Source organism: Rhodanobacter sp. sgz306013, from assembly GCF_057031145.1.
In genome coordinates, this window is sequence record NZ_JBXCIJ010000002.1 from 449,037 (window position 1) to 910,409 (window position 461,373).

At 68.2% G+C, this 461,373-nt stretch carries 385 protein-coding genes, 2 tRNA genes, 1 other RNA gene, 2 pseudogenes and 2 riboswitches (2 of these 392 running past the window's edge); of the genes and pseudogenes, 187 read left to right on the plus strand and 203 right to left on the minus strand.

Annotated elements, in window-relative coordinates; all coding sequences use genetic code 11:
* The 3 genes from AC2EWF_RS07030 to AC2EWF_RS07040 all read right to left on the minus strand — a co-directional run.
* Positions 1-43, minus strand: partial view of an efflux RND transporter permease subunit gene (locus AC2EWF_RS07030; protein WP_483638649.1) — the start only. The gene continues 3,062 nt to the left of window position 1, outside the view; only the first 43 of its 3,105 coding nucleotides appear in the window; the start codon lies at positions 41-43; its stop codon lies off the left edge, out of view.
* 178 nt (positions 44-221) lie between these two features.
* A complete protein-coding gene (locus AC2EWF_RS07035) occupies positions 222-1,349 on the minus strand; it encodes an efflux RND transporter periplasmic adaptor subunit (protein ID WP_483638650.1) in 1,128 nt (375 codons plus the stop codon).
* Positions 1,350-1,539: 190 nt separating this feature from the next.
* Entirely contained in the window at positions 1,540-2,004 is a 465-nt protein-coding gene (locus AC2EWF_RS07040; protein WP_483638651.1) for a MarR family winged helix-turn-helix transcriptional regulator, read from the minus strand.
* A gap of 57 nt (positions 2,005-2,061) precedes the next feature.
* On the opposite strand from AC2EWF_RS07040, the pseudogene AC2EWF_RS07045 reads away from it, so the two are divergent.
* Together AC2EWF_RS07045 and AC2EWF_RS07050 are read left to right on the plus strand one after the other, a co-directional pair.
* Positions 2,062-2,161, plus strand: a pseudogene (locus AC2EWF_RS07045) (O-acetyl-ADP-ribose deacetylase); the annotation flags it as partial.
* 142 nt (positions 2,162-2,303) lie between these two features.
* Entirely contained in the window at positions 2,304-2,825 is a 522-nt protein-coding gene (locus tag AC2EWF_RS07050) for an O-acetyl-ADP-ribose deacetylase (RefSeq protein WP_483638652.1), read from the plus strand.
* Here the strand turns inward: AC2EWF_RS07050 and AC2EWF_RS07055 are convergent.
* The 11 genes from AC2EWF_RS07055 to AC2EWF_RS07105 all read right to left on the minus strand — a co-directional run bounded on the left by AC2EWF_RS07055 (position 2,812) and on the right by AC2EWF_RS07105 (position 15,432).
* Entirely contained in the window at positions 2,812-4,569 is a 1,758-nt protein-coding gene (locus AC2EWF_RS07055) for a BatD family protein (RefSeq protein WP_483638653.1), read from the minus strand. The genes AC2EWF_RS07050 and AC2EWF_RS07055 overlap by 14 nt on opposite strands.
* Before the next feature lie 86 nt (positions 4,570-4,655).
* On the minus strand, positions 4,656-6,614 hold the full coding sequence (locus tag AC2EWF_RS07060) for a tetratricopeptide repeat protein (protein WP_483638654.1): 1,959 nt from the start codon (positions 6,612-6,614) through the stop codon (positions 4,656-4,658).
* Entirely contained in the window at positions 6,611-7,591 is a 981-nt protein-coding gene (locus AC2EWF_RS07065; RefSeq protein ID WP_483638655.1) for a VWA domain-containing protein, read from the minus strand. Before AC2EWF_RS07065 ends, AC2EWF_RS07060 begins: the two co-directional genes overlap by 4 nt.
* Complete coding sequence (locus AC2EWF_RS07070; RefSeq protein WP_483638656.1) at positions 7,584-8,099, minus strand: DUF4381 family protein; 516 nt, start codon at positions 8,097-8,099, stop codon at positions 7,584-7,586. Before AC2EWF_RS07070 ends, AC2EWF_RS07065 begins: the two co-directional genes overlap by 8 nt.
* Positions 8,099-9,034, minus strand: coding sequence for a DUF58 domain-containing protein (locus tag AC2EWF_RS07075; RefSeq protein ID WP_483639123.1), 936 nt, complete (start codon positions 9,032-9,034; stop codon positions 8,099-8,101). Before AC2EWF_RS07075 ends, AC2EWF_RS07070 begins: the two co-directional genes overlap by 1 nt.
* Positions 9,035-9,042: 8 nt before the next feature.
* Positions 9,043-10,038 carry an AAA family ATPase gene (locus tag AC2EWF_RS07080; protein WP_483638657.1) on the minus strand — a complete coding sequence of 332 codons (996 nt, stop codon included), beginning with the start codon at positions 10,036-10,038 and terminating at the stop codon, positions 9,043-9,045.
* Positions 10,039-10,177: 139 nt separating this feature from the next.
* Positions 10,178-12,391 (minus strand): type IV pilus secretin PilQ, encoded by a 2,214-nt coding sequence (locus AC2EWF_RS07085; RefSeq protein WP_483638658.1) that lies wholly within the window; start codon positions 12,389-12,391, stop codon positions 10,178-10,180.
* Positions 12,392-12,447: 56 nt separating this feature from the next.
* The gene (locus AC2EWF_RS07090) at positions 12,448-12,984 is read right to left on the minus strand and encodes a pilus assembly protein PilP (RefSeq protein ID WP_483638659.1); all 537 of its coding nucleotides are present in this window, start codon (positions 12,982-12,984) and stop codon (positions 12,448-12,450) included.
* On the minus strand, positions 12,984-13,646 hold the full coding sequence (locus AC2EWF_RS07095; RefSeq protein ID WP_483638660.1) for a type IV pilus inner membrane component PilO: 663 nt from the start codon (positions 13,644-13,646) through the stop codon (positions 12,984-12,986). The genes AC2EWF_RS07090 and AC2EWF_RS07095 overlap by 1 nt, the downstream gene beginning before the upstream one ends.
* Complete coding sequence (locus AC2EWF_RS07100; RefSeq protein WP_483638661.1) at positions 13,643-14,374, minus strand: PilN domain-containing protein; 732 nt, start codon at positions 14,372-14,374, stop codon at positions 13,643-13,645. The genes AC2EWF_RS07095 and AC2EWF_RS07100 overlap by 4 nt, the downstream gene beginning before the upstream one ends.
* Entirely contained in the window at positions 14,374-15,432 is a 1,059-nt protein-coding gene (locus AC2EWF_RS07105; protein ID WP_483638662.1) for a pilus assembly protein PilM, read from the minus strand. Before AC2EWF_RS07105 ends, AC2EWF_RS07100 begins: the two co-directional genes overlap by 1 nt.
* Before the next feature lie 297 nt (positions 15,433-15,729).
* Here AC2EWF_RS07105 and AC2EWF_RS07110 point away from each other — a divergent pair, with 297 nt between their 5' ends.
* Together AC2EWF_RS07110 and AC2EWF_RS07115 are read left to right on the plus strand one after the other, a co-directional pair.
* A complete protein-coding gene (locus tag AC2EWF_RS07110) occupies positions 15,730-18,258 on the plus strand; it encodes a penicillin-binding protein 1A (RefSeq protein WP_483638663.1) in 2,529 nt (842 codons plus the stop codon).
* A gap of 70 nt (positions 18,259-18,328) precedes the next feature.
* Positions 18,329-19,003: a hypothetical protein gene (locus tag AC2EWF_RS07115; RefSeq protein WP_483638664.1), complete on the plus strand. Its 675-nt coding sequence runs from the start codon at positions 18,329-18,331 to the stop codon at positions 19,001-19,003.
* Between the two features lie 68 nt (positions 19,004-19,071).
* Here AC2EWF_RS07115 and AC2EWF_RS07120 read toward each other — a convergent pair whose 3' ends face one another.
* The 7 genes from AC2EWF_RS07120 to rpoZ all read right to left on the minus strand — a co-directional run bounded on the left by AC2EWF_RS07120 (position 19,072) and on the right by rpoZ (position 27,286).
* On the minus strand, positions 19,072-20,367 hold the full coding sequence (locus AC2EWF_RS07120) for a citrate synthase (RefSeq protein WP_483638665.1): 1,296 nt from the start codon (positions 20,365-20,367) through the stop codon (positions 19,072-19,074).
* Positions 20,368-20,666: 299 nt separating this feature from the next.
* Positions 20,667-20,912 (minus strand): type B 50S ribosomal protein L31, encoded by a 246-nt coding sequence (locus AC2EWF_RS07125; protein ID WP_483638666.1) that lies wholly within the window; start codon positions 20,910-20,912, stop codon positions 20,667-20,669.
* 73 nt (positions 20,913-20,985) lie between these two features.
* Positions 20,986-21,918 (minus strand): nucleoside hydrolase, encoded by a 933-nt coding sequence (locus AC2EWF_RS07130; protein WP_483638667.1) that lies wholly within the window; start codon positions 21,916-21,918, stop codon positions 20,986-20,988.
* A 100-nt stretch (positions 21,919-22,018) separates the two neighbouring features.
* Positions 22,019-24,121: an ATP-dependent DNA helicase RecG gene (recG, locus tag AC2EWF_RS07135; RefSeq protein WP_483639124.1), complete on the minus strand. Its 2,103-nt coding sequence runs from the start codon at positions 24,119-24,121 to the stop codon at positions 22,019-22,021.
* A 16-nt stretch (positions 24,122-24,137) separates the two neighbouring features.
* Positions 24,138-24,521, minus strand: a complete 384-nt coding sequence (locus AC2EWF_RS07140) for a RidA family protein (protein ID WP_483638668.1) — start codon at positions 24,519-24,521, stop codon at positions 24,138-24,140.
* Between the two features lie 178 nt (positions 24,522-24,699).
* Positions 24,700-26,868: a RelA/SpoT family protein gene (locus AC2EWF_RS07145; RefSeq protein WP_483638669.1), complete on the minus strand. Its 2,169-nt coding sequence runs from the start codon at positions 26,866-26,868 to the stop codon at positions 24,700-24,702.
* A 127-nt stretch (positions 26,869-26,995) separates the two neighbouring features.
* Positions 26,996-27,286 carry a DNA-directed RNA polymerase subunit omega gene (rpoZ, locus tag AC2EWF_RS07150; protein WP_077484992.1) on the minus strand — a complete coding sequence of 97 codons (291 nt, stop codon included), beginning with the start codon at positions 27,284-27,286 and terminating at the stop codon, positions 26,996-26,998.
* A 206-nt stretch (positions 27,287-27,492) separates the two neighbouring features.
* Here rpoZ and AC2EWF_RS07155 point away from each other — a divergent pair, with 206 nt between their 5' ends.
* Positions 27,493-28,338, plus strand: coding sequence for an MlaA family lipoprotein (locus AC2EWF_RS07155; RefSeq protein WP_483638670.1), 846 nt, complete (start codon positions 27,493-27,495; stop codon positions 28,336-28,338).
* Between the two features lie 69 nt (positions 28,339-28,407).
* Here the strand turns inward: AC2EWF_RS07155 and AC2EWF_RS07160 are convergent, their stop codons facing one another.
* The 7 genes from AC2EWF_RS07160 to AC2EWF_RS07190 form a co-directional block, all read right to left on the minus strand.
* Positions 28,408-28,713, minus strand: a complete 306-nt coding sequence (locus tag AC2EWF_RS07160; protein ID WP_483638671.1) for an STAS domain-containing protein — start codon at positions 28,711-28,713, stop codon at positions 28,408-28,410.
* The gene (locus AC2EWF_RS07165; protein ID WP_483638672.1) at positions 28,706-29,377 is read right to left on the minus strand and encodes an MlaC/ttg2D family ABC transporter substrate-binding protein; all 672 of its coding nucleotides are present in this window, start codon (positions 29,375-29,377) and stop codon (positions 28,706-28,708) included. Before AC2EWF_RS07165 ends, AC2EWF_RS07160 begins: the two co-directional genes overlap by 8 nt.
* Before the next feature lie 29 nt (positions 29,378-29,406).
* Positions 29,407-30,273, minus strand: a complete 867-nt coding sequence (gene mlaD, locus AC2EWF_RS07170; RefSeq protein ID WP_483638673.1) for an outer membrane lipid asymmetry maintenance protein MlaD — start codon at positions 30,271-30,273, stop codon at positions 29,407-29,409.
* 180 nt (positions 30,274-30,453) lie between these two features.
* Positions 30,454-31,227: a lipid asymmetry maintenance ABC transporter permease subunit MlaE gene (mlaE, locus tag AC2EWF_RS07175; RefSeq protein ID WP_483638674.1), complete on the minus strand. Its 774-nt coding sequence runs from the start codon at positions 31,225-31,227 to the stop codon at positions 30,454-30,456.
* On the minus strand, positions 31,224-32,048 hold the full coding sequence (locus AC2EWF_RS07180; protein ID WP_483638675.1) for an ABC transporter ATP-binding protein: 825 nt from the start codon (positions 32,046-32,048) through the stop codon (positions 31,224-31,226). The genes mlaE and AC2EWF_RS07180 overlap by 4 nt, the downstream gene beginning before the upstream one ends.
* 68 nt (positions 32,049-32,116) lie before the next feature.
* The gene (gene gmk / locus AC2EWF_RS07185) at positions 32,117-32,737 is read right to left on the minus strand and encodes a guanylate kinase (RefSeq protein WP_483638676.1); all 621 of its coding nucleotides are present in this window, start codon (positions 32,735-32,737) and stop codon (positions 32,117-32,119) included.
* 78 nt (positions 32,738-32,815) lie between these two features.
* Positions 32,816-33,673: a YicC/YloC family endoribonuclease gene (locus AC2EWF_RS07190; RefSeq protein WP_483638677.1), complete on the minus strand. Its 858-nt coding sequence runs from the start codon at positions 33,671-33,673 to the stop codon at positions 32,816-32,818.
* Positions 33,674-33,745: 72 nt separating this feature from the next.
* Here AC2EWF_RS07190 and rph point away from each other — a divergent pair, with 72 nt between their 5' ends.
* From rph to cydX, 10 genes are all read left to right on the plus strand, one after another.
* Complete coding sequence (gene rph / locus AC2EWF_RS07195) at positions 33,746-34,483, plus strand: ribonuclease PH (protein ID WP_483638678.1); 738 nt, start codon at positions 33,746-33,748, stop codon at positions 34,481-34,483.
* 4 nt (positions 34,484-34,487) lie between these two features.
* Complete coding sequence (gene rdgB, locus AC2EWF_RS07200; protein ID WP_483638679.1) at positions 34,488-35,087, plus strand: RdgB/HAM1 family non-canonical purine NTP pyrophosphatase; 600 nt, start codon at positions 34,488-34,490, stop codon at positions 35,085-35,087.
* A gap of 1 nt (position 35,088) precedes the next feature.
* Positions 35,089-36,255, plus strand: a complete 1,167-nt coding sequence (hemW, locus tag AC2EWF_RS07205) for a radical SAM family heme chaperone HemW (protein ID WP_483638680.1) — start codon at positions 35,089-35,091, stop codon at positions 36,253-36,255.
* A gap of 75 nt (positions 36,256-36,330) precedes the next feature.
* Positions 36,331-38,742, plus strand: a complete 2,412-nt coding sequence (locus AC2EWF_RS07210; RefSeq protein ID WP_483638681.1) for a DUF1631 family protein — start codon at positions 36,331-36,333, stop codon at positions 38,740-38,742.
* The gene (locus AC2EWF_RS07215) at positions 38,739-39,068 is read left to right on the plus strand and encodes a PilZ domain-containing protein (RefSeq protein WP_483638682.1); all 330 of its coding nucleotides are present in this window, start codon (positions 38,739-38,741) and stop codon (positions 39,066-39,068) included. Before AC2EWF_RS07210 ends, AC2EWF_RS07215 begins: the two co-directional genes overlap by 4 nt.
* Before the next feature lie 252 nt (positions 39,069-39,320).
* Entirely contained in the window at positions 39,321-40,637 is a 1,317-nt protein-coding gene (gene pepQ, locus AC2EWF_RS07220; RefSeq protein ID WP_483638683.1) for a Xaa-Pro dipeptidase, read from the plus strand.
* 171 nt (positions 40,638-40,808) lie between these two features.
* The gene (gene cydP, locus AC2EWF_RS07225; RefSeq protein ID WP_483638684.1) at positions 40,809-41,030 is read left to right on the plus strand and encodes a cytochrome oxidase putative small subunit CydP; all 222 of its coding nucleotides are present in this window, start codon (positions 40,809-40,811) and stop codon (positions 41,028-41,030) included.
* The gene (locus AC2EWF_RS07230) at positions 41,030-42,586 is read left to right on the plus strand and encodes a cytochrome ubiquinol oxidase subunit I (protein ID WP_483639125.1); all 1,557 of its coding nucleotides are present in this window, start codon (positions 41,030-41,032) and stop codon (positions 42,584-42,586) included. Before cydP ends, AC2EWF_RS07230 begins: the two co-directional genes overlap by 1 nt.
* Before the next feature lie 13 nt (positions 42,587-42,599).
* Positions 42,600-43,730 (plus strand): cytochrome d ubiquinol oxidase subunit II, encoded by a 1,131-nt coding sequence (gene cydB, locus AC2EWF_RS07235; protein ID WP_483638685.1) that lies wholly within the window; start codon positions 42,600-42,602, stop codon positions 43,728-43,730.
* 13 nt (positions 43,731-43,743) lie between these two features.
* Entirely contained in the window at positions 43,744-43,881 is a 138-nt protein-coding gene (cydX, locus tag AC2EWF_RS07240) for a cytochrome bd-I oxidase subunit CydX (RefSeq protein WP_483638686.1), read from the plus strand.
* Positions 43,882-43,950: 69 nt separating this feature from the next.
* Here the strand turns inward: cydX and AC2EWF_RS07245 are convergent, their stop codons facing one another.
* Complete coding sequence (locus tag AC2EWF_RS07245) at positions 43,951-45,291, minus strand: aminopeptidase P N-terminal domain-containing protein (RefSeq protein WP_483638687.1); 1,341 nt, start codon at positions 45,289-45,291, stop codon at positions 43,951-43,953.
* A complete protein-coding gene (locus tag AC2EWF_RS07250) occupies positions 45,288-45,851 on the minus strand; it encodes a UPF0149 family protein (RefSeq protein WP_483638688.1) in 564 nt (187 codons plus the stop codon). The genes AC2EWF_RS07245 and AC2EWF_RS07250 overlap by 4 nt, the downstream gene beginning before the upstream one ends.
* Before the next feature lie 123 nt (positions 45,852-45,974).
* Here AC2EWF_RS07250 and AC2EWF_RS07255 point away from each other — a divergent pair, with 123 nt between their 5' ends.
* The 5 genes from AC2EWF_RS07255 (at position 45,975) to AC2EWF_RS07275 (ending at position 48,080) form a co-directional block, all read left to right on the plus strand.
* Positions 45,975-46,214, plus strand: a complete 240-nt coding sequence (locus tag AC2EWF_RS07255) for a TIGR02449 family protein (protein ID WP_369493775.1) — start codon at positions 45,975-45,977, stop codon at positions 46,212-46,214.
* A gap of 4 nt (positions 46,215-46,218) precedes the next feature.
* On the plus strand, positions 46,219-46,569 hold the full coding sequence (locus AC2EWF_RS07260; protein WP_483638689.1) for a cell division protein ZapA: 351 nt from the start codon (positions 46,219-46,221) through the stop codon (positions 46,567-46,569).
* A 177-nt stretch (positions 46,570-46,746) separates the two neighbouring features.
* Positions 46,747-46,933, plus strand: a non-coding RNA gene (ssrS, locus tag AC2EWF_RS07265) — 6S RNA.
* A gap of 65 nt (positions 46,934-46,998) precedes the next feature.
* The gene (locus AC2EWF_RS07270) at positions 46,999-47,616 is read left to right on the plus strand and encodes a 5-formyltetrahydrofolate cyclo-ligase (RefSeq protein WP_483638690.1); all 618 of its coding nucleotides are present in this window, start codon (positions 46,999-47,001) and stop codon (positions 47,614-47,616) included.
* Positions 47,613-48,080, plus strand: coding sequence for an EVE domain-containing protein (locus AC2EWF_RS07275; RefSeq protein WP_483638691.1), 468 nt, complete (start codon positions 47,613-47,615; stop codon positions 48,078-48,080). Before AC2EWF_RS07270 ends, AC2EWF_RS07275 begins: the two co-directional genes overlap by 4 nt.
* Positions 48,081-48,675: 595 nt before the next feature.
* Here AC2EWF_RS07275 and kch read toward each other — a convergent pair.
* Positions 48,676-49,884, minus strand: coding sequence for a voltage-gated potassium channel protein (gene kch / locus AC2EWF_RS07280; protein WP_483638692.1), 1,209 nt, complete (start codon positions 49,882-49,884; stop codon positions 48,676-48,678).
* A gap of 125 nt (positions 49,885-50,009) precedes the next feature.
* Between kch and rpiA the strand changes: the two genes are divergently transcribed.
* Positions 50,010-50,651, plus strand: coding sequence for a ribose-5-phosphate isomerase RpiA (gene rpiA, locus AC2EWF_RS07285; RefSeq protein ID WP_483638693.1), 642 nt, complete (start codon positions 50,010-50,012; stop codon positions 50,649-50,651).
* A 114-nt stretch (positions 50,652-50,765) separates the two neighbouring features.
* Here rpiA and AC2EWF_RS07290 read toward each other — a convergent pair whose 3' ends face one another.
* The 5 genes from AC2EWF_RS07290 to AC2EWF_RS07310 form a co-directional block, all read right to left on the minus strand.
* Entirely contained in the window at positions 50,766-52,130 is a 1,365-nt protein-coding gene (locus AC2EWF_RS07290; RefSeq protein WP_483638694.1) for an alkaline phosphatase family protein, read from the minus strand.
* 61 nt (positions 52,131-52,191) lie between these two features.
* Positions 52,192-53,778 carry a glycoside hydrolase family 30 protein gene (locus tag AC2EWF_RS07295; protein WP_483638695.1) on the minus strand — a complete coding sequence of 529 codons (1,587 nt, stop codon included), beginning with the start codon at positions 53,776-53,778 and terminating at the stop codon, positions 52,192-52,194.
* Between the two features lie 255 nt (positions 53,779-54,033).
* Positions 54,034-57,015, minus strand: coding sequence for a TonB-dependent receptor (locus tag AC2EWF_RS07300; protein WP_483638696.1), 2,982 nt, complete (start codon positions 57,013-57,015; stop codon positions 54,034-54,036).
* A 308-nt stretch (positions 57,016-57,323) separates the two neighbouring features.
* A complete protein-coding gene (locus AC2EWF_RS07305; RefSeq protein WP_483638697.1) occupies positions 57,324-59,243 on the minus strand; it encodes a chloride channel protein in 1,920 nt (639 codons plus the stop codon).
* A 187-nt stretch (positions 59,244-59,430) separates the two neighbouring features.
* Positions 59,431-59,847: a hypothetical protein gene (locus AC2EWF_RS07310; protein ID WP_483638698.1), complete on the minus strand. Its 417-nt coding sequence runs from the start codon at positions 59,845-59,847 to the stop codon at positions 59,431-59,433.
* Between the two features lie 243 nt (positions 59,848-60,090).
* Here AC2EWF_RS07310 and AC2EWF_RS07315 point away from each other — a divergent pair, with 243 nt between their 5' ends.
* The 10 genes from AC2EWF_RS07315 (at position 60,091) to AC2EWF_RS07360 (ending at position 71,110) form a co-directional block, all read left to right on the plus strand.
* Positions 60,091-61,833 (plus strand): phospholipase C, encoded by a 1,743-nt coding sequence (locus AC2EWF_RS07315; RefSeq protein ID WP_483638699.1) that lies wholly within the window; start codon positions 60,091-60,093, stop codon positions 61,831-61,833.
* 77 nt (positions 61,834-61,910) lie between these two features.
* Positions 61,911-63,308: a cytochrome-c peroxidase gene (locus AC2EWF_RS07320; protein WP_483638700.1), complete on the plus strand. Its 1,398-nt coding sequence runs from the start codon at positions 61,911-61,913 to the stop codon at positions 63,306-63,308.
* Positions 63,309-63,496: 188 nt separating this feature from the next.
* Complete coding sequence (locus AC2EWF_RS07325) at positions 63,497-64,204, plus strand: FadR/GntR family transcriptional regulator (RefSeq protein WP_483638701.1); 708 nt, start codon at positions 63,497-63,499, stop codon at positions 64,202-64,204.
* A 7-nt stretch (positions 64,205-64,211) separates the two neighbouring features.
* Complete coding sequence (locus AC2EWF_RS07330) at positions 64,212-65,132, plus strand: 2-dehydro-3-deoxygalactonokinase (RefSeq protein WP_483638702.1); 921 nt, start codon at positions 64,212-64,214, stop codon at positions 65,130-65,132.
* Positions 65,126-65,755, plus strand: coding sequence for a 2-dehydro-3-deoxy-6-phosphogalactonate aldolase (locus AC2EWF_RS07335; RefSeq protein WP_483638703.1), 630 nt, complete (start codon positions 65,126-65,128; stop codon positions 65,753-65,755). The genes AC2EWF_RS07330 and AC2EWF_RS07335 overlap by 7 nt, the downstream gene beginning before the upstream one ends.
* Positions 65,752-66,900: a galactonate dehydratase gene (dgoD, locus tag AC2EWF_RS07340; protein WP_483638704.1), complete on the plus strand. Its 1,149-nt coding sequence runs from the start codon at positions 65,752-65,754 to the stop codon at positions 66,898-66,900. The genes AC2EWF_RS07335 and dgoD overlap by 4 nt, the downstream gene beginning before the upstream one ends.
* A gap of 5 nt (positions 66,901-66,905) precedes the next feature.
* A complete protein-coding gene (locus tag AC2EWF_RS07345; protein ID WP_483638705.1) occupies positions 66,906-67,673 on the plus strand; it encodes an SDR family NAD(P)-dependent oxidoreductase in 768 nt (255 codons plus the stop codon).
* Entirely contained in the window at positions 67,670-68,584 is a 915-nt protein-coding gene (locus tag AC2EWF_RS07350; RefSeq protein ID WP_483638706.1) for an SMP-30/gluconolactonase/LRE family protein, read from the plus strand. The genes AC2EWF_RS07345 and AC2EWF_RS07350 overlap by 4 nt, the downstream gene beginning before the upstream one ends.
* Positions 68,585-68,637: 53 nt before the next feature.
* Entirely contained in the window at positions 68,638-70,029 is a 1,392-nt protein-coding gene (locus tag AC2EWF_RS07355) for a sugar porter family MFS transporter (protein WP_483638707.1), read from the plus strand.
* 67 nt (positions 70,030-70,096) lie between these two features.
* Positions 70,097-71,110 carry a glycoside hydrolase family 43 protein gene (locus tag AC2EWF_RS07360; protein WP_483638708.1) on the plus strand — a complete coding sequence of 338 codons (1,014 nt, stop codon included), beginning with the start codon at positions 70,097-70,099 and terminating at the stop codon, positions 71,108-71,110.
* A 61-nt stretch (positions 71,111-71,171) separates the two neighbouring features.
* Here the strand turns inward: AC2EWF_RS07360 and AC2EWF_RS07365 are convergent, their stop codons facing one another.
* From AC2EWF_RS07365 to AC2EWF_RS07390, 6 genes are all read right to left on the minus strand, one after another.
* The gene (locus AC2EWF_RS07365; RefSeq protein ID WP_483638709.1) at positions 71,172-72,734 is read right to left on the minus strand and encodes an RICIN domain-containing protein; all 1,563 of its coding nucleotides are present in this window, start codon (positions 72,732-72,734) and stop codon (positions 71,172-71,174) included.
* A gap of 74 nt (positions 72,735-72,808) precedes the next feature.
* Positions 72,809-74,401: a sialidase family protein gene (locus tag AC2EWF_RS07370; protein WP_483638710.1), complete on the minus strand. Its 1,593-nt coding sequence runs from the start codon at positions 74,399-74,401 to the stop codon at positions 72,809-72,811.
* Positions 74,402-74,599: 198 nt separating this feature from the next.
* The gene (locus tag AC2EWF_RS07375) at positions 74,600-77,407 is read right to left on the minus strand and encodes a TonB-dependent receptor (RefSeq protein WP_483638711.1); all 2,808 of its coding nucleotides are present in this window, start codon (positions 77,405-77,407) and stop codon (positions 74,600-74,602) included.
* A gap of 280 nt (positions 77,408-77,687) precedes the next feature.
* The gene (locus AC2EWF_RS07380; RefSeq protein WP_483638712.1) at positions 77,688-78,851 is read right to left on the minus strand and encodes a glycoside hydrolase 5 family protein; all 1,164 of its coding nucleotides are present in this window, start codon (positions 78,849-78,851) and stop codon (positions 77,688-77,690) included.
* A 102-nt stretch (positions 78,852-78,953) separates the two neighbouring features.
* Entirely contained in the window at positions 78,954-80,102 is a 1,149-nt protein-coding gene (locus tag AC2EWF_RS07385; RefSeq protein ID WP_483638713.1) for an aldose epimerase family protein, read from the minus strand.
* Between the two features lie 114 nt (positions 80,103-80,216).
* Positions 80,217-82,229 carry an MGH1-like glycoside hydrolase domain-containing protein gene (locus AC2EWF_RS07390; protein ID WP_483638714.1) on the minus strand — a complete coding sequence of 671 codons (2,013 nt, stop codon included), beginning with the start codon at positions 82,227-82,229 and terminating at the stop codon, positions 80,217-80,219.
* A gap of 197 nt (positions 82,230-82,426) precedes the next feature.
* Between AC2EWF_RS07390 and AC2EWF_RS07395 the strand changes: the two genes are divergently transcribed.
* Positions 82,427-82,606 (plus strand): hypothetical protein, encoded by a 180-nt coding sequence (locus AC2EWF_RS07395; RefSeq protein WP_483638715.1) that lies wholly within the window; start codon positions 82,427-82,429, stop codon positions 82,604-82,606.
* 108 nt (positions 82,607-82,714) lie between these two features.
* On the opposite strand, the gene AC2EWF_RS07400 is transcribed toward AC2EWF_RS07395, so the two are convergent.
* From AC2EWF_RS07400 to AC2EWF_RS07410, 3 genes are all read right to left on the minus strand, one after another.
* Complete coding sequence (locus AC2EWF_RS07400; protein WP_483638716.1) at positions 82,715-84,118, minus strand: GGDEF domain-containing protein; 1,404 nt, start codon at positions 84,116-84,118, stop codon at positions 82,715-82,717.
* A 423-nt stretch (positions 84,119-84,541) separates the two neighbouring features.
* Positions 84,542-85,426 (minus strand): methylglyoxal synthase, encoded by an 885-nt coding sequence (locus AC2EWF_RS07405; RefSeq protein ID WP_483638717.1) that lies wholly within the window; start codon positions 85,424-85,426, stop codon positions 84,542-84,544.
* Between the two features lie 51 nt (positions 85,427-85,477).
* A complete protein-coding gene (locus AC2EWF_RS07410) occupies positions 85,478-86,266 on the minus strand; it encodes a helix-turn-helix transcriptional regulator (RefSeq protein WP_483639126.1) in 789 nt (262 codons plus the stop codon).
* A gap of 99 nt (positions 86,267-86,365) precedes the next feature.
* Between AC2EWF_RS07410 and AC2EWF_RS07415 the strand changes: the two genes are divergently transcribed.
* Positions 86,366-87,130 carry a class I SAM-dependent methyltransferase gene (locus AC2EWF_RS07415; RefSeq protein WP_483638718.1) on the plus strand — a complete coding sequence of 255 codons (765 nt, stop codon included), beginning with the start codon at positions 86,366-86,368 and terminating at the stop codon, positions 87,128-87,130.
* A 19-nt stretch (positions 87,131-87,149) separates the two neighbouring features.
* On the opposite strand, the gene AC2EWF_RS07420 is transcribed toward AC2EWF_RS07415, so the two are convergent.
* From AC2EWF_RS07420 to AC2EWF_RS07445, 6 genes are all read right to left on the minus strand, one after another.
* Positions 87,150-88,595 (minus strand): FAD-dependent oxidoreductase, encoded by a 1,446-nt coding sequence (locus tag AC2EWF_RS07420; protein ID WP_483638719.1) that lies wholly within the window; start codon positions 88,593-88,595, stop codon positions 87,150-87,152.
* Between the two features lie 409 nt (positions 88,596-89,004).
* Entirely contained in the window at positions 89,005-93,447 is a 4,443-nt protein-coding gene (gene gltB / locus AC2EWF_RS07425; RefSeq protein WP_483638720.1) for a glutamate synthase large subunit, read from the minus strand.
* 374 nt (positions 93,448-93,821) lie between these two features.
* Positions 93,822-95,324 carry a sensor histidine kinase gene (locus AC2EWF_RS07430; RefSeq protein WP_483638721.1) on the minus strand — a complete coding sequence of 501 codons (1,503 nt, stop codon included), beginning with the start codon at positions 95,322-95,324 and terminating at the stop codon, positions 93,822-93,824.
* Positions 95,281-95,961, minus strand: a complete 681-nt coding sequence (locus AC2EWF_RS07435) for a response regulator transcription factor (RefSeq protein ID WP_483639127.1) — start codon at positions 95,959-95,961, stop codon at positions 95,281-95,283. Before AC2EWF_RS07435 ends, AC2EWF_RS07430 begins: the two co-directional genes overlap by 44 nt.
* Before the next feature lie 105 nt (positions 95,962-96,066).
* Entirely contained in the window at positions 96,067-97,554 is a 1,488-nt protein-coding gene (locus AC2EWF_RS07440; RefSeq protein WP_483638722.1) for an alkaline phosphatase family protein, read from the minus strand.
* Positions 97,555-97,676: 122 nt separating this feature from the next.
* Complete coding sequence (locus AC2EWF_RS07445) at positions 97,677-100,076, minus strand: TonB-dependent receptor (protein WP_483638723.1); 2,400 nt, start codon at positions 100,074-100,076, stop codon at positions 97,677-97,679.
* Positions 100,077-100,396: 320 nt separating this feature from the next.
* On the opposite strand from AC2EWF_RS07445, the gene AC2EWF_RS07450 reads away from it, so the two are divergent.
* Together AC2EWF_RS07450 and AC2EWF_RS07455 are read left to right on the plus strand one after the other, a co-directional pair.
* Positions 100,397-101,617 (plus strand): murein hydrolase activator EnvC family protein, encoded by a 1,221-nt coding sequence (locus tag AC2EWF_RS07450; protein ID WP_483638724.1) that lies wholly within the window; start codon positions 100,397-100,399, stop codon positions 101,615-101,617.
* Between the two features lie 117 nt (positions 101,618-101,734).
* Entirely contained in the window at positions 101,735-103,108 is a 1,374-nt protein-coding gene (locus tag AC2EWF_RS07455; RefSeq protein WP_483638725.1) for a S41 family peptidase, read from the plus strand.
* A 92-nt stretch (positions 103,109-103,200) separates the two neighbouring features.
* Here AC2EWF_RS07455 and AC2EWF_RS07460 read toward each other — a convergent pair whose 3' ends face one another.
* Both AC2EWF_RS07460 and AC2EWF_RS07465 read right to left on the minus strand, forming a co-directional pair.
* Positions 103,201-104,394, minus strand: a complete 1,194-nt coding sequence (locus AC2EWF_RS07460; RefSeq protein ID WP_483638726.1) for a class I SAM-dependent methyltransferase — start codon at positions 104,392-104,394, stop codon at positions 103,201-103,203.
* Between the two features lie 87 nt (positions 104,395-104,481).
* On the minus strand, positions 104,482-106,674 hold the full coding sequence (locus tag AC2EWF_RS07465) for a TonB-dependent receptor (protein WP_483638727.1): 2,193 nt from the start codon (positions 106,672-106,674) through the stop codon (positions 104,482-104,484).
* A gap of 196 nt (positions 106,675-106,870) precedes the next feature.
* Here AC2EWF_RS07465 and AC2EWF_RS07470 point away from each other — a divergent pair, with 196 nt between their 5' ends.
* Positions 106,871-107,554, plus strand: a complete 684-nt coding sequence (locus AC2EWF_RS07470) for a hypothetical protein (protein ID WP_483638728.1) — start codon at positions 106,871-106,873, stop codon at positions 107,552-107,554.
* Positions 107,555-107,611: 57 nt separating this feature from the next.
* Positions 107,612-108,358: a pteridine reductase gene (locus AC2EWF_RS07475; protein WP_483638729.1), complete on the plus strand. Its 747-nt coding sequence runs from the start codon at positions 107,612-107,614 to the stop codon at positions 108,356-108,358.
* A gap of 1 nt (position 108,359) precedes the next feature.
* Here AC2EWF_RS07475 and AC2EWF_RS07480 read toward each other — a convergent pair whose 3' ends face one another.
* The 3 genes from AC2EWF_RS07480 to folB all read right to left on the minus strand — a co-directional run bounded on the left by AC2EWF_RS07480 (position 108,360) and on the right by folB (position 110,129).
* Positions 108,360-109,214 (minus strand): DUF6159 family protein, encoded by an 855-nt coding sequence (locus tag AC2EWF_RS07480; protein WP_483638730.1) that lies wholly within the window; start codon positions 109,212-109,214, stop codon positions 108,360-108,362.
* 70 nt (positions 109,215-109,284) lie between these two features.
* The gene (folK, locus tag AC2EWF_RS07485) at positions 109,285-109,767 is read right to left on the minus strand and encodes a 2-amino-4-hydroxy-6-hydroxymethyldihydropteridine diphosphokinase (RefSeq protein ID WP_483639128.1); all 483 of its coding nucleotides are present in this window, start codon (positions 109,765-109,767) and stop codon (positions 109,285-109,287) included.
* Between the two features lie 2 nt (positions 109,768-109,769).
* The gene (folB, locus tag AC2EWF_RS07490; RefSeq protein ID WP_483638731.1) at positions 109,770-110,129 is read right to left on the minus strand and encodes a dihydroneopterin aldolase; all 360 of its coding nucleotides are present in this window, start codon (positions 110,127-110,129) and stop codon (positions 109,770-109,772) included.
* A 145-nt stretch (positions 110,130-110,274) separates the two neighbouring features.
* On the opposite strand from folB, the gene AC2EWF_RS07495 reads away from it, so the two are divergent.
* Both AC2EWF_RS07495 and dbpA read left to right on the plus strand, forming a co-directional pair.
* Positions 110,275-110,685: an OsmC family protein gene (locus AC2EWF_RS07495; RefSeq protein WP_483638732.1), complete on the plus strand. Its 411-nt coding sequence runs from the start codon at positions 110,275-110,277 to the stop codon at positions 110,683-110,685.
* A gap of 150 nt (positions 110,686-110,835) precedes the next feature.
* Positions 110,836-112,227 (plus strand): ATP-dependent RNA helicase DbpA, encoded by a 1,392-nt coding sequence (gene dbpA, locus AC2EWF_RS07500; protein WP_483638733.1) that lies wholly within the window; start codon positions 110,836-110,838, stop codon positions 112,225-112,227.
* A 90-nt stretch (positions 112,228-112,317) separates the two neighbouring features.
* Here dbpA and pssA read toward each other — a convergent pair whose 3' ends face one another.
* The 5 genes from pssA to AC2EWF_RS07525 all read right to left on the minus strand — a co-directional run bounded on the left by pssA (position 112,318) and on the right by AC2EWF_RS07525 (position 117,109).
* On the minus strand, positions 112,318-113,709 hold the full coding sequence (gene pssA, locus AC2EWF_RS07505) for a CDP-diacylglycerol--serine O-phosphatidyltransferase (protein WP_483638734.1): 1,392 nt from the start codon (positions 113,707-113,709) through the stop codon (positions 112,318-112,320).
* 94 nt (positions 113,710-113,803) lie between these two features.
* Positions 113,804-114,031 (minus strand): hypothetical protein, encoded by a 228-nt coding sequence (locus tag AC2EWF_RS07510; protein ID WP_483638735.1) that lies wholly within the window; start codon positions 114,029-114,031, stop codon positions 113,804-113,806.
* 184 nt (positions 114,032-114,215) lie between these two features.
* Entirely contained in the window at positions 114,216-115,781 is a 1,566-nt protein-coding gene (locus tag AC2EWF_RS07515; protein ID WP_483638736.1) for a phospholipase D family protein, read from the minus strand.
* Between the two features lie 296 nt (positions 115,782-116,077).
* Entirely contained in the window at positions 116,078-116,485 is a 408-nt protein-coding gene (locus tag AC2EWF_RS07520) for a DUF4156 domain-containing protein (protein ID WP_483638737.1), read from the minus strand.
* 438 nt (positions 116,486-116,923) lie between these two features.
* Entirely contained in the window at positions 116,924-117,109 is a 186-nt protein-coding gene (locus AC2EWF_RS07525; protein ID WP_483638738.1) for a hypothetical protein, read from the minus strand.
* Between the two features lie 304 nt (positions 117,110-117,413).
* On the opposite strand from AC2EWF_RS07525, the gene AC2EWF_RS07530 reads away from it, so the two are divergent.
* From AC2EWF_RS07530 to AC2EWF_RS07570, 9 genes are all read left to right on the plus strand, one after another.
* Complete coding sequence (locus AC2EWF_RS07530) at positions 117,414-117,608, plus strand: hypothetical protein (protein ID WP_483638739.1); 195 nt, start codon at positions 117,414-117,416, stop codon at positions 117,606-117,608.
* Positions 117,609-117,642: 34 nt separating this feature from the next.
* Positions 117,643-117,843, plus strand: coding sequence for a hypothetical protein (locus AC2EWF_RS07535; RefSeq protein WP_483638740.1), 201 nt, complete (start codon positions 117,643-117,645; stop codon positions 117,841-117,843).
* A 49-nt stretch (positions 117,844-117,892) separates the two neighbouring features.
* A complete protein-coding gene (locus AC2EWF_RS07540) occupies positions 117,893-118,360 on the plus strand; it encodes a tRNA (cytidine(34)-2'-O)-methyltransferase (RefSeq protein WP_483638741.1) in 468 nt (155 codons plus the stop codon).
* A gap of 116 nt (positions 118,361-118,476) precedes the next feature.
* The gene (locus tag AC2EWF_RS07545; RefSeq protein ID WP_483638742.1) at positions 118,477-119,139 is read left to right on the plus strand and encodes a ubiquinone biosynthesis accessory factor UbiJ; all 663 of its coding nucleotides are present in this window, start codon (positions 118,477-118,479) and stop codon (positions 119,137-119,139) included.
* Complete coding sequence (gene ubiB / locus AC2EWF_RS07550) at positions 119,136-120,785, plus strand: ubiquinone biosynthesis regulatory protein kinase UbiB (RefSeq protein WP_483638743.1); 1,650 nt, start codon at positions 119,136-119,138, stop codon at positions 120,783-120,785. The genes AC2EWF_RS07545 and ubiB overlap by 4 nt, the downstream gene beginning before the upstream one ends.
* An 89-nt stretch (positions 120,786-120,874) precedes the next feature.
* Positions 120,875-121,588 (plus strand): pseudouridine synthase, encoded by a 714-nt coding sequence (locus tag AC2EWF_RS07555; protein ID WP_483638744.1) that lies wholly within the window; start codon positions 120,875-120,877, stop codon positions 121,586-121,588.
* Positions 121,589-121,737: 149 nt separating this feature from the next.
* A complete protein-coding gene (arfB, locus tag AC2EWF_RS07560) occupies positions 121,738-122,160 on the plus strand; it encodes an alternative ribosome rescue aminoacyl-tRNA hydrolase ArfB (protein ID WP_483638745.1) in 423 nt (140 codons plus the stop codon).
* A complete protein-coding gene (locus AC2EWF_RS07565; protein ID WP_483638746.1) occupies positions 122,157-122,753 on the plus strand; it encodes a 1-acyl-sn-glycerol-3-phosphate acyltransferase in 597 nt (198 codons plus the stop codon). The genes arfB and AC2EWF_RS07565 overlap by 4 nt, the downstream gene beginning before the upstream one ends.
* A 5-nt stretch (positions 122,754-122,758) precedes the next feature.
* Positions 122,759-123,388, plus strand: coding sequence for a LysE family translocator (locus tag AC2EWF_RS07570; protein ID WP_483638747.1), 630 nt, complete (start codon positions 122,759-122,761; stop codon positions 123,386-123,388).
* Positions 123,389-123,398: 10 nt separating this feature from the next.
* Here the strand turns inward: AC2EWF_RS07570 and AC2EWF_RS07575 are convergent, their stop codons facing one another.
* Positions 123,399-124,412: a LysR family transcriptional regulator gene (locus AC2EWF_RS07575; protein WP_483638748.1), complete on the minus strand. Its 1,014-nt coding sequence runs from the start codon at positions 124,410-124,412 to the stop codon at positions 123,399-123,401.
* Between the two features lie 151 nt (positions 124,413-124,563).
* Between AC2EWF_RS07575 and aceB the strand changes: the two genes are divergently transcribed.
* On the plus strand, positions 124,564-126,162 hold the full coding sequence (aceB, locus tag AC2EWF_RS07580) for a malate synthase A (protein ID WP_483638749.1): 1,599 nt from the start codon (positions 124,564-124,566) through the stop codon (positions 126,160-126,162).
* Between the two features lie 106 nt (positions 126,163-126,268).
* Positions 126,269-127,564 (plus strand): isocitrate lyase, encoded by a 1,296-nt coding sequence (aceA, locus tag AC2EWF_RS07585; RefSeq protein ID WP_483638750.1) that lies wholly within the window; start codon positions 126,269-126,271, stop codon positions 127,562-127,564.
* Positions 127,565-127,612: 48 nt separating this feature from the next.
* On the opposite strand, the gene AC2EWF_RS07590 is transcribed toward aceA, so the two are convergent.
* The 3 genes from AC2EWF_RS07590 to AC2EWF_RS07600 all read right to left on the minus strand — a co-directional run bounded on the left by AC2EWF_RS07590 (position 127,613) and on the right by AC2EWF_RS07600 (position 131,507).
* Positions 127,613-129,436 carry a cation:proton antiporter gene (locus tag AC2EWF_RS07590; protein ID WP_483638751.1) on the minus strand — a complete coding sequence of 608 codons (1,824 nt, stop codon included), beginning with the start codon at positions 129,434-129,436 and terminating at the stop codon, positions 127,613-127,615.
* A gap of 159 nt (positions 129,437-129,595) precedes the next feature.
* Positions 129,596-131,095, minus strand: coding sequence for a YifB family Mg chelatase-like AAA ATPase (locus AC2EWF_RS07595; RefSeq protein ID WP_483638752.1), 1,500 nt, complete (start codon positions 131,093-131,095; stop codon positions 129,596-129,598).
* A 154-nt stretch (positions 131,096-131,249) separates the two neighbouring features.
* Complete coding sequence (locus AC2EWF_RS07600) at positions 131,250-131,507, minus strand: accessory factor UbiK family protein (protein WP_483638753.1); 258 nt, start codon at positions 131,505-131,507, stop codon at positions 131,250-131,252.
* Between the two features lie 180 nt (positions 131,508-131,687).
* Here AC2EWF_RS07600 and glnK point away from each other — a divergent pair, with 180 nt between their 5' ends.
* The 8 genes from glnK (at position 131,688) to AC2EWF_RS07640 (ending at position 143,974) form a co-directional block, all read left to right on the plus strand.
* A complete protein-coding gene (gene glnK, locus AC2EWF_RS07605; protein WP_192163057.1) occupies positions 131,688-132,026 on the plus strand; it encodes a P-II family nitrogen regulator in 339 nt (112 codons plus the stop codon).
* A gap of 677 nt (positions 132,027-132,703) precedes the next feature.
* A riboswitch (cobalamin riboswitch) is annotated at positions 132,704-132,917 on the plus strand.
* A 150-nt stretch (positions 132,918-133,067) separates the two neighbouring features.
* On the plus strand, positions 133,068-135,587 hold the full coding sequence (locus AC2EWF_RS07610) for a ribonucleoside-diphosphate reductase subunit alpha (protein ID WP_483638754.1): 2,520 nt from the start codon (positions 133,068-133,070) through the stop codon (positions 135,585-135,587).
* Between the two features lie 155 nt (positions 135,588-135,742).
* Positions 135,743-136,768, plus strand: a complete 1,026-nt coding sequence (locus tag AC2EWF_RS07615) for a ribonucleotide-diphosphate reductase subunit beta (RefSeq protein ID WP_483638755.1) — start codon at positions 135,743-135,745, stop codon at positions 136,766-136,768.
* Positions 136,769-136,940: 172 nt separating this feature from the next.
* On the plus strand, positions 136,941-140,186 hold the full coding sequence (locus AC2EWF_RS07620) for a TonB-dependent receptor (RefSeq protein WP_483638756.1): 3,246 nt from the start codon (positions 136,941-136,943) through the stop codon (positions 140,184-140,186).
* Positions 140,187-140,301: 115 nt separating this feature from the next.
* Positions 140,302-140,868: a TetR/AcrR family transcriptional regulator gene (locus tag AC2EWF_RS07625; RefSeq protein WP_483638757.1), complete on the plus strand. Its 567-nt coding sequence runs from the start codon at positions 140,302-140,304 to the stop codon at positions 140,866-140,868.
* A gap of 27 nt (positions 140,869-140,895) precedes the next feature.
* Positions 140,896-141,573, plus strand: a complete 678-nt coding sequence (locus AC2EWF_RS07630; RefSeq protein WP_483638758.1) for a CPBP family intramembrane glutamic endopeptidase — start codon at positions 140,896-140,898, stop codon at positions 141,571-141,573.
* Between the two features lie 99 nt (positions 141,574-141,672).
* The gene (locus AC2EWF_RS07635) at positions 141,673-142,059 is read left to right on the plus strand and encodes a BlaI/MecI/CopY family transcriptional regulator (RefSeq protein ID WP_483638759.1); all 387 of its coding nucleotides are present in this window, start codon (positions 141,673-141,675) and stop codon (positions 142,057-142,059) included.
* A gap of 1 nt (position 142,060) precedes the next feature.
* Positions 142,061-143,974, plus strand: coding sequence for a M56 family metallopeptidase (locus AC2EWF_RS07640; RefSeq protein ID WP_483638760.1), 1,914 nt, complete (start codon positions 142,061-142,063; stop codon positions 143,972-143,974).
* Between the two features lie 87 nt (positions 143,975-144,061).
* Here AC2EWF_RS07640 and AC2EWF_RS07645 read toward each other — a convergent pair whose 3' ends face one another.
* Positions 144,062-146,404, minus strand: coding sequence for a S9 family peptidase (locus tag AC2EWF_RS07645; protein WP_483639129.1), 2,343 nt, complete (start codon positions 146,402-146,404; stop codon positions 144,062-144,064).
* A 169-nt stretch (positions 146,405-146,573) separates the two neighbouring features.
* On the minus strand, positions 146,574-147,524 hold the full coding sequence (locus tag AC2EWF_RS07650) for a FecR family protein (RefSeq protein ID WP_483638761.1): 951 nt from the start codon (positions 147,522-147,524) through the stop codon (positions 146,574-146,576).
* A 314-nt stretch (positions 147,525-147,838) separates the two neighbouring features.
* On the opposite strand from AC2EWF_RS07650, the gene AC2EWF_RS07655 reads away from it, so the two are divergent.
* The gene (locus AC2EWF_RS07655) at positions 147,839-148,588 is read left to right on the plus strand and encodes a glutathione S-transferase family protein (RefSeq protein ID WP_483638762.1); all 750 of its coding nucleotides are present in this window, start codon (positions 147,839-147,841) and stop codon (positions 148,586-148,588) included.
* A 46-nt stretch (positions 148,589-148,634) separates the two neighbouring features.
* Here AC2EWF_RS07655 and AC2EWF_RS07660 read toward each other — a convergent pair whose 3' ends face one another.
* A complete protein-coding gene (locus tag AC2EWF_RS07660; protein ID WP_483638763.1) occupies positions 148,635-149,537 on the minus strand; it encodes a LysR family transcriptional regulator in 903 nt (300 codons plus the stop codon).
* Between the two features lie 113 nt (positions 149,538-149,650).
* Here AC2EWF_RS07660 and AC2EWF_RS07665 point away from each other — a divergent pair, with 113 nt between their 5' ends.
* Complete coding sequence (locus AC2EWF_RS07665) at positions 149,651-150,643, plus strand: aldo/keto reductase (protein ID WP_483638764.1); 993 nt, start codon at positions 149,651-149,653, stop codon at positions 150,641-150,643.
* Between the two features lie 105 nt (positions 150,644-150,748).
* Here the strand turns inward: AC2EWF_RS07665 and AC2EWF_RS07670 are convergent, their stop codons facing one another.
* Positions 150,749-152,737, minus strand: coding sequence for a M1 family metallopeptidase (locus AC2EWF_RS07670; RefSeq protein ID WP_483638765.1), 1,989 nt, complete (start codon positions 152,735-152,737; stop codon positions 150,749-150,751).
* Between the two features lie 206 nt (positions 152,738-152,943).
* Here AC2EWF_RS07670 and queF point away from each other — a divergent pair, with 206 nt between their 5' ends.
* Positions 152,944-153,771, plus strand: a complete 828-nt coding sequence (gene queF / locus AC2EWF_RS07675) for an NADPH-dependent 7-cyano-7-deazaguanine reductase QueF (RefSeq protein ID WP_483638766.1) — start codon at positions 152,944-152,946, stop codon at positions 153,769-153,771.
* A gap of 91 nt (positions 153,772-153,862) precedes the next feature.
* On the plus strand, positions 153,863-154,435 hold the full coding sequence (locus AC2EWF_RS07680; RefSeq protein ID WP_483638767.1) for a hypothetical protein: 573 nt from the start codon (positions 153,863-153,865) through the stop codon (positions 154,433-154,435).
* Positions 154,436-154,496: 61 nt separating this feature from the next.
* Here AC2EWF_RS07680 and AC2EWF_RS07685 read toward each other — a convergent pair whose 3' ends face one another.
* The 17 genes from AC2EWF_RS07685 to AC2EWF_RS07765 all read right to left on the minus strand — a co-directional run bounded on the left by AC2EWF_RS07685 (position 154,497) and on the right by AC2EWF_RS07765 (position 185,714).
* Complete coding sequence (locus tag AC2EWF_RS07685; protein ID WP_483638768.1) at positions 154,497-158,333, minus strand: EAL domain-containing protein; 3,837 nt, start codon at positions 158,331-158,333, stop codon at positions 154,497-154,499.
* A gap of 470 nt (positions 158,334-158,803) precedes the next feature.
* Positions 158,804-162,034 (minus strand): type I restriction endonuclease subunit R, encoded by a 3,231-nt coding sequence (locus tag AC2EWF_RS07690; protein ID WP_483638769.1) that lies wholly within the window; start codon positions 162,032-162,034, stop codon positions 158,804-158,806.
* A gap of 49 nt (positions 162,035-162,083) precedes the next feature.
* Positions 162,084-163,217, minus strand: coding sequence for a Fic family protein (locus AC2EWF_RS07695; RefSeq protein WP_483638770.1), 1,134 nt, complete (start codon positions 163,215-163,217; stop codon positions 162,084-162,086).
* Positions 163,214-164,398: a restriction endonuclease subunit S gene (locus AC2EWF_RS07700; RefSeq protein WP_483638771.1), complete on the minus strand. Its 1,185-nt coding sequence runs from the start codon at positions 164,396-164,398 to the stop codon at positions 163,214-163,216. The genes AC2EWF_RS07695 and AC2EWF_RS07700 overlap by 4 nt, the downstream gene beginning before the upstream one ends.
* A 2-nt stretch (positions 164,399-164,400) precedes the next feature.
* The gene (locus AC2EWF_RS07705; protein ID WP_483638772.1) at positions 164,401-166,113 is read right to left on the minus strand and encodes an HsdM family class I SAM-dependent methyltransferase; all 1,713 of its coding nucleotides are present in this window, start codon (positions 166,111-166,113) and stop codon (positions 164,401-164,403) included.
* Positions 166,041-166,475 (minus strand): type I restriction-modification system subunit M N-terminal domain-containing protein, encoded by a 435-nt coding sequence (locus AC2EWF_RS07710; protein ID WP_483638773.1) that lies wholly within the window; start codon positions 166,473-166,475, stop codon positions 166,041-166,043. The genes AC2EWF_RS07705 and AC2EWF_RS07710 overlap by 73 nt, the downstream gene beginning before the upstream one ends.
* A gap of 153 nt (positions 166,476-166,628) precedes the next feature.
* Positions 166,629-166,705, minus strand: a tRNA-Arg gene (locus tag AC2EWF_RS07715).
* Between the two features lie 173 nt (positions 166,706-166,878).
* Entirely contained in the window at positions 166,879-168,777 is a 1,899-nt protein-coding gene (locus AC2EWF_RS07720) for a M61 family metallopeptidase (RefSeq protein ID WP_483638774.1), read from the minus strand.
* A gap of 485 nt (positions 168,778-169,262) precedes the next feature.
* Complete coding sequence (locus AC2EWF_RS07725) at positions 169,263-171,188, minus strand: M61 family metallopeptidase (protein ID WP_483638775.1); 1,926 nt, start codon at positions 171,186-171,188, stop codon at positions 169,263-169,265.
* 170 nt (positions 171,189-171,358) lie between these two features.
* Positions 171,359-172,378 (minus strand): DUF3667 domain-containing protein, encoded by a 1,020-nt coding sequence (locus AC2EWF_RS07730; protein ID WP_483638776.1) that lies wholly within the window; start codon positions 172,376-172,378, stop codon positions 171,359-171,361.
* Between the two features lie 72 nt (positions 172,379-172,450).
* Entirely contained in the window at positions 172,451-173,887 is a 1,437-nt protein-coding gene (locus AC2EWF_RS07735; protein ID WP_483638777.1) for an amino acid permease, read from the minus strand.
* Between the two features lie 80 nt (positions 173,888-173,967).
* Entirely contained in the window at positions 173,968-175,221 is a 1,254-nt protein-coding gene (locus tag AC2EWF_RS07740) for a sterol desaturase family protein (protein ID WP_483638778.1), read from the minus strand.
* Entirely contained in the window at positions 175,218-175,922 is a 705-nt protein-coding gene (locus AC2EWF_RS07745; protein ID WP_483638779.1) for a lysoplasmalogenase, read from the minus strand. Before AC2EWF_RS07745 ends, AC2EWF_RS07740 begins: the two co-directional genes overlap by 4 nt.
* 8 nt (positions 175,923-175,930) lie before the next feature.
* On the minus strand, positions 175,931-177,664 hold the full coding sequence (locus AC2EWF_RS07750; protein ID WP_483638780.1) for a sulfatase-like hydrolase/transferase: 1,734 nt from the start codon (positions 177,662-177,664) through the stop codon (positions 175,931-175,933).
* 177 nt (positions 177,665-177,841) lie between these two features.
* A complete protein-coding gene (locus tag AC2EWF_RS07755; RefSeq protein WP_483638781.1) occupies positions 177,842-180,979 on the minus strand; it encodes an efflux RND transporter permease subunit in 3,138 nt (1,045 codons plus the stop codon).
* Positions 180,980-181,123: 144 nt separating this feature from the next.
* Positions 181,124-184,366, minus strand: coding sequence for an efflux RND transporter permease subunit (locus AC2EWF_RS07760; RefSeq protein WP_483638782.1), 3,243 nt, complete (start codon positions 184,364-184,366; stop codon positions 181,124-181,126).
* Positions 184,367-184,499: 133 nt separating this feature from the next.
* Entirely contained in the window at positions 184,500-185,714 is a 1,215-nt protein-coding gene (locus AC2EWF_RS07765) for an efflux RND transporter periplasmic adaptor subunit (protein ID WP_483638783.1), read from the minus strand.
* Positions 185,715-186,124: 410 nt separating this feature from the next.
* Between AC2EWF_RS07765 and AC2EWF_RS07770 the strand changes: the two genes are divergently transcribed.
* The 5 genes from AC2EWF_RS07770 to AC2EWF_RS07790 all read left to right on the plus strand — a co-directional run bounded on the left by AC2EWF_RS07770 (position 186,125) and on the right by AC2EWF_RS07790 (position 191,325).
* On the plus strand, positions 186,125-186,646 hold the full coding sequence (locus tag AC2EWF_RS07770) for a c-type cytochrome (protein WP_483638784.1): 522 nt from the start codon (positions 186,125-186,127) through the stop codon (positions 186,644-186,646).
* Positions 186,647-186,864: 218 nt separating this feature from the next.
* Positions 186,865-187,551 carry an alpha/beta hydrolase gene (locus AC2EWF_RS07775; protein WP_483638785.1) on the plus strand — a complete coding sequence of 229 codons (687 nt, stop codon included), beginning with the start codon at positions 186,865-186,867 and terminating at the stop codon, positions 187,549-187,551.
* A 27-nt stretch (positions 187,552-187,578) separates the two neighbouring features.
* Positions 187,579-188,697 (plus strand): cell division protein ZapE, encoded by a 1,119-nt coding sequence (zapE, locus tag AC2EWF_RS07780; RefSeq protein WP_483638786.1) that lies wholly within the window; start codon positions 187,579-187,581, stop codon positions 188,695-188,697.
* A 388-nt stretch (positions 188,698-189,085) separates the two neighbouring features.
* The gene (locus AC2EWF_RS07785; RefSeq protein WP_483638787.1) at positions 189,086-190,885 is read left to right on the plus strand and encodes a putative bifunctional diguanylate cyclase/phosphodiesterase; all 1,800 of its coding nucleotides are present in this window, start codon (positions 189,086-189,088) and stop codon (positions 190,883-190,885) included.
* Positions 190,886-190,917: 32 nt separating this feature from the next.
* A complete protein-coding gene (locus AC2EWF_RS07790) occupies positions 190,918-191,325 on the plus strand; it encodes a peptidase C13 (RefSeq protein WP_483638788.1) in 408 nt (135 codons plus the stop codon).
* Here AC2EWF_RS07790 and AC2EWF_RS07795 read toward each other — a convergent pair.
* Positions 191,311-191,862: a CcdC protein domain-containing protein gene (locus AC2EWF_RS07795; protein WP_483638789.1), complete on the minus strand. Its 552-nt coding sequence runs from the start codon at positions 191,860-191,862 to the stop codon at positions 191,311-191,313. The genes AC2EWF_RS07790 and AC2EWF_RS07795 overlap by 15 nt on opposite strands.
* A 113-nt stretch (positions 191,863-191,975) precedes the next feature.
* Positions 191,976-192,719, minus strand: coding sequence for a 2,3-diphosphoglycerate-dependent phosphoglycerate mutase (gene gpmA / locus AC2EWF_RS07800; protein WP_483638790.1), 744 nt, complete (start codon positions 192,717-192,719; stop codon positions 191,976-191,978).
* A 124-nt stretch (positions 192,720-192,843) separates the two neighbouring features.
* Between gpmA and AC2EWF_RS07805 the strand changes: the two genes are divergently transcribed.
* A complete protein-coding gene (locus AC2EWF_RS07805; RefSeq protein ID WP_483638791.1) occupies positions 192,844-193,506 on the plus strand; it encodes a DUF4097 family beta strand repeat-containing protein in 663 nt (220 codons plus the stop codon).
* Between the two features lie 85 nt (positions 193,507-193,591).
* Positions 193,592-193,813 carry a hypothetical protein gene (locus AC2EWF_RS07810; protein WP_483638792.1) on the plus strand — a complete coding sequence of 74 codons (222 nt, stop codon included), beginning with the start codon at positions 193,592-193,594 and terminating at the stop codon, positions 193,811-193,813.
* 12 nt (positions 193,814-193,825) lie between these two features.
* Here AC2EWF_RS07810 and hemF read toward each other — a convergent pair whose 3' ends face one another.
* Positions 193,826-194,728 carry an oxygen-dependent coproporphyrinogen oxidase gene (gene hemF, locus AC2EWF_RS07815; RefSeq protein WP_483638793.1) on the minus strand — a complete coding sequence of 301 codons (903 nt, stop codon included), beginning with the start codon at positions 194,726-194,728 and terminating at the stop codon, positions 193,826-193,828.
* A 163-nt stretch (positions 194,729-194,891) separates the two neighbouring features.
* Here hemF and AC2EWF_RS07820 point away from each other — a divergent pair, with 163 nt between their 5' ends.
* From AC2EWF_RS07820 to AC2EWF_RS07830, 3 genes are read left to right on the plus strand one after another with little or no spacing between them, the layout of a single operon-like run.
* Positions 194,892-196,088 (plus strand): beta-ketoacyl-ACP synthase, encoded by a 1,197-nt coding sequence (locus AC2EWF_RS07820; protein WP_483638794.1) that lies wholly within the window; start codon positions 194,892-194,894, stop codon positions 196,086-196,088.
* Entirely contained in the window at positions 196,085-196,876 is a 792-nt protein-coding gene (locus AC2EWF_RS07825; protein WP_483638795.1) for a beta-ketoacyl synthase chain length factor, read from the plus strand. Before AC2EWF_RS07820 ends, AC2EWF_RS07825 begins: the two co-directional genes overlap by 4 nt.
* Positions 196,873-197,643, plus strand: a complete 771-nt coding sequence (locus AC2EWF_RS07830; RefSeq protein ID WP_483638796.1) for a glycosyltransferase family 2 protein — start codon at positions 196,873-196,875, stop codon at positions 197,641-197,643. Before AC2EWF_RS07825 ends, AC2EWF_RS07830 begins: the two co-directional genes overlap by 4 nt.
* On the opposite strand, the gene AC2EWF_RS07835 is transcribed toward AC2EWF_RS07830, so the two are convergent.
* Together AC2EWF_RS07835 and AC2EWF_RS07840 are read right to left on the minus strand one after the other, a co-directional pair.
* The gene (locus AC2EWF_RS07835; protein ID WP_483638797.1) at positions 197,633-198,556 is read right to left on the minus strand and encodes an LpxL/LpxP family acyltransferase; all 924 of its coding nucleotides are present in this window, start codon (positions 198,554-198,556) and stop codon (positions 197,633-197,635) included. The two genes, AC2EWF_RS07830 and AC2EWF_RS07835, sit on opposite strands and share 11 nt — an antisense overlap.
* 33 nt (positions 198,557-198,589) lie before the next feature.
* Positions 198,590-198,862 (minus strand): phosphopantetheine-binding protein, encoded by a 273-nt coding sequence (locus AC2EWF_RS07840; RefSeq protein WP_483638798.1) that lies wholly within the window; start codon positions 198,860-198,862, stop codon positions 198,590-198,592.
* Positions 198,863-199,286: 424 nt separating this feature from the next.
* Here AC2EWF_RS07840 and AC2EWF_RS07845 point away from each other — a divergent pair, with 424 nt between their 5' ends.
* Positions 199,287-200,210: a chorismate transformation FkbO/Hyg5 family protein gene (locus AC2EWF_RS07845; RefSeq protein WP_483638799.1), complete on the plus strand. Its 924-nt coding sequence runs from the start codon at positions 199,287-199,289 to the stop codon at positions 200,208-200,210.
* On the opposite strand, the gene AC2EWF_RS07850 is transcribed toward AC2EWF_RS07845, so the two are convergent.
* The 14 genes from AC2EWF_RS07850 to queD form a co-directional block, all read right to left on the minus strand.
* Positions 200,201-200,437 carry a hypothetical protein gene (locus AC2EWF_RS07850; protein ID WP_483638800.1) on the minus strand — a complete coding sequence of 79 codons (237 nt, stop codon included), beginning with the start codon at positions 200,435-200,437 and terminating at the stop codon, positions 200,201-200,203. The two genes, AC2EWF_RS07845 and AC2EWF_RS07850, sit on opposite strands and share 10 nt — an antisense overlap.
* Before the next feature lie 51 nt (positions 200,438-200,488).
* A complete protein-coding gene (glmU, locus tag AC2EWF_RS07855; RefSeq protein ID WP_483638801.1) occupies positions 200,489-201,862 on the minus strand; it encodes a bifunctional UDP-N-acetylglucosamine diphosphorylase/glucosamine-1-phosphate N-acetyltransferase GlmU in 1,374 nt (457 codons plus the stop codon).
* Positions 201,863-201,954: 92 nt separating this feature from the next.
* The gene (locus AC2EWF_RS07860; RefSeq protein ID WP_483639130.1) at positions 201,955-202,491 is read right to left on the minus strand and encodes a hypothetical protein; all 537 of its coding nucleotides are present in this window, start codon (positions 202,489-202,491) and stop codon (positions 201,955-201,957) included.
* 229 nt (positions 202,492-202,720) lie between these two features.
* Positions 202,721-203,143, minus strand: a complete 423-nt coding sequence (locus tag AC2EWF_RS07865; RefSeq protein ID WP_483638802.1) for a F0F1 ATP synthase subunit epsilon — start codon at positions 203,141-203,143, stop codon at positions 202,721-202,723.
* A gap of 102 nt (positions 203,144-203,245) precedes the next feature.
* A complete protein-coding gene (gene atpD, locus AC2EWF_RS07870) occupies positions 203,246-204,679 on the minus strand; it encodes a F0F1 ATP synthase subunit beta (RefSeq protein ID WP_483638803.1) in 1,434 nt (477 codons plus the stop codon).
* An 82-nt stretch (positions 204,680-204,761) separates the two neighbouring features.
* Positions 204,762-205,679, minus strand: a complete 918-nt coding sequence (atpG, locus tag AC2EWF_RS07875; protein ID WP_483638804.1) for a F0F1 ATP synthase subunit gamma — start codon at positions 205,677-205,679, stop codon at positions 204,762-204,764.
* Between the two features lie 113 nt (positions 205,680-205,792).
* A complete protein-coding gene (atpA, locus tag AC2EWF_RS07880) occupies positions 205,793-207,343 on the minus strand; it encodes a F0F1 ATP synthase subunit alpha (RefSeq protein ID WP_483638805.1) in 1,551 nt (516 codons plus the stop codon).
* Positions 207,344-207,477: 134 nt separating this feature from the next.
* Positions 207,478-208,008 carry a F0F1 ATP synthase subunit delta gene (locus tag AC2EWF_RS07885; RefSeq protein ID WP_483638806.1) on the minus strand — a complete coding sequence of 177 codons (531 nt, stop codon included), beginning with the start codon at positions 208,006-208,008 and terminating at the stop codon, positions 207,478-207,480.
* 3 nt (positions 208,009-208,011) lie between these two features.
* Positions 208,012-208,482, minus strand: coding sequence for a F0F1 ATP synthase subunit B (locus AC2EWF_RS07890; protein WP_483638807.1), 471 nt, complete (start codon positions 208,480-208,482; stop codon positions 208,012-208,014).
* Positions 208,483-208,574: 92 nt separating this feature from the next.
* Entirely contained in the window at positions 208,575-208,859 is a 285-nt protein-coding gene (atpE, locus tag AC2EWF_RS07895) for a F0F1 ATP synthase subunit C (protein ID WP_450088476.1), read from the minus strand.
* A 62-nt stretch (positions 208,860-208,921) separates the two neighbouring features.
* Positions 208,922-209,737: a F0F1 ATP synthase subunit A gene (gene atpB / locus AC2EWF_RS07900; RefSeq protein ID WP_483638808.1), complete on the minus strand. Its 816-nt coding sequence runs from the start codon at positions 209,735-209,737 to the stop codon at positions 208,922-208,924.
* A 3-nt stretch (positions 209,738-209,740) separates the two neighbouring features.
* Entirely contained in the window at positions 209,741-210,106 is a 366-nt protein-coding gene (locus AC2EWF_RS07905) for a hypothetical protein (RefSeq protein WP_483638809.1), read from the minus strand.
* Positions 210,107-210,364: 258 nt separating this feature from the next.
* On the minus strand, positions 210,365-210,748 hold the full coding sequence (locus tag AC2EWF_RS07910; protein WP_483638810.1) for a phasin family protein: 384 nt from the start codon (positions 210,746-210,748) through the stop codon (positions 210,365-210,367).
* A gap of 287 nt (positions 210,749-211,035) precedes the next feature.
* A complete protein-coding gene (gene queD / locus AC2EWF_RS07915) occupies positions 211,036-211,389 on the minus strand; it encodes a 6-carboxytetrahydropterin synthase QueD (RefSeq protein ID WP_483638811.1) in 354 nt (117 codons plus the stop codon).
* Between the two features lie 193 nt (positions 211,390-211,582).
* Between queD and AC2EWF_RS07920 the strand changes: the two genes are divergently transcribed.
* From AC2EWF_RS07920 to AC2EWF_RS07950, 7 genes are all read left to right on the plus strand, one after another.
* Entirely contained in the window at positions 211,583-212,719 is a 1,137-nt protein-coding gene (locus AC2EWF_RS07920; RefSeq protein WP_483638812.1) for a glucokinase, read from the plus strand.
* Positions 212,720-212,817: 98 nt separating this feature from the next.
* On the plus strand, positions 212,818-215,151 hold the full coding sequence (locus AC2EWF_RS07925) for a beta-N-acetylhexosaminidase (protein ID WP_483638813.1): 2,334 nt from the start codon (positions 212,818-212,820) through the stop codon (positions 215,149-215,151).
* Positions 215,152-215,292: 141 nt separating this feature from the next.
* A complete protein-coding gene (locus AC2EWF_RS07930) occupies positions 215,293-218,487 on the plus strand; it encodes a TonB-dependent receptor (RefSeq protein ID WP_483638814.1) in 3,195 nt (1,064 codons plus the stop codon).
* Between the two features lie 130 nt (positions 218,488-218,617).
* Positions 218,618-220,006: an APC family permease gene (locus AC2EWF_RS07935; RefSeq protein ID WP_483638815.1), complete on the plus strand. Its 1,389-nt coding sequence runs from the start codon at positions 218,618-218,620 to the stop codon at positions 220,004-220,006.
* A 3-nt stretch (positions 220,007-220,009) separates the two neighbouring features.
* The gene (locus AC2EWF_RS07940; RefSeq protein WP_483638816.1) at positions 220,010-222,727 is read left to right on the plus strand and encodes a glycosyl hydrolase 2 galactose-binding domain-containing protein; all 2,718 of its coding nucleotides are present in this window, start codon (positions 220,010-220,012) and stop codon (positions 222,725-222,727) included.
* Between the two features lie 16 nt (positions 222,728-222,743).
* Positions 222,744-223,751, plus strand: a complete 1,008-nt coding sequence (locus tag AC2EWF_RS07945; RefSeq protein WP_483638817.1) for a LacI family DNA-binding transcriptional regulator — start codon at positions 222,744-222,746, stop codon at positions 223,749-223,751.
* 62 nt (positions 223,752-223,813) lie between these two features.
* Complete coding sequence (locus AC2EWF_RS07950; RefSeq protein WP_483638818.1) at positions 223,814-224,665, plus strand: sulfotransferase family protein; 852 nt, start codon at positions 223,814-223,816, stop codon at positions 224,663-224,665.
* A 67-nt stretch (positions 224,666-224,732) separates the two neighbouring features.
* Here the strand turns inward: AC2EWF_RS07950 and AC2EWF_RS07955 are convergent.
* Positions 224,733-224,809, minus strand: a tRNA-Met gene (locus tag AC2EWF_RS07955).
* A gap of 181 nt (positions 224,810-224,990) precedes the next feature.
* Between AC2EWF_RS07955 and AC2EWF_RS07960 the strand changes: the two genes are divergently transcribed.
* From AC2EWF_RS07960 to AC2EWF_RS07985, 6 genes are all read left to right on the plus strand, one after another.
* Positions 224,991-225,551 (plus strand): RNA pyrophosphohydrolase, encoded by a 561-nt coding sequence (locus AC2EWF_RS07960; RefSeq protein WP_483638819.1) that lies wholly within the window; start codon positions 224,991-224,993, stop codon positions 225,549-225,551.
* Between the two features lie 56 nt (positions 225,552-225,607).
* Complete coding sequence (locus tag AC2EWF_RS07965; protein WP_483638820.1) at positions 225,608-225,826, plus strand: (2Fe-2S)-binding protein; 219 nt, start codon at positions 225,608-225,610, stop codon at positions 225,824-225,826.
* Positions 225,827-225,921: 95 nt separating this feature from the next.
* A complete protein-coding gene (gene bfr, locus AC2EWF_RS07970; protein WP_483638821.1) occupies positions 225,922-226,392 on the plus strand; it encodes a bacterioferritin in 471 nt (156 codons plus the stop codon).
* A gap of 229 nt (positions 226,393-226,621) precedes the next feature.
* Positions 226,622-226,999 carry an iron-sulfur cluster insertion protein ErpA gene (gene erpA, locus AC2EWF_RS07975; protein WP_483638822.1) on the plus strand — a complete coding sequence of 126 codons (378 nt, stop codon included), beginning with the start codon at positions 226,622-226,624 and terminating at the stop codon, positions 226,997-226,999.
* Positions 227,000-227,001: 2 nt separating this feature from the next.
* Entirely contained in the window at positions 227,002-227,973 is a 972-nt protein-coding gene (gene nudC, locus AC2EWF_RS07980; protein ID WP_483638823.1) for an NAD(+) diphosphatase, read from the plus strand.
* 69 nt (positions 227,974-228,042) lie between these two features.
* On the plus strand, positions 228,043-228,912 hold the full coding sequence (locus AC2EWF_RS07985) for a beta-lactamase induction protein (RefSeq protein ID WP_483638824.1): 870 nt from the start codon (positions 228,043-228,045) through the stop codon (positions 228,910-228,912).
* Between the two features lie 96 nt (positions 228,913-229,008).
* On the opposite strand, the gene AC2EWF_RS07990 is transcribed toward AC2EWF_RS07985, so the two are convergent.
* Both AC2EWF_RS07990 and AC2EWF_RS07995 read right to left on the minus strand, forming a co-directional pair.
* Complete coding sequence (locus AC2EWF_RS07990; RefSeq protein ID WP_483638825.1) at positions 229,009-230,877, minus strand: MFS transporter; 1,869 nt, start codon at positions 230,875-230,877, stop codon at positions 229,009-229,011.
* Between the two features lie 183 nt (positions 230,878-231,060).
* On the minus strand, positions 231,061-231,816 hold the full coding sequence (locus AC2EWF_RS07995) for a Bax inhibitor-1/YccA family protein (RefSeq protein ID WP_483638826.1): 756 nt from the start codon (positions 231,814-231,816) through the stop codon (positions 231,061-231,063).
* Positions 231,817-231,928: 112 nt separating this feature from the next.
* On the opposite strand from AC2EWF_RS07995, the gene AC2EWF_RS08000 reads away from it, so the two are divergent.
* Positions 231,929-232,141 carry a hypervirulence associated TUDOR domain-containing protein gene (locus AC2EWF_RS08000; RefSeq protein WP_483638827.1) on the plus strand — a complete coding sequence of 71 codons (213 nt, stop codon included), beginning with the start codon at positions 231,929-231,931 and terminating at the stop codon, positions 232,139-232,141.
* Positions 232,138-232,686: a DUF488 domain-containing protein gene (locus tag AC2EWF_RS08005; protein ID WP_483638828.1), complete on the plus strand. Its 549-nt coding sequence runs from the start codon at positions 232,138-232,140 to the stop codon at positions 232,684-232,686. Before AC2EWF_RS08000 ends, AC2EWF_RS08005 begins: the two co-directional genes overlap by 4 nt.
* Positions 232,687-232,757: 71 nt before the next feature.
* On the opposite strand, the gene AC2EWF_RS08010 is transcribed toward AC2EWF_RS08005, so the two are convergent.
* Entirely contained in the window at positions 232,758-233,741 is a 984-nt protein-coding gene (locus AC2EWF_RS08010) for a helix-turn-helix transcriptional regulator (RefSeq protein ID WP_483638829.1), read from the minus strand.
* Positions 233,742-233,889: 148 nt separating this feature from the next.
* On the opposite strand from AC2EWF_RS08010, the gene AC2EWF_RS08015 reads away from it, so the two are divergent.
* A complete protein-coding gene (locus AC2EWF_RS08015) occupies positions 233,890-234,801 on the plus strand; it encodes a hypothetical protein (RefSeq protein WP_483638830.1) in 912 nt (303 codons plus the stop codon).
* A gap of 81 nt (positions 234,802-234,882) precedes the next feature.
* Positions 234,883-235,689: a DUF481 domain-containing protein gene (locus tag AC2EWF_RS08020; RefSeq protein ID WP_483638831.1), complete on the plus strand. Its 807-nt coding sequence runs from the start codon at positions 234,883-234,885 to the stop codon at positions 235,687-235,689.
* Between the two features lie 159 nt (positions 235,690-235,848).
* On the opposite strand, the gene hemC is transcribed toward AC2EWF_RS08020, so the two are convergent.
* The 6 genes from hemC to AC2EWF_RS08050 form a co-directional block, all read right to left on the minus strand.
* Positions 235,849-236,766, minus strand: a complete 918-nt coding sequence (gene hemC, locus AC2EWF_RS08025) for a hydroxymethylbilane synthase (RefSeq protein ID WP_483638832.1) — start codon at positions 236,764-236,766, stop codon at positions 235,849-235,851.
* 132 nt (positions 236,767-236,898) lie between these two features.
* Entirely contained in the window at positions 236,899-237,603 is a 705-nt protein-coding gene (locus tag AC2EWF_RS08030; RefSeq protein ID WP_483638833.1) for a LytR/AlgR family response regulator transcription factor, read from the minus strand.
* Positions 237,604-237,605: 2 nt separating this feature from the next.
* Positions 237,606-238,670 carry a sensor histidine kinase gene (locus AC2EWF_RS08035; RefSeq protein WP_483638834.1) on the minus strand — a complete coding sequence of 355 codons (1,065 nt, stop codon included), beginning with the start codon at positions 238,668-238,670 and terminating at the stop codon, positions 237,606-237,608.
* A gap of 30 nt (positions 238,671-238,700) precedes the next feature.
* Entirely contained in the window at positions 238,701-239,369 is a 669-nt protein-coding gene (locus AC2EWF_RS08040; RefSeq protein WP_483638835.1) for an alpha/beta hydrolase, read from the minus strand.
* A 15-nt stretch (positions 239,370-239,384) separates the two neighbouring features.
* On the minus strand, positions 239,385-239,537 hold the full coding sequence (locus AC2EWF_RS08045; RefSeq protein WP_483638836.1) for a hypothetical protein: 153 nt from the start codon (positions 239,535-239,537) through the stop codon (positions 239,385-239,387).
* Positions 239,534-241,618: a prolyl oligopeptidase family serine peptidase gene (locus AC2EWF_RS08050; protein WP_483638837.1), complete on the minus strand. Its 2,085-nt coding sequence runs from the start codon at positions 241,616-241,618 to the stop codon at positions 239,534-239,536. The genes AC2EWF_RS08045 and AC2EWF_RS08050 overlap by 4 nt, the downstream gene beginning before the upstream one ends.
* Before the next feature lie 202 nt (positions 241,619-241,820).
* Here AC2EWF_RS08050 and AC2EWF_RS08055 point away from each other — a divergent pair, with 202 nt between their 5' ends.
* Both AC2EWF_RS08055 and AC2EWF_RS08060 read left to right on the plus strand, forming a co-directional pair.
* Positions 241,821-244,274, plus strand: a complete 2,454-nt coding sequence (locus tag AC2EWF_RS08055; RefSeq protein WP_483638838.1) for a S9 family peptidase — start codon at positions 241,821-241,823, stop codon at positions 244,272-244,274.
* 57 nt (positions 244,275-244,331) lie between these two features.
* Positions 244,332-244,889 (plus strand): DUF2059 domain-containing protein, encoded by a 558-nt coding sequence (locus tag AC2EWF_RS08060; RefSeq protein WP_483638839.1) that lies wholly within the window; start codon positions 244,332-244,334, stop codon positions 244,887-244,889.
* Positions 244,890-244,912: 23 nt separating this feature from the next.
* Here the strand turns inward: AC2EWF_RS08060 and AC2EWF_RS08065 are convergent, their stop codons facing one another.
* The 8 genes from AC2EWF_RS08065 to AC2EWF_RS08100 all read right to left on the minus strand — a co-directional run bounded on the left by AC2EWF_RS08065 (position 244,913) and on the right by AC2EWF_RS08100 (position 251,186).
* Entirely contained in the window at positions 244,913-245,746 is an 834-nt protein-coding gene (locus tag AC2EWF_RS08065) for a TlpA family protein disulfide reductase (RefSeq protein WP_483638840.1), read from the minus strand.
* A 10-nt stretch (positions 245,747-245,756) separates the two neighbouring features.
* Positions 245,757-246,521 carry a sulfite exporter TauE/SafE family protein gene (locus AC2EWF_RS08070; RefSeq protein ID WP_483638841.1) on the minus strand — a complete coding sequence of 255 codons (765 nt, stop codon included), beginning with the start codon at positions 246,519-246,521 and terminating at the stop codon, positions 245,757-245,759.
* Positions 246,521-246,952, minus strand: coding sequence for a protein tyrosine phosphatase family protein (locus tag AC2EWF_RS08075; RefSeq protein ID WP_483638842.1), 432 nt, complete (start codon positions 246,950-246,952; stop codon positions 246,521-246,523). The genes AC2EWF_RS08070 and AC2EWF_RS08075 overlap by 1 nt, the downstream gene beginning before the upstream one ends.
* Positions 246,949-247,902 (minus strand): c-type cytochrome, encoded by a 954-nt coding sequence (locus AC2EWF_RS08080; RefSeq protein ID WP_483638843.1) that lies wholly within the window; start codon positions 247,900-247,902, stop codon positions 246,949-246,951. The genes AC2EWF_RS08075 and AC2EWF_RS08080 overlap by 4 nt, the downstream gene beginning before the upstream one ends.
* Positions 247,899-248,540, minus strand: a complete 642-nt coding sequence (locus AC2EWF_RS08085; protein WP_483638844.1) for a c-type cytochrome — start codon at positions 248,538-248,540, stop codon at positions 247,899-247,901. The genes AC2EWF_RS08080 and AC2EWF_RS08085 overlap by 4 nt, the downstream gene beginning before the upstream one ends.
* Before the next feature lie 10 nt (positions 248,541-248,550).
* Entirely contained in the window at positions 248,551-249,489 is a 939-nt protein-coding gene (locus tag AC2EWF_RS08090) for a molybdate ABC transporter substrate-binding protein (protein ID WP_483638845.1), read from the minus strand.
* 160 nt (positions 249,490-249,649) lie between these two features.
* The gene (locus tag AC2EWF_RS08095) at positions 249,650-250,207 is read right to left on the minus strand and encodes a DsrE family protein (protein WP_483638846.1); all 558 of its coding nucleotides are present in this window, start codon (positions 250,205-250,207) and stop codon (positions 249,650-249,652) included.
* Between the two features lie 106 nt (positions 250,208-250,313).
* Entirely contained in the window at positions 250,314-251,186 is an 873-nt protein-coding gene (locus tag AC2EWF_RS08100) for a helix-turn-helix transcriptional regulator (protein ID WP_483638847.1), read from the minus strand.
* Positions 251,187-251,473: 287 nt separating this feature from the next.
* Here AC2EWF_RS08100 and AC2EWF_RS08105 point away from each other — a divergent pair, with 287 nt between their 5' ends.
* The 5 genes from AC2EWF_RS08105 (at position 251,474) to AC2EWF_RS08125 (ending at position 256,622) form a co-directional block, all read left to right on the plus strand.
* Complete coding sequence (locus AC2EWF_RS08105) at positions 251,474-251,737, plus strand: hypothetical protein (RefSeq protein ID WP_483638848.1); 264 nt, start codon at positions 251,474-251,476, stop codon at positions 251,735-251,737.
* Positions 251,738-251,810: 73 nt separating this feature from the next.
* A complete protein-coding gene (locus tag AC2EWF_RS08110; RefSeq protein ID WP_483638849.1) occupies positions 251,811-252,269 on the plus strand; it encodes a MarR family winged helix-turn-helix transcriptional regulator in 459 nt (152 codons plus the stop codon).
* Positions 252,270-252,303: 34 nt separating this feature from the next.
* A complete protein-coding gene (locus AC2EWF_RS08115; protein WP_483638850.1) occupies positions 252,304-253,776 on the plus strand; it encodes an efflux transporter outer membrane subunit in 1,473 nt (490 codons plus the stop codon).
* 9 nt (positions 253,777-253,785) lie between these two features.
* Positions 253,786-254,982 carry an EmrA/EmrK family multidrug efflux transporter periplasmic adaptor subunit gene (locus AC2EWF_RS08120; protein WP_483638851.1) on the plus strand — a complete coding sequence of 399 codons (1,197 nt, stop codon included), beginning with the start codon at positions 253,786-253,788 and terminating at the stop codon, positions 254,980-254,982.
* Positions 254,983-255,095: 113 nt separating this feature from the next.
* A complete protein-coding gene (locus AC2EWF_RS08125; RefSeq protein WP_483638852.1) occupies positions 255,096-256,622 on the plus strand; it encodes a DHA2 family efflux MFS transporter permease subunit in 1,527 nt (508 codons plus the stop codon).
* Between the two features lie 72 nt (positions 256,623-256,694).
* Here AC2EWF_RS08125 and AC2EWF_RS08130 read toward each other — a convergent pair whose 3' ends face one another.
* The 7 genes from AC2EWF_RS08130 to AC2EWF_RS08160 all read right to left on the minus strand — a co-directional run bounded on the left by AC2EWF_RS08130 (position 256,695) and on the right by AC2EWF_RS08160 (position 269,831).
* A complete protein-coding gene (locus tag AC2EWF_RS08130) occupies positions 256,695-257,222 on the minus strand; it encodes an acyloxyacyl hydrolase (protein WP_483638853.1) in 528 nt (175 codons plus the stop codon).
* A gap of 257 nt (positions 257,223-257,479) precedes the next feature.
* Positions 257,480-260,659 carry an efflux RND transporter permease subunit gene (locus AC2EWF_RS08135; RefSeq protein WP_483638854.1) on the minus strand — a complete coding sequence of 1,060 codons (3,180 nt, stop codon included), beginning with the start codon at positions 260,657-260,659 and terminating at the stop codon, positions 257,480-257,482.
* A gap of 206 nt (positions 260,660-260,865) precedes the next feature.
* Positions 260,866-264,039, minus strand: a complete 3,174-nt coding sequence (locus AC2EWF_RS08140) for an efflux RND transporter permease subunit (protein ID WP_483638855.1) — start codon at positions 264,037-264,039, stop codon at positions 260,866-260,868.
* Positions 264,040-264,327: 288 nt separating this feature from the next.
* Positions 264,328-266,229 carry a TonB-dependent vitamin B12 receptor gene (gene btuB / locus AC2EWF_RS08145; RefSeq protein ID WP_483638856.1) on the minus strand — a complete coding sequence of 634 codons (1,902 nt, stop codon included), beginning with the start codon at positions 266,227-266,229 and terminating at the stop codon, positions 264,328-264,330.
* Positions 266,230-266,356: 127 nt separating this feature from the next.
* Positions 266,357-266,576: riboswitch (cobalamin riboswitch) on the minus strand.
* Between the two features lie 64 nt (positions 266,577-266,640).
* Complete coding sequence (nagA, locus tag AC2EWF_RS08150) at positions 266,641-267,780, minus strand: N-acetylglucosamine-6-phosphate deacetylase (RefSeq protein ID WP_483638857.1); 1,140 nt, start codon at positions 267,778-267,780, stop codon at positions 266,641-266,643.
* 222 nt (positions 267,781-268,002) lie between these two features.
* Positions 268,003-269,034 (minus strand): SIS domain-containing protein, encoded by a 1,032-nt coding sequence (locus AC2EWF_RS08155; RefSeq protein ID WP_483638858.1) that lies wholly within the window; start codon positions 269,032-269,034, stop codon positions 268,003-268,005.
* Positions 269,035-269,078: 44 nt separating this feature from the next.
* Positions 269,079-269,831, minus strand: coding sequence for a GntR family transcriptional regulator (locus tag AC2EWF_RS08160; RefSeq protein ID WP_483638859.1), 753 nt, complete (start codon positions 269,829-269,831; stop codon positions 269,079-269,081).
* 332 nt (positions 269,832-270,163) lie between these two features.
* On the opposite strand from AC2EWF_RS08160, the gene zwf reads away from it, so the two are divergent.
* From zwf to eda, 4 genes are all read left to right on the plus strand, one after another.
* A complete protein-coding gene (zwf, locus tag AC2EWF_RS08165) occupies positions 270,164-271,630 on the plus strand; it encodes a glucose-6-phosphate dehydrogenase (protein WP_483638860.1) in 1,467 nt (488 codons plus the stop codon).
* Positions 271,631-271,643: 13 nt separating this feature from the next.
* Entirely contained in the window at positions 271,644-272,348 is a 705-nt protein-coding gene (gene pgl, locus AC2EWF_RS08170) for a 6-phosphogluconolactonase (protein ID WP_483638861.1), read from the plus strand.
* Positions 272,349-272,729: 381 nt separating this feature from the next.
* Positions 272,730-274,574 (plus strand): phosphogluconate dehydratase, encoded by a 1,845-nt coding sequence (gene edd / locus AC2EWF_RS08175; protein ID WP_483638862.1) that lies wholly within the window; start codon positions 272,730-272,732, stop codon positions 274,572-274,574.
* 95 nt (positions 274,575-274,669) lie between these two features.
* The gene (eda, locus tag AC2EWF_RS08180) at positions 274,670-275,314 is read left to right on the plus strand and encodes a bifunctional 4-hydroxy-2-oxoglutarate aldolase/2-dehydro-3-deoxy-phosphogluconate aldolase (protein WP_483638863.1); all 645 of its coding nucleotides are present in this window, start codon (positions 274,670-274,672) and stop codon (positions 275,312-275,314) included.
* Between the two features lie 16 nt (positions 275,315-275,330).
* Here the strand turns inward: eda and AC2EWF_RS08185 are convergent, their stop codons facing one another.
* The 3 genes from AC2EWF_RS08185 to AC2EWF_RS08195 all read right to left on the minus strand — a co-directional run bounded on the left by AC2EWF_RS08185 (position 275,331) and on the right by AC2EWF_RS08195 (position 278,227).
* On the minus strand, positions 275,331-276,215 hold the full coding sequence (locus AC2EWF_RS08185) for a PhzF family phenazine biosynthesis protein (RefSeq protein WP_483638864.1): 885 nt from the start codon (positions 276,213-276,215) through the stop codon (positions 275,331-275,333).
* A gap of 89 nt (positions 276,216-276,304) precedes the next feature.
* Complete coding sequence (locus tag AC2EWF_RS08190; protein WP_483638865.1) at positions 276,305-277,591, minus strand: MFS transporter; 1,287 nt, start codon at positions 277,589-277,591, stop codon at positions 276,305-276,307.
* Between the two features lie 45 nt (positions 277,592-277,636).
* Positions 277,637-278,227 (minus strand): DUF2239 family protein, encoded by a 591-nt coding sequence (locus AC2EWF_RS08195; RefSeq protein WP_483638866.1) that lies wholly within the window; start codon positions 278,225-278,227, stop codon positions 277,637-277,639.
* 73 nt (positions 278,228-278,300) lie between these two features.
* On the opposite strand from AC2EWF_RS08195, the gene AC2EWF_RS08200 reads away from it, so the two are divergent.
* The 3 genes from AC2EWF_RS08200 to AC2EWF_RS08210 all read left to right on the plus strand — a co-directional run bounded on the left by AC2EWF_RS08200 (position 278,301) and on the right by AC2EWF_RS08210 (position 279,828).
* Complete coding sequence (locus AC2EWF_RS08200) at positions 278,301-278,771, plus strand: H-NS histone family protein (RefSeq protein ID WP_483638867.1); 471 nt, start codon at positions 278,301-278,303, stop codon at positions 278,769-278,771.
* A gap of 132 nt (positions 278,772-278,903) precedes the next feature.
* Positions 278,904-279,251, plus strand: a complete 348-nt coding sequence (locus AC2EWF_RS08205; protein WP_483638868.1) for a hypothetical protein — start codon at positions 278,904-278,906, stop codon at positions 279,249-279,251.
* A gap of 196 nt (positions 279,252-279,447) precedes the next feature.
* Positions 279,448-279,828 carry a hypothetical protein gene (locus AC2EWF_RS08210; protein ID WP_483638869.1) on the plus strand — a complete coding sequence of 127 codons (381 nt, stop codon included), beginning with the start codon at positions 279,448-279,450 and terminating at the stop codon, positions 279,826-279,828.
* A gap of 617 nt (positions 279,829-280,445) precedes the next feature.
* Here the strand turns inward: AC2EWF_RS08210 and AC2EWF_RS08215 are convergent.
* Together AC2EWF_RS08215 and AC2EWF_RS08220 are read right to left on the minus strand one after the other, a co-directional pair.
* Entirely contained in the window at positions 280,446-281,159 is a 714-nt protein-coding gene (locus AC2EWF_RS08215; protein ID WP_483638870.1) for a DUF2971 domain-containing protein, read from the minus strand.
* A gap of 307 nt (positions 281,160-281,466) precedes the next feature.
* Positions 281,467-282,318: a trypsin-like peptidase domain-containing protein gene (locus tag AC2EWF_RS08220; RefSeq protein WP_483638871.1), complete on the minus strand. Its 852-nt coding sequence runs from the start codon at positions 282,316-282,318 to the stop codon at positions 281,467-281,469.
* A 476-nt stretch (positions 282,319-282,794) separates the two neighbouring features.
* Here AC2EWF_RS08220 and AC2EWF_RS08225 point away from each other — a divergent pair, with 476 nt between their 5' ends.
* On the plus strand, positions 282,795-283,133 hold the full coding sequence (locus tag AC2EWF_RS08225; RefSeq protein ID WP_483638872.1) for a hypothetical protein: 339 nt from the start codon (positions 282,795-282,797) through the stop codon (positions 283,131-283,133).
* 340 nt (positions 283,134-283,473) lie between these two features.
* Here the strand turns inward: AC2EWF_RS08225 and AC2EWF_RS08230 are convergent, their stop codons facing one another.
* On the minus strand, positions 283,474-284,232 hold the full coding sequence (locus AC2EWF_RS08230; RefSeq protein ID WP_483638873.1) for a hypothetical protein: 759 nt from the start codon (positions 284,230-284,232) through the stop codon (positions 283,474-283,476).
* Between the two features lie 125 nt (positions 284,233-284,357).
* The gene (locus AC2EWF_RS08235; protein WP_483638874.1) at positions 284,358-284,876 is read right to left on the minus strand and encodes an N-acetyltransferase family protein; all 519 of its coding nucleotides are present in this window, start codon (positions 284,874-284,876) and stop codon (positions 284,358-284,360) included.
* 110 nt (positions 284,877-284,986) lie between these two features.
* Here AC2EWF_RS08235 and AC2EWF_RS08240 point away from each other — a divergent pair, with 110 nt between their 5' ends.
* The 3 genes from AC2EWF_RS08240 to AC2EWF_RS08250 all read left to right on the plus strand — a co-directional run bounded on the left by AC2EWF_RS08240 (position 284,987) and on the right by AC2EWF_RS08250 (position 288,013).
* A complete protein-coding gene (locus AC2EWF_RS08240; RefSeq protein ID WP_483638875.1) occupies positions 284,987-285,844 on the plus strand; it encodes an EamA family transporter in 858 nt (285 codons plus the stop codon).
* A 128-nt stretch (positions 285,845-285,972) separates the two neighbouring features.
* Positions 285,973-287,577, plus strand: a complete 1,605-nt coding sequence (locus tag AC2EWF_RS08245; RefSeq protein WP_483638876.1) for a S10 family peptidase — start codon at positions 285,973-285,975, stop codon at positions 287,575-287,577.
* A gap of 64 nt (positions 287,578-287,641) precedes the next feature.
* Positions 287,642-288,013: a nuclear transport factor 2 family protein gene (locus tag AC2EWF_RS08250; protein WP_483638877.1), complete on the plus strand. Its 372-nt coding sequence runs from the start codon at positions 287,642-287,644 to the stop codon at positions 288,011-288,013.
* An 851-nt stretch (positions 288,014-288,864) separates the two neighbouring features.
* Here the strand turns inward: AC2EWF_RS08250 and AC2EWF_RS08255 are convergent.
* Both AC2EWF_RS08255 and AC2EWF_RS08260 read right to left on the minus strand, forming a co-directional pair.
* Complete coding sequence (locus AC2EWF_RS08255) at positions 288,865-289,914, minus strand: LacI family DNA-binding transcriptional regulator (protein ID WP_483638878.1); 1,050 nt, start codon at positions 289,912-289,914, stop codon at positions 288,865-288,867.
* Between the two features lie 108 nt (positions 289,915-290,022).
* Positions 290,023-291,309, minus strand: coding sequence for a sugar MFS transporter (locus tag AC2EWF_RS08260; RefSeq protein WP_483638879.1), 1,287 nt, complete (start codon positions 291,307-291,309; stop codon positions 290,023-290,025).
* Positions 291,310-291,777: 468 nt separating this feature from the next.
* Here AC2EWF_RS08260 and glk point away from each other — a divergent pair, with 468 nt between their 5' ends.
* From glk to AC2EWF_RS08275, 3 genes are all read left to right on the plus strand, one after another.
* Positions 291,778-292,878, plus strand: a complete 1,101-nt coding sequence (glk, locus tag AC2EWF_RS08265) for a glucokinase (RefSeq protein WP_483638880.1) — start codon at positions 291,778-291,780, stop codon at positions 292,876-292,878.
* Positions 292,879-292,952: 74 nt separating this feature from the next.
* On the plus strand, positions 292,953-295,691 hold the full coding sequence (locus AC2EWF_RS08270) for a TonB-dependent receptor (RefSeq protein WP_483638881.1): 2,739 nt from the start codon (positions 292,953-292,955) through the stop codon (positions 295,689-295,691).
* A gap of 189 nt (positions 295,692-295,880) precedes the next feature.
* Positions 295,881-298,202: a beta-N-acetylhexosaminidase gene (locus AC2EWF_RS08275; RefSeq protein WP_483638882.1), complete on the plus strand. Its 2,322-nt coding sequence runs from the start codon at positions 295,881-295,883 to the stop codon at positions 298,200-298,202.
* Between the two features lie 132 nt (positions 298,203-298,334).
* Here AC2EWF_RS08275 and AC2EWF_RS08280 read toward each other — a convergent pair whose 3' ends face one another.
* A complete protein-coding gene (locus AC2EWF_RS08280; RefSeq protein ID WP_483638883.1) occupies positions 298,335-302,849 on the minus strand; it encodes a DEAD/DEAH box helicase in 4,515 nt (1,504 codons plus the stop codon).
* 258 nt (positions 302,850-303,107) lie between these two features.
* Here AC2EWF_RS08280 and AC2EWF_RS08285 point away from each other — a divergent pair, with 258 nt between their 5' ends.
* The 6 genes from AC2EWF_RS08285 (at position 303,108) to AC2EWF_RS08310 (ending at position 322,121) form a co-directional block, all read left to right on the plus strand.
* A complete protein-coding gene (locus AC2EWF_RS08285; RefSeq protein WP_483638884.1) occupies positions 303,108-305,072 on the plus strand; it encodes a S1 family peptidase in 1,965 nt (654 codons plus the stop codon).
* An 85-nt stretch (positions 305,073-305,157) separates the two neighbouring features.
* Positions 305,158-306,045, plus strand: a complete 888-nt coding sequence (locus tag AC2EWF_RS08290; protein ID WP_483638885.1) for a lysophospholipase — start codon at positions 305,158-305,160, stop codon at positions 306,043-306,045.
* 482 nt (positions 306,046-306,527) lie between these two features.
* Entirely contained in the window at positions 306,528-308,171 is a 1,644-nt protein-coding gene (locus AC2EWF_RS08295; RefSeq protein ID WP_483638886.1) for a ShlB/FhaC/HecB family hemolysin secretion/activation protein, read from the plus strand.
* 68 nt (positions 308,172-308,239) lie between these two features.
* Complete coding sequence (locus AC2EWF_RS08300; protein WP_483638887.1) at positions 308,240-320,233, plus strand: hemagglutinin repeat-containing protein; 11,994 nt, start codon at positions 308,240-308,242, stop codon at positions 320,231-320,233.
* Between the two features lie 335 nt (positions 320,234-320,568).
* Positions 320,569-321,240, plus strand: coding sequence for a hypothetical protein (locus AC2EWF_RS08305; RefSeq protein ID WP_483638888.1), 672 nt, complete (start codon positions 320,569-320,571; stop codon positions 321,238-321,240).
* 2 nt (positions 321,241-321,242) lie between these two features.
* Complete coding sequence (locus AC2EWF_RS08310) at positions 321,243-322,121, plus strand: hypothetical protein (RefSeq protein ID WP_483638889.1); 879 nt, start codon at positions 321,243-321,245, stop codon at positions 322,119-322,121.
* Positions 322,122-322,168: 47 nt separating this feature from the next.
* Here the strand turns inward: AC2EWF_RS08310 and AC2EWF_RS08315 are convergent, their stop codons facing one another.
* The 6 genes from AC2EWF_RS08315 to AC2EWF_RS08340 all read right to left on the minus strand — a co-directional run bounded on the left by AC2EWF_RS08315 (position 322,169) and on the right by AC2EWF_RS08340 (position 329,059).
* Positions 322,169-324,106 (minus strand): AAA family ATPase, encoded by a 1,938-nt coding sequence (locus AC2EWF_RS08315; protein ID WP_483638890.1) that lies wholly within the window; start codon positions 324,104-324,106, stop codon positions 322,169-322,171.
* Positions 324,094-324,615, minus strand: a complete 522-nt coding sequence (locus AC2EWF_RS08320) for a hypothetical protein (protein ID WP_483638891.1) — start codon at positions 324,613-324,615, stop codon at positions 324,094-324,096. Before AC2EWF_RS08320 ends, AC2EWF_RS08315 begins: the two co-directional genes overlap by 13 nt.
* Positions 324,608-325,852, minus strand: a complete 1,245-nt coding sequence (locus tag AC2EWF_RS08325; RefSeq protein WP_483638892.1) for a hypothetical protein — start codon at positions 325,850-325,852, stop codon at positions 324,608-324,610. The genes AC2EWF_RS08320 and AC2EWF_RS08325 overlap by 8 nt, the downstream gene beginning before the upstream one ends.
* A gap of 489 nt (positions 325,853-326,341) precedes the next feature.
* Positions 326,342-327,508 (minus strand): DUF3800 domain-containing protein, encoded by a 1,167-nt coding sequence (locus AC2EWF_RS08330; RefSeq protein WP_483638893.1) that lies wholly within the window; start codon positions 327,506-327,508, stop codon positions 326,342-326,344.
* A 24-nt stretch (positions 327,509-327,532) separates the two neighbouring features.
* Entirely contained in the window at positions 327,533-328,411 is an 879-nt protein-coding gene (locus AC2EWF_RS08335) for a hypothetical protein (RefSeq protein WP_483638894.1), read from the minus strand.
* A gap of 120 nt (positions 328,412-328,531) precedes the next feature.
* Positions 328,532-329,059, minus strand: coding sequence for a hypothetical protein (locus AC2EWF_RS08340; protein ID WP_483638895.1), 528 nt, complete (start codon positions 329,057-329,059; stop codon positions 328,532-328,534).
* A 774-nt stretch (positions 329,060-329,833) separates the two neighbouring features.
* Between AC2EWF_RS08340 and AC2EWF_RS08345 the strand changes: the two genes are divergently transcribed.
* The 4 genes and pseudogenes from AC2EWF_RS08345 to AC2EWF_RS08360 all read left to right on the plus strand — a co-directional run bounded on the left by AC2EWF_RS08345 (position 329,834) and on the right by AC2EWF_RS08360 (position 334,714).
* On the plus strand, positions 329,834-332,314 hold the full coding sequence (locus AC2EWF_RS08345; protein WP_483638896.1) for a TnsA endonuclease N-terminal domain-containing protein: 2,481 nt from the start codon (positions 329,834-329,836) through the stop codon (positions 332,312-332,314).
* Positions 332,311-333,345 carry an AAA family ATPase gene (locus AC2EWF_RS08350; protein WP_483638897.1) on the plus strand — a complete coding sequence of 345 codons (1,035 nt, stop codon included), beginning with the start codon at positions 332,311-332,313 and terminating at the stop codon, positions 333,343-333,345. Before AC2EWF_RS08345 ends, AC2EWF_RS08350 begins: the two co-directional genes overlap by 4 nt.
* A pseudogene (locus tag AC2EWF_RS08355) lies at positions 333,338-333,787 on the plus strand (TniQ family protein); the annotation flags it as partial. The gene AC2EWF_RS08350 and the pseudogene AC2EWF_RS08355, both read left to right, overlap by 8 nt.
* Positions 333,788-334,129: 342 nt before the next feature.
* Positions 334,130-334,714, plus strand: coding sequence for a hypothetical protein (locus tag AC2EWF_RS08360; RefSeq protein WP_483639138.1), 585 nt, complete (start codon positions 334,130-334,132; stop codon positions 334,712-334,714).
* A gap of 96 nt (positions 334,715-334,810) precedes the next feature.
* On the opposite strand, the gene AC2EWF_RS08365 is transcribed toward AC2EWF_RS08360, so the two are convergent.
* Entirely contained in the window at positions 334,811-337,015 is a 2,205-nt protein-coding gene (locus tag AC2EWF_RS08365; RefSeq protein ID WP_483638898.1) for an AAA family ATPase, read from the minus strand.
* A gap of 675 nt (positions 337,016-337,690) precedes the next feature.
* On the opposite strand from AC2EWF_RS08365, the gene AC2EWF_RS08370 reads away from it, so the two are divergent.
* Complete coding sequence (locus tag AC2EWF_RS08370) at positions 337,691-338,110, plus strand: hypothetical protein (RefSeq protein ID WP_483638899.1); 420 nt, start codon at positions 337,691-337,693, stop codon at positions 338,108-338,110.
* A 108-nt stretch (positions 338,111-338,218) separates the two neighbouring features.
* On the opposite strand, the gene AC2EWF_RS08375 is transcribed toward AC2EWF_RS08370, so the two are convergent.
* Both AC2EWF_RS08375 and AC2EWF_RS08380 read right to left on the minus strand, forming a co-directional pair.
* The gene (locus AC2EWF_RS08375) at positions 338,219-338,851 is read right to left on the minus strand and encodes an NHL repeat-containing protein (RefSeq protein ID WP_483638900.1); all 633 of its coding nucleotides are present in this window, start codon (positions 338,849-338,851) and stop codon (positions 338,219-338,221) included.
* A 9-nt stretch (positions 338,852-338,860) separates the two neighbouring features.
* Positions 338,861-340,081 carry a helix-turn-helix domain-containing protein gene (locus tag AC2EWF_RS08380; protein ID WP_483638901.1) on the minus strand — a complete coding sequence of 407 codons (1,221 nt, stop codon included), beginning with the start codon at positions 340,079-340,081 and terminating at the stop codon, positions 338,861-338,863.
* Positions 340,082-340,228: 147 nt separating this feature from the next.
* Between AC2EWF_RS08380 and AC2EWF_RS08385 the strand changes: the two genes are divergently transcribed.
* On the plus strand, positions 340,229-340,882 hold the full coding sequence (locus AC2EWF_RS08385; RefSeq protein ID WP_483638902.1) for a glutathione S-transferase family protein: 654 nt from the start codon (positions 340,229-340,231) through the stop codon (positions 340,880-340,882).
* Between the two features lie 81 nt (positions 340,883-340,963).
* A complete protein-coding gene (locus AC2EWF_RS08390; protein ID WP_483638903.1) occupies positions 340,964-341,335 on the plus strand; it encodes a SnoaL-like domain-containing protein in 372 nt (123 codons plus the stop codon).
* 166 nt (positions 341,336-341,501) lie between these two features.
* On the opposite strand, the gene AC2EWF_RS08395 is transcribed toward AC2EWF_RS08390, so the two are convergent.
* The 4 genes from AC2EWF_RS08395 to dtd all read right to left on the minus strand — a co-directional run bounded on the left by AC2EWF_RS08395 (position 341,502) and on the right by dtd (position 345,483).
* Positions 341,502-342,197, minus strand: a complete 696-nt coding sequence (locus tag AC2EWF_RS08395; protein WP_483638904.1) for a VIT1/CCC1 transporter family protein — start codon at positions 342,195-342,197, stop codon at positions 341,502-341,504.
* Complete coding sequence (locus AC2EWF_RS08400) at positions 342,194-342,760, minus strand: cytochrome b (RefSeq protein ID WP_483638905.1); 567 nt, start codon at positions 342,758-342,760, stop codon at positions 342,194-342,196. Before AC2EWF_RS08400 ends, AC2EWF_RS08395 begins: the two co-directional genes overlap by 4 nt.
* 264 nt (positions 342,761-343,024) lie before the next feature.
* Positions 343,025-344,896: an RNA polymerase sigma factor RpoD gene (rpoD, locus tag AC2EWF_RS08405; protein WP_483638906.1), complete on the minus strand. Its 1,872-nt coding sequence runs from the start codon at positions 344,894-344,896 to the stop codon at positions 343,025-343,027.
* Positions 344,897-345,042: 146 nt separating this feature from the next.
* Positions 345,043-345,483 (minus strand): D-aminoacyl-tRNA deacylase, encoded by a 441-nt coding sequence (dtd, locus tag AC2EWF_RS08410; RefSeq protein ID WP_483638907.1) that lies wholly within the window; start codon positions 345,481-345,483, stop codon positions 345,043-345,045.
* Positions 345,484-345,565: 82 nt separating this feature from the next.
* On the opposite strand from dtd, the gene AC2EWF_RS08415 reads away from it, so the two are divergent.
* Positions 345,566-346,462, plus strand: coding sequence for a lysophospholipid acyltransferase family protein (locus tag AC2EWF_RS08415; RefSeq protein ID WP_483638908.1), 897 nt, complete (start codon positions 345,566-345,568; stop codon positions 346,460-346,462).
* Positions 346,463-346,561: 99 nt separating this feature from the next.
* Here AC2EWF_RS08415 and AC2EWF_RS08420 read toward each other — a convergent pair whose 3' ends face one another.
* Positions 346,562-350,446, minus strand: a complete 3,885-nt coding sequence (locus tag AC2EWF_RS08420) for a GH36-type glycosyl hydrolase domain-containing protein (protein ID WP_483638909.1) — start codon at positions 350,444-350,446, stop codon at positions 346,562-346,564.
* Between the two features lie 77 nt (positions 350,447-350,523).
* Between AC2EWF_RS08420 and AC2EWF_RS08425 the strand changes: the two genes are divergently transcribed.
* Both AC2EWF_RS08425 and gnd read left to right on the plus strand, forming a co-directional pair.
* Positions 350,524-351,849 carry a glucoamylase family protein gene (locus tag AC2EWF_RS08425; protein WP_483638910.1) on the plus strand — a complete coding sequence of 442 codons (1,326 nt, stop codon included), beginning with the start codon at positions 350,524-350,526 and terminating at the stop codon, positions 351,847-351,849.
* Positions 351,850-351,891: 42 nt separating this feature from the next.
* Complete coding sequence (gnd, locus tag AC2EWF_RS08430; protein ID WP_483639131.1) at positions 351,892-352,821, plus strand: phosphogluconate dehydrogenase (NAD(+)-dependent, decarboxylating); 930 nt, start codon at positions 351,892-351,894, stop codon at positions 352,819-352,821.
* A gap of 36 nt (positions 352,822-352,857) precedes the next feature.
* Here gnd and AC2EWF_RS08435 read toward each other — a convergent pair whose 3' ends face one another.
* Complete coding sequence (locus AC2EWF_RS08435) at positions 352,858-354,627, minus strand: SLC13 family permease (RefSeq protein WP_483638911.1); 1,770 nt, start codon at positions 354,625-354,627, stop codon at positions 352,858-352,860.
* Positions 354,628-354,782: 155 nt separating this feature from the next.
* On the opposite strand from AC2EWF_RS08435, the gene AC2EWF_RS08440 reads away from it, so the two are divergent.
* On the plus strand, positions 354,783-355,715 hold the full coding sequence (locus tag AC2EWF_RS08440; RefSeq protein ID WP_483638912.1) for a patatin-like phospholipase family protein: 933 nt from the start codon (positions 354,783-354,785) through the stop codon (positions 355,713-355,715).
* A gap of 4 nt (positions 355,716-355,719) precedes the next feature.
* Here AC2EWF_RS08440 and AC2EWF_RS08445 read toward each other — a convergent pair whose 3' ends face one another.
* Both AC2EWF_RS08445 and AC2EWF_RS08450 read right to left on the minus strand, forming a co-directional pair.
* The gene (locus tag AC2EWF_RS08445) at positions 355,720-356,088 is read right to left on the minus strand and encodes a DUF488 domain-containing protein (protein WP_483638913.1); all 369 of its coding nucleotides are present in this window, start codon (positions 356,086-356,088) and stop codon (positions 355,720-355,722) included.
* A gap of 77 nt (positions 356,089-356,165) precedes the next feature.
* On the minus strand, positions 356,166-356,882 hold the full coding sequence (locus AC2EWF_RS08450) for a glycosyltransferase family 2 protein (RefSeq protein WP_483638914.1): 717 nt from the start codon (positions 356,880-356,882) through the stop codon (positions 356,166-356,168).
* A 158-nt stretch (positions 356,883-357,040) separates the two neighbouring features.
* Here AC2EWF_RS08450 and bufA1 point away from each other — a divergent pair, with 158 nt between their 5' ends.
* From bufA1 to AC2EWF_RS08470, 4 genes are read left to right on the plus strand one after another with little or no spacing between them, the layout of a single operon-like run.
* Entirely contained in the window at positions 357,041-357,349 is a 309-nt protein-coding gene (bufA1, locus tag AC2EWF_RS08455) for a BufA1 family periplasmic bufferin-type metallophore (RefSeq protein ID WP_483638915.1), read from the plus strand.
* A 3-nt stretch (positions 357,350-357,352) separates the two neighbouring features.
* The gene (gene bufB / locus AC2EWF_RS08460; protein WP_483638916.1) at positions 357,353-358,231 is read left to right on the plus strand and encodes an MNIO family bufferin maturase; all 879 of its coding nucleotides are present in this window, start codon (positions 357,353-357,355) and stop codon (positions 358,229-358,231) included.
* Positions 358,206-358,961: an HvfC/BufC family peptide modification chaperone gene (locus AC2EWF_RS08465; protein WP_483638917.1), complete on the plus strand. Its 756-nt coding sequence runs from the start codon at positions 358,206-358,208 to the stop codon at positions 358,959-358,961. The genes bufB and AC2EWF_RS08465 overlap by 26 nt, the downstream gene beginning before the upstream one ends.
* A gap of 29 nt (positions 358,962-358,990) precedes the next feature.
* The gene (locus AC2EWF_RS08470) at positions 358,991-359,506 is read left to right on the plus strand and encodes a DoxX family protein (protein ID WP_483638918.1); all 516 of its coding nucleotides are present in this window, start codon (positions 358,991-358,993) and stop codon (positions 359,504-359,506) included.
* Between the two features lie 131 nt (positions 359,507-359,637).
* Here the strand turns inward: AC2EWF_RS08470 and AC2EWF_RS08475 are convergent, their stop codons facing one another.
* From AC2EWF_RS08475 to xth, 10 genes are all read right to left on the minus strand, one after another.
* Positions 359,638-360,402 carry a DUF3379 family protein gene (locus AC2EWF_RS08475; protein WP_483638919.1) on the minus strand — a complete coding sequence of 255 codons (765 nt, stop codon included), beginning with the start codon at positions 360,400-360,402 and terminating at the stop codon, positions 359,638-359,640.
* On the minus strand, positions 360,389-360,934 hold the full coding sequence (locus AC2EWF_RS08480) for a sigma-70 family RNA polymerase sigma factor (RefSeq protein ID WP_483638920.1): 546 nt from the start codon (positions 360,932-360,934) through the stop codon (positions 360,389-360,391). Before AC2EWF_RS08480 ends, AC2EWF_RS08475 begins: the two co-directional genes overlap by 14 nt.
* Positions 360,935-360,942: 8 nt before the next feature.
* On the minus strand, positions 360,943-361,815 hold the full coding sequence (locus AC2EWF_RS08485; RefSeq protein ID WP_483638921.1) for a ParB/RepB/Spo0J family partition protein: 873 nt from the start codon (positions 361,813-361,815) through the stop codon (positions 360,943-360,945).
* A gap of 180 nt (positions 361,816-361,995) precedes the next feature.
* Positions 361,996-362,877 carry a ParA family protein gene (locus AC2EWF_RS08490; protein WP_483638922.1) on the minus strand — a complete coding sequence of 294 codons (882 nt, stop codon included), beginning with the start codon at positions 362,875-362,877 and terminating at the stop codon, positions 361,996-361,998.
* 57 nt (positions 362,878-362,934) lie between these two features.
* Complete coding sequence (gene rsmG / locus AC2EWF_RS08495) at positions 362,935-363,570, minus strand: 16S rRNA (guanine(527)-N(7))-methyltransferase RsmG (RefSeq protein ID WP_483638923.1); 636 nt, start codon at positions 363,568-363,570, stop codon at positions 362,935-362,937.
* A gap of 262 nt (positions 363,571-363,832) precedes the next feature.
* On the minus strand, positions 363,833-364,291 hold the full coding sequence (locus AC2EWF_RS08500; RefSeq protein ID WP_483638924.1) for an SPFH domain-containing protein: 459 nt from the start codon (positions 364,289-364,291) through the stop codon (positions 363,833-363,835).
* Between the two features lie 363 nt (positions 364,292-364,654).
* Positions 364,655-365,488, minus strand: a complete 834-nt coding sequence (locus AC2EWF_RS08505; protein ID WP_483638925.1) for a pirin family protein — start codon at positions 365,486-365,488, stop codon at positions 364,655-364,657.
* A 98-nt stretch (positions 365,489-365,586) separates the two neighbouring features.
* Positions 365,587-366,333 (minus strand): DUF4336 domain-containing protein, encoded by a 747-nt coding sequence (locus tag AC2EWF_RS08510; RefSeq protein WP_483638926.1) that lies wholly within the window; start codon positions 366,331-366,333, stop codon positions 365,587-365,589.
* A gap of 28 nt (positions 366,334-366,361) precedes the next feature.
* The gene (locus AC2EWF_RS08515) at positions 366,362-367,051 is read right to left on the minus strand and encodes a YecA/YgfB family protein (RefSeq protein WP_483638927.1); all 690 of its coding nucleotides are present in this window, start codon (positions 367,049-367,051) and stop codon (positions 366,362-366,364) included.
* Complete coding sequence (xth, locus tag AC2EWF_RS08520; protein WP_483638928.1) at positions 367,051-367,827, minus strand: exodeoxyribonuclease III; 777 nt, start codon at positions 367,825-367,827, stop codon at positions 367,051-367,053. The genes AC2EWF_RS08515 and xth overlap by 1 nt, the downstream gene beginning before the upstream one ends.
* A 206-nt stretch (positions 367,828-368,033) precedes the next feature.
* Between xth and AC2EWF_RS08525 the strand changes: the two genes are divergently transcribed.
* The gene (locus tag AC2EWF_RS08525) at positions 368,034-368,243 is read left to right on the plus strand and encodes a cold-shock protein (RefSeq protein WP_077480516.1); all 210 of its coding nucleotides are present in this window, start codon (positions 368,034-368,036) and stop codon (positions 368,241-368,243) included.
* A gap of 111 nt (positions 368,244-368,354) precedes the next feature.
* On the opposite strand, the gene AC2EWF_RS08530 is transcribed toward AC2EWF_RS08525, so the two are convergent.
* Positions 368,355-370,430, minus strand: coding sequence for a M3 family metallopeptidase (locus tag AC2EWF_RS08530; protein WP_483638929.1), 2,076 nt, complete (start codon positions 370,428-370,430; stop codon positions 368,355-368,357).
* Between the two features lie 103 nt (positions 370,431-370,533).
* Between AC2EWF_RS08530 and AC2EWF_RS08535 the strand changes: the two genes are divergently transcribed.
* The gene (locus tag AC2EWF_RS08535; RefSeq protein WP_483638930.1) at positions 370,534-372,255 is read left to right on the plus strand and encodes a patatin-like phospholipase family protein; all 1,722 of its coding nucleotides are present in this window, start codon (positions 370,534-370,536) and stop codon (positions 372,253-372,255) included.
* 109 nt (positions 372,256-372,364) lie between these two features.
* Entirely contained in the window at positions 372,365-372,895 is a 531-nt protein-coding gene (locus AC2EWF_RS08540) for a gamma carbonic anhydrase family protein (protein ID WP_483638931.1), read from the plus strand.
* A 6-nt stretch (positions 372,896-372,901) separates the two neighbouring features.
* Here AC2EWF_RS08540 and AC2EWF_RS08545 read toward each other — a convergent pair whose 3' ends face one another.
* The 3 genes from AC2EWF_RS08545 to aroE all read right to left on the minus strand — a co-directional run bounded on the left by AC2EWF_RS08545 (position 372,902) and on the right by aroE (position 376,304).
* Positions 372,902-373,447 (minus strand): energy transducer TonB, encoded by a 546-nt coding sequence (locus tag AC2EWF_RS08545; protein WP_483638932.1) that lies wholly within the window; start codon positions 373,445-373,447, stop codon positions 372,902-372,904.
* A 111-nt stretch (positions 373,448-373,558) separates the two neighbouring features.
* Positions 373,559-375,310, minus strand: a complete 1,752-nt coding sequence (locus AC2EWF_RS08550) for a peptide-N4-asparagine amidase (RefSeq protein WP_483638933.1) — start codon at positions 375,308-375,310, stop codon at positions 373,559-373,561.
* Positions 375,311-375,476: 166 nt separating this feature from the next.
* Entirely contained in the window at positions 375,477-376,304 is an 828-nt protein-coding gene (aroE, locus tag AC2EWF_RS08555) for a shikimate dehydrogenase (protein ID WP_483638934.1), read from the minus strand.
* A gap of 203 nt (positions 376,305-376,507) precedes the next feature.
* Between aroE and AC2EWF_RS08560 the strand changes: the two genes are divergently transcribed.
* Positions 376,508-376,759 carry a hypothetical protein gene (locus AC2EWF_RS08560; RefSeq protein ID WP_483638935.1) on the plus strand — a complete coding sequence of 84 codons (252 nt, stop codon included), beginning with the start codon at positions 376,508-376,510 and terminating at the stop codon, positions 376,757-376,759.
* 135 nt (positions 376,760-376,894) lie between these two features.
* On the opposite strand, the gene AC2EWF_RS08565 is transcribed toward AC2EWF_RS08560, so the two are convergent.
* Positions 376,895-378,409 carry a RimK family protein gene (locus tag AC2EWF_RS08565; RefSeq protein ID WP_483638936.1) on the minus strand — a complete coding sequence of 505 codons (1,515 nt, stop codon included), beginning with the start codon at positions 378,407-378,409 and terminating at the stop codon, positions 376,895-376,897.
* A gap of 202 nt (positions 378,410-378,611) precedes the next feature.
* Between AC2EWF_RS08565 and AC2EWF_RS08570 the strand changes: the two genes are divergently transcribed.
* Entirely contained in the window at positions 378,612-379,076 is a 465-nt protein-coding gene (locus AC2EWF_RS08570) for a GNAT family N-acetyltransferase (protein WP_483638937.1), read from the plus strand.
* Positions 379,077-379,313: 237 nt separating this feature from the next.
* Here the strand turns inward: AC2EWF_RS08570 and AC2EWF_RS08575 are convergent, their stop codons facing one another.
* On the minus strand, positions 379,314-379,823 hold the full coding sequence (locus AC2EWF_RS08575; RefSeq protein ID WP_483638938.1) for a hypothetical protein: 510 nt from the start codon (positions 379,821-379,823) through the stop codon (positions 379,314-379,316).
* 174 nt (positions 379,824-379,997) lie between these two features.
* Positions 379,998-380,687, minus strand: a complete 690-nt coding sequence (locus tag AC2EWF_RS08580; protein WP_483638939.1) for a hypothetical protein — start codon at positions 380,685-380,687, stop codon at positions 379,998-380,000.
* A gap of 126 nt (positions 380,688-380,813) precedes the next feature.
* Here AC2EWF_RS08580 and lptM point away from each other — a divergent pair, with 126 nt between their 5' ends.
* From lptM to rbsK, 8 genes are all read left to right on the plus strand, one after another.
* A complete protein-coding gene (lptM, locus tag AC2EWF_RS08585) occupies positions 380,814-380,999 on the plus strand; it encodes an LPS translocon maturation chaperone LptM (RefSeq protein WP_483638940.1) in 186 nt (61 codons plus the stop codon).
* Between the two features lie 8 nt (positions 381,000-381,007).
* Positions 381,008-381,841 carry a diaminopimelate epimerase gene (dapF, locus tag AC2EWF_RS08590; RefSeq protein ID WP_483638941.1) on the plus strand — a complete coding sequence of 278 codons (834 nt, stop codon included), beginning with the start codon at positions 381,008-381,010 and terminating at the stop codon, positions 381,839-381,841.
* A 61-nt stretch (positions 381,842-381,902) separates the two neighbouring features.
* Entirely contained in the window at positions 381,903-382,589 is a 687-nt protein-coding gene (locus AC2EWF_RS08595; protein ID WP_483638942.1) for a DUF484 family protein, read from the plus strand.
* 7 nt (positions 382,590-382,596) lie between these two features.
* Complete coding sequence (locus AC2EWF_RS08600; protein ID WP_483639132.1) at positions 382,597-383,481, plus strand: tyrosine recombinase XerC; 885 nt, start codon at positions 382,597-382,599, stop codon at positions 383,479-383,481.
* A gap of 279 nt (positions 383,482-383,760) precedes the next feature.
* Positions 383,761-384,297, plus strand: coding sequence for an ATP-dependent protease subunit HslV (gene hslV, locus AC2EWF_RS08605; RefSeq protein ID WP_483638943.1), 537 nt, complete (start codon positions 383,761-383,763; stop codon positions 384,295-384,297).
* A gap of 126 nt (positions 384,298-384,423) precedes the next feature.
* Positions 384,424-385,764: an ATP-dependent protease ATPase subunit HslU gene (hslU, locus tag AC2EWF_RS08610; RefSeq protein ID WP_483638944.1), complete on the plus strand. Its 1,341-nt coding sequence runs from the start codon at positions 384,424-384,426 to the stop codon at positions 385,762-385,764.
* A gap of 171 nt (positions 385,765-385,935) precedes the next feature.
* Positions 385,936-386,550, plus strand: coding sequence for a hypothetical protein (locus tag AC2EWF_RS08615; RefSeq protein WP_483638945.1), 615 nt, complete (start codon positions 385,936-385,938; stop codon positions 386,548-386,550).
* Positions 386,551-386,671: 121 nt separating this feature from the next.
* Positions 386,672-387,559: a ribokinase gene (gene rbsK / locus AC2EWF_RS08620; protein ID WP_483638946.1), complete on the plus strand. Its 888-nt coding sequence runs from the start codon at positions 386,672-386,674 to the stop codon at positions 387,557-387,559.
* A gap of 17 nt (positions 387,560-387,576) precedes the next feature.
* Here the strand turns inward: rbsK and mnmE are convergent, their stop codons facing one another.
* From mnmE to rpmH, 4 genes are all read right to left on the minus strand, one after another.
* Complete coding sequence (gene mnmE / locus AC2EWF_RS08625; protein WP_483638947.1) at positions 387,577-388,926, minus strand: tRNA uridine-5-carboxymethylaminomethyl(34) synthesis GTPase MnmE; 1,350 nt, start codon at positions 388,924-388,926, stop codon at positions 387,577-387,579.
* A gap of 124 nt (positions 388,927-389,050) precedes the next feature.
* Positions 389,051-390,757, minus strand: a complete 1,707-nt coding sequence (gene yidC, locus AC2EWF_RS08630; RefSeq protein WP_483638948.1) for a membrane protein insertase YidC — start codon at positions 390,755-390,757, stop codon at positions 389,051-389,053.
* Positions 390,758-390,850: 93 nt separating this feature from the next.
* Positions 390,851-391,249 carry a ribonuclease P protein component gene (gene rnpA / locus AC2EWF_RS08635; protein ID WP_483638949.1) on the minus strand — a complete coding sequence of 133 codons (399 nt, stop codon included), beginning with the start codon at positions 391,247-391,249 and terminating at the stop codon, positions 390,851-390,853.
* Between the two features lie 14 nt (positions 391,250-391,263).
* Complete coding sequence (gene rpmH / locus AC2EWF_RS08640) at positions 391,264-391,398, minus strand: 50S ribosomal protein L34 (protein ID WP_007510029.1); 135 nt, start codon at positions 391,396-391,398, stop codon at positions 391,264-391,266.
* 221 nt (positions 391,399-391,619) lie between these two features.
* On the opposite strand from rpmH, the gene dnaA reads away from it, so the two are divergent.
* The 9 genes from dnaA (at position 391,620) to AC2EWF_RS08685 (ending at position 402,083) form a co-directional block, all read left to right on the plus strand.
* Positions 391,620-392,957, plus strand: coding sequence for a chromosomal replication initiator protein DnaA (gene dnaA / locus AC2EWF_RS08645; protein ID WP_483638950.1), 1,338 nt, complete (start codon positions 391,620-391,622; stop codon positions 392,955-392,957).
* A gap of 253 nt (positions 392,958-393,210) precedes the next feature.
* Positions 393,211-394,311 (plus strand): DNA polymerase III subunit beta, encoded by a 1,101-nt coding sequence (gene dnaN / locus AC2EWF_RS08650; protein WP_483638951.1) that lies wholly within the window; start codon positions 393,211-393,213, stop codon positions 394,309-394,311.
* An 89-nt stretch (positions 394,312-394,400) separates the two neighbouring features.
* Entirely contained in the window at positions 394,401-395,480 is a 1,080-nt protein-coding gene (gene recF / locus AC2EWF_RS08655; protein WP_483638952.1) for a DNA replication/repair protein RecF, read from the plus strand.
* A 68-nt stretch (positions 395,481-395,548) separates the two neighbouring features.
* On the plus strand, positions 395,549-397,978 hold the full coding sequence (gyrB, locus tag AC2EWF_RS08660) for a DNA topoisomerase (ATP-hydrolyzing) subunit B (protein WP_483638953.1): 2,430 nt from the start codon (positions 395,549-395,551) through the stop codon (positions 397,976-397,978).
* A 304-nt stretch (positions 397,979-398,282) separates the two neighbouring features.
* Positions 398,283-399,569 carry a tetratricopeptide repeat protein gene (locus tag AC2EWF_RS08665; RefSeq protein WP_483638954.1) on the plus strand — a complete coding sequence of 429 codons (1,287 nt, stop codon included), beginning with the start codon at positions 398,283-398,285 and terminating at the stop codon, positions 399,567-399,569.
* A gap of 257 nt (positions 399,570-399,826) precedes the next feature.
* Complete coding sequence (locus tag AC2EWF_RS08670) at positions 399,827-400,426, plus strand: energy transducer TonB (RefSeq protein WP_483638955.1); 600 nt, start codon at positions 399,827-399,829, stop codon at positions 400,424-400,426.
* A gap of 50 nt (positions 400,427-400,476) precedes the next feature.
* Positions 400,477-401,229 carry a MotA/TolQ/ExbB proton channel family protein gene (locus AC2EWF_RS08675; protein WP_483638956.1) on the plus strand — a complete coding sequence of 251 codons (753 nt, stop codon included), beginning with the start codon at positions 400,477-400,479 and terminating at the stop codon, positions 401,227-401,229.
* An 11-nt stretch (positions 401,230-401,240) separates the two neighbouring features.
* Positions 401,241-401,666 carry an ExbD/TolR family protein gene (locus AC2EWF_RS08680; RefSeq protein WP_483638957.1) on the plus strand — a complete coding sequence of 142 codons (426 nt, stop codon included), beginning with the start codon at positions 401,241-401,243 and terminating at the stop codon, positions 401,664-401,666.
* Positions 401,667-401,672: 6 nt separating this feature from the next.
* A complete protein-coding gene (locus AC2EWF_RS08685; protein ID WP_483638958.1) occupies positions 401,673-402,083 on the plus strand; it encodes an ExbD/TolR family protein in 411 nt (136 codons plus the stop codon).
* 113 nt (positions 402,084-402,196) lie between these two features.
* On the opposite strand, the gene AC2EWF_RS08690 is transcribed toward AC2EWF_RS08685, so the two are convergent.
* The gene (locus tag AC2EWF_RS08690) at positions 402,197-402,940 is read right to left on the minus strand and encodes a pyridoxine 5'-phosphate synthase (protein WP_483638959.1); all 744 of its coding nucleotides are present in this window, start codon (positions 402,938-402,940) and stop codon (positions 402,197-402,199) included.
* Positions 402,941-402,983: 43 nt separating this feature from the next.
* Positions 402,984-403,628: a 4'-phosphopantetheinyl transferase family protein gene (locus AC2EWF_RS08695; protein WP_483638960.1), complete on the minus strand. Its 645-nt coding sequence runs from the start codon at positions 403,626-403,628 to the stop codon at positions 402,984-402,986.
* A gap of 74 nt (positions 403,629-403,702) precedes the next feature.
* Between AC2EWF_RS08695 and AC2EWF_RS08700 the strand changes: the two genes are divergently transcribed.
* Positions 403,703-407,188, plus strand: coding sequence for a hybrid sensor histidine kinase/response regulator (locus AC2EWF_RS08700; protein ID WP_483638961.1), 3,486 nt, complete (start codon positions 403,703-403,705; stop codon positions 407,186-407,188).
* A 224-nt stretch (positions 407,189-407,412) separates the two neighbouring features.
* Here AC2EWF_RS08700 and AC2EWF_RS08705 read toward each other — a convergent pair whose 3' ends face one another.
* From AC2EWF_RS08705 to acs, 4 genes are all read right to left on the minus strand, one after another.
* Entirely contained in the window at positions 407,413-408,876 is a 1,464-nt protein-coding gene (locus AC2EWF_RS08705) for a glutamate synthase subunit beta (protein ID WP_483638962.1), read from the minus strand.
* A 12-nt stretch (positions 408,877-408,888) separates the two neighbouring features.
* Positions 408,889-413,583 carry a glutamate synthase-related protein gene (locus tag AC2EWF_RS08710; protein WP_483638963.1) on the minus strand — a complete coding sequence of 1,565 codons (4,695 nt, stop codon included), beginning with the start codon at positions 413,581-413,583 and terminating at the stop codon, positions 408,889-408,891.
* Between the two features lie 276 nt (positions 413,584-413,859).
* On the minus strand, positions 413,860-414,537 hold the full coding sequence (locus AC2EWF_RS08715; protein ID WP_483638964.1) for a response regulator: 678 nt from the start codon (positions 414,535-414,537) through the stop codon (positions 413,860-413,862).
* A gap of 93 nt (positions 414,538-414,630) precedes the next feature.
* On the minus strand, positions 414,631-416,571 hold the full coding sequence (acs, locus tag AC2EWF_RS08720) for an acetate--CoA ligase (protein WP_483638965.1): 1,941 nt from the start codon (positions 416,569-416,571) through the stop codon (positions 414,631-414,633).
* A gap of 195 nt (positions 416,572-416,766) precedes the next feature.
* Between acs and AC2EWF_RS08725 the strand changes: the two genes are divergently transcribed.
* The 3 genes from AC2EWF_RS08725 to AC2EWF_RS08735 all read left to right on the plus strand — a co-directional run bounded on the left by AC2EWF_RS08725 (position 416,767) and on the right by AC2EWF_RS08735 (position 420,086).
* Positions 416,767-418,188 (plus strand): hypothetical protein, encoded by a 1,422-nt coding sequence (locus AC2EWF_RS08725; protein ID WP_483638966.1) that lies wholly within the window; start codon positions 416,767-416,769, stop codon positions 418,186-418,188.
* Positions 418,189-418,339: 151 nt separating this feature from the next.
* Positions 418,340-418,909 carry an acetate uptake transporter gene (locus AC2EWF_RS08730; RefSeq protein WP_483638967.1) on the plus strand — a complete coding sequence of 190 codons (570 nt, stop codon included), beginning with the start codon at positions 418,340-418,342 and terminating at the stop codon, positions 418,907-418,909.
* An 85-nt stretch (positions 418,910-418,994) separates the two neighbouring features.
* Positions 418,995-420,086 carry a PA0069 family radical SAM protein gene (locus AC2EWF_RS08735; protein WP_483638968.1) on the plus strand — a complete coding sequence of 364 codons (1,092 nt, stop codon included), beginning with the start codon at positions 418,995-418,997 and terminating at the stop codon, positions 420,084-420,086.
* A 22-nt stretch (positions 420,087-420,108) separates the two neighbouring features.
* On the opposite strand, the gene AC2EWF_RS08740 is transcribed toward AC2EWF_RS08735, so the two are convergent.
* The 10 genes from AC2EWF_RS08740 to AC2EWF_RS08785 all read right to left on the minus strand — a co-directional run bounded on the left by AC2EWF_RS08740 (position 420,109) and on the right by AC2EWF_RS08785 (position 431,639).
* Entirely contained in the window at positions 420,109-422,016 is a 1,908-nt protein-coding gene (locus AC2EWF_RS08740; protein ID WP_483638969.1) for a potassium transporter Kup, read from the minus strand.
* A 233-nt stretch (positions 422,017-422,249) separates the two neighbouring features.
* Positions 422,250-424,295 (minus strand): S9 family peptidase, encoded by a 2,046-nt coding sequence (locus tag AC2EWF_RS08745; RefSeq protein ID WP_483638970.1) that lies wholly within the window; start codon positions 424,293-424,295, stop codon positions 422,250-422,252.
* Positions 424,296-424,384: 89 nt separating this feature from the next.
* Complete coding sequence (locus AC2EWF_RS08750; protein WP_483639133.1) at positions 424,385-424,912, minus strand: lipocalin family protein; 528 nt, start codon at positions 424,910-424,912, stop codon at positions 424,385-424,387.
* A 29-nt stretch (positions 424,913-424,941) separates the two neighbouring features.
* On the minus strand, positions 424,942-426,021 hold the full coding sequence (locus AC2EWF_RS08755) for an SAM-dependent methyltransferase (protein WP_483638971.1): 1,080 nt from the start codon (positions 426,019-426,021) through the stop codon (positions 424,942-424,944).
* On the minus strand, positions 426,018-426,815 hold the full coding sequence (locus AC2EWF_RS08760; protein WP_483638972.1) for a DUF1295 domain-containing protein: 798 nt from the start codon (positions 426,813-426,815) through the stop codon (positions 426,018-426,020). The genes AC2EWF_RS08755 and AC2EWF_RS08760 overlap by 4 nt, the downstream gene beginning before the upstream one ends.
* A complete protein-coding gene (locus AC2EWF_RS08765; RefSeq protein WP_483638973.1) occupies positions 426,812-427,345 on the minus strand; it encodes a DUF2878 domain-containing protein in 534 nt (177 codons plus the stop codon). Before AC2EWF_RS08765 ends, AC2EWF_RS08760 begins: the two co-directional genes overlap by 4 nt.
* Entirely contained in the window at positions 427,342-428,616 is a 1,275-nt protein-coding gene (locus AC2EWF_RS08770; protein WP_483638974.1) for a class I SAM-dependent methyltransferase, read from the minus strand. Before AC2EWF_RS08770 ends, AC2EWF_RS08765 begins: the two co-directional genes overlap by 4 nt.
* Positions 428,613-429,389, minus strand: coding sequence for a DUF1365 domain-containing protein (locus AC2EWF_RS08775; RefSeq protein ID WP_483638975.1), 777 nt, complete (start codon positions 429,387-429,389; stop codon positions 428,613-428,615). Before AC2EWF_RS08775 ends, AC2EWF_RS08770 begins: the two co-directional genes overlap by 4 nt.
* Positions 429,386-430,675, minus strand: coding sequence for an NAD(P)/FAD-dependent oxidoreductase (locus AC2EWF_RS08780; RefSeq protein ID WP_483638976.1), 1,290 nt, complete (start codon positions 430,673-430,675; stop codon positions 429,386-429,388). Before AC2EWF_RS08780 ends, AC2EWF_RS08775 begins: the two co-directional genes overlap by 4 nt.
* A 1-nt stretch (position 430,676) precedes the next feature.
* On the minus strand, positions 430,677-431,639 hold the full coding sequence (locus tag AC2EWF_RS08785; RefSeq protein ID WP_483638977.1) for an acyl-CoA desaturase: 963 nt from the start codon (positions 431,637-431,639) through the stop codon (positions 430,677-430,679).
* Positions 431,640-431,836: 197 nt separating this feature from the next.
* Between AC2EWF_RS08785 and AC2EWF_RS08790 the strand changes: the two genes are divergently transcribed.
* The 6 genes from AC2EWF_RS08790 to AC2EWF_RS08815 all read left to right on the plus strand — a co-directional run bounded on the left by AC2EWF_RS08790 (position 431,837) and on the right by AC2EWF_RS08815 (position 435,405).
* Complete coding sequence (locus AC2EWF_RS08790) at positions 431,837-432,409, plus strand: sigma-70 family RNA polymerase sigma factor (RefSeq protein ID WP_483638978.1); 573 nt, start codon at positions 431,837-431,839, stop codon at positions 432,407-432,409.
* Positions 432,406-433,080, plus strand: coding sequence for a ChrR family anti-sigma-E factor (locus tag AC2EWF_RS08795; protein WP_483638979.1), 675 nt, complete (start codon positions 432,406-432,408; stop codon positions 433,078-433,080). The genes AC2EWF_RS08790 and AC2EWF_RS08795 overlap by 4 nt, the downstream gene beginning before the upstream one ends.
* A 65-nt stretch (positions 433,081-433,145) precedes the next feature.
* A complete protein-coding gene (locus AC2EWF_RS08800; RefSeq protein ID WP_483638980.1) occupies positions 433,146-433,577 on the plus strand; it encodes an organic hydroperoxide resistance protein in 432 nt (143 codons plus the stop codon).
* Positions 433,578-433,851: 274 nt separating this feature from the next.
* On the plus strand, positions 433,852-434,577 hold the full coding sequence (locus tag AC2EWF_RS08805; RefSeq protein WP_483638981.1) for an SDR family NAD(P)-dependent oxidoreductase: 726 nt from the start codon (positions 433,852-433,854) through the stop codon (positions 434,575-434,577).
* 19 nt (positions 434,578-434,596) lie between these two features.
* The gene (locus tag AC2EWF_RS08810; RefSeq protein WP_483638982.1) at positions 434,597-434,728 is read left to right on the plus strand and encodes a DUF2256 domain-containing protein; all 132 of its coding nucleotides are present in this window, start codon (positions 434,597-434,599) and stop codon (positions 434,726-434,728) included.
* 59 nt (positions 434,729-434,787) lie between these two features.
* Positions 434,788-435,405 (plus strand): SDR family oxidoreductase, encoded by a 618-nt coding sequence (locus AC2EWF_RS08815; RefSeq protein ID WP_483638983.1) that lies wholly within the window; start codon positions 434,788-434,790, stop codon positions 435,403-435,405.
* Between the two features lie 18 nt (positions 435,406-435,423).
* On the opposite strand, the gene folE is transcribed toward AC2EWF_RS08815, so the two are convergent.
* From folE to AC2EWF_RS08850, 7 genes are all read right to left on the minus strand, one after another.
* A complete protein-coding gene (gene folE / locus AC2EWF_RS08820; protein WP_483638984.1) occupies positions 435,424-436,149 on the minus strand; it encodes a GTP cyclohydrolase I in 726 nt (241 codons plus the stop codon).
* Between the two features lie 108 nt (positions 436,150-436,257).
* On the minus strand, positions 436,258-437,787 hold the full coding sequence (locus tag AC2EWF_RS08825; protein ID WP_483638985.1) for a cryptochrome/photolyase family protein: 1,530 nt from the start codon (positions 437,785-437,787) through the stop codon (positions 436,258-436,260).
* An 18-nt stretch (positions 437,788-437,805) separates the two neighbouring features.
* Positions 437,806-438,573 (minus strand): hypothetical protein, encoded by a 768-nt coding sequence (locus tag AC2EWF_RS08830; RefSeq protein ID WP_483638986.1) that lies wholly within the window; start codon positions 438,571-438,573, stop codon positions 437,806-437,808.
* Complete coding sequence (locus AC2EWF_RS08835; protein WP_483639134.1) at positions 438,570-439,139, minus strand: lipocalin family protein; 570 nt, start codon at positions 439,137-439,139, stop codon at positions 438,570-438,572. The genes AC2EWF_RS08830 and AC2EWF_RS08835 overlap by 4 nt, the downstream gene beginning before the upstream one ends.
* Positions 439,140-439,240: 101 nt before the next feature.
* Positions 439,241-440,659, minus strand: a complete 1,419-nt coding sequence (locus AC2EWF_RS08840; RefSeq protein ID WP_483638987.1) for a cryptochrome/photolyase family protein — start codon at positions 440,657-440,659, stop codon at positions 439,241-439,243.
* A 135-nt stretch (positions 440,660-440,794) separates the two neighbouring features.
* On the minus strand, positions 440,795-441,694 hold the full coding sequence (locus tag AC2EWF_RS08845; RefSeq protein WP_483638988.1) for a patatin-like phospholipase family protein: 900 nt from the start codon (positions 441,692-441,694) through the stop codon (positions 440,795-440,797).
* 71 nt (positions 441,695-441,765) lie between these two features.
* Positions 441,766-442,788 (minus strand): class 1 fructose-bisphosphatase, encoded by a 1,023-nt coding sequence (locus AC2EWF_RS08850; protein ID WP_483638989.1) that lies wholly within the window; start codon positions 442,786-442,788, stop codon positions 441,766-441,768.
* Between the two features lie 126 nt (positions 442,789-442,914).
* On the opposite strand from AC2EWF_RS08850, the gene AC2EWF_RS08855 reads away from it, so the two are divergent.
* The 13 genes from AC2EWF_RS08855 (at position 442,915) to AC2EWF_RS08915 (ending at position 453,538) form a co-directional block, all read left to right on the plus strand.
* Positions 442,915-443,526 carry a DJ-1/PfpI family protein gene (locus tag AC2EWF_RS08855; RefSeq protein ID WP_483638990.1) on the plus strand — a complete coding sequence of 204 codons (612 nt, stop codon included), beginning with the start codon at positions 442,915-442,917 and terminating at the stop codon, positions 443,524-443,526.
* Positions 443,527-443,657: 131 nt separating this feature from the next.
* Entirely contained in the window at positions 443,658-443,867 is a 210-nt protein-coding gene (locus AC2EWF_RS08860; protein WP_483638991.1) for a hypothetical protein, read from the plus strand.
* Positions 443,864-444,271, plus strand: a complete 408-nt coding sequence (locus AC2EWF_RS08865; RefSeq protein WP_483638992.1) for a GFA family protein — start codon at positions 443,864-443,866, stop codon at positions 444,269-444,271. Before AC2EWF_RS08860 ends, AC2EWF_RS08865 begins: the two co-directional genes overlap by 4 nt.
* Positions 444,272-444,287: 16 nt before the next feature.
* Positions 444,288-444,914: a glutathione S-transferase family protein gene (locus AC2EWF_RS08870; RefSeq protein WP_483638993.1), complete on the plus strand. Its 627-nt coding sequence runs from the start codon at positions 444,288-444,290 to the stop codon at positions 444,912-444,914.
* 101 nt (positions 444,915-445,015) lie between these two features.
* Positions 445,016-445,720 (plus strand): helix-turn-helix transcriptional regulator, encoded by a 705-nt coding sequence (locus tag AC2EWF_RS08875; protein WP_483638994.1) that lies wholly within the window; start codon positions 445,016-445,018, stop codon positions 445,718-445,720.
* 62 nt (positions 445,721-445,782) lie between these two features.
* Positions 445,783-446,841 (plus strand): DMT family transporter, encoded by a 1,059-nt coding sequence (locus tag AC2EWF_RS08880; protein WP_483638995.1) that lies wholly within the window; start codon positions 445,783-445,785, stop codon positions 446,839-446,841.
* 132 nt (positions 446,842-446,973) lie between these two features.
* Positions 446,974-447,588, plus strand: coding sequence for a ParB-like protein (locus AC2EWF_RS08885; RefSeq protein ID WP_483638996.1), 615 nt, complete (start codon positions 446,974-446,976; stop codon positions 447,586-447,588).
* Positions 447,585-449,252 carry a SulP family inorganic anion transporter gene (locus AC2EWF_RS08890; protein ID WP_483638997.1) on the plus strand — a complete coding sequence of 556 codons (1,668 nt, stop codon included), beginning with the start codon at positions 447,585-447,587 and terminating at the stop codon, positions 449,250-449,252. Before AC2EWF_RS08885 ends, AC2EWF_RS08890 begins: the two co-directional genes overlap by 4 nt.
* 14 nt (positions 449,253-449,266) lie before the next feature.
* Complete coding sequence (locus AC2EWF_RS08895; RefSeq protein ID WP_483639135.1) at positions 449,267-451,036, plus strand: DUF885 domain-containing protein; 1,770 nt, start codon at positions 449,267-449,269, stop codon at positions 451,034-451,036.
* An 80-nt stretch (positions 451,037-451,116) separates the two neighbouring features.
* Entirely contained in the window at positions 451,117-451,530 is a 414-nt protein-coding gene (locus AC2EWF_RS08900) for an MbcA/ParS/Xre antitoxin family protein (RefSeq protein WP_483638998.1), read from the plus strand.
* Positions 451,531-451,619: 89 nt separating this feature from the next.
* Positions 451,620-452,324, plus strand: a complete 705-nt coding sequence (locus AC2EWF_RS08905; RefSeq protein ID WP_483638999.1) for an RES family NAD+ phosphorylase — start codon at positions 451,620-451,622, stop codon at positions 452,322-452,324.
* Positions 452,321-452,989, plus strand: coding sequence for an SGNH/GDSL hydrolase family protein (locus AC2EWF_RS08910; protein WP_483639000.1), 669 nt, complete (start codon positions 452,321-452,323; stop codon positions 452,987-452,989). Before AC2EWF_RS08905 ends, AC2EWF_RS08910 begins: the two co-directional genes overlap by 4 nt.
* 168 nt (positions 452,990-453,157) lie before the next feature.
* Complete coding sequence (locus AC2EWF_RS08915; protein ID WP_483639001.1) at positions 453,158-453,538, plus strand: lysozyme inhibitor LprI family protein; 381 nt, start codon at positions 453,158-453,160, stop codon at positions 453,536-453,538.
* Between the two features lie 245 nt (positions 453,539-453,783).
* On the opposite strand, the gene phhA is transcribed toward AC2EWF_RS08915, so the two are convergent.
* Positions 453,784-454,677 (minus strand): phenylalanine 4-monooxygenase, encoded by an 894-nt coding sequence (gene phhA / locus AC2EWF_RS08920; protein ID WP_483639002.1) that lies wholly within the window; start codon positions 454,675-454,677, stop codon positions 453,784-453,786.
* A 182-nt stretch (positions 454,678-454,859) separates the two neighbouring features.
* On the opposite strand from phhA, the gene AC2EWF_RS08925 reads away from it, so the two are divergent.
* Genes AC2EWF_RS08925 through AC2EWF_RS08935 form a run of 3 tightly spaced genes read left to right on the plus strand, consistent with a single transcriptional unit; the run spans position 454,860 to position 457,216 of the window.
* Positions 454,860-455,375 carry an Lrp/AsnC family transcriptional regulator gene (locus AC2EWF_RS08925; protein WP_483639003.1) on the plus strand — a complete coding sequence of 172 codons (516 nt, stop codon included), beginning with the start codon at positions 454,860-454,862 and terminating at the stop codon, positions 455,373-455,375.
* 12 nt (positions 455,376-455,387) lie between these two features.
* Entirely contained in the window at positions 455,388-456,203 is an 816-nt protein-coding gene (locus tag AC2EWF_RS08930) for a lysophospholipid acyltransferase family protein (protein WP_483639004.1), read from the plus strand.
* Complete coding sequence (locus AC2EWF_RS08935; protein ID WP_483639005.1) at positions 456,200-457,216, plus strand: YheT family hydrolase; 1,017 nt, start codon at positions 456,200-456,202, stop codon at positions 457,214-457,216. The genes AC2EWF_RS08930 and AC2EWF_RS08935 overlap by 4 nt, the downstream gene beginning before the upstream one ends.
* Before the next feature lie 9 nt (positions 457,217-457,225).
* Here AC2EWF_RS08935 and AC2EWF_RS08940 read toward each other — a convergent pair whose 3' ends face one another.
* Complete coding sequence (locus AC2EWF_RS08940) at positions 457,226-457,456, minus strand: DUF3820 family protein (RefSeq protein WP_483639006.1); 231 nt, start codon at positions 457,454-457,456, stop codon at positions 457,226-457,228.
* Between the two features lie 80 nt (positions 457,457-457,536).
* Between AC2EWF_RS08940 and AC2EWF_RS08945 the strand changes: the two genes are divergently transcribed.
* The 7 genes from AC2EWF_RS08945 to AC2EWF_RS08975 form a co-directional block, all read left to right on the plus strand.
* Complete coding sequence (locus AC2EWF_RS08945) at positions 457,537-458,640, plus strand: PQQ-dependent sugar dehydrogenase (protein ID WP_483639007.1); 1,104 nt, start codon at positions 457,537-457,539, stop codon at positions 458,638-458,640.
* Between the two features lie 98 nt (positions 458,641-458,738).
* Positions 458,739-459,362, plus strand: a complete 624-nt coding sequence (locus tag AC2EWF_RS08950) for a YbhB/YbcL family Raf kinase inhibitor-like protein (protein WP_483639008.1) — start codon at positions 458,739-458,741, stop codon at positions 459,360-459,362.
* A gap of 125 nt (positions 459,363-459,487) precedes the next feature.
* Positions 459,488-459,643 carry a DUF1328 domain-containing protein gene (locus AC2EWF_RS08955; RefSeq protein ID WP_426662028.1) on the plus strand — a complete coding sequence of 52 codons (156 nt, stop codon included), beginning with the start codon at positions 459,488-459,490 and terminating at the stop codon, positions 459,641-459,643.
* A gap of 58 nt (positions 459,644-459,701) precedes the next feature.
* Positions 459,702-460,064: an ElaB/YgaM/YqjD family protein gene (locus tag AC2EWF_RS08960; protein WP_483639009.1), complete on the plus strand. Its 363-nt coding sequence runs from the start codon at positions 459,702-459,704 to the stop codon at positions 460,062-460,064.
* Between the two features lie 6 nt (positions 460,065-460,070).
* Positions 460,071-460,541, plus strand: coding sequence for an ABC transporter ATP-binding protein (locus AC2EWF_RS08965; protein WP_483639010.1), 471 nt, complete (start codon positions 460,071-460,073; stop codon positions 460,539-460,541).
* Positions 460,538-460,834 (plus strand): hypothetical protein, encoded by a 297-nt coding sequence (locus AC2EWF_RS08970; protein WP_483639011.1) that lies wholly within the window; start codon positions 460,538-460,540, stop codon positions 460,832-460,834. Before AC2EWF_RS08965 ends, AC2EWF_RS08970 begins: the two co-directional genes overlap by 4 nt.
* Positions 460,831-461,373 carry the beginning of an AI-2E family transporter gene (locus AC2EWF_RS08975; protein ID WP_483639012.1) on the plus strand. 615 nt of this gene lie beyond the right edge of the window, so the window shows 543 of its 1,158 coding nt (coding positions 1-543); its start codon is at positions 460,831-460,833; its stop codon lies beyond the right edge, outside the window. The genes AC2EWF_RS08970 and AC2EWF_RS08975 overlap by 4 nt, the downstream gene beginning before the upstream one ends.

Below are 461,373 nucleotides of genomic sequence, written 5' to 3' on the forward strand. Positions count from 1 at the left end.
CCGTCATCACCGGCCGGCGGATGCAGAGGGCTGGGAGGTTCAAGGAGCCCGTCCTCCGCGCCAGCACCGCGCGGCATGATTGCCAAGCCACCCGGCAGGCGAACGGACCACGCCCGCCATGACTTTCACCGGGGCGCCGCAGGAGCCCACTCCGTGCGCGATTGGCCGCGCGAAGAGCATTCGCGCACAGGGTGCGCTCCTACGAAGGAACATCGCTCCGCTCACCCTTCCACCACCCGCACCCGGGTGCCGTTGGTCAGCAGCATCTGCCCGTCGGTGACCACCTGCTCGCCGCCGGCCAGGCCCTTCTCGATCACGGTGCGGCCGCTGTTGCTGGTACCCGCAGTGACCATGCGCTGCTGTACCGTCCCGTCCGCGCCCACCACGAACACGAAGCTGCCATTCGGCGAGTTCTGCAACGCCGTCACCGGCACCGTGACCACGTCGTGCAAGCGGGCGGTGGGCAGGGTCACCTGCACGAACTGGCCGGGGGTGAGGCGATCGTCGGCATTGGCGTAGCTCGCCTTCAGCTGGATGGTGCCGGTGCCGCTGTCCACTGCGTTGTTGATGAAATCCAGCGTGGCCGGGATGGCTGCGGTCGTCGCGCCCGGCACCTGCACGCTCACCACCACCCGGCCGCGCGCGTCCGCGGCCTTGATGCCGTCCAGCGCCGACTCCGGGACGGAGAATGTCAGGTGGATCGGCCGCACCTGGTTGAGCACCACGAGGTTGGTGCTGTTCGCGTTCACCTGCGCGCCGGGATACACCAGCGGCGCCCCGGCGACGCTGTCCACCGGAGCCTTGATCTGCGCGTAGCCGAGCTGGGTCTGCGCCATCTCCACCGCCGCCTGGTCCGCCTTCACCGAGGCGGCATAGATGCCCACGTTCGCCCGGTAGCCGTCGTAGTCGGTCTTCGAAACATAGCCCTTGGCCAGCATCGGCGTGTAGCGGCGCAATACCTGTTCGGCATTCGCGAGCTGGGCCTGGTCCTTGGCGAGGTTGCCGCGCGCCTGGTCCAGCTGCGCCTGTAGCAGGCTGGGATCGATGCGCGCGATCACCTCGCCCTGGCGCACGCGGCCGCCCGGCGTGAAGGCGACGGCCTGCAGCTGGCCGCTGACGCGCGACTGCACGGTCACGGTGGAATACGCCTCGGCGTAACCGTTCACCTTGAGCGAGAGATCGAGATCACCCCGCTCGGCCCGTGCCACGTGCACCGGTACCGCCTGCGCGGCCGCAGGCCGGCCCGGCGCAGCCTTGCCGCGATCCGACCAGGCATGCGCCACCAGCGCAGCCAGCACCACCACGACGAGCAGCGCCGCAGGTTTCTTCCAGGAGATGCGCTGCGGCATGGGGTCTCCGCTGACGGAATGCGTACCATCCCGCCGACCGGGGATCCCGGCGCCGCAACGCGGGGGATCGGCAGGAACCAAACAGTGCTAAAACGCGCCATGCACCGTCGCGTTGACTGTCACGGCATATTTTCACGCCGATGGCCGCCAGCGCCGCCCACGACGACCGGCACTTCCGGTGCGCGCACGCCTAGTTCTGGCCGCCCGGCGGCAGCTCGGCCGCATCCAGCGCCTGCAGGTTCTCCTTGATCCGCCCGATCACTTCCAGTGCCTGCTTCAGCTCGTCGTACTCGATGCCGCGGGTGGCCTCGCCGCGCAGGCCACGCGCGATCTGCTCCATGTCGTCCACCACGTCGTGCGCCTGCGCGGTAACGTACAGCCGCCACGCGCGGCGATCCTTTGGATCGGGGCGCCGCTCCACGAAGCCCGCCGCCTGCAGGCGATCGATCACCCGACCGACCGCGATCGGCTCCATCTCCAGCGCCTCGGCCAGTTCGTTCTGGCGCATGCCTTCGCGGTGGTAAAGCATCTTGGTGGCGCGCCACTGCGCGCGGGTGAGCCCGAACTTCACCGCGCGGCGATCGAAGTGCTTGCGGAACAGCAAGGTCACGTCGTTCAGCAAGTAGCCGAAGGAAAGCTCTTCCGTTTTCGCCATGATGATTGCAACCTCGCCGTCACATGATCCAAGCATAAGCCGAAAGTGCCCGCCCACATGCCCATCGCCGTCATCGCGGCCGACATCACCACGCTCGCCGCGGACGCCATCGTCAACGCGGCAAACGAGACGCTGCTCGGCGGCGGCGGGCGAGCGGCGGCGCTTGCGCGAGTCCGGTGGACTTGCGCGCCGGGGCGAGCGCCGGAGGCAGGATGCCGGAGGCCGGGTTGCCTGGCGAGCGAGGGAACGCGAGCCTGGCAACGACTCGACTCCGTCGCCGCCGCACGCGGCGCCCACCCGTGACCATCCACCTCATCGCCGCCGACATCACCACGCTCGCCGCGGACGCCATCGTCAACGCGGCAAACGAGACGCTGCTCGGCGGCGGCGGAGTCGACGGCGCCATCCACCGCGCCGCCGGCCCTGCGCTGCTGGAAGCTTGCCGGGCGCTGCCGCCGGTGGCGCCCGGCGTGCGCTGCCGCACCGGCGAGGCGCGGATCACGCCCGGCTTCGCACTGCCGGCGCGCTGGGTGATCCATACCGTGGGCCCGGTCTGGCACGGAGGCGGCCGCGGCGAGGCAGCGCTGCTGGAAAGCTGTCACCGCAGCGCGCTGCGCCTTGCGCGCGAATACGATCTGCACTGCATCGCTTTTCCCGCGATCAGCTGCGGCGTGTACGGCTACCCCGCGCCGCTGGCCGCCAGGATCGCGCTGGGCACGCTGCGCGAAGAACTGGATCGCGATCCCACGCTCGACCTCATCCTGTGCTGCCACGGCGAACCGATGCGCGCGGTGTTCCAGGCGGCACTCACTTCAGCTTGAACGGATACAACGGCGGCAAGGCGCCGCTGTCGGGCTCGCCCTCCACGCGCCACCCGAAACCATGCTTGAACGCCGCGGCGAGATCGTCGCCATCCGCCGGGGCATCCTGCGTGGCGCCATAACAGCGGCGCTGCAGCGCGGCGAGTGCGCGGCGCTGCGCCTCGTCAGCCAAGGCCGCGGCCAGTTCGCCGGGTTGCCGGACCGAGGAGCGTTCCGCCTGTGCCCACGCCAACAGGCTGCGCAACTGCGCACCCGCATCGCGACCGCGCGCAGCGGCGAGAAAGGCCTGGCGGGCGCGGCGGGCGGATTCGGCAATCCCACTGCCTGCTGTGGTCACGGCCATGGCAGGGGCGTGCGCCGCGCGCCGGCGCCACAACCACCACGCCAGCACGCTGAGCAGCCACAGCAACAGGCTGGCCAGCGCGATCCATCGCCACACCGAACCGTGCGACGTGGCGCCCGCCGAAGCGGCCGCCACCGGCCCCACTGCGGCCGGGGTCGACGAAGCAGCGGACGTCGTACTCGTGCCGGCCGGGGGCGGCCCGGCCGGCGCACCGGCTGCCGGCAACACCGTGATGCTGTGCGGGGGAATCTCGGCGGACTGCTCCTGCCCGGTGTCCACGTCGAACCAGCGCAGCGTGGTGGCCGGCAGGGTCAGCGTGCCAGCCTGCTCGGGCACCACCGCAAAGGCGCGCTGGCGGCTGCCGACCAGCCACGGACCGTCGTTGGTGGTGGCGGCGGCCGGCTGGTCCGGATACACCGTGGCACCTTGCAATGCCGGCAGACTCAGTGTCGGCAGTGTCTCGAACGACAGGCCGGTGGCGCTGAGCTTCATCACCAGGTTGATCGGCTGGCCCACGCGCACTGGCGTGTTCGCATCGGGCCAGCCGGAGAGTGTCAGGCTGAGCGCGCGCGCCGGCAGCCACGCCGACTTGCCCCAGTCCGCCGGCGCCGCCTGCACCGGCACCGTCAGCGCGGGCGCACTGGCCGACACCGGCGTGCCCGCGCCGAAAAAGCTGTCTGGATCGCTGGGGTCCAGCGCCTCGCCCTGGAAACCCAGCGCGGGAATCTGCAGCGTGCCGGCATGCTGCGGCACCAGCGCGTAGCGCCGCTCGATCACGTGGTATTGGCGGCCACCGCGCATCGCGTCATAGCGCAGGTCGCCACCGACTTGGCTGAGCTGCACGCCGTCGATCTGCGGCGCGTCCAGCGAACCGCTGCTTATGTTGCCGCTGTAGTAGAGCCGCACCACGTAGCTGAGCTGCTGTCCCACCCAGGCCTGCTGCGGCGTGATCTCGGCCTCCATGAACAGGTTCTTGTGCATGGCGGCAGCGGCGGCCGGATTCGGCGCCACGACCTCTAGCGTGAGCGGCGCAGTCTGCGCTCCCGCCACAGTAAGCGGAGGAATCGTGAGCGTGCCCACATGTTTCGGCCGCAGCACCACGCCGATCACCAGCTCGGCGCTGCGCTTGCCGTTGACGATGCTGAGGCTGCTGCTCTGCGATCGGCCGAGCACGTCGAAGTCCTGCTGCAGTGGACTGAGGTCGGGCATCGCCAGGTTGCCGCTGCCGCCGTCGACGTGCAGGTTCAGCGTCACCGTTTCGCCCAGCTGCATGCTGCTGCGATCCAGCGTGGCCTGCACGCCGGCGGCGCGCGCCAGCAACGGCATGGCCAGGCACAGCAGCAGGCACAGAATCTTAAGAGTGCGGCTAGGGATGGCCGCCCGTTTGATCTTCGCGATCATGGACGAGCGCAAAAACCGACTACCTGGGATGGCCGTCCGTTTGACCTTCGCGGGCGACGACGACCGCAAAAACATCGCCTGGTGCATTACGGCCCATCCTCATCGGTTACGCCGCCGTGGCGGCGCTGGTATTCCAGCTCGAACTTGCGCCGCAACAGCGCACCCGGATCGTCGGGCACACGCTGCAAGGCCTGGCGCAGGTCGGCCGGCAACTTCGATTGCAGGTCATCGGCACCCTCCGCACCGAGCTGGTGCGTGGGGGGCGGTGGTGCCCCTGGTCGACCGGGGGCACCCAGCTGCTTGTCCAGTTGCTGTTTCAGCGCCTGCTGCGCCTTGGCGGCCTGCGCCTGTTGCGCGGCCTGCTGTTCGGACGTCGACTGCGACTGGTCAGCTGCCGTGGCGGATTGATCGGAAGACTTCGCGTCGGCCTGCTTCGACTGGTCCTGCGGCGACTGGCCCGCATCGTTCGACGGAGCCTGCTGCTTCTGCGACTGCGCCGGGTGGTCGCCTTGCGGCGAAGACTGGCCGGAGGAATCGCCGCTGTTCCCGCCCTGCCCGTCCTCGCCTTGCTGGTTCTTGTCCTGTTTGTCCTTGCCCTGGCCGCCCTCGCCTCCCTGCCCCTGCGACGAGGACGAGCCACCTGATTTCTGCTGCTGCGGCGACGATGAGTGCTTCTGCGGCGGCTGTTTGCGCAGCCAGTCCTCGACCGCCTGCCGGTTCGCCTTGGCGTCGGCGTTGGCCGGATCGAACTTGAGCGCACGGTCGTAGGCATGGATGGCATCCTCGTATTTACCTTCGCGCGCCAGTGCATTGCCGAGGTTGTAGGCCGCGTCGCCACCCTTCGCCGTGCCCAGCGCCTGCGCCGCGGCGGCATAGTCGCCGGCACGATACGCCGCCGCGCCGCGCCAGGCCGGATCGCGCGCCAGCCGCATCGCCCGTTTCGCGTCGCCGTGCCTGAGTGCTTGCGCCACCTGCTGGTCACGACGCTGCCACAGGTCGCGCCAGGTCGCCGCATGCGCCGTGCCCGGCAGCATCGGCAACAGCACCACCGGCAACAGCAGCAGCCAGCCGCGACGGAACGCCAGCGCCGCCAGCGGCAGCAGGAGCAGCAGCAGCCACGGGCCGCGATCCTGCCATTCGTCGCCGGCCCGGCCCTGGGCCGCCTGCGCGGGACCTGCGTGCAGTTCTGCCTTCAGCGCGGCGACATCACCATCATCCGCACTCATGGCCACGTAGCGGCCACCTCCTGCCGCCGCCACGGCGGCCAGCGCCGCGTCGTCGCGCCCGGCCAGCTGCAGATCACCCTTGGCGTCGTGCAGGAAGCCGCCGCCGGGCAGCGGCACCGGTGCACCCTGCACCGTGCCGACACCGAGTACCGAGACATGCACGCCTTCGCTGCGTGCCTGGCGGGCGGCGGCCTGCGCCGCGGTGCCGGCGGTGTCGGCGATCAGCACCAGCGAACCGCCGCTGACCCCGGCGTCGCGGATCAGTGCCGCGCCGCGTTCGATCGCGGCCGCCGCATGGTCGCCGTCCACAGGCATGGTATCCGGCGCCATCGCATCAAGCAGGGTACCGAGGCTGTGGACGTCGGACGTGAGCGGCGCCACCACGAAGGCCTCGCCGGCGTAGCCGATCAGCGCGTTGAGACCATCCTGGTTTGCCTGCAGCAGGTCGCGCGCCTTGAAGCGCGCGCGGTCGATGCGGCTGGGCGCCACGTCGTGCGACAGCATGCGTTGCGACAACGAGATCGCCACCACCTGGGCCGCACGGCGCGCGTACAGCGGTTGCTCGACACGACTCCATGCAGGCCCCGCCAGCGCCAGCACGGCCAGCAGCCACGCCAGCGCGAGCAGGCCCAGCGGCAGTCGCGGCCGCGCGGATCGCCCCTGCAACAACGACGGCAGCAGTTCCGCGTCGACCAGCCGCGACAACGCCTGCAGGCCGCGGCTGCGACGGGATGCCTGCCACAGCAGCCACGGCAACACCACCAACGCCCACAGGCACCATGGCCGGAGGAAATGGAACTGGGCCAGCGTTGCGTTCATGCCGATGCCTCCCCCGGCCGCCAGCGAGGCAGCCCGGCCAGCAACCACAGCAGCAGCGCGGCGGCGAGCGGCCAAGCGAACCACTCCTTACGTGGCCGCAGGATCGGGCCGTGCTGCGGCATCGGCTCCAGTGCATCGATGGTGCGGTAGGCGTCGGCGAGCTGATCGCTGTCGGTGGCGCGGAAAAAGCGGCCGCCGGTCTCGCTGGCGATCTTCGTCAGCATCCCGGCGTCGAGATCGGCGGACGGATTGACGATCTGGCTGCCGAAGAATCCCGGCACGCGCATGCGGGTGGCACCGATGCCCACGGTGTAGATGCGCACGCCGGCCGCCCTGGCGGCGCGGGCGGCTTCCAGCGGCGAGATGCTGCCTGCGTTGTTGACTCCGTCGGTGAGCAGCACCAGCACGCGCGCCTGCGCGGGCAAGGCGGACAGTCGCTTCACTGCGATGGCGATCGCGTCGCCGATCGCCGTCTCGGTGCCAGCCAGGCCGACGGCCGCACCCTGCAACTGCGCACGTACCGCATCGAGATCCCACGTGAGCGGCGTCACCAGGAAGGCCTGGCTGCCGAACAGGATCAGGCCCATCTCGTCACCGCGGCGGCGGTCGATGAAGTTGCCGGCGATCGCCTTCACCGCGCCAAAGCGGCTCACCGACTGGCCGGCCAGCTCCATGTCCGGCGTACGCATGCTGCCGGAAAGATCCACCGCGAGGAACAACGCACGGCCGCTGCGTTGCTGCGCCTGCGGCGGCCCCACCCACTGCGGACGCGCCGCCGCGACCACCAGGCACAGCCAGGCCAGCGCCAGCAGCCAGGGCGTTAGGCTGCGCGCGGTGCCCCCCGCAACCTCAGACAGATGCAGGCCCGGTTGTGGCAGATGCAGCGCCTGTCCGGGCGTGACGGGCGGCAGTGTGCGCCGCAGCAACCAGGGCAGGGGCAGCAACAGGAACAGCCATGGCCACGCGAACTCAAACATGGTCCCGCTCCGACGCCACGCGCTTCCACACGTGCTGCTTGGCGGCGGCATACAGCCACGCGCGCGCAGCGACCAGCACGGCCGCTGCGTCGAACGCGCCGCGCGGGCGATACATCGCGGATTCCAGCGCTGCCAGCCGGGCCAGCGTCGCAGGCTGCACCGGTACGCGCGCCAGCGTGGCGCGCCACGCTTCGCCCTGCTGTTGTGTCGCCGTACCGTCGTGGACGCGCGCCACCCGGCGCAGCAGTTGCTGCAACGAGGCCGCCAGCAGGGCATCGTCGCCCTCATGCGCATGCCGCTGGGCGTGGCGCTCCAGTTCGCCCAGCCACTGCTTGCGTCGTTGCTGCAGGCGGCGTCGGCGACGCCACAGCAAGGCCAGCACCGTCCCGGCCAGCATGACCAGTGCCGCGAGCAGCCACCATCCCGGCGCAGGAGGCCACCACGACGGCGCGGGCGGGAGGTGGATGTCGCGCAGCATCGGGCCGGGCGGAGATGGCGCCACTCGCATCATCGCCGCATCCCCGTCGCACCCAGCAGTTCGCTCACCATCTGCAGCGGATCGTCGCGCGTGTCGAGCACGCGGCAACGCAGGCCCGCGCTGCGCGCCAGCGTTTCCAGCCGTGCCGGCCCGGCGCCCAACACCTGCTGGAACTCGCGGCGCTGGCGCTCGCCCAGCAGCGCCACCTCACGGCGTTCGCCGGCGTGCTCCAGTGGATAGCGGCCCGGCGGAGGCAGCTCGCGCTCCAGTGCATCGGCCAGCACCAGCGCGCCGACACCGGCGCGTGCCTTGAGTTCGAGCAGGTGCTGACGCGCCTCGGCGTCCGCGCTGAAGCCGTCGCTGACCAACAGCACACGACTGGCGCCGTGTTGCAGCCGGCGTGCGCGCAGCAGCGCGGCGGACAGGGATTCGGCGCGTCCTGCCGGTGGCAGAGCATCCCACTCCGCCAGCGCGCCGCACACCGCCAACGCGCCGTGCGCACCGCCTTGCGGGCGCAGCAGGCGGTCGTGCCCGCCGAAGGCCATCATGCCCACGCGTTCGCCCGCACGCACGGCCAGCCATGCCGCGATGGCTGCAGCGCGCGCGGCCTGCACCGACTTGAAGCGGGCGCGGGTGCCGAAACGCAGGCTGGCATGCGTGTCCAGCAGGATCAGCAGGCGGCCCTCGCGTTCCTCCTGGTACAGCTTGGTGTGCAGCCGGCCGCTGCGGGCGGTGAGCCGCCAATCCATCCGTCGCACGTCGTCGCCTTGCTGGTAGGCACGCGACTCGGCGTAGTCCATGCCGCGACCGTACAGGCGGCTGGACTGCTGTCCGCTGCGCTCCGAGCGGCTTTGCACGGAAGCCAGTCTCGCGCGCCCGATGCGCGCGCCCGATGCGATCAGTTCAGCCAGCGACACGCTCGTGCGGCCGTCGCCGTCGACGCGATGCGGCAAGGCGGCATCCACGGAAGCGTTCACGGCAGCGGCACGAGATCCAGCAGCCGGGTGACCACCTGGTCGCTGCGCACGCCCTCTGCCTCGGCCTCGTAGCTGAGCAGCACACGGTGGCGCAGCACCTCGTGCACGATCGCATGCACGTCTTCTGGCAGCACGTAGTCGCGCCCGGCCAGCCACGCCTGCGCGCGGGAACAGCGATCCAGCGCGATGGTGCCGCGCGGGCTGGCACCCCAGGCGATCCAGCGCTTCAGCTCCGGCCCGTAGCGGCCGGCGTCGCGCGTGGCCAGCACCAGCTGGGCGAGGTATTCCTCCAGCGCCGGGGCCATGTGCACTGCCATCGCGGCATCGCGCGCGGCGAACACCTCGGCTTGGTCCAGCACGGCCCTTGGCGCAGATTCAGGGTGCGCTCGCCGGCTGGCCTGCTCGCGGGCGAGCTGGAGGATCGACAGTTCCGACGCGGCATCCGGATAGCCGATGGTGACGTGCAGCAGGAACCGGTCGAGCTGCGCCTCGGGCAGCGCGAACGTGCCCTCTTGCTCGATCGGGTTCTGCGTCGCCATCACCATGAACAGATCCGGCAACGGCCGGGTGGTCCGGCCCACGGTGATCTGGTGCTCGGCCATCGCCTCCAGCAGGGCCGACTGCACCTTGGCTGGCGCGCGGTTGATCTCGTCGGCCAGCACGATGTTGTGGAACAGCGGGCCGCGCTCGAACTCGAAGCCGCCGCTCTGGGGACGGAACACGTCGGTGCCGGTGAGATCGGCGGGCAGCAGGTCGGGGGTGAACTGCACGCGGTGGAAGTCCGCGTCGATGCGCGCGGCCAGCGCCTTGACCGCGGTGGTCTTGGCCAGGCCCGGCGCACCCTCTACCAGCAGGTGGCCATCGGCGAGCAGCGCCACCAGCAGGCAATCCACCAGCTTCGGCTGGCCGATGATGCAGGCCTGCAACTCGTCGCGCAGCCTCGCGAAGGCCTGCTGCAGGCTGCTGCGGGGCGGTGTTTCGGGCATGTCCATCATGGGGTTCCGGCGACAGGTCGCCGCTATCGACCGCGGCGGAGCCCGGAAGTTTAGTCGACGACGCCCGTGCGTTCAGGTGCGCAACGCAAAGAGGCGGCCGAAGCCGCCTCTTTGCGTATTGCGCGGGCGCGACGCCTTACTGCAGCGAATCGTTGAGGATGCGCGGCGTCACGAAGATCAGTAGTTCCGCCTTGGTGTTGTTTCGTGAGGTATTGCGGAACAGGTAGCCGATGCCCGGGATGTCGCCGAGGCCAGGCACCTTGGTGATGGTGTTGGTCTTGTTGATCTCGTAGATGCCGCCCAGCACCACGGTCTGGCCGTTGTCCACCAGCACCGAGGTGTTCACAGACTGCGTATTGATCTGCGGCACCGTGCCATTCGGCGTGGAGAGGAACTTCGCCAGCGAATCCTTCTTCACGTTGATCGCGAGGTAGACGCGGTTGTCCGCGGTGATCGTCGGCGTGACCTTGAGCTCGAGCACCGCGTCCTTGAATTGCACCGAAGCCGTGGGTGCGGCAGAACCGCCGACGCCGCCCTGGTAGGTGACGTAGCCGATCTCCTGGCCCTGGCGGATCACCGCCTCCTGCTGGTTCGCGGTGACCACGCGCGGGCTGGAGATCACCTCGCCGCGGCCCTCGGTCTGGGCTGCCGACAGCTCCAGGTCCAGTGCGTAGTTCTTGCCGAGGATGGCCAGGCCCAACACACCCGACGCCGCCGAATTCGATACAGGCAGGTTCACGTTGAGGCCGGTACCCCCGCCCAAGGTGGCGCCGGTCGTGGTGCCGCCCGTGCCGGAGTTGCTGCCCAAGTTGCTGCCGTTGGCCCCACCGATCTGCAGCACCTGGCCGCTGGGATTGGTGCGCTGGCCGTTGGCGCCCCACTTCACGCCCAGCTCGCGGGTGAAGTCGTCGCTGGCGATCACCACGCGCGACTCGATCAGCACCTGCTGCACCGGCTTGTCCAGCACCGCGACCAGCTTGCGGATCTGCTCGGTTTTCTCGGCGGTGTCGTTGAGCAGCAAGGTGTTGGTGCGCTCGTCATAGGAGACGCTGCCGCGCGCTGACAGGAAGCCGCGCGAGACGCCGGCCCCGCCTGCGGACGAACCGCCACTGCTCTGCTTGCTTTCGGTGGTGAGCAGCTTGGCGATGTCCGCCGCCTTGCCGTAGCTGATCGGGATATAGGTGGTGACCAGCGGCGCATTGTCCTCGGCCTTCATGCGCGCGGCAGCCACATCTTCCTCGTACTTCGCCAACTCCTGCTGCGGCGCCACCCAGATCACATTGCCGTCGCGTCGCTTGTCCAGGCCCTTGGCGCGCAGGATCACATCCAGCGCCTGGTCCCAGGGCACGTTCACCAGCCGCAGGGTGATGCTGCCGGTGACGCTGTCAGCCGCCACGATATTGAGGTGCGAGGTATCGGCGATCAGCTGCAGCACCGAACGCACCGGGATGTCCTGGAAGTTGAAGGTGGCGCGCGTGCCGCTGTAGGCCGGATGCTGGTCCGGGGCCACCGTGCCACCACCGGCGGTGCTCTCGCCCTTCTTGGCCGCCACCTCGACCACGTACTGGTTGCCCTCCTGCCAGGCCGAGGTATCCACCAGGCCCTTGGTGGCGATGGTCATCTGCACCCCGCCGGCGGCGCCGACACGGGTATTGATCGACTGCACGGGAGTGGCGAAGTCCAGCGTGTCCAGCCGCTGCGCGAGGTTCGCCGGCACGCTGGCGTTGGGGATGCTGACCTCGACCTTGTCGCCGATCGTGCGCATCTGCGCGTCGGCGCCCGGGCCACTGAAGCTAACCAGCACGCGGCCCTGGCCGTTGGCGCCTCGGCGGAAGTCGACGCCGGTGACGCTGAGGCCTCCGGTGGCGGTCGCTGGCAGGTGCTTGGACGGATCGATGATCGCCGCGGTGGTGACGCTGCGCTGCGCCGGTACCGGGGCGGCTGCGGTCTGCGGGGCGCTGCCGTTGGCCACCGTGAGCACCAGGCTGTTGCCTTCGACGGCCGACTGGTACGACACCGGACGCATCAGCTCCACGATCACCCGCGTGCGGTTGCCGGCGGACACCGCCGACACGCCGGATGTGGCGCCCTGGCCGATGTCCGTGTGGCGCTGTGCGGTGGTGCCGGTGTCCGCGAAATCGATCGCGATGCGCGCCGGGTTGTCGGTGGTGAAGATGCGCGGTTGCGGCACCGCACCGGCGAAGTTCAGGTGCAGCTGCACGGCGCCGCCGGGCAGCGTGGTATAGCTGATGTCCTTCAGCGTGCTGGAACCTGCAGCGAGCACGGCCTGGCTGAAGCCAACGCCAGCAAGCAGCAGCAGTGACAGGAGACAACGTATGGCGTGGCGCATGACCCGGCCCCGGACGGATTGAATGTGGTTGCTCATTGCATCAGCCCCTGTGTCCCCTATTTATCGCCGAGCGCGATACTGGCCGGACGTTCCATCCAGCCGCCATTGCCGTTGGATACCAGTTCAGTCAGATCGATGTGGTCGTCGCCGATGGCGGTGATGCGGCCGTAGTTCTGGCCCATGTATTCGCCGCGGTGCACCGGATGGATCACGCCACTGGGATCCTTGACCAGCGCCTCGGTACCCGGGCCGGTGCCGATCGTGCCGACCATTTTCAGGCTGTCCAGCGCGAACATTTCAAGCGGCTGCTTGGGCCGGTTCTGGTCCGGGCGCGGCCCGCTGGTGGCGATCGACTGTTCCGCGGCGCTGGGGCCGAACGGATCACGCAGATCCTGGTCCGCGTAGGTGAAGGTCTCGAAGGTCTTGATCACCGGCAACGGCGGAATCGGCGCGCCCTTCTTGGCCTTCTGCTGGGCAATCCATTCGCGCAGGTCCGAGGTGCCGCGGGTGCAACCACCGAGCAGCAGCGCGGCGAGCAGCAGCAGGGCGAGGCGCGACAGCATCGACGGCTTCATGGCAGTGGACAGCTTCATCACTTGCGCCCCCCTGCCTTGGCCGGATTCTTCTTCGCCTCGGCGGCGGCCTCGTCTTCGTCCAGGTAACGGTAGGTCTTCACCGTGCCCTGCAGCACCAGCTGGCCGTCGGTGGACGTACCGTCCTTACCGGCGTGTTCGGGCGTCAGCGAGACGTCGTGCATGGTCAGGATCACCACGCGCGGCAGCGAGGCCACTCCGCTGATGAAGGTGCCGAACTGGTGGTAGGTGCCTACCATCTTCAGCTGGATCGGCTTCTCGGCATAGAAGTCCTTGGGCACCTCGGGCTGCGGCACGAAGGAGTCGACCTGCAGGCCGGCCGACAGCGCGGTCTGCGAGATGTCGATCAGCAGCTCCGGCATCTCCGTCTTGCTGGGCAGCTGGCGCAGCAGCTGGCGCAACATGTCCTTCATCTCGTCGAGCTGCTGCTGCAGTGCATCGAGGTTCACCGCCTTGGCCTGCTTGGTGGTGAACTCCTGCCGGAGCTGGGTCTCCTTGCCCGCCAGGGAGGCGAGGTCGTCCTGCTGGCTGCTGACGTAGAAGTACCAGCCGAGCAGCACCACCAGTCCGAACAGCAGCGCGGTGAAGAAGATCTTGACCGACTGCGGCCAGCCGCCGATGTTGTTGCGGTCCAGGCCGCGCAGATCGTCGAGGAGTTTCATGCCTTGGCTCCTCCCCTGACGGCTGCGGCAGCCGGTTTGTCTTCATGCGCCGGAGCAGCCGGGGACTTCGCGGCAGGCGCGACCGCATGGGCGGGCGGCAGGGAGTCCGGGACGCTGCCGGCATGCGCCGGTGCCGCGGCCGACCCCGCCTCGGCCGGTGCGGCGGCGGCGCCGGTTTCGTCCGGCTTCGGCTTGCTCAGCTTCACGTTCAGGCCGAAGCCGTAGGGCATGCGCGAGGCGTCGTGAGTGTTCTCGGTCTTGCGCAGATCGACATGGCCCATCCACTGCGACACTTCGATGTTGCGCATGTATTCGGCCACGCTGGCGTTGGATTGCGCCACGCCGTCCAGCGACATGGTGTCGCCGGCCTGCTTGAGCGCGGTGAGGCGCACGCTGCTGGGTATCGTCTTCACCAGCTCGTCGAACAGGTGGACCATCTTCGAGCGGTCCGATTGCAGCTGCTCGATGATCTGCTTGCGCGCCAGGAGATGCTCGCGCACTTTCTCCAGATCCTTGATCTTTTCGATCTTGACGTCGAGCTGCTTGATCTCGCCCTGCAGGATGGCGTTGCGGTCGTTCTGGTTGTCGATGCGCGCGGTCATCCAGATCGCCCACAGCAGCACGAAGCCCAGGCCGGCCACGAAGGCGGCGCCGAGCTGGCCGTAGAACTCGCGTTCGCGCAGCTTGCGCCGCTCCGCACGCCACGGAAGGAGGTTGACGTGGGCCATCAGTCGAAGCTCCTCAGGGCGAGGCCGACCGCGATCATCAGCGCCGGCGCGTCCTGGGACAGCGATTGCCCCTGCACCTTCGGCGACATCGACATACGCGCCAGCGGATTGGCCACCACGCAGGGCACTCCGACGTGCTCCTCGAGCATCACGGCGATACCGTCGATGGTGGCGCAGCCGCCGGCCAGCACCACTTGGTCGACCTTGCTGTATTCGCTGCCGGCGAAGAAGAACTGCAGCAGGCGGCTGACCTGCTGCACCAGCGATTCCTTGAACGGCTCCAGCGCCTCGCTGTGGTACGACTCCGGCAGGCCACCTTTGCGCTTGGCGCGGCCGGCCTCCTCGTAGGAGAGCCCGTAGCGGCGCATGATCTCGTCGGTGAGCTGCTTGCCCCCGAACACCTGTTCGCGCGAGTAGATCGTGCGCTGGTTTCGCAGCACCGACAATGTAGTCATGGTCGCGCCCACATCGACCACCGCGACCAGGGCGTCACGCCCCACGTTGAGCTGGTCGGTCAGCAGGGCGAACGCGTTTTCCATCGCGAAGGCCTCGACGTCGATCACCTTGGCGGTCAGTCCTCCCAGCTCCAGAGCGGCCACGCGCATGTCCACGTTCTCTGTGCGCGAGGCGGCGAGCAGGATGCTGTTCATCTCCGGGTTGTCGCGTACCGGGCCCAGCACCTCGAAGTCGAGGCTCACTTCGTCGATCGGATAGGGGATGTACTGGTTCGCCTCGACCTGGATCTGGCCTTCCAGATCTTCCTCGGAGAGCTCACTCGGCATCGGGATGATGCGGGTGATCACCGCCGAGCCGGCCACCGCGGCGGACGCGTGCTTGAGCTTGGAGCCGGAACGCGCCAGCGCGCGGCGGATCGCCTCGCCCACCGCCTCGACCTCGACGATGTTCTTCTCGACCACGGCGTTCGGCGGCAGCGGCTCGACCGCGTAATGCTCGACGCGATAGCGCCCGCCGGCCTGGCTGAGCTGCAGCAGCTTGACGGCGGTCGAACTGATGTCGACGCCGATCAGCGCCGGCTTCTTGGGTGTGAAGAGCCCCACGGTGTTCCCCCTTTGCCCCTGGGCGCCAGCAGCCGGATTTCCGACCGATGTGCGCTGGCATTAGATCGAAAAATTAACGCCCCCGCAATGGCCTGCCGCGGTTTTCTCAAGTATTTCCCGTGATGGCGCCCACATTTGGACCACGGCCTTCGCGCAGCGTGACGAGGGCCTCGTTTCGGCCCGGACGGAGGATCTTGCGATTGCCCCGGTCGCGTTTCCGAACATGTACCCCTCCGCGGAGGTTCGCGACACAACCTCTATACTCTGTCGGGTTCAGATACGGGCCATCCCCCACACATGCGTATTCTCAAGCGTCTGCTGCGCTGGGCATTGATCCTGGCCTTCTCGGGTTTTTTGCTGGCAGTCCTCGCGATCGGGGTGGCGTATTGGCTGGTGGCACCACGGCTGCCATCGGTGGCGGTACTGAAGGACTACCACATGCAGGTGCCGCTGCGCGTGGAGAGCGCCGACGGCAAGCTGATCGCCAGCTTCGGCGAGACCCGGCGCATACCGGTGGCGATCGCCGACGTGCCGGCCAACCTCAAACACGCGGTGTTGTCGGCCGAGGATGCCGACTTTTACCACCACCCCGGCGTCGACTGGCGCGGCATCGCGCGCGCCGGCTGGCACGTGGTCGTGACCGGCGGCGACAAGGGCCCCGGCGGTTCCACCATCACCCAGCAGGTGGCGCGCAACTTCTTCCTCAGTCCGGAGAAGCTTTACTCGCGCAAGCTCACCGAGATCTTCATTGCGTTGCGCATCGAACACGAGCTTTCGAAGGACCAGATCCTCGAGCTCTATCTCAACAAGATGTTCCTTGGCCACCGCTCCTACGGCGTGGCCGCGGCGGCGTCGTACTACTACGGCAAGACGCTGGACCAGCTCAGCATCGCGCAATGCGCGGCGATCGCCTCCACTTTTCAGCTGCCCTCGGTAGTGAACCCGCTGAACAGCCCACCGCGCCTGCTGGCGCGGCGCAACTGGGTGCTGAGCGAAATGCTCCGCCACCACTACATCACCGAGGCGCAATACAAGGAAGCTGTCGCCGAACCGAACGACGCCGCGCCGCACGAGGCGCCGATCCAGGTGGACGCGCCCTACCTCGCCGAGATGGTGCGCAGGCAGGTGCTGGACCGCCTCGGCAACGACGCACTCACCGAGGGCTACGTGGTCAAGACCACGATCCAGAGCGCACGCCAGCGGATCGCGGCGGAGGCGGTACGCAAAGGGTTGATCGACTACGACCAGCGCCACGGCTGGCGGGGGCCGGAGGCGCACCAGGACCTGGCCGCCGACGCCGGCCCGCAGGACTACGCACGTGCGCTCGCCGGCTACACCGACATCTCCGGCCTCGAGCCGGCACTGGTCGTCGCCAGCGCCCCCGACGCCGCCACGCTGTTCCTGCCCACGGGCCAGAGCATCCGGCTCGACCTCGCCGCAGTGGCGTGGGCGCGGCCATACGTCAATGACAGCCGCACCGGCCCCGCACCGACGCGGGTGGACACGGTGCTCAAGCGCGGCGACATCGTGCGCGTGGCACAGGGCGACAAGGGTGCCTGGCAACTGGCGCAGATTCCCGCCGTGCAGGGCGCGCTGGCCTCTATCCGTCCGGAGGACGGCGCGGTCGAGGCACTGGTAGGTGGTTTCAGCTTTACCCTCAGCAAGTTCAACCGCGCGGTGATGGCGGCGCGCCAGCCGGGTTCCAGCTTCAAGCCCTATCTTTACTCCGCGGCGTTCGACCACGGCTTCACGCCCGCCTCGATCATCAATGATGCGCCGCTGGCGCTGCCCGACCCCTCGCGTCCGGGCGGCCTGTGGACGCCGAACAACGACGACGACAAGTTTGCCGGCCCGATGCGCCTGCGCGAGGCGCTGGTGCAGTCGAAGAACCTGGTCTCGATCCGCCTGCTGGACGCGATCGGCGTGCGCTACGCGCGCGAGTTCATCACCCGATTCGGCTTTCCGCTCGACGCACTGCCGGCGAACCTGTCGATGGCGCTGGGCACTGCCTCGGTGTCGCCGATGAACATGGCGCGCGGCTACGCGGTGTTTGCCAATGGCGGCTACCTGGTGACACCGTACTTCATCAGCGAGATCGACGACCGCAGCGGCAAGCCGGTCTACCTCGCCAACCCCGCGCGCGCCTGCCGCGAATGCCAGGAACGCCTGCTGGAAAACACGCCGCCCGGACCACCGCCGGCGGACATGAGCAAACGCCCGGCCAACAGCCTTGCGGGGACTTCCAGTGCCGCGGCCCCTGCCAGCGCCGCCAGCGTCGACGACTCCGGCGTGGAGATATTGCCGGCCGACGCCCACGGCGCCGGCGCGCATCCGCCGGTACTGGCGCCGCACGTGCTCGGCCCACGCACCGACTTCCTGATCACCTCGCTGATGAAGGATGTGATCCTGCGCGGCACCGGTGCGGCCGCCAAGGCGCTGGATCGTTCCGACCTCGCCGGCAAGACCGGTTCCACCAACGATCACCGCGACGCCTGGTTCGTGGGCTTCGACGGCAACATCTCCACCTCGGTGTGGGTGGGCTTCGACAACTACGGATCGCTCGGCCGCGGCGAATTCGGTGCCAAGGCCGCGCTGCCGATCTGGATGGATTACATGGGCGCAGCGCTCAACGGCATCCCGGAGGATTCACTGCCGATGCCGCCCGGCATCGCCACCGTGCTTATCGACCGCTCCAGCGGCCTGCCCACCACGCCGGACGACCCGGACAGCATGAACGAGTTCTTCAAGGTCGAGGACGTGGACCGCCTGCGCAGCGAGGCCACCCAGCAGCAGCAGGACCAGCAGAACCCCTACAACATCTTCTGACCAGCGGCCGCGGTTTCCGGGAATCCGCCGCTTGCGCTAGTCTGGAAGCGCAGACGGCGAAGGAACCGACATGGCCCGAGGCGAACATCACCGCATCCATGCAAGCGACCGCCAGCAGCGCAACCGGCGGCGGGTGGCCCAGGAGGCGGCCCGCCTGATGAGCGAGCACGGCATTCGCGACTTCCACCGCGCGAAGCTCAAGGCCGCCGAACGGCTGGGCATATTGGACACCCAGGCCCTGCCGCGCAACCAGGAGATCGAGCAGGCGCTGCGCGAGCATCAACGCCTCTTCCTCGCCGACAGCCAGCCGCAGCTGCTGCGTGCGCGCCGCGAGGCGGCGCTGGAGGCGATGCGCTTCCTCGCCCGATTCGAGCCGCGCCTGGTCGGCGCCGTGCTGGACGGCACCGCCGACGCGCATTCGGCGATCTGCCTGCACGTATACAGCGATGATCCCGACGCAGTGCACCGCCATCTGCACGAACGCGGCGTGCCGGTCGAGACCCAGACGCGCCGCCTGCGCACCAGCCGGGACCAGCAGGCCGAATTCCCCGTGTTGCTGTTCGCCGCCGGCGCGCTGCCGTTCGACCTTACCGTGCTGCCACGCGACGCATTGCGCCAGGCACCGCTGGACCGCGTCGACGAGAAGCCCATGCACCGTGCCGGCCTGGCCGCGGTGGAGGCCCTGCTGGCCGAGGGCGACGAAGCGGGCGAGCTGGAACGCATGCTGGCCGGCGCATTGCGCTGAACCCCCATACGACAACGCCCCGGTACGACCGGGGCGTTGTGGATGCATGGGGACGGCTGGCGCGTGGATCAGCGCCTGTCCGATGCCACGTAGTCGCGCACGTCGTGGCCGGTATAGATCTGGCGCGGGCGGCCGATGCGGGCACCGGGGGTTTCATGCTGCTCGATCCAGTGCGCGATCCAGCCGGCGGTGCGGGCGATGGCGAACATCACGGTGAACATCTCGGTGGGGATGCCCAGCGCCTTGTAGATGATGCCGGAGTAGAAATCGACGTTCGGGTACAACTTCCGCTCGACGAAATATTCGTCCTTCAGAGCGGCCTCTTCCAGCTTCATCGCCACGTCCAGCAACGGGTCGCTGACGCCCAGCTCGGCAAGCACCTTGTGGCACATCTCGCGGATGATCTTTGCACGCGGGTCGAAGTTCTTGTAGACGCGATGGCCGAAGCCCATCAGGCGGAAGCTGTCGTTCTTGTCCTTGGCGCGCAACACCGCCGATTCGACGTTGTCCGGCGTGCCGATTTCCTGCAACTGCTTGAGCACCGCCTCGTTGGCGCCGCCGTGCGCCGGGCCCCACAGCGCGGTGATGCCGGCGGCGATCGACGCGTACGGATTGGCGCCGGTGGAGCCGACCAGGCGCACGGTCGAGGTCGAGGCGTTCTGCTCGTGGTCGGCGTGCAGGATGAACAGCAGGTCCAGCGCCTTGGCCGCCACCGGGTTCATCTGCAACGGTTCGCTCGGCACCTCGAACATCATGTGCAGGAAGCGGTCGACATACTCGAGGTTGTTGCGCGGATAGCGGAACGGCCAGCCGATCGAGTAGCGGTAGCAGGCCGCGGCGATGGTCGGCATCTTCGCAATGAGGCGGATCGCGGCGAGCTTGCGGTCGGCCGGGTTCTCAACGTCGAGATCGTCGTGATAGAACGCCGACAGCGAGGCCACCGCCGCGGCCAACATGGCCATCGGGTGCGCGTCGTGGTGGAAGCCCTGGAAAAAGTTCTTCAGCGACTCGTGCATCATCGTGTGATGTGCGACGTCGTGCTCGAAGCTGGCGAACTCGGCCGGCTTGGGTAACTCGCCGTTGAGCAGCAGGTAGGCCACCTCGAGGAAGCTCGACTTCTCGGCCAGCTGTTCAATCGGGTAGCCCCGGTACAGCAGTACGCCCTGGTCGCCGTCGATGTAGGTGATCGCGCTCTTGGTGCTGGCGGTGGAGCCGTAGCCCACGTCATAGGTGAAGTGGCCGGTGTCCTTGTACAGCGTGCCGATGTCGATGCAGGCCGGACCGAGGGTGCCGGCGACCAGCGGCAACGTGCTGCTGCGCTGAGTCGACTCATCCACCAGCTTGACAGTCTTGGTATCGGACACGGGAACCTCCTTAGCATGGGTCGTCGTCGACCGGAGCCACGGGGCAGCACCAACCGGCGAGGGGAAACGGGCATCGTGCGGGGGAAAGCATCGATGCAATCCGCTCATTATCGCACATCGACCGGGTACACATGCGTTCGCGGATGGTCGTACGCCAGGCGCGGCATGCGGTCTCCAGCAATGGACCGAAGAGCGCACGCCGTGAATGGCGGGCGCCAAAACGCACGGGGCAGGCCATGGCCTGCCCCGTGCGCGAATTCAGTAGCGCGCCACCGCGACGCGGCGGCGAGGAGACGCGCTTACTTCTGCGCGTAGCGCTTGCGGAACTTGTCCACACGACCGCCCACGTCCAGCGTCTTCTGCTTGCCGGTGTAGAACGGGTGCGAATGGCTGGAGATATCCACCTTGATCAGCGGGTACTCGTTGCCGTCCTGCCACTTGACGGTGTCCTTGGCGGCGATCGTCGAACGCGTCAGGAACGCGAAGTCGGACGACAGATCCTGGAACACCACCGGGCGGTAATTCGGATGGATATCGGGCTTCATGACGGGCTCAGTGCAACGTGAAAAGAGGACAAGTTTAACGGGCAGTGCGGCGTTGCGTCAACCGAACAGGCTCTCATGCCGCTCCGAGCGCCCGGCGCACCATTGCCGCGAAGCGCGCGTGATCCACTTCCAGCACGATGCGCGCCTGCGCGCGGTGGCCCAGCCGACCCGCCCAATCCACCACGGTGGCGCCGCGGGTTAGGCGGCCGTCAAGCTCCACCGCCACCGCCCGGGTTTCGCTGCGGGTGACGATGGCGGGATCGATCGCCACCGCCATCGCCAGGGCGTCGGCGGCGACTACACCCCCGCGGTCGTGCTTCAGGTTGTAGTCGCGCGCGGTGCGAAATACCTTGCCGAAGAACTCCGCACGGTGGTCGCCGGCGGCGAGCCAGGCATCGAATTCCGCGTCGCCGAAGCCATGCCGCAGGGTGGCCTCCCAGTCGACCAGGTCGAAGCCCGGGAAGGCCTCGAACACCACGTGCGCGGCCTCGGGGTCGAAACCGATGTTGAACTCGGCCGGAATCCTGCCGGTATTGCCGTGGCCGGTCACCGCTCCCCCCATCACCACCAGCCGCTTCACCCGGCGCGGCAGCGCGGGGTCGAGCCGCAACGCCAGCGCCAGATTGGTCAGCGGCGCCAGCGCCACCAGGGTCAGTTCGCCGGGACGCTCGCGGGTGAGCCGCAGCAGCGCCAGCGCGGCCGCCTCGCCCTCCGTTCCTGCCTTCGGCTCAGGAAAGCCCACGTCGCCCAAGCCGTCCACGCCGTGCACGAAGGCCGCGTCCTCGTCCGGTGCACGCACCAGCGGCGTGGCGCAGCCCGCGAACACGGGAAACGAAGCACCCAGCAGATCGCGCAAGGTGCGCGCATTGCGCACGGTATGGTCCAGGCCCACGTTGCCGGCGGCCACGCTCAGGCCCGCGATGTCGGCATGCGCCTGCGCCATCAGGATGGCCAGCGCATCATCCACGCCGGGGTCGGTGTCGATCAGGAGTTGCGGCTTGCTCATGGCCGACTTTTCCTCGGAAAAGTCGGCAAGTCTAGCTCAGCATGCTCTCGGCAACTTTGTCGCTACCTCTGCCCCCCCCTGCGCCCGCACAATACCAAAGCTACGCACGCGCATAGCGCGCCGCGCCCCCGATCCAACGCGCGATCAGGCGATCCGCCTCGCGCGGATGCCCGGCCAGCAGGCGCTCGCCCACCTGCTGCACGGCACGCAGCAGGTGGGCGTCGCGGGAAAGATCGGCGATGCGAAAGCTGAGCTGCCCCGTCTGGCGGGTGCCCAGCACCTCGCCGGGGCCACGCAGCTCAAGGTCCTTCTCGGCAATGCGGAAGCCGTCGTTGGTCTCGCGCATCACCGCCAGCCGCTCGCGCGCCAGCTGGCCCAGCGGGGGCTGGTACAACAGCACGCAGTTCGACGCCACCGCGCCACGGCCGACGCGCCCGCGCAGCTGGTGCAGTTGGGCCAGCCCCAGCCGTTCGCAGTTCTCGATCACCATCAGGCTGGCGTTGGGCACGTCCACGCCCACCTCTATCACCGTGGTAGCCACCAGCACGGTCAGCTCGCCGGCCTTGAACGCATCCATCACCGCCTGCTTGTCCTTGGGTTTCAGGCGGCCGTGGATCAGGCCTACCTTGCAACCGCTGAGCGCTGCGGAAAGCTCTGCATGCGCCACTTCGGCGGCCTGCGCGCGCAACTGCTCGGATTCCTCGATCAGGGTGCATACCCAGTAGGCCTGCCGGCCTTCGGCGCAGGCTGCGCGGATGCGGTCGATCACCTCGATGCGGCGCGCGTTCGACACCGCCACGGTCTGCACCGGCGTGCGCCCGGGCGGCAACTCGTCGATGGCGGAGACGTCGAGATCGGCGTAGGCGCTCATTGCGAGCGTGCGCGGGATCGGCGTGGCGGTGAGCACCAACTGGTGCGGCACTTCCCCGCGCGCGTGGTCGGCACCCTTGTCATGCAAGGCCAGGCGTTGCTGCACGCCAAAGCGATGCTGCTCGTCCACGATCACCAGGCCCAGCCGCGTGAATTCCACGCCCTCCTGCATCAAGGCGTGCGTACCCACCGTCACCGGCGCGCCTCCGGCCACGCGGCGCATCGCCGCCTGCCGCGCCTTGCCCTGCTGCTTGCCGGCCAGCCACTCCACTTCCAGGCCCAGCGGTCCCAGCCAGTGGCGGAAGTTGCGCAGGTGCTGCTCGGCGAGCAGTTCGGTAGGCGCCATCAACGCGACCTGGCGGCCCGACTCCACCGCGGCCACCGCAGCCAGCGCTGCGATCACCGTCTTGCCCGAGCCCACGTCGCCCTGCACCAGTCGCAGCATCGGACTCGCCAGGGCAAGATCGCGGCGTACTTCCGCATCCACGCGCTGCTGCGCGGAGGTGAGCGCGAACGGCAGGGAGGCGAGCAACCGCTCGCGCAGCGCGCCCGTCGCGGCAAGCCTGGGCGCCTTGCGCCGTTGCATCGCCGCACGCATCCGCTTCAGGCTGAGGTGCTGGGTCAGCAGTTCCTCGAAGGCGAGCCGCTGTTGCGCAGGATGACGGCCGTGCAGCAGCAGGTCCAGCCGCGCATCGGGCGCCGGACGGTGCACGGTGAGCAGTGCCTCGCGCAGCGAGGCAAGACCGTGCGCCGCGCACAGCTCGTGCGGTATCAGCTCCAGCACCGAGTCCGGCGGCAGTAGCGCCAGCGCCTTTGCGATCACGCCGGCCAGTCGCTTCTGCCCAAGTCCCTCGGTCGTGGGATAGACCGGGCTCAACCGGTCCTCCACCACCACCGCTTCGCCGGCGCCAAGCCGGCGATATTGCGGATGCACCATCTCCATGCCCTGCGCCGCGTATCGCACTTCGCCGAAGCAGACCAGGCGCGCGCCCGGTGCCAGCTGCTCGGCCTGCGCGCGGTTGAAGTGGAAGAAGCGCAGCTGCAGGGTCTGTCGCGACTCGTCGGCTATCGACACCCTCAGCTGCGGGCGATAGCGGAAGCCGCGCTCCGCCGCCTCCACTGTGCCCACCACCTGCGCACCCTGGCCGGGTCGCAGGTCGGCGATCGCAGTGACGCGGGTACGGTCCTCGTAGCGCAGCGGCAGGTGGAACCACAGGTCCTGCACGCGCTCCAGCCCCAGCTTGTGCAGCAGCGCCGCGAGCGCCGGACCCACGCCCGGCAGGGACGACACGGGTCGCATGCCCGTGTCCTCGGCCACGATGGCGACGCCCATCGCCAAGGCGAACGGATCAGCCCAGCACCATGATCGCGTCGACTTCCACCTGCACGCCCTTCGGCAGTGCCGACACCTCGATGGTGGAGCGCGCGGGATACGGTGCCTGGAAGTATTCAGCCATCACCGCGTTCACCGCGGCGAAGTTCGCCAGGTCGGTGACGTAGATGCCCACGCGCACCACCTGCGCCAGCGAGCCGCCAGCCGCCTGCGCCACCGCCACCAGGTTGTCGAACACGCGGCGCGTCTGCGCCGTGATATCGCCCTCGACCACGTTGCCGGTGGCCGGGTCGAGCGGGATCTGGCCCGAGAAGTACACGGTGTCGCCGGCGCGCACGGCCTGCGAATACGGGCCGATCGCGGCGGGGGCTTCCGTGGTGGCGACAATCTGGCGGGACATGGCTTTTCCTCGGGATACAGGGTTGGGATACGGGATTCGCAAAGGCCAAAGCGTAGCGCGCACGCGCGCAGCTGCCCAGCCGGATCGCCGATGACTTGCCGCTTCTGCAGATCGCCCGCGGGCCATCGGCTTCGCCGACGCCGCCCCGGCCCCCCCGCCGGTACGGTACGGGTCCCGATTACAGGGGGTACCGATACACCCCGCTCACCACGCCGGTGCGGCGCACGCGTCGGATCACGTCGGCGAGGTGCTTGCGGTTCTTCACCTCGATCGCGAACAGCAAGGTGGCGGCGGCGAGGTCGCGCTCGGCGTATTCCACGTTGTCGATGTTGGAATCGGCTGCCGCGATCGCCGCGGCGATGGTGGCGAGCACGCCGGGACGATTGATCACCTCGATACGCAGCTCAGCACGGTAGTCGCCCTGCACGTCGTGGTCCCACTCGATCGCCACGCAGCGCTCGGGCGATTTGCGCAATTCGGCCACGTTGGGGCATTCCTCGCGATGCACCACGATGCCCTTGCCCGGCGACAGGTAGCCCATGATCGGATCGCCCGGCAGCGGGTGGCAGCAGTTCGCGAAGCTGAGCACGCCGCGCTCGGCGCCGGTGATGCGGATCTTTTCGTGCACTGGGCTGGCGCCGGGTGCCGGGTCGTCCGACTGGCCGTCGCGCAGCGACAGCAGATGCCGCGCCACCACGTCGGGCATGCGGTTGCCCAGCGCGATCTCGGCGAGCAGCTCCTCCAGCCGCTTCAGCCGGATCTCGTGCAGGAAGCGGTCCAATACCTCGGACGGAATCGCGTCGAGGCTGCTGCCGCGCGCCTCCAGCGCGCGGTCGAGCATGCGGTGGCCGAAGTCCACCGCGTCCTCGTGTTGCAGGTGCTTGAGGTACTGGCGGATCGCGGTGCGCGCCTTGCCGGTGACCACCGATTCCAGCCAGGCCGGGTTCGGCACCGCCGACGGCGCGGTGATGATCTCCACCAACTGGCCGGATTCCAGCCGCGTGCGCAGCGGCAGCAGCTTCTTGTCCACGCGCGCGGCCACCGCGTGATCGCCCACGTCGGTGTGCACGGCGTAGGCGAAGTCCAGCGCCGTGGCGTTGCGCGGCAACGAGAGGATGTCGCCGCGCGGGGTGAACAGATAGACCTCGTCCGGGAACAAGTCGATCTTGACGTTCTCGATGAACTCGGCCGACGAGGCGGTATTGACCTGGCTGTCGGCCAGGGAGGACAGCCACTCGCGGGCGCGCGCCTGGGCGCTGTTCGCCGGGCCGGAGTCGGTCTTGTACGCCCAGTGCGCGGCCACGCCCCGCTCGGCCACCGAATCCATCTCGGCGGTGCGGATCTGCACCTCGATCGGCGCGCCGAACGGCCCCAGCAGCACGGTGTGCAGCGACTGGTAGCCGTTCGCCTTGGGAATCGCGATGAAATCCTTGAAGCGGCGGTCGACCGGCTTGTACAGCCCGTGCACCACGCCAAGCGCCATGTAGCAGTTCATCGCGCTCTCGACCACCACGCGGAAGCCGTACACATCCATCAGCTGGGCGAAGCTCTTGTGCTCGCCGTGCATCTTCGAATAGATGCTCCAGGGGGACTTGATGCGCCCCACCACGCGCGCCGGCAGGTGCTCGGCGGCCAGCCGCTGCGACAGGGCGGTCTCGATCCGCCCCATCGCCTCCCGGCGGTTGCCCAGCGCGGCGCGGATGCGCTCGCTGATGACGCGGTAGCGGTCCGGGTGCAAGGCGCGGAAGCCGAGATCCTGCAGCTCGGCCTTGATCTTGTTCATGCCCAGCCGCTGGGCGATCGGCGCGTAGATCTCCAGCGTTTCGCGCGCGATGCGGCGGCGCGAAGAGGGATCCTTCGCACCCAACGTGCGCATGTTGTGCAGCCGGTCGGCCAGCTTGATGAGGATCACCCGCAGGTCGCGCGCCATCGCCAGCAGCATCTTGCGGAAACTCTCCGCATCCGCTTCCTGGCGGCTGCCGAAGCGCATCTTGTCGAGCTTGGTGACACCGTCGACCAGCTCGGCCACGGTCTCGCCGAACTCGCCCGCCAGCGCGCTGCGGCTGAGCGCGGTGTCTTCGAGGGTGTCGTGCAGGATCGCCGCGATGATGGTCTCGGCGTCCATGCCAAGCTCGGCGAGGATGCCGGCCACGGCGACCGGATGGGTGATGTAGGGCTCGCCGCTCTTGCGGGTCTGGCCCGCGTGGGCCTGCGCGCCGACCTGGAAGGCGCGCAGCACACGCTCGAGCTGCGGCGCCGGCAGGTAGCCGAGCTGGTCCTTCAGCGCCAGCACGTAGGACGGCAGCGCCGCGGGATCGATGGCAACGGGCGTGCTGGCGGCGGTCATCACGGGACCCGCCGGCGGTGTCGCGCCGACGGCGCGGTCATGCAACTGGCTGGAACGCGGCCGGCCGCGCGTGCAAGCACATCGGCCGCCCCGATGCGATGCGTGCGCGGTCTACAGCCGCCCTCCATCAATCGTCGCCGACCTTGGACAGATCGTCGTCCACCTCGGCGGCGGCCCATTCCAGCGCCTCGCGCTCGGCGCGCTCGCGCTCGGCCTTGTCGATCTCGTCGATGGTGGCCTGGTCGATGCGGCGACCGGCGATCTCGCGCAGCGCCAGCACGGAGGGCTTGTCATTGTCGGGATTGACCGCCGGTTCGGCACCCTTGGCAAGCTGGCGGGCGCGCTTGGTCGCCATCAACACCAGCTCGAATCGGTTGTCGACCACCTCGAGGCAGTCTTCCACGGTAATGCGTGCCATGCCAAATCCTCAAAAAATAGATACTTATACGGATAGCCAGTGTAGAGCAGCCTGCGCTGGCCTGGCAATGCGAGTCCTGCGTACCATGAGCGGTTCTCGCCGCTGAGCCCGAAAGCAGGACGAAACGCGTGCAGGATATAAAACCAGACAGTACACTATTGAAGCTGCAGCGTTTCCAGCCACGCCCCCTTCCTGGCCGCGACCCCATGCCGACGCTTTCCCTGCTTCGTTCCCATCTGCCGCGCCGCGGCCTCGCCTTGCTCGCCGTCGCATTGCTGGCCGGCTGCGCGATCGCGCCGCCGCGCACCGACGACCCGCTGCAGAAGGTCAACCGCAAGGTCTACGCATTCAACGACCGTCTGGACAAGGCGGTGCTGCGCCCAGCCGCGGTGGGCTACCGCAAGATCACCAACCCGCCGGTACGGCGCTCGGTCAGCAACTTCTTCACCAACATCGAGATGCCGATCACGGTGGCCAACGACTTGCTGCAGGCGCGGCCCTCGGACGCACTGGGCAGCACCGGGCGCTTCCTGATCAACCTGACCATTGGCGTGGGCGGCATCTTCGACCCGGCCACCAAGATGGGCCTGCCGCTGCAGACCACCGACTTCGGCATCACCCTGGCGCGCTGGGGCGTACCCGACGGCGACTTCCTGATGCTGCCCCTGCTCGGCCCCTCCACCGTGCGCGACATGTGGCACTACCCGGTGGACGGTTATTTCTTCGACCCGCTGAGCCTTGTCGCGCGCAACCACTACTTCAACTACGGCCAGTACTACCTGCCCCAGGTGCTGTACGTGGTGTCGATGCGCTCGCAGCTGATCGACGCCGAAGGCTTCCTGCAGTCGGCCTACGATCCCTATGCCTTCTTGCGCGACGCCTACCGCCAGCGCCGGCTGTACATGCTCTACAACGGCAATCCGCCGGCCGACGTGATCGAGAAGATGCAGGGCGTCGACCAGCCGGGCTTCGATCCCGACGAGTTGCTGCAACAGCAGAAGCAGTGGGAGCAGCAGCACCCCACCTCGAAAGCGGCGCCAACCAAGAGCTGAGCCACACGCACCCCCGCATGCGGAAACGGGGCTCGTGGCCCGTTGCCGCATGCAGGTTCCGGTGCCACCTCAGGCCGGAGCCAGCAAGCCTTCCACGCCGCTGACCCGCGCCAGCGTGCGCAATCCATCGGGCACGTGCCGCAGGCCCACGGACTGGCCGCGCCGGCGGGCCTCGGCCAGCACGGCCAGCACGCAGGCCAGCCCCGCGCTGTCGCAGGCGCGAACGCCGGCGAGGTCGAGCCGCTGACGATCACCCGCCCGTAGGGCCTCGTCCAGGGCCTTCAGCGCATCGGCCGCGGTGGCGAAGCCCAGCGTGCCGGACACGGCCAGCGTGCCCGGTTCGGCGCTATCCAGGCGGAAGCCGCTCTCAGCCATTGACCTTGCCGTTCTGTTCCATCGCCTTCAGCGCCTGGTCGCCCTGGGTCTGCAGGTTCTTGATCAGCTGGTCGAGGCCGACCTTGCGGATCTCCGCGTCGACCTGGTTGCGGTAGTTGGTGATGTAGGAGATGCCCTCGATGACCACGTCGTAGGCTTTCCACTCGCCACTGGCGGTCTTGCGGAACGCGAAGTCCACCGCAACCGTCTTGCCGTCGCCGGTGGCGACCTGGGTGCGCACCACGCTGCGCTTGTCGTTGAGGTCGCCGGCGAACGGCAGCACCTTCACCGCGCCCGCGGTGTAGTTGAGCAGGCCTTCGGCGTAGCGATGGGTGATCGAGTTGTAGAACGCCTTGGCGAACTGCGCTCGCTGATCGGGCGTGGCTTCGCGGGCGTGCTGGCCGAGCACCAGGATCGCCGCGTAATCCACGTCGAAATGCGGCAGGAAGGCCTGGTTGATGACACCGATCAGCTTTTCCCGGTTCTGCTGGAGCTCGGTCTTGTGGCCGGCCACGGCGCTGTCGAGCTGGTGGGCGATCTGCTGCACCACCTGCACCGGGGTCTGCTGGGCGGCGGCCTGCGGGGCCGCCTGCTGCGCGAAAGCCGGCGCGGCGAGCGCGCCACCGAAGGCCACGGCGATGGCGAAAGCCAGATGACGCATCATGCGGAAACTCCTGTGTACGGGGAACCGGCTCAGTGCTTGCCGGCAGGGTTGGTGGTGGAGCCGGCATCCTTCTTGTCGCCGCTGCCGGAGCCGTTGACCAGGAACTTGCCGATCAGGTCTTCGAGCTGCATCGCCGACTGGGTAAGGATCATCTCATCGCCGTTCTTCAGCATGTCCGGCGAACCGCCGGGCTGGATCGCAACGTACTGGCTGCCGATCAAACCGCTGGTGAACACCGCGGCGGCGGAATCGTCGGGGATCTGGTTGTAGCGGTTGTCGATGGCCAGCGTCACCAGCGCATCCAGCTTGGTCGGCTCGGCCTGCACCGAGACCACCTGGCCGATGGGCACGCCTGCCATCTTCACCGGCGAACCGGCCGACAAGGTCCCCACGTTGCTGAAGCGCGCGGTCACCTTGTAGCTGCCGTCGATGGCGTCGGCGGCGCCGCCGGCACCGAAGAACTTGCCCAGCATCTCCTCCAGCGGCTCGCTGGAACGGGTGAGCGCCAACTTGCCGCCGTTGGCCACGTACTTCTTGGCGCGGCCGTATTCGATGCCCACGTACTGGTCGCCGAGCAGGCCGCTGGTGAATACCGTGGCCACCGAATCGGCGGGTATGGAGTCGTAACGCTTGTCGATCGACAGCTTCACGTCGGCCACCGCCTTGCCGGGCTCCAGCGCGATCGACTGCACCTGGCCCACGCGCACGCCGGCGATCTTCACCGGGGCGCGCTCCTTCAACTGGCCGATGTTCTGGAACTGCGCGTCCACCGTGTAGCTGGCGCCCTGCTGCCGGTTCGCCACCGAACTGGTCTGGGTGGCGAGATAGGCCAGCGCGGCAAAGCCGAGCACGATGAACAGGCCGGTGCCGACGGCATAGGATTTTCTCTGGCTCACGGCAACATCCTCGAGGGTTTTTTGGAATCTCGAAAACCCGCCTTCCCGGCGGCCTTTCGAGTCGCGAGGCCCGGCGCAGGTCCGGGCTTGGCTGCGCCGATCAGGCACTCGCGTGCCTGATCGCGAGCGGCACCTCCATGTGCCGCGGGCACCACGATGCTTTCACGCGTCGTCATGACGTCACATCAGGAAGGCGGTCAGTACGAAATCCAGCGCCAGGATGGCGATGGACGAGGCGACCACGGTGCGGGTGGTGGCATAGGCGACACCCTCGCTGGTGGGCGGGGCGGTGTAGCCCTGGAACACCGCGATCAGCGCCACCACGGCGCCGAAGGCGAGGCTCTTCCAGACCACGCCGCTGACGATGTCCTCCCACACGTCCACGGTGGCGGTCATGTTCGACCAGAACGTGCCGTTGTCGATGCCCAGCCAGGTCACGCCCACCAGGTGCCCGCCGAAGATGCCGAGTGCGGAAAACACGCAGCACAGCAAGGGCAGGGCGATCAGCCCCGCAAGGAAGCGCGGCGCCGCCACATAGGCCAGCGGATCCACCGCCATCAGCTCCATCGCTGCAATCTGGTCGGTGGCGCGCATCAGGCCGATCTCGGCGGTGATCGCGGTACCGGCGCGGCCGGCGAACAGCAACGCGGTGATCACCGGACCCAGCTCGCGGTAGATCGAGATCGCCACCACGGTGCCGGTGGCGGCGGTTCCGCCGAAGATCGACAGCACGTGGTAAAGCTGCAACGCCAGCACCATGCCCACGAACAGGCCGCAGACCATGATGATGGTGAGGCTCATCGCGCCCACGAACCACAACTGGCGCACCGTCTCGCGCAGGTAGCGCAGGCTGCGCGGGATCGCCGCGAGGACTTGCAGCAGAAACAGCCCGCAGGCGCCGATCTGGCCCAGCGCCTGCGTCACGACGTTGTCGCGCTCAATGCGTGCGTTCATGAGCGGGCTCCTCGAAAGCCCAGCGCCTCGGCGTAATCGCCGGCCGGATACTGGAACGGCACCGGTCCGTCCGCCTCGCCGCCGAAGAACTGCCGCGTCCACGGCGAGCCGTCGTCCGCGATGGTCTTCGGGTCACCCTGCGCCACCACCTTGCCGTTGGCGATCAGGTAGATGTGGTCGGCCACCTGCTTGATCGCGTCCAGCTCGTGCGCCACGAGCACGCTGGTGATGCCCAGCGTCTCATTGAGCGTGCGGATGAGCTTCAGCACCTGGTTCAACGCGATCGGATCGAGGCCCACGAAGGGTTCGTCGTAGAGGATCAGCATGGGATCGAACACGATGGCCCGCGCCAGCGCCACGCGCCGCGCCATGCCGCCGGACAGTTCGCTGGGCATCAACGGCGCCGCCCCGCGCAGGCCCACGGCCTGCAGCTTGGTCAGCACGATGTTGCGGATCAGCACCTCGGGCAGCCTGGTGTGCTGGCGCAGCGGGAACGCCACGTTCTCGAACACGTCGAAGTCGGTGAGCAGGGCCGAATTCTGGAACAGGTAGCCGATCTTTTCGCGCAGCGCATACAAGGCCTCGCGGCCGAGTTCCGGCACGTTGCGGCCGTCCACCATCACCTGCCCCGCATCGCCGCGCATCTGCCCGGTGATGTGCTTGAGCAGGGTGGTCTTGCCGGTGCCGCTGGGGCCCATGATGGCGGTGACCTTGCCGCGCGGGATGTCCATGTCCAGCGCGTCGAAGATCTTCTTGCCGTTGAGCACGGTGGTGAGGCCGCGGATGCGGATCAGCGTGTCGTCAGGGGGGGCGGCGTTCATAAGAAGGCTACGTTAGCGGAGCGGCGGGAGGCCGCCAAGCCGGGGCCGGCGTGGGCGCGGGGCGGCATTCAGGCCAGCAACTCGGCAATCAGCGCCTCGTGCCGGCGGCACTGCAGCGGCCCGCGCAGCCGTACCGCGCGGACGATGGACTGCAGCTCGTCCAGCGCATCCTCGAAGCGGTCGTTGACGATGATGTAGTCGAACTCGTGGGCGTGGGCGATCTCGCCGCGCGAATTGGCGAGGCGCCGCTCGATCACCTCCGGCGCATCCGAGCCTCGGCCGCGCAGGCGGCGTTCCAGCTCCGCGCGCGAGGGCGGGAGGATGAATACGCCGACGCAATCGGGCTTGCTCCTGCGGATCTGCGCCGCCCCCTGCCAGTCGATTTCCAGCAGCACGTCGCGGCCCTGCGCCAGCAGCGCCTGCACCTTGGCGCGGGAGGTGCCGTACAGGTTGCCGTGCACCTCGGCGTGCTCGAGGAAGATGCCTTCGGCAACCTCGCGCTCGAACTCCGCCCGCTCCACGAAGTAGTAATGCCGCCCGTACTGTTCGCCCGGCCGCGGCGGCCGCGTGGTGTGCGATACCGACAGCGAGATCGCCGGCTCGCGCTCCAGCAGCGCGTTGACCAGGGTGGACTTGCCCGCGCCCGAGGGCGCGGCGACCACGAACAGGGTGCCTGCTTCAATAGTCATGGAGCTGCGCAGCGCGTTTGCCCCCACTCCCCGCCGGGGAGAGGGTTGGGGTGAGGAGTCGGGGCTTGCCAGGCACGCTCATTCAATGTTCTGCACCTGCTCGCGCATCTGCTCGATCAACACCTTGAGCTCCACCGCGGCATTGGTGCTGCGCGCATCCACCGACTTGGAGCCCAGCGTGTTCGCCTCGCGGTTGAATTCCTGCATCAGGAAGTCGAGGCGACGCCCAACCGGCTCTTCCAGGCCCAGCACGCGGCGCGTTTCGGCGATGTGGGTGGCGAGGCGGTCCAGCTCCTCGTCCACATCGCTGCGGGTGATCTGCAGCACCAGCTCCTGCTCCAGCCGGCCGGGATCGGCGGGCTGCTTCAGGTCGGCCAGCCGGGCTTCCAGCCGGGCGCGCAACGCGGCGCGGATCTCCGGCATCCATTCGCGCACCTGGGCCACGATGCGTTCGATCGTATCCAGCCGCTCGCACAGGATCCCGCCCAGCTTGGCGCCCTCGCGTTCGCGGGTGGCGGTGAGCGCGTCCAGCGCGCGGTCCAGCACCTCGAACAGCGCGGCCTGGCGCGCCTCGGGATCGGGCGCGTCCTGTTGCAGGAGGCCCGGGAAACGCAGCAACTCGGTGAACTGCACCTGCATGCCAGGAAACCGCGCCTGCATGTCCAGGCTCAGTTCGGACAGACGGGACAGCAACGCGTTGTTGATCTGCAGCGATTCGCTGCGCGAATCGCCGTTGCGCACGGTGACGTCGACCTTGCCGCGGGACAGTCGCGCCGCGATGCGCTCGCGCAGTTGCGATTCCAGGCTGCGCAATTCGTCCGGCAGGCGCGGGGAGAGCTCCAGGTAACGATGGTTGACCGTGCGCAACTCACAGCTGAGCGTACCGGCGGAGCCGCCGGTTTCGGCGGAGGCATAGGCGGTCATGCTGCGGATCATCGGCGACCTGCGGACGGCGGGAAAGGCGGCAATGGTAAACTTTCCTGCCCAGCCTTGCCCAAGAGCTTGTTCATGACCTCCAGTCCAGGCGGACGCCCCAGCGGCCGCGCCAGCGACCAGTTGCGCGCCATCGCCATCGAGCGCCATTACACCCGCCACGCCGAAGGCTCGGTGCTGGTGAGCTTCGGCGACACCCGCGTGCTGTGCACCGCCAGCATCGAGGACCGCGTGCCGCCGTGGCTGCGCGGCAAGGGCGAGGGCTGGGTCACCGCCGAGTACGGCATGCTGCCGCGCGCCACCCACACCCGCATGCAGCGCGAAGCCGCGCGCGGCGGCCAGGGCGGCCGCACCATGGAGATCCAGCGCCTGATCGGCCGCAGCCTGCGCGCCTGCGTCAGCCGGCAGGCGCTGGGCGAGCGCGTGATCACGCTGGACTGCGACGTGATCCAGGCCGACGGTGGCACCCGCACCGCCGCGATCACCGGCGCCTACGTGGCCCTGGTCGACGCGGTGAACGGCCTGATGAAGCGCGAAAACCTCAAGCGCAATCCCGTCGTGGGCGCCGTCGCCGCGGTGTCGGTGGGCATCTACAAAGGCGTGCCCGTGCTCGACCTCGACTATGCCGAGGACTCCGACTGCGACACCGACATGAACGTGGTGATGAACGATGGCGGGGGCTTCATCGAGGTGCAGGGCACCGCCGAGGGGCACGCTTTCCGGCGCGACGAGATGGATGCACTGCTGGGCCTCGCCGAGAAGGGCATCGGCGAGCTGGTGGCGGCGCAACGCGCTGCACTGGCCGAGGCCTGAGCCGATGGGCCGCATCGTCCTGGCCAGCAGCAACCGCGGCAAGCTCGCCGAGTTCGGCCAGTTGTTCGCCGACGCGGATTTCGAAGTGGTCGCGCAAGGCGGGTTCGGCGTGGAGGACGCCGAGGAAACCGGCCTCAGCTTCGTCGAGAACGCCCTGCTCAAGGCCCGCCACGCCGCCCACCTCACCGGCCTGCCGGCGCTGGCCGACGACTCCGGCCTGTGCGTCGAAGCCCTGGGCGGCGCGCCCGGCCTGTATTCGGCGCGCTACGCCGGCGGCCATGGCGACAGCGCCGCGAACAACGCGAAGCTGCTGCGCGCCCTGGACGGCCATGCGGCCGCCGAGCGCCGCGCCTTCTTCATCTGCGTGCTGGTGCTGCTGCGCCATGCCGCCGACCCGGCGCCGCTGATCGCCGAAGGCCGCTGGCATGGCCGCGTGCTGGACGCCCCCCGCGGCGAAGGCGGCTTCGGCTACGACCCGCTGTTCCTGCCCGACGGCCACAAGCTTTCGGCGGCGGAACTGGACAAGGCATTGAAGAACCGCATCAGCCACCGCGGCCAGGCGCTGGCCCTGCTGCATGCGCGACTGGGCGAACTCGCGGCCTGACATGGCACTCCTCGCACCGCCGCTGGCGCTATACGTCCACATGCCCTGGTGCGTGAAGAAGTGCCCGTACTGCGACTTCAACTCGCATGGCCTGCGCGGGGCGCCGCCGCCTTATGCGGAGTACGTCGAACTGCTGCTGGCCGACCTGGACGCCGATCTGGCCGACTTCGGCGCGGCCGCCCAGAGCCGACCGATCGCCAGCGTCTTCTTCGGCGGCGGCACGCCCAGCCTGTTCGCGCCGGAGCTGGTCGCGCGCTTCCTCGACGGCGCCCGCGGGCGGCTGCCGTTCGCGGCCGATTGCGAGGTCACCCTGGAGACGAATCCCGGCACGGTGGAGCATGGGCGCTTTGACGGCTATCTCGCCGCAGGGGTGAACCGGCTCTCTTTCGGCATCCAGAGCTTCGACGATGACAGGCTCCGGAGCCTGGGCCGCATCCACTCCGCCGCCGAGGCCGAGGCCGCGGTGAAATCCGCCCAGGACGCCGGCTACGCCAACCTCAACCTCGACCTGATGTACGCCTTGCCGGGACAAACCCTGGAGGGCGCGCTGGCCGACGTGGAACGCGCGATCGCGCTCGCCCCCGCGCACCTGTCGCACTATCAGCTCACGCTGGAACCGAACACCGCGTTCGCCGCCAACCCACCGCCCCTGCCCGACGACGACCACGCCTGGGCGATGCAGGAAGCATGCGAGGCGCGCCTGGCCGAAGCCGGCTACGGCCAATACGAGATATCCGCCTATGCGCAGCCGGGCCGGCGCTGCGCGCACAACCTGAACTATTGGCGTTTCGGCGACTACCTCGGCATCGGCGCCGGGGCCCACGGCAAGCTCAGCGACGCGACCACCGGCAGCGTTCACCGGCGCTGGAAGGCCCGCCACCCGCGTACCTACATGGAAGCCGCCGCCGGCGCCGCGCGCATCGGTGGCGACAACGTGGTCGGCGCCGACGAACTGCCGTTCGAGTACATGCTCAACGCGCTGCGCCTGATCGACGGCGTGCCGCTGGCGGACTTCGCCGAGCGCACCGGCCTGCCGCCGGAACGCATCGCCGCCCCGCTGGCCGAGGCGCGTCGCCGTGGCTGGCTGGCCGACGACCCGCAGCGGCTGCGCACGACGGCGCTGGGCCAGCGTTTCCTCAACGACGTGATCACGGGTTTTCTTGCCTGAGCGCCGTCGCCGCCCGTGGCGGCCCTCCGGCAACCAGCCTACACTTCCGGGCAGGGGAATCTACGGAAACGCGTCATGGATGCCGAGCATCTGCACCGGTACTCGACCACCGCCACGGGCGGCCGCGCACGCGGCCGTTGGCCCGCGCGCACGCAGCGCCTGCTCAACGTGATCGGCCCGCTGTGCGGGCAATGGCTGGAGCCGGCGCTGCAGGGCTGCCTGGACCGCTTCGACCACGAGCTGTACCTGCAGGCCGAACGCTCGCGCAGCCATCTCGAACAGCAGCACTGCTTCGACAGCCGCGCACAGCTCCAGCTGCAGCGCCCGGCCTTCATGCAGGCCTACGCCGAGCATCTGCGCAAGGGTTTCGCTCGGCTGGGCGAGGTCGACGAGGGCGCGGACGAGGCGCTCGCGCACCAGCCGCTGAGCCTGCTCGAACGCGGGGAACACGAGCTGAACGCCACGCTGGACAAACTCGCCGCGCGTGGCGAGGCGCATCACGGCCCGGTGCTCACGGAGCTTGCCTACCGCTTCGCGGTGCTGGTCGGTGCCGCACCGCTGGAAGGCGCGGCCCTGCCGATCGCGCCTGCCGGCCTCGCCGAGGCGATGCGCGCCGCAATCGCCGGCCTGGACGTGCCGCCGGAACACCGGCTGTTGCTGCTGCAGAGTTTCGAGCAAACGGTGATCGTTGCGGCCGGACCGCTCTACGAGGTGGTCAACACGCAATTGCGGGACGACGGCCTGTTGCCGCAACTGCGTCCGTACGCGCCGCCGCGCGCCATATCCGTCGCGCGCAGCGCTCCGGCGGGCGAGACCACGGCCGCCGCGCCGCCATCCGAAGCTGCGTCTGGCGCGCCGCAGGCGCCGATCACGGTGCTGGAAAACCTGCGCGACCTGCTCGCCCAGCGCCGTGTCGGCGTGAGCGGCACCGCGGCCACGGGGCGCGCAGCCACACCCGACGAGCTGCAGACTGCGCTCGGCGCCTTGCAGCAGCACCTGGCCCAGGTCACCGACCAGGCCAGCCGGGAGCTGCGCAGCGCACAGCGCCTGCGCGACGAGCTGTTGCTGCAGCTCAACGCCGACAAACCGCCCGGCGCCGTGCCGACCCGGCTCAGCGCCGAGCAGGACGACACGGTGGAACTGGTGGCGATGCTGTTCGAGCAGATCGGCCGGCAGTTGCACCATGGCCCGCGCGCCCGTTCCCTGCTCGACGACCTGCAGCTGCCGATGCTGCGCCTCGCCGTCACCGACCGCGACTTCTTCGAGCAGCACGAACACCCCGCGAGGCGCCTGCTCGGTGCCGTGGCCGAGGCTGCCGACGACTGGCTGGACGGTCCCGATGGCGAAGCCGACCAGCAGCTCACCGGGCGGCTCAACCAGCTGGTCGAGCGCGCCCGGCGCGAGCCGCCCAGCGCCGGCCTCTACACCAGCCTGCTGGCCGACATCGAGCACCATCTCGCCCAGCTGAGCCGGCGCGCCCAGGCCTCCGAGCGTCGCCACGTCGAGGCGATGCAGGGCCGCGAAAAGCTGGACCTGGCGCGCCATCGCGCCAGCGAAATGCTGGCCGAACGCTTCGCCGCCAACCCGCCGCGCGGGCTGCTGCGCGCCCTGCTCGACCGCGCCTGGGCCGACGTGCTGGCGCTCACCCTGCTGCAACACGGCGAGAACAGTCCTGCGGTTGCCCAGCGCCTGCGCGTCACCGACCAGCTGCTTGGCCGCTTGCCGGTGGACGACGCCGACCTGCTGCGCCGCGAAGTGCAGGCCGGCCTGCAGCAGATCGGCATGCATGCCGAAGAAGCCGGCCAGGTGGCGTTGCGCCTGGTCGGTGAGGAAGCGGCCCCGCCCACCGCCGCCGCCGCGTCGCCGCTGCCGGCGCCACGTGCGGGAGCGGTTGCGAAGGCCGAGCCCGCTCCTTCCCCGGCGGCCACCCCGCCCGCACCTCCCGCAACGGACCCAGCCCCCGCCCACCTCCCGGACGACCGGGCCGCCCGGCCGGCGCCGGTCGCCGCCGCGAGCATCCCGTCGGCCGCACCCGCCACGCAGCCGCCCGTCCACGACCTGCCTAGCGCCACCGACCTTGCGCTGCGCCTGAAGCAGCGCCAGCGCCTGGGCGAGTCGCAGCACGCCAGGGCGGCGACGGCGACCGGCGAAAGCGAGCCGCCGCTGGGCCCGCAGGAGGCGCGCATCCACAACCGCCTGCGCCAGTTACCGTACGGCAGCTGGTTCGAATTCACCGACCCGGCCACGGGTGAAACCACCCGGCGCAAGCTGGCCTGGTTCTCGCCGGTCACCGGCAACAGCCTGTTCGTCACCCGACGCGGACTGCGAGGCGAGGAGTTGAACCTGCGCGAGCTGGCCCGCGCGATGGCCGCCGGCCAGGTGCGCGAGCTGCCACCGCAGCGCGATGGCCTGCTCGACCGCGCCTGGCAAGCGCTTACCGGCACCCTGCGCACCGCCGACGCGCCCCTGCCCGGAGGCCGCCCATGAGCACCCGCGAGCAACGCCGCGCGCCGCGCAAGCCGGTCGACGCCGGCATCGTGGCGATCGACACGATCGCCGAGCAGCCGCTTGGCCACCTGTGCAACCTCTCCGCCACCGGCCTGATGCTGATCGGTGGCCATGCGCCGCGCAGCGAAGGCATCTACCAGGTGCGCATGCCACTGCCGGACGCCAGCGGCAGCATTGAGCTCGGCCTGCAGGAACAATGGCACGAGCCGGCCGCCAGTCCCGGCCAGTACTGGGCCGGCTACCGCATCATCGCGATCAGCACCGACCACGGCGAACTGCTCGAGCGCTGGCTGCGGCAAGGCTGAAAGACCGTGGTTTTTTCAGCCTGCCGGCCCAGCCATGGATGGCCGGCGCGACGCCGCCGCGCAAATGGCGGCTTTCCGGAGGTGCGCGCGCACAAATCAACCCGGAGTGGATCCCGACAGCCCGGGGCTGGCCCGGACGGCGCATGCCATGGGTGACTTGCACCCATGTGCCGGACAAGCCGCGCGGATTCGCCGGGGCCGCCCGCCGCCGCGCGCTACACTGATGAGCCGACGTCCCCGCCCGGAATCCGCATGAACGCGCCGCTTGCCTCGCTTTATCCCGCACACCTCGCCACCCTGCGCGCGCGCGCCGACGAGGCACTGGCGCTGGACGGCTTCGACCACCTGCTGATCGCCGCAAGCACGCCGCTGGGCAAGTTCCTCGACGACCAGGACTACCCTTTCGTCGCCAACCCGCATTTCAAGCATTGGCTGCCGCTCACCGACGCGCCGGGCAGCTGGATCGCCTACACGCCGGGCAACAAGCCGAAGCTGGTGTTCGTGCAGCCCCGCGACTACTGGCATGTGGTGCCGGAGGCGCCCCACGGCTACTGGGTGGAGCACTTCGACATCGTCACCGTGCGCAGCGCGACGGACGCCGTGGCGCAGCTGCCGAAGGGGCGCAGCGCGGTGCTTGCGCCGGCCTGTCCCGCGATCGACGGCGTGACGGTCAACAACCCGCAAGCCGTGGTCGACCACCTGCACTGGCACCGCTCGTACAAGACACCCTACGAACTGGCGCTGATGCGCGAGGCCAGCCGCATCGGCGCGCGCGCACACCGCGCCGCCGAAGCCTCGTTCCGCGCCGGCCGCAGCGAGTTCGGCATCCACCTGACCTACCTCGCCGCCGCGCGACAGACCGACGCCGAACTGCCCTACGCCAGCATCGTCGGCCTCAACGAACACGGCGCGGTGCTGCACTACACCGCCTTCGACCGCGTACCCCCGCGCGAAAGCCGCTCTTTCCTGATCGACGCCGGCGCCAGTTGCGCTGGCTACGCCAGCGACATCACCCGCACCTATGCGGCGGACGGCCACGCCGGGTTCCAGGCGCTGATAGCCAGCATGGACCTCGCCCAGCAAGGCTATGCGGCGATGGTGCGCGCGGGCCAGAGCTATCCTGAGTTGCACCTGCACGCCCACCACGTGCTGGCCGGCGTGCTGCGCGAGCACGGTTTCATCCGGATGAGCGCGGAGAGCGCTGTGGAATCCGGGGTCACCTCCGCGTTCTTCCCGCACGGCCTCGGCCACCCCATTGGCCTGCAGGTACACGACGTGGCCGGCTTCCAGCAGAGTGAACGCGGCGGCAGCATCCCGCGCCCCGCCGGCCACCCCTACCTGCGCATGACCCGCGTGCTGGAACCGGGCATGGTGGTGACGATCGAGCCCGGCCTGTACTTCATCGACATGCTGCTGGCCGAGCTGCGCGACAAGCCGGTCGCCGCCGACATCGACTGGGGCAAGGTGGATGCATTCCGGAAGTACGGCGGCATCCGCATCGAGGACGACGTGGTCTGCACCGGAGGCGAACCGGAGAACCTCACGCGCGACGCGTTCGCCGCCGCGTAGCCATAGGCAGCCCCTTCCCGGGAGTCCGCCTGCGGCAAGGCGCCGCTGCGACACTCCTGCGCACCCCGGCTTCACGTGAGCGGGGTATGCTTTGCGCCATGTGATGCGAGTGCCTGTCCGGGACCACCGCGCCGCCGCGGAGGCATGGAACGGGCACCACGGGGATCGCGCATGCCCATGTTGCCCAACAAATCGCCGCATGAAGCCGCATCCGCGCGGCCGCTGCGACGGTTGAGCGTCGAGCTGTTTGTGCTGGTCATGGCGAAGATCGCGCTGCTCGCGCTGCTGTGGTGGATCGCATTCGCCCCTCACCCGAAACCGGACAGTAGCCCCGCCGCGATCGAGCGCCTGCTCGCCCCCGCCGCCACGCCTGCGCAAGGAGCCCGCCCATGATGATCGACCCCGAAGTCGTCACGCTGTCGCGCCTGCAATTCGCGCTGACCGCGCTCTACCACTTCCTGTTCGTGCCGCTGACGCTGGGCCTGGTGTGGATCCTGGCGATCATGGAAAGCGTGTACGTGATGACCGGGCGCGAAGTGTGGAAGCGCATGGTGCAGTACTGGGGCGTGCTGTTCGGCATCAACTTCGCGATGGGCGTGGCCACCGGCGTCACGATGGAGTTCCAGTTCGGCATGAACTGGGCGTACTACTCGCACTACGTGGGCGACGTGTTCGGCACGCCGCTGGCGATCGAGGGGCTGATGGCGTTCTTCCTGGAAGCCACCCTGGTCGGCGTGTTCTTCGTGGGCTGGGAGCGCATCTCGCGGGTGAAGCACCTGCTGGTGACATGGTTCCTCGCGCTGGGCACCAGCCTGTCGGCGCTATGGATCCTGGTGGCCAACGCGTGGATGCAGCATCCGGCGGGCGCCGCGTTCGACCCGCAGACGATGCGCATGGAAGTCACCTCGTTCGCCGAGGTGTTCTTCAACCCGGTGGCGCAGGACAAGTTCGTGCACACGGTGAGCGCGGGCTACGTGATGGGTTCGATGTTCGTGCTGTCGATCAGCGCGTGGTTCCTGCTGCGCGGGCGCAACGTGGATTTCGCCAAGCGCTCGATGACGGTGGCGGCCAGCTTCGGCCTCGCCGCCTCGCTCAGCGTGGTGGTGCTTGGGGACGCCTCCGGCTACTCGGTTTCGCTGAACCAGAAGATGAAGATGGCAGCGATCGAGGCGATGTGGCACACCGAGCCGGCGCCGGCCTCGTTCACCGTGTTGGGCATTCCCGACCTGCAGACCCATACCACCCGCGCCGCGATCAAGGTGCCGTGGGTGCTGGGCCTGATCGGCACGCATTCGGTCGACCAAACCATCCCGGGCATCACCGAGCTGGTCGAGGACGCGAAAGTACGCATCGGGCTGGGGCTGAAGGCCTATGACGCAATGCTGGCGCTGCGCAAGAACCCGGGCGACGCCCAGGCGAAGGCGGTGCTGGCCGCGAACGACAAGAACCTTGGCTACGCGCTGCTGCTGAAGAAATTCGTCGACGACCCGCGCGGGGCGACCCCGGAGCAGATCCAGCAGGCTGCCGACAGCACCATCCCTAACGTACCGGTGCTGTTCTGGGCCTTCCGCATCATGGTGGCGTGCGGCTTCTACTTCATCGCGCTGTTCGCGTTCTCGTTCTGGCAGGCCAGCAAGCGCCGGCTGGATGCGAGGCGCTGGTATCTCAAGCTGGCACTGTGGAGCCTGCCGCTGCCCTGGGTCGCCGTCGAGCTGGGCTGGATCGTGGCCGAGTACGGCCGCCAGCCATGGGCGATCGAAGGCGTACTCCCCACCGCGCTGGGCGTGTCCTCGGTGAGCGCGGGCCAGGTATGGACCTCGCTGGGCGGCTTCGTGCTGTTCTATACAGCTTTGGCAGTGGTGGATGCGCTGTTGATGCTGAAATTCGTGCGCAAGGGGCCGGACGGGCTGGGCATCTGGCCATCCGCCCAGGCCGTGACTACGCATTGAGGAGATGGACGCCATGCTCGACTACACCATGCTGCGGGTGATCTGGTGGGCGCTGCTGGGCACGCTGCTGGTCGCGTTCGCGATCATGGACGGCTTCGATTTCGGCGTGGCCGGCCTGCTCAAGCTGCTGGGCCGCGACAACGAGGAGCGCCAGGTGCTGCTGGAGGGCATCGAACCGACCTGGGAAGGCAACCAGGTGTGGTTCATCCTTGCCGGCGGCGCCACCTTCGCAGCGTGGCCCACGCTGTACGCCGTCTCTTTCTCCGGCATGTACCTGGCGATGTTCCTGGTGCTGCTGGCCTTCATCCTGCGCCCGGTGGGCTTCAATTTCCGCGGCAAGGTGCACGACCCGCGCTGGGCCAGCCTGTGGGACTGGGTGCTGGTGGCATCCGGGGTGCTGGTGATGCTGGTGGCCGGCGTGGCCTTCGGCAATCTGTTTCTGGGGCTGCCGTTCCGCCTCGACGGCGACCTGCGCATGAGCTGGCAGGGCGGCTTCCTGGATCTGCTGCACCCCTATGCACTGCTGTGCGGACTGGTGTCGCTGTGCATGCTGCTGGCGCACGGCGCCTGCTGGGCGGCGCTGAAGGCCGACCACGCGATCGCAGCGCGTGCAGTGCGCATCGCGCGCTGGGCCACCCTAGCCTACGCCTCGCTGTATGTGCTGGCCGGCATCTGGCTGGCCTGGGGCATCCCCGGCTACGCGGTGGCCTGGCCGGTGACCACCGACGGCGTCTCGAACCCGCTGTACAAGCAGGTGGCGGTGGGCGGCAGCTGGTTTGCCGGCTACCTGCAATACCCAGGGTTCTGGATTGCGCCGCTGGTGGCGCTGGTCGCCGCAGTGGCCGTGCAGGCGCTGGTGGCCCGGCGCGGCGCTGCCGGCTTCATCGCCAGCAGCGCGATGGTGGGCGGCACCATCGCCTCGGCCGGCTTCGCGCTGTTCCCGTTCCTGCTGCCATCGAAGCTCGATCCACGCTCGAGCCTTACCGTGTGGGACGCCTCGTCCAGCCAGGGCACACTGGCGCTGATGCTGGGTGCCACCGTGGTGTTCCTGCCTATCGTCATCCTCTATACCGGCTGGGTGTACCGCGTGATGCGCGGTCGCGTCACCCTGGCGGACGTGCGCAAGTCGCACGGCGACTACTGAAGGAGCACCGACCATGTGGTATTTCTCGTGGATCCTCGGCCTTGGCCTGGCCTGCGCTTTCGCCGTGCTCAACGCCATGTGGTACGAGGTGCATGCCACCGACGAGGCACACCGGCGCAAGGAGCAGTTGCCGCCAGGCGAGGGGCGATGAGCGCCGGTACACGGCGCCTCGTCCGCCATCGTTCGCCCGGGCCGGGTCACGGCGAGGCCTTGACGCGCCTCAGCGCCCGGCCAGCATCGCCTCGATCGCCTCGGCCTCCTTCGGCACCGCGGCGCTGAGCACTTCGTGGCCCTCGCGGGTCACCGCCACGTCGTCCTCGATGCGGATGCCGATGCCGCGCCAGCGCTCGTCCACGCCGGCTTCGTCGGGCGGCACGTAGATGCCCGGCTCCACCGTCACCACCATGCCCGGTTCGAGCACGCGCGAAGCGCCGTCGATGCGGTAGTCGCCCACGTCGTGTACGTCCAGGCCCAGCCAGTGGCCGGTCTTGGCGGGAAAGAAGCGCTTGTAGCCGCCTTCGGCGATCGCCGTGTCGGCGTCGCCGCGGACGAGTCCCAGCGCGCACAAGCCCTCGGCGATTACCCGTACCGCGGCATGGTGCGCGGCGTCGAACGGCCGGCCCGGCCGCACCTCGTCGATCGCGGCGAGCTGGGCGGCCAGCACCACCTCGTACAGCGCACGCTGCTCGCGGCTGTAGCGGCCGCTGATCGGGATGCTGCGGCTGATGTCGGAGGCATAGCAGTCCAGTTCGGCGCCGGCATCGATCAGCAGCAGGTCGCCGGCATCGAGCCGGGCCCGGTTGTGCTGGTAGTGCATCGTGCAGGCGTTCGCGCCGGCGGCGACGATGGGCGTGAACGCGGGCACCGCGCCGCGGCTGCGCAGCGCATGCAGCAACTCGGCTTCCACCTCGTATTCGTACCGGCCCGCCAGCGCGCCACGCCACGCGGCAAGGTGCGCCTCGGCGGCGATGCCGGCGGCGGCGCGCATCAATTTCAGTTCGGCGCGCGACTTGTACAGGCGCAGGTCATGCAGCAGGTGGCCCAGCGCCACGAATTCCTTGGGCACCACGCCGCCGCCGCGCAGCTGGCGCAGGCGGCGCATCCAGCCGAGGAGCTGCGCGTCGAATGCGGGCTCGCGGCCGAAGTGGCAGTACACGCGCGCCCGGCCCTCGATCATGCCGGGCAGGATGTCGTCGATGTCGTCGATCGGGAACGCGTCGTCCATGCCGTAGTCGGCCACCGCACGCTCGGTGCCGACCGAACGGCCGTGCCAGCGCGCCTGCTCGGCGTCGCGCTCGCGGCAGAACAGCACCACCTCGCCGTGCATGCGGCCGGGCAGCAGCGCCAGCACGGCATCGGGTTCGGGGAAGCCGGCGAGGTAGTGGAAATCCGAATCCTGCCGGTACGGCCAAGTGGCGTCGGCGTTGCGCATGCGCTCGGGCGCGGCGGCGATCAGCAGCACCGCGTCGTCGCCAGCCATCTGCATCAGCTGGCGGCGGCGGCGGGCGAATTCCTCGCCCGGGATCGCCGCCACCGCGGCGCGTTCGAGCGGGGCGTTCAATGCAGGCGGTCGCTGCCGGAGTGGCCGCGGCCGGCGGACTCGGTATACAGCAGCAGCGCGCCCACGCGCAGGAACTCCTGCACCTCGATCAGCGCATCCTCGTCCTCGGCCGCCTCGCCGAAGTCGAACGATGCAGCGGCGATGGTGCCGAAGTCGCGCAACACTTCCTGCGCATCGTCCGACAGTTGCGCATGCGCCTGGGTGCCGGCCAGGCCAAAGCCACCGAGGAAGCCGCGGCACCATTCCGCCACTGCCTCGGCGCGCTCGGCCAGCGGGCGGTCGTCTTCCGGCAGCAGCGGCTCGAAGCCCAGTTCGGGGTCGGCCAGTGCGTCGCGGCACTGCCGCAGCAAGGCATCCAGTCTCGCCTGATCGGCCGGCGACGGCGCGACCTCTTCGCCGTCCAGCTGCAGCGCGGCCAGCAGGTTGCCGCCCTGCAGGGTCGCGCCGCCGGCCAGGTAGCCGCACAGCGAACCGTGCAATTCACTGGCGTCCACGGCCAGGCGCAGGCGCACGATCAGCGCGTCCAGGTCGTCGTGGCTGAGCGGTTCGGTGGCCGGCATGCGGTGCTCCTCGGGGATGGCCGCCCATTCTACGCCAGGGCCGCCGCGACGCCGTTTCCGAGGGCGCCGCGGGGCGCCAGATCGCCCGCTGTTCCCGCGTGCCGTACTGCTATAGTTCGGCGCATGAACCCTGCCGACACCCTTCCGCCTGACCCCGTCCAGCTGGAGCTGGAGGCGCTGGGTCGCCAGGTCGACCGCCTGCTCGACACCGTGCGCCGGCTCAGCGAGGAGAATCGCAGCCTGCGGCACAGCCAGGAGCAGCTGTCGGGCGAACGCGCCAACCTGCTGGCGCGCAACGAGCAGGCGCGCAGCCGGGTCGAGGCGATGATCCAGCGACTGAAGTCGCTTGAAGGCAATGGCTGAACCGATGAGTGACGTCAACAGCAACAACCCGGTCGCCCTGCGGCTGATCGACCGCGAATTCCTGATCGCCTGTGCGCCGGAAGAGCGCGAGGGCCTCGTCGAGGCCGCCGCCCTGCTCGACCGCAAGATGCGCGAGCTGCGCGCCAATGCCCGCGCCCCCAGCTTCGAGCGCCTGGCCGTGCTCGCCGCAGTGAGCATGACCCACGAGCTGCTGGCGCTGCGCAAGCAGCAGGGCGGCCACGACCAGCAGACCGCGCAGCGCCTTGCCGCCCTGCGGCAGCGGCTGGAGATTGCGATGGAGAGCACCGTGGCACGCCAGGGCGAACCGGTGGCGGATTTGCTGTCGAAAGCCTGAGGTTCCTTGGCGACAGAAGCCCAGGCGGCTGTGACTTCGCGGTTTTGGTCATCCCGCACGCCACTTTTCGGCCCATAGAACCACCATGGGCCTTCAGACCGACGCGCAAGCTGCCTCAAATCGACTTTGCCTCGCCTGCTTGGTTTCTACCGTCAAGGCGCCTAAAATCGATCCCGGCGTTTTCTGCGGTGTGCGCCGGCACACTCTTACATTTGCCTTGTTCCTAAATACGGCCCCGGGTCGGCTCTTCATCGGTCGTTGTGCATGTCCGCCGCGTGCGGAAAGCCTTGAGGCCATGTCGCCCTCCCACCTGATCCATCGTGGATCAAGGTCGTTCGGTGGGCAGCGGCATCGCGGTTGACGCCACCTATCCCACGCCCCGTTCCTCATTCGATGGACGGGGCGTTTTTCGATGGAGACAGCAAACCCGTGGACGCCGCCCATCGCCACGAATTGCGCCAGCAGATGGCCGGACGCCGCCGCGCGCTGCCACCGCCCGCACGCATGGCCGCCGCGCAAGGCCTGCGCCGCTCGCTGGAACAGCTGCCCGAATACCTCACCGACCTGCGCGTGGCCGGCTACTGGGCCAGCGGCGGCGAGCTGCCGCTGAACCTGGTGATTCCGCCCCTTGCCGCACGCGGCCAGCGCTTCCTGTTGCCGATCCTTGCCAAGGGCAGGCAGTTGCACTTCGCGCCGTGGCGCGACGGGGACCCGATCGCGCCGAACCGCTACGGCATCCCCGAGCCGGTGGCGCCGCGCGAATGGTTCGCGCCCTTCCAGCTCGACCTGGTGCTGGTGCCGCTGCTGGCCTTCGACCGCCGCGGCCACCGCCTTGGCCACGGCGGCGGGTACTACGACCGCAGCTTCGCCTTCCTGAAAGACCAGGGCCGCCCCACCGAGCCGTTGCTGGTGGGGGTGGCCTATGCGTTCCAGGAGGTCGAAGACCTCGAGGCCGAAGCCTGGGACGTGCCGCTGGACTACGTCGCCACCGACCATGAACTGATCGCCTGCAGCCCCACCGGACAAGACGGAGCCGCCCACGCATGAGCCCTCGCGAACGCCACTACTGGTTGATGAAATCCGAGCCCGACGCGTTCTCCATCGACGACCTCAAGCGCAAGAAGCAGGAGGCCTGGGACGGCGTGCGCAACTACCAGGCGCGCAACTACATGCGCGACGGCATGCGCGTGGGCGACAAGGTGTTCTTCTACCACTCCAACTGCGCCGAGCCGGGCATCGTCGGCATCGCCGCGGTGGCCACCGACGCCTATCCCGACCCCAGCCAGTTCGATCCCAAGAGCAAGTACTTCGACCCTGGCAGCACACGCGACAACCCGCGCTGGATGCTGGTCGACGTGAAGTTCGTGAAGAAGCTCAAGCGCACCATCACGCTGAAAGAACTGCAGGCGGACCCGGCGCTCGACGGCATGGTGCTGGTGCGCAAGGGCAGCCGGCTGTCGGTGCAGCCGGTGGAGGAGGCGCACTGGGAGCATATCCTCGGACTGGAGTGATGGCGCGCGCTTTGCGCCCCTGACGTTGCTTACGCGACGATGTGGTTCCGGACGACTGTCGCGAGCGACAAAGCGGTTTCGATCGCCTGCCGGCGCTCGAGCCACCTTCCTTTGCTGGCCCAAAGCAAGGTGGCCCAAAGAAATGGCCTGATTCAATCCGCCGACCATACAAGCCAGTCGTGTTGAGGATTTGGGAGCCACTCCCGCCTACGCGGTACACGTGTCGGCCACCCCGCGCCGTATCTGGAAACTGAGGATCAAAGCCTCGCGGCGCTTCGCGCTGCGTTGGCTTTGCTCTGGCCTTTGCTGTTGTTTCTACGCGCCGGGAGCGCGCTGCTCTTCCGCCCCCCCCTGGGCGGCGGTGAGGTGGGGACGATCAGGCCGCGCAGCGGGCGAGGCCAGGGAGGGACTCGCCTTTCCGTCCAGGGATGGACGAAAAGCGCCAGCCGGGGTGTCGTTTTCTCTTGGCTACTTCTCTTTTGGACAAGCAAAAGAGAAGTAGCTCGGCCACCGGCAGGTGGACGAAACCACCTTGAAACTTGCGAACAGAGAACACCTTCGCAGGCAGGCGATGCCACAGCACATGAAGCGGAGATCACCCCTTGCCCGGCGCCGCAGGCGCCTGCTGGAACACCCGCTGCAGCACGAAGTCACCGGTGACTTCCTCCCCCGACAGCAGCATCGCCATCAGCTCGCCGCCGAGTACCTGCGGCGCGATCACTACGTCGGGCTGCACCAGCTTGACGCGGCCGAGGTGGCTGGCGTCGTTCACCGCGGCGACGGTGCGCGCGCTGCCTGCGAGTTCCTTCACCGCGAGCACCACGAAGGCGTTCTCGGAGTCGTCGGCGAGCATCGCCAGCACGGCTTCGGCCTTGTGCGCGCCGGCCTGGCGCAGCACATCGAGGTTGCTGGGGTCGCCGACGACCACGTCGACGCCGGCCAGCTCGCCCTCCGCCGGTGCCTCGCGCAGCAGGCGGGTGACTGGGCGGCTGCGCCGCGCCAGCTCGCGCCAGGTATTGATCGCCAGCGAGGAGTTGCCGATCACCACGAAGTGGTTTTCTCGTTTCATGCCCGAACCCTTGCGGTTGACGATGCGTTGCAGACTGCGGCTGACCATCGGCGCGATCACCGCGGTCAGCGAGGTAGCGAATACCGCCACGCCGAGCACGATCACCGACACCGCGAACAGTTTCGCCTGCGGCGTCACCGGCACGATGTCGCCGTAGCCCACCGTGCTCATGGTTACCATCGCGTAGTACAGCGCGGTGGCGAGGTCGGTGATCGCCGGCCGGAAGTCGGCGCCCAGGTAGTAGCTGCCGAAGGTGGCGTAGATCAGCAGCATCGCCACCGAAGTCAGCGCGAACAGCGTGCTGGCGGCCACGCTGGAACGGCCGAAGTGGCGCCACGCCGCCAGCAGCGCCGCCAGCAACAGGACGAAGTAGGCGAACAGCACGTGGGCGTGGTGCGCACCCGCAAGCAGGCTCACCAGCGCGGTGGCGGCGAGCAGCAGCGCCATCGTCCAGGCCAGCCGCGAGCGCAGCAGCAGGCCGATCGCCATCGTGAGCAGGCCCAGCCCGATCAGCAGCGGTGGCAACACCCCGGGCCGCAGGTCGAACTGGCCGCCAGCAAGGCGCGCGAGATAGTGCTGCCAGTCCGCGCCCAGGTCCAGCCGCAACAGCGCCAGCGCGCCCAGGCCCAGCAGCAGCGCCAACGGAACGTGCGGGAACCAGTACGGCGTGCACAGCAGCGACTGCGCACGCTGCAGCCTGGCGCGCCAGCGTTGTCGCGTCGTTTGCAGCCACACGGTGCGCGATCCCCGGATTCCGGACAGGCGGTCACCGTAGCACACGGCTCCGGCCGCCGAATCGCCGGATGCGGCGCACACGCAAATCGGGGATCATGGCGCCCTTTCCAGCCTCCGGTGCCCCCATGATCCAGCCCAACGAAAAGAAACTCGCCGGCGAAGCCGCGCTGCGCTACGTCGAGGACGGCGCCATCGTGGGCGTGGGCACCGGCAGCACGGTGGCGTACTTCATCGATGCGCTGGCCGGGATGAAGGAGCGCATCAAGGGCGCGGTATCCAGCTCCGAGCAGTCCACCGCGCAGCTGAAGAAGCACGGCATCGAGGTGTTCGACCTCAACGCCACCGGACCGCTCGACCTCTACATCGACGGCGCCGACGAATGCGACCCGTTCAAGCGCCTGATCAAGGGCGGCGGCGCGGCGCTCACCCGCGAGAAGATCGTGGCGGCGGCGGCGCGGCAGTTCGTCTGCATCATCGACTCCAGCAAGCGGGTGGACGTGCTGGGCAAGTTCCCGCTGCCGATCGAGGTGATCCCGATGGCGCGCAGCCTGGTGTCGCGCGAAATCGTGAAAATGGGCGGCCAGCCGGTGTGGCGCGACGGCGTGACCACCGACAACGGCAACTGGATCATCGACGTGCACGGCTGGCAGATCGCCGATCCGGTGGCGCTGGAGCAGCAGCTCAACCAGCTCGCCGGCGTGGTCACGGTGGGCCTGTTCGCGCAGCGCCCGGCCGATGTGGTGCTGGTGGGCGACCGGGTGATGTGAGACGGGGCGCCGGCTGATCCCCGGCTTCCTGCCCTCTCCCCAACTGCTCTCCCTCGCTCCTCGAAGCATGGCCGTCCATGCCCCTTCCTCGCGCACGGGCGGGCTCCAACGGCCTCACTCGCCCGGCACGAGGATCTTTGTCAGCGGCTTGCCCTGCAGGTCGCCGCCCAGGCGGACATGCAGCAGCTGCGCGATGGTCGGCGCAACGTCTACGTCCGGGAACGCCGGGATCTGGCCAGCGGGCCGGACGCCTGCGCCCACGGCAATGAAGATCGCCTGCATCAGCGGGTTGTCGTTGGGGTAGCCGTGGGCGCCTATCTCCACGGTAGGCGTCAGGTAGTGCGGCGTGTCCTTGTCGGTGAACTCGTAGTCGTCAGCCGCGTAGAGCAGCAGGTCGGGCGCCTGGCCGGTCTGCGCCGGCGTCGGCCAGCCGCGCTTCGCGGCCTCGTCCGGGGTCAGCGCCGCGCGAATGCCCGCCCTGCCCGCGAACAGCTGCTTCAGCGCCTGTCGCGACGCGGCGCTGGCACCCCGCTGGAAGACCAGGGCGAAGCCGCCCTCGGGAACTGCGAACGCGGGCCGCCCGGCGCCACCCCGCTGCAACCCGGCCTCGCGCAAAGGTATGTTGGGGTTCAGCAGGTGATGCACGCTCTGCTGACCGTGGTCGGAGACGACGATGAAGGTGGTGCGGTCGAGTTCACCTTCGGCGCGCACCGCGTCGACCACTTCCTTCACGCGGTCGTCGAGGAAGGCGATGGTGTTGCGTCCTGCGTCGTTGCCGTAGCCAGTCGCGTGCTCGATGCTGTCCAGCGCGAGCAGGTGCAGCAGCAGTAGGTCGGGGTGGTGCCTGCGGATGATGTCGACCGCGGCCTGGGTATAGATGCGGTCGCGCCAGGCCTGCGAGGGATCGCCGAAATGCACCAGCTCGTCGCGGGTCACCACCTGTTCGCGCACCAGTTCCCGCTCGATCGCACCGTCCGGATCGGGATGCTCGGGAAAACGCCAGTCGATGCTCGGCGCGTGCATGATCGCGACCCAGTCCACCTCGGCGGTAACCAGTCCCGCCGCATGCGCGGCGTCGTAGACGGTGGGCACGGCGACCAGCTGCGACTTCGGCGCGTTCATGTCGATCCGCGGCGGCGTGGCCTCGCGCTGGCCCGTGATCAGGCCGTTGACCAGCACGTGGTGGCGGCTGGCATCGACGCCGGTGACCATGCTGGTGTGGTTGGGCCAGGTGATGGTGGGGTTGACCGGCCGCATCGACACCGCGTGAACTCCCCGCCGCATCAAGGCGTGTAGCGTGGGCGCGGGCAGCTCGGGCTCCAGCAGGCTCGCGGCGCCGAAAGCATCCAGGCTGATCACGATCACCTTGGGCCGTGACGCGGCCCCTGCTGCCTGCGCGCAGGGAGACAGCGTGACGACGCCGACCAGAAAGGCCGCTGCGGCCAGCAGGCGCCGCCACCGATTGCTGCCTGGGATCATCACGCGTTCCTCCTTCGGGCAAGCATTGCCGCCGCCGTCGCCACCGTGCCGCAGGCGAGCCTCACGGTCCGCCGCCGCCGGCCGCGGCGGGGGTGACGGCGCGCAGCGCGTGTTCGAGCGCCCGGCGCGCACGCTGTTCCCAGCTTTCCGTGGCGTAGTCCGGATTCCAGGTAAAGGTGGCCACGCTCTCGGGGGGCATCGTGTACTGGAAATGCAACTGGTCCTGCTCGACGCCGACCGAGCGCGCCTCGTTCGCTCCATTGGTCACCACCAGCACCAGCGAGCCGTCCTCGGCGTTGCGGAACGCCACATTGTGGAGGTCCGGGCCGGTATCGGTGGACCACACCCGCACCGCGCCCGGCAGAACGAAGCAGCTGTAGTGGGCGAACGCGTAGTACTCGTCGTTGCGGCTCACCGCGCCGGTCCGCGAATCGATCGTGACCATGCCCTTGCAATTGTCGCAGCCGCCGTGGTGCGGTCCATGGTTTTCGTCGAGCGCGAGGTTCCAGTAGACCACGCCGCGCGCCCAATTGCGGAGGCTGCCCAGCAGCAGGTCGCGCGCGAACCACAGCAGCTCGCCGTGCGCGGCGGATTCCCAGTCGCCGCCAGAGCACTCGGTGACGTACACGTCCTTGCGCGGCCAGGCGCGATGCACGCGACTTTGCGCGGCAGGGTCGCCCACGTAGCAATGCCAGGCGATGCCGTCGACATAGCGCCGGGCGGCGGCATCGCCCAGCACGTCCAGGGGCTGCGCCGGGTCGTCCCAATTGTGGTCCCAGTCGAGAATCAGCGGCCGCGCGCTGCGGTTCGCCAGCGCCGGGCCGAGGTACTGCCCGATGATCCGCGCGCGCGCGTCGGCCGGGAGCGCCATGCCCGGATAGGTCAACGGCAGGAAGGCCGGCTCGTTCTGCACTGTCAACGCCCAGACCGGAATGCCCTGGCCGCGCATGGCGTCGACGTACTTGACCAGGTACTGCGCGTAGACAGGCTCGTACTGCGCGAGCAGCGTGCCGCCGACCAGGCTGCCGTTGCTTTTCATCCACGCCGGTGCGCTCCACGGCGTGGCGATCAGGCGCAATCCGGGATTGACCGCGAGCGCCTCGCGCAGCGTCGGTATCAGGTACTCGAGATCGGCCGCGAGGTTGAAGTGCGCCAGCCCGGGATCGACCTGGCCGCCCGGCAGGTCGTCCAGCGTGTAGGGCTTGAGCGAGAAATCCGAGGCGCCGATGGTCAGCCGCAGCAGGTTCAGATTGAGGCCCGGCGGCGGCCCGAACATCTCGCGCAGGAACGCCATGCGCTGCCAGACGTCGAGCCGGTTGCGGATCAGCCACGCCGAGGAATCGGTCATCGCCGCGCCGAAGCCCACGATGCTCTGGAAGGTGCGGCTCGTGTCGATGACGATGTCGGCCACCCCGGTCGCCGGCGACACGCGGATCGGGATATCCGGCTGCCGGGCCAGGCGCAGCCGGCGGTCCTGCGTGCTCAGCCACAGCTCGACCGCCGGCCCGGTGGGCATCGCCAGCGGCAGCTGCAGCACCGGCGCGGCCGGCAGACGCAGAGGCACACGCAGCGCGGCCAGCGCGCAAACGCTGAGCAGGGTGACCAGCGCCACTGCGATCCGGCCGGATGCGCCCTGCTGCTGTTTCATGCGCGGCGCTCACCGTCGCGCGGCGCCGGCCACCGGTTCACGGTCATCGAACCCACGTCCTCGCGCGAGGCGTGCCGTGGCGACGGATCGTCTCCGTCGCGGCCTGCCCCTTGGCCGTGCGAACGGCTGCCGCCGGCGTGGCCGGCAGCCGCCAGGAGTCTCGGATACGGGTCACGGGAAACCTCGTCGCGTTGATGCACCCGCCCTGCAGGAATGGCGCCGGGCCGCGGCGGGTGGCCGCCCGGCGCCCGGCACCTACAGCTTGTAGCTCGCACCGAACATCACGGTGCGGCCCCAGGTGTCGTAGTACTGCGGCAGCGTGATCTGCTCCCCGTCGGGGAGGCCAGCCACCTGCACCTTCGAGTCCGACGCGTTGGTGAGATTGCTGACCTGGAACAGCAAGGTCAGCCCCTTCCATTTGCCGGCGTCGAAGGCGTAACTCAGCTGCAGGTCGGTCTGCTTGTTGGCCATCATCCGGGTATAGGTGATCTGGTTGAACTGCGGCACGATCTCGCCGGTGTACGAGGAGCGGTAGCGCTCCGCGATGCGTGCCGACCAGCCGTACTTTTCGTAGAACAACGTGAGGTTGGCCACCTTGCGCGACAGGCCGGGCAGGGTGGTCGGCGGGGATCCGGCGCCACCCGGGATGGCGCCGATGACCTTCTGCGGCACGGTGGTGTTGGTCAGCGAGAAGTTGGCCTGCACGCCGAAACCGTCCAGCGCGGGCGTCAGCAGTCCGCCTTCCAGCGAGCTGGACAACTCCAGGCCCTGCATCTTGCCGCCGCTGCCGTTCATCGGTGTGGTGTACGAACCGATGTTGCTGGTGGGCGTCAGCGTGGGGGTGTTGTTGATATAGCCGGTGAAGTCGTGGTTCAACTCGGTCTGCGTGTAGATGTAGTTGAGCAGGTTCTTGTTGAACACCGCGGCCGCGAAGTAACTGGACTTGCCAAAGTAGAACTCGTAGGACAGGTCGGTGCCCACCGCCACGTAGGGCTTCAGCTTGGGGTTGCCGCCGCTGCCGGACCAGAGCACCTGGCCGGTGGCCGGGCCTTGCGTCACCAGCGCCACGCCGGCGGAACTGGACACCTTCTCGTCGTCGATGCGCCCGCGCGCCAGTGTCTTGGCGAAGCCGAAGCGGATGTCCTGGCGGTCGGTGAGGTGGAACACCAGGTTCAGGCTGGGCAGCCAGTTGGTGTAGCTGGTGCCGCCGTTGAGCGTGCCCACCAGGTCGTTGCCGTTGGTCTGCAGCGCCTGCGAGCTCTGGTTCGTATGCACCACCTGTACGCCGAGGTTGCCGGTCACCGGCACGCTGCCCAGGCTGGTGTCGATGTTGAACTTCACGTAGCCGACCGGCACCCGCTCGGTGATCGAATAATTGCGGCTCCAGTCGCCCGCGCCGTTCTCCGGGGTGAGGTAGAACTGGTTGTACATCGCGCCCAGCACGTCGTAGTACAGGATGCGCGGGATGCCACCGAAGCCTAGCCGGCTGGGCTGGCCCACGAAGCCGGTGATCGGCGCGTAGAAGTTGTTGTTGTAGGGCGGCACCGAGGTGCTGGACGAGCCGTTGCCGTTGAGCCACGCGAAATCCACATTGGCTGTCTTGCGCTTGACGCGTTCGGAATAATCCGCGCCCAGCACGAAGTCGCTGAAGATCCAGCCCAGCGGATGGCTGACCTCGAAGCGGACCGCGCGGATGGTATCGGTTTGCGCGTCGAGCTCCTGGCGGCCGTTGTAGCCGTAGCCGTCCGGATCGGTGAACACCACGGTGCCCGGGTCGGCGAGGTTCACATTGGGCGAGAAAGTCGGATAGCCGAAGCCGGCGGTATGGCTGAAGCTGGCGTTGGCCGTGTTGCCCGGCACCAAGCCCATGAACAGGTAGGCATCGCGCAGGTTCACCCTGGCGCTGGAGTAGGACAGGTCGGTGGTTGCCCTCCAGCCGTTGTCGAAGAAGAACTGGGTGTTCCAGCCCGTCGAGAACAGCTTGTCGTGTTCGCGGTTGCGGTCGTTCTGCAGGATCGGCTTGATCCCGTACAACGTGCCCGAGGTGACGACGGGATAGGGCAGCGCGTTGGTGAGACCCACGTTTCCGTAGCTGGGGATGAAGGCCGGATTCTGCGGGTTGTTGATGTCGTAGTTGTCGTACGGGCTGTTCGACCACTGCGCGTCGTTGGTGTACTTCTTGTTGTCGAACGTCGAGTAGTACATGTCCAGCGTGGAGTGGGTGTGCTCGTCCGGCGCCCATTCCAGTACCGCCATCAGGCCGTTGCGCTTCTGCAACTGCGACTGCGCGCCCAGCGCCATGCCTTGCTGGGCGATCACGTTGTCGGGCAGGCCTTGCGTATGTGGCGCGCCCCAGTTCTGGTCCATGCCGGCGGAGCCGTTGTTCACGCTCCACCAGTAGTAGTTGTACTGCTTGTCCTGGATCGGCGAGGCGAGCTGGGCGAAACCCACCGCAAGGCCCAGCGTGTGGTCGAGGAACTGGTCGACGTAGGAGATGCTGGCGCGGTGGCCCAGCGTACCCACGTCGGTGCCGGGGTTGAGATCGCCGTTGGTGGTGTACTCGCCGCGCACGTTGGCGGTGATCACGCGGCCCGGCAGATCCAGCGGCCTGATCGTGTGCAGGTCCACCGTGCCCGACAAGCCCTGGCCGACCAGCGTGGCATCGGGGGTCTTGTAGACGACGGCGCCGCTGATCAGCTCGGACGGATACTGGTCGAAGTCCACGCCACGGTTCTCGCCCACCGTGGCCTGCTCGCGGCCGTTCAAGGTGGTACCGGAGAAGTCAGGCGAGAAACCGCGTATGGAGATCATGTTGGCGCGGCCGTCCAGGCGCTGGGTCGCCAGGCCAGGGAGGCGCGACAGGCTCTCGGCGATGCTGGCATCGGGCAGCTTGCCGATGTCCTCGGCGGAAATCGCCTCGACGATTTCGTTGGAATTCTTCTTGGTCTTGAGCGAATTCTCGATGCTGCCGGCGATGCCGGTGACGATCACCGCGTCAAGATTGCTGGCTGCGCTGGCCGGCGGCTTCTTCACCGTCTTCGACGCCGGCCTGGTTGGCCCGGTTGCCGATTGCCTGCTGTTGGCTGGCTTGGATTGGGCTTGGGTCGATGTTTCCTGGGCCAGGGCCGCCTGACCCGGTGCAACGAACATCCATGCGGCGGCACACGCCACAACCAGCATGCGTCGATCCCATGCGGCTACGCAGCTCCCCGACATCCACCTCTGACGACAGCTCATCAGGCTTACCTCCGTTGTGACCCCTGTGCGGACTCCCCCTGCCCTGCCTCGCATCGTGCCCGGCGCCACGTGAAGAAGCAGCGGCTCGCGCATTCGAGCTCGCGATTTCCGTGACGCCACGGGCGAGCATCCACGATCTTTCCCCGTGTGTGCAAACGCCGTGTCGGTTTTGCGACGATGTGCACTTTCGCGTCACGCGGCAGGTGCGTGATGAATCCGCCGACGCGGCGTGACGCCGCACGGATCGTTCAGGCGGGAAGCAGCACGAAAAACGTGCCTCGCGGGCCGTCGTTCGCAGCGTCCTGCGTTCAGTGGCGCGAAGCCACGGCTTCTTCCGGCCGCGGCTTGAGGCCATCGCGGAAGCGCAGGTAGCGCGAGGAATGGCGCGCCTCGCGCAGGCGCCGGCCGTGCGCGGCGAGGATGTCGCCGCGGGTGAGGATGCCGACCAGCCGGCGCGGATCGTCCTTGCTCACCACGATCAGCCGGCCCACGCTCTCGGCCACCATGTGGTCGGCCGCCTCGCGCAGCGAGTGGCCTTCGTTCACCGCGATCGGCGGGCGCGTCACCAGCTCGCCCAGGGTCAGCGTGTAGTGCCACTGCGGGTCGAGCAGGCTGCGGCGGGTCAGCACGCCATGCACGTGACCGCCATCGTCCACGACCGGAAAGCCCTGGTGCAGCGAATCCGGCGTGCCCTCGCCGAGCCAGCGGCGCACCTCGGCCAGGGTCTGCGCGGTCTTCAGCGTGACCACCTCGCGTGCGCAGGCGTCGCCCACCACCACCTGGTCGAGGTAGTCGGCCGCGTATTCGGCGGGCACGCGCACGCCGCGACGGGCGATCTTCTCGGTCATGATGGTGTTGCGCATCATCAACGCGGAGATCAGGTAGGCCGCGGTGCAGCCGCCGAGCAGCGGCAGCAGGCCGGCGGGCTGCGCCGTGGTCTCGAACGCGAACACCACCGCGGTGAGCAGCGCGCGCGAGGCGCCGGCGAAGATCGCGGCCATGCCCACCAGCGCGGCGATCCGCGGGTCCACGCCGAAATGCGGCGCCAGCATAGCCACGCCGATGCCGGCCACCGCACCCAGCGCGCCGCCGATGGTGAACAGCGGCGCCAGCGTGCCGCCGGAAGTGCCGCTGCCCAGCGAGATCGACCAGGACAGGAACTTCATCACGCACAGGAAGGCCAGCGCCGCCAGCGTCAGCCGGCCGTTGAGGATGTCCTCGATGTTGCTGTAGCCCACGCCCAGCGTCAGCGGCGCGAAGTAGCCGACCACACCGACCACCACGCCGCCGATCGCCGGCCACCACATCCAGTGGATCGGCAACTTCTCGAACCAGTCCTCGACGGCGTAGACGATGCGCGTGGTCCACACGCTGACGAGGCCGACCGCGGCGCCGATCAGCACGTAGGTGGCCAGTGCCCCGCCGCCGGGCGAGGCCAGCACCGGCATCGCGAACACCGGCGCGGTACCCATCAGCACGTAGCGCATGCCGGTGGCGGCCACGCAGGCCAGCGCCACCGGGATCAGCGAGCGCGGGCGCAGCTCGAACAGCAGCAACTCCACCGCCAGCACCACCGAGGCGATCGGCGCCGAGAAGATCGCCGACATGCCTGCCGCGGCGCCGGCCGCCAGCAGCACCTTGCGCTCGCTGCCGGTGACCTTGAGGATCTGGCCGACGAAGGAGCCCAGCGCGCCGCCGGTGGCGATGATAGGGCCTTCCGCGCCGAACGGGCCGCCGGTACCGATCGCGATCGCCGACGAGATCGGCTTCAGGAAGGTGATGCGCGGCGGGATCTTCGATTCATTGAGCAGCACCTGCTCCATCGCCTCCGGGATGCCGTGGCCGCGGATCGCGCGCGAGCCCCAGCGGGCCATGACGCCCACGATCACGCCGCCCAGTGCGGGGATCAGCACCACCCACCAGCCCAGGCGCGGCACCGCGTCGGCGGGCGAGGAGAACGCGGCGGAGACCCGGCCGTAGAACACCAGGTTGGTGATCAGGCCGATCAGCATGGTGAGGATCTTCGCGATCAGCGCCGCGCCGATGCCAAGCACCACGGACACCGCCGTGATGCGCAGCACGCGGCGGTCGACCAGGGTGGAGCGGCGCGGCATCTTCGCCGCGTCCAGCGTCGCGCCCAGCGAAGGGGACAGCGGCAGCGCGTCGGTGCTGCCCTCGGTACGCACGTCCACGTGGCCGGGGGAATGGTCAGCAGGGGAGGTGGTCATGCAGGAATCCGTCCGACTCAAAGGTCGAAATTCTACGCCGCCGTCCCCGCAAGCCGAAGCGGCACGATCTTGCGACGGCAGGCCGCCGCTCCCTCGGCGACGAACATCCAGAAGGCCAGACACCCGCCCCGCTCGCCCACGGGCGGAAGGAGGGCGGCCGCCCGCCCCCTTCCGCAACGCGTCCGGTTCAGTGGTGCAGCATCCCCAGCATCATGCCGCCGAACACCAGTCCCAGCACGAACAGCAGTACGAAGAAGATCACCATGTAGACCAGTTGCACCAGGCAGGCCTTGCCGTAGCCGATCTGGCCGACGCCCTGCCCCGGCAACAGCAAGTTGATGACCAGCGCGCCCACCAGGAACTGCGCCACGAACGACAGCAGGTGCCCTGCGCCCCCATGCAGGATCAGCGACACGATCAGCGAGGCCAGCCACGACACCACCACCGCACCAAGCGCCCGCGCGAACGGCGGCATGTGCCCGACCACCAGCCGATACGCGAGGCTCAGCACCAGCGCCGAGCCCACCACGCCGACCACGACCGCCAGCAATCCCACCACCATTCCCGCGCCCGCCAACGCACCAAATACCGATATCCCCGACATGGCTACCCCCGGTTGTCCGATGAACCGCCGCGCCCCCTCCGGCGCGGCTCCGGTGCAAGCGTATCCGATGACCCGTCACGCGTCGCAAGCTTTTGCTGTCCCGGTTCCTTCATACAAGAGTGATGCAATTCCGCGCATGCCCGGGCGGCGCGGACAGCGCAACCCGGAGCCCGCCGCAAGGGGGAATCCGTGTCACGGATGTCTTGCCACCAGTGTCGTCGCATCCACTCCGGGAGTTGCCACATGTCCAGTCTTCGCTTGCTCCGCAAGGCGCTGCTGCCTGCGTCGATCGCCATCATGGGGTTCGCGCTCGCCGCCCATGCCCAGGTCGATCCTGCTTCAAACCGGAATGCGGGTAACTTTCCGCATTTCCCCTGGGCCGGCCAGCACCGTTCGCCCCAGGATGAAATCCCCACCGCAACGCCGATCAAGCACCTGGTGGTGATCTTCGACGAGAACCGCTCGTTCGACCATTACTTCGGCACCTACCCGGTAGCCGCGAATCCGCCGGGCGAGCCCGCGTTCAAGGCCCGGCCGTTCACGCCGCGCGTGGAGGGCCTCTCGCCGGCACTGCTCAACGCCAACCCGAACAGGTTCAACGCGATCAACGGTGCCAATGCGGTGAATCCGTTCCGCCTCGACCGCACCCAGGCCAACACCGAAGGCCAGAACCACAACTACACGCCCGAGCAGCTCGCCTACGACAACGGCGCCGCCGACCGCTTCCCCGCCTACACCGGCAACAACACGGTGACCACCACCGGCGCGTTCGGCACGCATGGCCTGGTGATGGGCTATTACGACGGCAACACGGTCACCGCGCTGTGGAACTACGCGCAGCACTTCGCCATGGACGACAACGCCTACACCGACACCTACGGCCCCTCGACGCCGGGCGCGATCGCCGTGGTCTCGGGCACCAACAACGGCGCCCAGGTGGTGCTGGGCTCCGCCGCCACCATCCCCGACGGCCAGGGCGGCCTCAGCCTGATCGGCGACACCGACCCGGGCTACGACGCCTGCTCGTCCACCAGCAAGACGGTGATGATGACGTCGAAGAACATCGGCGACCTGCTCAACGCGGGGCAGATCACCTGGGGCGGCTTCATGGGCGGCTTCGACCTCGGCGCCACCAACGCGAACGGCAGCACCGGCTGCACGCGCAGCACGTACTCCAGCGTGCTGGACGCCAGCATCAACGACTACATCCCGCACCACAACTGGTTCCAGTACTACGCCAGCACCGCCAACCCGACGCACGCCCGCCCGACCTCGCTGGCCGAGATCGGCCGTACCGACGACAAGGACGCCACCGCCACGCCGGTGCACCACGAGTACGACGTCAGGGATTTCTTCAAGGCCGTATCGGCCGGCAACTTCCCGTCGGTGAGTTACATCAAGCCGCCGGCGGTGAACGACGCGCATCCGGGCAATTCCGATCCGCTGGACGAGCAGGCCTTCGTGGTGAAGGTGCTCAACTTCCTGCAGCGCCAGCCCGACTGGGACAGCACTGCCGTCATCGTCACCTACGACGATTCCGACGGCTGGTACGACCACCGCTACACCGCACCCACCACCGCGTCCTTCGATGCCACCAGCAAGGAAGGCTCGGTCATCGGCGCCGACCAGCTCAACAGCCCGGGCGTGTGCAATGCCGCGGGCGCCAGGCCAGGCGTGGGCGTGAACGGCGGCACCGTCAACGGCCGCTGCGGCCCAGGCACGCGCATCCCGTTCCTAGTGATCTCGCCGTGGGCGCGCAGCAACTACGTGGACGATACGCAGATCACGCAGGCCTCGGTGGTGCGCTTCATCGAGGACAACTGGCTGCATGGCCGACGCATCGGCCAGGGCTCGAACGACGCCACCGCCGGCAGCATCATGGGCATGTTCGACTTCCGCCGCCGCCCGTTCGACCGCGCGCCGCGGCTGTTCCTGGATCCCGCGACCGGCTTGCCGTTAGACAAGCGTTGGCACTGGCACATTTGACACAAACCGCTTCGCATCCCTCGCCGCACGCCGGCGAGCGATGCGTCGCCCGCCCTCGCTGGCATTTCGCGCGCACCATGCAGGCCGATCACCCCACTCCCCGCGCCGTGCGCAAATCGCGCCGCCTGGCCGGACTCCTGCTCGGCGCGGCAGCCGCCTTCGGCTGCCTCGCCAGCTACGCTTTCGTCGACCACGCGACCAAGCCGCCGGGCGGCGGCGGCAATCCGCATCCCGTTCACCTGCGCCTGCCGAAGGCGCAGCCACTGAGCGCCGTCGCGCGGCTCGGCAAGGCGCTGTTCTTCGACCCGCTGCTGTCGGGCTCGGGCAGGCAATCCTGCGCGTCGTGCCACAGCCCCGCGTACGGCTACAACCCGCCCAACGCGCTCGCCGTGCAGCCGGGCGGCGTGGACTTGCGCGAGGCCGGTTACCGGCCGCCGCCTTCGCTGGCCTACCTGTACCGGCAGCGCCCCTTCAGCATCGGCCCGGACAGCTCCGCCGACGACGTGGTACCCAACCTCAACGCGCTGGCCACCGCCGCGCGCAAAGACCCACGCGCCAGCAAGCTGGCCAACGCCATGCCCGCCGCGCCCGCGATGGTCCCTCAGGGCGGCTTGTTCTGGGACGGCCGTGCCGATTCGCTGCAGCGGCAGGCCTACCTTCCCCTGCTCAATCCGGTGGAAATGGCCAATCGCAGCACGGCTGCCGTGGCCGCGAAGCTGGCGCACAGCCGCTACCGCCGGAACTTCGTGCAGTTGTTCGGAACGGGCATCGTCCATGACCCGCAGCAGCTGGTCGACGAGGCGATGTTCGCCATCGGCCGCTTCGAGATCGAGGATCCGTCCTTCCATCCCTTCACCAGTAAGTACGATGCGTGGCTGCAGGGACAGGCTCGCCTGACGCCAGCCGAGATGCGCGGCCTGCGCCTGTTCGACGACCCCGCGAAAGGCAATTGCGCCGCCTGCCACCTCGACCGGCCCACGCGCGACGGCCTGCCGCCGCTGTTCACCGACGCCCAGTACGAGGCGCTGGGGGTGCCGCGCAATCCCGCGCTGGCGGCCAACCGCGATCCGCGCTTCCACGACCTCGGCCTGTGCGGCCCGTTTCGCAAGGACCTCGCCGCGCAGACTCAGTACTGCGGCATGTTCCTGACGCCCACCCTGCGCAACGTGGACCGGCGCGCCGTGTTCTTCCACAACGGCGTCTACCGCTCGCTGACGCAGGTGCTCGACTTCTACAACCTGCGCAGCGTCGCGCCGGAGAAAATCTATCCGCGCGATGCACATGGCCGATTGCTGGTCTACGACGACCTGCCCACTGCGTACCAGGCCAATGTGGATACCGCCGACGCCCCCTTCGATCGCCATGTCGGCGACCCTGCCCCGCTTGCCCCGGCGGACATCCGGGACATCGTCGCCTTCCTGCACACGCTGGACGACGGCTATTCGCCGCAGGCACCGGGCCGCCCGGGCGACTAAGCTGCACCGGCATTCCCGGCCTTTGCCGCCCGCCGCCCGGTGCGATTGCCTCGTCCCCGCCGATCCGGCCTGATACGTTTCCGCACCGGGATCGACCGAAGCCAGCGCGGCTTCGCGACTTGCTGTAGATTATGTAGTACAAATGACGCCCATGGCCGCGCAGCGCGGCCGCGGCAGGGAGAACAAGCATGGTGAAGCCCGTCGTGATGCGCAATCTGCATGGCCAGGTGGTGCAGGAGCTGGGCCGGCTGATCGTCGGCGGCGAGATCGCCCCCGGCGAGAACCTGCCGCGCGAGGAGCTGCTGGCCGAACGCATGAATGTCAGCCGCACCGCGCTGCGCGAGGCGATGAAGGTGTTGTCCGCCAAGGGCCTGATCGAGTCGCGCCAGAAGACCGGCACGCGGGTGCGCGACACCCTGCACTGGAACCAGCTCGACGCCGACGTGCTGGCCTGGCGCTGCGCCTCGATGCCCACCGAGGATTTCGTCGAGAAGCTGGTGGAGATGCGCGAGGTGATCGAGCCCGCCGCCGCCGCCGCCGCCGCCCGCCGCCGCGACGCCGCGCAGTTGGCGCGCATCGGGACCGCCTACGAGGCGATGGCCGCCGCGACCGACCTCGAGGCCTGGTCCGCGGCGGACCTGGCCTTCCACGAGGCCGTGCTGCGCGCCACCAACAACGAGCTGATGACCTCGCTGTTCTCGGTGATCGAGACCGCGCTGGGGGGCTACTTCCAGCTGTCGGCAAGCATCGCCGGCAACTTCAGCTACTCGCTGCCGCACCACAGGAAGGTGTTCGACGCGATCCGTCGCCGCCAGCCGGAAGTGGCGCGCCAGGCGATGCAGAAGATGATCGCCGACTCGCGCAGCAACATCCGCCGCAACACGAGGAAGGCCTGAAGGAACCATGGCCGGCCTGATCGGACTCGACTGGGGCACCAGCAGCCTGCGCGCCTACCGCTACGGCGGTGCGGGCGGCATCGCGGAGGCGCGCGCGCGCCCCTGGGGCATCCGCCAGTTGCCGGCGGGCGGTTACGACGCCGCGCTGGCCGACATCACCGCCGGCTGGCCGGCGCTGCCGCGGCTGGCCTGCGGCATGGTCGGCAGCCGCGGCGGCTGGCGCGAAGTACCCTACCTCGAGCTGCCCGCCGGCACGGCGCGCCTCGGCGATGCGCTCGAAAAGGTGCGCGCCGCGGACGGGATGGACGTCCACCTGGTTCCCGGGCTGCGCGACCCGCAGGGCCCGGATGTGATGCGGGGCGAGGAAACCCAGCTGGCCGGCGCGCTGGCGCTGCGGCCGGAACTCGCCGCAGCCTCGTCTTTCATCCTGCCCGGCACGCACAGCAAATGGGCGGTGGTGCGCGATGGCAGCGTGACCGGCTTCCGCACCTTGATGACCGGCGAGCTGTACGCATTGCTGCAGCACCATTCCATCCTTGGCGGCAACGCCGCGGCGAGCGAGGATGCCGGGGCATTCGCGCGTGGCGTCGCCGCCGCGCGCGACAGCGGCGCGGCCGGCGCGCTCAGCCGGCTGTTCTCCGCCCGCGCACTGATGCTGGACGGCGCCCTGGCGCCGGCGTCCGTACCCGACTACCTCTCCGGCCTGATGATCGGCGAGGAATTCCGCGCCGCGCTGGCCGACGGCCTCGCCCGCCGCGACAAACCGCTGCAGCTGATCGGCGATGCCGTGCTGTGCGAGCGTTACCGCCGCGCCGCCGCGCTGTTCGACATCGCGCTGCCGCCACCGCTGCAGGATGCCGCCGCCCACGGCTTGTGGCGCATCGCGGTGCAGGCGGGCATCGCCTCCAAGGAAACCCTCGCATGCTGACCCCCTGGCTTGACCCCTTGCCGCTGGTGGCGATCCTGCGCGGCCTCACGCCCGACGAGGCGGTGGCCACCGGCCGCGCCATCGTCGAGGCGGGTTTCCGCATGCTGGAGGTGCCGCTGAATTCGCCGCGCCCGATCGACAGCATCGCCCGGCTCGCCACGGCACTCGGCGACAACGTCCTGGTCGGCGCCGGCACGGTGATGACGCCGGCCGATGTGGATGCGGTGGCCACCGCGGGCGGCCGGCTGATCGTGATGCCGCACGCCGACACCACGGTGATCCGCGCGGCCAATGCCGCCGGCCTGCTCTGCGTACCCGGCGTAGCCACGCCGACCGAGGCTTTCGCAGCGCTCGAAGCCGGCGCCGACGCGCTGAAGCTTTTCCCCGCCGAACAGTCTGCGCCTGCCGTGCTCAAGGCATGGCGGGCGGTACTGCCGCGCGAGGTACCGGTGCTGCCCGTGGGCGGCATCACGCCCGACACCATGGCGCCCTGGCTCGCCGCCGGCGCCACCGGCTTCGGCATCGGCTCTGCGCTGTACGCGCCTGGCCGCACCCTCGAAGAGACATCCCGACGCGCCCGCGCCTTCGCGCAGGCCTGGCAAGCTCAAGGCAGACCGGCATGAAGATCACCCGCCTCACCACCTACCAGGTGCCCCCGCGCTGGCTGTTCCTGCGCATCGACACCGACGCCGGCGTCACAGGCTGGGGCGAGCCCGTGGTCGAGGGCCGCGCGCACACCGTGGCCGCCGCGGTGGAGGAGCTGGCCGATTACCTCGTCGGCAAGGATCCGCGCCATATCGAGGACCACTGGAGCGTGCTCTACCGCGGCGGCTTCTACCGCGGCGGCCCGGTACTGATGAGCGCGATCGCCGGCATCGACCAGGCGCTGTGGGACATCAAGGGCAAGGACCTCGGCAAGCCTGTGCACGAGCTGCTCGGCGGCCCGGTGCGCGAGCGCATCCGCGTGTACTCGTGGATCGGCGGCGATCGCCCGGCCGATACGGCCAGGGCGGCGCAGGAGGCGGTGGCGCGCGGCTTCACCGCGGTGAAGATGAACGCCACCGAGGAACTGCAGTACGTCGACAGCCACGCCAAGGTCGAGCGCGTGCTGGAGAACGTGCAGGCGATCCGCGACGCGGTGGGCCCGGACATCGGCATCGGCCTGGATTTCCACGGCCGCGTGCACAAGCCGATGGCCAAGGTGCTGATGCGCGAACTGGCGCCCTACAAGCTGATGTTCATCGAGGAGCCGGTGCTCTCCGACCACCTGGAGGCGATCCCCGAGCTGGCCGCGATCTCGCCCGCGCCGATCGCGCTGGGCGAGCGCCTATACTCGCGCTACGACTTCAAGCGCGTGCTGCAGACCGGCGGCGTGGACATCATCCAGCCCGATCCCTCTCACGCCGGCGGCATCACCGAGACGCGCAAGATCGCCGCGATGGCCGAGGCGTGGGACGTGGCGCTGGCGCTGCACTGCCCGCTCGGCCCGATCGCGCTGGCCGCGAACCTGCAGCTGGACGCGGTGTGCCACAACGCCTTCATCCAGGAGCAGAGCCTGGGCATCCACTACAACGCCGGCAACGATCTGCTCGACTACATCACCGACCGCAAGGTATTCGCCTACGCCGACGGCTACGTGGGCATGCCGAAGGGTCCGGGCCTGGGCATCGAGGTAAACGAGGCCTACGTGGCCGAACGCGCCAGGGTGGGCCACCAGTGGCACAACCCGGTCTGGCGCCACGCCGACGGAAGCGTGGCAGAGTGGTGAGCGCAATGACTGCTCCATATGCGAGTTACCCGAGCCTGCAGGACCGCAGCGTGCTGGTCAGCGGCGGCGCCACCGGGATCGGCGCCGCCTTCGTCGAACACTTCGCGCGGCAGGGCGCGAAGGTGGCCTTCCTCGACATCGACGAAGCCGGCGCACAGGCGTTGCTGGCCACGCTGCGGGACGTGGCGCATGTGCCCGTGTTCCAGCGCTGCGACGTCACCGACCTCGACGCACTGCACCGCGCGATAGCCGCCGCGCGCGGGCAGATCGGCCCCATCGCGGCGCTGGTCAACAACGCCGCCAACGACGTGCGCCACGCCATCGGCACCACCACCGCGGAAGCCTTTGACCGCAGCGTGGCGGTGAACCTGCGCCATCAGTACTTCGCCACCCAGGCGGTGCTGCCGGACATGCGCGGGCTGGGCGGCGGCTCGGTGATCTGCCTGGGCTCGATCGGCTGGATGAAGAAGAACGGCGCCTATCCGCTGTACGCGATGGCCAAGTCCGCGGTGCACGGACTGGTGAACGGCCTGGCGCGAGAACTGGGCCGCGAGCGCATCCGCATCAACGCGCTGGTGCCGGGATGGACGATTACCGAGAAGCAGCGCCGGCTATGGCTGGACCCGGCAGGCGAGGAAGAAATCGCAAGAATGCAGTGCCTGCCCGACTTCGTGATGGCGGAGGACCTCGCGCGCATGGCGCTGTTCCTCGCCGCCGACGACAGCCGCATGTGCACCGGCCAGTCCTTCATCGTGGATGGCGGGTGGGTATGAGCGCAACAGCCGCTCCCGTGCAGGTCGTGCTGGAGGCGGGCAACACGCTGGGCGAAGGCATTGTCTGGTGCGAGCGGGCGCAGGCGCTGTACTGGACCGACATCCATGCCGCCACGCTGTGGCGCTACGCGCCGGCCAGCGGCGAAACGCGACAGTGGGCGCTCCCAGAACGCCTCGCCTCCTTCGCGCTGTGCGAAGCGGACGGCTGGCTGCTGCTGGCGCTGGCCTCGAGGCTGGCCTTCTTCCGCCTCGCCGACGGCGCACTGCACACCCTGCACGAAGTGGAGCCGCAACTGCCCACGCGCTGCAACGACGGTGCCTGCGACCGCCAGGGCCGCTTCGTGTTCGGCACCCTGCACGAACCCGCCGGTGGCGGCACGAAACAGGCGATCGGCGGCTTCTGGCGGCTCAACACCGACCTCAGCCTGGAAAAGCTGCCGCTGGAAGGCGTGGCGATCAGCAACAGCATCGCCTTCAGTCCCGATGGCGGCACGCTGTACTACTGCGATTCACTCGAGCGCACGATCCGCTGCTGCGCCTACGGCGACACGCTGAGCCCCTCGCGCCTGTTCGCCGACCTGCGCGACACCGCAGGCGAACCGGACGGCTCCTGCGTCGATGCCGATGGCGGCCTGTGGAACGCGCAATGGGGCCTGGGCCGGGTGGTCCGCTACCGCGCCGACGGCCAGTTCGACCGCGTCGTGCCGGTGCCGGCCAGCCAGCCCACCCGGCCCGCGTTCGGCGGCGCCATGCTGGACATGCTCTATGTCACCAGCGCCCGCGACGGCCTGGACGCCGATGCGCTGAAGGCCGAGCCGTCAGCCGGCGCGCTGTTCGCCGCGCAGGTCGGCGTGCGCGGCCTGCCCGAGCCGCGCTTTGCAGGCACGCCGCAAGCGGGCGACACTCCATGAGTATCTCGGCCATCCGATAGGGCCGCACGCACGCCATTCCACGGGGAGAGACCATGAGCGCCACCACCGCAGCACCCGCCGCCACGCACGGCAAGGCCACCGCCGTATTCACTTGCATCCTGGCCGCACTGGCCGGCCTGATGTTCGGCCTCGACATCGGCGTGATCTCCGGCGCGCAGCAGTTCCTGCAGAAGGACTTCGGCATCGGTGACGACACCCTCGGCTGGATCGTCAGCATCATGATGCTGGGTGCCGCGGCGGGCGCGCTGGTGGCAGGCTGGCTGTCCAGCCAGCTGGGCCGCAAGCGCACCCTGATCCTTGGCGCCGTGCTGTTCGTCGGCGGCTCGGTGCTGTGCGGCCTGGCCTGGACGCCGCACGTGCTGATCGTGGGCCGCTTGATACTTGGCCTGGCAATCGGCCTCGCCAGTTTCACCGCCCCGCTGTACCTGGCCGAGATCGCGCCGGAAGCTATCCGCGGCGCGATGATCTCGCTGTACCAGCTGATGATCACCATCGGCATCCTGGTCGCCTTCCTTTCCGATACCGCCTTCAGCTACTCGGGCAACTGGCGCTGGATGCTGGGCGTGATCGCGATCCCCGGCGCGCTGTTCCTGCTTGGCGTGGCCTTCCTGCCGGAAAGCCCGCGCTGGCTGATGATGAAGAACCGCCAGCCAGAGGCGGAACAGGTGCTGTACAAGCTGCTCGGCAGCAGCGACGCCATCGCCCGCGAGATCGGCGAGATCCGCGAACAGCTGAAGACGCCGCAGCGCGGCATCCACATGTTCTTCCAGAACGCGAACTTCCGCCGCTCGGTGGGCCTGGGCGTGCTGCTGCAGATCATGCAGCAGCTCACCGGCATGAACGTGGTGATGTACTACGCGCCGCGCATCTTCCAGGACATGGGCTACGCCACCGAGGCGCAGATGTGGTTCACCGCGGTGGTCGGCCTGGTCAACGTGCTGGCCACCTTCATCGCGATCGGCCTGGTCGACAAGCTCGGCCGCAAGCCCATCCTCTACATCGGCTTCGTGGTGATGGCGATCGGCCTCGGCGTGGTAGGCACGATGATGCACCTGGGCATCCACGACCATGGCCAGCAGATCTTCACCGTGGTGATGCTGCTGGTGTTCATCGTCGGCTTCGCGATGTCGGCGGGCCCGCTGATCTGGACGCTGTGCTCGGAGATCCAGCCGCTCAAGGGTCGCGACTTCGGCATCGGCTGCTCCACCTTCACCAACTGGGTGGCGAACTGGCTGGTGGGACTCTCGTTCCTGCCGCTGCTCAACGGCATCGGCCAGGCCGAGACGTTCTGGCTCTACGGCGCGTTCAACCTGGTGTTCATCGCGTTCACCTTCTGGCTGGTGCCGGAGACTAAGGGGGTCACGCTGGAGCAGATCGAACGCAAGCTGATGGCGGGCACGCCGTTGCGGCAGATCGGGCAATAGGTCGGCGCAGGTGATTCACTGCCTCACCAACCGCGCGAACGGCCGCCCGCGGCAGCACCGCCGATCCGTGCTGGCGGTCCTGCTGTTCGCGGCCCTGGCGGCGGCGCCGGGCCTGGCGGCCGCCGGCGAGACCTTCCGCAACCCGCTGCTGCCCTCGGGCCCGGACCCATGGGTGGCGCAGCGCGACGGCTTCTATTACTACACCAACACGCTGGGCGACCGCATTGCCTTGTGGAAGACGCGTGACCTCGGCCGCCTCGCCGCGGCCCCGGTCACCGTGGTCTGGCGCGCACCGGCCAGCGGGCCCGGCTCGGCTGCGGTGTGGGCGCCGGAGCTGCACTTTCTCGACGGCAAGTGGTACCTGTACTACGCCGCCGCCGACAAGGCCCACGACGACGACGCGCACCGCCACCTCTACGTACTGGAGAACGCCTCGGCCGACCCCACGCAGGGGCGATGGGTATCACGCGGTCGGCTGGAGACCAATCGCACCGGCATCGACGGCACGGTGTTCCCGTCCCACGGCAAGCTGTACTTCGTCTACTCGGCCTACGTGGGCGACCACAGCGACCTGGTGATCGCGCCGATGACGAACCCCTGGACGCTGGGCCAGCCACAGGTGGACATCGCCCACCCCACCCGCGCGTGGGAGATGCGGGGCGGACGGAAGATCCTGGAAGGACCGGAGTTCCTCGAAGGCCCCACCGGCAAGCTGTTCCTCAGCTATTCCGCCAGCGCCTGCTGGTCCGACCATTACGCGCTGGGACTCCTCGAAGCGGCGCCTAACGCGGACCCGCTCGATCCTGCGGCATGGCACAAGTCGGCGCAGCCGGTGTTCGCCCAGTCGCCGGCCAACGGCGTCTACGCACCCGGCCACAATGGCTTCTTCAAGTCGCCCGACGGCAGCCAGACCTGGATCATCTACCACGCCAACGGTGGCCCGGGCTGGAAGTGCGGTCCGCGTCGCGCGCCGCGCATGCAGCAGGTGCACTGGCGCACGGACGGCACGCCCGACTTCGGCGTGCCGGTCAAGGCGGGCGTGCCGCTGGCGGAGCCGTCGGGGCAGGCGCCCACGCCATGAACGCCGAAGCGGCATGCGCGACAAACCGCCATGCCGCCCCCGTTCCTCCCGAACCGGCGCCTTACTGCAGCACCCACTGTTGCGGCGCGAGGCCGTTGTCGGTCCAGATCTGCAGCTGCGTGCCAGCGGCGGTGGAGCCGGCCGGGTCGTCCAGCATCAGAGCGCCGGAGGCTCGATTCATCAGCTTGTAGCTGCCGTTGCCGAGGTCGACGAACTGCCAGCTCTGGTTGGCGTTGCCGACGCAACCCCACAGCGTCACCTTGTTGCCCGGCGAAGTGCCGCCGCCCGTGTTGTCCACGCACAGGCCGGTCTGCTGGTTCTGGATGCTAAACCAGCCGTTGCCCTGCGAGTGCACCGTCCAGTCCTGCACCGGCGCGCCGTTGCAGGTCCACAGTTCGGCACTCGTATCGTTGGCCGTCGACCAGCCGGTATTGTCCAGGCACAGCGCGGGCGCCTGCACGCTCTGGAACACGTAGGTGGAGCCATCGGCGGGCAGCCGGTTCCACGCTTCGCTGGCGAAGTAGGTGATGCACCCGCCGTTGAGGTAGTCGGACGCGAGCTCCAGGATGCTGGAGCCGTCGCTCGCCGGCAGCAGCGCCGAGGAGTAGTTGGGGCAGTAGTTGTCGTAGGCGGTTGGCACCTGCACGGGAGCGGCAATGGTGTACCAGTCACCAGTGCCGTCCGCGTTGGTGTTGACGAACAGCACCTTGCCGTTGGACGGCGACACGCTGCCGTTCGACTCGTACATCACCTGCCCCACCAGCAGGATCGCGCCGTTGGCGGAGAGCACCGAGGGACTCCAGCGGTTGAGCGGCGCGTGTTCCAGGTATTGGCCTGCGGCCGTCTGCACCCTGGTGCCCATGTTGCTCGGGTCGCCGAAATTCCAGCCGTCGGTGGAGGTGCGCGAGAACACCGTGCACGCGGCCGGCCCGCACAGCTCGTAGCTCATGAAGAAGTGGTTGTCGGGCAGCTTGCTGACCGTGATCATGCCGGGACGGTCGCCCGGGACGGTACTGCGCACGGTGTCGGTCTGGTCCTGCCAGGTGCTGCCGTCGTAGCTGCGGATCTGCGCCAGCTTCTGGCTGCAGCAGGGATCGGTCTCGTCCGACCAGAACATCACCAGCGCGCCATCGTTCGCGACCTGGAACTCCGGTTCCCACAAGCCGTGATTGAGATCGCCACCCTGCACCGGCATGCTGTGATAGGTCCATGAAGCGCCCTGGTCGGTGCTGATATAGACCTCGATCGCCGGGGTTTGGCCAACGAGATACGAGGCCGCGAACAGCAGGGTTCCCGGCGCGAGCGTACCCACTTGCTGCGGCAGTTCGTACAGCGTGGCGCAGCAGCGCTCCGTGCTGCCGGCCACCGTCGGCACCGGGCCAAGCAGGCTCCAGCTGGCGCCGTTGTCGCCGCTCTGGAAGATGATGCCGTTCGTGCTCGCCACCAGTCGGCCATAGGCCTGCACTGGCCCGTGCTCGATGCGTATGACGCGCGGGTACAACGTGCTCCCCTGCAGCACGGTGCCGGTGGCGGCATGTGCCGCGGGCGCTGCCAGGCCAAACCATGCCGCGAACAGCACGACTGGCAGCCACCAACGTTTCCCATCAATGGACCAACGCTTCATGACGCCCTCCATCACCGCCCCATGCGGCGTTTGAAAATCGGTGCGCTCGCGTCGCGCGGCGATACGGGCGATGGTCAGCGCGCGGGTGTCGCGGCCATCGGCGCGCCGGCGGCGTCAATCTGCAGGTAATCGATGTCCAGGGCATGCGCCGAGCCACCCACGGCGATCGTGTGGTCGCCCGCAGGCAGCGGCGCGCGGAAGCTGGTGATGCGCCAGCCGTTGCGGTCATCGTGCGTGCCGTCGGCTGCGACCACACGCCCGTCGATGCGCAGCACCGGCTGCGTCGGAAAGCCGAGATCCTGCCAGCGCACGCGTAGCAGGCGCGGGCCGTCGGTGGCGGCATGCACGGCGAAGTCGAGCCGGCCGAGCGGCGGGGCGGCCACGCGCGCCTTGCGTCGGTTGGAGGTGGTCGGGTCGTCGATCTGCACCGCCCAGTGGCGCGCCGCGTCTTCCGCCTCATAGCGGTCGAAGCCAGCCGGTGCGCTGGCCTGCAGGATGACGTTGGCACGCGCATCGGCGGGCGCGGCGGGCGCGGATGACGAGGTGAGCTGCAGCAGCGTGCCGTCCCGCTGCAGCAGCAGCGCCTGGGTCCAGCCGGCATGGATGTTGCCGGTGAGCTTCTGCACCGGCGCCGGCGCTTCCCACCACGGGCCACGACCCAGGTCGTTGTTCCAGTAGATGGTGCGGCCGCCCGGATCGCCGCCGCCGCCGGCGCGTTCGGCCAGCACCGCGATCGTGCCGTCGGGGCCGCCCACCGGCAACCACTTCACGATTGGCGAAGCGGCAGGCCACGCGCCGGCCTGCGTCCGCACCGGTGTGCCGCGGTCGGCGGGATCGCCCCAGTCCAGCCCGTCGCGGCTGAATTTCAGATAGACGTGGCCGTTCTGCGGGCCGTCGATGTCCTCGTAGCTCATCACGTAGCGGCCGTCGGGCAGGCGGTCGACCACCGCCATGCCGGGGCGCTCCACACCACCCGGGATCGCCACGTCGACGTGCTCAGCGCTCCAGCTGCGGCCACCGTCGTCGGACACCTTGTGCGCCAGCAGCTGGTTAAACCCCGCGGCCTTGTGCTGCTCGCTGGAGTAGTACGCCACCAGGCTCCCATCGTCCAGCAGGCGCAGGTTGGGTTCCCACACGCCATGGTTGTCCTTGTCCTCGGGCCTGCCGCCGCCCTCGATGATGGAACTCAGATAGCGCCAGGTCCGCCCCGCGTCATTCGAGGCATAAAGCTGCAGGTCCTCGCTGGCCACCCTGCCCTGCGCGTCGTTGCAGGTGGCGTTGGCGCCAAGCAGCACAGTGCCGGCCGGCAGTGGGCCGCTGGCGCGCGGCAGTTCGTACAGGTTCGGTTGCCAGCGCAGTTGCCACTTGGCATCACCGGGGTGCGCCTGATCGGTGACGTTCTCCACGAAGCGCCAGGCGCGCTGCCCGGGTTCGCGCACGTACAGCGGTATGCCGGCCATGCCGTCACGCTCGAAGGCCAGCAGCAATGTGCCGTTGGCTTTCGCATCCGCCTGGCGAGACAGGCGGACCAGCGACACATAGCCTGTGCCAGCAGCCAACCGGGAGCCGGCAACTGTGACCGGCGCATTGATGCCGGCCGCAGCTGCGGGGGGGCCGGCGAGGACAAGCAGCAAGGCCGCAAGACAGCAGGCAATCCGGTCAGACATCGTGCATGCCTCGCTGGCCCCACTGGTGACCGTCGCGGCCCCGACCGCCGGCAGGCCACGGTGACGCCGGCATGATCGGGGAACTTCGCCAGGACAACGGGTGGTGCAGATAAAGGACGCGTCGACGCGGTGGATGCGTCGACGCGTGAGAGCAAGACGACGGCGGACACGGGGAGGGGTGGGCCACCGTCGCAACGCTCACAGCTTGAGGCGCAGACCGAGGGCGATCGTGCGATCCTGGTAGCGGATGTCGCGCGGACGCGTATTGCCGTCCCCCCAGTACTGGTGCAGGTCGGCACCGAACAGGTTGGTCGCGGTAAACACGACGGTGCTGTATCGGTTCAAGTCGTAAGCCAGCGAGAGGTCGACCTGGTTGGCCGGGACGATTTCGTCGTAGACGCCCGCCACCGTGGGCTGGTTGAAGCCGTCGATGAAGCGGCTGCGGTAGTCATAGGCCAGGCGGGCCGAAAAGCCGTACTTCTCGTACATCAGCACCACGTTGCCGTTGTTCTTCGACACGTTCTGCAGCGGCGACACTACCGTCGGGCCACCAATGTATTGCGGCGAACGCGTGGAACCTTCGATATAGGTGTAATTGACCTGCAGACCGAGTCCGCTCAGCGCACCGGGCAGGAAGTCGAAGAACTGCTGATATGCCAGCTCGGCACCATCGAGATGACCGGTGCCTGCGCTCTGCGGGGAATTCAGCTGGTAGGCGCCGCCGTTGATGGTGACATCGGTGACATAGTTCTGGATGTAGCCCTTGATGTCGCGGTAGAAGACTCCGCCACTGACGTAGCCTGCCGGGGCGAAATACCACTCGAGCGACGCATCGTAGTTGTTCGACTTGATCGGATCGAGATTCGGATTACCGCTTGACGCTATGCCGGCGCGGTTGATCGTCCCGGGATTGAGCGAGAGCGAGGGGTTGAGCGCCCCGAAACCGGGATAGCTCACGGTCTTGGCCGCGTCCAGGCGCAATTGCAGCTGGTCGGTGAAGTGCCAGTTGAAACTGAAATTCGGCAGATAGACCGGAGCGCTCGTCGATGTGTTGAGCGGGCTGTAGATGTTGGTCGAGGCGTCGTAGGAAAACGCATTCAGATTGCGGTTGACCTGCTCGACGCGCATGCCGAGCAGCCCGTCCACCGGCATGCCGAACAACTCGCTGTCGTAACCCAGCTGGGCGTAGCCAGCGTAGGTCTTCTCGTCGATGTGGAAATAACGCCCGGGATTCAGCGGCGCCAGGCCCGGCGCCAGGCCGTAGAAGTTGCGCAAAGCCCCCGCGTTCTGGGTCAAGTAGTCGTAGCAGCCCGTAAGCCACGACACAGGGATCGCCGAGGTAGTCGGCATGGCACAGAAATAGCCGCTGGGGAAATTGGCGATGACCTGGTTCGCCGGATTCGGGGTAGCGGTGATGTTGCCGATACCCGCGCCTCCCGGCGGGGGAGTCGAGATCTCCACACTGCCAATGTATTCGGCCTTGTGCTCGGCGGCACGCAAACCGAAATCCAGGTAGCTCAGGAAATTGCCGCCGATGTCCCATGAGCCGTCGCCGGTCCAGGCATACTCCTGCCCTTTTTCGTTGTGCCAGGTCTGGAACAGGCCGTTGAGGTAATAGTTGGCCGGGTCGAGCTGCGGGTTGCCGCCAAGCGTCCAGTTCTGCTGATTGCCGGCCGTGCCGTTCCAGACAGTGGTGATCGGCCCCTTGAGGAAGGTGTCGATGATGAAGGTGTTGTCATTGAACGATGTCGAGTCGTATGAAAGATCCGACGACAGGCGCAACCGGTTGCCATGCCACTTCACGCCCACCGACGTCTGCATGTCCTGGCCGCGCTGCTGGTGGGCCTGGGTGCTGGTGGCTGCGTAGGTGTTGCCCGTCCAGCTGCCGCTGGTGGCATCGCAGATGGTCTGGCCGAGATACTGCGAGCCGGTCTGCTGGTCCGCATAGCAGTTGTTGCCTACGGTGTAGTTGTTCGGGGTCACCGCGCCGACCGGGAACGAGAAATAGAACGGCTGGCTGTAGTGGTCGCTTTCCCAGTCGTAGAGCCCCTCGGCGTAGAACTCGGTGCTGTCGTTCGGCTTCCACTGCAGGGCGTAGTTCACCTCCGGCCGTTGGCGGTAGCCGATGTTGTAGTCCGCGCCGAAGCCGTTGGGTGCGGCGACCAGATTGCCGCTTGACGTGCGCACCGGAGTGCCGCTGCCGTCGGTCAGCACCTTGGGAAAATCGCCCCAGACCGCGTTGTAGTCGTAGTGCTGGGCCATGAACGAGGTGTTGAGGAGAGCGCCGAACTCGCCGTAATCGGTATTCCAGCGGTCGCTCATCAGCACGCTGAAATTCGGATCGCTGCGTCCACCGTATTTGCTGTGCGTCTCGGTGAAGGTCGCGGCCAGCTTCGCACCGTCGAAGTCGAACGGGCGGAACAGCTGCATGTCCACCAGGCCGGCGATGCCGCCGTCCGGCAGGCTGGCGTCGCTGGTCTTGTATACCTTGATTGCCTTGACCGCCGTGGCTGGCAGGTTCTGGAAGGCGTAGCCGCGGCCTACGCCGCTGAAGATCTCGCGGCCATTGAGTGTCGTCACCACGTTCGGCAGGCCGCGGATCACCACCGAGCTCGTTTCACCCTGGAACCCCTGGGCGATCTGCACGCCGGTGATGCGCTGGAGGGCGTCAGCCACGCTGTTGTCCGGAAGCTTGCCGATGTCTTCGGCCACGACGGAGTCGACCACCATGCGCGAGTCCTGCTTGATGGTCTGCGCGCTCTGCAGGCTGTTGCGCAGTGGCGTCACCGTGACACCGGACAGATTGACTGCGTTCTTCTGCGCCTCGTCATGCTGCCGCTTCTTCGCCGCGTCACCGGCCTTGCCGCCGGTGGACTGGTTCGTGTTGTCCTGCGTCGCGCCGGCGGCGGCCGGGCTGCTGACAGCCGCGTGCGCGGGCACCAGGCAGGCGCTGATGGCGCTCGCCAGCAGCGTCGCTGTGCATGAAACAAGGATCGGGTGCTTCATGGATATCTCCCCAAGTTGTGCTTGCTGCTTGACGGTGAGTCATGGGATCAGCCGCATCCGCCCTTCTCTGGCATGCACCGGCTTCCAGCGCCTGGCCCGGGCGGCATTTAGTCTGACAATAATCTATTTGTCATACTATATGACTAACGATGCTACATAAGCTGTCGCTTGTCATGCTGCACCGCATCGTCCGCACCCTGCGGATTCCGCGACGGCTCCGCCGACGCGAAAACGCCCGGCATGCCGGGCGTTTTTGAGGCCAACGGACCAGGAACCTGGCTCAGGGAATCAGCGCTGCCGCAGGTACCACGCCCCTGGGCGAATGGCTGAGCGCGCGGATGATCTGCACTTCACGCTCGCGGTACGGCGTGCCGTCCCCGTGTAGCAGATCGTGGAACCAGATCGTGGGCGGCTGCAACGTGTAGGGACGCTGCCAGGAGTCCCATGGCAGGTTGGTCTGCGTCTTGCCGAGCACGAAGCCCCAGTTGATCATGCCCACATCCAGCTTCTTGCCCAGCGGCAGCACGCCATCGATGGTGGAGCCGGCGCCACGCGCCATGTATTCGGTGCAGATCAGCGGCCGCCCGTAGGGCTTGAGCTGGTCCACGCGCTTGAGGAAATCCTCCGGCCAGCCATAGTTGTGGAAACTGATGATGTCGGACTGCTCGACCTGGGTGCGCTCGATGGCGTCGAGGTGGGCCGACGGACTCCAGTCCGGGTGCTGCCACAGGCCGCTGGTGAGCGGCTGTGTCGGGTGCACGCTGCGCGCCCAGGCGAACACCTGCGGCAACAGCTCGGCCACGCGCTGGAACTTGTCCTTCGGCTCGCGCGCGTCGTAATTGCCGCCGCCGGGATTGTCCGGCTCGTTCCAGACGTCCCAGGCTAGGATGCGGTCGTCCCCGGCGAAGCTGCCCACGATATCCTTGACGTACTGCTCGAAGCGCGGGTACTGGCTGCGGTCGTCCATCGCCACGCCCGGCGACTGCACCCAGCCCGAGTTGTGCACGCCCGGAATCGGCGGGTGCTGCGGGCCGAGCTTCGGCTGCGGATCCCAGCACGAATCAAACAACACGAAGATCGGCTTGATGTGGTGCTTCGCCGCGATGCCGAGGAAGGTATTGATGCGCTGCTTGAAGCCGGCCGCATCCTGCTTCCACAACAAATCGTGCAGGAACACGCGCATGGTGGTCATGCCCATCGACTGCGCCCAGCCCAGCTCCTGGTCGATCCGCTTCGGGTCGAACGTCGCCGCCTGCCACATCTCCAGCTCGTTGATGGCGTCCGATGGGATGTAGTTGCTGCCTACCGGCCAGGGTTGTTTCGCGTACCAGGCTTCGGCTCGCGCCTTCGACCAGCGTGCCGGAGCCGCCGCGTCCGCGTGCGCAGGCGTGCCTGCGACAGCCGCCGCCAGCGCGAGCAGCAGACAGGACAATGCGTGTTTCATGGAACCTCCGTGAGGACTTCGACGGCGCCTGCCGCCGGATGTGCCCGCCATGCGGCGGGTCGAAATGGGCCTCACGCCGACCCGCGCCGGCGCGACGCCTGGCTAGCGTCCCTTGCCGCCGTCCACCGAGAAGCGGTAGACGATGTGGTTGCGGTAGGTCTGCCCAGGCGCGAGCCGCGCCGAGCCGAAGGTCGGATGGTTGGGCGTATCCGGGAACAGCTGCGGCTCCAGTACGAAAGCATCGCCCTGGCGGTAGATGCGCCCCGATTTGCCCACGCTGGTGCCGTCGAGAAAATTGCCCGAGTAGAACTGCAGCCCGGGCTGCGCGGAGTAGAGCGACAGCACGCGACCGCTGTGCGGGTCCTCCACCTTCGCCATCAGCCGCGGCGCGGACGCCCTGGAATGCCCGATCACCCAGTTCATGTCGTAGCCATGGCCGCGCAGCAGCTGCTGTTCCTTGCCGTCACGGATGTCGCGGCCGATCGGCTTGCCCTGGCGGAAGTCGTAGTCGGTGCCGGCCACGGCGCGGAAATCGCCGGTGGGGATCAGCGTGTCGTCCACCGGCGTGATGCTGCCGCCAGGTATGGTGAGGACATCGTCGTATACGCTGCCCGAGCCCTCGCCGCCCAGGTTCCAGTAGGTATGGTTGCTGAGGTTGACGATGGTGGGTTTGTCGGTGGTTGCGCTGTAGTCGATGTCCAGCTCGTGGCCGGCCTTGAGCGTGTAGGTGGCGGTGGCGGTGAGCGTGCCCGGATAGCCCTGGTCGCCGTCGGGACTGACGTAGCGCAGCGTCACGCTGGGTTCGGGGGACTTCACCACCTTCAGCACCTGCCACACCACCTTGTCGAAGCCCTTGGCGCCACCATGCAAGGAATTCGGACCGTCGTTGAGGGTGAGCTGGTAGCTCTTGCCGTCCAGCGTGAAGCGCCCCTTGGCGATGCGGTTGGCGAAGCGCCCCACCGTGGCGCCGAAGTACTGCGGCTTGGCCAGGTAGTCGTGCAGGTCGGGATAGGCCAGCACCACGTCCGCCAGCTTGCCGTGGCGATCCGGCAGCACGAGCGATTGCAAGCTGGCGCCGAGGCTGATCACACGGGCGGTGAAGCCGTGGCCGTCGTCCAGCGTCACCACTTCCACCTTGCGTCCGTCGGGCATCGTGCCGAAGGCGGCGCGGCTGGCGTCGGCCGCTGCGCACAGCCAGGGTGCGGCCAGCAACGGCAGGGAGAAGGCGCAGGCGATCAGGCGTTTGTTCATCGTGGAGTCCCCGCTTCACGGAATGGCATCAGGCAGACCCGAAGATCAACATATAATATGACATTTGGCAAGCCTGCCAGCGGGAATCTGGCCCCTTCCGGTGCGCCTGGACCATCAGGGCAGGCGCGAATCCTGGGTATCGGCGTCCATGAGCAACAGCAGGAGAAAGCTTGCCGCGGACCAGCTGAAGTTCCGTGACTGGTAGCCCGTCCCGGTCAACGGGTCATAGTTCTCGCGGAACGTCGCCTGCCCCGTCGCCAGGCCCTTCGCGGCGAGCACCAGCCTGCGCGCCATCGCATCGGCCTCGGTGCGGTAGCCATAACGTCGCAGGGCCTCGACGCCGAACAGCGACTGGTCCAGCCATACCGGCCCGCGCCAGTAGCCCTTGATCGGCGCGAAGTGCGGATCGTCCGCAGCGAGCGTGGGAAACGGCATGGCCGTGGCGAACTTGCGCGGGTCCATCATGGTCTTTTCGACCGCAGCGGCCTGCGCGGGCGTCGCCGCGCCGGCCCACAACGGCGCCCAGCCTTCCGAGCCGTACACACGCACGAACTCACGGCTGCCGAGCTTCGCGTCGAAGAACCAGCCCAGTGTCGGGTCGTACATCCGCGATCGGATCGCGTGCTTCATCGTCGCCGCCTGCGCCTGCCATTCCCGCTTATCCCGCGGCTTGCCGAGCACATCGGCGATATACGCGAGTTCGGTCGCCTCCTTGTAGAGGTAGGCATTGAGGTCGACCGACTCCTGGTCCATCGACCATGCGTCCTTGCCATTCGCGAGCATGGCGATGCCGTCGAAGCGCACGGCGTTGTCCATGCCGCTTTCCCACTTCGCCGCGATCGCCGTGCCATCGGTGGCGCCGTATTCGGCCAGGCCGTTGCGGTCGTGGTCGCGCGCCGCGAACCACCAGCGGTGATAGCGCACCAGCTTGTCGTACATCTCGGCGAGGAAGGCGCGGTCGCCAGTGGCGCGGTACACCTGCATCACCGCCCAGGTTGCCAGCGGCGGCTTGGTGTCTCGCCAGTTGTCGTCCGCGCGGTCGAGGAACACGCAATCCGGCACCATGCCATCGGCAGCCTGGTAGTCGAACATGGCGCGGATCTGCTCGCGCGCCAGCGCGGGGGCGAACCATGCCAGCGCCGCCGCATGCTTCCAGGAGTCCCAGGCCCAGAAGCCGTTGAAATCGGGATTGGAGTAGGCGGGAATCACGCCGTCGTGGTGCAGGTCGCCGCGCGCCGCGCGCCAGTTGCCGATCAGGGTGACGACCGCCTTTGCGGCCAAGCGCCGCGCCACGCTGTCGGGCAGGCCGGCGAGATGACTGGTGCCGATGGACTTCAGATAGGCCGCCCAGCGGGCGCGGTTGGCGGCCCACGCAAGGGCGTAGTCGATGACGGGCGGTTCCGGCTGCGCATCATGGCGCAGGGTCTGCACCACGTACAGCACGACAGGCGTGCCGGCGTCGAGATGCAGCGGCTGATCCAGCGCGATGCGGTAGTCGGCGCCCGACACGGCGGCATGCTCCGTCGCCACACCTTCGACGCGCAACAGCGTAATGACCGAGGAGGGCGCATTGGCGAAGCCTTGCGTCACCGTGCCGTCGTTGGCGTCGAGGCGACTGCCCGCCAGCGGCATCGTGCTTCCGCCGACCGCCAGCGCCACGGTGCGAGCCTCGCCTGCCCGCAAGGTGATGCGCACCAGCGCGTGCCACGAGTCCGCGAAGAACAAGGTCTGCCGCACGTTCAGGCCATCTGCGGAGAACACGCGTTCCAGCGCTCCCGGCATGGCATGGCTCGCCACCTCCTTGAGCGCGATGTCCCGCTTCTCACCCACGTCACGCAAGACCAGGGTGGCGAAGCGCAGCCCCGTCCATTGCCCAGCGCCAAGGCTGTGCACGAAGGGGCCGGAGAATCCCGTGCCCGCGTCGCCGGCACGCGGCAGGCTGTAGCCCTGCCACGCACCCATGTCGAAGAAGATGTTGAAGCTGCGGTCGGCCGGCGAGCGCGGCGTGCCGCGGAAGTCGAGAAGGTCTCGATATTGCGTGAACGGCTGCTCCACTGCCGCAGCGTTCGCGGCGAATGCCGCGGTCAACGCCGCGACGAGAATCAGGGGTCTGATGAGTGCGCGCATGGATTTTTTCCTCCGCCTCAAGATGCCGGGTACTACCCCTCTGCCGCAAGCTGGCGAGGCCGGGTGGGTTCCGCGAGACGGACCGGGGCCAGAACTCGTATCTGACCCGGAGGTTCACCTCGCGCCCGCGGATCGGGCAGGAGGGAATCACGCCGCCCGGGTTGGCAAATCCGGGCAGGCGGGCATTGCCTTCGGTGATGGCCATCCGGCAGCCCATCCCGGTGCCGCGCAACGGCGGCATCCCGTGCCAGCCGACGTGGGCGCTGGCGCCGATGGAACTGCACTGCTGGTACCTGAAGTCCGGCTCGCAGTTGTGGACGCGCTCGATCGGCGCGTTGATCCCGGAACACGCCGCGACGCAGGCATCGGCGCGATAAGCGTCACGGCTCCATCCGGTCTCCTGCGGGGGTGCCAACACCGCTTGCGCAGACGCATGCCGCCAGCCGATCCAGCGGTGGATGAGCTTCACCTGACTCGGCGAGGCATCAACCGTGTCGACCCGTCCCAGTCACTGGCTGGTCTGGCGCAAACCATCGCAGGCAATTGCGGCCGGCGCGCTTGGCGGTGTAGAGGGCCTGGTCGGCCTGGTTCAACAGGGCCGACTTCTCGCCATGCTCGCCTTCGTCCCGGGCGGCCAGCCCCGCACTGATGGTGACGACGCAGTGCGGGCTTCGCCGGTTGGCAATGCGCAACGCCTCCACGCACAACCGCAACCGCTGCAGTATGTACTCCGCCGTCGGGCGGTCGCGCCCGGGCAACAGCACGGCGAATTCCTCGCCGCCGTAGCGGGCAACGGTCACGTCGCCGTGCACGGCGGCTTCCTGATGCAGTGCGTGCGCCACCGTCGCCAGGCAATCGTCGCCCGCCAGATGTCCATGGGTGTCGTTGTAGGCCTTGAACATATCGATATCCACCAGAGCGACCGCCAGGGGCAGGCGCTCCCGCATGACCCGCTCCCACACGCGGTCGAATGCGCGGTAGAAGCCGCGCCGATTCAGCAGCCGGGTCAGTTCGTCGTGGACGATGGTGTGCCGCAGCCCCCGCTGCAGGTGTTTGAGTTCACCCTCCTGGCGCAGGTGATGCCCCAACAGCAGCGCGACGCCTACGGCATAGGAAATGATGCCCAGCGCCATCGCGCCGAAGGCGACGGCCCGGTTGCGATCAAGCTGGACGAACGCCAGCATGCACAACGCCATGCTCAGAACGAACGGACTGATGCCGCCCGCGATCAGGCGCGCACGCCGGCTTGGCCGATAGCGGCGGAACCACACGTTGCGCCGCTGGCTGAGCCGCAGTCCGAGCACGACGAAGGGGACGTCAAGGCACAGCTCCGGCAGATGAGAGTCGCTGGACAGGATGAAGCGGTTGTGGATAGCCGGGAACACCAGCTCCGCCCACGCAAACACCAGCAGCACGACGAAGTAGCGACGTTCGTCCACGCGCTTGGCAGTGGCAAAGCGCAGGCTCACGCAGGCCGCCACGAACAACGCCATCGCGTCGAACATCCACATGACGAACGAGGCGGTGGCTGTTTCCGCCGTGTCCCGCCGTATCACGTCGCGCAACAACGCATAGAACAGGACCGCGACGGCGCAGGCCAGCAGCGCATCGAGCGCACTGGCCCAGCGATGCAGCGGGCCGACCGGGTTGTATACGGCGGCGAGTGTCATCAGCAGGCTGCTCAGGCAGAAGTAGAACGTGGGGTCGAACGACACCAGCGTGCCCTGCGAATGGACCAGCGAATCGGCAAGCAGGAGCCCGAACGCCGCCAGTTGCGCCGCCAGCGCCAGCGACAACATCATCCACCAGGGACGGTTGTGCGCCACGCTCACGCGCAGCCTTCGCCCGGCGAGGAACAACGTGAACAACAGCATCACCAGGACCAGCACGTAGCTCCACGACAGCACCCGTGCCGGCTCGGCGGCCAGCAACGCCGCGTGGATGGCCAGCAGCGGGAAGTAGACTTTCGGTGCCAGCGTCTGGATTTTCATGCGCTCGGATGCGACAAGGTCGATGCACGCGGCCCGGATGGCGGCCGTTGCCGGCGGACCCGCCGCTTCTTGGGGTGCCAGGCGCTGCAGCAGGAATTGGCGCGGGATCAGACCACAGGCACCGTATCGGCCGCGTCACTGCCAGGCTGAAGCGCCGGTCGCCCCTGCGATATCGGCGTAGTTCCGTTCATCCGCCCCCAATCACCGGCCTTCCTGGCCGCTACCCGGCGCAGTCGGCAAAGCTTGGCGCCAACTACCCCCCGCCGCGGCGCCCGCCCCGACAACCAGACAAAAATGGCTGCCCTGGGTGAAGGCAGACCATCAACCACCCGCACGCCGGCCGCGCCGTATCTTGACCGCCTCGGCCCACCTCGCCGCCACCCTCGGCGTGGTGATGCACACCGCGGTATCGGTGACCGTTGTCACCGCGCGTTCCAGCAGCTGGATGTCGGCCTCGTGCTGGCGCGCTACGTGCGGGTCCTCGAAGAAGATCGCGCGGTGGCAGCGGAGTTCCAGCACCAGGTCGGCGATCTGCGCGTCGCCGCCCATCGGACCGCTCTGATAGCGGTCCGCCCACGGCTGGCCCTGCGGCCAGCCGCGGCTCCAGGCCAGTTCGTTGAGGCGCGATCCGGTGGTGCCGGTGGCCACGCGGCGGCCGAAGCGCGACAGCGTGTCGAAGTGCTGGGCCGCGTAGGCCAGCATGGCGGGCTTCATCGCGTCGTGGGCGATCAGCGCCAGCGTCTGCGACTCCAGTGCGTGCAGGTCGTCGGCGCCGGGATCCGGCGCCAGCCCGGCGTGCATGCGCTCCAGCTCGATCCAGTCGCGCGCCGAGGCCACGGTGGAGAGGAAGGGCTTGGCATGGATCACGCACTGGCGCTTGAGCGCCGCCGCCTCGGGGAACACCGAGGACGGATCGACCGGATCGATGAAGTAGATCGCGCCGTCCAGCGTGCGAGCGTCGCCGTCCATGCCCACCACCTCGGCCACCAGTTTCATCAGGCCGCCGGCGCGGCCGTAGGGGTAGCGATACAGCGGCGCGTGGCCCGCGAGCAGGCCGGCGCGTTCGATGGCGTCGTGGGTGCGACCCACCGCATGCAGGCCAAGCCCGAGCTCGCGGATGCCGCGCTCGCAGGCGCGAAGCCAGCGGAACAGTGCCGCATCGTCGTGGCTGTGGTGCAACTGGTTGGCGGCGAGGCCGATACGCATCGAGTCACTCCTGGCTTGGACGAAGGCGGAACGGTGAAAGTTTGCGGCCGCTCATGATGTCCTGGCGACGACCGGCCATGGCAACAGCATCACCAGCTTGTGGTCGGCATGGCCGGCGGGCACGAGGGTGAGCTGCTCATAGGTGACCGCGCCCCAGGCGGGATGCGCAAAATCGCGGCGGCCGCCTTCGCGCGCCAGCACGTCCTGGCGGCGCCAGCGCGCGGCGAAGTCCGCGCTGGCGCCGCAGAGTTGCTCCACCAGCGCGAGCAGGCCGGCGTCGTCCGGATGCTGCGCCGTGTCGGCGCGGAATTCGGCGACCAGACGCGTGGCGCGGGCATCCCAGTCGACAATGAAGCGCCGCGCCGAGGGATCGAGGAACAGGTAGCGCAGCAGGCAGGGCTCGCCGCTGTCCGCCCATGGCACGAACAACTGCGCAGCGGCCGCGTTCCAGGCCAGCCGCCGCCAGTGGCGGTCCAGCACGTAGGCCGGCATCGGCAGCGCCTGCACGACGGCCAGCAAAGCAGGCGGCGCGGCTCCATGGCCGGCATCGCCGGGCGGATGCGGATCCCGCCGCCTCGCCAGCTCGAACAGGTAGCGGCGCTCGGCCGGCGACAAGGCCAGCACCTCGGCCAGCCGCGCCAGCGCCTCCGCCGACAGCGCGATGTCGCGGCCCTGTTCCAGCCAGGTGTACCAGGCGGTGCTGATGCCGGCGTGCTGCGCCACCTCCTCGCGGCGCAGGCCGGGCGTGCGCCGCCGGCCGGAAGTGCCCTGCGGCGGCGGCGTCGCCTCTCGGTGCTGGCGCAGGAAACGCGCCAGGCGTTGGCGCAGTTCGCTGTCGATGTCGTGGGGGGGTAGCGTTCATACCGGGATAAGCGCACAACTTACACCGTGCGCGGTGGGCACGCAGAATCGCGCCACCCACCGCACGGAGACCTCCCGATGGACCCGAACGCCACCTTCGTCGTCGACCAGTACGCGCCGCGCGCCGCCGACTACGTGACCAGCGCGGTGCACGCCGGCGGCGCCGACCTCGACCAGGTCGAGGACCTGCTGCGCGGGCACCGGCCGGCGCGGCTGCTCGACCTCGGCTGCGGCGGCGGCCACGTCAGCTATCGTGCAGCGCCGCTGGCGGCATCGGTCACCGCCTGCGACCCGACGCCGAGCATGCTGGCCGCGGTACAGGCTGCGGCGCGCGAACGCGGCCTGGACAACATCGCCGTGCAGCACGCCATCGCCGAGCGGTTGCCGTTCGCCGACGGCGCCTTCGACGCGGTGGTCGCACGCTTCACCACGCATCACTGGCAGGACCGCGATGCCGGCCTGCGCGAGGCGCGCCGCGTGCTGGTGCCGGGCGGGCTGGCGGTGTTCATCGACGTGACATCGCCCGAGCCGGCGCTGCTCGATAGCTGGCTGCAGGCGGTCGAGCTGCTGCGCGACGTGTCGCACGTGCGCAACTACCGCGTATCCGAATGGACCGCCGCGCTGGCGCGCGCCGGCTTCGCCGTCGACAGCCTGACTCCGCGGCGGCTGCCGCTGCCGGACTTCGGCGAATGGACGGCGCGCACGCGCACTCCGGCCGACCGGGTAGCGGCAATCCGCAGCCTGCAGCAGGCTGCGCCGGAGGCGGTGCGCCGCCACTTCGCCATCGCCGGGGATGGTGGATTCGCGCTGGACACGGTAACCCTGGTCGCGCACGCCGCCTGAGCGATCCACGCCGGGCGGCTCAGGCAACGCGCTCCGCCGCGCCCGCCGCCTGCATCGCCAGCATGCGCGCGATCGACGCGGCGGCCTCGCGGCCATCGTGCACCGCGCGCACCACCAGATCCGCGCCGCGCACGTTGTCGCCGCCGGCGAAGATGCGCGAGTGGCTGGTCTGCTGCGGCAGCGCGCCGTCCGCGCCGGTGACGACGCGGCCGGAGTGCGCCAGCCTCACGCCATGCGAGACCAGCCAATCCGGCGGGCTGGGCTGGAAGCCGAAGGCCTGGATCACCACCTCGGCGCGCAACTCGCTCTCGCTGCCCTCGACGTTGCGCGGGCGGGGACGACCGTGGCCGTCGGCTACCAGCTCGGTGCGCACCACGCGCACCGCGCGCGCACGGCCGTGCCCGTCGTCGAGGATTTCCAGCGGCTGGCGGTGGAACAGGAAGTTCACGCCCTCCTCGCGGCTGTAGCCCACTTCGCGGCGCGAACCGGGCATGCCGGCTTCGTCGCGGCGATACACGCAGGTGACGCTGGCGGCGCCGAGGCGGATCGCGGTGCGGTTGCAATCCATGCCGGTGTCCCCCCCACCCAGCACCACCACGTGCTTGCCGCGCAGGTCGAACGCGGGGGCGGGTGGCTCGTCGCGCAGCAGGCGCTCGGTGTTGGCGATCAGGAACGGCAGCGCGTCGTGCACGCCGCCCAGTCCGCGGCCTGGCAGCTTGCCGTCCACATAGGTGTAGGCGCCGGTGCCCACGAACACCGCATCGTAGTCCTCCAGCAGCTCGCCGAACTCGACGTCGCGGCCCACCTCGCGGCCGAGCAGGAAGCGCACGCCCAACTGTTCGAGGAAGGCGCGGCGCGTGCGCACCACCGCCTTGTCCAGCTTGAACGGCGGGATGCCGAAGGTGAGCAGGCCGCCGATCTCGTCCTGGCGGTCGTACACGTCGGCGGCGATGCCGGCGTGGCGCAGCCGGTCCGCACAGGCCAGGCCCGCCGGGCCGGCACCGATGATGGCCACGCGGTGGCCGGTCTCGCGCACCGCGGACAGGTCGGGCCGCCAGCCCTGGCGCAGCGCCTCGTCGGTGACCCAGCGCTCCACGCTGCCGATGGTCACCGCGCCGAAATCGGTCTGCTCCAGCGTGCAGGCACCCTCGCACAGGCGATCCTGCGGACACACGCGGCCACAGATCTCCGGCAACGGATTCGTCTGGTACATCAGCGTTGCCGCCTCGACGATGCGCCCCTGCTCCACCAGCTTCAGCCACTCCGGGATGTAGTTGTGCACCGGGCAGGCGTGCTCGCAGTAGGGATTGCCGCAATCCAGGCAGCGCCCCGACTGCGCACCCGCGTTTGCTTCGCCGAAGTCGCCCGCGATCTCGCCGTAGCCCAGCACGCGGATCGCCACCGGCACCGTGCGCGGCGTCTGCCGCGGCAGGTCGAGAAACTGGAACAGCTTGTGCTCGCTCATGCGAACCTCCAACAACACCGGCTTTGCTTCGGCTCGAAGGCGGCCAGGATGGCCGCGCCTTTGGATGGGGCCCCTCGACGGCGCCGAGGAGCGGAGCCGACCACCGGGGAAAGCCAGACTGTCTGAGGCCAGGGATGGCCGAGTTGTCTGGCGGCCGGTGAGCGGCGAGCACCGCAGGGAACGCGGCGGGCAGGATGCCCGCCGCGCGCCGTCGCGGGGTGTCGTTTCTCTTGGCTACTTCTCTTTGGACAAGCAAAGAGAAGTAGCCCGGCCGCCGGCAGGCGGACGGAACAGCTTTGTCGTTTGCGAAGGAAAGTGCGAGGCAAGCGCCCGCCCCTCACCCCAGCCTTCTCACCGACGGGGAGAAGGAGCGAACGCAACAAGCGCGGCGTTTCATCGAAGCGCGCACTCACGCCGCACTCCTCAACTCGTCCGCCAGCACGGCAAGGCTGGCCGCCTTCGGCTTCACCAGCCAGAACTTGTACTGCAGTCCGCGGAAATCGCGCAGCACCTGCCGGCCCCAGTCGCTGCCGGTGAGTTCGACATGGCGCGTCACCAGTCCGCGCAGGTGCTGCATGTGGTGCTCCATGCCCTCGGGGGAGATGCGCAGGATGTCCACCAGCTCGTGGTTGTAGCAGTCCACGAAGTCGCGCTCGAGGTCGAGCACGTAGGCGAAGCCTCCGGTCATGCCCGCGCCGAAGTTGAGGCCGACCTTGCCCAGCACCGCCACCACGCCACCGGTCATGTATTCGCAGCAATGGTCGCCGGCGCCCTCCACCACGGCCAGCGCACCGGAGTTGCGCACCGCGAAGCGCTCGCCGGCGCGTCCCGCGGCGTACAGCTCGCCGCCGGTGGCGCCGTACAGGCAGGTGTTGCCGATGATGGCGGCGTCCTGGCTGGCGAACGGCGAATCGGCCGGCGGGCGCACCACGATGCGGCCACCGGCCATGCCCTTGCCCACGCCGTCGTTCGCCTCGCCAATGAGCTCGATGTGTACGCCGCCCGCGTTCCACGCACCCAGGCTCTGGCCCGCCGCGCCTTCCAGTTGCAGCACGATGGGACGTTCGTCCATGCCGTGGTCGCCGTGCCGGCGTGCGATGGCACCGGACAGCCGCGCGCCGATCGCACGGTCGGTGTTGGCGATCGCATAGCTGAAGTGCCCGCCCTCGCCCAGCTCCACCAGCGGCGCGGTGTCGGCCGCGATGCGCGTGGCCAGCGCGGCGGCGTCGCGCACCGGATTGCGCGCCATCGCACAGGCGGTGTCGCTGGCGGCGCCGAGGCCGGCGCCGTCGAGCAGCGGCGTGAGGTCGAGGCCGTGGCGTACCGGGGTGGCATCGTCGTGCTGCGCCAGCAACTCGCTGCGGCCGACCAGTTCGGCCAGCGAGCGCGCACCCAGCCGCGCGAGATGTTCGCGCACGTCGGCGGCGATGAAGCGGAAATAGTGCATCACCATCTCCGGCAGGCCGGTGAAGTGCTCCTTGCGCAGCACCGGGTGCTGGGTGGCCACGCCGGTGGCGCAGTTGTTGAGGTGGCAGATGCGCAGGTACTTGCAGCCCAGCGCCACCATCGGGCCGGTGCCGAAGCCGAAGCTCTCGGCGCCGAGCAGCGTGGCCTTGATCACGTCGAGGCCGGTCTTCAGGCCGCCGTCGGTCTGCAAGCGCACGCGGCCCCGCAGCGCGTTGCGGCGCAGGGTCTGCTGGGTTTCGGCCAGGCCAAGCTCCCACGGCGTGCCGGCATACTTGATCGAGGTCAGCGGGCTGGCGCCGGTGCCACCGTCGTGGCCGGATACGGTAATGAGATCCGCGCCGGCCTTCACCACGCCCGCAGCCACCGTGCCCACGCCCGCGTGACTGACCAGCTTCACCGAGACCAGCGCATCGGGATTCACTTCCTTGAGATCGTGGATCAGCTCGGCGAGGTCCTCGATGGAATAGATGTCGTGGTGTGGCGGCGGCGAGATCAGGCCGATGCCGGGCTTGGCGTAGCGCAACCGCGCGATGGTGGCATCCACCTTGTGACCGGGCAGCTGGCCGCCCTCGCCGGGCTTGGCGCCCTGCGCGATCTTGATCTGCAGCACCTCGGCGTTGACCAGATACGCCGGCGTGACGCCGAAGCGGCCGGAGGCGACCTGCTTGATCTTCGACATCTTCTCGGTGCCGTAGCGCGCCGGGTCCTCGCCACCCTCGCCGGAATTGCTGCGCGCGCCCAGCCGGTTCATCGCGATGGCCAGCGCCTCGTGCGCCTCGGGCGACAGCGCGCCCAGCGACATGCCGGCGGAGTCGAAGCGCCGGAGGATCGCCTCGACCGGCTCCACCTCGTCGAGCGGCACCGGTTCGCCCAGCGGTTGCACGGAGAGCAGGTCGCGCAGCGCCGAGGGCGGGCGGCGGTCGACGTGGTCGGCGTAGGCGCGGTAGTCGGCCGGATCGCCGGTGCGCACCGCCTGCTGCAGCGTGGCGATCACGTCGGGGTTGTACATGTGGTACTCGCCGCCGTACACGAACTTGTACAGGCCGCCCGCACGCAGCGGCTGCGCCGCGTTCCACGCTTCGGCGGCGAGCAGGCGCTGCTCGCCCTCCAGCTCGGCGAAGCCCGCGCCGCCGATGCGCGACGGCGTGCCCGGGAAGCACAGTGCAACTACCTCGGGTGCCAGCCCCACGATCTCGAACAACTGCGCGCCTCGGTAGCCGGCGATGGTAGAGATGCCCATCTTCGACAGGATCTTCAGCAGCCCCTTGCGGATGCCGCGGCGGTAGCTGCGCCCGATCTCCAGCCGGTCGCCCTCGATGTGGCCCTCGCGGCCCAGTTCGAACAGGCTCTGGTAGGCCAGCCACGGATAGATCGCGGTGGCGCCGAAACCGAGCAGACAGGCGAACTGGTGCGCATCGCGCGGCGTGGCGGTCTCCACGATGATGTTGCACTGGCAGCGCAGCCCCTGCTCGACCAGGCAGGCGTGTACCGCACCGGTGGCAAGCAGGGAGTGGATCGGCAGCTTGTCGCGCTCGGGATAGCGGTCGCTGAGGAACACCAGCGCATTGCCCTCGCGCACGGACTGCGCCACCCGCTCGCACAGTTGGCGCAGGGCCGCCTCCAGCCCCTGTTCCTGCGCATACATCAGGTCGAAGCGCGGCGCGTCCACGAATTGCGGCAACGCGAGCAACTGCCGCAGCTTGCGCTGGGAGAGGATCGGCGAGTTGATCAGGACCTGTTTCGCGTTCTCGGGCTTCAGCTCGAACACGTTGCCTTCCGGGCCGATCTGGGTGACCAGCGACATCACCAGCTTTTCGCGCAGCGGGTCGATCGGCGGGTTGGTGACCTGGGCGAAGGCCTGGCGGAAACGGTCGAACAGCGGACGCACCTGCCGCGACAGCGCGGCGACCGGCGTGTCGTCGCCCATCGAACCGGTGGCCTCCGCCTCGAGTTCGGCGATCACCTTGAGCACCGTCTCGCGCTCCTCGCGCGACAGGCCGTACAACTTCTGGTAGCAGCGCAGCTGGTCCACCGGCAACGGCTCGGCGGCCAGCGAGGGATCGATCAGGTCGGATTCCAGGTAGCTCACGCCGGCGCGCAGCCAGTCGCGGTATGGCGCGCGCCTGCGGTTCACTTCGTCGATGTCGGCGTCGCGCAGCAGGCGGTGCGCGCGGAAATCCACCGCGATCATCTCGCCCGGTGCAAGGCGGCCCTTGGCGACCACGCGCGACGAGGGCATGTCCCACAGGCCCGCCTCGGAGGCGATGATGAAGTGGTTGTCGTCGGACAGCGCCCAGCGCGCGGGGCGCAGGCCGTTGCGGTCCAGCGTGCAGGCGGCGTAGCGGCCGTCGCACATCACCAGGCCGGCGGGGCCGTCCCAGGGTTCGCTGTGCAGCGCGTAGTACTCGTAGAACGCCGCGAGGTCCTCGTCGAGGTTCTCCCGCGCGGCGAACGTCGGCGGCACCAGCACGCGCATCGCGGCGAGCAGGTCGAGGCCGCCAGCCAGCAGCACCTCCAGCGCGTTGTCCAGGCTTTCCGAATCCGAACCCTCCTGCCGCACCAGCGGGCCGATGTCGCCCAGTTCCACCCGCGGCGAGCGCCAGATCGTCTCGCGCGCCTGCATCCAGCGGCGGTTCGCGCGGATGGTGTTGATCTCGCCGTTGTGCGCCAGCAGGCGGAACGGTTGCGCCAGCCGCCATTGCGGCGCGGTGTTGGTGGAAAAGCGCTGGTGGAACACCACCGCGTCGGCGACCAGCGCCGGATGGGCGAGGTCGGCAAATACCTCGCGCAGCCGCCCCGGCGCGGCCATCGCCTTGTAGCCGATCAGCGCGGCAGACAGCGTCACCACGTAGAACTGCGGATCGGCGGACAACGCGGCTTCGGCGCGGCGCCGCGCACGGAACAGCGCCAGCTCGAACCCATCGTCATCCATGCCCTCGCCAGCCTCGACGAACACCTGCCGCACGCGCGGACGCGCGGCGGCGGCCAGCGGGCCGCAGGCCGCCTCGTTCACTGCGACGTCGCGCCAGCCCGCCACGCGCGTGCCTTCCTCGGCGAGGCGCCGCTCCAGCTCCGCCGCCGCCGCGTCGCCGGCCGCATCGAGGAATACCAGGCCCGCCGCGAAGCGTTCGCCGACGACGATGCCGGCCTCCTCCGCCAACGCGCGCAGCCAGGCTTGCGGGCGACGGATCAGCACACCACAGCCATCGCCGCTTACCCCGTCCGCATTCACCGCGCCCCGGTGCGAGAGTTTCGCCAGCGCCTCGAACGCGGTGTCGACCACCCACGCGCTGGCGCGGCCGTCGATCTGCGCCACCAGGCCGAAACCGCAGCTGTCGTGCTCGAAGGCCGCGTCGTACAGGCTTGCTCCACCGGGCTGCTTCATCTTGCTCACTCACTGGACGACAGGGCACGGAAGCCCGGCGGCGCCGGGGCGCCGGTGCGGGCTGCGTGGATTGCGGTTCGACTACAGCACAATTGCTGCGACGCGTCAAAGACTTCTATACGTCCAAATGGAATTTGGCTTGCCGGGGCGGAACAGCTGCTCCGGATGACACGCCCCCGCGGTGGACGCCAATGGCAACCGCTTTGCCGCCGACGGGCGGATCCCTCTGCACGGGCAAAGGACCGGGAAGATGCTCCGCGCACGAACCGCCCGGCTCATCGAGGAACCCGGGAGCCGGGATCGGCCACAACAGGCTGAAGCGGCGGCTCGATCCGCGGCGCGAACGCCGAGCCGGCGCCCGCGCGGCGCCGGCGTCAGTGCGCCTCGCCGGGGGCATCCAGGCACGGACGCGCCGCGCGATCGGGCCGATCCGCCCGGCGGCGCGGCCGCGGACCCGTCCGGGCGCAGGTGGCGTCATGCACGCCGGCGAACTCCAGGCTCACCGCCAGCCCCGGACCGGCGTCGTCGAGCAGCAGCGCGGCGCCGTGCAGTTCGGCCACCGAGCGCACCAGCGCAAGGCCCAGGCCGTTGCCTTCCGTATGCCGGCTGCGATCCAGGCGCATGAAGGGCTGCAGCACCTGGTCGCGCGCGACCGCCGGAATACCCGGTCCGTCGTCGCGGACGCCGGCGCGCACCGTACCCCCGGCGCCCGCCAGCCATACCGTGATCGTCGAGCCGGCCGGCGTGTGGCGAATCGCGTTCTCGATCAGGTTGACGAATACCTGCACCAGCAGCTCGCGATCGCCATGCACCGGGAGCTGCGCCTGGATATCCGCGCGCAGCGCGTGCGACTCGACGTCGGCCACCGGGGCGTAGGCGTCCACCAGTTCCTCCAGCAGCGGCGCCAGGTCCACCGGCGCGAAGCCGCTGCGCGGCTCGCCGGATTCGACCCGGGCGATGCGCAGCAGCGCCTGGAACACGTTGAGCAACTCGTCGATCTCGTCCAGCGCGCCGTCCACCGCCGTCGCCAGCTGCGCGTCGGATGCGGCAACCGGATGACGATGCAGTCGCTCCAGCCGCTGGCGCAAGCGGGTCAGCGGCATGCGCAGGTCGTGGGCGATGTCGGCGCCCAGGCGACGCACGTCCGCCAGCAGCGAGGCGATGCGGTCCAGCATCTGGTTCACGGTAAGCGCGATCATGTCGAGCTCGTCGCCGCCGCCGCGCACCGGCATGCGCTGCGACAGCTCGCCGTCGCTGATCCGCGCGGCCACGCCCGACATTGCGCCCACCCGGCGCAACAACTGGCGTCCGATCAGCCAGCCCACCACCAGCGAGACCGCGACGATCAGCAGCAGTGCCAGTGCGAAGATCCGTGCGGCCACGTCCTGCATCTGCCGGATGTAATAGCTGTCGCGGGCCACCACCAGCCAGCCGCGGCGCGCGGTGCGCACCGTATACAGCGTCAGCAGGTGCGATCCCGGCGTGGGCAGCCGGGTGGTGGCGCGCGGCGTGAAGCGCTCCACCGACCAGCCTTCGCGCGGCGGCCGGTCGTCCAGGTTGCCGGCAAGCTTGACGCCGTTGGCCGCATACAGCGCGTACCAGCGCGGCAGGCCTGCGCCGAGGATGATGCGCTCCTCGATCTCCGTGCTCAGCGCGTCCAGGCCCTGCTGATAGGACAGCAGCACCAGGTCGCGCGCGTCGGCGCGCAGCTCCCCCCGTTGTTCCAGGCGCGCCTCGCGCTCGGTGCCCAGCCACAGCACCGCGGCAGTAAGCACGGAGAACAGCGCGAACATGCCCGCCAGGATCAGGGCGAGGCGGAAGGCGCTGGTCTGCCTATGCGGGGCGCGATCGGGCCTGAAGGCGATAACCGTAGCCACGAACCGTCTCGATGAGGCTCTCGCCACCGTTGACCCGCACCTTGCCGCGCAGGCGCGACATGTGCGTCTCGACCACGCCCGTGCGTGGGTTGAAGTGGAAGTTCCAGACCTGTTCCAGCAGCATCGAGCGCGTCACCACCTTGCCGGCGTGGCGCATCAGTATCTCGAACAGGCGGAACTCCGTGGGCGTGAGGTCCAGCGGCTCGCCCATGCACGTCGCCGCGTGCCGGGTCAGGTCCAGCGCCAGCGGGCCCCATTCCAGCGATGCCGATTCGCGGCTGAGCGCAGGCCGGCGCGACAGCGCGCGCAGCCGCGCCACCAACTCGGCCATCGCGAACGGCTTGCCCAGGTAGTCGTCGGCGCCGGCATCCAGGCCCTCGATGCGCTGGTGGGTTTCGCACAGCGCGGTGAGCATGATGATGCCGGACTGCACGTCGGCGCTACGCACCGCGCGAATGAAGCTGATCCCGTCCAGCCCGGGCAGCTTGCGGTCCACCACGATGCCGTCGAAGCCGCCCTGCACGGCCAGCGCCACGCCCTCGCGGCCGTCACCGACCGCGTGCGTGGCGTAACCCTCCTCAAGCAGCCCGCCGTCGATCCAGTCGCGGGTCTCGCGGTCGTCCTCGACGATCAGCACACGCAAGGCAGCCTCCGGCTCGATTCCGTCGGCGTCGGACGCACCGCCGGCATCAAAGCCCGTTACGGTAGGCGGCAATTGTGACGGTCCGGTGAAGCCTGGCATTCAATGCACCGGACCGCCACGACGGCTGCCCAGCCGGCTCCATGCCACGCCAGGCAAGGAGGGCGTCTGCTGCTCGCGCACCGCCTGCAGGGTGTCCGGGTCCAGGCCCAGGACCGAGAGCATGGTCGGCGCCACCTCGGTGGTCGACACCGGCATGTCCAGCCGGCGGCCCGGCTCCGGCAGCATCGGCCCAGAGACCAGCAGGGCGACGTGGGTGTCGTCCATGTCGAAGCCGCCGTGCTCGGCGCGCTTGGTGGCGCCCGCCTTGGCGTAGATCACGCCGGGCTGCGGGATCACGATGAGGTCCGGCGTGCGCACGTCATGCGTCGGCGAGGGGAACAGCAGGCCGAGCCGGCGCCCCCACAGCACGCGCTCGATGCCCAGCCGCTGGCGGTCGGCCAGCAGGGTCCGCGCCACCGTGCCCGTGGTGCGCTGGTCGTGCAACCAGATCAGCGCGCTGCGGTCGGTGGTCAGCTGGGCCGGCTCGCCATCCGCCGCCGCCGCGATCACCGCGCGCAGCCAGGCGGACGGCACGTGGCGCAGCTGGTCCGGGTCGATCGGGCCGTTGCCGTGCTTGGCGGTGAGGATCACCAAGGTGCTTTGCTCCAGGTGCCGGCGCGCCAACTCGGCCATCAGCTGCCCGATCAGGTTGTCCACGTGGGTCAGCGCGGCGTCCAGCGATGGCGTGGGCGTGCCGTCGGCGCCCTGGTAGCCGGCCAGCTTCTCGGCCACGTTGATGCTCTGCAGGTTGAGCCCGAACAGCGCAGGCACCGGGGCGCGGGTGCGGCCGTCGTGGCGGTAGCCGTCCACCTCGTGGATCACCGCCTGCATCTTGCCGGTGTCGTAGGTCTCGGTGCGGGCGATCGAGGCAGTGACCGCGTCGGTGTCGGGATGGCCCTCGCCGTCATTGCCGATCTCCGGCGTGTACAGGTCGGCCACGCCGTCGCCGGACGGACCTTGCACGATCGCGTAGGCGGGGTGCTTGTCCGCCCAGGCGGTGTAGCCGCCGGCGGCGCGTACCACGTTGAACACCGTGTTCACGCGCAGGTACTGCCACGGATACACCGGGCGGCAGCCGTGCGCGGGGTCGCGCGGCAGCCTGGCCGCTTCGATGCCCTTGCCGCCGGGCGCATCCACTGCCTCGTTGTACAGCACGTGCGCACCGATGGCGGCGCAGGGGCCGGTCGGCGGCGCCAGCGAACGGTCCCAGCTGCTGTCGTAATAGACGCCGGTGGCGGCCGGCGTGCCGCCGGTCACCAGGGCCAGCAGGCCGGGGAAGGAATCCGCCGGCACCACGGTGCTGGCGCGGGTGTATTCGATGCCCCGTGCGGCCAGCGCGGCCAGGTGGGAATCAGGATGGATCTGGATGTAGTTGCGCAGGTCCAGTGCGTGCAGGCCATCGACGCTGATCAGCAGCACGTGCTTGATGGGGCCGGCTGCGGCCGGCGCGGCAAGGGAGGTGCCGCCGCACAGGCCGAGCAGGACCACGGCGGTTCGGATCGTTTTCGCTAGAAACATGGAGCGGACTCGCAAGAGGGACGCCCACCGTGACGACAGGCGGGCGTCCGCAGGCAGGAAAGGGACGGCGTCGGGGCGCCGTCCCTTGGACTTCAGCGCACCGGGATGTCGAAGTTGAACATCACGCTGCGGCCGGAGGGCGTGAAGAACAGCGGCACGCCATTGGCCGTATAGCCGCCCATATCGTCGAGCGTGCGGTTGTTGGCCAGATTGAACACCTGCAGGCTCAGCTTGGTGCCGCGCGGCAGCAGTGCGGCCTCCGGCAGCGTGTAGTTCACTGACAGGTTCGTCAGCGTGACCGGATGGAAGCGGTAGATGCCGATGGTGTTGCCTGCCGCGTCCTGCGCGGTGTCGCCGTAGTTGGCGCCGGTGTACTTGGCGATCAGCGAGGCGTACCAGGCGCCGTTGCGCCAGATCAGGCCGGCGGCGCCGGTGTACCTGGGCACCAGGGCCAGCTGCAGCCCGTTGGAGTTCTGCGTGGCCTTGTTGTAGCTGGCGTTGCCGTACAGGCTGAAGCCGCCGCCGACCAGGTAGCTGGCCTCGATCTCGCCGCCGCGGTACTTGGTGCCGCCGAGGTTGGAGAAGATGGTCACACCGCCGATCTTGTGCTTGGTCACCTGGTTGGTGAAGTTGATCGCGTACAGGTCGGCCGACAGGCTGAGGCGGTCGCTTTGCCACACCGTGCCCAGCTGGTAGTTGGTCGTCGACTGCGGGTTGACGTTCTGGTCCGAGACGCGGGGGTTGGGCACGTAGAACAGGTTCTCGTTGGGCGCCAGATAGCCCTTGGCCGCCTGCAGGTAGGCGGTCCAGCCCGACTGGATCTGGTAGTGCAGGTCGATCGCCGGCAGCAGGGTGCGCCAGGACTGCGCGTAGTCCTGCGGCGCGCCGACCTTCTGCTGCACCGGCGCCACGTCGTGGCGATGGAAGTAGACGAATTTCAAGCCAGGGGTCACGGTGAACGCGTCGGTGACCTGCCAGGCGTATTCCAGGTACGGCTGCACGGTGAGGAAGGTGCCGTCGATGCGGCGATCGGTCGCCGCCAGCGGCGTCGCGGCGTTGTAGGCGCCGCCGTTGCTGAAGTCGATCTCTGCCTGGTAGCGGTGGTAGAGCTGCTTGTTCACCCACAGGCCGTACCGCAGCTCGCCGGGACCGAAGTCCTGGCTGAGGCGCAGCATGTCGCCCCAGTTGCGGTAGAGGTTGTACATCTTCTGGCCGGGCACGTCGTTGGCGCCGTAGATCGTGCCGTTGGTGCTGCCCGCGCCGGCCGGGAAGGTGCCGTCGCCGGCCGAGCCGGCAGGACCGTTGAGGCTGCCGTAGTCGTAGTTGCCGCCGTTCGGGTCCGCACCGTTCCAGCCGTGGTGGTAGTAAGCGTAGGTGTAGATCTTGTTGTCAAGGGTCACGTCGCCGAGCAGGCTGTGCACGCCCACATACTCGAAGTCCGAGTTGATCGTGTCGCCGTTGTAGCCGGTGAAGGCCTGGCTGTCCGGATTGCTGGACAGGCCGTAGTTCATGCCGAGCTGCTGCATCTGGCCCGGCATGTCGCTGGTGAACGGCGGTGCGCCGTTGTTCACCGCCACGTAGGGATACGAGGTGGCACCGTAGATCGCCGCGTTGCTGCCCGAGTTCTGGTTGGTCATCGCCACCACGGTCAGCTCGGTGTGTTCGCCCAGCGGCTTCACTGCCTTCATGAAGAAGTTGTGGCGATCCATGTTGGCGCCGGTGAGGTAGCCGTTGGACTTGAGTTGGCGGTAGTCGACGAACGCCCGCAGGTCGCCGAAGTTCTGCATCGTGCCGGTGTCGAAGGAGCCGCCCAGCATGCGCGTGGCGAAGCTGCCGTAGCTGCCGTAGACGTGGCCCACGGTCTCGGCTTCCGGTGCGCGGGTGTTCATGCCCACGGTGCCGCCGAAGGTGGCGAAGCCCACCGTGGAGGCGTTGCCCGGGCCGCGGTCGACGTTGATCGCGCCCAGGTCCTGCGACATGAAGTAGTCCGGCGAATGGTGGGTGAAGTCGTTGGGGTCGCCGACCGGGATGCCATCCATGGTGAGGTTGAACTCGCCGTCCTTGAAGCCACGGATGCTCATGTCGTGGCTTTCGGTGAGGCCGGCACCGTTCGGCTCGTGGTCGCTCACGCTGGGCGTGATCGCGATGACGTCGGCGTAGGTCCCGGTCGACGCGGTGCTGTTGCGGATGTAGTCACGGTCGATCACCGAGGTGGGCTGGGTCACCTCCAGCGGCGTGGTCGCCGGAACCTGGATGAGCGACAGCGACGCGGCGGTCACCGTCACCCCCTTCATCTGCTTGACCTTGTGCTTGCGAATCGTATCGGGCGAGAAGTCCGAACTGGCGGCCGCGCCACTCGTACCGTTGTTGCTGGTTGCCGCCGCGGCGGGTGCTGCAGGCTGGGTGGCGGCCACGGCAGCAACGGGCAGCAGTACGCAACCGATGGCCAGCGCCAACACGGTGGGTGACGGATAGCGACGACGCAACGACATTGGAAAGTCTCCGGGAGGGGCGCAAGAATTCCCGGCATGTTGGTCATGCGGTATGGCGGCGGCTTTACCGGGGGCTGCCGATCGCCGCACGAAAACCTTGCGGAATCGCAAGATGGCCGCCGCTCCGCCGCTGCGCCGGCGGTCGGCTGCTGGACGATCCCGCCGGGGCGGCGGACTATGCGGCGGCATGCGCCGAGCTGCGCAACGCGCTGGCATGGCCGGCCGCAGCGGCCGTCGCCGGGATGCGCCGACGCCCGCCGCATGAACGACCAGCCCGCAGCCGGCTCGCCGCGGTCGGCGGCCTCGGCGATAATCGGCCGATGCCCAGCCTCGTACGCGCCGCCCGCCTCCCCGTTCTCTCCGTCGCGGCATTGAGCGCCGCCCTCGTCGTGGCAACCGCGCAGGCGCGGCAGGACAAGAGCCAGACCGAACAGGCCGCGGCCAAGCAGAAGCTCAGCAACGTGCACCAGGAAGTGCAGGCGCTGGGCAGGCAGCAGGCCGCCACCGCCGCCCGCCGCGACCAGCTCAACGCCGCACTGGCGAAGCAGACCACCGCGCTGGCCGCCGCCGCACGCGCATTGCGCGAGACCGACGCCGCGCTCGCCGCCAAGCAGCAGCAGCTCGACCAGCTGCAGCAGCAGCGGGCCGGGCTGAAGCAGAAACTGGACGGACAGAAGGCCGCGATCGCCGACCTGCTGCGCGCCAGCTACGCGTTGGGTCACGGCTCGGATCTGCGCCTGCTGCTGGACAACCAGGACGTGGGCCGCATCGCGCGGGCGCTGGTGTACTCGAAATACTTCCAGCAGGACCGTGTGCAGAAGGTGCAGCAGCTGATGGCCAGCCTGGCCCAGCTGCAGGCGCTGGAACAGCAGATCGCCGCCGAGCAGCAGGCGCTGCAGGCCCAACGCGTGCAGCGCGAGAAGCAGAGCGAGCAGCTGGGCAAGCAGCGCGCCGCGCAGCAGAAACTGGCTGCCGAGACCGACGCCACCTATCAGGATCAGGCCCAACGCCTGGCGGCGCTGAAGCAGGATGAGCAGTCCCTCAACAGCCTGGTCGACAAGCTGCAGAAGCAGATCGACCTGGCGCTGCGCGAGGCCGCCGCACGCGAGGCCGCGCGCCAGGCTGCGGCGGGGAAACACGGCGGCAAGGCGCCGCCGCCGATCGCGGTGGGCGGCGCGGGCGCCAACATCCGCGGCAACCTGCCTTGGCCAGCGGCCGGCGACGTGCACCGCTACGGCAACGGCGTGCTGATCCGCGCCAGCGGCGGCAGCGAGGTGCGCGCGGTGGCGAATGGCCGGGTGGTCTACGCCGGCTTCCTGCGCGGCTACGGCATGCTCCTGATCCTCAACCACGGCAACGGCTGGATGAGCATGTACGGCAACAACGAGGCGCTGCTGCACAACGTGGGCGACGCGGTCACCACGGGCCAGGCCGTGGGCACTGCCGCGCCGCCCACCGGCATCAACACCGGCGTGTACTTCGAGTTGCGTCGCGACGGCCAGCCGGTCGACCCGCGCAGCTGGCTCGGCCAGCACCATTGAGCCGGCCCGGCCAGCCATTCAGCCAGCACCGTTGACGGCTGCCCGCCGTCGTCGCAGGCTGGCAGCGTCGAAACCCGCCGCCCGCGCGGCGGGAGCCCCCTTCCCCGGAGTCGTTCCATGCGGTTTTCCACCTACAGCCTGTGCGCCCTGCTGCTGGCGGCGTCGTTCGTGCACGCGCAGAACGCGCCGGCGCCGGCCGCGAGCGCGCCCGAGCCGCCCACCGATCTGGCGCCCACCCACGTGCGCGCCGACGCGCCCGCCAAGGCCGACGACAACCACCCGGTCAACCTCGAGGACATCCGCCGCTTCAGCCGCGTCTACGACATCGTGCGCCAGGCCTACGTGGAGCCGGTGAGTAACCACGTGCTGATGAAGGACGCGATCACCGGCATGCTCGCCGGCCTCGACCCGCACAGCGAGTACCTCGACAAGGAAGGCCTGGCCCAGCTCGACGAGGACACCACCGGCCAGTACAGCGGCCTCGGCATCGAGGTGCTGCAGCAGGACGGCGGCTTGCTGATCGTCACGCCGATCGACGACACGCCCGCTTCCCGCGCCGGCATCAAGCCCGGCGACAGCATCGTGAAGATCGACGGCGTGCTGGTCGACCCGCAGAACGTGGACGACATGTTCAAGAAGCTGCGCGGCAAGCCCGGCAGCAAGATCACGCTGACCGTCCTGCACAAGGGCGGTGACACGCCGGTGGACATGCACCTCACGCGCGAGAACATCGCGATCACCAGCGTCAAGGTGCGCCAGCTCGAGCCCGGCTACGACTACATCCGCATCACCCAGTTCCAGAGCGACACCGCCGCCGATCTCGAACGCAAGCTGGCCGCGGTGGTCGCCAGGGACGGCGCGCCGAAGGGTGCCGTGCTCGACCTGCGCAACAACCCGGGCGGCCTGCTCACCGCCGCGGTGTCGGTGAGCGACGACTTCCTGAATTCCGGCACCATCGTCACCACCCGCGGTCGCCTGGCCGACTCCAACATGAGTTTCAGCGCGCATCCGGGCGACCTGCTCGACGGCGCGCCGCTGGTAGTGCTGGTGAACCACGGCACCGCCTCCGCCGCCGAGATCGTCTCCGGCGCGCTGAAGGACAACCATCGCGCCCTGCTGATCGGCCAGCGCACCTTCGGCAAGGGGGTGGTGCAGACGGTGCTGCCGCTGGACGCCGACCACGCGGTGAAGATCACCACCGCGCGCTACTACACGCCGAACGGCACCTCGATCCAGGCCGAGGGCATCCGGCCCGACATCCCGCTCGCCGACCTCAGCGTGCGCAAGGCCGACGTGGCGCCCGAGCTGATCAGCTCCGAGGCCGACCTGCCGAACCATCTCGCCAACGAGCATGCGAAGGCCGGTGGCAACATCGATGCCGACGGCAGCGCTGCCGAGGGCTCGCTCGCCACCAGGGACTACGCGCTGGCGCAGGCGCTCAACGTGCTCAAGGGCATGGCGCTGGGGCGCGGCGCGCCGACTGCGAAGTAGGAGCGAACCCTGTGCAGGACGGCCCCGGTGCTTGACCGGGGCGAGAGCCATTCGGATACGGGGTGCCCCGGATTTGATCCGCGGGTGTGCTCCTACAACCGCCCGCCCTGGTCGGCAGCCAGCAGCTCCGCCGGCAGCGGCAGCAGGTCGAGGCCCCGGGCGAACAGCATCGCCTGGAAACGCTCGCCCATCTGGTCGGGCAAGGTGAGCCGCTTCACCTCCTGCGCCAGCCGGTAGCGTGCCGCCTCGTCGGCGGCCTGCGCATGGGCCGCCTCGAACGCCTCCTGCAGGCCGCTGGCGATCAGGAACCGCGCCTGCGGCAGGTAGGCCGCCACGCCGAAACCGGCGCTGTTGCCGGCTTCGGCCAGCGCGGTGAAATCCACCGAGGCGGTGAGGTCGTTGAGGCCGGGCAGCCACAGCGGATCGCCGTGCGCATGGTGGCGGTAGTGCGCCATCAGCGTGCCGTCGCGGCGCCCGGGCTGGTAGTACTCGCGGCGCACGTAGCCGTAGTCGACGAACAGCATCAGGCCGGCCTCCAGCGTACCGGCCACGGCCTGCAGCCAGTACGGCAGCTGCGGCAGGATCTCGCTGCGGTAGCCGTCGGCGAAATCCGCGCCCAGGTCGCGCTCGACGTGGCGCACCGCACCGGCCACCAGCGCGTCGGCGGGGCGGTCCACCCGCATCAGCCGCCCTTCGCCATCCAGCGCCACGTACTCCTCGAACACCTCGCCGCCCTTCATCGCGATGCGCGTGGCGGGCAGCGCGTCGATCACCTCGTTCGCGAACAGCACGCCGCGCCAGCCATGGTCGGGCGGGCCATCCAGCCACCTGACGCGCGCGTTGAGTTCGGCCGGCAACGCGGCTGCAAGGCGCTCGCGCTGGCGTTCGCGCAGGTCGGCGCTGGGTTCGAGGATCAGGTAACGGTGCGGCAGGCTGTCCGCTTCGGCGAACGCCTTGAGCGCCACCTCCGCGAACGCGCCACTGCCGCCGCCCAGTTCGAGGAAATTCGCTTCGCCACCCAGCGCGTCCAGCACCGGCGCCACCACGTTTGCCACGCAGCGCGCGAACAGCCCGCCCAGTTCCGGCGCGGTGACGAAGTCGCCCGCCTCGCCGAACTTGGTCTTGCCCGCGCTGTAGTAGCCCAGCCCCGGCGCATACAGGCTGCGCTCCATGAACTGTGAAAACGGGATCGGCCCGTGCGCGGCGATCTGCTCGCGCAACTGGCCCAGCAGGCGGTCGGAATGCGCGCGTTCGTCGGCGCTGGGTTCGGGGAGGCGTGCGGACATCGGGCGGACAGCGCTGGGACCAAGGCCGCAAGCATAGCGGATGGCCGCGTGCCGGAAGCCGGCGCGCGGCCATCCCTGCAGCGGGACTCAGAAGTCCTTCTGCAGGCTGAGGTACAGGCCGCGGCGCGGGCCGAACTGCGGCGCGCCCACGCCCACACCGGTGCCGTCCCGCAGCTCATAGGTGCGGTCCAGCGCGTTGATCAGCGCCAGCTGGGTGTGCAGCTTGCCGAAACGGTTGGATACGAAGTCGTGCGAGACGTTGAGGTTGAGCTGGAAGTAGGCCGGCAGGTGCGCACCGTTCGGTACCGCGTCGTCGCGGCGCAGGCCCGAGCCGAACAGGTAGTCGGCGCCGACCCGGGTGTCGTCGCCGAGGGCGTAGCTCACGCCGCCAGAGGAGGTGTAGGCCTGGTCGTGATCGAGGTGGATGTAGTTGTCGGCGATGTACGCCAGATCGTCCACCGCGAAATTGTACTGGCTGGTGATCACGTGCTTGCCCATCGCCCGGCTGTAGGCCAGGTTGAAGTACGCCGACAACGGCCCCTGGTCGTAGTTGGCGCTGAATTCCACGCCACCGACGTGGCCGCGGGCGTAGTTGAAGGTGGAGTAGACCAGGGCGGCGCCGAACTGGCCTTCGTCCTGCAGGCGCTGCACGTCGCGGTAATAGGTGTCCAGGCCAAGGGTGAGCGACGGGCCGATGTTCTGCGACACGCCCACGTCGAAATAGTTGGAGCGCTCGGCCAGCGGCTGCGCGTTGCCGGGATTGGACACCGCATTGGTGGTGCCGTCGAACTTGGCGATGTTCGAGGTGGTGATCATCTCCGTGGCCGGCGGCGTGAAGTAGCGCGAGTAGCCGGCGTGCACGGTGGTGCTGTCGGTAGCCTGCCAGACCACGCCCAGGCGCGGGCTGAGCTGGCTGCTGGTGGCGCCGGCCAGCGTGTACCGGTCGCCACGCAGGCCGTAGTTCACCGTCCAGTCCTGGCCGATGCTCCACTCGTCCTGCACGTAGGCGGACCAGGTTTTCGCGGTAAGCCGGTTGTTGTCGACGATGTTGATCGGTGTGGTGTTGGCCTGGTTGCCGTTCGCGTCGGCCGGGAACACCCAGGCGTCGCTGCCGCTGAAGGCGTGTTCGAAGCTGCCGTAGACGCCGTAGCGCAGCGTGTTGCTGTCGCCCAGCGGGGTGGCGAAGTCGGCCTGCAGGGTGCTGGCGCGGTTGCTGCGGTTCACCGTGGCGGCAACGCCGTTGAACATCAGGTCGCCGATCCTGTCGGGACTGAAGCCGACGCTGGTGTAACGCTGGCCCAGCGAAACCTGGTAGTGGGTGGCGCCCAGCTTGCCCTGCAGCGACAGCACGCCGAAGCGGGTGCGCTCGCGCTGTTGCTCGTTGAGGTCGGCGGAGTCGAACGCGGCCTGGTCCTGGTAACCGAACTGCGGAGAGACATCGCGCCGGTTCGGGATCTGGAAGCGGTTGTTGGCCGCGCCGAACATGAAGCTCAGACGGGTGTCGTTGTCGACCAGGTAGCTGAGCGTGCCGAATGCCTTTGCCTGGTTGGTGTGGTCGTGGACCGGCGTGCGGCTGGACGCGGGGTTCTCGATGCCCACGTCGTCCTCGAGATAGTTGCCGGTGAGGTACCAGCTCCAGCGGTCGCTGCTGCCCCAGATCGAAGCATTAGGATTGAGCGTGCCGAGGGAGCCGGCGGTGACGCCCGCGCTGCCGCCGTTGCCGAGCCCGGCGCCGCTCTTGGTGGTGATGTCCACCACCGCCGCGGTGCGCAGGCCGTACTGCGCCGGTAGCGCGCCGTCGAGCAGGCTCACACGCTGGATCGTGCGCGCGTCCAGGGTCTGGCCGAAGCCGGAGATCGACTCGGGCACGATCACGCCGTTGATGCGGTACTGCAAGTTGGCGTGGTCGCCGCGCACGTGCAGTCCGCCGTAGGAATCCTGCACCACGCCCGGCGCCTGCAGGATCACCTGGTTCACCGGTGTGGAGGCGCCCAGTGGCAGCTGCGCGATCGCCTTCTGGTCGATCACGTACTGGCTGGAGCCGGTGTCGGGCGACAGCGCGTTGCGCGCCTGGTCCAGCGCTGCGGAGACGCTGATCCCGCCGAGGTCGCGCACCGTGGGCGCCGGCCGGTTGCGCGAGGCAGCCGCGGCTTCGTCGGTCACCACACCGCCGGCCGCGGTGGGAGTGGCAGCGGGCGTCACATCATCGGCGTACGCGCCGGGGGCCGCCGTCGCACACAGCGCGAGGGCAAGGATCAGGGTGAGAGAAGCAAGCTTCATGGGCAGGGATTCCAGGGTGGAGGCAGGCCATCAGGGGAGGCCGAATCTGCATGTGTAATGTTATAACATTACTTTCTTCGCCCGGAATGGCCCTGGGCCATAAGTCATGCTGCGCGACGCACGCATTGCGTCCCGCTTCATGCCCACGACTTAGACTGGGCCGCATGTGCGCGTCAGCGCGCCCACGGAGTGCGCCATGAAGCAGCGACGCCCGCCCGCACCGGCGCCTGCCGGCGGCAGCCGACAGGTGCCGGCCGTGATCGGCAAGCACGAGGAAGCGAACCGGGTCACCCAGGCCATCCTCGATTTCGTCAGCCGCATCCCCGACAGCAAGGTGGACGGTGCGGCCGACCCGAAGGCGCAGGCGCGCCAGATCGCCGCCCGCACCGCCCAGCGCGCCGCGCTAACCGCCGGCTCGCTGGCGCTGCCGCCTGGGCCGCTGGGCTGGCTCACGGTGCTGCCGGAACTGGTGGCGATCTGGAAGTTGCAGGCACAGATGGTCAGCGACATCGCCGCCGCCTACGGCCGCCATGCGGAACTGGGCCGCGAGCAGATGCTGTACTGCCTGTTCCGCCATACCGCGGCGCAGGCCTTCCGCGACCTGGTAGTACGCATGGGCGACCGCCTGTTGTTCCGGCGCATGTCGCAGACGGTGGTGGAGCGCATCGCCAGGCACCTGGGCGTCAAGCTCAGCCGCCGCGCGCTGGGCGAGGGCGTTTCGCGCTGGTTGCCGGTGATCGGCGCGCTGGGCGTGGGAGCCTACGCGTACTACGACACCGGGCAGGTGGCGGCCACCGCGATTGAACTATTCGACGGCGGCATCGGCGATGCCGACGATGGAACGACGACGGCGGTGGCGCCGCCCACGCCGCGCGGGTGACGCCGCCGTGCCGTTCCGGCAAGCTGTCGGTATCCGTCTCCGCGCAGGAATCGTCGCATGTCGTCACCTCCCGAACGTCCCGCCGCCCTGGTCACCGGCGCCGGCCGGCGCGTGGGCGCGGTGATAGCGCGCACGCTGCACGCGGCCGGCTACAACCTCGCCGTGCACTGCCGCCGCTCGGTGACGGAGGCCGAGGCGCTGGCTGCCGAACTGGAACGCGCGCGGCCCGACAGCACCCTGGTGCTGCAGGCGGAGCTGGCCGATCCACACGCGCTGCCCGCGCTGGTGGATACCGCGCTGGCCCGCTTCGGTCGTCTCGACGCGCTGGTGAACAATGCGTCGGCCTTCCACCCCACGCCAGTGGGCAGCGCCACCGTGACGCAGTGGAATGAGCTGTTCGCCTCGAACGCGCAGGCGCCGTTCTTCCTCGCCCAGGCGGCCGCGCCGGCGCTGCGCGCCACGCACGGCGGCATCGTGAACCTGGTGGACATCTACGCCGAATACCCGCTGGCGGACCACCCGATCTACTGCATGGCGAAGGCCGCGCTGGCGGCGATGACGCGCTCGCTCGCACTGGACCTCGCCCCCGACATCCGCGTCAACGGCGTGGCCCCCGGCGCGGTGTTGTGGCCCAGCGACGGCAAGCCCTACGCCGACCAGCAGGCGTTGCTGGCGCGCACGCCGCTGGCCCGCGCCGGCTCGCCCGAAGACGTGGCCGGCGCCGTGCTGTGGCTACTTCGCGATGCGCCTTACGTCACCGGCCAGATCATCCGCGTGGATGGCGGCCGCACGCTGACGACGTGACTCAGCGCTTGGGACGGAACGCCGATTCCAGCAGCGCCTGGTCGAAGCCGCCGCCCGCTTCGCCCGCTTCCGCGTAGCGGTACAGCGCCGCGGCGTAGATGCCTTGCAGGGTGGACTGCACCAGGCCAAGCAGCATGAAAGCGATCACCACCAGCACGATCGCCGGCGCGATGACGGCGACCGACTGGGTCGCGATGGCGCCGAACACCAGCGCCGCAGCCAGCAGGGCCGCGAGGAAAAACACCAGGCCGAACACCACGCCCAGCCCCGCGTTGCCGATCACGTTCTCGCCCCAGGTCCGCTTGAGCAGCCCCGCGCTGCGCTTCACCGCCTCGACCGGCCCTGCGCCCTCGCTGGCCAGCACCGGCACCACCAGGAAGGTGGCCACCGTCCACGCCAGACCGAGCAGGCCCACCACGAAGCGGCCGACCAGACCCAGCCGCTCCTGCAGGGCGCGCAGGAAGAGGCCCACCGTGGCGGCGATCAGGGCGTAGCCGAAGATGCTGCCCAGCCGCGAGCGCGCCAGCGCAAAGCCATCGGCCAGCCCGGCGGGCTCGCCGCGCAGGCGCGCCAACGCCACACCGACCAGCGCGGTGTTGAAGAACACGATCACGAAGTACTGCGCCAGGTAGAACGCGAACAGCACCACGTAGTAGGCCGGCGCGAAGCGGCGGCCTCCGAGGTCGTCGCCGTGGTGGCCGACCAGCGCCAGCACCACCGGCAGCAGGAAGCTCGCCGCCACCACGAGGCTGCACACCCCCGACAGCAACGGGAACAGCAACAGCGACTTGTCCGAGCGCAGCACGCCTGCACTCGCCTTCATCAATGCCCAGCTGCGGGCGAACTTGCCGGCCATATCCCTGCCCTCCATGCGATTGGAGCCGCTTTTCTAGCACCGGCGGCGCCGCCGCGACAGTGCAGCACGTCTAGAGCGGCTCGGCCACGAGCGGCTCGCGCTCCTGCGGGAACGCCGCCCACAGCTCCGCCATCGTCTGCCCGCCGACGGGGTGCCGCGCCGCAGGCGCAATGTCGGCCAGCGGCTTCAGCACGAAGGCATGGCGCAGCTCCTTGCGCGGGATCTGCAGGTGGCCCGGACCCTCGATCACGCGCTCGTCGTACAGCACGATATCCACGTCCAGCGTGCGGTCGGAATAGCGCGGCACGTCGCGGCGACGGCCGTTGCGGTCCTCCAGCGCGTGCAACCAGTCGTTGAGCGCGACCGGCTCCAGGTCCGTATCCAGCCCCACCGCGAGGTTCACGAAGTCCGCGCCATCGAAGCCCACCGAGCGGCTGCGATAGGCAGGCGACACGGTGATCGCGCCGAAGCGCGAGCGCAACTCGTCCAGCGCCGCGTTGAGGTGACGGCGCGGCTCCCGGTTGGAACCCAGGCTGAGGTAGACGCGCGCCATCGTCACGCCGGTCTCGTGCCGCGCTCGATGCACACGCCCACCGCCTTCGCGCCGCGCACCGCGCCGGGCTTGGACAGCTTCAGCCGCACCCAGCCCACGCCGAATTCCTCGCGGATGATCGCGGCGCAGCGTTCGGCCAGCGTCTCCACCAGGCCGAAGCTGGACGCGCCAACGTAGTCGATCAGCCGCTTCGACACGTCCTTGTAGTTCAAGGTCAGCGCGATATCGTCACTGGCGGCGGGAACGGTATTGTCGAACGCCATCTCGATGTCGAACGCCAGCGTCTGGCGCACGCGACGTTCCCAGTCGTAGATGCCGATCACGGCGTCGATGCGCAGATCCTCGATGAAGACGATGTCCATGGGGGTGCGTAGCTGGAACACGGGCTGCACAGGGTCCGCGACCGCGCACGCGGATGCAAGCCCTCGGCATTTCACTCCAGCGGCACACACGCCTGCGCCCGCTGTGCTAGATGTGGCGGCCGACCCACCGACCGGAGCCGCCGCCATGAATACCCCTCCCGCCGTCACCGCCGCGATCGCCGGCACGCGCTACGCCGTCCGCCTCGGCGACGACCACGGCCACCAATGGCTGGCCGACGAGCCGGACGACCAGGGCGGCGCCAATACCGGCCCGGATCCGCACCGGCTGCTGCTCTCTGCGCTGGGCGCCTGCACCTCGATCACGCTGAAGATGTACGCCGAACGCAAGGATTGGCCGCTGGAAGGCGTCGAGGTGGCGCTGGACTTCAACCCCGACGGCAAGCCGGAAGACGGCAGCAACCTGATCCGCCGGCGCATCGTCCTGCACGGCAAGCTGGACGAGGCGCAGCGCGGACGCCTGCTGCAGATCGCCAATGCCTGCCCGATCCACAAGGTGCTCTCCGGCGAGATCCGCATCGATTCGGCGCTGGCGTAACCAGGATGTCCAGGAAGTGCCGTCCCGCACTTCCCCGGCTCCCCGGCCAATCGCCGCACGATGGATCGGCGAGTGCTCCGCCGATGGTCCATTCATCGGGCGACCTCGCACGACCCGCCCGTCCCGCGGGCGGAGGTGCGATCATGGCGCATGACCGCCTTCGCCACGCTCCCGCTCAAGCCCGCCCTGCTCGCCAGCCTCGAAACCCTTGATTTCGCCGACATGACACCGGTGCAGGCGCAAAGCCTGCCGCCGATGCTGGCAGGCCGCGACGTGATCGCGCAGGCACAGACCGGCAGCGGCAAGACCGCTGCGTTCGGTCTCGCCCTGCTGCAGGCGCTTCAGGTGGAAACGATCCGCCTGCAGGCGCTGGTGCTGTGCCCCACGCGCGAACTGGCCGACCAGGTGAGCAAGGCGATCCGCAAGCTCGCCGCGAACATCCCCAACGTGAAGCTGCTGACCCTGTGCGGCGGCATGCCGCTGGGGCCGCAACTGGCTTCGCTCGCGCACGACCCGCACATCGTGGTGGGCACGCCCGGCCGCGTGCAGGAACACCTGAAGCGCGGCAGCCTGCACGGCGGCGGTGTCCGGGTGCTGGTGCTGGACGAGGCCGACCGCATGCTGGACATGGGCTTCAGCGAGGCTATCGACGACATCGTCGGACGCATCGCGAAGCACCACCAGACGCTGCTGTTTTCGGCCACCTATCCGGACGAGATCCGCGCGGTGAGCAAGCGCGTGCAGCGCGATCCGGTGGAAGTGACGGTGGAAAGCCCGCACGAGGAAACCACCATCGAGCAGCGTTTCCATGAAGTGGAGCCGGCGGAGAAGATGGACGCGCTGGCGCAGCTGCTGGCCAAGGGCACACTCAGCGCGGAACAGGCGCAGCACGCGCTGGTGTTCTGCAACATGCGCAAGGACGTGGACGCCGTGGCGCAGGAGCTGGACCGTCGCGGCTTCTCGGCGCTCGCACTGCACGGCGACATGGAGCAGCGCGACCGCGACGAAGTGCTGGTGCAGTTCGCCAACCGCAGTTGCTGCGTGCTGGTGGCCACCGACGTGGCCGCGCGCGGCCTCGACATCACCGCACTGCCGCTGGTGGTGAGCTACGACATCGCGCACGACCCGGACACGCACACGCATCGAGTGGGCCGCACCGGGCGCGCAGGCGAGAACGGCCTCGCCATCACCCTGGTCACGCCGCGTGAGCGGCCCAAGGCGCTGAACATCGAAGAGCAGCTTGGCCGCCCGCTGCCATGGCATCCGTTGCGCGTGTCGCCGCCGCGCGGCAAGCAGCTCAACCTCGCGTCGATGAAGACCCTGGTGATCGACGCCGGTCGCCAGGACAAGCTGCGCCCTGGCGACATCCTGGGCGCGCTCACCGGCGACGCGGGACTGGACGCGAAGGACATCGGCAAGATCGATGTGTTCGCCACCCGCGCCTACGTGGCGATCAGCCGCGCGCTGGCGAACAAGGCGCTGGAACGGCTGCGCGCGGGGCGCATCAAGGGGCGCAACTTCCGGGTGCGCGCGCTGGGCTGAGCCCCATCCGCCTTGTTCCGCCCGGGAAGGGCGGCAACGAAAGAGCCCGTCACCGCGGGCTTCACCAGCCCCGCCGGCAGGCTCCAGGCGTCACAGCAGCCAGTTGACCAGGCGGTCCAGCCGCACCCGGCTCAGGCGGCGCAACAGGCGTCGTACCTCCGGCGGGTAATGCCGCGGGCTTTCCAGCGCGCGGTAGTCGGCAAGCCGCGCGGCGTGCCGGCGCAGCCCCTCCCATTCGGCTTCGTGCATCGCCTGCAGCTGTCGCGCGGGGTCGCGCAGCAGCAGTCCGTTTTCCAGGTCCAGCGACCAGGCGCGCGGATTGAGGTTGTGGCCGGTCAGCAGGGCTGCGTGCTGGTCCACCCGTAGGCCCTTCAGGTGGTAGCTGTTGTCGCCGTCGCGCCACAACCACAGGTTCAACTGGCCGCTGGCGAGCTGGCGCGCGTGTGCGCGGGCGAAGCGGCGCAGATTGTTCTCGTAGAGATACGGCAGCAGGCCTATCGTCGTGAACGGCTGTCCCGGCGGGATGTAGAAATCGTTGGCGGTCTTGTCGCCCACCATGATGTCGATGCGACAGCCGCGCCGCAGCGCGTGGCCCACCGCCGCGCGTACCGGCCGCGGCAGGTTGAAGTACGGCGTGAACAGGACCACCCGCTCGCGCGCCTCCTCCAGCAGCGTCAGCACCATGTCGTTGAGCGCATTGCCGGTGCGGCCCAGGCCCAGGAGCGGCGTCACCGCCACCTCGTCGTCGGCCGGCGCCGCCTGCTCGGGGACGACGTAGCTGGCCGATTGCAGCGACTGGCGCAGCTCGCGGATAGCCGGCAGCAGCGCGCGGGTGGGCGGCTCCGTCGGCGTGTCCAGCCGCGGCACGGCCGCGTTGCCGGCGAACTGGCGTTCGACGAAGCCGGCCAACGCATCGGCAAGACCGCGGTGGCGCAGCAGGTGGTAGCGATCCAGCCGATAGCGGCCGTGCCGCGCGAGGTAGACGTCGTTGAGGCTCGCGCCGGTGTACAGCACGGCGTCGTCGATCACCCAGCCCTTCAGGTGCAGCACGCCGAGCAGCTCGCGGCCCTGCACCGGCACGCCGCGGATCTCCACGCCCTCGCCCAGCCGGCGCGCGAACTCGCGGTACATGCCTGCGTTGCCCTCGCTGTGCGCCTGGCCGATCAGGCCGCGGCGCGCGCGATGCCAGTCCACGTACAACGTGATGCGCAGCTCCGGATGCCGCACCCTGGCAGCGTACAGCGCGGCCAGCACTTCGCGGCCGCCGTCGTCGTCCTGCAGGTACAGCGCCACGATCACGATGCGCCGCTCGGCCCCGGCGATCAGCTGCAGCAGGGTCCGGCGGAAGGCGGCCGGATCGGGCAGCGCCGCGATGGCGTCGGCCGGCACGGCGAAGGCAGGCAGGCGTTCCGCCGCCGCGCGTCGTTGACGCGGCAGCAGGCGGCGGGCGAGCCGGCCCGGGGCGTTCATCAAGCGATTCATGGCCACAGATGATGGCAAACCCGGCGCAGGCTTGCCTACCGGTGCGAAGCGCGCGCCGACTCGGTTCTATGCGGCCACACCTCGGTCGTGGCGGTCATGCCCGTGGCCAGTATGCATGCCTTTGGCAGCGCGGCGTTGTCGATCGTGATGCGCGCTGGACGCGCCGGGCCAATCGCACCCAGTTGAGGGCGGTATTCACGTTGGGCAGCAGGTTCGTGCCGGCAGGTTTGCCGTCGTCGGTGATGCCCTGCGCGACGCCGGCGACGACGCCCTCGAGGCGCACGCCGCCGGCCATCCGGCGGATGTTGACCGGATCGCCCACGCGCAACAATTTCGGCCTGGTGGGCCTGGACTCCAAAACCGTTCCGCTATTCAGGTGGGATCTCGGGCGACTGAATCCGCAACCGACCCAACACGGTCCTCGACGGCTCAAACGCGCGGGACCGGTGGGCGACGTGATGACCGGCGCCGACCGATACCGGCTACCGGCACCACCCGCCCAGTGGCTAGAGCAGGCTGTCGATGGGAAGCAGGCCGAGCAGGGTCACTTCCGCGCGCCGCGTGGCGTCCGCGCCGGGCTCGCTTTGGAAAGCGACCGGCTTGCCGTTGTCCTCGGCGTGCCAGACCAGTGCGTGCGAAACCGGGTCGATCGTCACCCGGTACGCATTCGAAGGTTCCGTCGCGGTGCGGAAGAAGTCGCTGATGGCGTGGGCCAACCCGGGCGAATCGACGATGACACCCATTTCGGTGTTCAACAGCTTGGAGCGCTGGTCCATGTTGAGGGAGCCTATGAAGACCTGGCGTTCATCCACGACAATGGACTTGGCGTGAAGGCTGATGCCCGACGATTTCCCGACGGTCGTGGATGGCTGGTTCTGGCCCGACGTCGGCTTGAGTTCGTAGAGCTGCACACCCCCTTCGAGCAGCGCCTTGCGATAGTGCGCATAGCCCGCATGCACCGCCGCCTCGTCGGTGGATGCGAGTGAGTTGGTCAATACCTTGATGGACACGCCGCCCCGGACCAGCGCTACGAGATGCTTGGTGCCGGCATCGCCGGGGATGAAGTAGGGCGTCGTCGCGAGGATCTCGTGGTGGGCGCCGTCCAGCATGGCCTTGAGCCGCGGACCGATGCGCAAGGCCGGCACGTCGCCCTCGGTCCCGATCTTCTGCGGCTGATCCGCCACGAGCTCGGCATTGCCCCAGAACCATGCCCCTCGCTTGTCGGCCGTCGGCCCATTCGGCAACTCGTCCGACACGGCCTGCGCATAGTCGGATTGCGTGTATGCCCGCACGTCCTTCTGCAGAATCAGACGTGCGGCGGCAAGGCGCCGGCCCGATGCGTCGGTCTTCTTGAGCTGACCGAGCGGATAGGCGGCGTCGCAGTTCCAGTAGGCGTCGAACGCTTCGGATGCCTGCTGCACGACGGGGCCGATGGCCACCACATCAAGGTCACGGAAGCGCGTGTTGCTGTCCGCGCCGAAATACGGATCGCCAATGTTGCGCCCGCCGATGACCGCCACGCTGTTGTCCACGATGAACGACTTGTTGTGCATGCGCCGATTGAGGCGCCGCCACTCCAGCACGAACTGGGCGGCGCGGGACAACGGATTCGGATCCCTCGTCCGGAATGGGTTGAACAGCCGGATTTCGATGTTCGGATGCGAGTCCAGCGCCTCGAACAGGTGATCCTTGTCATCAAAGTTGATGTCGTCGATGAGTATCCGGACGCGCACGCCGCGATCGGCAGCAGCAAGCAGGTGCTGCATGATCAAGTGGCCGGTCATGTCGTTGGCGAAGATGTAGTACTGCAAGTCGATCGAGTGCGCGGCGTGATCGGCAAGCGCTACCCGGCTGAGCAGTGCGTTGGTACTCAACGTCAGCAGCCGGAAGCCCGCTTGGCGCGGATGCTTATGCGCCTCCGCGTGGGCGTACCGCGCCAGTGGAGTATCGGTAGCAGCCGGCAGATGGTGCGTCTCGGCCTTCCCGGTGCTGGGCGGGAGCGTGGAGCACGCCTGAAGAAACACACAAAGGATCGTGAGGGCGAAACCGACGACCCGGCGTTCTGTTCGCATGCATGAACCCTCTGGTGGGCCGGACAATCCGCGGCTGGCGGACTCTCCCGTTCCGATTGCGCCGTCCATTTAGCACAACCAGCCCCCCTCCCTGCTGACTGCCGGCGGATGCCGGGCTTTCTCGCCCGCATCGCAGCAGCAGCCGTCGCGCACCGTTCAGGAACACACCGGCTTGCCCGGCGGGCGTGGCGGGCGAATGGGCCGGCCAGCGGGCGCCCGATCCGCCGTGCCGGCTCGCGCAAACATGAAGGGCGCCGAACGGCGCCCTTCATGCCTCCCGATCCGGCGAACCGGGCTCAGCCACCCTTGATCGGATAGGTCTGCGTACCGCCACTGGACGCAGGCGCGGCAGGGTTGTTCCCCGGCCCAGCGGCTGGCGTCACCGGGTGCGAACCGCACTGGTAGGCGCCCCAGGGCTGCGAACCGTCGCTGGGCTCGGCCAACGGCTTGATGGTGTCGGCGTGCATGGTGGCGGCCTCGTTGCGCGCCATCACCTGCAGTTCGTCGCGCACCTTGATGTCGTTGCGATCCACCGGGCCCACGTGGTCCATCACCGAAACGGTGATCTTGCCAAGGTCGCGGCAGCCGGAGACATCGCCGCTCCACGCCGTGTGCACGTTCTGCGACGCCGGCGTGGGGTTGATGCCCCAGGTGCAGGCGCCCAGCAGCAGGGTGGGAACGAGCAGCAGCACGGTCTTGCGCATGGGGCGACTCCGATGTCGGGATGAAGAAAGGCCGGGCGGCAAACCGCCCGGGCACCATGCTAGCGCGCGTTGCTGGATCGCGCCTGTATTGCGCACCTGCTTCGAAGCCGGCTTGCCGTCGGCGTCGAGCACCTGCACATCGCCGCGGTTCAGCGCGCGTACCGGCGCCTCGATCTGCCTGACTCAGGCCCCCCGCGATCACCCAGGTCATCGCCGCGGGCTGCAGGACCTGGCTGATCGCGGCCCGGCCCTGGTCGGCGGCGATCACCTTCGGCCTCGGCTCAGGCATCCGCACATGATCGTCGGGTCGGTCACACCCGACGATGCCGTTCATCGCATCGGGCACCGCGGCGGCGGTCTCATAGCTGTCCGGCAACGCGCGGATGCGCTGGCCCCTGATCCTGGCGACCTCGGCGGCGGCCAGCGGCTTGTCGGCTATCACGGCATGAGCAGGCCCGCCAGGATCAACGGCTGCGGCGCCTCGGGCCGGTCGATCAGGAACACGCGCGGCTCCGCCTGTGCCGCCGCTTTCGCGATGTTCTTGTGCGGGATCTGGGGCATGCCGGATGCGGCCACCCCGCCGTTCGCGGCCGCACCCAGCGCGCCACCGGCTGCAACGCCCATTCAGGTACGCCGGCAGCGGGGCGAGCGGCTTGGTTCCCGCGGTGATGCTCCTTGCCTCGGTTCGAGGTGTCACCCGAGTTTGCGTGGAGTTCGCGATCTCTTGCCATATGACAAAGGGCAAGCCCGCCCGCCTGTCCGTCCGGCTGTCCGGTTTGCTTGTCCAGCTGTCCGCGGACAAGCAATGGGTCGCCATGCCGTTCCTTGAAATTCTTTATTTCCAATGGATTGCGTGCGAATCACGACTTGGCACGCGGATTGCACTTCGATACATGCAGGAACCACCCACCCTTGTCGGAGACATACCATGAAATACGAGAACCTGATGCTGAGCGGCCTGTTCGTCGTCTGCCTGCTGGTCTGCACCCTGGTGCTGGGCGCGATGCTGAGTGCCACCCCTTCGTCCGTGCAGCTGGCCAGTGCCGGCAGCGCCCTGCTGGCTTCGCCCGCGCAATGCGCACTGGCGGCCGACGGCGTGATCTGCCCCCGCCAGCCGGGCTGAGCCCGCCTTGCGACACGCCTGCCGGAGTAAAGCCATGAAACACGAAAGCCTGATGCTGCAAGGTCTGTTCGTCACCTGCCTGCTGGTCTGCAGCCTGGTGCTGGGCTCGATGCTGACCGTGCACCTGATCCCGCCGCAGCCGGCCAGTACCGGCGCCACCCACGCACTGGTCGCCTCGACCACCCCTTGTGCGGCGTCGGATCGCGGCGCAGCCTGCCCGCTGCCGCGCAGCTGATCGACGGGATGATTGGCTCGCGTGCCGTCCTGCACGCGATAATCGCCGGATGCTGCATGTCATCCTGTTCCGCCCCGAAATTCCGCCGAACACCGGCAACGCCATCCGCCTGTGCGCCAACACCGGCGCCACGCTGCACCTGATCCGCCCGCTCGGCTTCGCGCTCGACGACGCACGCCTGCGCCGCGCCGGCCTGGATTACCACGAGTACGCACGCGTCGCGGTGCACGACGGCCTCGATGACTGCCTTGCCGCGATCGGCCAGCCGCGCGTGTTCGCGTTCACCACCCGCGGCCGCACGCGTCATGTCGATGCCCGCTACGCCGACGGCGATGCCCTGCTGTTCGGCTGCGAGACCGCCGGGCTGCCCGCCGAGGTGCTGGACGCCGTTCCCGAATCGCGGCGCATGCGCCTGCCGATGCGACCGGACAGCCGCAGCCTCAATCTCTCCAATGCCGTCGCCGTCGCCGTGTACGAAGCCTGGCGGCAACTGGGCTTCGACGGCGCCTGCGACTGACGGCCGATTGCGCGATTGCCGGGCGCGGGGTGGTATCCATCGCGCTCCGCGGGCGCCTGTCCGTGCACGGAGCATTCGGCACACGCCCGCGGGCCCCTGCCCGCTACAATCGACGGATGAATATCGCCACACCCAACGCCTGGCTGCCCATGCCGCTGCGCAAACTGGCTGGACGAGCGCTGGAAACCGCGCTGAACCACGCGCTGTCGCTCGATCCGGACACGCAGCACAAGCTTGCCGCCCTGAACGGCCGCCGCGTCCTGCTGCATCTCACCGGACCGGAGCTGGCGCTGGCCGTGCAGGTGCAGGACGGCCACCTCGAGGTCGGGCCGCCCGACGCGGGCGAGGCCGGCACCGGCACGCTGCGCGTGGCCGCCACGCCGGGCAGCCTGCTGGCAATGGCTTTGCGTCGCGGTGACGACGGTGTGGCGCCGGGGAAGGTGGAGATCGCCGGCGACGCCGACCTCGCGCGACGGCTGGAAAAGCTCGCCAGCCAGTTCGCACCGGATTTCGAGGAAGCGTTCGCGCGGAGCTTCGGCGACGTGCTGGGCGTGCCGATCGCACGTGCGATGCGCAAGGCGCTCGCACACGCGAAGGAAACCGCCAGCCACTTCACTGAGGACGGCGCCGCCTGGCTGCACGACGAGTCGCGCCTCGCACTGGCGCCGGGCGAGGCCGAGGCCTTCCTTGATGGCGTGGATGCGCTGCGGGAACGCGGCGAACGACTGGAGGCCCGGCTCGCCCGCCTGGAAGCGCGCCTGCAAGGAAAGTCCGCGTGACCCCGCTTGCCGTGGTGCCGCGTCTGCTGCGTGTCGCCGTGGTGCTCTTGCGCTACCGGCTGGACGAGCTGGTCGATGCAACCCACCTGTTCCGCCCGCTGAAATTCCTGCGCCCGCTGCTGGGCCGGCCGGTCGTCGACGTACGCCCGCTGGCGCGCGGCGTGCGGCTGCGCCTCGCGCTCACCGAGCTAGGCCCGATCTTCGTCAAGGCCGGCCAGGTGCTGTCCACCCGGCGCGACCTGGTGCCGGAGGACATCGCCGACGAATTGGCCCTGCTGCAGGACCAGGTGCCGCCCTTCCCCGGCGTCGAGGCCAAAGCCATCGTCGAGGCCGGGCTGAAGGCGCCGATCGGGCGGCTTTACGCCCATTTCGACGAGACGCCACTGGCCTCCGCCTCGATCGCCCAGGTGCACACCGCGGAACTCCCCGACGGCCGCGCGGTGGTGGTGAAGGTGCTGCGCCCCGGCATCGACGCCAAGATCGCACGCGACGTGCGCCTGCTGCATTCGCTGGGCCTGCTCGCCCAGCGCTGGCACCCGAGCGCCGACAAGATCCGGCCGCTCGACGTGGTCGCCGAGGTCGAGAAAATGCTGGAGCACGAGCTGGACCTGCAGCGCGAAGGCGCCAGCGCCAGCCTGCTGCGCCGCAACTTCGCCAGCGGCGTGGACCTCTACGTGCCCGAGGTGCACTGGGACCTGACCGCGCAGCGCGTGCTCACGCTGGAGCGTGTGCATGGCATCAGCAGCGACGACATCGCCGCGATCGACGCCGCCGGCGTCGACCGCAAGGCGCTGGCCGTCAAGGGCGTGCGGGTGTTCTACGAACAGGTGTTCCGCGACAATTTCTTCCACGCCGACGCCCACCCCGGCAACATCTGGGTCGATCCCACGCGCCCCGCCGAGCCGCGCTTCATCGCGCTGGACTTCGGCATCATGGGCTCGCTGCCCGAGGCCGACCAATACTGGCTTGCGCAGAACTTCATCGCACTGTTCGAGCGTGATTACGCGCGCATCGCCAAGCTGCACGTGGATGCGGGCTGGATGCCGTCCACGGTGCGGCTGGACGAACTGGAAGCGGCGGTGCGCACGGTGTGCGAACCCTATTTCACCCGCCCGCTGTCGCAGATCTCGCTGGCCGAGCTGGTGGTGAAGCTGTTCCAGACCGCGCGCCGCTTCGAGCTGACCCTGCAGCCGCAGCTGATCCTGCTGCAGAAGACCCTGCTCAACATCGAGGGCGTGGGCCGCCTGCTCGATCCGGAGATCGACATCTGGGCGGTGGCGCATCCGGTGCTGAAGCGCATCCTGCGCGAGCGCTACAGCCCTCTGCGCACGCTGCGCGAAGTGCGCAAGCGCCTGCCCGAATGGTTTTACCTCGCGCCGCGCCTGCCCGAACTGGTGCACGACTCGCTGGAGCGCATCGCGCGCGGCGAACACCGTCTGCTCGCCGACGTGGATACGCTCAGCCACCAGCGCGACCTGGTGCGGCGCCTGCTGCGCATGATCGCGGGCAGCGCGCTCGGCGCCACCCTGCTGCTCTGCGCCACCTTGCTGTGGGCGCTGGCGCCGCAGCATGGCGTCTGGTTGCCGTTGGGCGCAGGCGCGGCCGGGTTGCTCGCCTTCGGCTGGGGTTGGCTGCAGAACCGGTAGAAGCGGCTTCGGCCGCGATGCCTCTCCGTCCTTTCCGGCAACCGCATCGCCAGCGCGTCGCGGCTGAAGCCGCCCCTGCAGATAACGCCATGCCGCCCATCGACATCCTCCACCAGGACGACGCCCTGATCGCGGTGAACAAGCCCGCGGGCCTGCCCGTGCACCGTTCGAAGATGGTGAACGATGCCGAGCGGTACCTGGTGGACGTGCTTCGGGAGCAGGTGGGCGGCCAGCTGTACCTCGCCCACCGGCTGGATCGTGCCACCAGCGGCGTGCTGCTGGTGGCACGATCCAGCGAAATCGCCGCGGCACTGGGCGAGCAGTTCATGGGCCGCGATGTGCGCAAGCAATACCTCGTCGTCGTGCGCGGCTGGCCGGAACCCGCCGAAGGCATGGTCGATTACCCGCTGCCCGGTTCACGCGAGACCGGTCCACGCCGCGAGGCGCGTACGCGCTACCGCCGCCTCGCCACCGTGGAAGTGCCCATCGAGCTGGGCCGCTACCCGCAGCAACGCTATGCTTTCGTGCTTGCCGAGCCGGAGACCGGCCGCTTCCGCCAGATCCGCAAGCACCTCGCCCATCTCCACCATCCGGTGATCGGCGATTGCCAGCACGGCCGTGGCGACCACAACCGTCTCTACAAGCAGCACTTCGCCTGCCACCGCATGCTGCTGCATGCGTGGCGGCTGGAATTCCGGCATCCCGTGACGGGCGGAGCCATGACACTGCAGGCACCGCTGGATGGCGAGTACGCCGCGCTGCTGGAACGTTTTGGCTGGGCGACGGCGCTTGAGGATTTGTAGGAGCGCACCTTGTGCGCGAATGCTTTTCGGCTCCGGCCAAACGTCAGAGCCATCGCGCACAGGGTGCGCCCCTACGGAACCGGTCGGTCGGCGAAATGGGGAGCCCCACGCCGTTTCGGCCCGCTGACGCCATCCCCTAAACTCAGGGCATGCTGACCATCAGCCGCACCCTTGCGTTGCCCGAGACCGAACTGGTTGAGCGCTTCCTGCGCGCCGACGGCCCGGGCGGACAGCACGTGAACCGCACCGAGAGCGCGGTGGAACTGCGCTTCGACGTGGCGCATTCGCCCTCGCTGCCCGATGCCGTACGCGAGCGGCTGCTGGCGCGGCGTGACCGCCGGCTCACCGACGAAGGCGTGCTGGTGATCCAGGCGCGCCGCTTCCGCGACCAGGGCCGCAACCGCGACGACGCGCGCGAGCGGCTGGCAGAGATCGTCCGCGGCGCGCTGGCCGTGCCGAAGAAGCGGGTGGCGACGAAGCCCACGCGCGCCTCGAAGGAGCGCCGGCTCGCCGGCAAGCAGCAGCGCGGCAAGCTGAAACAGACGCGCTCGCGCAAACCGGTGTTCGAATGAAGGGTACGGTCCCCGCACCCGCGCAGTTGCCGCCTCGCATGCCGCAACTGCGCGACGGCCGGCGCCGGCGCCTTTGTCGTGGCGTGCTCCGCCTGTGCGGCTGGAGCCTGGTCGGTGACTTCCCCGACGTGCCGAAACTGGTGCTGATCGCCGCGCCGCATTCCTCGTGGTGGGACGGCGTCTGGGGCCTGCTGATGAAGGCCGCCATCGGCGCCGACGTGCATTTCATGGCCAAGCAGGAGCTGTTCCGCGGCCCGCTGGGTGCCTTGCTCGTCAAGCTGGGCGGCATGCCGATCAACCGCGGCAGCGCGCAAGGCGTGGTCGAGCAGATGATCGACCAGTTCCGCCAGCGCGAGCGGTTGTGGCTGGGCATAGCGCCGGAAGGCACCCGCCGCCACGTGCCGCGGTGGAAGAGCGGGTTCTGGCGCATCGCCCACGACGTCGGCGTGCCGGTGTTTCCCGTTGCCTTCAACTATCCCGACAAGACCATCCGCCTCGGCCCGCTGCTCGACACCACCGGCGACATGGCCGCCGACATGGAACGGCTGCGCAGGTTCTATGCTCCATTCCGGGGCAAGCACCACGGGATCTGACCGCCATGCTCGGCATCCAGCACTACGACGCCTTCCTGCTCGCCTGCATCGCGCTGAACCTCACTCCGGGGCTGGACACGTTCTACATCCTCGCGCGCAGCGGCCGCGAAGGCCACGCCGTGGGGCTGGGCGCCGCACTGGGCATCAATGGCGGTTGCGTGGTGCACACGCTGGCCGCAGTGCTCGGGCTGTCGGCACTGCTGATGACCTCGGCGCTCGCCTTCGCGGTGCTGAAATACCTCGGCGCGGCCTACCTGGCATGGATCGGCCTGCGCATGCTGCTCAGCCGTCAGCAGCATCGCAAACCCACGCAGACGCGAGGCGCCGGTTTCGCCGCCGCGTTCCGCCAGGGCATGCTCACCAACGTGCTGAATCCGAAGGTAGCGCTGTTCTATCTCGCCTTCCTGCCACAATTCGTTTCGCTGCAAGCCGGCCATCCGCAGCTTGGCCTGCTGGTGCTGGGCGCTAGCTTCATCGGTACCGGACTCTCCTGGTCGCTGGTGCTGGCCTTGGCGGGCGGCCACATCCACCGGCTGCTGCAGCGCAAGCCGCAGGTCGGCCGATGGATGGACCGCATTTGCGGCATGGTGCTGCTGGGTTTCGGCCTGAGGTTGGCGCTGCAGCGGCAGGGGTGAAGCCGCGTGCCTATCGCCCCGAATGCCCCGGCTCGTCGTAGTCCCGGTACGTCAGCAAGCCCGGACGGATCAAGTCGATGAAGGCGCGCGCTTCGGCACTGAGGAACTTGCCCTTGCGCATCACCACGCCGTAACTCCGCTGCGGAAACCAGCGCGACATGTTGCGCACGGCGAGGCGCGTGCGGTCGGCGGCGGTGATGCAGATGCCAGTCACGATGGAAATGCCCAGGCCCATCGCCACGTATTCCTTGATCACGTCCCAGCCACCCACCTCGATCGCCACCTTGTACGGCACCTGGTTCTGCTGGAATACCAGGTCCACCAGGCGGTAGGTGGACAGCCGCTGTGGCGGCAAGATCAGGCCCCAGGGTGACAGGTCCTGCAGCTCCAGCGGCTCTTTCGCGGCCAGCGGGTGATCGGGCGGCAGGATCAGCATGGGGTCGTAATGGCGCACCGGCTCCCAGGCGATGTCGTGCGGCACGTCCAGCATCGAGCCGACGGCGAAGTCGGCCTTGTCCTCGCGCAGCATGGCGAGTCCGTCCTTGCCGGTGACGTTGGCCAGCTGCAGCTGCACCGCGGGGTGGCGTTCGCGGTAGCGGCGCACCAGCTCGGGCAGCAGGTACTGGATGGTGGAAGTGCCGGCGGCGACGACCAGCTTGCCGGCCTGCAGGCCCTGCACTCTGGCCTGGAAGTCGCGATCGAGGTTTTCCCAGCCTTCCACCAGCGGGCGCGCCAGCTCATACAGCGCCTCGCCCGCATCGGTGAGGTTGATGCGACGGCGGCGGCGTTCGAGCAGGCTCGCGCCCAGCTCGCGTTCCAGCGCCTGCAGCTGCAGGCTCACCGAGGGCTGGGACAGGTAGAGCGCCTCCGCGGCGCGGCTCAGCGTGCCCAGTTTCACCGTGGCCACGAAGGCGCGCAGCTGCTTGTGGCGGTTGCCCTTGTAGTAGTAGCGGGCCGCTTCCGCCTCTCCTCCATGCGTCGACGTACGTTTTTTTGGTGCGCCGCGGCGCGATCTTTTCGACAATCCTGCCTCATCGGGCGTCGTCTTTCGTTCTGTCATATCAGTGGCTTAAAGTTCATATTGATATTTACAATAGCAAAAATTGAAACATTTGCTTTGTCAAATTGTAAATCAATGACCTAGCTTCGAGTCGTCCACGACTACGGAGCCCACCATGGCCTTGCCCCGGGAACGCCTCGACAGCACCGCCGTGCAGTTGCACGCCCAGCCCAGTCCAGCCCAGCAGGCGATCCTCAGCCCGGACGCGCTGAGCTTCCTCGCCGACCTGCACCGCCGCTTCGACGCCCGTCGCCGCGAGCTGCTGGCCGCCCGCGGCCTGCGCCAAGCGCGCTGGGATGCCGGCGAGCTGCCGGATTTCCGCGCCGACACCGCCGCGATCCGCGACAGCGAATGGACGGTGGGGCCGATTCCACCCGCGCTGCGCGACCGCCGCGTGGAAATCACTGGGCCGGTGGAACGCAAGATGATCATCAACGCGCTGAACTCCGGCGCGAAGGTGTTCATGGCCGACTTCGAGGACTCCTCGGCGCCAAGCTTCACCAATCAGATGGATGGCCAGATCAACCTGCGCGATGCGGTGGCCGGCACGCTGGCCTACACCTCGCCCGAGGGCAGGCACTATCGCGTGGACGACAACCCCGCCGTGCTGGTGGTGCGCCCGCGCGGCTGGCACCTGCCCGAGCGCCACCTCTCAGTGGACGGCGAGGCGATGGCCGGTGCACTGGTGGATTTCGGCCTGTACGCGTACCACAACGCGCGCGCCCTGCACCGCCGCGACCTGGGACCCTATTTCTACCTGCCCAAGCTGGAGAGCATGGAGGAGGCCGCGTTGTGGGACGAGGTCATGGCCCATGCGGAAGTCGCGCTGGACATCCCGCCCGGCAGCATGAAGGTCACCGTGCTGATCGAGACGCTGCCCGCCGCGTTCCAGATGCACGAGATCCTGCACGCACTGCAGGCACGCGCGGTAGGCCTGAACTGCGGGCGCTGGGACTACATCTTCTCCTACCTGAAGACCCTCCGCGGCCACCGCGAGCGCCTGCTGCCCGAGCGCGGCCAGGTACAGATGACCGTGCCGTTCCTGAAGGCGTATTCGGAGCTGCTGATCCAGACCTGCCACAAGCGCGGCGCCTTCGCGATGGGCGGCATGGCCGCACAGATCCCGATCAAGGGCGACGCTGCCGCGAACGAGGCCGCGCTGGCCAAGGTGCGGGCCGACAAGCTGCGCGAGGTCAAGGCGGGCCACGACGGCACCTGGGTGGCGCATCCCGCGCTGGTGCCGGTGGCGCAGGCCGTGTTCGACGAATACATGCCCGAACCCAACCAGCGCGACGCGGAGCGCCTCGACGTGCGGGTAGGTCGCGAGCAGCTGCTCGCGCCCTGCCCCGGCACGATCACCCGCGCCGGCTTCGACAACAACGTCGAAGTTTGCCTGCGCTATACCGCGGCGTGGCTGGACGGCCTGGGTTGCGTGCCGATCCACCACCTGATGGAAGATGCCGCCACCGCCGAGATCGCCAGGGCGCAGCTGTGGCAATGGCTCCACCACGGCGACCTGGAATTTGCCGATGGCGCGCCCATCGACTTCGCGCTGTTCGACCACGCGCTTGCTGCGCACGCCCACCGTCTGCGCGACAGCGCCCACCCCGGCGCCGCCCGTGCCGATGCCTCCGCCGCGCTGATCCGCGTGCTGATCCACGCCGACAAGCTCCACGACTTCCTCACCTTGCCTGCCTACGAGCAGCTCGCCTGAACCCACCCGTGCAGGAGCGCACCCCGTGCGCGACTGACGCCCGTCGCGAAAAGCCTCATCGCTCACTGGGCGCGCTCCTGCCACTACGCCGTACCGGAGCCACACCATGAAGACTTCGCTGCCCACCACCGAACAGATCACCCTGGACTGGACCAACAACCCTCGCTGGAACGGGATCCGGCGCAACTATGCCGCCGCGGACGTGGTGCGCCTGCGCGGCACCGTGGCCATCGAGCATTCGCTGGCCAGGCGCGGCGCCGAGCGGTTGTGGAAGAGTCTGCATGACGAGCCCTTCGTCAATGCCCTTGGCGCACTCACCGGCAACCAGGCAATGCAGCAAGTGAAGGCGGGTCTCAAGGCGATCTACCTCTCCGGCTGGCAGGTGGCCGCCGACGCGAACAGTGCCGGCGAAATGTACCCCGACCAGTCGCTGTACCCCGCGAACTCTGTGCCACAGGTGGTGAAGCGCATCAACAACACGCTGCTGCGCGCCGACCAGCTGCACCACGCCGAAGGCAAGAACGAGATCGACTGGCTGGTGCCCATCGTGGCCGATGCCGAGGCCGGCTTCGGTGGCGTGCTCAACGCGTTCGAGCTGATGAAGGCGATGATCGAGGCCGGCGCCGCCGGCGTGCACTTCGAAGACCAGCTCGCCAGCGTGAAGAAGTGCGGCCACATGGGCGGGAAGGTGCTGGTGCCCACGCGCGAGGCCGTCGACAAGTTGAATGCCGCGCGCCTCGCCGCCGACGTGGCCGGCGTGCCCACCCTGATCGTGGCGCGCACCGACGCCGACGCGGCCGACCTGCTCACCTCGGACGTCGACGACAACGACAGGCCTTTCGTCACGGGCGAACGCACCGTGGAAGGCTTCTTCCGGGTGCGCCCTGGCCTGGACCAGGCGATCAGCCGCGGCCTCGCCTACGCACCCTACGCCGACCTGGTCTGGTGCGAGACCAGCAAGCCGAACCTGGACGATGCACGCCGCTTTGCCGAAGCCATCCGCGCGAAGCATCCCGGCAAGCTGCTCGCCTACAACTGCTCGCCGAGTTTCAACTGGAAGAAGAACCTCGACGACGCCACCATCGCGAAATTCCAGCGCGAGCTGGGCGCGATGGGCTACAAGTTCCAGTTCATCACGTTGGCCGGCTTCCACAGCCTCAACTACGGCATGTTCGACCTCGCCCACGGCTACGCGCGCCGCCAGATGAGCGCCTTCGTGGAGTTGCAGGAAAGGGAATTCGCCGCCGCCGAGCGCGGTTTCACCGCCGTGAAGCACCAGCGCGAAGTGGGCACCGGCTACTTCGACGCGGTGACCCAGGCGATCCAGCAAGGCCAGTCGTCGACCACGGCGCTGAAGGGCTCGACTGAGGAGGCACAGTTCCAGCGCACTGCGGTGGGCTGATCTCCGCGTGCAGGAGCGCACCGTGTGCGCGAATGCTCCAGGTTTCGATCAGGCCTCGGGGTGTTCACGCACCGGGGGCGCTCCTGCAGGCGGCACCAGCACGATCACCATCCAGCCCGGCCGGGGCTCCAGCGCAGGCTTGGCGGAAGCCACCCGCAACGTGCCGCGCTCCTCCACGCCGAACAGCAGCACGCTGTCCGAGCCGTACTGCTCGATGAAATGCGGCCAGGCGAAGGTGGCGCTCAGCCGCGTGGATTTGATCCGCCAGCCGCGAGCGAGCAGCTCGGCGAAGCGCGCATGCGTCATCGCGTCGTCGAACAGCGGTGGCGCCAGCAGCTTGTCGGCCAGGGCGGCGCGTTCGGTACTTTCCTCCAGCGCCAGCACGCGCAGGCGGTAGACCTTCGCACGACCGAACTCCTGCCGGTAATGCACGCAGGCCAGGGTATTGCGCTCGCGATGGGTGGACATCGCCAGCAACCGACCGATGCCGGACAGGTCGAGGTGGCGCTCGGCATGCGGCGAGGCCGGGTTGCCGAAGAACGTGCTCAATCCCTCCATGCGCGCACGCCGGATGCCGTCATGGTCGTCGTCGGCCAGCACCACGCGGAAACCCGCCTCCTGCAACGCCTGGCCGACACCGCGCGCCACCGCGTCGGCTCCGAAGATAAGCACGCCGTGCGGTTCGGGCTCGGCCACCTTCAGCCACAACGCCAACAGTCGCGCGGTGGCGCTCTGCAGCACCACGGTGCCGATGATCAGGATGAACACCAGCGGCACCAGCGCCTCGGCGCCCGCCACGCCCAGTGCCTGCAGGCGCAAGGCGAAAAGCGCGGAGACGGAAGCCGCCACGATACCCCGCGGCGCCACCCAGGCGATCAACGCACGCTCGCGCCAGTTCAGCGCACTGCCGAGACTGGCGAGACTGGCGATCAGCACGGTGAGCGGCCGCACGACGAACTGCGCCAACAGGAAGATCCCGAAGCCTTCCCACAGCAAGTGGCCGGGCAGTGGCCACGGCAGCCGCGCCGCCAGCAGGATGAACAGCAGCGACACCAGCACCGTGGTGAGGTGCTCCTTGAAGTCGAGGATGTCGTCGATGTGCACACCGCGCTGGTTACCCAGCGCGATGCCCATGATCGTTACGGTGAGCAGGCCGGATTCGTGCGCCAGCGTGTTGGCGATCGCGAAGGCCAGCAGCACCGCCGCCAGCACGCCGTAGTTCTGCAGGTATTCGGGAATCAGCTGGCGCCGCAGCAGGAAACCGAGCAGCCAGGCAGCCAGTGCGCCGACGAGCACGCCGCAAGCCAGCGTGACTGCGAACACGCCCACGGTGTGGCCCTGCTCGTGCGACACCACCGCCTCGTAGATCAGCACCGCGAACAGCGCGCCCAGCGGATCGATCACGATGCCTTCCCAGCGCAAGGTGTTCGCTATGCGCGCGCCGGGCCGCAGCGTGCGCAGCATCGGCGCGATCACCGTGGGTCCGGTAACGCAGGTGAGCGCACCGAACAGCAGCGCGATCGGCCAGGCCACGCCAGCCACCACGTGCGCGGCGGCAGCCAGCAGCAACAGGGCGAGCAGCGCGCCGTAACTCACCAGTCCGCGCACCGCCCCGCCGATGCCGGGCAGCTCGTGGAAGCGCAGCGTGAGACTGCCCTCGAACAGGATCAGCGCCACCGCCAGCGAGACCATCGGGAACAGCAGCGGCCCCAGCAGCCGATCCGGACGCAGCAGGCCGAGCACCGGCCCCAGCAGCAGGCCGGCCAGCAGGAGGAACACGATCGCGGGCAGTTTCGCCCGCCATGCCAACCACTGGCAGAGAAAGCCGATCACCAGCATGCCGACCAGAACCAGGCCCGGTTCGATGCTCATCGCGCTCCTTGTCCGGTGTTGGAGGCTTTATCGGAGCACGCGTGGGTGCGATGCGTCCAGCGCGAAAAGCGAGCGGAAAGAGGAGCGGAGCGAGAGAAAAGCGGGGCGCAGGGATGCGTGCCCGCCCTCGCTACTCACCTGTCACCGCCCACTGCCGCTTCACATCCTGCGGTACTGCAGCGCCTCGGCCAGATGTTCGCGTTCAAGCAACCCGGCGCCGCCGTCGAGATCGGCGATCGTGCGGGCCACCCGCAACACGCGGTGGTAGGCGCGCGCGGACAGGCCCAGGCGCTCGAGCGCCTGTTCATACCAGCGCCGCTCGGCAGAACCCAGCGCACAGTCGCGTTCCAGCTCGCGGTGGTTGATCTCCGCGTTCGGCCGCCCGGCGCGCATCAGCGCGTGCCGGCGCGCCTGCAGCACGCGGGCACGCACGGTGGCGGAATCCTCGTCATGCGGGCCGCGCGCCGCGTCCATCTCCCGCAGCGGCAACGGCGGCACCTCGACCGCAAGGTCGATGCGGTCCAGCAGCGGCCCGGAAATCCGTGCGCGATAACGCTGGACCTGCTCCGGCGAGCAGCGGCACTGCCGGCGCGGATCACCCGCATAACCGCAGGGACAGGGGTTCATCGCCGCCACCAGCTGGAACTGGGCGGGAAAGGTTGACTGCCGCGCCGCGCGCGAGACGACGATGTGGCCCGACTCCAGCGGCTCCCGCAGCACCTCCAGCACGTGCCGGCCGAACTCGGGAAGCTCGTCGAGGAACAGCACGCCGTTGTGCGCCAGCGAGATCTCGCCCGGCCGCGGCTGCGAACCGCCGCCCACCAGCGCCACCGCCGAGGCAGTATGGTGTGGCGCGCGGAACGGTCGGCGTCGCCAGCGCGCCGGATCTGTGACCTGACCGGCCACCGACCACACCGCGCAGGTTTCCAGTGCCTCGGACTCCGACAGCGCAGGTAGGATGCCGGGCAGACGCTCGGCCAGCATGGTCTTGCCGGTGCCCGGCGGCCCCACCAGCAGGAGGTGATGCCCGCCCACGGCGGCGATCTCAAGCGCGCGCCGCGCCTGCAGCTGGCCGCGCACATCGCGCAGATCCGGGCCTTCGTAGATACCGCCGTCGACGTTGATGCCGGTCGGCACTGCCAGTTCCTGCGCGCCGCGCAACCAACCGCAGACGTCGGCCAGGCTATCGGCCACACGCACGTCCACTTCCGAAACCAGCGCAGCTTCGGCCGCGTTCGCCCGTGGTACCACCACCTTGCGCCCCCGCGCCCGCGCGCGCAGCAGGGCCGGCAGCACTCCGGAGACGCTGCGCAGCGAGCCTGACAGCGCCAACTCGCCGAGGAATTCGCAATCGTCCAGCTTTTCGCGCGGCACCTGGCCACTGGCGGCAAGGATGCCAAGTGCGATCGGCAGGTCGAAACGGCCGCCGTCCTTGGGCAACTCGGCTGGCGCCAAGTTCACGGTGACCCTGCGGCCGGGGTATTCGAAGGCGGTGTTCTGGATCGCCACCCGCACGCGGTCCCGCGCCTCGCGCACGGCAGCCTCGGGCAGGCCCACGATGTTGGTGGCCGGCAGTCCGCCGGACAGATGCACTTCGACCATCACCTGGGGTGCAGCGATGCCTTCCTGGGCACGGCTCAGAGTGACGGCAAGACTCATGCGGCCGCCTGCCGCCGGCTCGCTCGGAAGCCGCTGTCACACACCCGCATCGAGCGACTCCGTCGTAGGCTTCAGGTCATAAATAACCGCCCCCGATCGTTAGCTCGGGGTGAGGGTGACGGATCGGGGGCGGCTCCCGGGAGGCTTGGTGCTGCTAGTCCCCGCGGCTGGCTGCGGCGGCCTCGAGTGTGGCCACGCGCCGTTCCAATTCCTCGACCTTGAGGCGGGTGCGCGCAAGCACCTGGCTCTGGACATCGAATTCTTCGCGGGTGACCAGATCGAGGCGGCGCAGTCCTTGCGCCAGGACATCGTGGAAATTGGTTCGCAGATCCTGCTGCGCCTGTGCCACTCCGGGCGGAACCAACGATGCCAGGCGTCGTGCCAGCTGGTCGATATCAAGTCGGTCCATCATGGACGACGCCTCGAACTTGTCGAGGAAAAGTATCCGTAAACACAAGGTGGACGCACCATCGGCGGACTCCGTGATTTGATGTAGGGATTTTCCTACATGGTAGCCGCCACGCGACAGCACATAGCCATGAAGGCAAAATGGTCATCCGCGTCGCCCCCGACGCCCCTGCGAGGACATTCCATGAAGCTGGTCGTGGCGATCATCAAGCCGTTCAAGCTCGACGACGTGCGCGAGGCGCTGGCCGAGGTCGGCGTGCAGGGCATCACCGTGACCGAGGTGAAGGGCTTCGGACGCCAGAAGGGCCACACCGAGCTGTACCGAGGCGCCGAATACGTGGTCGACTTCCTGCCCAAGATCAAGCTGGAGGCGGCAGTGGCCGACGAACAGCTCGACCGCGTGCTGGAAGCGATCCAGAACTCCGCCCGAACCGGCAAGATCGGCGATGGCAAGATCTTCGTCAGTCCGCTGGAGCAGGTGATCCGCATCCGCACCGGCGAGCTGGACCAGGACGCGCTGTAGGACTCCCTGCCCCGGAAATCTCGCAGTGACTGCGATTCGCGCGGCGGACTCCCGACCGTCGACTACGCTGCGACGCAGCCCGCGTAACCGTCGCGTCCGCAGCTCGGGATAGCCCCGCCCGCGGCGTGTGCTGCCGGGATGAATTCCGACGCGCGCGAGCCTCATGCCGGCGAATAGATGCCGAAGCTCTGGCTCTTGCAGTGCATAGAGCCGGCCAGCGTCTTCTTGCGGACAACCTGGCGATGGGGTGCAGCACGCCCCGCGCGGCGCGCGAGTCTTGCCGGCTGTCGTCGATGATCACGTTGCGGTAGCCGGCCGCCGCCCTGTCGCTGGCCCCCCAGCTCGTCGGCAGGGCGACGCACGCCGGCCGCGGTGACCTTGGCGCCGAAGTGATTCCAGCTGTTCCTGCCCATCCGTGGCGTTTGCGCCAACACGGCTGGCGGATGCTGGCGAGGCGGCGAACGACGGCCCGCCACAGACCAGCAGGCCCAAACCGGGCAACGGAGCGTTCCATGGGGCCCTCTTTCGACAGCATTCGAAAGCGAGCGGAACACGACCGGCGCAACAGCCGACGCAACTGCGCCAACACGATCGCGGCGCCCGCCAGTCGCGTGGGCTGAACGGACTTGTCCACAGCATATACACAAGTAGTTGGGTTGACCCATATCGACCATCCCGATATGTTGTGTCCGTCGGTGTCCGGCCAGACGCGATCGTCGGTCGGACTGAAAAGGGAATCCGGTGCAAATCCGGAACTGCCCCGCAGCGGTAAGCGGAAACGAACGCCTTGAGATCGCACTGGCTCGCAGCGGCCGGGAAGCGAAGGCAAGTAGGCGGGTCGCCAGACCCGGGTCCGCGAGTCCGAAGACCTGCCGACACGGCACGACCCAAGCGTCGTGCCGAGTGGTGACGGCTTCCGCGGGGAGGCGCGTCGGATCATCGGGCCCAACCGCCTGATGGCGCGACCGTCCGCGGGCAACCGTCGCTTCAGCCCTGCGCGCGGGAGCAGGCGGTTGATCACCATCGGTTGGAGTCACCGACATGCAGCCTCTCGATACCGCCACCCGCGAGCGCCCCGGCGCACGCGTGGAGCCGTCCGCGTTTGCCGCCGTAACCCCGGCACCCACCAGCGAAGCCCCGGTGCCCGCCACACCAGAACAGCAAAGCACCGAGCCCTTCACCCTCACTCCGCCGCACAACCCCGGCCAGATGCGCGTGACCAAGCGCAACGGCGGCCAGGAAACGGTGGACGTCAACAAGATCGTGCGCGCGGTGACCCGCAGCGCAGACGGCCTGCACGCGGTAGATCCGCTGCGCGTGGCGCTGAAGACCATCGGCGGCCTGTACGACGGCGCCACCACGCAGGAGCTGGACCAGCTCTCCATCCGCACCGCCGCCGCGCTCACCGCCGAGGAACCCGAGTACGGCCAGCTCGCCGCGCGCCTGCTGGGCGCCTACATCGACAAGGAAGTGAGCGGCCAGGAAATCCAGAGCTTTTCGCAATCGATTGCGCGCGGCGCGGAATTGGGCATCCTCAACGCACGCCTCCGCGACTTCGTGGCGACCAACGCGCGCAAGCTCAACGACGCGATCGACCCGCTGGCGACCCGCCGCTTCGAATACTTCGGCCTGCGCACCGTCTACGACCGCTACCTGCTGCGCCATCCGCAGCAGCGGCTGGTGATCGAGACGCCGCAATATTTCTTCATGCGCATCGCCTGTGCGCTGGGCGGCGGCGAGATCGGCGAGACGCTGGAGCTGTACCGGCTGCTGTCCTCGCTGGAATACATCGCCAGCTCGCCCACGCTGTTCAACGCCGGCACCGCGCACGAGCAATTGTCGTCCTGCTTCCTGCTCGACTCGCCCGCCGACTCACTCGAGTCGATCTACGACAAGTACGCCGACGTGGCCAAGCTCAGCAAGTTCGCCGGCGGCATCGGCCTGGCCTACTCGCGCGTGCGTTCGCGCGGCTCGCTGATCAAGGGCACCAACGGCCATTCCAACGGCCTGGTGCCGTGGCTGAAGACGCTGGACGCTTCCGTCGCCGCCGTGAACCAGGGTGGCAAGCGCAAGGGCGCCGCCTGCGTGTACCTGGAGCCCTGGCATGCGGACATCGAGGAATTCCTGGAACTGCGCGACAACGCTGGCGACGAGGCGCGCCGCACGCACAACCTCAACCTCGCCAACTGGATCCCCGACGAGTTCATGCGCCGCGTGGAGAGCGACAGTGAGTGGTCGCTGTTCGATCCCAAGGTGGTGCCGCACCTGGTGGACAGCTGGGGCGAAGCGTTCGAAAGGGCCTATCGCGAAGCGGAGGCTGCCGGCGTCGCCGTGAAGACGGTGAAGGCGCGCGAGCTGTACGCGCGCATGCTGCGCACGCTGGCGCAGACCGGCAACGGCTGGATGACCTTCAAGGACCGCTGCAACGCCACCAGCAACCAGACGGCCAAGGCCGAGAACGTCATCCATCTGTCGAACCTCTGCACCGAGATCCTGGAAGTCACCAGCGCCGGCGAGACGGCGGTATGCAACCTGGGGTCGGTGAACCTGTCGCGCCACGTGGTGGACGGCGCGTTCGACTTCGACAAGCTGGCCGCCACCGTGCGCACCGCGGTACGCCAGCTGGACCGCGTGATCGACCTGAATTTCTATCCCATCGACACGGCGCGCACCGCCAACCGCAAGTGGCGTCCGGTCGGCCTGGGCGTGATGGGCCTGCAGGACGTGTTCTTCAAGCTGCGCCTGCCGTTCGACTCGGCCGACGCGCTGGAGCTGTCCACACGCATCGCCGAGGAGGTCTACTTCCACGCGCTGTCGCAGTCGAACGAGCTGGCGTCCGAACACGGTGCACACCCCGGTTTCGCCGAGAGCCGTGCGGCGAACGGCGAGCTGCAGTTCGACTACTGGTCCAACGCCAGGCCGAACAGCCAGGCCCGCTGGGACGCGCTGCGCGCGTCGATCAAGGCTTCCGGCCTGCGCAATTCGCTGCTGATCGCGATCGCACCCACCGCCACCATCGCCTCCATCGCCGGCTGCTACGAGTGCATCGAGCCGCAAGTGTCGAACCTGTTCAAGCGCGAGACACTGTCGGGCGACTTCCTGGTGGTGAACCGCTACCTGGTAGAGGAGCTGAAGACGCTGGGCCTGTGGACGACCGAGATCCGCGACGCGATCAAGCTGGCGGAAGGCTCCATCCAGGGCATCACCGCCATTCCCGAGCGCCTGCGCACCATCTACCGCACGGTGTGGGAGTTGCCGCAGAAGGCCCTAATCGACCTCGCCGCCGCGCGTGGCGCGTACATCGACCAGAGCCAGTCGCTGAACCTGTTCATGGAAAACCCGAACATCGGCCAGCTCAGCTCCATGTACATGTACGCGTGGAAGTCCGGCATCAAGACCACCTACTACCTGCGTTCGCGCCCGGCGACCAAGATCGCCAAGACCACGGTCTCGGTTGCCCCGACCGCCAAGCCGGCTACGCCCGTCGTGGATCAGGAGCAGGCGAACGCCGCCGTGTTCTGCTCGCTGGAAAATCCCGAGTACTGCGAAGCGTGCCAGTGATACCGCTTGCTCCCATCTCTCGTCGGGAGAGGGGCCGGCGGTGAGGGTTCGGCCTTGCGCAAACGCCACACAGACCCCGCATTCCCATCCGCCTGGCGGCACCTTCCCCCAAAGGGAGAAAGATCGTTCGCCCGACGCCATCCCTAGGAAACTCCATGTCCACCCAACCCGAACGCCCCCAGCACATCCTCGACCCCGGCTTCGAACTCACCCTGCGCCCCATGCGCTACCCCGGGTTCTACGAGATGTACCGCAACGCCATCAAGAACACCTGGACGGTGGACGAAGTGGATTTTTCACTGGACGTCACCGACCTGCGCTCGAAGATGAGCGAGGCCGACCGCCACCTGATCCACCGGCTCGTCGCGTTCTTCGCCACCGGCGACACCATCGTGGCGAACAACCTGGTGCTGAACCTGTACCAGCACGTCAACGCGCCCGAGGCGCGCATGTACCTGTCGCGCCAGCTCTACGAGGAAGCGCTGCACGTGCAGTTCTACCTCACTCTGCTGGACACCTACATCCCCGACCAGGGCGAGCGCGCCAAGGCTTTCGCGGCGATCGAGAACATCCCGTCGATCCGCGCCAAGGGCGAGTTCTGCTTCAGGTGGATGGCCTCGATCCAGCAGATGCAGCGGCTGGAATCGCGTGCGCAGCGCCGCCAGTTCCTGCTCAACCTGATCTGCTTCGCCGCCTGCATCGAGGGCCTGTTCTTCTTCGCCGCGTTCGCCTACGTGTACTACTTCCGCTCGCGCGGCCTGCTGCACGGGCTGGCCTCCGGCACGAACTGGGTGTTCCGCGACGAGAGCTGCCACATGGCGTTCGCGTTCGACGTCGTGCGCACCGTGCGCGCCGAGGAACCCGACCTGTTCGACGACGCGATGCGCGCGCAGGTGGAAGAAATGCTGGAGGATGCCATCGCCTGCGAGACGCAGTTCGCCGAGGACGTGTTGTCCGGCGGCGTGGTCGGCCTGTCGTCAAAGGAAATGCGCCGGTACCTCGAGTATTGCGCCGACCAGCGCCTGGCCCAGCTCGACCTGCCGAAGAAGTACGGCGCGAAGAACCCGTTCGATTTCATGGATCTGCAGGACGTGCAGGAAGTCACCAACTTCTTCGAACGCCGTGTTTCCGCCTACCAGGTGGGGGTGCAGGGCGAGGTGGCGTTCGACATGGCGTTCTGACGTCCGCAGACGCAGGGGGGGGAGGCCCGACTTCCTTCACACGCACTTGTCACAATTTCCACCTTAAGATAACCCAGCCGCTGGCGGCAACCAGCGCGACCTTGTCGACCGCCTCCCTCCGGGGAGGCGTCGTCGTTCCGGGGACACTTATAAAAACCACACAAGGAAACCCATGGCCATCACGATGCGTGCCCGCTCGCTTCCGTTCGCCATCGCCACGCTGCTGGCGACTAGCTCCGTCTTTGCCCAGAACATCACCACCTCCGGCGCCATCGGCCGCGTGCTGGATGCGCAGGGCAAGCCCGTGGCCGATGCCACAGTGACCATCCTGCACGTGCCGTCCGGCACCACCAAGACGGTGACCACGGACGCCGACGGCCGCTACGCGGCGCAGGGCCTGCGCACGGGCGGCCCGTTCACGATCACCGCGGCGAAGGCCGGATTCGCCGGCACCGAACAGGACAACGTCTACCTGCAGCTGGGCCAGCCTTCCGCGATCAACCTCAGCCTGGGCGCGGGCGCCGAATCGGCGCGCACGCTGGGCGCTGTGACGGTGAGCGCCTCGTCGCTGGCGCAGACCTTCACCTCCGAGAACAAGGGCCTGTCCACCACCATTTCGCAGCGCGAGTTGCAGGCCACGCCGCAGGGCAACCGCTCGATCGACGACGTGGTGCGGCTGGACCCGCGCATCACCGTGACCGACCAGGGCACCGGCGCGATCTCCGCCGCCGGCATGAACAACCGCTACAACAACATCGCGGTGGACGGCGTGACCCAGGGCGACCCGTTCGGCCTCAACGCGAACGGCCTGCCCTACCAGAAGTCGCCGATCTCGCCCGAGACCATCGCCGAGTACAACATCTCCACCGCGAACTACGACGTCTCCTCCGACGTGGTCGGCGCCGACGTCAACGCGGTGACCAAGTCCGGCACCAACCAGTTCCATGGCTCGGTCTACTACAGCTACCGCAACGCCAGCCACCTGGTGGGCGATGCCGGCTGGCTGCCCAGCAGCGATCCCGGCTACCACTACAAGGGCTACCAGAAGGACGCCACCTACGGCTTCAACGTCGGCGGCCCGATCCTCAAGGACAAGCTGTTCTTCTTCGTCTCCGCCGAGCACGAAAAGACCACCGGCATTGGCGCCGATTCGGCCAACGGCCTGGACAGCACGCTGGGCAACGGTCCGTCCACCAGCAACAAGGTGTCGCCGGGTGACCTGCAGCAGGTGATCAACACCGCCACCAAGCTCGGCCTCACCCCCGGCAACTTCGGCGGCCCCACCGGCCTGACCTACGACGACAAGCGTTACCTCGGCAAGATCGACTGGAACATCTCCAACAACCACCGCGCCAGCTTCACCTACCAGTACACCAAGGAACTGCTGCCCGCCGTGGGCGGCAACAGCCCGAGCAGCGTTGGCCTGACCAGCTACACCTATACCAAGGCCATCACTACCAACAACTACGTGCTGCACCTGTACGACGACTGGAGCGACAGCTTCTCCACCGAGGCCAAGGTCGGCTACCAGAAGTACGTGCAGGACACTACCGCGCCGTACCAGCAGCCCTCGGTGAACGTGAACCTCTCGCCCACCGGCAAGGGGCCCTCGGTAAATCTGGGCGAAGAGCAGTACCGCCACTACAACCACATCGACACCAAGAAGATCAGCATCTTCCTCGCCGCCACCTGGTACCTGGGCGACCATGCGATCAAGGGCGGCGTCGACTTCCAGCGCAACCAGATCTACAACCTGTTCGGCCAGTCCGAATTCGGCGTCTACACCTTCTGGGGCCTGGCCAATTTCGCCGCCGGCAACTACAACAAGTATTCGCTGTACCACCCGGCGCCCGGCTATGCGCTGGCCGACATTGCCGCCAAGTGGACCTACAGCCAGTTCAGCCCGTTCCTGCAGGACACCTGGCAGGTCAACGACGCGCTGTCGGTGCAGTACGGCGTGCGCATGGACGTGCCGCACTCCAACAAGCAGCCGGTATACAACGCAGCCTTCGCGCAGACCTTCGGTTACGCGAACAACTACACCGTCGGCTCCTCCAACCGCATCGTGGAGCCGCGCCTGTCGTTCAACTACAGCTTCGACACCGCCTACAAGACCCAGCTGCGCGGCGGCGCCGGCCTGTTCCAGACCAACCCGCCCACGGTGTGGATGACCAACCCGTTCCAGAACAACGGCGTCACCCTGCTCAACTACACCTCGTTCAATCCGGCCAGCGCTCCCTTCAGCCCCGATCCGTTCCACCAGAACATCCCGGCCGGCGGCGGCGCAGGCTCGATCGACACCATCGCGCCCGACTTCCGCCTGCCCAGCGTGTGGAAGATGAGCCTGGCGCTGGATCGCGAGCTGCCCTGGTGGGGCCTGGTGGCCTCGGCCGAGTACCAGCACATCAAGGTGCGCGACGGCATCCTGTACGAGGCGGTCAACTTCGGCGCGCCTACCGGCACGTTGCCGGACGGGCGCGAGCAGTTCTGGAAGACCCCGGGCGAGGCGCCGAAGACCGCCGACACGCTGGCCAACCAGAACCGCGCCTTCAGCACCGCCTCCACCTTGCTCACCAACACCCACAAGGGCAAGTCGGACAGCTTCACGCTGGCGCTGAGCAAGCCGTTCTCGGACAGCTGGTCCGGCAACGTCAGCCTCACTTTCAACCACGCCACCGACGTCGACCCCGGTACCGACACCATCGCCTACAGTGGCTATCAGCGCGTGGCGCGGCTGAATCCGAACTCCGACGTGCTGGCCACCTCCAACTACAACGTGGCCAAGGTGCTGAAGGCCTCGCTGACCTGGCAACACGCGTTCTTCGGCGACTACAACACCCAGGTTTCGCTGTTCTACAGCGGCCACACCGGCCTGCCCTATACCTGGGTGTTCGGCAATGACGCCAATGGCGACAGCATCGGCGGATGGGATCCGGTCTACATCCCGTCGGCGAACGATCCGAAGGTGGCTTACGCCGCCGGCACCAGCCCGCAGGCGATCCAGCAGTTCCAGGCCTTCCTCGCCGGCGACGGCTACCTGCGCGACCACCGCGGCCAGATCGCCAACCGCAACGGCGACCGCACCGCGTGGGTGAACGAGCTGGACATGAGCTTCTCGCAGGAGGTGCCCGGCATCTTCAAGGGCAACAAGGGGATGTTGCGGCTGGACGTCTACAACGTACTCAACCTGGTGAACAGCGACTGGGGCCAGCAGCGCAACACCGGCATCTACCCCACCCGCATCCTCGCCAACTATTCCGGCGTGAACGCGCAGGGGCAGTACGTGTATTCGCTGCCCACCGACAAGTACGGCAACTACCAGCCGCAACAGCTGCAGACCTACGACGGCGGCTTCTATGACCCCAGCCGCGTGGTCTCCCGCTGGTCGGCCATGCTCACCCTGCGCTACAACTTTTGACCGACGGCTCCGGCCGCAACGGGACACGGGCGCCTGCGGGCGCCCGTGTCGTTTCCGGCGTCGCGGCGCCCCTCCCGCTTGACATGTAACGATCGTTACACGTAACGTTCGTTACATGCAGACGCGCAAAGATGCACTCGTCGACGCCCTCATTGCCCACCTGCTCGAACGCGGGCTGGCCGACCTGTCGCTGCGCCCGCTCGCCGCGGCCATCGGCACCAGCGCCCGCCTGCTCATCTATCACTTCGGGACGAAGGAAGGCCTGCTCGCCGAGGTCCTGGAAACCATGCAGACGCGGGTACGCCAGTCCTTCGCGCAAATGCTTGCGCCTGGCACATCGGAACCTCAACCGCAGCCACTCAAGCTGCTCTGGCAATGGGCCACCGCCAAGCGCAACTACCCTTACCTCAAGCTGCTCTATGAGCTGCAGATCCTCGCCATCCAGAGCCCGGACACTTACGCCCAGTACCTGCAGCGCAACGCCTCGAACTGGTCGGATCTCATCCTCACGATGCTCCCGGCGCCGCGGCGCGACCCTGCTTTCGCCACGCTGTGCGTCGCGGTGTTCGACGGCCTGTTCCTCGAACTGATGAGCACCGGCGACCGCAAGCGGACCTCGCAGGCGCTCGACCGCTTCATCGGCATCGCCAGCAGCACGCGCAAACCGCGCGCAGGCACCTGAACCCCGCACCCAACCGAAGGATCTTCCATGTCCACCCTGCTCATCCCTGCGCGGCCGGCCGAGAAGCGCCGATGGGCCATCATCCTCGCTGGCCTGCTGCTTGCGCTCGGCCCGGTCAGCCTGCCCTTCAGCACCTGGGACCACGAGTTCGCGGGGGTCGGCCACCTGCTCGGCAACGAGGCGATCTGGTGGATCTACATCGCGGCGATGCTGCTTTACGTGCGCAAGATCGAACGAAGGCCGCTGTCGTCCATCGGTTTCCGGCCGCCCGGCGCCGGCAACACGCTGATCGGCGTGGCGGCCGGCGCGGTGGTGCTTGCGGTGCTGGGCGCGATGTACTTCCTCATTCTCCCTGCGCTGCACCTGGGTGACTCGGTTGCCGCAACGGCGAACGGCAGCGCGCTGATGGCCACCCCCTTCTGGTGGCGCCTGATCTCGACCGTGCGTGCCGCGGTTTCCGAAGAAGTGCTGTTCCGCGGCTATGCGATGCAGCGGATCGAGGAGCTGAGCGGCAGCCGCGCCGTCGCGCTGCTGCTTTCCCTCGCCGTGTTCACCATCGACCACGTGACTTACTGGGGCTGGAGCCACGAGCTGATCGTCGCCGTCGGCGGACTGGCGTTTTCCCTGCTGTACCTGTGGCGGCGCAACCTGTGGGTCAACATCATTGCGCACTTCATCGTGGATGCCGCCTCGGTACTCGCCTGAGGCTGGGCAACGCCGCTGAGGAACCCGGCCGCACCCTATTGACTACACTTGTCGTCAGGCGTAGCTTGGCGACACGTGTAGTCATACAGGTGAACCCGCATGCCCAGGCCTTCCATCGGCGACCAGGAACTCACCCTCCTGCGCCATCTCGCCGCGAACGAGCCCGTCTCGGTGGGCGAGATGGTTGCCGGTTTCGGCGAGGCGCAGGGCCTCGCCCGCTCCACCGTGCTGACGATGATGGAGCGCCTGCGCGCCAAGGGGTATCTCAAGCGCCGCCAGGTCCAGGGCATCTACCGCTACAGCACCGCCACCGGACCCGGCGAGGCGATGCGCAGCGCGGTGGGCCAGTTCGTGGAAAAAACGCTGAGCGGGTCGGTTTCGCCGTTCGTGGCGTGGATGGCCGAGCGCGGCGAGGTCAGCGACGACGAGCTGGCCGAGCTGCAGGCGCTGGTGAAACAGCTCAAGACCACACGCAAGGAGAAGTGAGATGACGACGCCCGATCATCTTGCCGCCCTGCTGCTGGAACGCCTCGCCTGGACCTCGCTGCAGGCGATCGTGCTGGTGGGCGCGATCGCCCTGCTCCTCCGCGCCTTCCCGCGCCTGCCCGCCGCCGCGCGATGCGCGCTGTGGTGGCTGGTCGGCCTGCAGGTGCTGCTGGGGCTGGCCTGGCAGGCGCCGATCCGCCTGCCGCTGCTGGCGCCGCCGGTCGCCGCGACCGCCGTTGCCGCCGCCCCGCAGCGCGACGCCCCCGTGATCGAAGCCGCGGGCAGGGTTCCCGCCGAAGCGGGCGCCGCGCACACGGCCGCATCCCCCGAGACGTTGCCGGCGGGATCTAAGATCGCCAGCGCGGCGCGCGCGGAAGCCGCGCCGGGCTGGCTGGCCATGCACTGGCGCGTGGCACTCGCCGCCTTGTGGCTGGCCCTGCTGCTAGCCCAGGCGCCCGCCTTGCTGCGCCAGCATCGACAGGCGCGCCGGCTGCGCCGCGCCGCGCGACCGGCGGCGACGGATCTCGCCCTGCAGGCTCGCTGCACGCAGCAGGCGCGCAGGCTCGGTCTGCCGCGCGCACCCGTGGTGCTGGTCTCGCCCGACATTGCCTCGCCCCAGGTCAGCGGAGGCTGGCGCCCGGTCGTCCTGTGGCCGGCTCACGCCGCGCTGGACGCCGAGGATTCCTCGCTGGCCTTGGCCCACGAACTCGCCCACCTCAAGCGTGGCGATCTGCTGCTGGGCTGGATCCCCGCGCTGGCGGCGCGACTGCTGTACTTCCACCCGCTGCTGCGCTGGGCGATGCACGAATACGCACTCAACCGCGAGGCGGCCTGCGACGCGCTGGCGCTGGCACAGCAACGCGCCGCGCCGCAGGACTACGGCCGCCTGCTGCTGCAGCTGGGCGTGGCCCACCCGCTGCACGCCGGCCTCGCCGGCGCCTCCCCCACCTTCCACAACCTGAAGAGGCGACTCGTCATGTTGCAACAGAACTCCACCGCCATGCCGCCTGCGCGCAGCTGGCTGCTGGTTGCGCTGGTCGCGCTGGCCGGTGTGCTGCCGTACCGCGTCGTGGCAACCGATCACGCCGCGTCCTTCAACACTCCTGCAGTCGCCGGCTCGACCTGGCTGCCGCCGCCGCCCCCGCCGCCGCCGGCCCCACCCGAGCCGCACCTGCCGCCGCCGCCCGCGCCGCCTATGCCACCGCCTGTTCCGCTCCCGCCCCCTGCGCCCGACTTCGGCTTCCACGCCAGCAGTGTCGATGTGGATATCCGTTTAGGCGCGAAGCAAGGCTACGCACTGTTCGATGGCAACCACCTCGTCGTACGCGGCACTCCGACCGATGCCGCCACGATCAAGCACCTATCCAAGACAGGCGGCCCGCTGCTATGGATCCGTCGCGGCAACCAGACCCGGCTCACGCAAGATCCGGCCACCATCGCGCGTGCGCAGCAGATATGGGCGCCGCTGGCGGAACTGTCGCACCGGCAGATCGGCCTCGCTTCGCAGCAGCGCGCCATGGCGAATCGGGATGCCGACATCGCCCGGCAATCGGCCGCGATGGCGCGCGCCCAAGCCGAGCTGGCCCGCGCGCAGGCCAATCTCGCCGCCGCACAAGCCAGCCGCGCAGCCGATGCGCAACAAGCCGGCGCGGAAAGCGCGCGCCAAGGCCTGTCCGCACAGCGACAGGCCATCGAGGCAGAGCGGGAGGCCCTGCAGGCCAGGCAAGCCGCGCTGCAGGCACAAGCGCAGCAGCGCCAACATGCGCTCGATACCCGGCAGGCGGCGATGGACGGGCAACAGGCGGCCCTGGATCGGCAGCTTCAAGCTGCCGCCCACAAGGCGGACAGCGACATGAACCGGCTGATCGATGAAACTCTGGCGCAGAGCGCGATGAAGTCCGGCAAGAAGACCTGACGCCGGCTTGCGGCACGCAGGCCACATGAAGCGAAAGGCCGGGGCTCGCGCCCCGGCCTTTCGCTTTGCTCCATCAATCCGCCACGATCAGAACCACGGCCACTTCTTCAGCTCGTACTCCTTCGGCGGCGTGTCGCCGGCGAGGTACTGCACGAAGTAGTCCCAGCGCCGGCGCGTGGCGTACGGGGTGGAAGCCGCGTAACCGTGGTGGACGTTGGGGATGATCAGCATGTCGAAGTCCTTGTTCGCCTTGATCAGCGCCTCGGCCACGAGATAGGTGCTCTCGATCGGCACGTTGTCGTCGATCGTGCCGTGCACCAGCATCAGATGGCCCTTCAGACGCTTTGCCATGTCCTGGTTGGCCTGATTGTCGTAGCTGGTGCTGCCGTCCTTGTTGGTCACCAGCAGGCCCTGGTACTTCTCGCCCCAGTCGTTCTCGTAGACGCGATTGTCGTGGTTGCCGCTCTCGGCCCAGCCGACCTTGAAGAAGTCGGGATAGCGGAACATCGCGTCAGCGGTAGTGTTGCCGCCGCCGGAGTGGCCCCAGATGCCCACGCGGTTGATGTCGATCCACGAGTAGCGCCGCGCCAGTTCCTTGATGCCGGCGACCTGGTCGGGCAGGGTGTTGTCGCCCATGTCGCCGTACCAGGTATGGTGGAAGCTGGCACTGCGCCACGGCGTCCCCATGCCGTCGAGCGCGACCACGATGAAACCCAGCTCGGCCAGCGCCTGGTTGTCGCCCTGCGCCGGCATGAAGCTGCGGCTGCGTACCGAGCCGGTCTGCGGGCCGGGGTACACGTAGTCGATGATCGGGTACTTCTTGCTTGGATCGAAGTTGCTCGGCTTGAACATCTGGCCGTAGAGAACCGTCTTGCCGTCGCGCGCCTTCACCGTGAACGGAATCGGCGGCACCCACCCGGCAGCCTTGAGGCGCGAGATGTCGGCCCTGGCGACGGTGGCGATGACATGGCCGTCGTCACTGGAACGCAGCACGGTGACCGGCGCCGTGGCGACAGTGGACCAGCTGTCCACGAAGGTCTTGCCGTCGGGCGACATGCTGATGGTGTGGTCGGCGTTTTCGGGCGTAAGCAGCACCGGCTTGCCACCGTCGATGCCCACCTTCCAGAACTGCTTGAAATACGGATCCACGCCCGCCGCGCGACCGGTGCCGACGAACCACAGCTCGCGCGCCTTGCGATCGACGTGCAGCACATCGATGACGTTGCCGTCCCCGCTGGTGATGGGGTGCAGCTCCTTGCCGGTGTTGGTGTCGTACAGGTAGAGGTTCTGCCAGTTGTTGCGTTCCGACGGCCAAATGGCCTGGTGGGAATCCGGCAGGTAGCGCCAGTTGGCGTGTTCCATGCCGCTTTCGTAATAGGTCGCCACCTTCTCGTCGAAGACAGTGCGCACGGCGCCGGTATCGGCATCGGCCACGCGGTACCAGACCTGCTTGCGGTCGCGCGAGCTGTTGACCATGGCGAAGGTCTTGCTGTCGGGCGCCCACTTCAGGTCGTCCCAGTGGCCGTCGCTGCTGCAGCTGATGTCGTCGCACAGGCTGGACAGGCGCTGCTGCGGCGGCAGTTGCAGGCGCACCACCTTGTCCGTGGCCACGTCGATCACCACCGGCTCGATCATGAACACCTTCTTGTCGCCCGGCAGCGGGTACTTCCACGCGTCGAGCACCGGATGGCCGACCTTGGTGAGCACGGTGTACATCTCGCCCACGCCGCGCTGGTCCTGCTGGTAGGTGGCGATCTTCTTCGAATCCGGAGACCAGTTCAGCACCGCGCGGTTGGTGTGGATCCAGCCGGCATTGTCGGTGGCGTAGCCGAAGTCCTTCGCGCCGTCGGTGGTGAGCCGGGTCTCCTTGCCGGTGGCAAGGTCGCGCACCCACAGGTTCCAGTCGCGGACGAAGGCCTCCTTGGTCTTGTCGGGCGAGACGATGCCAGGCTCGTCGCCAGTCTTCGGCTTGGCCTTGGCAGTGCACTCGCCGGCGCCGCCGAGATCGCAGACGTAGTGCTTGCCCATCAGGCCGATGTCGTAGCGGCCGTCCTTCTGCACGCTGAAATCGAAACCGCGGGCCGGCACCTTGTCCGCCGCCACCGGCTTGCCGGTGACCTTGCTCAACGCCGCGGCCAGCTTGACCTGGTCGAAGGATGGCGCGGCCTTGCCGGTGGCGGTGTCCATGGTCATCACGTGGTCACCGCTGGCGTCGTGATCCACATACCAGAAGTGCGTATCGTCCAGCCACTTGACGCGCTGCACGTCGTGGTCGACCAGCGGCGCGGTGTTGTAGCTCATGTAGCGCTCGGCGCGCGCGTAATCCTGGGCCGTGAGCGTGCGGCCCTGCGCCATCGCACCGGTGGCGCAGGCCAGCAGCCCCGCTGCCAGTGCGCCGGCCAGGCGTGTCTTGCCGATCGTTGAATGCATTGTCATGTCCCCTTCGGAAGGCGGGTGTTCTGGTGTGGCGACCTTCGCGCCGTCGCGCGAACGCCCGATGCTAGCGCGCCATGACCTTCGGCACCCCTGCCAAAGGTTGAGGCGACTTTGGCGGTGCATGCTGGCATGCACCGCACGCAAGGGGAGGGAAACGGGGGATTCAGCGCGCCGCCGGTTGCAGCCGGATCTCGTCCGGCCCCACCCGGACGGCCCGCAGCAGGCGGCTGCGCTGCAGCGCCTGCGCCAGCGCCAGCGGATCGGCCGCCTCGAACACGCCGCTGACCGGCAGGTTGCGCAGGGCCGCATCGCCAATCACCAGCCGTGTATCCGAATAGCGGTTCATCGCCGCCACCAGCTCGGCGAGGCTGCGGCGGTGGAACACCAGTTCGCCGCGGGTCCAGCCGCGCGCGGCGGCGAGGTCCGCCGGCTGCACGCTGCCCAGGCGGCCGTAGCCGTAGTCGACCTGCTGGCCGGGCCGCAGCGTCGCCTGTCCTTCGCCGGCCGGCAGCTGCACCGTGACGGTGCCGGCCAGCGCGGTCACGCGCACCGCGTCCGCCAGCCGGCTGACCTGGAAGCGACCAGCCGATGCGCGGACGATGCCGCCGCCGGCATGCACGCTGATGGCCTGCCCGTTCGGATCGAATTGCGCGCGCCCCTGCCCCAGCGTCACCGCTTGCGCCATGTCGGCGGCCACGCTGACCGATGTCGCCGTATCCAGCAGGGCCGAACCGCCCCCAGGCAGCGGCAGCGTGCGCTGGCTGCCGATGGCGGTGGCGTAGCGCTGCAGCGAGGCCTGGCGCGCCACGGCCCGCCAGGTGAGCGCCGCCATAGGCAATACGCAGGCCGCCACCAGCAGCAGCACCCAGTGCAGGGGAGCGCGGCGAGCGGGCGTTTCATGGTACTGCCGGGCTTCGCCTTGCACGGCAAGCCGGGGCGCCAGGGTATGGCTGTATCCCTGCGGGGCATTCGTGCACGGACTCGCGCGGTGGCTGGGCGCGCCCTGTTCGCCGGACCGCGGAATCCGTGTTTCCGGCATGTACTCCACGCGCCGCCGCGACGTCTCGCCCGGACGCATCAGAAACACGACGTTGTCAGCGTATATGCGAGCCATGACGATGATGCCCGACCTCCGCTGCCGTTCCCCGACGGTACGGCTGGCGTCCAGTTAACCCATGCCTGCGACAATCTGTCATCTGGCGACGCAACATCGCCACCCCGGCCGGCAGCGGCCGGGCTGCCTGCGGCGGGAGGGTGGGCTTTCCGTCCCCTTCCGGAACGACCGAGGCCGGTCATCCCAGCCGAAGCCCGCCTGCGCGAAGGCAGCCTTGCCCGCCGCGCCAGCCACCGCGGCAGGGGGCCGGCGGCAATTGACGCCGGCACCGCCACCCCGCACGCTTCCCGCATCCCGCCTGCCGGAGCGACGCGATGTCTGGTCTGAAGGTGATCGGCAGCTACCTATCGCCCTATGTGCGCAAGGTGCTGGTCTGCCTGGAGCTGAAGGAACTCGACTACGAGATCGACCCGATGCCGCCATTCGTGGGCAACGCGGACTTCGCGCGGCTGAGCCCGCTGCGACGCGTGCCGGTGCTGATCGACGACGGGCTGGTGCTGAACGATTCCTCGGTGATCTGCCAGTACCTGGAGGATCGCCACCCCACGCCATCGCTTTACCCGCGCGACATCGCCGACCGCGCCCGCGCGCGCTGGCTGGAGGAATACGCCGACACGCGGCTGGCCGACGGCTTGATCTGGCGGCTGTTCTACCAGCGTTCGATCCGCCGCCGGGTGTTCCACGAACCGCCCGACGAGGCCGTGGTGACGCAGGCGCTGGAGGTGGAGATCCCCGCCGCGATCGACTACCTGGAAACCCAGCTGCCGGACGACGGCTTCATCTTCGGCGCGCTCTCGATCGCGGACCTCAGCATCGCCAGCTACTTCCGCACCGCATCCTTCGTGCGCTACGAGATCGACGCCGCGCGCTGGCCGCGCACCGCCGCGCTGGTGGCGCTGGTGCAGTCGCAGCCGGCGCTGCAGAAGCTGGCCCGCTACGAGGACTGCACGCTGCGCCTGCCGCTGGCCGAGCAGCGCGCCGCCCTGCTCGCCACCGGGGCCCCGCTCAGCAGCGAGACCATGGGTACCTGTGCCCCGCGGCCGGTGCTGCCGCGCACGTCGTGACCTTCCACTTGTGCGTCGGGGAGGACTGGGGCGGGGCGTTTCCGACTCAGCCCTGCCGCCCCATCAGCTCCACCAGCCAGTCCACGAACACGCGCAGGCGCGCAGGCAGTTGCCGTTGCGGCGCGTACAGCACATGCACCGGCAGCGCGGGCGGCGGCAGGTCGGGCAGCACTGCGTGCACGCTGCCTGCGGCGAGCAGCCCGGCGACGCGGTAACGCGGGAATTGCGCGATGCCCAGCCCCGCCTCGCAGCAGGCCAGGTAGGCATCCACGCCGCTGACGGTGATGCGCGCGGGCAGGCTGACTTCGCGACGACGGCGGTTCACCACGAACTCCAGCGAAGGTTCCGGCCGGCGCGTGGTGGGCGACGCCCAGTTCACCGCGAGATGGCCTTGCTGCAGGTCCGCCAGCGTGGCCGGCCTGCCGTGGCGGCGCAGGTAATCCGCACTGGCCACGGTGACCTGCGCCAGCGTGGCCACGCGGCGCCCCACCAGGCCGGAGTCCGGCAGTTCGCCCACGCGCAGCACGCAGTCGACGCCTTCGCGCAGCAGGTCCACGAAACGGTCGCTGGTGCCGATGTCCAGCTCGATCTCCGGGAAGCGCGCGCAGAACTCCGGCAGCGCAGGGATCACCAGTTGGCGCGCCAGCGTGGCCGGCACATCGATGCGCAGGCGGCCCTGCGGCTTCAGCGCGGCGCCGCGGAAATCGGCCTCCACCTCGTCGAGATCGGCGAGCAGGCGCACGCAATGCGCGTAGTAGGCCTGGCCGTCGCGGGTGACCCGCTGGCAACGCGTGGTCCGCTGCAGCAACTGGGCGCCCAGCCGCGCCTCCAGCCGCTTGATGGCGTTCGTGACGGTGGCACGCGGCAGGTCGAGGTCGTTGGCGGCGGCGGTGAAGCTGCCCAGTTCGACGATCCGCGCGTACAGCCGCATGGTGTCCAGGCGATCCATGATTGTTGTTGGCAATGGAATGGTGATGGCGATTATTAGGTATTTATCCCACAACGACCACGGCGCAGCATGGTGCCACCTTCAGCGACAGCCACCCCACGGAGCACACCCGCATGCAAACCCGCACGCTCGGCAAGAACGGTCCCAAGGTTTCCGCCCTCGGCCTCGGCTGCATGGGCATGAGCGATTTCTACGGCCATCGCGACGACGCCGAATCCATCGCCACCATCCACCACGCGCTGGACCGCGGCCTCAGCCTGCTCGACACCGCCGACATGTACGGCCCCCACCTCAACGAGGAACTGGTGGGCAAGGCAATCCAGGGGCGCCGCGAGCAGGCCTTCGTCGCCACCAAGTTCGGCATCGTGCGCGACCCGGGCAATCCGCAGGCGCGCGGCGTCAACGGCCGCCCGGACTACGTGCGCGCCGCCTGCGAGGGCAGCCTGAAGCGGCTCGGCATCGAGACCATCGACCTGTATTACCAGCACCGCGTGGATCCCAGCGTGCCGATCGAGGAGACCGTGGGAGCGATGGCCGAGCTGGTGCGCGAGGGCAAGGTGCGCCACCTCGGCCTGTCCGAAGCCTCCGCCGCCACGCTGGAACGCGCCAGCAAGGTGCATCCCATCGCCGCGCTGCAAAGCGAGTACTCGCTATGGACGCGCGATCCCGAGGAAAACGGCGTGCTCGACGCCTGCCGCCGGCTGGGTATTGCCTTCGTCGCCTACTCGCCGCTGGGCCGCGGCTTCCTCACCGGCGCGATCCGTTCGCCGGACGATTTCGAGGCCGGCGACTACCGCCGTTCCAGCCCCCGCTTCCAGGGCGAGAATTTCGCGCGCAACCTGGCGCTGGTGGACAAGGTGAAGGCGCTCGCCGCCGACAAGGGCTGCTCGCCCGCGCAGCTGGCGCTGGCCTGGGTGCTGGCGCAGGGCGAGGACGTGCTGGCGATCCCGGGTACCAAGCGGCGTTCGCGGCTGGACGAGAACCTGGGCGCGCTGGACGTGGCACTGTCGGGCGACGACCTCACCGCAATCGACGCTGTGTTTCCGCCCGAGGCGGTGGCCGGCGCGCGCTACGCGACGGCGAGCATGGCGCACGTGAATCGCTGAACCCCGTGGCAGGAGCGCGCCCTGTGCGCGATGGCCCTGGCGCTTGATCGAAGCCAGAAGCTTTCGCGCACGGGGTGGGCCCCTGTATTTCCGGAGTGCCGGATTTCAATGCATGGCGTAGCTGTTGTTGGAGCGGTCCGCGTCGGGCAGCTTGTGGTCGGGATCAAGCTCCAGCTTCGCGATGGGCTTGTTGGTATCCAGCGTGACCTTGGGCGTGGCGCTGAAGCGCCACGCTTCCACCGGCACGCGGATATCGCGGTGCGTGCCGTCGGCGTAGTCCACCCGCAGCGTGGCGGGCATCACCAGCTTCTGCTTGCTGACGAGATTCACGACTACGCCCTTGGCCGGGTCCTTGTCCACATAGCCGGCCCCCGCGATACCCATATCGAGCTGCCAGTTGTGCATGTACCAGCCGCGCCACCACCACGACATATCCTCGCCCGCGGCGCTGTCCATGAAGCGGAAGAAATCCGAAGGCGTGGGATGGTGGTAGGCCCAGGTGCGGATGTAGGCACGGAAGGCGGGATCGAAACGATCCGGACCGAGGATCTGCTCGCGCAGCAAGACCAGGCCCAGCGCGCCCTTGAAGTAGGAGAGCGAGTGCCGGTACTTCTCGCTGACCGAGTCGGCGTGCGCCATCAGCGTGGGCGCATCCGGATCGGCCAGCAGCGGCAGGATCTCGTCCACCGGTTTGCCGCCCTTGGGCGCGTATTCGCTGTCGCGCTTGGGGCCGAACCTCCCCCCCTCGAACGCGTCGGAGAAGTACACGTCGATGAAGGTGTTGAAACCCTCGTCCATGAAGGCGTGGCGGCGCTCGTTCGAGCCCACGATCATCGGGAACCAGGTATGGCCGATCTCGTGCGCGGTGATCCAGAACAGCGGCTTGCCGCTGTCGGTGTAGCCGTCGAACACGATGCCGGGGTATTCCATGCCGGCGCCGTGGCCGCCGAGGTTCACCGCCACCGGCCACGGGTACGGGTACCACTTCGAGGAGAAGTGCTCAATGGCGCCCTTCACGTATTCGGTGGAACGGTTCCACTTGTCGGCGCCCACGCCCTCCACCGGGTAGATCGACATCGCCATCGCGTGCTTGCCGTCGGGCAGATTGATGCGCGCGGCGTCCCACACAAAGGCGGGCGATGCGGCGAAGGCCACGTCGCGGGTGTGCTCCATGCGAAAGCGCCAGGTGAGCGTGCCGCTGCGCGTCGGCCGGGAGGCCGGGTCGTTCACCTCCTCCGGCTTGCGGATGTACACGGTAGAGTCGCTCTTCGCGGCCTCGGCGAGGCGCGCGCGCTCGGTGGCGGTCAGCACCTGCCCGGGGTTCATCAGCTGGCCGGAGCCTTCCACGATCCAGTTCCACGGCACCGTCACCGCGTAGTCGATGGTGCCGTATTCGAGGTAGAACTCCTGGCCGAGGTAGGGCAGCGTGTCCCAGCCGCGGATGTCGTCATACACCGCCATGCGCGGGAACCACTGCGCGATCTCGTAGATGTCGCCGTTCTTCGTCGGCGTCACCGCGGTACGGCCGCCCCAGGTGCCTGGCACGGTGTAGTGGTAGCGGATGTGCAGCTTGAGCTGGCCGCCCTTGGCCTTCAGCGCCGTCGGCAGATCCACCCGCAGGCGGGTGTCGTCCACCAGGTAGTGCACCGGCTTGCCGTCCACTTCCACCGCGTCGAGCCGGTAGCCGTCGGTGGACTGGCCGGGCTTGCTCGGCCACGGCGAGGTGAGCGCGCCGCGCGAATCGCTCTTGTAGATGTTCTGGTCCAGTTGCAGCCACAGCTCGTCCAGCGCGTCGGGACTGTGGTTGGTGTAGGTGATCGTCTCCTCGCCGGCGAGGCTGTGCGTGGCCGGATCGATGCGCGCCTTGATGTCGTAGTCGGCGCGGTTCTGCCAGAACGCCGGGCCGGGCTTGCCGGCGCCGTCGCGGAACGCGTTGGCGGGCTGCGGCAGGGACAGCGGCGCGAACAGCGCCTGCGGATCGAAGGGGGAGCTCTTGTCCTGGGCGAAGGCCGGCACGCACAGGGCAGCGGCCACGGCGGCAAACAGCGTGACCAGGGCGGCCGCCGCGCGGCGGGCCGGGATCGGGTTCTTCATCGAAGTCTTCGCGTGGGGAGGCCCGTCCATTATGGAAACCGGCGCGTGCGGGCGGATAGGCCAGAAGTCACCGTCGACGGCCCGGCCGTAGTACAGAAGCCGGGCACAGACCGGGGTCGGCCCCGGCCCGCCCCAAGCCCTGTCGGGAGGATTCCCGACCCAGGGGTGTTGGTCGTGCGACGGTCCGCACCGCCTAGAATGTGCGCATGAGCACGCCCGACCATTCCCCGCTCGGCAAGTCCACCGCCTACGCCGACCGCTACGACCGCACGCTGCTGTTCCCGATTCCCCGCGCGACAAAGCGCGCCGAGATCGGCGTGGGCACGCCGTTGCCGTTCCACGGCACCGACATCTGGAACGCCTACGAACTGTCGTGGCTGGACATGCAAGGCAAGCCGCAGGTGGCGGTAGCCGAGTTCCGCGTGCCGGCGGCCACGCCGAACATCATCGAGTCGAAGTCGTTCAAGCTCTACCTCAACGGCTTCGCGCAGGAGCCACTGGCGAATGCGGCGGCGCTGCGCGCCCTGCTGCAGCAGGACCTCAGCGCCGCCGCAGGCGACGTGGTGGGGGTGGTCCTGCACCCCGCGCGCTGCACCGCGCATGCCTTCGCCGATCTCGAAGGCGAGTCCATCGACGCCCTGCCCGTGACCATCGACGACTACGGCCCGCCCAAGGCGGACTACCTGCACGCGGACACCCGCGCCGCGGTGGTCGAGGAAACCCTGGTCTCCGACCTGCTGCGCTCGAACTGCCCGGTCACCGGCCAGCCCGACTGGGGCAGCGTGCAGATCGCCTACCGCGGCGCGCCGATCGACCGCGCGGGCCTGCTGCGCTATCTCGTCTCCTTCCGCGCCCACAACGAGTTCCACGAGCAGTGCGTGGAGCGCATCTACATGGACGTGATGGCACGTTGCATGCCTGAACGGCTCAGCGTGTATGCGCGCTATACGCGTCGCGGCGGCCTGGACATCAATCCGTTCCGCAGCAGCGTACCGGGCGACACTCCCGGCAACCCGCGCGGCGCCCGGCAGTAACCGGCGCTTCAGAACGCAGGCGCTAGCCTCGGGGCACTCGCCTGCAACGGCCTCTCGCCCGGCGTGATGCCGCGACCACGGGGACACCGCCATGCACCGCCTCGCCCCACCGCTCGTCCTGTGCTGCACCATCGCGTGGCTTTCCGCCTGCCACCACCACGACAGCACGCCGGTCGAACCGGTCGCCACCCCGTCCAGGACGGGCCCCGCCGCGGCCCACAGCAGCAAGGCGGCTGGCTCCGGCCATGCCGCGCCCGCCGCAGCAGTAACGGCACCCGCCTCGGCCGCGCGCACGGGCAAGGCCGCCGCGAGCGACGATTCCTTCCGCGTCGCCACGGTCACACTGGGCAGCGCGATCGATGCCGGCTACGCGGTGACCACGCCCGCCAGCCGCTTCGCCGACGACACGCCGGTGATCTACGCCAGCGTCGCCACCACCGGACGCACCGCCAATGCCTTGCTCGAGGCGCGCTGGCGCTACCTGGAAGGCCAGGGCGTGCTGGTCAACGAACTGAGCCAAGCGGTCTCCACCGACGGTCCCGCCGTCACCACCTTCGAGGTGCGGAACCCCAACCGCTGGCCGGCGGGCAGGTACAGCGTGCAGATCTCGCTGGACGGCAAGCCGGTGGCGCAACAGGCGTTCGAAGTGACAAACCCAAAATGAAGCGAGCGGTCACGCTCCGGTGTCGCCTGCCGACGATCGGCGAGATCCTGGGCGAATCCTCTCAGGTAGCGCCGTTGCGCGGCTGTTCCTCCAGCCGGACCTGCTCGATCAGCAGGTCCAGGAAGCGCGCGCGCTGCTCGTGATACAGCGCATCGTGCGGCCCGGCCAGGGCAGCAGCGTGCATCATCGCGTGGGCGGCGTGCGCCAACTGCAGACCGGGGCGTCCCGGCAGCGCGGCGTCGAGATATCGACCGGTCGCACAGCCATTCTCGGCGTGATGCCGCCAGAACTCGGGCCCCGACGGCAGTACCAGCAATTGCTCTTCCCACAGCAGGGCACTGGCCAAGGCACCCAGTGCGGTGGCCGGGCGGGCAGCGTCACATTCCCAGCGGAAGGCGCCCAGCCAGCCCGTCAGATCGTCGGGCGGCATGGGTTGTGCCAGTGCGTAGCCCTGCCCCATGTCTGCCCCCAGCCACCGGGCAGCCTCGATCAGCCCAGGCGTCTCCAGGCCCTCGACCACCACCTCGAGCCCGAGGTCGTGGCCGAGGCGGATCAGCTGGCGAACGAAGCGCAGCGTGCGCAGCGGGTCGTCCGCCACCTGCCGCAGGATTCCCTGGTCAATCTTGACCCGGTCGAACGGCCAGTAGCGCAGGCGGATCAGTGAGCTGTAGCCGGCGCCGAGGTCGTCTTCCACAAGACGTATGCCCAACGCCTTGAGCGACTGCATGCCGGCCATGCCAGACGCCACACTGTGTTCGCCACCCATCGGCGACTCGAGGATTTCCAGCAGCAGCGCGCCAACCGGGCAATGTCCTTCGGTGATCGCCGCGGCCGCCGCCTCGGCGTAGCGCGGGTCCTCCAGCGCCGCGGCTGGCGTATTGACCGACACGTCGACCACATGCCCCTGCCGGAACAGCACGTCGCGCTGGCGCGTCGCCTGCGACAGCACCTGCCTGAACAGCGCCAGCAGGTCGTCGTCGCCGAGCGCAGGCAGGAAGCGCGCCGGCGGCAACAGTGTATCGTCCGGGTCCCGCAGGCGCGCCAGCGCCTCCAATTCGGCGACCCTGCCGTCACCCAGGCGCACGACCGGCTGGTAATGCACCTGCAAGGCGTCGGAGGCGATCGAAGCCCGCCAGCGCTCACGCACGAAGAACGGCAGCAGTTCGGTGCCAGGCCGTGGTGGCGCGAGGCGCGCGAGGGCCAGGTCGAGGAGGGTTTTCAGCTGGTCGACGAACGCTTGCTGATCCTCGCTCTGGAAGCCTCCGGCATAGCCGCTGTAGAGGGTGAGTACCGCCGACGTGGCCGGTGGCGCAGGACACAGCGGCAGCGCCGCGCTGGAGACAATGCCGATCGACAGTGCCGGGTCGCGCCAGCTCGCCATCGCCGGATCGGTGCCGTAGTGCCGACAGCGCTGGATCAGGCCGGTGCGCCACGCGCGCCCGCTGGGTCCACCGCCTTCCGGGCTGTCCGCGTTGACCCGGATCGGCGCCGCCTCGCCACGCGCCAGCTGCCTCAGGTACTGCGCAAACGCCTCGCCGCCGACCGCCTCGTAGGTCAGCTGTCCGGAACTATCGGGGCGCCCGACCGCGCAGGAGATGATCTCGCTATGCTCGACCAACGCGTCGACCATGCCCTGGATCAGCTCCAGGTAGCCGTCGGCCGACCAGGCCAGCGCATTCAGCCGCGCCAGCAGCGCAACCCGCTCGCGCTGCAATTCGCGCATGCTTTCCAGTTGCCACTGGCTCTCCAGGCCCAGCCGCTGCAGCACGATGCCTAGCGGACGACGGTCGGCAACCGGCAGGCCACCCAGGTGTTGCGCGATCAGGTCGCGCAGCCGTTCCAAGCTCTCCAGCAGCCACACTTCTTCCAGTCCGGCGGATGCGTGGAAGCGGCCCGCGCGGGCCGCCTGCAGCCGATGCGACTCGATGTCCAGTCCGGGCCGGATCAGCAACCGCACATGCTCGGTGAAGCGCCCGGCCAGCAGCATGCGGTCGCCGTGTGGCAACACCGTGAACAGCCGCGCGATGCCTTCGTGTGCACTCAATTCGCCCATGAAGGCCTCGACCAGCTCGGGCACCAGCGGTTCGGCCAGCGGCGACCACGATTCGAGCAGCGTCTCGGCCTGATTTCCGTACGGCGACTGGGCGCGCCCCTCGAATTCGTGCGATTCCGCAGGCCCGGCGCCAGCCGCCGCCGGCGTCGACCACCAGCGGTCGCGCTGCCGCTTGCGCGCCTTTACCTGATACATCGCCTGGTCGGCGCGGCGCAGCAGTTGCTGGCTGTCGGCCGTGGCGTGATCCGGGAACAACGCGATGCCCAGGCTGGCGGCCAATTCGAATACCGCTCCTTCGACCCGCACGGGTTCGTGCAGGGCCACCCAGAGGCGATCGAGCAGGGGTTCGATCTCGGTGGCGCTGCGCAGGCCCTCGCAGACGATCACGAATTCGTCGCCGCCCAACCGGGCGACGTAGTCGTCCGGCCGCAATGCACCGCGCAACCGGCGCGCCACCTCCACCAGCAGCAGGTCGCCGGTGGCATGGCCGAAGCGGTCGTTGATCGGCTTGAGATCGTCCAGGTCGAGCATGCCCGCGGCGACCAGCCGCCCGCTGCGCTCGGCACGCTCGAGGGCGGACTCCAGGTGCACGTCCAGCGCGCGGCGGTTCGGCAGCCCGGTCAACGCGTCATGCATGGCCAGGTAGGTCTGCCGCTGCTGCTCCTCCATCTGCGCGCGACGACGCTCATGCTGGTGCAACGCGAGCCCGGCCACTTCGGCCAGTTCGTCGAGCAGGTGGCACATCTCCTCGTCGAATGCGTCCTGCTCGATGGTGATCAAGCTGAACACGCCAAACGACTTCGCCGCGGACCCGGGACCCGGATCGGACAGGACGATCGGCCAACAGCCGCAGGCGCCCATGCTGGAAAGCACGCCCTGCCGCCAGACCGGAGACATGTCGTCGCGCTGGGACGGACGGATGCGGATCTGCGGCCTGCGCTCGCGCAACGCGAGGATCGGCAGGGGCACCCTGACGCCATCGGGCGGCAGGGCCGGGGCCAACTCGGCGAGCTCCTCGGCGATCGGACCGACCAGGGCCACGCGGCGGAGCGCCCGGTCATCGCCGTCGACCACATGCACATCCACCGCTGCGGCGCCGGCGATCCCCACCAGCGACTGGGCCAGGGTGCGATACACCGCGTCCGGGTCCGGCTGTTCGAGCAGCGCGCGCTGAATCGTGCGCTGGGCATCACGGTAGCGGCGGATACGTCGCTCACGCTTGGCCACGGCCCGGTGGTCCCAGAACCGCGCCAGCTCGTCGGCGAGTCGCGGCAGCCACGCGGCGATGTCTTCGAGCAATGCCTCCGGCGCATCGCCGGTGCAGGCGGTCAGCACCAGGTGTCCGCCATCGCGGGTGGCCATGACCACCGACACACCGGGCAACAGACCCTGGTACCACGCCGCCGCGGAATCGCCCTCGGCAGCGGCTTCCGCGGCGCCACGCACCACGCGCGGCTGCCCGATCGGCTGCGACAGATCGAACGGGTCGTCCGGTGCGTGGCCCGGCGCGAATGCGCCAGCCAGCGCGCGCTCCACGCGATCCGTCGCCGATCCGGCCGCGGCCAGCACGGCGATGTCCCCGGCGCCCGGCGGACGCCAGCCGACCCAGGCCAACGGCAATTGCAGGGTGGTGGCGAAGGTCGACACGACTTCGGCCAGCGCGAGGCGGTCATCCTGACCTTGCGGGGTACGCAGGCGAACGAGGGTTTCGGCAACGCTCTGGTAGAAACGCGACTGCAGCTCGCCCAGTGCGGTCGCGCGGCTGGCCGCGTCCCGACTCGAGTCCGCACGCTCCACTACCCGTTCGCCCTGTTCCACCCGGATCGCCCCGACAGCCGTTAGCACGCCCCTGCGCCCTCGACCGGCGGCGCGATTACCCGGGGCGCTCCGGACCCGTATCCCCTTTTCGTCCCCTGGGCGGGCTTTTGGCGACCGCCCCCTGTATCCGGCATCTTACGCCAGCGCTCGCGGAGCGTGCCCGGTGCGTGGAATGCATGGCGACGCCCGCCGCTCATGAGGTCCGCGGAGTGGGGACAAAGCAGCCACAAACGGGTGGGACGGAGCGATGCGCGCAGGACGAGACGACAAAAGTTATCGCGAGAACCTGCCAGCTGCGCGTTGCGGAGCAAACGAACAACCAGCCATCCGCCGTGGACCCGGGCCTGTCCAACAGGTCACGGGAAGGATCCCCTTGGCCTGGCAATCACGTAGCCGGTGACTGCGCCAGGCCGGCCCCATGACGCACAGCCTCGACGAATGCCCTCGAGGATCAAAAGCCCCGCAGCCGACGCAAATCCGTCACCGCACAGGCCGAATCACGCCACCCACTTCTCGCCGCGGCTGGCGTAACCCAGCATCACGTCCATCACGCGATCACACGTCTGGTTGAATACGTTGCGGTCATAGCTCTCGGGCAGGTCGGCGTCCAGCACGGTGACGACGGCGCTGCGCACGGCCAGCCGGGTCTGGCGATCCTTGAACCAGTCCTGCACCAGCACCTTCGGGCTCTCGTCCAGCAGCCGATGGAGCAGGCGGCGGGCGGCCAGCTTTACCCTCTGTGTCTCGTCCTTGGTCAGATCGTCCTTGCGCAGCAGGTCGAACAGTTCCAGCTCGTCTTCGGAGAGGCCTTCCTCGACATTGCGGCGCGCCTCGACCTTCAGTTCGCGGGTAAAGCGAAGCAGCTCCTCGAAATACTGCTCGTTGGACGAGCCGCCGGCGTTGTAGCGGTCGATGATGGCCTGGAAGCGGTGGGCGAAATCCGTCCGCGTCGCATTGGCCTTCATCATCTGCGCCAGCTTCTGGCTGATGAAGGCGCGCAGGTCGGCGATCTCGATGTTCTTGTATTCGGTGGCGGCGTATTCCTCGCGCAGCTTGTCGATGTCGATCTTGCTGAGATCCCAGACCTTGCCCTTCTGCACGATCTGGTACACCGGACTGCCCGGCTCGGCCTGCCAGCTGCCCGACTGCCGGCTCACCACCACGCTCTGATCCAGCAGCTCGCCGATGCGGCGGCTTACCGCGTCGATGTCCGCTTCGCCGACCAGGCTGTCGATCACCCCGCGCAGGTACTGGAATGCCGCCACCCGGCGCGTCACCGGGCGTCCGAGCACTTCGGGCTTGCACGCTTCGTAGAGCGCGCTGAGGCTGTTCTCGTAGACGTTAAAGGAGCGGCGCCAGTCGTCGCTGCCAAGCAGCGTGTCGGCGAAGCGCTTGAACTGGCCCAGCTTGTCGAACACCTCGCCCGAACCGAGCACCGCGCCGATATCCACGCCGCGCTCGGTACAGAACGCCGTCGCCTGCACGACCGCATCGTCCAGCAACTCGAACAGGCGCGCCTTGTCCTGCACCGGTGGCGTCTCGTCATCGTCACCCTGGGCGTAGTCGCGCAGAGCACGCTTCATGTTGCGGAACACGTTGTAGTAATCGACGATCTCGCCGTTGCGCTTGGGCACGCCGCCGATGGCCCAGCTCGTCACGCGGTTGGCGCGCGCGATGGTCTGCATCAGCGTGTGGTCCTTCATCGGCTTGTCCAGGTACAGCGTGGACACCGTGGGCGCATCGAAGCCGGTCAGCCACATCGCGCAGACGAACACCAGCTGCAGCGGGTCGGCGGGATCCTTGAAGTTGTATTCCACGTCGTGGCCATGCGCATCGAGCCGGTTCATGCGCTCCCGATGCGGCTTGATGTCCAGCTTCTGCTCGGCGAATTTCTTCTCCTCGCCCGCCTCCTCGCTGACGATCACCGCCATCTCGACCGCGCGCATGTACTCCAGGCGCTTCTTCTTGCGCGCCTTGTCCAGCTCGTCGGTGGTCGCCGCGACCTGGCCGATCAACGCCTTGATCTCGGCCTTCCACAGCTGCTGCACCTTGTCGTACATGCGCACCGCGGTGAACTTGTCGACCGAGATCACCATGCCCTTGCCGAGGTAACCGCGCGCCGGGAAGTGGGCCACGATGTCGCGGGCGATCGCATCCAGGCGGTCGTCACGCTTGATCACCTCCATCTCGGTGGAGAAGCGCTTCTCCAGCTTTTCCTGCTGCGCCTCGTCGAGGTTTTCTTCCTCCAGGATCTCGTAGAACTCCTCGCTCAGATCCTCGTTCTGGATCAGCACCTCCGGCACCCGCTTCACATAGAACAACGGCACCGTGGCGCCGTCATCCATCGACTGCTGGAAGTTGTACTCGGACACGTAGCCGCCGAACCAGGTGGCCGTCTTGCGCTCGCGGCCCAGCAGCGGCGTTCCGGTGAAGGCGAGATAGTTGGCGCTGGGCAGGCCGGCGCGCATGTTCTCGGCCAGGTTGGCGTACTGCGTGCGGTGCGCCTCGTCCACGATCACCACGATGTCGTCGCGGTCGGACAGCAGCGGATAGGCCGCGCCCTTCGCGTAGCGGAATTTCTGGATCAGCGTGAACACCAGCCGCTTGTTCTGGCCGAGGAACTTGCGCAGCTCGGCGCTGTTGGCCGGCTGGGCGGATTCGGCCTCACTCACCGTCTCGGTGGCGAGGAAGTTGCGGTAGATCTGGCCGTCCAGGTCCTCGCGGTCGGTCACCACCACGAAGGTGAAGTTGCCCGGCACGCGGCGGAAGATCTTCCGCACGTAGAAGATCATCGAGAAGCTCTTGCCCGAGCCCTGGGTGTGCCAGAACACGCCCAGCTTACCCTCCAGCTCGCCACGCCGCTCGAAGCGCTCCAGCGCCCGGTTCACGCCGATGAACTGGTGGTTCTGCGCGATCACCTTCTGCGTCTGCCGATAGAACAGGACGAAGTTCTCGACGTAGTCCAGCAGGCGCGCCGGCACAAACAGGCCGTCGATCAGCCGCTCCAGGCTGGTGCCGTGCTCGCGGATCGCCTCGCGGTCGATCTTTTCCTTCTCGTCGTCCGGCCGCAGCCAGGTGAAGAAGTGCTCCCACTCGGCGGTCATGCTGCCCAGCCGCGTCTCCAGCGCGTTGCTCAGCACGCAGAACGCGTTGCACAGGAACAGCTGCGGGATCTCGGCGCGGTAGGTGACGAGGTTCTCGCTGTAGGCGTTCTTCAAGCCCACGTTGGAGTTCTTCAACTCGATGAACACCAGCGGCAGGCCGTTGACATACAGCAGAACGTCCGGCCGGCGGTAGCCGCGCTCGCCCTGGATCCACAGCTGCGACACGGCGAGGAAGTCGTTGCCCGCCATGTCGGTGAAGTCGATCAGGCGCAGGCGCTCGTGCTGTCGGCGCCCCTGCGCGTCGTCGTATTCCACCGCCATGCCGTTGCGCAGCAGGTCGTGCACTTCCTTGTTCGCCATCACCGCGGTCATCGCCCGGCGCGGGTCGCACAGGCGCTCCAGCGCCTCGTCGATCACCGCCTCCGGCAGCGTCGGGTTCAGCCGGCGGGTGCTGGCGCCCACCCGGTCGCGCAGGATCACCTCGCGCTTGTCGCTTCGCCCGCTGCCGTCGTTCAGGTCGGCCGGATCCGCCGTGTAGGCGTTCAGCGTCGTCCAGTGCCCCAGCGCCGGCAGCCGCGCCAGCAATGCCCGCTCGATCTGGTCCTCGGTGATCAGGTTGGGCATGCGGTGGCTTTCCTTACGCCTCGCGTTAGTTAAGGGAAACGCAATTACGTTAACTTAAAAACAGGCTTAGGTAACGCTGGAACTCGTACACCCGGCCGCGCGCCTGGCCGGTCACCTCCACCAGCACGCCCAGCCGCTCGAACTCGGCGATGAGCTTGTTGGCCGTCGGCGTGCTCACACCCAGCGCCTTCTCCACGTCGCCGGCCGACACCACCGGCTGGCGATACAACAGGTTCAGCAGCAGGCGGGCGTTGGGCGCGCGCTTGCCCAGCCCCAGCAGATGCCCTTCCACCTCGGTGCGCAGCGCCAGGATCTGCTGGAACACCTGCCGTCCCTTGGTCGCCGTCTCGGCCACGCCGCGCAGGAAGAAGCGCACCCAGTGGATCAGGTCGTTGGACACGCGCACCCGGGTCAGCGCGTCGTAGTAGCTGGCGCGGTTGCGCTCGAAAAAGTCCGACAGGTACAGCGATGGCTTGGCCAGCAGACCGTGGCTGATCAGGTACAGCGGAATCAGCAGGCGGCCGATGCGGCCGTTGCCGTCGCAGAACGGGTGGATGGTTTCGAACTGGTAGTGGCTAATCGCGATGCGCACCAGGTGCGGCACGGTGATCTGCTCGTTGTGCCAGAGGCTCTCCAGGTCGCCCATCAGCGCGGGCACGCCGTCCGGGTGCGGCGGCACGAACGCGGCGTCGGCCAGGCTGGAGCCGCCGATCCAGTTCTGGCTGCTGCGGAACTCGCCCGGCTGCTTGTGCTCGCCGCGCACCCCGCGCATCAGCCGCGCGTGCGCCTGCCGCAGCAGGCGGTTGGACAGCGGCAGGCGCTCCAGCGATGCGATCGCGTCGTTCACCGCCTCGATGTAGTTGTGCACCTCGCGCCAGTCGTCGCGCTTTTCCGGCTTCACCAGCTCCTCGCTCAGCACCGCCTCGCCGATGCCGGTCTGGGTACCCTCGATGCGGCTGGAGGTCTGCGCCTCCTTCACCACGTGCATGGTGATGAACAGGTCGATGTCCGGCACGATCAGCGAGAACGCATTCAACTCGCCCAGCGCCCGGTTGGCCGACTCCAGCAGCGTGTTGATGCCGGCGTTCTCCCAGCTCCAGTCGTGGTCCACCGGCACCGGCTCGAAGCTCTTGTACTGGTAGCGGGCGACCCAACGCCCGGCCTTGAAGGTTTCGAACTTCATGCGCGCTCGGCCTGCATGCTGGGCGGAAACTGGATGTCGAGGTCGTCCACGCGCAGTTTGCCGGAGATCAGGCGGGGGAGGAGCAGATCGCGGGTTTTGGCCAGTTCGACACAAGCACGCTCAAGCTTTTCCTTGAGTGACTGCATCGGCCCAACCTGATTGGCAAAAGCATCTTGTAGAGGTTTCGGAGGAAGCGAAATCGGCAAGCTCTTCAGATGGTTCCGGTTGAGTGAAGGCACACCTGCACCGGAATTGAAGTTTTCCAGACGCATCGTACGCAAGGTGTGGAAAACAAAGTGCGGCGAATTTCCGCGGAAGTCTTTTACGTACAACGCCGTATTCAGTGGCCACGCCCTTTCGCTTGTCCACAACACGACACCCAGGCTGCCGGATCGACCCGTGGTGATCACTGGCGGCTCTACCTTGAATGCGTGATGGAAGGCCTTGACGGACGTCGACGCCACCACCGGATAGCTGCCATCAACAATCTGCGCATCTGGCAGATCGAATCCACGTTGCAAGGTGCACAGGTCGCTAAATTGCGCTTTCGTCCAGTCGCGAGGCACGCCTTTCTCGAACTTGGCCTGCTGGTACCCGGGAAAGCGGAAGCGGACGAACCATTCGCGGTAGAGCTGCTCGGCCATCCGCTCCAGCAGGGCGATCCGCCGCCGGTTGTTCTCGATCAGGTCGTCATAGGTAACGAGCACTGCCGCGATCTTGTCTTGCTCCGCCTTCCCCGGAACGCTGAGAACCAGCTCCTTCGCGACCGTGATGTTGAAGTGCTGCTGGGCGGCGCCCACGAGATTGCCGGCAACCACATCTCGACCGAACGTCGAATTGAAAATGGCGCAGAGGAAGTGTGGATTGAGCTCCTTGCTGGGTCGAACGATCACAAGATCGCTGCAATTCGAGCGCGGTAGCGACTCAGGGATCACGCATGCGACGCCTGGGTAGCCGGTTCGCACGATGGCGACATCGCCCGGCTGCAACGCTGACTTCCTGATCTTATGGTGGAAAGCCTCATCGATGAACATCAGCTTGTCGAGGCTGATGCGATACGGCCTGATGTTGAGGGAGCGAAGGAACGGTACGCCGGACGGCACATACTGCTGTGCCATCGGACCGACGTAACCCACAGTCACGCGCTCGCACAGGTCCTTCAATTTGACCTTCGGCCACACGCTCACGATTCGCCTGCAATCTGCAAAGCGTTGGACTGGATAACAGCCTCCAGGTCTCGGGCGAAAGCGTTGAGATTTGCCAGCTCATCGTTCATCGCCAGCAACTCGGCCACAAACTCCTCCTCCGTCTTCCCATCCTCCTCGATCACCACGCCTACGTAACGCCCGGGATTGAGCGACCAGTCCTGCTCCTTCACCTCGGCCAGCGTGGCCAGCTTGCACAGCCCGGTGACGTCCTCGTAGGAGGCCTCGGGGAAGCGCTCCTGCAGCCAGCGCACGTGGCCGAACCAATACTCCGCGCGACGCACTTCGCCGTGCAGGGCTTCCAGCGCCGCCTTCAGCGCCTTGGTGTCGCGGTCGATACCGCCGCGCTTGCCCTCGGCCGGCGCCGCCTCGGTGAGGCGCTTCTCGTGCTGGCGCACGAGGCGGTCGAGCCGCTTGAGGTCGGCATGCAGCGCCTCGAAGAACGGGTCGCAGTGTTCGCGCAGCGCATGCTGGGCGCGGTTGCTGACGGCGATCGAGGCATTGGGATCGGCCTTGGTCTGGTAGGTGGCGAAGCGCTTCTGCAGCGGCTTCAAGGCTGCCCATTCCTCCTGCATGGTCGACACAGCCATCCGGCCCTCGGTGTCGTCCAGCACCGCCAGCAGCTGCTCGGCCAGCGGGGCGATGTGGGTGTGGCTTTCGGCCAGCGCGGCGAAGCCGGCGGCGAAGTAGTCGTCCACAGTGTCGATGAATTCGTGGCGGTCGCCCAGGCGCAGCTGGCTGATCAGCGACAGGTTGCGCACCTGCTCGTCGCTGAACTCGCGGTGGGCGCGGTCGATCTGCGTGAACACGTTGCGCGCGTCGATGAACAGGATGCGCTCGTCCGGCTTGGCCTTGTCGAAGAACCACAGCGTGGCCGGCAGGGTGACGGTGTAGAACATGTTGGACGGCAGGGTGAGCATGCCGTAGATGAGGTTGGCCTCGATCAGCGCCCGGCGGATGTCCGCCTCGGAGTGGCGCGCGTCGCTGGCCGAGTTGGCCATCACCAGCGCGGCGCGTCCGTTGGGTTTGAGCGAGGTGGCGAACAGGTTGATCCACAGGTAGTTGGCGTTGGGCACGGTCTGCTTGCCCTCGTCCGCCTTTTTCACCTTGGTCTTGTTGCGTGGGATGCCGTAGGTGTTGAAGCGGCGATCGCTCTCCACGCTGCCCAGCGACACGTCGTCCACGTTGAACGGCGGATTGGCCATCACGTAGTCGAACGCACCGAAGCTGTGGTGCGGATCTTCGTAATAGGTGTTGGCCTGCATGATCTCGCCGCGCAGGCCGTTGACCGCCAGGTTCATCTTGGCCAGCTTGACGGTTTCGAGCGTTTTCTCCTGGCCGTAGACGTAGATGTCCGAGCCGCCCTCGGCCTGGTCGCGCCGGTGCTGCTCGATGAAGTGCGCCGACTGCACGAACATGCCGCCGGAGCCGCAGGCCGGGTCGTAGATGGTGCCGCCGTGCGGCTGCAGGATGCCCACCATCAGCTGCACCACCGAGCGCGGGGTGAAGAACTCGCCGCCGCCCTGCCCTTCGGACATGGCGAATTCGCCGAGAAAGTACTCGTAGATCTGGCCGAACAGGTCGCCGTCGGCGTCGGCCGGGATGTCGGCGAAGTTCTTCAACAGCTGGCGCGGGATGCCGCGGTTCTGCTCGGAGCGGCTGAAGCGGAAGTACTCGTCCTGCGGCAGCACGCCTGCAGCTCGGGCTTGTAGATCTCGATCGCCTGCATCGCCTCCTTGATCGCCTTGGCGATGTCCTCGCTGTCGGGCAGGTGGAGCAGGTAGTCGTAGCGGGCGTGCTCGGGCAGGTAGAAGCCGCAGCGTTCCACCGCGATGTCGGCCAGCTTGCGCTCGCTGCGCTTGCCCTTGTGCTTGCTGTACTCGGCGAGGATCGCGTCCTCGTGCTTGCGGTAGTTGTTGTCCGCGAACTTCAGGAAGATCAGGCCGAGCACGGGCGTGGAGTACTCGCTGGCCTTGAGGTCGGAGTTGGCGCGCAGGCTGTCGGCCGCGCGCCAGAGATCGGCCTCGAGTTTCTTCAACTGGTCTTTGGTCATTGCAGGCCCTGTCGGTATCGGACAGCGCGCGGCGCGTGGCGCCGACGGCGTCGATGGAGAGCCCATTCTCTCCCGTGCCGTACCAAGGCGGAAGCGCCTGCAAGGGCGCCAGCCGAGCGGCAGTCCCGACCTTGCGGTGCTCAACGAAGGGAATGGCGCGCCCGGAGGGATTCGAACCCCCGACCAATGGCTTCGGAAGCCACTACTCTATCCGGCTGAGCTACGGGCGCGTGGTGCTGCGAGGCCGCGCGCGGATCGTTGCGGTCCGCGGCGGGCAGGCAGTATAGCGGAGATGGCGCTGATCGCCCATGCCGGCCGGACAGACCGGGCGTGCATGGCGGCACGCGGCAATAACCGCCCCTCGCCCCATCCCTCTCCCGGGGGAGAGGGACGGAGGCATGGCTCAGCGTGCCTTGAACAGCGTGCTGAGCGTGTCGGGCTTGCCGGTGTCGCGGACGAGGTGGGGGTACTTCAGACCGTCGTGGTAGTCGATGCGGATGGTCTTGTACTCGTCGAAGTTCTTGACCAGCAGTTCGATGGGCTGGCTCTTGTCCTTCGCGGCGGCGGTGACGGCGTCCTTCAGCGCATCGGGATCGTAGTCGTGGCCATTGACGGCGACGATGGTCATGCTGGGGGCAAGGCCGGCCTTGAAGGCAGGGCCGTCCCACAGCACGTCGCCGATCTGGCCGCCCTTGCCCACCGACACGCCCAGCGAGTAGGTGAGGTCGGCGAAGTGGCGGCGCGCCTCGAACGCCTTCAACGCGGCGTTTGGCTTGTCGGTGTAGACCAGCTTCCAGCCGTGCGACTCGAAGCCGCCGGTCAGCGGGCCGTGGCCGTCGAGGCGTTCGCGCAGGTACTTCGCCCAGTCGTAGGGCTGGATGCCGTTGAGCGTCTTCACCACGTCGTCGAAGACGTAGGTGTTGGTGACGAAGCTGCCGTTGTCCATGCCGAAGAAGTCCTTGGCGAAGTCGTCGATGCTCTTCTTGCCATGGCTCAGCTCACGCAGCTTGCCGTCCACGTCCAGCCAGATCAGCTGGCCGGCCGAGTAGTAGTCCTCGCTGCTCTGGTAGTTGCGGTAGGGCAACGGCGCGCGCTGGGCGATGATCGGGTCGTTGGTGGTGTCCTGCACGTTGCGCCAGCTGGCGAGGCCGGGGCGACCCTTGTCGTAGGTGGCGGCCACGAAGGCCCACATGTCGTGCGCCTGCTCGGTATCCCACAGGCCCGAGCGCGAGGCCATCACCTGGCCCCAGAACTGGGTCTGGCCCTCGTACACCCACAGCAGCGAGTCCTGCATCGGCACGTTGAAGTTCGGCGTCCACAGGTCGGCCGGGCGGCGGTACTTGCCGTCCCACGAATGGTTGAACTCGTGCGAGAACAGGTCGCGGCCCAGCGCGTTCTTCTTCCACTCGGTGAAGAAGTCGGCCGAAGTGCCGTCCTCGCTGGACTGGTGGTGCTCCAGGCCGTTGCCGCTCATCTTGTCGCTGAGCGAGACGAGGAAGTCGTAGTGGGCGTAGTGGTGCGCGCCGTACAGCTTGTACATCTGCTGCACCAGTTCGCGGAACGGCTTGATCTGCTCGGGGGTGATCTCGAGGTACTTCGGCGCGTCGGCCACGATGTCCATATGCACCGGCGTCTTCGCGCCGGGGTCGAGGTCGATGCGCTTGAAGTACTTGCCGGCATAGATCGGCGAGTCCACCAGGGTGTTGTAGGTGGTGGGCTTGAAGTGCACGGTGTCACCGTCGCGCGAGGCCACTTCCAGCGCACTGCCGAACTGCCAGCCGGCAGGGAATTTCACGCTCGCTTCGGTCTTGATCTGGCGGCTGTAGTAGCCGGCCGGATACACCGAGTTCGCGTTCCATTGCAGGTTGAGCATTTCCGGCGTCATCACCACGCGGCCCTGGCGGGTGTTCTGCGGGGTCAGGTACTGGAAGTCCACCTCCACGCTGCTGGCGCCCTGTGGCACCTCGACGTGGAAGGCGAAGACGTTGAGCGGGTCGCGGGTCCACGGCAGCACCTTGCCGTTCGCCTTCACCACCAACCCGGCGAACTTGTCGATCGGGCCGCTGGGCGAGTGATTGCCGGGCAGCCACTGCGGATACAGCAGGGTCAGCGGCCCGGGCTGCGCGGGCATCACCTCGTGCACGCGGAACACGCGGTGCGCGAGGTCGGTGGCGTCCACGCTGATCTGCAGCGTGCCCGGGTAGGCCACGTCCTGCGGCGGCGGCACATCGGCAAGGGCGTTGAGACTGACCAGGCCGAAGGCGCTGGCGACGATGGCGGAGGCGAGGCGTGTGGCTTTCAATGGATTCTCCTTTAGAGCCTGTTTAATGTCCCCGCATGGCCCGCGCCGGGAACTGTTTGCACGCAGGCCAAGGAAGAACGAAGGAGTGGACGTCCGTCCACGACTGAGTGATGACGCGGGCATGCGGGCAAACAGACCCGGCCCTTCGGGTTGCCTTGCTGTGGTCTCCACGCGGCAGCGCGGGGCTTGAGCTGCCAGCCAGGCAGGCGCTGCGCCACGCACCACCTCCTGGCGACCACAGCAAGGCAACGCGGGCTATGTGGAGACATTAAACAGGCCCTTGGGCAACAGCCCGCGCGGCGAGATGGGCGGCGGGCAAGGCTTGGATGCTAGACCGGCCGCGCACCGTGCTCCCCCTGCCAGAGGTCATGCGCGAGGACGTTATGCGCCCTCCCTGCATGCAGGGGAGGGCGGGGGATGGGGTCCGCCGCACGAAGGCCTGCCCCCCCGACCTCCCCCTGCCCGCAGGGGGAGGAGATATCACACTACTTGCGCGGCGTGGCGATCGCGCCCAGCAGGTCCTTGCCGCCGGCGCGTTCCAGGTGCGGGTAGCGCAGGCCGCCGTGGTAGTCGATCTTCACCGTGCTGTACACGTCGACGTTCTTCACCAGCAGCTCGATCGGCGCGCTGCCGGTCTTGGCCGTGGTGACCGCATCCTTCAGCGCGTCGGGCGAATAGTCCTTGCCGTCCACCGCCACGATGCTGAGGCCGGGCACCAGGCCGGCCTTGAACGCGGGCCCGTTCCACTGCACGTCGTAGATTTGGCCGCTCTTCGAGGCGGACAGGCCGATCGAGGCGGCGAGGTCGACGCCATGGCGGATGCCCTCCATCGCCTTGATCTCGGCGTTCGGCTTGTCGGTGTAGACCAGCTTCCAGCCACCGCGGGCGATGCCGTGCTCGGGGAGTTCGGGGCCGGTGTAGTCCAGCCGCGCGCGCAGGAACTTCGCCCAGTCGAACGGCTGCACCTGGTTCAGCGTGTTCACCACGTCGTCGAAGGTGTAGGTCTTGGTGACGTAGCTGCCGTTTTCCATGCCGTAGAAGGCATGCGCGAAATCGTCCAGCGAATGCTTGCCGCCGGACAACTCGCGGATCTTGGTGTCGACGTCCAGCCACAGCAGCTGGCCTTCCGGATAGAAGTCGGTGCCGCGACGCCAGTTGGCCCAGCCGCCGCCGCCGTAGTAAGTGAGCGGCGCGGCATCGGCGGTGTCCTGCAGCGAGCGCCAGGCGCGGCCGGTGCGTTCGCTCATCGAGGCGTCGATGTTCGCCATGGTGTCGCGGAACTGCTCGGGTGTCCACAGGCCGGAGCGCGCGGTGAGCACGCTGCACCAGTAGTCGGTGAGGCCCTCGTACACCCACAGCAGGTCGTCCTGCATCTTCACGTTGAAGTTCGGCGTCCACAGGTCGGCCGGGCGGCGGAACTTGCCATTCCACGAATGCACGAATTCGTGCGGCATCAGGCTGGCCGCCAGCGTGTGCATGTCGTCGTTGGTGAAGAAGTCCGCCGGCAGGCGGTCGTCGCTGGACTGGTGGTGCTCCAGCCCGAAGTGGCCGGTGTGGTCGGACAGCGTGAGCAGGAAGTCGTAGTGGTCGTAATGGTGCGCACCGAACAACAGGTTGGTCTGCTTCACCACCGCGCGCTGCTGCTCCAGCTGCTTGGCGGTGAGCTTGACGTCCTTGGCGCCGTCGCCCACCACGTTGAGGTGCACCGGCACTTTCGCGCCCGGCGCCAGGTCCACGCGGTCGAAGTGCTCGCCCGCGATCAGCGGCGAATCCACGAAGTTGTTGAAGCTCACTGGCTTGAACTGCACGGTGTCGCCATTCTGGCTCTGCACCTGCAGTGCGGTACCGAACTTCCATCCGGCGGGCAGCTGCACGGTGGGCTGGATCTGGATCTGCCGCGAGTAGTAACCAGCCGGATAGAACGCCACCTGGTTGAACTCCACGTCCACCAGGTTCGACGTGGAGGAGGCGCTGGCGCCGAACAGGCTGCCTTCACCGTCGCCTGGCGACAGGAACTGGAACGAGAGGTCGAGCTGGCTCACGTCCGCCGGCACGTCGAGATGGATCGCGTACATGTCGCGCAAATCGCGCCGCCACGCCAGCTGCTTGCCGTTCGCGGTGATGACCATTCCCGCCACGTTCTGGATCGGGCCGGACGGCGCATGCTCGCCGGGGATCCACTCCGGGTACAGCAGGGTCACTTCGCCCGGCTTCACAGGGATCGTCTCGTGCACGCGGAACATGCGTTTCGGCGCGCCGGTGAGGTCGACGTTCACCGTGAGCATGCCGGCATAGGGCTGGTCGAGCGGCGCGGCACGATGGGCATCCTGCGCCGTGGCGGCGGCGGACAGCGAAAGCGCCCCGATCACGGCGGCGGCGATCAGGCTGGAACGGAAGGATTGGCGATTCACGGGTGGCTCCGGGCAGGCACCGGTCCACGCGGAAACCGCGCTGCCGGCAGGAACGCGTCGTTCGTCATGGCGGCGAGCGGCGGGTGACCGGGCGATGGTAGATCGCGACATGCGTGCGGCACCCTGCCAGAGGTCACGTGCGCGCAACGCATGATTTTGCGCGGCCGCGATCAGTGCAGCGCGTACACCGTCACGAAGAACAGCAGCAAGCGATACAGCTCCAGCGACAGGAACAGGCCCGCCACGGTCCAGACGCACAGCACGGCGCTGCCGAACGATCCGAACCGGAGATAGTTCCGCTGCGCGCGATAGACGTAGGCCAGCACCAGCAGGCCCAGCGCCGCGCTGCCGTAGCCGTCGGTTTGCAGGAATGCCGGCAGCCCGCCCCCGAACCGCAGCGCCGCCTCCGTCAGGCCCTTCCATGCCCAGCCGAAGGCCAGCAGTATCAGCAACAGCGCTGCCCAGGTGTGGGTGGCGAAGATGGAGAGCTCGGCCAGGCCACGCCGCCACGGCAGCAGCGCGAGCCACAACCAGCACGCCAGCATCGGCACCAGCGCGATCACCAGCGCACGCGACAAGGCGTCGGTGCGCTCGTCGTAGCGCTTGCCGTAGCTCTGCAATGCCGCGAACAGTCCGGCATCGCGGGCGGGCACGGCATCGCGGGCCGACGCCGCGGCCGATGGCACGGCGCCCTTGCGCGCGTTCGACGCGAATGCGGAAGAATTCTCCGAGCGCCAATAATCGCCCGCCAGCATGGCGCTCTCGTCGCTGTCGACGGGTGCCCCGGCCACATGGCGCATGACCAGCGACTGCTTGACCCCGGCGAGCGGATTCATCACCAGCTGGGTATTCAGGGATGTGTTGAAGGTCTGCAGAGCCGCCAGCAGGAAATAAAGCAGGTTAATCGCGAGGAACAACGCCACCGGCCGCGTATAGGGCACGCGTCGTCCGCGAAAGTATTCGCGCGTCAGCTCGCCCGGCTTGAACAACAGCGTACGCAGCGAGTTGAGCAGGCGTCCTTCGCCGTGCGAGAACGCCTCGATCCACTCGCCCGCGACATGCCGCAACGTGTGCTCGTCCGGATGCAGGCGGCGCTCGCCGCACTGCATGCAGTACTCGCCGCCCAGCGGCGCACTGCAGTTCGCGCAGACCGCTGCGGATGCGCCCGACGATTCCACCGGCTCCTGCATGATGTGCCCCCTTCCCGGATCGCGGCATGATGCACCGGCAGCGATGCCGGCGCATGTGCACGTGGCAGGCGCTCAGCCGCCCCGCTCGAGCTTGCTGTGCCGCATGCCGTAGCCAAGGTAGATCAGCAGTCCCAGGCTCACCCAGATCAGGAATACCTTCCAGGTGATCGCCGGCAGCTCCGACAGCAGCCAGACCGAGAACGCCACGCCGACCAGCGGCACCAGCGGCACCCACGGCGTGCGGAACGCGCGGTGCAGGTCCGGCTTGCGCTTGCGCAGGAGCATCACCGAGGTGCAGATGATGATGAAGGCGGAGAGCACCCCGATGTTCACCAGCTTGGCGACCTCCTCGATCGGCAGCAATCCGGCCACCAGCGCGGTGAACACGCCGAGCGCCACCGTCGGGCGATGCGGTGTGCCGTAGCGCGGATGCACCTTGGCGAACCAGCCCGGCAGCAGGCCGTCGCGCGACAGTGCGAACCAGATGCGCGTGGCGCCCAGCATGAAGGCGAACAGCACGCTGATCAGGCCGAACACCGCGGCCACCGATACCGTCAGCGCCACCCAGCGCAGGCCCAGACCCTCGAATGCGTCGGCCACCGGTGCCGCCGTGTTGAGCGTGGTGTAGTGCGCGATCCCGGTAAGCACCAGCGACACCGCGAGGTACATCGCCATCGAGATGCCCAGCGACAGCAGTACCGCGCGCGGCAGGTCGCGCTGCGGGTTCTTCGACTCTTCCGCCGCCGTGGTCAGCGTGTCGTAGCCGAACACCGCGAAGAACACCACCGCCGCGGCCGCCGCGACGCCCTGGAAGCCGAAATGCGCCAGGCCGTCGGCGCCCACCACGCGCGCGGGAATGAACGGCACCCAGTTGGCCGGCTTCACGTAGAACACGCCGATGCCGATCACCAGCGCCACCGCAGCCACCTTGATCGCCACCACCAGCGTGTTGAAGCGCGCGCCCCATTCCGTGCGGAAGATCAGCAGGGCCGACACGCCCAGCGTCACCAGCGAAGCGACCACGTTGAACACGTGGCCGTCGCCCGTGCCGATGGCGCCCTGCGCCCAGACCGGAATGTGGACGCCGATACCGGTGAGCGCCGACTGCACGTAACCGGACCAGCCGATCGCCACCACCGCGACGATCAACGCGTATTCCAGCAGCAGGTCCCAGCCGATCAACCATGCGGCCAGCTCGCCGAGCACCGCGTAACCATAGGTGTAGGCGCTGCCGGTGACCGGGATCATGCCGGCGAACTCGGCGTAGCACAGCGCCGCCGCCGCGCTGGCGATGCCTGCGATCAGGAAGGAGAGGATCACCGCGGGACCGGCGTTGAGCGCCGCCTGCTGGCCCGCCAGCACGAACACGCCCACGCCGATGATGCCGCCGATGCCGATGGCGGTGAGCTGCCAAAGGCCCAGCACGCGGCGGAAGTCGCTGCGCCGGCCCACCTCGCCCTGCAGCTGCTCGATGGATTTGTGGCGGAGCATTCGGCTCAACAAAGACATGGGCGCATCCCCTGTGGAAACCGGGGGATCATAGCGAATCGGCGCCGCAGGTCATGGGCCGGGGGTCATGCGCGCCGGCTTCAGGCCGGTAGCGGGGGCATCGGCGCGGCGCGGCGCAGCCACGGCAAGGCCAGCGCGCTCGCCCCGAACACCAGCGCGAAGGCCAGCGCGACACGGACGTCCAGATGCGCCACGCCGAACCAGCGGCCGCTGGCCAGCGGCAGCACGGCGAGAACGAGCACGCGCGCGCCTTCCGCCCACCACGCCCAGCGCCGGTCTTCCATCAGGGCGCCGAGCACGCTGATGCCAAGCACCAGCCAGATCGCGTAGAGCAGCAGCGTCGGCAGGCCCGCGCGCTCCGTGATGCCGAGGAACTGCGTGACCATGCCCAGCAGCAAGGCGAATTGCAGCAGCACGTAGCCTTTCAGCGGCGCGCTTACAGGCGGGTCGTAGCGCCTGGTGGGCATCGCGAAATCCGGCTTGGGAAAACGCGCGACCACGTCGGCCGGGCGCCAGCCCGGCGGCTTGAGCCACACCAGCAGCTTGTCGCGCCAGCGCCGCGCGTGCCATGCATCCTGCGCGGTACGCCAGTACACCTCGGCGTTCGCCCACAGCGGGTTCCAGCTGCGCAACGGCGCACGCGTGCCGTACACCGGCGGATCGGCGGCGTCCTCTTCCACGAAGCTGCCGAACAGGCGGTCCCACAGGATCAGGATGCCGCCGTAGTTCCTGTCGAGGTAGCGGTCGTTCACCGCATGGTGGGCGCGATGGTTGGACGGCGAGCAGAACACGCGGTCGAACCAGCCCAGCCGGCCGATCTGCTCGGTGTGCACCCAGAACTGGTAGAGCAGGTCGATCAGCGCCACCACCACGAACACCTCGACCGGCACGCCGAGGATCGCCAGCGGAAGGTAGAAGATCCAGCCCAGGAGCGCGCCGCTGCCGGTCTGGCGCAGCGCGGTGGACAGGTTGTAGCGCTCGCTCTGGTGGTGCACCACGTGGGCGGCCCACAGGATGTTCACCTCGTGGCCCAGGCGGTGCAGCCAGTAGTAGCAAAAGTCGTAGCCCAGCAGGGCGCCGATCCATACCGGCACGCTGTCGGCCGGCAGCTTGAACAGCGCGAAGTGCCGCGCGCACCACGCGTAGATGCCGATGGTCAGCAGCTTGGTGAACACCGCCACCAGCTGCGAGATGGCACCCAGGCCGATGCTGTTGATCGCGTCGTTGCTGGCGTAGGCGTCGCGCCCGCGCCGCTTCGCCACCAGCAGCTCGATGCCGATCAGCAAGAAGAACACCGGCGTAGCCAAGGTAATGATGAGTTCCTGCGTGTTCATGCCGCCTCGTGTCCGACCGGTACGCCCTGCACCGAGCGGGCGATCCACCACAGCGCCAGATAGTACGCCGCCAGCACCCACAGGCTGGCCAGTGGCACGGGGCCGCGGAAGCGGTCCCAGGCCAGCACGCCGTCGCTCAGCAGGAAAGCCAGTGCACCCCGCGCGGCCATTTGCACGGCCGCGTCGGCGCGCCGCATCCGCGCCCGCGCCCATGCCTGCCCTGCCATCGTCGCCAGCACCGCCACGTAGACGATCACCGGCGCGCGCAGCGGCGCGTCTATCGCGTTCCACAACAGGGCCAGGTTCGCCGCGCCCCAGGCAAGACATGCCATGAGCGGCCACGCCGGCGCGGCGAAACGGCTGTCGCCGAGGAACGCTGCGATGAAGCAGGCGTGCGCGCACAGGAACGCCAGCAGTCCCGGCACGAACAGGTCGCCCGGCAGCATCAGCAGCACGTCACCCGCCAGCGCGCAGCCCAGGCCGGCGAGTATCCAGCCGCGATAGCGCGGCGACGTTGCCGGCCGTGCCCGCCATGCCAGCGCGAGGATCAACAGCGTGGCGAGCGGCTTGCCGATCCAGTGCAGCCACCGCCAGCCGGATGCCTCCTGCGCCAGCAGCGCACCCGCGATCGCGGCGCCGGCCGCCGCCAGCGTGGCCGCGGCGAGCCGGCGGGGGTATGGCGCGGCAGGACGACCGGACATGCGGCGTACTACTCGTACACGTGCAGCCGCCGGAAGACCCAGGCGTAGTAGGAGGCCAGCAGCGCCTTGTCCGGGCAGTCGTCGAAGCGCCCCTCGCACCGGTCGCGCAATTGGGTGGCGGCGGCGAAGTAAGCGTCCTCGGGCAGGCCGGCGGCCTGCAGCACCATGGTCGGCAGGAAGGCGATGTCGAGCGCGGGATAGGCCGGCAGCGGCGGCCCGGCGAAGTTGCTCTTGATCATGTAGTAGGTGAGGAAGTCACGCTCGGGCTGCAGCGCGGGCGGCAGCGTGCGCTTGAGCGGACGGATCAGGCCGTCGAAGGAGGGCTGGTGGTCGCCGAAGTGCACAAGCACGGTCGGTTCGCCGCGATCCAGGAAGTCGTGCTCCAGCCCCTGCATCGCCACGTCGGAATCGTGCAGGCGCCACAGGTAGGTGTCGAAATCCAGCGCGCTCTCGTCCTTGCCGGACAGCCCCTGCACCATGTTTCGCCAGGGCAACGGCAGCTTCGCCATCGGGTTGTCGTCGTGCGGACCGTGCTGGTTGATCGTCAGGATCATCACGAACACCGGCTGGCCCGGCTTCTTCACCTTGTCGTACACGCGCTTCGCGGCGGCGAACATCTGCGCGTCGGTCTCGTCCCACTCGTCCAGGCCCAGCTCGCCCGCGCCGTAGAGATGGTCGAAGCCATAGGCACGGTACGCATCGCGACCGTTGAGGAAGGCGCCGTTGGTGGGATAGACCGCGACGGTGAGGTAGCCCAGTCGGCGCAACAGGTCGGGCAGCGTGTCGTGCACGTGCGGCGCCAGCACGAAGGGCGCGTACATGCCGCCGGCGCCGAAGATGTCCTGTGGCAGGCCGGTGTGCACGGCGAACTCGCTGACCCAGGTGCCGCCGCCGAAGGTATGCGTGCGCAACAGGCCGGTACCGCGCGTACGCGCGTCGGGCCGGAACATCGCGAAGCTGCAGCCCGGCACGCCGCAGGCCGTGAAGTTGGCGGGATCGAAGGTGCTTTCTTCCAGCACCTGCACGATGTCCGGATACGTCGCCGGCCGGGCGCCGGGCGTGCCCTGCTTTTCGACCGCGCTCGCGGTGGATGCCCACTCGCGCTGTGCCACGGCGTCGTCGGACATCGCCGGCATCGTCACCCCGGCGTCGTTGAGGTTGATGAAGAAGTTGGTGAGCTGGGCGTCGTCGGAGAGCTTGTCCCACACGTTGCGGTCATGCAGTTGCGCAAACGGCCCTTCCGGCAGCAGGCTCACGCGGAACGCCACGGCACACAGCAGCACACCGGCCACGCGCCAGGCCACCCTGCCCCCGCCATGCCACCGTGCGAACAGCGGGCGATCCAGCCGCCATGCCAGCAGCAGCAGCAGTGGCACCAGCAGCAGCACGCCCGCGGTCAGCAGGTACAGGTGCGGGTAATGGCGCAGCGTGGCGATCAGGCTGGAGCGGGCGTAGTAGACGAAATCCGCCGGCATCAGCGCCGTCTCGAGGTAGCTCTCCTTGAGGCCGGAGATGAAGCGCAGCGCGAAGAACAGGCCGCCGCCCAGCAGCAGCGCAAAGGCGAAGCGCAACGTGGCGCACAGCAGCGCGCCGGTGACGCACAACAGCAGCAGCAGCACGAACAGCTTCTGCGGCGGCTGCGGCTCAGGCCACACCGTCGCCCAGGCGCAGGCTGCGAAGGCCAGCACGGCGAAGAGCCGTACCACGCCGCTGCGCGTGAAACGCGACGGAAACCGAACCATGCCGCATGCCCCCTGATGGCAACCCGGCGGACGCCGGACTGTCATCTTAAGGGGAGTGGTGCGCTTGCGCGCGGGGGCAGCACCGTATGTTCAGCCTGGCAAGGCATGGATGCCGCGTGCCGGCGCCATCCTCGGCACCCGCCCGGCGTGCCCGCCAGCGGAAGCAGGGATACGCGTTCAGCCTGGCAGCCGCGCCGGCGCCACGCGCCGCGTCCGCCGCAGCTCGGCGCGGCGTGCGCGCCAGGCCTTCCAGCGCGCGCCCAGGCAGGAGAACACTACGTACAGCGCAGGCGTCGAGAGCAGGGTCAGGCTCTGCGAGATCAGCAGGCCGCCGATCAGGGCGATGCCGAGCGGGCGGCGCAGCTCGCTGCCCTCGCCCAGGCCGATCGCGATCGGCAGCGCGGCGAGGATGGCCACCATCGTCGTCATCATGATCGGGCGGAAGCGCACCAGGCAGGCCTCGTGCACGGCTTCCAGCGGGCTCATGCCCTGTTCGCGCTCGGCCACCAGGGCGAAGTCGATCATCATGATCGCGTTCTTCTTCACGATGCCGATCAGGAGCACCAGCGCGATCTGCGCCACCACCGACAACTCGGTGTTGGTCAGCCACAGCGCCATCAGCGCGCCCATGCCCGCCGCCGGCAGGGTGGACAGGATCGTCACCGGGTGGATCAGGTTTTCGTACAGCATGCCGAGCACGATGTAGACGGTGAGTACCGCCGCCAGCACCAGCCACAGCATGCCGCCCTGCATGTCGCGGAAGCGGCGGAAGTCACCGCCGAGGTTGAGCTTGATGTCGCCCGGCATGCGCATGTTCGCCACGGTGGCCTGGATGATCGCCATCGCCTCGCCCATGCTCACGCCGGGCGCGAGGTTGAAGCTGAGGTCCATCGTGGTGTACTGGTTCTGGTGCGTGATCGACGAAGGCGCCAGCCCCGGCACCTGGTGCGCGATCGCGGCGAGCGGCACCATCTTGCCCGCGCCGGAACGCACGTAGACCTGGTTCAGCGCGTCCGGCGTGGCGGTCTGGTTCGGCAGCGCGTTCACCACCACCTTGTACTGGTTGATGTCCGAGTAGATGGTGGATACCTGGCGCTGGCCGAACGCGTCGTACAGCGCGCCGTCGACCGCGCCGATCGACACACCGAGACGCGCCGCGGTGGCGCGGTCGATGACGATGTTCTGGCGCAGGCCGCCTTCGTCCACGTCGCTGCCCACGTCCTGCAGCTTGGGGTTCTTCTTCAGCTCGGCCACCAGCTTCGGCAACCACAGCTCCAGTTCGGCAAGGTCATTGCCCTGCAGGCCGATCTGGTACTGCGCGCCCTGGCTGGTGCCGCCGCCGCTGGCGCTGGGCAGGTCCTGCAGCGGGCGCAGGCGCAGGTTGAGGTCGGGGTACTTCGCCGCCTTCGCGCTAAGCCGCGCGAGCACCGCGAAAGTGTCGTCCTTGCGGCCCTCGGCGCGGGTCTTCAGGTCGATGTTGAACGAACCGCTGGCGCCCTGCCGGCTGGTGCCGAGGCGGGTGCCCACGGTCGCCACGTCCGGATCGGCCATCAGCATCTGCGTCAGCCGCTGCAGGCGCTGCTCGCTCTGCGCGAAGGAAACGGTGGCGCTGGAAGTGGCGCGGCCCCAGATCAGGCCGGTGTCCTGCGCCGGGAACAGGCCGCTCTTGACCACGCCGAACAGGAAGAACGTGGCCACGATCAGCGCCAGCGGAGTCAGCGAGAACGCCAGCGCGTGGCGCAGCGAGAAGTTCAGCGCGCGGCTGTAGGCCGCCAGCATGCCGGCGTGGAAGCGGTCGAGCAGGCGGCCCAGCCGCGACGGCTCCCTGTGCTGCTGGTGGCCACCGAGGAAGCGGCCGCACAGCGCCGGGGTCAGGGTCAGCGAGACCAGAGCCGACATCACGATGGCGGACACCAGGGTCACCGCGAAGTCGTGCATGAACATGCCGGTGTAGCCGCCGGCGAACAGCAGCGGGATGAACACGGCGATCAGCGAGGCGGTGATCGAGACGATGGTGAAGCCAATCTCTTTCGCGCCGGCGAGCGTCGCCTCCATCCGCGTCATGCCGGCGTCGATGTGTCGGATGATGTTCTCGATCACCACGATCGCGTCGTCCACCACGAAGCCGATCGCGATCACCAGCGCGAGCAGGGTGAGGTTGTTCAGCGTGTAGCCGAGGATGTACATCGCGATGAAGCCGCCGGCCAGTGACAGCGGCACCGTCAGCGCGGCGATCAAGGTGGGCGCCAGCCGGCGCAGGAACAGCGCCATGGTCAGCACCACCATGGCCAGCGAGATCAGCAGCGTGGCCTGCACTTCGTGCAGCGAGGCGCGTATCGTCGGCGTGTCGTCGAAGAACGGCGTCATCACCGTGCCCGGCTGCAGGTAGTTGTGCAGCAGCGGCAGCTGCGCGCGCACCTCGTCGACCGTGGCGATCACGTTCGCGTCGGACTTCTTGAACACGTACATCAGGATCGCCGGCTTGCCCTGGAACCAGGCCGCCTGGTAAGCGTCCTGCGTGCCGGCATACACCTTCGCCACGTCCGACAACCGCACCGGCGTGCCGTTCTTCATCGCGATGACCAGGTTCGCGAAGTCGTCGGCGGTGTGCAACTGGGCGGTGGCGCTGATCGCCATGGTGGTCTTGCCGTTGGACAGGAAGCCCTCCGGCGAGGTTACGTTGGCGGCCACCAGCGCATTGCGCAGGTCGTCCGGCGAGATGCCCATCGCGTTCAGCGCGCGCAGGTTCACGTCGACGCGGATCGCCGGCGTGGCGGCGCCGGCGATGTCCACCGAGGAAACGCCCTTGAGCTGGCGCAGGCGCTGCGCCAGCAGGGTGTCCGCCACGTTGTACAGCTGCGGCGCCGACTGCGTGGTCGAGGTCAGCGCGATCGCGATGATCGGGTCGTCGTTGGGATTGGCCTTCTCGTAGCTGGGCGTGCCGTTGAGCCCGCTGGGCAGGTCGGGCAGCGCCGCATTGATCGCGGCCTGCACGTCACGCGCGGCGGAATCCAGGTTCACGCCGGTGTTGAACATCATGAAGACGAAGGTGCTGCCTTCGGAGCTGTGCGAGTTCATGATCTCGATGCCAGGCACCTGGCCGAGGTGGCGCTCCAGGGGCGCGGCCACGGTGCTGGCCATGGTCGTGGCATCCGCGCCGGCCTGGCTGGCCGACACGAAGATCGCCGGGAACTGCATGTTCGGCAGCGCCGAAACACCCAGCAGCAGGTAGCAGATCATGCCGGCCACGAACACGCCCATCGCCAGCAGCGAGGTGCCGATCGGGCGGCGGATGAAGGCGCCGGAGATGTTCATGCCCGGGACCCGCGGCGGGGCGTCGTGGGGAGGGATGGGAAAATGTTGCGAATCATGTCCTGCTCAACGTGCACGCGGCGAAACGGCTGATCGTTTCGCCGCGCTGGATGCGGCACCGCCGCGCGGCGCCCGGTAGCGTACGCCTCAATGCGCCGTGCCGTCGGCCTGCGCGCGGGCCAGCAGGCGACGCTCGCGGCGCGCGCGCAGCCAATCCTGGAAACGCTCCATGTACAGGTAGATCACCGGCGTGGTGTACAGCGTCACCAGCTGCGAGAGCAGGAGGCCGCCGACGATGGACACGCCCAGCGGCCGGCGCAGCTCGGCGCCGATGCCGTTGCCCAGCGCCAGCGGCAGCGCGCCCAGCATGGCCGCGGCGGTGGTCATCATGATCGGGCGGAACCTCAGCAGGCAGGCGCGGTGGATCGCGTCGCGCGCGTTCATGCCCTTGCGCTGCGCCTCGATCGCGAAGTCGATCATCATGATCGCGTTCTTCTTCACGATGCCGATCAGCAGCACGATGCCGACGATGCCGTCCACCGACAGGTCCATGCCGAACAGGATCAGCGCCAGCAGCGCGCCCACGCCGGCCGGCGGCAGGGTGGAGATGATCGTCAGGGGGTGGATGTAGCTTTCGTACAGCACGCCCAGCACGATGTAGATCACCACGATCGCCGCGAGCAGCAGCAGCACCTCGTCGCCGAGGCTGTTGGAGAACTCCGCCGCCTTGCCAATGAACTCGCCGCGCACCTGCGGCGGGAACTTCAGCTGCGCCTCGACCTGGTGGATCGCCGACACCGCGTCGGACAGCGAGTAGCCCGGCGCCACGTTGAACGACAGCGTCACCGCCGGCAGCTGCTGCTGGTGGCTGATCACCAGCGGCGCGCTGGTGACCTTGGCGCTGACCAGCGAGGACAGCGGGATGGTGCCGCCGCCGCCGATGGTGAAGCCCACGTTGCCGGTGTTGCCGATGCCGGACGGCGTGGCGGAGTTGCTGGACTTCAGCTGGCCGAAGCTGGTCGCGGTCGAGCCGGTGAGCGCCCCGTTGCCGTTGCCGCGCACGGTGAGCTGGTCGAGCAGGGCCGTGGTGGTGCGGAACTGCGGCGCCACCTCCATCACCACGCGGTACTGGTTGAGCTGGGTGAAGATGGTGGAGATCTGGCGCTGGCCGAACGCGTCGTAAAGCGTGTCGTCGATGGTCTGCACCGGCACGCCGAGGCGGCTGGCCTTCTCGCGGTCGATGGTGAGCTTGAGCGCGTTGCCCTGGTCCGCGAGGTTGTTGTCCACGTCGGCCAGTTCGGCCCGCTGGCGCAGCGCCTGGGTCATCTGGGTGGCGTACTTCGCCAGCTCGTCGGTGTTGGTGTCGGACAGCGCGTACTGGTACTCGGTGGCGGAGACGCGGCTGTCCAGCGTCACGTCCTGCACCGGCTTGAGGTACAGCGCCACGCCCGGGATGCCGGCCACCTCCTGCTGCAGGCGCGGCAGGATCTTGTCCAGGCCGTCGCGCTGGCCGCGGTCCTTCAGCACGATCGACAGCTGGCCCTGGTTGAGCGTGGGATTGATCGTGCCGGCGCCGATGAACGCCGCCACGCCGGCCACCGCCGGATCCCTGCGCAGCGCCTCGGCCACCGCCTTGGTGCGCTGCTCCATCGCCGGGAACGCCACGTTCTGGTCGGCCTGCACCACGCCGGTGATCATGCCGGTGTCCTGCTCGGGCAGCAGGCCCTTGGGGATCGCGATGTACAGGAACACGGTCACCGCCACCGTGGCGGCCGCCACCAGGATCATCAGCTTCTGGTGGTCGAGCACCCAGTCCAGCGTGTGCTCGTACAGGCCCACGGTGCGCGCCCACACGGTGCGCTTGCCGGCGGCCAAGTGGCGCTCGTGCGCGTCCTCGCCCTCGGGCAGCTGGTCGGGCTTCAGCAGGTAGGCGCACATCATCGGCGTCAGCGTCAGCGACACCAGCATCGAGATCGCCACCGCGATGGTCAGCACCCAGGCGAACTCGTGGAACAGCCGGCCGGTGACGCCGGGCATCAGCAGTAGCGGCAGGAACACCGCGATCAGCGACACTGTCAGCGACAGCACGGTGAAACCGATTTCCTTCGCGCCCAGCTCGGCGGCCTCCTTGCCCTCCTTGCCCTGCTCGATGTAGCGCACGATGTTCTCGATCATCACGATCGCATCGTCCACCACGAAGCCGGTGGCCACGGTGAGCGCCATCAGCGAAAGGTTGTCCAGCGACATGCTGGTGAAACTCATCACGCCGAATGTGCCGAGCAGCGACAGCGGCACCGCCACGGACGGGATCACCGTGGCCCACAGCCGGCGCAGGAACACGAAGATCACCGCCACCACCAGGAAGATGGTGAGCAGCAGGGTGAACTGCACGTCCTCCACCGAGGCGCGGATGGTGATGGTGCGGTCGGCGAAAACGTCGAGGTGCACGTCCGCCGGCAGCGCGGCGCGCAGCTCGGGCAGGATCTGGCGGATCTGCTGCACGGTCTGCACGATGTTGGCGCCGGGCTGGCGGCGGATGTCGAGCAGCACCGCGGGCTTGCCGTTGGCCCATGCGGCGAGCTGGTCGTTCTCCACGCCGTCGACCACCTGGGCCACGTCGGAAAGCATCACCGGCGCGCCGTTCTTGTAGCTGATGATGGTGTTCTTGTATTCGGCGGCATCCTTCAGCTGGTCGTTGGTGCCGATGGAATAGCTCTGGGTCTTGCCGTTCAGCGTGCCCTTCGGCGCGTTGACGTTGGCCTGGGTGAGCGCGCTGCGCACGTCCTCCATGGTCAGGCCGAGGTTGGAGAGCTGTGCCGGGTTCATCTGCACGCGCACCGCGGGGCGCACGTTGCCGGCGATCGAGACCAGGCCCACGCCGGGCACCTGCGACAGCTTCTGCGCGAGGATCGAGTCGGCGAAATCATTGACGTCGCGCAACGGCCGGCTGTCGGACTGCAGCGACAGCGTGAGGATGGGCGCGTCGGCCGGGTTTACGCGGTTGTACACCGGCGGATACGGCAGGTTGTTGGGCAGCACGCCGCGCGCCTGGTTGATCGCCGCCTGCACGTCCTGCGCGGCCACGTCGATGTCGCGGTTCATCGAGAACTGCAGGATGATCGTGGACAGGCCCGCCGAGGAATCCGAGCTCATCATGGTGAGGCCGGAGATCTGCCCCAGCTGGCGCTCCAGCGGCGTGGTGACCAGCACCGCCATGGTGCTGGCGCTGGCGCCCGGGTACTGGGTGGTGACCACCAGGCTGGGTGCCTCGATCTCGGGTAGCGCCGACACCGGCAGCTGGCGGTAGCCCAGGATGCCGAGCAGCAGGATCGCCACCATCAGCAGCGAGGTGGCGATCGGGCGTCGGATGAAGAGCGTCGAGAATCCCATGGGTGTCCGTGCAGCTGTCTGGATGGCGTCCTGCCCGCCGGCGGGCCGGGCCGGGAGGTGGTGCGTGGCCCGTCGCCACCAGGGCGACGGGTGTCAGGCAGCCGCTAGCGGGGCGACGGCCGCCGGTGGATCGTCAGCGGCCGCGGCGGCCGCCGCCCTTGCCCTGCTTGGCCTTCTGCAGATCCGCCGCGCTGGGCGCCGGCGGCACTTCGCCGGGCTTGAGCGGGGTGACCTTGCTGCCGGGTTTCAGGCGGAACTGGCCTTCGGTGACCACCTGCTCGCCCGCCTTGAGGCCGCTGCCTATCATCACGTGGCTGTCGCCCACCTCGCCAGCGACCACCACCGGCTGCATCTTCACCGTGTTGTCGGCCTGCACCTGGTAGACGTAGTCGCCGTCGGGTCCGCGCTGCACCGCCTCGGCGGGGATCACCAGGGCGCCGTCATCCACGCGCACCTGCAGGCGCACGTTGACGAACTGCCCCGGCCACAGCTCGTTTTTCTCGTTCGGGAACTCCGACTTCAGGCGGAAGGTGCCGGTGGTGGTGTCGATCTGGTTGTCGACCACCTTGAGCACGCCGCCGGTGGCGACCGGGTGCGCGTCCACACGGTCCAGCGCGGTAACCTGCAGCGGCGCCTCCTGCTGCGCCTTGCGCACCATGTCCAGGTTCTGCTCCGGCAGGGTGAACATCACGTTGATCGGGTGCAGCTGGGTCAGCGTGACGATGGTGCTGGCGGTGGTCACCACGTTGCCCGGGTCCACGCCGCGGATGCCGGCGAGGCCGTCGATCGGCGAACGGATCTGGGTGTAGTCGAGCTGGGTCTTGGCGCTCTGGATCGCCGCATCGTCCGCCGCCACCGCCGCCTGGTACTGCACCACCGTGTTGCGCTGGGTGACCAGGTCGGCCTGCGCCACGTACTGCTTGTACTGCGGGCTCTGCGAGCGCTCGTAGTTGCTGCGCGCCGTGGCCAGCAGCGCCTGGTCCTGGCTGCGCTTGCTCACCGCCTGGTCGTAGCTGGCCTGGTAGGTGCGCGGATCGATCTGCGCGAGCAGCTGGCCCTTTTTCACCGGCTGGCCCTCGGTGAAGTCGAGGCTCATCAGCTGGCCGCCCACCTGCGGGTTCACCGTGATGGTGTTGAGCGCCTGCACCGTGCCCAGCGCGGTGAGGTAGACCGGCACGTTCTCCCTCGCCACGGGTACCACAGTGACCGGCACCGGGGGGGTCTTGTCCTTGCCGCCCGCGTCGCCGGGTCGCCCCGCGCCGGCGGGCTTGTGCAGCAGGCGCACGGCGACGATGGCCAGCACCACCACCGCGACGACGATCAGCGCGATCTTCCAAAAACGCGACATTGCAGAAAACTCCCGATATGAAAACCGTGCCAGGGTGGAACCCGCGCCGACGCGGCCCGCGGTCGGCCGATGGGCCCAAGCATAGGTGCAGTGCAACGAAATGGAACAATGCCAGTTGACAGGGGTGGGGCATGACCGATGGCAGGGATGCGCTCCCGCCGCGCTGCGGCGCATTGGACATGCATCCAGCGTCACGGTTCCTCATTGCAGCGGCGCGACAGATCGCCGCTGCATGCGCCCGGAAACTTGCCGGCCGCTTCGTCTATACTCCGGGCCTTGCGCCTGCCCGACCGGCCGCCCTGCGTCGCGGCCATGGCAGGTGCGGGCCCGCGGCAGCCGACTGGCATGCCGGGTGCCACAGGGGCCTTCCGGACGATCCACCGACCTGGAGTACATACGTGAGCGGTTCCATGAACAATTCCGACCGGGCTTTCGTGCACCAGTTCGCCAAGCTGATCGGCGGCCTGGCGGCACTGACCGTTGTGCTGATCCTGACCGCCCTGGCGATCTACAGCCACGAACCCAAGGAAACCGACCCGAATGTGCAGGCGCAGGTGGCCGCGCGGCTCGCGCCCGTCGGCGCGGTGTACGCCGGCAACACCGGCCGCGCCGCGATGCAGGCCGCCGCCGATGCAGCCGCCAAGGCCGCCGCCTCGCAGGTCGCCTATGGCGGCACCACTGACGGCAAGGAGATCTACGGCCAGCTGTGCCACAGCTGCCACACCGCCGGCGTGGCCGGCGCGCCCAAACTGGGCGACAAGGCGATGTGGGCGCCGCGCATCGCGCAGGGCCTGGACACCTTGATCAAGCACGCCACCGAGGGTTACCACGGCCCCGACGGCAACTTCATGCCGCCCAAGGGCGGCAACCCCGCGCTCACCGACGCGCAGGTCAAGGCGGCAGTCACCTGGATCGTGGGCCAGGCCAAGTAGGGAACCGCCCCGCCACAAAGCGAATGCAGCGCCGCCCTCGGGCGGCGCTTCTGTTTGCCTCTCTCCTCGCCCCTTGGGCCGGCACCATCCAGGGCCCCTGCCCGCGGGCCCGATCGCGGGAGGTGGCGGGGGAAGATGCGGGCACCGCGGAAAGCAGGCCCTCGCTCGCGAGGCAGGCGCAGGCCGGGCGGCGGGAAAGCCTCCGCTACAATGCCCGCATGAATCTCCCCGAACTCCCGCCCAACCCCGCCAGCTTTCCCGCGGAAGCGGCCGCGTTCACGCTCACCGGCCCCGCCGGCGCGCTGGAATGCATCAGCGACGTCGCCGAACGCACCGATGCGCGGCGGGGGGTAGTGGTGGTGTGCCACCCCAATCCCGTGCAGGGCGGCACCATGCACAACAAGGTGGTGACCATGCTGGAGCGCGCGCTGCGCGAATCGGGGCTGGACACGCTGAGATTCAACTTCCGCGGCACCGGCGCCTCCGAAGGCAGCTACGACGACGGCAACGGCGAGAGCGAGGATCTTGCGGCTGTGACGGCCTGGCTGCGCCGCGTGCGTCCGGGCGACGCGCTGTGGCTGGCCGGTTTCTCGTTCGGCAGCTACGTGACCATCCGCAACGCGGTGCGGCTCGAGGCCGATGCGCTGGTCAGCATCGCGCCGCCGGTGGGCCGCTGGTCGATGGCGGACGACGTGTTGCCCGCCTGCCCATGGCTGGTGGTGATGGGCGAGGCCGACGAGGTGGTGGAACCGCAGGCGGTGTTCGACTGGATCGCCGGCATGGACAAGCCACCCGAGCTGATCCGCATGCCGGAGACCGGCCACTTCTTCCACCGCCGGCTGATGGACCTGCGCGGCGCGGTGAAGCACGCCGTCGCCGACTGGCTGCCGCCGCCGCGCGGCTGATCCCGCGCTCCCCACGACGCCCGCATCATGAGTGAACCCCTCCCGCCCGCACCGAGCGTGCGCTACCACGAAGGCGTGGCTGCACACCGCTGGCAATCCGATCCCGCACAGCTCGCGGTGCTGCCCGAGTTCGACCGCCTGCACGCCGCGCTGTGCGCCACGGCGAACGGCAACGGCGGCCTGTTCGGGCGGCTGAAGTCGCTGCTCGCCAGCGAGGCCGCGGCGCCACCGCAAGGCCTGTACCTGTGGGGCACGGTGGGGCGCGGCAAGACCTTCCTGATGGATCTGTTCGCCGCCAGCCTGCCGCACGGCGTGGTGCTGCGCAGGCATTTCCACCGCTTCATGGGCGAGGTGCACGAACGCCTGCGCGAGCTCGGCGAACGCCAGGATCCGCTGACCGAGGTGGCCGCCGGCCTCGCCGCGCGCTGCCGGGTGCTGTGCCTGGACGAATTCCTGGTCAACGACATCGGCGATGCGATGGTCCTCGCCCGCCTGCTGGAATGCCTGTTCGCGCGGGGCGTGGCGCTGGTCACCACCTCGAACACCGCGCCTGCGAACCTCTACAGGGACGGCCTGCAGCGCGCGCGCTTCCTGCCCGCGATCGCGCTGCTCGAACGGCACTGCCGCGTGGTCGAGATGGCCTCCTCGCACGACTGGCGGCTGCGCGCACTGAGCCAGGCGGCGGTGTACCACACGCCACCCGGCGCGGAGGCGCACCGCGCGCTGGAGCGCCTTTTCCGGGACCATGCGCGCGGCGGGATCCGCGAAGGCGGCGTACTGCACGTGAACAGCCGCGACATCCCGCTGCGCAAGCGTGCCGACAACATCCTGTGGTTCGACTTCGCCGCGCTGTGCGAGGGTCCGCGCGCGGTGGCCGACTACATCGCACTGGCCAAGGCCGGCCCCGCGGTCATCGTCTCCGACGTGCCGCAGTTCACCGTCTACAGCGAGGACGCCGCCAAGCGCTTCGTGCAACTGGTGGACGAGTTCTACGACCGCCACGTGAAGCTGGTGCTCTCCGCGGCCGCACCGATCACCGAGCTATACGACGGCGAGCGCCTGCGCGCCGAATTCGGCCGCACCGAGTCCCGGCTGATCGAGATGCAGAGCAAGGAATATCTGGCGTTGCCGCACCGCAACGACTGAGGACGGCTGCGCCTCCCACGGATGGCCCGCGCCGCGGGCTGACTGCCCGCTGCCAGCGGAAAACCAGGACAGGCTGGGAACGTCGACGGAGGACCTCGGTTTTGAGGAGCCGGGAGCGGACCTCCGTCCACGGCACCGCGATGGCGCCGGGATGAGCGGGGAGTACCGACCGGGCCCGCAAGAGTGCCGTCGAATCCCTGCCGCGCGGCAGCATGCAGCCCGGCATGCCAACCGGGCAGGCTCCCGTCACCCGCCACCACCCGATGGCCACGGCGCGGCAGGGCGACCCGTGCGGAGAACGCGAACAGGCCTCGAGCATTGTCACCACCCCGTCCCCGCAGTAGCCTCCCGGAGTGCGCACCACGCTGCCGCGCAGGGGGATGGGACGATGGATATCTGGCAGGGTCCGCTCCCTGGCGGGCGGCCCGACACCGACCATGCGCCGGCAGTCATGCAGGCCGCCGATCACCATGCCTTGCCCGGCTTCGAGGCAGTGGCGCGGCTGGCAGCCGGCGCGCTGGGCGTGCCACTGGTCGCCCTGCTGCTGACCGATGGCAGTGCGTTCTGGTACACCCCGCCCGGACTGCCGGATGCGCTGCCGCTCGACGACACGCTGCTCGCCATTTGCCGAGCCGCCATGCACCATGGCAAAGCCGAGCTGTTGCCCGACGCACGCGAGGACCTCCGCTTCCTGTCCGCCGGCGACGGTTCCGCGCAGGCCGGGGTCGGCTTTTTCGCCTGCGAACCGGTATTCGGCCTCGGTGGACAGAAACTGGGCGTGCTGCTCGCCCTGGATCACAACCCGCACCCGATGCCGCCCGCAGGCGCCCATGCCGCCCTGCGCGACGCGGCGTCGCTGGCCGGGACCGGCGCGACCCTGCGCAGCTACCTCAACCGTACCGACCCGGCCACTGGCCTGCCGCATCGCAGCGCCTTCTTCGCCGACCTCCGCACGCACCTGCCGGGCGACGACGATACGGCCTGGATCGTCGCCATCGAGGCGGCGCCGGTCGCGCGTTTCAACGCCCTTGTCCGCGCCATGGGCCACGTCTACGCCGATGCGCTGATGCGCGCGATGGCCGAACGGACGCAGGCCTGGATGTCGCCGGACATGCAGCTCTACCAGGTCGGCGCGTCGCGCCTGGCGGTCCTTTCGGCCGGCCGGCACGAAGCATTGCCTCCCGCGCGCCTGGACGACCTGGTGGCCACGCTACGCGTCCCCATCGACTGCCTCGGCGTGCCGCTGAGCCTGCAGCCGGGCGTGGGGCTGCTCAAGGTCGAGGCGCACGAATTGCGCGGCGGCGATCCGCTACGGCGCGTGATGAGCGCCTCGCACGTCGCGCAGGACAGCGGACGCGGCTGGGCCGTGTACGAGCACAGCCAGGACGAGCGCCAGCGCCAGGAGTTTTTCCTGGTCACCGAGCTGGCGGCCGCGCTGTCCGAGCGCACCGAGCTGGAACTGCATTACCAGCCGCGCGTGGAGCTGGCCAGCGGCCGCTGCGTGGCGCTGGAAGCGCTGGCGCGCTGGCGCCACCCCACCCTGGGCGCGGTCTCGCCCGCGACCTTCGTGCCGCTCGCCGAGCAGGCCGGCCTGATGCGCACGCTGACCGACTGGGTGCTCGACCATGGCCTCGCGCAGCTGGCCGAGTGGCTGCGCGACGGGCTTACCGTGCGGCTGTCGCTCAACGTGTCCAGCATCGACCTGGACGCGACGCTGCAGCAGCGCCTCGCCGCGGCGGCGCAGCGCCACGGCGTGCCGCTGGCCCGGCTGGAACTGGAGTTCACCGAGAGCACCGCCATCCACCACAGCGAGCTCACCCGCGACGTGCTCGTCGCGTTGCGCCAGGACGGCGTGGGCATCGCCATCGACGACTTCGGCATCGGCTACAGCAACCTCGACGCGCTGCGCCGGATGCCGGCCACCAGCCTGAAGATCGACCAGTCACTGGTGCGCGGCCTCGACAGCCGCCTGCATGACGCCGCGATCGTGCGCGCGATGGCGGCGCTCGGGCACGACCTCGGCTTTCGCGTGGTGATGGAGGGCGTGGAGACCGGGCGCGTGATGGCCGCCGTGCGCGACATGAGCTGCGACGAGGTGCAAGGCTATTACATCGCGCACCCGATGCCGGGCGCGGCGGTGGCCGGCTGGCTGCGCGATTACGCCGCGTCCGCCACGACGAGCTGCTAAGGTCGCGGCAAAACCGTCGCCGGAAGCCCCGCATGTCCATCGCCCTTGCCCTCGCCCTGCTGCTGGGCGGCGCCCCGTCGAATGGCGGCGCCGATTTCGAAACGCGCGTGCACCAGGCGAAGATGGCCGAGGCCGCCGCCACCGGACCGGCCTACCAGAAGGCGTTGTGGGGCAAGATCGGCAACCCCACCACCGATGCCTACAGGGGTTGCCTCGCCGGCAACAAGCTGGGAGACAAGTCGCCTTTCACCCTGGTGCTGGACGTGGACGCGCAGGGCAAGCCGCAGCACGTCGTGGTGCAGCCGGCGACCAGGGTGGCCACCTGCATGGCGGCCCGGTTCGCCGGCTGGACCTTCCCCTTGCCGCCGGCGTCCCCGCAGCCCTACCCGCTGGAGATCGACTTCAGCGTAGCGCCGGGAATGGACTCAGGCGGCGGCTAGGCGCGACTGCTGCCAGCGCCGGTGGTGCACCAGCAAGCCGACGTAGTAGGCGATGTAATAACCCACCAGCAGACCGATCACGAGCATGGTCAGCGGGCTGGACTGGTAGCCCATCTGCATGCCCGTGCCCGGCGACGCGCCGACGGCCAGCGCCTGGGCCTGCTGCATCTGCGGCCACAGCACGAGGAGGCGCCAGGCCAGGCGTCCCAGCAGCAGCGCAGTGAGCACGGCGCCGATCCACGGGTTCGGCACGTAGCAGTCGCCCTTCAGCGGGTCGGCCTCGAAGCGGGTCAGGCGCAAGCCGAGCAGGCCCAGCGCCGCGCCCATCGCCGCGCCGCCCAGCACGCCCTCGGCCAGCCGGATGTCCCGCAGCCCGCCCAGCATCAGCAGGCAGCCGATCACCGCGAAGATCACGATGCGCACCGTCATCCGCTGGCGCCGGATCGGCTGGCGGCCGAACTGGCGGCTGATCCGGCGCCAGACCATCAAGGCCATCAGCGGCACGATGATGGCGTAGCTCATCAGGTGGGAGGGCACGGTCGGCGCGTCCGGCGGGAAGGATGCGCGCAGCCTAGCCGAGATGCATTCGCCGCGCGATTGACGCGGCACAGCCCTCGCGCATGACGCCTGTCATGCACGCACCAGCGGCCTTACTTCGCCTTGCCCTGGTTGGCGACCGCGGCCATCTTCGCCTCGATCGCGGCGGCGTCACCCAGGTAGTAGCGCTTCAGCGGCTTCAGCTCCGCATCGAACTCGTATACCAGCGGCACGCCGTTCGGGATGTTCATTTCCACGATGTCGGCGTCGGAGATGCCGTCGAGGTACTTCACCAGCGCGCGCAGCGAGTTGCCGTGCGCGGCCACCACCACGCGCCGGCCGGACCTGATCGCCGGCGCCAGCACCTCGTGCCAGTACGGCAGCACGCGGGCCACGGTGTCCTTCAGGCACTCGGTGTCGGGAATCTGCGCGGGCGCGAGCGCGGCGTAGCGCGGATCGTGCACTGCCTCGTTCGCCGCGCGCTCCAGCGGCGGCGGCGGGATGTCGTAGCTGCGGCGCCATACCTTCACCTGCGCGTCGCCGTACTTCGCCGCGGTCTCGGCCTTGTTGAGGCCGGTGAGCGCACCGTAGTGGCGCTCGTTGAGGCGCCAGTCGGTATGCACCGGCAGCCACATCAGGTCCATCGCGTCGAGCACGCCCCACAACGTGCGCACCGCGCGTTTCAGCACCGAGGTGTGCGCCACGTCGAAGGCGTAGCCCTCGTGCTTCAGCAGCTCGCCCGCCTCGCGCGCTTCTTCCATGCCCAGCGTGGTGAGGTCCACATCGGCCCAGCCGCTGAAGCGGTTGTCGAGGTTCCACTGCGACTGGCCGTGGCGGATCAGGACGAGCTTGTGCATGGCGGCGCTTCTTGGCGGGAAAGGCGAAATGGTAGCGGCAGCAGCCGCCCCTGCCAAAGGTCACGCCAACCATTCGGCGTCGAGGTGCATCCCAGTGATACCACTCGCCGAACGGAGTCCCGCCATGCGCCGCGTCCTGCTTTCCCTTGCCATCCTCTGGGCCGTCCTGCTGCCGCTGGCTGCCGTCGCCGCGGACAACGACATCGACAAGGTCAACGGCAGCGTGCAGGTGGATGCCGGCCAGCATGCCGGCGACGTCAGCTCGGTGAACGGCAGCGTGCATGTCGGCAACCACGCCGTGGTGCAGAAGGCCAGCACCGTCAACGGTTCGGTGGACCTCGGCGCGCAGGCCCGCGCCGGCGAACTGGGCACGGTGAACGGCGCGATCCGGCTCGCCGCCGGCAGCCAGGTCGCCGGCAAGGTCGAAGCGGTCAATGGCGCCATCAGCCTTGCCCAGGGGGCGCAGGTGGACGGCCACCTCTCCAACGTCAACGGCGCCATCACCCTCGCCGCCGCCCACGTCGCCGGCGGCCTCGAAACCGTGGCGGGCGACATCACCGTGGGCGCCGGCTCGCACGTCGAAGGGGGCATCCTGGTCGACAAGCCGAACAACGGCTGGTTCCGCTGGGGCAGCGAGCGCAAGCCGGTGATCGTGATCGGTCCGCACGCGGTGGTGCAGGGCACCCTGGAGTTTCGCCGCGAGGTGGTGCTCAAGGTCAGCGACAGCGCCCAGATCGGGACGGTGAAGGGTGCTGCCGTGGAGCGGTTCCACGGGGATGCGCCGTAAGCCACGAAACGGCTTCCACGCCACGACGGAACACCCGAACCACTAACCGCGAGCCACCGTCCGGGTGGCGCGCCGGGAGACTGCCATGAACACCCGAATCATCGTCGCGGCCGTCGTCGCCGCGTCGCTGGCCGCCTGCGCCCGCACACCCGTGAACCACGACGCGCTTCGCCAGCGTGCCGAACGCAGCTGCCGCGTCCAGGCCTCCGTATCGAAGGCCTATGCGGCCGATGGCACCGGCGTGGGCATGCGCAGCGTCGCCTATGTCCGCTGCCTGCGCACGGCAGGCTTCAGGGACGAGGCGTGAGGCGGGCGAGCACTACAGCCAGTCCCGCGGCTTCAGGTATTCCGTCAGCCGCGCCTCGGCGGAGCCAGCCTCCGGCTGGTACCCGTATTCGAAGCGCACCCGTGGCGGCAGGCTCATCAGGATTGATTCCGTGCGGCCGCCCGACTGCAGCCCGAACAGCGTGCCGCGGTCGTAGACCAGGTTGAACTCCACGTAGCGGCCGCGCCGGTACAACTGGAATTCGCGCTCGCGCTCGCCGTAGGGCGTGTCGCGCCGCCGCGCGGCGATCGGCAGGTAGGCATCGAGGAAGCCCTGGCCCACAGCCTTGGTGAAATCGAGGCAGCGCTCGAAACCGCCTTCGTCGAGGTCGTCGTAGAACAGTCCGCCCACGCCGCGCGTCTCGCCGCGGTGCTTGAGCGTGAAGTACTCGTCGCACCACCTTTTGAAACGCGGGTAGATGTCCGCGCCGAACGGCGTGCACAGGTCGCGCGCCACGGTGTGCCAGTGCACCACGTCCTCGTCGAACGGATAGTACGGGGTCAGGTCGAAGCCGCCACCGAACCACCACACCGGCTCCACGCCCGGTTTGCTGGCTTCGAAGTAGCGCACGTTCGCATGCGTGGTCGGCACGTAGGGATTGTTCGGATGCAGCACCAGCGACACGCCGGTGGCGACGAAGCTGCCGCCGCCGAGCTCCGGCCGGTGCGCGGTGGCGCTGGGCGGCAACGGGTGGCCGCCGACGCGCGAGAAGTTCACGCCGGCCTGCTCGAACAGCGCGCCGTCACGCATCACCCGGGTACGCCCGCCGCCGCCCGCCGCGCGTGTCCAGGCGTCTTCGATGAAAGCTGCCGAACCGTCGAGTTGTTCGAGCGCCCCGCAGATGCGGTCCTGCAGTTCGCGCAGGAAGGTTTCGGCGCGGTCGGCCTGTTCGCTCATCGCGGTGACTCCGTGGGCATCGGTGCCAGCTTAGCAAGAGCGGACCTCGCCACCGCTGCGGCACGGCGCCGCGCGATCCCGCTCTGGGGCAGGCAACGCCGCAGCTGAACGCGCGCCCGCCCGCAAGCTAGGCAGGGCAGGGGCCGCTCGCTACGCTGGCGCGATGACGACACCGATGCGCCCGCTCGCGGTCAGCGCCTGCACGGTCAGCTCCGCGCTGGGCCGCGGGCTGCAAGCCCAGCACGATGCGCTGCGACATGGCCGCAGCGGCCTGCGCCCCAACGATTTCGGCAGCGCGCCGCGGCTGGGCTGGATCGGCCGCGTGGCGGAAGTCGAAGCGGACGCCTTGCCGGCCGCGCTGGCCGGCTGGGATTGCCGCAATCACCGTCTCGCCTGGCTGGGCCTGCGGCAGGACGGCTTCCTCGACCGTGTGCAGGCGGCGCGCGTACGTTACGGCGCGCGCCGCGTGGCGCTGTTGCTGGGCACCTCCACCGCCAGCATCGGCGCCACCGAAGAGGCATACCGCCGGCTCGATGGCGACGGCCGTTTTCCCGCCGACCTGCGCCGCCCTGCGCTGCACGCGCCGGATTCGCTGAGCGCGTTCGTCGCCGCCGCGCTGGCGCTGGAAGGTCCCTGTCTGACGATTTCCACCGCCTGCTCGTCCAGCGCCAAGGTATTTGCCAGCGCGGCGCGCCTGCTGGCGCTGGGCCTCGCCGACGCGGCCGTGGTCGGCGGCGTGGACAGCCTCTGCGACAGCGTGCTGTTCGGCTTCAACGCACTGGAGCTGATCTCGACCGCCGCCTGCCGGCCGTTCGATGCGGCGCGCGACGGCATCTCGATCGGCGAGGCGGCCGGCTTCGCGCTGCTGGAGCGCGCCGACGCCGCGCCGCAGGCGCCTCGCCTGCTCGGCTACGGCGAGGCCAGCGACGCCTGGCACATGTCCTCGCCGCATCCCGACGGCCACGGCGCGGAGCTGGCGCTGGACGCGGCACTGGCCCGTGCCGGCCTGGACGCCGCGCAAGTGGACTACGTGAACCTGCACGGCACCGCAAGCCGTCAGAACGACGCGATGGAAGCCGCGCTGCTGGCGCGCCGCTTTCCCGCGACCGCGCGCGCGAGTTCGACCAAGGGCTTTACCGGCCACACGCTGGGTGCGGCGGGCATCGTCGAAGCCACCATCGCGCTGCAGGCGATCGAGCACGGCTTCGTGCCCGGCAACCTCGGCGCCGTCGCGCCCGATCCCGCCTGCGGACCGCAATTCGCCTGGCAGGGCGAGACGCGACGCATCGACGTGGCACTCAGCAATTCCTTCGGCTTCGGCGGCAACAATGCCTGCCTCGTGTTCGGGCGCGCACCATGAGCCACATGCAACTGCACGTCGAAGGCGTCGGGCTGTGGTCGCCGCAGCTCGCGGACTTTGCCGCCTTGTGCGCCCGGCTCGGCGGCGACATGCCCGCCGCACCCGGTGCGCCTGCCGCCGCGCTGCTGCCGGCGAACGAGCGGCGCCGGGCCCCGGAGGCCGTGCGCCTCGCGGTGGAAGTCGCGGGCCAGGCGCTGGCGATGAGCGGCCGCGACCCCGGCACGCTGGCCTGCGTGTTCGCTTCGGCGCATGGCGACCAGGTGACCACCGACGCGATCTGCGCAACGCTGGCGCGCGCACCCGCCGAACTCTCGCCCACCCGCTTCCACCATTCCGTGCACAACGCGCCAGCCGGCTACTGGACCATCGCCACCGGCTGCCGTGCGCCGTCCAGCGCGGTCTGCGCCGGCGCCCGCAGCTTTGCCGCCGCGCTGCTGGAAGCGTCCACCCAGGCGCTTGCCGAGCAGCGCCCGGTGCTGCTGGTATGCAGCGACATCGCGGGACACACCCCTCTGCTGGAAATGACCGGCTGCGGCCGCGCTTTCGGCTGTGCGCTGCTGCTGGCGCCGGACGCGGGCGCGACCACGCTGGCGCGGCTGCGGCTGGAGCTGCCGCCGGATCACGTGTCGTCCACGCCGCCGCCCGCTACGCTGGCCGACACGGCGCCGGGCAATCCCGCCGCCGCCGCCCTGCCGCTGCTGTCGCGGCTGGCCGAAGCCCGCGGCCGCTGCCGGCTTGAGCTCGCCGCTGCACTGGACTTGCTGATCGACGTGGAGCCTGCTGCGTGAACGCTGCCCTGCCCCGCTGGTGCGTGCTGATTCCCTGCCTCAACGAGGAGGCGGCGATCCGTGGCGTGGTCGAGTCGGTGCTGGCGCTGAACGTCCCCGTCATCGTGGTCGACGACGGCTCGGACGACCGCACGCCGGAGATCCTGGCCACGCTGCCGGTGACGGTGCTGCGCCACGACCACCGCCAGGGCAAGGGCCAGGCCCTGCGCGACGGCTTCCGCGAGGCGCTGCGCCAGGGCTGCGAGGCCGTGCTGACGATGGACGGCGACGGCCAGCACCTGGCGGCCGACATCCCGCGCATCACGGCCGCGGCCGCTGCGTACCCCGGACAGCTGGTGATCGGCGCGCGCCTGCTCGACAAGGCGCAGCAGCCCAGGGCGCGCCGCCGCGCGAACGCGTTCGCCGACTGGGGCATTTCCTGGGGTTGCGGCCAGCCGGTGGCGGACACCCAGAGCGGCCAGCGCTGGTACCCGCGCGCCGCGCTGGACCTGGTCGACCTGCCGGCGCAGAACTTCGTGTTCGAGGCGGCGATCCTGATCGCGGCCTCGCGCGAGCTGGGCATGGGCGTGGTCTCGGTGCCGATCGCCTCGCGCTATCCACCCGGCGCCCGCGCCAGCCACCTGCGGCCGGTGCGCGACACCCTGCGCATCACCGCGTACACGGTCGGCCGCGTGCTGCACTACGGTCGCGTGGCGGAAAGCTACCGGCGCTCGCACACCGCTCCGCGGGTGATCGACGACATGCGCGGCCCGCTGATCAGCGTGTAGAGGCCCCGTCGGACCGCCGCCAGAAATCGTGGAAGTTGAACCAGTTGTACGGTGCCACCCGCACGTAGTGCTCCAGCCGCTGCGCGTAACGGGTCAGCAGCGCGTCCAGCGCCGGGCCACGCTGCCCGCGCGGAATCGCCACGCGCTCGGCGAACGGCTCGAACACCAGCCGGTAGCGGTTGCCGCCCAGGTAGAGACCGAAGCACAGCAGCACCGGCACCTCGAGCGCGTTCGCCAGCAGCCACGGCCCCACCGGCAGCGGCGCCGGCGCACCGAGGAAATCCACCTCACGTTGCGCCTCCTGCCCGCCGGCGCGATCGGCCAGCAGTGCCACCATCGCGCCCTGCCGGCACGCCTCGGCGGCGGCCAGCACCACGTTGGCGCCGCCTTGCGCGGCATCGATCACCGCCGCGCCTACGTCCGGCGCCAGCGCCTCCAGCAGCTCGGTCATCGCCGGCGTCCTGCCCTTGTCCAGCACCACGCGCAATGGCACGTCCGGGCGCCGGGCGCCAAGCGCGCGCAAGGCCTCGAAGCTGCCCTGGTGCGAACCGACCAGCAGCACGCCGCGGCCTTCGGCGATGCGCCGTTCCAGCTCCTCCAGCCCCTCGATCCCGATCGCGAAGCCGCGCTCGCCGTGCGCGAGCAGGAAGATCCGGTCCATCGTGGTGACCGCGTAGGCGTGGAACTGGCGCAGCATCGGCCACAGGCCGGGCGGATGCCCGAACACGCGCGCGAGGTATTGCCGCGAGGCGCGCCGCTCGGCGCCGCGGCGCAGGAAGAAATACAGCGTTACCGGGTACAGCAGCAGCAGCCCGAAGCGGCGGCCGCCGCGCAACGCCAGCGTGCGGATCAGCCACAGCGCGAAGCGGCCGCCGCCTTCGCCGTGCTGCCGCCAGTGCGCCGGCGTGCTCATGGCACGGACATGGCGCCGAAGCGCGTGACGGGTTCAGGCATCGGCGCGGTGCTGCTCGACATGCGCGCTGAGGTTGCGCAGGCTGGCGAAGATGCGCTGGTTGTCGGGATGGTCCGAACGCAGCTGGAAGCCGTAGCGCTTGGACACCGCCAGCGCGATCTCCAGCGCGTCGATCGAATCCAGCCCCAGTTCCCCCCCGAACAGCGGCGCGTCCGGGTCGATCCTCGCGGGGTCGACCGCTTCGAGGTTCAGGCTTTCCACGATCAGGGTGGCCAGCTCGTGCTGGGCAGGAGTCAATTCGGCCATGTGCGCGGAAGCTCGGGAAACGTCGTCGAAACAGTGAAAAGCGACGGCGAAGTGTAACATGGGGCCCTTGTCTTTCCCGGTTGAAGAGCCTGTTTATGGTCTCCACATGGCCCGCGTTGCTTTGCCGTGGTCGTCAGGTGGTGGCGCGTGGCGCTGGCCTGACTGGCTGTCAGGCCAAGCCGCGCGCCGCCGCATGGCGGCCACGGCACGGCAACCCGAAGGGCCGGGAACTGTCTGCGCGCACGCCGGCGTCATCACTCAGTCGTGGACGGACGTCCACTCCTTCGTTCTTCCTTGGCCTGCGCGCAGACAGTTCCCGGCGCGGGCCATGCGGAGACCATAAATAGGCTCCAGTATGCTCGAGGGTTGTGAAAGCCGATGGGCCGAGTCCCGCCCCGCGCGCGCGCCGCGCATTTCCTATCGCATGAACGATGCCGCCGCGTTGCTGGCCGAGCCCGGCACGCTGGCGGTGTTCGGCTTCGGCGGCCACGTCGTGGGCGAGGATGACCCGCGCTGGCTGCGCGTGCCGCTGGAAGCCTTCGACGCGCCCGCGTCGCTGGAGGCCTGGCAGGTCGACGGACCGGTGCAGCACGGCCGCCACGGTGCGCTACGCTGGTCGGCCGGCGGCGGCTGGCTTTACGCCGCGCTGGAGCTGGACGAACGCGAACACGGCGGACCCGCGGGTGCGGCCCGCGCCGCCTACGCGCAGCTGCGCGAGTTCGTCCGCAACCGCGACGAGCGGCAAGTGCTGCGCCTCTGGAACTACCAGGGCGCGATCAACCAGGGCGACGGCGACGCCGAGCGCTACAAGCTGTTCTGCGACGGACGTGCCGAGGGCTGCGGCGACTGGTTCGCCGGCTGCTACCCCGCCGCCACCGCGATCGGCCATCACGGTGATCCGCGCCTGCTGCAGGTCTACCTGCTGGCCAGCACGCAGGCCGGCACTGCGGTGGAGAACCCGCGCCAGGTCAGCGCCTGGCGTTACCCGCGCCAGTACGGCCGCACCGCGCCCGGCTTCGCCCGCGCGATGCGGCTGCCCGCGCAGGACGCGCTGGCGATCTCCGGTACCGCCGCCGTGGTGGGCCATGCCTCTGCCCATGCGGGCGACATCGCCGCCCAGCTCGACGAGATCCTGGTCAACCTCGAAGCACTGCTCGCCAGCGCCGGCATGCCCGCCGGCTTCGATACCCAGGCGCCCCTGAAAGCCTATGTGCGCCACGCCGCCGACGCCACCCGCGTGCGCGAGCTGCTCGGGCAGCGCCTGCCCGGCGTGCCGGTGCTGCTGCTGCACGGCGACGTCTGCCGCAGCGAATTGCTGGTGGAACTGGACGGCTGGCGCTATGCCTGAGCCCGGGCTCCGCGTCCGGCGTGCCTGGCAATCCAGTCCCAGCCGAGCGCGGTGACACCCCAGTGCGGGTAGACCGCGTACAGCAGGTCGCTGACCGAATGCGCGCGGCTGTCGATCGCCAGATACACCTGAAGCATGTACGCGAGCGCGGCCGACGTGACCAGCCATCCGGCCAGCGTCACCGGCCGGTGCAGCCAGCCAAGCGGAACAAACCAAGCCTGGTGCATGGGGTCCCCCGTATTCGAAACGTCTGTTCGCGCAAGCAGTCTGGCGCGGCCCTACTTTGACGCTTTTTCCGGCCGCCTCCACCCCGCCAGGGTGAGCTGGCGCCCACGCGCCACCGTGAGCTCGCCGGCAGGTGCATCGCGGGTGATCACCGAGCCGGCGCCGATGGTGGCCTGCGCACCCACGGTCACCGGAGCCACTAGGGCGCTGTTGGAGCCGATGAAGGCGCCGTCCTCGATGCGGGTGACGAACTTGTTCACGCCGTCGTAGTTGCAGGTGATGGTGCCGGCACCCACGTTGACGCCGCGGCCGATGACCGTGTCGCCGAGGTAGCTCAGGTGGTTGGCCTTGCTGTTCTCGCCGATGCGGGTCTTCTTGGTCTCGACGAAGTTGCCCACGTGCACGCCGGCGTCCAGTTCGGTGCCGGGGCGCAGCCGCGCGAACGGGCCGATGGTGCAGGGGCCATGGGTGACCACCCCCTCCAGGTCGCAGTGCGCCTGCACCACGGTGCCGGCGGCAAGGCGCACGTCCTTCAGCCGGACGAACGGGCCCACGCGCACCTCGTCGCCGAGGCTCACCGCGCCCTCGAGGATCACGTCGATATCCAGCTCCACGTCACGGCCGCTGCTCACCCCGCCACGCACATCGACCCGCGCAGGATCGGCAAGGCGTACGCCGGCGAGCTGCAGCGCGAGGGTGGCGCGCCGGCGGAACTCGGCCTCGAGCATCGAGAGCTGCATGGCGTCGTTGGCGCCGGAGGCCTCGACCGGATCGGCGCATTCCACGCTGAGCGCAGGGCGGTTTTCCTCGCTGGCCATCGCGAAGACATCGGTGAGGTAGAACTCGCCTTGCGCGTTGTCGCGATCGAGCCCGGCGATCCACACGCGCAGCGCCGCGGCGGATGCGACGAGGATGCCGGTGTTGACCACGTCGATTGCGCGCTGCTCCTCGCTGGCGTCCTTCTCCTCGATCACGCAGCGCACGTGGCCGTTGCCGTCGCGCAGCACGCGGCCATAGCCGCGCGGGTCGGCCACGCGGATCGCCAGCAGGCCGAAGCCGCCTTCGACCTGCACCAGCGTGCGCAGGGTCTCGGCGCGGATCAGCGGCACGTCGCCGTACAGCACCAGCACCTGCGCATCATCGGGAACTCCGGGCAGCGCCTGATCCACGGCGTGACCGGTACCAAGGCGCTCGGCCTGCAGTACCCAGTGCAGATCGTCCTGGCCTGCGAACGCAGCCCGCACCTCGTCGCCGCCATGGCCATAGACCACGTGGATCGCGGCAGGCTCCAGTGCACGCGCAGTGGCCAGCACGTGCGCCAGCAGCGGCCGGCCGGCCAGCGGCATCAGCACCTTGGGGCGCGCGGACTTCATGCGCGTGCCGGCGCCGGCGGCGAGGACGATGACGTGCAACGGGGCGTGGCTCATGCGTGCGCCTTGAGATGACCTGGCCGGGAAGTCTATCAGCCGGCCCCTGCCGAACTCCGGCCGCCCGCCAGGCCATGGCCTGGCGGTTCAGGTCAACCTTGCGCTGGCCCGGACGACACCGTTGCCCTGCCGGCGTGACATTCAAAGCGGAACGCGTAGACCAGGCTGAACGGCTTGGTGTCGCTGCCCACCTCGTGGGTGTTGCCGTCCGCGTCCGCGGCCCAGTGGCTGATCTGCAACGGAGCGAATTGCCATTGCATCACCGCCGCACGTACCGCGTCGAAAAACTGCGGCGCGCTGGCCGCGGCCGGAGCGCCGGCTACCGGATACTGCCGCACGTCGCTCGCCCTGCCCGTCGTGCCCACGATGACCTGTACCTGCACGGCCACGATCGGCAGGCATGCCGCGAGCTGCGCTGGCGGATAGACCGGCAACACGCGCTGGATCGTCCCGCCACCCGTTGCGACATCGCCCAGCGCGAGCTGGTAGTGCGCCATCTGGCCATCGTCGACCAGGTGGTAGCTCGTCGAACCCTCGTTGGGCGCCTTGGCGAGCGGCTGCGCGACGGTGGCGCAACCCGCCGTTCCCAGCGCGAACAGGCCCGCAAGCAGCGACATCATGCGCATCATCACGATGCATTTCCATGCAGTGGACGCGGACGACGCTATCAGATTACATGCGTAATTTAAAGTGCTGCTTCGCGACGCGCGGTGATGGGAGCCGGACACAAAAACGCCGGCGTGAAGCCGGCGTTCTTTCTACGTGGAGTCCATTGAAGCGACCGCTTCATCCCTGGGTGCGGCCATGCATGGCCGCTTTTTGACTTCAATGCTCTGCGCTCAAGGACGAGCGCACAAGTCAATGCTTGAGGTTCTTGCGCAACCGCTCCAACGCCTGCAGCTGGGCCATCGCCTGGGCCAGCTTTGCCTGCGCCTCGGAAACCTCCAGCGCGTCGGTGCGATTGGCCAGCGCGTCCTCGGCCTCCTTCTTCGCGCGCTGCGCCGCGGCCTCGTCCAGGTCGGCCGCGCGGATCGCGGTGTCGGCCAGCACGGTGGCCACCTGCGGCTGCACCTCGAGGATGCCCCCGGAGATGTAGAACTGCTGGCGCTCGCCCGCGGCCAGCACCACGTCGACGTGGCCCGGCTTGAGGCGGGTGATCAGCGGCGCGTGGCGCGGCGTGACGCCCAGCTCGCCCAGCTCGCCGGTGGCGACGAGCAGCGTCGCTTCGCCGGAGAAGATCTCGGCCTCGGCGCTGACGATGTCGACTCGGAGGGTGGTCATGGATGGTTACTCGTGACTTACGCGGGAAACGATTGGGTAAAGAACAACTGGCTCTGATCGCAGCGTCGCCGCCAGCTTGCCCATGCCTTTTGCGGAAGCCGCTTACGCGGCTTTCTTGGCGCCCATCTCCTCGCCCTTCTTGATCGCTTCGTCGATGCCGCCGACCATGTAGAACGCCTGCTCGGGCAGGTGGTCGACATCACCCTCGACGATCATCTTGAAGCCGCGGATGGTTTCCTTCAGCGACACGTACTTGCCGGGCGCGCCGGTGAACACCTCGGCCACGTGGAACGGCTGGCTGAAGAAGCGCTCGCACTTGCGGGCGCGCGCCACCACCTGCTTGTCCTCTTCGGACAGCTCGTCCATGCCGAGGATGGCGATGATGTCCTTCAGCTCCTTGTAGCGCTGCAGCATGCCCTGCACGCGGCGGGCCACGTCGTAGTGCTCCTGGCCGACGACCTGCGGATCGAGCTGGCGGCTGGTGGAGTCCAGCGGGTCCACCGCCGGGTAGATGCCCAGCGAGGCGATCTGGCGCGACAAGGTCACGGTGGAGTCGAGGTGCGCGAAGGTGGTGGCCGGCGACGGGTCGGTCAGGTCGTCCGCGGGGACGTACACGGCCTGGATCGAGGTGATCGAGCCGGTCTTAGTGGAGGTGATGCGCTCCTGCAGCACGCCCATTTCGTCGGCCAGCGTCGGCTGGTAGCCCACCGCCGACGGCATGCGGCCGAGCAGTGCGGACACCTCGGTGCCGGCCAGGGTGTAGCGGTAGATGTTGTCCACGAAGAACAGCACGTCCTTGCCCTTGCCGGACGCGTCCTTCTGGTCGCGGAAGTACTCGGCCATGGTGAGGCCGGTCAACGCGACGCGCAGGCGGTTGCCCGGCGGCTCGTTCATCTGGCCGTAGACCATCGCCACCTTCGACTCCGGCAGGTTGTCCAGCTTCACGACGCCGGCGTCCTGCATCTCGTGGTAGAAGTCGTTGCCTTCGCGGGTGCGCTCGCCTACGCCGGCGAACACCGACAGGCCCGAATGCTGGGTCGCGATGTTGTTGATCAGTTCCAGCATGTTCACCGTCTTGCCCACGCCGGCGCCGCCGAACAGGCCGACCTTGCCGCCCTTGGCGAACGGGCAGACCAGGTCGATCACCTTGATGCCGGTTTCCAGCAGCTCGTTGGCCAGCGCCTGTTCGTCGTAGGACGGCGCTTCGCGGTGGATCACCCAGCGGTCTTCGGCGTTGATCGGGCCGACCTCGTCGATCGGGTTGCCGAGCACGTCCATGATGCGGCCCAGGGTGGCGTTGCCCACCGGCACCTTGATGCCTTCGCCGGTGTTGCGGGCGAGCAGGCCGCGCTTCAGGCCATCGGTGGAACCCAGCGCGATGGTGCGCACCACGCCATCGCCGAGCACCTGCTGCACTTCCAGCGTGATCTCGGTGCCGTCGATCTTCAGCGCGTCGTACACCTGCGGCACCTGATCGCGTGCGAACTCGACGTCGATGACCGCGCCGATGATCTGAACAACTTTGCCCTGGCTCATGGATGTGCTCCGGATGGATCTTTAAGTGTCTGTTGCGGCGCCGCTGCGCGTCGCCAAAATTCTTCTTGGGGAGCTGCTGCGATCAAACCGCAGCAGCTCCTCCGACGATCTCGCTGATTTCCTGCGTGATCGCCGCCTGGCGGGTCTTGTTGTAGACCAGCGTCAGCGTGTCGATCACCTTGTTCGCGTTGTCCGATGCGCTCTTCATCGCAACCATGCGCGCGGCGTGCTCGCTGGCGAGGTTTTCCAGCACTCCCTGGTACACCACCGCCTCGATGTAGCGGCCGAGCACGTGCTCCAGCACGGTCTGCGCGTCAGGCTCGTAGATGTAGTCCCAGTCGTGGGTCTGCTCCAGCTTGATGCCTGCGTACGCCGACTCGCCCGCCGCCTGGTGCGCCTCCAGCTCAGCCGCGACCAGCGGCAGCGGCAGCAACGCGTCGATGGTGGGCTTCTGCGTCATGGTGTTGACGAAGTCGTTGTAGGCGAGGAACACGCGATCCAGCGCGTTCGCCGTGTAGGCGTCCAGCACCACCTTGATCACGCCGATCAGCTGCTCCAGCTTCGGGCGCTCGCCGAGATGGGTGGTGCTGCCGATCAGGTTCACGCCCTTGATGCGGCGGAAGAACTGCAGCGCCTTCTGGCCGATCGCCACCACGTCGACCTGCACGCCCCTGCCCTGCCACTCCTGGATCGCCGGCAGCAGGCGGCGGAACATGTTGGAGTTCAGGCCGCCGCACAGTCCCCGGTCGGTGGACACCACGATATAGGCCACCCGCGCCACGTTCTCGCGCTCGACCAGGAAGGGATGCCTGAAGTCGGTACTGGCCTGGGCCACATGGGCGATCACCTTGCGCATGGAACGCGCATAGGGACGCGAAGCCTTCATCAGATCCTGCGCCTTGCGGATCTTCGAGGCCGAGACCATCTCGAGCGCGCGCGTCACCTTGCGCATGTTCTGCGTGCTCTTGATCTTGGTTTTGATTTCGCGTCCGCTTGCCATGGGTCTCGCTCGCTATGCTCGCTCGGGGATTCGGGATTGGAGATTCCGGTTTCGCAGAGGCGGGGGCCGTGGTTCTTCCGAATCACGCATCCCGCTCTCGGATCCCGGCTTCCTCACCAACTACCCGTCTTCTTGTACTCGTCCAGCGAGGCCTTGAAGACGCCTTCAATCTCGGCGTCCCAGGCGCCGGTGGCGACGATCTTCTTCATCAGCTCGGCGTGGTTCTGGTGCATGAAGGCGTGCAAGCCCTTCTCGAAGGCCAGCACCTTGTTCACCGGCAGGTCGTCCAGATAGCCCTTCTCGGCCGCGTACACCGACAGCGCCAGCTCGGCGATCGACAGCGGCGCGTACTGCGCCTGCTTCATCAGCTCGGTGACGCGCTGGCCGCGGTCGAGCTGGGCGCGGGTGGCCGGGTCGAGATCCGAGGCGAACTGCGCGAACGCGGCCAGCTCGCGGTACTGCGCCAGCGCCAGCTTCACGCCGCCGGAGAGCTTCTTCACGATCTTGGTCTGCGCCGAGCCGCCCACGCGCGACACCGAGATGCCGGCGTTCACGGCCGGGCGGATGCCGGCGTTGAACAGGTCGGTCTCGAGGAAGATCTGGCCGTCGGTGATCGAGATCACGTTGGTCGGCACGAAGGCGGACACGTCGCCGGCCTGCGTCTCGATGATCGGCAGCGCGGTCAGCGAACCGGTCTTGCCCTTCACCTCGCCGTTGGTGAACTTTTCGACGTACTCCTCGGAGACGCGCGAGGCGCGCTCAAGCAGGCGCGAGTGCAAGTAGAACACGTCGCCCGGGTAGGCCTCGCGACCCGGCGGGCGCTTCAGCAGCAGCGAGATCTGGCGGTAGGCCACGGCCTGCTTGGACAGGTCGTCGTATACGATCAGCGCGTCCTGGCCGCGGTCGCGGAAGTATTCGCCCATGGCGCAACCGGCGTACGGGGCGATGTACTGCAGCGCGGCCGACTCGGAGGCGGACGCGACCACCACGATGGTATTGGCCAGCGCGCCGTTCTCTTCCAGCTTGCGCACCACGTTCGCGATGGAGGAGCGCTTCTGGCCGATCGCCACGTAGATCGAGAAGATGCCCGAATCCTTCTGGTTGATGATCGCGTCGATGGCCAGCGCGGTCTTACCGGTCTGGCGGTCGCCGATGATCAGCTCGCGCTGGCCGCGGCCGATCGGGATCATCGAGTCGACCGACTTGTAGCCGGTCTGCACCGGCTGATCGACCGACTTGCGCCACACCACGCCCGGCGCGACCTTCTCGATCGGCGAGCTGAGCTTCGCGTTGATCGGACCCTTGCCGTCGATCGGATTGCCCAGCGAATCGACCACGCGGCCGAGCAGCTCCGGGCCGACCGGCACTTCGAGGATGCGCCCAGTGGTCTTGGCGACGTCGCCTTCGCGCAGGTGCTGGTACTCGCCCAGCACCACCGCACCGACCGAATCACGCTCCAGGTTCAGCGCCAGCGCAAATGCATTGCCGGGCAGCTCGATCATTTCGCCCTGCATCACGTCGGCCAGGCCGTGGATGCGCACGATGCCGTCGGACACGCTGATGATCGTGCCCTCGTTGCGGGCTTCCGCGCCGAGCTTGAACTGCTCGATGCGGTTCTTGATCAGCGCGCTGATCTCGGACGGGTTCAGGGTGGTGCTGGACATGGGTCGATATCCTGAAATTTGAAAGCCTTTTTAAGAGTCCAGCCGCAGATGGCTGGCTTTTGCTCTTTTGCGAAAAGGACTTCGCATGAAACTTGGTGTGGATCTGCTGCCCGCGGCGGGAGTGCCGCGCGGAATCAATTCAATGCACTGGCGAGGCGCTCCAGGCGCCCACGCGCGGAACCGTCGATCACTTCGCTGCCGGTATCGACCACCACGCCGGCCAACAGCGAGGCATCGACCGCCGTTTCCAGCTCGATCTCGCGCTTGAAGCGGCGCTTCAGCGAGGCCTTCAGCTGTTCGGCCTGAGCGGCATCCAGCGCCATCGCGCTGGTCACCTTGACCAGCAGCTGCGACTCGGACTCGCGGCGATACTGCTCGTACAGCGCCGCCACTTCCGGCAGCAGCGCCAAGCGGCGGTTCTCGGCCATTTCGCCCAGGAACTGCGCGAACGGCGCATCGGCGGCCATGCCTTCGGGCAGGTGCAGGGCCACCAGCTGGGCCGGCTGCACCCGCGGATCGCCGCCGAGCGCCGCCACGCGTGCGTCCTGTGCCACCGCAGCGGCGAACGCCAGCGCCTGTGACCACGCCGCCAGCGCGCCGCCGGCATGAGCCAGCTCGAACGCGGCGCGGGCATAGGGGCGGGCGAGGGTGATTGCCTGGGCCATGGATCAGACCTCGGCGGCGAGTTGGTCGAGCAGCGCCTTGTGCGTGGAGGCATCCACCTCGCGCTGCACGATCTTCGACGCACCCTGCACAGCCAGCGCCCCCACGCGCTCGCGCAGCTGTTCGCGCGCCTGCTGCGCCATCGCGGCGATGTCGTCCTGCGCGGCGGCCTTCAGCCGGTTGATCTCGACGATGGCGTCGGCGCGGGCCTTGTCGAGGATGCCGTTGGCCTGCTGCTGCGCCTTGTCGATGATCTCGGACGCCTGCTGGCGCGCCTTGCGGATCTCGTCCGCCACCTTGGTGTCGGCACTTTTCAGCTCGGCGTGCGCGCGCTCGGCGGCGCTGAGGCCTTCGGCGATCTTGATCTGCCGCTCCTCGATGGCCTTGTTGAGGTGCGGCCAGATAAAGTGGACGCAGAACCAAATGAGGATGGCGAAAGCAATCATTTCGCCGATCAGGGTCGCGTTGAAGTCCATCGCTGCCTTACCTGCAAATACGGAATGGAGCCGGCGCGGACTTCAAGCGATCCGCGCCGAGAGAAGGACGGCGTCAGGCGCCGCCCAGGACATCAGCCAAGCTTCGACAGCAGCGGGTTCGCGATGGCGAAGTACATGGCCAGCGCCACACCGATCAGGAACGCCGCGTCGATCAGACCGGCCAGCAGGAACATGCGGCCCTGCAGCAGCGGCACCAGCTCCGGCTGGCGGGCGGCGGCTTCCAGGAACTTCGAACCCATTACGCCGATGCCGATACAGGCACCGAGCGCACCGAGACCGATGATCAGGCCGAGGGCGATGGCGGTGAAGCCCTGCACCTGGGCGATTTGAACGATGTGAGCGGCGACTTGGTCCACGGTGATCTCCTCAAAAAACGATTTTTGCGTTGAAGGGTTGGAAAATTGAAACAGAACCGGAATCAGTGATGGTCGTGCGCCATCGAGATGTACACGATCGTCAGCACCATGAAGATGAAGGCCTGGATCGAGATGATCAGGATGTGGAAGAGGCCCCACACCGTGTAGCCGATGACGCCCATGCCATAGAGTGCCCAGCCAGCCAGGCCCGCACCCGCGCTGAACAGGCCAGCGATCAGCATGAACACCAGCTCGCCCGCGTACATGTTGCCGAACAGTCGCATCGCCAGGCTCACCGGCTTGGATACCAGTTCGACCAGATTCAGCGCGAAGTTGGGGAGCCACAGCAGCGGGTGCTTGCCGAACGGCGCGGTGAACAGCTCGTGCATGTAGCCGCCGAAGCCCTTGGCCTTGAAGCTGTAGACGATGATCAGCAGGAACACCGTGATCGACATCGCGAACGTCATGTTGATGTCGGCGGTGGGCACGGCGCGGAAGTGGCCGATGCCGAACTGCTCGGTGATCCAGGGCAGCAGGTCGACCGGCAGCAGGTCCATCGCGTTCATCAGGAACACCCAGATGAACACGGTCAATGCCAACGGACCGAGGAAGCGGCGGTCGCCGTGGAATACGTCCTTCACCTGACCGTCGACGAACTCGAGGATGATCTCGACGAAGGCCTGGCCCTTGCCCGGCACGCCGGAAGTGGCCTTGCGGGCCTTCGACCAGAACCACAGGCAGAACAGCACGCCCAGCACCAGCGACACGGTGATCGAGTCAAGGTGCACCGCCCAGAAGCCGCCTTTGCTCGCGTGCGGCACGAGGTGCGTGAGGTGGTGCTGGATGTATTCGGTAAGACCGCCCGGCTCGCTTGCCATGCATCAACCCTTGAATCTGAACGCCAGCAGATAGACCGCGTAGGCAGCCACCAGCCCCGTCACGGCGGCCAGCGGCGGCAACTTGTACTGAAACAGGATCAACCCCAGCCCGCCGACGACCACTGCCCACTTCAGCAGCATGCCGAGCAGCAGGCGGACGAATGCCGCCGCGCCACCGACCAGCCGACCGAAGACCTGCACGGACATCAGCGCGGTACCCAGCGCCACCGTGAACCCTCCGGCCGCGGCCGCAACCGCCTCCCGGTGCCCCCTCAGCAGGAACAACGCGCCGACCATCGCCGCTACCGCGAGTTGCAGCAGCATCGTGCGCAGTGCGAGGCGCCGACCGGCGTCGAGACTGTTGAGCACGTAACCTCTCCGCATCGGTTTCCACCAGGTGGCACCGATACAGCCACGAACCATGATCCAATCCGTAAAAGTATATCAGTGCACCTCGCGCAGCGACAAGCCGCGAGCGCTGTGGCAACTTGTCCCGCAGGGCGCCGATCCGGCACCGTTGCTGCCTGATTCACCAAAGAAAAGGGCCGGACTGGGGAAGTCCGGCCCTTGCTGCCGCGCGGGAGGGAGGGGGCCGCCGGCAGGCTACCACTCGGGTTGGTGCCCTCCTTACTTCGCGGCGGCCTTCTTCGCGGCCGGCGTGGCCACCGCCTCGTTGGCGGCCTGGCGCTGTTCCTGCACCAGCGCCTGCAGCGACTCCGCAGCCTTCTGCGTCACGGCGATGATTTCCTGCGAAACCGCCACCGCACGCTCAGCCTGCTCGCGGCTCAGGCTGGCGCCCTTTTCCCACAAACCACGCAGGGCGTCGGCATCGCGGGTCTCCAGCGCCTCGGCCACGAAGGCAGCCGAATCGCGCGCCTGCTGCTCCAGCGCCTTGAGCTGCAGCCCGGCGACCGTCTCCAGGCTCTTCAGGGCCAGCGACTGCGCCTTGAACGCGCCCTCGGTGACCTGCTTGGTGTAGGCGAAAAACTGATTGCTGTACTGCTGAGTCATGAGCTTGCCCTCGTGGGGTTTGCGGGTAGTGATGAGCACTCTAGCAAGTATTTTTGTGCATTGCAATATATTTTTTGTGGACTGGCAAGACCACTGTGAAAATATTCAGGATATACACGCCACTGCATCAGTCACACGACTGTCGCAACGCCGCAATATCTGCGTCTTAGGGCCAAGGGAAGCAAGCGGCGCCATGCCATCGACCGCGCCGATTCCCGGCTCCTGCCGTCGTTTCGGCCTGGTCGCCGGAAGCGCGGCCGGAACGCCCGCTTTCCTGCCAGGCCCGGCTAGCCCCGGTATCGGCAACCCGACGTGCAGGTCTCGTGCACGGCAACTTCGGACAGCAGCGGCAACGCCGGCTTCAGGCGTTCCCAGATCCACATCGCCAACCGCTCGCTGGTGGGGTTTTCCAGCCCCTCGACCTCGTTGAGGTAGTGGTGGTCGAGTCGGTCATACAGCGGCCGGAACGCCGCTTTCACCTCCGCGAAATCCATCACCCAGCCGCTGTCGGCGCCCAGCTCGCCGCTCAGGTGGATCTCCACGCGGAAGGAGTGGCCATGCAGGCGCGCGCACTTGTGCCCTACCGGCACGTTCGGCAAGCGGTGCGCCGCCTCGAGAGTGAAGGTCTTGAAGATATCCATCGCGGCATTCTATAGCGCCGCCGCTGCGCACCCGCGGAGACGAACCCCTCCCTGATCGCACCTGACAATCGACTGGCGGCGCCGGCATGGATATGGCGCGACGCAACATGTCAGGCGCATGACGGCGGCCAGGCATTCATTTTATTTTTCAATTTTTCAATGACATGGAAGGAGAAGTGGGCCGGCTCCAGGCATGCCGCATCGCGGATTGACACCGGTGTCAACGCCTCGCAAGCTGGCACCCGTTCCGTTGCAGGGGAGCACGGTGAACGCGGCAATCGACCAACCGAATCGACCGGCAAGTGTCCCGACGGCGCCATTCCTGGCGGCCGACGTCGGCGGCACGCACGCCCGCGTGGCACTGGTCCAGGCCGTCCGGGACAAGGGGCGCACGGTCGAGGTGCTGGCCTACCGCAAGTTCGCCTGCGGCGATTTCGGCGGACTGGCGGAGCTTCTGCAGGCCTTCGTCGACTGCGAGCTGCGGGCCCCGGTGCGGCATTGCGTGCTTGCCTGCGCGGGCCAGCTGATGGGCGACGACGTACTCAACGACAACTCCGCCTGGCCAGTCCACCTGCCATCGGTGCGCCGGGCGCTGGCGCTGGACGACCTTGCCGCCCTCAATGACTTCGAGGCGCTGGGCTACGCACTCGACGATCCGCAGGCCTGCGGCGGCCGCCTGCTGTGCGGGCCGGACCGCCAGGCGGATGGCCCGACGCTGGTGATCGGCCCCGGCACTGGCCTGGGTGCGGCGGTGCGCTTGCCCGGCTCCGCCGGCGGCAGCGTGCTGACCACGGAAGCCGGCCAGATGGATTTCGCGCCGCATTCGGTCCGCGAGCGCGAGATCCTCGCGCAGCTGGCGCCGGATGGCGGCTACCTGCCCTACGAGCGCGTCGTGTCGGGCCCCGGCCTGCTGACTCTCTACCGGACCCTGTGCACCTTGCACGGGGCAACCTCCTGGCTGCCCACGCCCATGGCCGTCACCGCGGCAGCCATGGCCCGCAGCGACGTGCAGGCCACGGAAGCGGTGGAAGTCTTCTGCGCGACGCTGGGAAGTTTCGTCGGCAGCCTGGCCATGACCTTCATGGCCAGCGGCGGCGTATACCTGGCCGGCGGATTCCTGGATTCCATGTTCGACCTGCTCGAGCGCAGCGCCTTCGAGGAACGGTTCCTGCACGGGCGCAGCGTACGCGCGTTCCTTTCGCAGGTCCCGGTGTGGGTGACAGAGCATGGACGCCAGGGCGTACTGGGCGCGGCGCGGTGGTACCTCCGGCGCGGCGCGTCCGCTGCAGCGATGCCGCACCCCGCCGCGGCAGGCGGTCCGGTCCCATGAACGGCATCGCGACATTGGCCCCGCGCCTTGCCCAACATCCGGGAGCGAGGGTGCATGCGCGGAGCCTTGCCACGTTCGCCGCCGCGTGGCTGGGGACCATGGGGGTCGCCACGGCAGCGCCGGCCGTACCCGCCTGGTCGCTGCTGCCGCAGCCCGCCCAGGCGCGCCCCGCCGCGTCGCCTGCGGTCGAAATTGCGGACGGCGCCGCCATCGCGATGCGCGGCGCGGATCGCCCGCAGCTGCAGGCCATCGCGGACCGGTTCATGCGGCGGCTGGCCGATACACGCGGCCTGCGATTGCATGCGGCAACGGCAGCCGATGCGCACGCTGCCATCCGCTTCGACGTGGACCCGCACGCGGACGTGGCCGGCGACGCCGGCTACCGCATCGTGGTCGGCGACCAAGGCATTCGGGTTACCGCGCGCACGCCGCGCGGCGCGTTCTACGGCAGCGTCACGCTGTGGCAATTGCTGACCCCGCCCGGCTGGATCCGGGGCAGTGCGGCCATGGTGGCCGCAGGCGTGATCGACGACCATCCGCGGTTCGCCTGGCGCGCGTTGCTGCTGGACTCGGGCCGGCATTACCAGAGCGTGGCCGAGATCGAGCGGCTGATCGACTGGATGTCGCTCGACAAGCTCGACGTGCTGCTCTGGCACCTGACCGAGGACCAGGGCTGGCGCCTCGACATCCCAAAGTATCCCGAACTCACGAAAACCGGCGCCTGCCGCCAGGCGGTGGGCCTCGATGCCGAGTTGACCGGCTCGCCCCGCAAACCCTACTGCGGCCACTACACCGGCGCCGAGGTACGCGAGATCGTGCGCTATGCCGCCGCGCGCTACGTCACGGTGGTGCCGGACATCGACCTGCCCGGGCATTCGCAGGCTGCGGTCGCCGCGTATCCCTGGCTGGGCGTCAGCGGCCAGCGTCCGCCGGTATGGACGGACTGGGGCGTCAGCCCCTGGCTGCTGAAGCCCGACGCAACGACCCTGCGCTTCGTCGACGACGTGCTCGACCAGGTGATGCGGCTGTTCCCGTCGAAGTACGTCTCGATCGGCGGCGACGAAGCGGACAAGCAGCAATGGAACGCCTCGCCCGAAGTGCGTGTGCAGCTGCACCGGCTGGGCCTCGCGAACATGGACCAGCTGCAGGGCTGGTTCACCGGCCAAGTCGCCGGGTATCTCGTCGCGCACGGGCGCACGCCGGTGGGCTGGGACGACGAACTGGTCGCGGGGGCGACGCTGCCTGCCGCGGAAACGGTGATGTCCTGGCACGGCGATGACAGCGAACGCGTGGCGCTGACCGCGCTCCGCCAAGGCCATGACGTGGTGATGACGCCGCAGGAGTCGCTGTACTTCGACCATTACCAGTCCGGCCTGCCCGACGAATGGCCGGGGCAGCCGCCGATGGCGACGCTGCAGCAGGCTTACGACACCGCCGTGATCCCGCGGGGCGCCAGCGCGGCCGAAGCCAGCCATGTGATCGGCGTACAGGCCGGCCTCTGGACCGAACTGATGCCCAGCTTCGCGCGCGACCAGCATGCGCTGTACCCGCGCATCGCCGCCCTGGCGGAACTGGGCTGGTCGCCGGCAGCCAGCCACGACTGGCACGGTTTCCTGCAGCGCCTCCCTGCCGAACTGGCACGCTACCGCGCACTCGGCATCGGCTACGCCGACACGGCGTTTGCGCCCGCCTTCGAGGTGACGGCAGGCGCCAAGGGCACGCTGCGCGTCGCGCTCGCCACCCAGGCCGGCTTCGGCACGATCCGCTACACGACCGACGGTTCCGCGCCGACGTCGACGTCCACGCCGTACGTCCGTGCGCTGACATTCCCCGCGCAATACCGGACGACGCTGCGTGCGGCAACGTTCGCGCCGGACGGCTACGAGCTCGCCGCGCCGCGCACGCAGGTGCTGGACGCCGCAACCCTGCTCCGCCGCGATGGCAGCCAGCTCGCCACGTGCTCGCACCAACCGGGCATGCGCCTTGGCGGCCAGCGACCGGCCCAGGGCCCGCGGCCAGTCTACGCGATGGACGTAGGCAACATGTGCTGGCTGTGGCCGCAGGCGCCGCTGGCCGGCGTCACGCGCGTCGCGCTGGAGGTGGCGCGAGTGACATGGCGCTTCGGCGACGAGGCCAGGGACGCCGTGGTGCGGCCCAGGGCCAGCGCGGCCGGCGAGTTCGAGATCCATGCCGACTCCTGCACGGGGCCGCTGCTCGCCCGCGTGCCGCTGGCCCCGGCGCTGCAGGAGCCGGGGCAGACCCGCCTGGGCGCACCGGTCACGACGACGCAAGGCAGCGGCGCCCGCGACCTCTGCATCGTCGCCACCGGCGATCCGCGCGACGGGCAGTGGGCGCTGGCCCGCATCACGTTTTCGAGAGGCAGCAGGGAAACCGGTGTTCCGCAGGGGGAGCGCCGAACGGGGAAACGGTGATGGCGCACAGCGCCACGCCGGTTGCATCGAGTGACTGCCGCGCCATGCCGCGTCGCATGGCGGACGTCATCCCGATGCGCAGGTTTTGAAGCAATGCGGAGCAGTTGGGATTCGACCGACATCAACCGAGAGGCAAAGCCCATGTCCACCAGCCATCGCAAGCACCCCTTGTCATTCGCCATATCCGTGTCGCTGCTCGCCGCCGTGGCGACCTCCGCCATGGCATCGCCGCGCCCGGGTGCCCAGGCGGACAGTCCGGGAGCGCAAGCCGCCTCGCCGCAGGACACGCAGGCAACATCGCCGGCCAAGGCCGCCAAAACGCAGTCAAAGGCCGATGCCGCGAAGCAAAAGGCGGCGGTCACCTTGTCCACGGTCACCGTCTCCGGTGTGCGCGCGTCGCAGATGCGCGCGATCGACCTGAAGCGCACGGCGCCGAACATCCAGGACAGCATCACGGCGGAAAACATCGGCGCGCTGCCCGACGTGACCATCACCGACTCCCTGCAGCGCGTCACCGGCGTGCAGATCAACCGCGACGCTGGCGTGGGCACCTCGGTGGACGTGCGCGGGCTGCCCCAGGTCGGCACCATGCTGAACGGCGAGGTGTTCATCACCGCGGACCAGATCGACTCGCAGCAACCCGACTTCACCATGCTACCGTCCACGCTGTTCCACGGCGTGGACGTGGTCAAGTCGTCCACCGCCAACGAGACCGACGGCGGCATAAGCGGCGCCATCAACCTGCATACCTACCGGCCCTGGGACCTTCCCAGCGGGTTCACCTACAGCTATTCGGCCAACGGCGAGCGCGGCAGCACCACGCGCCACTGGGGGCCCGAGGCCAACGGCCTGATCTCGTTCAACGACGACGGCAAGTGGGGCCTACTGGTCTCCGCCGACTTCTCCAACACCACGCGCGAGAACTCCACCGAGGGCCTGGACCAGTACGGCGTGGTGCTGAACGGCGAGAACGCCACCAGCGCGGGCGGCTACGGCGGCTTCCTGACGTCGTGGAACGGCGCGCCGATCCCCTCGCAGATCGTGCAGAACGCCGATGGCAGCGTGGACGTCAACGGCGACGGCAAATCCAACGGCGTGTTCATGGGCAGCCAGGACATCGGCCTCAACGACATCACCACCCAGCGCAAGCGCAAATCCGGCAATGCCTCGTTCCAGATGGACCTCGGCAACGGCTTCAGCCTGACCAGCGACTACTTCTACTCGCAGCAGCGCGAGTACGACCGCAACTTCGGCATCCAGTTCAACTCCACCAACTGGCAGGGCGCCACCTACGTGCCGCTGCAATCGCGCAATACCGGCAGTCCCGCGCTCGGCTCCTATGGCACGCCGGAGCCGGGCTGGGAGGGCTCGCAGCTGTTCACCACGCAGGTGTACGAGAAGTGGCCGGGCGACGTGGAGTCGTACTCGCAGATCGTCCAGAAGAGCTCCGTCGCGAAGAACTTCAACCTGCAGCTGGACTACGACAACGGCGGCAATTTCACCGGCAGCCTGCGCGGCATCCGCGACACCGCCTCCCAGTCGAACGCCGAAACCGACGTCAACATCTCCGACTCCGACGGCGCGCTGTGGCCCAACGTGTTGAACGACGGCGTGAACGTACCGCCCGGCACGATGATCTATCCCGCCCAGCTGGGCGGCAACCGCGTGTTCAACGCCAATGGCATTCCGCAGAACACGGTGCCGATCGTCGCGAACTTCGGCGGCCGCTACCTCACGGTCAGCATGCCCTCCTCGCTGGCGACCGATTTCGCCAACCCCAACGGCTGGACCATGAAGACGCTGGAATCCTCCGGCGACTACAACCGCGAGGTGGCGTTGAACGCCTTGCGCTTCGACGGCAAGTACGACTTCCAGGACGGCATCCAGCTCGAATTCGGCCTGCGCAACAGCATCCGCAGCGCGGACAATGTCGGCTGGACCCTGGAAACGCCGGTCTATGCCGGCATGGGCGCGAGCGACCCGAACGGATGCCTGGTGCGCTACGTCGGTGCCGACGTGGTCCTCAACAGCGGCTCGTGCACCGCGGGCAACGACCAGGGCTACTTCCGCGCGGGCCCACTGTCCGCCATATCGATGCCGAACACCGCCGCGCCGCTGTCGGGCAACTTCAGGCAGTACAACAACCTGCTCGGCTCGGGCATCAACTTCTGGGCGATCAATCCCTCCGCGATGATCGACCCCCTCGCGTACTGGAAGTCGCTCTACCCCGGCACCGTGCAGGTGGGCGAGCCGGGCACCACCTGGGGCGTGGGGCTGAAGGAGTTGTCCGGCTACCTGCAGGGTGATTTCAGCGGCACGCTTGGCACCATGCCCTACAGCGGCAACGTCGGCGTGCGCGTGATCCGCACCCACCTCAACGTCACCCAGCACTTGAGCGGTGCCCCGGGTTCCTACGGCGACGAACCGGCCGACATCGGCACCTCGATCACCAAACGCAGCTACCAGGACGTGCTGCCTTCGGCCAACTTCGCGCTGGACATCACCGACAACCTGAAATTCCGGCTGGCCTACTCCAAGAACATGATGCCGCTGGACCTCAGCACCTGGGGCGGCGGCCTGCAGCTGAACTACTCGCTGATGGAGACGCCGCAGGGGCCGATTTTCCGCGTCGCCAATGGCCAGTCGAGCGGCAACCCGAGCCTCGACCCGTGGCGATCCACCAACTACGGCGCATCGCTGGAGTACTACATCAACCCCACCAGCATGATCAGCCTCGCGCTGTTCCGCATCAACGTACAGAGTTTCATCAAGAGCGGCAGCGTGACCAACTGCACCCTGCCGGACGAAGACGGCGTGGTCCGCAACCACTGCATCGTGATCAACGAGCCGGTGCAGGGCACCGGCAACAGCATCCACGGTGCGGAGTTCGACTACCGCCAGGGCTTCACCTTCCTGCCCGGTATCCTGTCCAAGACGGGCATGGAGGTGAACGCCACCTACGCACCCAGCAACTCGGGCGAAAGAGACCTGTCCGGCGCCAAGATCCCGTTCCAGGACAACTCCACCAAGTCCGGCAACTTCATCCTGTGGTACCAGGACGACCACTTCCAGGCGCGCCTCGCGTACAACTACCGGTCGCGACGCGCAGTGATGGACAGCGTGGGCGGCATCACCGGCATGGAGATGTACGAGGCGCCGCAGAAGTACCTCGACGCCTCGGTCTCGTACAAGATCAACAAGTACGCCGAAGTATTCGTGGACGGCACCAACCTCACCAACGAATACCAGCGCTACTACCTCGTCTGGCCGGACCAGCCCGGGCACTCGACGTTCTCCGAGCGCATGTTCATGGTCGGCGTGCGCGGACAGTGGTGAGCGGAAGGATGCGCCGGGACGGACGCGTGCACTGCGCGGCCGCCCCGGGTGCGACAGGCCCGGCGCGCCATGGACGGCGGCCGGCGACGACGTTCCCGCCTGCACGACCCCCCGTGTTTCCGAGGTAGCCATGCCCGACTCCCCCGCACGCCGACCCGTACGTGACGGCCACTTCCACCGCTCGATCGGCCTGTTTTCGGCAACGGCGATCAACATGACCCAGATGTGCGGCATCGGGCCGTTCATCACCATCCCGATCATGGTCGCCACCATGGGTGGTCCGCAGGCGGTGATCGGCTGGATCGCCGGTGCCATCCTCGCGGTGGCCGACGGCATGGTCTGGGCAGAGCTGGGTGCCGCCATGCCAGGTTCCGGCGGCACCTACGTCTACCTGCGCGAAGCCTTCCAGTACCGCACCGGCAAGCTGATGCCCTTCCTGTTCATCTGGACGGTGCTGCTGACGATCCCCCTGCTGATGTCGACCGGCATCATCGGCATGGTCGAATACCTGGAGTACTTCTTCCCGCGGCTGGGCTGGTGGCCGGTGCACCTGGTCAGCCTGGCGGCGACCGGCCTGGTCACCTGGCTGCTGTACCGGCGGATCGAGTCGATCCGCGCGATCACCATCGCGCTGTGGGTCATCATGCTGGTGTCGGTGATCGGCGTGTCGGCAGCAGGCCTCTCGGACTTCCACCCCGGCTACGCCTTCAGCTACCCGGCCGGCGCGTTCGGCAGCCACTTCTTCGTGGGCCTGGGCGCGGGGCTGATCCTCGGCATCTATGACTACCTCGGCTACTTCACCACTGCCTACATGGGCGACGAGCTGCGCAACCCCGGCCGCACGATGCCCGGCTCCATCATCATCTCTGTGATCGCGATGATGGTCGTCTACCTCGTGCTCAACCTCAGCGTGCTGGGCGTGGCGCCATGGCAGGAGATCGCCAGGTCGCAATCGGTGGCCTCGCTGGTGGTGGAGCGCAGCTGGGGGCACCTGGCCGCGTCGGGCATGACCGTGCTCATCATCGTGACGGCGTTCGCCTCGGTGTTCGCGGGCCTGCTGGGCGGCTCGCGCGTGCCGTTCCAGGCGGCACACGAGAAGGTCTTCCTGTCGGTGTTCGGCAAGCTGCATCCGAAGTACGGCTTTCCGCACGTGGCCCTGCTCACGATGGGCGTGGTGACGGCGATCGGCACCTTCTTCGACCTCACCGAGGTCATCAACATGCTGCTGGCGGCGACCATCATCGTGCAGTCGATCGCGCAGATCGCCGCGCTGGTGGTGCTGCGCCGGCGCCAGCCGCTGCTGATCCGGCCGTACCGGCAATGGCTGTATCCGATACCGTGCGTGGTGGCGCTGCTGGGCTGGATCTACGTCTACGTGTCGGCGTCCGCCATGTCGCTGATCCTGTCCGGCGCGTGGATCGTCGCCGGCCTGGTGGTGTTCGCAATCTGGGCCAGGGTCAACTGTTCCTGGCCGTTCGCACCCGTGGAAATCCGCGAAGCCTATCTGGGGAACGACTGAGCCATGCACATCCCGGCCAAACCCGTGTTCCGGCTGCTGGCGGCGCTCGCCTTCGCGCCGCCCGTCCATGCGCTGACCACCTACGCGCCCACCGCGGTCGGCGGGGCCGGCTCCACTGCCGCCATCGCAGCCTGGCAGATCCAGGACAGCGCCAAGGCGCCGCAGGATGGCGCCGCGATCTCCGCCGCGGGCTTCTCTCCCAAGGGCTGGTACCCGGTGAGCGGCCGCGCGACGGTGATGGCCGGCCTGCTGGAGAACGGCGTCTACAAGGACGTGTTCCACAGCGACAACCTGCGTGCGGTGCAGGTGCCCGACGCCAGCGGCAACCTGTTCGTGCTGCCCTGGTGGTACCGCAGCGAGTTCACGCTCGCGGGGAGCGCGCCGGGAACGCATACCCTGCTGCGCACCAACGGCATCGTCGCCAGTGCGGATCTGTGGGTGAACGGACATCCGGTCGCCGACCGCGCGGCCGTCGCCGGCGCCTATCCCGTGCACGAGTTCGACATCACGCGCCGGGTGCATGCGGGCGGCAACACATTGGCCTTGCGCGTGCACCCGGCCGATCCGCGCGCGAGCCTGTCGATCGGCTGGGTCGACTGGAACCCCACGCCGCCGGACAACAACATGGGCCCGTGGCGCGGCGTGGACATCGTGCGGACGGGTCCGGTCGAGCTGCGCTTCCCGCAAGTGACCTCGGCGCTGTCGCTGCCCGATCTCGCGCACGCGGCGCTAACCGTGCAGGTGGAAGCGCGCAATCTCGATGACGCGGTGCGCGAGGTCACGATCAGCGGCGAGGTGGCCGGCGTCGCGCTGCGACGGACGCTCCGCCTCGCGCCCGGCCAGTCGCAGGCCGTGACGTTCACACCGCGAACCGACCCAGGCCTGACCCTCGACCATCCCCGCGTCTGGTGGCCGATCGGCATGGGCGCACAACCGCTCTACTCGTTGCGGCTGGTTGCCAGCGTCGACGGGGCGGTTTCCGACAAGGCCGGCACCACGTTCGGCATCCGCAGCGTCAGCTCGCGCCTGACGAAGCAGGGTTATCGCCAGTTCCTGGTCAACGGCCGGCCACTGCTGATCCGCGGCGCGGGCTGGGCGCCGGACCTGTTCCTGCGCGACGACCCCGCGCGCATGAAGGCCGAGTTCAGCTACGTGCGCAACCTCGGGCTCAACACCATCCGCAGCGAAGGCAAGCTGGAAGACCAGCGCTTCTACGACCTTGCCGACCGCGACGGCATCCTGGTCCTCGCCGGCTGGGAGTGCTGCGACATGTGGGAATCGGCGGCCAAGACCGGCGGCAAGCCGTGGGACGAAGCGGACGTGCGGACGGCCAGGGAATCCATGGCCAGCGAGGCGCGCCTGCTGCGCAACCATCCTTCCGTGATCGCCTTCCTGATTGGCAGCGACAACGCGCCGCCGCCCGCCATCGCGAAGGTGTACGTCGACACCCTGCATGCCGAAGGCTGGACGCTGCCGATCATCGCGGCGGCCTCCGACCAGGCCGCGGCCGAGACCGGCCCCTCCGGCATGAAGATGACAGGGCCCTACGCCTGGGTGCCGCCGTCCTACTGGTACGCGGACAAGCTGGGCGGCGCGTTCGGCTTCAATTCCGAAACCGGCCCGGGCGCCTCCATCCCGCGGCTGGAGGACCTGCAGCGCATGCTCTCGCCGCAGGAGCAGGAGGCATTGTGGAAGTACCCGCAGACGCGGCAATACCACGCCTCCGCCGCGTGGTCGCCGTTCGCCAGCCTCGCGCCGTTCGACAACGCGCTGGCCAGGCGCTACGGCGCACCGAAGGATCTCGCCGATTACGTCGCCAAGGCCCAGCTCGACAACTACGACAACGCCCGCGCCGAGTTCGAGGCCTTCAGCGCCCACATGGACGCGGCCAGGCCCGCCACCGGCGTGATCTACTGGATGCTCAACAACGCCTGGCCCTCGTTGCACTGGCACCTGTACGACTGGTACATGAATCCGGCCGGCGCCTACTTCGGCGCGAAGAAGGCCAACGAGCCGCTGCACATCCAGTACGCCTACGACTCGCATGGCGTGGTGCTGGTCAACCACACGCTGGTCGATGCGCGGGGTCTGCAGGCCCGCATCCGCGTGCGCGACCTGGACGGCAGCGTGCGCTACGAGCGCAAGCTGCAGGGGATCGGGCTTGCCGGCAACCACGTGCAGCAGATCGCGACGCTGCCGGCGCCCGCCGGCCTGTCGCGCACCTACTTTGTCGAGCTGGAACTCTCCGACGCCGGCGGCCGGCCGCTCAGCCGCAACGTCTACTGGCTTTCCACCCAGGCCGACCGTCTCGACTGGGCGCATTCGAACTGGTATCTCACGCCGCTGACGCAGTACGCCGACTTCACCGCGCTGCAGTCGCTGCCGGTCAGTGGCAGCGACGTGCAGGCGACGGTGCGGCACGAGGGTGACGGAGACATCGCCACGGTCACGCTGAGCCTGCCGGCCGCGTCCAGGGCGGTGGCGCTGTTCCAGCATCTCTCCATCAGGCGCCCCGGCGACAGCCAGCCCGTGTTGCCGGTCCTGTGGAGCGACAATGACGTTACCCTGTGGCCCGGCGAGTCACTCACCCTGACCGCGCATTTCGCCGCGCAGGGCACGACGGCGCCGGTCATCGAGGTGAGCGGATGGAACGTGCCGACGCGACGCGTCCCGGTCGCCATCGAACACCCGGCAGGCGCCGGCCAAGGAACCCCGCATTGAATCCGGCCAGACTTCCATGACGCGCGCGACCATCGACGACGTCGCCCGCGCCTCGGGCACCTCCAAAAAGACCGTGTCACGCGTGCTCAACAACGAGCCGAACGTGCGCGACACCGTACGTGAGCGCGTGCTGGCCGCCATGGCGGAGCTCAACTACCGCCCGCTCACCTCGGCGCGCAGCCTGGCGACCAACCGCTCCTTCATGATCGGCCTGCTGTACGACAACCGTTCGCCCAGTTACATCATGGAAGTGCAGACCGGCGTGCTGGCGGCCTGCGAGGCGCAGCACTACAGCATGATGGTGCAGCCGCTCGAGTCGTCGGCAGCGGATTTCGTCGAGCGCGTCGAGGACATCCTGTCCCGGCACCGACCCGACGGGCTGATCCTCACGCCGCCGATCACTGACCACCCGCAGTTGCTGGCGCGCCTGCGCCAGGGCGGCCTGCCGTTCGCCTCGATCGCGCCGCACCACCCCGGGGACTGCATCGGCGCGATGCTGCACGAACGCGAAGCCGCTGCCGCGATGGTCGACCACCTCGTTTCGCTGGGCCACCGCCGCATCGCCCACATCCTCGGCGATCCGGAGCACGGCGCCGGTGTCTGGCGCCTGGCCGGCTTTCGCGACGGCCTCAAGCGCGCCGGGCTCAGCGAAGACCCCGCATACATGGTCCAGGGCCGGTTCTCGTTCGATTCGGGCGTGACCGCCATGCGCCAGCTGCTGGCGCTGCCGCAGCGGCCGACCGCCGTCTTCGCGGCCGACGACGACATGGCCGTCGGCGCCATCTGGGCCGCCGCGGAAGCGGGCGTGGCGGTGCCCGGCGAGGTTTCCATCTGCGGCTTCGACGACACCACGATCGCGACCCAGGTGTGGCCGCCGCTGACCACCGTCCACCAACCCGTGCGCGAGATGGGCCGGCGCGCCACCGAGCAACTGCTGCTGCGCGTGCTAGACAGGGGCGAGCCGCGGATGGTCGAGCTCGACTATGAAATGCGCATCCGCGCCTCGACCGCGGCGCCGGCCTAGCGCGTCCGCGTATATTCCGCCGGACGCCACGTCCACCGCACCAATCCACAGGAGAGCGCCCCATGCCTGCCGCCCCCGCTGCCGCGACGCCGACCCGGAAGTTCCACTTCATCTCCGGGCTACCACGCTCGGGCAGCACGCTGCTGGCCGCCATCCTCAACCAGAACCCGCGCTTCCGCGCCGGCATGACCAGTCCGCTCGCCGACATCATGGGCGTGGTGATCGCCGAGGCGAGCAGCAAGAACGATTTCTCCTTCGACGTCTCCGACGAGCAGCGCGTGGCCATGCTGCGCGGCCTGGTCGAGAACTTCTACGCGGGGCATGCGGGCGGCGACGCCGGCATCGTGTTCGACACCAGCCGGCTGTGGTGCAGCCGCATGGCCTTGCTCGACACGCTGTTTCCGGAGGCAAAGGTGATCGCCTGCGTGCGCCAGCTGTCCTGGGTGCTGGACAGCATGGAACGGCTGGTGCGCCGGCAGCCGGTCGGCGTCAGCAAGGTGTTCCGCTTCGACACCAACACCACGGTGTACTCGCGCGTCGAGGCGCTCACCGATCCGCGCGGCATGGTGGGCTTCTCTTTCCAGGCCACCAAGGACGCGTTCTACGGCCAGTACGCGCCCGGCCACCTGCTGCTGCTCACCTACGAAAGCCTGGTACGCAACCCCGCGGCGGCCCTCCGCGCGGTCTACCAGTTCATCGGCGAACCCTGGTTTGAACACGACTTCGACCACATCGCCTACCACGCGCACGAGTTCGACGCCCGCGTCGGCATGCCCGGCCTGCACACCGTGCGCCCGAAAGTGGAACCGATCGAACGCACCTCCATCCTGCCGCGCGAGATCTTCGGCCGCTTCGTCAACGAATCGTTCTGGATGGACCCGAAGAACAACGTCAGCCAGGTGCCGATCGTCTGACCCGGACACGAAAAGGCCCGCGTCGAAGGCGGGCCATCTGGTCCAACGTGCTGATTTGCGTCGGAAATGGTGGCTATGGGTGGACTCGAACCACCGACCCCAGCATTATGAGTGCTGTGCTCTAACCGGCTGAGCTACATAGCCTTGGGGAGGCCGCCGCGCGGGATCGCAAGGATCCGGCAAGCGGGGCGCGGCAGTTTAATGGCGAGCACGCTCCGGTTCAAGTTTCCCGGCTTGCCGCGCTTCGGCCTGCATGGTTGAATCGGGCCATCGCCTTGCGCGCGCCGGCTGCTGCCGGTACGCGTCACGGCCCGAGGATGACGAGATGATCGACGTCGATGGCTATCGACCCAATGTGGGCATCGTGCTGCTGAATGCAGACGGCCGCCTGTTCTGGGCGCGCCGCATCAACCGCGACGGCTGGCAGTTCCCGCAGGGCGGCATGCGCAGCGACGAGACGCCGCTGGAGGCGATGTACCGCGAGCTGGAAGAGGAAACCGGGTTGGCGCCCGAGCACGTCGAGGTGGTGGCAGCCACCCGCGGCTGGCTGCGCTACAAGCTGCCGCAGCGCTACATACGCCACCACCAGCACCCCACCTGCATCGGCCAGAAGCAGGTGTGGTTCCTGCTCAAGCTGGTCAGCGACGAGGCCTCGCTGCGGCTGGATGCCTGTGAAAAACCGGAGTTCGACATCTGGCGCTGGGTGGATTTCTGGTACCCGGCCGCGCACGTGGTGAACTTCAAGCGGCAGGTGTACGAGCGTGCGCTGCGCCACTTCGCCCCGCTGGTGGAAGGCCTGTGCCGCGTCGAACTTGGCCACGCGCCGCCGCGGGCGGAGGGCGACGCCACGCCGGACGATCCCCGGCACGGCTGGCGCGCCGCCTGAACAGCGGAATGCCGGCGCCGTCCGCATAGTTGACAACTATTCGCATTTGCGTTCTTATGCGCGGCATGTACATCTGCCTGTGCAATGCCGTCACCGACCACGACATCCGGCGCGAAGTCGCGGACGGCGTGTGCACGTTCGCAGAACTGCAGGCACGCACCGGCTGCTCGGATTGCTGCGGCTGCTGCGAATCCGAGGCACGCGCCTGCCTGGCACAGGCGATCGGGCAGCACAAATCCGCGGTGGCACTGCCCGCCTTCATCGCAGCCGCCTGACAGCCTGCCCGCGCGCAAACCGTTGCCATTCGCGTTACGTCCGCCCGACGGCGGAGTTCGTATAGTCGTCGCATCCCCAGTGAACGGAGACGGCCATGAAGGGCGACGCCAAGGTCATCGAATTCCTCAACAAGGTGCTCTACAACGAGCTGACCGCGATCAACCAGTACTTCCTGCATTGCCGCATGTTCAAGGACTGGGGCTACGCGGAGCTGGCCGAGCACGAGTACAAGGAATCGATCGAGGAGATGAAGCATGCCGATCGCCTGATCGAGCGCATCCTGTTCCTCGACGGCCTGCCGAACCTGCAGCATCTCGGCAAGCTGCGCATCGGCGAGAACGTGCTGGAGTGCATCCAGGGCGACCTCGACCTGGAGCTCGCCGCCGCCAAGGACCTGCGCGCGGCGATCGCGCACAGCGAGGGGATCGCCGACTACGTCAGCCGCGATCTGTTCAAGGGCATCCTGCACGACGAGGAAGAACACATCGACTGGCTGGAGACCCAGCAGAGCCTGGTCAAGGACATCGGCGCGGAGCGCTACCTGCAGAGCAAGATGCAGGGCTGAGAAACTGCGGATTTCCAGCCCCCCGGCCCGGCCGCGGCCTGTCGATTGGGATCGCCCACACCGGTGGCTGATTCGCGCAGGCACGTGCGGTACCGGGTCGGACGCGCCGCCTGGGAGTCCGGTGGGTGACATGGAATACCCCGCAGGTGCCGACCGCGACAACGGTCATGCCACGGCAAGGCGGGCGAAGTATGCTTGCAGCACCCGCCAGCGCCCCCATCTGAGTGCCATGGATACCGTCGTCCCGCTTCCCTCCGTTCCCGACTATCGCAGCAGCGGTGCGCCGCTGCTGTTCACCGACGCCGCCGCGCGCAAGGTGCACGAGCTGATCGCGGAGGAAGGCAATCCCGCGCTGAAGCTGCGCGTGTACATCTCCGGTGGCGGCTGCTCCGGCTTCCAGTACGGCTTCACTTTCGACGAGGCCCAGGCCGAGGACGACTTCGCGCTGGAACGCGGGGGCGTGACCCTGCTGTGCGACCCGCTGTCGCTGCAGTACCTCACCGGCGCCGAGATCGACTACAGCGAGAACCTCGGCGGAGCGCAGTTCGTGATACGCAACCCGAACGCGAAGACCACCTGCGGCTGCGGCTCCTCGTTCTCCGCCTGAACATGGGTGCGGCTACGCAGGGCAACACCTTCGCCGGACTCAGCCTGATCCTCGACCGCATGGCCGAACGCCGCGACGACGCGGCGTGGATCGCGGCGCAGGCCGTCGCGCCTGACGTGCGCTTCCTGCTGCTCGATGCGGCGGGCCGCGCCTTCCTGGACGCCGACCGCGACGCGCTGCGCTGGCTGGACGCCGGCGAGCGCCAGCGACTGTGCGGCGACGCGCCGGCGTCGCTGCTCGGCATTGCCGGCGGCCGCCCGCATTTTCTGCTGGCGCTGGCGGACGACGCGCACGCCGGCGCACTGGAAGCGACCTTGGCCGCGCGTCGCGCCAGCCTCCGCGAGGCCGGCCTGCTGCTGCCCGCCGACGAGGCCGGCCTGTTCGCCTACGCCAAGGGCCTGGCGCACTGGCAGCGCGAGACGCGGCATTGCACGCATTGCGGCGCTCCGCTCGCCATCGTCTCGGCCGGCCACCGCATGCAGTGCACCAACGCCGCCTGCGGCCGCCTGCATTTCCCGCGCACCGACGCCGCGATCATCGTGATCGTGGAGCACGAGGGCGCCTGCCTGCTCGGCCGCCAAGCCGGCTGGCCGCCAGGGCGCTACTCCACGCTGGCCGGCTTCATCGAACCCGGCGAGGCGCTGGAAGACGCGGTGCGCCGCGAGGTGATGGAGGAATCCGGGGTGCTGGTGGGCGAGGTGCGCTACCACTCATCGCAGCCCTGGCCAATGCCGGCCTCGCTGATGGTGGGCTTCACTGCCGTGGCGCGCGACCCCGCGATCCGCCTGCGCGACCGCGAGCTGGAAGACGCGCGCTGGTTCACCCCGCAGCAGATCGCCGACGGCATCGCCGACGGCAGCTTCCTGCCATCCACGCCGCTGTCGGTGTCCTACCGGCTGCTCGAACACTGGCTGCGCGAGCGCGCCGGCATGGAGCTCGACGCATTGCTTGCGGAACACGCCGTACACGCCTGAAGCGGGCAGCGTGCGTCATGTGACGCGCAGACGGCTCGCTTACAATGCGGCGGTTTCCCGGAGAAGCGCATGGCCATACGACTGCTCGTCGCCCTGATCGCCCTCGGCCTGCTGCACTGGCAGCCGCGCCTCGCGCACTGGCGCAACGACGCCGGCTTCCGCCGCTGGGTGGCGCAACTGGGCGACACCAGTGGCATCGGCCGCGTGGTGCTGGCCGTGCTGCTGCCGCTGTTGTTGTGCGCGTTGGCGCTGTGGCTGCTGGGCCTGCCGCCGCTGGCCGACCTGCTGCGGCTGCTGTTCGCGCTGGCGGTGCTGCTGTTCTGCTTTGGCCCGCACGCTTTCGAGGCCGATCTGGAAGCCATCCTGGCCGCGCCGGACGGCGCCAGCCGCGAGGCCGCCGCGCAGGCGCTGGGCGAGGACGGCGCGCTGCTGCCGTGGCGTGCGGACGCGCTGGGCGAAGCCACCGTCTACGCGGCGTTGCGCCGGCGCTTCGGCGTGCTGTTCTGGTTCTTCCTGCTCGGCCCGCTGGGCGCGCTGCTGTACCGGCTGGCGCGCGCGCTGGCCCACGACGACACGCTGCGGCTGGACGCCGAGGCGCGTGGCACCGCGCGCCATCTCGCCAACGCACTGGACTGGCTGCCCGCGCAACTGCTGGTGTTCACCCTGGCCCTGGTCGGCCACTGGGACGCGGTGATCGGCGCCTGGCGGCGCTGGCACCAGCAGGCCTTGCCGAACAGCTGGCTCAACGAAGGCCCGGGTTTCCTCGGCGCCGCCGCGCGCGCTGACATCCAGGTCGACATCGAGGGCGGGGAGGGCTACGCGGAGGAGCGCAGCGATCCGCTGCGGGAACTGCGCCGCCTGCGCGGCGCCCTGCTGCGTGCCCTGCTGGCCTGGCTCAGCGCAGTGGCGCTGATCGTGATCGGCGGGTGGCTGCGCTAGGCAACCTGCAGGAGCGCCTCTTGCGCGCGAATGCCCTCGCGCCTTGAACGGAACGCGAAAGCATACGCGCACAAGGTGTGCTCCCGCGGCGACACGTCACGCCATCTCGCCGCGCAGTTCGCGCACGCGCGCTTCCAGCGTCGCCGCGCTGGCGCGCTCCGGTGGCACCGGCGCATCCACCACCAGCTCCACCCGGGCGCGGAAGCGGCGCGGCAGGCGCGCGCGGCGCAACGCGGAATCGCGCCGGCTCCACATGCTGCCCCACAGTCCGCGCAGCGCCACCGGCAGCACCGGCACCGGGCGGCGCGCGAGGAGCGTCTCCAACCCGGGACGGAACGGCGCGACGGCACCGTCGCGGGTCAGCGCACCCTCGGGAAAGATGCACACCAGCTCGCCGTCGGCGAGCGCCGCGTCGATGGCGTCATACGCCTGCTGCAGCACGGCGGGATCTTCCTTCTGCCCGGCGATGGGGATGGCCTTGGCCGTGCGGAACAGGAAACGCAGCCCCGGTATGTCGAAGATCCTGTAGTACATCACGAAGCGCACGGGCCGGCGCAGGTTCGCCATCAGCAGCAAGGCATCGACGTAACTTACGTGGTTGCACACCAGCAGCGCCGGACCTTCCTCCGGCACCTGCTGCAGGCCGTCCGCGCGCACGCGATACAGCGTATTGGTGAGCAGCCACGTGACGAAGCGCAGGATGAACTCCGGTACGAGGGTGAAGATGTAAGCCGCCACCAGCACGTTGAGCAGCGCGGTGGCAAGGAAGATCTGCACCGCGTCCATCCCCAGTGCGCCCAGGCCCAGTCCGAAGCCGGCTGCCGCCACGATCAGCACCGCGTTCATGATGTTGTTGCCGGCGATGACGCGCGAGAGCTTCTCGCGCGGCGCGCGCGCCTGCACGAAGGCGAACAGGGGCACAACGTAGAGGCCGGCGAAGGCGCCGATCAGGGTGAGGTCGAGCACCACGCGCCAGCTGCCCGGCGCGCGCAGGAGGCCCAGCCAGTTCAACCCGCGCACGGGGGCGAGGCCATGCCGCGCGAAGTACAGGTCCATGCCGAACGCGGTGAGCCCGAACGCGCCCAGCGGCACCAGGCCAATCTCCACGCGCCGGCCCGAGAGCTTCTCGCAGGCGAGCGCGCCGATGCCGCTGCCGATCGAGAACAGCGTGAGCACCAGGGTGTAGACGGTGTTGTCGCCGCCCAGGGTCTCGCGCGTGTAGATCGGCAGCTGCGCCACAAGCACAGTGCCGAAGAACCAGAACCAGGAGATGCCCAGCACCGCGTTCCACACCGCGCGGTCGGCGTGGGTGATGCGCAGTACCCGCGCGGTTTCGCCGAATGGATTCCAGTTGATCTTCAGTTCCGGCGCGGTGGCCGGAGCCGGCGGAATCGCGCGGCAGAGCAGGTAGCCGACCAGCGCCACGCCGATGGTGATGGCCGCCGCCAGCCACGGTCCGGCCTCGCCCATCGCGGTGGTGCCCGCGATCATGCCGAGCAGGATCGCCAGCTGCGTGCCCATTTCCACCAGGCCGTTGCCGCCCACCAGTTCGGCCGGCTGCAGCGCCTGCGGCAGGATCGCGTACTTGATCGGCCCGAACACGGTGGAGTGCAGGCCCATCATGAACAGCACCACCAGCAGCAGCGCGACATGATGGGTGATGAAGCCCGCCGCCGCGACCACCATCGCCGCGATCTCGAACAGCTTCACCCAGCGGATGATGCGCGTCTTCTCGAACCGCTCCGCCAGCTGGCCTGCGCTGGCCGAAAACAGGAAGAACGGCAGGATGAACAGCGCCGGCGCGAAGTTCGTGTAGATCGAGGCCGTGTGATCATCCAGCCCCAGCTGGAAAGCCACCAGCACCAGGAGTGCATTGCGGAACGCGTTGTCGTTGAACGCCGCCAGTGCCTGGGTCCAGAAAAACGGCGCGAAACGGCGCTGGCCGAACAGGGCGAACTGGCTCATGCAAATCCACGGCGGCGGAGTCGGCGGAGAGCTTAGCCGATGCCAGCGCGCCGCCCGAACTCGCCTGGGCCTGCCGTGGATGGGTGGCACGCGTCAGGCCCAGGGCGCCTGCCGCGCCATAGCCGAATCCGGGTACGCACCGGATCCGGCGAGCGGGAAAAGAGAGCTTTTCCCCGCCTTCGGCTAGTTCCGCGACTGCAGCTTCGACAGCAGGCGGAGCATTTCCAGGTACAGCCACACCAGGGTCACCACCAGCGCGAACGCGCCGTACCACTCCATGTACCTCGGCGCCCCCGCAGCCACGCCCTGCTCGATCATGTCGAAGTCGAGGATCAAGTTCAGCGCAGCGATCACCACCACGGCAAGGCTGAACAGGATCCCGAAGGTGCTGCTGCCGGTGATGAAGCCGAAGCTGTGGCCGAAGAATCCCATCACGAAGCTGGCCAGGTAGACCAGCAGGATGCCGCCGGTGGCGGCGACTACGCCGAGCTTGAACTTGTCGGTGGCGCGGATCAGCCCGCTGCGGTAGGCCAGCAGCATCGCCGCCATCGTGCCGAAGGTCAGCCCCACCGCCTGCATCACGATGCCGGGGTAGCGCATCTCGAAGATCGCCGACAGCGCGCCCACGAACACGCCTTCGGCCAGCGCGTACAGCGGCGCGGTGACCGGCGCCCAGGTCTTCTTGAACGCGGTGACCATGGCCAGTAGGAAGCCGACCAGTGCACCGCCGAGCACCAGCGGGCCCAGCGCGGGCAGGCTCTCGGCGCCGTGGAAACGGCTCCAGCTGAACATCGCGCCGACCACCACCAGCACCAGCAGCAGCCCGGTCTTGTTGACCGTGCCGTTGAGCGTCATGGCATTGCCATCGCGCTGGAATACCGCCCCGCTGGCGGCGTCGAGGAAGGTGTTCTTGTTGAGGGCGGGGTTGCCGCTTTGCATGTCGTACTCCTGTCGGTTGCGTCCATCCTAGCCCGCCGCCGTGCCGTTTGCAGTCGCTGCACGCGGACGGTGCGAACATGATGGGCGTCATCAGCCACCTGAGACCACCACCATGAGCCAGCAGTTCCACGTCGGCGACCACGTGCGCTGGAATTCCGAGGCCGGGCACGTCACCGGCCGCATCGTGAAGGTGCACACGGCGGACACGCTGTACAAGGGCCACCCGCGCCATTGCAGCCGGGACGATCCGCAATACGAGATCAAGAGCGACAAGACCGACCACGTCGCCATGCACAAGGGCAGGGCGCTGCACAAGATTGCGTGAACGCTGCCGCTCCCGCCAGGGCGTGGACGATCGGCCACTCCACCCGCACGCTGGAGGAGTTCCTCGCCCTGCTCGCGGCGTACCGCATCGAGGCGATCGCCGACGTGCGCCGCTTCCCCGCTTCGCGGCACTCGCCACAGTTCGCGCACGATGGGCTGGCGCAGAGCCTGCAGGCGCACAGCCTGGACTACCGCTGGTTCCCCGGGCTGGGTGGACGGCGGCGCGCGCGACCGGACTCGCCGAACACCGCCTGGCGGAACCCCGCGTTCCGCGGCTACGCCGACCACCTCGCCAGTGCCGAATTCGCGGAAGGCCTGAGCGCCCTGCTCGCGTTCGCCGCGCGCCAGCGCACGGCCATCATGTGCGCCGAAGCGGTGTGGTGGCGCTGCCACCGCTCGATCATCGCCGACGTGCTGAAACAGCGCGGCATCGAGGTGATCCACATCCTCGACCTGCGGCACGGCGTGGTGCATCCGTGGACCTCGGCCGCGCACATCCAGAACGGCGCGCTGAGCTACGCGGCGCCGCAATCGACGCTGCCGTAGGAGCGCACCCTGTGCGCGAATGCGTTCGGCGCGGATCGGGGGCGGGAGCTTTCGCGCACAGCGCGCGCCTCTTAACGCGCCGGATTCTGGTACGCGCCCTGCGCCAGCTGCAGCAGAATCTTCATCTCCTCGCGCAGGGACAGCGGCGCGATCACCTCGGCGTCAGGGCCGTACTTGAGCACGTCCATCAACAATTCCTTGGAGTTGGAGTACGGCAGCTGCAACTCGTAGCGACCGTCGGCCAGCCACTCGCCCTTCTGCTGCGAATGCCAGTGCTCGTCGGCCACCCAGCGCGCCGCGTGCGAGGAGAAGCGGACGGTAGCCCAGGCCTTGGGCGATCCGGCGAAAATGCCGTAGCTGGAGGCCAGCGCCTGGTCGAGTTCCGCATCGGGCACGTCGCGCGCAGGGGCGTCCAGCGCCTGCGCCTCGGCGATGCGGTCTACCGCGAAGCTGCGCAGCGCCTCGCGGTCGTGATCCCACACGTCGAGATACCAGTTGTCGCGGTAGTGGGTGAGGCGCTGCGGCGACACGGTGCGGCGGCTGTCGGCGCCGGTGGTGCGAGCGCGATAACGGAACCGCAGCTGCTTCCGCTCCAGCACCGCGCCGGCCACGATGCGGAATGCCTGCTGGTCGAGCTTGCGCGCGCCCCACGGAATCACCCGGATGCGCTCCACCGGCAACGCCTTGCCGCTGCCGCGGTCGGACAGCAGGTGCTCGATGCGCGACTTGAACGGCGCCAGTGCGCCGGCCAGCACGCCCGGGCCACTGCGGCCGATCAGCTCGTTCAGGGCCAGCAGCGCCGCCAGCTCATCCGAGGTGAGCCACAACCCCGGCAGCTCGAACCGCTCGCCCTCGCCCAGCTCGTAGCGGAATGCGGCGTGCTCGCCGCCGGCGCTCTCGATCGGCGCGCCCAGCGCATCGCGCAGGAAGGCCACGTCGCGGTACAGCGTGGCGCGCGAGCACTCCAGCTCGTCCATCAACTTGGGCAGCGGCACCGGGTAGTGCGCCGACTTCAGCAGGCGATGCAGGGTGAGGATGCGTTCGTAGCGGTCCATGGCGGGCTCGGCAGTCGCGGCAGGGTGCGTGGGCTTCCTAGCATGGGTACGCCCGCCGGCGCCCGCAAGCCTGCCGAGCGGCGGCCTGACCCGCGCAAGGGGTACCTGGCTTAAGCTTGCCGCTCGCCTTCCCCGACGGTACCCAGCCATGCAGTCCACCCGCGAGCGGCCCGATGCGATCGCGGCCAACATGGCGACGCCAGCGGCGCCTTCCCAGCGCTCGAACCGTCCCGCCGCACTGGTGCAGGTGCTGGCGACCACCGGTTACGGCATCTGGTTCTGGTTGGGGCTGTCGCTCCTGCTGGGACTGAGCCCGCCTGGCCGCAGCGGTACCCTGATCCCGCTGGGGCTGGGTGCCGTGCTGGTGGGCAGCGGCCTGCTGCTGGCCTGCCTGGGGGTACCCGGGCTGGCCCGCTGGCATGGCTGGCTGCCGCGCCCAGGCTACCGTCCCACGCGCTCCGCGTTGGCAGCCCTGGCGACCTGGTTGCCAGTGCTGGCGGTGGCAGGCCTGGTGCATGGCGACAATCGCTTCTGGGTGACCCGGCTGGCCGGCACCGTGCTGATGTTGTGCAGCCTGGTCAGCCTGCAGCTGGCCACCCACGACGACCGCGCACGCCTGCCGCCCTCCCTGCAACGCGCGACCGCGCTGCTGCCCGCCTGCCGCATCACCATCGCGGCCTATATCGGTGGCCTCTGGCTGTGGCTGAGCGCGCTGGCGCAGGACGAGTTCATCGGCGGGCGGGGCGCCTACCTGTGGTTGCTGCTTCTGCTGGGGCTGGCGCTCGGCCAAGGCCTGCTGGAAAGCGGGTTGTGGCAATCGCTGCGCGAGCCCGAAACAGCCGCCGGCGAGGGCGCGGCGAACCGCGGTCGCTTCACTGCACGCCTGGTCGCGTCGCTGTTGAGCTACGCGCTGCCCTGCACGGCCCTGCTGCTGGGCGGCAGCTCCGGCGACTTGCTGGCGGCCGCGCTCGCCGCGCCCGGTTGCCTGCTGGGCCAGCTGCTGGAGCGCTGGCTGTACGAGGGCGCGCTGGCCGACGCCGGCGGCGCGAAAGCGGCCTGATCGGCCCGTGTTCATTGAAAATTCAAGCCGTTGCGTTAAGGTGTGCCGCTTACAATTGTTTAACGAAACGGATATCCACCTATGAACAAGACCTTGATGGCCGCCCTGCTGCTGGCGGCGTGCGCGAGCTTCGGTGTGCAGGCGCAAGACGCCAACGGCGCCGCCAACAACGGCGGCTGGAGCGGTTCGGGCGAATTCGGTTTCGCCTCCGCCACGGGCAACACCCGCTCGCAGAACGTCAACGCCAAGCTCGGCCTGAACCAGGAAAACGAGCAGTGGAAGAACAGCTTCTTCCTGGACGTGCTGCGCACCAAGGTGCAGCAGAAGGTGGTCGACCAGAACGGCAACACCATCAACGAATTCAACACCACCGCCAATCGCTACGACGGCGGCGCCTCGGTGGGCTACAAGCTCGATCCGCGCAGCTACATCGTGGGCGCGGGCCGCTACGACCACGACGAGTTCGGCGCCAACCTCTGGCAGGGCGTGGTTTCGCTGGGCTACGGCTACATCGCGCTGAAGGATGCCCGCAACGAGCTGTCGTTCGAAATCGGTCCCGGTTACAAGGAATACCGCCCGGCCGAGCTGACCGTGGTCACCAACGGTGTCAGCACCAAGGAAATCCAGCCGGTGCAGCACGAAGTGGTGGCCCGCGGCCTGGTCAACTACAAGTTCCGCCTCACCGACAACACCTCGTTCGAGGACACGTTCCTGACGGAAGCGGGCTCGAAGAACACCTACCTGCAGAACGATGCCGGCCTTGCCGTCAGCATGACCAAGAAGCTGGCGCTGAAGGTGGGCTTCCAGGTGCGCCGCAACAGCGACGTGCAGCCGGGCATCAAGAAGACCGATACGCTGACCACCACCAATCTGGTCTACAACTTCTGAGGGTTTATCCTTGCGATCATCCATGATCGCGAGAATCAAACGGGCGGCCATCCATGGCTGCACTTTTCAACTCTCGCGGCCGACTCCGACCACGAGATCCAAACGGCCCCTGCGTGCAGGGGCCGTTTCCGTTTCGATGCCGAATTTCTGTCTGGAAGGTTAGCCGCCCGTGCCGAGGAATTCGGCCGCCCCCTGCGCGAACAGCGCCTGCGCCACCGCCTGCCCCAATGCCGCGGCATCCGCGCCGTCCGCCTGCGCGTGCAGCAGGCGGCCGCTGGCAGCGTCGCCGACCAGGCCGCGCAGGTGCAGGCCATGCTCGGTGAGGGTGCACCATGCGCCCACCGGCACCGTGCAGCTGCCGCCAAGCGCCTGGTTCATCGCGCGCTCGGCCCCCACTTCCTGCCGCGTGTCGGCGTCGTCCAGCACCGCGAGCAAGGCCAGCGTGGCCGGCTGGTCGGCGCGCGCCTCGATCGCGATCGCCGCCTGCCCCGGCGCCGGCAACCAGTCTGGCGCGGCAAGCCGGCTGCGGATACGCGCGGCCAGGCCCAGCCGCTCCAGCCCCGCGCAGGCCAGCACGATCGCGTCGTAATGGCCTGCGTCCAGCTTCGCCAGCCGGGTGCCCACGTTGCCGCGCAGGTCCAGCAGTTCGAGGTCGGGCCGCAGCGCGCGCAGCTGCGCCTGCCGGCGCAGCGAGGACGTGCCCACCTTCGCGCCCAGCGGCAGGGCGGCAAGGCCGGCGTGGTCGTTGCTGACGAATGCATCCGCCGCATCCGCGCGCGGCAGGATCGCCGGCAGTGCAAAGCCCGGCTCCAGTTCCGCCGGCACGTCCTTCAGCGAGTGCACGGCGAGATCGGCGCGACCTTCCAGCATCGCCACCTCCAACTCCTTGAGAAACAGTCCCTTGCCGCCGATCGTCGCCAGCGGCTGGTCGAGGATCTCGTCGCCGCGGGTGGACAGCGGCACCAGCTCCACCGCCAGCCCCGGATGCGCCGCGCGCAACAGCGCCGCCACGTGTTCGGCCTGCCACAGCGCGAGCGCGCTCTTGCGGGTGGCGATGCGCAAGGTGTTCGGGGTCATGCAGGCTCCACGGTCTGGCTCGGACGCCATTGTCGCCGATGCCACGGCCGCCGCGCAGGCAGCGACGAAGCGCCGCGGCCTCAGGGCCTGTTCAATGCCTCCACGTAGCTCGCGGAGACATTGAACAAGCTCTCATCCCATGCGCAGCAGCTTGCGCAACGCCGGCAGGTTGCGCCGGCTCACCTCGGGGCTGAAGTCGGTGCCGGCGAGGCGGGCCAGCACGCGGCCGTCGGAGAGGCTCTTCAGGCCGAGCAGGCGGGCGGGCGGAACAAGGCAGTTGCGGTGCAGGCGGATCAGCTGCCCGGGATACGCGTCTTCCAGCTGGCGCAGCGACTCGTCGATCAGCAGTTCGCCGCCGGCGTGCCGCACACACACGTATTTCTCTTCGGCGAGCAGGCAGATCACCTCGTCCAGCGCCACGCGCACCTGTTCGTCGCGCACGCGCGCATGCAGCCAGGCGGTGGCGGCGCGCGGCACCTCGGCCAGCCGCTTGCGTGCGCGTTGCAGCGCTTCGCGCAGGCGCTCGAGCCGCACCGGCTTCAAAAGGTAATCCACCGCCGCAAGCTCGAAGGCGTGCAGCGCGTGGTTCTCGTAGGCGGTGCAGAACACCACCAGCGGCCGCGCGCGCCCGGCCAGCCGCGCGGCCAGCGCCATGCCGTCGAGGCCGGGCATGTTGATGTCGAGCAGGAGCAGGTCGGGTTGCAGGTCGGCCAGCGCGGCCAGCGCGGCCTCGCCGTCGCCCACGCTGCCGACGAGTTCGGCGCCTTCGCATTCGTCCAGCAACGTGGCCAGGCGCATGCGCGCCAGCGGTTCGTCGTCGACGATCAGCACGCGCATCGTCAGGGCCCCCGGCTCTTCTTCAATGGTTCGTTTTCCAGCGGCAGGCGCAGGCTCACCACGTAGCGCTCGCCCTGTGGCCCGGCCTGCACCGCCGCGCGCGGGCCGTAGCGGAACGCCACCCGGCGGCGGACGCTGTCCAGGCCATGGCCGTTGCCGCCGCGGGGAGGCCCGGGCGGCAGCGGATTGGCGATCTCGATCACGATGGCACCGCCCTGCCGGCCGCCGCGCAGTGTCACCGCACCGCCTTCGCGCAACGGCTGGATGCCATGGCGCACCGCGTTTTCCACCAGCGGCTGCAACAGCAGCCGCGGCAACGGGAAGTCGCGCGGCAAGTCGTCCAGGCTGCGCTCGACGCGCAGGCGTTCGCCGAGGCGCAGCTGCTCGATCGCGAGGTAGCGGTCGAGCAGGGCCAGTTCCTCGCCCAGCGTGCCGTCGCCTTGCTCGTTCTGGCCCAGCGCGGCGCGGAACAGCTCGGCCAGATCCTCCACCGTGCGCTCGGCGGCCTCCGGGTCGACCGGGATCAGCGCCGCCACGGTATTCATGCTGTTGAACAGGAAGTGCGGGCGGATGCGCGCCTGCAGTGCCTCCACCTGTGCGCGGCTGACCGCCGCCAGGCGCAGCCGCCATTGGGCGGCGACGTAGAAGTAGCGCAGGATCGCCGCGCCGAGCAACGCGGCGATTAGCACGTTGTCGCGCACGAAAGCCGCCGCGCCGTCACGCAGCAGGCCCATCTGCAGCGCCTCGTCCAGCCCGTGTGCCATCCAGCTCGCCGCGCCCACGATCGGCATGATCAGCAGCCAGGCGGCGAGGTAGGGCAGGTGTCCGGGCAAGCGTTGCAGCCCCCCCCGCGACAGGCACAGCGCCACGCCGATCACCAGCACCAGCCAGGTCACGAACAGGATGCCCACGCTGTAACCGGCGAAGTCGCGATGATCACCCGCGGCCAGCCACACCACGGTGGCGGCGAGCGCACCGGTCACCAGCAGGGTGAACAGCACAGGCAGGCTGCAGAAATCCGGCAACGGACTCGGTTCGTCGCGGTGGCGGAAGAGGGGTTCGCGCATGCGCAGAGTATGCCGCAGCGTGGCCGCGAATCAGCCGAGGCGCCGGCCCAGCCAGGCGCGCAGGTCGGCGATCTCATCGGCGCAGACCGCGTGTGCCATCGGGTAGCTGTGCCAGTCCACGCGGTAGCCCAGGCCTTGCAGCAGGTCGCGGCTGGCGCTGCCGCGCAGCGGGATCACCACCGGGTCGAAGCTGCCGTGGGCCTGGAAGATCGGCACGTCCGCGTTCGCCGCGCTGCGCTCGGCGGCCAGCGTGTCGGCGATGGGAAGGTAGGTGGACAGCGCGACGATGCCGGCCAGCCGCTGGTCGTGGCGCAGGCCCGCGGCCAGCGCGATCGCGCCGCCCTGCGAGAAGCCGGCGAGGAAGATGCGGCCGTCGGGCACGCCGCGTCCCCGTTCGCGGTCGATCAGCGCCTCGGTGGCTGCGATGGAGTCGCGTATGCCGGCCTCGTCCTGCCGGGCCACCAGGTCGAAGCCGTGGATGTCGTACCACGCACGCATCGGCATACCGCCGTTCACCGTCACCGGACGCACCGGCGCATGCGGGAACACGAAGCGCAGCGCCGGCCAGTCCGCCGCCACCAGCTCCGGCACGATCGGCGCGAAGTCGTGGCCGTCGGCGCCCAGCCCATGCAGCCAGATGACGCTGTAGCGGGGGCTGGCGGCGGTTTCGTGTTCGACGGCGGGGAGCAGGGCACGCATGGGTGTTCCGGCAAATCAAGGAGCATCGACGATGGTGGCAACGGACTGCGGCTGCAAGGGGCTGTCGAGTGCCACTTCCCGTTCCGGCGGCAACGGAATGCCGGCCGCGTCGTCCGCGGCATCGTGCTTGCGCGTGCATGCCTGCAGCACGCCCGGGCGACCGCTCAATGCGCGGCCTCCAACCCCAGTTCCTGCGCGAAGAACGTCAGCATCAACGCGGTGTTGCCCACGCGCTGGGAGAACGGTGCGCCGATGCCGTGGCCGGCATTCATGCGGGTGAGCAGCAGGATAGGCCGGTTCGACGTGGTGGCGCCCTGCAGCGCGGCGGCGAACTTGCGCGACTGCCACGGCGCCACGCGCGGATCGTTCGCCCCGGTGGTGAGCAGCACGGCGGGGTAGGCGGTATCCGGCTTGACGTTCTGCAGCGGCGAATAGGCCAGCGTGGCCTTGAACTGCGCCGGATCGGCCACGGTGCCGTACTCGGACACGTTGTAGGCGCCGTTGGCGAACTCGGTCTCGTGGCGGATCACGTCGTAGATGCCGACCATGCCCACCACGGCGCGGTAGTCGCCGGGATGCTGCACGATCTGCGCGCCCATCAGCAGGCCGCCGTTGCTGCCCCCCAGCGCGCCCAGGTGGCTGCGGTCAGTCCAGTGCGTGTCGACGAGCGCCACCGCGGCCGCGTGGAAGTCGTCGAACACGTTCTGCTTGGCGAGTTTCTGACCCTGCTGGTGCCACAGCTCGCCGTTCTCGTTGCCGCCGCGGATGTTGGCGAACGCCAGCACGCCGCCGCGCTCCAGCCAGGCCAGCTCGGGGCCCACGAAATGCGGCGCGACCGGAATGTCGAAGCCGCCGTAGCCGTAGAGGATGGTCGGCCGCATGCCGTTCGGCGTCACCCCCCTCATCGCCAGCACGGTGACCGGGATCTTCGTGCCATCCTTCGAGGTGCCGTCGATCCGGTGCACCTCCACCTTCGAGTAGTCGGCGGCGGCCTTCACCTCGAACACGGTCTTCAGCGACCCGGTGCGGGCGTCGTACTCGACCCAGCGCGAAGGCAGGGTCCAGCCGCCGTAGCCGATCAGTGCACGGTGCTGGCCCGCCTCGCTGGCGATGCCGCCGATGCCGATGCCCTGCGCGGGCAGCGGCAGGCGTCGCACGAATTTCGCCGCGCGGTCGTACTGTTCCACCCACCAGTCCGGACCCCGGCTGCGCACCGCGAGGAAGCCATCGGCGACCGGCGCCACGTCCTGCAGCGCCCCTTCGCGCTGACCCAGCACTTCGTGCGTCGCGCCGCCCGCCTCCACCGCGAGCAGCTTGCCGCGCGGCGCACCGGCGAAACTGGCCACGAACAGGCGCTGGCCTACCCAGTGGGCGAAGCGCACGTCGGCGGCGGCACCCAGCACCTTCTTCCACCGCGCGCCTGCGCGCAGCCATACCACGGCCGGCCCGCCGTCGCCCGCGTTGGCAAGCACGGCCAGCTGCTTCGCGCCGGGCGAGCAGAGCAGGCGATATTCGGCGACCCGGGAAAAATCCTTGCCGAACACCACCGCGTCCTTCGCCGCCGGCTCGCCAAGCACGTGGTGCACCAGTGCGGCATCGAACTGCACGACGTCTTTGCCCGCCGGGGGTGGCGGGAAACGCACGTAGGTGAAGCCGCGCTCGTCCGCATCCCAGGCCAGGCCCTGCGGCGTGGTGCCGCCGCCGGCCCAGGGCAGGGCATCCGCACGGGCGTTGCCGGTCTGCACGTCAAGCACGTGGAGGGTGGTGAGCTCGCTGCCGCCCTCGGCGGTGCCGTAGGCGAGATAGCGCCCGCTGGGCGAGGGCCAGTAGCCGGTGATCGCGGTATTGCCGCCGTTCGCGTTGAGGTCCACCAGCACGCGCGCCGGGCCATCCGGCCACTTCTGCGCGACCAACTGCGGCTGCGGCTGCGGCGGCGTCTCCTGCAGGTAGAACAGCATGCCGCCGGCCAGCAGCGGACCGGAGCGGGTGGTGGAGGTGATCGCCAGCTCGCGCACCCGCGCATTCATTGCCTTGCCGTCCGGCATCGCACCCAGCACATGCTCGGTATAGGCGTTCTGCGCCTTGATCCAGGTTTCCACCACGGGATCGGCGGGGTTCTCCAGCCAGCGCCAGGGATCGGGCACGCGCACGCCGTGCAGCGTGCTGGCGGTGTCGTGCCGGGGCGTGGCGGGCGGGAGCGGCAGGCTATCGCCGATCAACGGCACATTTTTGCGAACCGGCTTTGGCATCTGTGCGGCAACCGGTGCGGCCGCGACGGCGACAGCCATCAGGACGAGGGGCAGCATGGCACGCATGGGGAAACCTCCGTCGCATGGAGCGGCCTGCGAGCGTAACGCCGCCCGGTCCGCGACGCACCTTACTTCCGGCATGGCACGCCGCTGCGCAAGGCACGCTCCATTATGCTTGCCGCTTTTGCCGCGAGGTACCTCCATGCGTCGACTGCTGCTTGCCGGCCTCGTGGCCTTCGCCGTGCTGCCCGCCGCGGAGGCCGGCGCCCCGGCGGCACCGGCCCCCGCCGGGGCGCCGCTGGATCTGGCGGCCATCATGGCCAGCCCCGACTGGATCGGCCACGCGGTGGAGAACCCGTACTGGAGCGTGGACGGCCGCAGCCTGTACTACGCGCTGAAGCGCGACGGCGACAGCGTGCGCGACTTTTATCGCGTGAACGCGGCCAGCGGGGCCAGCAGCAAGCTCGATCCCGCCGCGATGGCGAAAGCGGACGGCCCCGCGGTGTACGACCGCAGCCACGCGCATGCCGCCTACATCCAGCACGGCGACGTGTTCCTGGTCGATCTCGCCAGCGGCCGCCGCGTGCAGGTGACGCGCTCGCCGCAATCGGAATCTTCGCCGCAGTTCTCCGCCGACGGCCGCATGCTGCAATTCCGCGACGGCAACGACTGGTACGGATACGACCTCTCCAGCGGCGTCGCGTCGCCCGCCGCCATCCTGAAATTCGCCGACGACCCGCAGGCAAAGAAGCCCGACGCGCTGGAGCGCCGGCAGCTGGAACTGTTCAGCACGCTGCGTGAACTGAAGGCCGACCGCGACGCGCAGCGCATGCAGCAGCAGGCGCTGGAGGCGGCCGACCCCGGCCGGGCGCCGCAGCCGTTCTGGTTGGGGGACAAGGTCAGGGCGGTGGATACCGAGCTGTCTCCCGACGGTCACTGGATGCTGGTGATCACCGAGCCCGCGCACCGTGACGACGGCAAGGCGCCGGGGGTGGTCCACTACGTCACCGAGTCCGGCTACACCGACGTGCAGAAAGCGCGCGAGTATGTGGGCCGCAACGATCCCGCGCCGCAGTCGCTGCTGCTGCTCGACCTTTCCGCGCACAAGGTGTGGCCGCTCGCCACCGACGCCTTGCCCGGCATCAAGGACGATCCGCTGAAGGCGATCCGCGAACAAACCGTCGCCGCGCTGGAAAAGGCCGGCCATGCCGACGAGGCCAAGGCCCTAAAGGCGCCGGCGGTGCGCGCGGTCACCATCGCCAACAACGGCAGCGGCGGCGGCGTCGTGTGGAGCGAGGACGGCAACCAGGCCGCCGTGCAACTGCGCGCGATCGACAACAAGGACCGCTGGATCGCCAGTGTCGATTTTGCGCGGCACGCGCTGGTGGCCCAGGACCGCCTGCACGACAACGCATGGATCAACTGGAGCTTCAACGATTTCGGCTGGCTGAAGGATGGCCGCACGCTGTGGTACCTCAGCGAGGCCAGCGGGTGGTCGCGGCTCTACCTGAAGCCGCTGGACGGCAAGGCGAGGGCGCTCACCGACAACACCCGATTCGAGGTCAGCCAGCCCACGCTCAGCCCCGACGGCAAGTGGTTCTACCTGCTGGCGAACCGTGTCGCGCCGTACAGCTACGACGTGTACCGCGTGCCGGCGAGCGGCGGCGAACTGTTCCGCGTCACCCAGTACGAAGGCGTGGACGGCTACACCTTGTCGCCGGATGGCGGCCAGCTCGCCGTGCTGCATTCGGCGCCGTACATGCTGAGCCAGCTCGCCGTGCAGCCGGCCGGCGGCGGCGCGGCGCGCGAACTCACCGACACCATGAAGAGCGCCTTCACCGCGCGCGCGTGGCTCCAGCCGCAGTTCGTCGAGGTGCCTTCGTCGCACGGCGCAGGCTCGATCCACGCGAAATACTACGGCCCCGCCAACGAAACCGACGCACCCGCCTCGCGCCCCGCGGTGATCTTCGTGCATGGCGCGGGCTACCTGCAGGATGTGTCGAAGCAGGAGACCTACTACGTCCGCGAGCAGATGTTCCACAACCTGCTGGTGCAGCAGGGCTACGTGGTACTGGACATGGACTACCGCGGCTCCGCCGGCTACGGCCGCGACTGGCGCACAGCGATCTACCGCGACATGGGCCACCCCGAGCTGGAAGACCTGCTTGACGGCAAGGCCTGGCTGGTCAAGCACCACGGCGTGGACCCGAAGCGCGTGGGCATCTACGGCGGCAGCTACGGCGGCTTCATGACCGAGATGGCGCTGCTGCGCGCGCCGGGCGAATTCGCGGCGGGCGCCGCGCTGCGTCCGCCGGCGGACTGGGCCACCTACAACCACGAGTACACCTCGAACATCCTCAACGACCCGCAGCTCGACCCCGAGGCTTACAGGACCAGTTCGCCGATCGAATATGCGAAGAACCTGCAGGATCCGCTGCTGATCGAGCACGGCCTGATCGACGACAACGTGATGGCCAGCGATTCCATCCGCCTGTACCAGCGCTTCGTCGAACTGCACAAGAAGAACTTCTGGATCTCGCTGTACCCGCTGGAGCGGCACGACTTCAAGCATGCCGACGACTGGTACGACGAATACCGCCGCATCGACGAGTTGTTCGATACCTACCTGAAACCTGCGGCACCTGCCGCGCACTGAGCACGCGAGCCACCCTGCCGGCGGCTCGCCTTCCACCCAAGCACAAGGAGAGTACCCATGCGTCTGATCACCCTCGGCCTGGTCGCCGGCTTCCTCGTCTGCGGCTCGGCCGCCGCGGCCACGTCGACCAGCCAGCCCCCCAGCGAGACCTCGATCCAGCAGCTGCTGCAGGTGACCCAGGCGCACAAGATGCTGGACGCCATGCAGGTGCGCCTGGACGGCATGATGCGGAAGGCCAGCGAACAGGCGCTGGCCGGGCAGCCTGCCGATGCCGGTGAGCAGAAGATCATCGACGCGCAGACGGCCAGACTGAGCGCGCTGATGAAGAGTCAGCTGTCGTGGAGTTCGATGGAGCCGATGTATGTCGACATCTACCGCAAGACTTTCACGCAGAAGGAAGTCGACGACATGATCGCTTTCTACAAGTCGCCTTCGGGGCAGTCGATGGTGGCGAAGACGCCGGCCGTGATGGGCCAGGCCATGGAGAATGTGCAGATCAAGATGGCCACCCTGATGCCGCAACTCCGGCAGATCTCCGAGGATACGGCGAGCCAGCTCAAGGCCTACGAGGCAAGCAAGCAGAACGCGGCGGCGCCTGCCGCCAAGGCCAAGTGATGCCGGCTGTGCCGGCGGGGCTTTCAGCGCGGGGGTGACACGACCGGCGGCCCCGGCTGCGGCGCGATGCGCCGCAGCCGGTCGGCCAGGGTCGCGCGAGAGAGCTCGCCCATCTGCTGGTCGCGCAATATGCCGTCGGCGTCCAGGAACAGCGTGGCGGGATAACCGCGTACGCCGTAATGGGCCGACATATCGAGGTTGCCGTCGATCAGCATGTGGCGCGGGGCCAGGTTCTCCCTGCGCAGGTAGGCGGCCACGACGGCTGCGTTCTCGCCCTGGTCGACGAAGGCGAACCGCACCTGCGGCAGTCGGCGCTGCGCCTCCACCAGCATCGGCATCTCGCTGCGGCAGGGCCCGCACCAGGTCGCCCAGAGATTGATGACCAGCGGCCTGCCGCGCAGCGATTGCAGTGGCACCATGCGCCCTTCGAGATCGCGCAGCACCACGGCGGGCATGGGCGGTCGCGCCGCCTCGCGAAGCAGCCGCGCCGTAAGCGTGGAGAAACCCCAGGCCGCCACGCCCGCCACGGCACCCGCCGCCAGCGCCTTGCGCAGGGCCGGCCGGCGCCAGCCGATCAACAGCGCCGCCAGCGCGAGGCCGACCAGCCCGGCCACGGGATCGAAACCGCCGTCGCGCAGGTTGAGGATGTCGAGCGGCTGCTCGAAATACTGCCGCCGCCAATCCAGCACGTAGGCCAGGCGCGCCAGCAGCAGGCCGGCGATCAGGGCCAGGTACACGGCGGCACCGGCGTCGGGCAGGCCGCGCTTGCGCAGGAAACCGGTGGTGGCGAGCGCCGCGACCAGGCCGAACAGCAAGGCGATCAGTCCGGCGGGAAAGGCGAACGGTCCGAGATTCATGCCCGGCGCATCAAGGATGCAGGTTGCGCACCAGCATGTACACGGCCACCGCCACGATGGCCAGCGCGAACACCAGGTTGAGCACGCCGCGGGTGCGAGCCAGCCGCCGCGCGAGGTGGGTGCCGAACCAGCCACCGGCGATACCGCCGGCCACGAACAGCCCAGCCACGCGCCAGTCGACCAGGCCGGAGGCGGCGTAGTTGATCGCCGTGGCGGAGGCGAACGCGCCCACCGCGACCAGCGAGCTGCCGATCGCGGCGATGATTTCCATACCGCTGGCGAAGATCAGCCCGGGCACGATCAGGAAGCCGCCGCCGATGCCGAAGAAGCCGGCCAGCGCGCCCGCGCCGAAGCCGGTGGCGCCCAGGCGCGGGAACAGCCGCGGCTTCGGCCAGCCGCCGTCCGCGCCGCTGCGCCGGCCGCGCAGCATCAAGGCCGCCACCACCAGCATCAGCAGCGCGAAGAGCAAGAGCAGGTGATGGCCGTCCACGCGCTTGCCCAGGCTGGAGCCGGCGAACGCACCCAGCACGCCAGCGGCCGCGAACGCCAGTGCGGCCGGCCAGCGCACGTGGCCGGCGCGCGCATGCGGAATCAGGTTCGCGTAGGCATTCGCGCCCACCGCCACCGCGCTGGTGCCGATCGCGAGGTGCGGATCGGGCAGGCCCACCACGTACAGCAGCAGCGGCGTGGCGAGGATGGAGCCGCCGCCGCCGATCAGCGCCAGCGAAAAACCCACCAGAGCGCCGCAGGCCAGCGCCAGCAGATCGGCCAGCATCAGCGCGACGCGTCCGGCGCGCGACGCAGCACCGCGGGATCGAGCGCGTAACCCGCGTCGGCGGCGAGGCCCGCGATGCTATCGGCGTCCAGCGCGCCTGCCATCGCCAGCGCCCACAGATGGATCGAGCGCGTACCGCTGCGGCAGAACGCCAGTACCGGCGCAGGCAGCGTGCGCAGCGCCTCGGCGAACGCGGCCACGTCGGCGTCGCGCCACTGGCCGGAGACGACGGGCACATGGCGCCACGCGAGGCCGTGTGTTCCCGCCGCTCGCGCCAGCTCGACGCTGTCGGGCTGGTCCACCGCCTCGCCGTCGGGGCGGTTGCAGAGCAGGCTGCGCCAGCCCTGCGCAGCCAGCGCGGCGATGTCGTCCGCATCGAGCTGGCCGGCCACGCCGAACGCGGGCGTGAGGCGATGCACCGGCGTGCTCATTTCGACGGCTCGCTGCCGAGCAGGTGGCCGTTCACCACGGTGCCGTACAGCGACATCGGCGTGTCGTGGTACTTCGCCCGCGTGGCGGCGACGTCGCCGGCGTAGCGCGGATCCTGCGGGCGCTCGTGGGCGTCCATGTACATCGCCACGTCCCAGGCGTCCTGGTCACTCAGCGTGCCGCCGCGGCTGAACGGCATGTTCGCCTTGATGAAGGCCGCGGCATTGTCGAGCTGGTGCATGCCCGCGCCCCAGTTGAAGGACTGCGCGCCCCACAGCGGCGGGAACACGTTGCGCCCATCGGCTTGCTGACCCTGGCCGTCGGCACCGTGGCACAGCGCGCAGTTTTTCGCATAGACCGCCGCGCCGCGCGTGTAGTCGGGCGGCCGCGGCGGCTTGAAGCCTTCCTTGGGATAACCCGCGCCGGCCAGCTTCACGCCCGTGGGCGCGCCCTTCGACAGCCACCACGCATAGGTTTCCAGCGCCACGATGACGTCGCTGTCCAGCGGCGGCGCCTTGCCATTCATGCTGAAGCGGAAGCAGCCCTGCAGGCGCTCGCCGAAGCTGTTCACGCGCCCGTTCTTCTTGCGGTACTGCGGATACACGCCCCATGCACCCCACAGCGGCGCGGAGTTCGCCAGCCGGCCGGCGTCGAGGTGGCAGTTGCTGCAGCTGAGGCCGTTGCCCACGTACTCGCTCGCGTGCTCCCTGGTGTCGGTGAAGATGGCGCGGCCCCGACGGATTTCGTCGCCCAGCGGGCCGGCGGGAATCGCCGACTCGGGCGGCGGCGTGAACGCGGGTTCCGCGGCCGGCCTGGACGCGGCCCCGGCGGTTTGCACCGCGCTGCTTGCCGCGGCCGACGCGTCATGGGTTGTTGCTGGCGCCTCGGGCGCCTGCGGCGTGCACGCGGCGAGCGCCAGCACACCGAGCAGCAAGATCGGCAGATGCTTCATCGCCCGCCCTCCCTGGCCGGCGGCGGCTGCGCGGCGAACCAACCCGCCACGGCGTCGACTTCCTGCGGCGTGAGCTGCTTGGCGACATACTGCATCAGCTGCAGGGGATCGTTGCGCCGGGTGCCTTGCTGCCACGCCCGCAGCTGCGAGGCGATGTAGGCGGCGCTCTGGCCGGCCAGCGGCGGGAAGTTCGCGCCCACGCCCATGCCGCCAGGCCCGTGGCAGCGCACGCAGGCCGGCAGGCCACGGCTCCAGTCGCCTCGCGTGGCCAGCGTCGCACCGGCGGCGGCCGGCGCGGCGACGGCATGTGCGGGCACCGGCAATGCGCTGTAGTACTTCGCCAGGGCCGCTCGCTCCTCTTCGCTGAGCGCGCTTGCGTTCGGCTGCATCACCGGATTGCTGCGCGCGCCATTCGCGAAGTCGTCGAGTTGCCGCTGGAGATAGGCGGCATCGAGGCCGGCGAGCCGCGGATAGCCGTTGATCGCCATGCCGCCGCCGTCGACGCCGTGGCAGGCCATGCAGGGCGCGGCGCCCTTGCCGTTGCCCTGTCGCACGATGGTCGCGGCGTCGGTGGCCACGGCGGCGAACGGCAGCGGGGCCAGCGCCAGGGCGATCAGGAGTTGCGGCAGGCCAGGCATCGCAGGTCCCTCACTTCGGCGGCTGGAAGCCGTACTTGCGGTAGATCGCCTGCGCGACCGGACTCTGCATGAAGGCGAGGAAGTCCTTCGCCGCCTGCGGATGCGGGGCGGCCTTCATGCGCGCGGCGGTGTAGGTGGCGGTGACGTTCTGGCTGGCGGGAATCGCCACCGTCTCGACCGGGTGGTGCAGGATCTGCTGCTGGAAGTACGCCTCGGTGGACCACACCGGCGCCGCATCCGACTCGCCCTGCAGCACGCGCAACGGCGACTGCCGGTGGTGGATATGGGTGAGGAAGGTGCTGCCGTCCTGCACCTTGGTCACCATGATCGTGCGGTCCAGCGCCTCGCCGCCGGCCTTGCGGTAGCCGGCCTCGATCTGCTTCGCGATGCCCTCCCATGCAGGGTTCGGCATGCTCACGCGCACGTCGGGGCGGCCGAGGTCCTGCAGCCCTTCGACGTGCTTCGGGTTGCCCTTCGCCACCAGGATCGCCAGCGGGTTGCGCGCGTAGTCGGCGGTGGCGGCGAACCAGCCGTGCGCCTTCTGCAGGCGTTCGACCGAACCCTTGCCAGCGGTGAAGATGTCCGGTTTCAGCGCCAGGCGTAGGTTGCCCATCACCAGCGTGCCGCCCTCGATCTGCTTGGCCAGGATGCCGGGCGGCAGCGTTTCCACGAACACGCGCCGGTACTCGGGGTGCGCCTGCCTGAACGCAGCGACCAGGTCGTGCACCACCATGAACTGGTTGCCGGCGAAGAACACAGTGAGCTGCGGATCGACCACGTCGCCATGCAGGTCGGCAATGGCGTCGAACGGTGGGACGCTGAATTGCAGGCCTTCGGGTGGTGGGTTCCACGGCGGCAGGTAGTCAGGTTTCGCTTTGTCAGCGGCCTGGACGGTGACGCATAGCGCGGCGAGTGCGAGGGCAATCATCCACGAGTGCTTGTGCTTCATCGGTATTCCCCAAGAGCAAGAGCGCGTGCTTGATGCCAAAAAAGTGCGTCCTGCACCTTTTTGACTCGCCGAGGCCGGTGAATCCGGCCTCGGCTCCGTTCGACCAGGCGCGTACCGCGCCTGGTCGACGTCGGGCCGCCCATGGCCCGGCTGATGCCCCTTACAGGGGCATCAGTGCGTAGCCCTGCTGCTGCAGCTCGGTGATGGTGGTGAGCGCGGACAGCGCCACCGGCACGTCCTTCGCCACCCAGGTGTTTTCGAAATGGTTCTCGACCACTGCCTGCCCGCACACCGCCACCGTGACGCCCGCCTTGCGCAGCTGCGCGATCGCGGCCAGGTTGGGGTTGGCCACCCCGAATTTCGCGCGATAGTGCGCGTCGTCCAGCACCAGCGCCGTGGCCGGACCGTAGGCGATCGCGACGAACTTCAGGTGGTCGAGCGGTACGCCCGAGGCGGCGTACAGGTTGACCGTGCGCGCCACGCGCTCCAGCGCGGGATTGACCTGATCGGGCTTGTCGCTGGACTTGGTCATCGCGAACACCACCTTGTAGACGGCGTTGCGGTCGGGCAGGAAGGCCGCGTGCGGCACCGGGTGGAACGCGCCGGCGGCGGTGATGGCGGGTGGCGCCGGGTTGTCTCCCGCCATGGCGGCGGCGGGCAGCAGGCCGAGCGCGAGCAAACCCGGTACGAACAGGCGTGACAGCATCGGGCGGAGCATGGCGACCTCGATTGGTGGCGGCGCGGATGGGCGTCGGCGCATGCTAGGCCTGCCCGCCGCGATAAGCCAAGACGTTTTTGATGATGGCGACGATAAGCCGGCCTGATCAGGCCGGCTCGCGCTCCGCCGCGCCGGCGTGGTGCTGGCGGCGCGCGATGCGCGCAAAGCTGGCCGCGGTCGCCGCGTCTTCGGGCACGAAGAAGAACGCGGTGGCGCCGCTGGCGGTGCCGTCGGCGTCGCGCAGCGGAAAGCGGTTGGAATGAACGCGCAGCTCGCCGAACTCGGGGTGGCGGAAGTGCGCAATCCAGGCCGCCAGCGGCGCGATGTGGTGGCGTTGCCACAGCGCGCGGAAATCGGGACTGGCCGCGGCGAGCGCCTCGATCAGCGCGTCGAAGCGCGGATCGTCGGGATGTGCCGCATGGTTCACGCGGAAGATGCCAAGCAGGTTGAGCATGCCCGGCTCGAAGCAGGGCTCGTACAGGCGCCGCCGCGCCGGATTCATGAAGGCGTTCCAGAGGTGGTTGCCGGCGAAGCGGCCGCGGAATTCACCGAACTGGTACAGCCGCTCGGCCATCGCGTTCCAGGCCAGCAGGTCGAACACCGGATCAAGCACGAAAGCCGGCGCCTGGTAGAGGTCCAACACGCCTTGCACCGTGGGCGGCAACGACACGTGGTTGCGCACCGGCTCCGCGCGCGCCAACCCGGCCAGCGAGAACAGGTAGGCCTCATCGGTGGCGTCCAGCTGCAGCGCCCGCGCGATGCGCGCGAGCGCCGCGGCGGACACGTTGATCGCGCGCCCCTGCTCCAGCCACGTGTACCAGGTGACCCCCACTTCGGCGAGCACGGCCACTTCCTCGCGGCGCAGGCCCGGGGTGAGCCGGCGCCCGCCGCGCGGCAGGCCCAGCGTCTCGGGCGCGAGCGCGGCGCGGCGGGCGCGCAGGAAGGCCTTCAGCTCGGAGCGTTGCCGGGAATGCTGCATGCGGTGGCGTCGGGTGGTAGTGGGAATACCAGCAGCGGGAACTGTCTCCCCAGGATGCCGGTGCGGGTTCTATGGTGAGGCTACTACCCGGTTCCAACGGATGTCCCGGCCCGTCCGTCATGGACGGCACCTGCCGGGCCGGGACATCCCGCGGCTGCGTGCAACGCGCAGCCCCTCCGGCCTCCTCGCGTCCCGCTCCCCGCACGCTCCGGATGGAAGCGCCGCCCGTGCCGCCGGTAACGTCGAGGCCACCTCCCACGTCCCTGTTGCGAAGAAAGGAGAGCGACATGTCGTTGCTGATCACCGACGGCGAAGCCACCAGCCGCGAGCTGGCGGAGACCGATGCGCTGACCGATTTCGTGGTCCACGCGCAATTGATGCTGGACCCGGCCACGCCCGAGCCGGTGCGGCGCGCAGCCGAGCCGCGACTGCTCGCCCTGCTGCCCGCGCTGGAGGCGCTGGGCGTGTTCGACCTGTTCGCGATCCGCGACCCTGCGCTGGCCGAGATGCTGCGCGACGAACTGGAGGCACGCCGGCGGCGCCGGAGCTGATCTTGCCGGGACAAAATTCGACGCACACATATTTGCCTTGACAAATATATTTTTGGCAATAGAATGCGCGTCCATGAACACCGAGTCCATCGCCTTTTCCAGCCCGCGCGAGAGCCTTGGCGTCCTGCTGGGCCTGGTGCGCGCCGAGATCGTGCGCGCGATGGAGGCCGAGATCGCGGCCAAGGGCATGGAACTGAAGTTCACCCAGTTCCTGATACTCAAGCGGCTGGCCCGGCAGGGTCCGATGGGTGCCACCGAGCTCGCCCGCTCGGTCGAGCTGGACGGCGGCGCGATGACCCGCCAGCTCGACCAGCTCGAACGCCGCGGCTACCTGCGCCGCTGTCCGCATGCGCAGGACCGGCGCGCGCTGCGCATCGAGCTCACCGACGAAGGCGATGCGTTGTGGCGGCAGCTCAACGGCTGCAACGAACACGTGCTGGCCGCCGCCCAGGCTTCGCTGGACGACGAAGAGCGTCACCGCCTGCACGACTACCTGGAGCGCGTGCTGCACGCGCTGCGCAACAAAGACTGATTCCACTCCTCACCTGCTTCGAGACCGAAAGCTCATGCGTCTGCATCTCATTGCGGCAGCGGTCGGACTGACCCTCGCGCTGGCCGGTTGCGCCAGCAGCGGCGGCCTGCATCCGGACGGCACGCCGATAGCCCCATCCGCGCTGAAGTCCTCGCACAGCCTGGCGACCGTGCCGGTCGGCGCGGCGTGGCCCGCCGCCGACTGGTGGACCGGCCTCGGCGATCCCCGGCTCGACGCCCTGATCCGCGAGGCGCTGGCCGACAATCCGTCGCTGGCCATCGCCGACGCACGCACGCGCCAGGCGCAGGCCATGGCGGGCATGGCCGACGCCGCGCGCCAGCCCAGCCTCAACGTGGGCGGCAGCGTGGCCGAGGCGCGCATCCCGACCACCGTGCCCAGCCTGGGCAGCGGCCACATGGCGCCGGCCAAGTATGTCTACGGCAGCTTCAAGTGGGACATAGACCTGTGGGGCGGCAAGCGCGCCGCCTGGGAAGCGGCGGTGGGCCAGGTCCGCGCCGCCGAGGTCGACGCCCGCGCCGCGCGCATTGAGCTCTCGGCCAACGTGGCGCGCGCCTACGTGCAGCTGGGCTATGCGTACACACAGCAGGATCTGGCCAGGGCCGAGCTGCAGCGCGCCGACGAATCGCGCAAGCTCACCGCGCAGCGCGTGGCCGCCGGCATCGACAACCGGATGCAGCTGCGCCGCGGCGATGCCGAAGTGGCCAGTGCCCAGGAGCAGCTGGCGGTGGCCGCACGTGCGATCGACGCCGCGCAGTCGACGCTGTCGGTGCTGCTCGGCAAGGGTCCCGACCGTGGCCGCGAGATCGGACGCCCGCAGCCGCTGGCACCCGCCACACTCGCGGTGCCGGCCGACCTGCCGGTAGACCTGGTCGGCCATCGCGCCGACCTGGTGGCCGCACGCTGGCACGTGGAAGCCGCCGGCAAGGACATCAAGGCCGCGAAAACCGAGTTCCTGCCCAACCTCAACCTGGGCGTGATGGCCGGCCTGATCGCCGTGGGCGGCGAGGACTTGTTCCAGTTGCCCGCGCGCTTCTACAGCGTGGCGCCGTCGGTCAGCCTGCCGATTTTCGACGGCGGCCGGCTGCGCGCCAACCTGTCCGGCAAGGACGCGCAGTACGACCTCGCGGTGGCGCAGTACAACCAGACCCTGGTACGCGCGATCAACGAGGTGGCCGACGACGTCGACGCACTGCAATCCCTGCAGCAGCAGGCCGCGGCACAGCAGCGCGCGCTGGCCGCCGCGCAGGATGCCTGGCAACTCGCCGACCAGCGCTACCGCGCCGGCGTGGGCAGCTACCTCGAAGCGCTCAGCGTGCGCCAGCAGTTGCTGGTGGCCGAACAGCGCATGGCCGCACTCAAGGCGCAGCAATCCGATCAGTCGGTGCTGCTGATCCAGGCGCTCGGCGGCGGTTACCGCCCCACGCACGGCCAGCAGCCACCGGCGACCGCCGCATCCGTTTCCCCCGCATCCGCACATCATTCCTGAGGCAGTCCCATGTCCAGCCCCAACCCCACCGCGGCCGCCACCCCGGCCGTCCAGCCGACGCAGAACAACAAGCGCCGCGGCTTCCTGTTGCGCGCGCTCGCCGCGGTCGTGGTGCTCGCCGCGATCGGGTGGGCGCTGTGGTACTTCCTCGACGGCCGCTGGTACGAAGGCACCGATGACGCCTACGTGGGCGGCAACGTGGTGCAGCTCACCCCGCAGATCCCCGGCACCGTGGTCACCATCGGCGCCGACGACGGCGACCTGGTGAAGCAGGGCGACGTGCTGGTGAAGCTCGACAAGTCCAATGCCGACGTGGCGCTGGCCGAGGCGAAGGCCAACCTGGCCGCCACCGTGCGCAAGGTGCGTGGCCTCTACTCCAGCGTCAGCGGCCAGCAGGCGCTGGTCGCCGCACGTGAGACGGCGGTGGCCAAGGCCAGGGCTGACGTCGAGCGCCGCACCGGCCTGGCGAAGTCCGGCGCGATCTCGGCCGAGGAACTGTCGCACGCGCGCGACGAATTGACCGCCGCGCAGAGCGCCCTGGTCGCCGCGCAGCAGCAGTACCAGACCAGCAAGGTGCTGGTGGACGACACCGTGGTCGCCTCGCACCCCGACGTGCAGGCCGCCGCCGCGAAGTTCCGCGCCGCGTATCTGGACGACCAGCGCACCACCCTGGTGGCGCCGGTGACCGGCTACGTGGCGATGCGCTCGGTGCAGCTGGGCCAGCGTGTGGCGCCGGGCGCGCCGCTCATGGCGGTGGTGCCGCTGCACCAGGTATGGATCGACGCCAACTTCAAGGAAACCCAGCTCACCCACATGCGCATCGGCCAGCCGGTGACGGTCGAGTCCGACGTCTACGGCAGCAAGGTGAAGTACCAGGGCAAGGTGTCCAGCCTCGGCATAGGCACCGGCAGCGCGTTTTCCCTGCTCCCGGCGCAGAACGCCACCGGCAACTGGATCAAGATCGTGCAGCGCATTCCTGTGCGCGTGGTGTTCACCGATCCCCGGCAGCTCGACCAGCACCCGCTGCGCATCGGCATGTCGCTCGCGGTGGAGGTGAACCTGCACGACCAGAGCGGCCCGATGCTGGCGCAGCAGCCGCCGGCACAGCCGGCCTTCAGCACCGACGTGTACGAGCAGCAGGCGAACAAGGCCGATGCGCTGATCGCGCAGATCATCCACGCCAACATGGCGGGTAATTCGAAGTGAGGTCCGACTCCCTCCCCTGTGCGCAGGGGAGGGTTGGAGCGGGGTGACTCCCCTCCCAGCCTCCCCCTGCCTGCAGGGGGAGGGGAAATCCCTTCCTCCACCGACACGGTTCCATGAGCACCCACTTCCGTCCGCCGAATCTCGCCGTCACCACGATCGGGTTGTCCCTGGCCACCTTCATGCAGGTGCTGGACACGACCATCGCGAACGTGTCGCTGCCGACCATCGCCGGCAACCTCGGCGTAAGCAACGACCAGAGCACCTGGGTCATCACCTCGTTCGCGGTGAGCATGGCGATCTCGCTGCCGCTGACCGGCTTCCTGACCCGCCGCTTCGGCGAGGTGAAGCTGTTCGTATGGTGCACCCTGCTGTTCTCGCTCACTTCGTTCATGTGCGGCGTATCGCAGAGCATGGGCATGCTGCTGCTGTTCCGCGCGCTGCAGGGCGCGGTGGCCGGGCCGATGTATCCGGTCACGCAGAGCCTGCTGATCGGCACCTATCCGCCGGAGAAGCGCGGCATGGCGCTGGCGCTGCTGTCGATGGTGACGGTGGTGGCCCCGATCGCCGGGCCGATCCTCGGCGGCTGGATCACCGACAACTATTCCTGGCCGTGGATCTTCTTCATCAACGTGCCGATCGGCATCTTCGCCAGCGTGGTGGTGGCGAACCAGCTGCGCGAAAAGCTGGAGAAGCTCGAACGGCCGCGGGTGGACTATGTGGGCCTGATCACCCTGATCATCGGCGTGGGTGCGCTGCAGGTCGTGCTGGACAAGGGCAACGACGAGGACTGGTTCAACTCACAGTTCATCGTCATCACCAGCATCGTCTCGGCGATCGCGCTGGCGGTGTTCCTGATCTGGGAACTCACCGACAAGGATCCCATCGTCGACCTCAAGCTGTTCCGCCACCGCAACTTCACCACCGGCACGATGGCGATGGTGCTGGGCTACGCCGCGTTCTTCTCGATCGCGCTGCTGGTGCCCCTGTGGCTGCAGCAGAACCTGGGCTACACCTCGACCTGGGCGGGCTTCGCCACCGCGCCGTTGGGCGTGATCCCCGTGCTGCTGACCTTCTTCGTGGGCAAGTACGCCACGCGCATGGACCTGCGGCTGCTCGCCGCCGCGTCCTTCCTGGTGATGGGCGCGACCTGCTTCATGCGCGCGAACTTCTACCTGCAGATCGACTTCCAACACGTGGCGATGGTGCAGCTGTGGCAGGGCCTGGGCGTGGCGCTGTTCTTCATGCCGACGCTGACCATCCTGTTGTCCGACCTGCAGACGAACGAGATCGCCGCGGGCTCGGGCCTCGCCACCTTCCTGCGCACGCTGGGCGGCAGCTTCTCCGCTTCGATCACCACCTTGATGTGGACGCGCCGCGCGGTGACCCACCACGAGCAGCTGGCCGAGCACATCAATCCCTACAATCCGGCCGCGCAGGAGGCGCTGCAGCAGTTCGGCCGGGGCAGCCCCCAGCGCGGTGCCGAGGTGCTCAACGGCATGATCACCCAGCAGAGCTTCCAGATCTCCTTCAACGAGGTGTTCCACGTGCTCGGCTGGATCTTCATCGCCCTGATCGTGGTGATCTACCTCGCCAAACCACCGTTCGCGCCCAAGGTACGGCCGGCCGGCGGCGGCCACTGACGCTCCGACGCTCCACACGACAACGGCCCCACCTGGGGCCGTTGTCGTGTGGACAAGCGCCGCGTTGCCCGGCTACAGCTCGAAGCCGACGCCCACCAGCGCCATCGTCTCGCCGCGGTTCGGCTCGTGCAGCCTCGCATTGGAGATGTGGCGGATCTGGAAACTCAGGTGATGCCACTGCCAGCCGATCGTGTTCACGAACTCGTAGGCGCTGCTCAGCGCCTGCGTGCGGCCGCTGTGCAGGGCGAACTGGAAGCTGTAGAAGAAATGGCTGTACCAGTCGCCGGGGCCGCCCGCGCTGAGACGCGCACCGCCGGCGGCCAGCCAGATGTCGTCGTTGGTGGCATAGCGGGCATGGCGGTAGCGCGCGATGTCGCGGCCGTTGATCCAGCCCAGCGAGAGATCGGGTGCCCAGCGGAGCCCGCTGTCGCCGATAGGGTGCGCGGCAAACACGCTTTCGACGAAAACGGTGTTGGCGGCACGGCTGTCCATGTAGCTGCGGCCGGCCTGCAGCTGGACCTGGGCGGCGGCGGCCGGCAGGGTGGCGAGCGCCAGGGCGGTCGCCGCGAGGGGACGGAGGAAACGTGGGGAGAGATGCATGACGTGGACCTGCGGGAGCGGTGGTTATTCATGAACTATACCGCCCGGTATTGTAAATGATCCGTGCTCGACCGGTGTAGGCGCCGCCCGGAGACACTGGGTTTCGCCCGTGTCGACTATGCGACGCAGGCCCGTGCATGCCTCATGAAAGCCCCGGCCGAAGCCGGGGCTGCGGTGCCGCGAAGTGCTTGTTCAGCGCGCGGCGGTCGGCTTCCAGCAATCCGGTCCTGGAGTCGGCCGTGCGCGGCGCCGGCGCGTTACTTCGGCAGTGCCGGCATCTGCTGCGCGAGCGTGCGCTGGCGGCGGATCTCCGCGCGCAGCGCGCGTCGCTTCGCCTTGCGCTCGCGGCGGTCGTGTTGCCACAGGTAGATCGCCGGCGTGCTCAGCAAGGTCAGCAGCTGCGACACGAACAGGCCGCCCAGGATCGCGATGCCCAGCGGCTGGCGCATCTCCGAGCCCACGCCGAAGCCGATCGCCAGCGGCAGCGCCGCACCCATCGCCACCAGGGTGGTCATGGTGATCGGCCGGAAGCGCACCAGCGCCGCCTCGCGGATCGCCGCGGGCGGATCCATGCCGTGCTCGCGCTCGGCGACCAGGGCGAAGTCCACCATCAGGATCGCGTTCTTCTTCACGATGCCGATCAGCATCAACACCGCGATCACCGACATCACGGTGAGCTGGGTATGCGTGAGCAGCATCGCCAGGAAGGCGCCCATGCCGGCGGCGGGCAGGGTGGAGATGATGGTCAGCGGGTGGATCAGGCTCTCGTACAAGATGCCCAGCACCACGTACATCGCGCCGATCACCGCGAGTAGCAGCAGCAGCGAGTTGACCAGCGCATCGAGCATGTCCTTGTTCTGGCCGGTGTATTTCTTCTGCACGCCGTCCGGCAGGTGCGCGGCGTAGATCGCCTGGTCCACCAGCTTCATGGCCTCGATCTGGTTCACGCCCTTGGCGAGGTTGTAGCTGACCGCCGAGGACTCGATCTGGTCGAAGTGCTGGATGGAGACCGGCGCGATGTGCGGGCGGATGCGCGCCACCGCCGACAGCGGGATCATCTTGCCCTGCGTGTTGCGCACGTAGGTGTTGAGCAGGGCGTCAGGGCTCAGCGTGTCGGCCTTGTTCGAGGTGAGGATCACCTGGTACTGGTTGATGTCCGAATAGATCACCGACACCGGCGTCTGGCCGAACGCGTCGTTCAGCGCGTCGTCGACCTGGCTCATGCCCAGATGAAGGCGCGCGGCCGCGGCGCGGTCCACCTCCAGCATCTGCTGCTTGGCGATGCTGTCGAAGCTCGTGGTGACGTCGCGGAACTGCTTCATTCCGCGCATCACCCGGGCCACGTCCAGCGTGGGCTGCTGCAGCGACGTACCGTTGGTGCTGGTGAGCTGGAACGAGAACATCGGACCGCTGCTACCGCCGCCGCCACCGCCACCGCCGAGGAACTGCACCGGGGTCAGCGACACGTTCAGGTCGGGCAGGTCCTTGAATTGCCTGGTGAGGCGCTCGACCACCTGCTGCGCGGTGTCATGGCGCTCGCCGGGCTTGTCGCCGCGCGGCTTCAGGTCGATGAACAGGGTGGAATGGTTGCCGACGGCGCCGCCGTTGTTGTTGCCGCCCAGGATGGTGGTGATGTCGAGCACGTCCGCGTCGGCCTGGATCGCCGCCGTCACGTCGCGGGTGCGCCTGGCCATCAGGGTAGGCGAGATGTTCGCATCGGCACTGATCTGCGCAGCCAACAGGCCGATGTCTTCCTTCGGCATCAGGCCGCCGCCGGCGGTCATGCCCACCAGCACGGCCAGCACGATCGTCAGCACCAGCAGGATCGGCGGCTGCCAGCGCATCAGCCGGCGGTGCCGCATCGCCCAGTCCAGCCCACGCTCGTAGATCCGCAGCATCCAGCGGTCGAAGCGCTCGGCCCAGCGCTCCAGCCGGCCCGGCGTACGCGCGGCCACCGCGTCGTCATGCGCCAGCCAGCTGCCGCACAGCGCCGGCGTCAGGGTGAGCGACACCAGCGCCGAGATCACGATCGTCGCGATCAGCGTCACCGAGAACTCGCGCATCAGCAGGGTGAACATGTTGTTGCCGAACACCATCGGCCCGAACACCGCGATCAGCGACAAGGTGATCGAGATCACCGTGAAGCCGATCTCGCGCACGCCCGTCAGCGCCGCCTCCAGCGCCGGCTTGCCCTGCTCCATGTGGCGCACGATGTTCTCGATCACCACGATCGCGTCATCCACCACGAAGCCCACGCACAGCACCAGCGCCACCAGCGACAGGATGTTGAGGGTGAAGCCCATCACCCACATCAGCACGAAGGCGCCGGCCAGCGACAACGGGATGCTGAACATCGCGATCACGGTGGGCCGTACCCGGCGCAGGAACACCAGCATCACCAGCGCCACCATCACGATGCCCATCATCAGCGCCACTTCCACCTCGTGCAGCGCCGACCTGGTGGTGCCGGTGAGGTCGAACACCGGATGGATCTGCACGTCGGCGGGCAGCAGGCTGCGCAGCTCGGGCAGGCGGGCCAGGATCGCCTGCACCGTGGCCACCGAGTTGGCGTCCGCACGCTTGTTGATCTGCATCAGCACGGCACGCTGGCTGTTGAACCAGGCCGCGGCGTACTTGTCCTCTTGGCCGCCCGTGACGGTGGCGACGTCGGACAGGCGGATCGGCACGCCGTTGTGGCTGGCGATCACCAGGCCGGCGAAGTCCTGCACGCTGTGCAGCGCGTCGTTCGCGGTCACCGTCATCTGGGTGCTGCCGTTGCTGATCGCACCCTGTGGCGAGGTGACGTTCGCCGCGCGCAGCGCGTTCGCCACGTCGTTCGCAGTGATCCCGGCGTGCGCCAGCGCGGCGCTGTTCAGCGCCACCCGCACCGCGTGCGGCGTGCCGCCGCCCACGCCGACCTGGGCCACGCCGGGGATCTGCGCCACCGCCGGCTTCAGCAGAGTGTCGGTGAGGTCGTAGAGCTTGTCCGGCGGCAGGCTGGTCGAGGTCAGCGTGACCAACAGGATGGGGATCTGCGAGGTGTCGAACTTGAAATACTGCGGCGGCAGCATGCCGGTGGGCAGGTCCGGCTGCGCGGCGTTGATCGCCTGCTGCACGTCGCGCGCCGCCTGGTCCGCGCTGCGGCTCATGTCGAACATGATCTGGATCTGCGCCGAACCTTCGGTGGCGTTGCCGAACATCATCCGCACGCCGGGGATGCGCCCCAGGTGCCGCTCCAGCGGCGAAAGCACGGTATTTGCCATCACCTGCGCGCTGGCGCCGGGCACCGCGGCCTGCACGCCCACGCCGGGGAATTCGATCGACGGCAGCGCCGCCACGCCCAGCAGCAGGTAGGCGCAGAAGCCGGCGATGGACAGGCCGATCGCCAGCAGCGCGGTGCCGACGGGCCGGCGGATCATGGGGGCGAAGATGTTCACGTGTCCTCCGTGGCGCGCAAGGGTCTGTCCCATGTCTCCGCGAGCCACGCGGAGACATGGGACAGCCTCTCAGCATAGCGGGAGCACACACGCGACCGACGGCGGCACGGAACAGTTCCCGGTCAGGCGCCCTTTATGCCCGACCCGGCGTGGCGGCGTATGTGCCTGAAGACGCCCCCTGTCGGAAGGCAGGGGATGGCGGCCACCTACTTCGGCAGCGCCGGCAGTTGCCGCGCCAGTGCGCGCTGGCGGCGGGCCTCCTCGCGCAGCGCGCGTCGCTTCGCCTTGCGCTCGCGGCGGTCGTGCTGCCACAGGTAGATCGCCGGCGTGCTCAGCAGGGTCAGCAGCTGCGACACGAACAGACCGCCCAGGATCGCGATGCCCAGCGGCTGGCGCATCTCCGAACCCGCGCCGAACCCCACCGCCAGCGGCAGCGCCGCACCCATCGCCACCAGGGTGGTCATGGTGATCGGGCGGAAGCGCACCAGCGCCGCCTCGCGGATCGCCGCGACCGGGTCCAAGCCGTGTTCGCGCTCGGCGACCAGTGCGAAGTCCACCATCAGGATCGCGTTCTTCTTCACGATGCCGATCAGCATCAGCACCGCGATCACCGACATCGTGGTGAGCTGGGTGTGCGTCGCCAGCATCGCCAGGAAGGCGCCCATGCCGGCGGCGGGCAGGGTGGAGATGATGGTCAGCGGGTGGATCAGGCTCTCGTACAGGATGCCCAGCACCACGTACATCGCGCCGATCACCGCGAACAGCAGCAAAAGCGCGTTGCTCAGCGCCTCGAGCAGATCCCGGTTCTCCCCGGTGTACTGCTTCTGCACGCCATCCGGCAGGTGCGCGGCGAAGATCGCCTGGCTCACCCGCTGCAGGCCCTCGGCCTGGGTCACGCCCTTGGTGAGGTTGTAGCTGATCGAGGACGACTCCACCTGGTCGTAGTGCTCCACGCTGACCGGCGCGATATGCGGGCGAATGCGCGCCACCGCCGACAGCGAGATCATCTTGCCCTGCGCGCTGCGCACGTAGGTATTGAGCAAAGTGTCAGGGCTCAGCGTGTCGGCGCGGTCGGAGGTGAGCACCACGTAGTACTGGTTGATGTCCGAGTAGATCGTCGACACCGGGCTCTGGCCGAAGGACTTGTTCAGCGCATCGTCGATCGCGCCCATGCTGACCTGCAGGCGCGCGGCCGCGGCGCGGTCGACTTCCAGCATTTGCTGCTTGCCGATGCTGTCGAAGCTGGTGGTGACATCGCGGAACTGTTTCATCCCGCGCATCACCTTGGCCAGCGCCAGCGTGGGCTGCTGCAGCGACGCGCCGCTGGTGCTGATCAGGTTGAAGCTGTACTGGCCCTGGCCGTTGCCGCCGGAGCCCATGTTGATGAACTGCACCGTGGTCAACGTCACGTCCAGGTCGGCCAGCGGCTTGAACTGCCGGTTCAGCCGGTCCACCACCTGCTGCGCGCTGTCGCGGCGCTCGCCCGGCGCATTGCCCAGCGGCTTGAGGTCGATGAACATGCGTGACTCGTTGCCGGTCAGGCCGTTGTTGCCGCTACCGTAGAAGGCGGTCACGTCGGCCACCGCGGGATCGGCATGGATCTTCTGCACGATCTGCCGCGTGCGCTTCATCATCAGGGTGGGCGAGATGTTCGCGTCGGCGGTGACATGCGCGCGGATCAGCCCGGTATCCTCCTTGGGCATGATGCCGCCGCCGGCGGTCATGCCCACCAGCACCGCCAGCACGATCGTCAGCACCAGCAGGATCGGCGGCTGCCAGCGCATCAGCCGGCGGTGCCGCATCGCCCAGTCCAGCCCACGCTCGTAGATCCGCAGCATCCAGCGGTCGAAGCGCTCGGCCCAGCGCTCCAGCCGGCCCGGCGTACGCGCGGCCACCGCGTCGTCATGCGCCAGCCAGCTGCCGCACAGCGCCGGCGTCAGGGTGAGCGACACCAGCGCCGAGATCACGATCGTCGCGATCAGCGTCACCGAGAACTCGCGCATCAGCAGGGTGAACATGTTGTTGCCGAACACCATCGGCCCGAACACCGCGATCAGCGACAAGGTGATCGAGATCACCGTGAAGCCGATCTCGCGCACGCCCGTCAGCGCCGCCTCCAGCGCCGGCTTGCCCTGCTCCATGTGGCGCACGATGTTCTCGATCACCACGATCGCGTCGTCCACCACGAAACCCACGCACAGCACCAGCGCCACCAGCGAGAAGATGTTGAGCGTGAAACCCAGCATCCACATCACCACCAGCGCGCCGGCCAGCGACAGCGGGATGCTGAACATCGCGATCACGGTGGGCCGCGCACGGCGCAGGAACACCAGCATCACCAGCGCCACCATCACGATGCCCACCAGCAGCGCCACCTCCACCTCGTGCAGCGCCGACATCGTGGTGGGCGTGAGATCGAAGATCGGGGTGATCCTGACATCGGCGGGCAGCAGGCCGCGCAGCTCGGGCAGGCGGGCACGGATCGCCTCCACCGTGGCCACCGCGTTGGCGTCCGTGCGCTTGGTGATCTGCAGCACCACCGCGCGCTGCTCGTTGAACCATGCCGCGGTGTACTGGTTCTGCTGGCCGTTGGTGACGGTGGCGACGTCGGACAGCCGGATCGGCACGCCGTTGTGGCTGGCGATCACCAGGCCGGCGAAGTCCTGCGCGGTGTGCAGCGCATCGTTCGCGGTCACCGTGAGCTGGGTGGCGTCGTTGCCGATCACGCCCTGCGGCGAGGTGACGTTCGCCGCGCGCAGCGCGTTCGCCACGTCGTTCGCGGTGATCCCGGCGTGCGCCAGCGCGGCGGTGTTCAGCGCCACCCGCACCGCGTGCGGCGTGCCGCCGCCCACCTGCACCTGGGCCACGCCGGGAATCTGCGCCACCGCCGGCTTCAGCACCGTGTCGATGAGGTCGTAGAGCTTGTCCGGCGGCAGGCTGGTCGAGGTCAACGCCACCAGCAGGATGGGGATCTGCGAGCTGTTTGCCTTGAAGTAGCTCGGCGGGCTGGGCATGTCGGTGGGCAGGTCCGGGATCGCCGCGTTGATCGCCGCCTGCACGTCGTGCGCGACCTGGTCCGGATTGCGGCCGAAGTCGAGCTCCAGGCCGATCTGGGCTCCGCCCTCGGTAGCGGTGGAGCTGATGTGCTGCACGCCTGGGATGCGGCCCAGGTGCCGCTCCAGCGGCGCCACCACGGTGGCCGCCATCACCTGGGCGCTGGCGCCGGGCAGTTGCGCGTTCACTCCCATGAACGGGAATTCCATCGCCGGGAACGCCGCCACGCCCAGCAGCAGGTACGCCCACGCGCCGGCCAGCGCCAGCCCGAAGGCCAGCAGCACCGTGCCGATGGGTCGGCGGATCATGGGCGCGAAGATGTTCACGTGTCCTCCGTGGCGCGCCAGCATAACGGGCGGACGCGCACGGCAGGAGACGGCATGGGTGCGGCGGTCATGCGCCTTTTATGCACCGCACGCCGCCGCCGCGTATGTGCCTGAAGACGGCCCCTGTCGAAAGGCAGGGGTGAACGTCCCTGTTCGTGCCTCATCCCCGTCCCTGTACGGCGCCGGCGGCATGCTCCGCTGCCGGCCGGGTCAGCACGCGCGACAGGGGCGCGTGCTTCCTGCGGCGAGCGGCCTGCCCTGGCCTGCCGCATTCGCGGTTTCCGCGGCTCAGTGCGCCGCGGGACTGTAGCGCAGCGTCAGCGACCAGGTACGGCCGGGCTGGTTGTAGTACCAGACCGTCTCGTAGCGGTGGTCGAACGCGTTGGCGAGGCGGCCCTCGATCTGCCAGTCCGGCGCGAACCGCCAGCTCGCACGCAGCGCCAGCGTGCTGTAGCCGCCCAGCGGGTGCAGGTTGGCCACGTCGTCGTAGCTGCGGCCCGCGGCGTACCAGCTGCCGCCCACGCCGAACGCGCCGAAGCGGCGGTCGAGATCGATGCGCGCGGTGCGCTCCGGACGGCGCGGCAGCACGTTGCCGTTGTTGGCGCCGCCGTCGTCGTTCTCCGGCTGCTGCAGCGTGAGGTAGCCCTGCAGCTGCCAGCCTGCCACGGTGGCGCCGAGCTGGCCTTCCACGCCGCGGATGCGCGCGCGGCTGAGGTTGAACGGCACGTAGTTGCGCGCCGGGTCGAGCACGATCATCCGGTCGATGCGCGTCTCGTAGGCGTTCACCGCCCAGTGCCAGCCGGCCAGCTGCTGCTGCACGCCCAGCTCGCTGCTGTGCGAGGTTTCCGGCCGCAGCTGCGGGTTGGCCGACGGCGTGCCGAAGAACGGCGGGAAATACAGATCGTTGAAGGTCGGCGCGTGGAACGCGGAGCCGTAGCTGGCGCTGATGCGCAGGCCGTGGTCGAACGCATGGCCCCAGGCCAGCGCGCCGGTGTCGTGGTTGCCGAACTGGCCATTGTGGTCGCGGCGCACCGAGGCCTGCAGCTCGTTGCGGCCGAACGTGCCCTGGTACTGCGCGAAGCCGCCGGTGTCGGTGCGGCGGGTGGCGAGGTAGGCGGTGTTGCTGTCCACGTGGTCCTGCTGCCAGTCCACGCCCACGGTCAGCAGCTGGTCCGCGGCCAGCGCGATGTCGTTCTGCCACGAAGCCTGGTTGCGCCGCGAGTCGGCGTAGCCGGTCTGCTGCAGCGGGTAGTAGGTGCCGAGGTAGCTGCCTTGGTAATACGTGGTGGACAGATCCTTGCTCTGCCCCGCGTTCAGCGTGACCTTCCACGACTCCAGCGGCGAGAAGCTCAGCCGCGCGCCGGCCACGCGCTGCTCGTCCACGGCACGGTTGCTGCCATACGGGCTGCCGGCGTATTCCACGAAGCTCTTGCTGCGCAGCCAGTCGCCGGCCAGTTCGGTGCCGTTGTCCCAGCGGTAGCCGGCGTTGAAGGCGCCGTTCCAGTCACGGAAGGCGTCGTTGCGCGGATCGTCGACGAAGCAGCCGGCGAACACCTCGCCCGCGCCCATGCGGCAGGCGGGGAAACCCGAGGTGTACTGGCCACCCAGGCTGGCGTTGTACCAGGCGTGCGCGTCGCCGCCGGACAACCCCACGCTGGCGCCGGCCAGGCCGTGGCTGCCGACCGTGGTGCTGAGCGAAGGCACGGTGCCGCCGTTCGGCTGGCCGTGGCGGGTGAAGATCTGGATCACGCCACCGATCGCGTCGGAACCGTACAGGCTGGAGCGCGGGCCGCGCACGATCTCGATGCGCTCGATCTGCTCCACCGGGATCTGCTCCAGCCGGGCGAAGCCGGCGGTGGCCGAACCGATGCGGATGCCGTCCACCAGCACCAGGGTGTGGGTGGAGTTGGTGCCGCGCAGGAACAGCGTGGAGAGCTGGCCGAGGCCGCCGCTCTGGGCGAAGCTGACGCCCGGCAGGCCGGTGAGCAGGTCCTGCACCGACAGCGGCTGCAGGCGCTCGATGTCGGCACGGGTGATCACGCTGACCGAGGACAGCGCATCGTCGGCGGTGACCGGCGTGCGGGTGGCCGTGACGACCACCGGATTCAGCGTGCTCGCGTCGTCCTGGTCGGCGGCGTGGGCGGCGGGGAGGCAGCACAGCAGCGCCGTGGCCAGCAGGGATTTCTTCACGTCTCGTTCCTTGGCCGCACACCCGCGCGGCGCATCGTGTTCAACGGGCCGGCAAGCGGAAACGGAAAGGCGTGAACAGGCAGGCACGGCAACGCCGGACGCGTCTGTCCGGCCTCGCCCACCGCGAGCCAGCAGTCATGTCCGGGCCGGTCTCCGGGCTTGCGAGCAGATGCCTGGTGCATCCTGCGCGGCGCCTTCCCATGCCGTGAAGCACAGTGGCGGATGGCCGCGCGTGACTCGCCTACCGTTGCGGGGGCAGCGCCGGCATGGTGGATGGACCACGCACCGGCTTCCCGTTTCATCCCTCCGGCGAATGCCTTCGGGACACCTGAACGGGGCGCAGTCTAGCAGGTTGCCGGAACGGGCTGCCGGCATCCGGCCGATGGACGGCCATTTGGCGAGCCGCGTGCGTCAGCCGGCCTTGCCGCCAATCCAGCTCCGCTGCACGTTGCAAGCGGCGTCCATGGCCACCAGGTCGGCACGGCAACCCACCGCGATGCGGCCGTGGCTGGCCGACAGGCCGAGGAAGTCGGCGGGGTACGTGCTGGCCATGCGCACCGCCTCGTCCAGCGGGACGCCGAGCATCCCGACGCTGTTGCGCACGGCTGTAGCCATGTCCAGCGCCGAGCCGGCGAGCACGCCGCCTGCGGTCTGGCAGATGCCGTCCTTCGCGACGATGGTTTCGCCGTTCAGCACGTAGCTGGGATCGTCCGCGCCCACCGGCGGCATGGCGTCGGTGACCAGCAGCATCTTGCCGCGCGGCTTGGCGGCGACGGCGTTGCGCAAGCTGGTCGGGTGTACGTGGTGGCCGTCGACGATGATGCCGCACCAGCTGCCGGGGTCGTCCAGCGCCGCACCCACCACGCCGGGCTCGCGGCTGCCCAGCGGCGTCATCGCGTTGAACAGGTGGGTGAAACCGCGCACGCCGGCGGCCAGCGCGGCGCGGACAGTGGCATGGTCGGCGGCGGTGTGGCCCGCGTTGACGATGACGCCCGCAGCGGCGAGCCGGGCGATCACCTCGTGCGGCACGCGCTCTGGCGCCAGCGTCACCAGCCGCACGCCGCGGTGCGGCGCGCACAGCATGGCGAGTTCCGCCTCGCCCGGCACATGGAACCACCGGGGATCGTGCACGCCCTTGCGCTCGGGTGCGAGCCACGGACCTTCCAGGTGGATGCCAAGCAGTCCCGGCACATCCTCGTCGAAAGCCTGCTCCACCGCGTCCAGCGCGGCGCGCATCACGTCCACGCCGTCGCTGATCAGCGTGGGCAGGAAGCCGGTGGTGCCGAACCTGCGGTGCGCGGCGCCGATCGTGCGTATCGTCTCCGCCGTGGGCGCCGCGTTGAACAGCGCGCCGCCGCCACCGTTCACCTGGGTGTCGATGAAGCCCGGTACCAGCAGCGCGCCGGCCAGGTCCTCGGCCTGCGCCTCGCGCACGGCGGCATGCTCCTCCGGAAGCAGCGCGGCGATGCGCCCGCCTTCGACCAGCACGGCGAGATCGTCGCGCCAACCGTGGGCGGTGAGAACGCGGGCGTGGGTGAGGGCGGTGGTCATGGCGGCGCCTGTGCGACGGAGTGGGTGTTGCGCTATGGCGGGGCGTGGTCGAGCCAAAGCCTTTATCGATGCCGTGGGAAGTGCATCCTGCACTTTCCACGACTCGCCCGGGCCTGCCTTCGGCTGGCCCGGACTCCGTCAGGCGCACGCGTTGCGTGCGCCTGACGTGCGGCCCGTCCGTGGGCCGCGGATCTGGTGTGAGCGACGGCCGCAGGCCGTCGCTCACACCGTCTCGGTGACCTTGTTGAGATGCGGCGGCACGTCGGGATTGAAACCGCGGCGCAGCGCCAGCACGCTGGCGGCGCGGTAGAAGCTCTGGATGGCGAGCAGCGGCGTGCACAGCGCGGGCAGGCCGGCGGTCAACGGCAGGAAGCCGTCGCCGGTCTTGCCCGGCGCCGCCACCAGCACGTTGGCGCCGCGGCCGCGGAATTCACGCGCCACCGCCAGCGTGCTTTCCAGGGTGTCGTCGTCCTGGGCGAAGCACAGCACCGGGAAGTCGGGGCCGACCAGGGCCATCGGGCCGTGCTTCACCTCGGCGGCGCTGAACGCCTCGGCGTGCAGGCCGCAGGTTTCCTTGAACTTCAGCGCCGCCTCCAGCGCGGCGGCGAAGCCGAAGCCGCGGCCCACCACGAACAGGTTGTGCGCATCGGCAAGGCCGTCGACCAGGGCCGACCAGTCCGCGTCCCAGCCCGCGCGCAACGCGCCGGGCAGTGCTTCCAGCGCGGCAGCCAGCTTCGCATCGCCGTGCCAGCGCGCGCACAGGTGCAGGATCGCGGCCAGCGCGGCGAGGTAGCTTTTGGTGGCTGCCACGCTGCGCTCGGGGCCGGCGTGCAGCGGGATCACGGTGTCGGCGACCGTCGCCAGCGGGGAGTCCTCCACGTTGACCATCGCCACCACGCGCGCGCCGGCGGTCTTCGCGGCCTGCGCGTTGCGCACCAGGTCGGGGCTCTTGCCGGACTGCGAGATCGCGATGAACAGCGCGCCTTCCCATTGTTGCGGCGCCGCGTATACCGAGGTGACCGAGGGCGAGGCCGAGGCGGTGACGATGCCGAGCTGGGTCTCGAACACGTACTTGGCGTAGGCGGCGGCATGGTCGGAGCTGCCGCGCGCGCAGGTGACGATGAAGCGCGGCGGCTGCCCGCGCAGCGCGGCGGCGAGTTCGCCCACGACGCGCTCGTTGGCGGCGAACTGGCGCGCCACCACGTCGGCGGATTCGTGCGCTTCGCGGAACATCAAGGTGTCGCTGGCGTGCATCGCGTTTCTCGTGTCGGTGGGGAACGCCGCGGCGCGGCGGTGGATCAGTCGGCGTGCAGCTCGGCCACGAAGTCGTAGATGTCGCCGCGGTACCAGGAGCAGGTGAACTCGACCACGCGGCCGTCGTCGAGGAAGCTGCGCCGCTCGATGTTGAGCCCGGCGCTGCCGGCGGCCACGTGCAGCAGGCGCGCGTGCTGCGCGCCCAGGGACACCGCGCGCAGGCGCTGCAGCGCGCGCTTCGGGCGGCAGCCCAGCGTCTCCAGCACCTCGTACAGCGAGTCGCGCACCACCATCGGATCGGGCAGCACGCTGGCCGGCACCACACTGCGCTCGATCGCCAGCGGCTCGTCCTGGCCGTAGCGCACGCGGTGCAGCCGCGCCACCAGCGAGCCGGGCGAGAGGTTCATCGCCATCGCCTCTTCCGGCGTCACCTCGCCCACGCTGCGCTCGAAGAACTCCGAGCGCGGGTGCAGGCCGCGGTCGCGCAGGTCCTCGGTGAAGCTGGACAGCCGCGACATCGGCTTGACGATGCGCTCGGCGATGAAGGTGCCGGCGCCGTGGCGCTGGGTGAGCAGGCCTTCCTCGACCAGGCCGGCGATCGCCTTGCGCACGGTGACCCGCGACAGCTTCAGCGCCTGCGACAGGTCGCGCTCGCTGGGCAGCGCCTGGCCCGGCTCGATGTCGCGGTGCTCGACCACGTTGCGGATCGCGCGGCGCAGCCGCAGGTAGGCCAGCGGCTGGTGGCTGGTGGGGTCGCGGCAGATGCGGCGGTATTCGCGGGCGAGGACGGTTTCCATGCCAAGAAGATACCAATAGCAAACCATTGGCCGCAAGTGGTCCGGACGTCCATATCGGTCGTCCTGCCGGCTGCCCCGCGCCTGGTGCCTGCGGGAGGAGGCGGGGACGGGACGCATCCCCGTGTCACGGATCACGCCAAAGTACCCCGTTCCGACCATGCCACGCGCCCTGGACAAGGGGTGGCGAAGTCAGGCGCCAGCGCGGCGCGTGCATGAACTCCATGAATTCGTATGCATGAAGGTGCTTGCCCTGGTATTCCACTGGTACTATCGTCACGCCACGGGCCGAACCCCCTCCGGCCTGCCCGTCTCCCCCGTATCGAGGTGCTTGCGTGACGGCTACTTTCCAGAAGGTCGACAGCTTCGACCTGGTGATCTTCGGCGGCACCGGCGATCTCGCCCTGCGCAAGCTGCTGCCGGCGCTGTTCCATCGCTATGCCGACGGCCAGATCCCGGCCGGCAGCCGCATCATCGGCGTGGCCCGCGAGCCGCTGGACGACGCCGGCTACCGCGCCCAGCTGCGCGATTCGCTGACCGGCAACGGTGCCGATCCCGCCCGGCTGGACGCCTTCCTGCAGCTGGTGGGCTACCGCCCGCTGGATGCGCGCAAGGACGAGGGCTGGGATGCGTTCGCCGCGCTGATCGGCGAACAGCCGGATCACATCCGCGTGTTCTATCTGTCCACCTCGCCCGAGCTGTTCGAGGACATCTGCCGCCGGCTCGGCCAGTACGGCCTGAACGGCGAGCACTCGCGCGTGGTGCTGGAAAAACCCATCGGCCGCGACCTCGCCAGCGCAAACCGGATCAACGACGCCGTCGGCCAGGTGTTCGCCGAGTCGCAGACGTACCGCATCGATCATTACCTCGGCAAGGAAACGGTGCAGAACCTGCTGGCGCTGCGCTTCGGCAACGCACTGTTCGAACCGCTGTGGAACGCCAGCCACATCGACCACGTGCAGATCACCGTGGCCGAGACGCTGGGGCTGGGCCGCCGCGCCGGCTACTACGACCGCGCCGGTGCGCTGCGCGACATGGTGCAGAACCACCTGCTGCAGCTGCTGTGCATGGTGGCGATGGAGCCGCCGTCCTCGCTGTCGCCCGACGCGGTGCGCGACGAGAAGCTCAAGGTGCTGCGCTCGCTCAAGCGCATCGACGGCGGCAACGCCAGCCAGCTCACCGTGCGCGGCCAGTACCGCGCCGGCGTGGCCGAAGGCCAGGCGGTGCCGGGCTACCCGGACGAGCTGGATGGCGCGAAGTCGGACACCGAGACCTTCGTGGCGCTGAAGGCCGAGATCGAGAACTGGCGTTGGGCCGGCGTGCCGTTCTACCTGCGCACCGGCAAGCGCCTGCCCGAGCGCGTGTCCGAGATCGTGGTGGCGTTCAAGCCGGTGCCCCATTCGATCTTCGGCGCCGGCGCCGGCCCGCTGGCGCAGAACCGCCTGGTGCTGCGCCTGCAGCCCGACGAGGGCGTGAAGCTGTGGCTCACCATCAAGGACCCCGGCCCCGGCGGCCTGCGCCTGCGCTACGTGCCGCTGGACATGAGCTTCGCCGAGGCCTTCGGCGTGGCCCAGCCCGACGCCTACGAGCGCCTGCTGCTCGACGTGGTGCGCGGCAACCCCACCTTGTTCATGCGCCGCGACGAGGTGGAGGCGGCATGGCGCTGGGCCGATCCCATCCTTGCCGCGTGGGCCGAAGGGAACGAGGCGCCGCGCCCCTACGCCGCCGGCAGCTGGGGCCCCAGCGCCGCGGTGGCGCTGATCGAGCGCGACGGCCGCACCTGGCACGAAGACAACGAATAAGCGGACACGCGCGATGCCGAACGTCACCACGCACAGCTTCACGAATTGCAGCGCCCAGGCAGTGGCGTTGGCCGAACGCGTCGCCGCGCAGTTGCGCGAGGCGGTCGCGGCGCGCGGCCGGGCCGTGATCGCGGTCTCCGGCGGCAGCACGCCGAGGGAATTCTTCGCGCGGCTGTCGCGCGAGGCGCTGGACTGGGCGCAGGTCACGGTCACCCTGGTAGACGAACGCTGGGTGCCGGACAGCGACGCGCGCTCCAACGCGAAGCTGGTGGAAACCACCTTGCTGCAGAACGCCGCCGGCGCCGCCCGCTTCGTGCCGCTGTATACCGGCGCCCCGACGCCGGAAGCGGGATTGGCCGAGGCCGAGGCGCGCATCGCCGCGCTGCCCGCACCGTTCGACGTGGTGGTGCTTGGCATGGGCGAGGACGGCCATACCGCCTCGTTCTTCCCCGGCGGCGACCGCCTTGCCGAGGCGCTGGATCCGCACGGCGCGGCGAAGGTGTTGCCGATGCAGGCGCCCGGCGCCGGCGAGCCGCGCATCACGCTCACCCTGCCCGTGCTGCTGGACACCCGCGCGCTGTACCTGCTGGTGACCGGCGAGAAGAAGCGCGACCTGCTGGCCGACGTGCGGCTGGGGCTGGCGGATGCGAAGAACTATCCGGTGCGCGCCGTGGTGCAGCAGGATCGCGTGCCGCTGGCGGTGTACTGGTGTCCTTGACCGGCTGAGCCGGACTCGGACACCTCGGCCCACGGATGGGCCGCTCGTCGGGCAACGGCCTCATCGTTGCCCGACGGAGGCCAGACCGGCGCAGCCGGGCTGGCCGAGCCTTTCGCGGGCAGGACAGCCCGCGAGAGGCTCAGGTAAAGGCGTTTGCTTTTCGACGGGCTCGGCCCAAACCGGTCCGCCGCAAGCACGGCAGGCATCAAAGCCAGAGCGCCGTGCCTGATGCCAAAAACGGGCTCCTGCCCGTTTTTGGCTCGCCCTTGCCGGGCCAAGCCCGGCAAGGACTCCGCCGTCACAAGCGCGTAGCGCCTGTGACGCGGGCGGGCCATCCATGGCCCGCTTCCCGCTCCGCCCACTGATCGTCGGAACCGTGTCATGACCCTGCACCCCATCCTCGCCGAAGTCACCGCCCGCATCGCCGAACGCAGCCGCGCCTCGCGCAGCGCCTACCTCGCGCGCATCGACGCCGCGCATCGCCAAGGCCCGCACCGCGCCCGGTTGTCCTGTGGCAACCTCGCGCACGGCTTCGCCGCCTGCGGCGCCGAGGACAAGGCGGCATTGCGCAGCGGCCAGGCACCCAACCTCGGCATCGTCACCGCGTACAACGACATGCTCTCGGCGCACCAGCCCTACGAGCGCTACCCCGAGCTGATCCGCCGCGCGGCGCGCGAGGCCGGCGTCACCGCCCAGGTGGCGGGCGGCGTGCCGGCGATGTGCGACGGCGTCACGCAGGGCCGCGCCGGCATGGAGCTTTCGCTGTTCTCGCGCGAAGTGATCGCGATGGCCACCGCGGTGTCGCTGTCGCACGACATGTTCGACGCCGCGCTGTTCCTCGGCATCTGCGACAAGATCGTGCCTGGCCTGATGATCGGCGCGCTGAGCTTCGGCCACCTGCCCGCGGTGTTCGTGCCGGCGGGACCGATGCCCAGCGGCATCAGCAACGACGCCAAGACCGCGGTGCGCCAGCGCCACGCCGAGGGCAAGGCCACGCGCGAGGAACTGCTGGAAGCCGAGGCGGCGTCCTACCACGCGCCCGGCACCTGCACGTTCTACGGCACCGCCAACTCCAACCAGATGCTGATGGAGATCATGGGCCTGCACCTGCCGGGCGCCAGCTTCGTCAATCCGAACACGCCGCTGCGCGAGGCGCTCACCGAGGCCGCGGTGCGCCGCGCCGCGGCGCTCACCGCGCTGGGCGACGACTACACCCCGCTGGGCCGCATGTTTGACGAGCGCAGCGTGGTCAACGGCGTGGTCGGCCTGCACGCCACCGGCGGCTCCACCAACCACCTGCTGCACCTGGTGGCGATGGCCCACGCGGCCGGCATCGTCCTCACGCTGGAGGATTTCGACGCGCTGTCCGGCGTGGTGCCGCTGATGGCCCGCGTGTATCCGAACGGCTCCGCCGACGTGAACCACTTCCACCAGGCGGGCGGCATGCCGTTCCTGATCGGCTCGCTGATCGACGCCGGGCTGCTGCACGGCGACGCGCACACGGTGTGGGGCAAGGGGCTCGACGCCTACCGCAAGATGCCGGCGCTGGATGCGGCCGGCAAGCTGGCGTGGACCGAGGTGACCGCCAGCGGCAACCTCGACGTGCTGCGCCCGGCCACGGAGCCGTTCCGCGCCGACGGCGGCCTGCGCGTGCTGCAGGGCAACCTCGGGCGCGCGGTGATCAAGGTGTCCTCGGTACCGGGCGACCGCCTGGTGATCGAGGCGCCGTCGGTGATCTTCCACGACCAGAACCAGGTGCAGGCCGCCTTCGAGCGCGGCGAGCTCAACCGCGATTTCGTGGCCGTGGTGCGCTTCCAGGGGCCGAAGGCGATCGGCATGCCCGAGCTGCACAAGCTCACTCCCACGCTGGGTGTGCTGCAGGCGCGCGGGCACCGCGTGGCGCTGGTCACCGACGGCCGCATGTCCGGCGCTTCCGGCAAGATTCCCGCGGCGATCCACGTCACCCCCGAGGCGATCGACGCCGGCCCGCTGGGCAAGCTGCGCGACGGCGACCTGATCAAGCTCGACGCCATCGCCGGCACGCTGGAGGCGAAGGTGGACCCGGCCGAATGGGCGAAGCGCGAGCAGGTGCATGCGGATCTTTCCGCCAGCCACGTGGGCATGGGCCGCGAACTGTTCGCCAGCCTGCGCAACGCGGTGGGCCCGGCCGACACCGGCGCCACCATCTTCGGCCGGCACGACCGCCACCACGCCGCCGACGCCTGATCCATCCCTGCAGGAGCGGCTTCAGCCGCGACCAGCTGTGGATCGCGGCTGAAGCCGCTCCCACGAAAAACGCCAACCCTTCCGCGAGTCAGCCCATGAACAGCACCGACCACAAGCAGACCGTCCTCGCCGAGATCCTCGCCCTCGCCCCGGTGGTGCCGGTGGTGATCATCGACGAGCTGGCCCACGCCGTGCCCATGGCGCGCGCCCTGGTCGCCGGCGGCATCCGCAGCATCGAGGTGACGCTGCGCACGCCGGTGGCGCTGGACGCGATCCGCGCCATCGCCGCCGAAGTGGAAGGCGCAATCGTCGGCGTCGGCACCGTGCTCGACGGCCAGCAACTCGAAGCCGCCCGCCAGGCCGGCGCGCGCTTCGCGGTATCGCCCGGCGTTTCGCCGAAGCTGCTCGACGCCGCCGACGCGAATGCCTTGCCGCTGCTGCCCGGCGTGGCCACCGCGGGCGAGGCGATGACCCTGCTCGAACGCGGCTACCGGCACCTGAAGCTGTTCCCGGCCGTACCCGTGGGCGGCGCGAAGCTGCTCGCCGCGTGGGCCAGCCCGCTGCCGCAGATCCGCTTCTGCCCCACCGGTGGCATCAGCCTCGCCAGCGCGCCGGACTTCCTCGCCCTGCCCAACGTGGCCTGCGTGGGCGGCTCCTGGCTCACGCCCAAGGACAGGCTGCAGGCCGGCGACTGGGCCGGCATCGAGCAACTGGCACGCGGGGCGGCGGCGCTGCGCTGAACGTCGCCCGACGCGGTCAGCAGCAGCGGAAGCGGCCCTCGATCACGGTGACGCAGGCGCCACCGATCCAGATGCGTCCGTCCGGGTCGTGGTCGATCGCCACGCGGCCGTCGCGCTGCAGCGCCGTGCCCTGGCGCACCGTGTAGCCCGCCGCGGGACGGCGCCCCTGCGCCTCCAGCAGGCAGGCCAGCGCGGCGTTGGCGCTGCCGGTGACGGGGTCCTCGCCGAAACCGAAGTCGCCGCCGGTCATCAGGCAGCGCATCTCGAAGTCGGTGGGGCCGCCCGCGGCATGCGGCCCGTAGATCGCCGCGCCATGGGCGCCTGCCGCACGGGTCACCGCGGCCAGCGCGGCATCGTCCGGCCGCAGCGCGAGGCAGTCGGCCGCGGTGTCCATGCGCACGAGCAGCCATGGCGCGCCGTTGTCGACCGTGCAGGGGGCGGCATCCGCATCGATCGCCTCGCTGCCCAGCGCACGCGCCAGCGCGGCCCGCTGCTCCGCCGGCAGCGGCACGATGCGCGCCGGCGGCGCCGCGAAGGCCCAGCGATCCTGCGCCCGCTCGGCCAGCTCCACCAGGCCCACGCCGCATTGCTGCACCAGCCGGCCTGGCCGGCGCGGCCGGTAGCCGCTCTCGCGCAGCGCATGCGCGGTGCCCAGGGTGGGATGCCCGGCGAACGGCAGCTCGCCGGCGGTGGTGAAGATGCGCACGCGGTAGTCCGCGTCCGGGTCGTCGGGCGTCAGCAGGAAGGTGGTTTCGGACAGGTTGGTCCAGCGCGCGATGGCCTGCATCTGCGCGGTGTCCAGGCCGTCGGCATCGAACACCACCGCCAGCGGGTTGCCCTTGAACGGTACGGCGCTGAACACGTCGACCTGGCGGAAACGGACGGTGTGCATCGCGTTCATCGAGCGGCGGATCTCCTGGGGTGTGTGCCCGTGCCGGGACGTGCGCATGCTCGCACGGATTCGGGCACCGCCGGCCGCAACGCCGGCAGTCAACCCGCGGCCGGCGCCCGCAACGGCGCGCCGATGCTGCGCAGTGCGGGGCTGGCCATGCAGGTCAGCGCGATGGCGGTCAGCATGAGGCCCGCGCCCGCGAACAGTGCGGGCAGCGACACCACTTTCAGCAGGCTGCCGGCGACCGCCGCGGACAGCGGCCCCAGCCCCATGAAGGTGAACATCAGCAGGCTCATCGTGCGGCCCATCATTTCCGGCGCCACGCGATGCTGGATCCAGCTGACGATGGTGACCTGCACGATGCCGCCAAGCACACCGGTGGTGGCCAGCAGGGCGGCACCGGTCCACGTGGAATGGTCGAAGGCCAGCGCAGCCAGCGCCAGGCCGGCGAGGCCGTCGATGCCCAGCACCATCAGGCCCAGGCGGTTGTTCACCCGTTTCGCGGCGAAACCGGACAGCATGCTGCCCACCAGCATGCCGCCGCCGTTTGCGGTCATCAGGATGCCCAGCGACGCGGCGCCGAGATCCAGCCGCGTGTCGGCCAGCATCGGCAGGCCGACCTGGATCGGGCCACCCACGAATACCGACACCACCGCCGCGTAGAGTACGAACGCGCGCAGCGGCAGGTCGGCCCACACCGCGCGGATGCCCGCGCCGACGTTGGCCAGCACGCCGCCATCGGGTGCACGCGGATGGCGGTCGCCTTGGATGCGTATCAACACCAGCGACACCAGCGAGCAGACGAAACTTAGCGCATCCACGGCGAAGGCGAGGCCGAGGCCGGTGGCGTCGGCGATATTCCCGTGGTCGCCATGCGCACCCATGCTGATCAGCAAGCCGGCCAGCGCCGGACCCACCAGCATGCTCAGCTGGCGCATCGCCATGAACAGTGCGTTGGCCGCGCGCAGCTGCGGCGGCGCCACCAGCTGCGGCAGCATCGCCGAACCGGCCGGGTAAGCGAACGCGGTGGCCAGGCCGATGCCCAGCGCCAACGCATACACCAGCCACATGTGGATGGCGCCGCCCAGCACCAGCACCGCCAGCAGGCTCACCAGCAACGCGTTCACCGCGCGCGCCGCCAGCAGCACGCGGCGCGGCGACAGGCGATCCACCACCGCGCCGCCGATCAGCATGAAGGCGGCGCGCGGCAGCGCCATCGTCGCCAGCACCAGGCCCAGGGAGGCCGGACTGCCGGTGAGCTTGAGCACCAGCCACGGCAACGCGACCAGGGTGAACTGGTCGCCGATCGCGGAAATGCCGCTGCCGCCGAACAGCAGGCGGAAATCGCGCTGGGCAAGCGGCGAAGTAGCGGGAACGGAAGGCATGGAAAATTCCTTTTGATGACGGGTCCGTTGCGTGGATGCGGCGGTTCAGCCGGCCTCGGCCTGGGCGTCGCGGGCGATCGCGGCGAGCCGGCGGGCATGCTCGCGCACGTCCTTCGGCCAGCCGCGGGTATGCCGGTTGAGCGCATCGCGGTCGCCGCGCCACAGCGCGCGCGAGGCCTCCTCGTAGCCGGCGAGGTCGCCGGCGACCACGCGCATGAAGCGGTCGGCCGCCTCGCCGGCGAGGCGAGCGCGGTCCCTGGCGCTGCCGTTGCGCCGCGCCTCCTCCACCAGCCGGCGCAGCGTGGCCGAGGCGCCGCCTGGCTGGCTGTTCAGCCAGTACCAGTGGCGCGGCAGCAGGGTCACCTCGCGCGCCACCACGCCGAGCCGGGGACGCCCCGCACCACGTGGGGCATCGCCGTCCGCGGCCGGCTGCAGCCGGGCCAGCACCTCGTCGGCACTGCCGCGGAAGTCGATCTCCACCGGCTGGCCGGTGGCGTCGTCGAAGATCAGCGGCGTGCACGTCGGCGCCTTGTCGAGCAGGCGCTTCACCGCCAGCGCCACGTCGGCGAGTGCGCCGGAGGCGACCCGCGTGTGGCCGTCGAAGGCGGTGCAAGTGGGAGCGTCGTGCGGGGACATGATTTGATCCGGGTGAAATCGAAGGCTGATTTTGCCCGGATCAAAAGCAAAGTCAATAACACCCGGGGGAAACATGCGCGCCATGACCGGGACGCTGGACAGAACCAACCAAAGGACCACCATGGCTATAAATATTGATTCGCTCTCCCCGGCTGAACTCCAAGCGCTCATCAAGAGCGCAGAAGCGCAGATGGAATCTGCGCGGAAAAATCACGTCAAGGAGGTGCGGACCAAGATTGATAGCATCCTTGCTGGCGCCGGGCTGACCATTGGGGAGGCGTATCCGACACGTGGGGGTAAGTCTACGAAGGGACCGAAAACCGCCGTAGCACCAAAATACCGCAACCCCGACAACGCGTCTCAGACGTGGTCTGGACGCGGCAAGCGCCCCCTCTGGTTCAACGAGGCCTTGAAGAAAAAGGGTGTGACGGCGGAAAGCCTGTTGATTGCTAGCGCGCCTGCGAAGGCGGCGCCGGCCAAGAAGGCTGCACCGGTCAAGAAGGCTGCGAAGAATACTCCGGCCAAGAAAGCCGCGAAGAAATAATTCCGCGATAGCAACACCTTTGCTGTTGTTGCCCAAGGGCGTCTAGCCTGATGAGGCTGGGCGCTCTCGCAGTTTCTCTGTAGAGCTGCTCCGACCCCTAGCGGACGCCAAAGAAGGAAGGTAAAGCGTGTCATGCACGAACCTGATCCGTTAGAGCGACTAGATGCGATGTTCCTCGAAACGGACGGCGTCTACGTGAACGCAGGCGTGGACGAAGCTGCTTACTTCGAAGGATTGCGCGCGAGCATCAAAGAGCACTTGTGCACGCCATTCCATGTCAGCGCGGTGGTGACCGAACCCGGCTTTCCGGACCTCGCAGTGGGGGCGGGTATCGCCGGCTGGTGTGTGGCTCATTCCGCAGGCTATTGGCTCGTATACCAACCTGAGCGCGATCGATTCCTTTGCTTTTGGGGAGCTCACGTTGACGCTCTTGGTGCGCCAGGTATCTTCGGCAGCCCGTTGTATTGTTGGTCAGCCTGAGTCTGCTTACGACCCTAAGCTGCCGTTCCAGGATCGGGCCTCTGTATCCGGCTTTACGTTCGGTTGTTAGCCGAACGCTGCAAAGATAAGCTTCAGCGAGAACAATAGAGTTGCGCGAGGATCTCTTTGCGCGACCGAGGATGTATAACCGGACAGGCTTGTCCGTATATTCGATAGTCAGGCGCTAGGAGGGGGAATGAGCTACGACCTGATGGTCTTTGATCCAGATATCGCACCAAAGGATCGTGAATCCTTTATGGCGTGGTACGACAAGCAGACAGAATGGTTGGAGGATCACAGCTACAACGACCCGATTGTGAGCACGCCTTCGCTGCAAGCTTGGTTCCGAGAGATGATTCAATTCTTCCCGCCTATGAACGGCCCATTAGCTGTGGACTCTGACGCATCTGAGGTTACAGATCACGCCATCGGCAAGAACGTTATCTATTCAGCATTTGCATGGTCAGTCGCAGAGCAGGCATACAACAAGATGCGGGAGCTTGCCATCAAACATCGCGTCGGATTCTTTGACGTAAGCTCAGACGACGGCGAGATTCTGTTTCCTCCGGCCCCATGAGAGGCATCGGCTTCCCTTGGCAGCAGGGCTACGATTACATTCCATCAGACGAGCCGCTAAGCATCTGGCTGGCAGAGGTCGTTCGAGACCGGACATTTATAGGGCCCGTATGCTCAGTTTGTTGAATTCCGCTCTCGACCCGAAGCAGCCATTGGAGTTAGGGCCGATTCAATGGCGGTTTTCAAGGGCTGGCGGTTGGATGGGCGCTTCTCAACAGACTGTTAGTTCTTCGCGTTTACTTGAAGGCACAGAGTTCAATATATGAATCACAACCGCAGCTGTGCTCGTGACCTTCTAGATCCCGTACTTCCCGTCCTCGTCAAACGGGTCGTACGAAATGCCGGGCACTTCTTGGCAGCTATAACAGTTATCACATTACAGGGATGTTCGAGCCCCCCTGCGCCGAGCCCGACGCCAAACCCGCATCCCACCCATACTCAGAAGTTGAAGATCAGCGTTGAAAAAGGATCTGCCGTCAATCGGGTTGAAGTTGAATCGATTTGGGGGGTCGGCGACCTGAGTTGTGCTCCCGTCCGCTGGCGTAACTTGCTATTGTAGGGGCGACTATTGATTTTCATCGAAAATTAAGCCGTCTCCTCTATCTAATATTGAGCAGCTTATGCAAGCTCTTCGAGCTCGAGCGCGAACCGCGCGTAGGCCACCTTCATCTTCGCAAACCGGACATGAGCGAGACCTCCGCGACTGCACGCATTACGGACATTCTCGACGAATTTGTCTTCTACTCGGCACCCGAATATCACACGTCTGATTGCTCGAGGCTTGATGTTTACGTGCCCCGTCACGCCATGCTTCATTACGCGAACTTCTTGCTCGTACTTCCAACCCTCGCTTTTAGTTCTGATGATCCTATCCACCGATTCCCGCTCGTTTCTCAGGTAGTTCGTTGGGGTGTAGGCCTCACAGTAGTCGACATTGATGGGGGCCACAAAGAAGTCTGGATCGGCCGCCAAGTCGAACTCGATGACAAGACCTTTATGCTCATCTGCATAGTGCGACCACATGAGGATGTTGTCGAAATTGCGAGAGAGCGAAAGGACACCAGTCCTTTCGATCGCGGCGGCTTTGGCAGCCGTCATGATCCGGACAATTTCAGCCGTTGGTGCAGGTTTTACCATGAGCCGATCCCTATCTGGCTTGCCCTCAAGGATCTGGCTGAGGAAGTTTGCCGCATCTTCATCAGTATGGTCGCGGACCTCTGACAGATTGCAATCAAACGGGTCATTGAACGAACTGGGTGGCGAGAACCACAGGCGAGCGGACTCGAAAATCTCGAGTGTCCGAGGTTGCGCACTACGGTACTTGTAGAGCATCCCAGGGATGCTCCCTTGAGCGATTGCATGTAGAACAAGATGGTCTGAAGTCACTGGGGCTCCATGCGGTTTCGGTCAACGATTGCTGAAAGGCTCCTGCAGCGCCGGAATGTAGATTCAGCGCGCGAGAGTAGCGGTCGTCATTGTCACTCGAGTAGGGAGATCCGACGTGCTGGTGCGCATGCCGCATCAGGGGGCTATAAAAAGCCCCGCGGCAGTTGTCTGCGGGTTTAGACTCGCCGCCCGAGGCCCAAGATGTAGTCACATCCCAAGTGCACGCTAGTAGAGCGCGGCGCATAGTGCCCCACTACTTTGATAGCTGACTCCTTTTGAACGCGGCTTGCGCGTCGGTAAGGAAGCTTGCGATTCGATCAGCCGAACTGAACACCGTGCGCACAGTGATGTCACATGTAACGCCTGGCGGGCCCTCCCGAAGTTCGCGAGTTTCTTGGACACATGGGTCATGTCCGGGCATGCCTGAGTTGACGCTTGGCACCGACTCGAACCGACTGATGATACCTGCTAGACAGCCACTGTCCTGGTCGTAAACTGCGCTCCCCGATACCCCATGGCTGAAAAGCGCAGTTGTTGCATTCGACCATGTTTGTTTCTGATAGCGGATCTGGCTGTCGGGTGACGCATAGGTGTGGTAGCTCGTGTCATAACCAACCACATAGAGGCGGTTACTAGGCTGCTCATTACGCGTACATACTTTAGGCCCTGGTAGTGATCGCAAACCATCAGGCAGGGACGCGATGGGCACCTGCAGGAGCGCGAGATCTTCGTCGCCGAGATCCCCTGGGAACAAAGGGGTAGCGATCAGCTTCTTGCCATGGATGATGACTTCCACAGAGTCGCCAACTTTGAGCCCTCGAAAAAGGTGCATGGCTGTCAGCACCTGACCATTGCCAAGCCACACGCCGCCGCCTGATGTCACACTATTAGGCCCGGTGATAACCACTTTGAGTCGTGCGTTATCGGCATCAGACAAGCGTTGCTGCCCGATAGCCTCGGCATCCAAAGACCTGTTTGAGCCGAGCGACGAGCATGCCGTCAATGTCGCAACGGAAGCTCCAAGCGCCAGAACCAGTGCTATCGACAAAGTGGCAGGGAAGGAAGTAAGGCGCCGAGCGGCGCCAGACTGCGGCGGCTTCACCATGACAACTCCTTGTATCCATGTGAAACGTGGTTTAAGAATTCGACCGTGCCACCGCGTCGCAGCGCAGAACTTCGACGAACCTCTGATCACTTTACGGCAGAAAAATGTCGCCGATCAACGCTCTTTCAGTCGCCGTCGGCCGGCGCGGGCTTGCTCGACCAGGCTTGCGCCGTGAGTGGCCACGCAGCCCGTCATCCAATCGACGTCGTGTAGTTACCGGCACATCGGTACTGATGTATAGCGGAGCGCGCCCAATGGTTTCTCCTAAACATCCCCCTGTCACTGCTGAACACCGAACCTTGGACGGCAACGCCATCCCCGTAGCGTGCGACGTTTTCACGGGCGTGCTACACATGCACAAAGCGCTGGCATTGGCACCGACCGCAACACATGCGATGAAACAGGCTACGCTGGAAGTAATTTCAGGACTAGGCGCAGAATGATGTGCCGCTGCCGGCCCTTGAGGCGGGGATGCTATGCGCGACGATGATTCAGATGAAGACCTAATTCCTGACGAGCCTCTATCGGTTCCGCACTATGACGGCGAGGTGTACCAGACCTCCACTGGACGCTGGGCTTGGGTCATCCGCACTAACGGCGTTGATACGGTGCACATGGATGGCTATGAGGCCGAAGACATGGCGCGATCCGAGATGTGCGACATGCTCCTTCCCTACACCCGCCAAGCCTTTGTAGCCCAGATGTTCGCCGAGGGTGGTTATGTTGGCGACGATGCACAGGGACGACTGATTCGTACCCTCCCAGGCGGTCGAATTGAAGTGCTCGAAAAGGGTGGCGACTCCGCATCAAGTTGACCTCGCTGCGATATCGCTCCCAACACAAGCCAACGGGCGATTTTTCTTCGTCGCATTCGCTTGCTCAGACCACCCTAGTTGCTCCTCGAGAAGGGACGTCGGCTGCCCGTCAGGTTTGGCTGCACAGGCTATGGCGGCCGGCCAACCCAAATTGCTCGCCCCCGATATTGACCTAAATCTCTGATCTATAAAGATTCGTGCGGACTATGGTCCTTGGCCGACACCATAGTCCGTGTCGGCACCCGGTCAAACGCACAAACTTTCAGGTGCCGCAGCTTGCGAACTATGGAGTTCCGTCCAACGCATCGCCCGGCGCCCCGTCCCGGGCCGCCGGTCCCGCTCAATGCGCCCCGACGTCCCGCCTCTGGCGGTAGAAGTAGTACATCGCGGCGCCGGGCTTCAGCGGATCGGGGCAGCCGTAGCGTTCCGCCATGGCGGCCCTCATGGCGTCGTCGCCGTCGACATGGTTCGCGATGCGCTCCGCGACGGTCATGCCGTTCGCGGCGTCGAGCCCGAGGCAGTGCGGATCCACGGCGCCGAACTGGCGGCCGATGAAGCGCACCACGCCGGCGATGCCCTGCATGCGCGGATCGGCCATGCGGAACACCGGCATGCCGCGCACCGGCTGGCCGCTGCCGGGCACGCGGACGTTCTGCCGTCCGTAGCCCGGACCGGACAGCCTGCCGCCGCCGGCAACGTAGCTGGGTGGGGTGGTGGCGATCAGGCTATCGATGGCGCGCGGCGCCGCAGGCGGTGTCGGCGCCGCTTGCGCCGTCGCGTGGGCAGGCTTCGCCACGGGTTCCGGACGGCGTGCCGCATGCGCGGCGTGTGCGAGCGTTGGCTGCCGCGACATGGCCGGGGGCGGCGTTTCGGCCGGTGCGCTCCGCGGCGGCAGCAGGCGTACGACGAGCGCATCCGGCGGCGCCGCCGGCGTGCCCGCGGCCGGCCAGCGCCAGCCTGGCGGCGGCGCGAGCAGGAAGGCGAGGAAGCCCGCGTGGATCAGCAGCACCAGGGCCAGCGTGCCGACGTGCATCCAGCGCAGGCGGTCGCCGTGCCGCGCCAACGCTTCACGTTCCGCCGCTGCCCTGGGTGCGCTCATGCTGCGAGGTTCCATCCGGTCCATGCGGCGCCGGACGGCGCACACGCCAGGGCGGAGACCAGCCGCGCACCGCTTTGGTTCCATGCCGGCAGGCGGCGCGGTTGCGCGCACCTCCGACGAAAGCATCAGCCAGTGGCGTCGAAGCGCAGCAGCATGTGCTCCTCGTCGTGGAACACGCCGTCGACCTGCAGCGCGCGTGGCTGCACGCCCCAGCGCACGAAACCCGCCGAACGGTACAACGCCTTCGCCGCGGCGTTCGTCGCGTTGACGCCCAGCCCGAGCTGGCGCACGCCGCCGATGGAACGCGCGTGGGCGATCACCGCGTGCAGCAGCGCAGAACCCAGTCCATGCCGGCGCCAGGCGGGCGCCACGTACATGCCGGCCAGCTCGGCGCCATGCCGCAGCTTGGCCCGTTGCGGATGGATCAATGCCACGAATCCGGCCAGCTCGCCGCGCTCGAAGACGCCGAACATGCGCACCGAGCCGTCCGCGGCCGGCGCGATACGCGCCGCCACCTCGTCGAGGCTGCGGCCCGCTTCGTCCTCGTGGCTGGCGCTGAAGGCGTGCGGACTGTCGCGCAATGCCTGCAGCCGCAACGCCTGGTAGGCAGGGGCGTCGTGGCGGTCGAGCAACCGGATTTCCATGGGAGACGCTCGCTGGGCCTGCGGACAGGGCGGGCATCGTTCCACGGCGGGGATGCCGGCGGCAATCGGTGGCGTTAAGCTCGCCCGCTTTCGACAGCCGGAACCTTCCGATGATCTACGTGCTGGCAAGCGCGGTCTGCAGCGTGCTGGTGTCCGTGCTGCTGAAGCTGGCGCGGCGTTTCGGGCTGGACGTCGGCCAGTTGGTGGCGTGGAACTACGCGGCGGCGCTCGCGCTCGTCGCCTTGCTGCTGCAGCCCTCGCCGGCGCCGCTGCAGCAGGCGGGCGCGCCGTGGTTCGCGCTGGTCGGGCTGGGCGCGCTGCTGCCGACGATCTTCCTCGCACTGGGCGCCTCGGTGCGGCATGCGGGCATCGTGCGCTCGGACGCGGCGCAGCGGCTGTCGCTGCTGCTCTCGCTGCTGGCGGCCTTCCTGCTGTTCGGCGAGCGGCTGGACGCCACCAAGGCGCTCGGCTGCGCGCTGGGCCTGCTCGCGTTGCTGGGCATGGTGTGGCGGAATGGGCCGGTACGCGGCGAGGGCGGTGCGGCGCCGTGGCTGTGGCCGCTGCTGGTGTTCGCCGGCTTCGGCGCGATCGACGTGCTGTTCAAGCGCGTGGCGGCGGCGGGCGTGCCGCTGGGCACCTCGCTGGCGGCGATGTTCGCGCTGGCGCTGCCGGTGGCGTTCGCGCTGGCGGCCGCGCGCCGCTGGCGCGGCGGCGCGCGCTTCACCCTGCGCAACACGCTGGGCGGCCTGCTGCTCGGTCTGTTCAACTTCGGCAACATCCTGTTCTACCTGCGGGCGCACCGCGCCCTTCCGCAGCACCCGGCGCTGGTGTTCGCCAGCATGAACCTCGGCGTGGTGATGCTGGGTGCGCTGGCCGGCGTGCTGCTGTTCCGCGAGCGGCTTGGCCGCGTGAACCTCGCCGGCCTGCTGCTGGCGCTGGTGGCGATCGGCCTGCTGGCCTGGGCCTGAGCGCGGCGCCCGCGCAGCATATTGCGACGCCGGCAGTGACTTCCGGGGCATGCGGGGACGCGAAAGCGGTTCCTATGCTGGGTGCTTCCCGAGGCGCCGCGCGCCCCGGCCATCCCGAGGAACCACCCATGCGCAAGCTGCCCCTCACCGCGGCCGTCGCCGCCCTGCTGCTCAGCACCGCCGTCGCCGCCGACACCGGCGGAAAGCACGAGAAGGAGCAGCCGGCGAACGCGCCCGACGCGGCCCTGGTCAAGCCGCAGTCGTCCACCAGCGAGGGCTCGGTGTCGGTGGAAGGCCACAACATCAGCTACAAGGCGGTGGCGGGCACGCTGGTGCTGCATGGCTCGGGCGACAAGGAGCACGAGCCCACGGTGAGCATGTTCTACGTCGCCTATTTCAAGAAAGGCGCGAAGGCCGGCGAGCGGCCAGTCACCTTCATCTACAACGGCGGCCCCGGCTCGGCCACGGTGTGGCTGCACATGGGCGCCTTCGGACCGAAGCGCGTGGTCACCGCCGACGACACCCACACGCCGGCCGCGCCATACCAGCTGGTGAACAACAGCTACAGCCTGCTCGATGCCTCCGACCTGGTGTTCATCGACGCACCCGGCGCGGGCTTCAGCCGCCTGATCGCCGACGACAAGGACCCGGCCAAGCGCGCCGCGCAGATGAAGGAACGCGAGAAGGCGATCTACGGCGTGGACGGCGACGGCCACGCGTTCGCCCAGTTCATTACCCAGTTCCTGTCCAAGTACGGCCGCTGGAACTCGCCGAAATACCTGTTCGGCGAGAGCTACGGCACCACCCGCTCGGCGGTGGTGGCCAACATCCTCACCAACGAGGACAGCGTGGACTTGAACGGTGTGATCCTGCTGTCGCAGATCCTCAGCTTCGACAACAGCATCGACGGCCCGGAAACCAACCCCGGCGTGGACCAGCCCTACGAACTGGCGCTGCCCACCTACGCCGCTACCGCTTACTACCACCACAAGCTGCCCTCGCCCCCGGCCGACGTCGAGACGCTGCTGGGCGAGGTGGAGCCGTTCGCCACCGGCGAATACGCGCAGGCGCTGATGGCCGGCTCGCAGCTCGATGCCGCACGCAAGCAGGCCATCGCCCAGAAGCTGTACCAGTACACCGGCCTGCCCGCGGCCTATTGGGTCAAGGCCGACCTGCGCGTCTCGGGCGGCATGTTCGAGCACGAACTGCAGGCGAACGACGACACCACCACCGGCCGCCTCGACAGCCGCTTCTCCGGTCCCTCGCTCGATCCGTTGAGCAAGGAGTCCCAGTACGACCCGCAGTCCTCCGCGATCAGCTCGGCCTACATCGCCGCATTCAACGACTACGTGCGCAAGGACCTGAAGTTCGGCGACGGCCAGCGCTACCGCGAGTATGCCGACATCAGCCACTGGGACATGGCGCACAAGGCGCCCGGCAGCCACGAGGCGCTGCAGCAGTCCACCAACGTGATGCCCGACCTCGCGATGGCGATGAAGACCGACCCGGACCTCAAGGTGATGCTCAACGGTGGCTACTACGACCTCGCCACGCCGTTCTACGCCGCCGAGTACGAGATGCACCACCTGCCGATCCCCGACTCACTGCAGCAGAACATCTCCTATCACTGGTACCCGTCCGGCCACATGGTCTACGCGCACGAACCCTCGCTGAAGCAGCTGCACGACAACGTGGCGCGCTTCATCGGCAGCACGGACAACGTGAAACACTGAGCCGGCATGGCGGTGGCGGCGGACGCGTGCTGAAATGCACGCCCCGCCTCAAGCCGGAACGGACATGCGCAGCCTGGTCGACCGCTACCTCGACGCCTACAACCGCATGGACGTCGCCGCCATGCTGGCGACGATGCAGGACGAAGTGGTGTTCGAGAACTACACCGCCGGCGCACTCAGCGTGCGCACCGTCGGCATCGCCGAGCTGCGCCACCTCGCCGAAAGCTCGCGCCACCTGTTCTCGATGCGCCGCCAAACCATCACCGCATGGCGCGAAGACGGCGACAGCGCCCACGCCAGCATCCACTTCGAGGGCACCTTCGCGGTCGACCTGCCGAACGGCGTACGCGCGGGGCAGTCGATCGCGCTCGAAGGGCGCAGCGAGTTTCGCCAGCATGACGGGCGGTTGATCTATATCGCTGACTACAGCGAGTGAGGGTTGGCGCGTTGTCGCCGCGCTTTCTCCCTCTCCCCGCCGGGGTGAGGGGCAGGTGCTCGCGGCGACCTTGTTTTCCACTCTCCCGCTTGCGGGAGAATGGCCGGAGGAGAGGGGCTCTTGCTCTTCTTCCGCCAGATTCGAAGCGGTTTCGAGCCGCGGCCGCGGCCCGAGTTACTTTTCTCTGCGTGGCCAGAGAAAAGTAACCAAAAGAGAGGCCACCCCGATGGCGCGCCCTCCAGGCATCCTGCCTTCCGGGTGCGCGGCCGGGCTACGGGGTTTTTCGACGGGACTCCTGTCCCGGCGAAAAACTGGCCCGCATCCCTGCGGGCCATCCTGCGGACTTTCCTTCACCCACCCGCCGCGCCATAGGGGCCCCGGAAAAGCAGCGCGCTCCCGGCGCGCACTTTTCAGAACAGCCAAAGCAAAGGCGCCGCGCAATGCACGGCGCCCTGCGGTTGCTTCTGGCGCGCACTATGCGCGCCTGCTCTTGCGGGGCCCCTGGGCGGCGGTGAGGCGGGGACGAGAAGGCCGCACGGCGGGCGAGGTCATGGATGACCTCGCCTTTTCGCGCGGGCAGGAGCCCGCTCGAAAAGCCCGACCACGCCTCACGGACTCGCAGGGCAGGATGCCCGGAGAGCGCCAACCGGGGTGGCCTTCTCTTTGGGTTACTTTTCTCTTGGCCACGCAAGAGAAAAGTAACTCGAGCGCCGGCAGGCGCTCGAAACCGCTTTGAAACTCCCCAACGGGCAGAAGTAAAAGCCCCCCCTCACCCCAACCCTCTCCTCCAACGATGAAGCTGTTGGGGGAGAGGAGGAATATCGCAGTAGCGAGGGGAAATAGGCGCGCGCTCAGCGCTTCGCCGGCGCGCTCCGCAGCGGCGCAGTGGAACCGCGCACGACCAGTTCCGGGCTGAAGCCCTCGTTGCCCTCCTCCAGCGGCTCGCCGTTGGCCGCGTGCTGCAGGTTGGCGATCAGCCGCTGGGCCGCGTGGCGGGCGATTTCCTCGGTGGCCTGGCGCGCGGTGGTGAGCGCAGGCCAGGACTGCTTGGAGAACGGGCTGTCCTCGAAGCCGGCGATGGAGAGTTCCCACGGCACGTTGAGGCCGCTGGAGTGCGCCGCGGCGAGCACGCCGGCGGCGATCTCGTCGTTGGAGCCGAAGATCGCGGTGGGGCGATCCTTCAGCGCGAGCAGCTTGCGCGCGCCGCGGAAGCCGTCGTCGAAGGAGTAGTCGCCAGGCAGGATCAGCTTGCGGTCCAGGGCGATGCCGTAGTCCTTCAGCGCGTCCTCGTAGCCCTGGTAGCGCTCGGGGCTGGAACGGTGGTCGCGGCCTCCCCACAAGAAGCCGATGCGGGTATGGCCGAGCTGGATCAGGTGCTCGGTGATCGCATAGGCGGCGTCACGGTCGTCCACGTAGACGCAGGGATAGCCGTCCTTGGGGTCCTGCCGCGCGGAGATTATCCGCATGAACGGGATCTTCGCCGCCGCCAGCTTGCGGATCAGCTCGGGCTGCTCGGACATCGGCGGCGCCAGCACCAGGCCGGCCAACCTGGCGTTGCCGACCAGCGCGACCAGCTCCTCGGCCAGCCGCGGCGAAGTGGAATCGCAGGGATGGATCTGCAGGCCGTAGCCGCTCTTGCGGCAGGCCGCCAGCACACCGCTCTGCATGCTGATGATGTAGTGCGGGTTGGGGTTGTCGTAGACCAGGCCCACCGCATAGGCGCGCGTGCTGCGCAGGCTGCGCGCGGAGGGATCGGGCCGGTAGTCCAGCGCCTCGATCGCGCGCTGTACCTTCTCGCGCGTGCGCGCGTGCACCGAGGGCTCGTTGTTGATCACCCGGGAGACCGTCTTCAGCGAGACGCCCGCCTGCTCGGCTACATCCTTGATCGTGGCGCTGCGCAACCGGGGAACCTCAGATGCCGTGGGACGGAAGGACGCGGGGCGCGGCCACGCGGCCGCGCCGGCGCGCGGCACAGTCTAGCGGACGGCCGCATGGCTGCCGCATCGGGCTCAACCCGCCACGTGCTGGCCGGCGCGGTGGCCGCGCAGGCCGTAGTACAGGATGTACAGGTAGCAGGGCACGATCACGATCACGAACGCCAGCTGGAAATCGATGACCTGCTTCAGGTGCACGAACACCTGCGGCAGCAGTGCCCCGCCCACGATGCCCATGATCAGCAGCGCCGAGCCCAGCTCCGTGTGGCTGCCCAGCCCCTTGATCGCCAGCGGGAAGATCGCCGGCCACATCATCGCGTTGGCGAAGCCCAGCGCGGCGACGAAGGCCACCGACACATAGCCGTGGGTGACGAACGCGCCCAGCGCGAACAGTACGCCGAGCACCGCCGACACGGCGAGGTAGCGCTGCTGCGTGACCACGCGTGGGATCAGCGCCGAACCCACCAGATAACCCACCAGCATCGCCACCATGGTGTAGGTGGTGAAGTGCGAGGTGACCTGCAGCGGCAGCCCGAAACCCTGGCCGTAGGTGTTGATGGCGTCGCCCGCCATCACTTCCACGCCCACGTAGAGGAACAGGCACAGCACGCCGAGCCACAGGTGCGGAAAGCTGAAGATGCCGCCCTTGCCGTGGCCCACCGAGCGCTCGCTGTTCGCGCCGGTCGGCTTGATTTCCGGCAACGCGGAAAAAACGATCACCACCGCGATCAGCACCAGCAGGCCGGCCACGGCCATGTAGGGCCAGTACACGCGCGCGGCGAAATCGTTGAGCAGGGCTTCGCGGTCCGGGCCGGAGGGCATCGCGGTGACCTTGCCGATGAACGCGTCGATGCCTTTCAGCACCAGCACGCCGAACGCCAGCGGCGCGATCGCGCCGGCGACCTTGTTGCAGATGCCCATGACGCCGATGCGCTGCGCGGCGCTCTCGATCGGGCCGAGGATGCTGATGTAGGGATTGGACGCGGTCTGCAGCAGGGACAGGCCCGCGCCGATCACGAACAGGCCGGTCAGCGCGCCCGGGTAGACGCGGATGCGCACGAATTCGGCGAACAGCGCCGCACCGATGGCCATCACGAACAATCCCAGCGCCATGCCCTTCTTCATGCCGGTGCGCTTGAGCACCGCACCGGCCGGCAGCGCGAGCACGAAGTAGGAGAGGTAGAACGCGAACGGCACCAGGAACGCGTTGATGTCATCCAGGGTGAAGGCCACCTTCACGAAGGAGATCAACGGCCCGTTGAGCCAGGTGAAGAAACCCATGATGAAAAACAGCACGCCGATGATGACCATCGGGCCGATGTTGGAGCGTTCGGACGGCGCGGCCGCCAGCGTGCTTGCCATGAAGACTCTCCCCGAGTAACGGCGTGGACGGCCGTGAGCATAACGGCAGCAGCGGCCGCCGAAGCGCCTTTATTGGCTGCAAAGTACAACGTTGTCAACCGGCAGTCGCCAACGCGCCACCGGACGCCTGCAGGAGCGCGCCCTGTGCGCGACGTTTTTGGTCCCGGGGCGTGACCAACAGTCATTGCGCACAGGGTGCGCTCCCACGTGTGCTTTTCGTTACCGTCGCGCGTGGCGAGGCCCGAAGCGCCGGACTTCGGCATGTCGGCAAAATTTAAATCGATCCAGTGCCCCGCCCCCTGCCAACGGTCATGTTGCAAGGCTTGGCAGACGATGGTGAAAATTTCGGGACAGTCACTTGACAACGTTGTCATGCCGCTTCCAGACTCCGTGAACATCGTTGGCCGGCGGCCGCGCGCAACGCACGCGCCGCGCCGTCCGGCCGCAGCGGACAAAGGGGAAATCCACGTGGGAGAGTTCGCCAGCCAGCGTCACGCCGCCCAGACGCCGCCGCGCGCGTCGGCGCCGCACGGCGTGCTCGGCCAGGGCGAACCGTTCCTCGCCGCCGACGTCGGCGGCACCCACGCACGCATCGGCCTGATGCTCGGCACGCCCGGCGACCGTCAGCCGGTCCGCGTGCTGCACTACCACCGCTACCTGTGCGCCGACTGGTCCGACCTCGGCAGCCTGCTGCGCGACTTCGTGGCGCAGCTGGCGATCGCCGGCCATGCTCCGCTGCAGGGGAGCATCCGCCGCTGCGTGGTGGCCAGCGCCGGCGTGGTGCTGGACGACAGCATCGTCAACGAGAACCTGCCCTGGCCGGTGTCGATAGCCGCGCTGCGCGAACAGCTCGGCCTGGCCCAGCTGGAAGTGATCAACGACTTCGAGGCAGTGGCCTGGGCTACCCAGTTCCTGAGCGTGGAGGAGACGCTGCCGGTGATCGAGACCGCGCAGCCGGCGCCGCGCGGCCCGGTGCTGGTGATGGGGCCGGGCACCGGACTGGGGTCGGCGGTGCTGTTGCCGCGCAGCGGCGGCCATGCCCAGGTGCTGCCCACCGAGGCCGGCCAGATCGCGCTGGCGCCCGGCAACGAACGCGAGATCGAGATCCTGCGCGTGCTGGCGCGCAGCCGCACGCATGTCTCCTGCGAGGATGCGCTGTCCGGTCCCGGCCTGCTCAAGCTCTACCACGCGCTGTGCGAGCTGCGTGGCTGCGCGGTGTCCTTGATGACGCCGGCGGAAATCACCGGCGCCGCGCTGGCCGGGCACGATGCGGCCGCGCTGGAAACGCTCGAGGTGTTCTGCGGCCTGCTCGGCAGTTTCACCGGCGACCTGGCGATGCTGTACGGCGCCAGCGGCGGCGTGTTCCTCGCCGGCGGCATCCTGCCGCAGATCCACGGCTTCCTGCGCGCCAGCAGCTTCGCCGAACGCTACTTCAACAAGGGCGTGATGCGCGCCTACCTGCAGAAGGTTCCCGTACGACTGATCGAGCACGGCCAGCTAGGTGTCATCGGCGCCGCCGGCTGGTTTCTGGACGAGCGGCAGGGAGATCGAGCCATGCCACCGCTCTAGCGACACGGCGCCGAACGCCGTCAAACAACCACAACCCGGTCTTGGACCAAACAGCCCTCTGAGGGGAGGACATCATGAACCATCGCAAGACACTGCTCGCCGCGAGCATCGTCGCCGGCCTGTGCCTGTCCGTCGGCGCGTATGCGCAGGACGCCACGCAGAACCAGAACGGTACCCAGACCAATGCGCCGAACAAGAAAAGCGTGACGCAGCTGCCGTCGGTCACCGTCACCGGCATCCGCGCCACCGAGGCGGCCTCGCTGGCCCTGAAGAAGGACGCCAATTCGCACGTCGAGGTGGTGACCTCCGAGGACATCGGCAAGCTGCCGGTGAAGAACGTGGCCGATACGCTGCAGCGCCTGCCCGGCGTCAACATCAGCTCGGCCAGCGCCAGCGAAGGCGGCTTCGACGAGAACGACCGCGTCAGCCTGCGCGGCACCAACCCCAGCATGACTCAGACCCTGGTCAACGGCCACACCATCGGCACCGGCGACTGGTTCGTGCTGTCGCAGACCTCGACCGTGGGCCGCAGCGTGAGCTACAGCCTGCTGCCCTCGGAAATCGTCAGCGAGGTGGTGGTGCACAAGAGCTCCGAGGCCCGCCTGCAGGAAGGCGGCGCCACCGGCACGGTGGACATCATCACCCGCAAGCCGCTGGAATTCGCCAAGCAGACGACCGGTGCGGTGTCGGTCGGCGGCGTGTACTCCGACCTGCCCAGTTCGACCAAGCCGCAGGCCAGTGGCCTGTTCAACTGGAAGAACGACGACAACACCTTCGGCGTGATGGTGCAGGGCTTCTACGAGAAGCGCAGCCTGCAGCGCAACGGCCAGGAACTGATCGGCGGCTACAACCAGATCGCTGCCACCGATGCCGTCGCCGTCGCCCACCCCGACCTCGCCGGTGTCTACTACCCGCAGGAAATCGGCTCCACCTTCTTCACCCAGACCCGCACCCGCAAGGGCGGCGCGATCGACCTGGAGTGGAAGCCCGCCGACAACCTGACGCTGAACCTCAACGGCTTCGCCACCACGCTGAAGGCCGACAACTTCAACCGCAACTACATGTTGTGGACCAGCCAGTTCATCAACCAGGGCGGCCTGCAGCCGGGCTACACCGTGCAGAACCACGTGCTGACCAACGCGAACTTCGCGCAGGTGGCGGGCAACACCAACCCGTCCGTGGTGTATGACCAGATCTCGCGTCCGGGCGCCGAGTCCAGCTCCAACTACGTGACCTTCGATGCGGACTGGCGCGCCACCGACAGCCTGAGCTTCAAGGGCGAGATCGGCACCACCCACGGCGCCGGCAAGAGCCCGACCCAGGACGTGCTGGAACTGGGCGCACAGCCCGGCGCGGCCGCGAGCTGGAACATCCGCGGCACCGGCCAGCCCACCAACTGGACCGTCGGCGGCGACAACAGCTCGCCCAACGCGATCCTGCCCTCGGCCGGCTGGATCTTCGGCGAGAACGGCATCGACGCGAAGGACAAGGAAAACTGGGTGCAGGGCGACGGCGAGTTCGACTTCGACCAGGGCGCGCTGTCCTCGTTGCAGTTCGGCGTGCGCTACGCCGACCACACGCGCGAGAACCTGCGCAGCATCGCCCAGGGTCCCACGGGCGACTGGCAGAACCTCGCCAACTACCCGACCAGCTGGTCGAACTACCCGAGCGACCTGGCCAGCAGCGTGGGCGGCAGCTTCCCCAGCAACATCTGGTACTACTCGCCGTCCCAGCTGGCCGCCTTCGATGCGAAGTTCGCCAACCGCGATCCGGTGGCCCGCTTCTATTTCAACGACATCTACAAGGTCAACGAGAAGGACGGTGCGGCCTACTTCCAGGCGAACTTCGACGGCGACCGCTGGAGCGGCAACGTCGGCCTGCGCTACGTCAACACCAAGGAAAACATCAGCTACTCCAGCACCAGCCCGATCGAGAGCGGTGCCATCGGCCCGATCACCGGCTCGGCCTTCGGCGACTACTACTGGAACACCTACCATCACAGCTACGGCAAGCTGCTGCCCAGCGCGAACATCAAGTTCAACCTCACCGACGACCTGCTGGCGCGCTTCGCCGTGTCGCAGACGATGACGCGGCCCGACTACTCCTCGCTGGCCGGCTTCATCTCGCTGAATGACCTGACTCTGGCCGGCAGTGGCGGCAATCCCAAGCTCAAGCCGCTGGTCTCCACCAACTTCGACGGTTCGCTGGAGTGGTACTTCGCGCCACGCGGCCTGCTGTCGTTCGGCGTGTTCTCGATGCAGCTGAAGGACTACGTGAACTTCAGCAACGTCACCATGAGCTTCAAGAACATGCAGCAGAGCGCCACCGCCGGCCATGACGTGTTCACCGACTACCTGGTCAGCGTGCCGTCGAACGTGAACGGCAGCGTCAAGGGCGTGGAGCTGAACTACATCCAGCCGATCGGCGACAACTTCGGCGTGTCGGCGAACTACACCTACGGCGCCGGCCATGCCGACAGCAACCAGCCGCTGATGGGCAACTCGAAGACCACTGCCAACGTTTCGGCGTTCTTCGAGAACGCGAAGTTCAACGCGCGCGTCAGCTACACCTACCGCTCGTCGTTCTACGCCGGCGTGAGCCGCGCCGACAACTTCTACCAGGCGGGCATCGGCAACCTCGCGGCGTCGGTGGGCTACAACATCAACGACATGATGTCGGTGACTTTCGACGCCATGAACCTCAACAACGCCAAGCTGAGGTACTACACCAAGAGCACGGCGTTCGGCGACCAGCCGTACTACTTCTACGACAACGGCCGCCAGTACTACCTGAACCTGAACTTCAAGTTCTGATCCACCCGCTGCACCGCGACATCCACGCGGGCCAGGGATGGCCTGCACTCTCCCCGAGCGGGCCCGGCAGTACTTTGCGGGCCCGTCTTTTTGTCTGGAGAAGCCCCGGCAATGGCATGCTGACTTTCATGAGCCCCCTCCCACGCATGGGGAGGGGGAGTGTTGCGTCCTCCACTGCAGGAGCTGCCGATGAATCGTCTTGCCTTGCTGCCCCGCTGCGCCTGCCTGCTGCTCGCGCTCGCCCTGCTGCCGGCGCATGTCGCCCGCGCCGACGACGCGGCGCCACCTTCCCTGATTCCGCTGCCGGCGCAGCTCAGGCTGCAGCACGGCGGCTTCAGCGTGGACGCGTCCACGCCGATCGTGCTCGCCAGCCGCGATGCCGCGACGAAACAGACCGCGGACTACCTGATCGGCCTCGTCGCGCGCACGCGCGGCCTGCGGCTGCACCTGGCCGCCGACGGCGGCGCCGCGCACGCCATCGTGCTGGAGCGCGACCCGCAGGCACCGGTAGCACAGGCCGAAGGCTACGCGCTGGACGTCACGCCGCAGGGTATCCACGTCACGGCGCGCGACGACGCCGGCCTGTTCCACGGCGCGGTCACCCTGTACCAGCTGCTCACGCCCGACGCCAGGCACGGCGCGGTGGACGTGCCCGCGCTGTCCATCCGCGACTGGCCGCGCTTCGCCTGGCGCGGGTTGATGCTGGACTCCGCGCGCCATTTCCAGAGCGTGCCCGAGGTCGAGAAGCTGATCGACCAGATGGCCCAGCTCAAGCTCGACGTACTGCACTGGCACCTCACCGACGACCAGGGCTGGCGCATCGAGATCAAGCGCTATCCCGAGCTCACGAAGATCGGCGCCTGGCGCACCCCGCCGGATGCGGGCCACGACGGCGAACCGCAGCGTTACGGCGGCTACTACACGCAGGAGCAGATCCGCGCCGTGGTGGCCTACGCCGCCGCGCGCCACGTCACCATCGTGCCGGAGCTGGACATGCCCGGCCACGCGCAGGCGGCGGTGGCCTCGTATCCGCAGATCGGTGTGACCGGCCGGCGGCCGCAGGTTTCCGTCGACTCCGGCGTGAACCCCTGGCTGTACAACGTCAACGACGACACTTTCACCTTCATCGACCACGTGCTCGACGAGGTGATGGCGCTGTTCCCCTCGCAGTACATCCACGTGGGCGGCGACGAGGCGATCAAGGACCAGTGGCAGGCCTCGCCGGCGGTGCAGGCGAAGATGCGCGCGCTCGGCATCACCAGCGAAGATGCCTTGCAGGGCTGGTTCATCGGCCGCATCGGCCGGTACCTCGACCAGCATGGCCGCAAGCTGATCGGCTGGGACGAGATCCTCGAAGGCGACAACCTGCCCGCGGACGCCACCGTGATGTCCTGGCGCGGCATCGACGGCGCGATCAAGGCCGCGCTGCTCGGCCACGACGTGGTGATGTCGCCCTCGCCGGACCTCTACTTCGACCACGTGCAGGGCGATCTCGCCGACGAATACGCCGGCCGCCTCGGCGTGGAGTCGCTGCAGGACGTCTACGCTTTCCGCGCGGTGCCCGACGTGCTCAACGCCGCGCAGGCGAAGCACGTGCTGGGCGTGCAGGCCAATGTATGGACCGAGCACCTGCCGACGATGGCGCACGTGGAGCACGCCGTGTTCCCACGGCTGGACGCGCTCGGCGAAGTGGCCTGGTCGCCGGCCGCGTCGAACGACTGGCCCGGCTTCCTCGCCCGCCTGCCGGCACAGCTCGCGCGCCATCGCGCGCAGCGCGTCGCTTACGCCGACAGCGCCTTCGCGGTGGACATCCAGGTGGACCGCAACGTGGCGCTGGCCACGGGCAAGGCCACGGTGACGCTTTCCGACCAGAGCGGCTTCGGCGCCATCCACTACACGCTGGACGGCGGCACGCCCACGCCGGCCTCGCCGCGCTACGACGCGCCACTGAACGTGGCGCTGCCCGCCACCGTGCGCGCCGCCAGCTTCGCCGCCGACGGCAGCGCGCTGTCCGCGCCGCGCGAACGCGTGCTCGACCGCGCCGCGCTGCTCAGCCTGCCCGGCACGGAACTGGCGAACTGCCCCGGCAGCGACTTCCGCCTCCGCGTGCAGCCGATGCCCGACGCGACCAGCACCCAGCCGGTGTATGCAGTGAACGTGTTCGACACCTGCCAGCTGTTCCCGCCCACGCTGATGGATGGCGTCACCGCGATCCATGTCGACGCGGTGCGCCTGGAGCGCAACTTCGCGCTGGCGCACGAGCAGAAGCTTGTGGTCTCGCGCCCGCACAGCACGCCGTTCGGCGAGCTGGTGGTGCATGCCGACCGCTGCGACGGCCCGGTACTCGCCACGATGCCGCTGCCCGACCCCGCGCACAGCCCGCGCCAGTTCAAGCTGGACGCGAAGCTGCCCGCGCAGAGCGGCGAACACAGCCTGTGCCTGATCTACACCGCGCCCATCGACGGCCCGCTGTACGCATTGGGCCAGGTGTCGCTGGAAGCCGGGCCCTGAGGACACCAGCTCTTTGCCCGCCCCCCGCCCCCGCGCGGGGCGGGCCGTGCAGCCACCGGCCCGACAACGCGCCCTTCCTTTATCCACGGCGTTCCGGCGATCCCTTGCGCCCGGACGGACCGTGAACGCCACTCAGGCGGTGCGGCGCCGCGCCGCGCGCAACTGCAGTGCCTGCCACGCCGCCTGCGTCTCGGCGGAGGACAGCTCCGCCAGCGGCACGAAGCGTCCCGCGACCTGCGCCGCCAACGGCATGCCATCGCGATAAAGCACGCGCGAGCCGGCCACCGCCGGCACCTTGTCGCCCGCCAGCACGCTGCCCACCAGATTCAGCGGATCGCAACCGCCCACCACGACCAGCTCGCCATCGTCCGCGCGCTGGCGGATCGCACGCAGCGGCGCGATCGCCTCCGGCAAGGCGAACTGTTCGCCCACCAGGCCTTCCACGAAACGGCCACCGCGGATTTCGCCGCGCGCCTCCAGCCGCCGATACACGCGCAGCAGCTCGCGCCAGCGCGGCAGCCACGGCGCCTCGCGCTCCAGCAGCTGCCAGAACACCACGCCGTAGCGGGCGAGCAGGGTGCGGGCCACGTGTTCCACGGCGTCGGCTTCCGTCGGGCCAGTCCCGCGCGAAGCGACGCCATCGCTCCCTTTCCCCTCCGGGGAAGGCATCGAGGCAGGGGGCTGGTCCTGTGCCTGGGAACGGATCAGCGACCAGCGTCCTGCATCCTCGATGCCGCCGAACGTGTGCCGGCGCATGCGCCGATGCCGCGGCGCCTCGCGCTTCGCCGCGGGCAGCAGCAGGGCGCGCAAGCCGGCAAAGCTGTCCGCGCTGGCGCGGCCGGCGGCGACCAGCTCGCCCAGCGCATCCTCCAGTTCGGTGCGCAGCAGGTGCGCGATCGACTGCAACTCGTCGAAGAACAGCGCGCCGTGTTCGCGCAGCGCGTCGGCCACCGCCTGCGCCCGCGAGGACAACAGGCTTTCCTGCGGCGAATCGTCTTGCGCGACGGCCGTCCAGACGGCCATCTTCCGGCGCGGCAACAACACGATGGGCGTGGCACGCACCGGGCCGCTGCCGCCGCCCGCGCGCAGGCGGCTCCAGCCGATGCGGCCGGCACGGCATTGCTCGTCCAGCCAGCCGGCCGAGTAATCGGCGATGCGCGCGGGCAGGATCTCCGCCTCCCAGGCGCCGGCCGCGGCTTCGTAGCCCTCCAGTTGGGCCAGCACCGCCGGCAACGCGTCGGGTCCGCGCAGTTGCGTGGCGGCGCTCGCGTGCTGCCAGTCGAGCAGGAAACGCATCAGCTGGCGCCGGCTCACCGGCTCGATCTCGCGGCGCAAGCGGCCCAGGGTGTAGCGGTGGATGCGCGCCAGCAGGTGGCGCTCGCACCATTGCGTCTCGGCAACGTCCGGGTCGAAGCGGCCCTGGATCACGTAGCCCTCGGTCTGCAGTCGCAGCAGCGCTGCTTTCACGTCGGCGGGCGCCACGCCCAGCGGCGCGGCCAGCGCATCCACCGTCACCGGACCCAGGCCCAGCAAGCGGCCGCGCACGAGTTCGCGCAAGGCATCCTCGCGGGTCCACACCTGTGCCGCGTATTCGGCGGGCGCGCCGATGGCGGGATGCAGTGCAGCCCCTGGATGCACGGCCTGCCATAGCGGCAGCTTTTCCGCGGTAACCCACACACCGTCATCCCTTCTCTCGGTCGGGGCATCCGGGGAGGGAGACAAGCGCGTGGCGCGCTGGTCCTTGGCCAACGCGTGCAGCTTGTCGTCCCATCCTCCGTTCGCCGCTGCCTCGTCCGCGGTGACGCCGCCCAGCGCGTCCAGCGCCTCGTGCATCTCGTCCGTACTGCGCACCTCGGGCCAAGCCTCGGCGCGCACCGCGGCGATGGCCGCGGGGTCGAGCCGGCCCAGGTCGCCGGCGCCGGTCGGGCTGTCCTGGCGTACGGCACGGGTGCGGCGTTCCTCCAGCGGCGCGTCGTCGAGGAAGGCATAGGGCGCGGCATTGAGCACCGCACCGGCGAGCGGGCTGGGTGCGGCAAGATCGCGCGCGACGAGGCGGATCGCGCCGCCCTCCAGCGCGCGCAGCAGGCGCAGCAGGCCGTCGACGTCCATCGCCTCGCGCAGGCAGTCGTGCAGGGTCTGCGCCACCAGCGGATGGTCGGGAATCTGCCGCTCGCCCACGATGTTCTCCAGGCAGGCGACCTGGTCCGGGAACACCGCGGCGAGCAGGTCCTCGCTCTTCATGCGCTGCAGCTGCGGCGGGGTTTTCTTGCCGCCGATGAAACGCGGCAGCGCCAACGCGGTGACCGCGTTCCAGCGCCAGCGCGCCGGGAACAGCGGCGCGTCGAGCAGGGCTTGCACCAGCACGTGCTCGGCACTGGCCGAGTGCAGGTAGCGCGCCACCTCCTCCAGCGGAAAGCTGTGGCTGGTGGACAGCGACAGCACGATCGCGTCTTCGGTGGCCGCAGCCTGCAGCTCGAAGTTGAACTGGCGGCAGAAGCGCTTGCGCAGCGCCAGGCCCCAGGCCCGGTTGATGCGGCTGCCGAACGGCGAGTGGATGACGAGCTGGGTGCCGCCGGACTCGTCGAAGAAGCGCTCGAACACCAGGGTGGTCTGGGTGGGCAGCACGCCCAGCGCCGCCTTGGCGCCGGCCAGATACTCGGCCAGTTGCCGCGCGGCGGCTTCGCCCAGGCCCAGTTCGTCGCGCAGCCACGCCAGCGCTTGCGGCTCCTCGCCTTCGCCAAGCCGTGCTTCCACTTCCTCGCGCAGCCGCGACACCGCGAACGAGAGCTCGTCCGTGCGTCCCGGCGCCTCGCCCAGCCAGAACGGGATGCTGGGCGGCACGCCATGCGCGTCCTCCACGCGCAGGCGGTCGCGCTCCACGCGCAGGATGCGGTAGCTGGTGTTACCGAGCTGGAAGATGTCGCCGGCGAGGCTTTCCACCGCGAAGTCCTCGTGCACCGAGCCGATCACCGTGGCCTGCGGTTCCAGCACCACGAGGTAGTCGGCGGTGTCGGGAATCGCGCCGCCGGAGGTGAGCGCGACCAGCCGTGCGCCGCGCCGCGCGCGCAGCTGGCGATGCACGGCGTCGCGATGCAGGTAGGCGGCGCGGGCGCCGCGGCGGGTGGTGAACCCCTCGGCCAGCATGCGCACCACGGCGTCGAAGTCCGCCCGCGACAGGGCGCGATACGGATACGCGCCGCGCACCAGCGCATACAACCCGTCCTCGTCCCATTCGCGGCAGGCCACCTCGGCGACGATCTGCTGTGCCAGCACGTCCAGCGGCTGCGCCGGCTGCACCAGTGCATCGAGCTCGCCGCGGCGCACCGCATCGAGCAGAGCCGCGCATTCGACCAGGTCGTCGCGCGTGGTGGGGAACAGCCGCGCCTTCGGCGTGCCGCCGACATGGTGACCGGAACGGCCCGCGCGCTGCAGGAACGCGGCGATGGAGCGTGGCGAACCCAGCTGGCAGACCAGATCCACGTCGCCGATGTCGATGCCCAGTTCCAGCGAGGCGGTGGCGACCAGCACCGACAATTCGCCGCGCTTGAGGCGTTGCTCGGCGTCGAGGCGCTGCTCCTTGGCCAAGCTTCCGTGGTGCGCCGCCACGGTCTCCTTGCCCAGGCGCTCGGACAGATGCCGCGCCGCACGCTCGGCCAGCCGCCGCGTGTTGACGAACACCAGGGTGGTGCGATGGGCCTGCACCAGTTGCGCGAGCCGGTTGTAGACCAGTTCCCACGCGTCGTTTGACATCACCGCTTCCAGCGGCACGGGCGGGACTTCGAGGGCAAGGTCCCGCTTGCGCACGTGGCCCGTGTCGATGATGGTGCAGTTTTCTCTCTCCGCTTCGGGGAGAGGGCAGGGTGAGGGGTCGGTGCTCGCGGAAACATCTCCAAGAGCTCGCTCTGATGAAGATCGAGGCGAGACTGTCCCCTCACCCCGACCCTCTCCCCAGAGGGGAGAGGGAGTAGAAGCAGCTCCGATGAGGAACCGTGCCACTTCCTCGATCGGCTTCTGCGTCGCCGACAACCCGATCCGCTGCAGGCGCCGCTGGCACAGCGCATCCAATCGCTCCAGCGTCAGCGCGAGATGCGCGCCGCGCTTGCTGCCGGCAACGGCATGGATCTCGTCCACGATCACGCTGCGCGTGCTCGCCAGCATCTCGCGGCCGGAGGCGGAGCCGAGCAGGATGTACAGCGACTCCGGCGTGGTGACGAGGATGTGCGGCGGCGTCTTGCGCATCCAGGCGCGCTCGGCCTGCGGCGTGTCGCCAGTGCGCACCGCGGTGCGGATGACCACGTCGGGCAGCTCCCGCTTCGCCAGCTCGGCGCGGATGCCTTCCAGCGGCTCTTCCAGATTGACGTGGATGTCGTTGGACAGCGCTTTCAGCGGCGACACGTAGACCACCCGCGTCTCGTCCGGCAGTGCGCCGCCGTTCGCCACACCCTCGCGCACCAGCGCATCGAGCGCGGCGAGGAAGGCGGTGAGCGTCTTGCCCGAGCCGGTGGGCGCGGCCACCAGCACGTGGCCACCGCCGCGGATCGCCGGCCACGCCTGCGCCTGCGCCGCGGTGGGCGCGGCGAAGCGGCCACCGAACCAGGCGGCGACGGCGGGGTGGAAACCGTTTAGCGGGGCAACATCCGCGTGCATGCGGGCGGGTAGCGATGGCGATCGGGGACTTCCGATTCTACGCGCCCCCGCCTGCCCGCCAAGCGCCGCGCGGATGCCCCCGTTCCGCTCGCGGCGCGACCGCCGCCGGCCATGCAAGCGCCGCGTCACCATGCCAAGATGCACATTGGCCGCTGTCCGCGAGGATGCCGAGGGGAGTCCGCGGGCCGCGCCTCCATGCGAAGGACACGTATGCGTACATGGTGCGATTGGACGTTCCGCGGTCTTGGCCGGATCGGCATGCTGGCGTTGTTGTCGGGCCTGGGCCTCGGCACTTCGGCGGCGCGCGCCGCCACCCTGGATCCGGCGGCGCTGCCGCAAATCGAGGCGGCCACCTTCGAGGTGGTGCAGGCCAAGCCGGCCAACGATCCGCTGACTTACGAGAAGCCGCTGCCGCTCGACCTGCTGCCCTACCAGGAACGCACCGACAAGTACTACTCCATCGGCACCGCGTTCGCGATCGGCCACGGCCGCTACGTCACCGCCGGCCACGTGCTGCTCGCCGGCCTGGACAGCCTGTGGGGCGCGCCCGCGCTGCGCGACGCCAAGGGCCACGTGTACCCGATCGACAAGATCGAGCAGTTCGACCTGCGCAAGGACTTCGTGGTCTTCTCGCTGGCCAGCCGACCCGACGGCGATGCCGCGCTGGCCATCGACAGCACGCCGACCCTGAACACGGCGGTCTACGCGGTGGGCAACGCGCTCGGCACCGGCGTGGTGATCCGCGACGGCCTGTACACCTCCGACACGCCCGAGCAGGAAGAGGGTGCGTGGAAGTGGATGCGCTTCTCCGCCGCCGCCTCGCCCGGCAATAGCGGCGGCCCGCTGCTGGACCAGGCCGGCAAGGTGATCGGCGTGGTGCTGATGAAGTCGGCCAACGAGAACCTCAACTACGCGCTGCCGATCCGCGAGGTGCTGGACGCCCCCGCCGGCAAGGCCGTGATGGACGCGCGCATCGCCTACCAGCTCGACCTGTTCGATACCGTGCAGAACGGCCAGCTCAAGGCCCAGTTCGCCCTGCCCGAAAGCCTCGGTGACTTCTATCGCGATTTCCAGTCGCGCATCGACGCCAACAGCGATGCCCAGCTGAAGGCGCTGCTGGCGCGCGAATCCGCCAACCTGTTCCCGAACGGCGCGGGTTCGGCGCGCCTGCTGCACCAGCAGACCATCCTCAACGGCTTTCCCTCGCTGATCGTGCGCGGCAGCGACGGCGAATGGGGCCGTACCGACACGCAGGCGCGCTATTTCGCCCTGGACGGCAACGGCTACGTGCGCGTTGGCGCGGCCGGGCGCAACGGCCTGATCCAGATCCGCCGCCCCGACGGGACGGATGCGACGAAGTTCTACGGCGACGCGAAGGCGCGCATGGACCTGCTGGCGCGCACCGGGCTGTTCCAGCGCCCGGTCGCCAGCGAGAAGGTCAAGATCACCTCGCTCGGCAAGCCGGTACGCGAATCGACCCACCTGGACCGCTGGCAGCGCCCGTGGCACGTCGCCGTCTGGCCGCTGCCCTACGCCAACGCCCTCGTGGTGGCGTACTCGCTGCCGGTGCCGGACGGCAGCATCATGCTGATGCGCTTCGTGCCGCCCGCCCATCTGCACGACACGATGCTGGACCTGGACGAGCTCAGCAGCTTCGTCTACCTCACCTACCAAGGCACCCTGGCGCAGTGGAAGGACTTCCTCGGCCGGCCCGCGCTGCAGCCGGCCGCGCTACACGACATCCGCATCGACTACGACTACGGCCAGCGCTTCAGTTACGCCTCGCCCCGCGTGGCGTTCACCTATCCGTCCTCGCTGCAGGCGGTCAAGCCGGACAACCTGCTGTGGCTGGGTTTCCGCTTCTTCCTCGACGACGGCAAGCCGGTGTGGGACGTGGGCGACGTGGAGATCTGGAAGGACACCGCCTCCGACGACCACAACAACGTCAACGTCCAGCGCAACATCGCGCCGCCGTCCGGGCTGGACGACGACATGAGCAGTCGCTGGAAGAAGCTGTCGGAACGCCAGTATCCCTTCAATGCCGTGGCCCGCTACGAAAACGACTTGATGAAGATCGACACCGTGGTCGCTCCGACCACCGCCGGTACGGCGCCCAAGGTGCTTTACACCGCGTTCTTCGGCACCGCGGGCAACCAGCCGCAGGCCGAAATGAAGGACAAGCTCGACCTGCTGACCAGGGACATGCGGGTGATGGAGCACTGACCGGCGCTGTGGAGGGGCATGGCGGACCATGCTCCCTCCGGGCCCCGTGCGGCACCGCGGTGCAACCGATGACGGAAAGGCAGGCGTGAAACAGCAAGACCCATTGGCGCACAGAGCGCACGACACGGAACGGAAGCCGGACGCGGCTTGGCTGGAGATGTCCGACGGCCAGCCGCTGCGCCTGCACGACTGGCCGCTGCCGCGGGCGCGGGGAGGCGTGCTGCTGGTGCACGGGCTGGGCGAGCACGCCGGCCGCCACGCAGGTCTCGCGCGCTGGTTCAACGCGCTCGGTTATTCCGTGCGCGCCTACGATCAGCGCGGCCACGGCCAGAACCCCGGACCGCGTGGCGTACTGAGGCATCCCGACGACCTGCCGGCGGACCTGTCCGTGGTGTACGCCGACTATGCGCGCACGCTGGGCGCCGCGCCGATCCTGCTTGGCCACAGCATGGGCGGCCTGGTGGCCCTGCGGGCCGTGCTGGACGAGCGGGTCACACCAAGGGCGCTGGTGCTGTCCTCGCCCGCGCTGCGCAGCCACGCCTCGGCCGGCTTGCGCCGGCTGGCCGCGACGCTGGCACAGCTGCTGCCGAACCTGCGCCTGCGCAACGGCCTCGACCTGGAGCGCCTCAGCCACGATCCGCAGGTGGCCGCCGCCTATCGCGCCGATGCGCTGTGCCACGACCGCGTCAGCCCGCGCCTCGCCGACTTCATCTTCCGCGCCGGCGCCAGCTGCATTGCCGACGCCGACCGCCTCGAAACGCCCACCCTGCTGCTGGTGGCCGGCGAAGACGCGCTGGTCGACGCCTCCGGCAGCCGCGATTTCTCTGCCGCCGCCGCGCGCACCCAAAGGCTCACCACCCGCTACTTCGCGGCGCTCTACCACGAGCTGTTCAACGAGACCGAACCGGGCCGGGGTCAGGTGCTGCAGCAGCTGGAGGATTGGCTGGAGAAAAGTCCAGGATCCATCAAATAATCGATCTAGCAGGCTGAAGCCCCATGGAATTTCGGGGGCTGTTTGGCTTGAGTCACGCCGCTTTGGGCATCGCAGCGTGTGCAGATAGCGAGCCGCTTCCGCTTAAACCGACGGGATATTCCCGATCGCGCCCAGCAGTGGCTTGAGTGTTGAACCAATCCAGCGAATCCAACGTGGCCGGTTCCACTGCCGCGCTGCGCAGGCGGTGCCGTGTATTTGCTTGCAGCGTTACAAGAACTTTCGTTTTGTGTAGGCGGACGCCTACTGAATAGCCCCGGCAAGCTCCATTAAAATGTTCGCGGGCGAGGCGATCGCCCAGGCCATACACAGGGATTGTGGCGTGGATACAGGGGTGGCCAGGGATCGATAAGGATCACAGGGAACGCATGCAAGCGATCGATGGAAAGCGGTGTGCCGCGGATTCAATGCGGCGGCGGGCGAGTGCGTCGCGAGGATGGCAGGCGCCGGGAGTGTGGGCGCTGGTGCTGGCGACATGCGCGACGCCGTCCATCCTGCACGCCCAGACGACAACGGCCCAACAAGAGCAACGTGAGCGTGCGCAGCGCCAGGCACAGCAGCGCGAGGCGCTGCGTTCGGCGCCGGACGTACGGCTGCCCACTGGGCAGGCCTTCGACTACCGCCTGACGGCGGTTCCTGCGGAAACACCGTGTTTTCGCATCGATACCGTGCAATTGGAAGGCGCGTACCGCGAGGACTTCGGTTTCCTGCAGAACTACCTCGACGGTTACCGAGGTCGCTGCCTGGGACAGCAGGGATTGCGCCTGCTGGCGCACCGTGCGTCGGATTTGCTGCTGGTGCGCGGCTATGTCACCAGCCGGCTGGTGGTTCCGGAGCAGAACCTCGCCACCGGTCGTTTGCGCGTGGCGCTGCTGGCCGGCACGGTGGGTGCCGTGCGTTTCGCACCGGGTTCCGCCAAGGTGAACTGGCGCAGCGCCTTACCGATCCGCCCCGGCGACGTGCTGAATCTGCGCGCGATCGAGCAGGGTCTCGAACAACTCAAACGCGTGCCATCGCAGGACGCGAAGATCGATATCGCCCCTGGCTCGCGCCCGGGCACATCCGATCTGGTGCTCACCATCGCGCGCGGCAAGCCTTGGCGCATCATCGCCAACCTCGACGACAGTGGCGCATATAGCACCGGCAAGGAACAAGGTGGCCTCACCCTCGCCATTGACCAGCCTTTGGGCATCAACGACCTGCTGAGTGTTGGCTACACGCACAGCCTGGGCCATTTCGACCGGACAAAGGGAACACACGGCGGCAACTTCAACTACAGCGTGCCGTGGGGCAACTGGACCTTCAGTCTCTCCTCGTCGCACTACGCGTATCGCCAGTCGGTGTTCGGCTCGCTGCAGACCTTCGCCTACACCGGCACCTCGAGCACCACGGCCGCGAGTGCCACGCGCCTGCTGCATCGTGACGCGCACAGCCGCACCTCGCTGGAGCTGACCGTCGCCACCCGCAACGAGCACAGCTACATCGACAGCGTGCAGATCCAGACCCAACGGCGGCAGGTGACGTCGGCGGAGCTGGCGCTGATCCAGCGTCGCTACCTGGGCCGTTCGCAGCTCGACTTGCGCCTCGCCTACCGGTGGGGCGTGCCGTGGCTGGGTGGCGCCTGGCAACCGAGCGTCGCGGGCGGCCCCACCCACCGTTACGGCTTCGCCACGCTCGACGCCAGCCTGAGTACGCCGTTCCTGATGTTTTCCACGCCGTGGGTGTGGTTGTCCGAGCTGCATGGGCAGGCCACCGGCGATCACTTGTATGCGGAAGACGACCTGACCCTCGGCGGCCGCTACACGGTGCGCGGCTACGACGGCAATACGGTGCTCGCCGGCCGCCATGGGTACTACTGGCGCAACACGCTCAACCTGCCGATCGGTGGCACGGGCGCCTTGCTGTACGGCGGCATGGACGTGGGTCACGTCGGCGGCGATGCCGTCAGCGGCTATGCCAGCCACAGCCTGAGTGGTGCGGTGCTGGGCGTGCGCGGCTCGCGATGGGGCCTGAGCTGGGATCTGTTCGCCGGTTGGCCGTTGCAGGCGCCGCGCGGTTTCCCAGTGCGCCGTCCCACGGCCGGCATGCAGTGGATCTACACCTACTGAGTCACGGAACAACGGCACCGACGGCGCAGTAAAGCGCCGGCAGGCCGAAGGGATCGAGGAGCGATGCCATGAAGAACGCGACGATGCGCAAGCCCACGGGCACACCGACGGCCACCGGGTCGTGGCATCGCTCCTTGCGTCGGCATGCGCTGTGGGCCGCACTGACCCTGGCGCTCGGCGTGCCAGCCGTCCAGGCGCAAACCGTCGCCGACGGCGGTACGCACACCAACGTGATCGCCGCACCCAATGGCGTGCCGGTGGTCAATATCGCCGCGCCCAACGGCGCGGGCGTGTCGCACAACACCTACCAGCAGTTCAACGTCGGCAGCAACGGCCTGATCCTCAACAACAGCGGCGCGGTCAGCAACACGCAGTTGGCCGGCTACATCGGCGGCAACTCCAACCTCGGCGTGGGCCAGGGCGCCTCGCTGATCCTCAACGAAGTGACGTCCACTTCCCCGAGCCAGTTGAACGGTGCGATGGAGGTGGCTGGTCGTGCGGCCCAGGTGGTGGTCGCCAATCCTAACGGCATCAGCTGCAGCGGCTGCGGCTTCATCAATGTGCCGCGCGGCACGCTGACCACCGGCCGGCCGCTGTTCGCCGGCGACGGCTCACTCAGCGGGGTGGCGGTCACCGGCGGCATGATCACCGTCGAAGGACAGGGTCTGCCTAGCGGTTCGACCGACCAGGTGGATCTGCTCGCGCGCGCCGTGGCCATCAATGCCGGCGTCTGGGCACGCCAACTCAATGTGGTCACCGGCCCCAACCGGGTCGATTACGCCACGCTGGCCACCCAGCCGCTGAGTGCGACCGGCGCCACGCCCACCGTGGCGCTGGACGTCTCGACGCTGGGCGGCATGTATGCCAACGCGATTCGCCTGATCGGCACCGAGGCCGGTCTGGGCGTCAACAGTCAAGGCGAAATCATCGCCCAGAACGGCGACCTCACGCTGACCAGCGCAGGCCAGGTCGTGCTGGCAGGCAAGACCACGGCCACCGGCAACGTCACGCTCAACACCGCGCAATCGCTGACCAACCAGGGCACGCTTGCCGCCGGTAATACGGTCAAAATCACCAGCGGCGACTTCACGAACCAAGGCGTGCTCTACAGCGGCAACGCGATGACGCTGTCCGCCGACGGTACCGTGAGCAACAGTGGTCAGATCGAAGCACAGAGCGGCGCACTCACCGTGCAGGCGCAAGGGGCGATCACCGGCACCACCGGCAGCAGTGTGTACGCGGGTGGCCCGATCAACGTGTCCGGTGCTTCGTTCGGCAACGCGGGCGCGTTCGAATCAGCCCAGGGCCTAACATTGCAGGTCAGCGGCGCTGCCAGCAACAGTGGCAGCCTGTCGGCGGACGCCGGCAATTTCAACCTGACGGCCGCGACGATCGCGAACACCGGTCGTCTCGCCGTCGGCGGCAACGCGGCCCTGAATGCCTCCACGAACCTGACGAGCAGCGGCACGCTGGTCGCCGACGGCGCCGTAACGCTGACCGCGCCGACCCTGAGTACCGCGGGCACGGTTCAGGCCGGCAGCACGTTGGGCCTCAGCGGCGGCACGCTGACCAACGACGGCAAGCTGTACGCCCTTGGCGGTGCGTGGACGGCCGCGCTGAGTGGTGGCTTCGCCAACCAGGCCGGTGGCGCCGTCTACGGCAGCCAGAACGTCACGTTGAACGCGGCGTCGTTGACCAATGCGGGCGGCATCGAGGCGCAGCAGGGTGATGCGATTACCCTCACCGGTGCGTTGACCAACAACGGCACGCTGCAGTCCGACCAGGCCGACGTGGTGGTGCAGGCCGCGAGCCTCGCCAACAGCGGCACGCTCAGTGCACAGCGCAACCTGCAACTGCAGACGAACGGCACGGCGCTGAACAGCGGCGTGCTGGTCAGCGGCCAGGCCTTCAACCTGTCGTCGGGCAGCTTCGACAACCAGGCCAGCGGGCAGATCCAGAGCGGCACCGACGCGACGTTCTCAGGTAACACGCTGAGCAACGAAGGGGCAATCGGCGTCAAAGGCAACGCCGCGTTATCCGGCACCGCGCTGACGAATGCGGCCGGTGCGCAGTGGATCGCCGCCGGCACCCTCACGTTCAACCAGACCGGCGCGGTAAGCAATGCCGGTGTACTGCAGGCTGGCGGCGACCTGACTCTGGAACATGCCGCCTCGCTCATCAACAGCGGCACGCTGCAGACCACGGCCGGCAATCTCACCCTTCTCACCGGCACCCTGACCAGCACCAGCACGCTGGGCGCGTACGGCAGTGCCTCGCTCAGTGCCAGCAACAGCCTCAGCAGTACGGGCACCTTGTCCACCGGTGGGACACTGGGCCTGTCGTCAGCGCAACTGGTGACTGCCGGCACCGTCGAGGCGGGCGGCGCGTTGACCCTGAGCGGCGGCATGCTGAACAACAGCGGCAAGCTGTACGCGTTGGGCGGCCCATGGACAGCCACGTTGAGCGGCGCGTTCACCAATCAGGGCAGCGGCGACGTCTACAGCAGCCAAGGCCTCACGCTTGGCGCGGCCTCGCTAAGCAGTGCCGGCAGCATCGAGGCACGGCAGGCGGCAGGCATCATCGTGGGCGATGCCTTCGTCAACAGCGGCACGCTGCAGTCGGATCAGTCCGGCATCATGGTGAGTGCATCGTCGCTGACCAACACGGGCACGTTCAGCGCCAACCAGAACCTGCAGTGGCAGGTCGCCGGCGCCGCGCAAAGCAGTGGTGTGCTGGTCAGCGGCCAAGCGATGAATCTGTCGTCGGGCAGCGTCGACAACCAGGCCGGCGGGCAGATCCAGAGCGGCACCGATCTGGCCGTGTCGGCGGCCACGCTGGACAACGAAGGTACCGTCAACGCCAAGGGCAACGCCGTGCTCGGCGGATCCTCGCTGAGTAATGCCACTACGGGACAGCTTCTCGCTGCCGGCACGCTCACCGTGGGCGAAACCGGCAGTGTCAGCAACGCGGGCGTGTTGCAGGCCGGCAGCGACGTCACCCTGACCCAGGCCACTTCGCTCACCAATGCCGCGGGCGCCACCTTGTATGCCGGACAGGACGTCAACCTTGCGCTGGGCCAAGGTCTGACCAACGCCGGCATGCTCTACGCCGGGCGCACCAACACGTTGTCGGTAGGCAGTGTCGACAATACGGGGACGTTGCGCAGCGACGGCAATCTGTCGCTGACCAGCGCAGGCGATGTCGTCAGCAGCGGCGCCATCCAGGCCCAGCAGGCACTGAACCTGCTGGGCGGCGCGGACGTCACGAACAGCGGCAAGCTGTACGCCATCGACGGTGCGTTGACGGCACAGACCGCAGGCGTCTTCAGCTCCACGTCCACCGGCGACATCTACAGCGGTCAGGCCATCGGCTTCCAAGTCGGCAGCTTTGCCAATGCGGGTACGCTGGAAGCCACGCAAGGCATCAACATCGTCGCGCAGGGCAACGCAGGCAATAGCGGCGTCCTGCAGGCCGACCATGGCGACGTGGTGGTGACGGCGAGCAGTCTGGCCAACCAGGGCACCTTGAGCGCCAACGGCAACGTGCAGGCAAGCGCCAGCGGGGCGCTGACCAATGCCGGCAAGGTCGTCGCCAACAGCGCGCTGATCTTGACGGGCGCCACCCTCGGCAACAGCGGCCAGGTGCAGAGCGCCGGCAACACCATGTTGCAGGCCGCCGCGATCGACAACAGTGGCCGCCTGCAGTCGGGCGGCACGCTGACGATCACCCGCAACGCCACGTTGACCAATGAAGCCACTGGCCTGCTGCTGGCGGCGGGCGACTTCAGCGCCGATACCTCATCGTTGCTCAGCAATGCCGGCGTCATCCAGTCCGGCGGCAACGTGTCCGTCGACGGCACGGGGGGTATCGACACGGCGGCGGGCAGCACGCTGTACGGTGCCGCGCTGACCACCTTGCAACTGGGCGGGGGCTTCACCAACGCCGGTACGGTGTACGGCGGCCAAGGCGTGCAACTCGCCGCGGCCAGCGTGGGCAACACGGGTGTACTGCGCAGCGATGCAACGCTCAACGTGACGACCCAGGGCGATGCCGGCAACAGCGGGACTGCCTACGCGGTGGGCAACGCCGGTTGGAACGTTGCTGGCACGCTGACGAATACCGGCGTGTTGGCCTCCGCCGCAGACACCACGCTCACCGTAGGCAGCCTCGCCGGCAATGGCACCTTGGCTGCGGGGCTGCTGGGCAATGGCGTGCTGGGGGCGTCCGGCGTGCTCGATGTGACGGCGACGGGAAGCCTGGTCTCGCAGGGCCGCGCCCTGGCTGCCGGCAACCTGGCCTTCACCGGCCAAGCCATCGACCTGACCGGCAGCCAGACACGGGCCGGCAGTAACCTCACGTTGTCGGCCCGCCAGGGCAACGTCGTCAATGCCGGTAGCAACCTGGCCGCCAATGGCACCGTGTCCATCACCACGCCGGGCAGCCTGATCAACGGCGGCACGGCGGCGCAGGGTGGCCATATCAGTGGCGCCACGCTCAACCTGACGGCCGCCAGTCTCGACAACCGATACGGCACGCTGACTCAGACGGGTACGGGTGACCTGGCGTTGGCCTTCGTCGGCGCCTTCGAGAATGCCTACGGCACGCTGGCCAGCAACGCCGGCAATCTCCGTATCCAAGCTGCTTCATTGGACAACACGGGCGGCACCCTCCAGCAAGCGGGCAGCGGTGTGCTGACGCTCGACGCCAACGGCGACCTGACCAACACCCACGGTCGGATCGCCGGCAACGGTGCGTTGAATCTCCAGTCTGGTGGCACGTTTGCCAACAACGGCGGCACGCTGAGCGTGGCCGGCAACGCCACCGTCAACGCCGTGAACATCAACGACAGCCAGGGCACGCTGATTGCCGACACCCTTCGCGCCACCGCGACGCAGGCGTTCACCAACACGGCCGGCACGGTGCAGGCCGCCGGTGCGTTGACGCTCAATGCGGGGTCGCTCGACAACACCGGCGGCTACATCAAGGTCACCGACGCACAGGCCTTGGGTGTCACGACCAGCGGTGCGCTGACCAATGGCGCAAATGGCTTCATTGGTGGCAACGGCGCAGTGACCCTGCAGGCCGGCAGCCTGACGAACGCGGGTCAGATCTACGCTGGCCAGACACTGGGCGCGATGGTACAGGGGGCGCTCATCAACAATGGCGGTGCGTTGCAGGCCATGAGCTCGCTGAGTGCAACCAGCGGCGGCGCCCTGAGCAATCGGTCTGGCCAGATCGAAGCCGGTGCGGGCGACGGCAACGCCACGCTCGGCCTCACGGCAGCCAACATCGACAACACCGGTGGCCGCATCGCGGACAGCGGTCACGGCAGCACCACCGTCAACGGCAACCAGGGCATCGTCAACCAAGGCGGCACCCTGGGTGGACAGGGCGCCGTCGCGCTCACCGCCGCCAGTATGGACAACAGCCACGGTGGCCATCTGGTGGCCGGGCAGAACCTGGGCTTCGCCTTCGGTGGCGTGAACAACGCCAGCGGCACGGTCTACGCTGCCGGCAGCCTCACTTGGAACAACAGCGGTGCGAGCCTCGCCAACGCGGGCGGCAACCTCGGTGCGGGCGGCGACCTGTCGCTCACCTTGCAGTCGCTGGACGACACCGGCGGCGCCTTGGCCGCCAATGGCAACGTTGCGCTCACGGCCAACACCGTCACGGCGTTGGGCCGCGTCGCCGCCGGCCAGAACCTAACCTTGACGACGGGCGGCAGCTACACCAACACGACCAGCAGCCAGCTGGTTTCCAACGGCAACCTGACCCTCAACCTCGGCGGCAGCTTCAGCAACGTTTCCGGTGCGACCTTGCAGGCCGTCGGAACCCTGGCCGTCAACGCCGGCAGCATCGACAACGCCGCCGGCGCCACCCTCAACAGTGCCGCCACCACGCTTACCACGGGCGGTGCGCTGACCAACGAGGGCAGCATCGAGGGCAGCACCATCACGCTCAATGCGGGATCGCTGACCAACATCGGCAACATCATCGGCGGCACGCTCGTCGCCACGGCCGGCAGCCTCACCAACGGTGCCGACCTCGGCGCCACGACCAGCAACAACCCCTATCAGAGTGCGCTGATCGCTGGCAGTAACAGCATCGCGCTGTACGTGGGCGGCACGCTGCTCAACCGCGACGCCACGATCTTCACCACCGGCGACCTCACCATCGCCGCCAACCCCGGCGGCCGCCAGGCACAGGCCGTGACCAACCTGTCCGGCGACATCGAGGCCGACGGCAGCATCACCCTCGACGCCAACCAGTTCACCAACCAGCGGCGGGTGTTCCAGACCACCACCTACACCCTCAATGCCGCCGAGCAGGCGCAGAACACCACGACGGGCGCGCCGCTCGCACGCTATCTCGCCACGGACACCAATCCCAATCACCAACCGCCCAACGTGACTGCGGCCCAAGTGATCGGGAGCGCCGAGTTCGCGAACGCCACGGCGTATTGCAACGCCCACGACAGCGACAGCGGCCGTTGCGTGGGTTACCCGAATGGCGTGGGAGCGCCGGTGTCCTTCCAGTCCGTCTCCACCGATACGGTCACGTCGGTAACGAAGCTGCTGGCGACCAGTGCGCAGGGCCAGTTGCTGGCCAGCGGCAACATCACGCTCAACGGCTCGGTGCTAAACGACAAGTCCACCATCGCCGCCGGCAACAACCTGATCATCAACGGCCAGAACGGCGGTACAGGTGGTGGCAACACGTCTACCGCCACGGTGCAGAACGTGGCTTGGGCGCCCACCGCGCAGGTGACCGAGAGTACCCAGGATCAGACCGCCTGGCAGTACCTGCAGAACAGTCCCCGCACCTGGATCGACGGCGGCTGGTGGACCTACGGCACCACCACCGGCCAGCAGCAGATCTCGCTGGCGCCGGGCGCCGCGCCGAGCTGGGTCAGCTACAACGCCGGCACCGGTCTGGCGGCCAGCATGACCGCAGGCAACACCGTGTCGATCACGGCGCAGACCATCAACAACACGACCGTGAATGCAAGCGGCCAACCCGTGCAGGCGGTGATCGACCTGGGTTCGAACAGCGGTGCGCAGAGCGTGGGTGGCAGCGCAGCCGGCACGGTCGGCCAGGCCAGCGGCGCGGGCGGCAGCGTGGGCGGCGTGGCCGTGGGCAGTGCACCCGATCAGGTGAGCGGTGGTTCGCTGGGCCTCGCCACCGCGCGCACCCCTGGCACCGCACCGGCGCCGGCCGGCGCTTCGGCGCAGAGCCTCGGCCCGAACGGGGGAAATACCCCTACGGGGACCTCCCTTCACGCCGCGTCGGGTAGTACGGCGGCGCTCGCTGCACCGCAGGTCGTCTCCACCCTGATCGGGCCCAATGCCGACGTGCGCCTGCCGCAAACTGGTCTGTACACCATCAACGTGCAGCCCGGCAGCCAGTTCCTGGTGGAGACCAATCCGCAGTTCACGCAGTACAACAACTTCATCAGCAGCAACTACCTGCTGCAGCAGCTGGGCTTGAACCCGGCCACCACCGAACAGCGCCTGGGCGACGGCTTCTACGAGCAGCAGCAGGTACTGGCGCAGATCACGGACCTGACCGGCCGGCGCTACCTTGCCGACGACACCGACGCGCTGGACCAGTACCGCGACCTGATGAACAACGCCACCGAAGTGGCGAAGCAGTTCGACCTGTCGGTGGGCGTGGCGCTGACACCGGCGCAGATGGCCAACCTCACCCAGGACATCGTGTGGCTGGTCAACGTGACGGTGGACGGCCACCAGGTGCTGGAGCCGGTGGTGTACCTGAGCGCGTCCGACGCGAAGAACCTGGCGGCGAGCGGGGCGACGATCGCCGGCAAGAACGTGATCCTGACGGCCAGCGGCACGATCACCAACAATGGCACCATCGCCGCGAGCCAGAACGCCCAGCTCACCGCCAGCAACTTGCTCAACAGCGGCACGATCAGCGCGGGCAACAACCTCAGCATCAACGCCGCGCAGAACATCTTGAACGGCGGCACGATCAGTGCCGGTGGCAACGTGAGCCTGGTCGCCGGCAACGACGTGCTGAGCGGGGTAAGCGTGGCGCAGAGCCTGGGCTCGGTGAACTTGGCCGGCCTGGGATCGCCGGTCGGTACGGTGGCCCTCTCCAACCTCTCACTGCCCAGCAGCATCAGCGCCGGTAGCAACCTGTCGATCGCGGCAGGTCGGGACCTCTCGCTGGACACGGCTCCGGTGGCGGCGGGCGCCAACCTCAGCCTGGCGGCTGGCCGCGACCTCACGGCGACGGCGACCGCGATCCACGCCGGCGGCGATGCGCAACTGCTCGCCGGTCGCGACCTCAGTCTGCTGGCCATCGGCAGCACCAACCGCATCGGCACGCCGCACGACAGCGTGGAAACCACCACGCACACCGTGGACACGCTCGCCGCGGGTGGCACGCTCAGCCTGTTGGCCGGCCACGACCTCGCGAGCCAGGGCGCCCAGCTCACCGGCGCCACGCTGGCCCTTGCCGCCGGCCATGACGTGAACCTGCAGGCGGTCACCGACAGCGCCACGCGCACGAGCCAGAGCATCCAGGGCCACACCGTCATCAACGCCGGGCAAACCGACCAGAGCGTGCGCGGCACCACGCTCACCGGCACCGACGGTCTCGGCGTGAGCGCCGGCCACGACCTCACCGTCACCGCCGGTCAGTTGAACAGCGCCAACGGCAACGTCGCCCTGGCCGCCGGCCACGACCTCACCCTCGCCGCTGCGCAGGAAGACCACAGCAGCTACCGCGACACCGTCACCTCGCACAGCAGTTTGCTCTCCAGCAGCAAGACCACCACCCACGATGCGACCAGCGACAGCTACGCCATCGGCACCGCGATCAATGGCAACAACGTGACGCTGGCCGCGGGCCACGACCTCACCACGCAGGCGGCCCAGCTCACCGCTGCCCAGGGGCTGGCGCTTTCCGCGGGCCACGATGTCACCTTGGGCGCGGGTGAGCAGACGCATGCCAGCGAGCACAGCGAGGAGCACACCAGCTCCAGCCTGTTCAACACCAGTGCCACGCGCTTCGGCTCGCTGGACCCGGAGCAGTACAGCCGGCAGAGCAGCAGCGCGACCGCGCAGACCTGGAGCATCGGCAGCACGGTGTCGGGCGACACGGTGACGGTGGCGGCGGGCCACGACCTCACCGGCACGGCGGTGCAGATCGCCGGCACGCACGACGTGACCCTGGCGGCCGGCAACAACCTCACGCTCAACGCTGGCCAGGACACCTACAGCGAGAGCGACGGCACCACGGTGAGCCGCACCGGCCTGATGAACGGCGGGGGTCTGAGCGTGCTGATCGGCAATCGCACCACGCAGGCGGGCACCACGGTGCAGGACACCAGCTACACCGGCAGCCTGGTGGGCAGCACGAACGGCGCGGTGACGCTCACCGCCGGCCACGACGTGCACCTCACCGGCAGCGACGTGCTGAGCCAGACAGCGACGACGATCGTGGGCCAGAACGTGACCATCGATGCGGCAGTGGGCAGCACCGACACCACACAGACGCAGAAGATGCACAGCGGCGGCATCCACGCAGGTTTGAGCGGTGCGGCCGTAGCGGCAGTGCAGGCGGCCTCCGGCGCCATCCAACGTGGCAGCCAGACCACGGATAGCCGAGTCAAGGCGCTGTACGCCATGCAGGCCGCCTATGCGGTGGGTAGTGGCGTACAGGCTGCCCAAGCTGCTGCGAGTAGCGGCGGTGGGGGCATCAACTTACAAGTGGGCATCACCGGCAGCACGGCACGCAGCGAGGCGACGACGCACGACGATGTGACTTACGGTAGCGCCATTCGGAGTGCCGGCAATGTCACCATCGCGGCGACGAACGGCGACTTGAACGTGATCGGAAGCCAGATCGACGGCCAGAACGTCGCCCTAGCCGCCAGCCACGACCTCAACCTGCTGAGCCAAGCCGAGCAGCACACGGAGAAGAACACCAGCAGCAACGCCAGCGGTGGCGTCGGCGTAAGCTTTGGCACCAACGGTTTCAACGTGTACGCACAGGCGGCGATGGGTCAAGGCAAGGGACACGGCAACGGCACCACGCACACCGATACGGTGGTGAATGCTGCCGACACGCTGACCTTGGTCGCCGGCAACGACGCCACGATTCAGGGCGCCCAGGCGAAGGGCAACACCGTGCTGGCCGACGTCGGCCGCAACCTCAACATCGCCAGCGAGCAAGACACCAACGACTATGCCAGCAAGCAATGGCAGGCCGGCGGCATGGTGATGATCGGCATGGGCGGTGGCGGCAGCTTCAGCTATAGCCAGAGCAACACCCAGAACCACTATGCCAGCGTGACCCAAACCAGCGGCATTGGGGCGGGTAGTGGTGGCTATCAGATCTTCGTGGGCGGCAACACCGACCTGAAGGGGGCGGTGATCGACAGTACGTCCGATCCGTCCCTCAACTATCTGAGCACGCAGTCCTTGACGCATGAGGACATCGCCAATAGCGCCAACGCGAATGCATCTGGCTACGGTGTGGCGCTGAACTACAACTCCGCGGCCAAGGGTGAGCAGAAGATCAACATGTCGGGTACGGGGCCGCAGGTGCCTGTCAGCGCGGACAAGAGCGGCACGACGCAAAGCGCCATCGCTCAGGGAACGCTGGATATTCGCAACGGTTCCACCAGCGACATCAGCCGTACTCCGACGTGGAACAATGGTCAGGTCAGCGCCTACAGCCAGCAGCAGCTGGCCGACAAGCAGGAACTCGCCAACGCCTTCGTCGGTACCGCCGGCATGGTAACCAGTGCGGTGTACAGTGCCCGCGAAGCGGACTACAACGCACAGATCCAGCAGAAGTTGAGCCAGGCGCGAGATGCCGAGAGCGGGGGCGACATGGCGACCGGACAGGATCTGCGCTGGCAGGCGTTCAATCTGCAACAGCAGCGCGACAACCCCGCGTTGTCGCCAGTGGAAGTGGGGGCGGCAACGGCGCTGGCGGGTTCGCTGCTGGGCGGTTCGCCGAATCTGGGATACTTGGCGCAAACCAGCACGCTGGATTATCTCGGCAACGCATGGACCAACGCCGGCAAGGGCTTCAACCAGACTCAGGCGGTGGCGGTCACGTGTGCGAACACCGAAACGCACTGCCAGAACGGCAAGGGTGGATTCCAGCTGGACACCAGTGGGCCGTTGGCGGATCAGCTGGCACAGCTCAAGCAGGCGGGATACACCCTGACCTTGCTCGATTCCATTCCGGGGCCATCCGGTGCGGGCGGACAAACCTACTTTGCCACCAACGGCATCGACAACGGGTTGGCGCGAGCGGCACAGGTGATGATCGGCAATGTGGCGACCAGTACCGGGCAGACGGGCACAAGCTTCTACCTGCAATACAACCAGACCTATGGCACGGTGTCCGACCTGTTCCAGGCCGGCTGGGACAAGTTCGTTGCGCCGATGTATGGCGAGTACTCAGCCACCACCAACGCCTTGGCTAGCGCGATCTGGCAGTACCCGAGCAGCGCCGCCACCGGCAACGTCAGCCTCTACGGCCACAGTTGGGGCAGCATCACCACGCGCAATGTTGAGAACGTCCTGGCCGGGGGCGGGTACCAGAACGCAGGGATGAGTGTGGCGGTGTTCGGGCCGGCGGTGGGGCCGGGGAGCATTGTGGATCCGTTGGAGAAGATTACGGATAAGCCAGTGAGCGGCAAGAACGGCTTGGCTCTAATTAATCAAGTTTCCTACTTTAGTAAATACGACGATCCGGTGGCTACCTTTGTCGGCGGAACACTTGCCAACTCACCGTACTTCGACCCGAATTCCGGCGTGTATCTGCAGGGTGCTTCGCAAGGAAGCATCTGGCAAGCCTTGCAAGGTCTGGCGTCGGTCTTCTCAGGCGACATCAACCCGCACAGTTGCTACAACCTCGATTGCCTCGGTACGCCGCAGAACTGGACAGCGCAGGATGCGCTGAACTATAGCTTGCAGCACCAGCCGCATGGTTCACAGACGCAGTTGCAACCGCAGTCCCCTGCTCCGCCGCCAGTTTCGACTGAGGCGGCGCCAGCCTCGAAGGCCAATCCATGAAATTGGGCTTGCTTTGTTTCGTAGTCACAGCATCCGTATTGCAGGCGGGTTGCATGCTCGACAATTCACGGCTCTACGATGGCTCAATTCCGGAGGCGCCGCAACAGTGGCCGATTGACGTGGCAACCTGCTCACTTGAGGCGGATATTGTTGGGAAACTTGGTTATGTAATTACATGGACGCAGTATCCGTTTATTCCAGGAACCATCGCTGGGTGTGGCGGGGCTTTACCTGGGGTAGCGTTTACGAATAATTCGATTGGTACTCCAATATGGAGGGGCATGGACAGTACGGGGCGCGGCGTTAAGGACTATAACGTCTATTACGAGGTGTACATGGACAAGAACGACATCGTGCATCCCGGCAGTCTAGCCAAATGTAATCCTTCCAATTGTTACGTGAATTTGCAATATACCGACCCTACATGGACGTATCACCCACCGAACATTCCCTCCTGGGGGCCGGGTCCGAAGGGCCCTGACTGGGTGTCGAAGGTTTGGACTTTCAACCGACCCCTCTTTGATCGCACTGAAATCATCAATGGCCTGACGTGGCGCCATTACATGTTCTGGCGATACGAAAGCTTGAGCAGCGATCCCACAGCTCGGCCCTTGCCGGTCGACTCGCCACAGGGGCAGGCGGACGACCCGGCGGCGCTCACCCCTGCGCCCGTGGTGGCCGTACCGTACCCGGATGCGCTTGAAATGGTCGGGGAGGTCTACGAACACGCCGTGGACGCCGACCACACCATGCTGGTCTTCGCCAACTACATGCGCCCGGTGACTCAGGACGCGCAGTGGTTCGCGGTACGCCGCACCATGCTGCGGAAACTGGTCGACGCCGTGACCATCCGGCCGCTGACGCCGGAGCTCTGGCGCACGCTGAATCTTCAATACCAGGCCCAGATGCGAACCCAAGGCGAAGGCCGCTGGCAGGCGCAGATGCGCGAGGATGCGCAAAAGGCGTTTGAGGCTCGCCAACAAGCCGAGAGCAAGACGAGCCACTGACCGTGTTGCTTGCCTTTGATGACACAATCGATGATGCCTGCACGAGTGTCTTCATCAGTAGCAACTACCTGCTGCAGCAGCTGGGCCTGAACCCGGCCGCCACCGAACAGCGCCTGGGCGACGGCTTCTACGAGCAGCAGCAGGTACTGGCGCAGATCACGGACCTGACCGGCCGGCGCTACCTTGCCGACGACACCGACGCGCTGGACCAGTACCGCGACCTGATGAACAACGCCACCGAAGTGGCGAAGCAGTTCGACCTGTCGGTGGGCGTGGCGCTGACACCGGCGCAGATGGCCAACCTCACCCAGGACATCGTGTGGCTGGTCAACGTGACGGTGGACGGCCACCAGGTGCTGGAGCCGGTGGTGTACCTGAGCGCGTCCGACGCGAAGAACCTGGCGGCGAGCGGGGCGACGATCGCCGGCAAGAACGTGATCCTGACGGCCAGCGGCACGATCACCAACAATGGCACCATCGCCGCGAGCCAGAACGCCCAGCTCACCGCCAGCAACTTGCTCAACAGCGGCACGATCAGCGCGGGCAACAACCTCAGCATCAACGCCGCGCAGAACATCTTGAACGGCGGCACGATCAGTGCCGGTGGCAACGTGAGCCTGGTCGCCGGCAACGACGTGCTGAGCGGGGTAAGCGTGGCGCAGAGCCTGGGCTCGGTGAACTTGGCCGGCCTGGGATCGCCGGTCGGTACGGTGGCCCTCTCCAACCTCTCACTGCCTGTGCGATCTCACATAGTTTGGCCGCAGATGTCTTGCATAGTTTGGCCGGCACGCCCAACCGTAACCATTCGCAACGGCGTGCGGTTGCACAATCCGCTCAGGAACCCGGTCCTTGCTGAACGCCACAATAAAAGTATCGCGTAGCGCGTACCGCCACGCACTCGTGCTTCCGGCTTAGAGAAGGGCTCTTCTTACTGCTCAAGGCGCCGTTCGTGCAGTAGTCGAGCATCTTCCCTCAGGCGCAGGACAACGCGGTCCGCGTACTCAATTGGATACTTCTTAACACCCGTGGAAAGGAGAATCTGGTAACCATCCTTGCCCGCCGTGGCAACTTCAATTTGCCGAATCATGTTGACCAAGTTCTGGAAGTCGATCCCCGCTGTTTCCGGTGTATCTACCAAGAGCATTCGCGGGAACGGTATATCCTCGTCCAGCGACATTTTGAGCAAGGTCAAATAGTAGAGGAATCGCTTTGGGACATCTGCACTAGCCTCACGGTATTCGCCGTTGTTGATAACAGGAAGATAGGTTTCCGGGTCAATCTTCGCGCTCCGGCAATCCGCTAATACTGCCGACATCAACGAGGTATAGGTGACGTTAAACGCGGTCAGCCGACTGGAAAGCTCCAACCGTGATGCTGCATCCAGCTGATCCACCGCCGCCTTCGTGTTCTGCGCCTGCAGAAGCGCGTCATCATATCTACGCTGAAACGAACCCAATTTTTCCTCTAGTTTTACGGCCTGTTCTAGTTCGCCAATCATGTTGCGAATCTCGAACATCTTCTCCTCGATCAACTCTATCTGCTGGTCCTGTGGGCGAATCGATTGATCGGCAGCCTTGGCCAGGCGTAGTCTCGAAGCCTCAGCCGTCGCGGCCAGCTCGTCGCGTTCATGACCAAGACGCGCGATATCGTCGCGCACGCCATTCGCTGCGGATCTCAGTGTCTCAAGTGATTTGGCTTTAGCCTTTAGAATCTCAATGTATTCGGCCGAACTATAGAAAAAGCGCTGATAATTCTTCTCGTCGACCACGCACCCGCAAACACACCTATCCTTTGCTCGCTCGACGGTATTCAAACAATACGGGCACGTATCGGGTGCGAATAGACTCAGCTGCTCATGCGTATAGAGGATCTTCTGAATCCTGCGAATGTCGCCATTGAGACCTTCTTGTACTTCACCCAGCCTGACTTTCTCGCGGAACAAGGCGCTGAGCTCTTCCTCGAGATCGGCCCGTCTTGAAGTAACATCCTCATAGTCCCTTCGCGCAATCTCGAACGAAGCTACGACTTCGTACCCGCTAATTTCGGCAGAAAGGCGCGAGGTGCGCTCTCGCCCCAGTTTCTCTAGTTGATCCTGAAGCACACGAATTCTGGAAACAAGGTGGAGGCGGTTCGTCACCTCCTTAATACCGTTTGACGCCAGCAGCTCGGTGACAATTTGCGTGTACTCCGCCAGAATCGCCCGAGCTGATTCCCTCTCCCTCTCGCCACGCTTGTACGCGCCAATGGCCTGATATAGCGCGAGCAGCGTTTTGCCAACCAGAACCTGGAAGATCGCTCTACGGACCTCTAGGGAGTCCGTTATGAAATTGCTTGCGTCTGCGGGTTTGAAGATCCCATGAGGATCCGGGCTCTGGTTGTGATAGATCAGTCGAGCCAAGTCGGAGAAGTTCAACTTGAAACTCCGACCGCCTTGATAGATTTCCACTACAGCAATGCCAAGCTGATCCAGTAGCCAATCGGAGAATATTCGGTCACCACCTTGACGAAAGACAGGCAAGACAAGTGCCTCCACTTCGGTTACCCGATCCGAGCCATTTCCCGCCATATCAATGGCGATGGAATTGTCCCCAATCCTACGGCTAACGGAGTAGCTGGCACCATTGATGGCGATGTCGAGCCTAACGAAGTTGTTCGTATCGCCCGTAATCTCTTTGTGGGCATGACGCGAGCCCCGCTCAAACTCCTCGACTTTGCCACCTAGCGCATAGTAGATGAGGTTGAAGAAGGTAGTTTTGCCGGTGCCGTTCGGCCCCTCAATGATCGAGAGGCCATCCGATAGCTCTGGCGACTCGAACCAGTACTTATCGCCAAAGTACCTGACTACGCGGACCTTCAAACGACCCATACTCTCAATCCCTTTGATTTGTAGATTCGATCCATAAAGGTTTCGTGAGTCATTGCACCAAGTCTGGGAACAAGCTTCTTAAGCTGGACCGCATTCGCTCGTTCACTATCGAATTCCGGCGAGGCGAGAAAGCCAGTGGGGAGTCGATCGCGATCCAGGAAAACGTCTAGAACTTCCGGTCTCGACGTTTTCTTCAGCGCGACATAGCCCCGTTTCTCTAACGCAAAGAGGATCTTATAGATTTCCCTCTTATGCAGTTCGCCGCGTGTGAAGGCCGCGAACAGCAACTCTCTGTCGATAGGATTGGAGACGCTCCGATCGATGTATCGAGAAAGAATCCCAACCAAGCGCTGATCCGACAGAAGCTGCGCAAGGTGCGACAGCTTGCGGTGGTCCTTGAACGCCCCCCCATCAGCCGACGTAAATGCATCCAGGGCATTTAAGATTGCGTAGGTAAGGAAATAGAAATCTTCCCCAACGAGAAAATTGAGCCGCTTGACGTTATCCATTTTTTTCAGGAACTTCGTCAAATGCAAGGAAGCAATCGTCGAACAGCGTAAGCACCGCGCCCTTAATTGTCTCTCGATCTTTGATCCTGTATGAGTAGGAAGATGACAGGACAGACATGCGCTCTTCAGCCCTATCGGTAAGAGACGCCAAAATTCCGTCCACAGTTACGGGAGACATCTTCGCGTCCAGTTTCCCCAGCTTTTCCAACTCCTCCTCACAAGCATCGAGAACCCTGTGACGGAGCGACACGTATTCACGGTCGAAGGCCTGAGATTCGTGCTTCGCGACGCCGATTCTTCGCTGCAGCTTCGTGAGCTTCAGTTGACTGTAGTCTTCCGATACCGCCAGGATCTTTTCCGCGATATTTCGCTTGTCCACTGCGCTCTCGATCTCACCCAACTTGTACGCAGGGTCTAAAGGCTTCTCCGAGCGACCAGCCGCCGCCTCCAAATAGAGAAGTCGGATATCCGACGTTCCTACCATTTTGTCTATCAGATACTTGCTCTGAGATCTTTCTTCGAGAAGGTCCACAATCCTAGTGAAAATGAACTCTTCCAGGTGCTCATGCCTGTAGTCGAAGAATGGACATGTTTGCACGAGATCTAGAGCCTTGCTTCTTAGTGACTCATTTGTTTCCGTGATTATTGACCACTCGATACGCTCAAAGAATGCCCGGAACTGGCCGTTCGTCCACGTCTTCAGCGCGTCCAGCCGTCCCTTCATCTCCTTTGAGTACTGTTCTTCGTACTCATCGAGCACTATCACTCTCGCGATTGCAACCTCGTTGTCTGTGAGCTTCTCGCGATCAACTAGCTTTTGCAGAATCTGATATCTCGTTTGGGAACCTTCCACGCCAGCACGCGCCCTAACATCCATCGATATGACTTCGTCACCAATCGGCGCTGACGCATACACCGCAAGGCCCAATGAACCCTCATGCATGTAGATCGCATCGAGATCCAAGAATGCGACTATCGTGTTCCGAATGGCCTTGGAGTTTATCGTCAGCGACGACGAATAGAGCTTGTTCTCTTCAGCAGACACTGCGCTATCGGCACTGTCGTCGATAACAACGCTGTCCTCTAAGAACTCCATCGCACAGTAGATCTGGCCATCTGGCCTCGCGGCGATTCGCTCAAGAAGGCGAATGCAGGCGCGTATCTTCTGGAAGCGAAAGCCTTTGGTCTTGTCGCCGGCACCACGGCCGATCACTTCTGGCGGTATTCCCTGCGTCATGAGCCCCCCTTGGCCCATACACCGTCGCTGGCAGCTCGGGTTAGTCTACAGGCTCCGCAAGCCTGAAGCGCCCCGAATCGGGCGGCTCGATCCAAGTGGGCAGTTCGCCCCGTCGGCCCAGCCCAGTTGCAAGACGAAGCATCAGCGAAAGCCCAACGAACCCCACACCCAGCAACGGAGTCAATCTGACGAGGAATGAGAGACGTGGGCGTCTACACTTGCCGCTCCGAAGGCATCTACGGGTAAGGATTGACGGTCGAAGGAGAGGGCGTGGTACTTGGTTCTGGAGACGGTAGCGCACACCCGCTCGCTAGGTTAAGGGGTGTGCACGTACACGTGTTTCGTGGCCACAGCGAGCCATGGCCCCGCCACTGATGGCGAACTCTCGCCGCACGCCAGGGTTGGACGACGCCGTCCTTGGTCAATCAGTTTTCGGCTATCTGGTCAAATCCCAGTGCGCGTCAACACATCCGGCCCACAGTGAGAGCCTCAGACTTCTTCTATCACTGTCATGTCTCCACCAAAATCGTCCGCGGAACCAGTGGTGACGTTAAAGCGCTTCAGGAATTCCGCCGCAAATCGGTCCTTGGCGTTTGGCTCATCTAACTCGCGTAAAGGATGGTTATAGCGTTTCCCCAAGCTTCCGCAGAAAAGATCTGCGAGCTGAATGGGAACGAGAGCCTTAGAATCGACGGCTTGCACCAACGACACATGAAGCCTGCCTTCGAAACTCGCAGTGGAGGCGTTCTTCAGTTCAGTCATTAGATTGGCAACCGCGAGCTGATCGCGAGAGGCCTCTTCCGCATCTTTGTATACGCTAATGGAGCGAGGCAAAGGCGCGCGGCCAGATCTATCTACGTGCTCAACCCCTCTGATCAGGACGTGCTTCAGCATGTCGTCTAGGACACGCTGGATATCACTATGTCCCCGGCGTCGAATCATGATGGCGCGGAAGCTTATGGTTGACGCGTACTTGTCAAGCAAGTCGAGGACAGCTAGGTATGTATCCAGATTTTGGTCGCGTATGCGCGTGAAATGCAGCTCATCCTTGAAGCCTCGTTCCTTGCGAAGGTCCTTCAGGGCCTCGGTAAACCGGTACACGTCCATACCGTCAAGAAACCAAACGGTCCCAACAATCAGGTGATCTTCATTCTTTCCCGTTTCATCAGAATAAACGGTGATGGTCTTTAGACCGGGTTGGTCCTCGACTTGGCGCACTCGTTCTTGTGCGTCTTTGGCGATTCGCCGCCTCTTGACGTTGTCCGCCGCTAGGAAGAGTCCGTACTCATTCTGGATTTTGGCACGTGCGCGTGCAATATCGGTCAATCGGGTGAGCTGGTAGAGGTTTTCCAGCGCCACTGCGTTAGGACCCGCGAGGAGCTGATGATCGAACGTGCGCCAGTAGGTAACCTGCAAAGTGACGTCTGAGTTACGTGCCGCAGGATAGCGATTCAGTACCCAAGCAACGCGAGTTTGAACCGTATTGTGGGTTCCTGCTGCGATGCTCTCGATAAACCTGGCCCTTTCCCGGGCAAGTTTCTCTTCCTTCGTTAGCTCCTGCTTCGGCGCCGAATCTTCACCGTAATCTGGGACTTCGTCCTGCCCTGCCATAGCGCCTCCACGTTCGCCCGGTGCCGTCGAATCGACCGCCTTCATATCGGGCGCCCACTGTCCAGTCGATCAAAGCATATCGGTATCGCGTACGAACTCATTTTCAATCAACGTCGCGAATAGCCAAACAGCCACACCTGGCAAGATCCAAGCCATGGCAATAACGCCATATAGATAGAACTGGGGTGCGTAGATCAAACCCAAGTGCTCATGCTTTAGGCTAGATGCCACGCGGTAAGCACTAAGCATCGTTAAACCAAAGACTGCTTCGAGAGCAACGATAAATATTGAGTTTCCGTGCTCTCTGAGGTGCCTGTACGACGTTATAAGCTCCCCCGCATCACCTTGGCGAGCTCTCGCCTTGGCAAGGTTCTTATAGAACTGGTAGGACCTATTTCTGAAAAAGGTTAGGGAGAAGGTTAGACCTGCGAGAACCATGACGGTAACGATGAACGCCAGGAAGCTTAAGTATGCGATCCGCTTGTCCAACTCCGGCGAGCGCAAGAGCTCAAATTGCGCAAAAACGTAGAGCATAGAGAAGGTGTATACGGTAGCTGTAAAGAGTGCCGGTAGTGCCTCTTCATAGAACTTTCTCAGCTTGGTGCGCTTGACCGTCCGTGGCCCAATCGGGAGAAGTGAGCGACCCGCGTGTAAAACAAGAATCGGGATACTAGATACGTAGCAGTAGACCAGACCCAGCCCGCCGAGAACAGCGAAGCGGCCTCCGCCATCAAGTCCATCGAGTAGCCGCTTGAGCACTCGATTTAGCGCAGGGTCAATATGCATAAGTGTGATGACAACAAGAGCACCAATCACGGTCCCCGTTGCGTACCTGACGAAGTAGAACTCCCACCATCTTCCGCTCGTCACTGAGATTCCCCTTCTCCACAGTTCTAATTGTTCATGCGACCTACACAGCTGTATCGGCCGGCTGACTGCGATCTTCATCGCCCAGGGTGGTGGGACCAACGGCAGTCTCACGCGCCATGCAAATTGCTGATGCTTTCAAAGGTAATCAATGAAGATGCTTCAACATTGGTCTTCGATGAGGTCGGCTATCGGGAACGGTCAATCAGTTGACGAAAGCAACATGCCCCGCACCCGGTCGATCAAGAGCCGGGTGCCAGTAGGTAGCGGCTCCGATCTTTCCAACTCGATGGGGTCGAGCCGATCCTCAAGCACCGCGAGCACTTGCTGCAGGATCTGACGCGTTGGGCGCAATTCCTTCGGGCTCTCATGCATCCACCAGTCCTGCAAGGCAGAGAGCTCATCAGGGGGCAGCTTCGCGACGTCGGCCTTGTCCGGCACGCGGATCGTCGCGCCTTTCCGCCTCGCAAGCGCAACAGCCTCATCTAGCCCAAAGTAATCGCCAGTCGAACGCGCTGCAGAAAGGTAGCGTTCCGCGCGCTGACGATCGGCTTCCGTTTGATAACGCTTCAACCCGTTGGGATAGAGGTAGTAGACGCCGCCATCGTCGCCATGGCACGTCGCACGACCGAGCGCGTGAGTATTCTTGATGGCTTCGGCGACAGCCTTGCGCACAGGTGCCTCGATCGCCTCCAGCGGCAGGCTCCTCATCCTCTCCAAGTAGCTCATGAACACCTCGATAAATCTAGTTCGCGCCAAGCCCTTCTTCGTGAGACGTGCAGATCGCAGTCGTCCGTGGCGTGATCGACTGGCGGAATTCTAGACTGATATATATATCAGTCTAATCAAGAACTTATTGAAAAATGTGGCCAGTGGTGCCAGTCTACGCCGAATCGCGGGGTTGGTCTTTGCTGAACCAGCTAGGGCAGCCCTATCCGGACAGAACCGGACGGAGGGACGCATCGATGCCCGAGCGCCATATGCCCCAGGTTGGTCTAGAGCTGTATCTACCACGTGCGCCCATCCTCAGTGCGGCTGAAACGGCGCGTCTCATGGGGTTCAGGTCAGGTGAGGCGCTCAGCAAGGCCAGACAGGCCGGACGTCTGCCTATAGAAATGTTCCAACTACCAGGGCGCCGTGGCTGGTTTGCAGCCACTCATGTCGTTAAGGCGTGGTTAGAAGCTTCGCTCACGTCCCAAGTTACACCGCCGCCCAAGGCGGAGGGCAACGACATGAGCGGATAACGTCAACGATTCCAGGCGATGAAACAAGAAGAGCCCCGCACTGGCGTACGGAGCTCCTCGATTCGGCGGGTACTTGCAGGAACCGCTCGCCGTAATCTTCAGAGCCTACCCCCCCCGAAGTCAAGCCCTTTTCATCGAAATTCGATGAGATGCGGACCGGCGCGACCTTTGTCAGGCAAGAGCATGGCAGGCGCGTCGCACCTGTGGCTTCGCGCATTCGATCGAGCGCCGCACTTGGCGCCGCAGCGAGGACCTGAAGATGAGCCTGATCGATGAGTCAGTGCAACCGGACGACTTTGCATCGGACGCACATTTCTCGCCATCGAGCCTTGAAGCGCTACACGATCACATGGCTCGCATGGCGCTAACGGAAGAAGGCGAGGCCTATGTGATGTCTGTGGCGTCATCTCCTCCAAGCCGTTCGGTGGGCGAGCACCGTGTCCGCAATCTGATTGGCGACATACCCATTCCTCATCTGGGCGTCGTGCTTCAGATGGAATCCGGATCGGGGGAGTACTTCTTCTTGCTGGAGATGTTGCGGCGGGGCGATGTCATCGCCATTTATGACCAACCCCAAGGTGTTCCGCTCCTCATCACCAACAAAGCAGGGGTTAAAACTCGGACTACCCACACACCGGACTTCTTGGTTGTCCACGAAGATCATGTCGCTGTCTATGAGGTCAAGGCAGATGGAGCGATCGAGTTCAACTGTAGACAGAGGAAGGCCGATTGGTATGAGGAGTCAGGGAGGATCGTCTATGCACCGGCGAAGGCGTACTTTGAAAGGTTAGGCATCCATCATCACGTCATTGCGAATAGCACGACCTCTGCAGTTCGTGCGGACAACTTGCGAACACTGATGGCTGTTCGTTCTTTTGATGACACGCCCCGTCTCGCGCGCCTCCGGGAGCGCATCGCGAAGATGGTCCGAAGTGTGGATCTCATCCAAATCGGTCAGGTGTTAGACCGTCTACATATCGAAGACAGCACGGCAATGTTTCAGCTTCTCGACCGAGGGGCAATTCATGCTGATCTAGATCATTGTCTGCTCAGCTCCCCGAGGGATGTCTGGGTTTCGCATGACCCATCGTTGCCGAGTCTCCTCGGCAGCACAGGCTTTCGATTCAAAGGCGCGCTCGTCGCCCAGGGATCAGTTTCAACCGAGCACGCACCACATCCAAAGCACATAGGCGAAGTGGCGGCGCGGTACGCAGCGTGCGACCTGATCGATCAGGTGCAGGGTCTTACGCAAAAATCAGAACGAACGAGGCGCAGATACAAAAAGGCGCTGCGCGAGCACGGCGGCGATCCGTGCGCACTATTTCCTCGTTGGGATCACTGCGGCAACCGAAGATCTCGGATCTCAGTCGAACACAAAAAGCTACTAGACGAGGTCATCGAGGTGACAAAGGGGGATCCGAATCTTTCCACGCCATCCAACGGTTACCTGGAGTACTGCTCCCGCTACCGAAGCTCGTCTATCAAAGATCATGATCGCCCGATTGCATGCTCGACCTTTCACCGGTACTACAGGTGCCACGGAGACCCCGCAGATCTCGCGCGAAGGCGCGGCGGGCGCCGCGCCGGTAACGCCGCTGCTTCCTCGATTGATCCCCTTCGGCGGACGCTTCTCCCGACGAGGGCCTTTTCGATTGCACACATAGATCACTACAACGTCGACATCGCCTTACTACTGGGGCACGCGAAGGACAAGCCAATCACTAGGAGAGCATGGTTGACCGGCATGGTCGACGCCTATAGCGGTGAAGTCTTGGGCTTGTGGCTGTCCTACAAGGCTCCATGCAAAAACTCTTGCGCGATGGTCATTAGAGACTGCGCCGCGCGGCATGGCCGACTGCCTGAGATCCTCGTTGTCGACGGCGGTCCAGAACTCGATAGCGTTCATTTCACCACCTTGCTTGCCAGCCTCTCCGTGACACGAATCCAAAGGCCGCCTGAAGATCCGCGGTTCGGCAAGGAGATTGAGCGCCTTTTCGGGGCATTCAAAGAGAATTTCGCAAGGGGGCTGCCGGGCTTCGTCCCAGGCGTTGCCCATGCACGCAAGATGTCCGGAAAGCTCAGTGCGCCCAAGCGAGCCCGTCTCAAGTTCCACGAACTCATAGACCTTCTGGAAGCGTATACCTTCAGGGGCTATAACCACGAACCTAAGCCCGACGCTGTCGAGTCCCGCTTGAGCATGCGAGCCAAGTGCGACGCCGCCTTTCCGTTCAGCGGTCGAAGGGTCCTCCTGGACACAAGATTTCTCATCCAGAGCGCCGCAGACGCGCCAGCAAACTGCTACCAACTTGTTGCAAGCCGAGGCATCAGGGTCTACGGGACATGGTACGGCTGCCCAGCTCTCTACGATTACAGGGGGCCAAAAAAGCACGTTCAAGTAAGGATTGAACCCTTCGACAGTTCCATCGCTTATGTGTGTCTTGCAGGTCTGTGGCACGTCTGTCGAAGCACGTCGGCAGCAATCACCGATGCGCTTCCGACCGCGGAGGTCATTGGGCGAACCGCCGAACGCCATGAGCTCAGGAGCCTAACCGCCTCGCTCGCCCGAGATGCTGAGCTGGCCGCCTACGAGGTAAAGAAGTCGGCACTTGATTCTCTCGCCCATGGCGGGAAGAAAAAAGCGACAGGCACGTCTCGTGCTTCACCGAAGGCGGGGCACGAGCGCGCATCGCCATGCATAGAAGACGTCGATGACTTGACGATGGATGAGGAGTCGGCATGAAACCCATGCTCTTTCCTGCACCGCTCCAGCATCGTAATTTCGTGAGCGCCCGACACCAATTTACCGAACTTGTCAGGGCTTCACCAGGCGGGAAAGTAATCGCTTTGGTGGGACCAACGCAGGTCGGAAAGTCACTCATATTCGAGCAACTCGTCCGTACGCTCAACCAGGAACTCCGATCCGAGGACCCCGGGGCCATGCCCGTAGTGTCGTTGGTTGCAGCAACGAGCCAAGACGGGCGTATCTCACCAAAGCATCTGAACTTGAAGCTCCTCAAGGCTCTCCGGCATCCCATTTACGAACACATTGGAGAATTCGACGAGTTGAAGCACTACCGGCCTTCCCGAGGTAGAGACGAGGGTTCCATGCGAGTCGCCCTTGAAGCTGCGCTTGCTGCCCGTACGACGATACGCGTCATGATCGACGAGGCCCACCACCTGACGCACACAAACAATGCTGGTCTCCGAGCGAATGTCATTCAGTCAATCAAATGTGTCGGAGCCATCGACCGAACGCTTGTACTGGTAGGCGGCTACGAGCTTGCTTATAGGGGGCTCTTCGACTCGGCACACTTCGCCGGCCGTCTGGTTTGTGTCGAGCTGGCACCTTACGCAGCAAACAGCGACGACCTGGCGGAGTGGTCGCGCATCCTGAAATTTTGTAGCAAGCATGTCGCGGTCACGCCGGAGTCGCTTCTTCTGGATGAGGCAGGGCAGCTCCTGGAGGCAACAAACGGCTGCTTTGGTCTCCTGGAAAAAATTCTTTGGGTCGCGCGTTCGCTGAGTGGATCTTGCAGCATAGACCGCGCGCGTCTGCGTGCCGCGTTCCCCCTAAAAAGAGAGCACGCGGCGGTCAAGATAGACATCGACGCCGGCAAAAAGGCGCTTGCCTGTATTGCCGCTGGCGAACTAGCCGGATCTGTGGGAAACGTTCCACCGACATCTCAGGAACTCCGAAAGCCGCGTTCCCGCGCTTTCAAACGAAAGCCGAACCGAACGCTTCCTTCGTGCCCGGTATTGGCCGATGAGTAACTACTTTTCTCTTCAGCCGCTGGGCTGGGGAACCGAAGATGTCGAGCAATTTCACTCGTTCTTCTACCGGTTCGCTGCACTCCATGCCACAACAATGATCCCGATGGCTAGGCACCTTGCGGAGTGGTGGGCGCGGTATACGGGTGAGCCCATCGCTCTCAAATATGTCTTCCTCTATAAAGCGAACCGCTTGCCCTTGTGCGGCTATGGCGATGCCGTTGCGAATTACGTGAGCGTTGTCTCGGCCGCGGCCCATCAAGCGGATCTTTATCGAACGACTCTGCTTCCCCTTCGAGACGCTGCCGATGCTGTTGCGCACGGAGCACTAAGGAGGGGTCGAGCATGGTGCCCTGCTTGTATGTATTGGTCCGGCCGGCGAGGCGAGCCTTACTACGACAAGTTGTTATGGGCTATTGCTGCGGTAGAGCGCTGCCCGATACATCAAGTAGCTCTGGAGAGCACGTGTCGCCGCTGTGGCAACCATCAACTTGCCTACCATCCCAAGGCGGGCATGGCTTGCTGCGCAAAGTGCGCCCAGCCGTTAGTGCAGAACCCTGAAACTTGGACCCGTGCTACACGTCCATCTTTTGGCGAAAGTGATTGCAGGGCGCTGATCGAGGCCATCGCTACCGGGTCACTTTGCTCACCCGTACCTAGGGCGTTTTCAATCTTTTGTGAAGAGCTTCGGTCATTTGCCAGCCCTCTTGTTGCTTACGAAAGGGGTACCTCCCTCCGATCGGCGTCAAGGACGTGGCGCAAACTGGCGAGGCCCACGCTGTCGACCATGCTAAAGCGTTGTCATGTTGCTGGCGTCAAGCTGCCCGACGTGTTGGCCGACCCCTACGGCGCAGCAAATGCGGCAGGTCAGCTACTGATTGATAGCCATCCCATTCCGCAGGGCATCAAGCCACGTCGCACCCCGGAGGCGGTCAAGCACGCCCGCATGCGTCTGATCGAAGCGGTCTCTGCCTACCCTGAAAAACCGCTGGTTTCGTTCGCTGCATTCGCCCAATCTCTGGGTGTTTCCAAGGGATTTCTCGGCTACCGGGAGCCAGCTCTATGCAAGGTGTACAAAGAGGAATATGCGGCGCAGGTAAGTCAGGCTAACAAGATCAGGAAGCGTCAGGCGAAAGCAGAACTGACTCATGGGCGTGCATTTCTTCGCTATCTCGGAGGCGAGTTCCGTAGTCAGGATGAGCTCGTGGATTACCTCCACGCGAGCTTCGAGGTGAAGAAACATGTTGCGAGGCTCTTGGTGTCCGAAGTGCTGAAGACGCACTTGAGAATAAAAGCACTCAGCGAGACGTCGGGGCTAAGCAAAAGCCAGAGAACCATGCTGTTGAGAGGTCGAGCCGCGGGGTACCTATGATTTTCGACGTGTCTCGATGGCCAAGCCGATAAGTGCAATTCGTGGGTACGACTCCGTCCGAAGACCGCAATCAGCCAAAAGCGGACATCTAGATCCCTAGATGGTTTCCGCCACCAACACTGAATAGTGATCAGGGTCCACGCGCTCCAATGCCTGCATAACGCGCTCTACCATTCCTCGTGACATTGCGGGGAAGTCGGAGAACTCCAGTAGGCGGAGCGTTGATGCACTATGCGACCCCTCGTCCACATACCTTGCGACCGCGCCTCGCTCCACTTCGTCGTCGAACAACACATCAAGCTTGGTCAGGTAGCCCTTGGGTGTGGGCCGCCGGAAGCCGAGATACATCTCCAAGAACCGTCTGAGCAAGTTCGGACAACTCAGGTAGGCATCAACCTCCAGGCTAGTGCTCGCTTGGAACTGACGTAGGCAGTAGAAGACGTGGTGATAGTCGGAACGGAACTTCGCCAGGTGATCCGGCAGCACGAGAAGCTGGCTGGCACCTCCCCCCTGCCGGTAGATGAGATATGCCACATGCTGCGGCTTGAACTTACCTCCGCGGTCAGCCCAGTCCTGCTTGATCGTGTTGAAGAACTCCGAGTTGTGTGTGGAAATGAAGAGTTGCCGACACCTCTTTAGACTCGTGATGAGCAGGTAGGCCACGTCATAGATGTGGTTGGCGTCCAGGCTGCAGATCGGGTCATCCACGAAGACGACCAGATCCTCAAGCCGCTGACCGTTCTGTCTCAAACTGACCAGGAAGTACGCCAGTGAGATCGCCGTCCGCTCACCGTCACTCATATTGGTGGCCGGCTGACCTTCGCGGATGAACTGGATCCGATTGTCCTGAGCCTGCTCGACGGAGATGCTCGGTCCAAGCAACCGCTTCAGTAGTCCATTGATTTGGCTTGTGGCCACCGAACTACGCTGTAGCTCAGTGTTGGCCGTCGCCGTTTGCGCTGCGATCTTCTGCCCGACGGTCTTGATTCGCCCCAGATCCGCTTCAGCCTGGCTCAAGAAAGCGATCGCTTCCGCCGCTCCGGGGTCGAGCACAAGCCGGGCTGCGAAGTGCTCCTTCGCTTTCTCGGCGGCGTTCCGACGCCTGGAAGCAAGTTCGTCACATGCGCGGTTATGGTCGTCCTTTGCCTGATGAAGCTCCGCAAGGATGACCGTCAACTCGGGAGCTCGATCTTCAACCGCCTCCACGGTGAATGGCGTCTCCATGTTGGCAAGCTTCTCCCTCAGCAGGCCAGCCCAGATCGCACGAATCTCGCCTTCCCGAGTTTCCCAAGCCGACAGCCGACTCAATACTTCCTGGACCTTGGCCCGAACATCGGGAACCCACTCCTTTTCATGAGGAAACGTGTGTGCCTGCCTAGGCTGTTCCAGCTGCCCGATTGCCGCCGTGATAGCAGCGTGCTGTCGGCGATATTCGTCCGAGAAATGGTTGGCGTAGGCTTCCAGCGCTTGGGCCGCATTGTTTCCACAGAAGGCACAGGTGGTGCTGTGCTCATGAAATCGCAGGCCGGTACGCACCCAATCGCTTAGCGCGGGGTCGTCAGCCAAGCGCTTAATCGTGTTCTGCCTGGGTGTATCCCGCAACAACCCAGCAACGTCATCTACCCTAGGCGGGAGCGGAGGGAGCACCACTGGCAGGTTGCGAATGGGAGCGAAGTCACTCTGGTCGCGCGCCTGGTTAACCATTACTTGCAAAGTGGCGGCGTCGAGCAGATGGTCATCCGGCGCGGTCAGGCTTTGCTGGATTACTTTCAGGTTTGGTGCCCTAAAGTCGCGGACACCCAGCATCGTTCCGCACTCTCTGGCCAGGTCGGTTGCCGCTTTCTCCCTGGCGGTACTGGTCTCGCCCTGCTTCTTTTGGACCGAGCGATACATCGCTAACACATGTTCCCGCCGTCGGGTCAACGACGCAATGCGGTTACTCAGCCGAATGTTGTCTTCACCCACGATGAACAAGGCCGGCGCCTGCGTGTAGTCGTCTCGCTGCAGGTTTGCGTCGATGAAGTCCCGGTTGAAGATGCAGACGGGGATCCGCCCCCGATCCTGCTCTTTCCGGCTATCCAATACATCCTGCCCGACGCTGACGCGTACAAATGCGCCGGTCGGCAGCCGATTTGTGGAGGTCTTGTTCAACAGCCCGAAGACACGGGAGAGGGTTGTCTTGCCGGAGGCGTTCCAGCCATAGATCAAGTTGTATCGAGCGAAGTCAGGCGCTGGGCTCGTTCGTCCGTCATAGCCGTGCCAAACTGCCGATTGAGAAATGGATTCAATTCGTCGAAACATGCTTCCCCCGTTATAAGCATGGCTCGTCACGAGCGCCCCATCTTTCCCGACAATCTACTGCACTGCGCCTGTCGCCGCTGCCATCACACCGATCCCAGCACCGACCGTTATGGGTCGAAAGTTGTCGCGCGGGCAGAGAAAGGAACCTTGCCCAGACGCTGGTCTAGCCGTAGCGAATCGGCCAAGGTGGCCAAATTTTGCGATCGCATCTCATAGTTTGGCCAAAGCGGCCAAACTATGGCTAACCGCGCACTGCCCAGCAGCTGATCAACCGTTTGGTGGGCCCACCAGGATTCGAACCTGGAACCAAGGGATTCGCGTGACCCGAGGGTTTCCCTTCGGCGCGGACTATCTCTTCACCCGCCGCACGCTGCGCTGCTTCGTGCGGCTGGGGTGCGGGACGCTCTAGCCTGTGATGAAGGGCGCTGAAGCCCTCAGGTAGTCTCTGCACCTTCCGCCGGTGTACCGGCGGCTTGGCTCAGGGTTGCCACCGGCCGCATGCGCGCCGCTGAGGTTTCCCTGAATTCATCCCGTTCCCGTCCACGCATTCCTGCGTGGCGGCACCTTTCGATGAGTCCCCTGCTCTAACCGTTGAGCTATAGGCCCGTTCGCACATGGTAGCAACGCCCGCAGGCAAAGCCACGCCGTGCGCACACTTTGGATTACTCTTTTCGGATGAAATCCAAACTTGCTTGCGTAGTGTGCGGCGCGACCTTGGCGGGCAGGCAGCGACGATTCTGCTCCAGGGCCTGCAAGAACCGCGATACCAACGATCGGCACCAGAGCTATTCCAGCCGGCAATCGCGTGGGCTGCTGCGCAAGCGGCAACTGACGGAAGCAGCCGGCGGGTGCTGCGCGCGGTGTGGCTATCGTGCGAATCTGGCGGCGTTGGCCTGGCACCATCGCAATCCATCGCAGAAATCGTTCAACCTCGACTTGCGGGCGCTCTCGAACCGGAGCATGGCCGAGATCGAGGACGAATTGGCCAAATGCATCCTGCTGTGCGCCAACTGCCACGCGGAAGAACATCACCCCGAGATGGCGATGGCAAGTCGTGCTTCGAGAAAAGACAACGACCGCATACGGGGCCGTTGAAAGAAGCGCTGCAGGCGGGTGGCGATCAGCCCACGCCCACGCGGGGAGCCGCGACCACGCCGAAGGCCTCTCAGCTGCGGCGGCGGAGCGGCCGCCGAAGCCTGTGCCTCAACTGGGCCGGCGCACCACGCGCAGCGTGCCGCTGCTGCCGCCACCGCAGTAGAACAGGTCGCCGCCGTCGGACTCCAGGCCCGACACGATCATCCCGGGCGGCATCGCCACGCTCTCCAGCACCTCGCCGGTGTCGACGTCGACGCGGCGCAGCTCGCTGACGCCGTCCTCCCAGGTGCCATGCCACAGCTCGCGCTCGACCCAGGTGACGCCGGTGACGTAGCGGCTGGATTCGATCGTGCGCAGGATCGCACCCGTCTGCGGGTCGACCTGGTGGATCCGGCGCTGGCGGTACTGGCCCACCCACAGCGCGCCTTCGGCCCAGGCCAGCCCCGCATTGCCGCCGCCCTCCGGCGCCGGGATGCTGTCCAGCACGCTGCCGGTCTCGGGATCGATGCGCAGGATGCGCTCGCCGGCGATCTGGTACAGGTGGTGGCCGTCGAACGCCGTGCCGGCCTGGGCGGCCACCTCCAGCGTGCGCCGGGTGGCTCCGCTGGCCGGATCCAGCGCGTGCAGGTGGTCGCCGGTGGCGAGCCAGACGTCATGGCCATCCCAGCTCACCCCGCCCACCTTGTCGACGCCCGCAAAAGGGCCGTACTCGCGGACGATGTCGGCGTTCGATCGTTTCATGGGCGGATCCTAGTGGCCCGGCAGCGGCGCGGGAAGTAACAGCACTGTCGCGTATCCCGGCATCGGCGGCGTGCTCCAGCGGCGGGCCCGGCCGCGTCCCAGCGGCTGCACCTTGTCCGCCGCCGCCAGCGCGTCGAGCGCACGCTGCACGCTGCGCTGGCTGGCGCCGAGCGCCAGGGCCAGTGCCGAGCTGGACCAGGCCTCGCCGTCGGCGAGCAGGGCCAGCACCCCCGCGTGGGCCTCTTCCACCGGCCGCGCCAGCACCACCACCTCGGGCGCATGGCGCGGCAGCAGCGTGAAGCCGCGCTTCGTTGCGCGGATCTCGGCCACGGCGCGCAGCAGGGCGCGCAGCCGTCCGATCTCGACGCGCAGCCGCGCGCGGTGCGTCTCGTCGGCGTAGCGGGTGCGGAAGGCCTGCCGGATCAGCACCTCGCGCGGTACGTCCTGCGGCCAGGCCTCGCCCAGCGCGCGCGCCAGCGCGAACAGCACCGGCCGGGTGGCGAGCGGAACGGTCACGCCACCTGCATGCACGGCATGCCGGCAGGCGTCGACCACCAGCGCGGCGGAGGCCAGCAGGGCTTCCACCTGGTGCAGCTGCAATGCCTGTTCGGCTCCGTGCCCGATCCGTCGCGCCGCCGGCGCGGCCAGGATGCGCGCCGCGCTTTCGACCTCCGCCATCAACGCGGGAATGCCGCTGCGTCGCGCCGCTGCCCCGGCGCGCCCGAGCGCGGCATCCGCAGCACGCGCCTGCACGCGCCGCATGGCGATCCCCGCCCGCAGCAGTTCGTGGATGGCCTGCAGCGGCGCCGGACTGCGCAGGGGATCGAGCCGGGCGAGCGCGCCGGCGGCCTGGTCGATACGCCCGAGCAGGAGCAGGTGGCGGATGCCCAGGTAGCGCGCATGCGCGGCGTTGGCCCCGTCGCCGTGTGCCTCGAGCACGGCTTGCGCCGCTTCCAGCGCGCGGGCCGGCCAGCCCAGTTCGCGCGAGGCCAGCGCCACCTCGGCCTCGGCCACCACGCAGCGGGCACGAGCCACGGCCTCCTTCGGGCCGAATGCGCCTGCCGCGCGACGCAGCAACTCCCTGGCGCGGACGAATTCGCCGAGCTGTGCCATCGCGATGCCGCGCAAGGCCAGTGCCGCGGCGTCCTCGCGCAGGGCGACCCGGCTCAGCGCGCCCAGCGGATCGCCGGCCGCCAGCGCACGGGCCGCGACGACGATCAGCGGGTCCATCGGGACGGGCAGGCCCTGCCGCGCGTTTCGAATCCCGCCACGCTTGTCACTCTCACCCCCCGACGGCCCGGCCGCAGTCTAGCCCACGAGTAGCAGACCAGCGCCGCAGAACCGGCCTGGCACGACACCAACGTTAGGAGTGACGACATGAAGAATATCGCGGTGTGGGGCTTCAGCTGGGTGCCCCCTTTCGCCCAGGGTCTGGTGCGCGACCTGCGCGTGCGGTGGGCGTTCGAAGAGGCGGGACTCGCCTATGACAGCCGCTGGATCGACCCTGCGGAGCGAAACTCCGAGGCCTATCGGCGCAAGCATCCCTTCGGCTTGGTACCCGCGGTCGAGGTCGATGGCACGACCCTGATCGAATCGGGCGCCGTCCTCTGCGCCCTCGCCGAGCAATGCGAGGCACTGATACCTGCGGATCTGCGCATCGAGACGCTGTCCTGGATGTTCACCGCGCTCAACACCGTCGAGCCACCACTGTGGAACCTGTTCGTGCTCGATCAACTGCACGGCGGCGAGGCATGGGCGGCGTTGCGGCGCCCGGGGGCGGTCGAGGAGGCCAGGGCCCGGCTGACGGCGCTTTCCGGCTGGCTCGACGGCCGCGAGTATCTGCTGGGCCGCTTCACGGCGGCCGACATCCTGATGGCGACCGTGCTGCGGTTCGTGCGGCATACCGGGCTGGTGGCGGAGCTCCCGCCGCTCGACGCCTACCTCCAGCGCTGCGAGGCGCGGCCGGCCTTCCAGGCAGCCTTGCGCAACCAGACGGCCGGCTACATGCGCCATGCGCCGGTCGCCGCCTGAACCGCTGCGCAGGAAAGGCTGCTGACAATATGTTGTCAGCTGACTGGCATAAGCTGGGCACCCCGTCCCTGGAGAACCCGCATGAACACCGAAGCCGTGGCGAAGCGACTGGTCGAACTGTGCCGCAAGGGCGAATACGAGCAGGCGCAGCGGGAGCTGTATGCGCCGGACGCGGTGAGCATCGAGATGCCCGGCCTGCCCGCAGGCGCGCTGGGCGACGCAAAGGGACTGGAGGCGATCTACGAGAAGGGGCGCCAGTTCGCCGCGATGGTGGAGGAGGTGCACGCAAACAGCGTGAGCGATCCGGTGGTCGCGGGTGACTGGTTCAGCGTGGCGATGGCGATGGACGTCACCTTCAAGGGTCGCGGACGCGTGCAGATGGCGGAAATCGCCGTGTACCGGGTACGCGACGGCAAGGTGGCCAGCGAGCAGTTCTTCTACGACATGGGCTGAACGGGCACGCAAACGACGGCTGCCGCCTGCCTGGGCGGCGGCCGTTTTACCCCTTCCGCTTGCGGGAGCCGGGAGTGCGCCGGGAATGGAGCAGCGCTGCCGGTGGCCGCTGGAGTGGCGCCGTCCGACGGTGCGTCCGGCGCCAGCCGCTGCCTGGCGAACCTCGCTACAGGACCTTGCCGGCCAGCATGCCGATGCCTGCGGTCAGCGCCATGGCAAAGACCCCCCACAGCACGACGCGCACTGCCGGTCTCAGCGCCTTGGCGCCGCCGGTCCTGGCACCGGCCACGCCGAGCAGCGCAAGGCACAGGATCGAACCCGCCGCCACGGCGGGCACCAGCCCACCATCCGGCGCGGCCAGCACCAGCAGCAGCGGCGCGGCGGCGCCGACGGAAAAGGTCGCCGCCGAGGTCAACGCGGCCTGCACCGGGCGGGCGGCCGTGAACTCGGAAATACCCAGCTCGTCCCGCGCATGGGCGCTGAGGGCGTCGTGCGCCATGAGCTGTTGCGCCACCTGCCTCGCCAGCTCCTTCGTCAGCCCGCGCGTCACGTAGATCTGGGCCAGCTCCCTCGCTTCCGACTCCGGATCTTCCGCCAGCTCGCGGCGCTCGCGCGCCAGGTCGGCATGCTCGGTGTCCGACTGCGAGCTCACCGACACGTACTCTCCCGCCGCCATCGACATGGCACCGGCGATCCACCCCGCCACGCCGGCGAGCAGCACCGCATGCTTGCCCGATGCCGCGGAGGCCATGCCGAGGACCAGGCTGGCGGTGGAGATGATGCCGTCGTTCGCGCCCAGCACCGCCGCACGCAGCCAGCCGGCCCGGCTCGCCCGATGCGACTCCAGATGCAGGCGGCTCATGGCCGGCCGCCGCCTGTCATCCGCTGCAGCACGCCGTCCTTGAGGACGTAGTGGTGCGCCAGCGCCACCGCGGCGTGGAGGCCGGCGAGAATCACGATGGTCCAGCCGATGACGTCGTGCAGGTCGCCGAGGGTGTGCGACAGCGGCCTGTTGCTGACGGTGGCGAAGCGCAGCGGGAACAGGCCGAAGAACTGGAAGGTCTCGGCCTGCGCCCATCGCCAGGCGAAACCGAGGACCACCTGCGCCGCCAGCAGCAGGTAGAGCACGTAGTGCATGGCCTTGGCCGCCTTGCCCTGCAGGCCCCCGACGGCAAGCGGCAGCCGCCGGCCGCGGGTGGCACGCCACGCCAGCCGGACCACCAGCACGGCGGCGAGCGCGATGCCCAGCGAGATGTGCAGGGACTGCATCTGCTTGCGCACGTCGCGGGGCACGAAGTCCCAGAGCATGGCCAGCGCAAAAAGCACGAGCACCAGCAGGGCGGTGAGCCAGTGCAGGGCGATCGTGGTGCGGTCGTAGCGGATCGCCGTCGTTGGCGTGGCTGCGATGGACGACATCGGTGTCATGACTTGCGCGCTCCCGGGCTTGCGTTTGGGTGGCCTTGCGCCGTCCGGAGCCTGTGCGGCGGGCCCGGCCCGGCGGTCCCGTCTGCCGGCCGCGAGGCCGGGGCAGACGTGCGTGATGCTAGCCGCCGAAACTGTGGCATTTCTGAGCCGTGCGCGCCACGTGCCGAGGCGGTACCGGTCGCCGCATGCGACAACGGCCGCTTGCGCGGCCGTTGTCGTGTCCTGCGCCGGCCCCCGCCCGAGGCGGCGGGGAAGGGCGGGCGGTCAATCCACGTCGAGGAAGGAACGCAGCTGTTCGGAGCGGCTGGGATGGCGCAGCTTGCGCAGCGCCTTGGCCTCGATCTGGCGGATGCGCTCGCGGGTGACGTCGAACTGCTTGCCGACCTCTTCCAGGGTGTGGTCGGTGTTCATGTCGATGCCGAAGCGCATGCGCAGCACCTTGGCTTCCCGCGGGGTGAGCCCGGCGAGCACGTCGCGCACGGTTTCCATCAGGCCGGTCTCGGTGGCCGAGTCGATCGGCGAGCTGGCGTTGCTGTCCTCGATGAAGTCGCCGAGGTGAGAATCCTCGTCGTCGCCGATCGGGGTTTCCATGGAGATCGGCTCCTTGGCGATCTTCAGCACCTTGCGGATCTTGTCCTCGGGCATGTCCATTTCCTTGGCCAGCTCCTCCGGCGTAGCCTCGCGGCCATACTGCTGGAGCATCTGGCGGGAAATGCGGTTGAGCTTGTTGATCGTCTCGATCATGTGCACCGGGATGCGGATGGTGCGCGCCTGGTCGGCGATCGAGCGGGTAATCGCCTGGCGGATCCACCAGGTGGCGTAGGTCGAGAACTTGTAGCCGCGTCGGTATTCGAACTTGTCCACCGCCTTCATCAGGCCGATGTTGCCTTCCTGGATCAGGTCGAGGAACTGCAGGCCGCGGTTGGTGTACTTCTTGGCGATGGAGATGACCAGGCGCAGGTTGGCCTCGACCATTTCCTTCTTGGCGCGGCGGGCCTTGGCCTCGCCGCTGGCCATGGCGCGGTTGATTTCCTTGATGTCGGTGAGCGGCAGGAACAGCTTGTGCTCGATCGCGGCAAGCTTCTCCTGCTCGGCGTCGATCGCCTCGCGGTGGGTCTTGATGTTGGGCGACCACTTCTGACGCTTGCGACTAAGCTCGGCGGCCCACTCGGGGTTGCCCTCGTTGCTGGGGAAGGTCTTCAGGAACTCGGCCTTGGGCATCTTCACCTGCTTGACGAAAATCTCCATCAGCACGCGCTCATGATGGCGAATGTCGCCCACCACCTCGCGCAGCTTGCGCACGAAGCCGTCGATCAGTGCGCTGGGCAGCTTGAGCTTGAGGAACTCCTCGGCCATCTGGTCGCGCAGCTTGACGATTTTTTTGTCGGTGATGCCGGCGGCCTTGGCGGCGGCCTTCTGGAACTTGGCGTAGTGGTCGCGCAGCAATTCCATGCGGCGCTTGACCTCCTCCGGATCGGGACCGCTGGCCACGGCCTCCTCGTCCTCGGAATCAGCTTCCTCGTCTTCCTCGTCGCCTTCGCCCTCCTCGCCGTTCTCGGCGGCGGCAGCGGCAGCCTCCTCGGCCTCGATGCGCGCGGCGTCGGCGGCGGCTTCCAGGTCGAGGAAACCGGCGAGGATCTCGGACAGGCGACGCTTGCCGTCCAGGTGCTGGTCGTACTCCTCCAGCAGCAGCTCGATAGTCAGCGGGAAGCTGGCCAGCGCCTGCTGCACCTGGGCCAGGCCTTCCTCGATGCGCTTGGCGATCGCGATCTCGCCCTCGCGGGTGAGCAGCTCGACCGTGCCCATCTCGCGCATGTACATGCGCACCGGGTCGGTGGTGCGGCCCACCTCGGCGTCCACGGCGGAGAGCAGGGCGACCGCTTCCTCGGCGGCGGCCTCGTCGTCGCCGGTCGCGCCGGGCGCGTTGTCGGCCAGCGGGTCGGCGTCCGGCGCGGCGTCGTGCACCTCGATGCCGACGCCCTTGAGCACCGCCATGATGTCTTCGATCTGCTCCGCGTCGACGATGTCGTCGGGCAGGTGATCGTTGATCTCGGCGTAGGTGAGGTAACCCTGCTCCAAACCCTTGGCGATGAGCGCCTTGATTTCGGACTGTTGCTCGTGGACTTTGTTGTTCATTCACCGACCGCCGCAGGGTTCAAGAACCGGACATTATAGCGATGTGTTGCTTTTTTGACCAGTTTTCAAGGTGGAAACCTCGTCGAAGCCGACAGCAAAAATCGCGCCAGATCGAGGGCTTGCGGGACAACTCACAGAGCTGACGTTCAGCCCGTGTCGAGCCGGAACGTCACCGGCCCGTCGTTGACCAGACTGACCACCATATGGGCGCCGAAGCGCCCGGTTTCCACTGCCGGATATGCGGCGCGGGCCAGTTCCAGCAGCCGCTCGAACCAGCGCCGGCCATGCTCGGGCGGCGCGGCGCCGGTGAAGCTGGGACGCATGCCGGAGCGGGTGTCGGCCGCCAGCGTGAACTGGCTCACCAGCAGCAGGCCGCCGCCGGTGTCAGCGAGCGAGCGGTTCATCTTGCCGGCCTCGTCGGTGAACACCCGGTAGCCGAGCAGGCGCTCCAGCATGCGCCGCGCCTGCGGCTCGCCGTCCCGCGGCTCCACCGCCACCAGGGCCAGCAGGCCGGCGCCGATCGCTCCCACGGTTTCGCCGGCGACCTCGACACGGGCGGAGAGCACACGCTGGATCAGGGCGATCATGGCGACTCGGCGGCGGACGGGGCGGCCAGCATAAGCGCGCCGCGCGGCCGGTGGAAGCGCATCCATCCCGTACACTTTGCGGATGCGCGCCGACATGTACCTCGCCTACCTTCTGCTGCGTCTGCTGGCCCTGCTCCCGCTGCGCACACTGCAGGCCGCCGGCGCGCTGCTGGGCCGCCTCGCGCTGTGGCGGCACACCCGGACCGCGCACCACGTGGCGGTGAACGTGGCAATCGCGCGGCCTGGAGCAGACGCGGACACCCGCGCCGCGCTGGTGCGCGAGACGCTAGCCGAAAGCGGCAAATCGGCCACCGAGATCATCAAGATCTGGGGCAGCGGCGCCGAACGCGCGCTGCAGCTGGTGCGCGAGGTGCGCGGCGAGCCGCTGCTCGACGCTGCGCTGGCCGCGGGCCGGGGGGTGATCATCGCGGCACCGCATCTGGGCTGCTGGGAACTGCTGAACTACTGGCTGTGCCGCAAGACGCCGATGGCGATCCTGTACCGGCCGCCGCGCATCGCCGCGGTGGAGGGCTTGCTGCGCAAGGTGCGCGGTGCGCTGGCGCCCGAACAGGTGCGCGCCGAGGGCGCAGGCGTGCGCACGCTGTACAAGCGGCTCGCCGCGGGCGGCACGGTCGGCATCCTGCCCGACCAGAAGCCGCGCGCCGGCGAGGGCGAGTTCGCGCCGTTCTTCGGCCGCGACGCGCTGACCATGGTGCTGCTGCCGCGCCTGGCCGCGCGCACCGGTGCCGTGGTGCTGTACGCCTTTGCCGAACGGCTGCCGCGCGGCGCGGGTTACCGCATACACATCCTGCCCGCGCCGGATGGACTGGCCGAGGCCGACCTCCGTACCGCCTGCACCGCGCTCAACCGCGGCGTCGAGGCCTGCGTCGATCTGGCCTTCACCCAGTACCAGTGGCAGTACAAGCGCTGGTCGGCGCACGACCGGCCCAGCCCCTACGACCGCGGCAACCACGCCTGACTCGCCCCGTATCCGGGACATGGCCGTAGGAGCGCACCCTGTGCGCGATGGCCCTGATGCTCGATCAAAGCCAGAAGCATTCGCGCACAGGGTGCGCTCCTATCCTTGGCCCAGCACCACGCGCAGCGCGTGCTCGCCCCCGTCGTCGGCCAGTGCGATGGCTTCGCCCACGGGCAACGGCTTGCCATCCAGTTCCACCCCGGTCACGCCGCGGCAAACACCGTGCGGGTTCTCCACGCGGATCGCGTAGCGGGTGCAGTGCTGCCTGCCGCGATGCAGGTAGTCGAGTTCGAAGCCAGGCCATGCCTTCGGTATGCACGGGTCGATCCCCAACGCGTCGCCCTGCTTGCGGAAACCCAGGATGGCTTCCAGTCCCGCGCGGTACAACCAGGCGGCCGAGCCGGTGTACCAGGTCCAGCCGCCGCGGCCAGCCAGTCCGCCCATGGAGTACACGTCGGCGCAGGAAACATAGGGTTCGACCCGGTAGCGCGCCGCCGCGTCGGCATCCCCGCTGTGGCGAATCGGGTTGAAGAATCCGAACAGTTCGGCTGCGCGGTCGCCGTCGCCCAGCGCGGCCCAGGCGAAGATCGACCAGACTGCGCCGTGGGTGTACTGGCCACCGTTCTCGCGCACGCCGGGCGGATACCCCTTGATGTAGCCCGGATTCTCCCTCGGGTTGTCGAACGGCGGGGTGAACAGGCGCGACAGCCGGTGTTCGTGGTCGACCAGCTCCCGCTCGTTCGACGCCATCGCCTGCGCCGCGTGCGACGGATCGGCGGCGTCCGCCAGCACGCTCCACGACTGGGCGAGGGTATCGATGCGGCATGCGTCGCCCTGCGCCGAGCCCAGTGGCGTGCCGTCGTCGTAGTAGCCGCGCCGGTACCATGCACCGTCCCAGGCCTGTTCCAGCGCGGCGCGCATGGCCCGGGCGTAGTCGCGCCAGCGCTGTGCCCGCGTGCCATCGCCGCGTGCCTCGGCCAGCGGGGCGTACGCCTCGATGCTGCGGATCAGGAACCAGCCCATCCAGCTGCTCTCGCCGCGGCCGCCCGCGCCCACCGCATTCATGCCGTCGTTCCAGTCGCCCGTGCCCATCAGCGGCAGGCCGTGCGCGCCGCGGGTGAGCGCGCTGTCCAGCGCGCGGGCGCAGTGCTCGTGCAGGCTGGCCTTTTCGTCCGAGGCGCCGGGCTGGAAATAGGCGTCGGTGGCGCCGTCGGGAACCGACTGTCCGGTGAGGAAGGGCAAGGCCTCGTCCAGCACCGCGGCGTCGCCGGTGACGGTGGCGTAGTGCGCGGCGACATGCGCCAGCCACACGCGGTCGTCGCTGATGCGGGTGCGGATGCCCTGCCCGTTCGGCGGCAGCCACCAGTGCTGCACGTCGCCCTCGGCGAACTGGCGGCCAGCCGCGCGCAGCAGGTGGTCGCGCGCAAGGTCGGGACGGCTCACGCACAACGCCATCACGTCCTGCAGCTGGTCGCGGAAACCCCAGGCGCCGCTGGCCTGGTAGTAGGCGGTACGCCCCCACAGCCGGCAGGCGGTGACCTGGTAGAGCAGCCAGTCATTGAGCATGAGGTCCAGCGCGCGGTCGGGCGTGCGTACCTGCACCGCATCGAGCAGGCCGTTCCACTGCGCGGCGACCGCGGCCAGCACCGCCTCGATGTCGATGGCGCGGTACTTGGCCACCAGTGCCTGCGCACCGGCTTCGTCGGCCGCGTCGCCCAGCAGCCAGCGCAATTCGAGTCCGGTATGCGGCGGCAGTTCGATGCGCAGCTGCAGCGCGCCGCAGGGGTCGAGCCCGGCGCCGAAGCGGCCGGCCAGCGGCGCATCGCCATGCAACGCGGCCGGGCGGTCCGGCGCGCCCAGCGGGCCGAGGAAGGCCGCACGGTCGCCGCTCATCGACTGCTGGGCGCCACCGAGGTCGGCGAACGCCACGTGGTCGCCGAAGTCCGCCCGCCAGCGGTTGCGCGCGAACAGTGCGCCGGTTTTTTCGTCGCGCGCGGTCTGCACGAAGGGCGCGGGGACGGAACCGATCGGACCCAGCGCCCATTCCACGTAGGCGGTGAGCGAGAGGCGCCGCGTGCGCGTGGAACGGTTGGCCAGGCGCAGCCGCGCCAGCTTCAGCGTGTCGTCCACCGGCACGCATTGCAGGAGTTCCAGCGCGATGCCATGGGCGCCGGTCTCGAAGCGGCTCCAGCCCTTGCCGTGGGTGGTGGCGTAGTTCGCGCCGGCCACGCGGATCGGCGCCGCCGTGGCGCTCCACAGCGCGCCGTTGTCCGCGTCGCGCAGGTACAGCACCTCGTGCGGACGGCCGCTCACCGGATCGTTGGGCCAGGGCGTGAGCGGGTTCTGCTGGCTGTTGATCGACCACGCGTAACCGCCGCCCTCCGCCGACACCAGGAAGCCGAACGCGGGGTTGGCGATCACGTTCACCCAGGGCTGCGGCGTGCTGCGGCCCTCGGCCAGTTCGATGCGGTAGGCGCGGCCCTGTTCCACGAAGCCACCCCAGCCGTTCGGGTATTCCGGCGCCGCGGGCACCAAGACGTCCGCTGCGGGCACAGTCGCGCGCAACGCCGGCGGAGCTGCCGTGGTGGCCACCGCGGCTGCACGGCGTGGCGGGGACTCGGAATCCAGCACCACCCGCGCCGCGCACCGCAGGCCATCGCGCAGCTCCTCGCCGAGCGCGCCCTCCTGCAGCGCGAACAGCTCGGCCTTGGGCAAGCCCTCGCCCGCCTTCAGCCGCTCCTGCTGCGCCTTCACCAGCGGAGCCAACGCAGCCTGCAACGTGGCGCTGGCTGCATCGAGCAGCACCACATCCATCGCGAAACGTTGCGCGCGCCATAGCTGCTGTGCGCGCAACAGCTCCTGCGCGCGCGGCAGCTCATCCTCGCCGTGCAACCGCAGCAGCGCGATCGGGCGGTCACCCGAAATACCTGTCGCCCACAGCGTGGGCGCACCACCGCGGCCGCGCGCGATGTCCTCCGGCGCGGCGCGTTGCGCGGCGTCGTTGACCAGGAGCGCATCCAGCCAGCGTGCAGCGCGGTTAGCCTCCGCATCGTCGATGCCGAACTCGTGCAAGCGCGCCTGCGCCTGCTGCATTGCGCCGTCGAACAGCCGCGTCGCGGCGCCCGCATCGGCATCCCCTGACTGCGCGGCGAGCGCCCGCACGCTGTCGCGGCTGTCGGCCAGCCACGTCCATAGCAGCACGGTGACTTCGCTGTCCGGGGCCAGCGTGAAATGACGCCGCTGCGCGAACACCGGGTCGAGCACGCTGCCCTTGCCGCCGCCCAGCGCGGCCCCCGCCTGCAGCGCCTGCGCATGACGCAACGTGCGGCCACGGCCGAGGAAGGCCATGCGATCGGTCTCGAATTCCGGCATGCCGGCTTCGGCGCCATGGACACGCAAGGCCTGCGCGGCCCAGATCGTGGCCTCGTCGTCCGAACGCTTGCGCCGGGTAGCGAGCAGCAGGCGCAGGTCCGCCTCCCATCCGGTCGTCACGAACATCTTGGAAAACGCGGGATGCGCGTCGTCCGCGGCGGCCGGACCCAGCACCAGTTCGGCGTAGCTGGTGATCGAGAGGCGCCGTGTGCGGTCACCGTGGTTGCCCAAAGTGAGCCGCCGCAGTTCCACGTCGGCATCCGCCGCCACCGCCACCTCCAGCGTGGAATGCAGGCTGAGATGGCGACGCCGGAACGTGGCGCGACCGGGCTCGAACCGCACGGCGTCGTCGGGCGCGTCGTGGCCGAACGGTTGCCGCGTGGGCGACCACATCTCGCCGCTGTCCTCGTCGCGCAGCAGCAGCCAGCTGCCCCAGGCGTCGATCGTGGGATCCTCGCGCCAGCGTGTGATCGCGAGGTCGTGCCAGCGGCTGAAGCCGGCGCCTTGGCGATCGAGCATCACGGTGGCATGGCCATTGGAAAGCAGACAGTGTCGCGGCGTGGCGGTGGAGACGGTCATCGGCGGGATTTCGTGCGGGGAAGCATCGAGCATGCGGGCCCTTGCGCATTCACGGCGTCAATGCAGCACGAACGGCACGCTGGCCGGCGAACATTCCGCCATGTGCCCGCATGACCACCACCGTTCTGCATCCCCCTCTTGAGTCCGGTCCGCAACTGCAACACCTGCAGAACAAGGCCTGGGCGTATTTCCAGTACGAGACGAATCCGCACAACGGCATGGTGGCGGACAAGACCGCACCCGACTGGCCCGCCAGCATCGCGGCCACCGGCATGGCGCTCAGCGCGTATCCGGTGGCGGTGGAGCGCGGCCTGCTCGATGAGCGCAGCGCGATCGCGCGCACGCTGGCCACGCTGCGCTTCTTCCGCGACAGCGTGCAGGGCGAGGCGCCCGACGCCACCGGCTACCGCGGCTTCTACTACCACTTCCTCGACATGCGGACCGGCAAGCGTGCCTGGCAGTGCGAGCTGTCCACGGTGGACAGCGCCTTCCTGTTCGCCGGCATGCTCACCGCGGCGGCGTACTTCAGCGCCGACACGCCGGAGCAGCGCGAGATCCGCGAACTGGCCGAGCTGCTGTATCGACGCGCGGATTGGGCCTGGGCGCAGGCTGCCGACGGCACCATCGGCCACGGCTGGCGGCCGGAGAGCGGCTTCATCCCGCACCGGTGGCAGGGCTACGACGAGGGCCTGGTGCTGTACACGCTGGCGCTGGGTTCACCCGACCACGCACTGCCGCCCAGCGCGTTCGCGGCCTGGGCATCCACCTACGAGTGGAAGCACGCCTATGACGTCGACTACCTCTATTGCGGACCGCTGTTCACCCACCAGCTGTCGCACGTGTGGATCGATTTCCTCGGCATACGCGACGCGTTCATGCGCGACAAGGGCATCGACTACTTCGAGAACAGCCGTCGCGCCTGCCTGGTACAGCAGCGCTACGCGATCGACAATCCGCTGGGCTTCAAGGGCTACGCGGGCGATTGCTGGGGCATCACCGCCAGCGACGGGCCCGGCGAAGCAACGCGCAGCATCGACGGCGTCGAACGCCAGTTCCACGGCTACTTGGGCCGCGGCGCGCCGTGGGGCATCGACGACGGTACGTTGTCGCCGTGGGCGGTGGCGGCCGCACTGCCGTTCGCGCCGGAGATCGTGCTGCCCACGCTGCACCACTTCATCCATACGCTGGCGCTGCACGACCGCCACCCCTACGGCTTCGAAGCCAGCTTCAACGCCACCTGGGGCGGCGCCAACGCCTGCGGCTGGATCTCGCCCTACTTCTTCGGCATCAATACCGGGCCGATCCTGCTGATGATCGAGAACCAGCGCAGCGGCCTGCTGTGGAAGCTGCTGCACGGCTGCCGGTATATCGTGGACGGCCTGCGCGCGGCCGGCTTCACCGGCGGCTGGCTGGACGCGCAGGGCAGGCGGTCCTGAAATCCCGTGGCGGGCGCGCATCGCGCCATCCACATCCTTTCAATCAAGCGGAGCAATGCGATGGAACTGGGCATGGTCGGGCTGGGCAAGATGGGCGCCTACATGGCGGAGCGGCTGGTGCAGGGCGGCCACAAGATCACCGGATACGACCCCAGCGCCGACGCGCGCAAGGCGGTGGCGGACAAGGGCATCGCCGGCGCCGAATCGCTGGCCGCGCTGGTACAGGCGTTGCCCGCGCCGCGCGTGCTGTGGCTGATGGTGCCTTCGGGCAAGATCACCGACGACACCGTCAACGCGCTCTTGCCCCTGCTCACCAAGGGCGACACGGTGGTCGACGGCGGCAATTCCAACTACAAGGACACGCTGCGCCGCGCCGCGCTCTACGCCGGGCACGGCTTGCACTACGTGGACTCCGGCACCAGCGGCGGCGTCTGGGGCCTCAAGGAGGGCTACAGCATGATGGTGGGCGGCGACGAGCAAGCCGTCGAGGCACTCAGGCCCATCTTCGAGACACTGGCGCCCGCCGCGGACAAGGGCTGGGGCCGCGTCGGCCCGGTGGGCTCCGGCCATTTCACCAAGATGGTCCACAACGGCATCGAATACGGCCTGATGCAGGCCTACGCCGAGGGCTTCTCCATCCTCGGCCACAAGAAGGAGTTCGGCCTCGACCTGCACCAGATCGGCGAGATCTGGCGCTACGGCAGCGTGGTGCGCTCCTGGCTGCTCGACCTCACCACCGACGCGCTGGGCAAGAACCCCACGATGGACGGTGTCGCCCCTTACGTGGTCGATTCCGGCGAGGGCCGCTGGACCGTGGACGAGGCGATCGACCTCGACGTGCCCGCTCCCATCATCACCGCCTCGCTGATCGAACGCCTGCGCTCGCGCGACAGCGATTCGTTCTCAGACAAGCTGCTCGCCGCGATGCGCAACGAGTTCGGCGGACACGCGATCAAGAGCGAGGCGAAATAGCGGCCTGCCGGCGCCATTCCGCCCCGGCCGAAGGGTTTAGCCGGGATGAAACGGCCAGAACTTCGGGATCAGCCACATCGACAGCGCGCAGAACAGTGCGATCAGCGGGATGCCCACCTTCATGAAGTCGGTGAAGCGGTAGCCGCCGGCGTAATACACCATGGTGTTGGTGGGATAGCCCACCGGCGTGGCGAACGAGGTGGCGGCGGCGAAGGCCACCGCCACCACGAAGGGGCGGGGGTCGGCGTGCACGGCGTGCGCCACGCTGGCGGCGATGCCCACCATCAGCACCACCGAGGGGTTGTGGCCCATCAGCTCGGTGAGCAGGGCGGTGAGCAGGTAGACCATCAGCAGCGCGGCAAGCGGGCCGTGGTTGCCCACCAGGCCGAGCCCGGCGTGCACCACCTCCTGCGACAGGCCAGTCTTCTCGATGGCGGTGCCCAGCGGCAGGATCGCGCCGAGCAGCACGATGATCTTCCAGTCCATGCCTTCGTAGACGTCCTTGCGGCCGAAGCAGCCGGTAAGCGCCATCGCCGCCGCGCCGCAGATCGCCGCCACCGGGATCGGCAACCAGCGCAGCCCGGAGACCACCACCACCGCGGCCATGATCGCCGCCGCCACGATCGCCTTGCGCGACATGCGCCGCACGTCGTCGCGCTCGCTGAGCACGATGAAGGCGTCGTCGCCGCGCAGCTGCGGCATGCTGCCTTCGTCCACCAGCACCAGCAGCACGTCGCCCACCGCGAGGCTGACGTCGCTGAGCTTGTCGCGCAGTACCTGGCCACGGCGGTGGATCGCCAGCGCCACCGCATCAGGGCGGCGGCCGAGGTCGGTCTCGGCCAGCCGCCGGCCCTCGGCGAGGCTGGCCGGCGCCACCATGATCTCGGCGAGCACGCGCGGGTGGTCGGCGTCGCGCACGTAGCGGCTCTCCGGCACGTTCTGCAGGTGGGCGCGACGCTGGAATTCCTCGATCTTCTCCCAGTCGCCGCGCACCAGCAGCACGTCGCCGGCCTCCATCTGCTGCGAACGCGGCGACCACATCCGCCGCTCGCCGCGCAGCAGCTCCAGCGGGTACACGCCGTAGCGCTCGCCCAGCTGCGCCTCGCCGATGCTCCGCCCCACCAGCGGCGACTGCTCGGTGAGCGCCAACTCGGTGACGTACTTGCCGATCTCCACCTCCTCGATCTCGTCGGCGTCGATGTGCCGCGGCAGCAGCCAGCGCCCCACCAGCATCAGATAGATCATGCCGGCCACTGCGAGCAGCACGCCCATGCCGGTGAACTCGAACACGCCGAAGGCGGGCAGGCCGTGCTTCTGCGCCAGCGAATCGGCGAGCAGGTTGGACGAGGTGCCGATCAGGGTGCAAACGCCGCCCATCTGCGCGGCGTAGGCCATCGGCATCAGCACGCGTGCCGGCGAGGTGCCGGTGCGCTGGCAGACGCGCAGCGCCAGCGGCAGGAAGGTGGCGACCAGGGCGATGTTCTTCACGAACGCGCCCAGCGGCGCGATCGCCAGCATCAGGGTGAGTGTGAGCAGCCAGGGCCGGCGGATGCGCATCAAGAGCCGGCTCAGCGGCTCCAGCACCCCGGAGCGCTCAATGCCGATGGAAAGTGCGAACATCGCCGCCACCGTTACCGTGGCCTCGTTGCTGAAACCGGACAGCGCCTCGTCCGGGCGGACGATGCCCAGCACGACCAGCGCGGCGAGCACCAGCAGCGCCACCAGGTCGATGCGCAGTTTCTCGCTGGCGAACAGCACCATCGCGATCGCGATCACGGCGACCACCGCCCAGGCCTGCCAGCTCATAAGCAGGCCCCGGCTGCTGCGGTCGGCGACGACGCCCCGCGTGCTGTCTGCATCGGTCTCACCCTGGTGGCGGTTCCACCCGCATGCTACGCGACGACGGCGCAGGCGCAAACCGCGCACGGCGCATTCACCGCGATCCGGGGCAGAATGCACGGATGAACACACCGCTTTCACCCGAATCCGCCGGCATGCGGCGCCGGCCCACCGTGGCGCTGGCGCTGGGCGCGGGCGGGGCCAAGGGACTGGCGCACATCGGCGTGATCGAGGAGCTGGAGGCGCAGGGCTACCGCATCACGGCAATCGCCGGCAGTTCGATCGGCGCGCTGATCGGCGGCATCCACGCGATGGGCAAGCTCGATGTCTATCGCGACTGGGTCAGCGCGCTGGCCAGATTCGACGTGCTGCGGCTGGTGGACTGGACGTTCTCCGGCGGCGGCCTGATCAAGGGCGAGAAGATCATCGGCACGCTGCGCGAGCTGATCGGCGACGCGTTGATCGAGGAGCTGCCGCTGGCGTTCACCGCGGTGGCCACCGACATCGACCGCGAACGCGAGGTGTGGCTGTCGCGCGGCCCGCTGTTCGACGCGATCCGCGCATCGATCGCGATCCCCACCGTGTTCCGCCCGCATCAGATCGATGGTCGCCGCCTGGTGGACGGCGCCCTGCTCAACCCGGTGCCGGTGACGCCGCTGATCCGCGAGCCAGCGGACTACCTCATCGCAGTGAGCGTGGACGGCGCCGCCACCGAACCCGCGCCGCCGCGTGCCGGCGGGGAGACCGCGGAAGCGCCCGGCTACCGCCAGCGCATCGGCACCCTCATCGACCGGCTGATGCCGCGCGGTGGCGCCGGCGATGCGGTGCGCGAACCCGGTGCGCTCGAACTGCTTACCCAGGCGATGGACCTGATGCAGGCGAACGTGTCGCGGCTGCGCCTGGCCGCCTACGAGCCGGACCTGCTGATCCAGCTGCCGCGCAACATGGCCAATCCCTACGAGTTCTACCGCGCCCGCGAACTGATCGAACTGGGGCGCAACCAGGCGCGCGAGTCCCTGGCGCGCTGGCCGCGGGCCGCCACGCCAGAGCAATGAGCCGTCAACGCGGCCCGTGGCTGCGCAGCCAGTTTTCCAGGTAGGCCTTCACCACCACCGCGTTGTTGTGCTCCTCGTCGCGGGCGCCGTAGAGCAGGGTGACGGCATGTTTGGCGGCGCGCTCGGCCAGCGGCCGCCAGTATTCAGCGCGCTTGTCCAGCTCGCCGGCATAGCGCTGGCGGAAGCCCTCCCAGCGCGCGGGATCGTGGTCGAACCACTGGCGCAGCGCGGTGGATGGCGCCAGCTCCTTGGCCCACAGGTCCAGCGGCACATCGTCCTTCTTCAGCCCGCGCGGCCAGAGGCGGTCGATCAGCACACGGTAGCCGTCGGATTTCGCCGGCGGCTCGTAGACGCGTTTCATGGCGATGCTCATGCACGCAGCTCCCGCAGGGAATGCGTTCCAGCATACGCTTGCACCGCGGCGCAGGCGTGACGTGGATCAGAACCGGCTCAGAGCTCCTCGACCTTCGTCACCTTGCCCCGGCGCATCAGCCACGCCACGCCGCGCAGGTCGGCGAGGCCCACCCACAGGCGGTCGAGCATGCCGTACTTGGAGACGCCCGCGGTGCGCGGGCGATGGCCCACCGGCACGCTGGTGCTCTGGAAGCCGGCGCGCTTCACCAGCGCGGGCAGGTAACGGTGCATGTGGTCGAAGTAGGGCAGGCGCAGGAAAGTCTCGCGCTCGAACAGCTTCAGCCCGCAGCCCGTGTCGGGCGTGGCGTCCCGCAGCATGCGCGAGCGCACCGCGTTGGCGATCTTCGAAGAGATGCGCTTGTTGAAGCTGTCGCGCCGCGTGGTGCGCCAGCCGGCGAACAGCCTCACCTCGGGCGCTGCCCCGTCGCGGGCGGCGAGCAGCCTGGGGATGTCGGCCGGGTCGTTCTGGCCGTCGCCGTCCAGCGTGGCGATCCACGTGCCGCGCGCGGCGCGCACGCCGTTCCACACCGCCGTGCTTTGGCCGCTGCGGGTGACGTGGTGCAACACGCGCAGCTCGGGATGCTGCGCCTTCTGCGCATCGAGCACGGCGCGGCTGTCATCGGTGGAATCATCGTCCACGTAGACCACTTCATAGTCGACCTTGCCGCGCAGCGCGGCGGCGATCTCGGCAAGCAGCGGCGGGATGTTGTCGCGCTCGTTGAACACGGGAACGACGACGGAGAGTTGCGGCATGGGACAGCCTTTCAGCGGAAACGGGGCGCCGCGGCAGCGGCGAGCGCGCAGTTTACCGCCTGCGCAGGTTTTGCCGCGCCCATCCCGCTGTAAGGAAATCCCGCCTGCCCGGGTCACCTGTGGCAGCCGGAATCCTCCGGCAACCACGGGAGAACCCCATGCAAGCCCAGACCATCCTCAGCTCCGCCCTGCTCAGCCTCATCGCCGCCGGCGCGCTTGGCGCCGCCACCAGCGCCCACGCCGCCGACAAGATGGCCGGCCACTCGAACATGGAGAAGTGCTACGGCATCAACGCCGCGATGAAGAACGACTGCCAGACACCGGGCCACTCCTGTGCCGGCCAGGACAGCAAGGCGCGCGATCCGCAGGGTTTCGTGGCGGTGCCTGCGGGCCTGTGCTCCAAGATCGACGGCGGCTCGCTGCAGCCGATGGCCGCCATGTCGCACGACGCCATGAAAAAGAGCTGAGCCGTGGGCTCCCCGCAAGCCATGCTTGCGCAGCCGGTCCCGACCGCGGTCGGGATCGGGCTGCGGCCGCCGCATGCCGCCCACGTGCTGGAGCAGCGGCCGGCCGTGCCGTTCTTCGAGCTGCACAGCGAGAACTTCTTTTACCCCGGTGCGTCGTGGGAGCTGCTCGACGCGGTGCGCCGCGACTACCCGGTGAGCCTGCACGGCGTGGGCCTGTCGCTGGGCTCGGCCGGGCCTTTGGACGCCGGCCATCTTGCCGCGTTGCGCGCGCTGGTACGCCACGCCGAGCCCGCACTGGTGTCCGAGCACGTGTGCTGGGGCGCCATCGACGGGCGCCACTACAACGACCTGCTGCCGCTGCCCTACACCGAGGAGGCGCTGGATGCGATGACGGCGCACGTCGACCAGCTGCAGGAGGCACTGGGTCGCCGCGTGCTGCTGGAGAACGTCTCCAGCTACCTGCAGTTCGCCCATTCGACCATGCCCGAATGGGAATTCCTCGCCGCGCTGGCCGCGCGCAGCGGCTGCGGCCTGCTCCTGGACGTCAACAACGTCTACGTGAACAGCGTGAACCATGGCTTCGACGCGCACGCCTATCTCGCCGGCATCCCCGCCGACGCCGTGGGCGAGCTGCACCTGGCCGGCTTCACGCGGAAGGAAGGTCTGCGCCAGGACGGCACGGACGGGCCGCTGCTGATCGACTCGCACAACCGTCGCATCGACCCCGCGGTATGGGCGCTGTACGCACATGTGCTGGCGCGCATAGGCGCGCGCCCCACCCTGATCGAATGGGATCAGGACCTGCCCGATTTCGCCGTGCTGCAGGATGAGGCACGGCTCGCCACGGAGCATCTCGATGCCTGCGCCGCCCTCGCTGCGTGAGCTGCAGCACGCCTTCACCAGTGTGCTAGCCGGCGGCGAAGCACCTGCGCTGCACGCCTGGATCACCGCGCGCGGCATCGATCCCGCCGCACGGTTGCGGATCTACCGTCACGCGGGCTACGCCATCCATGTCGACGCGCTGGCCACCGGCTACCCGGCGCTACGCCGCCTGCTGGGCGAGGACGCCTTCGACGGTCTCGCCACCCGCCACGCCGCCTGGTATGGCAGCTGCAGCGGCAACCTGCAGGACTACGGCGCCGACTTCGCCGATTTCATCGGGGCGCAGGCGGAGACCGCCGCGTGGCCGTGGCTGGGCGACGTGGCAAGGCTGGAATGGCTGCGCCAGGAAGCTGTGCTGGCTGCCGACGCCGCACCCGCCGACCCCGCGGCCCTGCTTGCCGCGCTCGCCGACGCGAAGGGCGCGCTGCGCCTGCGTCCCAGCGTGCGCGTGCTGCGCTCGGACTGGGCGGTGCTGGACCTGTGGCGCCATGCACTGCTGCCGGACACCGTCGCGCCTGGTCCCTCCGCGGCGCAAGCCGTGCTGCTGTGGCGCGAGCAGACGCAGGTGGCGATGCGCGCCATCACGCCAGCCCAGGCCGTCTTCGCCCAGGCGTTGTGCCGCCGTGCACCGCCGGCGGATGCGCTGGCGGCCGCGCTGGCCGTCGACGCGGCCGTTCCACCCGAAGCCCTGCTGCAACCCCTGCTCGAGCATGCGCTGTTCGCCGCCTGACCCATCCATCGATCCGCGAGGAAAACCCCATGCACACCGTCATCGACCGCTGGTCGTACCTCACCGCGCGGCTGTCCGTGCTCACCCCGGCCGCACTGCTGCTGTTCCGCGTGTTCGTGGCGCTCGCGTTCTGGCGCGCCGGCGTGGTGAAGTGGAGCGACCCGGGCGGCACCGCCTACCTGTTCGAAAACGAGTACCACGTGCCCCTGCTCGCCCCGGCTGTCGCCGCCGCGCTGGGCATGTGGACCGAACTGGTGCTGCCCTGGTTCCTCGCGCTGGGCCTGGGCACGCGCGTGGTCGCGGCGGTGCTGTTCGTCTACAACATCGTCGCCGTGATCTCCTACCCCGCGCTGTGGCCGAACGGCCTCTGGAACGGCCTGCTCGGTGCCGACTTCAACGACCACAAGGCCTGGGGCCTGATGCTGCTGGCCCTGGTGGGGCTTGGCGCGGGGCGGATCTCGCTGGACGCGCTGGTGAAGCGGGTATCCCGGCGCGGAAGCACGGCATATCCACAGCAGCCGCGAGGCGTGACCACGGCCCGTTGAACGGATGCCGGCCAGGCAGTAAAGGTCTGGCCGGCACGCCGCGGCGCCACAGGAGGATCTCGATCCGCCCCCGCCGGGACGCTTGAGCTGGAGCGTCTGCACCCCGGGGCGCGATGCGCCGTACCGTCCCCTCAGGGCGCCAGGCGCCCAGGCCCTGGTTCCGACCCGCCCCGGGCAGCCGCCTGTGCCGCGCCCGTCCCGTCGATCGCCGCCCGCCAGCCATTGGCGACCGCTCTGAAATCCGGGGCGCCGGCATGATTGGTGAGCATCACCAGCGCGCCGTGTTCGAGCGGGACGATGCGGCCACGCCAGCCGCCGCGGCGGAAATCGCTGGCCTTCGCCACCCGCTTGCCCGGCACGTACAGCACCGCTACGGGCATGCCGTCGACGCGGCTGACCAGGTGCACGGTCTTGTAGGGCCCGACCGGGCAGTCGTGCACGTAGGTGACGTCGGCCGGCGTCGGCCCGCGCAAGGTCACGCCGCGATCGGCGAAACCGGCCGCGATCGCCGGCGCGCCGATCGGCCGGGTGAGGTCGAGCGAGCGGATCTCGCCGGGCATGTGCGCCACCGCCAGCGCGGGCAGCGAACGCGCGTCCAGCTGGCGCCAGGCAAGCCCGCCGCCGATGGCGACCAACACCGAAGCGGCGAGCGCGAACGCGATGCGGCGCCGGCGCAGCACGTGCCGGCGCTCGCCGGTGGCCTGGGCCAGCAACACGCGTTCGGCGAGGCCCGCGGGCACCGGCACCTCCAGCGCGTCGCGCAATTCGCGTTCGAAGGACTGCGCACGCTCCCATGCGGCCTTGCACGCGGCGCAACCGTCGCGATGCGCCAGCAGCTCGGCGGCACGCGACTGCGGCTCGGCGGCGAGCCGGCGACGGAACTCAAGGCAGTCCATGCTGCACCTCCGCACGACCACCTTGCAGGATGGATTTCAGCTTCTGCCGCGCGCGGAACAGCTGTGTCATCACCGCACCGGGCTGCTGGCCCAGCTCGACGGCGATTTCCTCGCAGCTCATGCCGCCCAGCACCTGCAGCAGCAGCGGTTCGCGGTATCTGTGTGGCAGTTTCGACATGGCTTCACGCAATTCGGCGGCGTCGCCGTGGCGTTCGGGGCTGGCCCAGGCAGCGTCCTCGGCGAGGCCTTCGTCCAGTTCCACGACATCCATTTGTTTGCGCTCGTACAGGCGCGCGTGCTCGCGGCGCAGGATGGTCAGCAGCCACGGTTTGGCGGCGTCGGCCTCGCGCAAGGCATCCAGGCTTTTCCACGCGCGCAGCAGGGTCTCCTGCACCAGGTCCTGGGCCAGCGCGTCCTGCCCGCAAAGCCAGTAGGCGTAGCGGTACAGGTCGCCGGCATGCGCGCGCGTCAGCGCCTCGAATTGGCGTTGTCGGGGATTCACCACCAAGGAGACCGGCCCGAGGCGTTTCATCTTTCAGCTCACGCGTCGCGAATCTTGCCGAGGATGCCTTCGAGCTCGTCGTTGCTGTGGTAGTGGATTACCAGCTTGCCGCGGCCACCGCGGGCGGCGGCTACCTCCACGCGGGTGGCGAAGCGTTCGGCCAGCTCGCGCTCCAGCGCGGCGATGTTGGGATCGCGCGGCGGCGCGCCTTTCGCCTTGCCCTTCGGTGCGGCTTGGGCACGGCGCGCGGCGTCCTCCAGCTCGCGCACCGACCAGCCCAGGGTCACCGCCTGGCGGGCGAGCGGCACGGCGACGGTTTCGTCCAGGGTGAGCAGGCAACGGGCATGGCCCATCTCCAGCTTGCCGTCGTCGAGCAGCTTCTTGATCGGCTCGGGCATCTCGGTGAGGCGCAGCAGGTTGGACACCGCGGCGCGCGAGCGGCCCACCGCGTCGGCGGCCTGCTGGTGGGTGAGGTCGAAGTCCTCGATCAGCCGCTTGATCGCGTCGGCTTCTTCCAGCGGGGTGAGGTCCTGGCGCTGGATGTTCTCGATCAGCGCCATGGCGGGCACCGCGACTTCCGGCACCTCCTTCACCAGCGCGGGGATCTCGCCCATCTGCGCGCGCTGGGCGGCGCGCCAGCGGCGCTCGCCGGCGATCAGTTCGTAGCGGTGCTTGCCGATCGCGCGCACCACCACCGGCTGGATCAGCCCCTGCGCCTTGATCGAGGCGGCCAGCTCGTCCAGCGCCTCGTCGTTCCAGTGGCGGCGCGGCTGGTACTTGCCGGGCTGGATCTGCTGGATCGGCAGGGTGCGCAGCTCGCCTTCCTGTTCCAGCACCGGCGCCGCGGCGCCTTCGCCGCCGAGCAGCACGTCCAGCCCGCGGCCCAGTCCTCGTTTCTTTGCAGCTGCCATGTCTAGAGCCTGTTCATGGATCCCGAGCACTCCGCGCCGGAAGCTGTTTGCGCGCAGGCCAGGGAAGAGTAGCGGGAATGGACATCCGGCCACGACCGGATGATGGCGCCGGCGTGCGGGCAAGCCGACCCGGCCCGACGGGATGACAGCGCGAAGTGCCTGGAACCCATGTGCAGGCTCTCAGTCCCGGTGGTTGGCGGCGGGTGCTTTCAGCACCGCGCCATGCGCGCCCGCCTGGGACGGTTCGATCATGTCGGCCGGATCGTCCGCCTCGTGCGTCTCCACCGGCGGCGGCGGCAGGCCGCGCTCGCGGCGGATGATCTCGCCGGCCAGGCCGATGTAGGCGATCGCTCCGCGCGAGCTGCGGTCGTACAGGTGGATCGGCTGGCCGTGGCTCGGCGCCTCGGCGAGGCGCACGTTGCGCGGGATGATCGAGCGCAGCACCTTGTCGCCGAAGTGCTGGGTGAGCTGGGCGGAGACCTCGTTGCCGAGGTTGTTGCGCACGTCGTACATGGTGCGCAGCAGTCCTTCGATCTCCAGCTTCGGGTTCAACCGCTGGCGCACCGCCTTGACCGTCTCCAGCAGACTGGAAAGGCCTTCCAGCGCGAAGTACTCGCATTGCACCGGGATCAGCACGCCGTCGGCGGCGGTGAGCGCGTTGAGCGTCAGCAGGTTCAGCGAGGGTGGGCAATCGACCAGGATGGTGTCGTAGCGGGCTGCCACCGTGGCCAGCTGCTCCTTGAGCCGGTGCTCGCGCGCCAGCGTGTCCATCAGCTTCAGTTCGGCGGCGGTGAGGTCGCCGTTGCCGGGCAGCAGGTCGTAATGGCCTTCGGTGGCCACCACCGCGTCCGTCACCGTGGATTCCTCCAGCAGCACCGCGCAGCCGTTCGGGCGCGCCGCGTGCTTGTCCACGCCGGAGGCCATGGTGGCGTTGCCCTGCGGGTCCAGATCGACGAGCAGCACGCGGCGCTTCGCCGCGGCCAGCGCCGCCGCGAGGTTCACCGCCGTGGTGGTCTTGCCGACGCCGCCCTTCTGGTTGGCGACAGCGAGGATGCGTGCCATGTCGTCGTTTCGTGTGCGCACAAGGGGGCCTAGATTAGCAGGCCGCGTCGCCCGGGTTCAGTCGGCCGCGCGACCCAGCACCATCAGGCTGCGCTCGGCATCCAGCCCAGGCACCGCCAGCGCGTGGACACCGCGCAGCGCAAAGCCGGGCGGCACGCCGGGCAATTCCTCGGCAGGCAGCCGGCCCTTCATCGCCAGCCAGACGCCGCCCGGGGCCAGCAGGTGGCCGCCCCAGCCCAGCATGTCGGCGAGGCTGGCGAAGGCCCGCGCGGTGACGCAGTCGAATGTGCCCTCGACGTCCTCCACCCGCGACTGCACGGCACACACATCGTCGAGCTTGAGCGCGCGGATCGCCTCGCGCAGGAAGCGCACCTTCTTGCCGTTGGAATCCACCAGCAGGATTTGCCGCCCCGGCGCGGCGATCGCCAGCGGAATGCCAGGCAGGCCGGGCCCGGTGCCGAGGTCGGCCAGCGTCTCGCCCTGCACGTAGGGCAGGATGGCCAGCGAGTCGAGCAGGTGGCGGGTGACCATCTCGGCCGGGTCGCGGACCGCGGTGAGGTTGTAGGCGGCGTTCCAGCGTTCCAGCAGCGCCTGGTAGTCCAGCAGGCGCTCCACCGCGCCCGCCGGCAAGGCCAGGCCGAGTGTGGCGATGCCCTGTTCGAGGCGGGCTTGCAGGACGGCGCGGGTGCTCATGCGGGTTCCAGTGGGCGTCAGGCCGGGCAGTATCCGGCAGATCTTTAGCTTGCGATCACACTTGAGCGAGAAATTCACCAGGGCGGCCATCCTCGGGCGCGCGGCTCGGTGCCTGCGGACATCCGCGACCGCCGCAGTCGCACCGGTGGAGATCCGTCGCCACACCCCCGGGAAAAGAAAACCCGCCGGACGGCGGGTTCAAGGCTTGCTTCATTCCCCTGACGCGCGGCGCTCTCGGGCGCGCGGCGCGGATCGGCGCGGATCAGGCGAAATCCAGCTCCACCCGGGTCACCATCACGCCGCGCGCGCGCAAGCTGCCGTTGAGGCTTTGCTTGAGCTGTTGGCCCAGGGCGCGCCGATCCTCGGCATTCGCCTCGGCCTCGCCGTGCAACGCTTCCAGCGCGCCGCGGCGGATCAGCTGGTCGGCCTGCTCGATCACTGCGTCGGCGCGCTCCGGCTCCAGCACCTGCCAGTACACCGTGCCGCGCACGTCACGCGCATCGGCCAGTGGTTCCTCGAAACGCAACACGCGGCCACCGAGATCGATGCGATGACCCACCCGGTCCAGCAGGGGCAGCACCACGTGTGTGCCCGGCTGCAACAGGCGCACCGGCTTGCCGTGGCGGTAGAGGCTGTAGACCTGCCCGTCGGGGACATGCTTCACCGCGATCGCGGCAAGCGCGAGCAGGCTGAGGGCGGTGGTGAGGATCAGCGCGAACATGACGAGAAAAATCAGTATGTTATCTATTGATTGTTACGGTTTGACAACAGCTTAAGGATACAGCCACATGAACATGCGAAGATTAATCTTTATTTAACGCCGATGCTCGGTGGCTTGCAAGCGTCGCCGTCCTCGATCTGTGTCGGCATCGACCGACCTGTCTGAAGGCAAGCATCGGCCGTACCAGCCGGCCCGGCCGGTGATGCAGGCGCAGCCACACGCCACGCATCCGTGGGCGCAATCACGTTGCGGATGTCGACCCGGTCCGCCTTTCGCCGCCCGGGCCGGCCGCCGCCGGCCGCACCGCGACGGTTGGGCGAGGGTCCCGACCGGCTCGGCCGGGGCAGCTGTGGACGCGCTGCGTCAGAACCTGCCGGCGCGGAAGTCGGCGATTGCCTCGTGGATCTGCTCGGGGGTGTTCATCACGAACGGCCCGTAGCGGGTGACCTGCTCGTTCAGCGGCCTGCCGGCGACCAGCAGCACCCGCGCCGCCGCCGCGCCACCACCGATGCGCACGCTGTCGCCCGGCGACAGCACCGCCAGCTCGCTTCGCGCCAGCGTGTCGCCGGCCACCAGGGCCTCGGCGCCGTCGAACACGTAGGCGAAGGCGTGGTGGCCTTCGGGCAGCGGAATCTCCACCTGCGCGCCGGGCTCGACCGCGATGTCCAGGTACACCGGCGCGGTGACGATGCCGGACACCGGTCCGGTGGCGCCGGCGAACTCGCCCGCGATCACCTTCACGCCGACGCCGTCGGCCGGATGCACCTGTGGGATGCGCTCGGGGCCGATGTCCTGGTAGCGCGGCGCGGTCATCTTGTCGCTGGCGGGCAGGTTCACCCACAGCTGGAATCCCCACATGAGCCCGTTTTCCTGCTGCGGCATTTCCGAATGCAGGATGCCGCGCCCGGCGGTCATCCATTGCACGCTGCCGGGAACGAGGTCGCCGCGGTTGCCGTGGTTGTCGCCGTGCTGCATGTGTCCGGCCAGCATGTAGGTCACCGTCTCGAAGCCGCGGTGCGGATGCTCGGGGAAACCCGCGATGTAGTCGTCGGCGCTGTCGGAACGGAACTCGTCCAGCAGCAGGAAGGGATCGAGCATGTCCAGCGCGGGCTGGCCGATGATGCGCTTCAGCTTCACGCCTGCGCCGTCGGAGGTGTCGGTGCCGCGGATGCGACGGAGGATGCGGCGTTCGCTCATGGCGGTGCTCCGGTGAGGGGATGCCGCCAAGATGATCGCGCGTGGCGCGTTATCCAAGCGCCACGGCGGGAACGCATCGTTCCGCCGGGGCAACGGTTTCAGGCCAGCCAGCGGAACGCGCGGCGCAGCTCGGCCTCGGCGTTGTCCAGATAGCAGCGGCCGTGGGCCAGGATCACCCGCCGCGGCCGCCAGCCCATCACGCGCTGCAGGCAGGCGCGCGCGGTGGCGCGGTCGCGGAAGGTGAAACGCATGTCCAGGGGCGTCTTGCCGTCGGGATCGAGCACGCCGCCCAACCGGGCGATCCAGCGCATCGCGGCACCGAGCTTGGCGGCTTCGAAGTTTTCGATCAGGTCGGCGAGGATCAGGGTGGCGCTGGCGCGGTGCAGGAACACCACCTCCTCGAACACCCGGCTGCCGCGGAAATGCAGCTGGTCGAGCTCGGCGGCCCAGGCCGGCCCGGGCAGCTCGCCGAGATCGGCATCGAAGCTCACCTCGATCTGCTGGCTGGCCGCGCGTTCGCGCACGCCGGGCGAGGCCCACGCGACAGCTTCGGGATAGCGCCGCTTCCACGCCGCGATGTGCGCGTAGTGCAGCTTGTTCGGCGATACCAGGTGGCGCACCGGGCCCAGCGCTTCGATCGCGGCGAACAGCGCCGGATCGGGCGCGATCGGCGAATGGCACCACAGGCCGCCATCGGCCAGCCGCGCCACCACCATGCGGGTGGTGAACGGCGCGCTGCCGCCCAGCGCGGCCATGCGAACGATGGGGCCGTCGACGATCCACAGGCCGGCTGCGACCGGCTTCGGCGTGTTGATGGGCTCGTAGAGCGGTGCGGCGGCGTTCAAGAGTGCTTCCTCCCTGCCGCGCCCGGCGTCAATGCACCCAGTGCCCGCTGCGATGGCGCGGCGGCGTGCCGTCGCTGCCGGTATCCGGCGCCGTGTGCCGCTGCACCATAGCCTCCAGTTCGGCCTCGGTGGCGGGCTTGGCCTGCCAGTACTGACCGACCGCCTCGAGCACGGCTGGCACCTGCGACAGGCACTCGTCGTATTCCTCGTCGCTGAGCTTTTCGAACTCGGCGTCGGCACTGAGCACGCCGTCGTCCACCGCCAGTGCCATCACCGGGCCGAGCAACTCCATCAACTGCGGGTCGTCGGCGAGCCGGCTTTCCCATAGCGCCGCGCGCAAGTCGATGCCGCGGCTGAAACCCTCGCACCAGCCGGCGGCGGACAGCTGCGGGCCGCTGTCCGTGTCGATCTCGCCGAGGATGGGCTCGTAGGCGTCCACGTCCAGTTCCGCGCTGATCGAATCGTTGAGCTTGGCCAGCAATTCCAGCACGCGGTTGCCCTCGCGCTCGTCGGCGAACGGCTCGTGCAGCACCTCGGGCAGCCATTCGTCCGGCAGCACCTGCAACGGGCCCACCGCCAACGCGCTGAGCAAGCCGTGCACGCCGTCCAGCAGCAGGCGGTCGTCGCCCTCCCGGACGTGGGCGCGCAGGTAGCGGTCCAGTTCGTCGAGCTCGTCGTCGGTGAGCGAGCTGGGCCAGTCGGTCTTGCTTGTGTTCATCACGTATCCAGTTCCAGCGTCACCGGGGTGTGGTCGGAGGGACGTTCCCAGCGCCGCGGTTCGCGATCGATCGCAGCGCCAACGGCGGCGGATCGCAACGCCTCACCGACGAGGATCAGGTCGATGCGCAGGCCCATGTTGCGCCGGAAGGCGCCCTGCCGGTAGTCCCACCAGCTGTAGTGCCCGCCCTCCGGTTCGAACAGCCGGAAGCTGTCGTGCATGCCGAGGTCGGTGATCGTCTTGAGCGCGGCGCGTTCGGGCGGCGAGCAGAGGATGTCCTCGCCCCAGGCGGCCGGGTCGTGCACGTCGCGATCGTCGGGCGCGATGTTGAAGTCGCCCAGCACCACCAGGTTCGGATGGCGCGCGATCTCCCCGGCGAGGAATTCGCGCACCCGCTCCAGCCAGTGCAGCTTGTAAGCGTATTTCTCGTCGCCCACAGCCTTGCCGTTGACCACGTAGAGGTCGACGATGCGCAGGCCGCCTATGCCTGCGGCGAGGATGCGCCGCTGCGGATCCTCCAGCCCGGGGATGTCGGTGACCACGTCGGCGAACTCGCCCAATTCCTCGCGGGCGAGGATCGCCACGCCGTTGTAGGTCTTCTGCCCCGAATACACGCTGCGGTAGCCGGCCGCGGCGAGCTCCGCGGCGGGGAACTTCGCGTCCTCCAGCTTGGTTTCCTGCAGCGCCACGATGTCCGGCCGGGCGTCCTCCAGCCACTGCGTCAGCTGCGGCAGGCGTACCTTCAGGGAGTTCACGTTCCACGAGGCAATTTTCATGCGGGCATTGTACGGGATGCCCGTGAACCGGCCCGTGCGCGGCTGCCGCCAGCTGAACCGCCGGAGCGGGGGTCCGACGCCGCGGCGCGTTTCCATGTAAGCTCGTCATGGCAAAGTCCGGGGAGGACTCGGATTCCCTGCTTCATCCTGCGCCCGGGGGCTACCGCTCCTGGCCGCCAATCATTCATGTTTCAAGGGTATGTGTCATGTCGGAACGTCAGAGCGGTACGGTCAAGTGGTTCAACGATGCCAAGGGCTTCGGCTTCATCACGCCGGAAAGCGGTGAAGACCTGTTCGTGCATTTCCGCGCGATCCAGGGCAACGGCTTCAAGTCGCTGCAGGAAGGCGAGCGCGTCACCTTCGTCGTCACCAAGGGCCCGAAGGGCCTGCAGGCCGAGGAAGTGCAGAAGGCCTGAGCCTTCGGCAATCCCTCGCCGCAAGAGCCCGCCGCAAGGCGGGCTTTTGCTTTTGCGGTCGCCCCGATCGCGAGGATCGACCAGCCGGCCGTCGCCGGCCGCACATCCGTTTCAATCCAGCAGCCCATGGCTGCGCAACAGCGCCTCCGGCTCGGGCTTGCGGCCGCGGAACGCGACGAAGCTTTCCAGCGCGGGGCGGCTGGCGCCCACCGCGAGCACTTCGCGGCGGAAACGCGCGCCGGTGGCGGGCTCGATCACGCTGCCGGATTCCTTCGACGCGTCCTCGAATGCGCCGAAGGCGTCGGCACTGAGCAGTTCGGCCCACAGGTAGCTGTAGTAGCCGGCCGCGTAGCCGCCCGCGAAGACATGGCTGAAGGCATGCGGGAAGCGCTGCCAGGCCGGTGGATGCAGCACCGCGACCTGCTTGCGCACGTCCTCCAGCACCGCCAGCGCACGGGCCCCTTCGGCGGGGTCGTAGCCCAGGTGCAGGCTGAAATCGAACAGCGCGAATTCCAGCTGGCGCACGAGGAACAGGCCGGCGTGGAAATGCCGCGCGGCCAGCATGCGCTGGAACAGTTCCTCGGGCAGCGGTTCGCCGGACTGCCAATGGCGCGCGAACAGGTCCAGCGCCTCGCGGTTCCAGCCGAAGTTCTCCATGAACTGGCTGGGCAGTTCCACCGCATCCCACTCCACCCCCTCGATGCCGCCGATCGAGGGCAGGGCGATCTCGGTGAGCAGGTGGTGCAGGCCGTGGCCGAACTCGTGGAACAGGGTAAGCACGTCGTCGTGGGTGAGCAGCGCGGGGCGCCCTTCGGTAGGCGGCGCGAAATTGCAAGTAAGGAAGGCCACCGGCAACTGCTTCCCGATGCCATCTGGCTTGGGGCCGTCGTCGAAACGCGCGCGACATACGTCCATCCACGCGCCGCCGCGCTTGCCGTTGCGCGCGTAGAGGTCGACGTAGGCACCGGCGAACACGCGACCGTCGGCGTCCCGCACGTCGTAATAGCGCACGTCGGGATGCCATACGTCGACCCCCTCGCGCGGGGCGAGGCGGATGCCGTAGAGCTTGTGCACGATCGCCCACAGCCCATCGATCACCGCGGGCAGCGCGAAGTAGGGCTTGAGCTGCTCCTCGTCGAGCTCGTAGTTCCGCTGGCGCAGTTTCTCCGACGCGTAGCCAACGTCCCAGGGCTCCAGCATGTCCAGCCCCAGCTCGGCCCGCGCGAACTCGCGCAGCGTAGCCAGCTCGCGTTGCGCCACCGGCTTCGCGCGCGCGGCGAGGTCGTGCAGGAATTCCATCACCTCGACGGGCGAACCGGCCATCTTGGTGGCCAGCGATTCCTCGGCCGCGTTGGCGTAGCCGAGCAGCTGCGCGCCCTCGTGGCGCAATGCCATGATGCGATCGATGCGCGCGGAGTTGTCGTACTTGCCCGCGTGCGGGCCCTGGTCGGAGGCACGGGTCTGGTAGGCCCAGTAGACGCGCTCGCGCAGGCCGCGGTTGTCGGCGTAGGTGAGCACGGCCTGCACGCTGGGTTGCTTCAGCGTGACCAGGTAGCCGTCCAGTTCCTGCTCTTTCGCGTACTGGCGCAGCACCGACAGGCCGGACTCGGGCACGCCGGCGAGGTCGCGTTCGTCGGTGACGTGCTCGTGCCAGGCGTCGGTGGCGTCCAGCACCGCGTTGGAAAACTCGGTGGAAAGCTTGCTGAGCTCCACGCCGATCTCGCGGAAGCGCGTACGCGCCGGTTCCTCCAGCGCCACGCCGGAAAGGCGGAAATCGCGCAGCGCGTGCTCCACCAGCGCGCGCTCGGGCCGGCCCAGTGCGGCGAACCCGGGTGCGTCGGCCACCGCCTGCACCGCGGCGTACAGCTCGCGGTTCTGGCCCTGTTCGAGGCCGTAGTCGGTGAGCTTTTCCTCGGCTGGCCCGTAGGCTTCGCGCAGCGCCGGGCTGTCGGCTACCGAATGCAGGTGCGACACCGGTGCCCAGGCGCGGGCCAGGCGTTGGCCCAGCCGTTCCTGCGCCAGCATCACGTGGGTGAAATCGCGCGCCGCGCCGGACGCGGTGAGCGCGGCGATGGCGGCGCGGTCGTCGGCGAGGATGGCGTCGATCGCCGGCGCCACGTGTTCGGGGCGGATACGGGAAAACGCCGGCAGTGCATCGTCGCCCAGCAGCGGGTTGTCTTGGTTCATGGAAGCTCCTTGTCGACGCGAAGCGTGGCGAGCGCGCAGGGCGAAATCAAGCGCCGCCGCGTGACGGGGCCGGCTGTCATCTGGGCGGCGTAGCATCCGCGGCATGTCGCCGACCGAACTGGCCGAACTGCTTGGACGCACCGCGATGTTCGCCCAGGTGGGCGACGCGCCGCGCGCGGCGCTGGCGCGGCAACTGCGTTGGCTGTGCCTGCCGGGCGGGCAGCATCTGTACAAGGCCGGCGAAGCCGCCGACGCCCTGTACCTGCTGCGCAGCGGCAGCCTCGGTGTGTTCGACGGCCCCACCACCCTGCTTCACCAGCTGGCCGCCGGTGAATGCGTGGGCGAGATCAGCCTGCTCTCGGGCGGCCACCACCGCCTCGCGGTGCGCGCGCTGCGCGATTCGGAGCTGCTGCGGCTGGACCGCACCGCGTTCGAGGCGCTGATCGAACACCATCCGCGCGCGATGCTGGATGTGGCCCGCGTGGCGATGCAACGCCTGCTGCAGAACCAGCGTCGCGACACCGCGCCGGACAAGCCGCGCACCTTCGCGATCCTGCCGGTGGACGCCGGCGTGCCGGTGCGCGCGCTGGCGCTGCAGCTGGGCCGCGCACTGGAGGCGCACGGCAGCTGCGTGCTGATCGACGCGGAGCACGGCGCCGCCCGCGGCAGCGACTGGTTCGCCGAACGCGAGTCGCAGGCGCGTTTCGTGATCTACCTCGACAGCAGCGGCGACGCGCTGTGGCGCCAGCGCTGCCTGCGCCAGGCCGACGTGCTGCTGCTGCCCGCGCTGGCCGCGCGGCCGGCACGGCCGTGGCCGGAGGCCGCGCCCGCCCACCCCTCGCGTGCGCGATACCGCCCGCGCCACCTGCTGTTGCTGCACGCGGGACGCCAGGTGCAGGCCGGCGCGGCGCGGCGGTGGCGTGCGCAGTTCAGCGGCGAGTTGATGCACCACCACATCCGCGGCGAGGACGACATCGCCCGGGTGGCCCGACTGGTCAGCGGCCATGGCCGCGGCCTGGTGCTGGCCGGCGGCGGTGCGCGCGGGCTGGCCCACCTCGGAGCGATCCGCGCGCTGCGCGAGGCCGGCCACAGCTTCGATGCGATCGGCGGCACCAGCATTGGCGCGATCATCGGCGCCGGCGTGGCCGACGGCTGGGACACGCCAACCCTGCTGCGGAAATTCCACGCCGCCTTCGTGCGCGGCCGCCCGCTGTCGGACTGGACCCTGCCGCTGGTGGCGCTGACCCGCGGCCGCCGCGCCGCCAGGCTGCTGCGCGAGGCCTTCGGCGCGCTCGACATCGAGGACCTGGCCAAACCGTTCTTCTGCGTCTCCACCAACCTCTCCGGCGCGGGCCGCGTGGTGCACCGGCATGGCCCGCTGTGGTTGTGGCTGCGCGCTTCCAGCGCGATCCCCGGCGTGCTGCCGCCGGTGCTGCACCAGGGCGAGGTCTACGTGGACGGCGCACTGGTGGACAACCTGCCAACCGACGTGATGGCCGCCGACGGGCTCGCCCACCTCACCGCGGTGAGCATCCGCGCCGACATCGAGCTGCGCAGCGGCATCGAGGACTTCGCCACGCCGTCGTGGTGGCGCCTGCTGGTGCAGCAACGCCACGGCCCGCGCTGGCCGGGGCTGGTCTCCACGCTCACCCGCGCCGCGATGGTCAACAGCGAGGAGACCAGCGGCTACTGCCGCGCGCTGGCACAGCGGCTGATCACCCCGCCGCTCGACCACGTCGGCATGCTCGACTGGAAAGACTGGCAGCGCGCGGTGGAGGCGGGCCACAGCGAGACGGTGCGGGTGCTGGAGGCCGAGCGCGGCTGAGTCACCGCGGGCCGGGTTGCAGGTCGCGCCTGAACCCGGATTCCCGCTGGGTTCGGCAGGTCGGACCGAAGCCCGAGCTGCACGGGGAACGAAAACGTAGAATGCACGCATGAATTCCCTGCGCAGCTACAAGGGCATCGCCCCCGTCCTCGGCGAACGCGTCTATGTCGATCCGGCGTCCAGCGTGATCGGCGACGTGGTGCTGGCCAACGACGTGTCGATCTGGCCCGGTGCGGTGCTGCGCGGCGACGTGCACCACATCCGCGTGGGCGCACGCACGAACATCCAGGACGGCGCTATCGTGCACGTGGCGCACCAGGGCCCGTACGGTCCCGGCTTTCCCTGCCTGATCGGCGCCGACGTCACCGTCGGCCACGCCGCGGTGGTGCATGCCTGCACCATCGAGGACGGCTGCCTGATCGGCATGCACGCCAGCGTGCTCGACGGCGCGGTGGTGAAGAAACATGGCTTCGTCGGCGCCGGCGCGGTGGTGCCGCCGGGCAAGGTGGTGGGTGAGCGCGAGCTTTGGCTGGGCAACCCGGCGAAGTTCGTGCGCCTGCTCAGCGACGCCCAGGTCGCGCAGCTGCTGTATTCGGCCGCGCATTACGTGCGGCTGAAGGACGACTACCTCGCCGGCTGATCCGGCTCACTCCGGCGTGGCCGCGCCCGCCTGTCGCGCGCTCATCGCCGCCGCCTCCGCTGCATGCCGCTTGCCCAGCAGGATGCGCTGCGCGTCGAGGTAGCCGCCGAGCAGCGCGAGCTTGTAGTCGCTGGCGTTGAGCACGTAGTGCGCCGGGTCGTACTGGTAATTGCCGGCGTCGTAGGCACGCAGCAGCTGCAATTCGCGCTGCGCCTCGTTGAGGTCGCCCGCGGCGATGGTCCTCTCCACGTCTTCGCAGGCCGGCTTGAATGCCTCGCGCAGCTTGTCCAGCGCGGTGGCGTTGTGCGGGTCGAGCTGCAGCACGCTGAAGTAGAACTCGAACGCGTTGCTGCCCACGGGCGCCACCAGGCGACCGTCGTGCAGCGCGTCGCCGGCGAGGCCGAGCAGGATGCGCGTGCCGCTGTCGTCGGCCGTCGGCACGGTCGCGGCGCGCGCGTTCCAGTGCCACCAGCCGCCGCCGGCCAGGATGATTGCCAGGACGCCGCCCAGCCAGAGCCTGCGGCGAGAAAGGAAGGTTGCGAGAGCTTGCATGGCGCCTGTGCCTGGGTGGACCCGAGGTCGCGGCCGTCCGTCGGGACGACCGCGACCGTGGCGGCAAGCTAGCGGGGCATCATGTCAGGCCGATGACTCGCACTTGCGCGTTCACCAGCCCAGCGGCGCGGAGCCCTGGTCGGGCGAGCCGTCCGGATGGCTGAACCAGTACACGCCGTTCTGCCCGCCGGGGCAGCCCTTGCCGCTGCTGTATGAGGTCACCGCACCGGCCGCGGAACCAACATCGGCACGGTAGCAGCCGCCCAGCGAATCACCATACGCGTAAGCCTGCGTGCTGGCCTGGCCGCTGTGCCCGGTGAAGTTGCCGCTGGCGTCGAAGGCCAGCGTGTCGGCGCTGTTCACCGTGTTGTCCACGCGGTCCGCGTACAAGGTGATGCCCGCGAACGCCCGCGAACGACGCAGCGAGTAGCCCTGGCGCACCGTGGTGGCCGCGGTGATGCTGCCGTCCGCGGCCACCGGCTGGTCGTAGTCCACGTGCAGCGGATAACTCACCTGCTGCCGGTACTCGCGGGTGACGAACGGCCCGATGCGGCTGCGGCTCACGCCCTCCATCGAGGTGACCTGGTCGGTGACCTGGCGATAGCTGCTCGCGCTGATCGTGAAGGCCTGGGTGTCGGCGAAGCCGACGGTCTGGTCCACCGAGTTCCACACGCGGCCGTGCGCGGTGTCGACGTAGCCTTCGATCACGAAATGGCGCGAGAGGTTGGTGGTGATGTCGCCGTTGCCGCTGCCATCCAGCGTGCTGGCGATGGTCGGCGTGGGCGCCTCGCCGGCCAGGGTGTTGCGCGTCACCTGCCCGCTCAGCTGCCGCGCATGATGGTCCTGGTAGACCAGCAGGGCCGCAGCGGCGGAGAAGTAGTTGTTCGCGCCGGCCACACTGAGCGCCACCGTGTGCTGGGCGCCGTCGCTGAGCACGCCCGCGAACGGGCTCAGGTCGACCCGGTACGGCATGAAGTTCAGCGTCTGCACGCCGGCGACCGGCCGCCACAGGTAGGGATCGATGCCGCCGGTGTAGATCCAGGGATAGATCGGCGCCACGCCGGCCGGCTGGCCGTCGATGCTCACCTCAGCTTCGCGGAAGTTGCCGCCGCCGCACTCGTTCACCGCCGCGGCGTACTGGTCGGGCACGCAGGTGTACCAGAACTCGTCGGCGTTCTGGCTCTGCGCGAACACGTCGAGGTAAGCGCGTTCCACGTTGCGCGGCAGGCTGAGCGTCTTCGACAGCTGGTCGGTGGAGGCGGACAGGTTGGTGACGCTGCCTACCGGGTCGCTGCCCAGCGAGATCACCTGGTCGGGCACGCGCCGTGCGCGCGCCCACGCCGAAGCGGGATAGAACAGCAGCTTCGCGCTGCCGTGGATCACCCCGGTGTAGGTGCCGTTGACCAGGTTCCACAGGATCGCCTGGCCCTGGCCGGCATTGCGGAACAGCGCGCTGTAGTCGGTGAGGTCACGCTCCACGTGCCAGCTCGGTGCCACGGCGGACGAAGGCTCGGCGGTGGTGCCGAAGTACAGGTTCACTCCGTCCAGCCAGATCGAGCCGGTACGGTCGAACTGGCGGCCCGCGGTCACCGAGAAATCCGCTTCCAGCACCACCTTCGCCCAGTGCGTGCCGCAGCCCACGGGCGGCGCGTAACTGTAGGGGCGCGTGCCGAAATCGTCGAAGGTGTCGTTGCTGAACAGCTGCACCGCGCAGGGCTGGCCCGGCGGGCGCGGCACCGTCGGATCGGCGGTGGTGGTGTTGGACGAGCCGACCGGGCTGGCACCGGAGGCATAGACACTGCAGGCAAGACACGTCAGCCCGGCGATGGCCAGGCTGCGACCGAACACTCCCATGCGCGGCATGCGATTTCCCCTTGCGTGTGGGCCTGTCCATGAGCTCTCGCGTCATTGCGGACAGGCGCCGTCACCCCCTGCGGCGAGCATCCTGACACCGGGGTTTTTAGACGGGGTCAAATCGGCCCGGCGTTTTCTTGCGACCACCGCCCGGCGGCCGCCGGCGGCTTTTCGATCAGCCTGCAAGCAGCGCCTGGTACACCGGCTCGGTGTCGGGACGGCGGCCATGCCACAGTTCGAACGCATCGGCCGCGGTTTCCACCAGCATGCCCAGGCCGTCGAAGGCGTAGCGTGCGCCGGCCGCCTTCGCCCAGGCGAGAAAGCCGATCGCCGCACTGCCGTAGGCGAGGTCGCAGCAGAGCGCGCGGGCGCCCACCAGCGACGGCGGCAGCTTCAGGCCCTCGCCCAGCACGCCGGCCGACGTGGCGTTGACGATGAGGTCGTAGCTGCCCAGGTCGGCGAGGTCGCTCCAGTAGCGCGTATGCACGCGCGCCGGCTCGCCGATCGCGTCAGCCAGCGCATCGGCGGTTTCGGGCGTGCGGTTGACGATGGTCAGCGTCTGCACGCCAGCGTCCAGCAGCGACCACGCCACGCTGCGCGCCGCGCCGCCGGCGCCCAGCATCAGCGCGTCGTGGCCGCGCAGGTCCACCCGGTGGCGCTCGGTGAGGTCACGCACCAGGCCGTCGCCGTCCGTGTTGTGCGCGGCGAGCCGGCCGTCGGCGAGCGGGGTGAGTACGTTCGCACTGCCGGCGCGCGTGGCCGCCGCGCTGCGTTCGTCCGCCAGCGCAAAGGCCGCGGCCTTGTGCGGCAGGGTGACGTTCGCGCCGGCACCCCCGGAGGCAAAAAAGCCGCGCACCGCCGCCACGAATTCCGCCGGCGTGGCGTCGATGGTGCGGTACTCCAGCGCGATGCCGAACTGCCGCGCGAAGGCTTCGTGGATGCGCGGCGACAGCGAGTGCGCGATCGGATGGCCGAACACGGCGAACTGGGAGGGCTGGCTCATGCGGGGCTCCTGGGAATGGACGGCCATTGTAGGTGGCTGCCGGGGGGCGCCAAGCTCCCGCGTGCACCGACGCCGTAGCGTCGGGGACTTTGCCGCATTGCCCCTCCCTGGCCGCACTCCGGCAGGGCGCGCGGCAACGGCGCGTCGCAGGTCTTGAGAAAACGGGAGGGCATGCTGCGTCCGTCGCCCGCGAGGAAGCCGCCATGCGCCCCACCACCGTCGATCATCACCGTCACGACCACCTGCTCGGCATCGCCCTGCTGTGGCTCGTCACCGGCGGCACATTGCTGCTCACCACCCTAGTGCCCGCGCACACTGCCCTGCTGGGCTGGGCGCCGTTGGTGTGGCTGCTGCTCGCGCCGCTGGTGCTGCTGCTGATCCTCGAACCCGGACTGCCGCGGCAATTGCTCGCCTGGCGGCATGCGCGCCGCGTCCATGCGCTGCGCCGGTACTGAATTCCATCTGGCAGTGGAACGGCCCGCCGCCGGGACGCGGCGGGCACAGGGAGTGCATTGCGCAAGGGAGCGCGCCCGGTGCCGGATGCCGCAGGGACGCGGCATCCGGCGCAACCCGCTGCGGTTGCCTGCGTGTCAGTTGCCGGCGTGCTCGCGCTGGGGCATCCGCGTGACTATGCCCTGCCGCTTGCGTTCCATCCGGCGCAGGAATTCCTGCATCACGCGCAGGTACAGCTCGCCGCCGAGGTGCGCGTCCTCGACGCCGGCGTCTATCGAAGGATTGTCGTTCACCTCGATCACCACCGGCCTGTCGTCCACCTGCTTCAGGTCCACGCCGTAGAAGCCGTGGCCCACCGCGCTGGTGGCCTTGAGCGCCAGCTTCACTACCTCGGGCGGCGCGCGATCCACCGGCAGCGTCTCGAATCCGCCGGATTTCGCGTCGCCCTTGGCCGCGTGGTTGTAGATCTGCCAATGGCCGCGCGACATGTAGTACTTGCAGGCGTACAGCGGTTCGCGATTGAGCACGCCGATGCGCCAGTCGAATTCGGTGTAGACGTATTCCTGCGCCAGCAGCAGCGCGCTGTGCTGGAACAGCTCGCCGCTGGCACGGTCCAGCGCCGCCTCGTTCTCCACTTTCACCACGCCGCGCGAGAACGAGCCGTCCGGGATCTTCAGCACCAGCGGATAACCCAGCCGCGTGGCGACTTCCTTCATGCCCTTGCTGTCGTCGCGGTAGAGGATCTCCGTGCGCGGCACGGCGAGCTTGCGCGACACCATCAGGTCGTTGAGGAAGATCTTGTTCGTGCAGCGCAGGATCGAGGCCGGGTCGTCGATCACCACCATGCCTTCCTTCTCCGCGCGGTGGGCGAAGCGGTAGGTATGGTTGTCGCTGGCGGTGGTCTCGCGGATGAAGAGGCCGTCGTACTCGGCGAGACGCTGGTAGTCGTTCTTGCCGATGGTGTCGACCTCGATGCCGAGCTCCTTGCCCGCGGCGACGAAGGCTTTCAATGCCTTCTTGTTCGATGGCGGCATCTGTTCGTTCGGGTCGACCAGCATCGCGAGGTCATAGCGGTACAGCTTGCGCGCGCGCGGCTTGCGCCACAGCTTGCGCGAGAAGCGATCCAGCTCCTCGGCGAACGCGTCCTCCTGGGCGTCGTTCAGCGTGTGCAGGCCCACCGGCTTGATCGAGCTGACCTGCCAAACGCGGTCGCGCTCGAACTCGATGCGCAGCAGCGGGCAGGGGAAGGACTCGAACACCTGTCGCGACAAGTCCTGCAGCGCGGGGTAGGCGGTCTCGCCGAAGTAGACCAGGATGCCGAAGTCGGTGGTGTCGCGGCCGCCCGCGGGCAGGAAGTGGGTGAGCTTGGTGTTGAGATCCTCGATGTCCACGCCGTACAGCGAGCGCCGGCCGAGGTCGTTGATGGTGCGTACCGAGGGCATCACCTTGTGCCCGCGCGCCTCGGCCAGCAGCGACACGTAGTAGCCGGTGCCCAGGTACTTGTAGCTGCGGCAGAGGTTGATGACGTGGGTGCGCTCGTCGTCGCTGCCCGCGGGCTCGCGCAGGTAGTCCATCGCACTGACCACGTCCACCGACGGGTAGTAGGAACCCCAGTCGGAGGCTTTCTCGACCACGATGACCAGACGGGCCATGTCACCACTCAGGCTTGCGATTGCGGGAGCCGACCCGCCCGGGGCGGCGGGGGCGCGAGGGCGCAGTGTCGCACGGCACCGGCGGTGTGCAAGGCGCGGCGCTGAAGCCCGCGTAAACAGGTCCGGCGCACCGCGATTGCCCCCCCGCCGACCGCGCACTACAGTCCGCCCGGTTTGTCGCCCGGGTCCAGGAGTCCATCGCATGCCGCCAGCCAACGTGCGCATCCGCTCCGCCGAACTCTCCGACCTCGACGACCTGGTGGCGCTGGAAGAGCACAGCTTCGACAGCGACCGGCTGAGCCGCGTGCAATTCCGCCGCCACCTCGACAGCGACAGCGCGAAGGTGCTGGTGGCCAGCACCGGCCCGCATCGCTTCCTGGGCACCGCCGTGGTGTTCTTCCGCAAGCGCAGCGGCGTGGCACGGCTGTATTCCATCGCCACCCATCACGCCGCGCGCGGGCAGGGCGTGGGCTCGGCCCTGCTTGACGCCGTCGAGCAACTTGCCCGCCGTCGCCGTTGCCGCGCCCTGCGCCTCGAAGTGCGCGCCGACAACCCTGGCGCGGTCCGCCTGTACGAGCGTCTCGGCTACCGTCGGCTGGTGGCGCTGGCGGGCTACTACGAGGACGGCGCGGACGGCTGGCGCTACGAAAAGCGGCTGGACGCCTGAGCCACGGCGAGCTCGGCCGTCTCTAAAGCCGCAGGGAGTCCGCGGACGGGTAGGGTCGTGTGCGGCCCGCGCAGGCGGGTGCCTGATCGGCAGAGGCGAATCCGGCCCAAGCCGTTGCCGAGGGATTGGGCTGGCCGCAGGCTTGCCCGCGGCGCGCACGCCGGGCAGGGCACGGGCTCATGCGCCGGTTTCGCGGCCCGGATATCCGCCACGATGGCGGATACAGATGGACTCCATCTAGCGCTGGCGCGTCTCGACGCCCTTCGCCATCGCCGTCCAGTGCACCTGGTCGTACGAATATTCCTGCCGGTAGTCGATGCGGTCGCGGCCGCTGAACACATTCACGGTGCGCGCGTAGACGGTCTTGCCGTGGTCGCTGAATTGCCACGGGAAGGTCCAGCGCTCGCCATCGACGACCAGCCTGCCGTCACCGGCCGCGTGGCCATCGACGGGCAGCGCATGGGTGACGTAGTGGTTGTCGTCGTCTCCGCGCTGGAAGACGATCAGCGCCTTGGACTGGCCGTCCACGATCTGCTCGCAGGCGTAGAACGCGCGACCCCGCCAGCAATCGTTGCGCAACACGCCGGTCTCCGCGCCGGCCTTGCTGTAAGGCGTGGCGTAGTGCTCAGCCTGGGTATGCCAGGTGCCGGCGTACACCGCGATGCGGTCCAGCCCGCCATCGGCCGCCGCCGCGGCGACGCTGACGAACAGCAGGCTGGCGCACCACCAGGGTGAAAAACTTCGCATGGCTCCACTCCCCGTCGATCCGGCCTCGCCACGTCCGCAGCGAGGCCGGATTGCCATTCACGCGCGCATCGCGGCCGCCAGCTGCGGTCGTGGCGCCGCCGCGAATCTAGCACCCCGCCGGCCACGATTTCCTGCGCCGGGTCCATGCGGGCTCCGCGCGATCGCTGCACCGGTTCAACCGCCCAGGGGCGAGCTGATGCGCTGCTGGGTGGCCGCATCCGGTCGCGCCACCAGCGCGCCGTCGCGGGCGAGGCTCACGCTGTAATGGCCGCCGTCGACCAACGGCAGGAAGGTCCCGCTGCCGTAGACCGCATCCACCATCGGCAGCGCGCGCGGATACTTCCGGCGCAGGTCGAGCAGGTCGAAGCCGTCGGCGGAACCGAGGCCGATCACGGTACGCGGCGCGCTCACCTCCTGCGCGGGATCGTCGTAGCGGCCGTCGATGCGGTCGAGCCGGTACAGCGGCGGCAGGCCCGCAAGCAGGGCCGGCAGTTGCCACTTCAGCACCACCGCCTCGACACGCCAGTCGTCGCCGGCCAGGTCGACCCGACGCGTGCCGCCGTCGGGCCAGGACAGGGTGACGGCCCAGCGCTGCGGCGAAAGGATGTGCGCGTCGATGTCGACGACCGGCGTCTCCTCGCCGAGCAGGCGATACCCGCGCAGCGCCCAGCCGCCCGTACCGAGCAACACCGCCAGTGCGAAACACGCCACGCACAACAGCGCATGCCAGCACGCCGCCAGCCGCGCACCGGCGTCGAGGCGCCTACGCAGCGTCACCAGCTGCAGCAGGCAGAGCAGCAGCAGGACCGCCGCCAGCACCAGCAGCACGGTGGCGGGCAGGCGCAGCAGTTCGATCGGGTTCATCGGGGTTTCCGGGGCGGGGGCGTACGCATGATAAGCCGCGCGGATGCGCTCGCTATACTGCGGAGGTTTCCGGCGACCGCGGTCTTCGCGAGCGCCATTCCGACCGCTTCCCTCTGGTGTCCGATCATGCCCCGTCCGCTGCTGCTGCCGCTCTGCCTCGCCGCCGCCCTGCTTGCCGGCTGCGGCAACAAGGGTCCGTTGTACCTGCCGAACAACCCGCATCCGCCGGTCTACGTGCCGCCGCAGCCCGCGCCGGCGCAATCGGCACCGGCGCCGGCGGGCAGCAGCGCCGCGCCGGCCGCCACGCACTGAACGCGGCGATGCTGCGCTTCTCCAAGATGCACGGGCTGGGCAACGACTTCGTCGTGCTCGATTGCCGCAGCATGCCGTTCGCGCTGGACGTGGCGGGCATCCGCGCGCTGGCCGACCGCCGCACCGGCGTCGGTTTCGATCAGCTGCTCAGCGTGGAACCGGCGCGCGACCCCACCTGCGCGTACTACTACGGCATCTGGAACACCGACGGCTCGCCGTCGGGCCAGTGCGGCAACGGCGTGCGCTGCGTGGCGGCCTGGCTGCATCGCGCCGGCGCACTGGCGCTGGGCGAGGCGGTGCGGCTGGAAAGCCCGTCCGGCCCGGTGACGGTACGCCTGCTCGCCGCGCACGAAGTCACCGTGGACATGGGCGAGCCGGAGTTCGCGCCGGCGCGCATTCCGTTCGAGGCGGTGGCCGAGGCGGATGGCTACGCGATCGAGGTTGACGGCGCCACGCTGCGGATCGGCGCAGTGTCGATGGGCAACCCGCACGCGGTGGTGATGACGGATACGCTGGCCGCGGGGGCGCCGGAGCGGCTGGGCCCGGCGCTCAGCACCCATCCCCGTTTCACCGAGGGCGCCAACGCGGGCTTCGTGCAGCGCCTCGATCGTGGCCGTCTCCGCCTGCGCGTGCACGAGCGCGGCGCAGGCTGGACGCAGGCCTGCGGCACCGGCGCCTGCGCCGCGATGGCGGTGCTGCGCCGGCGCGGCGAAGTGGACGAGAGCGTGCGGGTAGAGCTTCCCGGCGGCGCGCTGCACATCGACTGGCACGGCCCCGGCCATACGCTGTGGATGACCGGCCCCGCCGCGTTCGTGTTCGAAGGCGAATGGCTAGCCAATTGATTCGACGGGCGTGTCCATCGCACACTCGGGCCGTCCACGCACCGGCCCGAGGAAAACGCACATGAACGTTCCGCTGTCCGACGAAGCCACCGAGGCCGGCGCCGTCGCGGCCTACCTGAAACGGCATCCTTCCTTCCTCAGCGACTATCCCGAGCTGGCCGCCCAGCTCACCCTGCCGCGCGAGCAGGGCGCGGTGGCGTCGCTGGCCGCCTACCAGCTGCAGCAGTTGCGCGAGAAGAACGCGGAGCTGGAGCGCCGCCTCGCCGAACTCACCGCGATCGCCGCCGACAATGAGCGGCTGATGGAACGGGTACACGCGCTCACCGTGGCGCTGCTGCGCGCGAACACGCTGGAGGTGACCACGCGCACCGTGATGGCGCGCCTCAGCGAGGATTTCCACACCGAGCAGGTGCGCCTGCTGCTGTTCGGCAACAACCCCGACCTGCCGCGCTCGGACTGGCTGCGCCAGGTAGGCGGCGGTGCCGCCGACCTTCCCGAGCTGGCCGAGCTGCTGCAGCGGCACGAACCCGTCTCCGGCCGGTTGTCCTCCGACAAGCTGGCGCGGCTGTTCGGCGACGAGGCCTCCACGATCCGCTCGGCGGCGCTGATGCCGCTGGGCGACGCCGGCATCCTCGCGATCGGCAGCCAGGATCCGGACCGCTTCCAGCCCGGCATGGGCACGCTGTTCCTGAAGATGATCTCCGCCACCGTGACCGCCGCGCTGGCGCGGGCGCACGATCTCACCTGAACCCGTGATCGCGCCGGCACGACAGGTCGAGGCCTGGCTGGCCCGCCTCGCCGGCGAGCGGCAGGCCTCCCCGCACACTGTCGACGGCTACCGTCGCGACCTTGCCAAGCTCGTCGCCTGGATGGAGGCCCAGGGCGTCGACGGTTTCGCCGCGCTGGAACCGAACCGGATGCGCCAATTCGTCGCCACCCAGCATCGCGCGGGGCTGGCGCCGAAAAGCCTGCAGCGCCTGCTGTCCTCCTGCCGCAGCCTGTTCCGGCAGCTCAGCCGCGAAGGCGCGCTGGCGCACGATCCGCTGGCCGGCGTGCGCGGCCCGAAGGTGCACCGCAAGCTGCCCGTGGTGCTCGACGTGGACGAGGCCGCCAGCCTGGTGGAGGCAGGTGGCGACGGCCAGCTGGGCGTACGCGACCGCGCGATGCTGGAGCTGTTCTATTCCTCCGGCCTGCGCCTGTCCGAACTGGTCGGGCTGCGCTGGAGCGACCTCGACCTTTACGGCGGCGAGGTGCGCGTACTCGGCAAGGGCCGCAAGGCGCGCATCGTGCCGGTGGGCCGTCACGCCGTGACGGCGTTGCGCGCATTGGGCACGGCCGAAGGCGACGCACCCGACACACCGGTGTTCCGCGGCCGTGGCGGCGCGCCGATCAGCCCGCGCACCGTGCAGGCGCGGCTGCGGAAACTCGCGCTGATGCAGGGTTTCGCCAAGCACGTGCACCCGCACCTGCTGCGCCACACCTTCGCCAGCCACATGCTGGAATCCTCCGGCGACCTGCGTGCGGTGCAGGAGCTGCTCGGCCATGCCGACATCGCCACCACCCAGATCTACACACACTTGGATTTCCAGTATCTGGCGAAGGTATACGACGCGGCACATCCGCGGGCCAGGAAAAAGTAGACGCGCGTCTTGCGCTTGCCCCTTCGCTCCTTCGGGGAGTACGCGGGGAGACGCCACGGATGGCGTCGGCTCCGGGGAGCGAGAAAGGCCGGGATGAGGGGCGGGTGCTCGCGAGGGCGTCGCATTGAAGCTCGCCTTCATGAGAACGGTCGCCAGATTGGCCCCTTTCCCCAACCCTCTCCCCGAAGGGACGAGGGAGCAAGCGTGCGATGCAGCATCGCTTCGTATTGAAGCCATGGCCAACCATCCCCACCTCGTGACTTCACCTCTGGAGCTCCCATGGAATCCTTCCACGCCACCACCATCGTCAGCGTGCGCCGCCACGGCAAGGTCGTGATCGGCGGCGACGGCCAGGTCACCTTCGGCAACACGGTGATGAAGGCGAACGCGCGCAAGATCCGCCGCCTCGGCAAGGACCAGAACGTGCTGGCCGGCTTCGCTGGCGCCACCGCCGATGCATTCACCCTGTTCGAGCTGTTCGAGCAGAAGCTGGACAAGCATGGCAACAACCTCACGCGCGCCGCGGTGGAGATGGCCAAGGAATGGCGCACCGACCGCCGCCTCGGCCGGCTCGAGGCGATGCTGGCGGTGGCCGACAAGGACGCCTCGCTGCTGATCTCCGGCAACGGCGACGTGCTGGAACCCGAACACGGCCTGATCGCGATCGGCTCCGGCGGCCCCTACGCGCAGTCCGCCGCGCTGGCGCTTATGGAAAACAGCGAACTCGACGCCCGCGCCATCGTGGAGAAGGCGCTGAAGATCGCCGGCGACATCTGCATCTACACCAACCACAACACCACGATCGAAGAGCTGTAGGCGCGCGCACAGCTTTTGCGATCGTCCCTGATCGCGAAGATCAAGCGGGCGGCCATCCGTGGCCGCGCTTCTCACCAAAAAGCCACATCCCGCCGTTGCAGCTTTTCCACACACTTGACGAAAGCTATGTCCGAACTCACTCCCCGCGAAATCGTCAACGAACTCGACCGCTACATCATTGGCCAGCACGGCGCCAAGCGCGCGGTGGCGGTGGCGCTGCGCAGCCGCTGGCGGCGCATGCAGCTGGACCCGGCGATGCGCAACGAGATCACCCCGAAGAACATCCTGATGATCGGTCCCACTGGCGTGGGCAAGACCGAGATCGCGCGTCGCCTCGCAACGTTGGCGAACGCGCCGTTCGTGAAAGTGGAGGCCACCAAGTTCACGGAAGTCGGTTACGTGGGCAAGGATGTCGAATCGATCATCCGTGACCTCGCCGACGTGGCCTACAAGCTCACCCGCGAGCAGGCGATGAAGCGCGTGCGCGCGCAGGCCGAGGACCGCGCCGAAGACCGCATCCTCGACGGCCTGCTGCCGCGCCGGCAGACGCCCACCGACTGGAGCCACGACACGCCGGCCGCGCCCGCCGCCGACAGCGACACCCGCCAGAAGCTGCGCAAGCAGTTGCGCGAGGGCGCGCTGGACGAGCGCGAAATCGAGCTGGATTTCGCCATGAACGTGGGCGTCGAGATCATGTCGCCACCCGGCATGGAGGAGATGGGCGCGCAGCTGCGCCAGATGTTCCAGAACCTGGGTGGCGCCAAGACCCAGCACCGCAAGCTGGCGATCAAGCTGGCTCGGCCGCTGCTGGTCGACGAGGAAGCCGCCAAGCTGCTCAACGACGAGGAGATCCGCGCCCAGGCGGTGGAGGCCGCCGAGCAGAACGGCATCGTCTTCCTCGACGAGATCGACAAGATCGCGCAGCGCTCCGAGTGGGGCGGCGCCGGCGTCAGCCGGGAGGGCGTGCAGCGCGACCTGCTGCCGCTGGTGGAAGGCTCCACCGTGTCCACCAAGTACGGCCCGCTGAAGACCGACCACATGCTGTTCATCGCCTCCGGCGCGTTCTCGCTGGCCAAGCCCTCGGACCTGATCCCAGAGCTGCAAGGGCGCCTGCCGATCCGCGTCGAGCTGTCCGCGCTCAGCGTGGACGACTTCAAGCGCATCCTGCGCGAGCCGCACAACGCACTGACCAAGCAGTACGTGGCACTGCTAGGCACCGAAGGCGTGAGCCTGGAGTTCACCGACTCGGGCATCGACCGGCTGGCCGAGGTGGCCTACCAGGTGAACGAGCGCACCGAGAACATCGGCGCCCGTCGCCTGCACACCGTGATGGAACGGCTGCTGGAAACGATTTCTTACGATGCCGCGGACAAATCCGGCGAAAAATACATGATCGACGCCGAACAGGTAGACAAGAGCCTCGGAAACCTGGTCAGCAACGAAGATCTCAGCCGCTACATCCTGTAAGCGTGGCCACCGCGACGGAACTGGGCATGGCTCGCCACATCGCAGTGCCGGGCCATGCCTGATGCGGCGTGATTTGCGTTTTTGACCCATTTTAATTGCATGTTTGCCGAAGATGTCTGGGAACATCCTCTAAACAAGCCGGGGAGGCCACTCTGCTAAAATAGATCTGCTATGGCAAAGATTCTCGAGTTCAAGACCAATGGCCTGCGCGCCCAGCTGCGCGAGGCCCAGCAAAACCGGACGATGGTGCGCCTGTGGCGCGGCGAGCTGGAACACGGCAGCTTCTGCGGGTACGTGGGCGGCGTGGGCCGCGAGTTCGTGCTGCTGTGGGTGCTCGGCGACGGCATCACCGACGACGGCATCTACGTGATGCGCCACCGCGACATCACCGAGCTGGAAGCGCCCGAGCGCCACCATGTCTTCATGGCCAAGGCGCTGGAACTGAAGGGTATCGCCCCGCAGCTGCCGCGTGGCTTTCCGCTGGACGGCATCCGCGACGCCGTGCAGGCCGCGGGCGCGATGTCACCGGTGATCGGCGTGCACGTGGACAGCGAGGAGGAGGAGGAGGTCTGCTACATCGGCCACCTCGTGCGCGTCGATGACGACGGCTTCTACCTGCAGGAACTCAGCCCCGACGCGGAGTGGATGCGCCAGGCCTCGTTCTTCGCCTGGGACGAGGTCTCCACGCTCAGCATCGGCGACGGTTACGCCCAGGCGCTGCTCGCCGTGGCCGGCCCCGCGCCCGCGCTGGAGCCCGGCGACGCCGGCATCGGCCACATGCACTGACGTTGCCCTCCCGGATTCACCCGGACGCCCGCCCTGACCCGGCGGGCGTTTCGTTTCCGGACGGGCGATTGACAGGCACGGCGCGGTTTATGCTCCCTGCCATCTCCCCAGGGAAATCCGCATGCCCCGCATCGTCGTCGTCGGCAGCATCAACATGGACCTGGTCACGCTCGCGCCGCGCTTTCCCGGCCCAGGCGAGACCCTGCTCGGCACGCGGTTTCTCACCATGCACGGCGGCAAGGGCGCGAACCAGGCAGTGGCCGCCGCGCGGCTGGGCGCCGAGGTGGCGATGGTCGGCGCGCTCGGCCACGACGCCTTCGGCGACCAGCTGCATGCGGGACTCGCCAAGGAAGGCATCGCCCTCGACCATGTCACCCGGCTCGACGGCGTGGGCAGCGGCACCGCCTCCATCACGGTGGCCGAAGGCGAGAACCAGATCATCGTGGTGCCCGCCGCGAACGCGCGCGTCACGCCGGCCCAGGTCGAAGCCGCGCGCGCCACCATCGCCCACGCCGACGCCGTGCTGGTTCAGCTGGAAATTCCACTCGATGCGGTGGAAGCCACACTGCGCCTGTCCAGGCGCGAGGGCGTGCCGGTGATCCTCAATCCCGCGCCCGCGCAGAAGCTGCCGGCCGAATGGCTGCAACTTGCGGGTTACCTCACCCCGAACCAGCATGAGCTCGCCATTGCGCTGGGGGCGGACGCGCAGACGGATTTCCGCGAGCTGATGCGCGTCGCCCCGTGCCCCGTGGTGCTAACTCGCGGCGGCGAAGGCGCGTGGTACCGCGATGCCGGGGCACCGGTGCGGCAGCCTGGTTTCAAGGTGGATGTGGTCGACACCACCGGCGCCGGGGACACCTTCAACGGCGCGCTGGCGGTGTTCCTTCGCGAAGGACTGCCGCAGGCGGTGCGCAAGGCCTGCGCCGCCGCCGCGCTGTCGGTGACCAGGCTGGGGGCGCAGGGCGGCATGCCCACGACACGTGAGGTGGAAGCCTTGCTCGCACGCTGACTGCACCCGCTAACCCGCTACTTGCCGATGCAGAACGAACCGAAGATCGCGCCGAGCAGGTCGTCGCTGGTGTAGCTGCCGGTGATTTCGCCCAGCGCATGCTGGGACTGGCGCAGTTCCTCGGCGGCGAGTTCGCCGGCGCGGGTGCCGGCGAGGGCATCGGCAGCGTGGTCGAGATGTTCGCGCACCGCTTCGAGCGCCAGCACGTGGCGACGCCGCGCGCTGAAAGCGCCTTCACCGCTGCCGGCGCCGGCGCCGGCGAGTTGCTTGAGGTGCTCGCGCAAAGCGTCAAGGCCTTCGCCGGTTTTCGCGGAGGCCCACAGCCAGCGGATGCCGTCGCGGGTTTCCGCATGCGGCGCGGCGTGGGCGAGGTCGATCTTGTTGACCAGCACCACGCGCTCGGCGCCGACGGGCAGGGCATTGAACAGGTCGAGGTCGTCGGCGGCATGTTCCGCGTCGGTGACCAGCAGGGCGGCGTCGGCGCGCGCGAGTTCGCCGTGGGCGCGGCGCACGCCTTCGCGTTCGACTTCGTCGTCGGTGTCGCGCAGGCCTGCGGTGTCGGCAAGTTCCAGCGCCACGCCGTCGAGCGCCACGCTTTCGCGCAGCACGTCGCGGGTGGTGCCAGCGATGGCGGTGACGATGGCGCGCTCGCTGCCGGCCAACGCGTTGAGCAGGCTGGACTTGCCCGCGTTGGGCCGGCCCACGATGGCCACGCGCAGGCCGTCGTTGAGGCGCACGCCGCGTTGCGCTTCGCGCAGCAACTCGGCGAGTTCCACGCGCAGGCTGTCGAGTTGCCGCGCGATCGCGGGATCGGCGAGGAAGTCGATCTCCTCCTCCGGGAAATCGATCGCGGCCTCGATATGCACGCGCAACGCGATCAAGGATTGCAGCAGCGCATCGACACGCTGCGAGAACACACCCTCCATCGAGCGCAGCGCGGCGCGTGCGCCGGCCTGCGAGCGCGCGGCGATCAGGTCGGCCACGGCTTCGGCCTGGGCCAGGTCGAGCTTGCCGTTGAGAAACGCGCGTTCGGTGAACTCGCCGGGACGTGCCGGCCGTGCGCCGAGCTGGCAGACGCGGCGCAGCAGCATGTCCAGCAGCACCGCACTGCCGTGGCCCTGCAGTTCCAGCACGTGCTCGCCGGTGTAGGAGGCGGGTGCGGGGAAGTGCAGCAGCAAACCGTGGTCGATGGCTTCGCCCTGCGTGTCGTGGAAGGTGGCGAAGTGCGCGTGGCGCGGTCTTGGTGCGCGACCCAGCAGCGCCTGCGCGATCGCCGGCACCCGCGGCCCCGAAACGCGCAGCACACCCACGCCGGAGGCCCCCGGTGCGCTGGCGATGGCGGCGATGGTGTCGGTGGCTTGGGTCATGGCCGGCAGGGTAAACGAAGACGACCGCGCGGGTTGCCCGGCGCGGCCGCTTTGTCGGGCGGTGCGGCGAGGGTTGGCCGCCTACTTGATCTCGGCGATCAGCGACGATCGCGGAGACCAGGCATCAGGCGGCCTTCGCTGCCGCCTCCTCGCGATCCATGTGGTGGGTGATCCACCACTGTTGGCCGAGACCGACCAGGCCGTTCACTGCGTAATACAGGCACAGGCCCGCGGGGTAGAACGCGAAGATCACAGTGAACAACAGCGGCATCACCTTCATCATCTTCGCCTGGGCGGGATCCATGCCCGCGGCGGCCGGGTTCAGCCATTGCGTGCCCAGCATCACCGCCGCGTAGATCACTGGCAGGATGTAGTAGGGATCGTGTGCGCTGAGGTCGGGTATCCACAGGAACGACGCCTGGCGCAGCTCCAGCGAGTACTCCAGCACGTAGAGGAGGGCGAAGAACACCGGCATGGTGATCAGCACCGGAAAGCAACCCGCCATCGGGTTGACCTTTTCCTTCTTGTACAGCTCCATCTGCGCCTGCTGCAGCTTGACCTTGTCGTCGCCGTAACGCTCCTTGAGCGCCTGCACGCGCGGCATCAGCTTGCGCATCTTCGCGCCTGAACGGTACTGCATCGCGGTGAGCTTCCAGGTGGCGCCCTTGATCAACAGCACCAACAGGATGATCGCGAGGCCCCAGTTCTTCACGATCGCGTGGAAGAACGAGAGGATGCCGTGCATCGGCACGGCGATCGCCTTGAACATGCCGTAGTCGATGGTGAGGCCCAGGCCCGGCGCCACCGCATCGAGCTTGCCCTGCAGGTTGGGGCCCACGTAGAGGCGCGCCGTGGCGTCCGTGCTCTGTCCCGGCGCCACGCTGAGCGTGGGTCCGATCGCGCGGATCAGATAGCGCGGATGCGCGCTGCCCGGGTTCACCGTGTCGGTGGCGTAATGCACGGTTTCGCCGGCCGGCGGAATCCATGCAGCGAAGAAGTACAGCCGCAGCATCGCCGCCCAGCCGTTCTTGAAGTCGGCATTGAGCGTGTCCTTCGGCTCGCTGAAGTCCTTGAACGGCAGCTTCTCGAACTTCTCGCCCGTGTACCAGGCCGCGCCCTGGAAACTGCGCGTTTCCGGGTTGGACATATTGGTCAGCCAGCTGCCGGTATGCGGCGGCTCGGTGCGCAGCAGCTGGGTGTAGGCGTTGCCCTGCCACGGCGCGCTGCCGCCGTTGGCGATCTTCTGGTCCAGCGCGATCACGTAGCTGCCGCGGGTGAAGCGGTAGGTCTTGGTGACCTTGAGGCCTTTGGCGTCCTGCCAGGTCAGCGGCACGTCGAGCTCGTTCTGGCCCGGCGCCAGGGCGTAGGCATTCTGCGCGGCCTGGAACACGGCGAGGTGGTTGGGCTGGTCCGCGGCGGCGGGGTCGCTGCTGCTGACCAGGCCATTCTGCGCCACGAAGTAGTGCGCATCGGTGTTGTCGAACAGCGTGACCGGCGCGGGGTTCGGATCCCGGTGCGTGCGCGGTGCCACCGGGTAGTCCAGCAGCTGGGACCGCACCAGGCTGCCGCCACGGGTATCGATGGTGAGGCGCAGCACATCGGTGGTGACCGTGATCAGCGAACCGGGCGCATGGCTGTCCGTTGCGCCGGCGGCGTTGATCGCCGGCGCGCCGGACTGAGCGTTCGGCACGCCGGGCGCGCTCGCGGCACCCGCAACACTGCTGGCGGCTGGGGCCGGCGGCGGTGTCAGGTAGTCCTTTTCCCAGGCCATGAACAGCAGATAGGCCACGGCGAGCAGGGCGAACAGGAGGAAATTGCGGGTCTGGTTCATCAGGTTCACGGATCCGGACGACGCCACGCGGCACGCGGCCACTGGGGAAAGGGAAAGGTCAACGCGCGATTGTGGCGGCGGCATCCATCGGCATCAATGGTGCGGATCGGAAGCCGCAGTCGCGGCGGCAGGCGGCGGCACCGGCCGGATCGACGTAAGGCGTTGCCACAGCGCATTGGCTTCGGCCAGCAACTCCGCGCCAGGCAGTCCGGCGGCCACGTCGCGCGCCATCACCACCACGTCCACCGGCGGCAGCTGGCCGCGGATGCGGCGGAAGGATTCGCGCAAAAGGCGTTTCAGGCGATTGCGTTCCACCGCGCGCTTGGACACCCGCTTGGAGATCGCCAGGCCCAGCCGCGCGTGTCCCAGTCCGTTGGGTCGGTAGCGCAAATGAAAACAGCGGCCGCCAAGGCGACCGCTGCTGGTGCGCAACGCTGCAAAGTCGCCGGCCAGACGCAGCCGCAATTCGCGCGGCAGGCCGGCGGGGTGCATGGCGCGCGTGCCGTTTACGGGATCAGGCGCTTGCGGCCCTTGGCGCGGCGGGCGTTGAGGACTTTGCGACCGTCGGCGGTGGCCATGCGGGCACGGAAGCCGTGGGTGCGGGCGCGCTTGAGCTTGCTGGGCTGGAAGGTCCGCTTCATGGCTTTGCTCCGAAGGGAATGGTATGTGGATAAAAAGGTTGGAAATTATGCGTGCCCGGGTGCTGCGATGTCAAATCGGCGCGGTTTGCCGGGCGCCACGCCCCGCCGCGGCTTGTGGATATCCGTGTGGACGGATCGGGGATCGGCTGGCTGAAGCGTGCTGCTAGACTAGTCCGTCCACCCCGCGCGTAAGCGCCCCTGCCTGTGGACGAGAAACATTCATGAGTGAGCTGTGGCGGCGCTGCCTGGAGCGTCTGGAAGGCGAATTGAGCGCCGAGGATCTGCACACCTGGCTGATGCCGCTGCAGGCCCGCGAGGACGAGGCAGGGCTGGCCCTGTTTGCTCCCAACCCGTACACGCTGGACACGGTGCGCGAGCGCTATCTGCCGCAGATCGCCCTCTTGCTTGGCCAGCTGTCCGGCCGCGAGTTGCCGGTGCGGCTGGAGGTAGGTTCCAGCGCGCCGCGGGCGACGGTCGCCAAGCCAGCGGCCGCACAACGCACCGGTGTGGTGGCCGAACCTCCGGCGGCGCCCGCCTTCAGCCACAACCTCGACCCGCACTACACCTTCGAAACCTTCGTCGAGGGCAAGTCCAACCAGTTGGGCAAGGCTGCCGCGATGCAGGTGGCGCAGAACCCCGGCCGTGCCTACAACCCGCTGCTGCTGTACGGCGGCACCGGCCTCGGCAAGACCCACCTGATGCACGCCGCCGGCAACCTGATGCGGCAAAACAACCCTGCCTGCAAGGTGCTCTACCTGCGCTCGGAGCAGTTCGTGGGCTCGATGATCGAGGCGCTGCGCACCAAGAGCATGGACCAGTTCAAGCTGCGCTTCCGCTCGGTGGATGCGCTGCTGATCGACGACATCCAGTTTTTCGCCGGCAAGGACACCACGCAGGAAGAATTCTTCCACACCTTCAACGCACTGTTCGAGTCCAAGCAGCAGATCATCCTTACCTGCGACCGCTATCCCAAGGAAGTGGACAAGCTCGAGCCGCGCCTGAAATCGCGGCTGGGCTGGGGCCTCAGCGTGGCGATCGAGCCCCCGGATTTCGAGACGCGGGCGGCGATCCTGTTGTCCAAGGCGCAAGACAAAGGCGTGGCGGTGGACGAGCACGTGGCGATGCTGCTGGCCAAGCGCATCCGTTCCAACGTGCGCGACCTGGAGGGCGCGCTGAACACGCTGGCGGCCCGCGCGAACTTCTACGGCAAGCCGATCACCACCGACTTCGCCGAGGAAACCCTGCGCGACCTGCTGGCCACCCACGCCCAGGCGGTGACGGTGCCGAATATCCAGAAGATCACCGCGGAGTACTTCAACGTGCGCCTGCAGGACCTGCTCTCCAAGCGGCGCGTGCGCTCGCTGGCACGGCCGCGGCAGATCGCGATGGCGCTGTCCAAGGAGCTCACCGACCACAGCCTGCCCGAGATCGGCGAGGCTTTTGGCGGGCGCGACCACACCACGGTCCTGCACGCCTGCCGCACGATCAGGAAGCTGTGCGAAGCCGATGCGCGCATGCGCCAGGACTGGGAACAGCTGATCCGCACCCTCACCGGTTGAGTTTTTTGGCCGGAGCAGGCACAAGTTCTTGATAAGCTGGACGGGAAGCTGTGGATAATGCGTGGACGAAAGGGGTGGCAAAGTTATCCACATTCCACCCACTTCCAAAGCACGGCTTTCCGCACACCTTGAAAAGCCAGCAAGGCATTGATTTTAAAAGCATAAGCGGCAAAATTAAAGTTATCCACGCCGTTTACAACAACTACCAACTTGTTTTCAAAGACAGAACAGCAGGCATAGGGGACGCGCAGACATGCAATTCAGCATCCAACGAGAAGCTCTGCTCAAGCCATTGCAACAGGTCGTGGGGGTGGTGGAGCGCCGCCAGACACTCCCGGTACTCGCCAACCTGCTGGTCAAGGTCGCCGATGGGCAACTGTCCCTGACCGGGACTGACCTGGAAGTGGAGATGGTCGCCACCACCGCGGCGGACAAGCTCGACGATGGCGAAGTCACCATTCCGGCGCGCAAATTCTTCGACATCGTGCGGGCGTTGCCGGACGGCGCCAACATCGAGCTCAAGCTCAACGGCGATCGCGTTGCCATGAACGCGGGGCGCAGCCGCTTCACTCTGACGACCCTGCCGGCCAGCGAATTCCCCACTATCGACTCGATCGAACTGGTGGAAAAGGTCAGCCTGCCGGAAGAGGCGTTGCGCGACCTGATGGAACGCACCGCGTTCGCCATGGCGAACCAGGACGTTCGCTATTACTTGAACGGCATGTTGCTGGATCTGCAGGAACACAGCTTGCGCTGCGTGGCCACCGATGGCCACCGCCTCGCGATGAAGGAAACCAGCCTGGCGACCTCTGTGAAGGCCCGCCGGCAGATCATCATCCCGCGCAAAGGCGTCAACGAGCTGATCGGCCTGCTGGAACCGGGTGAGGGCATGGTCGAGCTGGAGTTCGGTCGCAACCATCTGCGCGTGCGTCGTGGCGGTGTCACCTTTACCTCCAAACTGATCGACGGCCGCTTCCCAGACTATGAGGCGGTGATTCCGCTGGGTGCCGACAAGACCGCCACGCTGGACCGCGAGGTGCTGCGCGGTGCGCTGCAGCGTGCGGCGATCCTGTCCAACGAGAAATACCGTGGCGTGAAACTGGAACTGTCACCGGGCAAGCTGCGCATCGTGGCGCACAACCCGGAGCAGGAAGAAGCCGTGGAGGAGGTCGAGGCCGATACCCACGTCTCCGATCTCGCCGTGGGTTTCAACGTGGGCTATCTGCTGGATGCGCTTTCCGCGCTGCGCGGCGAACAGGCCCGGCTGAGCCTGCGCGACGCGCAGTCCAGCTGCCTCGTGCAGGAACATGACAGCGAGCAGGCTCGCCACGTAATCATGCCTCTCCGCCTCTGACGCATGCCCCACGACAAGTCGTATGGCATCGAGCAACGCCGGGGTCGTCGTGAGACGCTCCGGCGTTCTTGCATGGGGCAGAGCCTGGCATGAGGCTGGATCGTCTACGCGTACAGGATCTGCGTTGCCTGCACGAGGTTGAACTGCTGCTGTCGTCCGGCATCAACGTCTTCGTGGGCGCCAATGGCGCGGGCAAGACCAGTGTGCTGGAGGCGGTGTTCCTGCTGTCGCATGCGCGCTCATTCCGCAGTGGGGCACGGGAGGCCTTGCTGTCCCGCGGCGCCCCACGACTTGCGGTGTTCGCCGAACTGCGGCAGTCCGGTGATCGGCTGGTGCGTCTTGGGCTCGGTCGTGAAGCATCCCGTTGGGAGGCACGGCTCGAGGGTCAGGGGGTGAGCCTCGGTGCATTGATCGCCGAGTGTGCCGTAACCTGCTTTGAACCCGGGTCACATGCCTTGATTGCCGGCGGCGCCGAGGAACGTCGCCGTTTCCTCGACTGGGGCGTGTTCCACGTGGAACAGGCGTTCCTGGATGCCTGGCGACGCTACCAGCGCGCCTTGAAGCAACGTAACAGCCTGCTGCGGGCGGGAACGGCACCTGGTTCTCCGCTGTACTCGCCATGGGAAATCGAACTGGCGGGTCTCGCAGACTGGATCGACGACCATCGACGGGGCTATCTGGAGCGCCTGCGCCCCCAGTTGCACGCCAGCGTCGCCGCCCTGCTGCCGGAATTGGGGGAGCCCGAATTGCGCTACCGTCGGGGTTGGTCCGAAGAAGCGGATTTGCGCCAGCAACTGGAGGCCCAGCGCAGCCGTGATCTCGCCCGAGGACATACCAGCCTCGGCGCCCACCGAGCCGATTGGTCGCTGGCTTTCGACCATGCTCCCCAGCGCGAACATCTCTCCCGTGGCCAGGAAAAACTCGCGGCTCTCGGCTGCATGTTGGCGCAGGCGCACCTGTACGCCGAACAGCACGGTGATTGGCCGATCATCTGCCTCGACGACCTCGCTTCCGAGCTGGACGAGGCGCACCAGGCAGCAGTCATTGCTCAGCTCGACGACAGCGGAGCGCAGGTCCTGGTCACAGGCACGAGCCTGCCCGAAGCCTTGCGCGGGCGACCACACCGCATGTTCCACGTGGAACAGGGTCGCCTGACACCCCTGCTATAATTGAGGATTGCACCGCAGCTCAACGGTTTGCTTGCCGTGTCTGCCGCACCCCCAGGAACCGGATTCGCATGAACGAACCCACCAACGAATCGCATTACGACTCCAGCAACATCAAGGTGCTGAAAGGCCTGGAAGCGGTCCGCAAGCGCCCTGGCATGTACATCGGTGACACCGACGATGGCACCGGCCTGCACCACATGGTGTTCGAAGTGGTCGACAACGCGATCGACGAGGCGCTGGCGGGCTACTGCGATCATGTGATTGTGACCATACACGACGACGGCTCGGTCAGCGTCAACGACAACGGCCGCGGTATCCCGGTGGACATTCACCCGGAAGAGGGCCGCTCCACCGCCGAGGTGGTGATGACCGTACTGCACGCCGGCGGCAAGTTCGACGCTAACTCCTACAAGGTCTCCGGCGGTCTGCATGGCGTGGGCGTGTCGGTGGTGAACGCGCTCAGCGAGCATCTGTGGCTGACGATCTACCGCGACGGCCAGGAACACCAGCAGGAATACTCGCTGGGCGAACCGCTGTACCCGCTGAAGATCGTCGGCGCATCGGATCGCCGCGGCACCACAGTGCGCTTCCTGCCCAGCCCGCAGACCTTCACCCACATCGAGTTCCATTACGACATCCTGGCCAAGCGCCTGCGCGAGCTGGCCTTCCTCAATTCCGGCGTCACCATCGATCTGCGCGACGAGCGCGGGGAAGGGCGCTCGGATACCTTCGCCTATGAGGGCGGCATCCGTTCCTTCGTGCAGCACCTGGCCCAGCTGAAGACCGCGCTGCACCCGAACGTGATCTCGCTGAGCGCGCAGCAGGACGGCATCACCATCGAGCTGGCGATGCAGTGGACCGACTCGTACAACGAGACGATGTTCTGCTTCACCAACAACATCCCGCAGCGCGACGGCGGTACCCACCTGACGGGCTTCCGCGCTGCGCTGACACGCTCGCTGCAGGGCTACATCGAGAAGGAAAACCTGGCGAAGAACGCCAAGGTCGCGCTGTCCGGCGACGACATGCGCGAGGGCTTGATCGCGGTGTTGTCCGTGAAGGTGCCCGACCCGAAGTTCTCCTCGCAGACCAAGGACAAGCTGGTCTCCTCCGAGGTGAAGACCGCGGTAGAGCAGGCCGTCAACGAGAAGCTGGGCGAATTCCTGCTGGAACACCCCAACGAAGCCAAGGCGATCGCCTCCAAGGTGGTCGACGCCGCGCGCGCCCGCGAAGCTGCGCGCAAGGCCCGCGAGATGACCCGCCGCAAGGGCGCCCTGGACATTGCCGGCCTGCCGGGCAAGCTGGCCGATTGCCAGGAGAAGGATCCGGCGCTGTGCGAACTGTTCCTGGTCGAGGGTGACTCCGCCGGTGGCTCGGCCAAGCAGGGCCGCAACCGCAAGACCCAGGCGGTGCTTCCGCTGAAGGGCAAGATCCTCAACGTCGAGAAGGCCCGCTTCGACAAGATGCTGTCCTCGGCCGAAGTCGGCACCTTGATCACCGCGCTCGGCACCGGCATCGGCAAGGAGGACTACAACCCGGACAAGCTGCGCTACCACCGCATCGTCATCATGACCGACGCGGACGTGGACGGTTCGCACATCCGCACCCTGCTGCTGACCTTCTTCTACCGCCAGATGCCCGAGCTGATCGAGCGCGGCCACGTCTACATCGGGCTGCCACCGCTGTACAAGCTCAAGCAGGGCAAGCAGGAGCTGTACCTGAAGGACGACGCGGCGCTGAACGCCTATCTGATCTCCAATGCGGTGGACAACGCCGAGCTGGTGGCCGATCCGGCGGCGCCAGCGATCGCCGGCGAGGCCCTGGAGAAGCTGCTGCGCGACTACCAGACCGCGCTGGACCAGATCGAGCGCCTCGGCCATCGTTTCGACACCAGCGTGCTGTCGGCGTTGCTGGAGCACACGCCGATTACGCCCGAGTTGTGGGCTGATTCGTCCGCCATGCAGGCTTGGCTGGCCGGTATCGCGCAGCGCCTTGCGGCCAGCGGCTTGGGCAAGCCGCGCTATCACCTGTCGCTGCGCCCCGCGCACGGCGAGCAGCCTGCGGCGATCGAGGTGGTGCGCGACCAGCACGGACTCAGCCACACCCTGCTGCTGCCGCAGCCGTTCTTCGCCGGCGGCGAATTCCGCCCGATCCTGCACGTCAGCCAGCAGCTGGCGGGCCTGGTCCAGGCCGAAGCGGTGGTCCGCCGCGGCAACGCCTCGCGCGGCGTCACGCGCTTTGCCGAGGTGCGCAGCTGGCTGCTGGACGAGGCCAAGAAGGGCCGCACCATCCAGCGCTTCAAGGGCCTGGGCGAAATGAACCCGGAGCAGCTGTGGGAGACCACGGTCAACCCGGAGACACGCCGCATGCTCCAAGTGGGCATCGAGGATGCGTTCGCTGCCGACCAGATGTTCTCGATGCTGATGGGCGAGGCGGTGGAACCGCGTCGCGATTTCATCGAGGCGAATGCGTTGAAGGTGGCCAACCTCGACATCTGAGCGGCGACGCGGCAGGGCCCGGCTGCTGTCGCACCCCTGTTTATGCAGGCCTCGCCACCGCGGGATGCATTCGTGTGCAACGCATCACGCCGCTGCTGTGAGCGCGTTCCGGCGCGATTTGCCCCGCGGTGGCGGAGAAAATGTCGGTCAATTCGCTGGCGTATGGGTTGCTTTCACGCAAGTCATTGATATGACAAGAGCTTTCTTGCCGCAATGCAACTTGTCAGGCAAGCACTGCACAAGGTAGTCTCAACGATCCCCTGCGCACGTTGCATCGCGTAAAACACCGGAAACGAGGATCGCCATGAAGCACACGCCCCTGTTCACGATGCTGGCTGGCGCCGCGCTCGCGTTCACCTTCGCCGCTGCCCCCGCACATGCGGCAGGTGCATCGAAAGACAAGCCGGCCGTGCAGTATCCGAACACCGCGCGCGTCGCACCGAAGCTCGACCTGACCAGCGAGAAGGAACAGAAGGCGCTGAACGAAGGCCTCGACGCGGTGAACGCCGGCGACAAGGCCAAGGCCGAGCAGATCCTCCAGCCCATCGTCGACAAGAGCAAGAGCAAGTACGCCCAGGCGATCGCCCTGCAAGGTCTCGCCAACGTCACCTACAACGCGGGTGACGTGAAGGGTGCGATTCCTCTGCTGAAGCGGGCGATCGACAACGGCGTGATGCCGAACGATACCTATTTCCAGCTGATGTTCGAGCTGGCCCAGCTGTACGCCGCCGACCAGCAGTACCAGGCCTCGCTGGACACCATCGCGAAGTGGCGCGCCGAGGGCAAGAAGGAAACCGCCGACTCCTACGGCCTGGAAGGCATGGACTACTACCGCCTTGAGAAATATCCGGAGGCGATCGCTGCGGTCCAGAAGGCCAAGACGCTCACCGACAAGCCGCAGGATTCCTGGAACCAGATCCTGATGGCCAGCTACGCCGAATCCGGCAAGGGTGGCGACGCGGCGAAGATGGCCGTCGATGAGTTCCAGAAGAACCCCACCGACAGCGGCATGCTGCACAACGCCAGTGCGATCCTGCTGCAACAGCAGGACTACGCCGGTGCGATCAAGGTGCTGGAGCAGGGCCGTACCAACGGCGCGCTGAAGGACGAGGGAGACTGGATCAATCTGGTCAAGGCCTACCTGCTGCAGGCACAGAACGGCGGCGATTCCAAGAGCGGCAGCGCCAAGGCGCTGGCCGCCTTCGACGAAGGTATGGCCAAGGGCGCCATCAAGCCCAGCGCGGCGAACTACAAGCTGGCTGGCGACGCCTCGGTGATCGGCGAGAACGACGCCAAGGCAATCGGCTACTACCAGAAGGGCGCGGCGCTGGCCAGCGACGGCGAACTCGATGTGGCGCTGGGTCGTGTCTACTTCCAGGACCAGAAGTTCGCCGACGCGCGCAAGTACCTGAAGCAGGGCCTCGCCAAGGGCGTCCAGCACAAGGGACAGGCCTACATGGTGCTCGCCGAGACGGAGCGTCAGCTCAAGGACAAACCCGCCGCGGTCACCGCCATGATGGAAGCTGCCAAGGATCCGGAAACGGCCAGCAAGGCCAAGGACTGGCTGAGCAAGGCACACGTGGGCAAGTGATTGCCAGGCAAGGAAACGCGGGGCGGATGGACGTCCATCTGCCTGCCCCGCCAGCGCTATACAAAAGACAGATGCTGTTGTACCGTTGAAACCTTCCCTGCGTAACCCCAGCGGCGCGTCCCGTCCATATGCCAGACGGGACTTGCCGGATCGGCGGCGACGCTTTCTCCGTTCCCAGCTCCAGATAGTGACAGATGGCCTCTAGTACCGAAGACACAGAACGCGAAGAGGGGTTCAGTTGGAAACGAACCTTCGCGTTGGCGTTCGCCATCGGTCTGCACGCTTTCGCGTTTCTGATCCTGCTCGCGCCGATGGCGCCGCCCAGTCAGAAGCACGAGAAGAAAGAGCAGATCACGCAGGTGAATTTCATCGAGCCGCCGCCGCCGCCGCCGCCACCACCGCCGCCGCCGCCGGAGCCGCCCAAGCAGCCGCCGCCGAAGATCATCAAGCAGGTGGTCCCGCCGCCGACCCCGCCGCCGCCGGCCCCGCCGCCGCCGGTGCAGGAGGTGTCGCAGAACGCGGTTGCTGCGGCGCCGCCGGCCCCGCCGGCGCCACCCGCACCGCCAGCAGACATCAGCGCTGGGCAGGATCTCAGCTACAACAGCCGGATCCAGCCGCGTTATCCGCCACAGGCCATCCGCCAGCGCCATGAAGGCACGGTGATCCTGCTGATCCTGGTGGGTGTTGACGGTTCGCCGAAGGACATCAAGGTCGACAAGTCCAGCGGATACCACGAGCTTGATCGCGCGGCGATCGAGGCGGCCGGCAAGTGGCGCTTCAATCCAGAGATCAAGAACGGCAAGAAGGTGGAAGGCTACGCACGCGTTCCGGTCACCTTCAACCTCAACAACCTGTAATCCACGTTACAGCCACTACAGTTCACGCTTGACTTCCCAAGGGTAGCGTTATGTTCCTACTACAGACTCCTGCACCGACCGATGCCGCCGCCCAGGTGGCGGGCAATTCCAACGCCGAAGCCATGAAGCAGATGGGCTTCGCCAACCTCGCCCAGGGCTTCGACTGGCTGGGTTGGGTAGTGTTCGTCACCCTGGTGGTGATGTCCTTCCTGTCCTGGTACTTCATCATCGCCAACACCATCCGTAACGGCATGGTGAAGTCGCGCGCCGATGGCGTGATCAACGGCTTCTGGAACAATCCGTCCACCCAGGACGCGATCCGTGAGCTGGAGACCCAGCCCAAGGGCGAACCGTTCTCGAAGATCGCGCTGGACGCTGCTTCGGCGGTGGCCCACCACCAGCAGGCCAACAAGGGTGGGCTGGCCGAGTCGCTGAGCCGTTCCGAGTTCGTCGACCGCGCGCTGCGCCAGGCCGTCGCCCGCGAGAGCCTGCGCCTCGAAGGCGGCCAGACCCTGCTCGCCACCGTCGGTTCGTCGGCACCGTTCGTCGGTCTGCTTGGTACCGTGTGGGGCATCTACCACGCCCTGATCGGCATCGCGGCCAGCGGCAACGCCTCGATGACCGCCGTGGCCGGCCCGGTGGGCGAGGCGCTGATCATGACTGCGATCGGTCTGTTCACTGCGATCCCGGCGCTGCTCGCGTTCAACTTCTTCAACCGGTCGAACCGCGTCATCTTTGCCCGTTTCGACGAGTTCGCGCATGACCTGCACGACTTCTTCGCGACCGGTTCGCGCGTCGAGTGAGGGATTGACCCATGGCAATGAGCGTCGGAGGCAATACCGGCGGTCCGGTTTCGGAAATCAACGTCACGCCGCTGGCCGACGTGATGCTGGTGCTGCTGATCATCTTCATGATCACCGCACCGCTGATGTCCCATCCGATCACCGTCACGGTGCCGATCGCTAATCCCAAGAGCACCGAGGAAAAGGCGCCGGAAACCCCGCCGCTGGACCTCGCGATCAAGGAAGACGGCTCGATGTACTTCCAGGATCACCAGATCAGCGAGGCGGACCTGAAGAACCAGTTGGCGGTAGCGGCGCAGAAGACGCCCCAGCCGGAGCTGCAGATCCGCGCCGAGAAGGCGATCGAATGGAAGGTGGTGCGCAAGGTCATCAGCGACGCCAAGAGCCAGGGCATGGTGCACGTCGGCTTCATGACCACCGCGCCGGCGAAGGAGTAAGCAGTCATGGCCTTTTCCACCAAAGCCTCGTCGGGTCCGATGGCGGACATCAACATCACGCCGCTGATCGACGTGATGCTGGTGCTCCTGATCATCTTCATGGTCACCGCGCCGATCCCGCTGGAGAAGATCAAGATCGATCTTCCGCAGCCGAATCCGAACCAGCAGCAACCGCAGAACCCACCCGAGCCGATCAACCTCAAGATCGACCAGGGTGGCGCGTTCTACTGGAACGACACGCCGGTGGATGAGCTGGGCCTCAAGGCGCAGTTCGCGGTGATCGCCCAGCAGACCAACCAGCCGGAAATCCAGATCAAGGCTGCCGATGCCACCGCCTACCAGTACGTCGCTACCGTGCTGGCCGACGCGAAGCAGTACAACCTGGTCAAGATCGGATTCACCGACAGCGACCAGTAATGCGGCGACCGCCGCACCCCAGCGTTACCCGCGCCAACCCCCGCCCCGTGCGGGGGTTGGCGTTTTCGGTAAACGGGAACGTCTGGACGTCCGTCCAGGCGCAGAGCGCATTCCTACCGCAGGATCTGCAGATAGTTGCGTACCGTGGTGGCCAGGCCCTCGTACAGCGCCTCACCGATCAGCGCGTGGCCGATCGACACTTCGGCCAACCCGGGGATCGCGGCCTTGAATGTGCCGAGATTCGCCTGGCTGAGGTCGTGGCCCGCGTTCACCGCCAGCCCGGCCTGCTGCGCACGGCGCGCGGTGGCGGCGCAGCTCGCAAGCGCGGCGTCGGGCTCGCCCTCGGCGAAGGCCTCGGCATAGGGGCCGGTATAGATCTCGATACGTTGCACGCCCATCGCCCTGGCGGCCGCGAAATCCTGGCTGCCGGCATCGACGAACAGGCTGACCCGGCAACCGACCGCGTTGAGCTCGTCCACCAGCGGGCGCAGCCGCTCGAGGTCGCGCGTGAGATCGAAGCCGTGGTCAGAGGTGATCTGGCCGTCGCTGTCGGGCACCAGGGTCACCTGGGTGGGGCGCACCTCGCGCGCCAGCGCGATGAGGCCGGGATAGTCGCCGCGGGGCGCGGCGAACGGATTGCCCTCGATGTTGTATTCCACCCGGCCACGCAGCATCGCGGCCAGTGCGCGCACGTCGTCCGGGCGCACGTGGCGCAGGTCGGGCCGCGGATGCACGGTGATGCCGCCGCAACCGTTCTCGATGCAGGTCTGCGCCGCGCGACAGATGTCGGGTTCGCGGCCGCCGCGCGAGTTGCGCAGCACGGCGATCTTGTTGAGGTTGACGCTGAGCAGGGTCATGGCGGCGGTCCGTCACGAAGGAAGGAGTGCAACACTGCCCCGATCAGGCCGCCTCGGCAAGCGCATAGCGGCAGATGCGCCGCGTGGTGCCCCGCCAAGCCAGCGCGGCGAACGCATCGGCGCCGACGTCGAGCCGGTGCAACTGCCACGCGGCGGGATTCTCGCCGTCCAGCCAGTGCAGCACTGGCCCGTCCGGTCCGTGGCGGAACGCCAGCCGGTCCAGCCCGAAGGCGAGGCCGCGGCCCAGCGCCTTCAGCACCGCCTCGCGCGCGGTCCACAGTTCGAGGAAGGCCGAGCGCCGTTCAGCCTCGTCCAGCGTGCCCAGCCAGCCGGCTTCATCGGCGGTGAAGAAGCGCTGCGCGATCTCCAGCGCGTTCGCGCGCGTGCGGCGCTGCTCCAGGTCGATGCCGGGAGCGATGCCGCGGGCCAGCGCAACCAGTGCCTGCTCGCCGCTGTGCGACCAGTTGAAGTCGAGCGTACCGCCTTGGCCAGGATCCAGCGCCGGCCGGCCGTGCGCGTTCGCCACCAGTCGCACCTCGCCCGGCGCGATGCCGAGGTAACCCGCCAGCAAGGCAAGCAGCGGCCCGCGCCCCGCCCCCTTCGGCCGCTGCACGCGCCAGACGTGAACCTCGTCAGCGTGCAGGGGCTCTGCTACTTTCGTGGGCAGGAATCCGTCGACGGTGTGCATGCGCGCATGCTGACGGACAGGTGCCGCCGCGCACAAGCCGGCGGCGCGCCAGATCGATTTCCGGGGAGGGGCGCGTGATCGCCGGTTGGCTGCTGCTGCTAGTCGCGCTGCTCTACGTGGGGCTGCTCTACGGCGTGGCCTGGGCGGGCGACCGGCGCCCGCTGTACCCGCGCCAGCCCCGCCTGCGGCCGATCGTCTACAGTCTCGCGCTCGCGGTGTACTGCTCCTCGTGGACGTTCTACGGCGCGGTGGGCACCGCCGCGCGCGAGGGCCTGGGCTACCTGCCGATCTACCTGGGGCCGGTGCTGCTGTTCGTGTTCGGCTTCGGCCTGCTGCGCCGGCTCGTGGAGGTGGCGCAGCAACGCAACATCACCTCGATCGCCGACTTCATTGGCGCACGCTACGGCAAGTCGCACGGACTGGCGGCGCTGGTGGCCGTGATCGCGGTGGTGGCGGTGCTGCCGTACATCGCGCTGCAGCTGAAGGCGGTGGCGATGTCGTTCGCGGTACTGGTCGGCGACACGCCGGGAGTGCGCGGCGCGATAGCGACGGATCCGGCCCTGTGGTGCGCCGCCCTGCTCGCCGTATTCGCGATACTGTTCGGCACGCGCAGCATCGACGCCACCGAGCACCACCATGGCCTGATGCTGGCGGTGGCGCTGGAGTCGCTGATCAAGCTGGTGGCCTTCGTCGCGCTGGCGTGGTTCGCCCTGCGCCACGGACCGGGCCTGGCCGCCACCGCGAGCCTGCCGTTGCGCCATCCCGGCGACGGGGTGTCCGCCGGCTTCCTCGCGCAGACCCTGCTGGCGTTCTTCGCGATGTTCTGCCTGCCGCGGCAGTTCCAGATCGGCGTAGTGGAATGCGAGGACCCGCGCGACCTGCACCGCGCGCGCTGGATGTTCCCGCTGTACATGCTGGCGATCATGCTGGCCGTGCTGCCCATCGTGGCGACCGGCACGCAGCTGCCGGCCGTGCGAGACGGCCTCGCCGACGCTTGGGTGCTGAACCTGCCGCTGGCCCTGGGCAGCGGCGGCATGGCGATGCTGGCCTTCGTAGGCGGCTTCTCCGCCGCCACTGGCATGGTGATCGTGGCGGCGGTGGCGCTGTCCACCATGATCAGCAATGACCTGGTGATGCCGGCGCTACTGCGTGTGCACCGTCTGCGGCTGGAACACCGCAGCGATCTCTCGCGACTGGTTCTGCGCGTGCGCCGCGTGGCCATCGTGGCCCTGGCCGCGCTTGCCTATGGCTACTACCGGGTGGTGGCCGACACCGAGAACCTCGCCGCCACCGGCCTGCTCGCGTTCGCCGCGGTGGCACAACTGGCGCCGGCGATCGTGGCGGCGCTGTACTGGCGTGGCGCGAGCCGGCGCGGCGTGGCGATCGGCCTCGTCGCCGGCTTCGCGGTGTGGGCCTACACCCTGCTGCTGCCGGCGATGCTGCATGTCGGCAACTGGCAACAGGACGGCCCGCTGGGCCTGGGCTGGCTGGGGCCGCAGGCGCCCTTCCATTTCGGCGGCGGCGATCCCCTGCTGCGCGGCACGCTTTGGTCGCTGCTGGTCAACTTGGCCTGCCTCGTGTTTGTCTCGCTGCGCTGGCGGCCCAACCTGGAGGAACGCCTGCATGCAGCCTTGTTCGTCGCGCCGCATGCGGCCAGCCGCGGCGGCGCGGGCGACTGGCGCGGCCGCGTGGCAGTGGCCGACCTGCGTACCATCGCCACGCGCATCGTGGGCCGTCGCAGCACCGAGCGGGCATTCGCCGAGCACGAACGGCGACGCGGCAAGCCACTGCAGGCCGGCGAAGCAGCCGACCGCGCGCTGATCCAGCACACCGAGCGCCTGCTCGCCGGCGCGGTCGGAGCGGCCAGCGCGCGGCGCATTCTGATGGGCATGCTGTCCGGCTCGGGGCTGGACATCGCCGAGGCGATGGCGCTGATGGACGAAGCCTCGCAGGAGCTGCGCTTCAACCGCGAGCTGCTGTCCTCCACGCTGGAGAATGTCTCGCAGGGCATCAGCGTGGTGGATGCCGAGATGCGCCTGGTGGCGTGGAACCGGCGCTACCTCGAATTGTTCGGCTACCCCGATGGCATGGTCTACGTAGGCGTGCCGGTGACGGACCTGATCCGCTGGAACGCCGAACACGGCGAATGCGGTCCCGGCGAAGTCGGGGCGCACGTGGCCAAGCGCCTCGGCCATCTGCGCGCGGGCACGCCGCACGTGTTCCAGCGCGTACGCGCCGACGGCAGCACCATCGAGATGCGCGGGCGCGCGCTGCCCGGCGGCGGCTATGTCACCACCTACACCGACGTCACCGCGTACAAGCGCGCGGAGCAGGCGCTGATCGAGGCGAACGAGACGCTGGAGCAGCGCGTGGGCCAGCGCACCGCCGAACTCAGTGAGGCGCTGGTCGCCACCGCGCAGGCACAGCGCACCGCGGAGGCGGCGAACGCGTCCAAGACGCGCTTCCTGGCCGCCGCCAGCCACGACCTGCTGCAACCCTTGAACGCCGCGCGGCTGTTCACTTCCGCGCTGCGCCAGCAACCGGCGCTGGACGCGGAGTCGCGTCAACTCGCCGAGCGCATCGACGCCGCGTTCCGCGCCGCCGAGGACCTGCTCGACGCCCTGCTCGATACTTCACGCCTGGATACCGGCAGCTACCACCCGGAGATCGGCGAGTTCGCGCTGGCCGACTTGTTCGGCTCGCTGCAGAGCCAGTTCGCGGTGCTCGCCGAGCAGCGTGGCCTGCGCATGCGCGTGGCCCCCACGCGGCTTGCGGTGCGCAGCGACCCGCAGCTGCTGCGCCGCGTGCTGCAGAACTTCCTCTCCAATGCCTTGCGCTACACCCGGCGCGGCGGCGTGCTGCTGGGTGCACGCCGCGTCGGCGACGAGGTACGCATCGAGGTGTGGGACACCGGCCCCGGCATCGCCGCCGAACAGCAGGCACGCATCTTCGGTGAGTTCCAGCGGCTGGATCGGCCCTCGCCGTGGGGCGAGAAAGGCCTGGGCCTGGGGTTGTCGATCTGCGACCGCATCGCCGCCATGCTGCAGCACCGGCTCGACCTGCGGTCGCGCCCCGACCATGGCAGCTGCTTCGCGATCGTGGTGCAGCGGGCCGCCGCCACGCCACCCCGCCGCCAGGTGCACCGCGGCGGCAGCGATGAGCAGTTGCCGCTTACCGTGCTGTGCCTGGACGACGATGCAGCCATCCTCGATGGCATGCGCGCCCTGCTAGGCCGCTGGGGCGTGGACTGCCGCGTCGCACGCGACGTGGCCGCCGCCGCCGCCGAACTGGCTCGCGGTCCGGTCGACCTGATCCTCGCCGACTACCACCTGGCCGATGACATCGACGGCCTGCAGGCGCTGCAGCAGCTGCAAGCCGTCCGCGATCCGCCGCTGCCCGCCGCGCTGATCACCGCAGACGGCAGCAGCGAACTCAAGCAGCGTGCACGCGCACTGGGTTACCCGCTGCTGCACAAACCAGTGAAGCCCGCGGCACTGCGCGCCCTGCTGGGCGCGCTGGCCAGGAAGCTGGGCGGCAACGCGGAACCGTCACGCAAATAAGCCCTGGCCGCCGGCCACATTATGGTCAGCGCAGCGGTGGTGATTGCCGCTGGACGGGATGGCGCCCTGTCCGCAACGGCAAGTCGATCCGCATCGGAGGCGCACCACTCGTGCTTCGCTCCGGCGCTCGGGCACCGCAGCGCCATGGTCGCCGCGCCGGGCTCGACGGTGACCGGGACACCGGAGGCGCGAGGTCCTGGTGCCGGAACGCAGACGGGGCGCTGCTATCGAGACAACTCGCTGCGGCCCATCAGGAATTCGTCGACCGCGCGCGCGCATTGCCGCCCTTCGCGGATTGCCCACACCACCAGCGACTGGCCGCGGCGCATGTCGCCGGCGGCGAATACCTGGTCCGCGCTGGTGCGGTAGCCGGACGGTCCGTCGGTGGTGGCCTTCGCGTTGCCGCGCGCATCCTTGTCCACGCCGAAGGCATCGAGCACCCTGGCGCGTGGCGCGACGAAGCCCATCGCCAGCAGCACCAGCTCGGCGCGCACGTCGAATTCGCTGCCGGCGAGCTCGTTCATCCTGCCGTCCTTCCATTCCAGCCGCACCGCGGTGAGGCTCTTCACGCGGCCGTGTTCGTCGGCGTTGAAGCGCTTGGTGGCGACGCTCCAGTCGCGCTGGCAGCCTTCCTCGTGCGAGCTGGAGGTACGCAGGCGCAACGGCCAGTACGGCCAGGTCAGCGGCTTGTCCTCCTGCTTCGGCGGCTGCGGCAGCAGTTCGAACTGGGTCACTGCGGCGGCGCCGTGGCGGTTGGAGGTGCCCACGCAATCCGAACCGGTGTCGCCGCCGCCGATCACCACCACGTGCCTGCCGGTGGCGAGGATCTGCGTGTCCAGCGTGTCGCCGGCGTTGACGCGGTTCTGCTGCGGCAGAAAATCCATCGCGAAATGCACGCCGGCCAGCTCGCGGCCGGGCACCGGCAGGTCGCGCGGCGCTTCCGCGCCGCCGGCGATCACCACCGCGTCGAACTCCCGCTTGAGTTCCGCCGGCGTGACGCTTTCGCGCTGGCCGATGCCGGTGGCGTCGTGCGGGTTGCCCACGTAGACGCCGGTGCGGAACGTCACGCCTTCGGCGCGCAGCTGTTCGACGCGGCGGTCGATGTGGCCCTTCTCCAGCTTGAAGTCCGGGATGCCATAGCGCAGCAGGCCGCCGATGCGGTCGTTCTTCTCGAACACGGTGACGGCGTGGCCGGCGCGCGCGAGCTGCTGGGCGCAGGCGAGGCCAGCGGGGCCGGAGCCGACCACGGCCACGCGCTTGCCGGTCAGCCGAGCGGGCGGTTGCGGCAGCACCCAGCCTTCCTCCCAGCCCTTGTCGATGATCTTGTGCTCGATCGACTTGATGCCCACCGCGTCGCTGGCGATGTTCAGCGTGCAGGCCGCCTCGCAGGGCGCGGGACAGACGCGGCCGGTGAACTCGGGAAAGTTGTTGGTGGAGTGCAGGCTGTGCAGCGCGCGCTTCCAGTCGCCCCGGTAAACCAGGTCGTTGAAGTCCGGGATGATGTTGTTGACCGGGCAGCCGCTGTGGCAGAACGGGATGCCGCAGTCCATGCAACGCGCGGCCTGCTTCTGCGCGTCATCGTTGTCGAGCTGGCGCACGAATTCGCGCCAATGGCGCTTGCGCTCGGCCGGCGCCTCGACGGGCTCCGCCAGGCGGTCGAGTTCGAGAAAGCCGGTGATCTTGCCCATCGTCGCGTTTCCTCAGATGGCTGCCGTGGCTGGGGTTGCCGTGCCGCTGCCGCTGTTCGCGGCGGCCAGCGCGCGCTTGTACTCGTGCGGCATCACCTTCACGAAGCGGCTGCGTGCATTGGGCCAGTCGGCCAGGATTTCCTTGGCGCGGAAGCTGCCGGTATGGCGGAAGTGCGCCTCCAGCAGCTGGCGCAGGATGGTTTCGTCGGTGGCGGACGCCGCGCCGCGCGCGGGGTGGTGCCATTGCGCGCGCGGGACGCACACCTCCTGCTCCACGCCGGCAAGCACCGGTTCCAGCGCCACCATGGCGAGGTTGCAGCGCGCCTCGAACTGGCGCCTCGGGTCGTACACGTAGGCCACGCCGCCGGACATGCCGGCGGCGAAATTGCGACCGGTATCGCCAAGCACCAGCACGGTGCCCCCGGTCATGTATTCGCAGCCGTGGTCACCCACGCCTTCCACCACCGCGCGCGCACCGGAGTTGCGCACCGCGAAGCGTTCGCCGGCCACGCCGTTGAAGAACGCCTCGCCGTCGGTGGCGCCGTACAGCACGGTGTTGCCGGCGATGATGTGCTCCGGGCCGAAGCCGTGGAAGTCGTTGGGCGAGCGCACCACGATGCGGCCGCCGGAAAGGCCCTTGCCCACGTAGTCGTTCGCTTCGCCCACCAGGTCGAGCGTGATGCCACGGGCGAGGAAGGCGCCGAAGCTCTGCCCGGCGGTACCGGCGAGCTGCACGTGGATGGTGTCGTCGGGCAGGCCTTCGTGGCCGCAGCGCCGCGCCACCTCGCCGGAGAGCATCGCGCCCACGCTGCGGTGGATGTTGCGCACGTCGACGATGAAGCGGGTCTTCTCGCCGCGCTCCAGCGCGGCGGCGGACTTCTCGATCAGCACGTGGTCGAGCGTGTGGGACAGGCCGTGGTCCTGTTCCTCCACGTGCCTGCGGGCCACGCTGTCGGGCAGCCCGGGCCGGTGGAAGACCCGGCTGAAATCCAGCCCCTTGGCCTTCCAGTGTTCGATGCCGGCGCGGGTGTCGAGCAGGTCGGCGCGGCCGACCAGATCCTCGAAGCGGCGGATGCCGAGCTTCGCCATCAGCTGGCGTACTTCCTCGGCCACGAAGAAGAAGTAGTTCACCACGTGCTCGGGCTTGCCGGTGAAGCGGCGGCGCAGCACCGGGTCCTGCGTGGCCACGCCGGTGGGGCAGGTGTTCAGGTGGCACTTGCGCATCATGATGCAGCCTTCCACCACCAGCGGCGCGGTGGCGAAGCCGAATTCGTCGGCGCCGAGCAGGGCGCCGATCACCACGTCGCGGCCGGTCTTCATCTGGCCGTCCGCCTGTACGCGGATGCGCCCGCGCAGGCGGTTCAGCACCAGGGTCTGCTGTGTTTCCGCGAGGCCCAGTTCCCACGGCGAACCGGCATGGCGGATCGACGACCACGGCGAGGCGCCGGTACCGCCGTCGTGGCCGGCGATCACCACGTGGTCCGCCTTGCACTTGGCCACGCCCGCGGCCACCGTGCCCACGCCGACCTCGGACACCAGCTTCACCGAGATCGACGCCTGCGGATTGCAGTTCTTGAGGTCGTGGATGAGCTGGGCCAGATCCTCGATGGAATAGATGTCGTGGTGCGGCGGCGGCGAGATCAGGCCCACGCCGGGTACCGAGAAACGCAGCTGCGCGATGTAGTCCGACACCTTATGGCCGGGCAGCTGGCCGCCTTCGCCGGGCTTGGCCCCCTGCGCCACCTTGATCTGGATCTGGTCGGCGGAGACGAGGTACGCCGCGGTGACGCCGAAGCGGCCCGAGGCTACCTGCTTGATGCGCGAGCGCAGCGAATCGCCGGCCTTGAGCGGCAGGTCGCGCTCGACGTGCTGCGGCCCGATCACCCCCGCGAGGGTGTCGCCGTCCTTGATCGCCTCGCCCTTCAGTTCCGCACGGTAGCGCGCCGGGTCCTCGCCGCCCTCGCCGGTGTTGCTCTTGCCGCCGATGCGGTTCATCGCCAGCGCCAGCGTGGTGTGCGCCTCGGTGGAGATCGAACCCAGCGACATCGCGCCGGTGGCGAAGCGCTTCACGATCTCCTTGGCCGGCTCCACCTCGTCCAGCGGCACGGGCGTGGCCTGGTCGAAGCGGAACTCGAACAGGCCGCGCAGGGTGAGGTGGCGGCGGCTCTGGTCGTTGACGAGGCGTGCGTATTCCTCGTAGGTGTCGGCGTTGTTGGCGCGGGTGGCGTGCTGCAGCTTGGCGATGGCGTCGGGAGTCCAGAGGTGCTGTTCGCCGCGAACGCGCCAGGCGTAGTCGCCGCCGTCGGCCAGCGTATCGGCATGCAGCGGGCCGTCGCCCCAGGCGGTGGCGTGCTGGCGCAGCGCTTCTTCCGCCAGCTCGAACAGGCCGACGCCTTCGATGTTGCTGGTGGTGCCGGTGAAGTACTTGTCCACCAGCTCGCGCGCCAGCCCCACCGCCTCGAAGATCTGCGCGCCGGTGTAGGACATGTAGGTGGAAATGCCCATCTTGGACATCACCTTCTGCAAGCCCTTGTCGATGGCCTTGACGTAGTTCGCGATGGCCTTCTCCGCCGTGATGCCCCCCGGCGCCCTGGCGTGATGCGCCGCCAGCGTCTCCATCGCCAGGTAGGGGTGCACCGCCTCGGCGCCGTAGCCGGCGAGCAGGGCGAAGTGGTGCACTTCGCGCGCGGAGCCGGTTTCCACCACCAGGCCGGTGGAGGTGCGCAGGCCGCGCTCCACCAGATGCTGGTGCACCGCCGAGGTGGCGAGCAGGGCCGGGATGGCCACGCGCTCGCGGTCGGCGAGGCGATCGGACACGACCAGGATGTTGTGGCCCTGCTTGATCGCGTCTACCGCCTGCGCGCACAGCGAGGCGAGGCGCGCCTCGATGCCGGCCTTGCCCCAGCGCGCGGGATAGGTGATGTCCAGCGTGTGGCTGCGGAACTTGCCCTTGGAGTAGCGGCCGATCTTGCGGATCTTCGCCATCTCGGCGAAGCCCAGCACGGGCTGCTGCACTTCGAGGCGCAGCGGCGGGTTGACGTTGTTGATGTCCAGCAGGTTGGGCTTGGGCCCGATGAAGGACACCAGCGACATCACCAGATATTCGCGGATCGGGTCGATCGCCGGGTTGGTGACCTGGGCGAAGGTCTGGCGGAAGTAGTCGTAGAGCGGCTTGGCGCGATCGGACAGCACCGCCAGCGGCGCGTCGTTGCCCATCGAGCCGATCGCCTCTTCGCCGTTCTGCGCCATCGGCAGCAGCTGGAACTTCAGGTCTTCCGCGGTGTAGCCGAAGGCCTGCTGGCGATCGAGCAGGTGTTCGCCCGCCAGGGGCTCGGGCGGCGCGTCGGGCAAGTCGTCTAGCTTGATGCGGATGCGCTCGATCCACTGCTTGTACGGCCGCGCGTTGGCGAGCTGGGCCTTCAGTTCCCCGTCGTCGATGATCCGGCCGGCCTCCATGTCGATCAGCAGCATCTTGCCCGGCTGCAGGCGCCACTTTTTCACGATGCTGGCCTCGGGCACCGGCAGCACGCCGGCTTCGGAGGCGAGGATCACGAGGTCGTCGTCGGTGATGAGGTAACGCGCGGGCCGCAGCCCGTTGCGGTCCAGCGTGGCCCCGACCTGGCGGCCGTCGGTGAATGCGATCGCGGCGGGACCGTCCCACGGTTCCATCATCGCCGCGTGGTACTCGTAGAACGCACGCTGGTTGTCGTCCATCAGCGTGTGCTTCTCCCATGCCTCCGGGATCATCATCATCATCGCGTGGGCCAGCGGATAGCCGGCCATGGTGAGCAGTTCCAGGCAGTTGTCGAACGAGGCGGTGTCGCTCTGGCCGGGATAGATCAGCGGCCACAGCTTGGGTAGGTCTTCGCCCAGCACCGGCGAGGCGATCGCGCCGGTGCGCGCGTTCAGCCAGTTCACGTTGCCCTTCACCGTGTTGATCTCGCCGTTGTGCGCGACCATGCGGTAGGGATGCGCCAGCTCCCAGGCGGGGAAGGTGTTGGTGGAGAAGCGCTGGTGCACCAGCGCCAGCGCCGACACGGCGCGCGGGTCGGCCAGGTCCTTGTAATAGCGCCCCACCTGGCCGGCCAGCAGCAGCCCCTTGTAGACCACGGTGCGCGTGGACATCGAGGGCACGAAGTATTCCTGGCCGTGCTTCAGGCCCAACGCGCGGATCGCGTGGCTGGAGGTCTTGCGGATCACGTAGAGCTTGCGCTCCAGCGCGTCCGGCACCATCACGTCGGGGCCGCGGCCAATGAAGATCTGGCGGATGACCGGCTCGCGCGCCTTCACCGTGGGCGACATCGGCATCTCCGTGTCCACCCGCACGTCGCGCCAACCCAGCACCAGCTGGCCCTCGGCGCGCACCTTGCGCTCCAGCTCCTGCTCGCAGGCCAGCCGCGAGGCTTCCTCCTTGGGCAGGAAGACCATGCCCACGCCGTATTCGCCGGGCGGCGGCAGGTTCACGCCCTGCAGCGCCATCTCCTCGCGATACAGCGCATCGGGGATCTGGATCAGGATGCCAGCGCCGTCGCCCATCAGCGGATCGGCGCCCACCGCGCCGCGATGGTCGAGATTGCGCAGGATCGCCAGCCCCTGCCCGATGATGGCATGGCTTTTCCGCCCCTTGATGTGCGCGACGAAGCCGACGCCACAGGCATCGTGCTCATGGCGTGGGTCGTACAGGCCCTGCGCATGCGGCTGGCTCATCGTGGGATCTCCGGGGGTGGCATTCCGAATATACTGCACTGCAGCAATAGCGCAAGCGAGCCGATCCCGCAAGCCCTGCCGCGCAAGGGTATGGACGTTTTTATGTCTAAACGTCCATGGCTGTCACTTGGAAAAATTCGGAGAGAAGCTTCCGGCCGCCACCGTTGCCATCCGATGTCGCGCTACAGGGCGCCGCCAGGAGCGCCCGTCGCCGGTCGATCCGGGACCGGGCATGCGCAGCGGGTGGACGTGCCGTCGCCCGCGCGGGGCCGGGGGCTACTCCCCGTCTTCCCCTGCCGGCAGGGGCTGCATCGCGCCGGGTTCGACGGCGAGCTGGCTGGCGGCCAGCGCCACCTGGGTGCGGTTGTTGACGCCGAGCTTGCGCATGATCGCGGTCATGTGCGCCTTCACGGTAGCTTCGGAAACGCCGAGTTCCCAGGCGATCTGCTTGTTGAGCAGGCCCTCGGCGATCATGGTGAGCACGCGGAACTGCTGCGGGGTGAGCGCGGCGACGCGGGCGGCGACGTCGGCTTCGCCGGGCCGGAGTTCGGCATTGCCGCCGACCAGTTGCGGCGGCAGCCATACGTCGCCGTCGAGCACGGTGCGGATGGCGTGGACGATGTCCTCGCCGGCGGTGGACTTGGGGATGTAGGCGGCGGCGCCGTGGGCGAGCGCGCGGCGCGCGACCTGGGCCTCCTCGTGGCCGGACACCACGATGATCGGCAGGCCGGGGTATTGGCCGCGGATGTGCGCCAGCGCGGAATAGCCGCGTGCGCCGGGCATGTGCAGGTCGAGCAACAGCAGGTCGGCGTCGGGATACTGCTCGATCAGCGTGTAGAGGCCGTGCACGCTGCCGGCACTGCGCACCTGCGCCCGCGGCAGCGCCGCCAGCACCGCGCGCTGCAGGGCGTCGCGGAACAGCGGGTGGTCATCGGCGATCAGGATGTCGGGCATGGCGGCTTGGAGTAGGAGCGCACCTCGTGCGCGAAAGCTTTTTGTCCGATCGGCACCAGAGCTTTCGCGTACAGGTTGCGCTCCTGTGGTGGCTTATTTGATCAGGCGCTCCTCGACCAGGTTCTTCACCACGCTCGGATCCGCGAGGGTGGAGATGTCGCCGAGCTGGTCGGGCTGGTTCTCGCCGATCTTGCGCAGGATGCGGCGCATGATCTTGCCCGAGCGGGTCTTGGGCAGGCCGGGCGCCCACTGGATGTAGTCGGGCGTGGCGATCGGGCCGATCTCCTTGCGCACCCAGGCCACCAGTTCCTTCTTAAGTTCGTCCGTGCCGCTCTCGCCGGCTACCAGGGTGACGTAGGCGTAGATGCCCTGGCCCTTGATGTCGTGCGGGCAGCCCACCACCGCGGCTTCGGCCACCTTGGGATGCGCCACCAGCGCGCTTTCCACCTCGGCCGTGCCGATGCGGTGGCCGCTGACGTTGATCACGTCGTCGACGCGGCCGGTGATCCAGTAGTAGCCGTCCGCATCGCGCCGCGCACCGTCGCCGGTGAAGTAGTTGCCGGGGTAGGCGCTGAAGTAGGTCTCGATGAAGCGCTGGTGGTCGCCGTACACCGTGCGCATCTGGCCGGGCCAGGAGTCGGTGAGCAGCAGGTTGCCCTCGGCCACGCCTTCCTGCACCTCGCCGTTGGCGTCGACGATGGCGGGCTTGATGCCGAAGAACGGCTTGGTGGCGGAACCGGGCTTGGTGTCGATCGCGCCGGGCAGCGGGGTGATCAGGATGCCGCCGGTCTCAGTCTGCCACCAGGTGTCCACGATGGGCCGCCGGCCTTCGCCTACCACGCGGTGGTACCACTCCCAGGCTTCCGGATTGATCGGCTCGCCCACCGTGCCGAGCACGCGCAGGCTGGCGCGGGAGGCTTTCTTCACCGGCGCCTCGCCCTCGCGCATCAGCGCGCGGATCGCGGTGGGCGCGGTGTAGAACAGGGTGACCTTGTGCTTGTCCACCACCTGCCAGAAGCGGCTGAAGTCGGGGTAGTTGGGCACGCCGTCGAACATCACCGTGGTGGCGCCGTTGGCCAGCGGGCCGTACACCACGTAGCTGTGGCCGGTGACCCAGCCCACGTCGGCGGTGCACCAGTAGATGTCGTCCTCGCGCAGGTCGAACACGCACTCGTGCGTGTAGCTGGTATAGACGAGGTAGCCGCCCGAGGTGTGCAGCACGCCCTTGGGCTTGCCGGTGGAGCCCGAGGTGTAGAGGATGAACAGCGGGTGCTCGGCCTCCATCGGCTCGGCGGGACAGTCGGCGCTCTGGCCGTCCATCAGGTTGTGCCAGTAGCGGTCGCGCGGCGACTGCATCGCCACCGCGCTGCCGGTACGGCGCACCACCACCACGGTCTCGACGCTGTTGGTGCCGGGGCGCTTGAGCGCCTCGTCGACGTTGGCCTTGAGCGGGATCTTCTTGCCGCCGCGCACGCCCTCGTCGGCGGTCACCACCAGCTTGCAGGCGGAATCGGCGATGCGCCCGGCCAGCGAGTCCGGCGAGAAGCCGCCGAACACCACGGAATGGATCGCGCCGATGCGCGCACAGGCCAGCATCGCCACCGCGGCCTCGGGGATCATCGGCAGATAGATCGCGACGCGGTCGCCCTTGGCCACGCCGAGGTGTTTCAGCGTGTTGGCGAACTTGCACACTTCCGCGTGCAGCTCGCGGTAGGTGAGCTTGCGCGACTCGTTCGGGTCGTCGCCCTCGAAGATGATCGCCACCTTGTCGCCGCGTTCCTGCAGGTGCCGGTCGAGGCAATTGGCGGCCACGTTGAGCGTGCCGTCCCCGTACCAGCGGATGTGCAGGTCCTTCGGATCGAACGAGACATCCTTGATCTTCGTCGGCTTCCTGGCCCAGTCCAGCCGCTCGGCCACCCGGGCCCAGAAGCCCTCGGGGTCCTTCACCGACTCGGCGTACAGCCGCTCGTAATCGTCCTTGCGGATGCGCGCCCTGGCGGCGAACGCGGGGTCGACAGGATGGATCGTGGACATGCGGGTCTCCTGCTGGCGAGGGTGGGGCGTGGCACCGTGGGCGAACGGCGCGGCCGGCTTTCGAGTGTAGCGGCCTCGCCGCTGCGGCGAGGAGCCCCGCGTATCGACTTTGGTCGAGGTAAGACCATCGGCGAATAGCCATGCGGGCGGACGCATGAGCATGCTCGCCGCACGATCACCTTGGGGAAACGCCACATGAGCCCGACACTTGTCCGTGGTTGCCGCAAGCCGCTGGCGCTGGGCATCGCCTGCACCCTGGTGATGCCCTGGGCGGCGCAGGCACAGACCGCCGCGTCCGGCACCGTCAGTGCGCGCGAGCAGCAACTGGAGCAGCGCGTGGATCAGCTGGAGCAGGAACTGGCCCAGCTGAAGGCGATGATCCAGGCGCAGAAGCAGCAGCCAGCCAGCCAGCCGGCACCGGCCGCGCCGACACAGAACGTCGCCGCCGCGTCGGCCAAGCCAGTGTTCAACACCGCGCCAGGCACGTCGGTGGCCCTGCACGGCTTCATCAGCGCCACCGCCTTCGGCCAGAACAAGAGCTTCGTCTACGGCAATGGCCAGAATGCGGAGTATCCGGTGGCCGGTTCCAAAGGCTCGCTCAGCGGCGTGGACGTGCGCAACACGCGCTTCTGGCTCGACTTCAGCGGCGCCAAGTTTGCCGGGGACTGGGTGGGCGGCGGCCGCATCGAGATGGACTTCTTCGGCGGCTTCAACGGCACCGGCCCCTACAGCCAGCAGCAGCCCACGCCCCGCCTGCGCCAGGCCTACATGGACCTGACCAACCCGGACACCGGCAGCACGATACGCATCGGCCAGCAGTGGGAGCTGCTGTTCCCGCTCGACAACGTGACCGCCTCGCTGGCGCACATCGCCTTCCCGCTGGGTTTCGGCAGCGGCATGATCGGCTGGCGCTTTCCCGGCGTGGTGTGGATGCAGGACCTGAACCGCGGCAGCGAAGGCACGAGGTGGCGGCTGGACTTGGGCGCGTTCGAGGGTTCGTGGGACGGGCCGGACAGCAAGCCACCCAAAGGCAACAACATCAGCTACCTGACCGCCGGTAACGCCGGCTTCCGCCCGCAGCTGGAAGCGCGCCTGCACGCCCAGGGCAAGGACTGGCTGGCCTACGCCGTGGCGCACTACAGCGAGGTGAACCTGAAGGGCGTGGGGGGCACCGCGGCAACGCCGGTGCAGTCCAGCGTGAAGAGCGTGGGCTACGAGCTGGGCGGCCAGTGGAAGCCCGGCCCGTGGGTGTTCCGCGCGAATGCCTATACCGGCAAGGGTCTCGGCGAGGTGTTCGGCGACCTCTCGCAGTTCGGCGACATCAAGGATACCGGCGGCTACCTGCAGGCCGGCTACAACTTCACGCCGAACTGGAGCCTCAATGCACTCTACGCGACCAGCAAGCTCAACCGCAACGACGTGGTCCGCTGGATGGGCAACGGCGCTTCCGGCCTGCTGCGCAGCCGCCAGACCGGGCTGAACCTGGACTACGCGGCCGGCAGCTACGAGCTCGGCGTCGAATGGCTGTACGGCTGGCTCGACAGCACGACCAACGGCACGAACACCAGGACCACCAGCGGCAACCAGGTCAGCGTGAGCGCGCTGTACCACTTCTGAGCGGGGGCGGCGGAGACGCCGCCCTGCTTCCGTTCCACGCCAGCGGGCGCGCCCGCGACGACACGAGCCGGTGCGCGGTGCGTGGATGGCCCGCCGCGCGGGCTGGACACGGCATCCGGCACCACCATCCGACCACCTGGGGAACACCACGATGAGCGACGCGACCACGCAAGCGAAGTTTTCCAATCCGGCGCCGCTGGGCCTGGCCGGCTTCGCGCTGACCACCTGGCTGCTCAGCATGATCAACGCCGGCTGGTTCGGCGGCGAAGCCATGGGCATGGTACTGGCCTGCGCCCTGGCCTACGGCGGCACCGCACAGGCGATCGCCGGCGTGATGGAGCTGCCGCGGGGCAACACCTTCGGCGCCACCGCCTTCCTCAGCTACGGCGCGTTCTGGTGGTCGTTCGCGCTGTTCGTGCTGTTCCTGCACGACAAGGTGCCCGCCGCCTTCGTGGGCTGGTACCTGTTCCTGTGGGGCGTGTTCACCTTCTACATGTGGCTGGGCACGTTCCGTGCGCCGCGCGCGCTGCAACTGATTTTCCTGGCGCTGTGGATCACCTTCTTCCTGCTCGCGGCAGGCGAATGGACAGGCATGGCGGGGCTGCACCAGGCCGGCGGCTACATGGGCCTGCTCACCGCCATCCTGGCGTTCTACCTGTCCGCCGCCGAGATCATCAACGACAGCCGGCAGCGCACCGTGCTGCCGATCGGCGCACCCTGACCGCCGCCCTCCCTGCACGCATCCTCCGGGCAGCAGGCTGCAAGGTGTCGCCCGCCATGAGACATGGCGGGCGCACACTGCACCGATGGAATATCCAGACACGCCGCCCGCGGCCATCAAAGGCCGCGGCGCCGCCTCCAACCCCGAAGGGCGCTTCGAGACCATCCGCCATCACGCCGAGGACGACGGCTGGCAGGGCCGGCTGCTCGACGAAGCCGCGCCGCGGCCGCGCACCGAGGTCACCGAGGAGCGCGCGCGCAGCGTCATCACCCGCAACGACTCGCCCGACATCGCCTTCGAGCAGGCGCTGAACCCGTTCCGTGGCTGCGAACACGGCTGCATCTACTGCTTCGCGCGGCCCAGCCACAGCTACCTCAACCTCTCGCCGGGGCTGGACTTCGAGACGAGGATCCGCGCCAAGGGCAACCTTGCCGAGGTGCTGCGCGCCGAGCTGGCGAAACCCGGCTACGTGCCGAAGCCGATCAACATCGGCAGCAACACCGATCCCTACCAGCCCATCGAGAAGAAGTGGCGGCTCACCCGCGCCGCGCTGGAAGTGCTGGCCGAGTGCCGCCACCCGTGCACCATCGTCACCAAGAACGCGCTGGTGGAGCGCGACCTCGACATCCTCGCGCCGATGGCGCGCGAACGCCTGGTGCAGGTGTTCGTATCGGTGAACTCGCTGGACAACCACCTGGCCGCGAAACTGGAACCGCGTGCCAGCGCGCCGCTCCGGCGCCTGAAGGCCATCGCCGCCCTGGCCGCCGCGGGGGTGCCGGTGGGCGTGCTGGTGGCGCCGATCATCCCCGCGCTCAACGACAAGGACATGGAGGTGGTGCTGCAGCGCGCCCACGAGGCCGGCGCGCGCTGCGCCGGCTACACCGTGCTGCGCCTGCCGTGGGAGCTGAAGGCATTGTTCCGCGAATGGCTGGCCCTGCACGCGCCGCAGCGCGCCGAACACGTGATGAGCCTGGTGCGGCAGATGAACGGCGGCCGCGACTACGACAGTGACTTCCGCACGCGCATGCGCGGCCAGGGCGTGTTCGCGGAACTGCTGCGCAAGCGCTTTGAAGTGGCCTGCCGCAAACACGGCCTCGGCCGCACCCGCGAACTCCAGCTCGATGCCTCGCGCTTCGTGCCGCGGCGCAAGCCGTCGCCGCAGGGGCAGTTGTTCTGATCGAGCCAAGTGCCGGGGCGGCTCACAGGTCGATGCGCGCCCCGATCTCGATCAGCCGCCGCGACGGTATGCCGTAATAGGTCGTGGCGGGCGTGGCGTTGCGCGCCATCCAGGCGAACAGACGCGCGCGCCAGCGTGCAATGCGGTAGGACGGGTCGTCCTCGGCGCTGACCTTGTCGTGGCCGAGGAACCAGACGACCTTGTCCGCTTCCAGCGCGGAGTCGAGCTTGAGTTGCCGCAGCCGCGCCGGGATGTCGATGTGCTCGGCGAAACCGAAGCACAGCGTGACGCGCCAGAAGCCGTGTTCCAGTTCTTCGACCACACCACGCGCTTCGCGCGGTGCGCGCGGGTGGTCCAGCCCCTCCACGGTCAGCACCACGTTGCGCTCGTGCAGCACGTGGTTGTGTTCCACGTTGTGGCGCAGCGCCTGCGGCACCCATTCGAGGTCGCCGGTGAGGAACACCGCGGTGCCCGGCGCCTGCAGCGGCGGCTCCTCCTGCAGATGGTCGATGAAATCCGCAAGCTTCTCGCCCTCGGCGTGCAGCTGCCGGTTGACCAGCTGCCGGCCGCGCCGCCACACGGTCATCACCACCATCATCGCCAGCGCCAGCACCACCGGGAACCAGCCGCCATCCGGAAGCTTCAGCAGGTTTGCGCCGAAGAACGCGGCATCGACGCACAGATAGACGAGGCCGAACGCGCCCAGCCGCAGCGGCCCCCACCGCCAGCGCATGCGCGCCACCACCAGGAACAGCAGCGTGGTCAGCAGCATGGTGCCGCTCACCGCGATGCCGTAGGCGCCGGCCAGCCGTTCCGAACTGCGGAAGCCGAGAACCGCGGCCATCACCGCGACGAACAGCAGGAAGTTCACCGTGGGCAGGTAGATCTGGCCTTCCATGTCGTCGGAGGTGTGCTCCACCCGCGAGCGCGGCAGATAACCCAGCTGGATGCCCTGGCGCACCATCGAGAACGTGCCGGAGATCACCGCCTGTGAGGCGATCACGGTGGCCGCGGTGGCCAGCACGACCAGCGGATACAGCAGCGCGTGTGGCGCCAGCGAGTACAGCGGGTGCTGCGCCGCCGACGCGTCGGCGAGCAGCAGGGCGCCTTGTCCCGCGTAGCTCAGCAGCAGCGCCGGCAGCACCAGGCCGAACCACGACAGACGGATCGGCAGGCTGCCGAAATGGCCGATGTCGGCATACAGCGCCTCGCCCCCGGTCATCACCAGCACCACCGCGCCGAGCGAGGCGAAGCCCTTGAAGCCGTGGTGCAGCATGTACGCCATCGCCCAGTACGGATCGACCGCCGCCAGCACCTCCGGATGGCGCAGCAGGGCACGCACGCCCAGCGCCGCCAGGCTCAGCAGCCACAGCGTCATCACCGGCCCGAACAGCGAGCCGACCAGCGCGCTGCCGCGCTTCTGCAGGAGGAACAGCAGCACGATGATGGCCGCGCCGATCGGCAACACCCAGCGGCCGAGATCCGGCGAGGCCAGCTTCAGTCCTTCCACCGCCGAGAGCACGGAGATCGCCGGCGTGATCACGCTGTCGCCGAAGAACAGCGCCGCGCCGGCCAGCCCCAGCATGACCACCCACCAGCAGGCGCGCCGATGCCGGCGCACCGCGTTACGGGCAAGTGCCGCCAACGCCATCATGCCGCCCTCGCCGCGGTTGTCCGCGCGCATCACGAACAGCACGTACTTGACGCTGACCACCAGCACCAGCGTCCAGAAGACCAGTGACAGCAGCCCGAGGATGTTGTCGTGCCGGGGCGCGATGCCATCCTTGGCGAAGGCCTGCTGCAGCGCATACAGCGGACTGGTGGCGATATCGCCGAACACCACGCCAACGGCGCCGAGCAGCAGCCTGGGCAGCGCCGGTTCGCCCCCGGTGTCGTGATCGCCGTCGTCTTTGGTTTTCTCTGCTTCCAAGGGGCGCGCGTGGTCCGGGGGAGTGCCTCGCCGGCCACCCATGTGATCGAGGTCAATGGACGATGTGGCCACCGGCGTGTGCGGCGCGTGATCGGCAGATGAAATCGCGGAACACGGCAGCGCCGGCGTTCGCGGCGGAACACATCCCGCTCGCAGGCTCGCCGGTTCCGTGACCAGGCTCCCCGGACCGTGGCTGGCTTTCTTCCGCGCGGGGAAAGCCAGCCGTTCCGCGGCTACTTCGCCGCCGGCAGGTACTTCGCGAACCAGTCCAGCGAGCGCTGCTGCATGTCGCGGACGTGCTTGGGGTCCTCGAAGTGGTGGCCTTCGTTCGGGTAGACCACCAGCTGGACGGGTACGCCCAGCGTCTTCAGCGCGTGCCAGTACTCGAAGGACTGCGGCGCGGGGCATTCCTCGTCGCGGTCGCCGACGATGATCAGGGTCGGCGTCTTCGCCTGCTTGATGAAGCTGATCGCCGAGCTCTTGGCGTACACCGCAGGGTCGTCGTACAGGCTGGCGCCGAAGTAGGGGATCATCCACTGGTCGATCTGGTTCTCGCCGTAGTAGCTCTGCCAGTCGGAGATGCCCGCGCCGGCGACCACCGCGCGGAAGCGCTGGGTCCGGGTGGGTGCGAACATGCTCATGAAGCCGCCGTAGCTCCAGCCGGTGAGGCCGAGGCGGTGGTCGTCCACCGGCGCCATCTTTTCCACCGCATCGATGCCGGCGAGGATGTCGCGCAGGTCGCCATAGCCGAAGTCCTTGCGGTTGGCCTGCACGAAGGGCTCGCCCTGGCCGTAGCTGCCGCGCGGGTTGGGCATGAACTGGAAGTAGCCGCTGGCGGCGTACATCGCCCCCATGCCCGGCCAGCTCGACATCACGCCCCAGGCCGGCCCGCCATGCACGCTGACGATCATCGGATAGGTCTTGTGCGGGTCGTAGTCGGCGGGGTACAGCAGCCAGCCCTGCACGTCGCGACCCTCGCTCTTCCACTCCACCGATACCGCCTTGCCCCAGGCAGGCCTGAGGGCGGCGTTGAGCGTGGTGATGGCCGGTGGCGGCGTGCTGCCTAGCTTGCCGGCGTGCACCTCCGGCGCGTGCTCGTAGGAGGTCTGCACGTAGGCGACGCGCTGATGGTCGGCCGACAGCGACACCGAGAGCACGGCGCCGCCGGCGCCGATCATCGCGGGCAGCGTGAAGTACGGCGCCTGCGCGCTGGCGCGGTCGCCGTGCAGGTCGTACTTGGCCAGCTGCGCCTTGCCCTTGGCGTTCTGGCTCACCAGCAAGCTGTCCTTGCCGGTCCAGGTAAACCATTGCGGCGTCACGGTGATGCCGGGGGTGAGGTTGCTCAGCGCCCCGCCATTCGACGGAACGCTGTAGAGGTCGCCGCCGGTGGCGCCCTGGTCACTCATCAGGCCGCCGATGAAAGCGATCCGCGAGCCGTCCGGCGACCAGCGCGGCAGCGCCATCTGCAGGCCATGCAGCGGGCCGGCCACGGTGGACGGATCGACGATGGCGCTTGGCGCGGCGCCTGCGCGCGCGTCCTGCACGTAGAGCTTCGCAACCCACCAGTTGTTGTCGCCCGGCGGGGGCGCGGCGGTATAGGCGATGCGCGAGCCGTCCGGCGAGAAATCGAATTCGTAGGCGTACAGCGCGGCAGGCGTCAGCACGTGCAGCGCGCCGTTGCCGGCGTCGAGGCTGGCCACGCGCTGCACTTCCTCGTGCTCGTCCTCGCCGATCACGCCCACCTGTGGCTTGCCCGCGGCGGTGGCGCTGGCATGGCGCGTGGCGCCGGGCACGTAGAGGAACCCGAGTTGCTTGCCGTCGGCCGTCCAGACCAGCGCGCGGGCATAGCCGCCCAGCTTCGCCAGCTCGTGCGGCGCGGCCGTGCCGGCCACGTCGGCGAGGTAGACGTCGTTGTGCATCGCCTCGGTATTGGTGAGGTCCTTGCCGCAGTTCGCGATGAAGGCGAGCCGGCGCGAATCCGGCGACCAGGCGATGTCGCGCTTGTCGCAGCCGGCCAGCGCCTTGCCCACGTCCAGCGCATGCGCGCCATGGCCGTCGGCATCGGCCAGTTCGATGGCGGGCTGCTTGCCTTCGCGTACCCATGCCAGCCGGGTGCCATCGGGAGAGACCGCCACGGCGCCGATGCGCTTGACCTGACCGAGCCGGGTCTGCAGCTGCTCGATGTGCGATCCCGCCCGGGGCGCGGTGTCGGCCGCCTGCAGTACCCACGGCGTGGCCAGCAGGGCGAGGGAAACAAGCAGATGCGAGGATTTCGGCATGGCGCTGGGCCCGGCGGGGTGAAGCGGCCACGCTACAACCCGCGTCGCCGGACCGCATGTGCAGGTAGTCACTCCGGGGTGCTGGCCGCTCAGGGCACAGCGTTCGGGCCGGCCTGGGGCACCCTGCGCAGCTTCGCCATGTCGTAACCCAGCGCAGCGACCCGTGTCTGCAGCATCGCCCAGTCCGCCGCCCGGACGGTGGGCGTGCGCGCAAACACCCAAGCGTAGTCGCGGGCATCGCGGGCCACGATCATCTCGCTGTAGTCGGGCTTGAGCCAAGCCACGATGTACTGCGACCTGAGCGGCCAGAAGACCTGCACGCCCCACACCGCGCCGCCGCTGCCGGGCCGTACAAGGGCGGTCGCGTGGATCCGTTTCAGCGGGCCGTCGGCGGCATTCTTGTTGAAGCGCAGCGTGGTGCGGATGTTGCCGTCGGGCTGCAGCGTATAGGTCTGCACCGCGTTCCACGCATCGTGTTCGAACACGGTGGGGATGGCGGCGATCATGTACCACGTGCCCATGAAACGCGGCAGGTCGACCTGCGGCACGGGCGGGATCGGCGGCAGCGTGCCGGCCGTGGCGATACCGGAAACCAACGCCAGGCCCAGCGCAAGCATGCGGGCCGCGAGCGTGGCGTTGCCTGTTCTCATGGCCGCACGAAGCGGTAATGCGCCACCAGCCATTCCTGGCCGCCGGCGTAGCCGAACAATTCGGCGCAGGCCATCCAGAACATGCGCCAGCGCTGGAACCACAGCGCGGCATGCTCGCCGTAGGCGCGGTGCAGCACGGCCATCACCGCGTCGCGCTGGCCGTCCTGCCGCGCCAGCCAGTGGTTGGCGGTCTTCTGGTAGTGCGTGCCGTCCACCAGCCAGCGCCGGTCGATGGCAAGCGCCTGCTGGAAATGCAGCAAGGTGTCGGCGGCCGGCATCAGGCCGCCGGTGAAGAAGTGCCGCCCCATCCAGTTGTCCGCGCCTGCCGTCTCGAACGGATAGGCCAGCCCGCGGTGCGTGAAGATATGCACGAACAGCTTGCCGCCGGGTGCCAGCCAGCCGGCGATGCGCTGCATCAGCACCTGGTAGTTGCGCATGTGCTCGAACATCTCGATCGAGACACAGCGGTCGAACTGTCCCGCCGCCATGGCCAGCGTGTTCACGTCGTGGGTCAGCACGTGGACGTTGGTCAGGCCGCGCAGCCGGCACTGCGCCTCGATGTGGCGGCGCTGGCCGTGCGAGTTGGAGACGGCGGTGATGCGCGCCCCGGGATAGCGCGCGGCCATCCACAGCGTCAGCGAACCCCAGCCGCAGCCGAGCTCCAGGATGCGCTGGCCGTCGGCCAGTTCGGCGCGCTCGCCGTACAGCGACAGCATCGCCTCCTCCGCCTCGGCCAACGTCTCGTCGCCGCGCGGGTAGTAGCAGCACGAGTATTTCAGGCGCGGGCCGAGGCAATGCTCGAAGAACGCCGGCGGCAACTCGTAGTGTTGCGCATTCGCCGCCGCCGTCTCGATGGCCACCGGGCTGTGCCGCAGCAGGTCGATCAGCCGCGCCTGACGTTCGGCCTGTGCGGCCAGGCCGCCCGCATGCTCCTCGCGCAGGCGCTGGGCGCACATCCGGCGGATGCCGAGGCGTAGCAGCGCGTCGGGCAGCAGGCCGCGCTCGGCAAGGCCGAGCACGCCCGGCGCGACGCGGTCGGGGGACAGTTCGGCAGTGTCCAGGGCAACGGTACTCATCGTTCGGTCCTCGGGTCGCGGGAGCGTTTTGGAAACCATGGGAACAGCATCGGCGTGCTGCGCTGGTAGGCGCGGTAATCCTCGCCGCGCGTGCGCAGCGCCTGGGCCTCGGTGAACGGGATGCCGCTGATGAAGCGCAGGAAGAAGAACATCAGCAGCGGCCCGCTCCATGCCAGCCAGGCGAGCGGCGAGCCGACGGCAAGTACGACGTACGCGAACCAGTGCAGCCATTCGAAGAAATAGTTCGGGTGGCGCGAATAGCGCCACAGGCCGTCGCGGCAGGTCCGCCCGCGCTGCCGCGGATCGGCGCGGAAGCGCGCAAGCTGGGCGTCGGCGACGGCTTCGCCGAGCACCCCGCCGACCCAGATCGCCACGCCCGCCACCAGCCAGGGGGGTGAGGTCACCGGGTTGGTCGCTACCGCCACGAAGGGCAGGGCGAACAACGGAATCAGCAGCGCCTGGAACTGGAAGAACGCGAACAGCTTGCGCTGGTCGCCCTGCCAATGCTCGCGCAGCGCGCGGTAGCGGCCGTCCTCGGGCTCATGCGCCACGCGCCGCCACAGGTGCCGCGCCAGGCGCAAGCCCCACAGGCCGCCCAGCAGGCCGAGCGCCAGGCGTGGTGCCTGCGCGCCGGGACCAAGCAGCGCCAGCAGCACCGCACTGCCGCCCAGGCCTGCGGCCCACAGCACGTCGACGATGCCCGTGTTGGCGTGGCGCCGCTGCCAGCGCCAACCCAGCGCCATCATCAGCACGGCCAGCAGCCATACCAGCAACAGGGTCAGCCACGCGTTCATGGCCCGCCCCGTGCCGCTTCGGCCTGCAGCCAGTGCCGCGCCAGCGTGGCGAGCAGCGGCAACGCGATGGCCCAGCCCGCGGCGAGGGCCAGCAGGCTTGGCCACATCGGCATGGGCAGCAGCACTGCGTGCCAGCCACGCGCGGCGCCAAGGTACGCCAGCGGCCCGCCGAACGCGCCGAACACCGCGGCAAGCACGGGCCGCGCATGCAGGTAGCCGAACAGCGGCACGATGGTCAGCGCAAAAGCCAGCCACAGCGACATCAGCCATGCCGGCGACTCGGCCCATGGCCATGGCGTGGCGTAGCTCACCAGGCCGCTGCGCACCCACAGGTTCTCCAGGATCACGCCGAGCAGCAGTGCGACCACGACCAGCCGCCCTTCGACGCGTCGACGCGCCGATATCGCCAGCCGCCACGCGGCGAACGCCAGCGCACCGGCCACGCCGGGCCACCATTGCCCATGGCCCGCGCCGATCACGGCGGCGAACCAGACGACTTCGTAGGCGATCAGGGTGAGCCAGAAGTTCATGCCGCGCCGCGCTCCATGCCGGAGCCTTCGCGCCGCCACCGGGGGCGGGCCATGAGCAGGTGCGACACGCCGATCGAACGTTCGCGGAAGCCGCCCTCGCAATAGGCAAGGTAGAACTCCCACATCCGGATGAAGCGCTCGTCGAAGCCCTGCGCGCGCACCTCGGGCAGCTTCGCCATGAAGCGTTCGCGCCAGGCATGCAAGGTGCGCGCGTAGGAGTCGCCGAAATCCTCCTGCGCGATCAGGCCAAGGTCGCTGCTGCGGGACTTGGCCGCCAGCATCGCGCTGAGCGAGGGGATGAAGCTGCCCGGGAACACGTGGCGCTTGATGAAATCCACCGAGGCCAGCGCCTGCGCGTAACGGTGGTCCTCGATGGTGATCGCCTGCAGCAGGGCCAGGCCGTCGGGCTTGAGCAGGCGGCCGAGCTGGTGGAAATACACGTCGAGATATTCGGCGCCGATGGCCTCGATCATCTCGATCGATACCAGCTTGTCGAACTGGCCGTCGAGGTCGCGGTAATCCTGCAGCAGTACATGCACGCGATCGGCCAGGCCTGCCGCCGCCACGCGCTCGCGCGCCAGCGCGTGCTGCTCCTGCGAGATCGTGGTGGTCGTGACGTGGCACCCGTAGTGCTTCGCCGCGTGCAGTGCGAAGCCGCCCCAGCCGGTGCCGATCTCCACCACGCGGTCGCCGGGCTTGAGGTCGAGCTTGCGGCAGATCAGGTCGAGCTTGCGCGCGGACGCGGCTTCCAGCGTGTCGTCGGCGCCGGCCCAGTACGCCGAGGAGTACATCAGGTCGCGCGACAGGAACAAGCCGAAGAAATCGTTGCCGAGGTCGTAATGCGCGGCGATGTTGCGCCGGCTGCCGTGGCGCGTGTTGCGCCGGAGGACATGCAGCGCGCGCATCGCCATGCCGCCGAGGCGCGCCAGCCCGGTTTCCATGCCGTCGAGCAGGTCGCGGTTGCGCAGCAGCAGGCGGATCAGGCCGACCAGGTCGCTGCAGCGCCATTGGCCGTCCATCCAGGCCTCGCCGGCGCCCACGCTGCCGTTGGCCGCGACGGCGCGGTAGAAGGCGGGGTCGATCACGTCGATCTGCACGGCCAGGTCGGTGGGTTCGCCGGCCGGCGTGCCCAGGACCGTGGTGCCCAGCGCGTCGCGCAGGGCCAGCCGGCCGTGGCCGAAGCCCGCCAGTTGCTTCAGCAGGCGCGCGCGCAGGAAACGGTCGAGGCCGCCGATGGATACGTCGATGTCGTCTTGGACGATGGCATTCATGGCGAGCCTCGGGAAGTCTGCGGGTGGTCGTGGAAGGGGTTGCGTTTCAGCCACAGGCGCAGCGCGTTCCAGTAGATCGCGCCCACTACCTGGGCCGTCATCAGCGGGTAGCGCCACAGCACGCGTGCCAGCGCGGCGCCGGTGAGCGGCAGGCGCTCCAGGTACAGGTGCGCATCGAACTGGCGCTCGCCGTCGCGCAACACGTTCATGTGCACCTGGAGGTCGTCGCCGGGCACGCTGAAGCGCCAGTCGTAGTCGCGGTCCATCGGCATGAAGGGCGAGACGTGGAAGGTCTTGGGGAAATCCCAGCGCAGCAGGTGCCCCCGGGTTTGCGCGGTCTCGCGCGGCAATACGTAGGCGTGGCGTTCGTGCCACGGCGTATTGGTGATCTCGGCAACGATGCACTCCAGCGTATCGCCGTCCTCGCCGTAGCAGTAATAGAAGCTCACTGGATTGAAGACGATGCCGCCGTAGCGCAGGTGCGTGAGCAGGCGGATCGGCCCGGCCGGGCGTCGGCCGACGGCCTGCTGCACCCGCAGGCGAACCGCATCGGCCAGCGGCATCTCGGCCGGCCCCAGGTAGTCGCTGCGGCGGAACTCGGCGAGGTTGCGGCGTCCGTTCGACCACAGCCAACGGTTCGCGAACACCCGGTCCAGTTCGTCCAGGTCGAGGTACAGCTGCGCCATGCGATAGGAAAAGGCATGCGGGTGCGGCGTCGTCCGGCGATGCCACACCGTGCCCTCGTACACCGCGCTGCGCAGCGCATCGTTCACGCGGGCTCTCCGACCGGATGCCGCGGCCTGGCGGGCGCGGCGCCGTCCCAGCGCACGTCGAGCGCGGCTGCGACGTCCACCGCGCTGCGCATGCCGTCCTCGTGGAAACCCCAGCCCCAGTAGGCGCCGGCGAACCAGGTGCGGTTGACGCCCTGGATCTCCGCCTTGCGCCGCTGCGCCGCCACCGAGCCATGCGTGTACACCGGATGGTGGTAGCGCAGGCGACGCAGCACCCTGGCCGGGTCGACCGCCTTGCTGCGGTTGAGCGTGACTACGAGGGGTTCGGGCGAGTCGAGCGACTGCAGCAGGTTCATGCAGTAGCTGACCGTGCAAGGCGCATCGGGCTCGCGCGGGATGAAGGCATTCCATGCGGCCCAGGCCTTGCGCCGCCGCGGCAGCAGCGCGGCGTCGGTGTGCAGCACCACGTCGTTGGCCTGGTACGGGATCGCGCCGAGGATCGCGCGCTCGCGGTCGCTGGCGTCGGCCAGCAGGGCCAGCGCCTGGTCGCTGTGGCACGCCAGCACCGCGTGGTCGAATCGTTCGGAGCCGGTGTCCGTCGTCACTTCCACACCCGCCACGTCGCGCCGGATCGCGCGCACCGGGCTGCATAGCCGCTCGTGCACCCTCCAGATTCTGCGCAGCGCGCGCACGTAGGTGGCCGAGCCGCCGCGCACCACGCGCCATTCCGGCCGGCCGGCCACCTGCAGCATCTGATGGTTCGCCATGAACTGCACCAGGTAGCGCGCGGGAAACGCCAGGATCTGCTCGGGCGGCGACGACCACAGCGCCGAGGCCATCGGCACCAGGTGTTCGTCGCGGAACGCGGCGCCGTAACGGTGTTCCGCGAGCCAGTCGCCCAGCGTGGGGCCTTGCCGTGGACCATCGAGCAGGGCCGGCGCCTCGCGGTAGAAGCGGAACAGGTCGCGCACCATGCCCAGGAAGCGCGGCGACAGCAAATTGCGTCGCTGGCAGAACAAGGTATCCAGCGAGGTGGCGTTGTATTCCAGCCCGCTGGCCTCGTTGTGCACCGCGAAGCTCATCGTGGTGGGCTGCGAGGCCACGCCGAGCTCGTCGAACAACTGCGTCAGCAAGGGGTAGTGCACCGGGTTGTGCACGATGAAGCCGGTGTCCACCGCGTAATGGCGGCCACCGAGCTCGATGTCGTGGGTATGTGTGTGGCCGCCCAGGTAGTGGTTCGCCTCGAACAGCGTCACCTCGTGGCGGCGCGACAGCAGCCACGCCGAGGCCAGGCCCGCGATCCCCGATCCGATGACTGCGATGCGCATCTCAGCGCTCCGCCTTGCCAAGCACCCAGGCGGGCACCGGTTTCAGGTCGCGTACCAGCCCGAGCAGAGCCATCAGCTTGAGGCCGTACCAGGTCAGGTCGACTTCCCACCAGCGGAAGCCCTGCCGGGCGCTGCCGGGGAAGTAATGGTGATTGTTGTGCCAGCCCTCGCCGAAGGTGAGCAGGGCCAGCCACGGATTGTTGCGGCTGTCGTCGCCCGTGGCGAAGCGGCGCGAGCCGAAGCGGTGGGCCAGCGAGTTGATCGTCACCGTGGCGTGGAACAGCACCACGGTGGATACGAAGAAGCCCCACACCAGCATCTGGCCGCCGCCGGTGTGCCACTGCGGCGCCACGTGCTGCAGCAGCACGCCGAGGAAATACAGCGCCACCGCCAGCAGCACCGGCACGGCGATGTCGTAGCGATCCAGCCAGCGCAGCTCGGGATATTTCGCCAGGTCCGGCACCCGGTCCAGCTCGGTGCGGAATGCCCGCGGGGTCAGGAACCAGCCCATGTGGCTCCACAAGAAGCCATGCACGCCGGGCGAATGCGGATCGAGCGCGGTATCGGCATGGCGGTGGTGGTTGCGGTGGTGCGCCGCCCACCACAGCGGACCGCGCTGCACGCAGGCGGCCCCGATCACCGCGAACACGAACTGCACCGCACGCGAGGTGCGGAAGGTTTTGTGCGAGAAGTAGCGATGGTAGAAACCAGTGAGTGCGAACATGCGCACCGCGTACAACGCCGCGGCCACGATCAGCGCCGCTGGCGACACTCCCGCCCAGATCACGGCGAGGCAGGCCAGGTGCATCGCCACGAACGGCGCGGCGCGCAGCCAGTCGATGCGGTCCGCGCCCGGCCCTTCCGGCGACGTCGGCGCGCCCGCGGTGTCAAACCACTGGCGCAGGCTGCGCCGGCTCGCTGGCGCGTCAGCCATGCTTGCAGTGGTGGCGTGGTGGATGGGCATGGCGGCGATCCGGTTGCGTGTCGTCGAGAGATACGAGCCAGTCCGCCAAATGGATGCAGCTATCGCGGTTCCCGCACTGCATCCGAATGGCATCGGGCTGCGTATGGATTCCCCGAGAGCATCCGTCACCGCCTTGCCCTAAGATGAAACCTGAATCCCTCCAAGCAAGCCTGTCGCCATTCGAGGTGGCGAGAGCCATGTCGAGCAGCGAGCCCCAGGCAAGGGATGCGGACTATTGGTCCGCGCAGATGGCGGCGGTGGCGCGGCAACGCGACCGCGACTGTTTCATGCGCATCTACGACCATTTCGCGCCGCGCCTGCGGTTGTACCTCAAGGGTATCGGCTCGCCCGAGGCGGTGGCCGAGGAACTGGCGCAGGAAGCCCTGCTGCGGCTGTGGCAGCGTGCCGCCTCGTATGATGCCGCGCGCAGCAGCTTGTCCACGTGGCTGTTCCGCATCGCGCGCAACCTGCACATCGACCGCGTGCGCCGCGAGCCACGCTGGGTGCCGATGGACGATGAGCCGGGGTGGCCCGACAGGGACGAGGCCAGCGAATCTTCCTCGGCCGAGAGCCACGCCGAGCATGCCGATCTCCAGAACCGCATCGAACGCCTTCCGGCCATCCAGGCCCGACTGATCCGTATGTCCTACTTCGAAGCCAAATCCCACCAGGAGATTGCCGACGAGCTCGGCATGCCCCTGGGCACCGTGAAATCCAGCCTGCGCCGGGCGTTCCTGCGCCTGCAGCTCGGCGTGAGGGGGCAGGCATGAATCCGCGCCATCATCTCGACGAAGCCACCGTGCTCAGCTTCGCCGCTGGCGCGCTGTCGGCGGAGATGGCCGCCGTGGCGGCCACGCACATGGAGGTGTGCCAGCTCTGCCGCGAACGTCTGTCCGATGCCGAACGCATCGGCGGCGCCTTGCTGGGTCAGCAGCAACCTGCCGATGCTGACACCGCGCGCGGCGCCCGGCTGCGCGAGGCGATGCTGGATCTGCTCGACGAGGAGCCGAAGATCGAAGTGCGCCAGGCCGACGCGCCGGTGAAGCCGAGCGATGCCGCGGATTGCCTGCCGCGGCCGCTGCAGCCGTACTTCGGCCGGTCGTGGCGCGCGCTGCGCTGGCGCTGGATGGCGCCCGGCGTGCACATGATCCGGGCCGCGCGCGGTAGCGGCGACACCCTGATCCTGCTCAAGATCGCCCCGGGCAAGAGCATGCCGATGCACAGCCACCAAGGCACCGAGCTCACCCAAATCCTGCAAGGCGCCTACGACGACGCGCTGGGCCACTATGCGCCGGGCGACGTGGCCGACCTGGACAACGAGATCGAACACCAGCCGATCACCGCGCCAGGCGTACCTTGCGTGTGCGTGGCGGCGCTCGATGCGCCGCTGCGCTTCCCTGGCTGGCTGGCGCGCAAGCTGCAGCCGCTGGTGGGTTTGTGACCCTGGCGGGCGCGTACGGCACCGGCGGGCCTTGTATGCGACGGTGATCACCGAAGGAGTCCCCCATGAGCGTTGATGCGAAGTACAAGACCACAGCGACCGCCACCGGAGGCGGCCGCGACGGCAGGACGGCGCTGGCCGACGGCTCGCTGGAGCTGCAGCTCGTCATACCCAGGGAACTGGGCGGTCCGGGCGGAGAGGGTGCGAATCCGGAGAAATTGTTCGCGCTGGGATACTCGGCCTGTTTCCTGGGCGCCATGCGTGTCGCCGCCACCCAACTCAAGAAGAAGGTGCCCGAGGGCACGACCGTCACCGCCACCATCGGCATCGGCCCGCGCTCCGAAGGCGGTTTCGGCATCACGGCGGAACTCGATGCCTACCTGCCAGGCATGGATCACGCCGAAGCCCAGGCGCTGGCGGAGGCGACCCACGGGATCTGCCCCTACTCCAACGCGATCAAGGCCAGCGTGGACATCAAGACCACCACCCGCACCTGAGCCGGCCCGGCGCCGCGCCTCCGTCAATCGCCGACCCTGCGACGGATGGCTTGGTGGCAGATGGATGTCCACCCGCTCCGGGGCGACCTGGGAAATGCCGATAGCCTGCGCGAGGCCGCATCGGCCTCGGATGGCGTCATCCAGCCGGCTTTCATGCACGGGCTGTCCAAGCTGTCACTGGCCAGGCGACTCCATGTGTTTTTTCGGCGGCTGGCGTGCATCCAGCAGAGTCCGATTCGCGTAGGAAGCGGCAACACCTCCCGCGGATTCGGCCGTGCCCTCTGCCTACCTGATCTACGGCGCCACCGGCGGCATTGGATCCTGCTTGGCGCGCATGCTCGCCAGCGAAGGCCATCGGCTCCATCTGGCCGCGAGGGATGCCGCCGGACTGGAGGCGTTGGCCGACGAGCTGGGTGCGGGCTGGACGGCGGCTGACGTGCTCGACGACGACTCTTTCGCCCGCGTGGTGGAGCAGGCGCCACGGGCACTGGATGGCCTGGTGTACGCCGTGGGCAGCATCAACCTCCGGCCGTTGCCGCGGATCACGGCGGCTGACCTGGAGCGCGACTATCGCCTGAACGCCGCTGGCGCCGCGCTTGCGATCCAGGCGGCGCTGCCGGCCCTGCGGGCCAGTGGCGCCGGCGCGTCGGTGGTCCTGTTTTCCTCGGTGGCCGCCGCGCGGGGTTTTCCATCGCACGGTTCCATCGGCATGGCCAAGGCGGCGGTGGAAGGGCTGACGCGGTCCTTGGCCGCCGAACTGGCTCCTGCGATTCGCGTGAACGCAATCGCGCCGTCCCTCACCCAGACGCCGTTGACAGCCAACATGGTTTCCAGCCCCAGGCTGCGCGACGCCATCGCAGCCATGCATCCGCTGGCGCGGCTGGGGCAGCCGGAGGATGCCGCGCATCTGGCCGCATTCCTGCTATCACCACGCGCGGACTGGATCACCGGGCAGGTCGTGGGCCTGGACGGCGGCCGCGGCGCGATCGCATCGAACTAGGACGCATCCGGTGCCTTGCATGCGCAGCAAAAGGGACCTCCCCGACAAACCTTGCGCGGTGTGCGGGCGCCGCTTCACCTGGCGGCGAAAATGGTCGCGTGACTGGGAAAGCGTGAAGTACTGTTCGCGACGCTGTCGCGGTCGAGCCTGAGGCTGCACATGGCACCGAATATTCTGCTGGTGGGTGCGACGGGACTGGTCGGGCAGGGCGTGCTCAAGGTATTGCTGCGGGATGCCGGGTTGCCGCAGGTGACGGTGCTGGTGCGCCGCCCGTTGCCTGCCGCGCCATCCCGGGTTCGCGTCATGCAGGTCCCGGAGTTCTCGGCCACCGCGCTGGAGCGGCTGGATCTGCGCGGCTTCGACGCCTGTCTCTACTGCGCCGGCCCGCTGCCGCTGCTGCTGTCCGAGGCGGCCTACCGGGAAGCAACCGTCGGAGTGCTCGAACGCGTGTCGACGGCGTATGCCAAGGCCAATCCCGCCGGCTATCTGATCTACGTTTCCGGCGCGGCTGCCGACGCCGGCAGCCGCTGGATGCCTCTGCGCGTCAAAGGGCAGGCGGAGGCGGTACCCGGCCGTGCCGGGCTAGCGTCCACCTGCCTGCGGCCGGGCGGGATCCGGCCGACCCAGGGCGAGTGTTCGCCCCACCGTTTCCGCCGCGTTGTCTACACGTTAGTGGCACCCGCGTTGGCATTGGCGCAGAAGCTGATGCCGGGAAGCTTCACCACGACCGAGGCGGTAGGAAGCTGCATGCTGGCCCTGGTCCGTTCCGGGCCGCCGCATCCGCCGATCGTCGAGAACCGGCAGATCGCCGAATTCGCATCGCGGTGACGCCGACGGCGGCGCCAGTCACGCCCCGTGCCTGGGCAACAGGCTGAGGAACTCCCTGCGCAGCGAGGGATCGCCGAGGAAGGCCCCGCGCATCACGCTGTTGGTCATGCGGGCCTCGTCGTCTTTCACGCCGCGCCAGTGCATGCAGTAGTGGTCAGCCTCCATGACCACGGCGATGCCGTCGGGCTGCAGCCGCTGTTCCAGCAGGTTGGCGATCTGGCTGACGGCTTCTTCCTGGATCTGCGGACGGCCCATCACCCACTCCACCAGCCGCGCGTACTTGGAAAGACCGATGAGATTGGAGCCGGCATTGGGCAGCACGCCTATCCATACGCGCCCCATGATCGGGCAAAGATGGTGCGAGCAGGCGCTGCGCACCCGCAGGGGCCCGACCACCATGAGCTCGTTCAGGCGCTCCGCGTTGGGAAACTCCGTGACCGCGGGCGGCGGCTGGTAGCGCCCGGCGAATACCTCCCGCATGAACATCTTGGCGAGCCGGCGCGCGGTGTCCCGGGTGTTGTGGTCGTGCTCCACGTCGATCACCAGGGCGGCCAGCAGCGCCTGCGCCTTGCAGGCGACCTCCTGCTCGATCGCCTCGAGCTCACCGGCTTCCAGCCAGTCAGCGATGTTGTCGTTGGCATGGAACCGCACGCCCGCGGCGCGCAGCCGGTCGCCGACGCGCTGCGAAACGGAAGCGGCTGGCAGCTGCGAGACGCGCGGGATGTTCGGCATCGGCGTGGACATGGTTTTCCTCGGTCGCTTGGGGGTGTGCCCCCGATGCACGTACGGATCGGTGGCGTGTCCTTCATACGCGCAGGAGCGCGCGCCGGATTCCCGTCGAGCGAATGGCGGTCACAATTCGTCCAGGCGGGACAACAAGGCCCCGGCGCGGGCACGAAGCGAATCGAGTTGCGCCGGGGAGGCGCGCTCCAGTTGCCGGTAAGGCATGGCCAGGCGCGGGTTGCCGGCCAGCCGCTGCCGCTCGCGGGCAAGAAAATCCCAGTAGAGCGCATTGAACGGGCAGGCCCGCTGGCTGGTGCGTTCGTCGGGCCGGTAGCGGCACTGCGTGCAGTAATCGCTCATCCGATGGATGTAGGCGGCGGCCGAGACATAAGGCTTGGTGGCCAGCAGGCCGCCGTCGGCGAACTGGCTCATGCCCAGGGTGTTGGGCATTTCCACCCACTCGAAGGCGTCGATGTAGATGCCGAGATACCAGCGGTGCACCTGCTGCGGATCCAGCCCGGCCAGCAGCGCGAAATTTCCGGTCAGCATCAGCCGCTGGATGTGGTGGGCATGGGCGTGTTCCAGCGACTGCGTGATCGCCTGGCGCAGGCAGTTCATGTGCGTGTCGCCGTTCCAGAACCACGCGGGCAGATCGCGGCGGTGGTCGAAATGGTTGCCTTCGGCGTACGCCGGCATGCGCGCCCAGTAGACGCCGCGCACATACTCGCGCCAGCCGAGAATCTGGCGGATGAAGCCTTCGACCGCGGGCAGCGGCGAGCGGCCTTCGCGCCAGCAGGACTCGGCGCGGTCGATCACCTCGCGCGGCGAGAGCATCTTGACGTTGAGCGCGAAGGAAAGCAGCGAGTGGAACAGCCGGATCGCCTGTCCGCTCATGGCGTCCTGGTAGTCGCCGAAACGCGGCAGCGCCTCGTCCAGGAAGGCATCGAGCTGCTGCAGGGCCTCGTCCCGGTTCAGCGGCCAGCGCAGCGCTTCGGCGTGAGGCGCGCCGAAACTCTTCACGCCGGCGGCGGTGATGCGCTCCCACAACGCGCGATGGTCGTGCGACGGCCGCGCATCCGGCGGTTCGGCGGGGTCACCTGGCCAGCGCTTGCGATTCTCGGCGTCGAAGTTCCAGCGCCCGCCCGCGGGAGCGCCTTGCGGATCGATCAGCACCCGGTGCTTCGCCCGCATGTGCCGGTAGAACGGCTCCATTCTCCAGCGTTTCCGCACGCCGAAAAATTCCGCGGCTTCGTCGCGCCGGGTCAGGAAGTGCTCGCTGTCCAGCATGCGGGCCGGGATGTGCAACTGTTGCGCGTACTCCGCCAGTTGCGCATCCAGGCGCCACTCGTCGGGCGCCTGGTACTCGAACGTGGTGACCTGGCATTGCCCGATGAGCCGGTCGAGGTTGCCCGGGATGGATTGCAGGTTTTCGGGGTCGTCGATCGCGAGATAGTGCACGCGGTGCCCGGCCTCGGACAGGCGCCGGGCGAAGTCGCGCATGGCGGCGAAGATCGCCAGGATCTTCTGCGCGTGGTGCAGCACGTAATCCGTTTCCTGGCGAACCTCCATGAACGCGTAGAGCACGTCCGGGTCGACGCCCGCGAACCACGAGTGCGCGGGGTTCAACTGGTCGCCGAGCAGCAGACGCAGCATGGTCATCGTGGTTCGCCGCAGGCTTCAGCCGTCGAAGCGGCCGGACGCTTCGGTACGCGCTCCGGACAGGCGCGCTGCCGCCAGGGCCGCCACCGCCACCGCTGCCGCGAGCGCCAGGGCCACCCATGCCGCGGCGTGCGCGCCGGCAAGTCCCGAGCCGTGCTGCTTGACGTACACGCCAACCAACCCCCACAGAACGGCCAGTGCGTACCAGGGGTTGCCGGACATGCGGGCGACCGCGGTCAGTACCAGTACCGCGGACAGCGCGAACAACCCCAGTGTCCAGGGCAGCATGTGGCCGGTCGGGAGCAGCCGGAAGGCCACGATCACCTGGGCCAGGTTGAGGAACACCGCCAGCGAAACCCAGCCGGCATGCAGCGACAGCGGCACCCATTGCCACCATGGGCCGCGTCCGTGCAGCGCGGTACGGGAAACCTGCCACGCGGCGGAAAGCAGGCAGGCCAGGCTGCACCAGATGATGGCCAGCGCCAGCCAGAACCACTGCAGCGAAAACACGATCATCCACAGCGAAGTCAGCGCGAAACCTGCCGCCGCCAGTGGGCGGATGCGCCGCAGCGCCGGGCGGGCCTGGCGGACGAAGCACTGCCGCGTGCCGTAGATCACATCGAGCACGAAGATCGGGCCCCAGATCGCGAAGGCATAGCCCGCGGCCACGATCAAGGTCGGGTAACGGTCGGAAATCGCGCCGTTGGTCGGTCCGAACATGCCGCTGTTGGACAGCCAGGCGACCACCGGCATGGCCCACGCCAGGAGTGCGACCAGCACTTTCACGGGCAGGTTCCGGCAAAGGTCCGGCTGTCCGCGGCCTGCTCGGGCCAGCGCTGCGGCGCCTTCTGGATCTTCGCGATGTCGTAGCCCATGCCCCTGGCCCGATCCAGCATCGCCTTGTAATCGGTATCTGACACCTGCGGCGTGCGTGCCATGTACCAGAGGTAGTCGCGTGCATCGCGCACCACCATCACCTGGCTGTAATCCGGTTTCAGCCAGCCGACCAGGTACTGGGTGCTCAGGAAGGCGAAAAAGCGCACGCGCCACTCGCCATTGCCGCTGCCCTTGACCACGCTGGCCGTCGAGTGGAGCAGCTTCACCGGCGCATCGAAACTGCCGCGGCGCTGGCGGAACCAGGTGCAGATCGTGCCGTCCGCGTTCCGGCTGTAGGTCTCCACCGGGTTGTGGCCGCCACGCTCGAAGCGGGTGGGAATGGAGGCGATCACGTACCAGCGACCCATGTAGCGGGACAGGTCCACGTCGCGTACCGGCTGGATCGGATCGGCCGCGCCCGCGCAGGCAGCCAGCGACAGCATGCCCAGCAGGGTCAGGGCGGTCAGGGTTCGCATGCGTTTCACGTGGGGCACCGGGCGTTGCGCGGCAGGATCAGCCGCCTGCCGGTGCATACGTAAAAAGGGTTGGATCGGATGCCATCCCGTGGACGTCTTGCTCAGCGGGACGGCAGCGCCTGCCACGCGCCCAGCGCTGCCTCGCGCGTGGCGCCGACGTCCACCATGGGTGCGGGATAGCCGCAGGCAGCGAGCGCCCGCGGGTCGCGCCATGGCTCATGCAACAACCTGGCGGGCAGCGTGGCCAGTTCGGGCAGCCAGCGCTTGAGATAAGCCGCGTCCGGGTCGAATTTCGCCGCCTGCGTATACGGGTTGAACACGCGGAAATACGGCGCGGCGTCGGCGCCGCAACCGGCGACCCACTGCCAGCCCAGTGTGTTGTTGGCGAGGTCCGCGTCCACCAGCGTGTCCCAGAACCAGCGTGCGCCATGGTGCCAGTGCTGGCGCAGGTTCTTGGTGAGGAAACTGGCCGCGACCATGCGCACGCGGTTGTGCATCCAGCCGGTGTGCCACAGCTCGCGCATGCCGGCGTCCACCAGCGGAATGCCGGTGCGGCCGCGCTGCCAGCGGCGCAAGGCGTCTTCATCGTCGTCGGCCCAGCGGAAGGCGTCGAAGCGCGGGTTGAAGTTTTCCGTGGGCGTGGCGGGAAAGTGGTAGAGCAGGTGATGGGCGAACTCGCGCCAGCCCAGTTCGCGCAGGTAGGGTTCGAGATCGGGCCGGCGTCGCGCATCGAGGCGTGCGGCGCGCGCCTGCAAGGTGTGCAGGATCTGGCGCGGCGTGATCTCGCCGAAGTGCAGGTGCGGTGAAAGGCGCGACGTGCCGTGGCGTGCGGGCAGGTCGCGGCCGTCCGCGTAGCCGGCCAGCGCGTCGTCGGCGAAAACCTCCAGTAGTTCCCGGGCGCCGGCTTCGCCGGGCTGCCAGCTCGCAGCCAGTCCCCCGGCCCAGGGAATGCGCGGCAGCAGGGCTAGCGCCTCCAGCGGGAGGCTGCCGGGCAGCTGCAGCCATTGCCGTGCACGCGCCTCGGGCAGCGGGGCCTCGTTCTGCAGCTGTGCGCGCAGCTTGCGCCAGTAGGGCGTGAACACGCGGTAGGGCTGGCCTTCCGCCGTGGCCAGCTGCCAGGGCTCGCACCACAGATTGCCGGGATGGCTGTGCACGGTAATGCCGTCGCTGCGCAGCGCAGTCTTGAGTGCGGTGTCCTGGGCGATCGCGACCGGCTCGTAGCGGCGGCTCCAGTACACCGCCGCGGCGCCGCTGGCGCCGATCAGCGCACGCAGCGCCGGCAGGCTGTCGCCCTGCGTGACGTGCAGGTCGGCGCCTTGCGCCGCTAGGCGTTGCCGCAAGGCTTCGAGCGAGTGGTGCAACCACCAGCGGCTGGCCGCGCCGGCTTGCCACGGCGCCTCCTCGTGCGGGGCGTGCAGGTACACCGGCAGCACACGATCGTGCGCGGCGCAGGCTGCGGCGAGCGCGGGCTGGTCGGCCAGGCGCAGGTCGCGGCGGAACAACAGCAGCGCGGTGCTCATGCAACGGCACCCCGCCGCGCGGGCGGCGTTGCGCGGCTTGATCGCGTGGGGCAGAAGCGTTGCGTCGGCATGGCGGGCGCCTGGAGTGACCAGGACTTCTACGCGGCAAGACCCGAAATGGATGCCATTTGACGCTCAGGGCGCGGCAACGCGGGACGCCTCGCGCGCGGCAAGCCTCGCGCGGATCTCCGGGATCGCCGCCAGCGCGGCCCTTTCGCCGGCGAGGATGGCCAGGTTCTTCTGCTCGAAGTCGGCGGGGCCGATGCCGCTGAGGTCGGGCCGGATCACCACGTCGGCGCGGGCGATCTCCTGCCTGGCCAATTGCCGGCCCATGATGGTGATCGACTGGCCCACGATGTTCAGCATGCCCTGCGGGTTGCCGCCGTCGGGCCGGGCGGAGATGTCCACCGCGATCACGAAATCCGCGCCGAGCTGGCGCGCGGCATCCACCGGGATCGGGCTCACCACCCCGCCGTCGACATAGTGCCTGCCGCCGATCGCCACCGGCTCGAACACGCCGGGCACGCTGCAGGAGGCGCGCACCGCCTCGCCGGTGTTGCCGCGCACGAACACGGTGCGCCGGCCGGTTTCCAGTTCGGTGGCCACCGCGGCGAATGGCAGCTTGAGCCGCTCCATTGGCTGGTGGTCCACTTGCTGGTTCACGTAATCCTCCAGCGCCTTGCCCTGGACCAGGCCACCCGAAAACAGCCGCACGTCGCGGATCTTCGCCTCGTCGAGGCCGAACGCGACCTGCTGCATCTGGAATGCGTCCATGCCGCTGGCGTACAGCGCGCCCACCACGCTGCCGGCGCTGGTGCCGGCCACCACGTCGGGATGGATGCCGCTGGCCTCCAGCATCTTGATCACGCCGATGTGCGCGAAGCCCTTCGCCGCGCCGCCGCCCAGGGCGAGGCCGATCTTCAGCTTCGGCGGTGGTGGCGGGGCAACCGGTGGCGGAGCGGGCCTGGCCGCATGGGTGCAGGCGCCGAGCGCGAGCGTGGCGAGCAGGGGCAGGAGCAGGCGACGGAGGCGCATGGGGATTCAGCAGAAGGAGGGGGGTGCAGCCCGCTTTCCTCCGCCCCTGCAAGCAGGAGGGAGGAAGGGCGTCAGCCGAGCGCGCCGTCGGCCTCGCGGTGGTAGTGCGTGGCGACCTCGATCTCCTGCTTCGAGCCCAGGAATACCGGCACACGCTGGTGCAGGGCGGTCGGCTGCAGGTCGAGGATGCGCTCGCGGCCGGTGCTGGCCGCCCCACCCGCCTGTTCCACGATGAAGGCCATCGGGTTGGCCTCGTACATCAGGCGCAGCTTGCCGGAGCCGCCGTTGGCGGTGATCTTGGCGTCCAGCGGGTAATAGAACACGCCGCCACGGGTGAGGATGCGGTGCACGTCGGCCACCATGGAAGCCACCCAGCGCATGTTGAAATCCTTGCCACGGGGGCCGTCCCTGCCGGCCAGCAGCTCGCCGACGTAGCGCTGCATGGGCGCTTCCCAGTGGCGCTGGTTGGACATGTTGATCGCGAACTCGGCGGTCTGTTCCGGGATGCGGATGTTGCGTCGGCTCAGCACGAAGCTGCCCACCTCGCGGTCCAGCGTGAACTCGTGCGTGCCGTGGCCGAAGGTGAGCACCAGCACGGTGGACGGGCCGTACACCACGTAGCCGGCGGCGAGCTGGGTGGTGCCCGCCTGCAGGAAGTGCTCGGCCTTCGGCTCCGCCACGTCGTCCGGGCAGCGCAGCACCGAGAAGATGGTGCCCACCGACACGTTCACGTCGATGTTCGAGCTGCCGTCCAGCGGGTCGAACAGCAGCAGGTGCTGGCCCTTGGGGTACATGTCGGGGATCGGCTGCGGGTCCTCCATCTCCTCCGAGGCGCAGGCGGCCAGGTGGCCGCCCCAGGCGTTCGCCTCCAGCAGGATCTCGTTGGAGATCACGTCCAGCTTCTTCTGCGCCTCGCCCTGCACGTTGTCGGTGCCGGCATTGCCCAGTACGCCGCCCAGCGCGCCCTTGTTCACCGCCACCGCGATGCGCTTGCAGGCGCGCGCCACCACCTCGATCAGCAGGGAGAGTTCGGCGTTGATATGGCCGGCGCGGCGTTCCTCGATCAGGAACTGGATCAGCGAGACGGGCTTCATGGCGGGTCCGTGGCGGAAAAGAACCGCCATTCTCCCGGCCCAGCCTGAACAGTTCCAGCCCGGCTGCTGACATCACGATGGCAGCAGGGGGCGGGCAAGCTGCACCTCCAACACGGAGGGAACGACATGCGCGACACGGTTTATTTCCTGGTCTTCGACGGCTACGCCGACTGGCAGGCCGCGCTGGCCCTGTGCGAGATCCGCCGCCCGGGCGACTGGCGGGTGCAGACGGTCGGCTTCTCGACGGCGCCGATGCTGTCGATGGGCGGCCTCACGGTGCAGCCCGAGCTGAGCCTGGCCCAGCTGGACCTCCACCGGGTGGCGCTGCTGATCCTGCCCGGCGGCCACCTGTGGAGCCGTGGCGGCGGCCTGGCCGCGGTGGCCGCCGCGCGCCGCGTGCACGCGGCCGGCGCCCCGGTGGCCGGCATCGACGGCGGCGTGCTGGCGCTGGCCCGCGCCGGCCTGCTCGACCACTGCCGGCACACCGGCAACCATGCCGGCCACATCGCCACCCACGTACCCGGCTACCGCGGCGCCGACCAGTACGACGCCTCGGTGCTGGCGGTGAGCGACGGCGGCACGCTCACCGCCAGCCAGCTCGGCAGCGTGGAGTTCGCGCGCGAGGTGATCCGCACGCTGGACCTCTACAACGCCAGCGACCGCGAACACTGGTATCGCCTCTACAAGCACGCCCTGCCGCCACCGTGGCTGGCGGCTCCCGCCGCCGCCGCGGCCTGAGCCGATGGCGTGGCTCGTGCGCCGGCGCGTCAGCGCGGCTTCGATCCGGTCCCTCTTCCGGGGAGGCAACCCGACCCGGCGGGTTCAACCGCGGCCATCCGTGGCCGCACTTTTCAAGCAAGGCTCACCCCATGACCCGTAAATCCATGCTCGACCGCGTGCTGATGGCCTACCGGCCGCTGTACCTGCGGGGCCTGCTGCTGGACGGTCGGCAGCGCTTGCCGACGGAGCTTGCACGGGAAGGTGGGCAGCATCGTCCCGCGGATCGTCGTCATCGCCTCGTTCTGGTGGCGTTGACCGGCCTTCGCCACATCTTGTCGTCCCTCCGGAACCCGCGATGACCAAGAAGACCTATCACGGCAGCTGCCACTGCGGCGCGGTGCGCTACGAGGCCGATCTCGACCTCGCCGCCGGCACCGGGCGCTGCAACTGCTCGATCTGCACCAAGACGCGCAACTGGGGCATCACCATCAAGCCGCAGGACTTCCGGCTGCTCGCCGGCGAGGACGCGCTGTCCGACTACCAGTTCGGCACGCGGAGTGCGCATCACCTGTTCTGCCGCCATTGCGGCGTGCGTCCGTTCGGGCGCGGCTACGTGGAGCAGATCGGCGGCGACTACGTCTCGGTCAACCTCGCCTGCCTCGACGACGTCGAGCCGGAGGAATTGATAGCCGCGCCGCTGCGCTGGTGCGACGGCCGCGCCGACAACTGGATGAACCCGCCCGCCGAGACGCGGCATCTCTGATTCCCGAGGCAACGTCATGACCGCAGACATCACCTTCTTCCATGCCCCGAACAGCCGTTCCGGCGGGACCCGTGCCCTGCTGGAAGAGCTGGGCGCGCCCTACGAGCTGCACGTGCTCAACCTCAAGGAAGGCACCCAGCGCCGGCCCGAATACCTGGCGATCAACCCGATGGGCAAGGTGCCGGCGATCCGCCATGGCGACGCGCTGGTCACCGAGCAGCCGGCGGTGTTCCTGTACCTTGCGGACCTGTTTCCGGAAAAAGGCCTGGCGCCGCCGATCGGCGATCCGCTGCGCGGGCCTTATCTGCGCTGGATGGTGTACTACGGTTCGTGCTTCGAACCGGCCCTGGTCGACAAGGCCATGCAGCGCGAGGCGGCGGCGCCCTCGACCTGCCCCTACGGCGATTTCGACACCATGCTGAAAACGCTCACCGACCAGCTGGCGCAGGGACCGTACCTGCTGGGCGAGCGTTTCACCGCGGCCGATGTGCTGTGGGGCGGCGCGCTGAACTGGACCACGAAGTTCGGGCTGGTGCCGGAGACACCGGTGATCCGCGCCTACGTCGACCGCGTGCTCGCGCGCCCGGCGATGCAGCGCGCTGCCGCGGCCGACGCCGCGTTGGCTGCGGCACAGCAGGGCTGAATCATGGGCAGCCGGGCCACGCAGCGGGCCGTCGCTTGGCCGCGGCGCCGCAGTGACTTGTGTCGCAGGCGCTGCGACCCGGTTCGCGGCATCATGCGCGGATGCGCCGCGCCGACCGCCTGTTCCTCATCATCCACGCCCTGCGTGGCCGGCGCACCGCACTGCCCGCGCGCAACCTCGCCGAGACGCTGGGCGTGTCGCTGCGTACCGTCTACCGCGACGTGGCCGACCTGCAGCTCTCCGGCGTGCCGATCGAAGGCGAGGCGGGCGTGGGCTACGTGCTGCGCAAGGGTTCGGATATCCCGCCGCTGATGTTCAACGCCGACGAACTCGAATCGCTGGTGGTCGGCACGCGCTTCGTGCGCGCGTTCGCGGGCGACCGGCTGGCCGCCGGCGCGCAGGCCGCGCTCCTGAAGATCGAGGCGGTGCTGCCGATCGAGTTGCGCGAGCGCGCCGCCCGCACGCGTATCTACGCGCCGGTATGGCGCGACCGGGGCCGGGCCGATTTCGCGATGCTGATCGACCGCCTGCATGCGGCCATCGCGGCGAACCAGGTGTTGCGGCTGGACTACCGCGACGAGGGCGGCCAACCCAGCCTGCGCGAGGTGGAGCCGCTGTGCCTCGCGTTCTGGGGCGGCAAGTGGACGTTGGGTGCGTGGTGCCGGTTGCGGCAGGACTTCCGCAACTTCCGTCCTGACCGTATCCACGCCAGCGAGGCCACCGGCGAGGTCTTCGCGGAAGTGCCCGGCCGCGGCCTCGACGACTACCTGCGCGCGGTGGGCGGCAGCCAGGTGGGCATGAGCTGAGCGGCGTCGCCGCCCGGCCGAGGGCGGGATGCATTTGCCCGCAAAGCGGCTACGCTTTGCGCATGCGGCGCTTCGCACTTTCATCGTCTGTTACCGCAGCCCTGGTGGCGGCGCTGCTGTTTGGCGCCAGCATGCCGCTGGCCAAGCAGCTGCTGCGCGATGTGTCGCCGCTGCTGCTGGCGGGCCTGCTCTACCTCGGCAGCGGCGTCGGCCTGATGCTGCTCCGGCTGGTCCGCGACCGTGGCTGGCGCCTGCCGGCCATGGCCGGCAGCGAGCGCCTGTGGTTGCTGCTGGCGATTGTCTTCGGCGGCGTGCTGGGGCCGCTGCTGCTGATGCTGGGACTGGCGCGCAGCGAAGCGGCCGCCGCCTCGCTGCTGCTGAACCTGGAGGCGGTATTGACCGCGCTGCTGGCGTGGATCGTGTTCCGCGAAAACGCCGATCGGCGCGTCATGCTCGGCATGGCGCTGATCGTGGCCGGCGCCGTGCTGCTGGTCTGGCCGGGCCGCCTGCCGTCCGCGGCGCCGGGCCGGGGCGCACCGCTGATTGCGCTGGCCTGCCTGTGCTGGGCACTGGACAACAACCTCACGCGCAAGGTGTCGGACTCGGACGCCCTGTTCATCGCCGCGCTGAAGGGGCTGGTCGCCGGCATCGTCAACGTCGCACTGGCTTGCGTGCTCGGTGCCCGCCTGCCGGCGGCCGCCACGGTCGCGGCGGCGATGGCGACCGGCCTGCTTGGCTACGGCGCCAGCCTGGTGCTGTTCGTGCTGGCACTGCGCGGCCTGGGGGCGGCGCGCACCGGCGCGTATTTCTCGACGGCGCCCTTCCTCGGCGCCGCGATTGCGATCCTGGTCTTCGGCGAGCACGCGGCGCCGATGTTCTGGCTGGCAGCGGTGCTGATGGGCGCCGGCGTGTGGCTGCACCTCACCGAGCGCCACGAGCACGTGCACACCCACGAGGCGCTCACGCACACCCATCGCCACGTGCACGACGAGCACCACCAGCATACGCACGACTTCGACTGGGACGGGCGCGAGCCGCACACCCATGAGCACACCCACGCGCCGATCACCCATTCGCACCCGCACTATCCGGACATCCATCACCAGCACAGGCATCGCTGAGCGCCGGTGCGGCGACAACGCATCCGCCCGCCCCGGCTTCGGTTGCCTCCGCTGCGCGCACACGCTGGCTTGACCCCGGGGGTGCACGGCCCTGCTAGGCTGCGCCACGCCATCCGCCCACGGGAGCCATCCATGTCGAGAGGTGTGCACCATCCGCTGCTGTCGATCGCCCCGGCCAGGCTGCGGCCGACCCAGGTCACCGTTGGCAAGGCCGAGGTGGCCGGCAAGCGCGCGGAGTGGGAGCGGCTCGGCCGCAAGAAGCGCAAGGAACTTCTGGCGTCGCACTGGTTCCCGGGCGTACTGGGACCGAAGCGGCGTGTCTACATCGTCGATCACCACCATCTTGGCCTGGCGCTGCTGGAGGAGGGCGTGAAGACCGTGCCGGTGATGATCCAGCGCGACTTCTCGTGGCTGGAGCCGGAGGTGTTCTGGCGCGTCATGGAGTTCAACCGCTGGGCGCACCCCTATGACAGGAACGGCCGCCGAACCGATTACACGGCGATTCCGGCCGGTCTCGACGAGCTGGCCGACGACCCGTACCGCACGCTCGCCGCGCGCGTGCGCTCGGCCGGCGGCTGCGCCAAGGACGCCGAGCCCTACGCCGAGTTCCTGTGGGCGGACTTCTACCGTCGCCGGATGAAGCTGGCCGGCGGCCGCATCAGCGCCAAGGCGATGCAGGAGGCGTTGCTGCTCGCGCACAGCCACGAGTCCGCGTACCTGCCGGGCTGGAGCGGCGCGACCGAATGAACGCGGCGCCGCCGGTCGCTCCCGCCACGGGTGCCGCGCACGGCGCCGACGTGCTGGCGGGGCTGGCGATCGCCGGCCTGCTGCTGCCCGAGGCGGTGGCGTACTCCGGCATCGCCGGGCTGCCGCCGCAAGCCGGCGTGATCGCGCTGTTCGCCGGCCTGGCCTGCTACGGCCTGCTCGGCCGCAGCCGCTACGCGATCGTCTCGGCCACCTCGTCCTCGGCGGCGGTGCTCGCCGCCGGCACGCTGGCGCTGGCCGGTGCGGACGGCGCCGCGCGTGCCGCGGTGGCGGCCACCCTGGTGCTGCTCACCGGCGGCTGCTTCCTGGTCGCCGGCGTGGCGCGGCTTGGCGGGCTGTCGCACCTGATCGCGCGGCCGGTGCTGCGCGGCTTCACCTTCGGCCTGGCCTGCGTGATCGCGCTGAAGCAGGTGCCGAACCTCAGCGGCCTGCCGGACCTGCACGGCGACTTCGTGCCGTTCCTGCTGATGGACTTGCTGCGCGCCGCCGGCGGCCTGAATCCGGCCGCGCTGGGCGCGGGCGTGGCGGCGCTGCTGCTGCTGTTCCTCGCCGAGCGGCTGCGGCGGGTGCCGGGCAGCCTGCTGGTGATCGTGCTGGGCGTGGCCGCGTCCGGTTGGCTGGCCCGTCACGGCGTGGCGCTGACCGGCGCGATCGATCTCATCCCTGCCTGGACGCTACCCGCGTGGCCCCGGCCCGACCAGTGGCTGCCCAGCGTGGAGCTGGCCGCGGCGGTGCTGCTGGTGCTCTATGCCGAATCCTACGGCTCGATCCGCGCGTTCGCCTTGAAGCATGGCGATCCGGTGCAACCCAATCGCGACCTGCTGGTGCTGGGCCTGGCGAACGCGCTGTCCGGGTTGCTGCACGGCATGCCGGTGGGCGCGGGCTATTCGGGCACCTCGGCGAACGAGGCGGCCGGTGCGCACTCGCGGCTGGCCGGGCTGGTGGCGGCGGCGACCCTGTTGGTGCTGGTGCTTTTGCTGCTGCGCTGGATCGAGCGCATCCCGGAACCGGTGCTGGCGGCGATCGTGATCCACGCGGTGAGCAAGTCGTGGCGGCTGTCGGTGTTCCGGCCCTACCTGCAATGGCGGCGCGACCGCCTGGTGGCGCTGGCGGCGGTGCTCGCGGTGCTGGCGCTGGGCATTCTCGACGGCCTGCTGGCGGCGATCGCCTTCAGCCTGGTGATGCTGATCCGCCAGCTCGCCATGCCGCGGCTCAGTGAACTGGGGCGCTTGCCCGGCAGCCACGATTTCGTGGCCCTCGCCGAACATCCGGACGCCCGTTCGCCGGCCGGCCTGCTGATCCTGCGCCCGGAAGAGCCGCTGTTCTTCGCGAACGCGGAGAGCGTGCTGGCGCTGGCGCGGCAACGGGTGGAAAGCCGCGCGGATTGCCACACCGTGGTGCTCAGCCTGGAGGAGTCGCCGGACCTGGACGGCACGGCGCTGGAGGCATTGGCGGATTTCGCGGCGTGGCTGGGCGGCCGGAACACGCCGCTGCGCGTGGCACGGCTGAAGGATGGCGTGCGCCAGCTGCTGCTGCGCGCGGCGCTGCCCCAGCTTCCGCCACAGGCGCTGGATTACTGGAGCGTGGAAGATGCCGCCGGGGCGGCCGTTCCGGCGCCGCCATCGATGGAGGCATCGCAGCAGTGAAGATCAGCAAGGGCATGCAGTGGCTGGCATGGGGTGCGTTGTGCGTGGCCGTTCCCGCCTGGGCGGCGCAGGACGCCGATGCGCGGTTCAAGCAGGTCTACAGCAGCGAATGGGCCTGGCGCACCGGGCAGGCCGGTATCAGCGCCTCGGGCGAGTCGCAGCCGAACAACGGCCGCCTCGACGACGTGGACGCGGCCAGCCAGCAGCGGCGCCTCGCCTACTGGCAGAAGGTGATGACGCAGCTGGACGCGATCGACATCGGCCAGCTCACGCCGGAGAACCGGGTGAATTACGCGGTGTACCGCGAGCAGATCCGCAACTTCATCGCGGACCAGCAGTTCAAGCAGTGGCAGATGCCGTTCAACAGCGACTCGGCGTTCTGGAGCGACCTGGGCGACGACCTGGGCGGCGACAATCTGCGAACCGCGGCCGACTACCGCAGGTACCTGGACCGCCTCGGCCAGGTTCCGCACTACTTCCAGCAGCAGATCGACAACATGCGGCTGGGCCTGAAACGCGGCTTCAGCGTGCCGCGCGAGGTGCTCAAGGGTCGCGACCGGTCGATCGCCGCGGTGGCGGATCTCACCGATCCCACCGCGTCGAGCTTCTACGCGCCATTCAGGCAGATGCCCGCGACGATCCCCGCCGACCAGCAGCAGGCGCTGCGCGGCGAGGCGCAGCAGCGCATCCGCGACCAGGTGATCCCGGCCTATGCGAAGCTGCTGAAGTTCTTCGACGACGAATACGTGCCGCAGGCGCGCACCACCCTGGCCGCCGAGGCGCTGCCCGACGGCAAGGCGTATTACCGCCAGCAGATCCGCGAATACACCACGCTGGACCTCTCGCCCGACCAGATCCACCAGATCGGCCTGGAGCAGGTGGCGAAGATCCACGCCGAGATGGTCGGCGTGATGCAGGAGACCGGCTTCAAGGGCAGCTTCGCCGACTTCCTGCACTACCTGCGCACCGACCCGCAGTTCTATGCGAAGACGCCGCAGGAGCTGCTGGACAAGACCGCCTGGGTGGCCAAGGAAGTGGACGGCAAGATGGGCAGGTTCTTCGGCCACCTGCCGCGCGAGCGCTTCACCATCGTGCCGGTGCCGGCCGACATCGCGCCGTACTACACCTCGGGACGCGGTGGCGCGGATGCCTACCTGGTCAACACCTACGACCTGAATTCCCGCGCGCTGTACAACATGCCGGCGCTGACCCTGCACGAAAGCTACCCCGGCCATTCGCTGCAGCTGGAGCTGGCCGGGGAAAGCCGCGGCCAGCCCGCGTTCCGCCGCGACGGCTACATCTCCGCCTACGGCGAGGGCTGGGGCCTTTACTCCGAATACCTCGGCAACGAGATGGGCATCTACCAGACGCCCTGGCAGAAGTTCGGCTACCTCACCTACCAGATGTGGCGCGCCTGCCGGCTGGTGGTCGACACCGGCATCCACCATCTCGGCTGGACGCGCCAGCAGGCGATCGACTACCTCACCAGCAACACTGCGCTGAGTCCGCTGGAGATCGCCAACGAGGTGGACCGCTACATCAGCTGGCCCGGCCAGGCCGACAGCTACGAGCTGGGTTTTCTCAAGATCCTCGAGCTGCGCGCCAGGGCCGAAAAGGCGCTGGGCGCCAAATTCGACATCCGCGCCTTCCACGACACCGTGCTCTCCACCGGCTCGGTGCCGCTGCCGGTGCTGGAGCAGCGCATCGACCAGTTCATCAAGGATGGCGGGCCTGAGCCGGATTACGGCTGCGATTGCAGCAAGAAAAAGTCCGGTGGTGGCTGAACGCACGGACGGCACCGGATTGGCGTGAACTGCATGATTGAAGTAATCTATGCATGCACTCCACAAATGGAGTTGATGCCATGAATACGCACGCCACCCGGATTGCCGACGCCGCGCCCGGTTACGCGCTGCCCGCCGACGTGCCGGCGGCCCCCGCGCTGCGGGCGTTCTTCCGCCTCGCCGGGGTGTGGGACCTGCGCGCCGCCGAACAGCGCAAGCTGCTCGGCGATCCGCCCGAGTCCACCTTCTACAAGTGGAAACGCGAACTGGATGGCAGCCTGGGGCGCGACACGCTGGAGCGCATCAGCTACCTGCTCGGCATCTGGAAGGCGCTGCAGATCCTGTTTCCCGACCCCGCGCAGGCCGATGCCTGGCTGCGCAAGCCGAACGCGGCGACGCTGTTCGGCGGCCACTCGGCGCTGGAGCGCATGCTGTCGGGCAACGTGGCCGACCTGTTCGTGGTGCGCCAGTACCTGGATGCGCAGCGCGGCTGAGGCAGCGCCACGGCGCCGGTCGCGCTCCGCGAGATCGCCGGTCGCCACGCTTGTCCGGCCAGCCAACAGGAACGACACGGATACCCGCGATGCCCGCCGATCTGCCGCCCGTCCGCCGCATCCGCTGGAGCCATGCGTACCGCATCGTGCCCAGCCGTTTCCCGCCGGTGGGCGTGTACGACCGCATCGCCGATCCGGCCGACCTTGATGCGCTGTTCGCGATCGAGGCGCTGACCAACCCGCGCCTGCGCGAAGAAGCGGGCGCCTTGCAGCTGGTGCCGAGGGAGCACCGCATCAGCGGCCCGGGTTCGACGCCGGTGATGGCAGCGTTCACGCACCTGAATCCGGAAGGCAGCCGCTTTTCCGACGGCACGTGGGGCGTGTTCTATGCCGCGCACAGCGTCGCTACCGCGGTGGAGGAAACCATCTACCACCGCGAGCATTTTCTTGCCGCCACCGCCGAGCCGGCCTGCGACCTCCAGATGCGCTGCTACCGCACCCGCGTCGACAGCAAGCTGCACGACATCCGCGGCGGCTGGGGGGCGGAGCACGATCCGGACAGCTACGCGGCCAGCGTGAAGCTGGCGCGCACGCTGCGCGCAGCCGGCTCCAACGGCATCGTCTACGACAGCGTGCGCGACCAGGGCGGCGAATGCCTGGCCGCGTTCCACCCCGACGTGGTGGCGCCCTGCGTGCAGGCACAGCACCTGATCTATCGTTGGGACGGCACGCGCATCGCGAAGGTGCTGGAAGTGTCCGAACTCGCACGCAACACGCCACGGGAGAAACGATGAAACGCTGGCTGATCCTGATGTTCGCCCTGGTGCCGCTGTGCGCGTCCGCGCGCACGACCGCCGACCACGCGCAGTGGAATGCCGACATCGCCGCGTTCGAGCGGGCCGACCGCGCGCAACCGCCGCCGGCCGGCGCGGTGCTGTTCATCGGCAGCTCGTCGATCCGCTTCTGGAAGACGCTGGCGGCAGACTTTCCCGAAGTGCGCACGATCAATCGCGGCTTCGGTGGCTCGGAGATCGCCGACTGCACTTTCTTCGCCGACCGCATCGTGGCGCCTTACCACCCGCGCGCCATCGTGATGTACGCCGGAGACAACGACGTCGAAGCCGGCAACAGCCCCGAACAGGTGCGTGACGATTTCGCCGCCTTCGTGCGCAAGGCGCGCGCGGTCGACCCCGGCGTGCCGATTGCCTTCATCGCGATCAAGCCCAGCATGGCGCGCAAGGCCCTGCTGCCGCAGATCCGCGCGGCGAACGCCCTGGTGCGCGACTGGGCGGCCACGCAGAAGCAGGTGGCGTACCTCGACGTCTTCACGCCGATGCTGGGCAGGGACGGCCAGCCGCAGGCCAGGTGGTTCATTGGGGACGGCTTGCACATGAACCGCACGGGCTACGAGCTGTGGATCGGCATCGTGCGGCCGTGGGTGGATGCGCACGGGCGGTGATCCCGGTGCGGGACAGGGCTGGATCGCGATTTTGTGGGGACTGATTTCGACCCAGAGCGGACATTCCATTACCAGCCGGCATCGCCATACTTCTATGCAGTTTGGGTTTTACCTATAGCTGACAAATGAGTATTTGGGGGACGTATGGGCCGATGTGCGGCTATTCTTTTGTGGGGCATCACAGCCAGTGGCATTGTTTCCGCTCAGCAAGTTTGCCACGGCGAGAGTTTCAACAGCCACGCTGACCTTATCTCGTGCGAGATCAAGCGGACGCAGCTCAAGTCACTCGAAGTCGAGCGTGTATTCGATGATGTGATGGCAGCGAACGCGCGATTGGAGAAGATTCCCGGAACGGCTCCCAATCTGTTCACCAAGACTCTGAGAGATGACCAGAAGCAGTGGAGCGTCTGGGTTGCGGAGGATTGCAAGCTACAAGGGGCCGTCACAATGGGGACGGGGGGCGCTGACATTGAACAAGGGTGTCTGCAAGACGCCTATTCGCAGCGTATCAAGGTGCTGCAACAAATAATCCAGGCGCTTTCCCCGTGACCCCTTTCTTATTTTTTTTCGAACAACGTCCGCTTTCGACCGCCGAAAGCAGTTATGCGCAAGATGCCAGATCCCGGCGGTCGAAAGCCGGGCGGACGTCTGTTTTCCAGCGGAAGCGACCATCGTGGCGCCCGTTCTCGAAGGAACAGTCGCCCGCAAGGAGTCGGTTCGCCCGGTTTGATCCAGGCCTGTGACACGAAAAAGCCGGCACGTGGCCGGCTCGTTTCGCATTGGACCAGGACGGCTCAGGTATCCGCGCCGCCCGCAAACCCCTCGCAGGTGCCACGGTTGAACACGCGGTCGCCATCCAGCACGTCCGCGGCCGCATGCGCTGGCTCCGCCTTGAGCTTCGCGTAGATCGGCGTGAAATCGGGACGGGTGGCTTCGAACAGCTGCTCGAAGCTGTCGATCACGAAGTAGGTCTGCTGGTAGGTGTCGATCTTGTAGCGCGTGCTCATCACGCGCTCCAGGCCGAAGCCGATGCGGTTCGGCGCAGGCGAGTCCAGCGAGTAGATCGACTCGCCCTTGGAGCTGACGATGCCGGCGCCGTAGATGCGCATGCCTTCGGGCGTGTTGATCAGGCCGAACTCCACCGTGTACCAGTACAGGCGCGTGAGGTTCATCAGCGCCTCGGGGCCGATGCCGAAGGCCTTCATGCCGCCGCGGCCGTAAGCCTGCATGTAGTCGGCGAACACCGGGTTGAGCAGCAGCGGCACGTGGCCGAACAGGTCGTGGAACAGGTCCGGCTCGGAAAGGTAATCGAGCTGCTCGGGCTTGCGGATCCACCAGCTCACCGGGAAGCGGCGGTTGGCGAGGTGGTCGAAGAACACCTCGTCCGGCAGCAGGCCCTCCACCGCCACCAGCTCCCAGCCGGTGGCCTTGGCGAGCACCTTGTTGAGCTCGGAGAACTTCGGGATGCCGCCGTCGCCCAGGCCGAAGCGTTCCACGCCGGCAAGGAACTCCTTGCAGGCGCGTCCGGGCAGCAGCTCGCGCTGGCGCTGGAACAAGGTGTCCCACACTTCGTGGTCGGTGCGGCTGTAGCCGGACCACGGCTGCTCGACCACGCCCGTCGCGTAGACCGGGATGTAACCGCGGTCGGTCTGCTGGTGTTCGATCTTGCGCGGCGTGCTGTGGTCCATGGCGGACTCCGGGGCTGGACGGGGTGACCAGCTTCGCTGTTGTAAAGCTCTTCCGGCCGGCGCCGGGACGACCACCCAGAGCATACGGCAAACCCGCCGCACGAAACTTGCAATGTTGCGCGCGATTGGGGTCAAGACGCAATATTCATGCTCAGATGTATGGATATGTCGAGGTATCGTGCATGAACACGCTGGACCGCATCGACCTGCACTTGCTCGCCGTGCTGCAGACCGAAGGCCGCATCACCAATGCCGAACTGGCCGAGCGGGTGAACCTGTCGCCCTCGGCCTGCCTGCGCCGGCTGCAGCGGCTGGAGGCGGACAAGGTGGTCACCGGCTATGCCGCCCAGGTCGACCCGCTGGCGGTGGGCCTGGGCCTGCAGGCCTTCGTGCGCGTGCAGCTGGTGAAGCACGAGGCCGAGGTGATCGAGCGCTTCGTGGAGCGGGTCAACGGCTGGGACGAGGTGGTCGCCTGCCACGCGCTGACCGGCGACATGGACTACCTGCTGCACGTCTACGTGGCCGACCTCGCCGATTTCTCGCGCTTCCTGCTGGACCGCCTGCTGAATGCCGCCGGCGTGGCCGACGTCAATTCCAGCTTCGTGCTGCGCACGGTGAAGCGTTCGCCCTCGCTGCCGCTGCCGCGCGCGGAAAATCCGCCGCCGTCGCCGCACAACGTTGCGGGCAACAGACGCTAGACTAACGGGCTGATGGACACCGCCACCGCCTCCCCGCCGATCCGCGATCACCTGCGTCCGCTGCGCTACCTGTGGCGCGTGCCGCTGCTACTGCTGCACGCGGTGCTGGCGATCATGCTGGCCGCGTTCGTGATGAGCTGGAACCGCAATCGCGTGATGCGCGATGGCCGCGAGCCGTTCCCGCACAAGCTGGTGCGCTGGTGGTCGACCGCGTTGATGCGCATCTTCGGCCTGCGCGCGGTGCGCGTGGGCGAGCCGCTGGCCGACCCGGTGCTGTTCGTGGCGAACCACACCTCGTGGATCGACATCGAGCTGCTGCATTCACAGCGTGCGGCCTGCTTCGTGGCCAAGGCGGAGATCGCCGGATGGCCGCTGGTGGGCTGGCTGGCCGCCAGCGGTGGCACCATCTTCCACCGCCGCGGCAGCAACCACTCGCTGGCAGCGGTGATGCAGGTGATGGTGGAACGCCTGCGCGCAGGTCGTTCGGTGGCGGTGTTCCCCGAGGGCGGCACCGGCCACGGCGGCGTGCTCAAGGTGTTCCACGCGCGCATCTTCCAGGCCGCGCTGGACGCCGACGTGGTAGTGCAGCCGGTGGCGCTGCGTTTCGCCCGCGATGGCCGGCGGGTGATCGACGCCGGTTTCCGCGAACACGAGAGCTTCGTGGGCAACTTCCTGCGCCTGCTCGGCGGGCCGCCGATGGACGCCGAGGTGCACTTCCTGCAGCCGGTGCCGGCCAGCCCGGACGCGCGCCGCCGCATGGCCGAACTGTCCCGCGAGCGCATCGCCGCGGCGCTGGAAAATGCCTCGCAGGAGCCGCGCTCCGCATGAGCCTGCCGCGCGGAAGGGATTTCCGTCCGTCCTGGCCGCTCACCAGCGGGCACATCCAGACCATGCTCTCCTCCAGCGGCGTGCGCCGCCTGCTGCTTCCGCGCGCCGCGCGCACGGTGCAGGAAGACGCCGAACCGGTGCTGGTGGATGGCGGTGGCGGCGTGCGCCTCACCGGCGCGTACACCGCGCAGAAAGTGCAGCCGCAGCCGCGCGGCCTCGCCGTGCTGTTCCACGGCTGGGAAGGCAGCGTCGACTCCACCTACGTGCTGCAGACCGGCAGCCGCCTGCTCGCCGACGGCTGGGACATCTTCCGCCTCAACTTCCGCGACCACGGCGACAGCCACGGCTTGAACGAGGCGCTGTTCCACTCCTGCCGGCTCGACGAGGTGGTGCATGCGCTGGGCGAGATCGCCCAGCGCTGGCCGGCGCGGCCGCTGGCGCTGGCCGGTTTCTCGCTGGGAGGCAACTTCGCGCTGCGGGCGGCGCTGCATACCCCGCGCGTGGGCATCCCGCTGAGCTACGCGCTGGCGGTGTGCCCGATCATCGACCCCACCGAGGGCCTGTTCTCGCTGGAGGAGTCGGCGCCCTGGTTCTACCAGGCCTACTTCATGCACAAGTGGCGGCATTCGCTGCTGGCCAAGCAGAAGGCGTTCCCGCAGCACCGCTACTTCGAGATGTCCGAGCTCAAGCAGGATCTGCGCGGCCTCACCGAATCGCTGGTGCGCCGGCACACCGACTTCAACTCGCTGCAACAGTACCTGGACGGCTATTCGGTGGCCGGCGACGCGCTGATGGCGATGCAGATTCCCGCCACCATCCTCACCGCGCGCGACGACCCGGTGATCCCGGTGGGCGCGTTCGAGCAGCTGCGGCTGCCACCCAACGTGGAACTGGACATCGCCGAACACGGCGGCCACTGCGGCTTCATCCGCGGCCGCAGCATGACCAGCTTCACCGACGACTACATCGCGGCGCGCTTCAACGCGCTGGCGGCCCAGGCCCCCGGCGGGTGACGCCGGGCTTCAGTGCCCGCGCAGGGGATCGAGCAGGCGCTTCAGACCGTTGTGGTCGACCTCCAGCATCAACGCCAGCAGCCGGCCGAGTTCGCCGCGGGGAAAGCCCTGGCGCGCGAACCAGGCGAGGTAGGCGCCGGGCAGGTCGGCGATGAGGTGGCCCTTGTACTTGCCGAACGGCATGCGCACCACCACCAGTCGCTGGAGATCTTCGGCGTTCGGCTGATCCGGTTCGTCCATCGCGGCGCACGTTAGCAGACAGGCGGCGCCTGGCGCGGCATGGGTATAGGCTTGGCGCTCCACCGGTCCGGAGTCGCGCCATGCGCCTGCCGTCGTCGCTGTCGTCGGTCGCCCTGCTGATGCTGCTCGCCGCGCCCGCCTTCGGCGCGGTGCACCTCGACCGGCTGGTGCTGCCGAGAGGCTTCCACATCGCGGTGTATTCCGACCAGGCGCCGAGCGCGCGCGAGATCGCGCTGGGCGCCAAGGGCACGGTGTTCGTGGGCTCGATGGACGCGGGCAAGGTCTACGCGCTCAGCGACACGCGGCACGACGGCCATGCCGACAAGGTGCGCGTGCTCGCCAGCGGGCTGGAGATGCCGGTGGGCGTGGCCTTCCGCCACGGCGATCTCTATGTCTCGGCGGTGAGCCGCATCTATGTGCTGCGCAACATCGAGGATCACCTCGACGATCCGCCCAGGCCCGAGCTGGTCACCGACAAGCTGCCCAGCGATACCCACCACGGCTGGCGCTTCATCGCCTTCGGCCCCGACGGCAAGCTCTACGTGCCGATCGGCGCGCCTTGCAACGTCTGCGACAAGGGCAAGGCCTACGCCAAGCTCACCCGCATGAACGCCGACGGCAGCGGCGCGCAGGACGTGGCCTACGGCATCCGCAACACCGTGGGCTTCGACTGGCGCCCCGGCTCGCGGCAGCTGTGGTTCACCGACAACGGCCGCGACATGCTGGGCGACGACATCCCCAGCGACGAGTTGAACCGGCTCGACCGCGTCGGCGAGCACTTCGGCTTTCCGTACTGCCACCAGGGCGACATCCTCGATCCCGAGTTCGGCAAGGACCACCGCTGCAGGGACTACACGCCGCCGGTGCTGAAGCTGGGTGCGCATGTGGCCTCGCTCGGCATGCGCTTCTACGAAGGCCGCATGTTCTCGGCGAGCTACCGGGGTGCGATCCTGGTCGCCGAGCACGGCTCGTGGAACCGCACGAAGAAATCCGGCTACCGCGTGATGACGGTGCGCCTGGACGGCGACAAGGTGGCGAGCTATCAGCCGCTGATCACTGGCTTCGAGCAGGACGAGAAAGCCTGGGGCCGCCCGGTCGACGTGCAGCCCATGCCCGACGGCAGCGTGCTGGTGAGCGACGACCTGGCGGGTGCGGTGTACCGGGTGACCTACGACGGGAAATAGCAGGTGCGCGCCCCGCCTCGTCCCGCGCCTCCCGGCGGGCTTGGGGAACAGGGTGAACTGCGGCATGCTCTCCCGAACACCCATGCCCGGAGAGCGCCATGCAGCTACGCAGCGACAATTTCGCCGATGGCCAGCCGATTCCGCCCGCGAACGCCTTCGGCAAACCCGGCGCGCCGGTGGCGCTGTCGGACAACCGCAGCCCGCACCTGGCGTGGAAGGATGCGCCGGAAGGCACGCGTTCCTTCGTGCTCACCTGCATCGACGTCGACGTACCCAGCCGGGGCGACAACGTGAACAAGCCCGGACGCGTGGTGCCCGCCGACCTGCCGCGCGTGGAGTTCGTGCACTGGCTGATGGCCAATATTCCCGCCGAATGCGGGGAGTTTGACGAGGGCGCGTGCTGTGACGGCATCACGCCGCGCGGCAAGCGCGATCCGCAGGGCCCGCCGGGCAGCGTGCAGGGACTGAACGACTACACCGCCTGGTTCGCGGGCGACGCCGAAATGGGCGGCAGCTACCTCGGCTACGACGGCCCGTGCCCGCCGTGGAACGACAGCCTCGTGCACCACTACCACTTCCGCATCCACGCGCTGGACGTGGCGAAGCTCGAGCTGTCGCGCGGTTTCACGCTGGCCGAACTGCGCGCGGCGATGCACGGCCATGTGCTGGCGGAAGCGGAACTGGTGGGCACCTACGCGATCCGGCCCGCTTCCGCGGGGTGACGGCGAATGTGCAGGAGGCGTGCAGGCACCTGCGCACCTTCACGCGCAGATGGCGGCCGATGTGGATGAATGGCGACACGCGGCCGCGCATGTCGCGGTCGGCATTCGTTCAAGAGGGCAAGGCCATGCTTCATTACGCACTGGTGTTCCTGATCGTCGCCATCATCGCCGCGGTGCTCGGCTTCGGCGGCATCGCGGGCGCGGCGGCCGGGATCGCGAAGATCCTGTTCGTCGTGTTCCTGGTGTTGGCGATCATCTCGTTCCTGCGCCGCGCGAAGTGAGGCGTGGCGCAGCGCCCGGCGAACCGGCATTCTTCCGCATGAGCTACATGGAGACAGCATGAACAAGCAGGCAGCAACGACCGAAAACGACACCCCCAGTCGCATCGACGAAGGCGCCGAGCGCGTCAAGCAGGCCACCTCCAGCGCGGTTGCCGGCACCAAGGAGGCGGTGGAACGCGCCGCCGACCACGTCGAGGAAAGCCTGCACCGCGCCACCGACAAGGTTGCCGCCGGTGCCCATCGCGCCAGCGACAAGCTCGACGAGGCGACCGAGCGTGGCCGCGCAGCCTACGACGCCACCATGGACCGCGCCGACGAGTGGCTGGAACAGGTGCGCGACTACGTGCGCGAAAAGCCGGTGCAGTCGATGGCGATCGCATTGGGGGCTGGCTGGCTGCTCGGCCGCCTGCTCAGGCGCTGATCGCGCATGCAGGAGGAGGCCGGACGCGGGCAGGATCGCGCGACGGCGCCGGAGTCCCCGGCGCCGTCCTCGTCTCTGCTGCAGGAACTGGGCCGGCTGGCCGCTGCGCTGCGCCGGCTGTTCGGCGCGCAGCTGCATCTGCTGGCCGCCGAACTGGGGCTGGCGCGCAGCGCGATATCCTGGCTTTTGGTGGCCGCCCTGGTTGCCACCGTGGCCGGCGTGGCGCTGGGCCTCACCCTGCTCGGCCTGTTCGGCGTGCTGCTGGCCACCTGGTTCCACTCGTGGATCTGGGCACTGCTGGTGCTGGCGCTGCTGCAGGCGTTGCTGCTGGCGGGCGCGATCGTGCTGTTCCGCCGTTGCATGCACTGGATGAGCCTGCCCGCCACGCGCCACGAATGGGGTGCGATGATGCGCGAGACGCTGCACCGCGCGGAGCGCGAGGTGGACAACGGCGACACGGGGGAGCGCAAGCCATGAGTCTCATCAGTCAACTCGGCAAGGTGCGCGCGGCGCAGGCGCGGGTAGCCGCCCATCGCGCGGAACTGGCGGTGCCGGCCGCGGCCCTGCTGGCGCGCGGGGAGCGGCATCCGCTGCTCGCGCTGGGCGCAGCGGGCGGTGTGGGCTTCGTGTTCGGCAGTCTCGACGTGCACCCGCTGCGCGTGCCGGGGCTGGGTCCGCTGTTGCGTGGCGGCTTCGCCGAGGTGGTGGCGCAGGGCGTGCGGCTGATCGTCGGGCTGGGCGCCGACGCCTTCGACGACGCCTCCGCATGAACGATCCGCTGCCGTTGCCCGGCGCCGGCGAGGCGCGCGAGGCCGTGCCGGCGGCGATGCCGGCGCGTGCACCGGCGTCGTCGCGCGGGCGCTTCGCGCGGCGCAGCGCTCGCGGCATGCGCCGCCATCTGCGCGGCATCCGCGTGCTGCTCAACGCGCTGCTGCTGCTGGCGCTGCTGTACACGGTGACGCTGTGCAAGGCGCTGCTGATTCCGCTGGTGCTCGCGGCCTTCATCGGCCTGGCGCTGAACCCGGTCGTCGCCGGCGCCGCCCGCTGGGGCGTGCCGCGCTGGCTGGGCGCCAGCGTGCTGATGCTGGCGCTGATCGGCGGCATCGGCACCGGCATCGGCCTGCTCACGCCGCCGGCGCTGGAGTGGATCCACGAGGCCCCGACCACGATCCGGCGCTTCGTACCTAAGCTCGAGCACATCACCCAGCCGCTGGAGGCGGCCAATCGCGCCACCCAGACCCTGGTCAACGGCCATCCGATGCGCGTGCGGCCGCAGCCGGCCGACGTGGCGGTGAGCGCCTGGGACGTG

Bases quoted from the DNA above. Each gene is read 5' to 3' on its own strand.
- AC2EWF_RS08110 (WP_483638849.1), top strand. From the start codon at position 251,811: ATGAACACCGAGTCCATCGCCTTTTCCAGCCCGCGCGAGAGCCTTGGC.
- rsmG (WP_483638923.1), bottom strand. From the start codon at position 363,570: ATGAGCACCCGCGCCGTCCTGCAAGCCCGCCTCGAACAGGGCATCGCC.
- AC2EWF_RS07950 (WP_483638818.1), top strand. From the start codon at position 223,814: ATGCCTGCCGCCCCCGCTGCCGCGACGCCGACCCGGAAGTTCCACTTC.
- AC2EWF_RS08675 (WP_483638956.1), top strand. From the start codon at position 400,477: ATGTTCCTACTACAGACTCCTGCACCGACCGATGCCGCCGCCCAGGTG.
- AC2EWF_RS07755 (WP_483638781.1), bottom strand. From the start codon at position 180,979: ATGAACATCTCCGGCGCCTTCATCCGCCGCCCGATCGGCACCTCGCTG.
- acs (WP_483638965.1), bottom strand. From the start codon at position 416,571: ATGTCCACGATCCATCCTGTCGACCCCGCGTTCGCCGCCAGGGCGCGC.
- AC2EWF_RS07035 (WP_483638650.1), bottom strand. From the start codon at position 1,349: ATGCCGCAGCGCATCTCCTGGAAGAAACCTGCGGCGCTGCTCGTCGTG.
- AC2EWF_RS08485 (WP_483638921.1), bottom strand. From the start codon at position 361,815: ATGGCAGCTGCAAAGAAACGAGGACTGGGCCGCGGGCTGGACGTGCTG.
- AC2EWF_RS07125 (WP_483638666.1), bottom strand. From the start codon at position 20,912: ATGAAGCCCGATATCCATCCGAATTACCGCCCGGTGGTGTTCCAGGAT.
- AC2EWF_RS08080 (WP_483638843.1), bottom strand. From the start codon at position 247,902: ATGAAGCATCTGCCGATCTTGCTGCTCGGTGTGCTGGCGCTCGCCGCG.
- AC2EWF_RS08785 (WP_483638977.1), bottom strand. From the start codon at position 431,639: ATGCCCATCCACCACGCCACCACTGCAAGCATGGCTGACGCGCCAGCG.
- folB (WP_483638731.1), bottom strand. From the start codon at position 110,129: ATGGACATCGTCTTCATCGAGGATCTGCGCATCGACGCCGTGATCGGC.
- AC2EWF_RS08735 (WP_483638968.1), top strand. From the start codon at position 418,995: ATGGAATATCCAGACACGCCGCCCGCGGCCATCAAAGGCCGCGGCGCC.
- folE (WP_483638984.1), bottom strand. From the start codon at position 436,149: ATGTCCACGCCGATGCCGAACATCCCGCGCGTCTCGCAGCTGCCAGCC.
- AC2EWF_RS07085 (WP_483638658.1), bottom strand. From the start codon at position 12,391: ATGCGCCACGCCATACGTTGTCTCCTGTCACTGCTGCTGCTTGCTGGC.
- AC2EWF_RS08360 (WP_483639138.1), top strand. From the start codon at position 334,130: ATGCTAAAGCGTTGTCATGTTGCTGGCGTCAAGCTGCCCGACGTGTTG.
- AC2EWF_RS07405 (WP_483638717.1), bottom strand. From the start codon at position 85,426: ATGCGTATCGGCCTCGCCGCCAACCAGTTGCACCACAGCCACGACGAT.
- AC2EWF_RS08690 (WP_483638959.1), bottom strand. From the start codon at position 402,940: ATGACCCTGCTCAGCGTCAACCTCAACAAGATCGCCGTGCTGCGCAAC.
- AC2EWF_RS08370 (WP_483638899.1), top strand. From the start codon at position 337,691: ATGAAATCCAAACTTGCTTGCGTAGTGTGCGGCGCGACCTTGGCGGGC.
- AC2EWF_RS08860 (WP_483638991.1), top strand. From the start codon at position 443,658: ATGACCCGTAAATCCATGCTCGACCGCGTGCTGATGGCCTACCGGCCG.
- AC2EWF_RS08395 (WP_483638904.1), bottom strand. From the start codon at position 342,197: ATGAGCCGCCTGCATCTGGAGTCGCATCGGGCGAGCCGGGCCGGCTGG.
- AC2EWF_RS07325 (WP_483638701.1), top strand. From the start codon at position 63,497: ATGGTGAAGCCCGTCGTGATGCGCAATCTGCATGGCCAGGTGGTGCAG.
- AC2EWF_RS08595 (WP_483638942.1), top strand. From the start codon at position 381,903: ATGAACGTTCCGCTGTCCGACGAAGCCACCGAGGCCGGCGCCGTCGCG.
- AC2EWF_RS08365 (WP_483638898.1), bottom strand. From the start codon at position 337,015: ATGTTTCGACGAATTGAATCCATTTCTCAATCGGCAGTTTGGCACGGC.
- dgoD (WP_483638704.1), top strand. From the start codon at position 65,752: ATGAAGATCACCCGCCTCACCACCTACCAGGTGCCCCCGCGCTGGCTG.
- AC2EWF_RS08075 (WP_483638842.1), bottom strand. From the start codon at position 246,952: ATGAGCACGCCGGTGCATCGCCTCACGCCCGCGTTCGGCGTGGCCGGC.
- AC2EWF_RS07745 (WP_483638779.1), bottom strand. From the start codon at position 175,922: ATGTCCGGTCGTCCTGCCGCGCCATACCCCCGCCGGCTCGCCGCGGCC.
- nudC (WP_483638823.1), top strand. From the start codon at position 227,002: ATGGGTGCGGCTACGCAGGGCAACACCTTCGCCGGACTCAGCCTGATC.
- AC2EWF_RS08160 (WP_483638859.1), bottom strand. From the start codon at position 269,831: ATGGAAACCGTCCTCGCCCGCGAATACCGCCGCATCTGCCGCGACCCC.
- AC2EWF_RS07625 (WP_483638757.1), top strand. From the start codon at position 140,302: ATGCAGACGCGCAAAGATGCACTCGTCGACGCCCTCATTGCCCACCTG.
- AC2EWF_RS08385 (WP_483638902.1), top strand. From the start codon at position 340,229: ATGAAGAATATCGCGGTGTGGGGCTTCAGCTGGGTGCCCCCTTTCGCC.
- AC2EWF_RS07390 (WP_483638714.1), bottom strand. From the start codon at position 82,229: ATGCGCGCACTCATCAGACCCCTGATTCTCGTCGCGGCGTTGACCGCG.
- hemF (WP_483638793.1), bottom strand. From the start codon at position 194,728: ATGAGCGAACAGGCCGACCGCGCCGAAACCTTCCTGCGCGAACTGCAG.
- recF (WP_483638952.1), top strand. From the start codon at position 394,401: ATGAGGCTGGATCGTCTACGCGTACAGGATCTGCGTTGCCTGCACGAG.
- AC2EWF_RS07230 (WP_483639125.1), top strand. From the start codon at position 41,030: ATGATCGACCCCGAAGTCGTCACGCTGTCGCGCCTGCAATTCGCGCTG.
- AC2EWF_RS07765 (WP_483638783.1), bottom strand. From the start codon at position 185,714: ATGTCGCGTTTTTGGAAGATCGCGCTGATCGTCGTCGCGGTGGTGGTG.
- AC2EWF_RS08795 (WP_483638979.1), top strand. From the start codon at position 432,406: ATGAATCCGCGCCATCATCTCGACGAAGCCACCGTGCTCAGCTTCGCC.
- AC2EWF_RS07925 (WP_483638813.1), top strand. From the start codon at position 212,818: ATGGGGGTCGCCACGGCAGCGCCGGCCGTACCCGCCTGGTCGCTGCTG.
- AC2EWF_RS07250 (WP_483638688.1), bottom strand. From the start codon at position 45,851: ATGCCGGCCACCGAACCGCTCAGCCACGACGACCTGGACGCGCTGATC.
- AC2EWF_RS08925 (WP_483639003.1), top strand. From the start codon at position 454,860: ATGAACACGCTGGACCGCATCGACCTGCACTTGCTCGCCGTGCTGCAG.
- AC2EWF_RS08215 (WP_483638870.1), bottom strand. From the start codon at position 281,159: ATGCTCTACAAGTACCGTAGTGCGCAACCTCGGACACTCGAGATTTTC.
- AC2EWF_RS07165 (WP_483638672.1), bottom strand. From the start codon at position 29,377: ATGATGCGTCATCTGGCTTTCGCCATCGCCGTGGCCTTCGGTGGCGCG.
- AC2EWF_RS08905 (WP_483638999.1), top strand. From the start codon at position 451,620: ATGCCCGCCGATCTGCCGCCCGTCCGCCGCATCCGCTGGAGCCATGCG.
- AC2EWF_RS07210 (WP_483638681.1), top strand. From the start codon at position 36,331: ATGGATGCCGAGCATCTGCACCGGTACTCGACCACCGCCACGGGCGGC.
- AC2EWF_RS07790 (WP_483638788.1), top strand. From the start codon at position 190,918: ATGTCCATCGCCCTTGCCCTCGCCCTGCTGCTGGGCGGCGCCCCGTCG.
- AC2EWF_RS08875 (WP_483638994.1), top strand. From the start codon at position 445,016: ATGCGCCGCGCCGACCGCCTGTTCCTCATCATCCACGCCCTGCGTGGC.
- AC2EWF_RS08235 (WP_483638874.1), bottom strand. From the start codon at position 284,876: ATGGAAATCCGGTTGCTCGACCGCCACGACGCCCCTGCCTACCAGGCG.
- pssA (WP_483638734.1), bottom strand. From the start codon at position 113,709: ATGAATCGCTTGATGAACGCCCCGGGCCGGCTCGCCCGCCGCCTGCTG.
- bfr (WP_483638821.1), top strand. From the start codon at position 225,922: ATGAAGGGCGACGCCAAGGTCATCGAATTCCTCAACAAGGTGCTCTAC.
- AC2EWF_RS07495 (WP_483638732.1), top strand. From the start codon at position 110,275: ATGAATACCCCTCCCGCCGTCACCGCCGCGATCGCCGGCACGCGCTAC.
- AC2EWF_RS08445 (WP_483638913.1), bottom strand. From the start codon at position 356,088: ATGAGCATCGCCATGAAACGCGTCTACGAGCCGCCGGCGAAATCCGAC.
- hslV (WP_483638943.1), top strand. From the start codon at position 383,761: ATGGAATCCTTCCACGCCACCACCATCGTCAGCGTGCGCCGCCACGGC.
- AC2EWF_RS07305 (WP_483638697.1), bottom strand. From the start codon at position 59,243: ATGACCACCTCCCCTGCTGACCATTCCCCCGGCCACGTGGACGTGCGT.
- cydP (WP_483638684.1), top strand. From the start codon at position 40,809: ATGCCCATGTTGCCCAACAAATCGCCGCATGAAGCCGCATCCGCGCGG.
- rdgB (WP_483638679.1), top strand. From the start codon at position 34,488: ATGGGCCGCATCGTCCTGGCCAGCAGCAACCGCGGCAAGCTCGCCGAG.
- AC2EWF_RS08580 (WP_483638939.1), bottom strand. From the start codon at position 380,687: ATGAACCCGATCGAACTGCTGCGCCTGCCCGCCACCGTGCTGCTGGTG.
- AC2EWF_RS07345 (WP_483638705.1), top strand. From the start codon at position 66,906: ATGACTGCTCCATATGCGAGTTACCCGAGCCTGCAGGACCGCAGCGTG.
- hslU (WP_483638944.1), top strand. From the start codon at position 384,424: ATGTCCGAACTCACTCCCCGCGAAATCGTCAACGAACTCGACCGCTAC.
- AC2EWF_RS07695 (WP_483638770.1), bottom strand. From the start codon at position 163,217: ATGAAGTTCGAAACCTTCAAGGCCGGGCGTTGGGTCGCCCGCTACCAG.
- AC2EWF_RS08710 (WP_483638963.1), bottom strand. From the start codon at position 413,583: ATGAGCCAGCCGCATGCGCAGGGCCTGTACGACCCACGCCATGAGCAC.
- AC2EWF_RS07810 (WP_483638792.1), top strand. From the start codon at position 193,592: ATGAACACCCGAATCATCGTCGCGGCCGTCGTCGCCGCGTCGCTGGCC.
- AC2EWF_RS08790 (WP_483638978.1), top strand. From the start codon at position 431,837: ATGTCGAGCAGCGAGCCCCAGGCAAGGGATGCGGACTATTGGTCCGCG.
- AC2EWF_RS07665 (WP_483638764.1), top strand. From the start codon at position 149,651: ATGCAAACCCGCACGCTCGGCAAGAACGGTCCCAAGGTTTCCGCCCTC.
- AC2EWF_RS08220 (WP_483638871.1), bottom strand. From the start codon at position 282,318: ATGGTGAAGCCGCCGCAGTCTGGCGCCGCTCGGCGCCTTACTTCCTTC.
- dtd (WP_483638907.1), bottom strand. From the start codon at position 345,483: ATGATCGCCCTGATCCAGCGTGTGCTCTCCGCCCGTGTCGAGGTCGCC.
- AC2EWF_RS08105 (WP_483638848.1), top strand. From the start codon at position 251,474: ATGTCGTTGCTGATCACCGACGGCGAAGCCACCAGCCGCGAGCTGGCG.
- AC2EWF_RS07335 (WP_483638703.1), top strand. From the start codon at position 65,126: ATGCTGACCCCCTGGCTTGACCCCTTGCCGCTGGTGGCGATCCTGCGC.
- AC2EWF_RS07460 (WP_483638726.1), bottom strand. From the start codon at position 104,394: ATGTCCGCACGCCTCCCCGAACCCAGCGCCGACGAACGCGCGCATTCC.
- AC2EWF_RS08575 (WP_483638938.1), bottom strand. From the start codon at position 379,823: ATGCGAAGTTTTTCACCCTGGTGGTGCGCCAGCCTGCTGTTCGTCAGC.
- AC2EWF_RS08760 (WP_483638972.1), bottom strand. From the start codon at position 426,815: ATGAACGCGTGGCTGACCCTGTTGCTGGTATGGCTGCTGGCCGTGCTG.
- AC2EWF_RS07445 (WP_483638723.1), bottom strand. From the start codon at position 100,076: ATGTCGTTGCGTCGTCGCTATCCGTCACCCACCGTGTTGGCGCTGGCC.
- AC2EWF_RS07610 (WP_483638754.1), top strand. From the start codon at position 133,068: ATGCAGCCTCTCGATACCGCCACCCGCGAGCGCCCCGGCGCACGCGTG.
- AC2EWF_RS07355 (WP_483638707.1), top strand. From the start codon at position 68,638: ATGAGCGCCACCACCGCAGCACCCGCCGCCACGCACGGCAAGGCCACC.
- AC2EWF_RS07515 (WP_483638736.1), bottom strand. From the start codon at position 115,781: ATGCGAACAGAACGCCGGGTCGTCGGTTTCGCCCTCACGATCCTTTGT.
- AC2EWF_RS07645 (WP_483639129.1), bottom strand. From the start codon at position 146,404: ATGCATTCAACGATCGGCAAGACACGCCTGGCCGGCGCACTGGCAGCG.
- AC2EWF_RS07145 (WP_483638669.1), bottom strand. From the start codon at position 26,868: ATGACCGCCGCCAGCACGCCCGTTGCCATCGATCCCGCGGCGCTGCCG.
- AC2EWF_RS08055 (WP_483638838.1), top strand. From the start codon at position 241,821: ATGCGTCGACTGCTGCTTGCCGGCCTCGTGGCCTTCGCCGTGCTGCCC.
- AC2EWF_RS08945 (WP_483639007.1), top strand. From the start codon at position 457,537: ATGCGCCTGCCGTCGTCGCTGTCGTCGGTCGCCCTGCTGATGCTGCTC.
- AC2EWF_RS08320 (WP_483638891.1), bottom strand. From the start codon at position 324,615: ATGGATAACGTCAAGCGGCTCAATTTTCTCGTTGGGGAAGATTTCTAT.
- AC2EWF_RS08970 (WP_483639011.1), top strand. From the start codon at position 460,538: ATGAGTCTCATCAGTCAACTCGGCAAGGTGCGCGCGGCGCAGGCGCGG.
- AC2EWF_RS08040 (WP_483638835.1), bottom strand. From the start codon at position 239,369: ATGCGTGCCCTGCTCCCCGCCGTCGAACACGAAACCGCCGCCAGCCCC.
- glnK (WP_192163057.1), top strand. From the start codon at position 131,688: ATGAAGCTGGTCGTGGCGATCATCAAGCCGTTCAAGCTCGACGACGTG.
- AC2EWF_RS08425 (WP_483638910.1), top strand. From the start codon at position 350,524: ATGACCACCACCGTTCTGCATCCCCCTCTTGAGTCCGGTCCGCAACTG.
- AC2EWF_RS08185 (WP_483638864.1), bottom strand. From the start codon at position 276,215: ATGAACGCGATGCACACCGTCCGTTTCCGCCAGGTCGACGTGTTCAGC.
- AC2EWF_RS08725 (WP_483638966.1), top strand. From the start codon at position 416,767: ATGAGCCCGACACTTGTCCGTGGTTGCCGCAAGCCGCTGGCGCTGGGC.
- AC2EWF_RS07380 (WP_483638712.1), bottom strand. From the start codon at position 78,851: ATGAAACACGCATTGTCCTGTCTGCTGCTCGCGCTGGCGGCGGCTGTC.
- mlaE (WP_483638674.1), bottom strand. From the start codon at position 31,227: ATGAACGCACGCATTGAGCGCGACAACGTCGTGACGCAGGCGCTGGGC.
- arfB (WP_483638745.1), top strand. From the start codon at position 121,738: ATGCTGACCATCAGCCGCACCCTTGCGTTGCCCGAGACCGAACTGGTT.
- phhA (WP_483639002.1), bottom strand. From the start codon at position 454,677: ATGGACCACAGCACGCCGCGCAAGATCGAACACCAGCAGACCGACCGC.
- AC2EWF_RS08120 (WP_483638851.1), top strand. From the start codon at position 253,786: ATGTCCAGCCCCAACCCCACCGCGGCCGCCACCCCGGCCGTCCAGCCG.
- AC2EWF_RS07215 (WP_483638682.1), top strand. From the start codon at position 38,739: ATGAGCACCCGCGAGCAACGCCGCGCGCCGCGCAAGCCGGTCGACGCC.
- AC2EWF_RS08770 (WP_483638974.1), bottom strand. From the start codon at position 428,616: ATGAATGCCATCGTCCAAGACGACATCGACGTATCCATCGGCGGCCTC.
- AC2EWF_RS07650 (WP_483638761.1), bottom strand. From the start codon at position 147,524: ATGGCTCGCATATACGCTGACAACGTCGTGTTTCTGATGCGTCCGGGC.
- AC2EWF_RS08950 (WP_483639008.1), top strand. From the start codon at position 458,739: ATGCAGCTACGCAGCGACAATTTCGCCGATGGCCAGCCGATTCCGCCC.
- AC2EWF_RS08895 (WP_483639135.1), top strand. From the start codon at position 449,267: ATGCAGTGGCTGGCATGGGGTGCGTTGTGCGTGGCCGTTCCCGCCTGG.
- AC2EWF_RS08665 (WP_483638954.1), top strand. From the start codon at position 398,283: ATGAAGCACACGCCCCTGTTCACGATGCTGGCTGGCGCCGCGCTCGCG.
- AC2EWF_RS08885 (WP_483638996.1), top strand. From the start codon at position 446,974: ATGTCGAGAGGTGTGCACCATCCGCTGCTGTCGATCGCCCCGGCCAGG.
- AC2EWF_RS08020 (WP_483638831.1), top strand. From the start codon at position 234,883: ATGAACAAGACCTTGATGGCCGCCCTGCTGCTGGCGGCGTGCGCGAGC.
- AC2EWF_RS07300 (WP_483638696.1), bottom strand. From the start codon at position 57,015: ATGAGCTGTCGTCAGAGGTGGATGTCGGGGAGCTGCGTAGCCGCATGG.
- AC2EWF_RS08565 (WP_483638936.1), bottom strand. From the start codon at position 378,409: ATGGCCCGTCTGGTCATCGTGGTCGAGAAAGCCTCCGACTGGGGTTCC.
- AC2EWF_RS07480 (WP_483638730.1), bottom strand. From the start codon at position 109,214: ATGGCCGGCAAGTTCGCCCGCAGCTGGGCATTGATGAAGGCGAGTGCA.
- cydX (WP_483638686.1), top strand. From the start codon at position 43,744: ATGTGGTATTTCTCGTGGATCCTCGGCCTTGGCCTGGCCTGCGCTTTC.
- AC2EWF_RS08745 (WP_483638970.1), bottom strand. From the start codon at position 424,295: ATGCCGAAATCCTCGCATCTGCTTGTTTCCCTCGCCCTGCTGGCCACG.
- nagA (WP_483638857.1), bottom strand. From the start codon at position 267,780: ATGACCACCGCCCTCACCCACGCCCGCGTTCTCACCGCCCACGGTTGG.
- AC2EWF_RS07475 (WP_483638729.1), top strand. From the start codon at position 107,612: ATGTCGTCACCTCCCGAACGTCCCGCCGCCCTGGTCACCGGCGCCGGC.
- AC2EWF_RS08840 (WP_483638987.1), bottom strand. From the start codon at position 440,659: ATGAGCACCGCGCTGCTGTTGTTCCGCCGCGACCTGCGCCTGGCCGAC.
- recG (WP_483639124.1), bottom strand. From the start codon at position 24,121: ATGGGCGTCGCCATCGTGGCCGAGGACACGGGCATGCGACCCGTGTCG.
- AC2EWF_RS07945 (WP_483638817.1), top strand. From the start codon at position 222,744: ATGACGCGCGCGACCATCGACGACGTCGCCCGCGCCTCGGGCACCTCC.
- AC2EWF_RS08685 (WP_483638958.1), top strand. From the start codon at position 401,673: ATGGCCTTTTCCACCAAAGCCTCGTCGGGTCCGATGGCGGACATCAAC.
- AC2EWF_RS08350 (WP_483638897.1), top strand. From the start codon at position 332,311: ATGAAACCCATGCTCTTTCCTGCACCGCTCCAGCATCGTAATTTCGTG.
- AC2EWF_RS08115 (WP_483638850.1), top strand. From the start codon at position 252,304: ATGCGTCTGCATCTCATTGCGGCAGCGGTCGGACTGACCCTCGCGCTG.
- gyrB (WP_483638953.1), top strand. From the start codon at position 395,549: ATGAACGAACCCACCAACGAATCGCATTACGACTCCAGCAACATCAAG.
- AC2EWF_RS08450 (WP_483638914.1), bottom strand. From the start codon at position 356,882: ATGCCGCAACTCTCCGTCGTCGTTCCCGTGTTCAACGAGCGCGACAAC.
- AC2EWF_RS07730 (WP_483638776.1), bottom strand. From the start codon at position 172,378: ATGCAGGAGCCGGTGGAATCGTCGGGCGCATCCGCAGCGGTCTGCGCG.
- AC2EWF_RS08205 (WP_483638868.1), top strand. From the start codon at position 278,904: ATGCACGAACCTGATCCGTTAGAGCGACTAGATGCGATGTTCCTCGAA.
- AC2EWF_RS07620 (WP_483638756.1), top strand. From the start codon at position 136,941: ATGGCCATCACGATGCGTGCCCGCTCGCTTCCGTTCGCCATCGCCACG.
- AC2EWF_RS08930 (WP_483639004.1), top strand. From the start codon at position 455,388: ATGGACACCGCCACCGCCTCCCCGCCGATCCGCGATCACCTGCGTCCG.
- AC2EWF_RS07055 (WP_483638653.1), bottom strand. From the start codon at position 4,569: ATGATCGCGAAGATCAAACGGGCGGCCATCCCTAGCCGCACTCTTAAG.
- gltB (WP_483638720.1), bottom strand. From the start codon at position 93,447: ATGAAGCAGCCCGGTGGAGCAAGCCTGTACGACGCGGCCTTCGAGCAC.
- AC2EWF_RS08250 (WP_483638877.1), top strand. From the start codon at position 287,642: ATGCGCAGCCTGGTCGACCGCTACCTCGACGCCTACAACCGCATGGAC.
- AC2EWF_RS08305 (WP_483638888.1), top strand. From the start codon at position 320,569: ATGGACAAGAACGACATCGTGCATCCCGGCAGTCTAGCCAAATGTAAT.
- AC2EWF_RS07465 (WP_483638727.1), bottom strand. From the start codon at position 106,674: ATGAAGCTTGCTTCTCTCACCCTGATCCTTGCCCTCGCGCTGTGTGCG.
- AC2EWF_RS08275 (WP_483638882.1), top strand. From the start codon at position 295,881: ATGAATCGTCTTGCCTTGCTGCCCCGCTGCGCCTGCCTGCTGCTCGCG.
- AC2EWF_RS08230 (WP_483638873.1), bottom strand. From the start codon at position 284,232: ATGAGCGCACCCAGGGCAGCGGCGGAACGTGAAGCGTTGGCGCGGCAC.
- AC2EWF_RS08420 (WP_483638909.1), bottom strand. From the start codon at position 350,446: ATGCTCGATGCTTCCCCGCACGAAATCCCGCCGATGACCGTCTCCACC.
- AC2EWF_RS08470 (WP_483638918.1), top strand. From the start codon at position 358,991: ATGCACACCGTCATCGACCGCTGGTCGTACCTCACCGCGCGGCTGTCC.
- AC2EWF_RS08100 (WP_483638847.1), bottom strand. From the start codon at position 251,186: ATGCAGCATTCCCGGCAACGCTCCGAGCTGAAGGCCTTCCTGCGCGCC.
- dnaA (WP_483638950.1), top strand. From the start codon at position 391,620: ATGAGTGAGCTGTGGCGGCGCTGCCTGGAGCGTCTGGAAGGCGAATTG.
- AC2EWF_RS07530 (WP_483638739.1), top strand. From the start codon at position 117,414: ATGAAATACGAGAACCTGATGCTGAGCGGCCTGTTCGTCGTCTGCCTG.
- zapE (WP_483638786.1), top strand. From the start codon at position 187,579: ATGAGTGAACCCCTCCCGCCCGCACCGAGCGTGCGCTACCACGAAGGC.
- AC2EWF_RS07965 (WP_483638820.1), top strand. From the start codon at position 225,608: ATGCGCGGCATGTACATCTGCCTGTGCAATGCCGTCACCGACCACGAC.
- rpiA (WP_483638693.1), top strand. From the start codon at position 50,010: ATGATCCAGCCCAACGAAAAGAAACTCGCCGGCGAAGCCGCGCTGCGC.
- dapF (WP_483638941.1), top strand. From the start codon at position 381,008: ATGCTGCGCTTCTCCAAGATGCACGGGCTGGGCAACGACTTCGTCGTG.
- AC2EWF_RS07545 (WP_483638742.1), top strand. From the start codon at position 118,477: ATGAATATCGCCACACCCAACGCCTGGCTGCCCATGCCGCTGCGCAAA.
- AC2EWF_RS07660 (WP_483638763.1), bottom strand. From the start codon at position 149,537: ATGGATCGCCTGGACACCATGCGGCTGTACGCGCGGATCGTCGAACTG.
- AC2EWF_RS08280 (WP_483638883.1), bottom strand. From the start codon at position 302,849: ATGCACGCGGATGTTGCCCCGCTAAACGGTTTCCACCCCGCCGTCGCC.
- glmU (WP_483638801.1), bottom strand. From the start codon at position 201,862: ATGAGCCACGCCCCGTTGCACGTCATCGTCCTCGCCGCCGGCGCCGGC.
- AC2EWF_RS08835 (WP_483639134.1), bottom strand. From the start codon at position 439,139: ATGCGAACCCTGACCGCCCTGACCCTGCTGGGCATGCTGTCGCTGGCT.
- AC2EWF_RS08245 (WP_483638876.1), top strand. From the start codon at position 285,973: ATGCGCAAGCTGCCCCTCACCGCGGCCGTCGCCGCCCTGCTGCTCAGC.
- AC2EWF_RS08705 (WP_483638962.1), bottom strand. From the start codon at position 408,876: ATGGGCAAGATCACCGGCTTTCTCGAACTCGACCGCCTGGCGGAGCCC.
- AC2EWF_RS08240 (WP_483638875.1), top strand. From the start codon at position 284,987: ATGATCTACGTGCTGGCAAGCGCGGTCTGCAGCGTGCTGGTGTCCGTG.
- AC2EWF_RS08435 (WP_483638911.1), bottom strand. From the start codon at position 354,627: ATGAGCTGGCAGGCCTGGGCGGTGGTCGCCGTGATCGCGATCGCGATG.
- AC2EWF_RS08615 (WP_483638945.1), top strand. From the start codon at position 385,936: ATGGCAAAGATTCTCGAGTTCAAGACCAATGGCCTGCGCGCCCAGCTG.
- AC2EWF_RS07840 (WP_483638798.1), bottom strand. From the start codon at position 198,862: ATGGCCGAATTGACTCCTGCCCAGCACGAGCTGGCCACCCTGATCGTG.
- pgl (WP_483638861.1), top strand. From the start codon at position 271,644: ATGCCGAACGTCACCACGCACAGCTTCACGAATTGCAGCGCCCAGGCA.
- AC2EWF_RS07590 (WP_483638751.1), bottom strand. From the start codon at position 129,436: ATGAGCATCGAACCGGGCCTGGTTCTGGTCGGCATGCTGGTGATCGGC.
- AC2EWF_RS08035 (WP_483638834.1), bottom strand. From the start codon at position 238,670: ATGCGCGAACCCCTCTTCCGCCACCGCGACGAACCGAGTCCGTTGCCG.
- mnmE (WP_483638947.1), bottom strand. From the start codon at position 388,926: ATGACCCAAGCCACCGACACCATCGCCGCCATCGCCAGCGCACCGGGG.
- atpB (WP_483638808.1), bottom strand. From the start codon at position 209,737: ATGGCAAGCGAGCCGGGCGGTCTTACCGAATACATCCAGCACCACCTC.
- AC2EWF_RS07330 (WP_483638702.1), top strand. From the start codon at position 64,212: ATGGCCGGCCTGATCGGACTCGACTGGGGCACCAGCAGCCTGCGCGCC.
- AC2EWF_RS07750 (WP_483638780.1), bottom strand. From the start codon at position 177,664: ATGGTTCGGTTTCCGTCGCGTTTCACGCGCAGCGGCGTGGTACGGCTC.
- AC2EWF_RS07775 (WP_483638785.1), top strand. From the start codon at position 186,865: ATGAATCTCCCCGAACTCCCGCCCAACCCCGCCAGCTTTCCCGCGGAA.
- AC2EWF_RS08200 (WP_483638867.1), top strand. From the start codon at position 278,301: ATGCGCGCCATGACCGGGACGCTGGACAGAACCAACCAAAGGACCACC.
- AC2EWF_RS08845 (WP_483638988.1), bottom strand. From the start codon at position 441,694: ATGCGCCTCCGTCGCCTGCTCCTGCCCCTGCTCGCCACGCTCGCGCTC.
- AC2EWF_RS07735 (WP_483638777.1), bottom strand. From the start codon at position 173,887: ATGTCTTTGTTGAGCCGAATGCTCCGCCACAAATCCATCGAGCAGCTG.
- AC2EWF_RS08335 (WP_483638894.1), bottom strand. From the start codon at position 328,411: ATGAAGATCGCAGTCAGCCGGCCGATACAGCTGTGTAGGTCGCATGAA.
- pepQ (WP_483638683.1), top strand. From the start codon at position 39,321: ATGAACGCGCCGCTTGCCTCGCTTTATCCCGCACACCTCGCCACCCTG.
- AC2EWF_RS08330 (WP_483638893.1), bottom strand. From the start codon at position 327,508: ATGAAGGCGGTCGATTCGACGGCACCGGGCGAACGTGGAGGCGCTATG.
- AC2EWF_RS07940 (WP_483638816.1), top strand. From the start codon at position 220,010: ATGCACATCCCGGCCAAACCCGTGTTCCGGCTGCTGGCGGCGCTCGCC.
- AC2EWF_RS07890 (WP_483638807.1), bottom strand. From the start codon at position 208,482: ATGGACTTCAACGCGACCCTGATCGGCGAAATGATTGCTTTCGCCATC.
- atpA (WP_483638805.1), bottom strand. From the start codon at position 207,343: ATGTCCAGCACCACCCTGAACCCGTCCGAGATCAGCGCGCTGATCAAG.
- AC2EWF_RS08890 (WP_483638997.1), top strand. From the start codon at position 447,585: ATGAACGCGGCGCCGCCGGTCGCTCCCGCCACGGGTGCCGCGCACGGC.
- AC2EWF_RS08070 (WP_483638841.1), bottom strand. From the start codon at position 246,521: ATGCTGGCCGATCTGCTGGCGCTGGCCTGCGGCGCTCTGGTGGGTTTT.
- AC2EWF_RS07570 (WP_483638747.1), top strand. From the start codon at position 122,759: ATGCTCGGCATCCAGCACTACGACGCCTTCCTGCTCGCCTGCATCGCG.
- AC2EWF_RS08010 (WP_483638829.1), bottom strand. From the start codon at position 233,741: ATGGACCGCTACGAACGCATCCTCACCCTGCATCGCCTGCTGAAGTCG.
- AC2EWF_RS07910 (WP_483638810.1), bottom strand. From the start codon at position 210,748: ATGACTCAGCAGTACAGCAATCAGTTTTTCGCCTACACCAAGCAGGTC.
- AC2EWF_RS08755 (WP_483638971.1), bottom strand. From the start codon at position 426,021: ATGAGTACCGTTGCCCTGGACACTGCCGAACTGTCCCCCGACCGCGTC.
- atpG (WP_483638804.1), bottom strand. From the start codon at position 205,679: ATGGCAAGCGGACGCGAAATCAAAACCAAGATCAAGAGCACGCAGAAC.
- queF (WP_483638766.1), top strand. From the start codon at position 152,944: ATGAGCACGCCCGACCATTCCCCGCTCGGCAAGTCCACCGCCTACGCC.
- AC2EWF_RS08000 (WP_483638827.1), top strand. From the start codon at position 231,929: ATGAGCCAGCAGTTCCACGTCGGCGACCACGTGCGCTGGAATTCCGAG.
- AC2EWF_RS07290 (WP_483638694.1), bottom strand. From the start codon at position 52,130: ATGATCCCAGGCAGCAATCGGTGGCGGCGCCTGCTGGCCGCAGCGGCC.
- AC2EWF_RS08780 (WP_483638976.1), bottom strand. From the start codon at position 430,675: ATGCGCATCGCAGTCATCGGATCGGGGATCGCGGGCCTGGCCTCGGCG.
- AC2EWF_RS08300 (WP_483638887.1), top strand. From the start codon at position 308,240: ATGAAGAACGCGACGATGCGCAAGCCCACGGGCACACCGACGGCCACC.
- AC2EWF_RS07315 (WP_483638699.1), top strand. From the start codon at position 60,091: ATGTCCAGTCTTCGCTTGCTCCGCAAGGCGCTGCTGCCTGCGTCGATC.
- AC2EWF_RS08085 (WP_483638844.1), bottom strand. From the start codon at position 248,540: ATGCCTGGCCTGCCGCAACTCCTGATCGCCCTGGCGCTGGCCCCGCTG.
- AC2EWF_RS07385 (WP_483638713.1), bottom strand. From the start codon at position 80,102: ATGAACAAACGCCTGATCGCCTGCGCCTTCTCCCTGCCGTTGCTGGCC.
- AC2EWF_RS07865 (WP_483638802.1), bottom strand. From the start codon at position 203,143: ATGACCACCCTCCGAGTCGACATCGTCAGCGCCGAGGCCGAGATCTTC.
- AC2EWF_RS08315 (WP_483638890.1), bottom strand. From the start codon at position 324,106: ATGGGTCGTTTGAAGGTCCGCGTAGTCAGGTACTTTGGCGATAAGTAC.
- xth (WP_483638928.1), bottom strand. From the start codon at position 367,827: ATGAAAATTGCCTCGTGGAACGTGAACTCCCTGAAGGTACGCCTGCCG.
- AC2EWF_RS07990 (WP_483638825.1), bottom strand. From the start codon at position 230,877: ATGAGCCAGTTCGCCCTGTTCGGCCAGCGCCGTTTCGCGCCGTTTTTC.
- AC2EWF_RS08375 (WP_483638900.1), bottom strand. From the start codon at position 338,851: ATGAAACGATCGAACGCCGACATCGTCCGCGAGTACGGCCCTTTTGCG.
- AC2EWF_RS07710 (WP_483638773.1), bottom strand. From the start codon at position 166,475: ATGACCAAAGACCAGTTGAAGAAACTCGAGGCCGATCTCTGGCGCGCG.
- AC2EWF_RS07860 (WP_483639130.1), bottom strand. From the start codon at position 202,491: ATGATGCGCATGATGTCGCTGCTTGCGGGCCTGTTCGCGCTGGGAACG.
- AC2EWF_RS08505 (WP_483638925.1), bottom strand. From the start codon at position 365,488: ATGAGCGAACGCCGCATCCTCCGTCGCATCCGCGGCACCGACACCTCC.
- AC2EWF_RS07640 (WP_483638760.1), top strand. From the start codon at position 142,061: ATGACGACGCCCGATCATCTTGCCGCCCTGCTGCTGGAACGCCTCGCC.
- yidC (WP_483638948.1), bottom strand. From the start codon at position 390,757: ATGAACCAGACCCGCAATTTCCTCCTGTTCGCCCTGCTCGCCGTGGCC.
- AC2EWF_RS08515 (WP_483638927.1), bottom strand. From the start codon at position 367,051: ATGAACACAAGCAAGACCGACTGGCCCAGCTCGCTCACCGACGACGAG.
- AC2EWF_RS08125 (WP_483638852.1), top strand. From the start codon at position 255,096: ATGAGCACCCACTTCCGTCCGCCGAATCTCGCCGTCACCACGATCGGG.
- AC2EWF_RS08500 (WP_483638924.1), bottom strand. From the start codon at position 364,291: ATGTTCGCGCTGATCCTCACCACCGCCCTCAGCCTGCTCGCGCTTGCC.
- AC2EWF_RS07600 (WP_483638753.1), bottom strand. From the start codon at position 131,507: ATGATGGACCGACTTGATATCGACCAGCTGGCACGACGCCTGGCATCG.
- AC2EWF_RS07455 (WP_483638725.1), top strand. From the start codon at position 101,735: ATGCGGTTTTCCACCTACAGCCTGTGCGCCCTGCTGCTGGCGGCGTCG.
- folK (WP_483639128.1), bottom strand. From the start codon at position 109,767: ATGGCGCGCGTCTACCTCAGCCTGGGTTCCAACCGGGAGCCGCGCCGT.
- AC2EWF_RS07060 (WP_483638654.1), bottom strand. From the start codon at position 6,614: ATGAACGCAACGCTGGCCCAGTTCCATTTCCTCCGGCCATGGTGCCTG.
- AC2EWF_RS07985 (WP_483638824.1), top strand. From the start codon at position 228,043: ATGGCCATACGACTGCTCGTCGCCCTGATCGCCCTCGGCCTGCTGCAC.
- AC2EWF_RS07805 (WP_483638791.1), top strand. From the start codon at position 192,844: ATGCGCCGCGTCCTGCTTTCCCTTGCCATCCTCTGGGCCGTCCTGCTG.
- gpmA (WP_483638790.1), bottom strand. From the start codon at position 192,719: ATGCACAAGCTCGTCCTGATCCGCCACGGCCAGTCGCAGTGGAACCTC.
- cydB (WP_483638685.1), top strand. From the start codon at position 42,600: ATGCTCGACTACACCATGCTGCGGGTGATCTGGTGGGCGCTGCTGGGC.
- AC2EWF_RS07525 (WP_483638738.1), bottom strand. From the start codon at position 117,109: ATGGGCGTTGCAGCCGGTGGCGCGCTGGGTGCGGCCGCGAACGGCGGG.
- queD (WP_483638811.1), bottom strand. From the start codon at position 211,389: ATGGATATCTTCAAGACCTTCACTCTCGAGGCGGCGCACCGCTTGCCG.
- AC2EWF_RS07825 (WP_483638795.1), top strand. From the start codon at position 196,085: ATGAGCCACATGCAACTGCACGTCGAAGGCGTCGGGCTGTGGTCGCCG.
- AC2EWF_RS07275 (WP_483638691.1), top strand. From the start codon at position 47,613: ATGAGCCCTCGCGAACGCCACTACTGGTTGATGAAATCCGAGCCCGAC.
- aroE (WP_483638934.1), bottom strand. From the start codon at position 376,304: ATGAGCCAGCCCTCCCAGTTCGCCGTGTTCGGCCATCCGATCGCGCAC.
- AC2EWF_RS07350 (WP_483638706.1), top strand. From the start codon at position 67,670: ATGAGCGCAACAGCCGCTCCCGTGCAGGTCGTGCTGGAGGCGGGCAAC.
- AC2EWF_RS07820 (WP_483638794.1), top strand. From the start codon at position 194,892: ATGACGACACCGATGCGCCCGCTCGCGGTCAGCGCCTGCACGGTCAGC.
- AC2EWF_RS07370 (WP_483638710.1), bottom strand. From the start codon at position 74,401: ATGTCTGACCGGATTGCCTGCTGTCTTGCGGCCTTGCTGCTTGTCCTC.
- AC2EWF_RS08750 (WP_483639133.1), bottom strand. From the start codon at position 424,912: ATGCTTGCGCTGGGCCTGGCGTTGGTTTCCGGTATCGCCACGGCCGGC.
- AC2EWF_RS07615 (WP_483638755.1), top strand. From the start codon at position 135,743: ATGTCCACCCAACCCGAACGCCCCCAGCACATCCTCGACCCCGGCTTC.
- AC2EWF_RS07920 (WP_483638812.1), top strand. From the start codon at position 211,583: ATGCCGCATCGCGGATTGACACCGGTGTCAACGCCTCGCAAGCTGGCA.
- AC2EWF_RS08870 (WP_483638993.1), top strand. From the start codon at position 444,288: ATGACCGCAGACATCACCTTCTTCCATGCCCCGAACAGCCGTTCCGGC.
- AC2EWF_RS08730 (WP_483638967.1), top strand. From the start codon at position 418,340: ATGAGCGACGCGACCACGCAAGCGAAGTTTTCCAATCCGGCGCCGCTG.
- AC2EWF_RS08695 (WP_483638960.1), bottom strand. From the start codon at position 403,628: ATGCACACCGTCGACGGATTCCTGCCCACGAAAGTAGCAGAGCCCCTG.
- AC2EWF_RS08285 (WP_483638884.1), top strand. From the start codon at position 303,108: ATGCTGGCGTTGTTGTCGGGCCTGGGCCTCGGCACTTCGGCGGCGCGC.
- AC2EWF_RS07260 (WP_483638689.1), top strand. From the start codon at position 46,219: ATGAGTGACGTCAACAGCAACAACCCGGTCGCCCTGCGGCTGATCGAC.
- AC2EWF_RS07140 (WP_483638668.1), bottom strand. From the start codon at position 24,521: ATGTCCCGCCAGATTGTCGCCACCACGGAAGCCCCCGCCGCGATCGGC.
- AC2EWF_RS08090 (WP_483638845.1), bottom strand. From the start codon at position 249,489: ATGAAGCACAAGCACTCGTGGATGATTGCCCTCGCACTCGCCGCGCTA.
- AC2EWF_RS07100 (WP_483638661.1), bottom strand. From the start codon at position 14,374: ATGGCCCACGTCAACCTCCTTCCGTGGCGTGCGGAGCGGCGCAAGCTG.
- AC2EWF_RS08800 (WP_483638980.1), top strand. From the start codon at position 433,146: ATGAGCGTTGATGCGAAGTACAAGACCACAGCGACCGCCACCGGAGGC.
- AC2EWF_RS08525 (WP_077480516.1), top strand. From the start codon at position 368,034: ATGTCGGAACGTCAGAGCGGTACGGTCAAGTGGTTCAACGATGCCAAG.
- AC2EWF_RS07080 (WP_483638657.1), bottom strand. From the start codon at position 10,038: ATGGACATGCCCGAAACACCGCCCCGCAGCAGCCTGCAGCAGGCCTTC.
- AC2EWF_RS08440 (WP_483638912.1), top strand. From the start codon at position 354,783: ATGAACACACCGCTTTCACCCGAATCCGCCGGCATGCGGCGCCGGCCC.
- AC2EWF_RS08390 (WP_483638903.1), top strand. From the start codon at position 340,964: ATGAACACCGAAGCCGTGGCGAAGCGACTGGTCGAACTGTGCCGCAAG.
- AC2EWF_RS07375 (WP_483638711.1), bottom strand. From the start codon at position 77,407: ATGAAGCACCCGATCCTTGTTTCATGCACAGCGACGCTGCTGGCGAGC.
- AC2EWF_RS07255 (WP_369493775.1), top strand. From the start codon at position 45,975: ATGAACCCTGCCGACACCCTTCCGCCTGACCCCGTCCAGCTGGAGCTG.
- AC2EWF_RS08910 (WP_483639000.1), top strand. From the start codon at position 452,321: ATGAAACGCTGGCTGATCCTGATGTTCGCCCTGGTGCCGCTGTGCGCG.
- AC2EWF_RS08880 (WP_483638995.1), top strand. From the start codon at position 445,783: ATGCGGCGCTTCGCACTTTCATCGTCTGTTACCGCAGCCCTGGTGGCG.
- AC2EWF_RS07680 (WP_483638767.1), top strand. From the start codon at position 153,863: ATGCACCGCCTCGCCCCACCGCTCGTCCTGTGCTGCACCATCGCGTGG.
- rpoD (WP_483638906.1), bottom strand. From the start codon at position 344,896: ATGAACAACAAAGTCCACGAGCAACAGTCCGAAATCAAGGCGCTCATC.
- rpoZ (WP_077484992.1), bottom strand. From the start codon at position 27,286: ATGGCACGCATTACCGTGGAAGACTGCCTCGAGGTGGTCGACAACCGA.
- AC2EWF_RS07885 (WP_483638806.1), bottom strand. From the start codon at position 208,008: ATGGCCCAGGCAATCACCCTCGCCCGCCCCTATGCCCGCGCCGCGTTC.
- AC2EWF_RS07130 (WP_483638667.1), bottom strand. From the start codon at position 21,918: ATGAGCAAGCCGCAACTCCTGATCGACACCGACCCCGGCGTGGATGAT.
- AC2EWF_RS07415 (WP_483638718.1), top strand. From the start codon at position 86,366: ATGGACCCGAACGCCACCTTCGTCGTCGACCAGTACGCGCCGCGCGCC.
- dnaN (WP_483638951.1), top strand. From the start codon at position 393,211: ATGCAATTCAGCATCCAACGAGAAGCTCTGCTCAAGCCATTGCAACAG.
- AC2EWF_RS08810 (WP_483638982.1), top strand. From the start codon at position 434,597: ATGCGCAGCAAAAGGGACCTCCCCGACAAACCTTGCGCGGTGTGCGGG.
- AC2EWF_RS07190 (WP_483638677.1), bottom strand. From the start codon at position 33,673: ATGATCCGCAGCATGACCGCCTATGCCTCCGCCGAAACCGGCGGCTCC.
- AC2EWF_RS08550 (WP_483638933.1), bottom strand. From the start codon at position 375,310: ATGCCGCGCATGGGAGTGTTCGGTCGCAGCCTGGCCATCGCCGGGCTG.
- AC2EWF_RS07770 (WP_483638784.1), top strand. From the start codon at position 186,125: ATGAACAATTCCGACCGGGCTTTCGTGCACCAGTTCGCCAAGCTGATC.
- AC2EWF_RS07295 (WP_483638695.1), bottom strand. From the start codon at position 53,778: ATGAAACAGCAGCAGGGCGCATCCGGCCGGATCGCAGTGGCGCTGGTC.
- AC2EWF_RS07470 (WP_483638728.1), top strand. From the start codon at position 106,871: ATGAAGCAGCGACGCCCGCCCGCACCGGCGCCTGCCGGCGGCAGCCGA.
- AC2EWF_RS07160 (WP_483638671.1), bottom strand. From the start codon at position 28,713: ATGGCTGAGAGCGGCTTCCGCCTGGATAGCGCCGAACCGGGCACGCTG.
- AC2EWF_RS07395 (WP_483638715.1), top strand. From the start codon at position 82,427: ATGGCCATCCGGCAGCCCATCCCGGTGCCGCGCAACGGCGGCATCCCG.
- AC2EWF_RS07655 (WP_483638762.1), top strand. From the start codon at position 147,839: ATGTCTGGTCTGAAGGTGATCGGCAGCTACCTATCGCCCTATGTGCGC.
- AC2EWF_RS08570 (WP_483638937.1), top strand. From the start codon at position 378,612: ATGCCGCCAGCCAACGTGCGCATCCGCTCCGCCGAACTCTCCGACCTC.
- eda (WP_483638863.1), top strand. From the start codon at position 274,670: ATGAACAGCACCGACCACAAGCAGACCGTCCTCGCCGAGATCCTCGCC.
- AC2EWF_RS07110 (WP_483638663.1), top strand. From the start codon at position 15,730: ATGCGTATTCTCAAGCGTCTGCTGCGCTGGGCATTGATCCTGGCCTTC.
- AC2EWF_RS07630 (WP_483638758.1), top strand. From the start codon at position 140,896: ATGTCCACCCTGCTCATCCCTGCGCGGCCGGCCGAGAAGCGCCGATGG.
- AC2EWF_RS07320 (WP_483638700.1), top strand. From the start codon at position 61,911: ATGCAGGCCGATCACCCCACTCCCCGCGCCGTGCGCAAATCGCGCCGC.
- AC2EWF_RS07065 (WP_483638655.1), bottom strand. From the start codon at position 7,591: ATGTTTGAGTTCGCGTGGCCATGGCTGTTCCTGTTGCTGCCCCTGCCC.
- AC2EWF_RS07180 (WP_483638675.1), bottom strand. From the start codon at position 32,048: ATGAACGCCGCCCCCCCTGACGACACGCTGATCCGCATCCGCGGCCTC.
- AC2EWF_RS08065 (WP_483638840.1), bottom strand. From the start codon at position 245,746: ATGAATCTCGGACCGTTCGCCTTTCCCGCCGGACTGATCGCCTTGCTG.
- AC2EWF_RS08210 (WP_483638869.1), top strand. From the start codon at position 279,448: ATGAGCTACGACCTGATGGTCTTTGATCCAGATATCGCACCAAAGGAT.
- AC2EWF_RS08190 (WP_483638865.1), bottom strand. From the start codon at position 277,591: ATGCCTTCCGTTCCCGCTACTTCGCCGCTTGCCCAGCGCGATTTCCGC.
- AC2EWF_RS08345 (WP_483638896.1), top strand. From the start codon at position 329,834: ATGAGCCTGATCGATGAGTCAGTGCAACCGGACGACTTTGCATCGGAC.
- AC2EWF_RS07935 (WP_483638815.1), top strand. From the start codon at position 218,618: ATGCCCGACTCCCCCGCACGCCGACCCGTACGTGACGGCCACTTCCAC.
- AC2EWF_RS08715 (WP_483638964.1), bottom strand. From the start codon at position 414,537: ATGCCCGACATCCTGATCGCCGATGACCACCCGCTGTTCCGCGACGCC.
- AC2EWF_RS07555 (WP_483638744.1), top strand. From the start codon at position 120,875: ATGCCGCCCATCGACATCCTCCACCAGGACGACGCCCTGATCGCGGTG.
- AC2EWF_RS08195 (WP_483638866.1), bottom strand. From the start codon at position 278,227: ATGTCCCCGCACGACGCTCCCACTTGCACCGCCTTCGACGGCCACACG.
- AC2EWF_RS08325 (WP_483638892.1), bottom strand. From the start codon at position 325,852: ATGACGCAGGGAATACCGCCAGAAGTGATCGGCCGTGGTGCCGGCGAC.
- erpA (WP_483638822.1), top strand. From the start codon at position 226,622: ATGGATACCGTCGTCCCGCTTCCCTCCGTTCCCGACTATCGCAGCAGC.
- hemW (WP_483638680.1), top strand. From the start codon at position 35,089: ATGGCACTCCTCGCACCGCCGCTGGCGCTATACGTCCACATGCCCTGG.
- AC2EWF_RS08475 (WP_483638919.1), bottom strand. From the start codon at position 360,402: ATGGACTGCCTTGAGTTCCGTCGCCGGCTCGCCGCCGAGCCGCAGTCG.
- AC2EWF_RS07040 (WP_483638651.1), bottom strand. From the start codon at position 2,004: ATGGCGAAAACGGAAGAGCTTTCCTTCGGCTACTTGCTGAACGACGTG.
- aceB (WP_483638749.1), top strand. From the start codon at position 124,564: ATGGCCTTGCCCCGGGAACGCCTCGACAGCACCGCCGTGCAGTTGCAC.
- AC2EWF_RS07995 (WP_483638826.1), bottom strand. From the start codon at position 231,816: ATGCAAAGCGGCAACCCCGCCCTCAACAAGAACACCTTCCTCGACGCC.
- AC2EWF_RS07740 (WP_483638778.1), bottom strand. From the start codon at position 175,221: ATGAACACGCAGGAACTCATCATTACCTTGGCTACGCCGGTGTTCTTC.
- AC2EWF_RS08015 (WP_483638830.1), top strand. From the start codon at position 233,890: ATGCAGTCCACCCGCGAGCGGCCCGATGCGATCGCGGCCAACATGGCG.
- AC2EWF_RS08545 (WP_483638932.1), bottom strand. From the start codon at position 373,447: ATGCAAGCTCTCGCAACCTTCCTTTCTCGCCGCAGGCTCTGGCTGGGC.
- AC2EWF_RS08465 (WP_483638917.1), top strand. From the start codon at position 358,206: ATGCCTGCGCCGCCCTCGCTGCGTGAGCTGCAGCACGCCTTCACCAGT.
- AC2EWF_RS07090 (WP_483638659.1), bottom strand. From the start codon at position 12,984: ATGAAGCTGTCCACTGCCATGAAGCCGTCGATGCTGTCGCGCCTCGCC.
- hemC (WP_483638832.1), bottom strand. From the start codon at position 236,766: ATGACCCCGAACACCTTGCGCATCGCCACCCGCAAGAGCGCGCTCGCG.
- AC2EWF_RS07450 (WP_483638724.1), top strand. From the start codon at position 100,397: ATGCCCAGCCTCGTACGCGCCGCCCGCCTCCCCGTTCTCTCCGTCGCG.
- AC2EWF_RS08030 (WP_483638833.1), bottom strand. From the start codon at position 237,603: ATGCGCGTGCTGATCGTCGACGACGAACCGCTGGCGCGCATGCGCCTG.
- AC2EWF_RS08270 (WP_483638881.1), top strand. From the start codon at position 292,953: ATGAACCATCGCAAGACACTGCTCGCCGCGAGCATCGTCGCCGGCCTG.
- AC2EWF_RS07155 (WP_483638670.1), top strand. From the start codon at position 27,493: ATGCCGACGCTTTCCCTGCTTCGTTCCCATCTGCCGCGCCGCGGCCTC.
- AC2EWF_RS08480 (WP_483638920.1), bottom strand. From the start codon at position 360,934: ATGAAACGCCTCGGGCCGGTCTCCTTGGTGGTGAATCCCCGACAACGC.
- AC2EWF_RS07850 (WP_483638800.1), bottom strand. From the start codon at position 200,437: ATGCACCAGGCTTGGTTTGTTCCGCTTGGCTGGCTGCACCGGCCGGTG.
- AC2EWF_RS08050 (WP_483638837.1), bottom strand. From the start codon at position 241,618: ATGCCAAAGCCGGTTCGCAAAAATGTGCCGTTGATCGGCGATAGCCTG.
- AC2EWF_RS07760 (WP_483638782.1), bottom strand. From the start codon at position 184,366: ATGGGATTCTCGACGCTCTTCATCCGACGCCCGATCGCCACCTCGCTG.
- AC2EWF_RS08540 (WP_483638931.1), top strand. From the start codon at position 372,365: ATGAATTCCCTGCGCAGCTACAAGGGCATCGCCCCCGTCCTCGGCGAA.
- AC2EWF_RS08415 (WP_483638908.1), top strand. From the start codon at position 345,566: ATGCGCGCCGACATGTACCTCGCCTACCTTCTGCTGCGTCTGCTGGCC.
- AC2EWF_RS07595 (WP_483638752.1), bottom strand. From the start codon at position 131,095: ATGAGTCTTGCCGTCACTCTGAGCCGTGCCCAGGAAGGCATCGCTGCA.
- AC2EWF_RS07835 (WP_483638797.1), bottom strand. From the start codon at position 198,556: ATGAGCACGCCGGCGCACTGGCGGCAGCACGGCGAAGGCGGCGGCCGC.
- AC2EWF_RS08765 (WP_483638973.1), bottom strand. From the start codon at position 427,345: ATGAACTTCTGGCTCACCCTGATCGCCTACGAAGTCGTCTGGTTCGCC.
- AC2EWF_RS07635 (WP_483638759.1), top strand. From the start codon at position 141,673: ATGCCCAGGCCTTCCATCGGCGACCAGGAACTCACCCTCCTGCGCCAT.
- AC2EWF_RS08900 (WP_483638998.1), top strand. From the start codon at position 451,117: ATGAATACGCACGCCACCCGGATTGCCGACGCCGCGCCCGGTTACGCG.
- AC2EWF_RS08680 (WP_483638957.1), top strand. From the start codon at position 401,241: ATGGCAATGAGCGTCGGAGGCAATACCGGCGGTCCGGTTTCGGAAATC.
- AC2EWF_RS07690 (WP_483638769.1), bottom strand. From the start codon at position 162,034: ATGCCCAACCTGATCACCGAGGACCAGATCGAGCGGGCATTGCTGGCG.
- AC2EWF_RS08155 (WP_483638858.1), bottom strand. From the start codon at position 269,034: ATGCACGCCAGCGACACCTTGATGTTCCGCGAAGCGCACGAATCCGCC.
- AC2EWF_RS08380 (WP_483638901.1), bottom strand. From the start codon at position 340,081: ATGGACCCGCTGATCGTCGTCGCGGCCCGTGCGCTGGCGGCCGGCGAT.
- rnpA (WP_483638949.1), bottom strand. From the start codon at position 391,249: ATGCACCCCGCCGGCCTGCCGCGCGAATTGCGGCTGCGTCTGGCCGGC.
- rpmH (WP_007510029.1), bottom strand. From the start codon at position 391,398: ATGAAGCGGACCTTCCAGCCCAGCAAGCTCAAGCGCGCCCGCACCCAC.
- AC2EWF_RS07540 (WP_483638741.1), top strand. From the start codon at position 117,893: ATGCTGCATGTCATCCTGTTCCGCCCCGAAATTCCGCCGAACACCGGC.
- AC2EWF_RS08060 (WP_483638839.1), top strand. From the start codon at position 244,332: ATGCGTCTGATCACCCTCGGCCTGGTCGCCGGCTTCCTCGTCTGCGGC.
- AC2EWF_RS08340 (WP_483638895.1), bottom strand. From the start codon at position 329,059: ATGAGCTACTTGGAGAGGATGAGGAGCCTGCCGCTGGAGGCGATCGAG.
- AC2EWF_RS07520 (WP_483638737.1), bottom strand. From the start codon at position 116,485: ATGCGCAAGACCGTGCTGCTGCTCGTTCCCACCCTGCTGCTGGGCGCC.
- AC2EWF_RS07930 (WP_483638814.1), top strand. From the start codon at position 215,293: ATGTCCACCAGCCATCGCAAGCACCCCTTGTCATTCGCCATATCCGTG.
- AC2EWF_RS07115 (WP_483638664.1), top strand. From the start codon at position 18,329: ATGGCCCGAGGCGAACATCACCGCATCCATGCAAGCGACCGCCAGCAG.
- AC2EWF_RS08530 (WP_483638929.1), bottom strand. From the start codon at position 370,430: ATGAACCAAGACAACCCGCTGCTGGGCGACGATGCACTGCCGGCGTTT.
- atpD (WP_483638803.1), bottom strand. From the start codon at position 204,679: ATGAGCCAGGGCAAAGTTGTTCAGATCATCGGCGCGGTCATCGACGTC.
- AC2EWF_RS08940 (WP_483639006.1), bottom strand. From the start codon at position 457,456: ATGGACGAACCGGATCAGCCGAACGCCGAAGATCTCCAGCGACTGGTG.
- rph (WP_483638678.1), top strand. From the start codon at position 33,746: ATGACCTCCAGTCCAGGCGGACGCCCCAGCGGCCGCGCCAGCGACCAG.
- AC2EWF_RS08095 (WP_483638846.1), bottom strand. From the start codon at position 250,207: ATGCTCCGCCCGATGCTGTCACGCCTGTTCGTACCGGGTTTGCTCGCG.
- rbsK (WP_483638946.1), top strand. From the start codon at position 386,672: ATGCCCCGCATCGTCGTCGTCGGCAGCATCAACATGGACCTGGTCACG.
- AC2EWF_RS08260 (WP_483638879.1), bottom strand. From the start codon at position 291,309: ATGGCAAGCACGCTGGCGGCCGCGCCGTCCGAACGCTCCAACATCGGC.
- AC2EWF_RS07070 (WP_483638656.1), bottom strand. From the start codon at position 8,099: ATGCGAGTGGCGCCATCTCCGCCCGGCCCGATGCTGCGCGACATCCAC.
- AC2EWF_RS07535 (WP_483638740.1), top strand. From the start codon at position 117,643: ATGAAACACGAAAGCCTGATGCTGCAAGGTCTGTTCGTCACCTGCCTG.
- edd (WP_483638862.1), top strand. From the start codon at position 272,730: ATGACCCTGCACCCCATCCTCGCCGAAGTCACCGCCCGCATCGCCGAA.
- AC2EWF_RS07960 (WP_483638819.1), top strand. From the start codon at position 224,991: ATGATCGACGTCGATGGCTATCGACCCAATGTGGGCATCGTGCTGCTG.
- AC2EWF_RS08400 (WP_483638905.1), bottom strand. From the start codon at position 342,760: ATGACACCGATGTCGTCCATCGCAGCCACGCCAACGACGGCGATCCGC.
- AC2EWF_RS08130 (WP_483638853.1), bottom strand. From the start codon at position 257,222: ATGCATCTCTCCCCACGTTTCCTCCGTCCCCTCGCGGCGACCGCCCTG.
- AC2EWF_RS08960 (WP_483639009.1), top strand. From the start codon at position 459,702: ATGAACAAGCAGGCAGCAACGACCGAAAACGACACCCCCAGTCGCATC.
- AC2EWF_RS08850 (WP_483638989.1), bottom strand. From the start codon at position 442,788: ATGAAGCCCGTCTCGCTGATCCAGTTCCTGATCGAGGAACGCCGCGCC.
- AC2EWF_RS07095 (WP_483638660.1), bottom strand. From the start codon at position 13,646: ATGAAACTCCTCGACGATCTGCGCGGCCTGGACCGCAACAACATCGGC.
- gmk (WP_483638676.1), bottom strand. From the start codon at position 32,737: ATGACTATTGAAGCAGGCACCCTGTTCGTGGTCGCCGCGCCCTCGGGC.
- AC2EWF_RS07365 (WP_483638709.1), bottom strand. From the start codon at position 72,734: ATGAAGCGTTGGTCCATTGATGGGAAACGTTGGTGGCTGCCAGTCGTG.
- AC2EWF_RS08855 (WP_483638990.1), top strand. From the start codon at position 442,915: ATGCGCGACACGGTTTATTTCCTGGTCTTCGACGGCTACGCCGACTGG.
- AC2EWF_RS08490 (WP_483638922.1), bottom strand. From the start codon at position 362,877: ATGGCACGCATCCTCGCTGTCGCCAACCAGAAGGGCGGCGTCGGCAAG.
- AC2EWF_RS08825 (WP_483638985.1), bottom strand. From the start codon at position 437,787: ATGACCATGCTGCGTCTGCTGCTCGGCGACCAGTTGAACCCCGCGCAC.
- AC2EWF_RS07565 (WP_483638746.1), top strand. From the start codon at position 122,157: ATGAAGGGTACGGTCCCCGCACCCGCGCAGTTGCCGCCTCGCATGCCG.
- AC2EWF_RS08865 (WP_483638992.1), top strand. From the start codon at position 443,864: ATGACCAAGAAGACCTATCACGGCAGCTGCCACTGCGGCGCGGTGCGC.
- aceA (WP_483638750.1), top strand. From the start codon at position 126,269: ATGAAGACTTCGCTGCCCACCACCGAACAGATCACCCTGGACTGGACC.
- lptM (WP_483638940.1), top strand. From the start codon at position 380,814: ATGCCCCGTCCGCTGCTGCTGCCGCTCTGCCTCGCCGCCGCCCTGCTT.
- AC2EWF_RS07785 (WP_483638787.1), top strand. From the start codon at position 189,086: ATGGATATCTGGCAGGGTCCGCTCCCTGGCGGGCGGCCCGACACCGAC.
- bufA1 (WP_483638915.1), top strand. From the start codon at position 357,041: ATGCAAGCCCAGACCATCCTCAGCTCCGCCCTGCTCAGCCTCATCGCC.
- AC2EWF_RS08935 (WP_483639005.1), top strand. From the start codon at position 456,200: ATGAGCCTGCCGCGCGGAAGGGATTTCCGTCCGTCCTGGCCGCTCACC.
- AC2EWF_RS07420 (WP_483638719.1), bottom strand. From the start codon at position 88,595: ATGAGCGAGCACAAGCTGTTCCAGTTTCTCGACCTGCCGCGGCAGACG.
- AC2EWF_RS07310 (WP_483638698.1), bottom strand. From the start codon at position 59,847: ATGTCGGGGATATCGGTATTTGGTGCGTTGGCGGGCGCGGGAATGGTG.
- AC2EWF_RS08965 (WP_483639010.1), top strand. From the start codon at position 460,071: ATGCAGGAGGAGGCCGGACGCGGGCAGGATCGCGCGACGGCGCCGGAG.
- AC2EWF_RS08535 (WP_483638930.1), top strand. From the start codon at position 370,534: ATGTCGCCGACCGAACTGGCCGAACTGCTTGGACGCACCGCGATGTTC.
- dbpA (WP_483638733.1), top strand. From the start codon at position 110,836: ATGACCGCCTTCGCCACGCTCCCGCTCAAGCCCGCCCTGCTCGCCAGC.
- AC2EWF_RS07670 (WP_483638765.1), bottom strand. From the start codon at position 152,737: ATGAAGAACCCGATCCCGGCCCGCCGCGCGGCGGCCGCCCTGGTCACG.
- AC2EWF_RS08225 (WP_483638872.1), top strand. From the start codon at position 282,795: ATGCGCGACGATGATTCAGATGAAGACCTAATTCCTGACGAGCCTCTA.
- AC2EWF_RS08955 (WP_426662028.1), top strand. From the start codon at position 459,488: ATGCTTCATTACGCACTGGTGTTCCTGATCGTCGCCATCATCGCCGCG.
- AC2EWF_RS08560 (WP_483638935.1), top strand. From the start codon at position 376,508: ATGCGCCCCACCACCGTCGATCATCACCGTCACGACCACCTGCTCGGC.
- AC2EWF_RS07845 (WP_483638799.1), top strand. From the start codon at position 199,287: ATGAACGATGCCGCCGCGTTGCTGGCCGAGCCCGGCACGCTGGCGGTG.